Raw genomic sequence first — 324,584 nt, forward strand, 5'->3', positions numbered from 1 at the left:
TTGCTGGCATCCATACATTCTGTTTTCCTCCTTGGTTTATATTAGCATAGTATTCGCAATTCCAGGGTAAAGTATGCCTACAAAACAACCAATACAAAAAAAAATTGAAGGCGGTTGAAACCGCTACCGAGTTCCTCCTCATGTCTAAAGCCAGGGGCTTCCCTCTCGTTTTTTGGTGAAGGGAATTGGATTCCTACTCCCGAAGAGCGTGCCCAGCAGGCACAAGAGCGTGCAGAGCAGGAAAGACAGCGTGCAGAGCAGGCACAAGAACAAGCCCAGCAGGCACAAGAGCTTGCAGAGCAGGAAAGACAGCGTGCAGAGACTGCCGAAACTCGCTTAGAATCTTTGATGCAAAGACTGCGGGAATCTGGCATCGATCCCGATCGATTCTTGAACGGTTAATGGTGATTTTTTTTAAGACTTACGCACTACGAACCAAGGGAGTTGCTTAATCAGGGTATGAAAAAGAACTAGACAAAAATCCAGAAGCTTTGTGGACAATGGTTTTTATGATTTGCATATTTAGCCGTTCATACCGTAAATCAGCAACGCCAACTACAGTTATTCAACCCGCAGGCGAGTGGGCGAGAGTTTGTGTAGAGGCGGTTTCAACCGCCCAGTTTCGTCAATCGGTAAGCAAACTCGGAGAAGTAATCACAAAGACATCCCTAGTTCCCACTCCTTCTAATTCCGGTTTAATCGGCGTAGTAAAGTGGAAAAATTCGTGGTCATTTACTAGCAGCAATTCTCCCGGATGCAGAATTTTATTAAAAACAGGCTTCTCTTTTTTCGCCAAGTACAAATGCGTTTCCCCGCCGACAATATTAGTGCGATCGACCGAGAAAATCCCGATAAAATCAGTACCGTCTTGGTGAATGCCTTCCGGTGCGGGGTTGCCGAAATTGTGCGGCGAGCAACTTGTCCTGATTTGATGCACTCCGATTTCGGCTTCTGGGTGAATTTTGCAGGAGTCGAAGAAGGCAAAAATCAGTTGTTTGAAGTTATCGAGGGCAATTAGCCGATCGTCCAATTCGGCATATTCCCGCCGGATATCACCCACCACCGGATTGTATGCTTTGCTTTGGAACAAGTAGCCGTGAGGTAACTTAACTAACTCAGTCCCGTTCACTGCAAACCGCGACAATCTTCTGGAACGATACTTGCCTTTAATGTAAGGATCGATCGGCATATCGTTAAAAAATGGCTGGAAACCTTCGAGCTTAATCGAGTTTACTTTCTTGAAAGTAAACATGAAAGCATAGTCCAATTGAATGGATTCTAATACTGTTTTCATAGATTTTTCTTCCTAAAGCCTTGCTCCCCTCCTTAATTTTGCCTTAAGGAGGTGTATGCTTCTAGTCTAGCTCAGGTTTTTTGCACCTGTGGTAAAAAACACTACAAAATTTGCAAAGATATCGTAAAGAAGGAAGAAGGAAGAAGGAAGAGGGAAGAAGGAAGAGGGAAGAAGGAAGAGGGAAGAAGACATACACAGCAAGCTTTTCAGCGATCGGTATTTGACGTTTAATTAAGTGGATTTACTTAGCAGTTTAACTCCGCACCGCTTTCACTAGCGACTGACAGGCCCGCAGGAAGACGGCAACATCCGCCCCAAGTGCAACGTATTGAACGCCAACATCAATCCACTGCTTGGCGATTTCGGGGTTTTCGGCAAAAGTACCCGCTGCTTTGCCTGCTTTGCGGATGGTTTGCACTGCTTCCTGCATCATGTCGATGACTCGGGGATCGCAGACTTGGCCCGGAATGCCGATCGACTGTGACAGATCGTAAGGCCCCAAAAAAATCACATCAATATGTGGCACAGTCACAATTTCTGCTAAGTTATCGATGCCACCTTTACCTTCGATGTGAATCACAACCAAGGATTCTTCATTGAGTTTGTCCGTGATATCAACGCCCGCAGCAGTGTAACGTCCAGCCCGCGTAGCGAAAGAAAGACCCCGCGTGCCCAGAGGACTGTATTTAGCGCTTTTGACAGCGATTTCGGCATCAATTTTGCTTTCAATTTGCGGTACTTGAACGCCTGCGCTGCCGATGTCGAGAGCTCGTTGAATTTGCGGCCCATCGTTTTTGCGGACACGGACAATTGGTGCAATGCCGGTGCAGTCGGCCGCGCGACACAAATCTTCAGCAGCAAGGGGGTGCAGGGGGCCGTGTTCCATGTCTATGACGGCAAAATCAAATCCAGCGTGACCGCAGATTTCGATGAATGCGGGATAGGCGCAGTTCATAAATAAACCGAGGACTGTTTCGCCTTGTTTGATTTTTTGTTTGAGTTGGTTCTGACGCATGGTTTATTCAGTTGACAGTTGACAGTTGACAGTTGACAGTTGAGGGCGACCTCTCCCGGTCAGGAAGAGGATTGAAGTAATGAATAGTCTGCTTTTAATTTCTCCCTACAAGGGAGAGGCTTTAACCCAATTCTTTCTGGTAATGCCGGAAATTTGATGTTTTTTTACCGCGAATTAATGCCGATGAACCCAGATTGTTTTTAATTTTACACTCTTCAACCTGCGGAGGCAGGTGAGAGTTTGTATAGACGCGGTTTCAACCGTACGTCCGATCTTTATGTTAAGAGGATAGATAAAAATTTTATAGCTGATTTAGCTTCGATTTTAAAGGGAATCAAGCACACAACCCAGGCAAAAATAAACATTCCTAATATCAGTAAAAATATTGGCCCCACGGAGGGTTCTACGAACCAAGCAAATAAAGCAAACATTCCAATACTGCCAGTTGTCCACAGCCAAAGCATCATAAATGCTAGGACTATTTTATGTAAACTCATCCTAATTTTGATGGAACAACCAAACGGTTGAGAATGGATATATCCTTCGATAATTGGCAAAAATGAATTGCGGCCAGTGATGATGCGACTGATTTTGAAGGTATTGCCAGAGATTGTTCCTTCATAAGGTTTGGCAGGTGGCGCGCCGAAGGGTAGAGTTATTCTAAAAAGTTTGGGAGGAGTCACAACTTCGTCCAACCTGTTCAAAACTTCCAAAAAAGTTAAACTGGTGATAATTGTTAAATCCTCAAAGGGAATCAATGACTTAAAAAATTTGACGATTTTTAGCATAAAGTTGATTCGGCTATTCAATAGTTGTCACTGCTATTAATGCCTCTTATATAAAAAAGTTTGCCCTGACTCTACCGCGAAATACCAGTATAGTGCAAAATAAACATTTAAATGCGATGAGTGTTTTTTGCTGATGTCAAAATTAATTCCACAGTCTCCGATGAAACTGCGACGGTATCTATTTTCGCTCAAAGGTCGATCGCTCTTCACCTTCACCCTCAGTCTAATTGCCTCCCTCTCGGCTATTACCCCAGCCTTGGCCGCACCTGTGCGCAATCCCGACAAAGAGGAAACTTGCGACATTCTCGTAGCAGGCGGCGGGCTTGCAGGTGCTGCTACCGCTTACGAAGGTTTGCTGGCGGGGCGCACCGTTTGTATCACGGAAATTACTGACTGGTTAGGCGGTCAAATTTCCTCCCAGGGAACTTCCGCACTTGATGAAAGAGAAACTCAGCGATCGCTCTTATTTTACCCCCGCGGCTACCTAGAATTGCGGCGGCGAATCAAAGAACATTACGGGAGGCTAAATCCCGGCGGCTGTTGGGTTAGCTATTCCTGTTTCATGCCCTACGACGGCCACAAAATTCTATCTGACATTTTGCAAAATGCGGCTCAAACAGGCAAAGGGAAGCTGAAATGGTTTCCGAATACCGTGATTAAAGAATTAGCAATTACTCCGGCGGTGGCGGGGAATGCAGTTGGCGGACAACAAATTAAAAGTGCGATCGCCATTCAACACAAACCAGCCGCCAACACCCCGCCCATCAACACCGAAACCCTGTCTAAAACCATCGAAGATGCCTATCGCTACGAAAACTCGGCGCGATTTAACAAAACTATTATTCGGTTCACTTCCAAACCACCCAACCAGTCAAAATCAAAACCTAGAGGTGCAGATTGGTTCGTGGTAGATGCGACTGAAACAGGCGAATTAATCGGACTTGCCGATGTTCCCTACCGCCTCGGAATTGACCCGCGTTCACCTCTCGAACCTTCCTCCGCCAGCCCAACCGGCGACCCTTACTGCACCCAAGGTTTTACCTACACCTTTGCGATGCAAGCAACAAAGGAACCGCAGCAGCATCAACAGCCGTCTTTTTATCAACAATACGCTCCTTACTACAGTTACGAACTGGCGAGATTAGCCAGCTTTCCGCTAGTTTTCAGCTATCGCCAAATTAAAACCATGAGACCGGATGAGCCGCGCCCTTCCGATCCCAAGAAATTCCCGATTTATCCTGGGGATATTTCCATGCAAAACTGGACTTGGGGGAATGACTACCGCCCCGGTTCTGCTGAGGATAATTTAATTTATTCTCGCGCGCAATTGGAGGCTAACGGTCAACTGCAACCGGGCGCATGGATGGGTGGTTTGCGAACGGAAACTTTGCGCCGCGGCGAAGAAAATGCTCAAGGATATTTCTACTGGTTGGTAGCAGGAACTACTGACTCGCAATTAGGTAATGGAGTGAAAAAACCTTATCCAAACAATCGTTTGTTGAGCGGATTGGATTCGCCGATGGGGACGGTGCACGGACTTTCTAAATATCCTTATATGCGGGAAGGTCGGCGGATTATTGGACGGCCGACTTTGACTCAGCCTCAAGGTTTTACGGTGTGGGAAGTTGATATGTCTCGGACTGATTTTAAGACGGATTTTTACCGCGAGAATTTGTCGAAGGAAGAGTACCGAGATTTGTGGTTGGCTGTGGGTGGTTTGAACGCGCCGGCTTTGGCTGTGGGAAGTCAGACTGTTGAGGAGACTAAATCGCGATCGCGCGCCCGGATTTATCCTGATAGTGTGGGTATCGGTCATTACGCGATCGACTTTCACCCCTGCATGACCAACAGCCCGCCGGAAGCACCGGGAAACACCGAACGCGAAGGCACTCGCAAAGGTCAAGGACAAGCTTATCCGTTCCAAATTCCGCTGCGGGCAATGATTCCTCAGAGGATTGACAATATGTTAGTGGCGGGTAAAAGTATTGCTGTTAGCCACACGGCGGCGGCTGCTTATCGAGTGCATTCTTTTGAATGGTCTGCTGGGGCTGCTGCGGGTGTTACGGCTGCTTTTTCCCTAGAAAATGGGATTTTACCCTATGAATTGGTGGACGAATTACCATCCCGCGAGCCGAATTTGGAGGCGTTACAGTTGCGGTTGCAGCAAGACAAGAATCCGATCGCCTTTCCAGGTACTTCTATTTTCAATAGTTCGTGGCAAAATTGGAAATAATCGCAGTTGGTAATCTGTAGGGCGGACATCCTGCCCGCCGCACAATAAAATTCACTCTTTGTGGAACAGGGTGGAACAGGCTTTCGGGCCTGTTCCTGACACCCCACAATTAACTCGTTACCAAGAAGAGCCTGTTAACAGTATAAAATAACCAATAAGTGAATATTCAACCAACAGCAATTTGTCATCCATCTTTCGATAGAACCAATCAGACACTGCTTTAGTCGGATAATATCAATAATCCCCAAAAATATTCCCCCCTTCCCCTTCAAACTCGTCAAAGGTAACGGTCATGTCAACTGCACAGCTCACAGCCAATCCCAATAATGTTTATGCCAAACAGTTACTCAGAACCTTAGTAGCTGTCAAAAAAGGGGACTTTTCAGTGAGGATGCCCATAGACCAGACCGGTCTAGCCGGGAAAATTGCTGACGAACTTAACGATATTATCGAGCTCAATCAGAGAATGGCCGCCGAACTCGATCGCATCGGCACAGTTGTCGGGAAAGAAGGCAAAATCGCCCAGCGCGCCACCATCGGCAACGTTGAAGGTTCCTGGGCAGCTAGCATCAATTCTGTCAATACCCTAATTACAGATTTAGTACAACCAACCTCAGAAACCGCCAGAGTAATTCGGGCCGTAGCAAAAGGAGATTTATCGCAAACCATCCCCCTAGAAATAGAAGACAGGCCACTCAAAGGAGAATTCCTCCAAACAGCCAAAATTGTCAACACAATGGTAGACCAATTGAGTTCCTTCGCCTCAGAAGTAACCAGAGTTGCTAGAGAAGTAGGAACCGAAGGCAAATTAGGCGTACAAGCCGAAGTGGAAGGAGTAGCAGGAACCTGGAAAGATTTAACAGATTCAGTTAACTCGATGGCCGGGAATTTAACAGCCCAAGTCCGCAACATTGCCGAAGTGACAACCGCTGTAGCAAATGGCGATTTATCTAAGAAAATTACCGTCGATGTCAAAGGGGAAATTCTCGAACTGAAAAACACGATTAACGTCATGGTAGATCAGTTGAGTTCCTTCTCATCAGAAGTAACCAGAGTGGCGCGGGAAGTAGGAACCGAAGGGAAATTAGGCGTACAAGCAGAAGTCAGAGGAGTAGCAGGAACCTGGAAAGATTTAACAGATTCTGTTAACTCAATGGCCGGGAATTTAACAGCACAAGTTCGCAACATTGCCGACGTGACAACCGCTGTAGCCAATGGCGATTTATCTAAGAAAATTACCGTAGATGTTAAAGGGGAAATTCTCGAACTGAAAAACACGATTAACATCATGGTGGATCAGTTGAATTCCTTCGCCTCAGAAGTAACTAGAGTTGCGAGAGAAGTTGGTTCCGAAGGCAAACTCGGCGGTCAAGCAGAAGTTAAAGGAGTTGCGGGAACTTGGAAAGATTTAACTGATAGCGTTAACTTCATGGCCGGCAGTTTGACATCACAAGTCCGCAACATTGCTGATGTGACAACCGCTGTGGCCAAGGGCGATTTATCTAAGAAAATTACCGTCGATGTTAAAGGGGAAATTCTCGAACTGAAAAACACCGTCAACACGATGGTTGACCAGTTAAATTCCTTCGTATCAGAAGTAACTAGAGTGGCGCGGGAAGTTGGAACCGAAGGCAAATTAGGCGTACAAGCAGAAGTGGAAGGAGTTGCAGGAACCTGGAAAGATTTAACAGATTCAGTTAACTCGATGGCCGGGAATTTAACAGCCCAAGTCCGCAACATTGCTGATGTGACGACTGCTGTTGCTAACGGTGACTTATCTAAGAAAATTACGGTACAGGTTAAAGGTGAAATTTTAGAACTAAAAAACACCATTAACGTGATGGTGGATCAACTTAATTCCTTCGCCTCAGAAGTAACGCGGGTGGCGAGGGAAGTAGGGTCGGAAGGTAAACTAGGCGGTCAAGCGGATGTCAGAGGCGTAGCAGGAACCTGGAAGGATTTAACGGATAGTGTTAACTTTATGGCCGGCAGTTTGACGGCGCAAGTGCGGAATATTGCGGCGGTGACTACTGCTGTAGCAAATGGCGATTTATCTAAAAAAATTACTGTTGATGTTAAAGGTGAAATTCTAGAGTTAAAAAATACTGTCAACACGATGGTTGACCAGTTAAATTCCTTCGCGTCAGAAGTAACTAGGGTTGCGAGGGAAGTAGGAACAGAAGGCAAATTAGGCGTGCAAGCTGAGGTGAAAGGAGTTGCAGGAACCTGGAAAGATTTAACGGATTCTGTTAACTCGATGGCTGGGAATTTAACAGCACAAGTCCGCAATATTGCTGAAGTGACAACTGCTGTGGCTAATGGCGATTTATCTAAGAAAATTACCGTTGATGTCAAAGGGGAAATTCTCGAACTGAAAAACACCATGAACGTGATGGTGGATCAGTTGAGTTCCTTCTCATCAGAAGTAACTAGAGTTGCTAGGGAAGTAGGAACCGAAGGCAAATTAGGCGTACAAGCTTACGTGCGCGGGGTAGGAGGAACTTGGAAAGATTTAACTGATTCAGTTAACTTGATGGCGGGGAATTTGACGGCGCAGGTGCGGAATATTGCGGAAGTGACGAAGGCGGTAGCAAATGGAGATTTGTCTAAGAAAATTACCGTTGATGTTAAAGGCGAAATTCTGGAGTTGAAAGATACTATTAATGTGATGGTGGATCAGCTTAATTCCTTCGCTTCTGAGGTGACGCGGGTGGCGCGGGAGGTGGGAACTGAGGGTAAATTGGGCGGTCAAGCTGAGGTGAAAGGAGTTGCGGGGACTTGGAAAGATTTAACCGACAATGTAAACTCGATGGCGGAGAATTTGACGGCGCAAGTCCGGGGTATTGCTAAAGTTGTGACGGCGGTGGCGAATGGCGATTTGAAGCGTAAATTAATTCTGGAAGCTAAGGGGGAAATTGCGACTCTGGCTGATACGATTAACGAGATGATCGATACGCTGGCGACGTTTTCGGATCAAGTTACTACGGTGGCGCGGGAAGTTGGAATTGAAGGGAAATTGGGTGGTCAGGCGAAGGTTCCGGGGGCGGCGGGGACGTGGCGAGATTTGACGGACAATGTGAATGAATTGGCGGCGAATTTGACTACTCAGTTGCGTGCTATAGCCGAAGTTGCAATTGCTGTTACCAGAGGCGATTTAACGAGGTCTATTTCCGTTGCTACTGAGGGAGAAGTTGCCATTGTCAAAGATAATCTTAACCAGATGATTGTCAATCTCCGGGAGACAACGCATAAAAATACTGAGCAAGATTGGCTGAAAACAAACCTGGCTAAGTTCACTCGAATGCTACAAGGTCAGCGGGATTTAGAAACTGTTTCTAAACTAATTTTATCTGAACTTACACCGCTGGTTTCTGCTCAGCATGGTGTCTTTTTTATGATGGAATCTATAGAACACGATCCGTTTCTCAAACTGTTAAGCACCTACGCCTACCGGGAACGCAAGCATCTAGGAAATAGATTCAGTTTAGGTGAAGGTTTGGTCGGACAGTGCGCCCTGGAAAAAGAACGAATCCTGTTGACGGAAGTACCGGACAATTACGTTAAAATCAGTTCGGGGCTGGGAGAATCTGCGCCGCTGAATGTCGTGGTTTTACCCGTACTGTTTGAGGGACAAGTGACGGCTGTAATTGAGTTAGCTTCGTTTCGCCGCTTCAGCGAAATACATTTGACTTTTCTAGACCAACTTACAGAAAGTATCGCGATTGTTTTAAATACAATTGCGGCGAGTATGCGGACGGAAGAGTTATTAAAACAGTCGCAGTCTTTGACAGAAGAGTTGCAAACTCAGCAAAAGGAATTAACGGAAACTAACCAGCGTCTCGAACAACAGGCGCAGTCGCTCCGCGCCTCTGAGGAATTGTTGAAAAATCAGCAGGAAGAGTTGCAACAAACGAATGAAGAATTAGAAGAACAAGCTGAATTGCTGGCGCTGCAAAATAAGGAAGTTGAGCGGAAAAACCGAGATATTGAACAGGCGAGGGCGTTGCTGGAAGAAAGGGCTGAACAGTTGGCTCTAACTTCTAAGTATAAGTCTGAGTTTCTGGCAAATATGTCTCATGAGTTGCGAACTCCGCTGAATTCGCTGTTGATTCTGGCTCGATTGCTTTCTGATAATCCTGACGGCAATTTGAGTTCTAAGCAAGTTGAATACACGCGCACTATTTATTCGGCGGGAACTGATTTGTTAGAGCTGATTAATGACATTTTGGATCTTGCTAAGATTGAATCTGGCACGATGTCGGTGGATATTGAGCAAGTTTTGTTTGGGGATTTGCGAGATCATTTGGATCGAACTTTCCGCCAAATGGCTCTGGATAAGAAGTTGAGTTTTAAAATAGAGCTTGAGGCTGCGTTGCCAAAAGGTATCTATACTGATGCTAAACGGCTGCAACAAGTTTTGAAGAATCTTCTCTCTAATGCTTTTAAGTTTACTGAGCGGGGTGAGGTGAAGTTGGGTGTCGAAGTAGTGCGGGAAGGGTGGAGTTTAGAGATTGAAGCTTTAACGAGTTCTGCTACTGTTTTGGCTTTCTCGGTTAGCGATACGGGGATTGGGATTTCTGATGACAAACACAGGGTTATTTTTGAGGCTTTCCAACAAGCTGATGGTAGCACTAGCCGGAAATACGGGGGCACTGGTTTGGGTTTGTCTATTAGTAGAGAAATTGCTAATCTGTTAGGGGGAGAAATTAAGTTGACGAGTCGCGCTGGTGAGGGTAGTAAATTCACGCTTTATCTGCCGCAAACTTACCAAGAATCGGAAATAATAATGAACGATCGCGATTCGGGAACCGACAACCCAACGCCCCAGTTGCCGCCTGGTGTTTCTGCGACACTTCCTTCGCCGAATTTCCATTTGCCTGTGGCGCCTTATCCGTCGGTTTCCATATCTGATGACCGAGAAAATATTGAGAGTGGCGATCGCATCCTTTTGATTATCGAGGATGATGTCAATTTTGCTCGGATTCTGGTGGATATGGCGCAGGAACAGGGTTTTAAAGCTTTGGTTGCTTTGCGGAGCGATATCGGTTTGGCGATGGCGCGAGAGTTCAAGCCAACTGCGATTATGCTGGATCTAAATTTGCCTGTGATGGATGGCTGGACGGTGCTCGATCGCCTGAAGCACGACGCGACTACGCGCCACATTCCGGTTCACATTGTATCAGTTGAAGAAGGGCGGCAGCGCAGTTTGCAGTTAGGGGCGATCGCGTATTTACAAAAGCCTGTCAGTCATGAGGCTTTGAGCAAAGCTTTGACTGATATTAAGGGTTTTGTGGAGCGCCCCGTGAAAAATTTGCTAGTTGTCGAAGACAACGAAACGCAACGTCTTAGCATTGTGGATTTAATCGGCAATCACGATGTTTCAACGACGGCTGTGGGTAGCGGTGCAGAGGCGCTAGAAACTTTGAAGGCTGGGCAGTTTGACTGCATTGTGCTCGATTTGGGACTGCCAGATATGACTGGTTTTGAACTGATCGAGCAGATCAAGCAAGAGCCGAGTTTGAAAAGTTTGCCGATTATTATTTATACGGGCAAAGAGTTGACGAGAACCGAAGAAACTCAACTCAAGCGCATGGCGGAAACAATAATTATTAAAGATGTGCGATCGCCAGAGCGCCTGTTGGATGAAACTGCTTTGTTCTTGCACCGAGTTCAAGCAAATTTGCCGGAACCTAAGCGCCAAATGCTAGAACAGTTGTATCAAACAGATTCGACACTCGCGGGCAAAAAAGTCTTGATTGTTGACGACGACGTGCGGAATATCTTCGCCCTCACAAGTATGCTGGAGCGCCATCTAATGCAAATTGTGTTTGCTGAAAACGGCCGAGAGGGTATTGCTCAGTTGCAAAATACGCCTGACATAAATATTGTGTTGATGGACGTGATGATGCCGGAGATGGACGGTTACGAGACAATGGAAGCAATTCGCAAGATGCCTCAATTCGGTTCGCTGCCAATGATTGCTCTTACTGCCAAAGCTATGAAGGGCGATCGGGAAAAATGTATCGAAGCTGGGGCTTCTGACTACATCACGAAGCCTGTTGATACGGAACAATTGCTCTCGCTGCTGCGCGTTTGGCTTTATCGGTAATGGAAAGAAGTCAGTAGTCAGTAGTCAGTAGTCAGTAGTCAGTTGGCAGTAGTCAGTAGTCAGTAGTCAGTTGTTAGTTGTCATTAATGAGCAGTCATTAGTGAGCAGTCAACAGTCAACTGTCAACTGTCAACAGTTAACAATCAACAGTCAACAATCAACAGTCAACAATGCCCAATTCCCAATTACTAATTACTAATGCCCGAAACTCATGAACTGGAAACAATCGAAATTCAACTCCTACTAGAGGGAATATTTCGCTATTACGGATTTGATTTTCGTAATTATGCTCTTGCCTCTATCAAGCGCCGCATTTGGAACACTATTCGAGCGGAACGGCTCACCACGGTCTCTGGACTTCAGGACAAAATACTCCACAATCCTGCCTGTTTAGAGCGTTTTTTGGTGGATGTTTCTGTGAATGTAACTACAATGTTTCGCGATCCAGGATTTTACATTAGTTTCCGAAAAAAAGTGGTGCCGATGCTGCGTACTTATCCTTTTATTCGGATTTGGCACGCTGGATGTTCAACGGGAGAAGAAGTCTATTCTATGGCAATTTTGCTGCAAGAAGAAGGACTGTATAACCGCTGTCGGATTTACGCTACTGACATGAACGAATTAGTGTTAAAAACAGCCAAAGCTGGTATATTTCCTTTGAAACAAATGCAAGAATATACGCATCTCTACCATCAAGCAGGGGGCAAAAAAGCGTTTTCCGAGTATTATACTGCTGCCTATGAAAATGCTATTTTTGGGTCTTCACTTAAAGATAACATGGTCTTTGCTCACCACAACTTAGCAACAGATACTTCTTTTAATGAATTTAATGTAATTCTGTGCCGTAATGTGATGATTTATTTCAATTCACAACTCCAAGAACGGGTACATAAACTTTTTTATGAGAGCTTGGGAATGTTTGGAATTTTAGGATTAGGACATCAGGAGTCTCTAACTTTTACACCTTATGAAAAAAACTATGAAGCAGTTGAACGAAGTGACAAACTCTACCGCAAAATTAAATAAAAATATTTTTGAGATAGTGGTTGTTGGCACGTCTTTGGGAGGGCTAGATGCTCTGACTGTCCTGCTGGCAGATTTGCCACAAAGTTTTCCTTTGCCTGTGGTTATTGTCCAACACCGCCATAAGACTTCTCCTAACAGCCTTACGGATTTTTTACAACAGCAAAGCTCTCTCCAAATCACGGAGGCTCAAGACAAAGAGCCGATCGCCCCTGGCCGGATTTACTTGGCTCCCGCTGACTATCACTTGCTCGTAGAATTGCCCTGGATGGAGAAATTTAGCATTGATGAAAACGACGGTACAGCATGGGAGAGCGCGGCGGCGGAGCCAATCGACAATTCAAAATCCCCAATCCTCAGTCGCGTTTCTCCTACATTTGCACTATCAACTGATGCTCCTGTCTGCCACGCGCGGCCCTCTATCGACGTGCTGTTTGAGTCTGCTGCTGATGCCTTTGGGGAGAAAGTTATCGGCATAATTTTAACGGGAGCTAGTTCTGATGGGAGTGAAGGGCTGGCAAAAATTAAAGCTGAGGGAGGATTGACATTTGTGGAGGAACCTGCTTCGGCTCTATGCCGGACAATGCCGGCGTCCGCGATCGCAAATGTTGAAGTAGACTGGATTTTACCCCTCTCTAAAATCGCTCCGTGTTTAGTCAACTTGCTAACAATTAAAAATTAAAAAATTTATGGATGTGGAACGCGAAAATCAAGTAAATGTCCTTCTAGTTGACGATCGGCCAGAAAATTTGGTGGCTCTAGAAGCTATCCTCAACAGCCATTCTTATAATCTAGTACAAGCTAATTCGGGCGCGGAGGCTCTGAGATGTCTGCTGAATGACGATTTTGCGGTGATTTTGCTTGATGTGCAGATGCCGGGAATGGATGGATTTGAGACGGCAACATTGATTCGCTCCAGAGATCGATCGCGATCGACTCCGATTATTTTTGTCACAGCATTCAGCAGTAATGACACCCACGTGTTTAAAGGTTATTCTCTGGGTGCGGTGGATTACCTCTTCAAACCTTTGGAACCGGAAATATTGACATCGAAGGTGCAGGTATTTGTGGAATTGTTCCAAAAAACAGCCGAGGTGAAGCGACAAGCAACACAGTTAGCTGCTGTTAATAATGAACTCAGTAAAAGTGAAGAGCGATTTCGTACTTTGTGTGCTTGTTCGCCCCTGGGAATTTACTTAGCTGACGTTGAAGGTCGCTGTACTTACATGAATCCCCGCTGTCAAGAGATTTCCGGGTTAATTTTGGATGAAAATTTGGTGTCAGTTTGGCAGCGGTCGGTTCATCCTGAAAACCGCGATCGCGTAGTAGCAGATTGGTTAGGTTGGATTAAAGAAGGTCACGAATATTCGAGTGAGTTTCGATTAGTTGATAACGAAGATGTGCGTTGGATTCATGTGCAGTCGTCGCCAATGTTTTCGGATTTGGGAAAACTGATCGGTCACGTTGGTACGGTTAGAGATATCACAGACCGCAAGCAAGCAGAGGAAGAACGCGGCAGACTGATCCGCGAACAAGTGGCGCGGCAAGAAGCTGAGAGAGCTAACCAGATGAAGGATGAATTTCTGGCTATTCTATCCCACGAACTCCGTACTCCTTTAAATGCCATTCTCGGCTGGTCAAGGCTGCTGCGGGCCAAAAAGTTTGACCAAGAAACTATTGATAAAGCCCTAGAAACAATTGAGCGAAATGCTAAATCTCAAGCGCAACTCGTTGAAGATATTTTAGATGTTTCGCGAATTCTGCGCGGAAAATTAAATTTCAATTTGTATCCGATTCAGTTGAAAAATGTGATTGAAATGGCAATTGATTCTCTGAAACCGCTGGCAGAGACAAAATCAATTGTGATAGAATTTCAAGCTGACTCAAATGTTGGTAAAGTTATAGGCGATAGCGATCGCTTGCAGCAAGTAATCTGGAATTTGCTTTCAAATGCGATTAAGTTTACTCCTGAAGAGGGTAAAATAGAGGTGCGGTTGAAGTTAGTTGGCGACGAGGCCCAAATTCAGATAATTGATAGCGGAATTGGTATTGCTCCTGATTTTCTGCCTTATGTTTTCGATCGCTTCCGCCAAGCTGATAGCAGCACAACTAGGTCTTACGGGGGTTTGGGGCTGGGATTGGCGATCGTCCGTCACTTGGTGGAACAGCACGGTGGTAAGGTTGGCGCACAGAATAATACGGGCGAGGGTGCGAAATTTACGGTTTCTCTGCCAGTTGCTGAGGACAACGGGCAAGGTGATCTTGATGATTGCTCTGAACTCAATGACGCGACAGAGGCTCTCCCAACTCTTGCTAATTTGCAATTGCTGGTGGTGGATGATGACGATGACACGCGGGAGTTTTTGATTGCTGTACTCGAAGACGAAGGAGCTGTGGTGCGATCGGCAGCATCGGTGGCCGGGGCTCTAGCTGCACTGGAGAGTTCTTGGCCAGATGTGCTGCTGAGCGACATTGGAATGCCGGGAGCAGACGGCTATGAGTTGATCGCGCGGGTGAGAGAAATGGAAGTGCTGCGGGATCGAAAGATGCCTGCGATCGCCCTGACAGCTTACGTGAGAGAGTCCGATCGCCGACAAGCGCTGGAAGCTGGTTTCCAGATGCACTTATCTAAACCTGTTGAGGTAACTAAATTAATTGCAGGAATTGCCAACCTCGCAGGAATCCTCAGCAATCCGGTGGGCCTCAAAGCTGTTGAATCATTCAACTTAAAAGGCCAGAGATCGGAGGCTCAAAGGGACTCGGCGGTTGAAACCGCCTGAGAGTAAAACTATCGTCTGCGGAGACAGACGATCGACAGCGACGGGTATCTAAGCCGGATTTGGTAAGTTGTACTGCATTTAAATTCTATTGAGCGATCGCGCGGCACATCAAAAATCCTCTCCCCCTCTCCCCCTCTCCCCCTCTCCCCCTTTCTCCCGATCCCTCTCCGCATATCCGCCTTTCCCGTGCCGATTATCAAGAAAAATATTAAACTAGCTGAAAGGACGAGCGATCGACAGTTCGGAACAAGACACCGGTGTTTCCCCAAAAAACCGGACATTTGCCGTTTTTTGCTTTAACCTGCCTTCAAACTACAAAATTACCTGACATTCAATGAATATTTTTAGCAGTCTGCTTTCCGCACCAACTAAACAACCCCAAGTCACAAAACAGCGTCGAGGCATTGAAATTAAGTCGGAACGCGAAATCGAAATAATGCGGCAGGCGGCGAAAATTGTCGCAACCGTACTGAAAGAAATTTCGCAACTTGTAAAACCGGGAATGACTACTGCTGATTTGGATATTTATGCCGAAAAACGCATCCGAGAAATGGGTGCAACTCCCAGTTTTAAAGGCTATCACGGTTTCACTGGATCGATTTGCTCTAGCATTAATAACGAAGTTGTTCACGGCATCCCCAGCCGCAAAAAGGTAATTCGGGCCGGAGATGTTCTCAAAGTAGATACGGGAGCATATTACCAAGGTTTTCATGGCGATTCTTGCATTACTATCGCAGTTGTTGAGGTGACACCGGAATCTGCAAAATTAATTAGAGTTGCCGAAGAAGCTCTATATAAAGGTATCGAACAAGTGAAGGCGGGAGCGTATTTGCTGGATCTGGCTGGTGCGATCGAGGATCATGTCAAAAGCAACGGTTTTAGCATCGTTGAAGAGTTTACAGGCCACGGTGTCGGGCGCAATTTGCACGAGGAACCGTCGGTTTTTAATTTCCGTACTCGCGAAATGCCGAATGTGAAATTGCGATCGGGTATGACATTGGCGATCGAGCCGATTCTGAATGCGGGTTCTAAGTTCACTCGGACGCTTGCTGACAAGTGGACTGCTGTAACGGTTGATAATGCTATGTCTGCTCAGTTTGAGCATACTGTGTTGGTGACGGACACCGGTTATGAAATTTTGACCGATCGTTCAAAAGTTTAAGTCGCAATGGTTCAAGAATAATTGTGCGATTGCCGCGCTCGCGCGAACAACGCTGCGCGGTTTTGATTTTTGAATTAATCAGTTTTTAATCATTGGATCAAAACAAAACTTAAACCTCTTGAGTTTAACCACAATACGGTTTAGTTAATGATGTTTATTCCCCGGAGATGCCCCTAAATCCCCCTTAAAAAGGGGGACTTTGAGAAATTTCTTGTCCCACCCTTTTTAAGGGGGGCTAGGGGGGATCAGGTTTAACTGAACCGTATAGGAGTTTAACTACAATTTTTTAAGTTGATTCTATAGATGGAGGAAAAAAATAATTGAATTAGGCTAAATTCAAAGATAATATTGATAAAACGTAAGGGTAACGGATATGTTAGCACGATTATTATTGGTAGATGATGAACCGGGCTTGCGGGAAGCGGTACAAGCTTATTTGGAAGATAGCGATTTTTCGGTTGAGGTTGCCAGTAATGCTCGGGATGGCTGGGAACTATTGCAGCAGATCAATCCTGATTTGGTGATTTCAGACATTATGATGCCGCAGGTGGACGGCTATCAGTTTCTGAAGCAAGTGCGGGAAGATCCTCGCTATAAGTCTTTGCCGGTGGTGTTTTTGACGGCTAAGGGGATGACGGGCGATCGCATTCAAGGCTATCAAGCAGGCTGCGATGCTTATCTTTCTAAGCCCTTCGATCCCGACGAGTTGGTAGCAATTGTCACGAATTTGCTGGCCCGTCGCGCGGCGGCTAAGGAGACGAGTGGCAATGGTGAAAGTCCTGATATTGCTGCTTTGGCTAGCCAAATGGCGAGAATTGAGTCTTTGCTGAGTGGCCGGAGTTCGATCGTCCAAAGTGCTTCGTCGATTAAAATTGATTTGACTCCGCGAGAGCAAAGTGTTTTGGATTTGGTTGCTCAAGGTTTGATGAATAAGGAAATTGCCCGCCGCTTGGAAACTAGCGTGCGTAATGTGGAAAAGTATGTCAGCCGTTTGTTTAGCAAGACTGGTACTAACAGCCGTACTGAGTTGGTGCGCTACGCTCTAGAACACGGTTTGACTAAGTAGGAACCGATACTTTTTTGCTGGTGGCTATGTCTCGCCGCTCTGCGTTACCAGGCTCTTCCTGGTAACGAGAATTGTAGCAGTTGATAGTTAGCAGTTGACAGTTGACAGTTGACAGTTGACAGTTGATAGTTGACAGTTTCAAAGTACGGAAATCAAACCATTTATGCTCAACAGGTATCGGCTCTATTCATGAGGTTATTTATGTCCCTGCCCGATGTGGCGCTTGCTATATGCAAAAAATGATAACTATCAAGTTATAAGTATTGACAAAAATTCGGTGGATGTGTTAACAGGAAATCAGTTTGCTGGTAACAGGGGGTGCGATCGCACTTTTCGCCGTTTTCAGCCTGAAATAGATACTCGCTCTCATTTCCGAAATTACTTAAAAGAAAACCTGATTGTTTAAGAGTTTTCACGTAATCAATAGAAACGGAAAGAGTTAGCCGGATACCCTCCGTCAGGCAAACTTGCCCTAAAGTGTCACAGATAGGGGTATATTTTGTCGAAAAATAAGCGACTATTAATTAATAGCAGCGCAGCAAAGTAGCGGCGGATGTTTGAATTTATAGCAGCACCAAAATTTAGTTGATACTAGGAGGAGATTATGGGGAAAATCACGGCGCGACAAACGATAAGTGCAATGGTAGCATTGCCGATCGTACTAATGACCAATACCACTCAAGCTGTAGCTACTGATACCAGTCAGAAAATAGAACCAAATAAGCAAGTTTCTAATTTTGGTGATGAGCTTGATTTAGAGATGGTGGCACCAACCACAACAATCCTCATTGAAGAAAGCGAAGATTGGGATCTACCTGATTTTTCAGCTACTAATTTAGATATGGAGATTGATAAAATTCTGATCGAAAATGTGCAAGTTGTCATTGAGGAGCCACCGCCCGTAGTTTATCTCAGTGCGGCGAGGGGCCAGCAAAGCAGGGAATGTAAGATTTCAGCCGTCTGCGAATAACTGCATCGGATTTGTGGGATTTTTGGCTATCGACTTTTTTGCTCGGTACAATGTGAGCCACCGAGGGTTCAAAAAATCAGTAAAATCCGGTGGATTTTCCTGAGATTATGATAATAACAGAGTATGTATTTTTTCGGGTATGCTTTAAGGGCGATCGGCTCAAATAATCGGACAGTTTCAGAGCTGAGGTACGGGCAGCTAGAAACCGGGTTTCTACGAATTTTGGGTATGGTAACGAGAAATATATAGCGGTTCTCAGAAAGATTCGCGGACGACTGGGCATAGGGAATAGGGCATAGGGAATAGGGCATAGGGAATAGGGCATACCTCACTTTTTTGAGAACCGCTATAGCCTTTCTAAAAAAGATGAGGTATGTCTGGTAATTGGTAATTGCTAATTGCTAATTGGTAAGCGATATGTATTACCATAAAGCGTTGGTTTAAAGCCTCTCCTCGATCGGGAGAAATTAAAAGAAGACGATTGATTACTCCTATCCTCTTCTTTCTTTTGTCAAGTGCTGTCCCAGGTCAATTGTCAACTGTCAACTGTCAACTGAAAGCATCTATATCTATCAGGATTTTAAAATATTATGACTAATTCGCACTGCCACCAAGACACCGCAGCAGAGCAAAATAAAAGTTCGCTGCAAACTCTCTCCCGGACTCTCTCCATGTCTCAGGGGCAATTTTCGCTGATTTTGGTCAGGTGCAATTACAGTGCGATGCGAGAGGAAACTGTACGGCAATTGCGGCAGCAGTCTGGTGTCGAGATTCGAGAACTTGTCCTCCCGACATCTGTTAAAACTCTGTACACGACGATAGAAACCGAACTTGACGGTAGCCACCCCCAAGCTTTAATGGTGTTTGGATTGGAGTCCGTAAGTGCGATCGATCGCGTGCTGACATCTACCAACTACGTCAGGGAAGAATTTCGCAATAATTTTCCCTTCCCGGTGGTGCTGTGGGTGACAGACAAAATCTTAAAAAAACTGATTCGGTTAGTCACGGATATCGAGACTTGGACGACAAGCGTGGAATTTGTACTCGGCCCCGACGAGTTGGTAAATTTCTTGGGCAAAAGTTGCGATCGCATTTTTGGCAAGATTTTAGAAAGTGGCAATTGGCGTTTAAGCAACTCTACCATTCTCGGAGCCAATTCTTTAACTGAATTAGAGTCGGCCAGGCAAGACTTGCAAACTTGCAACATCAGGTTAGAACGAGCTATTGAAGCCAGTTTGCAATTTATTCGCGGTCGAGACGAATATGCTAGCCACCGCATTCAGGCGGCCCTTGAATTGTATCAAAAAAGTCTCACTTTTTGGAAGTATCAAGTAGCATTTATCGGCTCAAAAACAGAATTTAGCGATTTGTTATTTACTGTTCACCCTGCACCAGTATTAGAGGGGATTCTACTCTTTCACATCGGTCTTTGCTACCGTTTTCAAGCAGAAAAGCACCGCAGTGGCAACCGTCCTTACTGGACGGAAGCTAAAAATTATTTTCAGCAATGTATTGATGTTCTCGAACGCGCCGGACAGCCAGATCTCGTCGGTATATTCATCAATCAACTCGGCGAAGTATTGCAGCATTTAGAAGATTGGGATGCACTCTGGAATTTAGCTATCAAAGCTCGGAGGTTACATGAAAATATGGAAAACTCAACAGTTAATTTGGCTCAAGATTACGGCTTTTTGGCTAGAGTAGCCTTAGAGCAAAAGAATTGGCAAGGGGCGAAAGAATGGGCTTTAGTCGCCCTACACTCTCTCAACTCAAAATTTGAAGCGACGGGACACGGAACGGCTCTAAAATCGCAGCATCAAGGCTTGTATTTGTTAATTTTAGCAGAGGCACAGAGCGAGTTGGGCGAGGTTGAGGAGGCGATCGCACATTTAGAGCTAGCTCGCTCAGAAACCGAACCTTGCTACAACCCACAACTGTATTTGCGCGTTTTAGAAATGCTGCGAGGATTCTATTTTCAGCGGGGAGAATATCTCAAAGCATTTCAGCTTAAGCAAGATTATCGAGCGGTAGAACATACGTATCGCTTCCGAGCTTTTATTGGAGCCGGAAAATTACAGCCGCACAGAGAAGCGATTAATCCCGCCGCCGAAACAGTTGCCGCTGCTGCTACTATTGCTGACGAAATTACAGCTTCCGGTAGAGAAGCAGACCTCAACCGCTTGATATATAGGATGAACAATACCCCAGACAAACTGACAGTAATTTACGGTCAGTCTGGAGTTGGTAAAAGTTCAATTGTCACCGGGGGATTAGTGCCGGCACTCAAGCAAAAAAAGATCGAAATGCGGACTGTTTTGCCTGTAGTGCTGCAAGTTTACAACAACTGGCCGCGGGAATTGACCAGACAGTTATCTGCGGGGAAAGCTGAAATATTCGATCGCGAAAATTTCGATGCAGTACCGGGAGCAGCTTCGGGAGATTTGACCGTAGCAGGCGCAGTCAACGGCAATCTGCGGCAGGAATTTAACGGCGATTCGGCCCTAATCAATCAGGATCGGATTGAGCAGTCACAGCCTGTAGAATTAATTGTCGAAAAACAGGCGATCGAATATGAGAAAATCATCAAAGAGCTGCAAACAAATTCAGAACATCTAGTGACTGTTCTGATATTTGACCAATTTGAAGAATTCTTTTTCGTGTGGAAAGAGCCAGCAGAAAGAAAGATATTTTTTGAGTTTTTGCGGGAATGCTTGAAAATCAAGTATTTAAAAGTTATCCTGTCTTTACGGGAAGATTACCTGCACTATTTGCTGGAATTTTCCCGACCAAAAAAACCAACACAAGCCATCAAAAATGATATTTTGGCGGACATTCTCAGCAAAGATATTCTGTTTTATTTGGGTAATTTTTCCCAGGGCGATGCGCGAGCGGTAATTCGCACTTTAACTGAACGATCGCAGTTTTACTTAGAACCTGAGCTGATCGAAGAATTAGTCAAAGATTTAGCTGGAGAATTGGGAGAAGTCCGCCCGATCGAACTGCAACTTGTGGGCGCTCAACTCCAACAAGAGGACATTAGAACTTTAACTCAATATCAGGATCTGGGCAACAATCCGCAACAAAAATTAGTCGAAAGATTTCTCGAAGAAGTCATCAAAGATTGCGGGCCGGAAAATGAAGGGGCTGCACGTCGAATTTTGTATTTTCTCACAGATGAAGATGAGATTCGACCCCTAAAAACCCGCGCCGAATTAGCCTCTGATTTGGCTATATTTGCAGCTACTGACAAATTAGATTTAGTCTTAGAACTGTTAGTCAAATCCGGTTTAGTTTTTCGGTGGACAGAACTACCGACAGAGCTTTATCAGCTCGTTCACGATTATCTAGTTAGCTTCATCCGCCAGCAACAAGAATTAGATAAAAAGGCAGAATTCGAGGAACTCCGCAAGCAAAACCAAATTAACCGAGATGAAATTGAACAAATTCGCAAAGATAGAGAGCGAGATGCTTTGCTGTCGGAAGCTAGAGACAACCAGCGCTTAGCTAGAGACAAACAACACCAAGCGGAAGCTCAACTTTATCAAAGTCGGAGATGGCAATTGCGGGCGGCGATTCTAGGATTGCTGGTACTCGGAGGTGTTTCGTGGATGGGATTCGAGCAAGCAAAATTAGCAGAAAGCGCGCGCCAAGAAGCAGAAACAAGTCGGACTGATGCCCTAAATTCGGCGTCGGAAGCTTTGCTGCTTTCTAATGAAAAAAATCAATTAGGAGTGTTGGAAAATAGTATCAAAATCGGCCGCGATTCTCTGAAAAGTACCGCGCTACCTGTGGATACTAAAAATACAATTGCTGAGAGGCTCAGACAAGCTATTTCTGGAGTGCAAGAAAGCAACCGTTTCCAGCAACACAGCAAGTTTGTTTTGGATGTGAGTGTGAGTCCAGATGGTAATTCAGTTGCTTCAGCAAGTGCTGACAAAACTGTTAAATTGGTGAGCAAATCAGGTAAGTTATTAAAGACTTTCAAGCATGATGATATCGTGACGAGTGTTAGTTTTAGCCCGGATGGGAAAACGATCGCAACTGGTGGCGCCGATCGCAAAATTAAAATTTGGCAAGTGGATAACGACAAAAGTGCGATCGCCACTTTATCGGGCCACCGCGATATCGTCACCAGCGTCAGCTTCAGCCCCGACGGCAAAACCCTAGCCTCCGGGAGTCACGACAACACCATCAAAATATGGAACCTGGAAACAAAAACATTGGTGCAAACCTTAACCGGACACAAAGACTGGGTGCTCGGTGTCAGTTTCAGCCCCGACGGCAAAACAATTGCTTCAGCAAGTGTTGACAAAACTATCAAACTTTGGAATCGCAAAGGTAAAACCCAAAAATTTCAAATTAATCCCAAAACATTAACCAAACATTCTGACATTGTTTACAGCGTTAAGTTCAGTCCCGACAGCCAACAACTCGTCTCAGCCAGTGGCGACACCACAGCCAAAATTTGGAACCGAAAGGGTGAGGAAATCAAAACTCTCAAAGGACACAACGATGCAGTTGTTAGCGCGAGTTTCAGTCGCGACGGCGAAAAAATTGTCACCGGCAGCGCCGACGATACGGTGAAAGTTTGGAGTCGCAGCGGCACTTTGCTCAACACTTTTCGAGGACATCAAGACGACGTGAGGGCCGTAACTTTCAGCAGTGATGGCACGATTGCTTCCGCCAGTAAGGACAAAATGGTAAAAATTTGGCAACCAAACAGCACTCCGTTGAATAAGATTTTATCTGGACACGGAGACTGGGTTTATAAAGTAAGTTTTAGTGGGGACGGCAAAACAATTGCTTCGGCTAGCGGCGACAAGACGGTGAAACTTTGGCGCCCTGATGGCAGTTTAATTAAAACCTTAATAGGTCACAAGGATTCTGTTACCTGGACGAGCTTTTCGCCGGACAATAAAACTGTTGCTTCTGCCAGCGATGACAAAACGGTGAAAGTCTGGAGTTTAAATGGGAAACTGTTAGATACTCTGCGTCATAGTGGCATTGTGAGAAGCGTGAGTTTTAGTCCAGATGGCAAGATAATTGCCGCCGCCAGTGCCGATCGCAAATTGTACCTCTGGCGCTGGAACGGTGCTAAAGCAACTTTGTTGGCAAAACTCGATCACAGCAATCCAGTAATTAGCGTTAGTTTCAGCCCCGACGGCAAAACTATTGCTACTGCTACTGCTACTGACGACAAGGCAAGCGACAAGAAAAATGCTTTTGAAATTGCCGGAGAAAATAGAGTTTACCTCTGGCAATTTAACGGTACGTCGGCGAAGATTCTGACAACTCTCGATCACGCGGATAGTGTCAGAAATGTTAGTTTCAGTCCAGATGGCAAGACTGTTGCTGCTGCTTGCGCTGACAAAAAAGTTTACTTGTGGGGGTTTGATGGCAAGACCGCAAATTTAACTGAAAAACTCGACCACAGCGATACTGTGGAAAGCGTGAGCTTCAGTCCTGACGGCAAGTTGATTGCGGCGGCGAGTGCGGGAAATACGGTTAAGCTGTGGAATTTTGACGGCAAGAAGGCGCTGCTATCGAAGACTTTGGAATCGAGCGATCGGGTGTTGAGCGTTACTTTTAGTTCTGACAGCAAAACTCTCGGTTTTGCTAGCAGGGATCGGACTGTAATTCTGTTGCCTGTGGAGAATTTGGAGCTGAATAATATTATTGCTCGGAGTTGCGAGTGGTTGGGGGATTATTTGCAGAATGACCCAAATGTCACTGAGGGCGATCGAATGCTTTGTCTTGGGTTTGGGAAGCAGGCGTTAAATAAGAGGAAGTAAACCTTCATTCAGTTGACAGTTGACAGTTGATAGTTGATAGTTGATAGTTGACAGCTTACCCGCTCGCAAGGGAGAAGAGTTGACAGCACTTGACAAAAGAAGGAAGAGGATTGGAGTAATGAATAGTCTGATTTTAATTTCTCCCTACAAGGGAGAGGCTTTAAACCAATTCTTTCTGGTAAAATAAGATGGCGGTTGGAACCGCCGGGTCTTCTTAAAACATCTATCTATTGACTCATTTTTTGTGCTGTAAATTTGCGGTAAATTAGACTAATAAACTTAATTGCACATCAACTCCCAATTCAAATAAAAGGTAAACCGCATGGAAATCAACTCCCAAAATATCCAACCCGTTCCGCCCTTCAGCGAGAAAAATGAGGAAACACCAGACATCGGTGGCGGTTTACCCGTAATTCAGTTTTGGGCAGAGCATACTTTGTCCCCGGAAGGGCCGAAACTTTGGAAAACTTTGCTACACAATAGTGCTTGTTTGTCCTGTTCTTGGGGCACTGGCGGGCAGAAAGGAGGCTTTACGAATGAAGAGGGCGAAAAACTTCAGCGCTGCATGAAAAGCGTTGAAGCAATCTCGGCTGAAATTAAACCTGCTGTCAAGACTCACTATTTTGAACAGCACAGAATTGAAGAACTCCAGCAATTAACTTCAATGGAAGCAGATAGGCTAGGAAGGCTGAGTTTTCCGATGATTTTGCGGGCTGGTTCGTCTCATTACGATCGCATTTCTTGGCAAGAAGTCTATGAAATTGCCGAGGCTGGATTTCGCAAAAGCCCGGAACGAGTGGCATCTTACAGTTCCGGCCGCTCTTCCAACGAGGCGGCTTTTCTGCTGCAATTAATGATGCGCGCGATGGGTTCCAATAACTTAGCAGATTGTTCGGATTTGTGCCACGCTCCCTCGACAACCGGGTTAAGCGAAATGTTTGCTACCCGCACCTCGGTAGTGAGTCTAGAAAACTTGAAGCAAGCAGATTGCGTCGTGCTCGCGGGCGCGAATTCTGCCTACAATCATCCCCGCTTCATGAACGAGTTGATTAAAATTCGCGACAAAGGCGGTAAAGTAATTGTCATCAATCCAGTGATGGAAATCGGGTTAGTCAAGTTTGGTTCTCCAGCATTTCCCGTCAAATCTCTCGTCCCCGGTTCCGATATTTCCTCGCTCTACTTGCAACCAATTCCCGGCAGCGACACAGCCCTATTTGTGGGAATTCAAAAATCGGTAATCGAACAAGGATTGTTAGACGAAAAATACTTGCAAGCCCACACAGAAGGCTGGGAAGCGGTAGTGCAGCACGCCCGCGAAACCGACTGGGAAACTATTACTAAAACTTGCGGGGTTTCTCAAGCGGAAATTGAGGCAGCAGCTAAAATCATCGGCAATTCTAAGCGGGTTGTATTCGGTTGGGCGATGGGAATTACTCAACAACAAAACGGCGTAGATAATGTTTTCAGCCTGGCCAACACTGCTTTGATGACGGGAAATGTCGGCAAAACAGGGGCGGGATTAATGCCGGTGAGAGGACACTCAAACGTCCAAGGATTCGGCTCTATGGGCGTGACTGTGGAGCTGAAAAAAGAAATCCAACATACTCTCGAACAGTTGTTGGGGCGTCCCCTGAGCGCTGTTAAGGGTTACAATACTCGATCGCTCATTGAAGCAGCAGATGAAGGCAAAGTCGATACGCTGATCTGTTTGGGTGGCAACTTGTACGGGGCAAATCCAGATTCAACTGAGGCAAAACGTGCTTTAGGCAAGATTGAAACCATTATTTACCTCGCAACTAAACCAAACTTAGGACATTTTAGCGGATTGGCAAAGTACAATACAATTGTGCTGCCGGTGCTGAATCGCTTTGAAAATCCCCACAAAACAACGGTAGAATCTGGTAATAATTTTGTACGTTTCAATGATGAAGGAGAAACTCATCTCAAAGATGCTGATTTAATTCCAGAAGTGCATTTTTTGACAGAATTGGCGAGCCGAATTCATGGCACTTATCCGGTAGATTGGCGACAACTTCAAGATACTAAATATGTTCGACAATTGATTGCTAAAACGATTCCTGGCTATGAAAAAATGGCAACAATTGATGAAACCAAAGAGGAGTTTACTATCAGCGGGCGGATTTTTACGGAACCTAAATTCCCGACTGATTCCGGCAAAGCCAAGATGTTTGTAACGCCTTTGCCCTTGCTGAAACTACCGGAAATTAAAGAGTTTGGAGTATCGGAATCGGTGCGGGGTTTAGTGGTGGCATTGATGACGGGGCGCAGTTATTCTCAGCACAATACTGTGGTTTATAAAATTGATGACAAGTACCGGGGAATGCCACACCGCAACTGCATTCTGATGAATCGCGCGGATGCAGAAAGCACTGGTATGCAAGAACATCAGCGGGTTACGGTACAGGGAAATGTGGGGAAAATGGAAAATGTGGAAGTGATTTATGGGGCGGTTCGTGAGGGTGCTGCTTTGATGTTTTATCCTGAAGTTAATGTAATTTTTCACCCGGAGATTGAAAAGCGATCGGGCACGCCTGCTTACAAGCGAGTACCTGCTTTGGTATACGCAGAAGCTTAATCAGTTTTGGGCGCACTCTGACTAAAGAAACCGGGTTTTTACCGAATCTGCCGGTTATAACGAAGTATTGTCGTAAAAAACCCGGTTTCTGCGGCCCCATGCTTAAGTCTGAATTAACTCTTAATTTGCAAAGCTCTCCCGCGCCAAGTCCATCCCCAACCAGTTTCGGTTTTGATGGCGGAACCGATCGCAATTGCCGCAATTAAGACTCCTCCCAAACCTCCCAACCACCAGTATTTCGTCGGACAGTCGGAAATTTCGGCACCCAAACGGCGTAAAGTGTAATGCTGCCAAATTACGATCGCAGATAAACCAATAGTTAACAAAGTAATCGGCAAATGGTAATTAGTAATTGCTAATTGGTGATTGGTAATTATGTTGGCGATTTCGCCGTTAGCCAGTAAAATACCTAATGCCAACCACGGCATCGGATAAAGAAATAACATAATTGCGGCCATGTAAATCATCATTCCCCAACTGCGCTTAGCGCCGAGATACAGATTCTTTGTCCAGCCTTCCCACAATGCGCTCCAAGACCGATACATCCGCACGGATGCCAAATTTGAACCCGAATAAAGTGCGAGCTTTAAACCTGCACGTTTGATGCGTCTAGCTAATTCCACATCTTCGACAATTTCGCCGGCAACTGCTTCGTGTCCGCCGATTTTTTCGTAAGCCGATCGCCTAAACAGCATAAATGGGCCACCCGCAAAAGCACTATCTGTTTTTGAGGAATCATTAACCGCCGTAAAATCGAAGCAAACTGCTAGGTGATTGAACATTAACGGCTGCACTAACCATTCGGCAAAACACTCGCAAACCAGCGCTGGCATACAGGTAAACAAGTCTATTTTGCCATTTTCTGCTGTTGCAATCGCCGTTTCGATCGCCCCCGGTTTCAGCCGCACGTCGGCATCGATAAATAATAGAAATTCTCCGGTTACTTCCTGAACAGCTTGGGCGCAGGCCCAGTTTTTGCCCGCCCAATATTGGTTGGCCGGTCGCGCCTGACCTGCTAATATTTTGAGGCGGGGGTCGTTGAACTGTTGTTGTAGAGTTTGGGCGATCGCCTTGGTGTCGTCTGTCGATCGATCGTCTACAATCAAAACCTCTAGGTTGTCCACAGACAGGGCTGTACTCTCCAAAATGGCGATCGCGCAATCCCGAATATTCTCAGCTTCGTTGTAGGCTGGTACGATTACCGAAACTTTGGGGAAGTCCCCCGCCGACGGAAATAACTGCTGATCCCTACTGCTGTCGGTGCGAGGCGCATTTTTGACGCTGAGGCGCAAATTCTTAGTGTAAGCTCTACTTACTATGAGAGAAAAAATTACCAGGGTTAACAATATCAAAGCGAACTGACCTCAAAATTTCGGTGCACAATTTGTCTCCTTAAATTTTAAAAAATATTAAAACAAAAAGCTAGTCGATCGCCCAAAAAGTTATTTCGGCCGCCTCCTTTGCTATAATTTGTGAGCATCTTTCGGCTCTACCGCAGCAAGGGGCAAGACCCCTCACCCAGTCAGCGACCGAAAAGCCGAGGATAGATATCAGTTAAGAGAGGATATTGCAATGGGCGAATTTCTGACAGTCGATGTGTTTGCGAATACGATAGCGGTAGTCGGCGCTTTGGGTTTTTTCTTTTTGGGCTATCAAGCTTTGCAGATGTTGAAAAAATAAAGTATGCCAGAAGTTGAAGGAAGAAGGAAGAAGGAAGAAGGAAGAAGGAAGAGGGAAGAAGGAAGAAGGAAGAGGGAAGAAGGAAAGAAAAAACAATTCCCAATTCCCAATTCCCAATTCCCCATGCCCAATGCCCAATGCCCAATGCCCAGGAGCAACTAAGTTATTATCATGGTGAGCCAACTTTTAGATGGACGCTATCAAATCCTTGAAGTCATAGAAACAGGAGAATTTGGACAAACCTATCTGGCGAAAGATATTCGTCGCCCCGGTGAACCGCAGTGCTTTGTCAAGCACCTGCGTCCCGGTAGCAGCGAACCGAAATTAATTAATACTACGCGCCGTCTTTTCCAAAAAGAAGCAGAAGTTCTAGAAAAGCTCGGTCAACACGACCAAATTCCTCAGCTATTTGCTTATTTTGAAGAAAATGAAGAATTTTTCTTAGTTGAATCCTTTGTTGCCGGTCACTCGCTATCCACCGAGATTGTACCGGGCAAACCTGTTACCGAAGAAAAAATTATTCCTTTGCTGAAGGAACTATTAGAAATTTTAGTGTTTGTACACGGACAGGGCGTAATTCATCGAGATATTAAACCAGCAAATTTAATCCGCCGCTATGCGGACAACAAGTTAGTTTTGATCGACTTTGGCTCGGTGAAAGAGATTCACATCGCTCAAAGACAAGCGCCGGTAACTGTGCGGATTGGTACGCTGGAATATATGCCGATCGAGCAATTTCAATATAATCCACAACTCAACAGCGATATCTACGCCTTGGGAATGATTGGCATTCAAGCCATGACGGGTTTGCCGGCTTACGATTTGCCCAAACTGCGGGATTTGAAAAATTCTAATCGAGGCGAAATTGTTTGGCGCCATTTAACCACCTGCTCCCAAGCGCTGTCCGATGTTTTGGACAATATGGTGCGCTACGATTTTCGGGAGCGCTACCAGTCGGCGGCGGAGGCTTTGGCAGATTTGCGGAAAATTGGCGATCGATCGCGCGCGCGGATACCCAAACTCACAATCTATCGCGAAGAAGTCGATCGGCGCAGCAGCAATCGCGGTGACATTACAGTCGTCGGTCGGAGAATATTAGAAGAATTGCGCGTCAGTTTGGAATTGCAACCTGAAGAAGCAGAGGCGATGGAAGATGAAGTATTGAACCCCTATCGTAAATACAGGGAAAAAGGCGAACGCTACGAACAATCTCTGCAAGAAGCCATGCAGCAAGAATATCCCTTTTCTGTGGAAACTCGCGAGGAATTAAAACGCTTGCAGCAAGTTTTAGGACTTACCGACGAAGATGCCACGAGAATCGAAGAATTAGTCGTTCCTAAATCTTTATTCGGTAAATTGTATAAGGCGATCGCCATAGTTTTGGAGGGACACCGCAACCCCAATCCGCCACTAGCCAGCAGCGCTGTTCCACTCGGCGTGCAGGCAACTCCGGCGGTATCCCCGGAGGTAAATTTGAACGGAAAAGGGGATTTGTCGTTAGCGCAGCCCGCCCCTACGGGGGCTACGCCAACGGAGAGGATCGCCAGCCCCAGCACCAGCAGCGCAGCAATTGTCCCCAAAGAACCTCGCAAATTCAATCCTTATATCGCCGGAGCAACCATTGCAGCACTCTTAACTGCGATCGGTGGAATTTACGGATACCTCAAATGGCAAGAAAGACAGCAGCTAGTGCAGCAAGAAGCCCAACAATTCAATCGAATCGATGCTTTTTATCAAGAAAGCAATTATGAAGGCTGCATCAGCCAAATACCAACAATTGCCAACACTTCCAGCGCCTATACGTCCGCTCAAAACTTACAAGAAAAGTGCCAAGCAGGTCTCCACTGGAAAAACGCCAAAGTCAAAAACTTCGCTCAGCATTCAGATGCAGTTGGGGCTGTTGCTTTCAGTCCAGACGGCTTAATGTTAGCCAGCGGTTCCAAAGACAAAACCATCCAAATTTGGGATTTAGCCACAGGCAAATCGATCCGCACTTTCCCCGGAGATTCCTCCACCATTTGGTCGGTTGCTTTCGACGCAAAGGGTACGAAACTGGCGACAGGAACAGGTTTTTGGAGAGTCATGTTGTGGGATTTGAAAACAGGGCAAGTTACTCGCAGTCTCGATCACACTGCATCTGTTTGGTCTGTCGCTCTCAGCCCCGACGGACAGCTCGTTGCTAGCGGCAGCGGAGACAAAACCACCAAGATTTCGGATGCAGCAACTGGCAATTTGATTTACAATTTACCAGACCATACAGATTTTGTTTATTCTGTTGCTTTCACTCCCGATGGCAAAAGTTTGGTTAGCGGTTCTAAGGATAAAAAAATTACAATTGTTGATGTAGCAACGGGGAGGTTGATCAAAACTCTGGAGGGACACGGCGACGCGGTGAGATCGGTTGCTGTGAGTCCAGACGGCAAGACAATTGTTAGCGGTTCCTACGATGAAAGCATTAAAATTTGGAATCTCGAAAGTGGAGATTTAATTCGTTCGATTAAGGGACATTCTGATGATATTGTCTCAGTTGCTATCAGCCCGGATGGGAAATTTATTGCTAGCGGGAGCAAGGATAAAACTATTAAAGTTTGGGACTTTGAAACCGGAGAATTGCTGAATACTTTGACGGGACATACCGATGAGGTTTATGTAGTGACTTTTAGTCCCGATGGCAAAACTATTGCTAGCGGTTCTAAAGACAATACTATTAAGTTGTGGCTCAGATAATCGGAAGGAAGAGGGAAGAAGGAAGAAGGAAGAAGGAAGAGGGGATCATCTCCTTCTACTCGTTACCAGGCCGGAGCCTGGTAACGCAGATCCGGAGGCTCTGCCTGCATTTTTTCAAGGGAGGCAGAGCCTCTAGATCTCAGTTCCCAGGCTGGAGCCTGGGAACCAGTTAAACAGATAATTGCGCTAGCGCTGCTACGGCTCGCCTCTTATTTAATTGCAGTAATTAAGCTCATTTTCTAAGAATTTGGGAAAGTGCCAAGCATGGGTGCAATACCAGGCTCAAGAAACTGGGTTTTTTCACCGAGATTAAGGATTTTTGCTAATATTTTAGTTGAAAAACCCGGTTTCTGGGTATTCATGGGTACAGAACTAAATTACCAATTACGCAAAATACCAGCGTACCGCACTGTTTCTGAGAAAGGCTATGCAAGCCACACAATTAAGTCATGGACAAAAAAATTAGATTTTAGCTCAAACTCCTAGTAAAGGCTGTGGAGTTAATCTAAAATCTAAAATCTAAAATCTAAAATCGATTGACTTTAGCTTAAACTCCCAGTAAAGGCTGTGGAGTTAATCTAAAGTCTCAACTCTAAAATCTAAAATATAAAATCAAAAAGCTAACATCGATTGACCGCTGAGTTCGTAAACGATCGCACCCAAAGACGCCAAACTAGCTAAAATCAGCATCCCAGCGGGCATAAACTTGCGAGTTTTGACCAACCGTACAATAAAGACTACTACTAAAACAGCGGAGATGGCTGCTGCTAATGTTAAACCCCAAGTTTGTCCCATGAGTTGTGCGCTGCCGGCAAAAATTAGCAGCGAACCGCTAATCAGGCCGGAAATGAGCGAGGCTTGGCTTTTGGCTTTGATGTAACCCATGATGCCACCAATTAGTGTCAAAACGCCGTAGCCGATCGCCGCTGCTATACCTAAATTCATTTTTAATGCCCCAAATTTCACAAGTGCATCTAAATTTATACAGCGATAGCTGCGATTGCGGTCACAAATTGTTAGAAAATTTATTAAACCCAGTCAGAGTATCTAACTGTTATACAATTGCCCTTATGTCAGCCTTAACTTCTGGTGCGATCGCCCAAATCCGTTACCTCCAACGCCAAGCAGCATCCCTGCTGCTGTATCAATCAGTCCTCACAAGCCCCGCAGCTCAAGCCTTTCTCGACTTGCTGCAAGCTCTCCACCACAGCGAAGTCAGCGCTTTAGACTGTCAGGTGGCTTACGGCAAATGGTTCAAAGTTCAGGCCGCTCAAAATCTGAGTTGGAAAGATTCTCTGATTTGGGAAATTCTCAAAGACGAAAATCCATTTTCTCGCAAGGCTCAACAAACAGATTTTGCGAGTTTGCCACCAGCTTTGGTGGAGGCCGCCAGACACGATTTACAAGTGCTGCAAAATATTTACGAATGCAGCAGCGAACAGTTGAGTAAGTGGGTGCGAGTAGCGGGTCAACTTGACGTAGTGCCTCCGATTTGGCATTCCGAAACTGTAACAGAACCGGGCGATAAACCCCTGCACGGACAACTGGAAAAATGGTCTGGTGCTGCGGAATCTTTGGCAGAATATTACCGAAATTTTGGTACTGGTTTGTTTGCCGAATATCGCGCTTTTAGCTGGCGCTCCGGGCAGTTGGCGAGTATTTCGCATCCCGATCGCATAAATTTGAAAGAGTTGGTTTGCTGCGATTGGCAGCGCGATGCTCTGGTGAAAAATACGGAGTTTTTGCTGGCTGGTTATCCGGCTTTGCACGTTTTGCTGTACGGGAGTCGCGGTTCGGGTAAGTCTTCTTTGGTGAAGTCGCTGTTAAATGAATTTGGCGATCGCAATCTGCGCTTGATTGAAGTATCTAAATCTGACTTGCAAGATTTGCCACTAATTGTGGAGAAGTTGCGGGAAGTTCCTCAAAAGTTTATTATTTTTGTCGATGACCTTTCCTTTGAAGAAGATGATGATGCTTTTAAATCCTTGAAAGTGGTTTTGGAAGGCAATGTCACCGCCCGGCCTCAAAATGTTGTAGTTTACGCCACATCTAACCGCAGGCATTTAATTCGAGAGTTTTTTGATGATAGGCCTCGCCCCAGCGACGGAGACGAAGTTCACGCTTGGGATACTGTGCAGGAAAAACTCTCATTTAGCGATCGGTTTGGCTTGACTTTAACTTTTGAACCTGCGGATCAAAACACTTATTTAAGCATTGTCCGACATTTGGCAGAACTGGCTGGGATCAAGCTCGCTGTTGAGGATTTGGAGCACCGCGCTAAGGAATGGGCAACTCGTCGCAATGGGCGATCTGGAAGGACTGCGCGGCAGTTTGTTGATTTCCTAAAAGCAGATTTAGCTTTGTTTGACAAGTAGATTGTCTGCGCTGGGAGAGCTGGTTTTACCAGAAAGAATTGGTTTAAAGCCTCTCCCTTTTATGGAGAAATTAAAATCAGACGATTCATTACTGCAATCCTCTTTCTTCCAGGTCAACTGTCAACTGTCAACTGTCAACTGTCAACTGTCAACTGTCAACTGTCAACTGAACGGAGATATCGCAAGGTAATTCAGGCTCTGAATCAACCCACCCTTGCAGCGCCGAAGGGCAAAATAAAAATTCTTAATTTTTTCATAATTTTATTGATAATAAATAACTCAGCAGATTTGATATAATTGTCGAAATTCCCAGCCAAGGAAACATCTAAAGCCAGAGCCCATCGGGACTCCATGAATCGACTACTAAATAATGAGGAAAGTATCATGGGTTTATTTGATAAAGTATCGCAGACTCGCCAACAAACTGATGTCACGTTAGGGCCTGCCGAAGCATTTGCGGCGATCGCGCTAATTGCCGTAGCAGCCGATGGTTACATCAACGACAGCGAAAGTAAAGCGATTAGTATGACGCTATCTCGGATGCAATTGTTCCGCAGCTATCCAGATGATGTGATGCGAAAAATGCTCGATCGGCTGCTGATGATCCTGCAACGACAAGGAGTTCAGGTACTGTTTGATGCGGCTTTGGCAACGCTTCCAGACGAACTTAAAGAAACAGTTTTTGCTGTGACAACTGATATCGCTTTAGCAGATGGCGAAGTCTCAGAAGAAGAAGAACAACTTTTGAATGATCTTTACTGTGCATTGGATCTTTCCGAAGAAGTTGCCCTCAAGATTATAGACGTGATGTTGATAAAAAACAAAGGTTAAGAAAGCAGGGGAAGCGGAAGGAGTGAGGAGGGCGAGTTTGAGAATATAAAAAATTAGCCGCTGCTTAGTTAGCCGATCGCTGCTGCAAAAGTGCTGGTTTACCGATATGATGGTTGGTAAAATTCAGCTTTAATTTGCGATCGCCCGCTACTACCTCAAATGCCTTTCACTTACACCCGCACTGTGCGCTTTCAAGATACCGATGCTGCTGGAGTCGTTTACTTTGCTAACGTTTTGGCGATGTGCCACGAAGCTTACGAGGCATCTCTAGCAGCATCGGGCATCAATCTCAAAGAATTTTTTAGCAATCCCCAGGCAGCTTTGCCCGTAATTCATGCTACTGTAGATTTTTATCGCCCTATGTTTGCGGGCGATCGGCTGACGATTCAACTAACGCCCAAACAAATTGCTGGCGATGAATTTGAAATTGCCTATCAAGTATTTTCTGGGGAAGTTGCAGGAAGAAGCGCCGCTAAAGCTCTTACTAAGCACGTCTGCATCGATGCAGTAACGCGAACTAGAAAACAGCTATCTGAAGACTTAATGCAGTGGATGAGGCAATTTGAAATGTGAGATTTCAGATAACTTCTATCTTTAAATAATAGCAGGTAATGACACTCAAATTTCTGTTTAGTTGAAAATTCATTCCGACTTATTTATAGCCTTGATCAGAAAGATGAGGTACGCGAACGGCATAGGGCTATGGGCTATGGGCTATCCTCACCATGCTTGAGAAGCGCTATATATTAAGTAGTTAGACTTAATTAAATGTAAAATATAGAGGAATCAAAAACGAAAGGCTCTAAGCATTCTTCCATCTTCCATCTTCCATCTTCCATCTTCCATCTTCCATCCGTTACATCCGTTACATCCGTTACAAAATCCGTTGCCGAACTTCCTTCTTCCTTCTACTTATGACAAATCGCAATTATGCCATCATCGGCACGGGAGCTTTAGGCGGATTCTACGGTGCTAGACTGCAAAAAGCAGGTTTAGAAGTAAATTTTTTGCTACGCACCGATTACGATCGCGTCAAAAAACACGGTTTGACGATCGAGTCTCCCGAAGGCGACTTCACCCTCCCACAAGTCCGCGCCTACCGTGACGCGGACAAAATGCCTCAGTGCGACGTAGTAATTGTCGCACTGAAAACCACGCAAAATCACTTATTGCCCAAACTTTTACCTACTTTATTAAAGGATAACGGCACGGTTTTAGTATTGCAAAACGGATTGAATACCGAACCAGAAATAGCTAAAATTGTCGGTGCCGAGCGAGTAGTTGGCGGACTATGTTTTCTGTGTTCTTATAAAGTTAGCCCCGGTCATATCTGCCACATAGATTACGGTACTATTACCTTGGGTGAATATTCCCAAGACTACAAAACCATCGGTATTACTGACAGATTGCGCCAAATTGCTGAGGATTTTCAACGGGCTGAAATTCCCATAGAAATGAGCGAAGATTTACTGTTGTCAAGGTGGAAAAAGCTGGTGTGGAATATTCCTTATAACGGGCTGTCTGTGATTTTAAATGCGAGAACCGACGAATTGATGGCGAATCCCGATACTTTGATTTTGGTTGAGCAAATTATGGCGGAAGTGATAGCGGGCGCTCAAAGTTGCGATCGCATTATTCCCGATAATTTTATCCCAAATATGCTGGAATATACTCACAAAATGAAGCCTTACCGCACCAGCATGAAAATCGATTACGATGAATCGCGGCCGCTGGAAGTAGAAGCGATTTTTGGCAATCCGATACGGGTAGCCGAAAAAGCAGGTGTTAAGTTGCCACAAATAGAGGTACTTTACCGAATGTTGAAGTTTGTGGACGTTCAAAGGCAAGAAGCAGAAAGGACGAGAAGGCTGTTAGGTGTGGAATAATTGGGAATTGGGAATTGGGAATTGGGAATTGAGAATTGGTAATTCGGCAGGGCGGGTTTGTGAGATTTCTCGCTTGTGTTGTAGATATTGGTGAACCCGCCCCTACAGAAATTACTGTGAAATTCGGTTAATACTATTGATTCACCACACATGACACCGCAATTTCTTGCAATTGTTCTCGATTGACTTTACCTTGGGCATTTCGAGGCAATTGTGCGACAACAATCCAATTTTTAGGGCGCTTAAACTTGCTCAACTTATCTTCGATTGCCGTAAGGATAGTTTCGATAGTAACTTCGGAATTAGCGGGAACATAAATCGCCGTCACGACTTGACCCCAATCTTTGTCAGGCAAGCCAATTACAGCAACATCGGCAACTAAATTTGTATTCTTAATGGCAGCTTCGACTTGGGCGGGAAATACGTTTTCTCCGCCGGTGATAATTTTGTCGCTGCTGCGTCCGACAATATTTAAACAGTTATTGTTATCGATAAATCCCAAATCGTCTAATTCAAAGTATTCCCTATCGCCAAATTTTTCAGGATAATAACCCAATGCTAAAGATGTAGCATCAACTGCAATATTCCCAATTTGATTGTAGCACAAAATCTCACCCTTGGGACTGCGAATAGTTATTTTCGCGTGGGGTAAAGCTTGACCAGAAGTGTTGTTTCCGGCGAGAAAATCTTCGGGTTTGAGTGTAGCAATTTGTGAAGCGGTTTCTGTCATGCCGTAACAGGGTGCTAGTTTGATTTGATAGTTTCTAGCTGTTTCTAAAAGTTCCGGCCAAGGGGGAGCACCGCCCAAAAGTACGGCACGAAACCGGGACAACCAATTAGCTGTATCTGGGTTTTGCAGCAGCCGTTGCAGTTGAGTTGGGACTAAGGAAATGAAAAATTCTTCGGGTTCTATATCGGCTTTTTCGCCTGCTTCTAGTGTTTTAAATGGCTGGATTACCAGTTTACCAACCGTGGTAAACGATCGCATAAACTGCATGAAACCGCTGACATGGTATAAGGGTAAAACGCAGAATGAGTTAATTTTGTCAAGTTGAAAATATTGTTGAAAACCTTGGACTGATGCGGTTAGTGTTTCCCAAGTGTGGATGGCAAAACGGATTTTTCCCGATGAACCGCCGGTGGGAATCATGATCGTATCAAAACCGTTTTTACCGGGTGAATGGGATTCCGGCGAATGGAATTCGGGTGAGTTTAATTCGGGTGTATTGAATCCCGGCGAATGGAATCCCGGCGAATGGAATCCCGGCGAATGGAATTCGCGGCTACACAAACTAAGTCCGCCTCCGCGGACTGGGAGAGGGGAGAATATTTTTTTAAGGTCAGTATTTTGTTGTAAAATTAGGTCTGGTTGGACTAAATCAAAGACTTGTTCCCATTCTTGTTTTACCCAGTTGGGATTGCAGAGGAAAATCTGACATTTGGCGGCGCGGGCGCTGATGAAACTGGCAAGAAATTGCAGGGGTTCTGATTCTGCGAGGCAAATTTTGGGGGGTTTTTTTTGGGCGGGATTTTTGGTAATTTGTTCAAATTGCCGATCGACTATTCGGGCAAATTCGCGGCTGTCACAACCGATAAGCCAATTATCGGGCAATTCAAAGGGTAGATTCAGACTATTTACTGTGATTTGTTTTGCCATAGATGCTTTAACCAGGTGTCTTGATTGTCGTCGAACCAGCTATCGGTACCGAAGCCTAGGGCTCTATTATTTAGAGACAATTCTGTTGCTAAATTTAAGGCTGCTTGTCTGCCGATTTTGGTTTCAAATACTGATGAGAAAACTGCGTCTATATTGTGAGTTTGACAAAATTTTCGGAGTTGGGATGGAGAACCGCCGATCGCAGGTTTGATGACAAAAATTCCCCGCCAACCTTGGCTGTAGCATTCTTGGATGCGATCGAGGTTGGCTGCGGATTCGTCTAGGGCGAGATCCGTTGCATAAATAGCATTCAATTCTACCATTTCCTGAAACTGGGCGATCGGCAGTGGCTGTTCCAAAAATTCAATATCTGTCGCCAAGTCGGGAGTTGCTGTCACGCGATCGCAAGCTTCCAGCCATTTTTGGGCCTCGGAATAGGTGAGTCCCCCATTAGCATCTAGGCGTAAAAGTGCTGTTTGGCGATCGCACAAATCGTCCATTGATGCAATTAGCTGCTGAAAAATCGTTAATTCTTCCTCAATTGCAGCAACGCCAATCTTCCATTTAAACGTGCGATGTCCCTCCAACCAAAGCATTGGTAAAACCTGCAAAGCTGTTTCACCAGCAGGCAATAAACCGCTGTACTGACTTAAATTTTCGCTTTTCTCCCCTCCTTGGCAAGGGGGGCTTGGGGGGGGTGAATTTTGCTCGTTTGATAGTGCTGACTCAAAGCCAAATTGACAAGCTGGTAATTCAGCAGAAATCGCAAAAATCATCTCTAATGAAATATTAGCAGGTAGTTGGTGACAAAAATCTAAAGCTTGCTCAAAAGTTTCGGAACCAAACCAACTTAAAGGCGCAATTTCTCCCCAACCAATGCGACCATTTTCGTCAACAAGTCGCAGGATAATTCCTGATCGAATATCCCAAATTCCGTGACTTGTTAGCAGCGGGCGCTTAAATTTTCGCTGATAGGTGCGAAACTCGAATTGATATAACATTTACTTTTTTATTAATCGCTAAGGCCGAAGAAACCGGGTTTTTATCTGATTTGTCGGTGACAACACAGATTTTCGTAAAAAACCCGGTTTCTGACTACCCACTAATCATGAATAAGACCTAAGAAACCGGGTTTTTATCTGATTTGTCGGTGACAACACAGATTTTCGTAAAAAACCCGGTTTCTGACTGCCCGTTAATCATAAAATTGTCTCACAACTTCCACAAACTTATCAATGTTTTCAAAATGGATATTGTGACCAGCGTTTGGTATAATGTTGAGACTAGCGGCCGGACATAAGCTGGCAATTTCTGCATTAATACTTTGAAATTTACGATCATCTTCTCCCACTAGCAAGAGAATGGGGATTTGATTTTGTGCGAGTTGTTCCCAAAGAGATGGTTGGTTGCCGGTTCCCAGGTTGCGGAGTGATTTGGCTAATTCTAAGGGATTGTTTGCTAAGCGGCTTTCGATTAGTTGGTCGAATTTGGGAGATTTTTTTAAGGATTTGAATAAAGGGCGATCGTACCAGTTTAAGATAAAATCTTTAATGTTGCTATTTTCGAGGTTTTGTGCTGTTTGTGAATCGGCTTGTCGTCTGTGCGATCGCTCTTTTTCACTTTTCAATCCCGGAGAGGCTGACTCTAACACGACTTTCTCGAATCTTTCAGGAAAATGTAATGTCATGTACAGCGCCAATCGCCCACCCATTGAATAGCCCAACAACAAACATTTATCTATTTGTAAATCATCTAATAACTCGATCAAAGCTTGGGCTGTGTTTAACATATTGTAGCAACTTTCCTCGCCGCTAACTCTGGTTTGTCCGTGGCCGGGAAGGTCAACTGCTAGACAGCAATAATTTTTAGAGAGTAAGGAAATGACGCTGCTAAAGTCTTGATTGTTGCCAGTAAATCCGTGTAAAAATAGAATGATTGGCTGATTTTTGTTGCCAGTTAAGGAATAGTGAAATTGATAATTTTTAGATTTTTCCATATTTACTGAAATTTAATTTCCGCATCGCCAACAGATATGACTGCTTGAAAACGAGTGAGAAAATCCATACCAATAAGACCATTTATACGAATATTTGGTGGTAGATTATGGGCAACTATCTCAAAATCTTCTATTAGTTGACCGACACAATTAAACCAAGATACATTAATCACAGGAGCATGAATTATTCCTTGACCTGTAACTAATTCTTGTCTGCGTAAAGGATTGCCAGTATCATAACCCAAATTTTGTAACACTTGAACTGGCACTATTGTGAAGCTAGATCCCGTATCTACCAATAAACGCACCCGCAGAAAATCGCCCCCTTCTCTACTGCCAATAGTTGCTTGCACGGCTAGCAAATTTTGCCCATAACGCAACAAACGGTAGGCTTTCTGATAATTTGGCATTTTCGTCATAACATCACTGCTAGGTTGTCAGGTATCAGTCCAGTATATTCTATGGCTACAGATTTTCCATTCCTTAATGAAAGCTTACTATAAATTTCATCGCGTTCTGCTGCATGGGCTAAAACTTCACCTCTAATCACACTTAATTCTTCATCTAATTCAGGATTGACGATGAGTACCCACTCATCAGGATACAGACTAAAAATTTCTTCTAGAGTCAGGATTGGGCTAATTTCAACGGGCGTGCTCATGATTTGCTTCTCCTTGTTGGTGATTCAAGATCAAACTGTTTGTAGTAAGGATTTTAGTCCTGATCGACTAAAATATTAGAAACAGGACTAAAGTCCTCACTACGAACCGTACTTCTATTTTACCGAAATTTTCGATAATCGCCCGAATTACAAGACGAACCCCAGCGCCAGCAGCAATCCGCTGGAAAAATGCAGCGCGACTGCGATAAACTTACAGTTGCTGACCTTTGCCGGTTGGTCGTGATAGTCTGTGACATGGCGACAAAGGTCGATCGCAAAAAACAAACTCCCAAAAATCAACAGCGTCCAAATTGGAAACATTCGCAACGCCACAAACAGCACAGTCAAAGCATAAATACTGCCGCACAACCACTGCAACAACAGCACACCTTTTTTCGTACCCAACCGGACAAGCGGCGATTTTTTCCCCGCAGCCAAATCGTCATCAATTTGATGAAAATGCGAACAAAATAAGATAATACTCGTAGTAATTCCCACGATTGTCGAAGCAGCCAAATTAGTCGTAGACCAAGTTTGAGTTTGACTGTAATAAGCAGCAGCTAAAGCTAGCGGCCCGAAGGTGAAAAAGCAAATTATTTCGCCTAAACCCTGATAGCCCAAACGAAATGGAGGCCCTTGATAAGTGTAGCCCAAGGCGCAAGACAAAACTACTAGCAAAATTACGGTTGGGTCTTGTTGCCACCAGGAAATAGCGCAGATTCCCGACACTCCGACTGCTAAAAATAAATTAGCAATCCAGAAAACTAAAGCTTTATTTCCGGTTAAGTTAACTACGGAATGCGCTTTGTTTATATCGATGCCTGTTTCCGAGTCAAATACATCATTACTGAGATTCAGCCATGCTATAATTAAAATGGCTGACATTAAAAATGTCGAAAAGATTGACGAATTAATCGTTTTAGTTTCGGTAAAAGCTATGGCAGTTCCTACTGAAATAGGAATCACCGCAACACTGTACATGGGTGGCTTGATTGCCGCCAGCCACAATTTACTATTTGGACGTTCAATTATCTTTGTTGTCATTACACAAACTTGATGCAATTGATAGCAGCTTGGTAATTTTACAATTTTATTGGTGAAGAATGTCTAGTCTGTATCGGGTTGAGTGCGCCTCCGGCATCTGTTGATAGTTTTTGCGGGTTCTGGCGCGCCCGAAAATGCCCGCCAGTCAACCTCTGCGGGGTCTATCGCCTTTTGCCGCAACTCGCCCTCTCAATCTTAAAGTTTTGTGTCTAAATGTTTCGGTCGATCGCGCGTTGGCAGATCCCTAGAAGAGGATGGTCTGTTTTTTGCCCGCAGCCTGTCCCAACTGTCGGGAAACTCGAAAGGTCATGTTTTGCGATCGCCCGGAGCGTGGTTAGATCGAAATAGGGTTTCTAGCGGGACAAAACCGCACTCTTTCTGACAAATCTGCTATTCTCGATTTCATGACAGTAATACCGCACCGCGCTAATCTTTTGCAAGACCGCAATCAACTGCATCAGTTTCTGTTAGATTGCCAGCAGTCTTTAACCGAAAAAGATCAAACAAAAATAGTTAGTATTTCTCAGGAAATTTCCCCCGTCGATCCGCTAGTGGTACTGCAAGAAATTGCCGCACCCGATGACAGACACTTTTATTTTGAAAAAAGAGACCCCATTGCAGGCAACAGTTTTGCGATTGCCGCCCTAGATTCGGCCATCCATGTCACAGTAGCGGGAAGCGATCGATTTTCCCTCGCTCAAAATTTCATTCAATCATGCCTTACCCAAACAATTACCATCGGTACGGAACGCTTGCCATTTAGCGGGCCGCACTTTTTTTGTAGCTTTGCTTTTTTTGATGAGAATATCGTCAGCAATTCTTACTTTCCCCCCGCTATCATATTTCTACCAAAATGGCAGATTACTCGTCTAAAAAATAGTTGTACAATTGTCGCAAATACCATCATCAACCGAGATATAAATGTTAAATTTATTACTGAAAACATTTTTCAGAAAATTGATAAAATAGCCTCTCTTAATTACATAAAAATAAGGAATCCTGGCAAAAAATCGATATCTTTAAAACAAATACCTGTGAATGATGCGGCTCAATTCAAAACATCGGTAAAGTCGGCTTTAGAATTAATTGAATCTAAATATTTCAGTAAACTTGTTTTGTCCCAAGCAATAAATGTTATTTCAAAAACCCCTTTTAGCTTAATAGATTCTTTAAATAACTTGCGCCTCACTTATCCAGGTTGCTACGTATTTTCTACCAGTAACGGTAAAGGTAAAAATTTTATCGGTGCTAGTCCAGAACGCTTAATTAGCATTCACAACAATCAGTTAGTAACAGATGCCTTAGCTGGTTCAGCGCCGAGGGGCAAAACTCAGGCGGAAGATGGGAATTTAGGGAAAGGTTTGCTGAACAGTGAAAAGGATATTCGAGAACATCAAGTTGTGATTGATTTTATAGTCGATCGCCTGTCGAGTCTCGGCATCAATCCCGACTTTTCCCCGCTACCGAGACTGTTGCAACTGTCAAATATTCAGCATTTGTGGACACCGATCAGGGCGAGAATTCCGCCTGATATTCATTTATTAAAGATTTTATCCCAACTGCATCCAACGCCAGCGGTGGCCGGGGTACCGAGGGATATTGCCCTACAGCAAATTCGCGCCTGCGAAAGCTACGATCGCTCTTTGTATGCAGCAGCCCTGGGCTGGATCGATCGCAGCGGCAACGGTGAATTTGCCGTCGGCATTCGATCAGCATTAATCGACGGATCTCGCGCTATACTCTATGCTGGCGCTGGTATCGTCGCTGGTTCGGAACCTGAGAAAGAACTAGCAGAAATTCAGCTAAAATTGCAGGCACTTTTAAATGCTTTAGTTTAGGAATATATCATAAAAATACCATCGATCGCCAAAACCACAAAATGCTTGACTTTCGGAACACAAACACCCTCTGGGCTTCCATAATAGCCGAGACTTTGCAGCGACTGGGATTAACAACAGCCGTAATTTGTCCCGGTTCGCGATCGGCACCGCTAACAATAGCCTTCGCCCAAAATAATCAAATAGAAACTATTCCCATACTAGACGAGCGATCGGCAAGTTTTTTTGCATTAGGAATAGCCAAAAAATCCGGTGTGCCAACCGCACTAATTTGTACCTCTGGAACCGCCACCGCCAACTTTTTTCCGGCGATCATAGAAGCAAGAGAAAGTCGAATTCCGCTGCTAATTTTCACAGCAGACAGACCTCCAGAACTCCGCGACTGTCACGCCGGACAAGCCATAGATCAAGTTAAAATATACGGAAATTATCCCAACTGGCAAGCCGAATTAGCAATCCCTTCAGCAGAATTAGGGATGCTAGGCTATCTGCGACAGACGATCGTGTATGCTTGGGAGCGATCGACCTTTCCGACACCAGGCCCAGTCCACCTCAACATCCCCCTGCGCGATCCGCTGGTGCCCGTTCCAGATATTGCTGTAGAAGCTTTAGAAACCGAATTTAATTCAGAAGATTTCTTTGCCGGAATAGAACCGATTGTTGTAGCAGAAACTTCTACCCCCCCCAGCCCCCCCTTGCTAAGGGGGGGAGTAGGAAGTGCATTCAGACAATGGCAGGAATGCGAGAAAGGGATAATTATTGCAGGTGTAGCCCAGCCTCAAGATGCAGAAAAGTATTGTAGTGCGATCGCCCAAATTTCCCAACTATTAAACTGGCCAGTTTTAGCAGAAGGATTATCGCCCCTAAGAAACCGCGCCCAACTCAACCCCCATCTAATTTCCACCTACGATCTAATCCTGCGAAACCGCGAACTAGCAGAAAAATTAAGACCAGAAATCGCCATTCAAATCGGAGATTTACCCACAAGTAAAGAACTCCGAAACTGGCTAGACAAAACCCAACCCAAACGCTACATAATCGACCCCGCCCACCACAACTTCGATCCACTCCACGGCCAAACAATTCACCTGCGAACCTCCATAGAAAATCTCGGAACTAATCTCGCAACTATATTAACTCTTGTCCCCCCCCTTAACAAGGCTGGTTTAACTCTTGTCCCCCCCCTTAGCAAGGGGGGGCTAGGGGGGGTTCTTACCTCAGCCACAAACGAATATCTGCAACATTGGAACAACGCCGAAACCAAAGTCAGACAAGCAATTGACCAGAAAATGTCATCAATTAACAGCATAATAGAACCAAAAATTTCCTGGCTGCTTTCCCAAATTTTGCCCCCAGCAACACCAATATTTATTGCTAACAGTATGCCCGTGCGAGATGTCGAATTTTTCTGGAAGCCGAACAACTTAGAAATAAAACCTTTTGTCAATCGTGGCGCTAACGGCATCGACGGCACACTGTCAACAGCTTTAGGAGTTGCCCACCGCAATCAAAGCAGTATATTGCTAACAGGCGATTTAACACTTTTGCACGATACAAACGGCTTTTTAATTAAAAATAAATTTGTAGGTAATTTGACAATCATATTAATTAATAACAACGGCGGCGGAATTTTTGAAATGTTGCCCGTTGCCAAATTTGACCCGCCCTTTGAAGAGTTTTTTGCCACGCCGCAGGATATCAATTTTGCTCAGTTGTGTGCAACTTACGGCGTGGAACACGAGATAATTGACGATTGGGAGCAGTTAAAACAAAAATTAAGTTTTCTACCAAATAATGGCATTCGGGTCTTAGAATTGCAAACAGATAGGCGTGCCGATGCTAAATGGCGGCAAGACAATTTAGGTAAATTTGCCAAAGGTTTGTAGTAAGGACTTTAGTCCTTTATTTAAGCATTTAAGGACTAAAGTCCTCACTACGAACCTATTATGAACAGTATTTAAACTGCTGGTTGAGCTAGCAGTGCATCTAATTCTCCATCTCTATCAAGTTTGTGAATGTCATCGCAGCCGCCGACGTGTTGGTTGTTAATAAAGGTTTGGGGCACGCTGCGCTTGCCGTTAGCGCGTAGGGCCATTGCATTTCTGGCTGCTTCATCGCCGTCTATTTTGTATTCGGTGTAATTTACGCCTTTCCACCACAGCAAAGTTTTGGCCCGCATACAGTACGGACAGGTTTGCCAAGTGTAAATTTCAACATTGGCTTTGATGCGATCGGGCTTGCGGCCCAAAATAGGATTGAGAAAATCAAGCATTTTCGGTACTGGGGTAAAAATTAAGCTGATTGAGGGATTAAATCATTTTAGCGAAACGCCATCAGTCCCGCGTCCTACCAAAGGTTAGCCTGCTATGGAATTGCCCGCCGCATCTTTGGCGCTGTGATTCGCGTCACACATTCACTCAACTCGGATCACTTACGTACACCCTAAATAATCACCTTCGGAACCTCATTAATATCACTGATCTTTTCGGGAAACCGGGGGATTATGAATATATCGAATTCAACCGCACTGCCATGAACTGCTTACAACTCCTCCCCGGCGCTATCTCTGAAATCATCGCTTCTGTCAGCGACACAGGCGTTTTAACTTTAGCCGATCGCTACGGTTTGATGGCCGCCACCTTGGACGAGTCGCTAAATGACGAAGATAGAGGCTGTGTCAACCGCCTGCTGCGGGCAGTGCTCAGAGGCCGGGTGAAAATGGTGAACGAACTTTCAGCAGCAATGTAAGGTGAGTCAGCGGTAGCTAAAGATGGCGAAATTGATTGGCAGTCGATCGCCCGCCGGAGTCCCAGAGACTTGATATAACGGCAAGTTGAATTCGATTTAAAGTTTTCTCCTCTAACAAAACAACGGTTTTTTTCGATGTGCAGCCTGTAACGGGCTGCTTTTTTTTGGGAGTTATATCATGTCCGATCTACGATCGTCGTAACAAAAATAGTTCGTTCGTAGTGTGGACTTTAGTCCGCTGATGATTGCGGACTAAAGTCCACACTACGAACCGATCTGATCGTTGTCAATCGACGGGACACGATATTACGGTTTCTTGAGTCGCTGTGCGTTTTTCGGGGAAGGGCTAATCGCGGATGTCGATGTCGTAATGGCGGCAGAGGGCGATCAGTTTTTGTTGGAAGCGATCGCGCACGCTGTCTGGAGAGACAATCCTGCAATCTTCCCAATAAGGAGAGATTTCGCGAAAAAACCAGAAAGTATTTGAGATATTCCGAATCACTCGCCTGATAGGTGGATCGCCTTCTGCTTCGCCGACTTCCTCATCTTCCTGCTTGCGCCTGTAGTTAAAGGCAAGTCTGCCGGATAGATGAAATTCTACGGGAATCCGGGCTAAATCTGGCAGCCAAGGTCGATCGACCGAAATCACCGCAGCATCTTCAATGCGATCGAGGAGTAACGTCCAATTGTGTTCGAGTCCCGGTACATCTTGATTTCCCTCAGACTCTTCGCAGCGACACATTAAATATTGTCGCTTTTCAATGGGGACAATGCGGGCGTGCAAGATCGTGTAATGCCAAAGGCGATCGGTTGCATCCCGGTAAGACAGGCGAAAAGGTTTATCTCTGTGAATAAAATGGTCGATTTTTTGCCGCCAAACAGGTAAGGGGTTGCTCAAAAATTGATCGATTTCAGCCCGGAAAGGGAGAGTGAGTTCGCTGCGATCGCTCAATAATTGGGCAATTGCCAGGGCTTCATCAATTTTGCCCAAGTCAAGCAATTGCTGTCGGGCGATGTCTAGGGCTTGGATGCGCGTTTGCGGCCAGTCGTGGTTGGGGGCGATCGTTAGTTGGCGGCGGGCGATCGCTTCTATCAGTTTGGATATGTTCGGGCGATCGCCCCACGTCTTCCCGAATTCTTCGGCCAAAGCTTCTAACTGGGACTTATCTCGTTCAGAAACCGACAGAGTGATCGATTGACCTTTGCGACTCATAAGTATACGGACACTTTCTAAGTGTACAGGGTTGATTATCTCTATTATCGGTGTCAATATGGGAATATCAACTTTCTACGGACACAGTTTCAGCATATGTCCGACTACCAGATTACCCTCAAATCCGTTTACTCCTGTCCCGCTGCGGAGATTCCCCAGGGAGTCAAATTACCCGAAGGTTGGACACTTTCTTGGCATCAACTCGAAACTTTAAAAGCCATTCGCGATCCGAATATTGATGTCATAATCAATACGGCGATAACGGGTGATGGTAAAAGTTTAGCCGCAGCTTTAGAAACATTGCAGACATTTTGTTGTGCAATCTGGCTGTATCCTACGAATGAACTGGCGCGAGATCAAGAGACTCAATTTAAGCACTATATCGAACAATTCCAGCCCAAACATCAACCGCGCGTGGTGCGACTCAGCGGCTCGGAATTAGAAATATACGCTGAAAATGAAGGATTGAGAAAAGCAGCCGCGATCGCATCTCGCACAGGTCAATCAGAGATTGTATTAACAAACCCTGATATCTTGCACCACCTGCACCGAGGAGCCTATTTAAGCTCCAAAGATAGCCCCGATAAACTTTGGGGTCGCATCGACAAGGATTTTGACCTATTCATTTTTGATGAATTTCATGTTTTGGCGGCTCCTCAGATTGCCAGCGTCACCAATACCATGTTATTAATTCGTCATACCAACCGCCGGAAAAAGTTTGTATTTTTGTCAGCAACTCCAGACGAGCAATTAATTAATAGACTAGAAATAGCAGGTTTTTGCTGTAAAACTATCGATCCTTTGAAAGCAGGAAAATATCGGTTTCCTGATCGCCCTGCTGAAATCGAACAGTTAAAATCCGACGGATGGCGGCAGATATTGAGGGAAAGTACGCTGACTTTTATTTCCCTAGAACCCACTTCACAAGCTTCTGAAACTTGGCTGAAAGACAGTGCAAATCTCATCCTGAGTCACTTTAAAAAAAATCCGGGGAGTAAAGGAGCTATTATCTTGAATTCAATTGCTGCCGTCAAGCGACTGACCCCTTTTTTCCGGGAATTGTTCCAGCCTCACGGTTTAGTTGTTGGCGAAAATACCGGGTTGTCGGGAAAAACGGAAAAAGAGCGATCGCTCTCGTCAGACTTAGTTCTCGGTACCAGTACGATTGATGTCGGGGTAGACTTCAAAATCAATTTACTAATTTTTGAATCCGCCGATGGGGGCAACTTCATCCAAAGATTAGGAAGATTGGGGCGACACGATGGCTGCGATCGCAATGGAGAGTTTGTTCAGTTTCAAAATTTCACAGCCATAGCACTCATCCCTAATTTCTTAGTTGAACGCTTGTTTGCGGGTGACGAGCCTATTTTAGCATCAAACGGGATTTATGACCGTCCTTTTTTCTATCAACAAATTCGCGAACAATACCGCCAAATCAACAATTTTGAGGGATATTACTCGCGATGGGGTGCGGTGCAGTCAGTTCAACTTTGCTGGGAATTAGGCCACAAGACAATTAAACAGCAGTACGCAGAAAGTCAGAAGGCTTTTCAGGAATCTTGTCAAAAAGTATTTAAAACTAGCTTTAAAAAAGTAGCAGGTGATATTAAACGGTGGGGCAAAGAGTGGCAAGAGCGATCGGGAAATAAGACAGGAAATCCGATCGTTGAGGATGCTAGCAGTTTTCGAGGTTCTAGTCCCCTGCAATGCGGCATTTACGATTTAACCGATTCCCATGATGCCGACAAATTCAAAACTTACGATTTACCAGGAATTTTGAGCAATTTAGAAATCGAACCGATGACGGAATCTGCATTTATGCGAATGTTGAACGAGACATCGGAACGGATTGGGCAACCGATTGCTAAAGGTCGATTTAAGCATTGTCTTGCTTTTTTTAAGTTGCGTAGTTATCGGGAGGAAAGACTGAATTGGAAATTTACTTATTCGGGAATTTTAGAAGAAAATGCTTCTGCTTGGAAGGTTCAGGTTTTAACGGGAATTGAGGTTTTGCAACCTGAGAATTATTGGATCGGGGAAATCAACAAGCGTTTGAAGAAGCAAGCATTGGTTTGTTATGTATTGCGCTATCCGGTGGCTGAAGTGCGATCGCGCCTGCGACTCCCGATGCACTTTCAGATTTATCCAATTTGTGATCGGTACAGTTTCCACGATACGACTGCACCTTATTCTATAGCCTTTGGCCAGTCGGCGCTGTTGGTGGACACGCTGGCCCACTGGCTCAAGAGCAAGGGGGATGAAATATGGATTGCGTAGAAGGTCAAGCCCTAATAGGGAGGGTTAAGTCAGGTAGAAATATAGAGGAACGAACGCCATTAGGAGCGCAGTCAATGTTTTCAATCCCTAGTAGGGAGAGGATTTAAGCTCTCAATAAAAATTGAGAAGCTTTTTCTACCTGTCCGCACCATAGTACATCAATATACCAAGGATGACAACTATGTTTAAATCGTTTACACTCAAAAAATGGAAAGCTTCGCGGCTCTGTGAGCAACGATCGCGAGTAGGAACACAGATATGTAATCGCAGCCCTTCTTGTTCTCTAGACAGAACGGTTTTCAGCGTCACTTTATTTGGTTTGGGGTATAACTCCCAATCTCTGCTGCTGTCTGCACTCAGCAGCCGTGAGTCTTTCCACTCTGTAAAAACTCAAAAGGAGACATTAAAAATGCCAAAGCCACGCCGCTCTGGTGAGGGAGAGCCTTTGCTATTTATTCCCTATTGCCGGAAACCTTTTTTGGAAAACAAAAAGAAAGTTCGGGGCAAAAATCGCCAACCCTTTGAGTTACTGGAAAAAGCTCAGAGCCTATTTGAGATTGCACTCGACAGAGATGAGTTTGAGTCAGAGGATGTCAAAGCAGAAGTCTATGACTTTTTATTGATCCTCCGAGGAGCTAAAAAGGTATCTCAAAAGCGCTAGATAATAGCACTTTACAAATTTTCAATAGTTAGGCTCTACAGGAGTAGTGTAACTACATAAGAGCCTGTAGAGCTTTTTTGTCAAAAATCTCTATCAAAGACAAGTGAGTGCTTACATAAACTTCCTAGAGGCGAAAAATGGCTAAAAAACATCAAAAACCAGATGAAGAATATCAACAACTTTCATTCAATTTTGATATTCCAGTTAATTTGAACTCAGAGCGATCGCATAATGCAGATGATGCAGATAATGCAGATGATACCGATGATGACTGGCTGCAAGATGAGGAATTAGGGTCAAGCTTTGAAACGTCCGATCGCACGATCGAACCTCAAACTCGCGACTTACTAACCCTCAAACTCTTACGAGAAGCCATTCAGAGTCAAAATCCGGGCGATCGCGTCATGGCAGATTTTGCCGAGTACGTACTGCCAAATCTGCTGCGAGTGGCCATTGGTGTGACAGCCAAAGGTGGCAAATTTTTCGACGAACTCGATCGGCAAAAAGGCAAAGAGAATGTTAGGCGGGACAATGCAGGCGATCAATCCCTAAATACTCACCTGCTAAATGGATTATTTCCCGCTAATTTGATAGAACAGCGGTTAGAAAAACTCGATACCACCATGCGGCGATGCGTGGGAGAACAAGAACGGCGGCTAGTAATAGCTGGCTTCATTCTCCACGACTTTGAAAAATTCCCAGATGTCCCCAAAGATTGTCGCAAGTTACCGTTAGAAAAGCACCGTCAAATTATTGATGAAAAAGTTCGACAGCTAGGAATAGATAGCTTCATCAATCCCGACAATCCAGATACTTATCGAGAATACATTGACGATTTGCTCTGCCTTGCTTACAACGCTCAGCGACGTTGGGATACTAACTGGAATTTTTCGGAATTTGGGTTAAATCCAGTCTTGCGCGATCGCACGCTCCGCAGTCTCTCAGACTTAACCTGTTTAGCAGATTCCCTAGCATCAATTATCAAACATCCCCAAGATGCAGAAAATACCAGGATAAATGAGTTAATCCACAGCCTCAGCGACGGGAAATTAAAATTCACGTATCACACCATCGCCGAAAACAGAGGCGTACTTACCAATGTCGTCAATAACGCTTTAATGGAAGTACATACGGCGCTGAATACCGACGATTGCACATACTATGAACCATTGCTGTATCTGCCAACAGGTGTAATTTACCTAGCACGATCGGATGCTCCTGCTATTTCAATTGCAGACTTACCCGAACGAGTAGTGAGCAAGATTAAAAAACTCTGCGCCGGACAACTGCGACTGCGACAAACAGGCTTTGGCAGAGATGGTAAAGGCATGAAATATGCCGAGTATTATAACCTATTTTTTGATACGTCAGATTTGATGTTAGTTGCCATCAATGCTACTTTACGTATTCTCAAAATAGGCAAAGACTCTGTTGCCAAAAGTCGCAGCGATAATCTGATAAAGTTTCAGCGTCAGGATGTTTTGTCGGCCGATTACAACTTCAACTTTGACGACGACCTTCGGATTGACCAAATTGCCGAACTTGGCGACTTAGTGAGTCGCAAGATTTGGGGAGAACAAGTTAATACAATCGAAACCGCACGCAAGAAAGACAAAAAATTACCCGCACTACCTCATCTAGATATTGTCGAGGAAATTGCTAAATTTTGGAATCTGTCCGAATATTTACCAGCCCTGAGAGAAATTCAACCGCTACGGATTAATAAACGCCTGAAAGAACTTAAGCTCAAAGGCAACACAGGCGGCGTTCCTTACGAATGGTACTATTTAGCAGCAAAGTACCTAGAACATCACCCAGGAATTGAGGATGTGCGGGAGGTTTGCGAACAGGCGATCGCCCACATTTCCCAAATGATTAAACCCATTATTTCACAGTACAAATTGTCTGACGGTTGGGAGGATTTGCGGCTGTGGGTAACGCGGGTTGTCATGTTACCCGGAAATACACCATTAGACACAGCATCCGCTGACGTATTTTTAGATGAGTTGGAACGCTACCAACTCGCTAAAAAACAGGGTAGAGGAAGACAGTTAATCTGTTCAATTTCCCATTCAGCTTACACGGTGACAGAACAAATGGAATCAGCAGTTTTGTTCACCCCTCAAGTTTACACTAACAAACAAATGTTGGGAGGTTCTAATGCAAAACGCAATATTTCCAGTATTGCAGGTTTAGAAATGATGCTGAGGCAAATTTTAATGAATCAAACTCAAGCTGTGGGCAAAAAATTTGAAGATGGCAAATATCGCTACCTCTATTTTTATCCCACATATTACTTCACCCCAGAGACAAATAAGTTTCTGCAAAAAGCCTACACTAGCATTGCTCAAACCCGCTTTGATACCAGCATTCGCAATCATTTTATCAGCAAGGATTTGCAAGCCAATTTTGGGCGCGATCGCTACCAAAGCATCGATGCTTTTCTAATCGATGAAAACATCGAACCAGGAAAAGACCGCACCTTCAAACTTTCCTATCCCGAAGACGAACCCCTAACATTTTACTTCATGGCGCTGCCACCAGGTAAAGATGCTACTGATACAGAATCTTGGGTTATGCCAGCTTGGCTAGCTTTTGCTTTCCCGATGATTCTGGATGTCAAAACCGTAGTTTCAGAGTCTCCAATCCCGCCTTTTAACGACGGTGCAGAGTTTGAAGAAAGTGTATTTCTTGACAGTGCACCGCAAGCTTTTAGGGTGTTGACGAAGCGCGATCGTTTTCGCCTCGACTACATCCTAGAAGGTTGGGAAGAAAACGGCAAATCTTATTCTGCACCCTTGAATGTGTTAACCGCTGCTTATGCAATTCACCTTGATGTCAATGCCAAACAGGGGAAGTCCGGTTATGACTCCAACTGGGGTAAACTTACCGAACTCGCCAAGGATTTTGAAACCAGCCCGCTTTATGTCTTTACCTACTTAAATCAATGGGTTCGTAAACAGAAAAATGAAACGGCATCAATTCAAAAAATTAAGCTTTATGCTTATCATTTTTACCCTTGTTTTGACTCCTATGCCCACTATAATCATGAAGAGGAAAGATTGACTGTGACAACCGAATCAAGTTTAAACCACCCCCAAAAATTGACAGAATTGTATCGCAGATTTTACCGTGCAAGTAAGCGATACAATCCCAAAGCAAATGCTGTGCTGAAACCGATTGATATTGCTGCTAAAACTATCCTGGAAGCCGATCGCAGTTTTTCTTTAGTTGTTGTTGTTGCTGCGGAAGTTTCAAAGCTGATGGATCGCGTTCACGCTTCTAATGCTGAAGGGCGCTGGATTTTCAGCAAGCGGGAGGAAGAACGAGAGGCAATTTTAGAATTTGCTCGATACTTTGTTGAGGAGGTATTTGAGAAGTCTTTTGCGGGCGATCGGGCTCGTTTAGCCGGCCGCCAAATCAACCTAATCCGAGATACCTGCGAATTCCTTTATCGTTTAGAGAATGACGAGGAAAATCGCGCCAGAGGCGAGCAACCTCCTGATGAATCTCAGGATGAAGCTGACAATTAAAGCGGAAGCTCTTGTTTTACAAGCTACGCGCCAACTACACAACTAACATTTTTACATAGGAGACAAATCATGGCTTTCTTGAAAACCGTCAACTCTAAATTTTTTCACACAGAAATTCCCTACAAACCAATGGGAAAATATGCTCATTTTCTGACTGTACGGGTGACAGAATCTTATCCTCTGTTTCAAACCGATGGAGAACTGAATAAAGCGCGGGTGAGGTCAGGAATTCAAGACCAAAAACCTATCAGCCGCCTGACCATGTTTAAGCGCAAGCAATCTACACCTGAACGTTTAGTCGGTCGCGAGTTGCTGCGTAACTACGGTTTTATGACCGCTGAAGACTGCGAATACAATGTCAAGTTTGCCATGAACAATCCTGATTGCATAATCTACGGATTTGCGATCGGAGACTCTGGTTCAGAAAAATCAAAAGTAGTGGTTGACACAGCATTTTCAATTACCGCTTTTGACGAATCTCACGAGACTTTTACCCTCAATGCTCCCTTTGAGAATGGGACAATGGCATCTAAGGGCGAAGCAGGTACTAAGCCGGGGGAAGTTACAAGTCGCATCAATCAGCAAGACCACATTAAACCCCAGATTTTCTTTCCTAGCATTGTCACCCTAAAAGACCCTACGGAAGCTAGTTTTTTGTATGTTTTCAACAACATCCTCAGAACGCGGCACTATGGCGCTCAAACTACTCGCACAGGTAGAGTCAGAAATGAGTTAATTGGCGTGGTATTTGCCGACGGTGAAATTACTAGCAACCTCCGCTGGACGCAAGCAATTTACGACAAATTGCAGGTGGACGATAAACTTAATTCCAACAACCCTCTTAATGAAGATGATGTGATTGTGGCTGCTAGCGCTGCTATCCAAACATTAATGGCTGAGGAATTTATCGTGCATGAAGACTTGATTGGGGATAAGTTTACGCTATTACTGACAGAGGTTAAAGCTGTCATTGGTAATGAAGATGACCTCAAAAAGATGTTGAAAAAAGCTGATGATGAGGCAAAGATTTATGCCGACAAGCACATCAAGAAAAAGAAATCAGATGAGGAACAAACAGAAGCTAAAAAATCAGCAAAGGCAGGTAAGTAATAATGGTATTAATTTACCGCTGTCAAATCGAGTTGCACGATAGTTTATATTTTGCAACTCGCGAGATAGGGAGACTTTACGAAACAGAGCCTGTAATTCACAATTACGCGCTTTGTTACGCCCTCGGTTTGGTGGATAGCGAAATCTATTCCACCACCGTTGCTGAAGCAGATTCCTATCGCTATTTTTGTCCCGAACAAATTCCCAAATACGAGCAGCATTTAACCCCGCTCAACCAACAGGGGATTTATGTCACTCCGGCGCGCTCTATCTCTCACTCATCCACTCTCAACACCTGGAAATACGCCAACAACAACTATCACGTTGAAATGGAAAAAACCCAGAAAAACATCCCCAGTTTTGGCAGAACTAAAGAAATTGCTGCTGAAAGCAAATTCGAGTTTTTCATAATTTCAGAAAAGCCCCTGAAACTGGCGAAATGGATTCGTCTGGGAAAGTGGATGAGCAAAGCTGAGTTAACTACTGAAGAAATTGGCAATGGCGATAATCGCAAAAATGGCGATTTCATTTTTCCTTATTTGCTCAATCCCTTAGACGTGATGTTTTCCCATCAAGTGCTCAGCTACGATGTGGTTAATATGCCCCCCGTAAGTTTGATTCAAAATATCAAAATTCGCGGTCAACATTACCAGTTTGAAAACCTCCGAATTCCAGCCTGTATGGAATATCGCTTTCGGGCTAATTAACTTTCACAAAAAGGTTCGTAGTGAGGACTTCAGTCCTCAGCAGGACTAAAGTCCTCACTACAAACTTGGTGCATTTTATTTTTTTACTACCGACAAACGAGCTAGCAAACTATGCCGCACAGCCTCATCCTCAACCTTCTCCCACTCTCCCCAATATCCCCCGGATACCTAACGGGAAGACACCTCCACGCCCTCTTTCTCACCCTCGCGAGCTCCGTTGACAAAGAACTCGGCGATCGCCTCCACGATGCCACAGCCCAAAAATCCTTCACCCTCAGCCCTTTGCAAACTAAAAAATGCCCTTTCAAAAAACACCACTTCCTGCAATGGGAACACACAGAACCGATTCCAGAACACACGCTGTGTTGGTGGCGAATTAGTCTGCTGGATGACACTCTATTCGGCAAATTAACTAATCTTTGGCTGAATCTCAATCCCTCGAAGCCGTGGCATTTGGGCCCGGCGGATTTGATGATTACTAAGATTTTGGGAACGCCCCAAGTAGATCAGCCTTGGGCTAATGCTTGCGATTACTCTCAATTGTACGATCGCGCTTCTGAAACTAATCGCTTAATTGCCTTCAGTTTTGCGACTCCTACTACCTTTCGACAGGGAAAATTTGATTCAGTGATTCCTACTAGAGACTGCGTTTTTAACAGTCTCCTCAGTCGGTGGAACAAGTACAGCCCGATCGCAATTCCCGACCTGTCATTCGATGCACTTTATTCGACATTTGTCAATATCCGAAGTGAAAAATTGACTAACTATCAAAGCGATTTTGTCGGCATGGTTGGGGAGGTTAGTTATCGGATTTTGGGAGATGTGGAGCCTTTAGTGATTAAGCAAATTAACGCTTTGGCTGATTTTGCTGTTTACTGCGGGGTGGGGAGGAAAACTCCGATGGGGATGGGAATGACTCGACGAATAGTTGTTAATAAGAGTTAAACGGATTTTGAGGGCGGGCAAGATGCCAGAATTCCAGGGCGGGCAAGATGCCAGAATTCCAGGGCGGGCAAGATGCCCACCCCACAATAACACTAAACTCTTGTGGCACAGGCATCTTGCCTGTTGCTAATTCCAATTACTAATCTCCTACAAACCATCAAAATTATGAACGATTTTGATTACATTTCGATCGCACTTCTGAACCAATACTCCTACTGTCCCCACCGCTGCTGGCGAATGTCTTGCGCGGGAGAATTTGCGGACAACCAGTATACCATAGAAGGGACGACTTTGCACGATCGCGTTCACACTATGGGCGAGATCAACCGCGATGAAACTTGGCAGGTTCGCGCGATTTGGCTGAAGTCGGAGCGCTACAAACTGATTGGTAAGTCGGATTTGATTGAATCGGAGAATGGTGAATTGTATCCGGTTGAATACAAGCGCGGCAAGAAAGGGGAATGGGATAATGATGAGTTGCAAGTGTGCGCGCAAGCTTTGTGTTTGGAAGAGATGACGGGGAAAAGTATTGCGACTGGATATGTGTATTACGCGCAGTCGCACCAGCGGCAAAAGGTGGAGATTTGTGAGGGTTTGAGACAGGAGGCGATCGCAACTATTGAAAAAGTCGCTACTCTTTGGCGATCGGGAAATATCCCGTTACCAGTTTACACCGCTCGGTGTTCGGGATGCAGTCTTTCTTCCCAATGCCTGCCCCAAGCTGCTAGCAAAGTCAACCGCTATCAAGAAGCAAGTTAACCTGCAAATAGGAGGATTCACAATGGGAACTGTTTACATTACGCCAGAAGATGCTTTTATCGGCAAATTAGACGAACGCCTTACCGTTAAAGCTGACAAAAAAACTCTAATCGACGTGCCATTAATTAGAATTGACGGTGTTGTTGTATTGGGACGGGCTACGGTTTCTCCGGCTGTGGTTGTGGAATTGTTGGAACGTCACATTCCTTTAAGCTTTTTGACGGCAAACGGACGCTATTTAGGGAGGCTGGAACCGGAAATGACTAAGAATATCTTTGTGCGAAAAGCTCAGTGGAAAGCTGCTGGTGAATCGGAACAAGCGGTGCATTTGGTCAGGGGGTTTGTACGGGGAAAGCTCAAGAATTACCGGACTACGTTGTTAGAGTGCCAGCGCAAATATTCTCAACCAGATTTTGAAAAACCGATCGCACAATTGAAAGAAGTAATTGCATCCGTTGATAAAACTTCAAATATTAATTCGCTGCGAGGATTAGAGGGGGCGGGTAGTGCGACTTATTTTGGCTGTTTCAATCGGCTGATTCGGGTGCCGGAATTTAGCTTTGAAGTTCGCCGCCGCCGTCCCCCTACCGATCCGGTAAATTCTCTGTTGAGTTTGGGATATTCTCTGTTGCGACACGATGTTCAAAGTGCGGTGAATATTATCGGGTTCGATCCGTATTTGGGATATTTGCATTTTGAGCGCTACGGGCGTCCTTCTTTAGCGCTGGACTTGATGGAAGAATTTAGACCTTTGGTAGTTGATGCTGTGGTGTTAGCAGCGATCAATTTGCAGAAAGTTGCTCCTAGTGATTTTACGGCTGAACCTTTGAGTGGCGCGGTTTCTTTGACGAAAGAAGGGTTGCACAATTTTTTGCGGCTTTACGAGCAAAAGAAACAGTCAAAGTTCAAGCATCCAGTTATGGGAAAGCTGTGCACCTATCAAGAAGCTTTTGAAATTCAAGGGCGGCTGATGGCTAAGTATTTGATGGGTGAAATTGACAAGTATCCGCCTTTGTTTTTGAAATAGGGAGACAATCAAGTTATGTTTGTTCTGGTTTGCTACGATATATCTGAGGACAACCGCCGCACTAAGATTCACAAGATTCTCAAGTCTTATGGGGAATGGAAGCAGTATTCGGTGTTTCATTGCGATGTGACGGATACTCAGTATGCCCGGATGCGTCAACGTCTGGGCCGGGTGATTAAGTCTGATGAGGATAGTATTCTGTTTCATTTTTTGTGTGCTTGCTGTCAGGGCAAGATTGAGCGGATTGGCGGCCGGGCCCCGCTGGATACTACGATCTTTATGGTGTGATTTTGCGTCTGGCTATAGGTGTTGAACGGAGGGGGTGAATTTTAATGGCTGAGAGCTTTACTAGGACTGGGTTTGCGGTGGTTTGTACCTGTCCGTGGTCAGACGCAAATGCTGAAAGCTTTACTGGGAGAGAGTTTGAGGTCTATTTGAATTTTGCCCCCTTGACAGGGCGATCGGTGAAATAGTATATTAATTTCATTCAGACGCAACTGAACCTTGAAAACCTTATAGTGCAAGCCTCCCAGACACCGGCGGCCGCAATCAAACTAAAACCCTATTAGGGATTGAAACAAAACTCTCACAAAGACTGGTTAAATTAGTTCCACGCCGCAATCAAACTAAAACCCTATTAGGGATTGAAACTAAAATAATCACCCCTTAATTGATACTCAGGTATAAAAAAATCAAGCCGCAATCAAACTAAAACCCTATTAGGGATTGAAACTAGCGAACCTTGGCAAAGGATTGCCAGATTCGATATCGCCGCAATCAAACTAAAACCCTATTAGGGATTGAAACTTTAGAATTTTTAGATCGAAAGATTTGGATCAGACAAGCCGCAATCAAACTAAAACCCTATTAGGGATTGAAACGTAGAGGAAGCGCCAGACCCTGATGATTTTGAGCCGCAATCAAACTAAAACCCTATTAGGGATTGAAACCCGACAGAAACACTTGTGGGGTTTCAAACGTTCCGGCCGCAATCAAACTAAAACCCTATTAGGGATTGAAACGCAGCAAGGGAAGGCTAGCTGTTAACGAATTCAAAGCCGCAATCAAACTAAAACCCTATTAGGGATTGAAACTCAAGAACGATTGGATTTCTACAACAACGGCCGGGCCGCAATCAAACTAAAACCCTATTAGGGATTGAAACTTTGATTAACTGGGTAACTTCCTCGGCTTCGTGACGGGCCGCAATCAAACTAAAACCCTATTAGGGATTGAAACTGAGGCTTAGGTCTTTGAGGGGCCGAAACTGGGGCAAGCCGCAATCAAACTAAAACCCTATTAGGGATTGAAACTCGAGAGTCTTCGCTGCCCCGTCTGTGGGGGGATAGGGGGCCGCAATCAAACTAAAACCCTATTAGGGATTGAAACTTTTGGGCATCGCCTCGCCGAAGTGAATCGACTCGAGCCGCAATCAAACTAAAACCCTATTAGGGATTGAAACCTGCCGCTGGCGGCTTTTCGCCGCAAACGAGGCAAGCGCGCCGCAATCAAACTAAAACCCTATTAGGGATTGAAACCGGGGAATAATTCGAGTGTGATGCGCTGTTCTTCGAGCCGCAATCAAACTAAAACCCTATTAGGGATTGAAACGAGTGACAGCCGGGAGAGACCGGAATTTTTTAACGCCGCAATCAAACTAAAACCCTATTAGGGATTGAAACTATAGGACAGATGTATGAAATGTTGGCAGAAAGCGCCGCAATCAAACTAAAACCCTATTAGGGATTGAAACCCCTCAATATTTGCGAACACTTGTTTATTACCAGGCCGCAATCAAACTAAAACCCTATTAGGGATTGAAACCTGCTAGTGGGTTGTTTGCAGCTGCGGGTACAGGAATATCGCCGCAATCAAACTAAAACCCTATTAGGGATTGAAACTGTAGCCAATATGCCAAGCCTCTTCATGCACACTCATGCCGCAATCAAACTAAAACCCTATTAGGGATTGAAACCGAAAGTTGGGCTACCGCTTCAACTTGCTGTGTAAAGCCGCAATCAAACTAAAACCCTATTAGGGATTGAAACTTGAAAACAGCAGCTTTGCCAGTGGTCAATAACTGCCGCAATCAAACTAAAACCCTATTAGGGATTGAAACTCCTTCTTCAGTCGCCAGACGATCCAAAGCTTCCACGCCGCAATCAAACTAAAACCCTATTAGGGATTGAAACAAATTATTTTGAAATGCTGCGAAAAGTTCCGAGCGCGCCGCAATCAAACTAAAACCCTATTAGGGATTGAAACGTCCGCAGGCGCGGACTTTGCGATCGCCGAAACTACTCAATGCCGCAATCAAACTAAAACCCTATTAGGGATTGAAACCTACCGAGATTCGAGTTTGACCGCGCACAATACCGCCGCAATCAAACTAAAACCCTATTAGGGATTGAAACTTCTACGAATAGAGCCAACTCCGGTAATTGTTAAAGCCGCAATCAAACTAAAACCCTATTAGGGATTGAAACCCCTACTGGCTGCCGACGCATTTGCGACCCTTGCCGCAATCAAACTAAAACCCTATTAGGGATTGAAACCAAATGCTGCAAAATCTAAGCAATCCACAGCCCGTAAAGCCGCAATCAAACTAAAACCCTATTAGGGATTGAAACAGTCTGCGTGGCGTGTTGCGAAAGTTGTCGTCGGGCCGCAATCAAACTAAAACCCTATTAGGGATTGAAACTATTACGGCAATCGCTTGATCGATGATTGCAAAAGCCGCAATCAAACTAAAACCCTATTAGGGATTGAAACAAATGCCGACGGTTGAATTCGAGAGTCAGATCGGGCCGCAATCAAACTAAAACCCTATTAGGGATTGAAACCATCGCATGGGTTATGCTGATGTTCGCAAGAAAGCCGCAATCAAACTAAAACCCTATTAGGGATTGAAACCTGATTATTTTCAATCATCTCCGCGTTTGTTAGAGCCGCAATCAAACTAAAACCCTATTAGGGATTGAAACTCATAATTGGCAAGGTGTTACACCCTCGAAAATGGCGCCGCAATCAAACTAAAACCCTATTAGGGATTGAAACATGCTGATATTCGTAGCAGCCAATTTAAATATTTGCCGCAATCAAACTAAAACCCTATTAGGGATTGAAACAAGGTCGGTTCCGGGGTTCCGCGCTGGCAAATACGCACCAGCCGCAATCAAACTAAAACCCTATTAGGGATTGAAACGAGCATTGGCAGCTAAAAAAAGAAGCGCTGCGACCTCAAGCCGCAATCAAACTAAAACCCTATTAGGGATTGAAACGTCACCCCTAATGAAAGGAAGTACAATGTCCGCGCCGCAATCAAACTAAAACCCTATTAGGGATTGAAACCATATAAAGGCCGCTACTCCACCGACAGTTCTCGGCCGCAATCAAACTAAAACCCTATTAGGGATTGAAACAATTCTGGCAGCACCCCCTCTGAAATCTGTGAATTCTAGCCGCAATCAAACTAAAACCCTATTAGGGATTGAAACATACAGCGATGCCCTTTGCGCAGACGCTCGACTCACGCCGCAATCAAACTAAAACCCTATTAGGGATTGAAACTTGCGGGCCCGAAGCCGCCTGCAAGACATCAGCGCCGCAATCAAACTAAAACCCTATTAGGGATTGAAACCTGCTGCTGGCGGGGAGAACTTTGACCGATTGGGAGCCGCAATCAAACTAAAACCCTATTAGGGATTGAAACGCCGCCAATTGTAGATATGATGGGGGAGGTGCAGGCCGCAATCAAACTAAAACCCTATTAGGGATTGAAACAACAAAAAAGCCCCTTTTTACAGGGGCCGGGAAGGCCGCAATCAAACTAAAACCCTATTAGGGATTGAAACTTGTCCATAGCTAATACCAATTTCACAAAATTTTGCTACAATTATTTATACTACACAAATTATCTTTCCTAAACATAACCCCCCACCTGATACTCCACCTTGCCGTTTCCCTACAGATGAAATCCTCTAATTTCGGTAGTAGCAATACTTTTCATCCTTGGTATTAGTTAGGGATTTTTTGAGCGAGCGACGCATCCTGTGACTATTAATAATCAGCAATTGGTAATTAGCAATCAGTAACCATAAATTACTAATTACCAATTACCCATTACCAATTCCTTACTTCATCACTTGCCAATCCATAATCCGCCACTGTCCATCTTGGCGGATTAAGTCGTAGCGGATACGTAGGTTTTCGTTGCGGGAAGTAACTAGCTGATCGCGATCGAACACTTCGGCCTTTTCGCTTACCTGCGCTTCTACTTCTGCCCGATCGGGATTTGTCGGATTTGTCTTAACTCCTTTAACTTCTAGCTTGTGTACATAACGCTGGTGGGCGTTATTTTTCTGTTGAGCTTCGGCCATCAATTGCCAGCGAGACAAAGCCGGTTCCGTGAGAACTTGCTTTAATTCTTCCACAGCGTGGTTTGGGCCTAAAGCCGCTGCTTTCGCTGACAGCCAGCTTTGAACTATTTGTCCCGCTGCTTCGTCAGTGATTTCTCCCGATACTGGGGCGGGGGCGCTGGGTTCTGGGGCCGCAGTTAAGGCGGGGATTTCTATGGGCGGTGCTTCCAGGCTGACGGAGGGTTGTTCTCCTTGCAGGGATGGGCCTGAGAGGGCTTGCATCGCGTTAGCCAACAGACTGAGTATTAACCACAGCATTAAGAGACTCAGGACGATTGCGATTACAAGCAGGGCCAGCTTGTTTGGTGGCATGGACTTGACTTGGGCGGAAATTTGGGCTGCTATGGTGCGCGCCCGATCGGCAAAACTGCCTGTTAACCCCTGACCGATCCCTCCGCTGCGTCGGCTTGAACTGTGGCTCCGGCGCGGTTTGGAGGTCGAGGCTGCGGGGCGTCCCGCCGTAGTTGTCGGGAGAGAGACGGCCGCCACTGCCCCGATTCCTGCCGCCGTTGCCTGGTATTTCGGCGCTGAATCTGCGCTGGAGGTGTCTGCCGGTACGGGGGTCAAGCTGACACTACTGGCTACCTGTTTGGCTGCGGGCGGCTGTGTCGCCGCGGGCGGGCGATCGCCAGTTGGTTGCAGTCGTCCCTGGGGTTTGCCCGATCGGGGCTGCACCACAACCCATTCGTTGGCCGTTTCTGCATCCGAAGGCAAAGCTTCTAAATAAGCTTGGACTTTCGGGTCAGCAAAATAATCTTTCAAAGAGACTGACTGGTTTGCCAAGTCGCGGAAGTGAGGAAACACTTCTTCTTGCAGCCAGTGTTCGGCGTACAAGCACAGTCCCGGCAACAAATCGGGAGAATCTTGGGAATGCTCGCGAATGAAGGCGAGGGGTTCTTTTTCCGAACTGAGTTCGAGAGCTCTGCTGGCTTCTTCTGTTTGGCCCAGCAGCAAGGAACACACGGCTTTTTCGAGGTGAACGTCTTGGCGGCGGCCGAGCTGCATCAGCATCAGCTTGGCGCGGCGGATCATCGCGGGCTGTCTGGCCGCAAATCCTTGGGCTAACAGGGTGTAGACCGAGAGGTAAGTGGCGACTGCGGAGGGGCGGCCGGCTTCAGCTTCAAATAGGGTCTGCTGCTCGCTACTGGTTAGGTGTTTGCGTAGTTGCTGGACGAAGCGGAGGAAGTCTTCTATTCCTAAACCGGAGCGATCGTCCCCCGATCCATCGATACCGCCCCGTTCTTCGAGCATTTCTCGCAGGATTTGCAGTCCTTGGCGGCGCTCGGAGACTTTTTCTTCGGGGAGCGATAGTAATTCTAAAATGTTGTACGGACGGAGTTTGTATATATCGGTTTGCATTTCACCCCTCACGCTTGGAAATAAGCTTTCGCGCAGCAGCAGTTCTTGACCTGCGTCTAGTGATTTGGCGGCATTTTGGTATTGACCTTGTTGCCACTGTTCCCGGCCGAGTTCTAGGCAGGCCAGGGCTACGGTTAAAACTATGTCGGGCCGCACGAGCTGCGGGTCGCCGAAGCGGGCTTCGTCGATCGCGATGCTGCCATTGTTGAGATACGGGCGCCCCAGCTTCTGTACGAGTTCGTATTCCCCCAGTTCTTGCAGTACGAGCAGGGCTCCTACGAATTGGTTGTCATCGATTTCAATACTTGGAGTGTGGGGGTCGGGAGCAGCGTCTAAGGCTTTAGACTCTGCCGCAACGGTTTCTCCTGCATCTTGCAGGAATGTGGCTTGCCCAGATGAGGTTTTCAACCTCTGCTTGGCTGCAATTGCTGCTTCCGACTCTCGATCGTATGTTTTGGCTAAAAAATTGGCATCATAAGCTTTGCGCCCGTCTGAGTCTGACAGAACGGCGCAGGCTTCATCGATCAATTGTTTGCGGGCGACGATCGCAACTTCGGAATACTCCCGGCGCGGAAGTTGTAAAGTGCGATCGCGGTGAGCCTGCTGCAACTGTTCGGCAGTAGCTTGAATCGGTAGACCCAAAATCCGGTAGTAATCTAGTGGAATTAACACAGCGTCCACTTCCCCAAAGCGCTAGCAACTGAATTAGCCTATCTTAGGTGATGCTCTCACATCAAATTAAAAAAATATGATTTTGATCTGAGCTTCTGAGTCCTGTTAAGGATATCGAGAACTTCCTTCAAGGTACTCCGACTGTTTCCCTCTAGGGCGTTTTAGAGTGAGGTTGGCATCCCGCCCCACTTTGAACAAGACCGATCTTAAGTTTTAGACACAACCGCAGTGGGTCGATGTGGCAGTTGGCTCTCCCAATTTTGGCAAATTTCCCATACTAAGCTCATTTTAACAATCCTTGTAACTGCTGCGCTTGAAAATGGGCGACCATTTTCTGCTGCGGTTGTGTCCAATCTCGGTTTACAGTGATTTGAGTATGGTTCGATTTAAGCTGTCTAGTTCGCCGATCGGGTATTAATTTTTTATGGCTGAGGAACGGGTTTTACCAGTTTTTGACGCACAGAGCGTAACTATTTCTCGCGATGAGGGCTTGATGCTCTACGAGGATATGGTTTTGGGGCGTTTTTTTGAAGACAAGTGCGCTGAGATGTACTACCGGGGCAAAATGTTTGGTTTTGTCCACTTGTACAACGGCCAGGAAGCTGTCTCGACTGGCGTGATTCGATCGATGCGCCGGGATAGTACGGATTATGTCAGCAGCACCTACCGCGATCACGTTCACGCTTTAAGCGCGGGCGTACCGGCGCGGGAAGTGATGGCGGAGTTGTTCGGAAAGGAAACTGGTTGCTCGAAGGGCCGCGGCGGTTCGATGCATATGTTTTCGGCAGAACATCGGCTGTTGGGAGGGTATGCTTTTGTGGCTGAGGGAATTCCTGTAGCTACTGGGGCGGCTTTTCAATCGAAGTATCGGCGCGAAGCTTTGGGCGATGAGAGTTCCGATGGCGTAACAGCTTGTTTTTTTGGCGATGGTGCTGCAAATAACGGGCAGTTTTTCGAGTGTTTGAATATGGCTGCTTTGTGGAAGTTGCCGATTCTTTATGTTGTGGAAAACAACAAATGGGCGATCGGCATGGCCCACGAGCGAGCTACTTCTGACCCCTTGATTTACAAAAAAGCTCATGCTTTTGGCCTGGCTGGATTCGAGGTTGACGGGATGGATGTTTTGGCCGTGCGGGAAGTCGCCAAGGAAGCCATAGCACGGGCGCGGGCTGGCGAAGGCCCGACGCTCATCGAGGCTTTGACTTATCGCTTTCGGGGTCATTCTTTAGCCGATCCTGATGAGTTGCGCTCTAAGGAAGAGAAGGAATATTGGTTCCCCCGCGATCCGATTAAGAAGTTGGCTGCTGATTTGATCGATCGAACTTTGGCTACTGCTGAGGAATTAAAGGCGATCGACAAAAAGATCGAAGCTGTAATTGATGATGCGGTAGAGTTTGCGGAGAACAGCCCCGAACCCGATCCGAGCGAATTGTATCGCTATATCTATGCTGAAGATTAGTCATTCAGTTGACAGTTGACAGTTGACAGTTGACAGTTGACAGTTGACAGTTGACAGTTAACAGTTAACAGTTAACAGTTGACAGTTGACAAAAGAAGGAATAGGATTGGAGTAATGAATAGTCTTCGTTTAATTTCCCCCTAAAAGGGAGAGACTTTAAACCAATTCTTTCTGGTAATCTTTAGAGATATTTTGCGTGCGGTTGCAGCCTACAGGTTAAAACCTGTGGCTGCACTAATGTGCAAGATATAATTGAAGGTATACTTTCTATACGCAAAGAGAGGCGGTATGATAAATATCGATCGCAATCTAAGTCAAATTAGCAACAATATGGGTGCAGTTCGAGTCAAAGTCAAGCTAACCAATGCCATTGATGAAGGCTTGGTTAATCGAGGATTGCTCAACCCAAATCTTCTGCGCGTTTACGAAGCAGAAGCAGTGATAAATACTGGCGTAGTACGCACAGCAATTCCCGTAGAAGTTTGTGAACACCTAGGTTTAAGAATTCGGAGTCAGGAAATAGCAAAGTATGCTGATGGCCGACAAGAAATAGTAGAATTGACTGGGCCTGTGATTGTGGAAATCGAAGGGCGCGAGACGATTGAGGCGGCAATGGTTTTAGGCGATATCGTGCTAATCGGTCAAACTGTGTTAGAAACTTTAGATTTGCTAGTAGATTGCAAGAATCAGCGTTTAGTTCCCAATCCCGAAAATCCCGAAAGACCTGTTTTGAGAGTTTAAGCAATCTCAAAACTTTAAACTATTTTCGGCACAGGCCGCAACCTTCCCGCGACTTCTACACTCGGCAAACTGGGATCGAAAGTCAAATTTTCCAAAGTTCCATCGCTACCAATTACAAACGTATCCTCAATTTTTGCTCCCGACAAACTCGGATTCCAAGCCACAGCCATATTTACTGCTAAAATCTCTGAAGTAGCCGGATTCGCCACAATTTCCCGCGCTAAATATCCGGTAGTTCCGCCTTGATGGTGTTCGCGAATTGCTTGAGGATATCCGTGCTGTTCGTAAGCTGTTTTTAGGGTATCATAAACCGCATTCAGCGATACTCCCTGGCGACAAGAATCCAAGGCGGCTGCTTCAATTTCTCGGACTTGTCGGTGTAACTCTGAATGCTGTTTTTCCAAAGAACCAAAACAGACAAATCGGGTTAAATTTGCATACAAACCGTTTCCCCTAGCGCAGAATACTAACATGGCTTGCTTCCCGATTTCTTCGGCGGTAGCGGTGGCGTGGCGGTATAGCGGTAAACGTCTTTCTCCAGCCACTAATGTCAGGGCTGGATGCAAACCTCTCGCCCACAAAGCCTCTGCACCGGCACCCGCTAATTGATATTCTGTCCATTCCGGTTTGGCGGCTGAAAGTACCTCTGTCATCGCTTCGCTGGCTAAACGCCCGACTCGCCGATATCGCTCTAATTCGCTTGACATCATTGTCTGTTTGCGAGACTGTAAAGATGCGATTATTGGTGTTTCTTGGGAATTTGGTCGATCGCTCATCACGTTACCGCCCGCAGTAATTTCTTTGACAAAAGCTTCGCGCTGTGCAACATCCGCCCAAGGATAGATGTGCATTTGAAAGTTGGCTGGAACTTCTTCATCTTGCAAGCGCTGGGCTTCGATTTCATCTGTCAGCACAAAAGCATTTTCGGCGGTAATTAATATTTCTGCAACTCCGGTTTCTGCGGTAAGCAATACTGTATGGGAACCGCCGGCGGTAGCCCAAGCAAACCAATCAGTGCCACGCAACCGCAGGGCGATCGCTCCTGTTTCGGTTAAGGCTTTGCGGATGAATTCGAGTTTGCTGTCAACTTCTGGGTTTAATGAGTTTATCATAAAGCAATTGATATCGAGTTAATTCTTCAATTCTTCAATTTTTAAATCCAAAATCTAAAATAGATTGACAGAGACTGCTTGCAATTCTTTAGCTTTTTCTTCCGGTAAAGCATCGTTAGCAAACATTCCGGCTGCTAGTTCGGTTCCTGCTAAGTATTTTAGCCGATCGCTCGATCGATATGGCGGATAAAACTCAGCGTGCAGATGCGCCTCCGGGTGAGGCTTTCCGTCTGTGGGCGCTTGAAACCAAGCCATCAAATAAGGGAATTGGCGCTGCCACAAACCGTCATATTTAAGCGCGACTGTTTTTAAGGCCTTGGCAAGTGCTTGACGCTGTTTTTCGGTAAGATCGATAAATGTAGCAGTTGGTGCGATCGGCGCAATCCACACTTCGTAGGGGTAGCGGGCGCAAGCGGGGACAAAGGCGATCGCATCTTCGTCTAAATACAAAATTCGCTGTTTGTCAGCAATCTCTTTTTGAATCAAATCTTGCAGCAAACCGCTACTATTTTTTTGATAGTAAACCGACTGACATTCTAACATCCGCGCCGGCACCGGTGGCACGAACGGATAAGCGTAAATTTGACCGTGGGGATGGTGCAAAGTTACTCCAACTTCGACACCGCGATTCTCAAACGGTAAGACATATTGAATTTCGCGATTGCTGCCAATCACTGAAGTGCGATCGGCCCATACTTCTAACAATAATTCTAAGTGACTCAACTCCAAAGAACCCAAAGAAGCTTGCGGATCTTGAGTAAATACTACCACTTCGCAAATGCCCTTAGCAGGCAAAGTTTCCACAATACTTGCAGGTGGATTGTGTGCCTGCAAAGTCATCGATGGAAAGCGGTTGTCAAAAACTGCTACGTCGTATTTGCCTTGGGGTAATTCTGTGGGAAACTTGGGGTTAATTGTCGCAGCCAGCGGATTGTATTCCGGCGGCGGCATGAATGTTCTGCCCTGGCGGTGGCTGGCATATGCTACCCATTCCCCGCGCAAAGGATGCCAGCGAAAATGTGGGTTTGCTTGTACGGGCTCGTTGCTGGGACTTACCGCCACGATGCTTTCTGGGATTGGGTAGCGGCTGTAGAGTGTGAGTGGGCGGCCGTCTGGTTTTTGCAATATTTGGGAGTGCATTTTTTTCGGCGGGCGATCTGTTTTGAGAGATTTTATAATTCTAACTTCCTGTGTCGAAAACCCGCCCCTATCTAAAGTCGCAAAGTGCATGAGAAAGCGATCAACGCCTGGTTTTGGCACAGATGAAAGTCTAGGTAGAAAATAGTAGTGAAAGAGCAAAACTTCCAATAAATGTCAAACTAGACCAGTTGGTATCCTGAGTTTGATGCGCTTCAGGAATAATTTCTTCGACGATCGCAGTTATCAGAGTCCCCGTTGTAAATGCCAGCACAACTAGCTTAGGAAGCTCAGATTGTCCGCGCAATCCCCAATAACCGAGAGTTGCACCCAGCCAAACCGGGATCAGAAAGGCAGCCAGCAACAAAAATCGCTGTCCGCGCGGCATATTTTGACTCCTAAACTCTGCATTGGTCACAAATCCTTCTGGAATGTGAGCAACGACTCTCGCCGATGCCAGCGTTATTCCTAAATGTTCCGAAATTGTCAGACTGGTGCCAATCATTAATCCATCGCCAAATAAGTCGATCGCAATACTGAGAAATATCACCCAACCAACCGTATTGTGATCGATGCCCTGTAGGCGATTCTTGCTCAAGTTGAGAAGTTGATTAACCCATACAAAAAAAGCTCCTCCAACAAACAGTGCCAGAATAGTTGCCCAGACTGGTTTAGCTGAAATAACTCTGGGCAGCAGTTCGGTGGAGGCGATCGCCAGTAGCACGCCAGCAGCAGAGTGCAATGCCAGTCCTAATGTTTTTTTTGATAACGGTAATGCTTCGGCAAGCATAGCACCGATGAAGTTACTAAGAACAGGTAAGGCTGACAGTATGAGAGCAAAAATAAATGCTTGCATGACTTGTCAACCTATCTAGAACTGTGAGTATCAACCGTGAGTGGCTGTGCGGCCAACATGGCTTCAATCTGAGGATTTGCCCATACTGCTGCAATCTTTAAAAAATCAGGATCGTCATTGACGCAATCTAGCCGCACATAAGTTACAGTTGGATACTTACTGCGTAAAGATTGAATGGCATCCTCCACATCAAGAATGGTTTCATAATTCTCAGTTGCCCAACCGAGTGGTTTAAATACAATCGCTTGGGCACCTGCTTTAATCAAGCTTTGTGCAGCTTGTTTTATGTCGGGTTGTGACCAATTAATGAACGGCATATCATGATTAATCCAGCCAATCGAGATTAACGGATATCGCTGTTGCAATTGCGATCGCACAGCATCACAAAGTGCTTGTCCATCAATCACACCAGTCAACAGTCCTTTGGCTCGCTCTGGCCCACCATGAACGGTGAGTATAATGCCAATTCTAGACTCAAAAAAGCGATCGGCAAAAAGTTCAGTCAGCGTTTCCTCAAGTTGATGCACTATCAAATCAACATAAGCAGGTTCAGTTGCAAACGATGGAATGTAACGGACTGATTTAAATGGAGAGTGTTGAGGATGATTTTGAGGTGCGTTTGCTGCAATAACTTCATTGACTTGTTCGATCGCAATTGCTCCCGTAAAGGCAGAATCGACAACCAGCAAAGGATAGATCAATAAATTCCCAAAGCCCTGCTGAATCAGGTCTGCGACAACCTGCTGCACAAAAGGTTGACAAAAATAAAATCCCTTGAACACTTGCACGCGATCGCCCCATCGGTCTTGCAACTGTGTTTCAATGCCGAGGCGCTGTTTTTCAAATATCTCATTTTCCGGTGACATGAACTGATGATGCTTGACCCCAAAATTGTACAAATCTTGAAGCGCCAGAAACTTACCAGCCAAGGGGTACAGCCAATCTGGGATTGGCACAAACTGAGCCGCGATGTACTTAGTTGCAGCTTGATTGTAGCGACTCAGATCGCGGTAAGATTGCACTTCACCATAACCTGCCAGCAACACTGCAACGCGATTTTCACTTTGAGCGGCGGCGGAATCTGTCGATTGAAATTGATGATTAATCATTGGATTATTGGGTTGAATGTTAAATATTTCAAAAGCGGTTTTGTTGCAAAAAATATTGCAGAACAAAGACTAGATCGGCATCAAATTTGATTAATGGTTATGGACGAATCAAGAACAAAGAAACCAGTTTTTTTACTGAATCTGCGGGTTGCAAAGAAGTCTTTTTGTGAAAAAACCCGGTTTTTTACCACCCATGCGTAAGTCATGAAGATGACAGAACCAATATTTTCTCAAGTCAAGACTGCAATGCTTTTAGCCTGGCCCGAAGTTGGGCGATTTCCTGCGCCATATCTACAACCATTACCGCCCCTACGAGATTTAGTCCTAAATCTTGGCGCAACCGTTGGATTTGACCAATGCGCGAAATTTCCCGCGCGTGTAGCATTGAGCCGATCGGCTCAATCAACCCCACTTGCACAAATTGCTCAATTATCATCGTTGAAGTTTCCGTCACCAAAGCTGCATATTCAAACGTATACAGCCGATCGCCATTTTCGGAAACAACCATAGTGGACAAGCTAAATTCCGTCATAGTCTCACCTCTTCTATTGCAGAACGCGGGTTAAAATTGCTACTCGCCTTAATTTTTTCATAACACTCCTGCTCGATTTCACTCAACTCCTTCGGAGACACGATCTGAAGTTTCACAATTAGATCGGTGCGATCGCCTTTCGGTAATATCCAACCCTTGCCGCGCAGTCGCAGCGATTGCCCGGAATTTACCCCTTTCGGCACAGTCATCATCACACCCCCGTCTGGCGTTGGCACTTGCATTTGAGTACCTAAAACAGCTTCATCTGGGCGAATAGGAACCTCGCAAGTTAAGTTATCACCTGAAAACTTAAAAAAGGGATGGGGAAATAGTTCGATTGTCAGATACAAATCGCCTCGCTGTTGAGAAAAAGGGCTGACGCGACCTTTTCCTTTCAGCCGAATCCGACTGCCTAATTTAGCACCTGCGGGAATGCGAACGTTAAGGGTTTCATCGTCCAACTGCAAGCGTTTCTGCACGCCGTGAAATGCTTCTGAAAGCGAAAGCGCGATCGCCGCTTCAGTATCAGGTGCAGGTGCTTGAGTGCGAAATCCCGCAAAATCATCAGCCTGATTCGAGGTGCGCGAATGAGTTTGTCGCGATCGAGTTTGGCCACCGCGACCCAGCAAATCCTTGAGAAAATCATCAAAATTGCTGTATTGATCGAAATTGGTGGACGGATCGAAATCAAATCCCCCGGTATTCGTGCTACTTCCTCTAGGAGGAGCGCCGCCAGCCCCTGCTTGCTTCCAGTGCTGCCCAAATTGGTCATACTTGCTGCGCGTTTCAGGATTTGATAAAACCTCGTTGGCTTCATTCAAATCTTTGAACTTATCCTCAGCTTCTGGATTGCCGGGATTCACATCTGGATGATGTTTGCGGGCAAGTTTGCGATATGCTCGCTTGATTTCTTCAGGAGTTGCAGTTTTGCTAACTCCCAGAATGGTGTAGTAATCTTTGAAGTCGGTTGCAGTTGGCATGATTTAAATTACTGAAAATCCAATTATTCTGCACTAGGAACATCGTTTGTCAGTGATAAATCTCCTTCTTCACTGACTTGTTGAAAGTCTTCAGTTGTGGTAAACCGCTTTGCCTCTGTTGGATCTGTGGCTGGATTGCCAGCAAAATTGGTCGCTGCTGAGCGATCGATCGCAGAAGGATCGATTTGTGCTCCAGCCTCGGCTTCGGCGGCCAACAGTGCATTACCTCCAGCATAATGATTTTTTCCGGCGATCGTTTGTAGAGCTTCGGCGGCGGCTTGATTGGGAACTGCTGCTTGAGCTATCATTGATTCGTCATTCATGATGGGAACCTCTTGAGTTGTGGTTTAGTTTGCTTATTTTAAACTAGAAAATCAGCATGATTTGTGATTAATTGGCTTGCTTTATTATAACTGATTAAAAACGATCGGCAACAATGCTACTGGAATCAAAATTTGCGCGATGGCAATTGTCGTATCCATAGATTGGACGCTCCTCATGTATGTTAATTGCGATCGGTCAAAACATCCCGAATCGTTATAGCAACATTTCTAAGATTAGACTGACCAAGTTTTTTCCCTCAACTCAACAATCTAATCACGAGAAGCAGAAGTGCAACTGCAAGCAAGCCACCATAGAATATGAACATCCGATCGCCAAACCACTTTGGCAAAAAGAAAATGTCGGTTGTTTGACCGTGATAAGATTCCAAGCTTTCAGCGTAAGTCGTCAGGGGACAAGTCCAATTGTTGGCGATGAGAACGATGACTTCGATCGCGAATAAAGCAACGACAATCCATGTGAGAATTGAGATTTTGTCAGCAGTAACCTCATATAATATAACTGCCATGATTACATTGAAGAATATGAAGATTGCGGAATGAACGAATCTGATGAAGGCGATAGAGTTCAGCATAAAATATTTGACTCCATTAGATTTTACCTACTCAGCCGATCGCACATCATTTATCTCTTGTTTATTTTCCCGATCCCTTCAGTCTGCCTGTTGACGATTTTCGGGCTGCCATAGTAATTGATTTTCCCTACACCAGAGGCCTGTGCATCCAGTTGCCCCGTCACATATATATCAACATTACCTACTCCAGTCGAATTTACCTTGGCGTTGATAGTATGTAAATTCTTCGCGTCTAAACTTCCGACACCCGATAATGTAATATCTGCTTCCTTTGTTTCACCAGATGCACTGAAATCCCCTACACCATTCACCACTATCTCCAATCGGTCGTTCTTTACATTTGATAGATTAGCTTTACCTACTCCATCGAAGACAAACTTTTTAAGATCGGGAGTGGATATAATAATTTGTAGTTTTTGCTGAGGATTGTATCCTTTAGTGGGTCGGATGTACAAAGTACCATTTTTAACTTTAGTAGTAATTAATGGGATGATGTTATCATCGCCACTAATTTCGAGACTCTCCTGCCCTTGAGAACGCACTTGGATTGAACCAACATAGTTCGCGTCTAGAGAATCGAAGGAAGCAAGCGATCTTTTCTCGGTCTTAACATTACCACTTCCTTTGACGTTGGAGGTGTTACTAATGAGATTGCATCCCGCCAAGCCGATAACTAATCCAATGCTGAGCAGTGTCAATATTTTCATGGGGTCTTTCTTTCACTCAAAACATAGGTCATCAGGAACAAGATAAGCGCCATGAAATAGTTCAGAAGTCCCTAGGCATAATTATTTGGACGCTAGGTTTTGTCCTCATGTTTACTTTGCTCATTAGACAAGATTGCAAAAATACCTAGGACGGGCTCTCCGGCCCATCCCACAAAAATTATTTTTTGTTGTGGGATAGGTGTTCTGCCTGCCCAAAAACTTGATTAAAAGGATTTTTGCAATCTTGTCTATTTAGACAAAATCAGCATCAATCACATCATCCTCGCTGTTTCCCGACGGTGGATTGGCGGGATTAGGATTGCTCGCATCCGCACCAGCTTTGGCGTAAACGGCGCTACCGATTTGCATCAGGGCTTGTTTGAGATCCGTTGTGAGCGATCGCATTTGATCGTAGTTTTCTTGACTAATTGCCGATCGCAAATCTCCAATCAATGATACCGCCCGCTCCTTATCCGCATCAGAAACTTGACCGTCCAAATCTTCCAGTTGTTTTTCTGATTGATAAACTAGCGAATCTGCATTGTTTTTGGTATCAATCTGCTCGCGCCGTCTTCGATCTTCCTCAGCATGAGTTTCCCCATCGCGCACCATGCGTTCCACATCGGCTTGATTCAGAGTAGAAGCACCAGAAATCGTAATTGATTGTGCTTTGCCAGTGGCGCGATCTTTCGCAGTTACTGATAGTAAACCATTGGCATCTAGATCGAACGTCACATCAATTTGTGGCACGCCGCGCGGGGCCGGAGGAATACCATCAAACCGGAACGTTCCCAAACTTTTGTTATCGTTGACTAATTCTCGTTCTCCCTGCAAAACATGAATCTCGACATTTGTTTGGCCATCCGCAGCCGTCGAAAAAGTCTCCGATTTCTTGACAGGAATTGTGGTATTGCGGGGAATAATTTTTGTCATTACCCCGCCCATAGTTTCTACGCCCAAAGAAAGCGGTGTGACATCGAGCAGCAGAACATCTTTTACTTCTCCAGCCAGCACCCCGGCTTGAATCGCTGCCCCTACAGCCACCACTTCATCGGGGTTAACGCCCTGATTTGGATCTTTATTTGTGATCCGTCGGACAAGTTGCTGCACGGCTGGAATTCGCGTAGAACCGCCGACTAGCACAACTTCATCGAGATTTTCACTGCTGAGATTGGCATCCTTCAAGGCTTGCTCAACAGGGATGCGGCAGCGATCGAGCAAATCTGAACACAGTTTATCAAAATCTGCCCTAGTTAAGGTGATATCCAGGTGCTTGGGCCCATCATTGGTTGCCGTAATGAACGGCAGATTAATCGTCGTTTGAGTCGCATTAGAGAGTTCGATTTTGGCTTTTTCTGCCGCTTCGGTTAATCGTTGGAGGGCTTGCTTATCATTGCGTAAATCAATGCCTTCGTTACGCTGAAATTCGTCAGCAATGCGATCGACAATCTTTTTATCGAAGTCATCGCCCCCTAAGTGAGTATCCCCACTGGTAGATTTGACTTCAAACACACCTTCTCCCACTTCTAGAATCGAAACATCGAAGGTACCGCCTCCTAAATCGAACACTAGAATTGTTTCATTACCCTTTTTATTCAAACCATAGGCAAGCGCTGCTGCCGTCGGTTCATTAATAATGCGGAGTACCTCTAACCCAGCAATTTTGCCTGCATCTTTGGTTGCTTGACGTTGCGAATCATTGAAGTAAGCAGGCACTGTAATTACTGCTTGCGTCACCCGTTCTCCCAAGTATTTGCTAGCATCATCCGTAAGTTTTTGCAAGACTTGAGCAGCAATTTCTTCAGGCGCGAACTGTTTTTTTAGCGCCGGACAATCGAGCTTAACATTTCCATTATTATCGCGGATGACTTTGTAAGAAACTTCGCTCGCTTCGTGAGTGATTTCATCGTATTTGCGTCCGATAAATCGTTTCACGGAGTAGAACGTATTCTCTGTATTCATTACCGCCTGTCTGCGGGCAATTTGACCAACCAGGCGATCGCCCGTTTTGGTATACGCAACTACAGAAGGCGTGATGCGTTGTCCTTCGGCATTGGCAATCACGATCGGTTTTCCACCTTCGATAACTGCAATACAAGAGTTAGTCGTACCTAAATCAATTCCAACAACTTTTGCCATGATTTTAAATTCCTAAATTAGATTTTGATGTGAGCTATTCTGCATTTGGATATAATGCTATTACTCAAAACTTATGCAACATTAGTTGTAGGGTGTATCGTTCAGAGAAAATCCCTAGATTCGAGCGACAATCTCACAGCGACGCACCTCATACCATTTTTACAAAATTTTGCTACAAAAGAAGTATTCGGTTTGTTTACACGGGCCCCGTAAGCCTGAAAGAATTGAACTGAAAATCAAGTAGATTTTTCTGGATATTGGGTCATTTTCACTAGGTAAAATACGGAAATAAAACCTAGCAAGCCAGGGGCACTAAGCCATACCCAGAAACCAGCTAACAGTTTGTGCAATACCAATACAGAGAAAAGATTACTACCATTAGGTGAATTAAACCAAAATGCTGATAGTGTTCCGCCAAAGCCTATAGCGATCGCAGTTAAGGAAGTAATTGCTGAGAACTTATATTGCTGTCGAACAAAAAATATGCAAGATAACCAATAAACGGGATTAGCTAACCAACCCAAGGCTGGAATTTGCAGGAACAGCAATCCTAATATTCCCCAACCAGTAACTTCAAGCCCATTCATTTCATAAAAACTCCCATAATCTTTTAGGTGCTCTATTGATATTTCTCTAGGAACTATCTCAAAAAGTAGACAAGGCAAGGTAAGTGCTATTCCGTATAGAAAGAGTGACAATCCCAAAGCAATAATTCTATACTTCATGAGCTATGCTTGTCTCCAATTGATGTTTTATTTCTTTGTTGGATCGTCACTAACCTGAACGATTAACTTGCCAAAGTTTTCTCCTTGCAGTAAACCAATAAAGGCGTGGGGTGCATTTCCCAACCCTTTTACAACGTCTTCTTTGTACTTCAGTTTGCCTGCCTGCAACCACTGAGACATATCATTGATAAACTCTTCGTGACGCTGCTGGTAATCGCCAACCAGAAACCCTTTAATCAACGCACGTTTAACGAGTAGCGGCATCAGATTAGGGCCGGGAGGTGGAGTTTCGGCATTGTACTGCGAGATTAAACCTACTAAAGGAATTCTGGCTCCCAGATTAATTTGTTGCAAAACTGCTTCAAGAATTGGGCCCGCCGTATGATCGACGTAGATATCAATTCCATGTGGGCAAGCAGCTTTTAATGCTGAATTCAGGTCTTGAGTTTTGCGGTTAATGCAGGCATCAAATCCTAATTCATTGACAACATAATCGCATTTTTCATCACTGCCAACGATGCCTACTGCTCGACAACCCTTGATTTTGGCAATTTGACCGACAACTGCACCAACGGCACCAGAAGCAGCAGAAACCACGATTGTTTCGCCGGCTTTGGGTTTGCCAATATCTAGCAGTGCAAAATAGGCTGTCATTCCAGGCATTCCGGTAATGCCTAATGCGTAAGAGATTGGTACTTGACTGGGGTCGAGTTTTCTCAAGGTTTCGGCTTTGGCGATCGCATAATCTTGCCAACCGCCATATCCCAGCACGAAGTCTCCTGCTGAAAATTTGGGATGGTTTGATTTCACCACTTGGCTGACAGTGCTACCCACCATGACTTCGCCTAACCTTGCCGGACTTGCATAGGACTCGCGATCGCTCATTCGTCCTCGCATATACGGATCGAGAGACAAGTAAATGGTGCTGCTGAGTATTTCTCCCTCTCGCGGTTCTGGAATTGCTGTTTCAACTAAAGCAAAATTACTTTCTTTGGGTTCTCCCGTCGGGTAACTTTTGAGCAGAATTTGTTGGTTCATTGATTTAGACATAAATGACTCCTTTATTGATAGATTGCTTTATCGATCGCACATCGGAAGAATTCGCCTTCAGACTCAAAGCGATCGCTCCCCAAAAACCAGCCTACCCGAAGACGAGTCGGGATTGTGTAGCCGTCAAAGGTACTGCTTTGCTCGACAATTCCCCCAAAATCTACGTAGTGAAACGCTTCACCTTCGGGATTGCCCCAGCGATCGATTTTGGCTTGCTCCAACATTCCCCGATCGCTAACTGTCAGGGTGAGTTTTGCAGGTTCGCCGAGGGCTTTGAAGTTTGCCTGTACCTGTGAAGCGTTCAACTCTGTCCAAGAGATGTCGGGATTGCAGAGAATGGAAGGCAGCAACATCGACTCTACTTGAACTCGGCCGACACTAGAGCGGGTTATATCAGCACCAGATGCCTGCACCACTGGAAACAGCCCCAGGATTTTCCACTGCGACTCGCCAACACCATCCACGATGCGATCGCCTCCCCAAATCGGCAACCCCTTCGCCCAAGTCGTCGCCCGCCAGATCATCCCCCGATGACCGTAGATAACTTCTTCTCCCTTGAAGGGATGCCATTTTTGATCGAGTTTGATTTCGCCGTGCATCCACAATCGAACGGCGGATGCGAGGGGTGTGCCGGGGGCGATCGCATTCTCCAAATAGCGACGGGCTAGATTGGGAAGATTGATTAATGATTCAGGATTGAACGGGCGATCGCTCTTCGGTGCTGATTCCCACAAATCATCAATCGAAATCGGTTTAGTTTGAGTTTGAGTTTTAATCATAGTGTTCTCCAATTTGGGCGATCGGTATCGATCGCATTTCTAAGTGTTTTAGTGCCAGCCCTCTCTGGATCTGCCCAAGGCGAAAGCATCATTAGCACTAGACCGATGGACATCAATCTCCCCTGATATTAGGTTGTAGTCAGCGAGGATTCGTTCCCACGAATACCCGAAAATCAGTCGTCGATCGCACTATGAATGACTTTGATAAATGTGATTGAGAATAGATGTTCAATCTGGTTCATGTTCATGCAACGATTACTCGATCGAGCGATCGCCTCAGCGATCTGGGAGTTTCAGGGCCATAGCCGAAACGCAGAACCAGATCTGGCCTGCGATCGCCCATACCAAGATAAGTCGCGAACTGTGGACGCAATGCCGAAACCTCGATCGGCTGATTCAACAGTGCATTTTTGAGACCTAGCGCCGTAGCTTGTAGGGCAAAACGTTCAATACCTGATTAACGAATTGATTACATACCCCAAAAGCTAGCTGCGACCATTCTACTCTCTTGAATCAAAGAGTGTTAGCCACTCTTGCACAAAAGATGGTGGAACTGATAGATGAATAGTTTCACCGTCGATCGCTGACAAAATCAACATTAGGGGAATTTCCACCTGCAACTGCGATAACAAGGGCTGAATGTCATACTGCCCCACATTAGGTTCTGGAGCAGATAAATCGGTAAAGATATAGCTGGAGGTATCATCAGCAGTCAATATTTTACCTAGTGAATTTGTCAACGATAAAGGTTTACTGCGATCTATTGCTACCACACCTGGAAAACCAACTAACCGCAAGTCAAAGCTGGCTTTGCCATTAGGAGTAACACGTTTAAATGCGATTACCTGCCAGTTATTTCCATGCTGATCTTGGAGGGTTTGCCTAGATTGGTAAACCATTTGTCCTGGTGCTTCTTGGAGTTGTGTAATTGCTGCGGCTGCATGGAGATTAGTAAATGTTCCTAACCCCAAAAATACAATCGAAACCAAGGTTACCAGCAATAAAAACTGGGGAAATATCTTTCTAACAAAATATCCGAGCATAAAAATTCCTCATCAGTTTGCCGCATAGAACGATCGCGCCTGTGCGAGCAACTGATCTTCAGTCATGTGTTGTTCATTAACGACGATCGCACCGATCACTCGCCCAGCGATATCCGGGTGATGTTTTTTCAGTTCGGCCAGCAGATAGTCCATCGCGCTGCTTGCTCCAGTCGAGCTACCAAAAATCAGAATCTTTTCTGCACCGCTCAGTGTCTTTGCTACCGCTTCGTAGAAGGGTTTGAGTTCCGGCTTGCGCTGACCGCTGGAATTCTCTTCCACGTAGCGCAGGTTGCGATGTGAGCCGTCTGGATCGTAAGGCCTGATCACCTGCGGCACTGAGCCGTGCATTTCGGTCTTATATATGCGAGCTTCGCGGTGATCTATAACGACTAGCAGGTGCCCAACCTCGACGACTGGCACCTCTACGGGTACAGCCGATCGCTCCAGGAAGTGCCGAATCTGCATCAATTCCTCGATGTCGGATAAATCTTTGTGCTTCGGGGGGTGCACCGTCAGCGTCTCGCCATTCCGCGTAAATCTCAGATTGCCGTTGTGCTCCTCTTCCACGTCGGCGATCGCGCTGAGCATTGAGCGCACATCGTGCCATTGAAGGTTTCGGGCGATCGGGTGTGCAAAGACGGCGTTATAAGTGGTTTCATGAACCTTGGACATCTGCATAGTTTCCATCAATTCCTCCTTTTGCCAAGCTTGGCCAGTTGCGATCGAGTTGCCTCAATCGCCTTAATTAAACTCTTCGGCTTCGCATCTAATTTCGCTGTGACAGCAAGCCATTGGCGAATCCAAACCGAACCATTGATTTAAGAAATGAACCCTGTTTTAGAAGGTTTATCCCTTGACTGCACTCAAATTCTGTACAAACAATCATGCAATTGCGATCGATTTAAACAGCAATTAATTCATCATGATTTGCATTTTGCACAATTTGCTGTGCTCGATTGAATTCCAGATCCGTACCTGAAGCAATCACCATAAACTTCCCTGCTTTGACTTCTGTCTCGTACTTCAGGGCTTGCTCCTTGGGAATTCCCAATCCGACGAGAGCACCTGCAAGTCCCCCAACAACAGCAGCACCAGCACCCCCAATAATCATCCCTTCCAGCCAACCTGCCAGCACTCCCACAATTGGCCCAGCGACAATCACCTGACCCATTCCAGGAATAAATAGTAATCCGGCACCTGTGAGGATGCCAAACAGTCCGCCCATAAAACTGCCCCAGTAGGCTCCTTCGCCCGCTCCGGCCTTTGTGGTATCTTTCCAACTTAGAAATCCGCGTACATGATCTGTAGTTTGATAGTCTTTAGCAATGATTGAAATCTTCTGCATATCGAAGCCTGCTTTTTGCAGTACCAATACCGCTTTTTCTGCTTCAACATGGGTCGGGAAAACATGAACTATTTCGTGCTTATCTGACATCATGATTTTGTATCCTTGAATAGTATTAGACTATGACTAAATGCTTGCCAAATTAAATCCCCAAAATTTCTATTCACAGGCATAAACAATCCGCTCGAATCCTTGAGTTGCAAATATGGTCAGCCATTTAAGTAATGTCTTGCCAAAAATGTTAATTCAAGCCTAAAACATTTGTATCACTTACTTATAACTTAGTCTCAATTTCATCACATCAGCCTTAAGAAATAGACTTAAAAAACACTCCAATTTCTCCTTTTTTTAAGGAATTACAGGGAATAACCGAGACCAAGCGTCAAACAATATACTGGTATTATATTTGATGTTTAATTGACAGGGATTTCAACATTTCGGTCAACGATCAATACCTGATTGCGAATTCAGGATCTCGCAGTTCCTTGAAAGCATTCTCTGCCTCTGGATGGCTAGAGAAGATTTTCAGAGATTGTTTACTGCTTATGCAATTACGGTAACAGGCTGTTGGGTGATTTCATGTATTAATTGTATTAATTGATTGATTACGTGATAAAACTTACAGATAATAAGATTTACAGCAGATTCCAGGTAAGCAGAGATAGAGGACACGGCAGTGCCGTTTCCCTACAGACAAGGTTTCGGGTGGCTGGGTGTAGAAAGATGGCTCTGTAAATGGTTTGATGAGTCTTGGATATCTGGACATCCATTAATTTCTCCTGCTGATTATTGACAACCTCATCTACAATTTTGATTAACTACCGCTTGAGTCACTGCATGAATCGATCGCAATAATCGTCACTTCTCAGATTTCCCAGCGAGAGATCACGGCGGGAATTGCAGTTCCTAACTCAACGTTCACAATCTCCGCTTCAGATAGATTTGACCGGGGCTTAATGATGGCACGGAGTGAGTTGCCATGCGCTGCAATCAACACATTCTCTCCGGCGATTAAATGCGGTAAAATGCGATCGCGAAAAAATGGTACAGTACGCTTCACCGTATCCGCCAAACTTTCGCCGCCCGGTGGAGCCACAGCATAGGATCGCCGCCAGAGTTGCACCTGCAATGAGCCAAATTTGGCGGCGGTTTCAGCTTTGTTCAACCCTTGCAGTTCGCCATAGTAACGTTCATCTAGCATAGCTGTGGGATAAACTGGCAGCGACCGTTCGCGATCGCCCTTGTATTGATCCTAACCATGCCAGTCTCGATCGTCTGCCCCATGCTTGATAATCGGAATTCTGCCGTCGCAAATATCATCTACTTCTGTCAAGATCGCGATCGCAGTTTCGATCGCTCGAAACAACATACTGGTAAAACAAACTCTGACTCGATAATCCTTCAGTTTGCAGGAGGCGATCGTTGCTTCTGCTCGTCCCTGTTCGCCCAAAGGAACATCAACCCATCCCGTAAATTTATTCTCCGCATTCCAAAGGCTCTGTCCGTGACGGATCAAAATTAATTTAGCCATTGTGTTTTACCTCAATACGCTTGGTTAACGCTGTTTATTGCCCGGAGATCCCCCTAAATCCCCCTTAGGTCGGGGGACTTTGATCGGAATCTTGTCCCCCCCTTTTTTAAGGGGGGCTAGGGGGGATCTGGCTTAACTAAACCGTATTGTGTTTTACCTTGACAGATCGGAAGTCCATACAGAGATGATTTAACTAGAGTTCCAGCGTGTCAAAAATGTCACGTAAAATCTGAGCGGAATGAATAAGCTGTTGTTGCTCCGTGTCGTTGAGGGTAAGATTGAGCGTCTTAACGACACCTTTTTCATTCACAACAGAGGGCAGGCTGAGACAAACATCGCGAAGGCCGTAGAAGTCATTCACCAGTGAACTAACCGTCAGGATGCGTTCTTGTCCGTGCAGAATAGCTTTAACAATTTCAGTCGTCGCTAGTCCAATGGCGTAGGAAGTAGATCCTTTGCGTTTGAGGATTTCGTAGCCAGCGTTTTTAACGCGATCGAAAATCTCCTGTAGTGCAGCGTTGTCAAGTGCTGGGTGATCTTCTCGGTCATAAAGAGACATTCCGGCAACATTTACCTTGCTCCAGACGGGCACTTCACTGTCGCCATGTTCGCCAATGATGTAAGCATGAACGCTGCGCGGATCGATGCCCATTTTCTGTGCTAGCAGGGTACGAAAACGGGCAGAGTCGAGTACCGTTCCAGAGCCAATTACCCTGGCCGCCGGAAAACCGGAGAGCTTTAGCGTCACGTAAGTCATAATGTCCACCGGATTGCTGACAATCAGCAGGGTGGCATTGGGGCAGTGTTTGACGACATCTGGGATGAGGTTCTTAAAAATGGCAACATTGCGGACAACCAAATCCAGGCGGGTCTCTCCCGGCTTCTGACTGGCTCCTGCGGTAATAATTACCATGTCTGCATTCTGTCCGACATCGGCAACGTTGCCCGCTTTAATATCGACAGGTTCGACAAAAGGAACGCCGTGCATCAGATCCATGACTTCTCCCTGAAGCCGCTCTGCATTGATATCTTGCAGAATCAATTCATCAAAACAGTTTTGGATCATCATGGAATAGGCACAGGCCATCCCTACCTGTCCGGCACCAATAATCACACCTTTGCGCGGACGGATGCTGACTTTAGTTTCAGCACTGGGATTGGGTATAAAAAGGGTTTCAAACATATTTATTTGGTTGCTGCAAAGGTTTTTAATCGATCGTCCACTAGACAAGATTGCAAAAGTCCTTTTAATCGAATACGGTTCACTTAACACTATTTATGCCCCGGAGATCCCCCTAAATCCCCCTTAAGAAGGGGGACTTTGAGAGCTTTCTTGTCCCCCCCTTTTTAAGGGGGGTTAGGGGGGATCGGTCTTAAGTGAACCGTATTGCCTTTTAATCAACTTGTGGAACGGGCAAGATGCCCGTTCCACAAGTTGAGTTATCGATCGCGATATTAATCGTCACTTCTCAGATTTCCGAGCGAGATATCACCGCTGTACGATAGCAGCATTGGCTATCAAATGATTATCCACAGGCTGCACTCCTGCATTCGCAGTCAGGGCGATCGTTCCATCCACTATATAAATCGTTCGCTTCGTCTGCGCCGCTACACTCGCATCATGGGTGACAACTACGATCGTCGTACCCTGTTGATTTAATTCCGTCAGCAGATCCATAATCTCCTGAGAAGTTTTAGAATCTAATGCGCCCGTCGGCTCATCTGCTAACACCAATGGTGGATGATTTACTAATGCACGGGCGATCGCTCTTCGGTGCTGATTCCCACAAATCGTCTAGAGAAATTTCTTGGATTTTAGTCATGTTTTGAAAGGTGGAAAGGGCAAGATACAGCACTTTGCGCTGAAGGTTTGGTTAAAAATACGATGTATGTTACTGGTTAAAAGCTTTTGGTTATATCATCCAGAATAGCGATCGCATCATATATATATATGTATCCGCAGGCGGATATTCTGATTGCCCATCAACTCAACAATCTAATCGCAAGAAGCAGAAGCGCAACTATCAGCAAGCCACCATAGATCGTGATAATGCGATCGGCGAACCACTTGGGCAAGCAGGAAATGTCGATAACTTGACCGTTAAAGTTTGCTGTAGGCGATCGCTATCTCACCCAACAACAAATATTCTCAGATGATTTGATGTGTTTTAGAGGGCGATCGCCGATAACCTCTCCGAACTCAACAACGAAGTCAACTATTTTTGCTTGCTTAATCTAGAACTGAAACAGATAATCTTAATGGACTTATCGATTCGGGATAACGGTTCGTTTGAGCGGCTGCAAGTAACCTTGAACTCAGTACCAATATCTTTCAGCAGTCTGCTCCAAGCGAATTGTTATACTGCGGATTCGTTCAAGCTTTGCGACTCACTACCTTTTTAGATTCTCTAACCGAGTTTTTTCTGCGTGTGCTTTGCGCGACAATACTTGGAGATTTTCCAATGTAGTTAAGCCACCTTCTGACATTGGTATAATGTGGTCAATTTGAAAATCTCTTCGCATCTGGCTCTTAAACCCACTAGAGGCACAGACGATGAATCCTTTCCCGTCAGTATACTTGGCAAAGACAGCATCCTTAATATCCCGATACTCTGCTGGATCACGCTCTCGGATTTCCACAAGTGAAAGGCTTTCTAATGGAACTGTATCAGGAATTACAATGGGCGGGGTAACTGTTAAATCTGGGTAAACTCCAGATAGCTTGTTGATTTCAATGTCTACCTGTTTCTTAAAATCAAGGTAATTATATCCAAATAAAACCTGCCAAAAGGATTTACCGTCATTCCATAGCGATGTAAGATATTCAGCCTCCTGCTTCCGTGTTAAATCATTCTCGTAGATATGTCTTGCCACAATTGACAAATCACACTTTCTACGCTCACTAAAAGCGATGAACTCTGGCTCCATCTCCTTTTGAGCATAGAAGCGTAAAATATTTTTAACATCATCATCTCTGTATCCAAGCAGGAAAGGATAGTCTGGGAAGTAGAGGTTCTTCGTTAGTTGCAGTAAATATTCCAGCTCCTCGTCAGTCAAGACTTCTCTATTTTGGATATTTACACTCTTAAATACAGCATCTAGGTCATTAACCAAACTATCATAGGCTTCCTCAGTGCCGTTATATAAAAGTACATCATAGTTTCTAGACACTGGTTCAGCGTTTCTAGACACTGGTTCAGCAGACTCAGAAGATTCAAGAATAGAAAAGCGATAAATTCCAACAGGAACCCGCCTCAGAAAATCTAGTTTTTCTAAAGCAGTAGTGTCGATGGAATCATCCATTATACGGGCAAACTCTTCTATCTTTTCAATTGAGATGAGTCGAGCAATTCTCTTCATTGTCTCGATATCTCTATCAACAAACTCAGCGCCATCAATATCAGTCAATTTTTCAGGATTAACCCAGTTAATTTTATCTTCCCAATTATCGATGAAGCTTACAACATAGGCTTTTTCTGTACCTCCTGCTTTCTGTCCGCGCAAAGCCCTACCAATCATTTGGGTCATTAAAAGTGTAGAAGTAGTTGGGCGTGTCAGAAAAACTGTTTGAACATTAGGCAAATCAGTTCCTTCGGTCAACATTTCTACGTTTATGAGAACTTCGAGTTTTCCTGCCCTGAAGCGCTTGATTTTTTCTGAATTTTCTTTTACAGAAATTGTAGCTCCCGTGCCTTCGTCTATGATTTTTGATGCCACGAAGTCAGAGTTAATTCCTCGTTTTTTAAATAATCCGTTTAATGCGATCGCGTGTTGGATGTCAACTGCAAAAACCAGAAGGGGCTTATACTTTTCTCGGTTCTCAACATAGTGATCGACAATCCGTTTATTGCGGATACTCGACATCGCAATTTTTTCGGCAACCTTCTTAGGTAATTTGTCGAAGTCCTCAATTGATCTAATATCTTTGTCTGTTAATTCTCGATAGAAATCTAGCTCTGTCTTTAAGTTCTCGAAAATTGGTTCTGCAAGAATTCCTCTTGTAATGAGCGTCCTCAAGTGTTCTGAAAAGATAATGTCATCGGGAAAAACTTTCTTAAGCAAACCTTGCTCACTTTTATCTGTTCTGAATGGAGTTGCTGTCAACCCTAACATTCTGAAACCATCTGCTTTTCCTCTATCTTTAAAGTTTTGCTTAATGCTGTCAATTAATTTTCGATAAGTCTTTGCTGTTGCATGATGGGCTTCATCAACTACTAAAAGAATCTCATCAGAATGATTAACCCAATTATCTGTGAGGTAATTCAGCCCACTGTTTAAACTATCTTTGCTGGCAATGATAATATCATCAGTCGGTTGGATGTTAACAGGGCGATCGTGCTTGGTATAACCAGAAATCACGCGATATCTGAATCTTTCAGTATCACTCAGTAATGATGGATAAGCACTAAACTTTAAAGTTTCAAACGCTTGATCAAGTAGCTCATGTCGATGAGCAATCCACAGAACTTTTTTTCGCTTATCGATAAAATTGCGTAGTAACCAATGAACGGCTGTTAACGTTTTTCCACCACCCGTAGGCAAAACCAACAAACCCTCAAAAGGAGACTTGTTTTTCTGATCTAGTGCCTTAATTGCCTCATTTTGATGGGCGTAAAGTTCTCTAGGATTTTTGCCTTTATTAACTTGGATTTGACCTGAGTATTCAACTTGAATAGTTTGCATATTACTGGAAAACTGAAGATAACTTTAAATTTGTGGCTTGTCCGACTGCTACTCTATCGATAACTCCAAAGTAGGTGAACTCTGGATAATGACAGATAAGCTTTCGGCTGCACCTCCACCGACAGAACAAGCAGTATAGCTATGTATTATCACGCAACTGAGGTTTAATTCCTATTTTAATGTAACATTACCGCAGCTTTTATTACAAGGTCAATGCGATCGCCTCACCACTCTTTAGAATAAAGTTTGCTGTAGGCGATCGCCAAAAAAAAATTGTGCGTGAATGTAAATTCTGCACCATAAGGAAAATATTGCCATCTCTCAGGTTCATTTTTACTGAAGACAGCTAGCGATCGCTTTAACTGCCCCATCAACTCCATTCTCGTTCTGAATCTTTTCTCCCAATATTTTAGCTTTCTGTTTGACTTCTTTTGTCAAAGCCTAGGCGATCGCGATGACTGCCACATCGTTTGTTCAAATCAGATAAATCTTTGTGCTTCGGGGGGTGGATTTTCAGCGTCTCGCCATTCCGCATAAATCTCAGATTGCCGTTGTGTTCGTCTTCCACGTCGGCGATCGCGCTGAGCGTCGATCGCAACTTTAAGAGCATTGATGGGTAACTTCAAGCGTTCAGCGATCGTCAATTGCACCTTGCGATCGCCTCAACAATAGAAGGTGTGATAATGTCAAAGGCATCACAGACTTTCCAGCATTATTAACAATCGTTTCGGGCTGAACGCTTCACCTCATTTTATGAAAGGATTTCCACTTAATTCAGCAGATCGTATTCTCCGCCACGTTCTAATGCACGGCGGTATGCGGGACGCGCGTGAATGCGATCGAGAAAGTCCATCAGTTTCGGTCGGCTGCTGTCCAACCCTACCTGTGCAGCCGCCGCCTCCAATGGAAAGCTCATCTGAATATCGGCTGCGGTGAACTCACTACCAACAAACCATAAGCTTTTCTCCAGTTCTGCTTCTACATAACCCAGATGCAGTGCGATTTGAGGATCAATGAACGATTTATTGACGCGAGCCACAATTGACCGCGCGATGGGTCGAGCGAAAAACGGCATCGGACTTGTTTCGACTTGGTTAAAGACTAGCTTCAACACTAACGGGGGCATCGCAGAGCCTTCAGCATAATGCAGCCAGTAGATGTATCGCAACCGTTCCGGCGTGCCAAGCTCTGGAGCGAGTCGTCCGCCACCGTAACGGTCAACTAAGTATTCGACGATCGCACCGGATTCAGCCAGAGTCAGCGCACCATCGGTAATCACCGGAGACTTTCCCAGTGGATGCACTGCACGCAGCGACGCGGGAGCCAGCATTGTTTTCGGATCGCGCTCGTAGCGCTTGACTTCATACTCTAGATCGAGTTCCTCTAGCAGCCAGAGCACTCGCTGGGAGCGAGAGTTGTTCAAGTGGTGGACAGTAATCATGTTTTTCTTCTCAGCTTACCAAAAAATTGATGCGGTGAATTGTGAATGGTCAAGAGTGGATGTGTTGATAGAAAACTCGTTTAACAGTTTCTGCACAGAGGATGTAAAGTCCGACAATTGCTGCCAGCACTAACAGGAATTCGAGCGGCAAGGATTGGAATCCCAGTAAACTTGCAAGCGGAGTATAGGGAAGAAATAGTGCGATCATGACGATCGCGATCGTTGACATCAGCAGATACTTTCCCGGCTTGCTCGTGAAAATCGATTGCCGCGTCCGAATCACCAGCACAATCATGGATGCAGAAATCACCGATTCCATAGATTAAAAAACTGATCGTTGCAGTCCACTGAATCCACATCTGACTCACCTGTATTTTTAACAGTTGACAGTTGACAGTTGACAGTTGACAGCGAAGTTTTTAGGCAGGGGCTTAAATCCCCTGCCTAAAAACAATCCACCTAAAGGTGGGGGCTTAAATCCCCTGTGCTTTGATGCTTGTGAAAATAGCTGTATAGATCAACTGGGTATTGTTTGGTTTCTACCGCCTCTGCCAGTGAATTTAGCAGTCGATTTCGCAGGCTCAAGCGGTTCTGATAGAATTTGTTTGGCTCGATCTCCGTGGCATTAAAAGCCGATACGCGAGCAGTTTCACACAGTCATTCACGATAAACCATGCCAGCGCATAGCCCCAAACAAACATTGCCCAACCCCAGCCAAGGGGTGTCATAAATACACCATAAACCGCGATTACCGTCGCTATAGCTTGCGTCCCGAATACTGCCATCAATAAAATGCGTGCAGGACGAATCGACCAAAATGGGCCGCGTGTGCGCGTGAGGAAGATCGTCAGATGTCCCGCTACAGATAGCTTCAAATACATCAAGGTTTGAATGTGATCGCGATCGAGATGAAAGACACGCTCCCCAAGATAAAACAAGCCGAACGCGGAGACAACCCCGATCACACCCAGCACTGTAGAAATCCCTAACACCAAGCGCATATCCCAAGCTTCAGGCTGATTGCGGTACTGCACATTGTCATAGGCGATCGACAAAATAGCACCATCATTAAGTAATGCCAGAATCACGATCATCACTGCGGTTACTGGGTAAAAGTTAAACACCAAAATCGCCAACGTCATCAGCAACAATACACGCAGCGTCTCAGCGATGCGATAGATTGCGTAGCTGTTCATCCGTTGGAAAATGCGGCGACTCTCCTTGATCGCATCAATAATTACTGACAGTCCGGGCGTTGTCAGCACGATCGAAGCCGCCGCCCGCGCCGCGTCTGTTGCACCCGAAACAGCGATGCCGCAATCAGCCTTCTTCAATGCAGGGGCATCATTGACTCCATCGCCCGTCATGCCGACGATGTGATTCTGTTTTTGCAGCACATCGACAATGTGGAACTTATGTTCAGGAAACACTTGAGCGAAACCATCCGCTTGTTCGATCGACTGCATGACTGCCGCAGTTTCTTGCTGCTTTGAATCGCCTAGACTACTCGCATCGAGAATGTTTGTGCCTAGCCCCAACTTCTTAGCGGTTTCTTGGGCGATCGCAATGGCATCGCCTGTGACCATTTTGATTTTGATGCCCATCTTGACTGCGCTGGCGATCGTTGATTCAGCATCGTCCCAAGGCGGATCAAACAGCGGTAACACCCCCATAAATTGCCATTGATCATCATTCTCCGATCGCGCCACACCCAATGAGCGAAAGCCGCGCTTTGCAAAGTCGTTGACCGCCTTATCAACATCAGGCTTCACCTGGTCAGCATTCTTTGACAGTGCTAGAATCACCTGTGGCGCGCCTTTGGTCACTTTGAACGTTTTGCCGTCCGCGTCCTTCACGGTTGCCTCGGTGCGCTTGTGAACCGGGTCAAAGGGGGTGAAGTGAACAGTCTTGTAAGTCTTTAATGAATCCTGATCTTTGAGTCCGTCTAGAACAGCGAGATCGATCGTGTCGTTATTGTCTGCACTTGATGCCAGTGCGCCATTAAAAATCACTTGATCGGCGGGGATATTGTTGACGCTGAATGGATCGCCCAAGGTCAGCTTGTTCTGGGTCAGAGTGCCAGTTTTATCCGCGCATAAAACGTCCACACCAGCCAATTCCTCGATCGCCACCAACCGACTAACGATCGCTTTTTTCTGAGAAAGTTTCCGTGCACCAACTGCCATCGTCACGGATAACACCGTTGGCATCGCCACAGGAATCGAGGCAACAGTCAGCACCAAAGCAAACTGTAACGTTTCGAGGATAGGGTCGTGACGGAAGAGCGCAACAGTAATAATCAACGTCACCAATACAAGCGCGAGGACGATCAGGTAGTTGCCAATCTTGAGCACTGCCTTTTGAAAATGGCTGTCTGTATGAGCTTCCTGCACCAGTTGCGCCGTCTTGCCGAAATAGGTTTTGCTACCTGTGGCATAAACCAGCGCGTTACTCTCACCCCGACGCACGATCGAGCCAGAGAATACCGCGTCGCCAGAGTGGCGCGTGGCAGGCAGGGATTCGCCCGTCAGCGTGGACTGATCGATCGACATTGAATCGCCATCCAGCAAGCGGGCATCGGCTGGCACAATGTTGCCCAAGCGCAGCCGAATGACATCGCCCGGAACCAGTTCGCGCGCTGGTAATGTCACCCATTGCCCATCACGTTTCACCTGAGTCTGAGTCGCAAGTTTAGCCTTCAAAGCCGCGATCGCATTGCCCGCCTGACGTTCCTCCCAGAAACCGACCACCGCATTGGTCAACAGTAAAAAGAGAATGATGAAAAAATCTGGCCAGTGTCGCACCACGGCTGACAAAATCACTGCGACTTCGATCATCCACGGAATCGGGCCCCAAAAATAGCTCAGGAATTTCAAGAGTGGGTTAGTCTTCTTTTCCTCAATCTCATTCGGCCCATTTTCAGTCAAGCGCTTTTTTGCCTCTGCTTGGCTGAGACCATCTGGTGACGACTTTAATCTTTTCTGCACTTCTGGTAGCGGCAGAGTTTTCAAATCGTCTTTGGCATCGGGCTGGGATTTGGGATCTTTGGGCGCTTTGGGAGCTTTGGTACTTGGTTTCATGATGTATCTTCCTTTTGTTTTTGCGATCGTGAGTTGTCGTGAAAGGTTTGCCGTCTTCAGCTTTCGCTCTCAAGCATTGCCTTTGCTTGCAAAAGTTCTTGGTGTTTTTCTTTGCTGACCTTGGGATAGTGAAGATTGAGTTCCTTTAATTGGGAATAAATGATTCCTGCTACAGCAAGGCGCGTAAACCATTTATGATCGGCTGAGATGATGTGCCAGGGTGCCCACGCTGTGCTGGTGTGATTGAACATATCCTCGTAAACAGTCATGTAGTCATCCCAAAAAGCACGCTCTTTAGCATCATTGGTGGAGAATTTCCAATTTTTCTCAGGGCGATCGATTCGTTCTAAAAAGCGTTTCTTTTGTTCTTTTTTGGAGACATTCAGGAAAAATTTCAAGATTACTGTCCCGTTCTTGACGAGATAGTTCTCAAAGTTGTTGATTTCCTCAAAACGCTGCTTCCAAAGGTGTTTGTCGATTAGGCTAGGCGGGAGTTGCCGTTGCTCTATGATTTCTGGATGGACTCGTGTTACTAAAATTTCCTCGTAATAAGAGCGGTTAAAAATGCCAATTTTTCCTCGTTCCGGTAGCACTTTGGAACATCGCCATAGATAGTCGTGATCCAACTCTTCTGTAGACGGAGCTTTGAAGCTATGCACTTGACATCCCTGGGGATTGATGCCGGACATGACGTGCTTAATAGTGCTATCTTTTCCCGCCGCATCCATCGCTTGAAAAATAATCAGCAACGAGTAAGTATTTTGGGCATAAAGCATATCTTGGTAATGTTTTAAAGCCTCAATCACTTCCCGCAAGTCACTTTTAGAGTCCGACTTTTTCAGATAATGGGCTTTATAATCTGGGTCGTAGTCTTTGGCAAGGGAAATTTTCTGCCCTGGCGGCACAATCAAGGGACGCATAAATTCGGCATGACTTTTGCTGGAAAATAGTTTCAATCCTGAATCAGGTTTGCTGTGGCGATCGCTCATTATTTTCTTGCTCCCTGGAGATTGAATGATGTGCTTGGTCTTACCTTGAAATAGATGACTGCGCCGATGACTTTAGCAGAAGTGTTTGAGCAGTTCGTCATCGAAATTTCGCTAACGGTGATGAATAGTAATGAGTTTGGTGATGTGCGGCATCAGCCTAAATAAGAAATCCCAGCTTTCTACCGTTTTCGCGAGCAATATGAAGTAACTCAATCTGTTGTTGATGGTTCAGACCCATCCATCCACTCGCATGAATAATGATGTTGGAATGTATCTCAATGACTTTAGCTCTGATATGAGTAAAACGCTGTACGCCAAGAACTCGCCGGATTAAAGAAACAATGGGTGCAAACATGAACAATTATCCTTTTGATTTTTGAATGATTAAGCTGTTATGTATTTGAAATTTTAGGGGCATAACAGCTTATTGGAAGCGAATCCCAAAGACTGAATAACTTGAAAGGGCAGAGGCTCTACAGCCCCACGCCGACCTTAATTGATTGATGTTCCAGCGGGGCATATCTTGATTTAACTGTTTGCTGCCGATCGCCTGATGTAAAACGTTTGCTCAAGGGTTGGTAAGGGTTTGCCATTCCTGAATTGCAGCAGCGGGAACTGATAAGCGGACAGATTTTCCGTCGAGGGTTGGGACTGTCAATTGCAAGGGAATTTCTGCCTGCAACTGCGATAGGGCAAGCTTAATGTCATATTCCCCAACATTCGCTGGAGTGGCTGTGTCCTGAGAAATGTTGCTAGAAATATCCTTAGCAGTCAGTGTTTGTCCCAAGGATGTCGTTAGGGTGAGCGGTTGAGTGCGATCGAGCGCCACCCCACCGGGAAAGCTGATGAGTCGCAGAGAGACGATCGCACTTCCTTCGGGATGGACGCGCTTAAATGCGATCGCCTGCCACGTTTTTCCAGCCTGATCTTGCAGGCTTTGCCGAGATTGGTAGAGCATCTGGCCTGGATATTCTTCGATTTGCGTCACAATAGCAAAAGCGGGTAAGGAACTCCCGACAAGCAGTAAGCCGCAAATGCAAACGGTTAGCAGCCAGCGCCAAGGGGAGATTTTAAATCGATTAAAGCTGATTAAGTTGATCATAAAAGTCCTCATGAGTTTCAAGTTTTTGGTAGTTTCAGTGTAAACAATTGGAGGTTTAATCCAATTGTTTTTGTGAATTAATTGGAGGCAATACGCTCTCCAGAAGCCTTCCAGCCTGCAAAGCTAGGGGGAAATCCCTGTACATTCTCATAGCCCAACAGGTGTAGAGTCATGACTCCCATTGCCGAGCGATAGCCCGTTGAACAGTACAACACCACCGGGCGAGCGCGCGGGATTTCATTCAAGTTTTGAGCCAGTGTGCGAAGCGGAATATTGATCGCGTTAGGGATATGTCCCGACTGATACTCAGAGGGTTCTCGCACATCTACCAACACGGTTTGAGGATTTTTTAATCGGGTTTTCAATCCTGCAACATTGGCGATCGTGAAATAGCCTGATGGAATTGAAGTGAGAAAGCGATCGACCTCCGATTCCAGATTCACAGCGACTTCAGAGATTGCTGGACTCTCTTGAGCAATCACGCCAGTTTCGGCCAAAGACCCCGCCAGAACTGAGTTTTGACCAAGGGTAAATAAAACACAAATACCTAGTAAAAATCCCCAAAATATTGTCTGAATTGATTTCTTGCAGCTTATTAAAAACATTCTCTGACCCCATCTTTAAGAACTTGATGAGCGTTCATTGCGCTTCGTCAACCATTTCTTGCAGCGTTTTGTCATACTTTTAACGCTCTATGATCTAATTTGGTTTGCAGTTCGGTCAGGTGAACCCCGATCAGGTTGGGTAGAACGAGATTGGCAGCACCAACACGACTGGGAGAACCGATGCCGATCGACCCCATACCAGCAGCGATCGCAGCGGCAACACCAACCGGGGCATCTTCCACCACCACACAGTGAGCTGGAGCAAGTCCTAACTGAGTTGCGGCGTACAGAAAAATGTCAGGGGCTGGCTTAGGACGATCGACGCTGTAGCCATCTGCGATCGCATCGACGTGCTCGGCAATCCCCAACTTCTCAATCACAGCTTTGGCATTCTTGCTGGCAGATCCGATCGCAATTTTCATACCCGCTTGCCTCAGTTCGTCCAAAAGCGCGATCGCTCCTGGCAAAAGATTCTGCGGTGTGATGGTTTGGATCGATGCCACATAGTAGCGATTTTTGCGCTCCATCATTTCCTGGATCTGGGCTTCAGAGTACGGGCGATCGCCTATAATCAGCATCAAAGATTTGCGTCGAGCGACACCTCGCAGTGCCTCATTTGCCTTTCGGTTAAAGGGCAGATGCTCTTCGTCAGCCAGTTTCTGCCAAGCACGGTAATGAAATTCAGCCGTGTCTGTCAGAACCCCGTCAAGGTCGAAAATGAACCCCTGAATGTCAGTCGCGTGATCGTCAGATCCATGAGCCTGCGACGGCACTAGATCGAAGCAGTGCCAAGTGCCGCGCCAGTTCAGCTTGAATTTGAGACGAGTCCAGGTGGGAGGGAGGTGCGGTGTGGCAACGGGGCCACTGTCTTTCAGTTGAATGCCGCCAAAGCCAAACACCACAGCTTGCCAAACTCCGCCTGCGGAAGCCCCATGAATACCATCTATGGTATTGCCGCGATTATCATCAAGATCGACCATCGCAGCCTGCATCAAATGCTTGTAGGCTTCTTCTACGTCACCTAAATTGGCGGCGAGGCTCGCGTGAATGGCGGGTGTCAGGGACGATCCGTAGGTGCTGTCTGTGCGGGGCGCGTAGTAGTCCCAGTTTTTTTGCAGCACATTACAATAATCCGGGAGAGCTTGCGTGTCTCGCATCAAGTAGAGGAGCATCAACACATCGGGCTGCTTGAGTACCTGCCGCTGATTTGTGGCGTCAATACCGAGAATTGCTTGCATCGAGCGATCGCGGGGCTCGTACTTGCTCAAATCGATATCTTGAAGCTTGAAAAACCCCTCAAACTGCTCGATTAGACCTGTTTCGGCATCGTGAGGAATATACAGCTTGTCAATCATTGTCTGCCACAGCCGCCGCTGCTCTGCGGTGAGTTGCAGTTCTTGTGCCAGTGCAGTTGCCCGATCTGGAAACGTCTGTTGTAGCCAGTCGTAGACAGCTATAGCCTTTTCGAGATGCCACTGCACCATCCGATTGGTGAAGGCATTGTTATTGACTCGCTCATGGTATTCATCCGCTCCAATCACCCCGCACAGTTCAAACCGTTCCTGCTCGGCGTGCCACTCCAGCCGGCTCATCCAGAACAGCGCCGTGTCGAGGATGATTTCAGCGCCATAGTCGCGCAGCCAGTTATCGTCGCTCGTTGCCTGCCAGTAGTGCCAGACAGCTAATGCAATGTCAGCACTCAGATGAATTTCGCGATCGCGACACCAGATGCGGACTACTTCTGCATAGGGGTCGGTCGATATCGACGTTTGGGGCGTTACCTCATCGCCAGTGGTGGCACTTTCCCAGGCAAACATTGCGCCCTTGTAGCCACTATGGGCGGCTTTGCGACGTGCGCCCTCCAGGGTGTGATAGCGATAGGTGAGCAAGTTGCGGGCGATCGCAGGCTGCGTAAAAGTAAAAAAGGGCAGGATGAAAATTTCGGTATCCCAAAAAATATGCCCTCGGTAGCCAAACCCAGACAGCGTTTTAGCCGGAACGCTGACTCGATCGTTGTGAGAGGAGGCGCTGATCAGGAGTTGAAATATGTTGTAGCGCACTGCCAACTGAGCCGTGCGATCGCCCTCGATCTCAATATCGCTGTGTTCCCAAACGGCATCCCACGCCCGCCGATGAGCATCAAGGAGCACCCTGTATGCTGGCAGATTCGCCAGTTTGTCCTGGGCTGCTTGCAGTGGGATCTCAACATCCTGGGACGTAAACACTGTCGCGACCTTTTCAATGCTGATAGTCTGTCCCGCGATCGCACTGAAGACGCTCAATACGGTAGAGTCACCGCGAGCATTTGTCACCTGAAAAGAGGCATCAGCCCCGATCACCGCTAGTTTGAACGCCATACTGAGATCAATGTGAGACCTGCGGGTGCGTACCTGTAGCCAAACGCCCCGCCCTGTCCCTTGTTCGATCTGTCCCGAATCGATCTGCTCCCAGTGGTTAAAGCCTTGGGTGTCAGGATAACCATTGAGGCTGGACTGTACCTCGATCGTGCCGCTAAAGTCGATCGGTGTGATTTGACAGCACAGTCCTAATACGTGCCGATCGTCCAGACTAGCAAAGCGCTCAAACTTTAAATCCAACGTCTTGCCAGTGGGACTACGCCAGCGCACTGAGCGGCTCAACAGCCCATGATGTAAGTCAAGCTGCCGTTCGTAGTGGAGGATTTTGCCGCGATCGAGCCGAAACCGTTCTCCGTCAAGAGCGATCGTCAAAGATAGCCAGTCAGGACAGTTTGCCAACTCGGTATAGATCACGGGCACATCGTCATAAACCCCATGAATTAAGGTGGCTGGCGAAGCCTCTGGGTATCCTTCCTCAAAACTGCCCCGCGTCCCTAAATAACCGTTGCCGATCGTAAAGACGGTTTCTCTAGCACACAACTGCTCTGGATCAAATTGAGCTTCACGCAGCGTCCAATCTGTGTAAGTCAAATCACGAGAGGGGGCTGGAATGTTCATAAGGTTAGGGAGTGAGGTTGGCTGAACATGGGGGCAACGATCCCGAAATGGCGCAGGGGGTTTGGTTTCATGCTGCCGTCCTTTCCATCGCTGTCTTGTATTCGCCCTGACGCGCCGCCCCATTACACTTGGCTCGATGCAGCAGTGCCTGTTGTGCCGCCAACACGTTGGACTCCTTGCCGTGCCAAAGTTCCAACGCGGGCTGCTGGATGGCGCGGGCATAGGAAAACGTCAATGCCCAAGGCGATCGCGCTTTGAATCTCAGATTCATGGCATTCAAACGAGCCGATGCCAGTTCACAGGATTGACCACCCGACAAAAATGCAATCCCCGGAACAGCAGCGGGAACTGATCGCAACAAACACTGCACCGTGTCCTCCGCAACCTCCTCCACCGATGCTTGCTGGGGACAGGTCAATCCCGGCAGCACCATGTTGGGTTTGAGGATCATGCCCTCCAGCATCACCCGTTGGGTGTAAAGCTGTTGGAAGACAGTTTGCAGGACTTTCGCCGTCACTTCGCCACATTGCGACCGGGTATGATCACCCGCCATCAATACCTCTGGCTCCACAATGGGAACCAGTCCAGCTTCCTGGCACAACACCGCATAGCGAGCTAATGCCTGTGCGTTTGCTTCGATGCAGCCTTGGCTGGGAATGTCAGTGCCGATCGTCAGCACCGCCCGCCACTTAGCAAAACGAGCGCCCATTTGAGCATATTCTTGGAGGCGATCGCGCAAGCCATCCAGACCCTCGGTAATGGTTTCGCCCGGATGACCTGCCATATCCTTAGCTCCAATATCCACTTTGATACCAGGAATGATTCCCGCTTCGGTGATGACTTGCACAAAGGGCGTACCATCTTTTTTTTGCTGGCGGATCGTTTCGTCGTAGAGGATCGCGCCACTGATGAACTCGCCGAGACCGGGCGTGGTGATCAGTAACTCTCGATAGGCGCGTCGGAACTCCTCTGTTTGCGGAATACCCAATTTGGCAAAGCGTTTGTTGCAGGTGGGATTGCTCTCATCCATTGCTAGCAGTCCCTTGTCATTGGCGACTAGCATTTTGGCAGTGTCTATAAGCTTTTGGACATTCATTTGGGATTTACTCCATCTCCAGTTGCGGATTTCCCGTCGCTATGCTTCGTCCAACCACTGCCGCGCCAAGAGCGAGTTGGTGCGATCGAAGTAGTGGATCGTCGCTTTTGTAAACGGCTTGCAGAACGTTGCCATACCTTGCTGCCATTTGGTTACCCCAACCATCGCCAGCCGCTCGATGTCGGCGAAGTGTTGAATGCCGAATTTGAGGTCTTCCCACATGGCACTGGCTTCCCAGCCGTGGAAGTCGGTCATATCGAATAACAGGCGCAACTTTCCATGCTTCTGGATGAGGCGATCGAACTCGGGCACAAAGTGCTCGTAATCTGCCTTAATTAGCTTTCCGTTAACGTGAACAACGAGCAGTTTTCCGCCATTTTCTTCTTTGAATTGAATGGGCATTTGGGACTCCTTTGTGCGCCTAAGTAACCGAACAAAATTAATTACATAAAGACTCTTTATGCTTGTAAGGGTTTCAGGCGAAATCCTGTGTAATTAATTTTGCACAACTACTTAACTCGGCTTTCCTGCAAGCTATGCGTTAAAGTGCTGTCGAACCTTGGCTACGAGCTGAGGTTCGGTCAGATTATCAACCGTTTCAACCCCGACCACCTTGGCACCAAGCCGATTTTCTTCCATCCGCTTTTGCAGTTCATTCTTGGCGGCACCGGGCCCCATTATCAGAATCGAGTCGGCATCGCGAACATGAGAAATAACCTCGTCATAGTAAGTATTGAGTTCTCCTGTACGTGCCCGCTGACGGCTATTGTCGGCGGGTACCTTCTGTGCTTCATAAGATCCTTTCATGGGTGAATCGCCCGATCGTCGTAGTTGTTTTTCTACTTCCGAGAGGATCTCGCTAGTCTCTTCTCCTTTCTCGGTCAAAGATACGATCGCAGCCTTGCGATGGTCAATCCACAGTCCTACTTGTGTACTCATTAATCATTCTCCTTTGTTTATTCAAGTCATCTAAAAAGCTGAGTGTCACTGAAATAAGCCATTTTGAATCACTGAAAGCCTGGATAATTCGAGGCTGGTAATGCTAAGAGTAGGCTTAATTCAGGACTAGGACGCTCACGATAGAGGTGGGTCAGTCCGGTGACTTTGTTGATGCTCTAGCCGTCCCAGAGTGCGATCGATCAGGTGGGTCAGTTTGTCGGTAGCACCGTCAACGGCTTGGTCAAGTGTGGCGGCTTGATCGGTGACTGCAAGGGGTTGATGTCCTTCGAGGCGGGCTTCGATCATGCAGCGCATACTGTCATTGCCATCTTCGTGACGATCGCTGTTCTGATTACTTAGGTGAACATCGACGGAAGTGATGCGATCGCTGACTCGGTTCAGAGCATCCTTGATGACGCTACTGATCCGATCGGCTAGTGCCTCATGACCTTCGATGTTGTGGTCAGTTCTGATTTGGACTTGCATAGTGCTCTTAAGAGTGTGAGGGTGATTGGCCTTCTTCATCTTTCTGTGGTTCGTCCAACTACTGCCGCGCCAAGAGCGAGTGTTGGTGCGATCGAAGTATCGGATTGCCGCTTGCGTGAACAAGCAGAATCTTCCCGCCGTTTTCTTCTTTGAATTGAATGGGCATTTGGGACTCATGCAGCCTCGTTTCAATTAGGTACAGGCGTTTTTTCCATCAGCAATTTCCCTTTCTACGTTGCACCTGCACTCCATTTCCAGTCACGGATTTCCGGCAGATCCTGGCCATGCTGGTTAATGTACAGCTTGTGCTCAATCAGCTTGTCCTGCATCATCTGCTTCAGGTAAGCTCCCTTAGCACCCAAATGTGGCAGACGATCGATCGCGTCTTGCACGAGATGAAAGCGATCGAGGTCATTTTGCACCCGCATATCAAAGGGTGTCGTGATCGTGCCCTCTTCCTTGTAGCCCCGGACGTGGAGGTTGTGATTGGTACGGCGGTAGGTTAGTCGGTGTACCAGCCAGGGGTAGCCATGAAAGCCAAAGATGATGTGTTTGTCTGTTGTAAAAAGCGAGTCGTAGTCCGCTTCATTCAGTCCGTGGGGGTGTTCGCTGGCAGACTGCAACTTCATCAGATCGACCACATTAACAACCCGGATTTTCAGATCGGGGAGATGTTCGCGCAGAATCGAAACCGCCGCCAAAATCTCTAGCGTCGGCGTATCGCCACAGCAAGCCATCACTACGTCCGGTTCAGAGTCCTGGTCATTGCTTGCCCATTGCCAAATCCCGATGCCTTCGGTGCAATGGATAACCGCTTCGTCCATCGTCAGCCATTGCGGCAGGGCGTGTTTACCAGCTACCACCACATTCACGTAGTGGCGACTCCGCAAACAGTGATCGAAGACTGACAGCAAGCAGTTGCCATCGGCTGGCAGATACACCCGCACGATATCGGCTTTCTTGTTGATTACATGGTCGATAAAACCGGGGTCTTGGTGCGTGAAGCCGTTGTGATCCTGTTGCCAGACATGGGAGGCGAGTAGATAGTTGAGCGATGCGATCGGTCGTCTCCAGGGGAGTTCCGCCGTGACCTTCAGCCATTTGGCGTGCTGGCTAAACATTGAATCCACAATGCGAATGAACGCTTCATAGCTATTGAATAGCCCGTGCCGCCCGGTCAGCAGATAGCCTTCTAACCAACCCTCGCACTGATGCTCACTCAGCATTGAGTCCAGCACCCGTCCATCGGGCGCGAGAAACTCATCATTGCGTTGTTCTCGTGCGTCCCACTGTCGATTCGTAACTTCAAACACTGCACCCAAAAGATTCGAGAGCGTTTCATCAGGCCCGAAGATGCGAAAATTCCGCTGTTCCTGATTCAGCTTGGCTACATCTCGCAAGAACTTGCCGAGCACGAGCGTATCCTGACCGTCAACAGCACCGGGCGTAGGCACTGTCACCGCGTAGTTGCGGAAGTCTGGCAGATGCAGGTCACGCAGCAGCAAACCACCGTTAGCGTGAGGATTTGCGCCCATTCGTCGATCGCCCTGCGGAGCTAATTCTGCCAATTCCGGCAGCAGGCGTCCGGTTTCATCGAACAGTTCTTCTGCTTTGTAGCTTTTCATCCAGCGTTCCAACTGCTGGACATGATCGGGATGCTCGGCATCTACTAACAGTGGCACTTGATGCGATCGCGATGTGCCCTCGATTTGCAAGCCATCGACGACTTTCGGTCCCGTCCAACCCTTGGGAGACTTGAGGACGATCACCGGCCAGCGCGGTCGAGTTGCGTTGTTCTGGTTTCGCGCATTGCTTTGATTTTGCCGGATATCCTCGATCGCGCGATCCAACGTGCTAGCCATCAGTTCGTGCATCTTTTCCGGCTCGTCGCCTTCCACAAAGTAGGGTGTCCAGCCGCAGCCTCGGAGAAATTGCTCCAATTCTTCAGGCTCAATGCGAGCGAGGACGGTCGGGTTGTTAATCTTGTAGCCATTCAAGTGCAGAATCGGCAGCACGGCACCGTCAGTAATTGGGTTGAGCAACTTGTTGGATTGCCAAGCGGTCGCCAGAGGCCCCGTCTCCGCTTCACCATCGCCAATGACGCAGGCGACAATGAGATCGGGATTGTCGAAGGCTGCTCCGAAGGCATGACTGAGCGAGTATCCTAGTTCACCGCCTTCATGAATTGACCCCGGCGTTGTCGGCGCAACATGGCTGGAAATCCCACCGGGGAATGAGAATTGCTTGAACAGCTTTTTGAGCCCAGCTTCGTCCTGAGTGACGTTCGGATAAATCTCGCTCCAGGTGCCTTCGAGGTAAACATTGCCTACGATCGCAGGGCCACCGTGACCGGGCCCGGCAATGTAGAACATATCCAAGTCATACTTCTTAATCACCCGATTCAAATGCACATAGATGAAGTTCTGCCCCGGTGTTGTACCCCAATGTCCGACGACTAGCGGTTTGACGTGGGAAAGTTTCAGCGGCTCCTTTAGCAGCGGGTTGTCGTAGAGGTATATCTGTCCAACAGACAAATAGTTTGCGGCACGCCAGTAAGCATCAATGTTATGAAGTAATGTCGGGGAAAGTGTGCGGGAAAGCATTTTGAGTGTCATGGTTTAAAGGTTCTTATGTGAACCGAGATTGAGGATACGGACAATGGAGCGCGTTAGGGATATGTCCCGACTTATATTCAGAGGGTTCTCGCACATCTACCAATACGGTTTGAGGATTTTTTAATCGGATTTTCAATCTTGCAACATTGGCGATCGTGAAATAGCCTGGTGGAAGCGACGTGAGAAAGCGATCGACCTCCGATTCCAGATTCACAGCGACTTCAGAGATTGCTGGACTCTCTTGAGCAATCACGCCAGTTTTGGCGAAAGGCACTGCCAAAACTGAGTTTTGCCCCAGGGTAAATAAAACACAAAGACTTAGTAAAAATCCCCAAAATATTGTCTAAATTTATTTCTTGCAGCTTATTAAAGACATTAGGTAATAAATACCTTAGTGGTTGTTATATCTCTCTTTTATAACTGAGTCCCAATCCCCTCGTATCCTCCTAAAGAAGTGGACTTTAAAAATACTCGAATCCCTGCATTTTTAAGGGAGATTAGAGAGAATTATCGAGGGGAATCCTCCAACAGTATACTGTTACTATCTTTCAGGTTTAGTTGACATAAATTGTGTCTCAGCAGTCAGTTAACAGTTGACAGTTGACAGTTGACGGTTGACAGTTGAGTGCGAAGTTTTTAGGCAGGAGCTTAAATCCCCTGCCTAAAAACAATCCACCTAAAGGTGGGGGCTTAAATCCCCTGTGATGCAGGTTAATCTGTGTTGATATGCCTTTTATATGCGATCGATCTATCAATCAAAAAAATATGCAATCCAAGTCTATTGTACGTGTTGATAGAAAACTCGTTTAACAGTTTCTGCACTGAGGATGTAAAGTCCGACAATTGCCGCTAGCACCAACAGGAATTCGAGCGGCAAGGATTGGAATCCCAGTAAACTTGCAACCGGAGTATAGGGAAGGAAGAGTGCGATCATGACGATCGCGATCGTTGACATCAACAAATACTTTCCCGGCTTGCTTGTGAGAATCGATTGCCGCGTCCGAATCACCAACACAATTATGGATGCAGAAATCACCGATTCCATAAACCAACCAGTTCTAAATTGCGCGGGGTTGGCGTGCAGCAGAAATATCAATACTGCAAATGTGAGGTAATCAAAGACAGAACTGAGTAAACCAAACACCAACATAAATTTGCGGATGAACTTGATATCCATGCGGCGGGGTTTGTTTACCAATTCCCTGTCTACGCGATCGGTGGCGATCGTCATTTCAGGAAAATCAGTCAATAGATTTGTGAGTAAAATCTGACTGGGCAGTAGCGGCAAAAACGGTAAAAACAGAGAAATACCTGCCATGCTGAACATATTGCCGAAATTAGCGCTCGTTGCCATAAACACGTATTTAAGCGTATTAGCAAACGTTACCCGTCCTTCCTTCACACCCTCAACCAAAACATTTAGGTCTTTTTCCATCAGCACAATGTCGGCTGCTTCCTTCGCCACATCAACCGCACTCTCAACGGAAATGCCCACATCCGCAGCATGAAGCGCAGAAGCATCGTTAATGCCATCTCCTAAATAGCCAACCACATTCCCTGCTTTTTTCAGCGCGATGATAATCCGCTCTTTTTGATTCGGCTCAACTTCAGCAAAGACATTGGTTTCTCCAACACGATGAAGTAGTGCTTCATCACTGAGTTTTTGCAGTTGGGAACCAGTCAAAACCTTTGGTTCGGGTAGTCCTACCTGTTGAATGATACTGATCGCCACAGCCCGACTATCGCCCGTAATCATCTTCGGGGTGATTCCCAGGGCTACCAAATCTTTGAGGGTGTCAGCAATGCCTGGTTTCGGCGGATCGAACAGCGCCAGATAGCCCATAAATGTCATGTTCGTTTCATCGTCTTTGCTGAAGGAATCGGTTTCAAAATTGCGGTAAGCAACTCCCAATACTCGAAATCCCTTGCTGCCCAATTCTTCAGCGCGTTGTTGAATCTTGTCCTGTTGTGGCGCAATGTCGATCGCAATTCCGTCACCAGTCTCTACCTTTGAGCAGACATCCAGAATATTCTTGAGCGCTCCTTTGGTGACAATTAGATGCGTATTCTCTTGTTTAAACAGGATGCTTAAGCGTTTGCGGTTGAAATCGTAGGGCACTTCATCGAGCTTTTGATAGCCTGAGATGTCGAATGTCTTGTGCTGGCGGATGGCTAGATCGATCGGATTCGCGTAACCAGATTCAGACGCAGCATTCAAATAAGCATAGAGCAAAACCCGATCGCTCTCCTTGCCATCCACATCAACCGCCGAGTGAATTTTCACCTCCCCTTCCGTCAGCGTGCCCGTCTTATCCGTACAAAACACGTTCATACTGCCAAAATTCTCGATCGCAGCCAACCGCTTTACAATCACCTGCTTGTTAGCCATTTGCTTAGCGCCGCGAGACAAATTGAGGCTGACAATGGCGGGCAGAAGTTGAGGAGTCAGGCCAACCGCCAGCGCTAGGGAAAATAGAAATGATTCCAAAACCGGGCGTTTCAGGTAAACATTGGCGGCAAAGATTAGGACAACCAGAATCAGCGTCACCTCCATCAGAAAGTAACCAAACTTGCTGAGTCCCTGTTCAAATTCGGTTTCCGGCGGCCTAAGTTTCAATCGTTCCGATACCTTACCAAACTCAGTTTCCTTTCCGGTATGCACCACCACTGCTTTGCCAGTACCGCTAATAACATTAGTTCCCATATAAAGGATGTTAGTGCGCTTACCCAAATCGGTTTCAGCGGGCAAAACGCCGCTGAGTTTGTCAGCCGGGTAAGTTTCTCCAGTCAGCGCCGCTTCATTCACCGACAAATCTTTCGACTCTAAAATCAGGCAGTCACCGGGAATACTATCGCCAGCGTTAAGCAACACAATGTCACCCGGAACCACGTCCTCATTGGGAATTTCTTGAGATTTACCGTCACGCACAACCGTTGCTTTCACTTGCACCAAAGCCAGGAGTTTCTCAACAGCATTTGTCGCTCCCCTTTCTTGCCAAAATCCTAGTAAGCCGCTAATTAGGACGATCGCCAAAATGATGATCGCATCTGCCGCATCTTTCAGAAAGATCGACAGCACAGCGGCAAAAATCAGAATCAAAATAATCGGACTTTTGAACTGGTTGAGCAACAGCGTCAGTGAGTTCGATTGCTGTTTCTGTTTCAGGCTGTTCGCGCCGTATTCGCTCAGGTGTTGTTTAGCATCCTGGCTGCTTAAACCTGCGGTTGTAGACTTCACCTGAGCCAGCACCCGATCGGCAGGTAAGCTCCAAAACATCGAAAGTTGTGAATTCATTATTTGTTATTTAATATGATTTATACAAATTCTTGCTACAAAAAAAGTGTTGGGCGAAGTGAAACCGAGGGCTGTATCTGGACGCTCGCACTGTAAAAAAAAGTATTTTTTTACAGTGAGATGCTCCCTATCTGGGCCCTGTTGATCAGGTGCGGATCTGTGAGATTGTTTGTGAAACTTAGGGATTGTCAACGGCGACGCACCCTACGGCTACTTCAACTTTGCCAGCAACTTATCAACCGAACCTAATTTCCTGAAGAAAAAATGGTTTGCCACTCTTGCAGAAAAAGTGGTGGAACTGATAGATTAATCGCTTCACCGTCCATCGCTGATAGCGTCAACTTTAGGGGGTTTTCTGGCTGTAACTCCGGTAACAACGGCTGAATATCATACTGACCTACATTAGATTCGGGAGCAGACAAATCAGTAAAAATAAGGCTGGAGGTATCATTAGCACTCAGTGTTTTACCCATTGAATTAGTCAACAATAAGGGTTTACTACGGTCAATTTTTGCCACACCTGGGAAACCTACTAAACGCAGTTCAAAAGTCATTTGGCCATTAGGAGAAATCCTTTTAAAAGCGATCGCCTGCCAGCTATTGCCATGCTGATCTTTGAGGTTCTGCCGAGATTGGTAAACCATTTGGCTTGGTGCTTCCTCCAGTTCTGTAATTTCTGCAAGTGCCTGGGCATTAGTAAATATTCCCAACCCCAGAACTACAGTTAAAACCAAGGCTCCCAGTAATAGTAACTGGGAAATTATTTTTCCAACAAAACGTCCGAACATAAATATTGCCCTCTTTGAAAAACTGAGTGAATCGTCTTTTTCCTAGCTAGTTATGCTGGATTAGGTTGAGTATCATAAATACTTACATCCTACTTTTCTAAAGGTTCTCCTGCCGCTTTCCAACCTTGAATACTAGGAGGAAAACCCCTCACGTTAGCATATCCTAACATTTGCAAAGTCATAACTCCCATTGCGCTTCTATAACCAGTTGTGCAATAGAGAATTACAGGGTGATTTCTGGGAATTTTATCAAGATTTGCCATTAAAGTTTCCAAGGGTATATTAATAGCGCTTGAAATGTGACCGGAGGTATATTCAGAAGGTTGTCTGACATCAATTAATGAAGCATGATCATTTTTGACAATACTTTTGAGAGCTTCTGTATTTTTAATCGTGTAATAATCGCGAGGAAGAGAAGTCAAAAAATTATCGATGGTTTCTGACAATTGAGCTTGGGGCATTGAACTAGCCGCTATGACTGGCATTGGTGCGATCGCCAAAAAACAAATACATGATAGCGTTCCCACCAATAATGTTAAAAGAAATTTCCTCATATTCTTTTTTTTCTCCTTGATCTCACTAATATTTTTTAACTTAAACCTAAAAACCTTTGTTATGTCTTGTTTATAACCGAATCTATATCCTATCGCATCCCTCTTAAGAAGAGGATTTTAAGAATATCCTATCCCTTCCTTCTTAAGCAGGGCTGTTTCGTTTGGGTTATTTCCTAAATAAATTGAACGGATTGATTAATCAGGAGCGCTAATGACTGCTTGGTCCATCAGTCGTGCGTCCGGTCATCTCGCCGTGAGAAATGCGGTAGATTGCTATTACCTCTGCACGTCCCCAAGAGTCGATCCAAGTTCGATTGATCGCAGGCGAAAGTGTGGGATTTTGCCCTTTGACTAATTCCATCGCTAGATCGATGTCTTGCTGCTCGGTTAGGCGATCGGCTCTGCCACTCACAATCACGCTGCGCCAATGCAGCGGATCGTGAATTTCTTCTACCTGTAAGCAGACTTCTGGATTCACGTTTATGTCATGAGTCTTCATACCTTCGGTTGTAAACAGGTAGATATCAGAGTCTTTGAAATAATAGTGCATTGGCATCACGTAGGGTTTTCCTTCGTGTATGTAGCCAAGATGACCGTATCCTACTTGTTGTAGAAACTCCTGAATTTCTTTTTGTCCCATTTCATCAATATCTAACATCATTATTCTCCTTTTCACGATTTACTCAATTGATTTTATTATACCAGATTACCTAAATTTTTGATTGATAGATCAACCACAGATATAAGGCAGATTCACGGAGATGAAGGCAGACAATTTCAAGAAGAATGATTGGAGTCACCAACCTGTTCAGAGAGTGTTAATAAAAAGGCGAGGTTTGTCACTGCTTTAATAGCATGGCGTGCGGTAGCAGGTACAAAAACAAACACTCCCGATTGAAGGACAATTTCTGTGCCTTCCAGCGTCAGCACGCCTTGTCCTTCAATCACATTCACTGTGGCATTGCGACTCGAAGAATGTTCTGCGATGTGCATTCCCACCGCGATCGACATCAGGGAATATCGGCAGTTTCTATCTTCTAGCAGAATCTTGCTCTTGACTTGAGTCTGGGAATACTCAATGACATCCGCCCAATGAATTGTGGTATTTTTCGATGAGATTATGGTTGCAGTCATGGGATTGGCTCTTGATTGTAGAGAGGTGATTAAGGTGAAGCACAAGGACACTCGTGGATTGAGTATCTGTAATTCACGGAAAGACAATTTTGGCGATCGGCGGATGTCCCAGGAAAAGGTTGGCCGCCGATCGCAACACACTTTCGGAATAGATAATCTTTTGGATTTCTAGACTTGGTGCACGTTTGGCGGTGGCATTGTAAGTCGCGATTTCGCCTTCCAGATTAAAATCGCTATCAGTGCGGTAGTGGTCATCGTCGTGCACTGCCTGGAAGATGAAGTTATAGATGGGATTAATACCCAGGGTTGTGTCGTAATTTTCGGCAGATACCCACAGATGATTTTGCTGGATATCGGCAAACATCTCTGCGGGACTGTTGTAACGCTCATACCATGAGAATTCTATATTTAGCGGGGTATTCTGAAACTCACTCCACAGCCAATCGCACAATTGGGCGATCGTTGTATCAGAAATTTCAGCCGGGGCGCTTTCTAGGTAGAGTTTGGCGAGGACTTCGACTCTAGATGCCGTGGCGATCGCTTGAGTGTTGCCATCTTTAGTACGCGCGGCGTAGCTATCCCGTAGGGAATCGCCCACTCCTTCTTGAACTTTACCTTCAATATTTTTGGCGGTTGCCTTGGCTCGATTTTTTAAGCTCATCATCTGCGTTATTAAATGTTAAGACTGCTTGCCGGATCCGAATTAAAAACTCTGGTATTTACTCTGATTCTGACAAGCTGTTGGGTTGTTTTTTGAATGAATTGAATGAGTTGATTCACTACGTAACAAACGTAAGAAAAAACATTTTGGTAAAAGTCAGATTTTCTAAATGAGTAGCCGTACGGTGCGTCGAAGAAAGAAAATCCCAAAGAAAAATCGACAATCTCACAGCGACGCACCGGACAAAATAGTTGAGTAAACACACCCAAAAATTCTGTCATAGCAAAATTTTTAGAAATGGTATGACACTCCGAAATATCTGCTCCCAGTTTCACTATCAGCAGTAAACTCTAAGCGCTTTGTTGCTGAAAAATATGACTCAATCGATCGGCATTTTCTCTCAAAATGTGCAGAATGCCCCCTCGAATCACCGTTTCTCGGTACATTCGCTCAGCTAAAGCAGAACGATGTGGAGCGCTGATTTTTCTCGTCGGTGCTGGTTCTCCGGCGATCGCGTAATGGTTGGGAAGTTGGCTCAGAACGTGAGCAATCAGCTTTTGCCGAAATTCATGAATCGCAAAAGCTGAGTGATAGGGATGTTCTGGGTAGTCATCTAAGACTTCGCCAATTTCTCGCAGTACGGTTGGCAATGTTAAATTGATTAGCTCGAATGACATTTGTACCTCTAATTTAAAATTGCTGAGTCCGAAAACGATTGCTTGTCGGCGTTGACTAAGCGGGCATATCTGTATGACAACAGCCACAACGCCAGTAAATCCTTCCCGATCGCATATGTCGGACTAAAACAGTAGAACAGCACAGACAAGTATGACGGCTGCTCATGCAGCCGTCGATCGCTGGTGTGTCTAAAACCTGCTGGGTGCGATCGGGTTTTAAGTTCCTTGACAATGGGATTGCATTAGTCAATAAAGTGTTCATCTCATATCCTGAGTCGATCGAGTTAACGTGCCGTTTTTTTCCACAAAGCTTTTACAGATCAATACGCTTGGGTTAGCGCTGTTGATTGCCCGGAGATCCCCCTAAATCCCCCTTAAGAAGGGGGACTTTGAGAACTTTCTTGTCCTCCCCTTTTTAAGGGGGACTTTGAGAACTTTCTTGTCCCCCCTTTTTAAGGGGGGCTAGGGGGGAGCAGTCCTAAGTGAACCGTATTGAGCTAAGAGTGAGTTATCTTATAAAAATTATAGGCACTTGACGTTTCAAGTCGAGTATTAACAGATGTTTGATTTGTATTAATTGAGTGAATACTTGATAATTCTTTACATAAATATGTATCAATTCAGAATTTATTGCCATTCCCTAGCTTCCAGTTCCTGCTGAGGCAGCAATAAAGTCGCTTCGATTTCCTGTCGGATGGCGGCTGTCACTTCACAATTGCTGTGCAGACAATCGAGCAGAAGTTGATTGGCATTGTAGTAGGATTGCAGCACTTGCTGTTGAGCTGGACTAAACTCCCAAGTATGGTTAATATTGCGGTAATGGGCGATCGTCTCCCTCAACTCTTCCATCCAAGCAGAATAGTGTTTCTGCCACCAGTCATCAAGCCATTCTCGGTTTTGACTCGCAGATGGCAATTCGTCTCTCAATTGTTGCAAAGACTTATAAAATCCAGCATCCAGAACCGTCACCAGAATATTGTTGAGCGCCTCACTGCAAGCATTGGCACAAGCAAAATCCTGACTTTGATTAACCGCACATTCCAGCAGCAAATTATCTAAGGCCGCATCTAAAAACATCCCTTGATCCAGGGTGCACGCTAACGCAAAGTGAGCTGCTGTATGAGGGCTTTGGGCAAGCGCCAAGTAAAACGCTCGTGAAGTGGCAACTTTGGGCTCTTTGGGAATCATCTGCGATTTTTGACTGGCCCACAGCAAAAATTCTTGCAGATAAGGGTCTTGAGCCACTAATACATCAATCTGCTGTTTCATCAACTGCACCAGCGAATCTGCACTCCGCAACATCGCAGTTGTTAACAAGAAAACTTCGCGCCAGTGCGGGTCAGTTATGTGACTCACCAACCCGGACAGCGCTTGCTCTAATCCTCCCAGATTGTGACTGGCAACAATTTTTCGAGCCGTGAAGTATTCTTGAAATGCTAAATAGGAAAACGAAAAAATTCCTCGCGCTCGTTCTGTAAGTAACCCATGTTGAGCCTCGATTGATTTAAGTATGGCTTCGCTTTCGAGTTGGAGTTCCTCTGGTTCTAATAATGTCGCACCTGGCAAATTCCGCAAATAATCCCCAATGTATTGTTCGATGATCCGTTGCTCAAAAAAATACTGTCCGTCTTCAAAGGTGACTGCCGCCAACTGACTCAGCAACCTGAGTTTTTGAGGTAATAAAAACCCTCGGTACACGTCATCGCGTTCGACTCCTTTAGCTTCATCCCATTTCCCCAGCAGCAAATCCAGTCCTTGCTTGTAAAACTCCGTGCGTTTAGTCGGAAATTTGTCTTGACCGTGAAACACCCAGCAAGCAAGATGCAGAAACAGTGGCGTGACTACCAGTTGGCGAAACTGCCAGTTTTCCGACAAGTCCAATTTCCGCATAAACTGCATAGACTGTGCTTTCCCAGATTGAGAGTTGTTTTTGGCAAATTCTACAAACCACTTTTCCGCGAAGGTGGTGATTTGAGCCTCGGTTAAGGGGGCAATTTCCACATCGGTAAAGCCTTGCAGTTGCAGTTTTTGGGCGGCGGTGCGGCAGGTGCCGACGAACTGGTTTTTGTGATATTTTTCTGAGAATTTGCGCATCTCTTTCAGAACTACTGTAATGTCCTGGTTGAGCACTTCATCCATGCCATCTAGCAACAGCAAAACTCTACCGGCTTTGAGTAAAGTTTCAATTACAGACGGATTGGGAATACCTGATGTGAGAAATGCCTGATGAATGTAATTTAGGATGCTAAACTTGCCATCATCTCTGGATTCTTCGGCAAAATCTCTCAGGGCGATGAAAACTGGCACTTGATGGGCGGCAAATTTGCCCCGGTTGCACAGAATGGCAAGATGTTTCAAAAAGGTGGTTTTGCCGACTCCTGGTTTACCTAATACTCTGAGTTTGGAGTAGGTTTCGACGGCTTGCATTCCTGGTATTTGTTTTTGGTCAACTGCGCCTAAGCCGACGCGATCGAATTCGGCGGGCTCTAAGTTTTGCAGGTCGGCAATTTCAAAGCACTGTTGGCTAGCTATTTCTTCTAAAATGTTGACATCGACGTAGATGTCATCAATGCTGACTGGACGGCTGATGTCGAGTAATTGCAAGATGCCGCATTGGTTTTGAATTGTGTCGCGATATTGAGATCGCACAACTTGCACTAAATTGTCAATATTCCCAGAGGCAGTCTCGGCGGCGTCTCCGGGTTCTGGAAATTCCGCAGCCGGATGGTCGGCAATGTCTCGCCAATCTAAATCTAGTATTGTACAAATGGCTAAAAAATTCTGGCGATCGACCCGTTGGCCTGTAAAAAATCGCCCAATTGGCTGACGAGTCTTTAAGTTGACTTCTCCGGCTAGATTGTCCTGAGTCCAGCCCTTGATGGCAAACGCTGCTTTCGCCCGTTGAATTCCAGAAGTGGATGCTTGGAGCGATCGTTTTACCATAAAATAACAACCTCATGTTAAGACTCAAAATTCAAAATTTTTTTAAGATCGAGCATTTTTATAATAATTTGTTAGTCCCAGCATATAAGGTGCGCAGTGCGCACCCTACATTAGAGTTAGAACGCCAGTCTTAAAACTGTTAGTTTTTTGACTTGAGCAACGGTTCAATCTGCTGTCTTTGATACTGCAATTCATCCGCCAAAGGCTGATAAATTTCTCGATCGCCCAATTCATTGCAATAATCCCACAAACCATTGTAACAGTGCCTGTCGTCGTCCCAACCCGGATGGTTGACGATCGGATACAAACAGACTCCCTCTACCGGAACTCCTGCTTTCAGCGCCGCCGCTACCTGATTGCACACATAATTAAACCAGACAGGTCTAAAATCGTCTTCAGTGCCTGTTTCTGCTACAAATAAGGGGCGGCCGTAGCGATCGAACACTTCTTGCAGCATCTCGCTAAACGGGCGGTACAGCGGATCGGTGTATTTCATCGGATCTTGATTGTGAATCCACTGATTGCGATCGTAATAATTCACCCCAATAATATCGAGATATTTTTCCTGGCCGCCAAGTTCGGGGCGAAAGCGTCCCGCCAACATATCCCATGCTTGATATTGAGATAAACGATAACCTTCCGCCGCGTCTTTATCCTCCGGTTTGTCAGGATCGGCAATAATGTTAATTACCGGGTCAATCTGAACGATGCGGCTGTGGGGATTGATTTCCCAAACTGATTCTATCCCTGCGATCGCAGCTTTGACTAACTGAATTTTGAGCTCGTCTCCCCGCCCCTCCGCAAAGGGATTGATGTACGCGACATCGCCGCCAGCCCAGGCAATAAATGAAATTTCATTGACAGGTGTCACAAATGGTATTTGGTCGGTTTCGTCAGTCAGCACTTGCATAAAAGCGCGCACCATCTTGGCAAATCTGGACACGAATTCGGGACTAAAAATATCAATATCATCCGGCCAGCCGTAGTGAAACAAATCCCAAATTACCTGCATTTTTGTATCGCGGGCGGCGCGAATTATTGGCAGGGCGCTGGAAAAATCGTATGTTTTTGGCGACTGTTCAATTAAGTGCCAGCGGAGGCCTTCGCGGACTGTGTAAATGCCTTGCTGTTGCAAGCGTTGGTAGTCGGCGACTGCGAATTTATCGTGGCCGGTAGCGGCTGTGACATCGAGGCGTTTTCCCGATCGCAATTTGTGCGTGGAACATTCAAAACCGCCCATGAAAAAACTTTGAAACATCATTAAACAGTTGACAGTTGACAGTTGACAGTTGACAGTTGACAGCGAGGTTTTAAGGTTCGTAGTAGGGAGTTTAGTCCTTAAATATTCCTAAAAAAGGACTTGCATTCCTCACTACAAACGAGATTTTGGTTTGTAGTGTATTTAGCACTGAGTAATAGCTTGCGACAGCGAACTTTCTTCGGGAATATCCCAGCCGAGAGTTGCCGCCGCGATCGCCTCTAGGGGAAATTTGGGAGTGCGATCGGCATACAGCAAACCGTTAGCTTCTTGGAAAGTATCGGTTAACTGTGTATAACAAAATCCGCTGAACATTTCCACTCGGTTTACCACCTGCAACAGCGCCGTATAGCGCTTTTGCAGTTCCTGCGTGTCCGACGCGCGCACGTAGCCCCAAACTCTGTGAAAATCGGGGTTTTCGCGGCCGGCGCAGGCTATGCCGCCGAATTCGGTCAGCATCATCGGCTGTCCTTGGTGCGGGTGGCCGTCGAGGGTGAGGACTCGCCCTCCCGGACGCCCGCGATTGAACAAATCCGCTAACTGGACTTCGGGCCCGTAGCGCTTGGCCACAGTTTGCGGGTTGTTGTCGTAGTCGTGAATCGCCAGGATATCGGTATCTGTGCTTTCCCAGCCGTCGTTGCTAATTACCGGGCGAGTCGGATCGAGGGTTTTGGTCAGGAAATACAGCGCTTGGACGTAGTGGCGGTGGGCTGGCGCTTCGACTAAATTGGGAACTCCCCAAGATTCGTTGAAGGGCACCCAGACTACGATACAGGGATGGCTGGAGTCGCGATCGATCACTTCCGTCCATTCCCGCGTCAGCCTGTCAACGGCTTTGCGAGTAAAGCGGTAGGCGCTGGGCATTTCTTCCCAAACTAGCAGCCCCAGCACGTCGGCCCAGTACAAAAAGCGCGGATCTTCGATTTTTTGGTGTTTGCGAACGCCGTTGAAGCCCATTGCTTTGACTAATTCGACATCGTGGCGCAAAGCTTCGTCGGAGGGGGCAGTCATCAGGGTGTCAGGCCAGTAACCTTGATCGAGCACCAGTCTCAGGTAGTAGGGGCGGCCGTTCAGCATGAAGCGATCGCGCTGAATGCTGACAGTCCGCATCGCGGTGTAGGATTTAATTTCGTCGAGCAGTTTGCCGTCCGCCCACAACTCCACTTGTGCGTTAATTAATGTCGGTTTTTCGGGACTCCACAGCAGTTCGTTGCGGTAGTCGTCGATCCCCGGATCTGAAAGGGCGATGCGGCGGTGGATTTCGCCGTTGATCACTTCGTAGGTGTCGTTAACCAGCAGCAAACAGCCGATCGACAGTTTAACTTTAATTTGAATCCCGGATTGGCGATCGCCCGCCACAAACGCTTCAAAACCGATTTCCCAGCGTTCAAACTGCGGAGTCCAGCGGATGCGCTCGATATAAGTGTGAGGCACCAATTCTACCCAGACTGTCTGCCAAATGCCGGTCGTGCGCGGATACCAGATGCTGTGCGGTTGCACTTGCCAATCTTGCTTGCCGCGCGGTTTTGCCAAATCTTGCGGATCGTCCTGGGCCCAGACTGTCACCCGCTGCGGGCCGATGGGGTTAAGAACTGCTGTAATGTCTGCCGAGAAAGGAGTGTGTCCGCCTTCGTGTTCGATGACAAAGTGACCGTTTACCCAGACGCGGGCGCGGTAGTCTACGGCGCCGAAGTGGAGGAGAACTCTGCTTTCTGTGTGGGGTAAGTCAAATTCGCGATCGTACCAGCAGTTGGCGTGAAAATTCGTGTCACCGATCCCGCTTTTTGCCGATTCGGGAGCAAATGGCACTTCTATAGTGTGACTCCAGTCGGTAATGTCGATCGGCTGCACACAGCGTCCCGCATCGTCGTAAGCAAACCTCCACTGACCGTTAAGACAAATCCAGTTGCTGCGGCGCAATTGCGGGCGCGGATAACCTGTTTTGCGCCCTTGAACAGTCACCTTATTGTCTAGAGTGGAAGACTCTTCAAGATCGCAATTTTCTACTTCTCTACCTAACCAACTCATCGGCACATCTACCCAAAGTTATATTTATAGGTTAACGACAATTCTCGCGACTTTGACAAGTTTTTTGCTGATTAATTTGCAAAAGTTCTGCACCTTAAAACAGCCTCATCTGAAGGCTTAGTCATTAGTCATTAGTCATTAGTCATTAGTCATTAGTCAGAAGGAAGAAGGAAGGAAGGAAGGAAGGAAGGAAGGAAGGAAGGAAGGAAGATTTTTCCCACTCTCCCCCTCTCCCCCTCTCCAACTCTCCCACTCTCCCCCTCTCCCCCTCTCCAACTCTCCCTCTCTCCCCCTCTCCCCCTCTCCCACTCTCCCCCTCTCCCCTCTCCCCTCTCCCTTTAGCTGGCAACACTTTGCAAACCTCCTAAAGGTTCAGTTAGGTCACTTGTGAGAGGAACTTCTTCGGGATGTGGCAAATACTGAAATATCTGTTCTAATCCCGTGAGTTCAAATAGCATTCTAACTTGTTCGCTCATAGCAGATATCAAAAGTATACAGGCGCTGTCTCTAACTAATTTCACGATCGCCACTACAGCCATTAACTCCGAATTTTTCAAGAATTTTATATTTGAGAAATCCAGCATCAGAATTTTGCCGTCGCTTTCAATTAGGCGCTTTATTTCTTTTTGAAAATAAAAAAATTGAGATTTTTCCAAAACCTCATGAGACAAAATTATTTTCACGATCACGCTCATTTTTACCTCAATCCTTGTTTGAATTGTTAAAAAAAATTTCGAGGGAAACCAAGTAGGGTGCGCACTGCGCACCTTACATTTTCAACTATCGCCGTAGACTTTTCCCCCTTACAAAATCACAGCTTACAGCTATTTGCTAGCAGATTTGCCGTTGCCATTGACAGCAACGACTTCTAGAGAAACAGCGGCTGGGAGTTCGGCAACTGCGTTCGACGAGCTTAAATTAGAGGCAGAAGCGTTAAGATTGCCCACCATTTCAATCATCGGCTTGGCTGTAATCTGAGTATAAGTTGTCAAAGCTTGAGCGACAACTTGATCCATGTTATAATACCTGTAAGTCGCCAGCCTCCCCACAAAAGAAACTCCCGGAGTGGCATCAGCCAAAGCCTTATATTTCTTGTATATTTCGGCATTTTCCGGACGAGGCACCGGGTAATAAGGGTCTCCCTCAGCTTGGGGATATTCGTAGACAATGCTCGTTTTGAGATGCTCTTGTCCGGTGAGGTATTTAAACTCCGTGCAGCGAGTATATAAATGCTCGTTCGGGTAATTTACCACGGGTGCTGCTTGGTGTACGGGTACGTTCAGCGTCTCGTGCTTGAATTCTAAGGAACGGTAAGGCAGTTTGCCATAGCAATAATTGAAATAGGAATCCACAGGGCCGGTATAAATCATTTCCCCGTAAGGAATAAAACCTTCAATCTCCCGGTAGTCGGTATTCAGCATCACCTTGATGTTTGGGTGAGACAGCATCTTTTCAAACATCCGAGTGTAGCCGTGCAGGGGCATTGCTTGATAGGTATCGGTGAAATAGCGATCGTCCCTGTTAGTGCGGGTGGGTACGCGCGCAATCACTGATTTGTCAAGTTCTGACGGGTCTATTCCCCACTGTTTGCGGCTATAGTTGCGGAAGAATTTATCGTAAAGTTCGCGGCCGACTTTGCTGACAACGACATCTTCGGAAGTGCGAATATAATCTTTTGGTTCTGCTACTTTCGCGAAGAAATCTTCGACTTCAAATGATGTCAGATTCAGCCCATAAAGTTTATTTACAGTGTTGAGATTGATCGGAATTGGCAACAGTTGACCGTCCACGCTGGCGAGGACGCGATGTTCGTAGGGCCGCCAATCGGTGAACTGCGAAAGGTACTCGAAAACAGGGCGCGAATTAGTGTGAAAAATGTGGGGGCCGTATTTGTGAACGAGGATGCCGTGGTTGTCGTAGTGGTCGTAGGCGTTGCCACCGATGTGATTGCGGGTATCAATTATCAAGACTGTTTTGCCCGCCTGAGTTGCTAGTCTTTCGGCAATGACGCTACCTGCAAATCCGGCTCCGACAATTAAATAGTCAAACATTAAAGTACCTCTATTGTTTGGTAATTTGTAATCTGTAATCGGTAATTTGTAATCGGTAATTGGTAATTGGTAAGCTAGTATGGTTGAGTGTTAAACCTCGATATTTCTAACTTAAAACTTTTAGCCTGTCATCTGCTTTTGCCTTTCTGCCTTCGATCGCACTTTCGATCAATTCCAGCATTTCACCCCAGGTATTGTCCCAAGAATTGTCTGCTAAAAAGGCATCCACTTCGCCCAGCCACTTGGCGCGAACTTCCGAACTTTCGCCCAGGATTGCTTCAGCAGCAGCAACGAATTCTTCAACATTGCTCGCAATCCGAACCAAGCCGTTTTCTCCGTAGGGCCGCACCACGTCGCGGATCGGAGTAGAAATCACCGGTTTGCCGGCAGCGAGGTATTCGGGAGTTTTCGTCGGACTAATAAATTTAGTCGATTCGTTAATCGCAAAAGGCAGCATTGCTATATCCCACCCGCCAAGATACGCTGGCAGTTCTTGATAAGATTTGCCGCCGAGATAGTGGATATTTGGGTGAGTTGGTAGAGTTGCCTGGTCGATTTTCACCACCGGGCCAATGATGACTAAATGCCAGTCCGGTCTCGCTTCCGCAATGCCGCCCAGCAGTTCGATATCCATGCGTTCGTCTATGACGCCAAAAAATCCCAAACGCGGGTGAGGAATGTCTATTTGATCCGCAGGTGCTTCTGAAAAATTCCTAGCTGCGGCAAAGTGTTCTTTTTCGATGCTGCTAGGGAAAGCATGAATGTTTGGGTGCTGGTGCTGCTTTGCTTCGTAGAGGCTGTGTCCGCCTGTAAATACGACGTTGGCGCGCTTTAATAGTTGGGTTTCATTTGCTTTTAAATCCGGGTGTGCGCCTTGGAATGCTGACAGTTCATCCATGCAGTCGTAGACTACAGCTAGCGGTTTTAAGTGGTTGGTAAAACTGACAGCCATTGGTGTGTAATACCAGAGAATGTACTGGCTAATTTCTGCTGATTGAAACAAATCATCGAGCATGGCTTGCTGAGCAGTTTGCACTGTTTGTTCGCTGATTCCTTCGCTCAGGTGCGGTACTATTACCCAGACTCCGGTTTCGTGAATGCTGACATCAAGCCACCAATCAGTTGCCGCGTTGAAAACAGGTTCTTCTATAAAGAATACGCGGCGATTTTTGGCACAGCGGCCTAAGAGATGTTGCGGACGCTGATAGACGAAATTCCACCGCAAATGAGACAAACAAACTAAATCCGGTGCATCTAAAGCAGCAGCTTTTGATAAGTTGGCTGGCGAGGGAGCGAATTGAGAGGGAGATTTTGCTGGATCTATCCAGGTAAATCGGATCTCCCATGCTCGACCTTTATTGCTATAATTATTGTTTATTGAGCTTTCTGGCGGGGACATAATTAGCCTCGATAATTGGTTGATGAAATTTTTTCCAGGAAAATTTAGTAATGAAAAATTGTCAATAAGATATCTTGCTTGGCAGTGTCTTACTGAAAGTCGCAAGCATTAATCAGAGAATTTTTATTGGCGAACAAGCGGCGCATTTATTAGACCAAACAAGGCAACTGCTTAGCTGCGTAAAAACACGCTTATCTGCTTTTTTCAGGAGTGAAACTTGGAGATAAGTTAATTTTGTTAAACTTGCTATTGCTGCTAAATCTAACTCAATTTTACTGCTATTACTTCTATCTGAAGGATGACTTCGATCTCAGGGCGCGCCTAGCTTGCACTCTTGGTTCAAAAGCGGTTAAAATACCGATCGCTCTTGTGAAATGACTCTTAATTGGCAGGTACGGGTTAAAAACTAGCGAGTTTTATGGATTTATTTGGTAAAACAGATAAAATTTGGGATTCCGGGACAGCTTCGTTTCACGAGTTTTTGTTGCCCTGTGATTTCAGAAAAGTCGCCTTTTTTAAACTTATCCGATCGCAGGTTGGCCAATTTTGTATCTTAATATACAAGTTCTCTGCCTAGATTTATGACTTCCGATAGATTAAGAATTGATAGTTTATGTATTCGCCTTAAACCGACATCTTATACCATTGTCAATCATACCGGAGAAATCTGGTAAAAGCCACGAGAAACCTAGGATTTTACTCGATTCAGTGGCAAGAAACCAAGATGACGATATTGGTGCTCTGGGTGCGAGGTTAAAGTCATGCGCAGAGCACCAATTTCAATCATCCGTCTTAGGGAGGGTTCCTCAATATATGCAATTCCCCCACCAAATATCGCTGCCAACCCGCGACTCAAAGATACCACTTTGAAAAGTCTTGCTGAAAAGTCTTGCTAGAATTATTAATTCTATATAAATTATCTGTCATTTGTATGATTACCCGCCGGACATTCCACCGTGCCGTTTCCCTACAAATTATCGCCTATAATTTCTATGTGGCAATTTTTCATAATTGATATAAACTCCAAAAAAACGCCGCTTTTCAGGGCGGCGTTCTTTTTAATTAAGAATTATAAATGGGAATTATGCCATTTTTAATGCTTAATTTCCTAACAATCGTAGTAGAGAGCAAACTCGTAGGGATGAGGACGTAACCGCATCGGGTTGACTTCGTTGTCGAGTTTGTAGGAAATCCAGGTTTGGATGAAGTCTTCGGTAAAGACGCCTGTTTCTGTTAAGAAAGCGTGGTCTTGTTCTAAAGCTTCTAAAGCGGCTTCCAAGGAAGCGGGAGTTGAAGGAATTTTGCTCAATTCTTCAGGGGAAAGGTCGTAGATATCCACGTCCAAAGGTTCGCCCGGATCGATTTGATTCTTGATGCCATCTAGGCCGGCGCACAGCATAGCTGCAAAGGCTAAATAGGGGTTGGATGTGGCATCGGGACAGCGGAATTCTAACCGCTTGGCTTTGGGGTTGGTACCAGACAACGGAATCCGCACTGATGCCGATCGATTTCCTTGAGAATAAGCTAAGTTTACAGGAGCTTCAAAGCCCGGAACTAAACGCTTGTAGGAATTAGTCGTCGGGTTGGTGAGTGCCAAAAGTGCCGGCGCGTGCTTGAGAATGCCGCCGATGTAATGCAGTCCCATTTGACTGAAACCTGCATATTGATCGCCTGCAAATAACGGTTTGCCGTCTTGCCAAATCGACTGGTGAACGTGCATCCCCGAACCGTTGTCGTTAAACAGCGGTTTGGGCATGAAGGTGATGGTTTTGCCGTATTTTTTGCCGACGTTTTTGATGACGTATTTGTATGTCATTAAGTAGTCAGCGGCTTGGACTAATGTTGCAAAGCGGAAACCGAGTTCGCATTGACCGCCGGTGGCGACTTCGTGGTGGTGCTTTTCGATTGGTACGCCGCATTTTGCCATTGTCAGCAGCATTTCCGTTCTCATGTCTTGAGAGGTATCGGTTGGTGCTACTGGGAAATAACCTTCTTTGTAACGTGGTTTGTAACCGAGGTTGCCGCCTGCTTCTTCTTTGCCGGAATTCCAGCGACCTTCGATCGAGTCTACGTAATAGTACCCGGAATTTTGGGTTTGGTCGAAGCGAACGTCGTCAAAAATGAAAAATTCTGCTTCCGGGCCAAAGAATGCTGTATCGCCGATGCCGGTGGTATTTAAGTAGTCTATGGCTTTTTGGGCGATCGTGCGGGGACAGCGACCGTATGGTTCGCCGGTGCGGGGTTCTTTGATGCTGCAAATGAAGCTGATGGTGGGTTCTGCCATGAAGGGGTCGATCCACGCGGTGGTAGGATCGATGACCATTGTCATGTCTGATTCGTTGATGGCTTTCCAGCCGCGAATGCTGGAACCGTCGAAGGGTACGCCGTCTGTGAAGGCTGTTTCGTCGATTTGGTCGTGGTACAGGGAAAGGTGTTGCCAGATCCCCGGCATATCGATGAATTTTAGGTCAACGATCAGGATTTTATTTTCTTTTATGTAGTTTAGGGCTTCTTGGGGTGTCTGGAACATGACTTACTCCTGATGTTAGTTGTGTCTTGGCGATCCTCTTCGAGGGCTTCGCTAACGGCAGATTTTAGACTGTTTGGGCGATCGTAGGCTTTCAGTAACCACGTTTTTGTAGCAAAAGATACAAAATATTCAAAGTGCGCCCAGTGCGGGCGGGCAGTTCGTGATTCTTGCCTGGTCTATGTTTCGGCTGTTGATCTAAGGCAAAAGGCTGAACTTTGCGGTCAGTTGCTGGGGAGGGACTACCCTCTGTGCAAATCCTATCTCAAATCTTAATCAAAGGCCGATTTGTAGTAGTCTACAATAGGCGGTCTATCTCAGATAGAAAAGTATTGATAAAGATTTTTGGGAGAGAAACTTATGCGCGATGCAGTGACGAGCCTGATTGAAAATTATGATGTTGCTGGTAGGTATTTAGACCGAGATGGTATCGATCGGTTGAAATCTTATTTTGCAACGGGCACAGCACGGGTACAGGCGGCGGCTGCGATTAACAGCAATGCTGCGGAAATTGTCAAGCAAGCTGGTATTCAGCTATTTGCTGAACAGCCCGAACTGATCCGTCCCGGTGGAAATGCCTACACGACTCGTCGCTACGCGGCTTGTTTGCGGGATATGGACTACTACTTGCGCTACGCTACTTACGCCCTGGTGGCTGGAAGTACCGATGTGCTGGACGAGCGCGTGCTGCAAGGTTTGCGGGAAACTTACAATTCTCTGAGCGTTCCCATTGGCCCGACTGTGATGGGGATCGGCATTATGAAGGAGATGGTTAAGGCTCAGGTGGAAGCTGCCGGCTTGTCTGTGGGGCCTTTTCTGGAACAGCCTTTTGATTACATGATTCGCGAATTGAGCGAACAAGATATTTAAGTCAAGCAAGCTGGTTCTTTTAGCAGCAAATTGTATTTGTGGCTTGCAGTTAGGAGCCGTTGGATCGATCGCTTTTTTGGGCATCCGTGCCTCCAAGCGATCTTTTTTATGGGTTAAAAATCGCCGATACATCCCCAGACGAGGCATTTATCAAGGGGATTTTTAGTTTGGCCGCGATCGACTTGTTCGGCGGTTGTGGCTTCTACTTCGCCGTTTGCGTAAAGGATGTGGATGATGTTACCGCTGACGAAGGCCAGGGGATTTTCTTGACAAAAGCCCGGATTTCTGATTGGAAAGTTAAAGTTTTTTATGATCGATCGCATTTTATTTGTAACCGTTTGACCTGTAGCTACATAATCCGCTATTCGCCAAAGTTTTTGTGTGATTCTACGAATGTTTGTCTGTGATTGAACTCAACACGGAGAGCGTTCTCAGTCACATAATGTGAGGTGAGGGCGATCGCCCACCAGATCTGGAAAACCCGGAAAAAATGGCGGTGGGCGAAGAAGGCCAGCTTCTACTGGGAAAACCAGATGGTAGCCAAAAATCAGCAGTCGGGCTTGTGCGTAAGTGCTAATCTGATACTGTCCTAAACCCGATCCGTACAGATTAAAAACCTTGGCTAAACAACGAATAGACACTTTATTGGTAGACCTAGATTTGTGCACTTCCCGACAACAAGCTCAGGCCTTGATTCGGACTGGGAAAGTCTCCATCAACCAGCAGGTAATTGACAAACCAGGGACTGAGGTTGATATTGCAGCAAATATTCAGATTAAAGAGCGATCGCGCTACGTTTCCAGAGGTGGCGACAAATTAGCCAAAGCTTTAGAAGTTTTTGCGATTCCCGTCGCGGGCAGAATTTGTCTCGACGGCGGCATTTCCACAGGCGGTTTTACCGACTGTCTGCTACAAGCCGGCGCGACTCTAGTCTACGGCGTAGATGTGGGCTACGGTCAAGCAGATTGGCGCTTGCGTAACGATCCGAGGGTAATTTTGAAAGAACGCACCAATTTGCGGTACATGACGGCTACAGAACTTTATGGGGAGTCTGGGCGAGCAGATTTGGCGGTAGTGGATGTGTCGTTTATTTCCCTCGATAAGGTTTTACCGGCGCTGTGGGAATTGTTGGCACCGCCGCGAGAAGCGGTATTGTTGGTAAAGCCGCAATTTGAGGTTGGGCGCGATCGCGTCGGGAAAAAAGGCGTAGTCAGAGACTCAGCAACTCAAGCCGATGCGATTTTTCAAGTGTGGAAGGCAGCTACAGCTTTAGGATGGCAGGAAAAAGGCTTAACGTGGTCGCCTTTACTTGGCCCGGCTGGTAATATCGAGTATCTTTTATGGTTGGGGATCGATCGCGAACCGGAACCAGACGAAAGTGCGATCCTCTTCGAGGGCTGCGCTAACGAAGAAGGTGTTGTGAAGGAACGGATATCAGAAGTCGCCAAAGCGGCCGCGCGGGAACTTGTCAATCGATTGTAAATTTGAGATTTGAGATTTGAGATTGACTGCAACCGATCGAGCTAATCAATTTTACAATTCAAATTTAGAACTCCAGATTTATCTAAAATTTCAAATTGTTTTGTCAATCAGACTCCTAAACTTTCACTTAGTGAATAATTCCATGCAGCCATTAAAACAAGCCGGTTCGATTTTCCTGTACATCCTAGGTGGCATCGGGTATTTAGCGATTGCAGCTACTATTGTAGGCGTTTCAATTCTGATCAAATTCGCAGCTCTGCTGCTGGCAGACAAATTATTATATACAATTCTAATTATCGGTGATTTGTTGAGGGGCATCGAAATTATTGAACTGTTAAATATCTTAATATTTGCTTTTATCGGCATGGGATTTGGCGTGGCTACAAAACTTTTGATTCCTCAATATGGACGGCAAATTAGTGCGGCTTTGTTGATAGTTATAGTTCCCTTGGTTTTTATGAGTACGCCAGCTATTAGATATAATGCTTGGCTGGAAAAAGTAGGGGAATCAGATAACTTATTGCCTGCGGATACTGCAACATTAACTAACTCATTTTTGCAGAGAAAGGTAGGATTGCAGGGTTTTCTCGGTTATTACGTATACACTGGTCAGTTTCCGGTGATTCCGACCAAACAATCTGAAATGAAAGACCTCGACAGCTTTGAAAAAAAAGTTAATTCCAGATTTGTGCAGTTAACGGGTGTGGCTCCGACGATTGTTTCTTGGTCAATGCGGGTTTGTTTTTGGCTGATTAGACTATTTTATTTTTCTATCGCGGTAATTGCGACGATTGTTCATTTTAGGGAAGGTGTGAGAATCGCGGGAAGATAAGACTCGGCGGTTGAAACCGCGACTATACAAACGAAGTCTGCCTCCGCAGACTGAAGATAAGACTCGGCGGTTTGAACCGCCGAGTCTTCTGCAATTTTTAGGACTCAGTAATCAGTTGACCAATTTTTTTTAAGACTTGAAGAACAGTATAAAGTTCATTCATTAAAGGAAGCGGTGAAAATATTCTTGATAAGTCATATTGAGGTAGATTCTGAAAGTCTAGCTTGACGAATACAATTTCACTGCCATTTGTCATCGCAGCAAAACTCGGTCTATCCTTCCGAGGATTGGCTGTCATGTATGCTAGTGTTTGGGGAAGTGCAGACATTACTGAAATGGTGGTGCGTTTCGACTCTAAGAGTGTCACCCAGAACTGATTTTGCATCACTAAAACATCAATCCGTCCCTTGAGAGTTTCTACTTCCTCATCCTCCTCCTCTAAAACAATTCTTACAGATTTTTCAGCAGTCATTTTAAAAGGTGAATCGTAAAAACCTGCTCGTTCCAATAGAGGCGAACCCATGATTAGGGTGACAGTTCCTTCTGTCAGATTTCCATCATTGAGATGATAGAGATATCGCCGCCGAATTAAATTGAGAGCACTTTTATCAGCTTCTGTAATTTCGGGCAAATCTGCATACCATTCGGGAAAAAATCCCTCGGATTCAGTGCGCGTAATCCTGAATCGAGATTCAACATCTGCTAAAGTTGCAATAATTTCAGTAATGGCTGTTGTTTGTGTCATATTTTAAATTCTTGCTGCAAGCGATCGATAATTGTATTACGCTCGATGGTAGCTAGAATTTCTTGAATGACGGTATCTTGTCCCATCGGGCCCCAGGTGCAGCCTTTTTCTAAATAAACTTGGGCGGCGCGACCGACAGCATAGGTTCCGTAAGCTGCTAAACTAGCTTGAGTGACAGCAACTCCGGCGAAGGTAGAAAAGCCGATTTGCGGGGCGACAGCCGCTGCACTTTTACCAAATCCCAAGAGGAAACTGCTACCTAATTCTCCCAAAAGTACGCCGCCTGCGCTGGAGAAAATGGTTTGCCAAAGTTTCCCGGCTTCGTAACCAGTCATGGGTAAACCGTAAAGTCTGGATAAAGAGCGAATTAAGGCTAAATCTGCGACTGTTGCTCCCATTACATCGAGGAAAGCAACGGGATTTAAGCCTACCGCTAAGGCTTTATATTTTGCAAATTGCCAGATTAAATCGTCGGCTTCTGTTTGCCGCAATTTGAGAACTTGATGGGCAATATTTGCTTCGGCATCCCTAGCTTCTACTAAAGCATTGAGTGCGAGGAGCGATCGCCCTTCTCTGTTAAGAATTGTCAAAATCTTGTGTTTGAGTTGGTCTATCTGGGGGGGAGGCGACTCCCATTCGTTAGTAACACTTCCATCTGACCATTCGACGCGCACTTGCACCGGTGCGGGTTCGGCGGCTACCATGACTATTTCTAAGGATTTGGCAATTTTAGCGGGTGATTTTGCTGTAGATTTATCAGGAGGGATGTTGTTTGGTCGATCGTCCAAATCTCCTTTATCTGTTGCATCTGTTACCGCATCGGCTGCTAACTGTTCGGAATTTCCCAGCGCTTGCAAACTTTGGTAAATAGCTTTTCTGTCTAATTCTGGGTACAGGTCAATTTTATTAAAAACTAAAATCAGCGGTTTTTGAGCTGTTTGCAATTCGCACAAAGCTTGATATTCAGTGCGAGTGATATCGCCCGCTACAACAAACAGAATTAAGTCAGATTGGCGAGTTACTTGTTTGGCCATTTCGCCGCGCACTTCGCCGCCAACTTCATCAATTCCGGGAGTATCAATTAATTCTACTTGGATTTTTTCTGTACCTTCGGCGGTGGGAATAGAGGGAATTGTCCAGCGCACGGAACGCGGCCACTGAGTCACGCCGTTGAGAGGGCCTGTTTGCAGGATTTTTTGACCTAAAAGTGCGTTTAATACGGCTGATTTGCCGCGACTGACAAGACCAAAGGTAGCAATGCGAATGACATTATGGTCAAGTTTTTCCGAGGTAGAAGTTAAAATATCTAACTGAGTTTGCAGCGCGGCTTCTAATTCTGTATTATTTGAGTTTTTTTTGCCTTGGCGCAGGTGGGAGTAGCGCGCGAGGGCTTGGCGCAAACTGGCGCGGGCTAGGGATAGGCGATTTTCTTGAAGGGAATTGTCAGCCATTGGCGATCGGCTTTTTTAAGCAATGTAATTGAGCGTCGAAATATAACATTCTATTTCTTATTTTAATACAATTTTTGATAAATTTCTAGCTGTTTATTTGGGAGTTATGTAGGGACACGGAACTGTCAAGGCCTGTTAACAACCACGTCAAACCCTTTGTATATCTCGTTTACTGCCGAGGCCAGATCCCCCTAAATCCCCCTTAAGAAGGGGGACTTTGAGAATGCTCTTGTCCCCCCCTTTTGCAAGGGGGGTTAGGGGGGATCTGGCCCTAATCGTCAGACAGACAAGGTTCCTGGCCGCCCTTGCCTCCAGGACTATTTAATTGGCGGCCGAATTAACAACCTGGGGCCCAGATGTCTGAGGCGAGAGACGACTTGCAACTTGGTTGATGAAAGCTTGCAAGAAGGAAACTTGCTGATTTTGCATAAATACTGCTTGCAAAGTTTTCGTCAGTTCCGTAAGATTGAAGATGCCTTTAGCATTTTCCAATTCTTGAGTTGAGAAATATTCAATCAAACTCAGTCCAGCTATTCTGGTAAAATATGCTGCACTAATTCCCTGCACCGCGCCTCCTGCTGCATAGGTAACGGCATTGCTTTTCAGCAGTCCCGTAATAGTTTGGGTAGACAGTTCTACTAATCCCAGTTTGAACATTTGGGTTGCTAAAGTTCCCGCTACTGTTTTAGCTTGGTCTAAGGAAAACTTTTGCTGGTAGATAGCGCCGAGGTCGATTACGAGTTGGGTGCTGATGGCGGTTGTTGCTAACAAGTCTAAGGCGGGAACTGGGTTAGCAAAAACGGCGGCGGCGGCGATATACTGATATTGTTCGATGATGGGCATTGCCCGATCGCGCCGAACGACATTTAATAAAGTTTTCGCCTCTAATTTGATACTTGCAGCCTCGCGCACGGCACTCGCCCAGACCAACTGTTGCCCTTCTTGAGTTAAAATTTGAGTCAATCTTGCTGTCAGCGACTCAAGTTGAGAGACTTGATTTTCGATGCGTTCTTTAAATGTGCCGTCCGCTTGGTGCTGCCGCACTTTAATAGAATTCGGGGAAGCTGCGATCGCAATTATATCTTCTGTCCCCAATATTCCTTGCATTTTCTGCTGCAAAGAGTTCAAAACCTGCGACTGCTGCGCTGGCAAATATTGGTCTAGTTTGTTCCAGACTAGCAGCACGCGCTGACCTGCGGACGCTAGTTGAGATAATGTTTTAAACTCGGAATCGGTGATGTCGCCCGCTGTCACAAACAGCACTAAATCACCGCCGATTTTGGTATCGATATTTGTTGTATTGGCAAACAGCGCTGCTGTTTCTGAGAAAATCTGCTTTTGTGGCTGTTGAGATGCCCAATTAGAGTTTAGAACTTGAATTAAGGCAGTTTTACCGACTGCTTTGCCGCCTGTGACGGTAATCCGCAAGTCTTGTCGGTCTAATTCGGCTTTGAGTCGATCGAGCTTTGCTGTTAGATGAGCCGGATTTGCCGAGTTTTGAGCTTCCAAGGCGAGTAGTTTAATTGCTGCTTCGGCAGTCGCGATCGCTTTTTCGGCTGCTTCCCGGTTGGCCAGGGGTTGCGGGAGTGCGAGTTCGAGTTTGGGGGATTGTTGTTTCCACCACCAATACCCTGCACCGGCTGCCGCCAAGCCGATGAGTGCCGTTTCGCCCATTTCTGAACCCGAATGCTGGAGAGTTTCCAACAGCCACAGCGCTGCTGAAAGTCCTATTCCGCCTATCAAAATCGGTCGCCGCAAGTTAAGTGTCATTTTTCCCTTCCTGTGGGTATTATCGCCAAGCTTAACCTTACCGGGCTTGGCATCCCGGACTATCTTCTATGGTAACTCTGCGGCATCCAAACTGGCGATCGGGCTACCCGTGCGGATTACACCCTAAAGTTTTTGGACAAGTGCAAAATTTTTGTAGTAAGGACTTCAGTCCTTGCAGTTGAGTTAAGCAAGAAAAAAGTGAAGTCATTACTACAAACTGTTAATCTTTGAGAAATCGGACGGGTAATTGTCTAATCTCCCAAACAAATTCCCAAACCGCGCGCCGTTTTAACCAGAGTACCATCGAAGTCTACGGGTCTGTATTTGGCGATCGCATCTTCCAATGGAACGCTGACAACTTCTCGCTGCTGCCAAGATACCATGCGGTCAAATTTCTCTTCGGCAATTAAATCAACTGCTGCGACGCCAAAAGCAGAAGCAATTAATCTTTCTAGCGAAGAAGGTGTTCCCCCGCGTTGAGTGTGTCCCAAAACGGTGACGCGGGTTTCTGCACCGCTACATTCAGAAATTGTATCAGCTAAATACTGACCGATTCCGCCTAATCGACTTTGACCTAAGCGATTTGTGTGCATTACTAATTCGCCTGCTTCTGTGCGAACTGCCTCCGCTACTACAATTAAACAGTAGGTTTTTCCACGGTCTTGGCGTTCTTTGATTTTGGCACAAATTTGGGAAATTTTGTAAGGAATTTCGGGAATCAGAATTATATCAGCTCCCCCAGCTATTCCGGCACTAATTGCAATATGTCCGGCATCGCGTCCCATGACTTCAACAATGATCACGCGGCTGTGACTTGCTGCGGTAAAATGTAAGCGGTCTAGTGCTTCTGTGGCAATATTGACAGCAGTATCAAAACCGATCGATCGCTCGGTAATTCCGACATCATTATCAATAGTTTTAGGAATAGCAACTAAATTCAAATTGCCTTGTTTGGCAATCTTCCTGAGAATGGCTAGACTGCCATCGCCACCTATGACAATTAAGGCATCCAAACCTAGTTGATGATAGCCTTCGATAATGTCATCAGAGCGATCGCGCACAGTCCCATCAGGCATCGGGAAGGCGAAAGGGTTGCCCTCGTTTGTAGTCCCTAGCATCGTACCGCCAATGGTCAGCCAGGAGTCTACTTTTTCCACATTCAACGCAATTGCTTCGGGAGGACGACTCATCAACCCTTTGGTGGCTTGACGAATACCCATCACTTGCCAATTGTAAGTTTCCGTGGCGCGGTAAACAACGGCTCGAATCACTGCGTTTAAGCCGGCACAGTCACCCCCGCTGGTGAGAATGCCGATACGTTTTTGTTCTCCCATAATTAAGCCAGACTTTTGTTGCTCAGAACATGAGTTGATATTTTTAGATCCCGATTCGTTCAATCCTGATTTTCGACCTAATTTAGTGGCTCAAAAGTCCCAAATCACCGTCTCAAATACAACATAAATTTTACTTGGGATTGAGGCGTTTAGAAACTTGGTTAATGATGCCGCTGAGAATTGCACCGCCCATGAGAATGCCGAGAGCGGGATTAAATACGGGCTGCCACAGACTGTACCATAAATCGAAACCGAGATTCACCCCGGTCGATCGCCCTGCTACGGCGATCACAAACCACGCAAAAATAGCAAAGACGAAAAATACATCCGCTACTAGAATCAAGTTGAGGAAGTTAAGAATTTTATCTTTCATGGTCGAGGGTTCCTTTTGAGTGTATATTTGTCGAGTTTTGGCAAGCGGTTGTTCATTCAGTTGACAGTTGACAGTTGACAGTTGACAGCTTGGCTTGAGCGAAGCCGAGGGGAGCCAGTCGTTGGGTTGACAGCACTTGACAAAAGAAGTCCGAGGATTGGAGTAATCAATAGTCTGATTTTAATCTCTCCCTACAAGGGTTCAGGCTTTAAACCAATTCTTTCTGGTAATGGGGCGGATGGATAGCTGCAACAGGCGATCGAATCAAGATAAAATATCATTCAATTGTTTTCGCATACTTGTGGTCAAAATATGGTTCGTTATACACTTCCTCAAAGCCCCGAAATTATTTTAACTGTCAAAGGGAAAGATTCAGCGAAAGCCCGCGAAGAAGCGATGGATCGGCTGATGCTGCTGATGGATGAAGGTAAGCTACCTACAGAGCTCGCAGAAGGATTTGGACCCAAGCAGTTTGTTGAAGTGATCGAAGATGCTTCTGTGTCTGACGGTGAGGACGCAATTACTGAAGCAGTGCAGATTTTGAGCAATTTGGCAAGTCTCAAATTGAAGGTGATGGAATCCCGCGAAGAAGCCCTAAAAATCCGGGAGGCGATCGATATTTTGTTTACAGATGAGCCTGTAACTGCCGAGGAAATTGGTCGTCTCAAAGACGGTTTCAAGGTTCTCAAAAATTTCGCTCAAGCTAATGTCCGCTATCGAGAAGCTAGGGGAAAAGCTGAAGAAGCACGGGCAATTCTTGACGAAGCTTTGCAATCAGTAGAATCGGAAAAAAAGGCGCAGAAGTCGGCGAAATAATAGCAGGGTAGGTTGAGAAATAAACCCTACCGTTCGCCCAATCTCTAACACATTTCATTTATTGTATCGCTGCTTCATCCGTCATTGCGAGGAACGAAGTAATCGCAGATGATTGCGATTGCTTCGTTCCTCGCAATGACATATAATAATTTTGCGACTAGACGTAATATTAAGTTAGTCCATCTTATTAAAATCAGGATAAAAATTGTGAGCGAACAACAAACAGGAATTCTCAGAAACACCATGACAGGCAGCTTAATGCTGGCGAAAAAATTAGGTTTTGAGCCAAAAACCGTGATTGATGTCGGCGCGGCATTGGGAACATTTAACCTTTACGAAACTTTCCCCAATGCGCGACATTTGCTAATTGAACCCATCGCCGAAAATGAACCTTACCTCGCCAAAATTTGCCGCAAGCTCAAAAGTGCAGAATACATTATTGCTGCGGCGGCCAAAGAATCGGGAGTTTGCACTCTCAGTGTCAGTCCAGGTATGGTGCATTCTGCGATTTCGGAACATCCCATTACTGATAGCAGCAATCCTTATTTGAGAAACATTCCAGCTATTACACTGGATGGCATATGCAGGGAACGAAATTTACCGGGCCCGTATTTAATTAAAGTTGATGTAGACGGCAAGGAATTAGATGTTTTAGCGGGAGCAACTGAGATTTTGCAGCAGACTGAATATGTAATTGTAGAAGTTACTTTGTTTGCTCAGATGTATGAGGTAATGAGTTTTATGAAGTCCCAAGGATTTGCAGCTTACGATATTGTTGATTTAGCCTATCGCCCGATTGATGCAGCTTTGTGGCAAATTGATATGGCTTTTGTTAAGGAATCTGGTCAATTTAGAAGAGATAGCAGTTACGCGAAAAAAGAGCAGGATATCGAAGCACTTAACTCGCATTTGAAAACTTATCGGGAAAGTTTTATCAAACACATTGATGCTTATTACAGCGACCCCGTAGAGCCGGAACCGCAGGTGAGTAAAGCGGTTTTGAGCGATGATTATGTTATTATTTGATATGTTATAGCCTTTCTCAGAAAGATGAGGTACGCTTCTGGTATAGGGCATAGGGCATAGGGCATAGGGCATACTTCACCATGCTTGAAAACCGCTATATGTAAAATACTTTGGGTTTGTAGTGAGGACTTCAGTCCTATGATTTATGCGGACTGAATTCCTCACTACGAATCTATAATATCTCTTACACAAGTTCTTTTGATTGAATTTTGGAACGGGCAAGATGCCCGTTCCACAAAAATAGTTACAAATTTAAAAAAGGCAGGTTTACTACTTCTCCGGCAATTTCTCCTAGCTGCACTTTCAGTCCTTCGCCTCCGGCTTTGGTGCGGATGTAAGCAAGACCTAAAAAGCCGGATTCTGTTTTGGTAAAACTGGTGAGTTTTCCTATTTTTTCTTCTCCGATGGTGATGACTGTTCCGGGTGCAACGGCGCCGCTCAATTGCACGCCCCAAAGTTGCTGTTTGACTCCTTGGTAGGTGTTTAATCTGGCAATTGTTTCTTGGCCGATGTAGCAGCCTTTGTCGTAGGTAATTGTGTTTAACAGGCGCGCTTCTAGGGGGTTGTAATCGTCGGTGAGTTCAAAATCTGTGGCGGGGCGGCCTTGTTCGATGCGTAGTTGTTCCCAAATTCGATCGCCCATCGGTACGGCCCCAGCTTTGACTAACTCAGTCCACAGGCGGGCTGCATCGCTGGCTGCGGCAATTAAGGTGTATCCAGGAGTGGCTAAACCGCTACCAACCGCAACTCTGACTTCTATACCTGCAAAGTCGATCGATTTATGAGTAGCGTAGGGTTGATTTTCAAGTTCGGTAACTCCGAGTTTTTCTAGTAGTTGAGTGCTTTCCGGGCCGAGGAGACTGAAAGCAACTTTTGTATCGGTTAGATCTGTTAATTCTACGCGATCCATTGGGAAAATGTAGCGATCGAGCAATTCGAGTAATTGGTGGCGGCGGTTGGCTGAAACTAGCAATATTACAGCATCTTCTGTAGCATAGGCGGTGGCGAGGTCGATCGTCCGGGCGGTAGATGTGACGAAAACGGTGTCGCAACCTTGACCGGGTTTGAGTATATTAAAGTTATTGGTACTTTGATTGTGTAGGAACCGCAGGCGATCGCTATCGGAGATTTGAATGCGTCCCCAGTGAGTGCGATCGCACAAAGCTACACCTTGTTTAGTTGCTACGATGGCCGCTGCGTCGTTACCAAAACTAACGGGGACTGTTTCTGTGGTTGCTAACTCTGTAAAAGTAGCACCGGCGGCGGCTTGAATGTCGTGCAATTCTTGAATTAGCATAGGATTTGAGATTTAAGATCTTAGCGATCGTGTATTGAATGATTTATGCTGAGTTTGAGTTGGCGATCGCACTCAGATCTCAAGAAACCGAGTTTTTTACAGAATCTCCAGGCTGTAACCAAGTATTCTTCTGAAAAAACAAGCCAGTTTCTGATAACTGTCAACTGTCAACTGTCAACTGTCAACTGTCAACTGACAACTGACTAATGATTCAAATTAGTAAAGACTTCTTGGATTAATTGACTAGCTTTGAGATCAAGACGATTCCAATCTACATCGCCAGTGTCCTCGTCAATTAAAAGAGTGTCAATTATGACTTCTTGGCTTTGCATTTGAGTGTGGGCGGGCTGGTAGTTGACAAAGCAGACTCGATAGCAAAGTTCCCAAATATCGACGGATCTGTGCTCGCCTTGATGCTCTAAAATTAGTTGATAGCCGGGAATCGGAACCTGCACTTCTTGATAAGTTCCTGTCCAGACTGACTCCTCTAGTTGTTTGCGGATGTTGTCGAGCACTCGGATCATCGCGGGCTGCATCAGCAGTTCAGCTTGTTTCCAGGCGATCGGGCTAGTTATCTTAGGCTTCATATACAAGGTTCTAAAAAGGAAAATCAATTAATTAATTTTCCTGCATCGGGTGCCAACTTGTGAGACATCCGCCGCAAAATGTTAAATTTAGCCGATCGCACATCTTGCACCGTTGCCAATAAGTTTTTTAAGAACAGGCAAGATACCTGTTCCACAAGACATTAAATTTCTGCTTGTGGAACAGGCATCTTGCCTGTTCCGAAGAAATAGCAGATAGCCAAGGGGTTAAAACTTCAAGCTCTTGCACACAGCTTTTCAATTGGGTATGGGCGATGTAGGATTTGAACCTACTCACACTACAGTTAGGCATAATAATTGAGCTTAACCACAGCGTATCCGGTTAATCACCTCACAATCGGATCAAGAGTGGATACAACAAGCGAACAGAATAATATCGGACACGAGCGGATACGCGCTTATCTAAAGGAGTGCCAGAAAGCAACGCCCAAGGGTGTATCGATCAAGTGTGTTACTACGGGCGGTAGGGGGTACTTGCAACTTCGTTTTGCGATCGCGCGCAAAGAGTATGCACTATCCTGTAATTGTCATATCACGATGCAAGGTATCACAGAGGCGGCTAATAAAGCCGTGCGCGTAGCTGAAGCGCTTAAGCAGTGTGACACACATTCCGAATTTTTGGACTGGTACGATCGCGAAATACGCCCAAAAAACAAGGTACGCAACGATCTAATTACCTTCGGTGCTGCGATCGCGGAAGTAGAGACCGCTTTTTGGAAAGGGACAGACAAAAAACGCAATAAGCGCGATCGCGCCAGCGTAAGTCAGCAGGCAACTTATCACTCTGTTTACGGACGCTTCTACGCGCTGCTGCCAGTTGATAAGCTATTCAACAGCAAAGACTTACTGTGCGCGCTAGGAACCAAAGCAGAAGGCACTAAGGTATACGGTGATTGCCTGTACGCTTTCCGCAAGTTAGCTACCACCACAAAGCAAAAGCAGGTGATTGATGAGCTATTTGCGATCGAACACACACAAACCCAATTCAGGCAGTTACAGAATGCTGAACTAGAAACATTCTTGCTATGGATGAAAAACTGCCTCATTCAAGCGGGGGAGAGGTACTATCACCGCCGTAAGCAATGGCTGTGGGTATTTTCTATGCAGTTAGTTTATGGACTGCGAGTGCATGAAGTATTTGCGATCGCAAATATTGATAAATCATTCAGGACGCCCGATGGTGTAACCATTCCCGCATTAAGAGATATCAGCAATATCAGAATGATAGTTGTGGTGGGCGATGTTACGTCCTCAGGTACGACTACGAAAACAGGCTATCGCTTATCAGCGCCTATGCTTCCACCTAGTCACCCTAATTTAATAAGTGAGCTTGACATTAGAGGCGGCGAGCTACCCGAACTTAATGTTGTTTCTACAAACCCTAAAGTGATTTGCGAGAAATACAGCCACAGCGCAGGACTGGTACTTAAGCGCTGGAATGCACCAATCACACAGACTCACGCTTTGCGTCATCTAGCAAATCAAAACGGCAAACAGGCGGGTATCACCGCTGAGGATAGGGCTGCCAATTTAGGGCATAGCGTAGCGATGAATACAGCAACCTACTTGAAGCGTGAGGCGACCAATACCCGCATCGCGGCAATTGATGCAATGAGTAGCAGGATGTTGCCTCTAGAAGGTGCGATCGCGGTGCTTAGGCGTATAGGTGCAACATCAGAGGCGATAGCCTTAACGGCTGAAATTTACGGGGTAAGTATAGGGAAGGTAAGGGGGGAGGTTCCTCGTCATGATATCGCAACAGTCGCCAAAATACCTTGAAACCTATTAGGTTCCGTGGTGATTTTTACACGCTTTAAGCGCGGCGGATCTGTATAGTGTTGTATTTGTTTAAACCTAATAGGTTTCGGTGGAACAGTATAGCTCTGTACGGGTTACGGGGGTGAATCATTACCCGCTTTATCGCGAAAAAATTGTCTAAACCTATTAGGTTTCACAGTTGCTTACCACACTTTGCGCTTACTGTCATCCTACTACAGGTTGAAATTTGCAGTATTGGCAAGGTTTTGGTGTACAGTAAAACTAGGGTAAGTAAGTTACCGCCCTTGAGGTGCTTGAAACCTATCCTACCCTGAGTAATCAGAGTGAGTTTGTGGCTTTTTCTCCCAAAAAAAAGCCCGCTATCCTGTTTGAAGCAGGTTCGGCGAGGCGATGTCAAAATAAAAAGTAGTTCAACTATATCACGGTCACTTGAAAATTAGCCTTAATGTTTATCCATAATATTTTTGCTATAAGTGTCCAAACCCTTACCGCATAAGGGGGATATAGCCTAAGCCTCGACGATCGACTTTGAGATTGAATAGCGGTGAAACCACCTTTTATTTTGGTTTGCCACTATGACAAGTATACACGAAAATTCGCATCCATCAAGTTTTGTTGATACGTCTCGTAACAAAACTTCACAGTTAAGCGCCCTCCTCCGTGTAACCAAGGAAAACCCTTGCCCACATTGCGAAAAGCCTGATTGGTGCTACAGTCTAGGAGAATTGACGGTATGCAATCGTGACCAACCACCCGCTACGGGCTGGGAAGCGACAAGTAAAGCTGACAGCGACGGCAAAACTTACTACCGCCTCGCCGAAGAAAAGAAAGCCATCCGACCCGCTCAAACACGTTACTGGTACTATCCAGCGCGTGACGGTTCACCACTTGTCAGAGTACGTCGGATTGATAACGGAAAGGATAATAGCAAGAGGGATATCAAGCAGCAGCGCTGGGATAAAGACAAGCAAAATTGGATAATGAAGTTGGATGGCATTATCCGCGCTGACATCCCTATTTACCGCTACGCTGATATCCAAAAGGCGATCGTCGAAGGCAAAATTATCTACATAGTTGAGGGCGAACCGTGTGCTGATTTGTTGTGGTCAATGGGCTTAGCCGCCACTTGCAACATCGGTGGCGGTGGTAAATGGCAAGCAAGCGATACTGAAGATTTGAAGGGTGCAGCAATTATCGTAATTTGCCCTGACCGTGATAAAAAGGGTATTGAACACGCTGAACGGATAGCCAAAGACTTTCCCGGCGCTCTCTGGCTGTATCCGTATCCGAAGTCACCAGCTTGGGATAACTTGCCAAAAAGTCAGGGCCTGGATATTGCGGACTGGATTACCAGCAGAAACCTAACCGAAAAAGACTTGATGGAAAACCTATCTCAGCGGCGCGCCGCAATCCAATCCTTACAGAAAAGCTTTGAGCAGGAAGCGGTAGGCGATAATCACCCTGCCAAATCCCGCAATAAAAGACTGATGAACTTGCTTGAGGCTCAGTACGGCGAACGCCTGACCCTTAATGAGATGAGTCAGCAAGTTGAGCTTGACGGGGAAGATTGCAAGCTGGATGTAATGTATATCAAGGTTGCTGACGAACTGGATACCGATATCAGCAAGGATGCTGCCGCTGACTTTACCCTAGCGCTAGCCACTAAAAACGCTTACTCTCCAGTTCGCCGCTATCTCGAATCACTTGCGGATTGTGAGCCAATCAATCTAGATGAGCTTGCACAGAAGTATCTCGGCACATCTGACCCGCTCCACGCGATATTGTTCAAGAAAACCCTGATAGCAGCGGTTGCGAGGACATTTAAGCCCGGATGCAAGCACGATACGCTGTGCATCTTTCAGGGCGACCAAGGCTTTCTTAAATCTACTTTTTGGCAGGTATTGACTGGGGAACCTTGGTTCACAGACAACTTGAGTGATGCTAACGAGAAGGACGAAAAACTCAAGCTACGGCGTTACTGGGTGCTTGAGTATGCCGAATTTGAGACGGCTTACAAGCGTAAGGAAGTTGAACAGTTAAAAGCTTTCCTCTCTAGCCGAATCGACAGCCTCAGAAAGCCCTACGGGCGGGCGATTGAGGATTTCTCCCGTACTTCGATTTTTGTGGGTACGACTAACCGTGAGGAGTTTCTACAAGACCCAACTGGTGAGCGTCGCTACTGGGTAATCCCAGTAAAGCAAAAGATACCCGTCACCCTACTCGAAACTGAACGCGATCGGATTTGGGGGGAAGCAGTGCGCTGCTACCAGGCGGGCGAGTCTTGGTGGCTTTCAGCGGAGGAAGATGCACAGTTGGCGGAAGCGAACCAGGGATGGCAGTCCTCCGACCCTTGGGAAGCGGAAATTACTCACTACACCGAAAATCGCAATGAATGTACAGTTACAGACTTGCTCGACAAAGCGATTGGACTCGAATTGCATCAAATAGGCAAACGTGAACAAATGCGGGTAAGCGATATCCTTCGCCGCTCCGGCTGGAAAAAAGCAGAGAAACAAAAGCGAGTAAATGGAAAAAATCAGTGGTACTGGGAAAAAGTCAGAGGTGGGGACAGAGGTGGTGACAAGGTGGTGACAGAGGTGGTGACACCCCTAAACCCTTACCCTGAAAGGGCTGTTGATATACTGTCACCACCTGTCACCACCTTTTTACTAAATAATCAGAATGAATTTTCGACTACCCTTCGCAAAAATGAGAGTAAGGAAAATAAATGCGGGGAAAGTTTTGAAAACATAGGTGGTGACACCCAGTCTGAAGATAGCAAAATCCTTTCGCAGCAAAGCTTTGAAGGTGTCACCACCTCCCTGTCACCACCTATGATGAATCCAGCACAGCAAGCTAAATTTGCGATCGAAGCTCGGATGGGTATTGAAGTTCAAAACTTGAGGGAAGCTCTAGCTAGTGGCGACAAGGAGCAAGTGATTGAAATCTACACCTATGTTCAATCTGAAAGCCCTCAAGAGCGTGGTTTTTTCCTAAAACAACTGACTCAACAAGAAAAGCAGGCTATGCAGGCGGTCATTAACGGCGGTTCCATACCAACTCCGATACCACCAACTACTCCACAAACTCCCGCAAACACCGGAACAAACCACAAAGAGTTCGCTATCGGCGATCGGGTAGTGATTGTTGACCGTGGATTGCACCACGAACAAAAAGGCAAGGTAATCGATACTCAGTGGGGTAGCAGCGAGGCTGACTATGCGATCCAATTAGACAAGGAGTCCCATCTCAATAAAGTTGTTACCATCACCGTTCCGCATCGTTCCGGTTTTCCAGTTCTAATGAAGCTGTAGCACTCACCAGTGAGTTAGGTAAGGAAACATCTTTGACCTAACTCACCGATCGCTAAACTTTCACCTAACTTCGCTTGCCGGAACGAAATGAAACTACAATCGAGTTATGCACACAATTAGATTGTAGGAACTTTTCATCATGGCAGTTAACCCAAAGTCGATCGCAAACTTAAAACCCGGTGGCAACCGCAAAAACGCAGTCAGGGTGACTTTAACTTTGCGACCGGAGACCGTCGCACTTTTGAAAGCCCAAGGCAACATGAGTGAAGCGGTGGATAAGTTAATTCAGCTTTGCATCCTAGGTAAGGTAGAACACGACGGTTCGCTGAACCCAAAACCGGGTAGCACCCTAAACCTAAAATCTAATCCTTGAAAGCACCCAAAACTCTTAAACCCTTATCCCGTATAGATTTCTCGGTATTAGCCTTAACTATTATGGTTAATATCGTTTTGTCGTGTTGTGGTAAATATATTAAGGTTAATTTTCCCCTAAAACTGCGTATCGCAGCATCGAAGCCTACGATACCCTATGCTTGCACTGTAAGGGTTGTGGGTAGCAGTGCATGATGATTTTTAAGGGCGTATCCGGTTTGTATCCTAAATTTCCCTCAAAACGCTAATATTTCGTATAGGTATGTTACCATTGGAAAGTATGTTATCTTGGTATTGTACTCAATTACGTAACATACTATGGCTACCGACAAGAAACATATCGCAGTTTACCTTGACCCCGCTGTAGAAGCGGCGCTGGTTTCATTTTGCGAGCAGAAGGGACTGAAATCTAAAAAGGGCTTTATGTACTCAGCAGGTGTGAATGCTGTACTTGCAGAGTTTTTTGGGATATCAGGCATTGATGGCAGTAACATACCTCTAGAAGTGGATAACATACCTAAAGGTATGAGTAACACACTGACTGAACAGAGTAACATACCTACTGAAGCGCTGACAGTGGGGGAACTGCCGGGAAAACTCCGAGCCTGAGTGAGGGTGAGATTGAATCACTTAGGCATGAATTAGAAGCGGCACAAGCTGAAAACCAACGGTTGCAGGTGGAACTAACAGAAGCCCAATCGCAACTGGCAACAGTGCAGGCAGAGAATGAAAAACTGAGGGACACTCAGTCAGCGACTGAATTTGAGCTACCAGAGGCATCCGACCTGCTTAACCAACTGAAAGCCAAGCGCAAGAAGTCTAAGGCTGAACTTGCAGATGTTGAGGCGCTTTTGGAGATGATAGAAGGGTCAACCCCTATCAGGGGGAAATAGGAATTATGCCCCATCAACAAGGGGCTTTATTGCTTAAACCATTGCACTGTATAGATTATAGATAAATATTAGGGCTAATATCTAAAACGACAACTCAGGGATATTGCAACACAAAACTTAACAATTTTCGGGTTGCACTTTGTCTCAAATACTGCGATCGTAAGTAACAAGGAAGATTGATGCGCGACTGACTAACGTACCACCGTTAATCAAGTCACGACTTCCCCTAACCGTTAACTGACAACAGTTTGGAGCCTAATAATAGTGTCACATTCAGCCGATACCCTTGACGGGCGATCGCAATTATTTACGTTGACCGACGGTAAAATCGTTGTCTCGCGTAGCGACCTGCAACAGGTACTTTCACTACTTTCACTCACTACCCCACTGGTAAGCGCTCCACGCCCTCCTGAACGCCATTGGAGTGCTATCAAGTCATATCGGCTTTACAACGCCAAAAGGCTGCTTAGACGCGCGATAGCGAGTGTGGGGGGAAGTATGCCTTTAGTTTTGGATGCCATTGATTCATTCAACCTCGCAAGGGGCAATGAGATTTATCTTGATGCCTTAGAGCATTATTTGCTCGCCAGTCGTGACCTAAACAGGGATGAGATACTTTACTTGCTCAGGTTGTTTCGAGATTCAGCAGACAAAGAATTCCATCGAACCGCCAGCTTTTTGATGCGAGCTTTAAACAATGGCTAAGCCCCTAGTCTCGCATCGTCGTATCGACCAACTGAAAGCTCTTGCACGTGATTGCAACCTCTCAAAGGAGGAAGCTCGCACCTTTGGAAAGCTCAGCAGCACTGCCACATGGGAAAAATTGCTACTCGCTCACGGTCTAGAGTTCGATCGCAAAATTACCACAACCGATAACACAGTAGCGTTCGCTAAACAGGAATAGCCCCTAAAATAGTACAATTTAGGATACAAACCGGATATGCCTGCTTTACACGCGGGATGTGAGTAGGTCAAATCTATACAGCGTCTGCATCAATTGGGTATGGGCGATGTAGGATTTGAACCTACGGCATCCTGCGTGTAAAGCAGGCGCTCTACCACTGAGCTAATCGCCCAATTGCGCTTACAGGGATTTATCATATCACAGTATCCCAGAAAGATCAACTAAAAAAATCATAAACTTTTAATGCCCTCTGGCCGCACGCACGATCAAATAACCCTATGGAGTTTGCCCTTGGTGGCAGGCCTCACCTTTGGCCATACTCAAAGCAGCAACCTGACGTTGCTCGTTTCCGGCAGCTTCTTAGTTGGCGGACTGATGTTTGGCCCAGATTTAGACATCTACTCCTGTCAGTATCAGCGCTGGGGATGGTTCAAATTTATTTGGCTTCCCTACCAAAAAAGCCTGCGCCACCGCTCTTTTTTGTCCCACGGGCCTCTGATCGGCACTGCTTTGCGAATTTTGTACCTCGCGATCTGGATCGCGGTTGTGGGACTGTTGGGATTGACGATCGCCGAAAAAATTGGCAACTTAGCCGGAAATTGGCAAGAAGCGGTTTTCGGTTTGGGTCGATCGATCTCCGAACACTATATCGAATTTATAGCCATTTACATCGGTCTTGAATTGGGCGCGATGAGCCACTATCTGAGCGATTGGGGCGGCTCGGCTTACAAAAGATTCAAAAAGAAAGGATTTAGCGGGTTGCGCCCTCCTCAGACAATTAAGAGGCGCAAAATCAAAGCTCCCCGCCGCACGTCTAACAAATCTAATAGGTGAATTCCGATGTCAAATTCTCACAGTCGATCGCTCGTAGCACTGGAAAACCTGATGGAAGTTGTGGCCTCATTGCGATCGCCCGACGGCGGATGTCCTTGGGATTTAGCCCAAACTCCCCAAACTCTGATTCCGCACATCATCGAAGAAGCCTATGAAACCGCCGATGCGATTCGCAAAGGAGACAAAAGTGCGATCGTCGAAGAATTGGGCGACTTACTGTTACAGGTAATTTTGCAAGCTCAAATTGCCAGCGAATCCCATCAGTTTAGCTTCGCCGAAATCGCTGCGGGGATTACCGAAAAACTGATTCGCCGCCATCCTCACGTCTTCGGGGATGTGGAAGTCAACAGCGTGGATGAAGTTAACGAAAACTGGGAAAAAATCAAAGCAGCAGAAAAAGGCACTAATTCGGAAAAGCCGCCAACTTTAGCCTCGAAAATGAACCGTTATGCTAGCACGTTGCCCCCGATCACCGCAGCGGTAAAAATCTCTCAAAAAGCTGCGGAAGTGGGTTTTGATTGGGACAATGTAGACGGCGTTTGGGATAAGTTTCACGAAGAAATGGCGGAATTTGAACACGCTCTCAAACACGAGGACAAGGCAGCACAGGAGTCGGAATTGGGGGATATTATGTTTGTGTTGGTTCAATTGGCTCGCTGGTACGATTTAGATGCGTCGGCTGCTTTGCAGGGAACGAACGATCGGTTTGTACAGCGGTTTGCTAAAGTTGAGGCTGCGTGCGATCGGCCTTTGTCGGATTATCCGCCCGAAGAGTTAGAGGCTTTGTGGCAGCAAGCTAAGGCTTTATTGGCGAAGCAAAAGGGCGCGCCGTAATTTAGTCGTAAAGCTTCGCATCGTTGTACGGCGGATGTTCGCAGGCGATGTAAAGGGCGTTTGTGGGTTCGAGGGGTTGATGTGTTATGGGATCGATCGGCTTCAGGACAAAGCATAACAGGGAGAGCGATCGCCAATCCAAGCTTTCTAATTTGCCCCGTTCGTAGCGGCTGACAGTTGCATTACTGATACCGACATCTTTGGGTACGGGTTCTCCCGCTGTCCGAAACAAAGCCGCCTCATATTCTTTTGTCACCATTTCTGTTTCAATAATTGACCAACCTCGAAGCTCTCTACCTGCTTTCAGAAGCTTTCCCAATCTACCGCGTCCCGTATCAGTAAATCGCACAGGACGCAGCCTTTCCTGCTCGACTACAGCCTTAAAGTCAAGAAATCCCGGCATTTTACAGACCTAATTTAACCCTTAAGCGAGCTTTACTTTTGCTCTACGAAAGGCAGCATACAAGATTTGAGCATTACACATTCACAAACATAGTTGCAATTTGTCTGCATTCGTGTAGAATGTTATAAGGTGTAAATCAGACACAAACTAACTCAAGCCCCAATTTCAGGAGTGACTCAGCCATGACAGCACTTTTTCGCCGTATCCAGCCCTCGAAAAAGCTCCGTATCACCGCCCGGTTGATCGCCCAATTCCTCAAAATCAGCCAAAATTTAATTAAGCGAGTGGAGTGCTGGGCTGGCGTAGTGTTTGTGCACCATCACAGAGGCGGACAATTTATCTCGTACCGCAGGCTGGAAGAATGGCAAAATGCGTTAGCGAAGCCCTCGAAGAGGATCGCCCACCAAATTCAAACTTGCCCCACCCTGAGAGAACTCTCGCAGCTCAAAACATCAATTCAGCGCGACACCAGGAAATTCAAAAAACAATACTTACAAAAAACGCTTGACTTTTTGATTCAAATGTGCATTGAAAGACAGGACATTCTCGAAATCTGGGAAAGCTCAAACTGCATAGCTTCGTAGCAGAAATCAGGCAGATTCCCTAAATCTAACAACCGCACCCAACGGTGAGAACGCTGTTAATTGCTCAAACCATTGCCTTAGATTCTATCAACTGTCAACTGCCAACTGCCAACTGCCAACTGTCAACTGTCAACTGTCAACTGTCAACTGTCAACTGTCAACAGAAGCGAAACATTTGCGAGCAATGGCGAGATAAAATCACCCCAAAAATCACCCGCGAATGCTCCGCCACATCCACAAAAGCGATCGCCTCTTCAATTAAGACATTGCTTGAGCGATATAATCAAAATAAGGAGCAGCTTCCTGAGCATCATCCTGATTGAGCAAAGCCAAAGAAGCTTCCTTCAAACAGCGAATAGCTTCCACCATGCCAGGAACAGGAACGCCCAGAGAATTGTACATTTCCCGAACACCAATCAAACCGATGCTTTCGATCGGCTCTTTGTCACCGGCCAAGATACCGTAGGTAATCAGACGCAAATACCAGCCGTAGTCGCGCAGACACAAAGCCCGTTCGCGCTGGCCGTAAGCATTGCCTCCAGGGGAGATAAAATCAGGGCGTTTTTTCCAGAGTTTTTTGCTAGCTTCTTCAACAATTTTTTTCTCACTGTCAGACAGCGCAGTAGCAATACGCACCCGCTGTTCTCCCGTCTTAAAAAAATCATTGATGCTTTGGAGTTCGCCGGTACTGGGATAACGAAGTTCGTCATCGGCTTGGAGAATAAATTGGCTAACTACGCTCATTGTTATTCAAATTTGAGGATATTTGAGGAAAAGATTAATTGACATTCCCATCTCTTAAAGATGAGATTCCTGCTTGGGCGACTTACCTTGCTGCTAACATTAATCAATCTTAGAAGTAGATAGTAAATCTCCGCAAGCGTTATGCTTAGTGACTAAGCCAGTTTCCTTGTGTCCCAAGGTACTGGGGGGAAAATTCAAAAACTGCGATGCAAGAGTTTGGATGTCGGCAGACATTGAGACTGTTTGACGAGTTTGGACTGCTTGGCCCCAATAGCATATCGCACAGGCTCGATCGAGTACAATCTCCCCGGTTAAAGCTTGGCTGTAGCAGCAAGACGTTCAGCCGCAGGAAGACAGGCTGCGCTTGAGCTTAAGTGCGATCTACTTATCTCTCGAAAGAGAGAACGATATTGCATTACCATATTAAATCCTACCACGACTACTTGTGACCAAATCTAAATTCCCCACCCGAAACTCGACGAAAGTGGCAAACCCTTGCCAGCAAGGTCAACTGATTGAGCTTGAGATTACCGACTTGGCAGACACCGGCGACGGAGTTGGTCGTTTTGAGCAGGTTGTAGTGTTTGTGTCCGATACCGTTCCGGGCGATCGCATCCTGGCCCGCCTCGTGCAAGTCAAACCAGGCTATGCTACAGGCAAGCTGGACACACTTCTCGAAGCATCAGAACACCGCATCCGACCCAACTGTATTGTCGCCGATAAGTGCGGCGGCTGTCAGTGGCAGCACGTAGACTATGAATATCAGCTTGCAGCCAAGAAAAATCAAATTATTCAAGCCTTAGAAAGGATTGGCGGATTTAGCGATTTGCAAGTCGATGAAATGTTAACGGGAAAAATCGAGGGATTTCCCCAATTTTTGGGATACCGCAACAAAGCAACTTATCCGGTGGCAATTTCTGCTACAGGTCAAGTGCAAGCAGGTTACTATCAAAAAAGCACCCACAAATTAGTCAATCTCAATCAATGTCCGGTGCAAGACCCGCGCCTCAATCCGTTATTAAAAGAAATCAAAGAAGACATACACTGGAGAGATTGGCCAGTCTACGACGAAAAGAAACATACAGGAGAATTGCGTCATTTGTCCTTACGAATCGGACGGCGCACCGGGGAAATTCTGCTAACTTTAATAGTTCGCACGGGAGAGTTGCCGGGAATTGAAGCACAAGCGGCTGAGTGGCTAAAACAGTATCCTCAACTTGTAGGTGTTTGTTTGAATGTGAATTCAGCTCAAACTAATGTAATTTTTGGTGCGGAAACTCGCTGCATTGCTGGTCAGTCTGATCTGCGAGAAAAATTTGCGGGTTTGAATTTTGAGTTAAGGGCAGATACTTTTTTCCAGGTAAATACTGAGGCCGCCGAAGGGCTGTTAGAGGTGATTGTCGGGGAATTAAATTTGCAGGGAAATGAGGTTTTGGTTGACGCTTACTGCGGAATTGGGACTTTTACTTTACCGCTGGCCAAACAAGTCAAAATAGCGATCGGTTTAGAAGTGCAACCTGCGGCGATCGAGCAAGCTAAGCTAAATGCTGAATTAAATGATCTGAAAAATGTCGATTTTCAGGTGGGAAGTGTAGAAAGTTTGCTACCTGCTTTGGGATTGACGCCGGATATTGTGTTGTTAGATCCGCCGCGTAAAGGGTGCGATCGCGCGGTTTTGGAAACTATCAAGCAAATTAAGCCAAATCGGATTGTGTATGTTAGCTGTAAGCCTGCGACTTTGGCTCGTGACCTAAAGATTTTGTGCGAAAATGGGGATTATAAGTTAGCGCGGGTGCAGCCGGCGGACTTCTTTCCTCAGACTTCTCATGTGGAGTGTGTGGCGTTTTTGGTGCGGTAAGTCAAAAGTGCGATCGCCTTTTGGGAATGAAAGGGCGATCGGCTTGTTTAACTCTTTTCATTTTGGTTGAGTGTTATAATAATATTGATGCTAAGCTCCTGTAGAGATAGATCCAAAAAGCAATGACATCAGCTTTAATTTATCCTCATATCGAGAAAGTAGCGGGTCAACCCGCACGGTTGCAGCGGATACCGCGCGTGCGGGTTGCTCAGATTGTGATGGATTATCTAGCTTACGGTTGGTCTGTGGAGGAAATATGCCGCCAGCATCCTTATTTGATGCAGTCGGAGGCTCATGCAGCGATGGCTTATTACTTCGACTTTCAAGCAGAAATCGATCGAGAAATTCGGATGGAATGGGAGCAGGTACAACAGGAAAAATCTCTGCTTTCGCCTTCACCATTTTTCGTGAGAATGCGAGCTCAGGGGTTGTTGTAAGTGGCAATTTCTCTGTACGTGGACGTTGATTAATATTAATACAATACGGTTAAGTTAGTAGTTGTCATTGCGAGAGACGAAGCAATCGCAGTATCTATTTTTTACATCGTTTTGACGACCGGACAGTCTTAATTCAAGCGTATTTATTATTAATAAGGTAAAATAGAATTAATTATCTCGCAGTCCAGTTTCTTGTAAAAGTTGGCTTGCCCAAACCAGATTTTGTTCTGACAGGGACGGTATCGGGTCTCGATCGTAATCAATTCGATAATCATAGCCCGCGCGATCGTAAACACCTGCGAACAATTCTGGTAAATTAACAATAGGTTCTACATCTTCCTCGCGCAAGGGAAGTAGAAATACAGGTAGAGAATCGCTCAGATTAAAGGCATAAAGTTCTGCCATAGGACGGCGATCGCTGCGACTGACTAAAACGCGGTAATCGCTTTGAATAGAATTGTTAAGTACGGGCATAGGTTCCCCTTTTCGCAGCAAGTCGATTTCAACTAAATGGGTTAGACTACCTAAAATATTTTGGCGTTTTTTGAGGTAAGTAATTCTGCCATCTCCACTGCGTTTGTTTACTGGAGAAAGAATTTCAATTGCGGTGACAACTTGTCTAGTTGCCATTTCTCGTACTTCTAGGTAAGTCTGTTTAATTTTTTCGGGGGCTGGCACTTTGACGGTAGTGGGAATTGTGAGGGTTGCAGTGGCAACTGAACCGGTAGGAATATCGGGGGTATTGGGTTGACGTTTGATGGCTACATCGGGGATGCCGACTAAAAGCGAGTCCTCGTTATTGTCATTGGTGTCGTTAATTTGATAGATGCGTTTTTTGATAGCTATTTCATATTTGGGGCGAATTTGGGGGACTAAAGATTCTGCAATCAGGGAAATTAACCAATGGTGAGTTTCCTGCCAGAAATCGGGGTGTTCTAAGTAGGGGTCCATTCCGGGAAAGGGTGAGGGCATAGGACTTTATTGGGATTTGTTGATTTTATAATCATTTTAGCACTGGGTTAATTTTGCGACAAGGGCGATCGCCTAGGGGATAGCTTCGCTGTACGCGCTTATTTAATTAATGGCATTTTGGTTGAGTGCTATAATATTTTTGGTAAGCTCCTTTAGAGTACGATCATGCTATCAATTGAGCAACTAATGAAAGAAGCTTTATCTTTGCCAAATGCGTTGAGAGCGCAGTTAGCAGAGAGGCTAGTTGAGAGTCTTGAATTTGATATAGACGGAACAGTGCAAAAGTTGTGGACGGCGGAAGCTAAGCAGCGTCGAGACGAAATCCGCAGCGGTACGATCGAGCCCATTGCAGGAGAAGAAGCTTTAGCTCAAATTAGGCGAATTGTAGCACAATGAGGTACGTTTTTCACCCGGCAGCATTAACTGAATATGCTGAAGCTGTCCAATTTTATACAAAGCGTCGAGTTGAGTTAGCGCAAGCTTTTATTAACGCCGTTGAAGATGCTATCTTCCGTATAGTGGAATCTCCAACTCGTTGGCCGATTGTTGATGAAGATATTCGCCGTTGCTTAACGCGAAAGTTTCCTTATGGAATTCTCTACACAATAGAGGATGATTTTATTTTAATTCTGGCAGTAATGCACTGCAATCGAGAACCAGGATACTGGAAAGATCGAGTGATAGAGCAACCACCAGATTAAGTTGATAACGCATGGATAGAATTAGAATATCGCACTTTAGCTATATTTGTCGGTGGAAGGGCGATCGCACACTATTGCTCCCCTTCATTCAATTCGCTCAAAACTTTTGCCACTGCTGATGCTTGCTCTGGATACAGCCGCGCTAAATATCCACACATTTGATAGGCAGTATCTAAGTAGTATGCACAGGGAATTAACAAGCGTTTAAAATTTACTCTATCACCTGTTTCAGCGAACAATAAGGCAATGTCACGTAAGTGCGTGTTACGGTCGTTAAGCATCGCCTCTAATATTCTTAGAGCCTCCTCACCGTTTCCTGCTATTGCTTGTATTTGAGCAATGCTCTTGAGCGCTTCCAAGCGTTTTTGTGCATCCTCAATTTTTTCTTTAGCTGCAAGGGCAATGTCAAGAGTTGTAACTTGTTGTCTTTTTTTGAACTGCTCGCAGGCAATTGCCAAAAATATGCTTATTTTCTGCTCTCCATCTTCAAGATCTTTGCTAATTTTAATAGCAGTCGAAAATTCGCCTACTTCTACATATCCTATGGCTATTATAGAGAAATCTTCATCACGTTCCCGTTGTTCTTTTGTTTTTGCAGCTTCAAGAAGGTCGGCAAACGTGGCTAAGGCTGCTTCGGTTTCTCCTATAGTTGATCGTGCCACTGCTATAATAGTCAAAAGCTGAACCTTGTTTGCCAAAATCAGAGAGATAGAATCTGCATTTTTATAGTATTTATCAGCTTTATTCAGAACTATCTTGTATTTCTCTATTTGCTGTGGCTTTGCCTCTATCTGCAACTGTAGTATACTTCTGAGTGCATTAACGTGAAAGGATGGGATACTGATTGTTTCCAAAGTTGTAAGAGCAACGTCAAACTCTCCTAACCTTGCCTGTGCTTGTGCTACGAATCCAAAAGTTTTCGAGCGATAGTATTCTCCGCTATTACTAATTTTTTGTGCAATTTCAAGGGCGCGATCGCCGATAATTTTTGCTTCTTGTATTTTTTCTGCTTCAATGAGTATTGGTACTAATATTCCTGCTAGTACATTTGCTGTTTCCATCGGATTATCCATACTTTGTGCGATTTCGCAGGCAATACTAGCGGTAGTCACTCCTACTTCTTTTTGACCATTTTTTACCTGTACTTCTGCTACCCTTGCTAGGGCTAATAACCTGATAAAGGAGATCGAAGCTTCAAGGGGTTTTTCAATTTTAAGGACATTAGCAAAAGTAGATAGTGCTGCTTCAGTTTGTCCAGTTTGTACCTGTATCTCTGCTATTACTCCTAGAGTTTTTGCTCGCATGAATTGAATATCTATTTCTGTAGCTATCTCTAAAGCGGTAGTAAAATCCCCTGCTTTTGCGTATGCCTCTGCTATTCTCATTAAGGCATCTGGTCTGTCTAAATAGTCAATTTTTTTAGCCGTTTCACGGGCATCCGCCAACTCTCTTGCTTCAGCTTGTTCTATTACAACTTTTTGTAAAAAATCAGTTTGTTTCTCTTCACTCGCAATACCATTCGCTCTTGATAGATGCAATGGGTTGTCTATCTTATTATCTGCTGTTTCAAGAGCTTCAGTCAAAGTGGCTTGTGCTGATGCCCTGTCGCCAACTTCTATTTGGGCTTTGGCTATCTCCTCTATCAATCTTTCCCGGTATGAGGTTGAAACAAGTGTGTTTACAATCTCAAGAGCGTTGGTAAAGGTAGCAGAATATTCTATATCTCCTTTCTGCACCTGCGCTTTTGCTATATTTATTAGATGTAATACTTGCGTTGACTCCGGTCTAATACTCTCGACAGTTTTCAGGGCAGCAGCAAAGTTACCAGAATTCCTAAGATGCGCGCACAAAATACAGCGGTAGCGATTATCAAAAAGCTTTTGCTCTAAAGAAGTACAGATATCCTCACTCACTTCAAAAACATGGGCGAGTAGGTAAGTAGCATACTGGCTGTGCCACTTTATATCTGGATGAGTTGATAAACGAGGTAATTCCTGCTGCTGCAATCGCTTCAGTGTTTCCTCTGCGTCCTCACATTTGTCTGTATCTTTCAACTCCCACGCCAGCAATAAATACCACAATATACGCCGCTCAATTTCATATAAATCTGTCAGTCTCCAAGCTCGTTCTAAATAGCCTTTCCGCAGTGCATCCAGTGGTGAATCTTGCCCAGTTGTCTGCACCAGCCGCCGTGCGTGTACCAGGAGAAACTCTGCTATTCCAGCCGCATTATCTGTTTCAGCAGCAGCCAGCATTGCTGTCTGCACCGTCTTCAGGGATAAATTAGGCTCATCGGGCAAGTGTTTTTGTTGACGAGTGGCAAAGGTTTTATTACGTGCTAACTTATACAACTCATCCCACTTCTCTGTCTGGCTTAAATGTTCTGCATAATGCCGCAACGCATAACAACTTTTTTGATGTTCCTGCCAGTTGGCACAATATTCAATTAGTTTTTCCTGAGATTCTTCGGTGTTTTCGTTAATTTCAGGAATGGCTGCAAATTCGTGGGCTAATGTTGAATGAGCGAAGGAGAATAAGCGTGATTTGGCTATTTCGCGAATTTTGAACCATCGACTCACCCGCCACGGCAGTCCGACTGGACTTTCTCCCATCAGTTTTACGAAATCGTATGAAGATAGCTCTCCTTTGGCAATAGTCAGAAAATAGAATATTTTTCGCAGAGCTGGGCAAGAACGCCAATCTTCTAATCGATCTAAAGCTTGGTACTGCTGACGAATGTACTCAGCAAAACCCTTGGGTGTTGCTGCAAGTGTTTTGCGGATTGCACTTTCCTCACCCTGTTGTGCTACTTCTAACAACTCATCGATCAAGTATTTAAGAAAAAGTGGTATTCCTTCAGTGCGATCGCACACCTGCGCCACAAAAGTTTCGTCCTGTGCCAGACTTACTAATTTACTATTACCAGTTTTTCGTAACCAGTCTGCGATCGCTTCTTTTGTCAAGTGATTGAGCCAGATCGGTTCCTCATTATTTGTCCAACCGGACAAGTAATTTTGCTCTTCCTCTTCAAACTTTCTCGCTGAGGCAATTACAAATACATTCGGTGGCAAAGGAGTAGGAAAAGGTGGCGAGAAAAGACCTTCGGCTTCATCTAAGCCATCTATGATAATCACTAAAGGTTTGCTTGCCCAGGCTTTAACCATGTCATAAAGATCCTGCCGCAACTGATTTTCATCATAGGGCAACGCTTTACTCGATTCGCAGTAATTGTAAATTTGTTGGAGCAAATTACGATAGGCATTAGCGACAGAACAGGTAATTTCATCGCGCTGGCGGAAGAAGTGACAGGCAATAAAATAATCGTTTCCCTGCCGTGATTTTACCCAGTTTGCTAGCAGTGCTGTTTTACCAAATCCAGCAGGAGCGGTAATCGTCAGATATCTTTTATCAGTTTGGGTAAGCAACTTATCTAATTCTGATAGAACATCCTCGCGCCCAACAAATAGCTGGGTGTATTCCTCGACGAGTGCCAAGGTGCGATCGCTCACTTCCGAGCCTCTATAAGATTGCGTCTCAGTCTTAATAGGCTTTTTGCGATCGGACTGTGGTGGATCTTCTTTAATCTCTTCCCAATTCAGTCCTAAGACTTTGCAGTAAGCCTTAAATGCTTTTGTGTTTATAGGTTTTTTATATAAAAAGCTATTCCAAGTTCCATAGGAAATTCCCTTTGCTGTTAATTCTCCACATTGGATGTCCGATTCAATTTTTGTATAATTCGTAACTTGATAAGCATAAAATATTTTATCGAGAGAATTTTTTGTAAAAAGCTGTGAGCTTTTTAGTTTTTGGCGATCTAATGGTTTCTCGCCCGTCCAGTTTTTTTCACGAAGGTATGGCAGCACGAGCAAGAGACTCGCTGCTGGAATAGCTTCACTAAGCGGCCCTTTATTCCATCCCTTGTATCTTAAGGCGATGTCAATTTTCGTTTTTCCTTCTTCAGAAGCTTTGAGTGTCGGAGCCATACACATAATTTATAAGATGTCAAGATCAATTTTAGATCATTTGAACTCCGATCTAAATGCGATCGTGCGAAACCTTTGCTAACTCACGATTATGGATGTGTGAGAAGCACGTTGGCCAACGAACTTCTCCTTTGTTCAAAAAACCACAGAGGAGAAATCAAATGAGCGAAATTACTGGCTACATCAAGCGGATTGAACAGCTATCAGGTAGCTTGTCAGGTATTCCAGAAGATCATTGGTGCGTCCTTTCCGAATCAAGTCACCAGCTCATTCATGTACAATCAGTGCTAAAAATGCCTGTAGGTGAAACCGACTTGCTGGACGGGAGTGTGGGACGGTGTTGGTCTGAATACCGCAAAAACAAGCCTTGGGCCACCCATGATGCGGGAAAATGCACGTACAAATTCCCAGATGGGCGCCACTGCAACCCCAAAACTTATCACTTTGATGAGCTCGGAAAATATCGTAAATGGGAACAGACTATCTATATTCCGACAATTATGCCAGATTACTTAAAGCGGAAGTACGGCAAGATGGAAGATTAGAGTGCTACATGATGGGTGGGCAAGGTTGTTTTACTTAAATGCGATTGCCCTCCCATTTCTCATTCTAAGTCAAAAAGTGCGATCGCTCTTCCCTAATTTACCGCACGTTTAAGAATTTGACCGACAACTCCGTACCTATCGCCAACCAATCCATCGAGTTCGTGTTCAATATCTTCCAACCAGCCCAGCTTACTTGTCCACTTACCATTAGGTAATTGTCTTGCTGCATGAGTTGGGATACCGCTAGAGTCAATATATAGTGCTATTTTTTCAGATCCAGGTTCTAATGTGTTGCAATTACAAATTTCATATTTCAGCGTTTTATAAGCTAGAATATATGCTTCTAGCGTCTCCTCTTGTGGCACGCCTTCTGGCCAATAAAATTGCTCTCCAGGTATGGGTTGCCACCATCGATCATCTTCGCCAGCAGCCCAAGCAAAGCAGTTATATTCCTCTGATTTTAGGCTGGTAACTTGATAATCAGTCTGAGACAAATTCGGCCATTTAATTTCAAGCTCAGGTCTTCTATACATTTTATTCAATCGCGTAGCCTTGATTTTTACCCCACTCGATCCAAGCTGATGCCATTTGTTTGACTCTTCCTTTTTGTTCTGCTTTGATGGGATTTGTACCTGTAATTGCATTCAATGCTGCTAACCAGTAAAGGGGATTTTTTTTCAGTTCTGATAGCAGTAGCGGTATAATTGGATTTCCCATATTAATAATTTCCTGATATGCAGGATGCTGAGACATTTGGGCAGTTGAAGAAAGTCCCGCAACTTCACTTTGCCACAGATCGGCAAGGTGATAAAATTTGTCAACTACCACTGAGTCTAATTCAGCATTTTTATTGAGGATATCTGTGGCAGTATGTGGAGAGGAAAATTCTCGTTTTGCAAGCAAGTTTTCCAAACCCATTAAGACTAACTCTTCTATTGATACATTCAGATCGGCAGCGACTTTTTGTAGTTTCAGCAGGCGCTCATCTGAAATGGCGATCGTGATGGTGTTCATCTCGCTTACAAACTAGGATGATTTCTTAAGTGTAGCAAATAAATTATAGTTGCTATAAGAATCAAATTTTGAGCGATAACTTCGTAAAGTGTAGCCAATAAATTCTAGATCCAAACTAGAGCCAGTACGTGCTGAATCGGGACTCGTGGAGGCGTAAAGTATAGAAGTTGCGGAACCGGCACACCGATCGCCCGTTAGCGAAGCCCTCGAAGAGGATCGCCCCCCAGCAATTTGTTACCCTAAAAGTAGAATCAAACCTCCCTCCACTGCATCCCATGAACAACGCCTCTCCCCTAATTCAAACCGTCACCCCAGAACGCTGGGCCGGGTTTAGTATGGACTTTATCGGGGCGGGTTACACGGGGCTGTTGGTCAAAAACGGCCGCGCCGTGCGTACCCTAAAATCAGGGCGGCATTTCAGCTTCGCCCTTCCCCTGCTGGAACAGTGTCAAATTGTCCTTGTAGACACCAAACTCCGCAATTTGGACGTGCAATCCCACGGAGATTTCTTGTCTAAGGATAGATTTTTAATTGATGCGACTCTGACGGTTATTTATCAAGTTATAGATCCGAAACGGGTAGCTTTGGAATTGTCCGATCCGATCGCAGCTTTAGCAAGTGCAGTTAAGGATTGTATGGGAATGGCGATCGGGCAATTTTCCTTACAACAGCTTATCACCCAAGGCCGGCTGTTGCTGCGCCAAAATTTGCTCGATCGCGTCCAAGATTTTTATACCCTAGGTTTTACCTTAGAAGACGTGCGAATTGGCGATGTCAGCTTTCCCGAAACCAACGGAGTGATTCGCCAAGTTGAGGGAATGAGTGCACGACAGGAAGCAGAAAATTCCGCCGCCCTGCAAATGAGAATTGCTGAAGCGGGCCGCCCGATCGCACCTCAAGCCCCCATCCAGCAGTTAAACTTAATTTCAGGTCATTCTCCGGCGAGTCTTCCAGCTTCTGAAACAGCAGCATCATTCGATCGCGATTTGCAACAACTGACAGAAAAACTTGCTCAAAACAGTCTCCCACCAGCCCTGAATCGCCCGCAACTTGCACCGACGATATTGGCAAGTAGCGATCGCAAAAACACCGCATATTTAATCTACAAGTTTTCGGGACAGGCGATCGGTTTAACGGCGAATCCTTTTACAATTGGACGGGAACCCACCAACAGTTTAGTGTTACAAGATCCGCAAAGTTCGCGCTACCACGCCCAGATCCGCCGGGCCACTGACGAAGTTGGCAAACAGCGATATCAACTTGTCGATTGTGGCAGTTCCAACGGCACTTTTGTGGGCGGACAGAGACTGGCTGCTAACGAGCCTTTTTGGTTGGCGAATGGTTGCGAAATTGCGATCGGCGACCAAAAATGGGTGTTTCAAGACGGGTGAATGAGAGATATGAAGATTATTTGAAACACCCGATAAACACAGATAAATCCCATCAGCGTTCATCTGTGTTTATCTGCTGATATCTGCGGTTAAAAAATCCCAATCTAAGTAACTTGATTTAATCACTACATACACGTAATAGATCAAGATGGTTTAAAACCGCAGATCAACGCAGATCAACGCAGATTAATTCGATCGGCTTTCATCTGTCAGGTTTTTGTAGGGGCGTTGTCAAGAGTCCCCGCCCTTCCGACACAGCTTGACAACTTCTCCCTCCCCAATTCCAAATACCTCCGAGTAGAATTCTCTTCCCAACCCTAGGGGGGATATCTCGACAAGCGTTTCGATCCAGAATTTGTCAAGATGGAAAATATAACGAGAGGACAACCCATGAACTTTTCTATACAATCTGTTTACAACTGGTATCGCGACACGCTCCGCAACCCCAAGTACCGCTGGTGGATTATTCTGGGAACGTTGGCATATCTGGTAAGCCCGATCGACATTGCGCCCGATTTTCTCCCCGTAATCGGACAAATTGACGACTTGGCGATCGCAGTATTGCTGATTTCCGAAGTGTCCCAAATGGCGATCGACCATTTTAAATCCCGTCAAACAGAGAAAGATTCAGCATCTGAAGCAACCGGCACCTATTCAGAAGGTACAGCCCGCACCGTTGATGTAGAAGCATCCTCTGTACAATAACTGCCAAAAATCTATCAATATTGCAGCTTTTTGAGAGTGAGTGGGAGCAGAAGACGATCGGCTCCCTTTTCCATTGGCGCTGCTAAACTAGGCTTGAATTGCCTAAATCTTTGATAGATCAACCGCAGATACAAGGCAGATCAACGCAGATCAACGCAGATAATTTCAAGACGGCGGTTGAAACCCTACCAAAGTTTTTGGGCAAATGCTCCGGTAGCGCCCCAAAGCTGGTAACTTTAATTGTGAGAAATCTGTGTGAATAGGAAATCTTGATAAATAATGCAGTTTAGCGAAATAGTACAAAAACTTAATTTAACCAACAGCCACAGCCTCAAGGCCTCTAGCGCGGACGATCGAGAAATCACAGGCCCCGCCCCAGTCGATGAAGCTGCATCGGGTACAATCAGTTACATAGAAGGTGCTAAATTTGCCGCTCATACAGCCACTACAAATGCTTCGGCTTTAATTTTACCCTTAGACGAAAGCCTGCAAGCTCAATGTACCGATCGCAACATCGCTTGGATAGCCGCACCCGATCCCCGATTGTTATTTGCTCAAACCATCGCCATTTTCTATCAACCGTTTCGCCCTGCATCCGAAATTCATCCCTCAGCCGTCGTTCACCCCTCAGCAGAAATTGGTGAAAATGTCTATATTGGCCCCCACGTCGTTATTCAAGCAAAAGTCAAAATCGGCAATAACGTTTGCATTCATCCAAATGTCGTAATTTACCCAGATGCGGTAATTGGTGAAGGTACGGTTTTACACGCTAACTGTGTGATTCACGAACGTACTCGCATCGGGGCAAATTGCGTGATTCACAGCGGTGCGGCGATCGGTTCCGAAGGTTTTGGGTTCGTACCAACAGCCACAGGATGGGTGAAAATGGAGCAGTCTGGATGCACTGTATTAGAAGAGGGCGTTGAGGTTGGCTGCAATAGCGCGATCGACAGGCCCGCTGTCGGAGAAACCCGCATCGGCCACAATACCAAAATCGACAATTTAGTACACGTAGGTCACGGCTGTCAAATCGGGAAAAATTGCGTTTTTGCCGCCCATGTTGGCTTAGCGGGCGGAGTAATAATTGGTAACAATGTAATTTTGGCAGGTCAAGTGGGCATTGCTAATCAAGCTAAAATTGGAGATGGGGCGATCGCCACAGCCAAAGCCGGAATTCACAGCGATGTGCCCGCAGGTGCGATCGTGACGGGGGTTCCAGCAATTCCCCACAAACTATTTCTCAAAGCCGCTGCTGTTTACAATCGCTTACCGGAAATGTACCAATCTTTGAGGCAAATTCAGCGCCGGATCGATCGGTAGTCAATTGGCAGTTGGCAGTTGGCAGTAGTCAGTTAACAGTTAACAGTCAAAAGTCAACAGTTAACAGCCAACAGTTAACAGTCAACAGTATTATAGTTGCAACTCCTTAAATGTGGAATAGTATAACTAACCTGCGACTAATGTCGCCGTCAATACCAGCAATTGTCAAAATAATCTTGTTTTTCTCGACTTGGATTGTGGTGTGGCTACCTGTAGCGATTGTGCTGGCGATCGCCCTCAAATGGCATCCGCCCCAACCTTTAGGCAACAAAAAACTACCTTTACTCGCCTCCCTCTACTTAATTGTTCCCTTCATTTTGTGGGCGACAACTTGGATCGAAGGCACATCTTTTGCCGACTGGGGTTGGGATTGGCAACCCGCAACTTTGATATCCTCGCTGCTAGGATTAACATTAGCAGTAGTCAGCTTAGCAATTTTGTTCGGCGTGCAATTAACCGCTGGTTGGATCGAACTGCAAAGTAGCACAGTTCAAACCGAAATAGGCGAAACAATCATTAATCCTGCGGCTGCAATCCTGAAGCCTTCCACTCTGCTGACTCTGTTATTAGCAGTGTGGATTAGCGCTACAGAAGAGTTAATCTTTCGCGGCTGTTTGCAAAATCTACTCCAGCAAGATTACTCAATATTAACCGCAGGTGCGATCGCCAGTTTCATTTTCGCGATCGCCCACCTAATTTGGGCCGCCAAAGAAACTCTACCGCAACTCCCAGGATTGTGGCTGATGGGCATGGTTTTAACCTTAGCCCGCATCGCCGACAATGGCAGTTTAGGATTGGCGATCGGACTTCACGCCGGGTGGATTTGGGGTATAACTACCGTAGATACAGAAGGCGCAATTAAACCTACCCAAAATGTACCCGAATGGATTACAGGAATAGCAGCAAAACCCCTAGCAGGTGCAGCCGGAATCCTGTTACTGCTAGCAACAGCAGCCGTAGTTTTGTTAATTAAAAATTAAAACCTAACACCCCAAACCCCTTTAAAATTAGCTATTCTCTTCCTCTCTTCCTCCGCGCCCTCTGCGCCCTCTGCGGTAAAAAAAAAGATTAGATTCAATCACTCCGAAACTAAAACCACAAAAAAACACAGATAACAGAGCCATCAACCAGCCTTCATCTCCGGTTAAAAGTCTAAAATTAATTCAAATGTCGATCGATCGTCACAATCGAAATTGGATTCAACGCATCAAAACGAGTCAAACTCCCCGCAGAAACAGAACGTGATAACTGCACCTGCACAATTCGGTAACTCCAGTGCGGTTCCCGGCGCACCCGATCGCCAATCCAGCTCAAAACAGTAGCAATATCCTCAAAAGCATCCAAAGCCAGCACGATCGAGCCTCCAGCGAGCAGCCGCAGCGCGCAAACACCCAAAATTTTAGTCAACCCTCCACCGCTGCCACCGATAAAAATCCGGTGCGGGGGACGCAAGCGATGCAAGATTTCCGGGGCGGTTCCGTGAATTGAGAACACATTTTGCAGCCCAAAACGGCCACAATTGAGTTCGATCGCAGAAGTACCAGAAACCGTTTGCTCGATCGCATATACTTCAGACTGCGGGAATAAACGAGCAATCTCGATCGACACAGAACCGTTACCAGCACCCACATCCCAGACAACTTGTTCCGGTTGCAAAGCCAATTGTGCCAGTACCAACACCCGCACCTCCCGTTCAACTGTCAAACCAGGCCTATCGCCACAACCGATAAAAGCTGCATCGGGAATCCCCAACAAAGGCAACTTTCCCAAATCCAAAGCTTCTGTCGGTGGAGACTGCCGCAGCATCACCACCACGCTCAAAGCGGCAAAAGACTCTCCCAGCAAAGCTGACAGAGACCTGCAACCCACCGTCTCCTCGGCAGAACCCAAATTTTCGCAAACCCAAAACTGGTAGCGTGTGGGCAAATCTAGAGCTTTTACTAAACTTGCTATAGTCGCCGGAGTCCGAGTTTCGTCCGCGAGTACCGCAATCTTCTCGACACCCAGCTTGAGTTTTGCCGTCAGTTCCTCAAAAAAACGTCCCTGGGAACCCACAAAATGAGCATCCTGCCAGGGGATGTGCAAGCGGTTAAAAGCCAACTGCACTGAGCTCACATGGGGGTGAAATGTCAATTTATCTGCCGGAATTTGGGCAATTAGCAACTTTCCCCAGCCGTGGAACAGCGGGTCGCCGGCTACTAAAAGTACGATCGACCCTCGCCCCCTTTCCACCGTCTCCGCATTCGGCTCTAACTGCGGCTCAGTAGCCAACCAACGCCGAATTTCGAGAATTGCTTCGGTTAAATCTTCCAACGCCCAGCGCTCTCCGCTGTGCTGCGGAAAATAGCTCAAATGCCGATCGCTCCCGATCAGCAGAGCCGCCATTTCTACAACCTGCCGCGCCGAGGAACTCAGCCCAGCAGCTCCATCTAAACCAATACCAACAACGTGTACAGTCACTTTTTCATCAAAAATTAAAAAACCAGAATTACTGATTTTTCCTGGTTTATCATAAATTTTTTGCTTGATTTTGTTACCAAGCCAGAATAATTAAAGCATTTAATCGGCAATATCCTGACTCTTGAAACAGAGGAGATGGGAGAGGGGGGAGAGGGGAAGAGGGGGAGAATGGGAGAGGGGAGAGGGGGAGATGGGAGAGGGGGAGAGGGGGAGAGGGGGAGAATTGAGAGAATTGGGAAAATATTCCTTGATTGAGTCCTCTGAATTCTGACTTGTATCCGTTAAATTCCCTACCTGGCTCGTTGCCGAACTTCCCTCTTTCCTCTTCCTTCTTCCTTCTTCCCTCTTCCTTCTTCCCTCTTCCTTCTTCCTTCTTCCTTCCCCTTCCTTAAAATTCAAAAACAGGCCAATCCGGTTGCCGAACATAGCTAGTCATGTCGTCAAACTTCCGCAGTTCGGCTCGGTGCACGCACAGTTCCTGGGGCGTGTCGAGCCATTGGTCGTTTAACTCAGACATCAGGGTGCACAAACGAGCGCGGTCTAGGTTCGGCCCGATGTCCCCAAAATAAGCCAGAGTAATGTGTGCCGTAAAATGATATTGCTGTTCAATTCCCAAAGCCATTAAATCGGGATTTTGATAGATCGATCGACGAAACTCCAGAATTTGCTTGTAAGAGTTTTCGTCCGTTGGTGCCAAACAGACACCCACAGCTCTAGTCATCACCATCAACCCCAGCACCGTCCAGCGTATGGGAGGGCCGCCCGCTAGGGGTTTGCAGGCGGCAAAACGATCTTTCATGCGATCGCGGAGTTGCCCCTCAAATTCTGGATTTTTATCAGAGGCATCTCGAAAAGCGCTGCTCCAAATCACATCAGCCAGGGTTAAATGGAAGCTATCAGGAGGCAGTGCCACAAGCGCACCGTCCGCGATTTCCTGCAATAGCCGTTGTTGGACTGAGTTTAAATTACTATAAAGTGCAGTATTTTCTGCATCTTCCCCCGCAGGTGGCGTAATCACCGAATAACCTGGAAAAGGTACAGGAGTTCTCCGACCGGCTTCGTCGGGCTTAAATTTTGGAGATTCCTGAATGTGTTCCACCTGGGACTTGTAGGAGTCCAGCAGCGTCATTCGCGCCACCCGATTTACGTAAGCTTGATAAGTATCATCCAATCTTGATTTCCTCGCGGTGAAATACTCCCACACCAAATTTTATATTATGCTGCGGGCTTCCATCACTCCGATTCAGGATATGTTGGACTGGCTGCGCCTGCAACTCTAATTTTTTCGGCTACTGAGCGTTAATAATGCAAATTTACCTGTTTTGGGGGGAAGATGACTTTGCGATCGCGCAAGCAGTCACAAGTTTGCGCCAAACAGTCCTCGACCCCAATTGGGCTAGTTTTAACTATGACAAGATTATTGCCGATCGAGCCGACGCTGTGGTTGAAGGACTCGATCGAGCTTTAACGCCACCCTTCGGTACCGGCAGCCGTTTTGTCTGGCTAGCAAATACGACTGTCACGCAGCAGTGCTCTGCGGAACTGTTAGCCCAATTTGAACGGACGCTGCCAGTAATTCCCTCTACCACGGTGTTACTGCTGACATCCGTCAAAAAACCAGACAGCAGGCTCAAGTCTACTAAGTTACTCGCTAAGTCCGCCGAATTTCGAGAATTTTCACCGATTCCGCCTTGGAATGACAAAGAATTAGCCCAGCGAGTCCGCCAAGTCGCCGCCGAAATGAATGTCAAATTGACCGCCACGGCGATCGAACTTTTGGCCACATCCATCGGCAGCGATACCCGTCAGCTATACAGCGAACTCGAAAAATTGCTGTTGTTTGCCGGCAACCGCAGCCAACCTCTCAACCCGGAGGAAGTCGCCGCACTGGTGCACTGTCACGCCCAGAATACCTTCCAGCTAGCCGATGCGATCCGCGAGGGCAATACCTCCTCCGCTTTGGAGCTATTGGCGGGCTTAACGGCCCGGAGTGAGCCTGGTTTGAGGATTGTGGCTGGCTTGACTGGTAAGTTTCGGATTTGGCTGTGGGTGAAGGCGATGATCCAAGCGGGCGATCGGGATGATAAAATTGCTCAAGCTCTAGACCTCGGCAATCCGAAACGAGTATACTATTTTCGCCAAGAAGTCAAGAACGCCAGCTTAGAAAAACTGCAAAAAAGCTTGCCTTTGCTGCTAGAGTTAGAAGCTTCTTTAAAGCGGGGCCGGGAAGAAATCTCCACCTTGCAAACCAAGGTGATAGAACTTTCTAGCTTGTTTCGCTGACGAGAGACAGCGCAGCAGGAGTGGCTCGTCAGTGTAAATTTTTACAACAAATTGCGCGATCGGATAGATCCTTGATGCCCGATATCTGGCAAAAAGCTCAATAGATAGAAGAAATAGTCTCAGAATGCCACAGTAGAAGTTAATGTGGTAAATAAATATTGTCCGCCGCCGAACGCCGATCGATTAATATTATTTGCCGGCTCTCCACCCCCCCCAAAAAAAAGAGCGCTACCCATGACACAACAGAACCTGCGGGAACTTCTGAAGCAGGGCGATCCAAAAGCGATCGCATCTAGCATCAACCGTACACTCAAACCCAAAGGCATCAACGCCGATGTGACGCGGGACAACGGCTGCCTCCACATAATTCTGGAGTCAGACAAAGTACCGAATCAAACGGCATTGGTCGATTTCATCCGCAGCGGGATGACGAATTTGGGAGTAGAATCAATTCACACTGTCAAGGTTTACGGGCGTCGCACAGGTGACGGATCGCCTGCGTGGGAAGATGAAATAGATCTGATGCCCGCAGAGCCAATGCTTTATGCCTCGGATACTGGAATGCCTGACGACTCTATAGGTTTAGATGATGTCGAGCCCGATAGCGAAGACTACTATGAAGAGGGAGAATTCGATCGAGATGACGAAGACGACAATGAGGAAAACGAAGACGAAGATGTAGCTCCGCCTCCCAAAAAACAATTCCCCAAATGGCTAATACCTGTGGGTATTTTAGTGCCTCTGGGGGCGATCGCAGGGCTTTACTTGACCAACAATTTACCCTTCGGCGGTGGCTCAAACCCAGAACCGAGTGCTCCCGAAGCAGCTTCCCCCTCCCCGAAAGCCTCATCTGGCGCGTCTAAACCCGGCACATCCTCTCCCACTCCATCGGGGCCCCCACAAGCAGCCTCTCCTGCACCAAAAGCCGCTCCCACTCCTGCTGCGCCAGCCAGCCCACCTCCGACAACTCCAGCACCCAAAGCTGCATCGGCATCTCCGGTTCCCAAGGCAGCTTCTCCTGCATCTCCCGCGCCCAAGGCAACATCTCCTGCACCAAAAGCCGCCGCACCTAAGCCTGACTTTTGGAGAGAAGGCGTTAACAACGCTCAGAAGGCAGCAGTTTTGGCCCAGACGGCTCAATCTCAAACTGAGTGGATTGCAGTAGCAAGCGAGTGGCAGAAAGCGGTTCAGCTTATGAAAACAGTACCGTCAACTAGCCCGAACCATCAAAAAGCCCAGCAAAAAGCGGCAGAGTATCAGGCTAATCTGATTGTTGCCAACCGCAGGGCGGCGGCAGCGCCTTAAGAGTTTTGAGTTTTGAGTTGAATACTCGATCTTTAAAAAGTCAAAAGTCAAAAGTCAAAAGTCAAAAATCTTGTTTTTACTAAAGCTTTGTTACTTTTGACTTTTTTCAATTTGACTAAAAAATCCCAATGATTTAGCTGGTGTGCCCTCGCTTCGTTGTTATACTAAAAGATGGGATGCAGTAAAAAAAAAGAATGCAACTGTAGACTCGCGATCGAAACCCTGATAGTCATATAGCGCAAAAAAGTGTGAGTTTTGTCAAGCGCGATCGATTCTTTCTTGCCTTTTTTCTAATGACTTTTTCCCCCATTACCCATTACCTGATGTACCTCACCGCTCTTGAGAATGGCTATAAGTCTTTGCCAATTATTCAATTATTCAATTATTCAATTATTCAATTATTCAATTCTTTAATCTTTAATCTCTAATCTTTAATGCCGGATTATGGTTAGTATCTATTCCGAATTCAAAAATATTGGCAGCAGTCAAGCGCTTGTGGGTGAGGGGAAATTAGTATTGAGTCGGGAACAGTCGATCGGGCGATCGGGAGCGGCAGTGCCGTTGGTCTTGGCTGTGGCAGACTCTGCCTGGTAAACTTGGAGGCGATCGCGCCCTGCGTCTTTGGCTTGGTACAGCGCTGCATCGGCTGCGTCAATCAAAATCGAGGCTGGGGATTTAGATGCAGGAACCATACTCGCTGCTGAGTCGGCTGCGTCAACCAAAATAGAGGCTTGGGATTCAGATCCAGGAACTATAGTCGCTATCCCCAGACTGACAGTGACGTACAGGCTCACCTGAGAACCAGCGTGAGGAATCTGTAAAGCTGCGATTTTGAGCTGTATGTGTTGGGCTACCAGCGTGGCCCCTTCACTCGCCGTATTCGGCAAAATAACGGCAAATTCTTCGCCTCCGTAGCGAGCTACTAAATCGGCGGGGCGATCGACTGCATTGCCGATCGCCTGGGCGACTTGCCGCAAACAGTCGTCTCCCCTTGGATGTCCGTAGGTATCGTTGTAACTTTTAAAAGAATCAATATCGCACAAAATTAGGGACAGAGGCATTTGTTCCCGCTCTTGTCGGCGCCACTCCCTGTCTAAATACTGATCGAAGCGGCGGCGGTTTGCTAGCTGCGTCAGTTCGTCTAAAGTTGCTAAACGCTCTAACTTGAGGTTGGCTGCTTGCAACTGCTGATAGAGTTCTGCTTGTTTGATCGCGATCGCCAACTGGGCGGCCAGATTCGACAGCAACTCGACTTCCAACTGCATCCACTGTCTGGGACTGCACTGGTGAGCCATCAACAGCCCCCACAACTCCTCCCCTTGCACTAGCGGTACCACCAAATAAGCTTTCACGTCAAATTGTGCGAGCAAGTCAATTTGATTTTGGGGCAAATTGGCGGCCGAGACATCGGCGATTGGTCGGATCGCCCGATGTTGATATGCTTCGAGATAGAATTCGTCAATACAAAACTTTTCCAGGGTTTCTCCCAGCATCGGCCGACAGTTGGGTGCTACAGATTCCACTGTTACCGACCCCGTGGCGGGTCCAGGGCAGAGACTGCCGCCGCTACAGGGGTTGAAGCGGACGATCATCACTCGATCGGCATTTAGGAACTGGCGCACTTCTGTCACTGTCGTGCTGAGCACTTCGCCCAAATCCAGAGACTGACGGATGTGCTGAGTAATCGTCCCCATCAATTTTTCCCGTTCGTTTTGCTGCCGCAGTGCCTCTTCTGCCCGCTTGTACTCGGTAATATCTTGAGCAGTGCCGAAAATTTGTTTGGGCTCGCCCTCTGCTGTGCGGGCGAACACTTGATCGCGACAGCGGAACCAGCGCCATTCGCCCGATCGATGTTTCAGTCGGTACTCCAACTCCAAAATCCTGCCGTCTTGGGCCTTGGGAAATTTTTGCAGGTGCGCGGAAACCTTCTCCAAATCTTCTGGGTACACCAAACTGGAAAACAAAGCCGTTTCCATCTGTAAAATTTCTTCGGGATGGTAGCCGAGCAAATTAAAAGCCTGACCATTGACGTAGACGTTGCGCTGTTCTGTCACATCGTAGATGTAAAGCAAATAAGGCGCCGCGTCAGCAATCTGCTGGATGAAATGCTGGCTCTCGCGCAATTCTTCCTCGATCCGCTGGCGCACTTTCACTTCTTCCACAGCTTGATCCCGCATTGTGCGGTAAGCTTGGATGCGGTGGGTGAGGTCGGTCACGTCTTGAATCACCAACAGTGCGTAAAACGATGGGCAATTGACCCCCGGCCATATTGATGACGAAGCTGAGGGTGGAGATTTTCTAGACAAAAAAGCACTTCTTGGTGATCCGACTCCGAGAGTACCGTCTGATTGCAACTCAAGAGTATGGAGAACCCAGTCTCTAATCTCCTGTTCTTCTATGCCAGCCTCCAAGGCCGGCACAGCATTCACAGTAGTTTGCTGGATGCGCTGCTGGCCGTCTTGCCAAATTGCCGGAATCAGGTGCTTGTGAATTTGAGAAGAAAAAATTGTTGGCGGGCCTCCTGCAAAGATTTGCTTGAAGCGAGTGGCGTACTTTAGCTGACTCAGGTGAGGAAAATGGGTTGTGATCTTTGTTCCCAATATTTGGCTGCGGGGAATTTTTGTCCAGTCTTCGAGACAGGCATTCCAAAACAGCACCACAAAATCATCTTGCAGCAAGCATGCGCCGACTGGTACGCTGTCGAGAACACCAAACTTTTCCTTAATAGTTTTGCTCTCCTCGATCATAGACCCCCGGCAAGTTGATTGATCGCAACCAACAAGGTGTCAAAGGAACTGACATTGAAAATGAGGATGATATCTCCTTCAATGTGAAGCTTTTCAATAATGAAACGGGTCTGGGCTAATAAAACAACTGTATCAGTACCCACACCGCCAGATGTCAGCAAAGTAGCGATCGTCCCTTCCGTGTAATTGGGAATTGAGTAGTTCAGGCGCTGCTGAAGTACGTTGCTGATTGCACCCATGACCCCATTGATCACAATATTTCCGACTTCACTCAGCGTACCAATTTTGACTGAATCTAGGTCGTGAGTTCCAACTTCTTCCCCTGTCAGCATCGTCACGAGCATTGCCGCGCTGTTGGTGGGAAAGACTAACTGGGCAATACCTCCAAAGGAACCAGTGAATTTAAGCTGGACGGCAGCGATTTGTTCGCCGTTGAGATGCTGCTCTAATTGTGCTTGCACGTCTGCAGGAGACAAGACTTGGAGGTAAGGGATTTGCAAGCGAATGGGAGATTCGATCATGTCGTTCAAAATCCCTGCTGCTTGACCGATCCCGATGTTGACGAGTTCCTGCAAAGCATCGAGCTGTCGAGCGCTTAATTTCATGGGGTGATCTCCTCGCTGGCACTGAGAGCTTTATTGATCCACCCGATCAGTTCGTCTGAGTTCGGCATTTTGTGAATGACTGCCAGGGCTCCGAGTTCCATGCACTCGGATTTGGTGGTCGCTTGAATGTCTGCGGTAATGACGATGACTGGAATTTTATATCCTCTCTCGCGCATGGCTTGCAGGACTTCCCGACCTTCCATTTCCGGCATCAGCAGATCTAAGAGCATACAGTTTGGGGTTTTAGTCGCCAACAGCTCTAGAGCTTCGGGGCCGCTCGCTGCTTCCCAAGTCTCGTATCCTTCTGCTCGCAGGATTTTGCAGATTACCCTGCGAGTCAACCACGAATCTTCGACAACGAGAATTGATGTCACTACGTTCTCCTCCTTCAATTGTTTAGGACTGACCGGCGTTGCAGGTACTGCTTTGATCTTGACAGTAGTTTAAACTGTTGGGATGGTGTGCGATCGCAGTGGCTGAATTGCTGTTCTTAAAAACTAACGCATTAAGGTGTTCGATAGTTGAGTCTCTTTGATTATGGGAACAAAAAACCCGGTTTCGGAATGAAACCAGGTTGGCGGGATCTGTATTGCTTGTAACACCGGCGATCAATTATAGATTACTAAACGCTTCCTGAGGGAATCTACTCGCTTTTTAGCCGTGGCATTCTCTGGATCGTAGGCGAGGGCTTGTTCGTACATTTCCAAGGCTTGAGCTATTAATTTCTTGCGCTCGTAGGCGTGACCCAGATTGTTGAGAGATGTAACGTATTCTGGTTGCAACTTCAGGGCTTCTTTGTACTGGCGGATTGCGATGTCGTACTGTTCTTGGCCGAAGTGCGCAAAACCTAGGGCGTTGTAAAGAAACGCCAGATCTGCTTCGCCTTCTACGTCTTGGGTTTTCAGGGCTTTTTGAAACAGTACGATCGCCTGGGAGTAAAGTTTTTTATCTACATAAATACTTCCCAACTCATAGTATTCCTGTGCTGTTCCTTTTTCTAGGGTCAGCTTGTTTTCTAAGCGTTCCAAGGACATTTCCAGCCTCCGAGTTTTGAAAATCTGGCGCACAATAAACCAGGCACTGCTGCCGAGTATAATCAGCAAAACAGACACGTAAACAATTAGCAAATTACTGTCCATGTTTTTCTTAAAATTAGGTAGATTCAGTGGAAGGTTTTATTTATTTTAATTCAGCTAATCTCAGAGATTTGCCTCTGCAACTGTATAAAAAACACGAAAACGGCGATCGACTAGCCCGATCGCGATTTCACAAAAAGCAAGAATCCAGAAGTAAGAACAAAGAAGGAAAATTGGTCTCAATCTCCTAAATTTATCAGGAGTTTTCCTTCTCTGGCAGATAGCTAAATCTTTCTTACTTCTGCTTTCTTCCTTCTCAAAACCGATCGAGCTTTCACGCTCCGGCTCGGTTTGCCATTTCCACGACTTTACCGAATGTTGCAGGGTCAATGATTGCCATTTGTGCCAGCATTTTGCGGTTGATTTCGATATTGGCTTTCTTCATGTTGCCGATCAGTCTGCTGTAGCTCGTACCGTGTAGGCGAGATGCAGCATTGATCCGAGCAATCCACAGGCGGCGGAAATCGCGTTTGCGTTTTTTGCGATCGCGATAACCGTTACGCAGGGCTTGCATCACCCGTTGGTTAGCTGTGCGGAACTGTTTGGACTGTGCGCCTCGGAAACCCTTAGCTAATTTGAGAATTTTTTTGCGGCGCGCTCTGGCGACATTACCGCGTTTTACCCGTGTCATCTTTAATTTCCGTTAAACTTTACAAGTATGGAAGCATTAACCGCACGTTAGCATCATTGGTCTCATCGATGACGACCAGCTTAGAGAGACGGCTTTTGCGAGCTGAACTTTTGTGTGAAAGCAAGTGGCTTTTGTAAGCTTTGCGGCGCACAATTTTACCGGTGCCGGTCGCTCTAAAGCGCTTTGCGGCTGCTTTGCGAGTTTTGAGTTTTGGCATGGGATGGTGTTATTTGGACACAAGCTCTAACGGTATCACGTTTTTGGTACTTTCTGCAAGGGAGATTTGCGGGTTGCGATTTAGGGAGAGCGTCGGAGGGCGATCGCGCGATCACATTGGTTTCGCGCAACCCCAGATTGTAGAATTTTAGCTGAAGGTCGATCGAGCTAACCGTCGCGCACCATCCAAACCAACCGCCTCAAAAGTGCGCCACAGGAGGCACAGCATAGTCATTGAGGTCAATTGTCAGAGTTTTTGCCTCCAACTTCAAAAATCTCCAAACAGTACCGCTGGTGACGCTGCCATAAATTGTGGCGATCGGGATATTGTTAATTTCATTAAACTTTTGAGCCGCCACCATTTCGGCCGCACACTGTCTCAAACCTACTTTCAGGGAGCATCTCAGTTGCAATTTTGAGCGTGCGAGCTTAAGAACTCGCGCTCTATTCAACACTCGCGATCTCTTAAGCTCGCACTGTTAAGAAATTGCTTTTTCGCAAAATGAGTTTTTGGGTTGGGTGACGAGAAATATAGAAATAAACCCGGTTTCTGAGATTTACAGCGAGTGGTGAGAAACCGGGTTTCTACGAGTTTTTGGGTTGGGTGACGAGAAATATAGAAATAAACCCGGTTTCTGAGATTTACAGCGAGTGGCGAGAAACCGGCTTTCTACGAGTTTTTGGGTTGGGTGACGAGAAATATAGAAATAAACCCGGTTTCTGAGATTTACAGCGAGTGGTGAGAAACCGGCTTTCTACGAGTTTTTGGGTTGGGTGACGAGAAATATAGAAATAAACGCGGTTTCTGAGATTTACGCAGAATATATCTCAAATGGGTTTTATAAACAGAAAAAGCCAAATCCGCATCTGCGTTTATCCGCCTTAATCTGCGGTTTTCCTATCAATCAAAAAATTATGAAATCAACCTAAAGATTGCCAATTCTCAATTCCCATATATCAAAAAAAAATAGGCTAGCCATATTTCACAGCGCCTATCTCAATCAAAATTATGATGGTTCACCGCAACGCCGTCTTACCTCAGCTTTTGACCTGGTATTTTACCAGGTGGGCACCGTTGGCTCGGACTTAAAGTTTCTGGGTACAAGCCCAGTTTACTGCTGTCCAAACATCTTGATTCCCTAGAGTTAAGAGTTATAGATCAAAAAAACATTATTGGCAGTCACCAACGTCGCAGTAGAACCTTTATTTAATATACAGCAACTAACCAGATTTTGGCAAGCTTTGAGCAATTTAACTTGCATACCAGATGGATTCTACGGTTTGAGCGATCGCACTAGCTGACTTTCCCCCATTCCCCCCCAAGTCCCCGTCGAACAGAACAGTAACGTGACCGAGTTTGCGACCCGGACGCGATTCTTTTTTACCATACCAATGCACAAAAGCGCCACTGATTTGTGCCAGTTCTTTTCGTTTCTCTAAATAATCCGACTCGGCAGACTCGTAGCCTAGCAAATTTACCATCACAGCACCTGCACATTTCAGATCGCAATTGCCTAAAGGCAGTTGACAAACTGCGCGCAAATGCTGTTCAAATTGTGAAGTTTCGCAAGCATCGATGGTAAAATGTCCTGAGTTGTGGGTGCGGGGGGCAATTTCATTGACAAACAGCTTATTGTCGGCGGTTAAAAATAATTCAATACCGAATATGCCGACAGCTTCCAAGTCATTGAGGAGAGTGCGGGCGATCGCACAAGCTGCGGTTTTGACATCTAAACTAATATCGGCGGGTGCAATCACCAGGCGGCAAACCTGATTTTGCTGTTGAGTTTCGACGATCGGGTAAATCGCAATTTCCCCAGTTGGCGATCGAGCCGCAATCACTGCTAATTCGCGATCGAACGGCACAAACTCTTCTACCAGCAAAGACTGACCTTTAAGTTTAGCACTAATTAACTCAAAACTTGCCCGTTCTTTAACAATAAAAGTACCTTGGCCGTCATAACCGTGGCGGCGAACTTTGACGACAAACGGAAAGTTGATTGCCCCAGATTGCGAGTCTTGTTCCATCTGTGCGCTGTCGGAAACAGAAATTGCTAAATTATCGATCGCAACTTCATTAACGATGGGATCATCCTCCACACCCTGCGGTTCCAGCAACAAATCCAGGCGCAAATCTGCCAGATCATTCAGCGCCCAAAACCTCGGAGTTGGCAAACCTAAATCTTTTAAATAACAGCGTTGTACGTACTTATCCAACAACGGAGAAAGCGACGACAAACTCGGTCGAAATAACACACCTTGCTGTTCCAATACCCGCAAACCATCCAAATCTACAAACTCATTTTCAAAAGTAATAACATCGCAGCCATCCGCCAATTGATCCGTAGCCAAAACATCATCAACAGCAGCGAAAACAGCACCCGCAGCAACCGAAACTGCCGGGTCAGTAGCATTAGGAGTTTGCACTACCAATTCAATACCCAGCGCGCTAGCAGCATCTCCCATCATCGAAGCTAGCTGGCCGCCGCCGACAACGCCCACCCGCTTCAATTTGGCAGACGAACTCGCAGCGGTTTGATTTGATTTCATGTGAGTAAAATTCCTGGTGTCAACCTGTCTATTTTATCGCTATTTGTACCAGGATGAATGAGAGTAATTGAATATTTAAAAGCCAGGTTCTTTTTTCAAATTGCATGATTGAATCGAGGCAGTACCCAGAAAAATTTGGAGGCGAAAGTCTTTGATTCTTGAACGATCCCAGGTTTTGGTAAACAGCGCTCCAGTCCCACTCCTCCAGAAAAGTGCCACATCTAGCAATTCCTTCGCGCCAAGCATGGCATAATTGACAGCACTGCAAAAAGCAGATAGACAGGTGCAAACACTGAAAATCAAACATTCAGAGAACAAAATTTATAGGTGAGGATGCTGTGAAAGTTTTGGTTGTGGGGAATGGAGGTCGCGAACACGCGATCGCGAAAAAACTGCTAGAATCTACGCGGATTAAACAAGTCTTCTGCGTACCGGGCAACGGCGGCACAGCTACCACCAAAGGCTGTCAAAATCTGTCGCTCAACATCGACGACTTCCAAGGCATCGAACGCTTTGTGATGGTGAACAACATCGGACTCGTCATCGTGGGCCCAGAATTGCCCCTATCGCTAGGCATCGTTGACTACTTCCAACAGCGAAAACTGATGATTTTCGGCCCCACCAAAGCCGGCGCCCAAATTGAATCGAGCAAATCCTGGGCCAAAGAATTGATGCTCTCTTCAGGCATCCCAACACCCAAAGCTGCCGTATTTACAAACGCAGAAGCAGCCAAAGCCTACGTTGTGGAGCAAGGAATTCCCATAGTCATCAAAGCAGACGGACTCGCATCAGGCAAAGGAGTCACCGTTGCCACCACCGTCAAAATGGCTCACAGCGCCATCAACACCATTTTTCGAGGTGAATTCGGCACCGACAACATCCGAGTCGTCATCGAAGAATATGTAACTGGTCAAGAAGTTTCGATTCTCGCCCTTACCGACGGTATCACGGTGGAACCGCTGCTGCCGGCCCAAGACCACAAAGCGATCGGCGAAGGCGACAAGGGAGCCAACACCGGCGGTATGGGAGCCTACGCCCCAGCGCCCATTGTCACCCCAGAGCTCATGGAGAGGATTCAAACAGAAATTCTGGAACCCACCCTCGCCGCGCTGCAAAAACGCAACATCGACTACCGGGGCGTCCTCTACGCAGGTTTAATGATTACAGCGGAAGGAGAACCCAAAGTCTTAGAATTCAACTGTCGTTTCGGAGATCCCGAAACTCAAGCGGTTTTGTCCCTGCTGGAGACTCCTCTGGAAGATTTGGTGCTGGCTTGTTGTCAGCAGCGTCTCGGTGAATATTCCAACATTCGCTGGAAGTCGGGGGCTGCTGTGTGCGTAGTTTTGGCTTCGGGGGGCTATCCTGGAAATTACCAAAAAGGCAAAATTATTACAGGTATTGAGGAAGCTGAAGCCAAAGGTGCAGAAGTGTTTCACGCCGGCACTCAGTTGAAGCAGCAGTTAGTTACCGAGGGCGGCCGCGTTTTGGGTGTGACTGCGACGGGGGAAACTTTGGAACAAGCTATAAACAAAGCTTACACAGCAGTAGATTGTATTGAATTTGAAGGGGTCTACTGTCGCCGGGACATCGGCCGTCGAGCGTTGGGCGATCAAAATTAGGAATTGCGACATCGACCGCCATCGGCAAGCCAAGCATTCTCAAAGTAGAAGTGTAACAATGAAGTTTGGTATCTCTGCGGTGGCGGTAGCGGACTGGTCGCTGCTGAAAATTCGATCGACCAAAAACTCTATTAAGCAAATCTACCTAATTAAACGTAAAATATCGATCGCTAAAAAGATTGCTGTGTATATCTTCTTCCGTCTTCCTTCTTCCGTCTTCCTTCTTCCGTCTTCCGTCTTCCGTCTTCCTTCTTCCGTCTTCCGTCTTCCGTCTTCCTTCTTCCTTCTTCCTTCTTCCTTCTACTTAATCTTGCTTTTAATATTAAACTGGTGAACTGGTAAAATGCTGGCCATACTAAACAAAATCGGAGAAATTATTGCCCGCTGGTGGTCGGATTTTACCCTCCAGACTCGCCTGATGGCCGGTGCTACCCTCGTAGTTTCGTTAATTATGAGCGCCCTGACTTTCTGGGCCGTGAATACTATCCAGCAAGATGCCAGACTTAACGATACTCGCTACGGCCGCGACCTCGGTTTGCTGTTATCGGCCAATGTGGCGCCACTGATTGCGAAAAACGATCGCTCAGAAGTTGCCCGTTTTTCCCGCCAATTTTACAGCAGCACCTCCAGCGTCCGCTATATGCTGTACGCCGACGAAGCAGGGGATATTTTTCTGGGAATACCTTTCTCGGAATCGGAGGTGCGCACTTCCCTGACGCTGCGCCGCCAAATTAAACTCCCGGATAATTTTATCGCCGACATTGAGGCGAGAAATTTGACTTCTTTGCCTTTGGTGCGGCAGCACTTAACGCCAGACGGAGAAGTGACTGATGTATTTGTACCGCTAATTCACGAAGATAAATATTTAGGCGTTTTGGCGATCGGCATTAACCCAAATCCCGCAGCAGTGATCTCTTCAAATCTGACTAGGGATGTCACTTTAGCAGTATTTGTCACCATTTGGGTGATGGTTATTTTGGGCGCTGTATTTAATGCCCTGACAATTACTCACCCGATCAAACAATTAGTATTTGGGGTAAAAAATATCGCGGGCGGGAATTTTAAGCAGCGAGTTGACCTGCCTTTGGGGGGAGAATTGGGCGAGTTGATTGGCAGTTTTAACGAGATGGCCGAGAAATTAGAAAGTTATGAAGAACAAAATATTGAAGAGTTGACAGCGGAAAAAGCGAAGTTGGAAACTTTGGTTTCAACTATTGCTGACGGGGCGCTGTTGCTGGATGCGAATTTGCAGGTGATTTTAGTTAACCCAACGGGGAGGCGGATTTTTGGATGGGAAGGTAAAAATGCGATCGGCATTAACGTCGTAAATATTTTACCTTCAGAAGTGCAGCGCGAGCTAGCAAGACCCCTGCAGGAAATAGCTGCGGGCGATCGCGAAGGCGGCGAATTTCGCATCTCAATCAGCGAACCAGTCAACCGTACCATACGGATTGTTTTAACTACTGTCATTCTGCACAAAGCATCCGACTCCGAACCACTGTGCAAAAGCTGCGTCCGCGATGAGGAAAATACCTGTACCGAGTCGGAACGCCCGAAGGCAATAGAGTGTACTTTCTACGAAGAAACCTCCAAACATCAAGGTTCTGGACAGTACCGCGAAAGTCTCAAAGGCATTGCAATGACAGTACAAGACATCACCCGCGAAGTAGAACTAAATGAGGCTAAAAGCAATTTTATCAGCAATGTTTCTCACGAATTGAGAACGCCTTTATTTAATATCAAATCTTTTATCGAGACTCTCCAGGAGTACGGAGAAGACCTTCAAGAAAGCGAGCGCCGGGAATTCCTAGAAATTGCCAATCGAGAAACCGATCGCCTCACCCGTTTAGTCAACGACGTGTTAGACTTGTCACGCCTAGAATCCTGCCGAATCTATCAACTAGACGCAGTTGACCTCCCGCAAGCTGTCGAACAAACCCTGCGGACTTATCAGTTAAATGCAAAGGATAAAGGAATTCAATTAGAGCAAGACGTTGACCCATTGTTGCCACCAGCTTTAGGTCATTACGATTTGCTGCTGCAAGTATTTGGGAATTTAGTAGGAAATGCCTTAAAATTTACGGAGTCCGGCGGCAAGGTCGGAATTCGAGCGTATTTGGTAGATTCGGACGTGGTGGCCGACAAAGACAGCGCATCCGGGAACCACAATTTGTCACCGAATACCAGAGATTTTCCGATAGTGCGGATCGAAATTTCTGATACTGGGATTGGCATAGATCCCGAAGACCAACAAGCAATTTTTGATCGCTTTTTCCGAGTAGAAAACCGAGTTCACACTCTAGAAGGCACCGGATTAGGTCTTTCGATTGTCAGAAACATTATTGACAAGCACCACACTAAAATCAATTTAGTTAGCGAAGTTAATGTGGGTACAACTTTCTGGTTTGACTTACCAGTTTATCAGCATAAACAATCACTAGATATGGAAAATGCTTGGCCGGTGGAAGCAAAGGTAGAGACTGAAACAAGTTCGACCCCAGCTAAAACTGTTTAATGGAAAATGAAAATTGAAATTCATGTTAATTAAGCTGCGACAGAAATTGTCTTAGCCTTAAGCGATGGTTCTGGGATGAGTTGACCATCATCTCGGAGGGTGTCAATATAAAGCTCAATTGCTTCTTTAATATTGTTTTCTGTTTCTTCAAGTGTCTTACCTGTAGAAATACAACCAGGCAAATCTGGAACATAAGCTGAATAGTTAGCGCTGGCCCATTCAAAGATTACAACATATTCTCTCATTATTCCTCTGGAAAGATCGCAATAACAACACTTCGGACAGTTTCATTGTTAACGCACTGGGCTAGAAACCCGGTTTCTACGAATTTTGCGACGAGGAACTATAAATCACGCAATAAACCGGGTTTCTGAGTTCAAAATTCTGTCGTGCGGTGGGGGCGGGTTTATAGATATTGTGGATCTATATGCAAGAAGTCTATTGTTGTTAATTTACCGGACAGGATAGGAAGCCCGATCGCACATTTCCCCAATTTTCCCTAAATTTCTCCTCGTTTACTCGTTTCCAGGGTTAGCGTGAAAACGAGTAAACGGGTAATTATATCAAGACCTAAGAAAGAGTTTTTCGAGCACGTTCCGATCGCTCTTCTGCGGTATCCATGACATCCGCCATTTTATCCACCATTTCCCCTGGATAATTTTCCAGTACCCGAGTAGAAAGCGAAATTCGGCCGCGACTTTCATCTAGATCAACCACCACGGCTTTCAGGGGTTGGCCTGGGGCAAAAACTTGTGCCAGGTTCTCAATATATTTTTGACTGACTTGCTTGATGTGTAGCAAACCGCTAACTCCTTCCAAGTCCACAAACACGCCAAAAGGCTTGATACTGCTGACTGTTCCTTCCACCAATTGACCGATTTCCAACTGACGGAAAGCAGAAGATTGAGTCGCCATCCGTTGCGAAAGTACGAGTTTTTCTCGTTCGCGATCGACTTCCAAGAAATTCACGGTCAAAGATTGACCAATTAGCGATTCTATGTTATCGCGTTGGGCTAAGTGCGATCGGGGAATAAAGCCGCGCATTCCCTCAACATCCACCGTCACGCCGCCCTTATTCGCGCCAGAAACCCGCACCTGAAGCACTTTACCAGTTTCCTGCAATGCAACTAAATCTTCCCAAGCTTGCTGAACTTGTAACTGTTTCAGAGACAGAGTAACTTGGCCGTTGGCATCTTGTTCGCGGATAATTAAAAAGTCCTGTTCCTCATCCAGCGGAACCACTTCCGACAAATCCGTAATTGTTCTCAAAGCAGCCTCTTCGATCGGCAAAAAAGCCGAAGACTTGCCGCCGATATCAACATACGCGCCGTTTGAGTCGTGCTCGAACACTTTACCACGCACTACTTGTCCCTTTTGAAACTCGTAATTGTGCTGTTCGAGGGCTTTAGCAAAATCATCCATCGAAAAAGATGCTTTTGCGCTTTGAGAACCTGTAGATTTGGAATTCATGTCAGTTTATTTGTCAGTTGTCAGTTGTTAATTGTCAGTTGTCAGTTGTCAATTGTCAGTTGTCAGTTGTTAGTAGAAAATTCTCCCCATCTCCCCATCTCCTCATCTCTAAACAGGTTGAAGTTCCTGTCGAAATAGCTCCTTCACCTGCACCCACGACTCGGCTGCTGCGGTAGCGTCGTAACTGCCGCGGTGGTCACAGAAGAAGCCGTGATCGGCATTGTAGCGGAAAATTAGGTGAGGAATACTGTGTTTTTCCAATTCTGTGGCAATTTGGTCAACTTGTTCTGAGGGAATGCTGGGGTCTTGAGTGCCAAAAAAGGCGTAGAGAGTGCCTTTAATGTCGGCTGTGCGATCAATCGTGGGGGCTCCGCCGGGGGTATCCGTGGCAATACCAGCACCGTAAAAAGACGCTGTGGCCTTGATTCCGGGCAAAGTAGCGGCGAGGTAGGCGACGTGTCCGCCAAAGCAGAAACCGATGCAGCCAAAACCTTGTTGTTTGACGGATGGTAAGGTTTTGAGGTAATCGATGGCGGCTTGGATGTCGCTCAGCAGTTGGGATGCGGTAGTTTGTTCTTTGTATTCTTTGCCAATTTTGATAGCTTCGGGCGTGTAGCCGGTTTCAAAGCCGGGGGCTTGACGCTGGTAGATGGCTGGGGCGATCGCCACATATCCTTCCTTTGCTATTCTGTCAGTAACTTCGCGGATGTGCGAGTTAACGCCAAAGATTTCTTGGATGACGATAACTGCGGGAAATTGCCCTGCTGTGGCGGGTTGGGCTAGGTAAGCGGCGATTTGCAAATCTCCGTTGGGAAATGTAATATTAGCTGTGCGAATTTCTGGGTTGGTCATAGTTAGTTTTAGTGCAAATTTTGCTGTATGGCAAGTCTAAATCATTTGTGAATGATATTTTTTTAACGAACGAGCAAGATGCCCGTTCCACAATAAAATTAAGTTTTGTGGAACGGGCATCTTGCCCGTTCTTAACAATAGTGCTCTGGGGCCAATTCCACAATAAAATCAAATTTTGTGGAACGGGCATCTTGCCCGTTGCTAACAAGGATGTAAGATGTAAGTTCCCATTTTTTTTAGTAACTAATCCTCAAGTCTACAATATCACATTTCCCGGAAATCTCTGTTTCAAAATTGGCATCACCGGACAAGGTTTTTGTTCCTGCAAATTCTCCGGTTTGTTCCAAGTAAAAGGCCCTTTCTTCTCCGCCGCCATCCACAGCAAACTTTTGGCTCGCGTCATCGCTACATAAAGCAATCTAAACTCTTCGGCTTTTTTCAAATAATCTGCTTGTTCCCAGGCTTCACCCAGATTGGGTAAAGGATATTTTTCGTGCAAACTTGCTCGAATTTGTGCTCTCGCTACTTCGGCCAAGGTGAAATCTCCAAGAAATCTAGTTTGTGGCAAAACTCGCAAAGTTCCGGGGATGGTTTGTTCGTGCAAAAAAGGGATAAACACGCAATCCCAATCTAAGCCTTTGGCTTTGTGCATGGTAATAATTGTTAATTGACCTTTGCTGGTGTAGCGTTCTTCTATTTTGTCGTCTGCATCCACAGGTTCAAATTTTTCTGAACTGGCAATTTCGCTGATTACACTTAAAATATTGCTCATTGAATTGTTACCGACAGTTTGAATTGCTACTCGTTCTGCTAGTTTGTCGGCTGTGGCTAATTCTGTTTGATCGTATTGCAGTGCTAGGGCAAGAAATGAGATGATTTGATATGGTGGAAGTTCTAAGCGGGCTTGTAGCAAACCGCAGCAAAAATAGCGACATTTCTTAACTGGATCTGACTGCTTCGGGTCTAGGGGGCCTGGATATAGAAATTGTTCGGGGATTGTCGCAAAAGCATTATAATCTTGTTTGGGGATGAGTTGCCGATCGCTCAAAATCTTTAAGGCTGCTTTTAGGTAGTCTGGTGAGTGCGGGCGATCGAGAAATTGGAGCAATGTTAAGATTTCTAAAGGCACTTGAGAATGTCTATCTCGCTCTCCCACATCCTCAATTTTAATCCCGTATTTACTTAAATCAAAGCTTAATCCGTGTTTTTTCGGATTCTCTAGAACTTCTTTGATAAATTTACCCTGTTTATTTTCACGCACTAAAATCGCCATAGATTTTAAATTTTCTAAGGGCAATTTTGCAGGGTTTTCTGCATCGCTAACTTGACCGCCCAGTTCGAGATTATTCTCATTGTTCGCCCAGTCAAAATCCTCCGGCAAAAATGCCTCAACTAATTCAATGACTCGTTTGCCAATTAACTCAACACTCTGGTAAATATCGCGGGGATTATGCAATTCTAAGCCGCGACCAATGGGTGCGGGATTTGCATCATGCTGCGGATCATCGCTGGGTACGGTCTTAATAGTTTGATCGCGAAAAGGTTTTTCTATTTTGGCAAATTCCGAGCTATTCACCCATTGCAACATCTCGTTAGCTGCATCGATAATTACCTGGGTACTCCGACCCGCACCGTCCATTGTCGCTAATTTATTTTCAACTTCGCAGTCGTCACAAAATTGGTTAAAATAAATTGGATCTGCGGGAGTAAAGGTAGAATTAATTGCTTGATTTGGATCGCCAACTCTGATAAAATTGGGAGGTGAATTAGGACGCTCTGGATCGATAGCCAATTTTTTCAAAAGTTCAGTCTGCAAAGGTGTTGAATCCTGGGCTTCGTCCTCGAAAACGGCAAATACTTGCTTTTGCTCGATCGCCTTTGCTCTCGGATTGTCTAACACCCGCAAAGCTGCTAAAATCATTTCGTCATAATCGATAAATTCCCGACTCCTCAACAAAGCTTGATATTTTTGATATAAACCGCCGGCTACCGCTAAAATTTCATAACCGTCTCCAGTATCAAGAGCGCTCATTTCTAACAAGTCTTCTGGTGACAAACCCGAAGATTTTGCCTCGTGAATCACCGTTTTAGCTAACTGCGGCAAAATCTCCGTCCGTAAAACCGATTGTCGCCGCAGCCTCTCCGTTTCCTCTCCATCAAATTGCTGTCCTTCCAACAAAACTTGATATCTGCGGGGATTTTCGGCAATCCAAAGTTCTACACAAGTCCGAATTAATCGGTGATTTTGAGTCGGAGTGACTAAGGTCGAATTTTCTAAATTTAAACCTGACAAATCGGGATGGCGCATTGCAATATTTAATGCTAAACCGTGCAAAGTATGCACTGCAAAACCGCCTTGATATAAAGATAACTGTTGCAGTCTTTGGCGAATTTTAGTCTTAATATTAGCAGCAGCCGATCGCGTAAACGTCACGACAATTAACTGGCGGCGGTTGTGAAGCTGGTTACGGGCGATCGCAATTGCCGACGCAGCAGCCATTCCCGTAGACTTCCCGGCCCCTGGAACTGCCGAAACCGCAAGGGGGCCGCCTTGCCAATCCGCCATCTCGTGCTGGCCCGCACGCAAGCTGGCGCGAATTTTCAGACAAGCTTGTTCTCGCAAAACGGCGGCAATCTCTGAGTTTGAAAGCGCTGAGGCTGCATCCGGGCGATCGAGCTCGGTAGGCGATCGGCTAAAATCAGGATCAAATTCATCAGTCATTATTACATCCGCGTTTATCTGCGTTCATCTGCGGTTAAAAATCTAAAAATCTTCAACCTCTACCGTTTCCATTTTTGTATCAGGTAAACTAACGCTATCTATTCGAGCTTAAATTAAAACCAGCATAAAATCTAATACCCAAACCTTTTTACAGGAAAAACCCCCAATGAAAACTCACCTCAAAACCAATTCCCCGCCGCACAAGCCAAACCCAGATAACAACAGCACAACTCGCTTTGCAGTTGTAGCATTCTTAACTTTATCCTCCGCCATTGCTTTGCCAAGCTGCGGAGCCCCACCACCCAACGCTACAAGTGGCATAGCTTCATCCAGCAGCCGCGAAAGCCAAATGGCCGCATCTGCGCCCCAATCCTCACCCGCCCCAATCACAAGACAAGACGCACAGTCAAAAACTTCTGCTGTATCAAAAACAGCACCCCCAGCAACTCCAGCAACTCCTCCCCAACTGATTAAAAAAGCCGAACTCAGTGTCGTTGTCAAATCAATTGACACTAGCAGTAAATCTGTTACCGAGATTGTGAAAAAGCAGCAAGGCGATGTCTTAGGTTTCCAAAACCAAAAGCCACCGGATTCTAGTATCCGCCAAACCGCAACGGTGGAGATTCGGGTACCTCAAGCAAAGTTAGAAACTACTTTAGATGCTTTGGCCAAGCTCGGAAGTGTACAGAACCGAGGGCTTACGGCTGAGGATGTTACTACTCAATTAGTTGATAATGACGCTAGGCTGAGGAATCTTCGCAAATCGGAAGAAGTTGTGTTAAAAATTATGGAGCGATCGGGTTCTGTGGGCGATGTGCTGAAAGCTGCTCAAGAGTTGAGCAATATTCGGGAGTCTATTGAGCGCATTGACGCTGAGTTAAAAAGTTTGCGAAATCAAGTGGCCTATTCAACTATTAACTTAACTCTCGAAGCAGCAGTATCGGCTCAGCAAGATCCCGAACCTTCTCTCGGTTTGCGGATGCAGGAAACTTGGGGACAAGCGACTCATTCTGTGGGCGAATTGACGCTTGGTTTGTTTGCTTTGGGTATTTGGATGTTGGCTTACAGTCCTTATTTCCTGGTAATTGGGGCTGCGGCTTACGGTTTTAATCGATTTAGGAAACAGCATTCTGTTCCGAAAATTCAAGAACCGAAACCGCCTAATTAGTCATTGGTCATTGGTCATTAGTCATTGGTCATTAGTCATTAGTCATTGGTCATTAGATGCCGTAGGGGGTGACGAAGAGCAGACCATATTTGGAGCAACTCGAATATCTGGTAGCGACGCACCAAGCGCGGAAATATTGCGATCGATCGCACTTGATATCATTCCCCATCGCCAATCGCCAATCAAAAATGGTATAAGATGCGTCGCCATGAGATTATCGATCTTTGTTTAGGGATTTTCGCTCGCAACGCACCCTACTAATGACTACTGTCAACTGTCAACTGTCAACTGTCAACTGTCAACTGTCAACTGTCAACTGTCAACTGACTAATCGTCTATTTGCCATCCATCTTTGGTATAATCTTCATCCACAATCTTCTTCGGCCGCATCACCAGCACAACTCGCCCCAAAACTGCAATATCTGGGGATGTTTCAAACCAGTGCAATTCTAAATTTCCGCCGTTATCTGCGAGAAAATAACTGTCAGCATCCCACTGTCTTTGGGCGCGATCGGCAATAATCAAAACTTCTTCAACTTTACCTTCGAGCGGTACCGGCAATCGATCGCTCATTTCCAAAACCGCCACCGGATCTTCCGCGTTCAAAATTACCTGCCATCCAGGAATCGCCACCCAAGCTCCTGCTCCCGAAAATTTTACCATTCGGAACGGCCAGATTTCCTCCGGCAAAGGCACTGCCAGCAAATCTGACGTAGAAAGCGGCAATTTACCCACCACGGGGACAATCCGCGGCAATTGTTCCTCAGAATCGAGCCGATAGATTGGCAATCGGGGCGCAGCCCGCCTCGCAACTACTGTAAAATCGACCAACAACTGCTCGATTTGTGCCCTAGCACTTTGGCTACTAGCTAATTTTAGGCCGCGAGCAATTAAGCGCGATCGCTCTTGCAAATCGCTTTTCTGTCTCGCCAACTGCCAACACTGGTAAGCTACAGCATCCCCAGGAGTGTCTGTAAAGCCCTGCGGCAGACTCCCGAAGTGCGAAAACTCTTTGATCGCTTTGGCAACTTGGCGAGCATCGTCAACATCCAAATTTTGGGCTAGCATCAAAGCTGCCGCACCAGCCCGCTCTGCTTGAGAGAGAATCCGAAACTCGTATAAAATGTCACTACCTTTCCGCAGAAAGTGCGATCGAACTTCTTCCGAAGCGCCAGCATTGACCATGCTGGTGTAAACTTGGGCTGCAACGCCGACCTGATTTTGCTGAATTGGCTCAAAACCAGTTTGTTCAAAAATCTGCTGAGAATTGCAGCCCGCTTGCAGCAGAGCCGTGCAGGCCTGTCCCCACTCTACCCAAGTGCCTTCCTTGCGGCGGAGCGATCGAATTAACTTTTCGACATCCACAGCATTCGTGGAGGGTGCAGATGCAGGAGCGGAGGAATCTTGAGGTGTATCAGTCATAATTGAATCAAAAATCAGCGCTAATTTATGTGTGATTCGATATCAGCAAGGATCGTGTCGCTGCATAGCGATCGATGGATAGAGTGAGTTATGAGACTATTGTTACAGAATAGTTGCTCACCTAAATTTGCCAAGGGGAGTTTATCGTATTGTTATGGATAATGCCATTCCAGAGCTAGATCAAATTAAACGCCAGCTCATGACCCTACACCGACCGAAAAAACCCAAAATGCTGGTAGTAGACGATGAACCAGACAATCTGGATTTACTCTACCGCACTTTCCGACGAGATTTTAATGTGCTCAAAGCTGAGAGCGGGATTCGCGCCTTGGAAGTCCTCGGCATCGAGGGCGAGGTCGCCGTCATCATTTCCGACCAGCGAATGCCAGAAATGAAGGGAACGGAATTTCTCAGCAAGACCGTGCCACAGTTTCCGAATACTGTCAGAATTATCTTGACTGGTTTTACGGATATTGAAGACTTGGTGGATGCGATTAACTCCGGACAGGTTTACAAGTATATCACCAAGCCTTGGGACCCGAACGAATTGAAAATGGTGGTGCAAAAAGCGGCCGAGACCTATGAAGTTCTCAAGCAGCGGACTGAGGAATTGCACCGTGCCCAAAATCAAATACAACTGTTAGCAACAATCATGCAAACGGCTATGGATTATCCGAGTGTGGAAGCAAGTTTAGAGCCAATTGCTACTGCTGTGAGCGATAATTTCTTGGCGGACGCTTGTATTTTGCAACTGGTGGAAGGAACTGTTTTAATGCCAACCCAAGGCACTCACAGCAGCGGCCAAATTGTGGAAAATTGGCTAGCAGATGACCCTCTGGTTCTAGAGGCAATCTCCTCTCAAACTATGCAGGGTGCTGTGAATATTACGACCGACGCAGCCCTAGCGAGTCTGCCGCACTATCAAAAATCTGGCATTCAAGCTCACCTCAGCGTCCCAGTAGTTCACAAAGGTCGATCGATCGCCATGATGTCCCTCCAGTGGAAGCAACCTTGTTCCCTGCGCCCCGACGAACTCACAACAGTTCACCTCGCCGCTCAACAAGTTGCTTTGGTATTGACGAGTTTTCAGGATAAGTAGTCATTGGTCATTAGTCATCAGTCATTAGTCATTAGTTATGGATTATTTGACCGATAGACCGTAAACTTTCCCCCAGACAAAAAGCGAAATTACTGGCTTTCTTACTTGTGCGGTCGATCGCAAATCCCAATTTTTTACATTTAAATCTTTCTTCCCTCTTCCCTCTTCCTTCTTCCCTCTTCCTTCTTCCTTCTTCCTTCTTCCTAATGACTAATAACTCAGAACAAATTAAAACTATATTTAATCGAATTGCACCAGTTTACAACCAAATGAACGACTGGTTGAGCTTGGGGCAGCACCGGATTTGGAAGCAAATGGCGGTCAAATGGAGCGGTGCCGGCCCCGGAAATACTTGTTTAGACTTGTGCTGCGGTAGTGGGGACATAGCATTGCTGTTGGCAAAACAAGCAGGGTCTACCGGTTGCGTATTTGGAGTAGATTTTTCCGCCGCACAATTGGCAGTTGCGGGCCAGCGCGATCGACCTTTTCTCACCCCTGCAAGTCCCATTACCTGGGTAGAAGCTGATGCCCTAGACTTGCCTTTTGCCGACAATTACTTCGACTGCGCCACAATGGGTTACGGCCTCCGCAACGTGACGGACATCCCCCGCAGTCTTCAGGAACTGCACCGCGTCCTCAAACCAGGCGCCAAAGCAGCTATTCTCGACCTCCACCGCCCCAGCAATTCCCTCATGCGGAGCTTTCAGCAGTTTTATCTGGACACTCTCGTAGTGCCCATTGCTCAGCAATTTGGGATGACTCAAGAATATGCCTACATTAATCCTAGTTTAGAAAAATTCCCGATCGGCGAGCAGCAAGTCGCGATCGCCCACCAAGCCGGATTTGCCACCGCCACCCACTATCCCATTGCCGGAGCTATGATGGGAGTATTGGTCATTAGTCATTAGTCATTAGTCATTAGTCATTAGTCATTAGTCATTGGGAATTGGGAATTGGGAATTGGTTATTAGAAAAATCACTAACAAGTAACCATTAACTATTACCCATGCCCCATGCCCCATGCCCCATGCCCCATGCCCCATGCCCCATGCCTCCGCTTCGCTTCGCCCAATTCCCAATTCCCAATTCCCCAATTATTGATGAACCCGTCTGATATTTGGCTGTTGTTTGCCCCACCTGTAGTGGGAGGAATTATTGGCTATTTCACCAACGATATAGCTATCAAAATGCTGTTCCGCCCCTATCGACCTATTTATATCAAAGGGCGGAAGTTACCTTTCACTCCCGGCTTAATCCCCCGCAACCAAGAACGCTTAGCAAAGCGAATTTCCGACACAATTATGGGTTCGCTGCTGACGCCGCAGGAACTGCAAAAATTAGCACGTCGCCTCCTGCAAACTGAGCGGATGCAGTCGATAATCCTCTGGCTGTTGCAGTTGGCGCTGGATCAGGTAAAAGCAGACGCAGAGCAAAAAACCGCTAAAATTCTTGCTAACATTCTGCGAGATTTGTTGGGGGAATCTGTGCCGCGAATTCTCAAAGTTTTGGCGCGCCGGGAAGATTTTTTAGAAGCTCAGCTCAATCAAATTTTTGACCAAGTTTTGCTGGAAATTCAGTTAACTGAAGCTCAGGCGGGCCAGTTGGCTGATTGGCTGTTGCAGATAGTAATACCGCCGGAAGTGCTGCGGCAGGCTTTGATTGACTTTTTGACCGATCGCAATATTTCGATCATCGATGAAGGGTTTCGAGAAAAAAGCAGCGGCACCTATTGGGTAGTAGCAAATTTGTTTGGTTTGCGTAACACTTTAACTCGGCTGCGGACTTTTTGTCTAGATGACAGACAAGTCACAAATCAGCGGTTAGCAGAGTTAACTGTTTCTTTGGGAATTCGCGGGCGACTTCAGGAATGGCTGCAAAATTTGTCGATGCAAAACTTACCGGTTTCGACGGTGAGACAGTTGCGAAAAACTATGCGCGACAGCGTTCGTAGCTACGTTCAAGAGCGGGGTACGGAGGTACTTGATGGGTTGAGCAAATCTATTGACTGGGAAAATATTTCGCGGTTGATTCTCAATCGATTGCAAACTTCAGCGGTGATGAGCGCTTCGCTGGAAATTGTCAGCAAAGAACTGGCTTTGGTTTTAGAGCGATATCTGGAGCGGGATTTAGAAAATATTGTAGCTCAGGCTATCCCGATTTTGAATATCGACCAGGTGATTGTCGATCGAGTAAAAGGTACTTCTCCCGAAGATTTAGAGTTAGCAATTCAGGGAATCGTCAAAAGCGAATTGCAGGGAATTGTAAATTTAGGAGGGGTTTTGGGCATTTTCGTAGGCTGTTTGCAGACAGTTGTGCTTTTGCTTCAGCGGTGATTTATTTCGGCAGTTTTGAGATAATTGTTGTAGTATGATATTTATCACAGAACTTGCGCGCACATAAGACCGGGCGGTTGAAACCGCTTCTTTTCAAACAAAACCCGACGGGAGCGGGTTGAAGACTGAGCGATTACAATTAGGTTATTTTATTCATTCCGCTTGGAGTGGAATTTGTTTGTGTAGATGCGGTTTCAACGGTACGTCCGATCTAATTTACTTATTTATTAAATTTATGGCAGCCCCAAATTCGGACGATCGCCCGTACATCCCCAAAAACCCTCGCAACCTCAGCCGCCAACAATACGAGCGTTTAACCGCAGAAATCGCCGCTCCCTATCGGCCTTTGCGACAGTTTGTCTACGTAGCTTGTGGCGCTTCCGGCTTCATCGGCGGCGTGGTTTTCCTCGCTAAAATTGCCTCTGGCCGGGAAATTGGCTCTGCTTTGCCCAATTTTGCCCTGCAAGTGGGAGTCGTGGCTCTGATGGTGTTTCTGTTTCGCCTGGAGCAGCGCGCCGAAGCCCGATCGCCGAAGTCGAAGTAACAAAAATTTACAAATAGACACAAAAATATATCTGAGGCAAGCAAAAGTTATAAAGATAAAGAAATTATTACGAAATCCTGGGAAAGCGATCGATCCCTGTAATTATGAAGAGGTTGGTTGAATTGGGGTCAGCAAATTTAAAGACCCTAATCATAAACCGTTTCTAACTCGTTCAATTGGGGTCAGCTTGGATAAAGACCCTAAATATACAAAACAAATTTAAGCCCAGCGCCAGCCTTCAATTAGAGAAGAGTTGGCGCTTGGTGTTTTTGTGGGAATCTGGGATTGGGCTTCGGGGAAATTGGGGAAAATTCAAGTCTCGATCGAGTTTTGTGTAAATTTTATGTTTGATTTTATACTTAAGTGTTGGGACGATCGCATCCCGAAGGCGTTTCCCGAACCAATTTGCCAGTGCAGTAACTAATTAGATGTGCCAAAGTCGAAGTAGAAAAAGATGTTGGGAGATTTTACTATGGGGCGGTCATTTTTCAAAGGGCGGTGGACGTTATTTGTAGCAGCAGGTGCGGGAATTCTATTTTACAGCAGTGCTGCGGTGGCTGCCGAAAAGGTAGTGCTCAAATACAGTGTGATCCGAATGACTTTACCAGTCAGTGAATTAGAAGTTTTTGCAGAAACTGGGAAAATGTCGCCTGGGTTAGAAATGCTGCTGGGAAAGGCAAAAAAAGACCCCGAAACACTACGCCGTTATCTGACCAGGCCGGTTAAAGTCAATCCAAGGTTTTTGGATCGGACGCTGAATAGTAAAGTTGGAGAAGTGATTCTTGATGAGGTTGGTCAGGTAATTCGGACTCCTTCTGGGAATGCAAATCGAGAAGCTTTGCGATCGGCATTGGTGCTATCTGCAACTAATGATAACGAGATTACGTTGCTGGAAACAATGAAGAATTATCCGACTCCAGAAGTTTACGTTGATGGCGATCGCTTAGTTGAAGCTTACGGTAAACTTGTAGTTTTGTCAGAACAATTGGGCGGCGTTTCAGAACGGCTCCAAGACATTTTGAACAAGATTCGTCTGCCGAGATTGTAGCGGATTTTGTCAACCGGGGTTGATTTGGGTGATCGCACCATGTTTCGCAACCTGCATAAATTACACCAAACTCACATTTTATTTTTGCAAAATTTCCTGATTTTAACACGAGTCTAAAACAAGAATGCAGCGGTAGACAAGCTCCAAACCCGACGGGAATCAGTCAGTCCCAAATCTCAAATCGAAAAATGGCAAATCTCACATCGTCTAATTTTGCTCTAAAATCTATCTCAAGATAGATGTTCGACAGTTAATAAAAAGTTTATAGGGAGAAATCATATTTTTGTTTAGGAAAGTTTTTTGAGAAAAAAATGCGGGCAAGAGCTTCTGTATTCCCCACAAACAGAAATACGATCGGCTGGACATTACAGATTATGTATCTTAAGATATGGAAATGCTGTCAGAGTCAGGCGCTTGCAGAAAAACGACCAGTCATTAGTAAGCTCGTGCTATCACAGATAACATTACACAACGCATTCCCCCAAACTTTTGACTAAAAAAAGTTAAAAACGGAAAGGGTGAGAGACTGGATTAATTAACAGCACCTCACATCCAAATAAAATCGTACTTTTCAGGGTAGTACACTTTCATTCCATCGACTCTATATACTGGCTAACACTAGCAACATGAAAAACAATCCTATTCGTCCAAAAGACCGTTTCTTGGTTTTCGGCGCTCCGGCGATCGAAGATGCTGAAATTCAAGAAGTGGTGGCAACCATGAAAACAGGTTGGTTGGGTACGGGCCCGAAAGTCAGGCTTTTTCAAGACGAATTCAATGCTTACAAGGGATCCCAGTACGCGGTTGCGGTTAATTCCTGTACGGCGGGACTGCACTTGAGCGTCCTCGCTGCTGGCTTGCAACCTGGGGATGAAGTCATTACTACTCCGATGACTTTTTGCGCTACAGTTAATGCGATTATTCACGCTGGAGCAACACCGGTACTGGCGGATGTAGATCCGGTGACAATGAATATTGACCCGGCTCAAGTCGAAGCTAAAATAACTCCAAAAACTAAGGCAATTTTGCCGGTTCACTTCGCCGGTCGTCCCTGCGATATGGATGCGCTTTGTTCCATTGCTAGCCGTCACAATTTGAAGTTGATTGAAGACTGCGCTCACGCGATCGAAACACAGTACAAGGGACGGAAAGCAGGCACCTTTGGCGACTTCGGATGTTTCAGCTTTTATGTTACCAAAAACATCACGACGGGCGAAGGAGGAATGATTATCGTCAAGAGTCAAGAAGATACCGACAGGCTTAACATTTTAGCGCTGCACGGTATGAGCAAAGATGCTTGGAAGCGCTTCAGCGACTCGGGTTACAAGCACTACGAAGTGGTGGAAGTCGGCTTTAAATACAATATGATGGATCTGCAAGCTGCGATCGGCATTCATCAATTAAAACGAGTCACCCCTTATTGGCAGCGGCGGGAGCAGATTTGGCAGCGCTACAACGAAGCATTTGCGGATCTGCCGATTACTTTGCCCGCAAGCCCCGAACCGGACACAATTCATGGTTATCACCTGTACACAATTCTGGTAGACGAAGCCAGAGCAGGAATCAGTCGCGACGAGTTTCTCAACGCTATCAATGCTGAAAATATCGGTGTCGGCGTACATTACATGAGTATACCGGAACATCCTGTCTATCAAAAAATGTTTGGATGGCAGACCGAAGACTATCCTCATGCTCGCTACATCGGACGTCATACAGTTAGCTTGCCGATTTCAGCAAAATTAACAGATGCAGATGTTGAAGATGTAATTGCTGGTGTTACAAAGTGTTTGGCGATCGGCAAAACTCAGAATTATATTCTGGCAACAGCAGGCTAAATTCCTGAAATAGGATGATTGCTTCGATCCTTCAGAGTCAATCATCCTACTCCTGATTCCTGACTCGTGATCTCAAATCAGGTTGCATCAAAATGATTAGCTTTATTCGTAGGTAATTGGTATCTAAACCTACCTAAAACAACCGAATACCCAGATCCCTACAGCACTTAAAGAAGTCGGGGATAAGACAGCGAGATCGCTGTTTACGTTTAATTAGGTTGACCTACTTAATGATACTGACCACTTTGAGTAATATTGCAGATTAATGTTATGTTAAAATTGAGTGCTGTATTCCCAATACATTCGACTAACCGAGGCATCAGCGGCGTATTTTTTTCAGTGTGCAAAGAATGGCAAGGCCCTGAACTGAAGGCTCGCATGGTTGTTCCAAGTTGCGATCGCGAGTGTCGTGGCCCCAATGTAGTTGAAGCAATTCCATCATTTCTGAAAAACCTATATTACCGCAGTCCTAGTCTTCCGATCGTCAAGACAGAGAAGCGTTTTCTCAAAGATCTCAAAGATTTTGATGTTGCCTACTTGTGGCCTGGTCTCTCAGTAGATATTGCAAAGAACGTTTACAAGCACAACAAGCCTATTTTTGAGGAGCAAGTTAATTGTTATCAAAGCAAAGCTAAGAGAATCCTTGACGATGCTTACTCTCGCTTGGGATTGGAACCTCAACACACAATTACCGCAGAAAGCATTCAGAATGAAAAGGAAAAACTCAAGGTAATTGATTTTCTGTTTTGTCCTAGTCCGATCGTAGCAAAATCGTTTCAAGCAGCCGGAGTTCCTGAAGAGAAAATACTTGTAACGACAGAAGGTTGGTCGCCTCAGCGTTTCCCCAATTATCAATTCCAGAAACCGCCCAAGGAGGAAGTTAACGTCCTTTTCTTGGGTTTTGTCTGCGTCCGCAAAGGGGTTCATCTGCTGTTGCGGGCTTGGGAGCTAGCTGGGATTAAGGGAACGCTGACAATTTTTGGATCGATCGAGCCTGCGATCGCTCAAACTTGCAGTCATTGGCTGAAACGTCCTGATGTAGTTCACTTTGATCATGCTGTGGACTACAGTTCTGCCTATCGCGAAGCTGACTTTTTTGCCTTTCCCAGTCTTGAGGAAGGTAGCGCACTCGTCATCTATGAGGCAATGGGTCATGGTTTGCCAATTCTTGCTTCGCCGATGGGAGGAGGCGGTATTGTGCGTGATGGCATTGACGGCATAATTCTTGAACCCTACGATACTGACGCCTGGGTGGAGGGACTGCGAAAATTATCTAATTCTCCTGATTTGCGGGCTAAGATGGGAGCCGCCGCCCGCCAGCGAGCTTTGGAGTTGACTTGGCCGCAAGTTGCTGCTAGGCGTCGAGAGCAGATTCTCCAAAAAATGAAGATCAAATAAAAACTAAATAGCCCCGGCGCTGATGTCAAAGCATTCTCCCCTGCAATATTGAACTCCGAAGTTGAGAGTTCACTCACGTAGCATATTGGAGGGGATAGGGGCGGAATTTGACGTTGAATTTCACAAACCATTACAATCTCTGGTCTTGCTACGCTCAGTAAGCCAAAGTTTCTAAAGTTTCGCGCAGATAAGAGCGAACCCGCTGATCGATGGTGACATTTTGCTGCTGACTCTCAAAATTGAGTTCTAGCTGCCAGCGTTGAAATCCTGAGCTTGCGCCGATCGCAGATTTGAGACTGCCCCAGATTTCAGAATCTTTGCAAAGCTCGATCGGCTCTACGGCTTGAGGTTCTTGTGCGATCGGTAGATAATTCGCCATATTGTTATACCTCTGTTTTAATCCCCTGTAAGGATTGAAAGCTTACCTTGACTCTCTCTATTATAGATTCTTCTCTCCAAATAGCCAACCTAAAATATCCACAACTTGCGATTAAAAATTCAATATTAAGACTATTAATAATTTCAATCTGAGCCTGGGCATTAGCTATTTTTTTGACTGCATACATTTGTCGAAAGTGAAGTAGCTTAAACTACACTTTTTTGCCTCTTTATTTTTAATTTTACTTTTTGATCTACTTTTGGGGTAGAGATGTAGCGCCGTTGGTGTCAGCAGGTTCTGGGTTGACTATACTGCTGGGTGACGAATTTTTGATGATTTCTGCTGGTGGGATTGACTCTGTGGGTGCACGGGGAGTGACAGTTTTCTCGCCCGCAAAAGCAGGCAAAAGTCGATCGACTTGCCAACCTGCGATCGTAAAATCCTGCCTAATTTTTTCTAAAACATGAGGCTTTGTCGCTGCAAATTCTGATTCCGCTGTCAGCAAAACAGCCATCACACTAGCAGACACCTGCAAAAACAAATTGCTAGCTAAAAAAGCCGAAGCTGCCAACAACAATCCAGCCCACCGCCAGGAAGGAGGAAACGGAGCCACCCCAGCAGCCAGGGGAGCAAATCGGTATATCTGCCACAAAATTACTGCTAGCAAAACAGCGACAAAAAGAGCAAGTCCTTGATTTAACTTAGTTTTAAACCGAGTCAGAATCTGCTGCTGTGAAGGTGTTAAATTCTGTGGTTTCACCGCCACAACTAAAATACTAAAAATGTAAAAAGGGCGGAACAACTGCATCCAAAGCACAGGAGCAATACCTGCTACAGCCACTAAAAACACTTCTAACCAGACAGGGAGCATGGGAGAACCCACTGCGAGTCCCAGCAAGCACAGTCCGAGGAAAATCGGCAACGCAGCCGCCCCAGAAAGGTGAATCCACAAGAAAGGATCTGACCAAAAAGAACGCACTTTAATTAATTATTAGTTATGAATTTTTAATTTTTAACTTTGAGCTTTTTGGATGCACTCTTGACTCTGAAACCAGGTGCGAGGAGTAAATATTTAGCGGTCAAACCGAAGACTTCTGATCATAAATCCGGTTTCTTTCGGTAATTCTTACTGGAGTGACCGAATTTTGAATTTTAAGCAAGAGTAAAGACGATTAGGAAGTTCCTTCTGCCAACTATCAACTGTCAACTACCAACTACCAACTGCCAACTATCAACTGCCAATTGCCAACTGCCAACTGCCAGATGAGTTTTGGAATATTGAGTGAAGAGAATAGTTAAGAGCTAGAGGCCATTTAGTGCCCTTCACTCAAAACTTCTCTTCCAACTCAACACTCACAACTCAAAACTATTGAGATAGCGTGCGGCGCTTAGTAACCATCCGGTAGGCTTCAATCAGATCGCCATCCGCCCAGTCGCTAAACCCGCTCAAGGAAATACCGCATTCGTATCCAGTATTGACTTCCTTGGCATCTTCCTTCATCCGTTTGAGGGAGTCGAGGACACCTTCGTAAACGACATTGTTGCCGCGGCGCACCCGAACCTTACAGTTACGGACGACCTTGCCTGAGAGTACATAACATCCAGCCACAGCCCCGCGACCGATCGCAAAGACAGCACGGACTTCCACTTGACCCAGAGGTTCTTCCACCAGTTCGGGTTCCAGCAGACCTTCCATTGCCCCTTGAATGTCATCCAAGAGGTTGTAGATGATGCTGTATTCCCGCACGTCAACGCCCGCTTGGTCGGCTGCTTGGCGAGCGCCGGTAGCGAGATTAGTATTGAACCCGATAATCACACCATTACTGGCGGCGGCGAGGTCAATATCCGTTTCAGTGACTTCTCCTGGAGCAGATAGCAGCAGTCGGAGTTGAACTTCTTTTTGAGGAAGTTGAGTCAGAGCGCCGACAATTGCTTCGAGGGAGCCTTGGACATCTGCCTTCAAGATCAAGTTGAGTTCCTTAAGAACGCCTTCCTTAGCTTGTTGAGAGAAGCCGCTGAGGCTGATCCGGCCGCCTTGCAGCAGACGGGAATCTCGTTGGGATGTAGCTCTTCCGCTGGCGATCGCCGCTGCTTCTTTTTCGTTGGCGAAGACATCAAACTCGTCTCCAGCGCGAGGAACTTCCCGTAAGCCCAGCACTTCCACCGCGAAGGATGGAGTTGCTTGCTCTACATGAGCGCCCCGGTCATCGATCATTGCCCGCACCCTGCCCAGAGCAGAGCCTGCGACCACAATATCGCCCACTCGCAGAGTACCGTTCTGCACCAACAGAGTTGCCACAGGCCCTCTTGCCTTGTCGAGGTGAGCTTCAATCACCGTACCCTTAGCAGGTCGGTTGGGGTTAGCGTAGAGGTCTTCCATTTCCGCGACTGTCAGAATCATTTCCAACAGCGTATCGAGGTTTTCGCCTCGAATAGCGCTGACTGGAACCATCGTGATATCACCGCCCCAGTCATCTGCGACCAAGCCGTACTCAGTCAGCTCTTGCTTCACCCGTTCCGGCTGAGCGCCCTCCTTGTCAACTTTATTAATAGCCACGACAATTGGCACTTTTGCCGCTTTCGCGTGACTGATAGCTTCAATTGTCTGAGGTCGCACGCCGTCGTCCGCCGCCACCACCAAGATGGCGATGTCAGTAACCCGCGTTCCACGAGCCCGCATTGCTGTAAAGGCTTCGTGGCCCGGTGTATCCAAAAATACAACCTGCTGGCTCCTGCCTTCGTGTACCACATCCACGTGGTAAGCACCGATGTGCTGAGTAATCCCCCCAGCTTCTCCCTGAGCCACCTTTGTTTTGCGGATCGAGTCGAGCAACGTAGTTTTGCCGTGATCCACGTGACCCATAATCGTTACCACTGGCGGACGGCGCTGGAGGTATTCCATATCGGTGGCGTCCAGCATCTCGATCAGTTTTTCTGCTGGGGCTACCTTTTCTGGAGTTTCTACCTCTACACCCATTTCTTCGGCTACCATCCTCACCGCTGGAATGTCCAGGGTTTCGGTAATATTGACCGCAATACCTTTAGAGAACAACCGCTTAATAATTTCGGTTTCGGGAACAGCCAAAGTAACTGCTAGTTCTTGAACGGTCATCGGTCTGCTCAGTAGCAGTTTTTCTGGACGTTCTACCTTAGCTTCGGCTGTTTTACCCCGGTTGCCGCGTCCCCCGGAAGAACTAGAAGAGCTCTTATCGTGAGAAGGGCCTGGTCTCTTATTTTTGCCACTGCTGCCGGGTGCGCCCGGAGTTGGTGTTGACTTAGGTGGTGCTGGGGTTTTCGCTTTAGCTGGGCGGGCTAGGGACAGGCTGACCGTGACCGGTGCTGGCATATCCAAGCCGTTTTCTAAGTCATCGTCATCCTCGTCAATTGGTTTGAGGCGAGAACGTGCCTGCTTGACCTTTTTGGCAGCTTTGGCAGCATCTGAGTTTTCGTCATCATCTTCTTCCCAAACGACCTGGGTCTTTTTGCGAGGAACAGGCAGTGTCGGCCTGGTGAGGAGAGGAGTATCCAGCAACGGCGTATCGTCTTCGAGATCGTCTCCGTCTTCTCCTGTGGTTGCGCTGTCACCGCCCCGGCTCCGCAGCCCGGCGGCTGAAGTTGCGGGGGCAAGGCTCCGGCGTGGGCCTTGTTGGGGTCGATCGGCAAGTGCCGTTTTAACTGGCCCACCAGCACCTGGGCGAGGTCTTTGGGCGTCGCTACCTCCTGGTGCAGGTCTGCTGGGGCGGCTCGGTTTCGCCGGCGCTTCCAGAGTTTCTCCCTGTTCTGATTGTTCTTGCTCAGTTCTGGCAAGTTTCAGTACGGGCTTGTTTCCCAGATTTGGGGCGTTGCGCGTCGCCGAGTCCGACGCTCCTCTGACTGGCGGCGACGTGAGTTTTGCCCCGGGCGGCGCTGGAGGGGCGACCGGCGGGCGCTGGGTGCGTTCGGGAGCCTTGGACGACGGCGGTTGTTGAAGTGCCGCAGGTGCTTGAGCCTCGGCGGTTACTTCATCGGCGATCGCACCTACTGTTTCCGACACTGTTTCCGACACTATTTCCGACACTGTTTCTGAAGGAGCCGCCGAGACAGCGACATTTGGCTTCGACAGTACAGGTCGATTGATATTTGGTTTAGCTGGAGACTGGAGTTGTTGAGAGGCGGGCGATTTGGGAGGAGTTGCCACGGTGGCCCCAGGCTGGGTTTGTTGCTCCTCGTTGCCCGCAGGCTGGGATGAAGCACCAGCCGGCCGTACTTTTGGACTGCGTATTTCTAAAATTTGCTGCTTTTTTTGTTGGTCGTTAGGGTGAGGGCCAGATTCTCTAGATGGCGCTGCTGCTCTTTCGGTAGGAGCTGGCTTGCCGGGGGAAGAGTGGCTGGCTACGTATTTTTCCGCTGTTTTGCGAATGCGTTCTGCTTCTGATTCTGTAATTGTGCTGCTGTGGCTCTTGACTGAAATATTGAGCCGCTCGCAAACTGCCAAGATGTCTTTATTATCCAAATTTAGTTCCCGTGATAATTCGTAAATTCTTACTTTGCCGTTGTTCATCCACTCTGCCCTCTTTTGTGCCAACCAGTTTTTACATTTTGATTTTTTGTTCTAATGACGACATCATTCGCTGTGATTGATTCAGTGTCAGGAATCGGGGTTTTGGTACTCGCTCAGCAATTTGATCTAAAAGATGCAACTGGCTGAACTCTGCGGTTGTAGAATTCTCAAGTCTTTTTAGGAATTTGGAACTCTCAAGTCTGAATTTTAGCAACAGCCACAAATCCAGCTTCCAAGTTTACCTTTCCACCTTGAGGATACCTCTGCTAGTACCCTACCCTTATCTAATCTGACACAAATCTTTCCAGACTGGTGGGCCGATCGGATTGGGGTTTTAGAGCTGGCGCTACCGGTAATTACTGGTAGGGCTGCCCGCGAAGGTTTATACAGTCGAGGCCGAACTATTGTCGCTTTGGCGCCAGGTCGAGCGTAAGTCAGATGTACAGTCAGATGTGGCTAAACGCTGCCAAAGTGTTTGGTACAGTTCGTCAGACACAGGCGCTTTGAGCGATCGCCCAAGTCGATTTTTTTTCTGAGCTGCTTTGAGGCATTCGCTCGCCGGACAAAGATAAGCGGAACGACCGAGGCCGCGATCTAATTGTACCTGATGAGAAGGATAGAGCCTGACTACTCGCCAAAAAGCTTCCTTAGTACCTATTTTTCGACAACTTGCGCAACACCGGTAGTTCAGTTTCATCGGAGTAAGAAGCGGAGAGTGGGAAAGGGGGAGAGAGGGATAGTGGGGACTTTTCCTCCTTGTCTCTCCGTCAATCAAATAAGAGTGAGTGTCGCAGTTTTTAGACTGTGGCTGCGGTTTCGTCCGTGGCCGCCGCCTCTTGGGTCTCATATTCTGCGTTTTCCTCCTCGCCGTCGAAGCCTGATGATTCGTCTTCGTCTTCGTAATAGTCCCCTGCTAGTTCTTCGAGCCTGCTTGCTTCTGCTGCCAATTTGGTGTCTTCGGCGTCGCGATCGTACTTAGCAATATCTTTGATATCGATTTTCCAACCAGTCAGGCGGGCTGCGAGGCGGACGTTCTGACCTTCTTTACCAATGGCAAGACTCAGTTGGTCTTCAGCGACCAAAATGTGAGCGCGCCTGCCTTCTGGGGCAACCAAACGCACTTCATCTACTCTAGCAGGACTCAAAGCATTAGCGATATAAGTTGCGGGATCTGGAGACCAGCGGATCACATCTATTTTTTCGCCACGCAATTCGTTGACTACTACCTGAATTCGCGATCCCCGCGCTCCGATGCAGGCTCCTACGGGGTCTACGTCGCGATCGAGAGTATCTACTGCTATTTTAGTCCGGGGACCGACGTGCCGCGAGGGAGGATTTGCCTCTCTGGCTACCGCAACAATTCTGACTACTCCGTCTTCTATTTCTGGCACTTCGTTAGCAAACAGGTAAACCACCAAACCTGCGTCAGCTCTAGAAACAAGTAACTGCGGCCCTCTCGTGGAGCCTTCGCCTACTTTTTTGAGATAAACCTTGAATGTAGCATTTGCCCGGTAATTATCGTTGGGCAACTGTTCGCGCTTCGGGAGTTCGGCATCTACTTCGGGCTGACCGAAGCTGCTGGTAACTGCTAAAATTACCGACTGCCTCTCAAACCTGAGAACTCTGGCTTGAAGAACAGTTTCTTCTAAATCTTTAAACTCTTCTTGAATCATTTTGCGCTGTTGGTCGCGCAATTTTTGAGCGAGAACTTGTTTGGTCTGGATGGCAGCCATGCGACCAAATTCTTTTTGATTTGGTGTTACGTCTACGAGCACGATGCTCCCAGGCTGAGCTTCCGTGGCTACTTCTTGCACTTCCGAAAGTGATATTTCGTGATCGGGATTGGTGACTTCTTCGACAATAGTTTTGTTCGCTAAAACGCGGAAACCTTCTTGTTCTGCGTCCAGTTCTACATCAAAGTTGTCGAAGTATTCTTCGCTGAAGTGATCTAGTTTTTGGGTGCGACGGTAGCGCTCGTATCCTTTGAGCAGGGCTTCTCGCAAGGCTGCTTGGACGGCGTGTTTGGGTAAATTTCGCTCTTTGCTAATACCTTCGACCATTTCTTTGAGTCCTGGGAGGGGAACCATTGACATATAAAACACTCCTTTTTTTGTTTTGACAATACGTAACTGGTAATCGGTAATCAGTAATTGGTGATTTTCGAGAAAAAGTGATGACTGATGATTGATCAGTTGCAGGATAGGCTTAGGAAATCTGGGTGCTGTAACAATTTATTTATTGTGCCAATTCAACCCCGCTGCTAAAGATATGATTCTTAAAAATTAACTCGCAGCGAAGCATTTTCAGCTTGCTGCGAGGCAATCTCAACACTCAAATCGGGCGGGCACGCACCATCCACTGCCCCTACAACTCAAAACTCAAAACTCAAAATTGACCTTTACTACTCCTTTCCTTCGTCTAGTTCAACTTTGACAATCTGAGGGCGGGGAATTTTAACCGATCGCCCTTTTTGATTGAGATAAACAGTTGTTTCGTCCCGGCCCACAAGTAGTCCTTTCCACTCTTTGACTCGCGAGTCCGGTTCGGTGGTTTTGACTGTGATGGGGAAACCTTTAAAAGTAATGAATTCTCGATCGCTACTGAGCAATCGGGATATTCCGGGACTGGAAATCTCTAGCACGTAGGCGTCGGGTATGATGTCGGCTGCGTCTAACTCGGCTTCGAGAGCTGTGCTCATCCGCTGGCAGTCGGCTAAACCTGTGTCTTGCTCGATGTTGCGGATGTCTACCCGCAAGACGGGGGGATTTTGGTTGGTGTGAAACACTGCTCCCACTACTTCCAATCCCAGTGTTTCCGCAACGGGGGTAGCTAAGTCAATGATTTGTGGGATTAGGGGATGAGTCATATCGAATATTTAAGTTAACACTCCTGAACTCGGACACGGGCAAGGAAAAATCAGGTGTTGAGATTGCTTTGCTTTGAGGTGGTTTTATTGGGTTGCTGCGACTTTCGTCTTCAACTTTGGGACTTAGCCAGCATCCCTGCTGGGAATCTCAAGCGGGGGAATTATCCCTACTGGATCAGTCTTCAACTGGCAAGTCTGACGCCCAGCTCTCTTTTCCTGCGACTAATGCAACAAAAAAAGTGGGCTTGACCCACTCCTAGGTAAAACAATTTCTTCCAAGAAGTTTGAGACCTGCTTCTGATCGAAGTGTGCCTCATCTTTCATTTTAGCTCGATCGCCCGCCCGGTGACAAACCGATCGCCATCGGCGGACTGTCCGAGGGCAGAAGGGGAGAGCTGACAGGGGGGATAAGGACAACTTGATCACCGTTTTGGAGTGGGGTGGGGCGAGGGCAAATTCCTGATGGATACCGAAGCGGGTGCGATGCCCATAGAACCGTTGGCGGCACTCAGACGGTCTAGGACTTGCGATACGGAGGTTTCTTTGGGAAATTCTAATTTCAGTTCGGACAAGCCCTCTGCTTCTTGATAGGGGGTGAAGAGCTTGAGAGTGATGGTGATTGGTAGATTCGACATGGGCGATCGACAAATTAACGGTATATTGACAAAAAAGCCAAACTAAGATTCACCATAAAAAAATCCCCTTTACTAATGCCGAATAGGAAGCTCAATTACAAACTCTACCCCCCATTGGGGCGAGGAAATGCAGGTCAGCGTACCACCATGTTTTGCTTCTACAATCTCACGGCTAATCGACAAACCTAAACCTGTCCCTTTACCCACTGATTTAGTAGTAAACATCGGCGTGAATAAATGCTGCATTACTTCCTGAGTTATCCCAACCCCATTATCAGCAATCCGAATCACCACTCTGTCATCCTGAAGCATTTCAGTGCAGATCCGAATCTGTGGACTGTCATTGCTTTGTTTCTTTTCCCCGCACAGCGGACAACTAATCGTAGACTCTTCTAAAGCATCAATTCCATTCGCCAATATATTCATAAACACCTGATTCAGTTGCCCCGGATAACACTCAACTAGGGGCAATTCGCCATACTCTTTAATCACTGCAATTCCTGGAAAACTTCCTTTAGATTTCAGCCGATGCCCTAAAATTAATAACGTACTATCTAGTCCATCGTGAATATTCACTGGCGTTAGTGCCGATGTATCCAACCGAGAGAAATTACGCAGTGACATAGAAAGATTGTAAAGTCGCTCTGTTCCCACCGCCATTGAATCAATAATTTTTGGCAAATCTTCAACAATAAAATCTAACTCAATCTCCTGGGACTTATCCTCAAATTCTGATCTCGAACTAACGCTGTGCTGGCAAAGCCGAGTCATCGCGATCAAATCGGCAATATATTCCTTGGCAATAGGGATATTATTGGAGATAAAACTAACTGGATTGTTAATTTCGTGAGCCACCCCAGCTACAAGTTGACCAAGGCAAGCCATCTTTTCACTTTGAACGATTTGCACTTGAGCTTTTTTAAGATTATCCAAAGCTTGAGAAAGTTCAGCCGTTCGTTCTTCTACCCGTTTTTCTAACTCCTGCGCGAGCTGATGTAACGCTGCTTCTGCTGCGAGCCTGTCTTCTATTTCCCGTTTGAGAAGCAGATTTTGATCTGCCAGATTTTTAGTAAGAGAACGCAGTTTTAAATGGAGGTTGACGCGAGCTAACACCTCCTTTTGTTCAAAGGGCTTAGTAATGTAATCCACAGCCCCTAAATTAAAGCCTTTGACCTTATCTCCTATGTCAGAAAGAGCCGTCATAAAAATTACCGAAATTTCGGTTGTCAACAGACTTGCCTTTAGCCGACGACAGGTTTCAAACCCGTCAATTCCTGGCATCATCACATCTAACAGAATCAAATCAGGTTGACTATATTCAGCCTGTTCGATCGCAGTTTCGCCATCAGTTGCTACCAATATCTCCCATCCAGAACCAGTTAAAGCTTCAGAAAGCACGTCGAGATTGCTAGGATTATCATCGACGATTAAGATGCTACTTGTTTCCCTATTTGCTGCCTTCATTCTTTTTCTATCCTGTGGGATGTAATAAACTCTTTGATTTTTTTGATCTGATAGCCTTGCGCTAACTGGCGCAGCTCAACAGCAAAGGACACAAATTTCTGATCCAACTTCTCTAGATGCTCGCTGCGCTTCACAATTCCTTTCACGTTGCCTCTCATCGCCAGTTCAAATAGGAGTTCCATTTCTCCTGGTGGGGGAGCCACTACAGAGGTCGATTTAGAAAGTGATAGAGAATCAGAGGAAAGGGGAATTGTGCTGCTTTGTTCCTTCTCTATCTCGTCATATATCCATTCAATTTTAAAATATTTTTGCAACATTTCAAATAGCTCTTCTGCCTGCACTGGCTTACCAATAAAATCGTTGGCTCCACCCTCCAAACTTTTATGTTGATCGGTAGCAAATACACTAGCAGATGAAGCAATGATTGCCACGTCTTTATAGTGTGACAAATTTCGGATACGGCGCATCATCTCAAAGCCATCCAACACTGGCATCACCAAGTCAGTGATAATCAAATCGAACTGAAACTCTTCTACTTTTTCTAAACCTTCTTGACCGTTTTTAGCTTCGGTTACTTCAAAGCCGAGGGGTTCCAGGAGATTGACAATGACGGAGAGGTTTTCCCATTTGTCATCCACAACCAAAATTTTCTGCTTTCTACCTTGGTAGCCAACCAGCTTTCTTTGCTTGGCAATCGTGGCTGTATTTTCCCAATCTGCCGCTTCCCGTAAATCCAAATCTAGCCAAAAAACACTGCCTGCTCCTGACTGACTTTTTACTTGAATGGTACTACCCATCATTTCAACAATTTTCTGGCTAATTGTTAAACCGAGCCCGGTTCCTTCCGCCTGACGCTTGCTGTCTCCTACCTGTTCAAAAGGCAAAAATATTTTTTTTACTTGTTCTAGTGTCATGCCAACACCAGTATCTTCAATTTGAAACCGAATTTTGTGAATTGGTGAGGCTGGCTTTTGCTCATTGCTTTTTACCTTTTTACCTGTCCCCTTTTCCAGATATTCTATCTTAAAAGTCACCCCTCCAGAGTCGGTAAACTTAATTGCATTGCTCAGTAAGTTAATGAGTACCTGTCGCAACCGTTTTTCGTCAGCGTGGATGCCACGAGGCATTTCAGAACTGGGTAGATAAACAAAAGCAATTCCTTTTTGTTCGGCTCGGATGCGGCAGATTTCCGCGACTCCCTGCAAAAAGAAAGGAAAATGGAAATCTTTCGCGTACAGTTCCAATTTCTGGGCTTCAATTTTAGCGATGTCTAAGATGTCATTGATCAGGGTTAGCAGGTGGGAACCACACTTGTGAATAATACTGATGCCTTGGAGTTCCTTCGGAGCCATCGTTTTTGAGCGTTCTAGGATTTGAGCGTATCCTAAAATTCCATTGAGTGGCGTTCTCAATTCGTGACTCATATTCGCTAAAAATTCACTTTTAGCTTGGTTGGCACTATCAGCGATTTGTTTGGCTTCCGTCAGTTCAGCGGTGCGTTCTTCTACTCGGATTTCTAGCTCGGAATTGGTCTTGGCTAGTGCCTCAAAGGATTCGCGCAACTGTTGTGCCATAAGGTTGAAAGACTGAGCCAGAACTTCTAGTTCTTCTACGCCTTTTACCTGCACATTTTGGTCTAAATCTCCACTTGCGATTGCCCTAGAAGCTTCGCTCAAACGGAGAATTGGGTGAGTAATCCAGCGTGCGGTTAATATTCCCAAAACCGTAGCCAGCCCCAAGGCTCCCAAACACAAAAAAATGGTTATTTGGGTGTTAGCATTAATGTGCTCCATGAAATCCGCTTCGGGAACAGTAACTACAATCAACCAGTCCAAACCACGCTCGTCTTTATAAGGAAGCGCTTGTAGAAATTGTCGTTTGCCATCAAAGGAGAAGTCAAGCTGTTCTCGCTGACCAATTTGTTTGAGTTCGCCAAAGTGCTGTTGTAATTGCTTCGTTGCAGAACTGATTAAAGGATCGCTACTGTTAGCTGCATTAATGCGTTTTGCTTTCCCATTTTCTACTAAAAATGGCTGTTCTAGGGTAGAACTGGCAACCATCAATCCCGAACGCTCGATAATAAAAGTTTGCCCCGAACGACCAATTTTTACATTTTTAAGAAAATCACTAATTTGTGTTAAAAAAAAATGGTCGGCGAATACCCCAATCACTTCTCCATTACTGTCCTTGAGAGGAACGTTAGCAGGCAAAACCATTTCTGGGAAAGCGTGATAGGAAAATATTTCACCCCACACTGGTTTGCCTGCTTTCACCGCTGCCACATACCAAGGTCGTGCCTCTATTTTGAAATCGGGCTTTTCCTGAATTAGCCTGATACGCTCTCCATCTTTATTGATCTCATAAAATCGAATGCTTCCCCCTGTAGCTTTACCTGCTTCCATGATTTGCAAGGTATCCTTTTTGGGTTTAAATGCCCCAATAAACCCATTATATTTTTGACTGCCAAACATAATGGAACCTGCGGTCGGAAATAACTGTACCTGCTGCACAAAGTGGCGCTCTAGGCTTGGCAAGTCTTGCACATTAATGTAGCCGAGCCGGACAGCTTCTAGGTTAATTTGATTGACTAGATGAGGAGTTTCTAAATATTCATTAAGCTTCTGATTAATGCGTTCTGAGACTTCACTGCGGAGTTGAGTTGCAACATTATTAACAGCTTCTTGTCCGTTGCGTACCGACAGCCAGCCTGTCAGCCCGACAGCAGCAAAGATTTGCACGACGAATGGCAATACTAAAATCAGGCGAAGTGACAGTTTTTTTTGAGAACGGTTTGACATAAAAGTGGTTGGAGATGTGTGTGACATTGATTGGTGTTACTCCTGGGGTAACGAGTTGGCTGAAAAATATCAGTGAATTTAGTGAAATGAGGCTGAGGCAATATATATTGAAAAGCAATCTATAATAGTTATTGAAAATTTTGAGACTGTAACTTGCTTGAACAAGCATGGCTACTGACGTGTTTACTATGAGATCGTTATAATTATAGCTTACTAAAGATGCTGACGCGCCTGATTTTTTTTACGAGTATTTATAAAAATTTTCATCCTTGAGAAAAGCAGTTAGCAATCCTATCTAATAGATTACTTGGTTTAGAGCTATTTGTAGTAGTTTTTAACTTTACTTTACAGATTGGCCTTGAAAAGTATAATTTCATTAAACTTACATATAAATTGATATAATATACGTCTAAAAATTTGATCCCTCTCTCGCTAAAAAAATGACACGCCAGGCCGCTGAGAACCCTAACGGCGGTCTAACTAACTACCGCGCTGAAGATTTGATGCACAACCCTGCCGATGACTCTCGTAGACAAGGCCGATCGCACATGAAAGTTTACAAGTCCAGCAAGTTTCATTTGCAGGAGTTACAGCAGGGTAATTGCTAATTACTAATAGCGGAAGAAAAAAATAAGTAATGCGGTGCAGCAGATACAGCCGACTAGAAGGATTCGATCGTCATGACAAGTCGCCGTTATGCCCTACGGGATGAACAGTGGAAAAGGATCAAAGATTTGTTGCCGGGATGTGAAGGTTATTTGTGTTCGACAGCCTGCCTACAATCGGTTGTTCGTGGAAGCGGTGTTGTACCGCTACCGAGGGGGCATTCTGTGGGGAGACTTGCCCTAACGCGGGGCTATCCGTTGCAGTTCTTTGGCTTGTTCTAAAATTTTCTCGAAGTCTTCTTCGCTCAACCGCTGGATGTAGTTGATTTTGAACTCTTCGAGGAAATCACACAGCAAGATTTGTATTTCTTGCCAGGTTTGCTGCTGTTGCAGTTCGGCTCCCAAAGCTTGCCCGAAATGTTGGACTAGCTGGCTTGAGAGTTTAGTACCTACGGGGTCTTCGCTGGCGATTTTAAAGGCTTCGTAGGCATCTTGGGGGCCGATGGTGACTAATTTGGAGAGTTCTGCAACTAATTGCTCTGCTAGTTGTGCGGGCAGGTTTCCCAGTCCGGGTACTTGCTTCCATCCTTGATAGAGGGGGGATTGTTTGAGAAACATTTCTATATTGTAACGAAGCAGGGCTTCTAGGTCTGGCTGGAGTTGGGGTAGGACTTTGTAGACGGTGATTTGGACTAGATGGGTGACGATCGCTTCTATTTCATTGATATTGTTGATGTCTAGATAGCGCTGTTTTTGAGATTGAAAGAGTTGACGAGTGAGTTCGCCTGTGGTAATTGATTGTTGCATCTGGTTGATGAGTTGAATTACTACTACTTCGGTCAATTCTTGGGCGAAGTTGGCGACGAAACCCCGGCTGATTTGGGTGCGTATGGGTTGGAGGTCGGGCATTTTGGCTTGGTGGATGCGAATTGTGACGGGTAATACTCGCAACAGGCGCCAGAATGGGAGGAGCAGGAATATGTCGTACCATCGCCAGAGCATGGCTGCTCGCCAAGTGACGCTGCGGTGGCGGCGGCTGATCAAGTAGGTACGGGCTAGAAATTCGATCGCGAATATGGCAATAAATGGCAGGTCGATTTGCCAGAACTTGTCGGTAAATTCGCCGTTTTCTCCGATCTCACGGTAATAGTTGATGGCGATTAATGGCTTGATTTTGGCGTCAAACCAAGTGATTTCTTGTTGCCAGCCTTGTTTGCTTAAATACTCAGGGCTCCAGAATGTTTTGAATGATTGTTTTGCGGATTGTTGCGGATTGGGGGTGCGATCGCGCATCCGGTCTTTAATTTTTTCTAGGGTGCCGCTTTTTGATGCTACTCGAAACGGATCTTCGTCGATCATGTTCGCGCTTAGATTGTTTATTTCCTGCAATTTGGCTGCTACTTGGGGAGAGGGCAAGCCTGTTTGCACTACTTGATTTTTTAATTCTTCTAAGGTTTCTAGATATTTCTGGGTTTCTCTGTGGGGTGTAATTCCTTTAAATGGGTCGTATATTTGGGTGAGGACTGGTAGTTGCCGGAAGTAGAAATTTCGCCCAGGGACGTAACTTATGTCAAATAATACTAGGCTTAAATTCCCTAGGGCAAGCACTGCCATTAACCGCTCGAACCAGGGTACTTTGGGTGATTTTTTGTTGCGGGAGTTGGGAGTTTGAGATGGCTGTAGTTTTGGTGTCACTGGCAGTTCCTAATTAAGTAGACGGAGCGCAATAAATGTAACTGGTAATAGCTGAAAAAAGGAAACAGCTTAAACTAGCTGATTGTCGCGATCGCGATCGGATGGCGATCGAGCAAGCTAGTATTTATTTTAACCTGGGGAAAGTTGGGTAGTTTGGGATTGTTGATTTTGCAGGGTTTGGTAAACTTTTATACTTGTCAAATATTAAGGTCGATTCCCCACGGGATAGCTTCGCCGCGCGAACACAGGTGGCAGCCGCAGATCCCGTTCGTCTGATTCTCTCTGTCAATAAAATTATATCTCAGGCGGAATCCTCAGTTTTTTTTTCGGCGTTGCAGAGCTAACTGAGCTGGTAATAAATTACTATTTCTGTTTGATCTGCTGGCTATTTGACCCCTAAATTAAATCTATTGCGCCGATCGCAGTTTAAGCTTAGATTTGGACTTCGAGTTTGAGGTCAAACCCTCAACAGAGGTATACTTGCTCAGGGACAGTCTGGCGAGAGCGCCCGCGCGTGCGATCGCCCCTGATAGCTGCCACCTCCGTAAGGTAAGGTTCGGGATCTCGCCTCCACAAAAACCAGCTAGCGATCGGACTCTTGAATAAAATGACACCCTGAGTATAATTTTGTTCGCATTTTTTTAATATATGACATACTGCCTTAATCTCGATTGCCCAAGAGACAAGCGTCAGAACCCACCAGGCACAAAGTATTGTCTTAATTGTGGTTCCAAGCTGCTGCTAAAAGACCTTTATGCAGCAACTGAACCACTGCGCGATGGAGGATTTGGCAGGACTTTTAGAGCTGTCAATCATGGAAAATTTGAAGAATTGTGCGTTATCAAACAGTTGTCGCCACCGCAGGAGTTTCAGCGGAAGCCCGCTCATTTTAAAAAGTATGTTCGACTGTTTGAACAAGAGGCAAGGCGGCTTTACGAACTGAAACACCCACAAATTCCTCAGCTAATTTCTTATTTTGAGGAAGATGGGCGATTGTATTTGGTGCAAGAATTTATTGATGGCAATAATTTAAAGGATGAGTTGGAAAAGTACGGTGCTTATAGCGAAATTAAAACTAGGGAACTGCTGTTAGATTTGTTGCCTTTGCTGAATTTTGTTCACGAACGCAATGTCATTCACCGGGATATTAAGCCGGAAAATGTGATCCGCCGCAATCGCGATCGCAAGTTGGTGCTAATAGATTTTGGGGTGTCCAAACAGGTAGTAGCTGAGGCTCCGACCAAAACGGGTACTAAGTTGGGCACTCCGGGTTATGCAGCTCTAGAACAGCGACATGGTATGGCTGTTCCGGCTAGCGACCTTTACAGTTTGGGGGTGACTTGCATTCGCTTGCTGACTTCTGTTATGCCTTATTTGGATATCTACGGGGACATTCACGATGACCTTTACGATCCGCTCGAAGGTCGCTGGCTTTGGAGGGAGGCTTTGCCGAAAGGAACCAAGATTAGCGAGGATTTAGGTCAGATTTTAGATAAGTTGATTCAGGAATATGTGAAAGACCGCTACAAGTCTTCTATGGAAGTGTTTGAATTTTTAAAACCTGTTGTTGTTGTTCCACCTGATTTTCAATTGCAGCAGGCAACAGTTCTTAGTCCTTCTTTACCGACCCAACCTGTGACTCAAAATCCGCTAGTTTCTGTTAATTTAGAATCAGAAAAAGGGATTGATTATTCTCGGCTGGAAAGGCTGCTGGCTGCTAAAAATTGGCGGGGTGCTGATGAGGAAACTTCTGTAAAAATGCTGGAAGTGATGCAGCAAGTTTCGAGGGGTTATTTGAGTGAGGAAGATATTAGGAAGTTTCCGGCTAAGGATTTGCAGACGATTGACCAACTTTGGGTACGCCACAGTCACCGGAGGTTCGGTTTTTCTGTGCAAAAGGGTTTGTGGGTTAAGTCGGGGGGAAAGGCTGGTGTTTATGATGCTACAGTTTGGGAGAAGTTTGGCGTTCGAGTGGGCTGGTGGGTTAACAATCAGTGGGTATACTATTCTGAACTGAATTTTACTTCTAAGGCAAAGCCTGGACATTTGCCGGGAGGGACTGTTTTTGGATGGGAAGGTGGGGTTTTGTGCGGTGTTTTGGGTTTGGGTGGGATCTGGTTTTTGCTGTCGCGGCGAGATTTGTAGGAAGAAGGAAGAGGGAAGAAGGAAGAAGGAAGAGGGAAGAAGGAAGAAGGAAGAGGGAAGAAGGAAGAGGGAAGAAGGAAGAGGGAAGAAGGAAGAGGGAAGAAGGAAGAGGGAAGAATTGGGGAATAATGGCAAAGGTGGCAATTATTTAAAGAGTTAAGCTATTCTGCATTTAAATTGTAGGTGTTCAAAAAATAATCAAACTCTTGTGGGGTGGGGACGTAAGCCTGCCCCGAATATGCAATTTAAATGCGCCACAGCTTAGGGATATATTATGCAGAAATTAGGTAGAAAAAGAACAGAAAATCAGATATAATCCCAAAGGATTTTTTTTGTGATATGTTGTGAGAGAAGGGCAAGTTTACAAAGTTACAGACCAGTCCTTACCCGTAGAAAAGTATTAGGACGGGCTTTGGCTCCAATTTACCAAGGAGATTTCTCTACTATGTTGCAAGAAAAACGTCTCAAACCGTGGACTATAGTTCGATCGCTTCCGAATTTAGAAAAGGTGATTGTGGGTCAATTTCGCAGTTGGTCTGATGCAGACGGTCATTTAAAAATTCTCAAACGGATGGTTCCGGCTGACCGCTTGACTGTTGTGTTCGATCCGATAGTTTCAGCGTAATGTCGCTGCTAAAGCGGCGTGCGATCGCGTGAACTCAGCGGTCGCCTCTTTTTTTTACATAAAATTTACATAAAATACATAAAAATTGCGATCGCCCACACGGGCGATCGCAACTAAAATCATTAGATATATTGCAAAAATACCTAGGACGGGCGAGACGCCCATCCCACACACAATTTTTTTTGCTTGTGGGACGGCGGGATGCCCGTCCGAAAATTTGATTTGATTAAAAGGACTCAGGCAATCTTGTCTATTGTCCTTAACTGCGGCGAATTTCAGTAACTTGGTCGGCAATATCCAAAATTGCTGGCGGCATCGAAGGCCCAGTCAAAATAATATCCAAATCCTGCGGCTTGCTGTCAATCAATGCCAGCACTTCTGCTTCGGGAATCAAGCCTAAATTCACCGCTAAACTCAACTCGTCGAGAATAATTAAGGCGTAACTGCCGGAACGCACCGCTTTTTGAACGTACTCCCACAATTGTGCGATCGATCGCGTTTCCAGCTCATCTAAATCGGCCTTGTCAATACAGCGAGACAAATCGCACCGCACCCAATCTAAATTTTGCCCCAGTCGCACCGGATGTTGATGCCCTTGATTGATGCCCCCTTTGAGGAACTGCACCGCCAACACCGGAGCTCCCTGTCCTGCAATTCGGAGCGCTTGAGCCATGACACTGGTAAAAAAGCAGCGGTTCGGGCCTGTAAAAACTTGCACCAGCCCTTCAACGGTGTAGGGCAAGCTGTGGGTCAAATTGAGTTTAGGGGTTTGTAACTGAGCAACCATAGGGCAATATTTAATTAGTAACTAAGTCTTGACTGCTGCTCCGACCTTGGCGCGGCTGAAGCCTGCTTAACAATATATAGTGTACTGGGCCGAGTGTACATCCGATCGAACGCTAGATATACAAATTGTCAAAAGCTAGCGGCAGTAGCATTCGGAGTCGTTAGTTCGATTTTTCAACTCAAGCAAACACTTACGCAGAAACCGGGTTTTTTACAAAAACACAGCATCGAGTGCCAGAGTTATCAGGTGCAAACCCCCGTTTCTGAGAGTCTGGCTGCGTCCAGGAGTGTCAACAAAAGGTAAACATCGCATAGAATTTGAATGTCACGGCACTAGGAGCAAACACTGTGAGATTGGTGATTCTGGGAGGGCCAGGAGCGGGAAAGGGAACTCAAGCACAACAATTGTGCAACAATTTGAGCATTCCTTTGCTGGCATTAGGGGACATTCTGCGCGCGGAAATCGCAAGTGAAACAGACTTGGGCAAGTTGGCCGTGTCTTCTGTGGAATCCGGGGAGCTAGTTCCCGATGAAATTTTGATTAAATTTATCGGCCGCCGGTTGCTGCTGTGGGATGTCTTTAATGGCTGGGTGTTGGAGGGATATCCGCGAACGGCTTTTCAAGCTGAGGAATTGGATTTTTTATTAGAGAGTTTGGCGCAGGAGCTAGATTGGGCAATTTGGCTGAAAGTGCCTCATGAAGTGTTGCTGAGTCGATCGATCGAACGCGATCGATCGGACGACGAGCCAGAAATTTTACAGCGCCGGCTCGATTTGTTCGAGGAACGGACTATTCCTCTTTTAGATTATTACGAATACCGCCACAAATTGTTAACTATCAACGGCGATCAATCTCCAGAACAAGTCCAGCAAGATATTCTCAAATCTCTCGAAGTTAACAGTAAATAATCATACCATTTTAGATTTTGAATTTTAGATTGGGAATAAAAGCATACTTAACAAAGAGCAAAAATAAGGAATATTAATGCCCAATGCCCAATTCCCAATTCCCAATTCCCAATTCCCAATTCCCAATTCCCAATTACCTAAATATTATGTCTTTCCAGCGTCCTGACGGCAGAAAATCAAATCAACTTCGTCCGATTAGTTTCGATCGCGAATTCAACAAATTTGCTAGCGGTTCCGTGCTAGCAAAAAGTGGCGATACTCAGGTACTTTGCAGCGTTACAATCAAGCCGGGAGTGCCGAGATTTCTGGAGAATACCGGACAAGGTTGGCTGACGGCGGAATACCGAATGTTACCCGGATCTACGCCGCAGCGACAAGAGCGGGAATTTATGAAATTATCGGGACGCACTCAAGAGATTCAGCGGTTGATTGGGCGCAGTTTGCGATCGTGCTTGGATATGCAGCTATTGGGCGAACGCACCATACTTGTGGATGCGGATGTTTTGCAAGCAGACGCGGGGACTCGCACAACTTCTATTAATGGCGGATTTGTGGCTGTGGCTGATGCTTTGAACAAATTGGTACAAAAAGGTGATTTGGTGCGATCGCCCATGATTCGTCAAGTGGCGGCCGTGTCTGTGGGGCTTTTGGAAAATGAGGCGTTTTTAGATTTGAATTATCTTGAAGATGTGGCGGCTGAAATTGATTGTAATGTGGTAATGAATGGAGATTTGAGCATCATCGAAATTCAGGGAACAGCGGAAGAAGGAAGTTTCAGCCGGAGTCAGTTAAATCAAATTTTGGATTTGGCAGAAATAGGGATTCAGGAATTGCTGGAGGCTCAGGGGCAGGCTCTTTAAATTGGTTTATTTTAACCTCATGATTACCCACATTAATCATTAGACCTCTTGCAAAAATCCTTTTAATCAAATTTTGGAACGGGCTCTTCGGCCCGTTCCACAAGGAAAAATGTTTTTTGTGGGATGGGCATCTTGCCCGTCCTAGTTATTTTTGCAAGAGGTCTATTCATCCCGATCCCACTCAGCTAAGATGTTACGAATCTCATTAGGACTAATATCTTCTCGGTCAGATTTAGCATAAATGGTTAATAGAAGTACGCTAGTCGGTGACTCAACTTGATAGATAAGTCGATAACCAGCGCTTTTCCCTTTTTGGATATTGCTATTTCTGACTCTTACCTTCAAGATGACATAATTTTCACCCATTCCGGGGATGCGATCGCCAGTAAAATTCCCCCCTTGGAATTGTTCAATAATTGGCTGAGTATCTAACCTGACATTGCGATATTTTTTTGATAGTTCACGCAAATTCCGTTTGTACTCAGGCGTTAAATCAATCTGTACGAAAGGCATTTCATTCGACATCTATTCCCTCCCACATTTCCGAAAGGGGGATGCGCTGTCCGGCTTTTGCTTCCTGTAATGCTCTCCTGAGACTTGCTTTCACTTCGGCAATGGGAGTATCATCAGGATCGGTTTCGACTTCCTCTGCTACTTCGGCAAAAAGTACGATAACTCGCACGCGGCTGGGCGGGAAGTCTTCGATCGCGCGATCGAGAAATAATTGACCTTTATCATCTATAGTTCCCAATACTTCAACAGCTTTCATCTGTTTCTCCTCAAGGTATTTTTTACCAATTATGTCATATTTTATCAGGGTTTAGCAAACTTGATATTTGAGAGCGATCGCCCTTCATTCAACAGTATCCAGGGAAGCCAATCTTCCTGTTATCCTAGAAACATACTTCATTCCCCGATCGCATCATGGTTGCTTTACCCGATCGCCAATTGATGAGCGCAGAAGAATACCTGACTTGGGAACCCACCCAAGAAGAACGCTACGAGTATTGGGATGGCGAAGTCGTCGCTATGACAGGTGGAACCCGCAATCACAATCGAATTACCTTCAACTTCTTCAAGCTATTAGACGATCGCCTTAATCTGCCCTACGAAATTTACATCCTAGCTGTTAAACTACGGGTAGAACCAGGGAGAAAGTATTTTTATCCTGATGTTGTCGTAACTTGCGACGATCGCGATAACGATCCGCAATTGGTGCAATTTCCTGCCTTGATTATCGAAGTTTTGTCACCTTCAACTGAAGCCCTAGATCGCGGCGCAAAATTTGCTAAATACCGTCAATTTTCCACGCTGCAAGAGTATGTCTTGGTGCAAGTCGAACAGCCCGGACTAGAGGTATTTCGACGCAACGAACAAGGGCTGTGGGTGCTTTCGGAGTATGGTTTGGGCGATACTTTGCGACTGGAATCAGTGGATGTCGAAATTGCGATCGGGGATTTATACCGCCAAGTGCAGTTTTCTTAGTCCGCGGAGGCGGACTTTGTTTGTGTAGAAGCGAATTCTATTCGCCCTATAATTCGCCCTATATTTGCATTATATTCGCCATTTTTCTTTCTTTACAAAACTTGCCTGGGGGCGATCGGAATTTCAATAACAAACTCACTCCCCTCTCCCGGTACAGACACACAAGTCAAATTTCCGCCATGAGAACTAACAACAATCGAGTGAGAAATAGACAATCCCAAACCAGTGCCCGAACCCACCGGCTTAGTTGTAAAAAACGGATCGAATATCTTGTGCAGCACCTCAGTGCTCATCCCCGGCCCGCTGTCAGCCATTCTGATTATTACAGAATTGCGGTCTGTCACCTCCGTAGAAATTGTAATATTAGGAGTATTTTGAGACGTTTCCGGGCAATTTCTTGCCAACAGCATCGCATCGATCGCATTGGTAAGAATATTCATAAATACCTGATTCAACTGCGACGCATAACAAGTAATTAACGGCAAGTTGGCATAATTTTTAATCAGCTCAATCCCCAAACGGCCGCCCTCTTTTCTCAGGCGCGGTTGCAGCAACATCACCGTACTGTCGATGCCTTCATGGATATCAACCGACTTCATTTGCGCTTCGTCGAGGCGCGAGAAATTCCGCAAACTCAACACAATATCCCGGATTCTTTCGGCTCCCACTTTCATTGAATCCAGCAACTTTTGCAAATCTTCACTCAAAAATTCCAGTTCAATTGTTTCTATTTCCTCTAGGATTTCATCAGCAGGTTCTGGATAGTGTTGCTGGTAGAGCTCAATCAATTTTAGCAAATCTTTAACGTATTCGCTAGCTGGATTGAGATTACCGTAGATGAAACTTACAGGATTATTGATTTCGTGAGCTACACCAGCCACCATTTGCCCCAAACTCGACATTTTTTCCGTTTGAATTAATTGAGCTTGAGTCAGTTTCAGCTCCCGCAAAGTTTTTTCTAAACGCTCGTTTTTATCATTCAACTCATACGTCCGCTCTTGCACTTTCTGCTCCACAGAATTGTAAAGCAGAGCATTTTCCAAAGAAATAGCAACTTGGGAAGAAAGCAGCCTTAAAACTTCTAATCTGTGGGCAGTAAAAGCCCCAACAGTTAAGTTATTTTCTAAATAAAGAATGCCGATTAATTTGCGTTGATTGACTATCGGCGTACACAAAAGAGATTTGAGCTGGTGTTTGGCGATGTAAGCATCGGCAGTAAATCGCCCTTCAGCCGCGGCATTGCTCAACACCAAATCTTCGCGAGTCCTTTCCACATAATTAATCACCGTCACAGGTAAATCCTGACATTCTTCAACAGGCGTAAATTGCAGCACCGCGACATCTTCAGCAACTACTGACGCTTGAGCTGATATTAAAAGTTTTCCATCTCTAACTAAGATTAAAAAACCGGATTGTGCCCCCGCGTTTTCTAGCGATATCCTCATCAAAGAAGCCAGCAGCTTGTCGAGGACAATTTCGCTGGAAATTGCCAGAGATGCTTTCATTACAGTTGCTAAATCCAGCACTCTCGCATCACTGCCAGTAGAAGTATGAATAGTATTTGTAGTTTGATTGTTGTTAAAACTTCCGTGGAGCGGCGTCATTTCCCGCAACTGCGGATACTTCTGTTCTAAATCTTCAACTTTGCGGACTGCACCCCAGCGCAAGTAGCATGAGTGAGCTTCGCGCAAGTGGATTTTGGCATATTGATATTTGCCTTTACTCAACCAAAACTTAGCCGCTAGTTCATTGGCGAGGGCTTCATTTTGCACAAACTCATTATCTTGAGCTAAATTTATCGAGAAATCGTAAAGCTCTACAGCTTCTGAATCTTTCTTGGTAATTCGGGCTATTTCTGCTTGGACTAAAAGGTACTTGTGCAGAAAATTTTCTGCACAGTTGTCTGACCAAATTTTCATTTGTTTTTGATTAGCTTCTAACTTCTCCAAGTATTGCTTTTGTTTGTCTTCCGAAACATTGGGAAAAACGGCCGCCAAAGTTAGAGAAAAGAAAAAATTCCACTCGGTAGCGGGGATTGCTCCAGTAATAAAAGATAGCTGCTTTTCTACTTCCAAAGCTAGTTGTAACGCTTCGTTAAAGTTGCCATACCAGTACATTACCTGGCATTTGCGAATCTGATAAAGGCAGAGCGAGTACAAATTTTGATGAGCTTGACAGTTGTGTACGTATTCAGCTTCGCTCAAATCTTCGCTTTCAAATACAAACTTTTCAGGAGTCAGTTGGCTCAAGTTGCGTAGGATTAACTCTACCCCTAATAATATATCGGTAACAAGCTGATTTTTAGTTTTTTGGCTGAACTGCAAATACCTGCTCGTGTCTGCTAGAATTTGCGAGATTTCTTTACCTTGAAAAAAGTAATTGGCTATACGGTTGGACAGGATATAACCTGCGTATTCTAAATCTCCTGATTCTAAAGCTGCTTGATACCCTTCATTGCTGATCGCGTGTGCTTCTTTAATATGATTGAACCAGTAATGAAAAATACTGACTAAGGACGAACAAGCTCTGCACTTCAAGCCGATATTTCCCGATTTTTCGCTCAAATTTAGCGACAGCAGGGCAAATTGATAAGCTGTTTTGTAATCTCCAGAAACAGCGTTTAAGAACATACCGTAGCCCGCGTAGCAGAGAGATGCTTCGGGAACCAAACCGTATGTGAGAGAAAGATTGACTCCTTTTAATACGCTGACTTTCCACAAGTCGGGATTTTTGAGGTAAGCCGATGTTAACAGGTTTGTGATTAATTTGACTGCCACTTTTTTATCGGGTACAGTCATTTCGGGAGCGTCAATCAGCGAAGATATTTCTCTACCTGCTAAAAAATTTGTGGCTGCTGCAAATTCTTCGGAGATGACTTTTTGCAGCCCGTCTAGCGGCAAATCAATTCCCAGCAAGTCCAAAGCTTTGATTCCGGCTTTAACGGCTTCTTCATACTTCGCTCGCAGGGTGTACTGCACGATCAGCAGGTTGTAAATTTCTACTTTTTCTAAGGCCGATCGCGCTTTTTGCAAGGTTATGTTGATAAATTCTTCTGAATGCTCAAAATAACCGTTTAAATACTCAACATTTGCGCGCTCCATGTGCAGAGCAAAGGCTAAATCGTAGTGGGAATCCCAAATATCGGCGGTTAAACCGTCCATACCTGCGGTTAAATACTGCAACGCAGCAACATAAGCAGTGGCATCTTTAGCTCTCCGAGCCGCGTCTAAATTCAGCGTTGCCAGTTCAATTAATTCTCGCTCGTCTCGAATTAGCGATCGGGCTACATTCAAGTGATCGACTAATTCAAAGATTCTGTCAGCGCGATATTCAGCCGGAGTATTTTCGAGAATCTGCCTGCCAATTTTCAGGTGAACGTCTTTTTTTTGCGAGTCGTCAATTAAAGCATAAGCTGCTTGTTGGACTCGATCGTGCAAAAATTTATAATTGAGAATTAATAGCGGAAACAGCACGTAATCTAATGACTTACTTTCCAATTCCGAAGTTGGCAAGATCAGTCCAGACTTAATCGCTGGCAACAGGTGAGAAAAAGTTTCCGACGCTTCTTTTTCATGAATTAAAGAAAGAGTGTTTAAGTCAAATTCGTTACCCAAACAAGCCACTAAACGCAAAACCTGCTGCGTTGAACTTGGCAGTTTTCTCAATTTTTGTACCATCAAATCTACCACATTGTCAGTGATAGCGCACTGCTCAATTTGAGTCATATCCCAATGCCAGCCGCCCTTGCTCCCCGCTTGCGGTGGCTGAAAAACTAGCAGGTTTTCTTGATACAATGTTTGCAGGAATTGATTTACAAAAAAAGGATTGCCGTCTGTTTTGCTGACTACCAGTTCAGCTAAAGGTTTGACAGATTCGCGATCGCTGTGCAAAGTCTCGGCAATCAAATGAGTTATATTTTCCACCCCCAGCGGCGACAAAGCAATCTGATTAATGATAGCTTCCTGATTTCGCAGCGTCTCCACAGTCATCATTAAAGGATGAGTGGGACTGACTTCATTATCCCGATAAGCGCCAATTAAAAACAGATATTGTGTCGCTTCATCTGTCATCATCAATTCGATCAATTTGAGTGTGGCAGAATCAGCCCACTGCAAATCGTCGAGAAAAATCACCAGCGGATGTTCGGGCTGACAAAATACGCGAATGAAGTTTTGAAAGACTAAATTAAAGCGATTCAGAGATTCCGTTGGCCCCAATTCAGCTACAGGAGACTGAGCTCCGACAATTAGTTCAACTTCTGGAAGTACATCAATAATAATTTGCCCATTTTGCCCGAAAGAAGTGCGGAGTTTTTCGCGCCAAACTGCCAATTGAGCTTCGCTTTCAGTTAACAGTTGCCGCACCAATTCCGAAAAAGCGCTGACAACGGCAGAGTAAGGAATAGTCCGCTTGTACTGGTCAAATTTTCCCCAAATAAAATAGCCACGCCTGCGGGTAATTGGTTTGTCTAAAATCTTCACCATTGCAGATTTGCCAATGCCGGAATAACCAGCAATCAGCATCATCTCGCTGCGGGATTTATGCTGTCCTCTCGCCAGCACGGACACAGAATTTTCTTGTTTCGATTTGCTCTCTTTCTTGATGACAGAAATTTGGGAGTGTTCGATGCGGTAGGCTCGATTATTTGTTGCTGCTACCCGTTCAAATGCCGCTAAAAGAGTTTCAACTTCTCGCTGTCTGCCATAAAGTTTTTGAGGAATTTGAAATTTGTCGGAAATATCTTGGTTGCCAAGAGCAAACTCAGAAATAACCCCAGATGTTTGCAACTGAAACAGACAGGATTCCAAATCTGCTTTCAGTCCCCAAGCACTTTGATAGCGATCCTCCGCCGTTTTTGCTAGTAATTTCATCACAATGTCTGAAATAGCTTGAGGAATTTCTGGTGCAATTTCAGCGAGAGGTACTGGCTGTTTGGCGATGTGACAGTGAACTAACTCCATCGGATCGGTAGTGGGAAAAGGGAGCTGTCCTGACAGGATTTCATAGAAGGTGACACCAAGGGAATAAAAGTCTGTGCGGTAATCAATAACCCTGTTCATTCTGCCGGTTTGTTCCGGCGACATATAGGCTAAAGTGCCTTCTAAAAAATTAGGATTTTTATTGGCAAGATTTTCTTGATTTGAGTCAGTTGAGATGCTAAAATCTATAAGTTTAACTTGTCCCGTTGCGGGATTAAAAACTATATTAGAGGGGTTTATATCTTTATGTATTACATTTTTTGCGTGAATTTCTCCCAAAGTTTCAGCAACTTTGATGGCTGTAGTCAAAAATCCTAAAGTGGTAAATTTTTGGGTAGCCATAAATATTTTTAAAGATTCGCCGCCAAAATCTTCTAAAATCATTGCCAAAATATTGCTAACCTGCTGCAACTTGTACACTTTAACAACTCCGTCGAGCTGGTTTAAGTTGGCAGTAATATCATATTCGCGTTTGTATCTATTCAGTTCTTCGGGAGTCGGATAGTCTTCTTTGATAATTTTGATAATAACAGGTTGGTTGTCTTGCTCGTTACGGCCGCGGTAAACCAGGGAAGTGCTGCTTTCATAAATAAGAGCGAGAACTGCAACGCCGGGAATTGCCATCATAGTCAGGTTCTCTCAAATTAGGTGTGCTTGGTCAATATTACAGGAGTTGCGCGCGGCGGGCTAGAAACCCGATTTTTTCGTTGCTAGTCGTTGACAAACCCAAGATTTTTTAGTGTGAACCGGGTTTATTTTGGTAAATCCTATGTTATTCTTCATTATCACTCAAAAGCTATCTTTTGGGATGTATGGGAAGACAGGCCTTGACAGAGACCGGGCGGTTGAAACCGCGTCTACACAAACACTCATGCACTCCAAGCGGGTTGAAGAACGGGGGGTTAAAATTAGGTGATTTTTCTTCAGCCCGCGGAGGCGGACTACCCTTCGGGAAGGTTAACGCCTACGTTTTTGTAGTTTGAGATCGAACTCGTATGTGGCGAAGCGCCCGTCATCCGAGTTCGATTTCAAAAGCGGTTTCAACCGCTGTCTTATCTATTGGGTCATCTACGCGCTGGCTGGAATAATAACCTTTAATCTCGGAGTTAAAAAATCGGCCTGTAGAATCAGCTTCTTGCAGAGATTCCCAAATTTCCGGTTCTACGTGGCTGTATTGATAGACTGACCCGCTGCTAAATTCTATTTGCAAAACTTGCTCCTCTTCGTTGTATCCGATCGCGCTAGCCATTGCCGAATCAACCGGGATCATAGCAATCGGTTCGTCGCGGTGAGCAATTTCTGTTAATTCAATACCGGGATCGAGTTCGGTTGAATCTGTATTGGCGATGAAATCAACCATTTGCAGGCCCTGCATTGCAGCTTCGGGAGCAGCAATTTCGATAAATTCGACTTGTTCACCGCGATCGATCAATAGTCCTAACTGGCCGTTAGAGTGACCGACTGCTAAGACATTGCTCAAGTCAATTTTGGATAGTTTCATAGGATTTATCAATGATTTGTTTTAGGTCAATATTTCCCCTAATAAAGCAAGTTGCGCGACAGAGGAAATAGTGGATTAATTAATAGTGTATTTGATGTTGCTTAAAAAGTCAATAATGCAGTTGGGCGAAAATTATTGTAGCAATTTAGGTGTCAGGTGCGGCTGGCGTATCCTAGGTTGATAAGATGTGTCCGGTTCTTAACGAAACTTGACAATAGATTAAGAATTATTGCCATAAAACAAAGGTAAAATTGTGGGAATGGCGAGTAAAATCCCAGCCAGGAAAAGGGTTTGAGGATTTTTCCCATCTGTAAATCTTCAGAAAGTTATTATTTCTAAAGGATTCATCCGGTGAGAAAATCGGAAACAACCTTAAAATTTAGCAGTAATCGCCCGATCGGGCAAATCTCAACCAACACCAGGAAAAATACCTATGAAATTGGCTTATTGGATGTACGCAGGCCCAGCCCACATCGGCACTTTGCGCGTTGCGACTTCCTTCAAAAACGTCCACGCCATCATGCACGCACCGATTGGAGATGACTATTTTAACGTCATGCGCTCCATGCTAGAGAGGGAACGGGATTTCACGCCTGTAACTACCAGCGTCGTTGACAGACACGTACTGGCGCGGGGCTCGCAGGAACGGGTGGTGGACAATATCACCCGCAAAGACAGAGAAGAAAGCCCAGATTTAATCGTGTTGACTCCGACTTGCACCTCCAGCATTTTGCAAGAAGACTTGGAAAACTTCGTGGAGCGAGCTCAATTGGATGCCAAAGGCGACGTGTTGCTAGCCGATGTCAACCATTATCGGGTTAACGAACTCGAAGCTGCCGATCGCACTTTAGATCAAATCGTGCAATTTTACATTAACAAAGCTCGCAAAAAAGGCGATTTGGAAAGTAAAAGTGAAAAACCATCGGTGAATATTATCGGTATGTCTACGCTGGGTTTTCACAACCAGCACGACTGCACCGAGTTGAAGCGTTTGATGGCAGATTTGGGAATTGAAGTTAACGAAGTTATTCCCGAAGGTGCTTCGGTTCATAACTTAAAAAGACTGCCGCGCGCTTGGTTTAACTTGGTTCCTTATCGGGAATTGGGGATGATGACTGGGAAGTATTTGCAAAAAGAATTTGGCACTCCGATGGTGGATATTACGCCGATGGGTGTGGTAGAAACTGCGCGCTGTATTCGCAAGATTCAGGAAGTGTTGAATGCTCAAGGTGCGGATGTTAATTATGAAGAGTTTATTGACCAACAAACGCGGTTTGTGTCTCAGGCTGCTTGGTTCTCAAGGTCGATCGACTGCCAAAACTTAACGGGCAAAAAAGCGGTCGTATTTGGCGATAATACGCACGCTGCGGCGATGACGAAGATTTTGGCTCGCGAGATGGGAATCCACGTTGTATGGGCAGGAACCTACTGCAAACACGATGCTGATTGGTTCCGGGAAGAGGTAAAAGGGTATTGTGATGAAGTGCTGGTGACGGAGGATCACGGGGCGATCGGGGATGCGATCGCGAAAGCGGAACCTTCGGCGATTTTCGGCACGCAAATGGAACGCCACGTTGGTAAACGGTTGGACATTCCGTGCGGTGTAATTGCTGCGCCGATTCACGTTCAAAATTTCCCAATGGGCTACAAACCATTTTTGGGTTATGAAGGCACGAATCAGTGCGTAGATTTGGTCTACAATTCCTTTACTTTGGGCATGGAAGACCACTTGCTGGAAATCTTCGGAGGCCACGATACCAAGGAAGTGATTACCAAGGGAATCTCGGCTGATTCTGATATGGGTTGGACTAAGGATGGACAGGCTGAGTTGAATAAAATCCCTGGTTTTGTGCGGGGTAAGGTGAAGCGGAATACTGAGAAGTTTGCGCGCGAACGAGGTATTGAAAAGATTACCGTTGAGGTGCTGTACGCGGCCAAGGAATCTGTCGGGGCGTAGTTTGGATTGAGGTGAGGGCATCTCTTGTGGATGCCCGCATTTAGTCAGATTCATCTTCCGATATTGCTTGATATTCCAAAAGCTGTTCCCCTCGGATAATCCACAATTTACCCGCAACTTCTGCCGCTTCCAATCCGCGAATTAATATTTCTACTGCCGCTTGCAAATCTTGCGGTTTCGATTGAGAAGGCAGACGCAGTAACACAATCCCAGAATAATCAGAAGGATTGTAGCGGAGGCGATTGCCAAACCCCCTATCCAAAGTCACCAAACATCTATCTTCCCTCCGACATATATCAATTAATAATTCATCCGGTGTTGAACTCAAATTTTGTTCCCGTACAGTCGCAACATCATGGCCAGCCAAACGTAACATCGAAACAACGCGGATGCTGCCCAAATTTTCATCAAGTTTTAACTTCACTTTAAAACTACCTTTTTTTCAGCCAGAGGAATTTCGACATAATAATCTCTTGCCAACTCAGCCCCATAAGCAATACAAGCCAAAACGTCTTCTCGTTCAATTCCCGGATATTCCTCAAGCAATTCTTCTAAAGTCATGCCGCTAGCGAGAAAGTCAAGAATCAGAGAAACCCAGATGCGATGGCCGCGAATACAGGGTTTGCCAAAGCAGATATTCGAGTCGATTGAGATGCGAGAGAGTAAATTATTTTGAGTCATGTCTTTTCAATTATATATTTTCCATCTTCGCGCATATCGGAAATGATTGTATCCCAATTAATTACTTATTCAGTTTTTATTGATGATGCTTTGACGACTAAGACTCCACCAACATAATGAACCTCGCACTCTTCATCCATATTTGCTGGTTGGCTGTTGCCAGTTTCATCGAGCGGCGAAGCTATTTCCTGTTGTTTCCGCTGCCATAACAGGAAGTCAGCAAAGTTGAGGATTTCTTGCAGTTCAATTTCAGAGAAATTTTTCAGTTTTTCAACGAGTTTTTCTTTGAGAGGTATCACGGCTATTTTTTCCTTGCTTAAGACGACCGCTAGATTCAGTTTAACAGGAGGCAAGTGCATGAAGTGAAGCTATCCTGTAGGGAATCGCCCTCACACCTCATTCTGATTATTGTCTTTCTCAACTTCCTCAAAATTGACTTTCTTATAAATAGCCGATAGAGGAATTTCAACCTCGAAGGAATTAAACACTAATGCGGTATCTTCCTCATCATACTCGGAATACAACCATTTTTTATTCTCGGTTTTAGAATACTGCTCAACATTAATTTGTGTTTGGTCAATCAGAATGTATTCTCGAAAACTAGGAATAGTTTTGTATAATTTAAACTTGTCACCTCGATCGTAATTTTTAGTAGACTTTGATAAAACTTCCACAATCACTTGAGGATTAGTAATCATGTCTGTGCGATTGTTGTGGTACTCAGGTTTTCCCAAAATTACCATTACATCGGGATAAGTGTAAAGTCGCACTTTTGGAACCCACAGACGCACGTCACCGATGAAGACATCATACTCTTGTTCTGGAAGAGCCAAATTTAAAGCAATGTAAACGTTTCCTGCGAGCCGATTGTGATTGGTAGAGCCGCCTGTCATAGGAATAATTTCCCCGTCGAGATATTCACTTTTGTCCTCTGCTGTTTCTTCCAGTGCTAAATATTGCTCTTCTGTGAAGTAATGTTGGTCGGTTGTTGGCAAAGTGGTTGTCATTAAGCTATTCTCCCACCAGGATGTTGAACAAATACTTTTTTTGAGTGCGATCGGCGAAGCTATCCCGTAGGGAATCGCTCTTTTAAATAATAACCCACATTTCCAGCGATCGGTACACAGAGGCGATCGCCCGCGAGGACAATTGCTACAATAAAATTAGTCGATCGCTCTTTGGTAACAAAACGATGTCAACACCAACCGATACCCAAACAAAAATAGAGTTCACCCTCAGCCAAGCAGATAAAGAAATTCTCGAAAAAGCCGCCACTGCGAAGTGCTTGAGCCTCAACGAATATTTGCTAGACATAGCACTGAAAGCAGCCAAAGAAACTCCTCAAGTAGAGCAGATCGTGTTAAGCGAGCGCGACTGGGAAATCTTCGCATCTGCGATCGAAAACCCACCGGAGCCCAACGAAGCACTAAAAGCAGCCATTAAAGAGCATCAAGAAAAGTATGGAAAGTGGTAAACAATGGAATTAATTTTTTGCTCCATTGAGGATAACCGAATCAAGCGAGAAGCTTTCGACTGCGGTGTACCAGAGTTAAATGAGTACATTAAAAAATATGCCAAACAAAATGACAAAAGAGGCATCTCTAAAACCTTTGTGGCAATTCCTGAAGTTGGCACCCCAGATGTAGCAGGCTATTATTCTGTCAGTATGGCTGAAATTAAACGGGAGTCTCTACCCGAAAATTATCGGAGAGGATTGCCACGCTATCCAGTACCAGGGATGCGTCTTGGCAAACTTGCTGTAGATCGCTCCATGCAAGGGAGAGGAGTAGGAGGAGAACTACTGATGGAGTCTTTTCGCAAAGCAGTTCGATTCTCGTCAGAAGTGGGAATATTTGCGGTGACAGTCGATGCTAAAAATCAGCAAGCGAAACAGTTTTATTTAAAATATGGTTTCATACCGCTAGAGGATGATGAACTTTCACTTTTTATCCCGATCGCCACTATCATCAAAGTCCTTGAATAACCTACAATTACTTTATACAAATTATCTGTCATTTGCATAACCTCCGCCGGAAACGGCAATGCCGTTTCCCTACAAATTATATCCTCTAATTTATGTAGCAATACTTCTTAGAAATGGTATAATACCAATTTGAAAAAACCTAGACACAAAAAAATAGAGGTTTTTACCTGTAGGGACACGGCACTGCCGTATCCGGTAATTTATGCTCATGAGAGATAATTTATATACGATTAATAACCGTAGCAATAATTTGTCAAAATGGTATAACTTGGGAGCATTTCATTTTTGTAAAAAGCATTTTTTTATACGCTCGCGAGCTATACAAGACTCGCTAGCGGGGACAGCACTACGAAAGCAAAACTGAGATGCTCCGATCAACTTTCCCATACAACTTGGCAAATCCACCGCACAATTGCTCCAATCAAATCAGATTCACTGGGTGAAAAAGCTGTCAGCGAATCCGCGTTATTCTCGCTAACAATAGCAATATTGCCGTCAAACTTGCTTAAATCGTTGAGAAATGTCTCGCTAAATCCAGTCGCCTCTTCCCCCCGCGAGTTGTAGAATACTAAGATGAAAGATTTATCGCTATCCATCAGCAGCAAATCCCAATAAGTTTGTAAATCTGCCATTGTTTTCGTGGCATCGTCACATTTGGGACAGCCTTGTTTCAGCATTTGGGTGTAAATCTTGGCGGCGGGGTTGTCGGGGTTGATGAAGTTTTTGCTGTCGATGCACAGGAGTTGGATTTGATGGGATAATTCGGCTTGATTATCGATTTCTCTGGCAATGTCTTGGGGGAAAGTTTGCCAGTTGAGGGTTGATGTGGTTGAGGTGAAACCGACTGCGGTTGTATCGGGAACTTCGGGATGGGGTGTGGTGGGTGGATGGTGCCATGCGTCATAGAAGGTGGGGTAAGGGAGATTTTGGGCACAGTGCCAGATGACTTTGTAGGAATTTTCGTATCTGTCAAAGTCATTTTCGCAAGTCTCATCGGATAGAAAATTTTTTAAGGCAGTGACAACCCCTATCATTTGCTGAATTTCTGTCAAAATTTCCTTTAAACTATCTGCTGCTGTGCTCCGGATATATTTCTTCTCAGAGGTGAGAATTAATTGAGTTAAAGCGACGATCGCATCTGGGTTGCCTTTCCCTATTTTCCCTAAGCTATCTGCTGCGTGCCACCATATATATTCATACTCAGAGGTGCGGATTAACTCAGTTAAAGCGGCGATCGCATCTGGGTTGCCTTTCCCTATTTTCCCTAAGCTATCTGCTGCGTTCTGCCGCCTCTCTTCATCCTCAGAGGTGCGGATTAACTCAGTTAAAGCGGCGATCGCCTCTGGGTTACTTTTATCTGTTTTCCCTAAGCTCTCTGCTGCTTGCAACCGGATAGCTTCATTCTCAGAGGTGCGGATTAACTGAGTTAAAGTGGCAATTGCATCTGGATTGCCTTCGTCTATTTCCCCTAAACTATATGCTGCTTGCAACCGAATAGATTCATTCTCAGAGGTGCGGATTAACTCAGTTAAAGTGGCAATCGCATCTGGATTGCCTTCGTCTATTTTCCGTAAGCTATAGGCTGCCAGCAGCCGGATAGCTTCATTGTCAGAAGTGCGGATTAACTCAGTTAAAGTGGCGATCGCATCTGGGTTGCCTTTCCCTATTTTTCCTAAGCTATCTGCTGCCACCCACCGGATAGTTTCATTCTCAGAGGTGCAAATTAACTCAATTAAAGTGGCGATCGCATCTGGGTTGCCTTTCCCTATTTTTCCTAAGCTATCTGCTGCGTCCCACCAGATAGATTCATCATCAGAGGTGCGAATTAACTCAATTAAAGTGGCGATCGCATCTGGGTTGCCTTTGTCTATTTTACCTAATTTTTTTGCTGCCTGCTGCCGGATAGATTCATCATCAGAGGTACGGATTAACTCAGTTAAAATGGCGAGTACATCTGGGTTATTTTAGCCTATTTCTCCTACTATCTTTGTTGCCTCCCACTGGATATATTTTGCGCCAGATGTGCGGATTAACTCAGTTAAAACAGCGAGCGCATCTGGGTTACATTTGCCTATTTTCCCTAAGCTATTTGTTGCAGAGTAAGGAGGATTTTCCTTCTCAGATGTGCGAATTAACTCAATTAAAGTCGTAATTGCATCTGGGTTGCCTTCGTCTATTTCTCCTAATCTTTCTGCTGCCTGCCGCCGGATATATTTATTCTCAGATGTGCGGATTAAGTCAGTTAAAGCGCCGATCGCTCTTGTACGATCGCTCTCTGGTAATATTGCTTTTCCTCCTTCTTCAATTGGAGCTATAAATCCCCACCGCTCCTGTTTTTCAATGTTAAAATATCCGAATCCCCATTTGACAATTTGAGCAACGATCGCATCAGCCAAAGAACAATCCTTAAACTCATCAATTAAGACAGCAGCTAAAAAATAGGCTCGATAACTATAAAATTCATGTTCAATTCCATCCTTAAACTCCACCAACGCCTTAATAAAAGCTTCCTTCTGCTCCCTATCCACATCCTTTCGCCCCATCCACAGCAACATCACCTCTTTCCACTGCCGCTCAAAAATCCGATAAATCCCCTGCTGCGGATTCTCCGGCACATGATTCAAGAAAAAGTGCCAATCCTCAATCTCGCACGCTGCAAAATATTCCTGAAAAGAAGGATGATAGAAAGCATAAACAGATTTCAGCGGGTTTTGGGCATCAACTCCCACTCGATTCAGCCAACCTAAATCAATTGCTTTTTCAAATAACTCAGGATGCGGTTGCGCCAGATTTTGGCTCACAAACCAATCGGGCAATATCGATTTATATCCAGCTTCAATTGCTGTCAGTGCAAACCTTCCCAACGCAGCATTTAAGTCTATTCTCTGTGCTGCTGTTGTCGGGAAAGCTTGTTTCTTGAAATCATAAAGCGCTGTGACAAATACCTCATAAAGTTCGGCTTTAGTATCGGGTAATTCTTGCTGTCCGAATTCCCAAGTTAAACACAGCAGGAATAACCGCAGGGGATTGCGTGCTAAATCTTTGATTCGCTCTTTTCCCGGTTCGTCTAAGGCGGCGCGTAGAACCCCCCCCAGCCCCCCCTTAGTAAGGGGGGGAGTAGGAATTGAGGTAGTTTCCACCCTTGGTAAGGGATTAGGAATTGGGCCAGTTTCCCCCCTTTCCAAGGGGGGATTAAGGGGGGTAAACCATTGATCGATAAACAATTTCACTTGATCGCAATTATCGCCGTCTCCATAGCTGAAGTCGAGCATTTTATAAGTATCAAAATCAGACAGGGCATTCCCCGTAGCCTCCCAAATATTCAGGCGACAACTGATTACTATTCGTACTTTATCAAATACCCGTTCTCTCAACTGTGGCGATAGAGTTCCCAGGGAATCGGCTATTCCCATTTCATCCGCGCCGTCCAACAGCAACCAGATTTTTCCTTCACTCAGTAATTCATTAAATTCTTTCACCCATTCCGCAGGTGCAGCATCCAATTTTCCCGCCGCTATTCGCAGCCAATCTTCGATTAAATATTTGCACAAAGGTTTTTTCACCTCTGCTAAGGATATCCATACGGGCAAATATTCAGTTTCCGCCAATATGCGATCGCAAATTTTCAACAATTGAGTAGTTTTTCCCGCACCCGGTTCGCCGATGACTGCAAGGCGTTTCCCCTTGCTTTTAGGGCTATCGCTGTTTGTGAGGACTTTTTCGCAAAATTCGTCGTAACTGAGGGGAATCAATTTTTCGGCTTCCTGATAAGCTTGGGAACCTGTTTGAGGGGAGAAATCATCGCGGCGCTGGGGTTTTTGCTGGCGTTCGATTAATCCCAAGGGGACGTGAATCTCGTTGAGGTCGATTTTTCGCGCTAAGTCGTTAGCAAAAAAAGTGTTGGCCGCTTGTCGCTTGGCTTGGGCTGCGGCGCGGCAGGTTTCGCGCCAGTCGATTTGGGTTGCTGGCGGTGAGGGCGGGCTCCATTCGTGGCGATCGACAATTTCCCTAATCTCTAAATTTAAAGCTTCGGCGATCCAAGTAATAAAGTCTCTCTTAATTCGTGTTTTACCAAGAAACCGCTTAACCGTGTCAATACTCACCCCTGACTTTTTTGCCAAATCCTCTTGAGTCCAACCTTTCTTATCCGGTTTTTCAGGCTTGGGCAATTCTGCCATTCTTTCGCGAACTTTCTCCAATCCTTCTGGAGTAAGCCCTATGGTGCTGGAATTCGGAGTTTTGCTCATCGGTGGTAAGTGGAGAGATGGCGACTATTCATAGTTTAGTGAATAGCTAGGGAAAAATCCTAGTGCAGATTAGTGCAGTTCAATCTGCACTGTTTTGCTCTGGATTCTGCCCCTGGTATGCGGTTATTTGTAGATTATGACATTTAGGAATACCGCCATGAAGTTCAAAGATATTGTAAAAACTCACAAATTTACCTGCGTTGCTGGACAATTGACCGAGTTTGGCCTCGTCAATTTAATCTCGTGGTTAGATCCAGTTTCAGGATTTTGGATTGGTATTGTTTGCTTAATTTGGCACATTTTTCAGGATATTAGGGAAGAAGAGAAAGACAGCGATAGTCACTCCAAATAGGTTTGTAGTAAGTAGGGACACGGCATTGCCGTATCCTAATCCCCGCGCCGGACACGGCATTGCCGTGTCCCTACTCGTATAATCTAAAAGTTTTATGTTTAATTAAGTCGATATAAAAAGCCCGATCGCACAAAACAAAAAAACCTCCCCAACAAGGAGAAGGGAGGGCGAAAAAGAGAGTTAGAAATTAAAATTTTGGAGAATTAACAATAGGGAGTTACATCCACGCCGCAGTCGTCAGCCAAATAACACAAAGCCCGAAAGCGAATCCCAACCACTTGCTCGTAAAGCGGATTTAACTTACACAACGGCGGAATGGAAAATAAAGTGCGATCGCCAAACTTGACTTCCCGCTCAAACGGACACTGCGACGGAATATATTTACACAACAACCGAGCCAATTTTTGACTCTTAATTTCTGTGTTCTCGATCCACTCTTTCAGCGGATTTAATAAATCAAAGCGCGGCTTTTTACTGTAAGGCTGAGAAATTGTAGCGACAGTAACAGTCGTTTCTTGTTTGCCATGCCATACCCAAATTGGCAGAATTCTCTGGGGTAATTTTTGCTCAAATACGTTCATATTGCTCTTCTCCTCTTTTAGAACGAGGTGCCAAGAACTCTTTGTAGAGCTTGTACTGGATTTTGTCTACAATAAGTACCTACAGCAGCTCGTTTTGTTTTACCGGATGAAAGTTCTTGAATTAATGACTTGATGCGAGAAAAGTAGTTCCTGATTTTTTTTTAGAGACAGTGTGCGATCGCCAAAGTGTCCTCATTGCCAGATCGAGAATTTATCGATCGGGTAAAAATTCTGTCTTCTACGTTTTAGCTTCAACCTTAGGTTGACTCTCCTTTTGTAGTTCAATTACAATTGTGACGCATCGAGGTGAATTATCCTATACGTGAAAATGCGGAATTTCAAATGAAAGTTATAATAGTTTCAAATAAGCTCGGCTGCAAAAAAGCCTGAAACCCAGCGCTAAGTGTCGCTTCGCACGCGCGGCGTAGCTATCCCGTAGGGAATCGCCCAGAAACTCCTACAATTAGAAATAATCGGTATTACCGCCCTCACAACCCATGAGCAACCCAGAAACCAAATCTATCACCCGTGAATTGCAAAGCCACGCAGCCATTCTCGGCGGCTTCGTCTCCCTCCTGTGGGCGATCGAGATTCTCGACGTATTCGTGTTTAGAGGCGCGCTGAATTCCTACGGAGTCCGCCCCCGCAACATCCAAGGACTTGAAGGCATCCTCTTCATGCCTTTTTTGCACGGCAGTTTTGCTCACTTAGCAGCCAATACCCTTCCTTTTCTGACATTTGGTTGGTTAATCATGCTGCGAGAAACTAGCGACTTTTTTATCGTAAGTGCCGTTACTGTACTCATCAGCGGATTGGGAGTTTGGCTGACAGGCGCGCCCAATTCCGTGCACATTGGTGCCAGCGGATTAATCTTTGGTTACTTCGGATTTTTGCTACTGCGGGGCTATTTTGAACGCAGCTTTACGTCTATTATGATATCTTTAATTGTCGGTTTCTTCTACGGCAGTTTAATTTGGGGAGTTTTGCCCTCGCAGCCTGGAGTTTCCTGGCAAGCACATTTCTTTGGCTTTGCAGGCGGGATATTAGCAGCTCAAATGTTGGGGCGAAAAAAACGGGAAGTATAGCAGAAGGCAGAAGACAGTTCGGCAACGGATTCTGTAACGGATGTAACGGATGTAACGGATTTCAGTCCGATGGAAGTCGGAAGGAGCAAGAAGGAAGAAGGAGGAGCAAGAAGGAGGAGAAGAAGGCCGGGCGGTTGAAATTACGCTATTTTCTTCAGTCCGCGGAGGCGGACTTCGTTTTTGTAGACGCGGTTTCAACCGCCGTCTTATCTAATAATTCAACTTGCGCGGGCAAGTAAACTGTAAAAACCGAACCGCCACCTAATTGGCTTTGAACTTGCATATCGCCGCTCATCATCAAGCAAAAATGACGGCTAATAGTCAATCCCAAACCCGTGCCGCCGTACTTGCGCGTAGTTGAAGCGTCGCCCTGCATAAAAGCTTGAAATAAATGCTGCATTTGTTCTGCCGGAATCCCAATGCCCGTATCAGCTACCCGGAAAATTATCAAGTCGGAAGTTTCTGCTATTTCTTGAGTTATTAAGCTGTCATATTTAACCCTTTCAATGGACAGGGTAATAGTGCCACCTTCCGTAAATTTCGCTGCATTGCTGAGCAGGTTAAGCAATATTTGACGAGTTTTGGTAATGTCAGCATACATCATTCCCAAATCGCCAACATAATTAACTTCAAACTTATTAGAGTTTTTCTCGACGAGGGATTCGATAGTAGAAACTACATCCTCAATTAAATTAACTGGGTTGAAAGTTTCTAAATAAAGTTCCATCCGCCCTGCTTCAATCTTAGAAATATCTAAAATATCGCTAATTAAAGATAGCAAGTGTTTGCCGGCAGTTTGAATTTTGTGCAAGTCGGGGATAAAATCTTCGTGGCCTAAATCCTCGGCGTCTTCTTTGAGCATCTCGCTGTAACCGATAATTGCGTTGAGGGGAGTACGCAATTCGTGGCTCATATTGGCTAAAAAAGCGCTTTTGGCTTGGCTTGCAGCTTGAGCGGTTTGAGCGACTTTTTGGAATTCTTCTGCTAGTTTGCGTTGGGTAATGTCTTCAGCAATGCCGACGATGCGGTAAATTTCTCCGGTTTCGTTGCGGACTGGAAAAGCCCGATCGCGCACCCAGCAAACTGAACCGTCAGATCGCACTACCCGATACTCCTCATCATAATCGCCCTGCGCGTGTTTTTCAAAAGCAGCCTTGAGGCGATCGACATCCTCCGGGTGAATAGCATCCCAAAAAGCCTCCGGTTCTGACAGCAAACTCTGATAGCTCAAATGCCATATTTTCTGGCAAGCTGGACTCACATAAATTATTTGCTGTTGATTTGGTTCTCTAATCCAAAACACCTCATGAATATTTTCTGCCAACTGGCGAAACCGCTCCTCACTAGCCCGCAACTGCTCCATCGCAGTGTGAAACTCGGTTACGTCCTGAATCAGCGATGCCACCCCGATGATCGTGCCGTCAGCATCAACCAAAGTAGTATTGTACCACTCGCAAAGAATAATTTGCCCGTCCTTTCTGATATTCTCGTTAATGCTACTAACTCCTCCTTGATTAGTGAGCAAAGTTATAGATAGTTGCCTGACATACTCCTTCGCACTGTCAGGAACTATTAGATCGACTCCGTGGCATCCCATTGCTTCCAAGCGGTTGTATCCAAAAATTCTTTCGGCTGATAAATTCCAGTCGGCTACTTCAAAATTGAGATTCCATTCGATCGCCCCCAAAGGAGTTTGATAAAGATGGAGAGCGAGTTTTTGCTGAGATTGTTTCAGAGAGCCAATTAATTTAGTTTTATCAGCGATCGCAGCTTCCACCCGCTCTTCGAGAGTAGTAAACGACTCTTCCAATTGACCGGCCATCGTATTAAAAGAGCGGGCCAGGACACCCACCTCATCCTCCCGCTCTAGAGACACCATCAACCGAGAATCTACCACCATCGAGTCCCATTCTCCCCGCGACAAAGCCTCCGCAGCCTTGCTCAGACGCTGAATCGGCATCACAATCCATCTCGAAGTCAGAATCCCTAGAGCCGTCGCCACCACCAAAGCACCGAAACAAAGCAAAATTGTGTAACGAGTGTTAGCGTTAATCGCTTCCATAAAATCGGCTTCGGGAACCGCCACCACAATCAACCAGTCGAGGCCTCTGCTGTCTGAGAAGGGCGTCACTTGTAGAAATTGCCGTTCCCCGTCGATCGCAAAATCTAGCTGGCGAGAGCTGTCAATCTTGCTCAAATCCCCAAAGCTTTCTTTCAAATACCGGGCAGTCGATCGAATCAAAACATTGTTGCTTTGAGTTGCAGCAATTCGTTTCGGAACGCCGTTGCTAACAATAAACGGCGGTTCTGGAGTAGAATTTGCCACCAATTCTCCCGACCTTTCCACAATAAAAGTCTGCCCTGATTTACCAATCTTGAAACCTTCCAAAAATTGATTTATCTTGGAAAGTGTCAAGTCAGAACCCAGGATTCCAATCAATTTGTTATCCTTGTCGTAAACTGGTTGAGCGGCAGTAATTGCTAGTTTTGGGGTATCAAAATAAGTATATATTTTAGTCCATGTCGGCTTGCCTGCCCTCGCCGGAGCTATGTACCAAGGTCGAGTGCGGGGGTCGTAATTAGGAGTAGTTTTTAATAGCTTAGTTGATTTACCGAACTCTGACGGTGCGTAGCTGTGAAAGTTATAGCCAGTAGATTTATTAGAAATCCGAACTTGCAAATTGCCATCGTCGAGGTGTTCAACTCCAGTAAAAGTTTTTTGTTCGGAGCCGAATTGAATGTAGCTCACTTTATCAAACGTTTGGAGTTGTTTGGAGAAGTAGTTACGCAAGCTCACTTCATCCTGCACGTTCAAAATGCCGAGACGGATGGCATCGAGATTGATTTGATTGATTTGGTGTGGCGTTTCGATGAAACTATGAATGTGTTGCTGGATGCGCGATGTGACTTCGGCCCGCAGTTGCGTGGCAACATCGTTGACAGCTATGCGCCCGTTGCGCAGCGACAGCCACCCCGTCAGCCCCACCGCAGCAAAAGTCTGGATGGCAAAAGGCACGACAAGGACGATGCGAATTGGCACTTTACTCGATATTTTGAAAATCCGGTCTGTCAGAGATCTGATTGGCATGATCGAGCAGAAATATTACGAATCCACAACATTTAAGTAAAGTACAACCTGATGAGCGCAGATTTTGAACGTTGAGATTGCTTGAGCAGGCAAAGTGCTGTTAAGAAATCGGAATCTGTCGCTGGTAACTGAATTTTTAACGGCTGCCACCGCTATCTTAACGCGATCGGGAGCTTTGGGAGGGCGATCGAGCTTTTGGAGCTATTTTTCCATTAGCGTTGTCAATTCCACACAGCTTGTGGAGTTGAAACTACATATAATAAACATAGTAGGATGCAGCTAACGGAGGCATGGATGATGAACGCAGTTATGGCTAATTTTGGTACTGTTCTCGGACTGAGCTCAATTTTTATCAGTTTCACCCCGGCGGTTCTCGCCCAACAAAGAGTGCAATCAGGGCCGCAAAATTCGGAAACGACTTTATCTGGGGATTCCCTGAGAACTGTGGAGGACAGAACCGTGGACTCGGACTACCAAAACTTGATTGGTGAATCACAAACGGGGGCTAATTCTGCTAGGAGGGAGCGCAGCTTGGCGGATACATTTCGCATGAAAGTTGGCCCGGAATTGGAATTTATCACTACTCCTTCCGACTCCCAGCGTCTAGGAAATCCCTTACCTCTCAAACCCAACGACAGCGGCACAGGAGGGGGAGTTCAGCTTCAGCTAGGACTCTAACAATTTTAAATGAATTGATGTCAAGCGATCGATCGCCCGATCCTATTTTTGAGGCTGGGATCTCTTGTGACTGCGATCGCCTTTTTTTATCAGTTTTATCACAAATTGCGTGCGCTTTCCATCACACCACATCGCCCATTATCAACAGAAAATTAGGACTATTAAACTTCAGATTCAGTCAAATCGGATACATATATTTACAAGATCGCATAAAACAGGCGGTGAAGGTGATGGGAAAGGCTCAACTGATCGATTATTTGCGGGGGGAGTTGGCGATCTCGAATTCTGCGATCGCTGTTGCTCTGAGACACGGCGAAGAAGATGCCAGCCAACTGCCGATGGTTCTGTGGCAGTATGGGTTAGTCACGCTGGAACAGTTAGACTTGATCTTTGATTGGCTGCAAACTCAGCCGGCTTAGCAATTTAAAATGCAAAGTTCACAAACAGGGATATCGAATTGCCGATTTTTGAGAAATAAAGCTTGCACAAACGGGCGTAGAAAAGTATGGGGTTGAGTGTTGAGGTTGAGGGTCTGTTTTATGGCTCCAGACGCCATAAAACAAACCCCAGCAACTTTTCGGTTGCCGGGGCTTGTCTGATTAAATTTGGTGGCGGGAAGTGGATTTGAACCACTGACCTTCGGGTTATGAGCCCGACGAGCTACCAGACTGCTCTATCCCGCGTCGCTTAATCTATATTTCTAGTCGTTTCCGAAAATCAAACTCTGTAATCGTTGAGATTACAGAGTTTGTTTCAAGTTGGTGGCGGGAAGTGGATTTGAACCACTGACCTTCGGGTTATGAGCCCGACGAGCTACCAGGCTGCTCTATCCCGCGTCGCTTTGTCTACTCTCTAATATAAACACATCTTTCGGAAAATTGCAACCCCTAAATCAAAAAAACTTTTGAGATTGTGGGAGGGGTTGCTGAAATCGGCTCAGAGTATCGATCGAAGAGGAAGAGAGGGAGAGGGGGAGAGAGGGGGAGGGGGAGAGGATTGTTGGTCGGTTATCTAGATATACAATTTGAATGCAGAACAACTTAAAGCATCGAAACTTCCCCCACTACCTCCAAGCGCTTAAATTCGCTGAGAGTCAGGTAAGTGTCAGAAAGAGTTTCGGCGATCGTCGGAGTAATCCAGCCCAACTGCTTGAGCAAATGAATCGCCACAGCAAATTGAGCGCGCTTGCCACCATCCGTTATCTTAATCGCCAAACCCATGCCTTCGCCAACCCGGCCAATGCACTGCACCCCTTCGGCGCCGGACTTGCTCACCAATTCGCCTTGAGTCAAGCGCATCAGTTCCGTGTCAAATTTGCCCTCACCGGCAACCATCATCGGGTGGTGAGTCATAGCCCGCACAATCCGCTCCATATCCACATTGTCGCCGGAGGCCAACTTAGCGTACAAAGACGCCATTTGTCCCAACTGCAATAGATAGGTAGGAGCGCCGCAGTCGTCGCGAGCGCTGATAAACTCTTCGGCAGGCATTGACAGCAAGTCAGCCACCTTGCCCAAAATAAGCTGCTGGACGGGATGTTTACGGCGCAAATAAGTTTCCATCGGCCAGTGCATTTGCTGACAGACAGCCAGCATTCCGGCGTGTTTGCCGGAACAGTTGTATTGCAGGGGGCTTTTTTTGCCTTCAGGAATGGGGCATTGAAGTTTAGATGGGTCTATGTCGCAGCGCCACAGGACGTTAAACACCTGCCGCGATTGCTCGATCGTACCTTGATGAGAACTGCAAATAATCGCTAAATCTCGATCGGTCAATTCGTAGCGTTCCAAAGTGCCGCTCGCCGTCACAGCCAAAGCTTGAAAAGGCTTGAGAGAAGAACGGATAAATGTCGCCGTTTCCGAGTTACCGGCAACGGACAGAACGCGCCCGCGCTTGTCGCAGACAGCGGCTTGGGCGCGGTGCCTAGATTCCACAATACCTTCGCGCAGCAGTGTGACTTCCAGTTCGGGAGCTTGGGTTCGTTTTCCCCTTGTCATATCAATTTTAGATTTTAGATTTTAGATTTTAGACTGGGGATCGTGAAAGTTTTGAGTTGCCAGTTGTAATTTGTGAGTTGCGGGTTGCTTCGTTAATGTTTTGGCGATCGTTTTTCACTCAAAACTCAAAACTCAAAACTCCCCTGTTCCGTTCCCGATTACAAACAATTCCAAATTAGTCCCCCGGCAACCAGCAATACAGTCAAACCATAAAATGTCTGCCGCAAACGCCTAAGAATTGGTTCTAGTTCGTAGTTGACTATCAATTGGTCTTGAGCTAAAACTTCGGGAGTTTTCGGCCAAGCTTGACAATCGTACCAGCCAGACTCTTCGTAGACGACTGTGGGATTGTCCAGGCGCGATCGCACGTAGAACCAACCCAAGTAAAGTCGCAGCAAAGCTAATCCTAGAATAAAACCGGCACCAGCAGCACCGCACAGCAAAAACTGAACTGGATACTTGCCTGGAGCAAAGCTGGCTGCTGCGAGTGGCCCGGATATCAAGCAACTCCAACCGCATACCCAAGCCAGTTTTGCCAGATATGCGGGCCAATCGAGAGTTACCCAGCTAAAAAACCAGGATTCTGTAAGTTCTTGGTATTCATTAACTGGGCGCTGTTCTTGGGGAACAGGACAAATAGAAACAGAAGCGTTTTTCACATTAGCGTTCCTCTGCGACTGAAAAATCAAGGCGATCGGCGTGTCCCCAGAACGCTTCTAAATTGTAGAATTCGCGCTCTTGAGGTTTAAAGATGTGGATAATCGCGTCGCCGTAGTCCATGACGACCCAACTGGCGTCTGATAGCCCTTGTGTACGCAGCGGCAACCGTCCCCATTCTTCTTCTATTTGGTCGGCGATGGCTTGGGAGATGGCTCGTACTTGGACGTTGGAAAATCCGGTGACGATCGCAAAGTAGTCTGCCAGATAGCATACTTCTGACACTTGGAGCAATACAATATCAACTGCTTTGCGGTCATCGGCAGCTTGGGCAGCCGTGAGGATCAAACCGCGCGCTTCGTCGGTTGGGGACATGGCGTCGGTTACTGTAGACTGAGTTCTGGAATATTCGAGTTGGGTTAGATCTGACATTAAGTGTTTAAGTTCCTAATTGAGACAGTAAAGGGGAATCGGTTGTTGGCGGTTTGAGACTGGAAATAGGAGTTAGGTGGAAGCCAGAAGTAAGTACAGGATTGCTGGTAAATTTTACTTTTAACTGGTGATTTGTTCGATCGACTTCCCTGTCGAATTTCCTGTTTCCTTCGATTCGCGAGCCATTTGCAGCGCCCAATTGCGTGTAAGTACGGTGCGCGGGTGAATGTAGCAGCGACTTTCTAGCAAATATCTCAGAGAATAATCGCTAGTTTGCCACACGGCTGCATAAAGATTTTGCATACTTGCTTCGCGCAGTGCTGCTAGTTCGGCTGTGTTGCCGCGGCTCGGCTCTATAGTATCTGCTATAAATACGGTACAACTGAGCTGGCTCATGTTTGGTCGGCCGAGGGTGTGATTGGCGATTGCGTCCAAAATTTCTCGATCGACCACCCCGAATTCGTCTCTAGCGACGATCGCGCTGGCGTCTGCGTGCAGCAGGTGCGGGTGTGCTTCCAACACTGAGTCTAACTCTAAACCTTCCTTCTGAGCCATTTGCAGGAGTAGTTGGGGTTTAAAGTATTTTGCCAAATCGTGCAGCAAACCGGCCGATCGAGCTTTTGCTTCGTCGAGGCCGTAATGGCGAGCCAAGTCACCTGCTGTTTGTTCGACTCCGAGGATGTGTGTGATGCGGGCGGCAGGAACGCGGTGTGAGAGCCAAGCTAGGACGTTTTCGCGCGTAGGTGCAAGTGTCAAATATTAACTCCCAAATTGTAGGATCTACTATTTTAGCGTTTTGTTTTAATAGAGTGCGGTGTCGGGTAGTAGCGGTGTTGGGATATCTGGGATGATTGGGGTGAAGTGGGCGAAGGGGGCGAAGGGGGCGATCGGCTTTACCTGAACAATCCAAATATCTGTTAAAGTAAGTGGCTGTAACGACAAATTGTAGTTACAATATCTAGTGACAATCAAGGTATGGAATTTGAGTGGGATGAGACGAAACGTCTTACCAACCTTAGCAAACATGGAATTGACTTTATCGACGTTCCATTAGTTTTTGATGGAGAAATCGTAACAGTTGAGGATGAACGATTCAGTTATGGAGAGCAAAGGTTTGTGACTTTTGGTTTGTTGCAAGGGCGAGTAGTCGCTATCGTCCATACAGAACGAGAGGAATGTACCCGCATTATTTCTGCTAGAAAAGCAACTAAATATGAACAACGAATTTACTTCGAGCAAATCTCAAACTGACTGGCAACGCCTAGATGCCATGACTGATGAAGATATTGATTTCTCTGATTGCCCTGAAATTACGCCTGAAATGTTTGCTAAAGCCGTAGTTGGGCGAGGCTTGCCCAACCCTAAGACTAAAGCTCAAGTTACCTTACGCATTGACAGTGATGTTTTGGAGTGGTTTAAATCTCAAGGTCGTGGTTATCAAACCCAGATCAACACCTTACTGAGAGAATACATGAAAGCCCATCAATAATGGACTTGATATTATTTCTAATTATTTCATTTGTTTTACTTTTAGTTAGTGCCATAAAAGGTTATTTTGTACTTTATCCGTTGCTAGCTTCTATGGCAATTTTTATTGCCATTTTGTTGAGAAGGGGATTTCATATAAACAGCTTAATCAAAATGGCTGTGGCTGGAAGTCAAAAATCTTTTTCAGTAATCGGTATTTTACTGTTAATCGGGGCAGTCATGGCCGTCTGGATGGCTGCGGGGACGGTTCCGGTTCTCGTATATTGGGGAATTAAATTAATTAGCCCTCAGTATTTTATATTTTGGGCGTTTATCTTAACTAGCATGGTTTCTGTGCTGCTGGGAACTTCCTTTGGCACTGTGAGTACGATCGGCATTGCTTTAACGATCGCAGCCAAAGGCAGCGGTGTCAATCCCAATATAATTGCCGGGGCAATTGTTGCCGGAGCTTATTTTGGCGATCGGTGTTCTCCGATGTCTTCTAGCGCTAATTTGATTGCCGCCATTACCCGCACAGACATTTATACGAACCTCAAAAATATGGCGGTAACAGCTTTTTATCCGCTGATTGTTTCCAGCATCTTGTATTTAATTTTATCCTTAGCAAATCCCGTAGAAGTTGCTGGCAATAACCTGGCTTTTGAACTTGGCAAAGCTTTCAATCTCAACTCGATCGCTTTGCTGCCAGCCTTGACAATTTTAATTCTTTGTGTTTTGCGAGTGGAAGTCAAAATTGCTATGGCTGTTAGTCTAATGGCCGGAAGCGCGATCGCCATTTTCCTCCAAGGTTATTCGCCGCTGGACATTATGCAATTCGCGATCGCCGGATTTAAGTTAGAACCAACTTCTAGTTTAAAAGATATTGTGGCGGGAGGAGGGATTTTGTCGATGGCCAAAGTTTCAATAATTGTGATTGTATCAACAGCATTTGCCGGCCTTTTTGCGGGAACTAAAACGCTAGAATTTATTGAATTGTATCTAAACAAAGCTCGAACGAGAGGCGATTTATTTTGTGGAACGACAATCATAGGAATGTTAGCGGCTGCATTTGGCTGCACCCAAACAATCGCCATCCTTCTGACTCATCAGTTAGTTGAGGAAAAATACCGAAAAGAGGGATTAGATAATTATCAACTTGCTGTAGATTTGGAAAACACCGCTGTTGTGATTTCTCCATTAATTCCTTGGAATATCGCCGGATTAGTGCCTGCAACCATCTTGAGTGTCAATTCAGATTTTATTCCTTATGCCTTTTATTTATATCTAATTCCCATCTTTAACTTAATTCAAATGAAACTGACAAAATTACCTCAAAAAAATCAACCCAAATAAATGAACAATAAAATGTCAATGGGTTATTCTTTGGCAGTAGTGGCGACGGTTATTTGGGCTGGCAACTTCATCGTTGCTAGAGCTTTAAATCAGGATATTTTGCCAGTGGGTTTAGCTTTTTGGCGATGGACGATTGCTGTGGCAACTTTGGCTCCATTTACTGTGCGGGCGGCAGTTGCTGACTGGAAATTGATTAAAAAATATCTCCCTTACTTGACTGTATCGGCGCTTTCCGGCGTGACTACTTTTAATACTCTAATCTACGTTGCTGGCCACACAACTTTAGCCGTGAATATGGCGTTAATTGCGACTTCTTCCCCAGTTTTTATTGTACTTATGTCTCGTATTTTTTACGGAGAAACTATCTCGTTAAGGCGCGCAGTCGGTATTGCGATCGCAGTCAGCGGTGTTGTACTGTTAATCGCGGGAGGTTCGTTAGAGAGGCTGCTGAGTATTTCGTTTGCGATCGGCGATTTGTATATGTTGTTAGCATCTATCATCTTTGCTGGCTACACTATGCTGGTGAAGCGCAAGCCGCCCAACCTGCGGATGACAACTTTCACTTTATCCACTTTTAGCTTGGGGCTGTTGTTTTTATCGCCCTTCTATGCGCTGGAATGTTGGATTTATCACCCTGTGGTGTTCAATCCTTCGATCGCCCTGGCGTTACTTTATGTCGGGGTTCTGTCATCGGTGGTGGCGTTTATGGCGTGGAATCAGGCGATCGCCCTCATTGGCCCGAACCGCACAGCCTTAATCTATTACCTGATTCCAGTGTTTAGCGGTATTGCTGCGTGGCTGTTTCTCGGTGAAGCGATTTCGTTGGTGCATATTTTTAGTACATTGGCGATCGTCTGTGGCATTATTATTACTAACCGCACTGACTCATAAAATATTGGCGATCGGAAATGGGCGGAATTTAAAAATTTCCGTCAAGATTCCCCTCACAACTCCGGTTCAATTCCAGCCGATCGCAATTGAGCCCGCAACTGCTCTAATTCTTGTTCAGCGCGATCGGCCCTTTCAGCCCCCGCCAACAGCAAATTCCCTTCACTATCCCACCAGCGCAACCAAGGTAACTCCATATTTTGATACCTTCCCTGCCAAATTCCCAATTCAACACCCAACGGTTCAATCGGATAATGGCCGCGTTCATTTGCAGCAACCAATCGGTAGCTATTTTCCATCAGAGCATAAACTTCAACACTCGCCTTACTCACTTCATAAATAGCATAAAATCCCGCATGAATCACATTTTCATAAATCCATAATTTACCAGGCTTAGTTTCCTGTTTACCAGTTCGCAATAAAGGCGTTCTATCCCGTTCTTCGGCACCATTTCCCGATACAAACTCTAACACAATCAACGGTGATACAAATTCTTGCCACATCACATAAGAACGGCGCGATTCACCATCAAGCGTTGGCGGCACATTCGGCACATAAAACCAGTCCGGTGCTTCCGCGCCCCGTTCTAACGGCTCAGTTAATCGCCAATAAATGCCGCTATCTTGACCGATACAGTAGTTCGCATCGGGATGAATTCTTTCGAGAATGGGAGTAATGGAATCCGTTAACAGAATGCTTTGGGGATGTTCTTGAAAATTTTTCACAAAAGTACCGTCGGATTCTGGTAGCTGAGTGTGATCTGGCCAGCCTGTAGGATTGTTTTCTATATCAAGGGTAAATTTCATAGTATTATTTTAATCCCAAAGATTGTTTGAAACCAGCCTTATTTCTTTGAGTGCTGTTCCCGGCTGGGTTGTAGAAGTAAGGGTTCTCGCGACAGCACTACAAAAGCCAAACAGATGTTCACTAACTCAATTATCTGATTACTTTGGCAAAGGTGCCAAGACTTTCTCAGCATGACTCGCCGCCACCGTCGCAAATAAAGCCTCATAATGATTCAAAGCTTCCTCAAATCCGTAATTCTCAACAGCATACTTTCTACCTTGCTCGCCCAACGCATTCACCCGATCGCGATTTAAGAACAAATCCTCAACAGCATCAGCCAAAGCCTGCGGATCTTCCGGCGCTATTACAACCCCGCCACCGCTTTGCTGGACTGCTTTGTGGGCTGTACCAGTTTCAGGAACCGACGCCAAAATTGCCCGGCCGCTGGCGAGAAGTAATTGAATTTTTGAAGGCATATTGAAGTTAGTAACGCGGCGCTTTTGTACAACTAAACTAACATCCGCAGCAGCTAACAATTCGGGCAATTTTTCTCGCGGTTCAAAGGGCAGTAACATTACATTGGTAGCTTTGTAAGTTTCGCAATCTTTTTGCAAGCGCGCGAGTGCTGTTGATTCTCCCACAATTACAAAAGCGATTTCGGGTATGTGTTTCAAACGAGCCGCTGCTTGGACAACTGTTTGTAAGCCTTGAGTAAGGGCAATATTTCCAGCATAAAGAACGACAAATTTGCCCTTGAGTTTGTGAGTTTCTCGAAAGGAGTTATTTTCTTTGGGTAAGGGGCGAATGAAATTAACATCGACCCAATTCGGAACGCAAACTATTTTTTCCGGGGGTACTCCCTGAGAGTGCAATTTTTTGATAAAACCGCTGTCGATGACGCTGACTTGGCTGGCTGTGCTGTAGGCGAATTTTTCTAGGGCGTCAGCAATCTTAATTAGTAGTCCGTTTTTTTTCACCAAGCCGACGCGCACGGCTGCTTCTGAAACTATATCTTGAACGTTGAGGACGATCGGGATATCGCGACTCCAGCCGTAAAAGGCGACTGGGACGCAAATCGGTAAAGGTGGCATTGTCGAGAAAATCACGTCGGGGCGCCAGCCTCTGAAGGCTTGGACGGCGCTGGAGACGACAAAACTACCGTCTAGCAGGAGCCGGTCTAGCAGGCTGGGGTGAGGGCCGTTGACGCGCAGGTAGCTGCGCTGAATTGTGACGCCGTTCTGTTCTTCGGTGAGGTAGAATTTGCCCCGATATTGCGGATAAATCCGGCGCTGGGGATAGTTGGGCATTCCTGTGACGACTCGGACTTGGTGGCCGCGCTTGACTAGGCCTTGCGCTAGTTCTGTCATTAGGGGGGCAATGCCGATCGGCTCTGGATAGTAGTTATAGGAATAAATTAGAATACGCATAATATTTAGTTTGAAGCAAATTGTCCTGCCACCGCTAACTCCAGCCTACACCCGTTGAATTGCAGAGGATGTAATTGGGTTCCCGGTAGCATAACAGGGGGCGGCGCTCAGACCCCTTGCCGGAGCGACAGAAGCTGCCCTGGAGCGGGCAGATCTGGCGCTATCACGTAAGGTTTTTGCGCATTACCAGGCAGTTGCGATCGTCGGTACGGATATAGCAAAGCTTGTCTGTGAGCTTGTACATAAACACCAGTCCCCTTTCTCCTTCTCTGTCCAACGGATCGCGCTGCTCTTGGATGATCGAGTCCAGTTTTGCTTTCAGGTTGAAGGGTTGACCCCTGTCCCAAATCCTAATTTCTAAGTCATCGGCAAACACTTTTACCTCAAGGTCGATCGGCGTCTCGGACGGCAAGTTCTGGTGAGCATGGCGGACAGCATTTGTAAACCCTTCGTTAACAATCAGGCTGCACTGCCACCACAAGTCGTGTGGTATCAGCGGCAGAACAATATTCTCCAACCATTCCGAAACTTGTGTCAGAGCCTTTAGGTCTGTTTTAACCTGAAGGTGGAACTCGGCAATTGGTTGCTCGTCTTTCATTTTTCTTCTCCCTGGTCGCCCCCCACCACCGCTGTACTCAGCGCAGGTTGGAGAGGAAAAGGAGGGCAAGGTCTTGGCAACATATTAGTTAAGTCAAGCTTGAATTGAAGAAGCCCGTTTTGCCTCAAGGTGAGCATTCCTTTCGCACCATTTACTCGCACAGAAAATGAGAGACTTCCGATACTGTAACCTGCCTCGGTAGGGCGTTTGAATAGGAAAAATTCCCTACCGAGGCAGCTTGCGATGAGTGATTTGAGCTTCGACCGTGTTAGCAGTCGATACTTTTGTCAACACACCTGAGTTCTTGTCATCCTCGAAAACCCTGCTGGCGTGATTCGAGTACGATCTCGAACTCGCAAATTGCTAATTAATACTCCGATCGCAGAGCTGGCAACTAGCTGCACATTTTCTGTGTGAATTTTAACACTTAATGCTAACGTAAGTATCGCGAACGATCGCCTGCTTAATTTACGTATCAAGTTCGAGTTCCGGCTGTCCAGAAAGCAACAGCACCTAAAATTTCAGCGGTGGGTTGTTGACCGCTCTTACATAGCGCCACTATTTTTGTTAAACAGCACAGTTATGGTTTTAACAATTAGTTTCAGGTCATACATCAGACTCCACTCTTGTTGGTATTTTAAATCTAAACGGATGACATCTTCAAAATCGCGCACTTTAGAGCGACCGTTGACTTGCCATTCACCCGTCATCCCAGGTTTGACATCCAAACGCTGCCACTGAGGTACTTCATAGCGGTCAACTTCGTCTGGAGTCGGGGGTCTGGTGCCGACTAGACTCATTTCGCCTTTGAGTACGTTCCAAAATTGTGGTAGTTCATCAAGACTGGTTTTTCTCAAGATGCGCCCGACTTTGGTAATCCGGGGGTCATTGTCATTTTTGAAAAATGCGCCGGAGGCTTGGTTTTTGATTTGGGATTTCATAGCTTCGGCGTTGGTACACATCGAGCGAAACTTCCAAATCTGAAATCTTCTGCCCATCCAACCACAGCGGGTTTGCGCAAAAAATATCGGGCCCGGATCGTTAATTGTGATAGCTGCGACTATCGGTATGAACAATATTCCTGTAATTATCAAACCAACGATTGCCCCAACGATGTCGATGAGTCGTTTTACCCACGATTGCACCGAGGGGTGCGTCATCGGTAGGTGATTGTCAGAGGAGTTGGTCTCTGTGGGAGTTGAGGTTGCAGAAGGTTGCTCGATCGTCAGCACTTGATCTAGGCTGGTGAGAGCAAATACTGCCATCACTTGTGGCTTGAGGCTCCGAAGCACCAAGTCACTACCGCGCTGTTTGGCAAATTTCAGATTGCTGACTAAAGCACCGATCCCGCTACTGTCAATAAATGTCGTCTGACTGAAGTCTATGACTATTTTGCTGGGAACGGTGCTTCCAAAGAAAAGTTGCTGGCAGGTTGTCTTGAAGTTTACGGCTTCAAGTACGCTCAAGCGCACGGGTATGTGAACGGAGGGAATCTCGTCCAAGTACGTAACCCGAAAATCTGCCTCTGGGGTTTGGCTGACCATGAAGTCCTAGTTTCAAATTTCAAGCTGATGTCTTTAGCCTATTCTGTCCTAGCAAATCCACTATTATTGTTATTAGAAGGCTAGCTTTATGTAAACTTTACAATAATACCCGAAAATTCTGTTGCCAAGGCTAACTACCGTAGTCAACAGTCAACTGTTAACAGAAAAGTCAACAGTTAACGGTTAACTGGAAAATCTTTGTAGCCAGCGTCGGGGAAGAAGATCAAGAATTGTAGACGTTTTCTGACTGCGAGGTTTCGCGGGTGATGGGTTTGACTTTGGCTTTGGCTTTCGCTGCGTTGCGTTTCAGGGCCTGGAGACGAGCTTCGTATTTAGCCCGTTGAGTTTTTTTGGAAGTTTGCTCGATTAAGGTTTTTAAGGCGCTGCCGAGGCTTTTGTAGGCGTTTGGGAGAGTGTAGCCGAAGCGGGTGGCTAGGGCGAGGGCTTTTTCGTCGGCGTCTACTGCTTCTTTTAAACTTTTGTCTCCGTTGTTTTTTTGGTAAAGCCTCCAGCCGGAGACGCCGCACAAAGATACGGCCAACAGCAGCAGCAAGCCGTCTTGCACCCAAAGTTCGCCGACGGCGCCGCCTAAACCTATGGCGAGGGCTGCCATTTCCCAACCGTCTCTGGGGATGGTGTCGTTTTGGATGCGGGCGACTTCGTGCCAAAATAGGAGGTTGCGCTGATCCATTGCTAGCTGTTCCCAGCGGATCAGGTCTATTTGGATTTCTACCTGGTCTTTGCCTATTTCTTCGCTGCGGATCAGGGTGGGATTAACTTCTATTGTTTTTTCTACTGTTACCCAACTTTGGAGTTCTGGGGGCAGTATATTTTTCAAGCGCCGGATCTCACTCATCTCGGCTCTTGCTGTAGAGGTTGCATAGGATGTCATAGCTCCGGCCTATTGATTTTCTAAAGGTTAATATTGTGTGTATTTCTGGAGTATAGCAAACCTTGAATCCAAATATAGCGGAGCTACGGGGGTCGATCGACCTTTTGGCAATTTTACTGGATTTTACTCGCGTTGTGGGCGATCGCGTTGTGGGCGATCGATCGATTCCTTCCGACTATTTCATCATTTGTTCTAAAGTATGCTTGGATTTTTGTAAATCTTCTAGGCAAAATTGAGAGTTGCAAAAGCCGTGGGAGGCTATTTCGTGGTGTTTTGAGACTTCTCTGATTGTATCTCGGTTGTGGAGTGCAAAGTTAGCTGTGACAAAAAATGTGGCTGTAAATATCTAATCTGTCGAGAAGTGCCATAATCTTTGACAATCCTCCGCTAGAAATTTCAAATTTTATTTCGTCTGGCAGGGGTTGACCGTATTCTTCAGGGATGTCAAATTCTTCTAGGTCAAAGCTCAACAAGATTGATTGATTTATAGTAGCCTGCGCGGTCGTTGTATCTAATTTTAAACAAGCAGGTCAACATTTTTAGGGAATTTTTAAGTATATTGATTTGATAAATTTTGTAGAGGTATTGCTGGGAAACTCTGGCGGTCATTTCACCAATTGTATATCCTTTATTTTTAGCTAAAAAAGTAGTTTAACATCAAATGAAAATCCGGTAATTGTTTGTCTTTTAAATATTTCTTGGGCCGGTATTTTTTTTAAACCCTTTGAGTCCGACTTGCATATTTCTATAGGATAGATTCAGGATTAATCTGGAAATTAAGTTAAATATTTTGCAGGCTATTTTTATGAGTAAGGTAAGATTTTGGAAGTTTTCTAGATCGAGATTTGTGCAACCAATTACGACATCAAATTTTTCTAATCTTTCTAGTAAGCGTTCGAGGTGTTCGAGGGAGTAAGCTAAGTCGCCATCCATGAAGCAAATGCAGTCGGCCTCTGCATATTCGCTGCCTTTTTTTACGGCATATCCTTTGCCTTTACCAGAAAGAATTGGGTTAAAGCCGGAACCCTTGTAGGGAGAAATTAAAAGCAGACTATTCATTACTCCAATCCTCTTCCTGACCGGGAGAGGTCGCCCTCAACTGTCAACTGTCAACTGTCAACTGTCAACTGAATGAAGGTTGCTATAGGAAATTAGTTTGATGTGATGTGCGGGGAAAGCTTTGAGTTTGTTTTCGATAATTTCCAGTGTATTGTCGGTCGAGCCGTTATGAACAATGATAAAATTGTAAGCGTGATTTTGTTGAGAAAATTCTAAAATTCTGTCAAAGGTTTGCTCTAGGCAATTTGCTTCGTTGTAAACAGGCAGAATTACTGCGATTTTGATCCTTGTTGTTCGATCGCGCTTTCGCAGAAATATGCTACCACCTCGGAGGGGAAATCACAAGTCAAGAAAATCACCTAGAAAAAATTCGGGAAAAAAATAAGCAGTGTCAACTTTCGACTGGGTTGCAGGAAAAGTGCGATCGCCATAAATTGTATCATGCTAGAGTTGACCTAGCTCATCTTTATGGAAGGTACGGGCGATCGACAATCTAGACACTCCCAACACCTGAGTCCGAAAAACCCTCATACTACCGCCTGAACTATATACCTCATGAGGTTGTAATTGTCAATGATAAATTATTTAGTTAACAAATGGCCGGAGTATTTTAAACCCGGTATGACGCCCCGAAAAAAACGGATTATTAGATTTTTATTAGCATTCTTCCTAGCTTTCATCACGTATCAAGTAATCCTAGAAATCATCACAGTAGAAATTCCGATTTTCGGCTTTCACGATATAGTTGACCTTCGGAATCTTCAGGAAGTACCGCCGCAGCGCAGAGACTTTCCCGGCGACTACAGCCAGCAGAATTTGGAACCTTTTTTAGAAGACTTAGTTAGCCATAACTATTGGTTTTTGTCAACCCAAGAGCTTTACGAATATTTCATCGCCAATCCCAAAAAGCCGGTGCCGAGTGAATATCGCGGACGCAAAAAAGTTATGATTGCCTTTGACGATGGCAACAAAAGCATTTATACCCACTTACTCCCGATTTTAGAACGACTCGAAAATAAATACCGCAAAAAAACTAAAGTAGTAGTATTCATCAACTCCGGCTTCTTAGGTCGTCAAGATTCACTCATAAAAAAAGTAACTTGTCAAGACTTAAGAGACGGAATGCAAAAAGGATTTTATGATATTCAATCCCACGGACTGAATCACGAAAATCTCACAAAAATTTCTCTGACAGCATTAGACAGAGAACTATCTCAAGACCAAATTAGACTGAGGAAATGCACCCAAGATTTAGACCCAAATCAAATAGTTGCTTCACACATAGCCTACCCCTTTGGCGCTATCAATAAAGAAGCTGAAAAATATGTTGCTAAATACTACAAATCAGGATACTTGTACGACAGTTTGAAATTAAAACTGCGGTTTTTTCCACCCAATAAATACCGAATTTCGAGGTTAACTGTCAACAAAAAACACTCCGCAGAAAGACTCAGCAGCCTAGCTTCAGGAAGCTGGTTACACAAACTAATTAGTAAAAAATAAGCTATACAGCTTTTACAGTTATTCAACGAAGAATTGGTGAGTGCATTGGAACACACAACATCGGAATCAAAAAATAGCATCAAAAAGCAAAAACCGTTAGCAATTGCTGCCGTTTCCCAACGCGCCGACGCGCTGGATGCCCTGCGCGGAATCGCAGTTTTAGCAATGGTTTTATCAGGTACAATAGCCCGCAAAACCTTACCAGCGTGGATGTATCACGCCCAACTCCCACCACCAAACCACGTTTTCAATAATAAATTGGCAGGATTAACCTGGGTTGATTTAGTTTTCCCCTTCTTTTTGTTTGCAATGGGGGCTGCGATACCGCTAGCTTTGTCGCGCCGCATCGCCAAGGGATGGGATACAAAAAAAATAATTTTATCTATTTTGCAAAGAGGCTTTTTATTAGCGTCATTTGCGATATTTCTCCAGCACATTCGCCCGACTACAATTAACCCTGACGAACCCAGCCCACAAAAGTGGTGGCTGGCTTTGTGCGGATTTGTCATATTATTTTTGATGTACGTTCGCTGGCCCCAAAAGTGGTCGGCGTGGCTACGCAGAGGGTTAACCCTTGCTGCTTGGAGTGCCGGGATTGTCTTCATATCTCACATCAAATATCCCGACGGTAGGGGAATTTCTTTTGAACGCAGCGATATTATCTTAATGGTACTGGCAAATGTGGCCGTTTTCGGATCGATAATTTGGCTGTTTACTCGTTCAAATATGTGGTTGCGAGTTGGATTTTTGGGCTTGCTGTTTGCTATGCGGCTCTCTTCTCATAATGACGATTGGATTAAATCAATTTGGCTGTACTCTCCTGCACCTTGGCTGTTTCAATTTGATTATTTAAAGTATTTGTTTGTGGTGATTCCCGGTACGATTGCGGGAGATTTGTTTAGTAGGTGGATAGAGTATCGTTCGCCGGAAGATACGAGTTACGTTAGCTGGAAAAGTTGGCGCTATTTCAGCATTATGGTTTTGATGTTTGCGGTCAATTTAGTCTTGTTAATTGGACTGCAAGCTAGATGGGTTTGGCAGACTTCATTAGTGACGGTGGTGCTGTGTTTGTGCGGTTTTGTTTTGTTGATAAAGCCTGGAAATGTCACGGAAAATGTATTGAATCACCTTTACAAATGGGGTTTTTATTGGTTGGTTTTGGGCTTGCTGTTTGAGCCTTATGAAGGAGGAATTAAGAAAGATTCAGCGACGATGAGTTACTTTTTTGTAACGGCGGGAATGGCTATTTTTCTGTTGATTGGGTTGACTATAATTATCGATGTATTTCAAAAAAGATGGTTTTTGCAGTTGTTTATTGATAACGGGGTGAATCCGATGATTGGCTATGCGGGATTTGCGAATATTATCTGGCCGATTCTGGTTTTAAATAAATGGGAACCGGTGATTATTGAGATGACTGCAACTGATCCGTTTATGGGGTTTTTGAGGGGTTTTGGATATACGGCGATTTTGGCGTTAATTGTGATGGTATTTACAAGGTTAAAACTGTTTTTGAGAACGTAAATTGTGAGATTGAGTTCGACACTTGGAGCGGGGCTGGTTTACCTATATCTCTGATTTGTATTGCAGACTAGGCTTGAACCAAGGCGTGTCAACTTAACGTCAAATTTAGTATCAGTTTAGTATTTGAGTTCATAGTTTTCCCGATGACAACCACGGGAGGATTGCCCCACGAAGGGGAACCGGAGACGCTAAAAGCGTTCCCCTTCTTCAGGGGATGCGAGACGGAAGCATCCCCATTTTGCAAAAATATTAAACTGCAAGTTCGCCATTCAATTCGGCACAACGCAGTTGTAACAGACGGTGGCAGATGTCAAAAATGGCGATCGCATCCCATCGCATCCTCTACCCCACCACTAACAAAAACTTAACTTATTTAAGCGGCTAGGGCGATCGACCAACACTATACAACCTATTTGGAATTTTGTCAATAGAATTCCGAATGATCCGACTTTTCCGACTTCAGAACCGACTTTTCCGACTTTAGATCCCGACTTTTCCGACTTTCCAACTCGACTTTTCCCGATTATACTGTTAGGAGTCGGTGCAAATCCTCCATTAGGTAGATATGCGGGTGCTGGGGGAATCGGTGCAAATTCTCCATTAGATAGATAGATATGCGGGTGCCGGGATGGAGCGCTTGCCGTGACCAGTTTCAAAGTGGCTGGCCCAGTGACTCGGAACGCACGTCTGTAAAAAAAGTTCGATCGCATCAGGGCGTTCATCCCCTTTGCTTGATGTTGCTGACTAGGGGTGATTTATGAATCACCCCTACAAAAATAAACCCTGAATATTGCTTTTCAATCAATTGATTCGGTGAAATCATGTCGCTCACTACCAACCCAATCCCATCCCTAACCAACTCAGAAGAACAGCAACTCTTACAACGCCTTGCCGCCGGTGAAATTCATGCCTTCTGGCAACTCTTCCAACAGCACCGAGACTACCTGTTTCGTTGCTGTCTCAAGTGGATGAACGGCAACTCAACCGAAGCGGAAGACCTGCTGAGTCAGGCGATGTTCAAAGCCTTGAAAAAGGCGCAAAAGTATGCAGGAAAAATCGCTAACTTCAAATCTTGGCTAACCACGCTGACTCGTAATTTCTGGATCGATCTAACACGTCGCCGAGGTGCGAACCAAGTTGAGGATATAGAAGTTTACGCGGCTCAAGAGGATTTAGGACTGGTTTCTGTTAACGATACACCCGCAAGCGTCTTGGATCGTGACGAGAAAAAGATGGTCATTGGCGGCGCGATTGATGAGTTAACGACCAAGATGCGCGAGACGTTTATCCTGCATTTTTATGCAGAACTGTCTCATCAAGAGATAGCTGAAAAGCTAGGGATTTCCTACCAGAATGTCTGCAAGCGCATCTCGCAGGCGCGGGCAATTCTGGTAAAGCAGTTGCGGGAATATTTTGTGGGGGGGGGTAAAACAGAAGTGTCACAGGATTTACGCACGAATAACGTAAGTCCGTCATTCGGGTCATTAGGGAAGCAATATTTCGACTACGATCAATACAAGTCTCAAACCCTTGCTACACCGTTACAATGCGTAAGTCCTGTGTCAGTGACACCAGGAGTAACGGAGTCGGCGATTGAGGAAATGTCCCAGGGGAATGGGGGAGTTGAAGCCAGTGCAGATGAGATGGTGACGTTATCTGTTGTGGTGGCCCAAGTGGAGAGTTTTGGGGGTGAGCAACCGCAGAAGGTTGTGCTATCCGAGCAGCATTCTGAGTCGGATTCTGTGGCGGCGACTGCTGAGGAGAATTTAGAAGTCAGGAGTGATGGTTGTCGGTGGGTTGAGGCGGCGCTGTGTGAATGGCAGCCTGCACCGATTTTGGCGTTGGCTCAATTTGAGGAAGAAACTGGATGTTGGGGGAATTCCTGTGTGCCTTTGCTGTGGAGGCGACAATGGGAGCCGGTGGGGCAAGTTGGGGGAGAAAAAGTGCGATCGTCCCGCGCTCCTCCTTTGTATCGTCTTCCCTATTTTCAATCCCTCGTCAAGAGTCTGTGGGGGATGATGATGAGGATTCGTTTCTTTTGAGTCAAATTTCCACAAATTTGCCTTATTCCAAGATGCGAACGCGGCTTGGCTAGCCTTTGATGCGGTTTTGTCACTGAAGCCAGACGATAGCCAAATTCAGAAGTTGCGATCTGCAATCGTCTTTTAAAGTGTGAATACCATCGACCGATAACGGAAGAACACACTATTAAACTACTCGTAGGAGATTGAAAAAATGGCACGGTGTAAAGTATATGGTAATAACCCTAACGAGGGCCCTAAGATGCTAAAAGCCCAAACTGTTGAGGAGGATATTAATGCTCAATATCCTAGTTGGAAGGTAACACACAATTGGACGGAGGAAAGTACAGTTTATTCCTCAGATATCCCTACATATCAACAATTAGAGGAGGCTCTTCAATCGCACTTCTCTGGCTTTAACTTTATGGAAGACTAATAAGACGACAAGACCCAAGCTTTGAGGATGAAGAGGCTATATCTTCTCTTATTTGTGGAAGGCGATCGCTTTTTGGTTGAGATGGATACGAAGGGAGGCGATCGCCCTTTCTTCCGGTTCTTGCGATCGTTTCGTGGAGTACATCGAGTCATAAAAAATCCTCTAACTCGAAAAATTCAGAAATTGATTACTGGAATCGTCTTACAAATATAGAAAGAAAAGAAGTTATCATCATGACAAATTACTACGTTGACTTTGAAAACCAAACCGACCGTACCTGGACAATGGTGGTTTACCAAACAATACCGGATTCCATAGGCTTGGAGAGTGTAGCATGGAAAAAAACAACCACCCCTAAAGGCGGATCTAGTGGAGTCGAATGGGAGATTGATTACCTGGTTTCGATTGCTGATTACAAGCAAGACGGGGGAATAGGGGTTTACAAGTCCAGCCAAAAGTTACCAGCTAAGTTGGGAAGCAACTGGGAGATTGTATACGAGGAGGGTGTGCAGCAGCTTAAAGAAACTGGATCGGGGGTAGATGGATCTATAATGATCGTAAACAAATCGAAGTTGCAAGCCAATCCTGGTGTCGGGATGTCCGGGAGTCCAGCAGTTTACAAACAGAAGGTTCTAGATGGTTCCAGTGCTCAGTTCAAAATCACTCCTACTTACTATGTCGGTCTCTTTAATAATTTGGAATTGGGAACAGTCATCTCCAGCAATGTCATAGCAGGTCCCCTAGAAGTCAAGTTTCCCAGCGGAATGAACAAGGGCGTTCTCACAGCTAAATTGGACGGCGAGAGTCTTATACTAGACCTAAAATACAATCAGTCACTTGCCGCTAACTACAAAGAAGTGCTAGCAATGCTATAAAGCTACGGGTATCGCCAGAAAGCCATCCATGACGGAAGTCAAGTGAAAGGCATTGCTCAGAACGAGTAATCCCCTATTCCTTCGGTTCGTCGCTTGCGACATTTTTGCTGAAGGAGTGTGGCATTTGATAAATAAATTTTTGCCACCAGCAGATGAAGGAGCAACAGGTTCCTTGCAAAAGAGCGATCACGTAGGGGTTTGAACCTCCCAGCAGGTGAGGCAACGAGTGTAAGCAGTAAGGAACGCCATTATCCCTACCCATTCCCCCAACTGAAAGTTTAGCAGGCTTTCATCGAGTCGGTTTCTTTGAAAATGTGATCGCTCACCCATCTTGAATCAAAGCCATTTTAACCAGAGCACGATCGCCCTACTTGTCCATCCTGATTAAATTTCCACATCAGAAGCGTGAGCGCTCTAACTAAAAACAAACTCTGAATTTACAAACATAAAACTACCATGCTGGAAATCAGACTAGCTCAAACTCCTGAAGAAAAAGAACAGGTTTTCAAATTGCGTTATCAAATCTATGTAGAAGAACTGGGATATGCCCAACACTATGCCAACCATAAAGGACAGAAAATAGAAGAACCGTTAGATAATTCAGGCAACATATTTGTGGCTTTTCAAAAAAATAAAGTAGTGGGAACTGTTCGGAGTAACTATGCTAGACAATCAGATTTAGGGTACTATCTTAGCCTTTTTAAAATAAGTGATGCTACTCAAAATACCAATCTTGGGTATGTGTCAGTTTGTACGAAATTTATGGTATACAAAAATCTCAGAAAAAAGGGCATAGGGTTTACTCTAATGCAAGCGCATTACAATCAAATGCTGATAGATAGAATAAAATTTGATTTTATAGACTGTGAACCCCACATGATTCCTTTCTTTCAAAAACTAGGGTATAAACTAATTGATATGATAAATCACCCCGAATATGGTAGTGGTATGGCTATGATGTTAGATGTGTTTAATTCGGAACATCTAGAGCGAGTTAACTCACCTTTCATGCGCCTGCATAGAAACTTTGTAGAAGCACAAAAAGTAGCGTAAGTATAGAGAAATCAAACAAAAATATGCTTTTCACTCAGCGATTATTCCTCTAGTTAATACTGTTTAGTCAACCTAAAAAAATGAAACTGATTCAACCCATAAAAAATCTACAAATTCTAGACAAAGAGATACTGGTTTGGGCATTCATTCCTTGTTTATCTGTAGAAGAGAAAAATTTTTCTAACCAAGAATTCGATCCTGTATATTTTCAGCAAGAACTAGCAGAGGTTTTGGCCGAACTGGATGTGGCATGGAAGTTTAAGCTAATCACCTTAGAAAATATGAAGGCAGTGGTTGAAGAAGTTGCTGCTTCTCAAGCCCAATATTTCCCACTTGTATTGAACTACTGTGCGGGACTCGATGAAATTGATGGATATCCAGGGGCTTCTGTTGTGAAACTATTGGAAGCTAAAGGGATTACCTTCACAGGGGCAGATTCTCAATTTTTTAAAATGGGGGACTCCAAAATATTGATGAAACAGGCTTTTGTTGAGTCGGGAGTTTCAACTGCACCCTATGAAGTAATTAAAGATGTCAATAGTATTCGGGGATTGTGCGATCGGCTTGTACCTCCACTGATTGTCAAACCTTCAGTTTCGTTTGGCACTAGAGGCATTTCTTTGCAATCCGTTGTCCACACTGACGAAGATGCGATCGCTCGATTTGAGGCTCTACAGCAAGGACAACATGGGATGCAGATTCCAGCAGATAGTATCTTTGTAGAACGATTTATCAAAGGTCGAGAATTTACGGTCTTAGTCATAGGGACTGCTCAACATCCAGAGGGAATAAAGATTTATCCAGCCTTGGAAACAGTTTTTCACTCTGGTGTACCCGAAACTGAACGATTTTATACCCGTGAGCTATGGCTAGGAGAAGCAGAAGAACGAACTATCCTATCTCATCAGGAACCGTTATTCGGTTATCAATTAGCACCGATTGAATTGCAGGCTCGACTAAGCGAACTAGCTAAACGTGCTTACTGTGCAATAGGTGCTACTGGATATGGACGAGTAGATATCCGTATGGAGGAGATAACTCAAGAGATGTTTGTTTTAGAGGTAAATCCCTGTCCTTTTGTCACTTCCACGTCTCTCACGATGGGTGTAGAAAACCCAAATACATCCAAAGTCGGTACTATTTTACACCTTGCTAAAATTCCATTTTCTCATCTGATGTCTGAAATAATTACAGAGGCTTTTTCCAGGAATCCCACAAAAGCCCCTTCAGTAAATTAGGTAGCGTAAAGTTTACATCTTAGCAGCTAGCTATGTGCTCGCTATCACTAAAAAACGTTTAGATAGTGCTTAAAAAGTTATGAATGCAAAAAATTACAAGTGGCTCATTCCGTCTGGTTTAGCCTCACAATCTACCGAGAAAGCCGTTTGGGATAAAGACCACGATGACTATTCAAAAAATGTTTTCAGCTTGACACAAGACCCTGAAGTATGCAAAGCGCTGATACATCCCTCCAGTCAGTTTTCGGAGTTTAATATTCCCGATTCTCCAGAAATTAAAGTTCTGATTCCCGGATGTGGGTCTGAAATTTATCTTCAAAAGGCATTGTTCGAGTTTTGTCCTCGTATTGGACAGGTTTGCTGTACCGACTTTTCAGAGACGGCGATTGATGTAGCAAGAAACAAATGGAAACAAGTAGACGGAGAGACTAAACTCAACCGTCAAATATTTTTTGAAACCGTTGACTCCACTCAATTAACCCAAGAAAAACCTGATTGGGTTAAAAATTTTGATTACATATTAGTGGTAAATTCCGTAATTTCTGGTGAAGATGCTATCAATCGTCAGATGCTCAAAGAATTTTATAATGTTCTTAAGCCAAGAGGTAAAGTTTACGGTTTTTTCCCAACCATATTTGATTGTCAGGAAGTTGCTTATTTATATAGCCCTAAAGCTTGTTGGTTGACTGACGGCAGCATGAATTTACCTGAAAGTGCCTATTATGACAGAGAACGAAACGATCGCCAAATACATTATACTCCCTTGCGTTTGAATCGAATTTTTAAAGAAGCAGGATTCAAAAGATTGAGTTTCGAGGTTTATTTTACTGACTCGGATATTTTGATGGAGAGCTTCAAAGAGCTTGAAGGTATCGACGATCCGGATATCTGTCCGTGGGAGTTTTTGGTCAGGCTTGAGAAAAAATATCTAGTTCATCCTTAGTTGAATATTAACTATCCGAGTTAGTGGAAGATTTACTTGCTGAAATGACTACGGTTTTATTCTGTACATTCTGTACTGGCAATGAATGCCACCTTAGCTGGCTTGAGAACTCCTGGTGTATTGGAGCGAGTCACCTTTTAATTTAAAAATAAATGAATCTCATTTGGTTTTTCAAAGAACTGAATAAATACATCGCTCCCTACCGATGGTTAGCAATTCTTCTCATCGCTCGTAGTCTTTTTGAGGCAGCTTTTGACTCATTAATTAGGATGAGCTTAAAGTTCATTATTGATGCTGCAATCATTCCCCAAAATTATAGTCTCCTGGTTTTAATTCTGCTATTGCTGGGTGGGGGAGCGATTTTATTTGTCTTCATCGGCTTATTAGGAGATTTTTGGGCAACACGGTTTAACATTTCAGTCATCAATAACATCCGCTATGCTATGTTTTCTCGCCTCCAAACCCTATCTATGGAGTTTTTTGGGCGACGTTCAGCCGGAGATATTGTCAACTGTTTTTCAGCCGACACCGAACAAGTAGAAAATAGCTTGAGCTACGGATTCATTCTAGTTTTAGAACTCGGTAGCATCCTATTTTCTGCTATTTTTATGTTTTCCCTCAACTGGCAGTTAGGTCTAATTAGTTGTATCGGGTTAACCTTATGTGTCCTTGCACCCGCCAAAATTGGTCAAACAGCTACAGAACAAAACTATCAACTAAGAGACAAACAGGGCGAAATAGCTAATGCTATTCAAGAAAATATTATCTCTCAATCTGTGATTAAATTGTTTGGTTTACAAAGTCGAACCATTAATCATTTTGACAGCAATTTGCGCCAGTTAAAGAAAGTTTATGTAAAAGCAAAATTTTCCTCTTATCTAGTCCAAAGGATTCCTACTTTAGTCTTTGTCTTTGTCCAACTTGCCGTGATATGTATCGGTGCAGTCATGACCTACAAAAATATGATTACAGTCGGTACATTGGCATCTTTTCAGGTTTTCTTAGTCGGTTTAAATCTAAATATTCTTAGCTTTACCTTTTCCCTCCCCTACCTCATAGAAGGAATAGCTGGGATGCAGCGTATTAATATTCTATTAGCTGAAATTACTCAAATACAAGACGCACCCAATGCCATTGAATTACCCCATTTTACCCATGAAATTCGCTTTGATAATGTTACCTTTAACTATTCTCCCGAAAGAAAAGGCATTGATAACCTATCCCTAACCATCAAACAAGGAGATTTTGCCGTCATTGTCGGTCAGAGTGGGTCAGGTAAAAGCACCATTGTCAATCTATTAACCAGACTTTACGACCCCGATCAAGGTAGTATTCTTTTTGATGGTATTGACTTGCGTTCCTGCACTCAAAAATCCCTGCGCGACCAAATGGGACTGGTTTCTCAAGATGTGATTTTATTTAACACTTCCCTCCGTGAAAATATCAGAATGGGATATTTAGAAGCCACTGATGAGGAAGTCGAAACCGCCGCCAAAAATGCAGAAATTCACGATTTTATCTTAACTTTACCCCAAGGTTACGATACCTCTGTGGGTGACAGAGGCGGACAATTATCGGGCGGACAACGCCAAAGAATCGCCCTTGCTAGAGCCTTAGTCAGAAATCCTGCTATTTTGATTTTAGATGAAGCGACATCATCATTAGACCCCGCCACGGAAGGGGAAATCCTCGCCACCATCGAGCGTATCACCAAGGAACGCACCGTAATTTTCATCACGCACCGCATGGCTCATGCATTACGTGCAGATGTCATGTTCGTGATGGACAAGGGAACCTTGGTGGTTAGTGGTTGAGATTTTTCAGGGGAAGTGCGTAGGTTGGGTTGAGGAACAAAACCCAACATAGCTAAAGGTTTAATGGCTTTCGCTATCGCTCTACCCATTCTACAAACTCTGCAAAACCTTAGTCCGTCCCGCTCTCCCGGCTATGAATATCCGCACCTGCACCTGTTGTTCTTTAACCTTTAGTCGTGCTTCATACAGTCAGAAAAATATCCCACAGGGGCGAGCGCATTTTCCAAAGATTTTTAGCGCCCTGGGTATGTTGATTTCAACAATGAAACCTAAGTTCAATGTGCGGACTCGTGGGATCAGAAACCCGGTTTCTTCCTAAATTGATCGTGACTCGTCCCAAAACTCGTAGAAACCGGGTTTCTAGCTACATATCCGTAGCCTCAGAAACCCGGTTTCTGCGTAAATTTATCGTGACTCGTCCCAAAACTCGTTGAAACCGGGTTTCTAGCTACCTATCGCGTGGGCTATGAAACTGTCGCCACCTATTGCAGTTCCAGAGACTCAAGAATCCCACACTACTCTAGCGTATCCCATAACCCACCAAAGCCCTTGCTATAATTGAATACTGCTGATTTTTTTTAGGCAGCAGTAATTCTCAACATGATTTCACTGCCAGATATCACAATTATCAACCAAATCTACGAAAGTGCTAATTCCCTGATATACAGAGGCATCCTCAAAAAAAATCAGCAACCTTTAATTTTGAAACTACTCAAAGAAGATTATCCCACGCCTGCCGAACTCTCCCGCTATCAACAGGAATACGAAATCACTCGCCGTCTCAATTTAGAGGAAACCATTAAAGCCTACGAAATGCGGCAATACCAGAACACACAAGTCATGTTGTTAGAGGATTTTGGAGGAGAGTCCTTAAAAATCCTGCGCGACATTCGTTCCTTTACTTTAGCAGAGTTTCTCCACATTGCCATCCAAATTGCAGATGCGTTAGACAAAGTGCATCAAAACAAGGTCATTCACAAAGATATCAATCCATCTAATATTGTCTTAAATCCTCAAACCGGACAATTAAAAATCATTGACTTTGGCTTATCTACCCTTCTACCCCAAGAGAATACCAGCCTCAAAAGTCCCAATGTTCTAGAAGGGACATTGGCTTATATGTCTCCCGAACAAACAGGCAGGATGAATCGCTCGCTGGACTATCGCACAGATTTTTATGCTCTCGGTGTCACCTTCTACGAATTGCTAACCAAGCAACTCCCTTTTGAATCACTTGATGCACTTGAGTTAGTCCATTGCCATATTGCCAAACAACCGATACCTCCTCATGAAGTCAATCCAAAAATTCCTTTAAGCGTCTCACAAATTGTCATGAAATTAATGGCAAAAACGGCGGAACAACGATATAATAGTGCTTGGGGAATCAAGGCAGATTTAGAAACTTGTCTTACTCAATATACAAACGGTGCAATCCAAAGGTTTACTTTGGGATGCCAAGATATTTGTCATCAATTACAAATTCCTCAAAAACTGTACGGGAGAGAACCGCAGATTGAGTCCTTATTAACCGCCTTTGAGCGAGTAGGGGCGGGCTTAGCACATAACCTTAGTAACCCAACGACAACTCAGGAACAAAACCCACCCCTACAAAGACAAACTGAACTCATGCTAATTTCTGGATACTCTGGCATCGGGAAATCAGCTTTAGCCCAGGAACTCTATAAGCTCATTACTCAAAAACGCGGATACTTTATTGCAGGCAAATTTGACCAGCTTCACCGCGATATTCCCTATCAGGCATTGGTTGCTGCCTTCCAAGAATTAATTCGGCAATTGCTCACCGAAACCGCACCTCAGTTACAACATTGGCGACAGAATATTCAACGTGCATTAGGAGACAACGGTCAAATTATTATTGATGTCATTCCAGAACTAGAACTGATTATTGGCAAACAGCATCCCGTCCCCGAATTACCTCCAACAGAAGCACAAATTCGGTTTAATTTAGTTTTCCAAAAGTTGCTCCAAGTCTTTTGTCAAAAAGAGCATCCCCTCGTCCTATTTCTAGACGACCTTCAATGGACAGACAGCGCCACGCTGCAATTGCTCCAGCTTATAATGACCAATACTAATACTCAATATCTGTTTTTGATTGGAGCTTATCGAGATAACGAAGTCAGTGCAACTCATCCTGTCATGTTGACTTTATCGGAGATCAAAAAGCAGGGAGTAGTAGTTAATAATATCTCCCTTTCACCCTTAAATTTAAACCAGGTTAATGAATTCATTGCGGATACGCTGAAGAGTCAGTGCGTCCATACCCAAAGATTAGCTGAGTTGGTTTGGGGGAAAACACAGGGTAATCCCTTTTTTGTCAAAGAATTTCTGAAGTCACTTTATACAGAGCAATTCCTGAAATTTGATAGAGAGGCTAGAGCTTGGTCTTGGGATTTAGAACAGATTCAAACTAGAAACATCACTGATAATGTTGTTGAATTGATGACCGGAAAAATTCAAACCTTATCACAATCAGCACAAAAGAAAATACGGTTAGCGGCTTGTATTGGCAACCAATTTGATTTGGCAACACTTTCAATCATTAATGAAACTTCTCAAAAACAAACGGCTAATAAATTATGGGATGCCATTGAAGCGGGATTGATCTTACCCGTCGGTGATGACTACAAGTTTATTCAAACAGACCGAGAAGAGCATGAATTAAAAATTACTTATAAATTTGCTCATAACCGCATTCAGCAAGCGGCCTATTCCCTAATTCCTCCAGACGAGAAGCAAGCCGTTCACTGGAAAGTCGGACAACTTTTGTTGAAAAATACGCCACCACAGGTACTCCAACAAAAGATTTTTGATATTGTCAATCAACTCAACTTCGGTATTGCAGCAATAGACGTTCAGTTAGAAAGAGATAAACTCGCTCAATTAAATCTTATTGCTGCCAAAAAAGCGAAGGCATCAGCCGCCTGGGAACCCGCATGGAATTACTTAAGAATTGCTAGGGATTGCCTCAGTGCAGATAGCTGGCTTCGTCAGTATGAGTTAACCTTGGCACTCTATGTAGAAGCAGCCGAGGTAGCTAGTTCGCGAGGCAACTTTGAGGAAATGGAGAAATTGGCTTCCCTTGTGCTGCAACAAGCTACTTCGTTGCTTGACAAAGTGAAAGTCTATGAAGTCAAAATCCAAGCCTATACAGCACAAAATAAACCTCTGGAAGCCATCCAAACGGCATTTTCCATATTGAAGCTGTTGGGAATTAATTTTCCCAAAAACCCGAATAAATTAGATATTTTACTTGAACTGGTGAGGACAAAGTTAAGCTTGCTGGGGAAACGCATTGAGGACTTAATCGACCTACCAGCAATGATTGACCATGATAAGCTAGCAACTATGAGTATCCTATCGCGTGTAGCCTCTTCTGCCTATTTGGCAGCGCCTGAATTGCTTGGGCTGATTGTGTTAAAACAAGTTAATTTATCAATCAAATATGGAAATACTTCTGTGTCTTCCTATGCCTATGCTGCTTACGGACTCATTCTTTCTGGGGAAGCTGTAGGAGACATTGAGGCTGGCTATCAATTTGGTCAACTGGCTCTTAAGCTGGTCGATAAGTTTAATGACAAAAAATTCCAAGCTCGGATAATTTTTATGGTTAATTACTTTATCAAGCACTGGAAAGAACATCTTAGAGAAACCTTGAATCCTTTGCGGGATGCTTACTCGCTCGCTTTAGAAACTGGAGACTTAGAATATGCAGCTTATTCAGCTTGCGTATACTGTTACCATTCCTATGTATTGGGTAAGGAATTGGCAACAGTCGAGGGAGAGATGGCAATGTATAGTAATGCTCTGGGCCAACTAAAGCTCGAAACATCATATTACTATAACCAACTTAATCGACAGGTTGTATTGAACTTAATGGGGCAATCTGAAGATAGCTGCCTTTTAATCGGTGAAAGCTATGATGAAACAAAAATGTTACCTCTGCATCTAGAGGCTAATGCTGAAAATATTTGTCGCTCCCTCTATTTTCACAAGTTAGTTCTCTGCTATCTTTTTCAAGATTATGAACAAGCTCTGTCCAATGCTAAGTCAGCAGAGAAATATAGCGATAGTGCTGTAGGAACGATTCCTCTCTACCATTTCTACCATTCTTTAGTCCATCTTGCTATTTATTCTGATGCACCAAAATCCGAACAAAAACTCATCCTCGAAAAGGTGAAAGCTAACCGAAAAAAACTCAAAAAATGGGCGCAGTCTGCTCCGATGACTCACCTCCATAAATTATATCTAGTGGAAGCAGAGCAACATCGAGTTTTGGGTGAAAATGCTCAGGCGATTGAGTGCTACGATCGCGCTATTAATTTAGCCAAAGAACATGAGTATCTCAACGAAGAAGCTTTGGCTACTGAACTGGCTGCCAAATTCTATATCGGTTGGGGCAAAGAGCAAGTTGCCGAAGCCTATCTCACAAATGCTTACTACTGTTATTTACGTTGGGGTGCAACCGCTAAAGTGAAAGATTTAGAACGACAGTATCCGAAACTATTAAAGCGTTTTACGAAAGCCAATACGTCCATAGATTCGCGCAACAGCTTGTCTAATACGTCTGGTAGTATTTCTGGTGAAGTCCTGGATTTGGCAGCACTGATGAAAGCATCTGGGGCAATTGCCAGTGAAATTGAGCTTGATAAACTCCTGACGACTTTGATGAGAATCTTACTGGAAAGCTCTGGCGCACAAACGGGCTATCTAATGTTAGAGTGTCTTGGACAAATGAGGGTCGAGGCGTCGGGTGATGCTAATTCAAATCGGGTGATGCTGTTGCAATCGATTTCTATAGAAAGTTGCTTGCCTTTGTCGATGATTAACTATGTGGAAAGGACTCAGGAAGGACTGATTGAAACTGATGTCGCTGGTAATGGCAGATTTTCTCAAGATGCTTATATCCAAAAATATCAGCCCAAGTCTATCCTTTGTGCTCCTTTGCTCAATCAGGGTAAACTGATTGGGATTGTGTACCTGGAAAATAATCTAGCTGATGGTGTTTTTACGCCCGATCGCCTGGAGGTGATTCAAATGCTCTCGACACAAGCAGCGATCGCCATTACGAATGCTAGACTCTATGCCCAAGTACAATCGACGCAAAATCGTCTGAATAAATTCCTCAATGCCATTCCAGTTGGCATATCCATTCACGACGCAAAAGGACAAATCATCTACACCAATCAAATTGCACAGCAGTTACTCAACATTCAAGAGTTACTCCCAGCCGAAACCGAGCAACTTTCAGATACCTATGGCATTTATCGGGCTGGTACTGGGGAGATCTACCCTGTGGAACAGCTACCTGTGGTGCGATCGCTCGACGGTGAAACAGCTTGGGCGGATGACTTGGAACTGCACCAAACTGAGCGGATTGTTCCCATAGAATCAACCAGTACGCCGATTTTCGATGAGACCGGTGCTGTCGAGTATGCGATCGTAGCCTTTCAAGATATTAGCGATCGCCAGCAGGCCCAAAAAGCTCTGATCGAAAATGTTCGCTTAGAACAGGAAATTAGCGATGCCGTGGCGGCAGCTACGCAACGTCAACTTGTAGAAAAAGAACTGGAACGGGCCGCATTAGTGGCTGAATCTGCCAACATCGCCAAAAGCACCTTTCTTGCCAACATGAGCCACGAATTGCGAACTCCCCTGAACGCCATTCTCGGCTTTTCCCAACTCATGAACCATGACCCAAATCTCTTAACCGAACAAAAAGATCACCTCAACATCATTCATCGCAGTGGAGATCATTTGTTAACTCTAATTAATCAAGTGCTCGACCTCTCCAAAATCGAAGCTGGACGCATGGCTAAAAACGAAACTAACTTCAATCTCCATCACTTATTGGCTGATGTCGAAAATATGTTTTCCTTGACAGCCAAAGCTCAAGGCTTGAAGCTAGAATTTGACTGTGCTGCTGATGTCCCTAAATATATTTGCACCGATGCAGTTAAGCTGCGGCAAGTCCTAATTAATTTAATCAATAATGCGATTAAATTTACATCTTCTGGAAGCGTGTCAGTGCAGATATCCGTCATCAGTCATCCGTCATTAGCAATTGTTGGTCAAGAAACAACACAAATCAGAAATGACAAAGGACAAATGACCATCAATTTTGAAGTACAAGACACCGGAGTTGGTATGGCGGCGGACGAACTGGAGAAGCTATTTCAACCCTTCGTACAAACAGCATCGGGTGAGCGAATGCAGCAAGGAACAGGATTGGGGTTAACCATTAGCCGTCAATTTGTCCGCTTGATGGGGGGTGAAATCACCGTGATCAGTCGCGGCAAAGCTTTTACCTCTGGAATGCCTCTCCAGGATTTCTACGACGAAATAACAGATATATCAAATTCTGGCACAACATTTAAATTTGACATTTCTGTGGGTATTGCTGATGCTCTAGTAATTCAAAACCAAGCCCAAAGTCGTCGCGTCATATCCCTAGCTCCCCACCAACCCAACTATCGAATCCTAGTTGTTGACGATCGCGATTACAATCGAAAACTGTTAGTTAAAATCATTACTGCCATTGGTTTTGAAGTGCAAGAAGCGAATAACGGTCAAGATGCGATTGAAATTTGGAATTCATACTCACCGCATCTGATCTGGATGGATATGCGAATGCCGATTATGGACGGTTATGAAGCAACTCAACGGATTAAAGCTACCACTAAAGGTCAAGCTACTGCTGTGATTGCCATTACTGCTAGCGCTTTGGAAGAAGAAAAGACGAGGATTTTATCGATCGGTTGCGATGACTTTGTGCGAAAACCATTCCAAGAAAAGACTATTTTTGAGATCATGGCTAAACATCTGGGAGTCAGTTATGTTTATGAGTCGTCTGAGTTAAATTATCGCCCATACAATCGGGCTGGAGAACCTGTGAATTTCACAATTTTGCTAGCAGCAATGTCAAGGGAATGGATGATAAAATTGCATGAAGCCGCTCTTGAAGCGGACTCGGAATTAGTATCTAGATTGTTGGATAAAATTCCCTCATCCTACGTGCTGGAACTTCAGACTCTTAGGGATTGGGTTAAAACGTTTCAGTTTGAAAAAGTTCTGGATTTGACCGAACCATTGATGGAGCAATGATTACAGAAACCCAGTTAATCCGCAAAACCTGGTTGATGAGATTATTCTAAATGTGCTTCCATCTTTACTTTAAATTCAAGTAGTTTAAACATTGTGATATCGCGGACAGTAATCGAACAACCATCTCCAAATTTTACGGCACTCAAATAATACAATATTTGATCGTCATATTTTTCCCAATAAAATTCTTGTTCGATCGGTTCTCCTGTCTCAACTATCTGTACAAGTGAATCAAACAGTGTGGGAGTAAGTTGATTGAACATTTTTTTCAGGATGGTTGTACCCATGAGGTTTTCTCGCTTTTGACCAAATAAATTGGCAAAGACGGGATTAACCACCAAACAGCGAAAATCGTGAATTTCTTGGGTTATCGGCTCTCTCACCGCTTGCACGGCGGCAATTCCATCTTTGGAAGTATTTAATAAACTGGCAAGTAAAGTGCGAGATTGGTAGAGAATTTCTGCGGTTTGTTGATGTGCTTCGATTTGTTTCCTTAACTGGTGTTTTTGTTGTTGGATAGTTAGTTGAGTTTGAATCCGAGCGATGAGTTCTTCTGGTTGAAATGGTTTGGTGATATAATCAACTCCGCCTACTTGAAAGGCTTTTACTTTATCTAAAAGTTCATCTAACGCACTTAAGAAAATCACCGGAAGTTCTGAGGTAGCTTCATTGGCTTTTAGAACTTCGCAGACTTCATAGCCATTCATTTCTGGCATTTTAATATCGAGTAAAATGACATCGGGAGGGTTATTGTGGATGGTTCTTAATGCCATCTTACCGTTAGTGACGCTGCGAACTTTATAACCCTGTTTGTTCAATACTTTTGTTAAGAATTGCAGGTTTTCAATCAGGTCGTCAACAATTAAGATATTGCCTTTGGGAGTTTCGCTTGGATTAACGTCACTTTCTCCTGTGTCAGCGGGGGCGATCGGCGCTTCTTTACCTTTTGCGCCGACCATCGCAGTTGCGCCGCTTTGCTTTTCTAGCAGAGGGCGGAAGTTATTCTTATTAACTTTTTCTCCCATTGCGTCTGAAAGACGCTGCCACAGGAGAGAAGCTAAATCTTTGATATGTCCTACGCTCAGGTACAAGCTGTCAGCAACTGCACCGTAGGTTGCGTTTTCCCAACAAGCTTTTAAAATTTCCTTCTCTAGCAAACTTAACGGTTTACTCCCCTTGGACTCCAAGGCAGTTTCTACGAATTCCAGGGCTTCTTCAAAAGTCATATGCCACTCACTGTATCAAGTAATGTTTTTGATTGTTGCACCCTGGTAAGTATAATAGAAGGTAGAAGGCTCCTAGCAGAGGGCCGAAGGGAAAAGAACCCACTTGTCTGCTTTTGGGCGATCGGCAGGATTGGTGTAATTTTGTTTACCTAGTCAACTGATTTATTGTAAGTTACTTAGTGCCGTACTTTGAACCTGGGGCGAACCCCCCTATCCCCAGTTACGGTTTAGGAAAAAACAGGTTCCCTGCGCTGCATTCTTTAAACCGCACGCTAGCTGGCTAGTGACGGTTCAAGGAACCTCTGCCATATAACGTAGTTCAGGACTTACGCACGAAATGCCTCAAATCCCGATCGCCCCTAACCCTGCTTAAAAAGGGTGTTGGGGGGATCGATGCGTAAGTCCCGGTAGTTTTTATATAAACAATAGTCCGCACAGTTTTTATGTCGTAGCTTAAAACCCTTGATTTTCCCGAAAGCAGCGAACTTGCCGAATCGCGCTGAAATGCTTATTTTACGCTTGGCAATCAAAAACTGTCCGAAGTGTTGAGAAAGTAGCACAATAGACCTCTTGCAAAAATAGCTAGGACGGGCTCTCCGGCCCATCCCACAAAAAAAAATTTCTTGTGGAATGGGCCGGAGAGCCCGTTCCAAAATTTGATTAAAAGGACTTTTGCAAGAGGTCTAATTAGTAGGGTGTCCCGTCGGAGAAAACCCTAGTTTTTCGTACTAAATCCAACAGTGAGGCACTCTACAATCCGATTAAAGTGTGACAATTTAGTCCAGGACTGACCTTAATTCAGCAACGCCTAGAGTTGAGAATATAGAAGTCTACGCCGATCGAGAGCAGCAAGGACTGGTTTCCTTTGACGCTAGGCCAGAAGGCGCAACATAGAGAGGTTCTGCGTATTGGACTGATACTTTTCAAGTGCTATAAATGATTAAAGTGACTTCAAAATCCCGCTTTCTAACTGATAAATTGCTGCCATGATTCCGGTTTCAGGATTTGTGAGTAGTGACTTTTTGACATCTTTCAAGTATTCTACAATGTGTTCCCGCAAAATTGGTCTTTCCACTTTGACTGTGTGATTGTAATCCCACAAATCCCAGATGATAATCCCGATACCAACAATCGGATCGATTAAACCTACTCCTAACTGACTAGCAACTGTACCGCCTGTTTTTGTGGCTAATTTGGCGGCGGCTTTGCTGGCTACTTTTGCTGTAACTTTGCTGCCGACTTTGGCTGCTACTCCTAATATTAAAGGTTTAGCAATTAAGTAACCGCTGCCGCCAACTAATGCTTTTAATGATAAGTTTGAGACGTTTCCTTTGTCGCTAATTGTGGTGGCAATATCGTTTAGATATTTGTCCCATTGTACTTGAGGTATGTTATAATTGTTTTGAACTACTTTTACATTTTTGCTCACTTCGGATATGTACAAATTAGCAGTATCTTGAGTTATTAATTGGAATCTGAGTTGAGCATTTTTGGGTAGCAGGACGCGGTTAGCAAATTCTCTTTGGAAGTCTTCGGTTAATTTTTCGGAAACAGCATGAGATGCTGCTGTCATGTCAAATCGGTTGAGTACGGCTGATTTGACGAAGTTGAAAGGTACTGTAAACTCCATCTTTTTTTGATTGAAGTAATCGAAGTACCAATCGAGAAAGCTGTTGTCTAATCGTGCTACTACTTCGGTTTCCCATTTGTCTAATTCTTTTGATGCGAAAGCCTCGGAGGTTATATTGGCTGTTTGGATGGCGTTTTTAATGTCTTGGTTGACTTTGCTGAAGTCGTGGGGCGGCGAGACTACAACTGCTGTGGTTGCAGTATTGGTTAGCGACTGGGATATGAGAAAGTTGCCTAGTAGGGGAATAATGACTACTAGAATGACGATCGTCCAAATCATCGGTGTCACGGTTTTGATAAACTGGGTGATGACTTTGAGGCGTTCTGTTTTTTCTGAATAGCTGATTTTTTGCTTGTCTTGACTCATGGCGGTTCTGCAAGTAATGAGAATGGGGGGCTAGTTTTGATTATAGGCGACGTTTTGGGCGATCGACCTTACAGGTGTCTGGCCTGGGATTCTGGAATAGTGGAGGGGAAAGCGCGCGCGATCGCAGTTATCCGACATAAAATCGCCAGTTTTTAATTCTTGACTGCATAGAAATTAAAGTGGTACTATTTTTGAATATATTTCAAGCTGTGAATATGACTTCAGATCCTTTTCTCCGCAAGCTAGCAGCCATAAATCAAGCTTTATCTTCCCTATCAGCAGAAACCTGCACCGCGCCCGGATGCAATCAAGCAGTTTCAAAACCCGGTCACAAATTATGCTACGAACATTGGAAAGCTAACAACGCTCAACCGGTGTCAGCGCCCAAACCTAAACCCCAACAACCCTCTTCTCCCTCACTTCTGTCCGCTACCAGCATCAGCGATAAACTAGAAATATCAAAGCACAAAGTCAACCCAATTTTAGCAGAGTTAGGATTAGTAAACAAAGAGCGCAACGGCTGGGTAGCAACTAAGCGGGGGATTGGTTTTGGGGCGGTGCAAAAAATTCACCCTCAAGACAACACTCCTTATGTGCTTTGGCCAGAATCTATACTGACAAATCAAGTTTTTCTGGTGACTATTGAGAGTCTTAAAGGTGAAAATTCAGAACAGAGCAAAACAGAAGTCAACACAAAGCTAGGGTTCCGCGAGAAGTTTCGGGCGAGTGCACAGCATCGAACAACCGACGGTCATTTTGTGCGGTCTAAAGCTGAAGTTTTGATTGATAATTGGCTCTATATGGCGGAGCTAGTTCATGCCTATGAACGCCGACTACCCATAGAGGAAGAAGCTTACTGTGACTTTTATATTCCTGGGGGAAAGGTGTATATTGAATACTGGGGATATGAGAACAACCCGGAGTATGCGGCGCGCAAGCAAGTAAAGCAAGAACTATATCAGAAGTACGAACTCAACCTGATTGAGTTAACAGATGAACATATCAAGAATTTGGATGATTATTTACCTAGAATGTTATTAAAATTTGGCGTAATTGTAAATTGATTGTAAAAGTACGATCGCACTTTTCATCCGCGTTCATCTGCGTTAATCTGCCTTTATCAGCGGTTGACAAAAAAATCAAAGAGCGATCGCCCTTTAAGCATCCCTCAAACGCGATCGTCCTGATAGGATTATATTTTATATTTTATATTTTAGCCAGCCTTACTCAACAAAGCCAAAATATATTGTTCCATACTAACTCCAGCAGTTTCAGCATTGTCTGCTAAACTCCGGCGCAGAGATTTAGGGATTTCCAATGATAAACTTCCGCTATCTTCAATCTCTGTTGCAGGTAAAGGAATCTCATCGCCACACTCATAAGCCGTCTCTATCCACAATTCCCTAGCTTCCTCAATGTTCTCCATCGCTTCTGACAAAGTTTCCCCCACAGACATACAACCCGGAAGGTCTTTTATGAGCGCCGTATAACCTCCTTCTGAATCTGGGTAAAAACTTATGGCATATCTCAGGTTCAAGTAATAGTCTAAAGATTTATTCCTCAATTGTATCTTCTGATTCATTGCTCCATTCCTCCAGTTGTAATAGCGCAACAATTTGCTTTACGTATATTCCTTTTACCTTTTGACCGCCCTTTTTAGGGACTGTAATCTTTAATCCATCGGCATTTCGGAAAGAATGGTGACTTCCTTTCGATCGCTTTTCTTCAAATCCAAAAGCAGTTAGGATATAGCACACATCGTCAAACCGCACTTCAGGTGGATTTGCTAAAAATTGTTCTACCAGTTTGCCTAACTTGCCCATTACTTTATACGGATGCTTGTACTATTCTAATAAAAAAGGGCGGGCATTGCCCACCCTCGCTATGAATCAGGTGTAATTCAAAAACTAAACCTTCGCCTCATTCTTCACCAAATTACCCCAACCCAAATCCTTCAGCGAATTATTCCGGCGCAACGGACGAGTCACCAACTCCAAAATATCCCGCGCATTACCAAAGCCGTGAATCTGAGCAAAAGTAAACTCAACAGACCACTTAGTATTAATTCCCCGCGCTTCCAAAGGATTAGCGTGAGCCATACCAGTAATCACCAAGTCAATATTCTGCGCGTAAATCCGCTGCAACTGATTGTAATTGTCTGGTTTTTCGACAATCCGAGGTGTGGGAACTCCCATCTCGTGACAAGTTTTTTCTAACAGCGCTAACTCGGCTGCTTGATAGCGCTTGTCCATGTAAGGAATGCCGATTTCCGGGCAAGTCATGCCACAGCGAATCAAGAAACGTGCTAGGGAAATTTCTAGCAAATTGTCGCCCATAAAGAAGACTGATTTGCCACGAATTATTTGTAGGTAATCTTCCAAACCTGCCCAGATTTGCGCTTCTCTTTCGTCTAAACCTTTGGGTTCGATTCCCAAAACCGAGCAAATCTTCTCAATCCAAGCGCGAGTTCCGTCTGGGCCGATCGGGAATGGAGCACCAATTAGCTTACACTTACGACGGCGCATCAACGTAGAAGCCGTACGGGACAAGAACGGATTCATGCCAGATACATAATAGCCTTCTTCCAAAACTGGCAATTCAGTGTAGCGCTTGGAAGGAAGCCAACCGGAAACTTTGATTCCTTGCTTCTTCAATTCTAAGGTTAGCTGAGTCACAACTGGGTCGGGCAAAGAACCGAAAAGTACCAGCGGCGTGTGCTTGACATATTCGGATTCATCTGCATCAACTTCCTCTTTTTTCTTGCCGAAGTTCAGCAGTTGAGAGATGGCGTTTCTTTCTTGTTTCTGAGATTCCATGACGGGGGCTTTCTCAGGACATTTGGCGGCCATTGCTGCTAAAACGGTGTCTTCTCCTTGGGTGAAAGCGTAATCTAAGCCGTTAGCGCGGGCTGTGACGATGGGGATGCCGATTTCTGCTTCCAGCTTCGGTGCTAAGCCTTCCAAGTCCATTTTGATGATTTCGGTGGTGCAGGTGCCGATCCAGACGATTACACTGGGGTTACGATCGCGCTTTATCTGCAAACACAGCCGCTTCAACTCATCATAATCGTTTAATTGAGCGGAAATATCGCCTTCTTCCAACTCAGCCATCGCATAGCGGGGCTCAGCAAAAATCATCACGCCCATTGCGTTTTGCAAGAAATAGCCGCAAGTCTTGGTACCGATGACCAAGAAAAAGCTGTCTTCAATTTTTTGATAAAGCCAAGCTACGCAGCTAATCGGACAAAATGTGTGATAATTGCCTGTTTCGCATTCAAAGTTTAAAGCTTCGGGTTCGGTAGTAGTAATAGCAGTCATATTTCAAGTGTTCTCCCTTTAAATTGTTTTTTGGATCGAACTGGACTTGCGCCCGATCGAGCAAATATTTGTTTTTTGCGAATCAGTAAATCCACCTAATTAAAGGTAAAATACGGCTCGCTAAAAAGCTGGCTGTGTATGTCTTCTTCCTTCTTCCTTTTTCCTTCTTCCTTCTACTTAGCGCTTTTGCAGCGAACAATAATAGAAATACTGGTTTTGGCGTAATTATTCTGAAAAATAGATGCAGCAAACTGAATATTTTTGCAGCAGCCACAGCATCCAAAATTCAAGGTAAAAAATTCTGTGCGAGGGGCTGTAATCCCTCACAGCAGCAATTTAGTATTGTTCAAATCTAGAGATAAAAAGCCATTTGATAGTTGTGAGTTCGAGTTAATTAAAAATTAACAACTCGCAACTCACAACTCACAAATAGAGCGGAAAACGTCAAGGCTAAGATATACTTTGGCGATCGCAACTTTACTTAAAATCAGACAAAAAACCCGAAATTTCTTCATCGTCATCATCGGAATCCAAATCGCCGAGACCTAGAGCATCTAAATCATCTTCATCAGGATCTCCGGTAGTTGCTTCCCCTAAATCGTCAAGTCCGAGATCGTCAAGATCATCGTCATCAGATACAGAGAAATCGTCAAGACCGTCTTCGTCCAAGTCGCCCAGATCCAGATCCAGATCCAGATCATCTGAGGTAGCTGCCCCAAACGGATCAGGTATTGCTTCGGCGACAAAATCTGCATCTTCTTCACCAAACGGATCTGATATCTCCGCTTCGAGATCCCCAGAGGTCAAAGTCCCAAATTCTGAGGCTTCATCTTCCTCGTCATCGAGGTCGAGACCGCCCAAAACCGAGGCTTCATCTTCCTCGTCATCGAGGTCGAGACCGCCCAAAGCCGAGGCTTCATCTTCCTCGTCATCGAGGTCGAGACCGCCCAAAGCCAAGGCTTCATCTTCCTCGTCATCGAGGTCGAGACCGCCCAAAGCCAAGGCTTCATCTTCCTCGTCATCGCCCATATCGAAGTCAGATATGGCATCTTCCTCATCGTCGCCGAGGTCGAGACCGTCCAAAGCCGAGGCTTCTTCCTCATCGTCGTCCATGTCGAAGTCGGAGACAGATTCTTCCTCATCGTCGTCCATGTCGAAGTCGGAGATAACTTCTTCCTCGTCATCTTCCATGTCGAAGTCGGAGATAGATTCTGCCTCGTCATCTTCCATGTCGAAGTCGGAGACAGCTTCTTCCTCGTCATCCTCGAAGGATTCCTCCTCCGAACTCAGTGCTGAGGCTGCTGCGAGACCTGCGACTCCAGCGACTCCGGCGACTACTCCGGCTGCTGCCAAGGCCGCACCACCTAATTTATTAGACTTGGGGGCATCAGCGGGTGCAGCTTGCTCGATCGCGACTGCGGGTGCAGAAGTTGCTGTTTGAGTGGCTGCGGGTGCAGCGGTTGTCGCAGAAGTTGCTGTTTGAGTGGCTGCGGGTGCAGCGGTTGTCGCAGAAGTTGCTGTGACAATTGGAGATTGACCGGCCGTCTGTGGCGCGGTAGTTGAGGGCATACCCAACGCTATGTCTGGGTCAAAATTTAGCCCCAACACTTCGATCAGGCTGTCTGCATCCGGCTTTAGTCTTGAGAAGGGCAGCATTAATTGCTGGAGTTCCGGCTCCAGGGCAGCCGCAATTCCCAGGATGAGGTAAGAAACAGGCCTTTTCCCGCCGTCGGGTGTGGCGACCGTGTTGTCAGCCGTCATGTGCAGGAGCAGCCAAGCTCGATTCACCTGGTAATAGTCCAACCACTTCTGTTTGAGACCAACTGAAAAAGTATCAAAAAAAGCCATAACCTCTTTATCCTCATCCTGATCGCTAGACCTATTAAACCATCATCAGGTCTAGCTCATCTTCCTCCTTCTTGACCACTGGTTGAACAGGATTTAGATAAAAATCTGACAGCAACGAGAATAATTCGCGATCGGGCGTATCATTCGGCACTACTCCTTCGGGCATTGCCAAGATTTGGTCGGCGATGTTGAGGTAGTAATCGCAGACGTAGTTGAGGGAGGGATCGCTCTCGGCCATCTCAAATAAAGTTTTGCCTTTGACGCGAGAAACACGAATGTCTTCAATCAGCGGCAGCACTTCCAGCACAGGCATTGGTACGGTGTCGATGTACTTGTCGATCAAATCGCGCTTGGAGGTGCGGTTGCCAATTAAACCGGCGAGGCGCAACGGGTGAGTGCGGGCTTTTTCGCGGACTGAGGCGGCGATGCGGTTGGCGGCAAATAATGCGTCGAACCCGTTGTCGGTAACAATCATGCAGTAGTCGGCGTAGTTCAAGGGGGCTGCAAAACCGCCGCACACTACGTCGCCGAGCACGTCGAACAGGATGATGTCGTATTCCTCGAAGGCATTGAGTTCTTTGAGCAGTTTAACGGTCTCTCCGACTACGTAGCCGCCGCAACCAGCTCCTGCGGGTGGGCCGCCTGCTTCTACGCAGTCAACGCCGCCGTAGCCTTTGTAGATGACATCTTCGGGCCAAACGTCTTCGTAGTGATAGTCCTTTTCCTGAAGGGTGTCAATAATTGTGGGGATTAAAAAGCCTGTGAGGGTAAATGTGCTGTCGTGCTTTGGATCGCAACCGATTTGCAAAACTTTCTTGCCGCGTTTGGCTAGGGCAACGGAGATGTTGCAGCTTGTTGTCGATTTGCCAATTCCACCTTTTCCGTAAACTGCGAGTTTCACTGTTTGTTCTCCTATAGGTTTCTATCAAAACTATCAGGGCTGGGGTTTCACGCTTTGATTTTGCGATCGACCAACGGAGCTCAACGGAGCTCAACTGCAATGCTCTTACTGTCAAGTTGGGAGCAGGCCCTACGTCACCTCTTTGAAAGCATTATTAGCTAACTTGCGAGGAAATGAAAGGGGGCCTCCAAATGAAAATGCTAGTAATTTTGTTTATTTTGCATCTTTGGGAATCTTAGCTTCTTTTTTGATTTACCAATCTATTTTTATAATCTTTTTATCTTTTAAATCATTTTTAGAATACTTTCTTAATATAAAGAGGTACAAAAATAAAACAAAAATTAACTTCTCAAACAATCTGGGCTTTGGGCTTTGGGGCTAGGATGCAGGCAGTTGATGACTTGTGTGGCTAACTGGAAGGGGCATAAAGGTCCTGTTGGATGAGCAAAACCGGAGAGTGAGTTCGATTAATTGGGCCTGGAGATGGCAAAGTGCTCTTAGCTTTCGGCTGTTACAGGTGATTTTGCTGCGGTTTTGAGTTTTGTGTAAAAAATTGTTAATTTTTAGGAATTGACGGACAGTTGTCAGTGGGCAGTGGGCAGTGGACAGTGGGCAGTGGGCAGTGGGCAGTGGGCAGTGGGCAGTGGACAGTGGGTAGTTGTCTGTTTATGGATTACACATCGGTGGCTAGAAATACGGTTTCTGCGAGTTTTGCGTTGGGTAACGAGAAATTACTAACAAACCGGGTTTCTGAGGGCGCAAGTGCGATCGCGAAATACAGTTTTCAGTTGTTAGTGGTCAGTTTTCAGTTGTTTTTGATTAATTAATGACAACCGCCAACTGCCAACCGCCAACCGCCAACTGTCAACTGCCAACTGCCAACCGCCAACTGTCAACTGCTAACTGTCAACTGCTAACTGTCAACTGCCAACTGACTTCTGGCGATCGGAATTTCGATCGCAAATTCAGTCCCCAGTCCAACTTCCGAAACGCAGTCGAGCCGCCCCCCGTGCTTTTCCACAACTAAGTGGTAGGAAATAGACAGTCCCAGCCCAGTGCCCTTACCGACTGGTTTGGTGGTAAAAAACGGATCGAATAATTGGCGGCGAATCTCATCCGGTATGCCCCCGCCGTTGTCGGAAATGCGGATCGCCACAAAATCATCAACAACTTCAGTGCGAATTGTAATAGCCGGAAGAGTCAATAGTAGATTTTCCCCATTTCCCTTTGCCAATTGGCTATTCTGGATTGTTTCATCCAAAGCATCAATACCATTGCCGAGAATATTCATAAACACTTGATTGATCTGACCGGCACAGCACTCGACGGGGGGCAAATCGCCGTATTCCTTAATAATTTGAATACCTGGATGTGCGCCTTGAGCTTTGAGTCGGTGCTGCAAAATCAACAAAGTGCTATCGATTCCCTCGTGAATGTCCACGAATTTGATGTTAGATTGATCCGATCGCGAAAAGTTACGCATCGACAAAACTATTTGGCGAATGCGATCGGTTCCTACTTGCATAGAAGACAGGATTTTAGATAAGTCTTCCACCAAAAAATCGATTTCCATATCTGCTGCTGCTTCCCGAATTTCCGAGACTGGTTCGGGATAATGCTGCTGGTAAAGTTCCAAGAGTTGAATCAATTCTTTGATGTAATGACTGGTGTGGGACAGATTGCCGTAGATAAAATTAACCGGATTGTTGATCTCGTGAGCGATACCGGCAATCATTTGTCCCAAAGAAGACATTTTTTCGGTGTGGACTAATTGACTTTGAGTTTGCTGCAACTTCCGCACAGTTTCCTCTAATTGCTGCGCTTGATTTTTTAAGCAGCTTTGCTTTGTCCGCAGCACTTCTTCGACTCGCTGGCGCTTGATAATATCCCGTCTTAATAATTCATTTGATTCTAAAAGTTGAGCAGTGCGCTCTTCTACTTGTTGTTTTAAGTCGTCGTGAGCTTGGCGCAGGGCTTCTTGGGCGCGCTGGCGCTCTAAAATTTCTTGTTGCAAAATTTCGTTGGTTTTCTGTAATTGGGTGGCTCTATCGTCTACTGCTTGTTGCAAAAGCTCGATCGTCCCGTACATTTCAGATTGGTTAAAAACTTGGGGCAAACTTGTTTGAGAGACAACACCCAAAAGTTCTCCCTGAATGCCAACTACTACCAAACGGCGGACTCCGTACCGCTGCATGGACTGGTGCGCCCGAAACAGCGAATCGGCGGGAGATATGCAAAATAAAGGCGCACTCATCGTCTCGGCAATGGATATTTGCGAGAAATTTAATTCGAGGGCGTGAAATTGCACGATGTCCCGCTCGGTGACAATGCCGATCGGTATTTGGTAATTTTCTGTAGCTGCCGCCCGCTGTGGATGCTGAATTTGCTCTTCGATAATCACGATGTAACTGACTTGATGCTTGACCATGAGCTTGGCCAAATCGATGGCTGAGGCAGTTTTTGGGGCACAAATCACTTCCTGCGTCATTACATCTGCTGCACAGCGCAAATTGGTTACTAAGTTAACCGGTTGCAGGGCTTCGTGAATGGCTTCGCGGGTGATGATGCCGATCAGTCGCGAGTTCTCATCGACTACGGGCAAGTGCCGGATCTGGTGCTGGCGCAACGTGAACATCGCTGTGAAAATATCTTGAGACTCGGATTGTTTGAGGGTAATTAGCGATCGAGTCATTACATCACCAATCGTCAGTCCGATCGCACAAGCTGCCACGGTAGTTAGCTTAACAATATCCCGTTCTGTAAAAATGCCGATCGGGCGATCGTCCTCCACGACTATGACGCAACTGCGCTTTGTCGGGCCCGGAAGAACTTTTTGTTTTTCGCTACAAAGCTGACACGAAACGCGCATCGGGTTCATGATAGCTAACACTTGGGCGATCGGCGTTTCTGGAGCCACTGTGAGCGGGTGGCGATCGATCGATCGATCTAAAGGTGACAAGTAGATCGGTGGGCTGTTGCGCTCTACAGGGGATTCTGATGGTTTAATTACTTGTTGCGGGACTGAATCTAGGAAATGCTGTAAATGTTCTTCTTGTAGCATGGTGATTATTAATCTTTCTTAATGAATTGTTACAATTTTGCGGGCACGGGTTGGCAGAATTAGCATTAATTAAGCGGTTTACCCGGCCGATAAACAGATACAAGCTTCCCCCTGGCTGTGGTGGAAAGCCTCAAATTTTTAGACTGATGTTCGGACTCTGGCGATCGATCTGTGGAGTAAATAGAAAATAGAAAATGGAAAATTGACTGACAGGAGATCGATCGCCTCAAATCTGATTGCTAGAAAACCTCTGATTAAATTTTTATTTGTTTAAATCCTATGTCGTGGACACCATTAAGTCATCGAATTCATCACTTGCCGCTCATCCTGGCAGGCCCGATTTTGCGCCGGACTGAAACAGGGGCGGTGACAGTTTGGCTGGCTCTGAAAGCACCCCGCGAAGTCGAACTCAAAGTTTATTCGACTGAAGGCGGCACCGGCGAAATTGTCGGTGCGCCCTTGCTCCAAGGTACGAGATCTACCGTGGCGATCGGCAAATACCTGCACGTAGTGGCCGTGACGGCTAAACCGATCGAAAGTAAAGCCTTGACATACGGACAAATTTATGCTTATGACATAGAGTTTGCTGCGAGTCCTGATTCGCCCTCGGAGGTTGCAGTTCCAGAAAATGAGAAAGAAAATCTCCTTTCTTGCTTGTGGCCAGCCTCCCCTAATTTGTCAGTTTCCTCGCCGGAGACGATCGGTTATTTCCCTCACGGGTTGCCGACTTTTGCCCTGCCACCGCAGGATTTAAACTATTTGCGTATCGTTCACGGTTCTTGTCGCAAGCCCCAAGGAGACGGCAGAGATGCGCTGCCAATCTTGGATAATTCGATCGCACAATTTGCAGGAATGGCCAATTTCCGTCCCCACCAACTGTTTTTAACAGGCGACCAAATTTACGGCGATGACGTTGCAGATCCGATGCTGTGGGCTTTGACTGATGCTGGCGATACACTTTTGGGCTGGGAAGAAAATTTGCCCCTGATGAATGATGCCCAAATTAAAAAGAATTTGTGTATCAGTATACCTAAAAATTCGGAAAACGAAAACGTAGCTGGCCAAAAAAGAGAAATTTTTAGAGAGTCGCCTATTCCGAAACAATCTAAGGCTGAGTCTGACTACAAAAAGCCAATTGAGTTAAAGCCGGGGACTCGCAGCGATATTGCTAGAGATTTTGGCGGCTTTACGGCGATGTTGGTGAATAAACCGGATAACGCGAAAAGTCATTTGTTCGGTTTGGGGGAATATTGCGCAATGTATTTGTTAGTTTGGTCGCCTGTACTTTGGTGCGATAATTTTCCGAAGGGTAAGGATATTTGTAAAGATTCTAAGGGGGCAAAAGTCTGGGATAGAGAAGTTTCTGAACTTGGGGGTTTTGCGGGCAATTTGTGGAGGGTGAGGCGGGCGCTGGCTAATATTCCGACTTACATGATTTGTGACGATCATGATGTTAGCGATGATTTCTATTTGAATCGGGAGTGGTGTTACCGGGTGCTGGGTAAGCCGCTTGGCCGCCGGGTGGTGCAGAATGCTTTGTTGGCTTATGCTGTGTTTCAGGGTTGGGGAAATACGCCCGCACAGTTCGATCGCGAAAGTGTCGGATCTAAGTTATTAAAGGCCGCCCAAAAGTGGTCGGATTCGGCGGGGAATGATGTTGCTGTTTGGGAGGAGGCGGGTTCGTATTTGGGGATTCCGGGGGTTGATATTGAGACTGGTTTGCCGAAGCTAAAGTTAGATGATGATGTTTTGATTTTGGATCGGGATGGCGATGGTGTCAGTGAGGTTTTGGATTGGCATTTTACTGTGAGAAGTTTTAAGCATGAGGTGATTGTGCTAGATACGCGGACTTGGCGGGGGTATCCGGTGGAAAGTGCGATCGATCCGCCGATGCTTTTGACTCACAAGGCTTTTGAGGAGCAAATTCAGCGGCCTTTGCGGGAGACTGATTTGTTGAATAAAACTGGGGAGTTTGAGATTGAGGCGACGCTGGTGATTTTGCCGACTAATTTGGTGGGTTTGTGGATTATTGATGCGGTGCAAAAGTTGGATTTGAAACAGGGAAAGGTTTTTAATAGTGATGCGGGAGATGCTTGGAATTTTAATAAATTGGCTTTTGTGAAGCTGTTGTCGGAGTTTTTTAAGCAGCGCGATCGGGTGATTGTTTTGACTGGGGATATTCACTATGCTGCTGCTGTGCGGCTGAGTTATTGGTCTGATAAACATTTTGGCATTTTTCGCCCGGATTTTGAGCGTTTTTCCCCTGCATCTGAGTTGGATCTAAAATCTCAAATCACAGATAGAAAACATTCTGTGTTGGCGCAGTTAACGGCTAGTGCTTTGATTAATGAGGAATGGAAAACTCATGTAATTCATACTAAGATTAAGTCGGTGTTTCCAGAGCGCTCGCACGAATATTTGGGATGGAATGAGCCGTTGGAGTTGGTGAAGATTTCGAGAAGTGGCAGAAAGAAAGCTGTGGCTGCTGCTGTGAGGAATAAGCAATCTTTTCCTGATTGGGGCTATCGAATTGACTGGATGAAACGACAAAAAGCTAGAGTGTTTTTGCATCATGAAAATGGTGAATTGTCAACTAGAACGCACACAAATAAACAATTGTCGCGGCTGCATAGGTTGTGGAATTTTATAGCGCTGTTGTGGCGCAATCGCTGGCTGCAAGAGGGTGATGAGATTGTGGGATATAGTAATATTGCGATCGTCAGTTTTCAGTGGCCGGCTGAGGGTGATGGGGAGAAAGCGGTGATCCAGAATGTTTATTGGCGGCCTCTTTGGGAGCCTGGTAGTGTGGTTTATAGTCAGTATTTTGTGCCGCTAGGATTGGATGAGACGGCGGTTGATTGATGTGGTGTTTGTCGGCGGTTGAAACGGCGGTTGAGGTTAAAACGGCGGTTGAAACCGCGTCTACACAAGCAAAACCTGCCTCCGCAGGTTGAAGAGTAGATCGCTCTTTTTTAAGGTAAGTAACCCAAGGTAAATAATACGATATTTTCTAAATGTAGCAGTATCTCTGGATTAAGTTCACCAATTTTATTTCGCAGTCTTGTTTTATCCAACACTCGCATTTGATGGCACAATGCAACAGAATCTTGAGCTAATCCTCCCTCACCGCCGGGAATCAAAACGCAGGAAGGAAGAGAGGCACGGCGCAGATTAGTTGTGAGGGGAATACTGATAATAGTAGTCGTGTACCTGGAAATAGTATCGTTCTGAAAAACAATTGTGGGACGTACACCAGCCTGTTCGGAACCTTGTGTCGGATCGAAGTTGGCAATCCAGATTTCACCTCGTCTGGTTGTCATGCCAAATCCTCATGTTTGAGAAGTTCTGCATATTCGCTGATTCCGAGTTCTGCAAGTTGTCTGTCTTCTTGGGCAAATTCGCTGTATAGTGCCGCTAAGTTGGTTTCATCGATCGCTGGAATGGTAACTAATCTGGCACGGAATTTCAGAAAGGCAATAAATTCAAATACTTGTTTGAGTTGTTCTCGATCGAGCTTTTCTAAGTCTTGTTGGATTAACTCTTTCATGACAGTCATTTTTGTTGTCAAGTTTTCTGTATTATAGCCGGATCGCACATTAACCAAAAAAGTCGATCGCGTGGCCCCAGAAACCGGGTTTTTTCCGAAATACTTCGTTACAACCCATAGATTTGGGCAAAAACCCGGTTTCTTTGTTGGGTGGCGGGACTCCAGAAACCGGGTTTTTTACGAACAAAGAAGAGACGGCGGTTGAAACCGCGTCTACACAGGCAAAACCCACCTCCGTGGGTTGAAGATAATTTTTCTTAGTCCACGGAGGTGGACTTCGTTTGTCTAGCCGCGGTTTCAACCGCCGGGTGCTAATGATATCAACTTTTCTAAGCCCGATCGCCCGATCGCCCGATCGCCCGATCGCCCGATCGCACATTCCCCAAAAAAAACCGTAGATTTGGGCAAAAACGTTTTGATTGCTGCAACTGTCAACTGTCAACTGTCAACTGTCAACTGTTGAACCTACCCCAAAAAATCATCGCCCATTTCTCTCAAACATCGCCCAAATCCCCCATTCCCTCCAAACGCAGGAAATGCACCCGGCCCGATCGATCGCCCGCTACAACTGTCACTCCATTAGGGGTGATCGCACAGCAAGCAAACCCACCATCTCCGCTGAAACTAGCAACTTCCTTGCCACTAAGCAGATCCCAGATTTTCACGGTTTTATCGTCTGAAGCCGAAACCGCTATTTTGCCGTCTGGTGTGATCGCTACTCCCCATACGGAGTCAGTATGACCGGTGAGAATTCTGATTTCAGTGCCACTGTCGATGTCCCAAATTTTGAGGGTTCGATCGTTTGAAGCTGAAATCGCTCGTTTACCATCTGGTGTGATCGCTACTCCCCATACCTCGCTAGTATGACTGGTGAGGGTTCTCAGTTCCCTGCCGCTGTTTATGTCCCAGATTTTGAGGGTGTAATCCCTTGAAGCAGAAATCACTGTCTTGCTGTCTGGTGTGATCGCGACTGCATTTACCGACTCAGTATGACTGGTGATAGTTCTCAATTTCCTGCCACTGTCGATGTCCCAGATTTTGAGAGTGTTATCGTCTGAAGCCGAAATCGCTGTCTTGCCGTCTGGTGCGATCGTGACTCCTTTTACCCCGTCAGTATGACCGATCAGAGTTCTGAGTTCCCTGCCGCTGTTTGTGTCCCAGATTTTGAGGGTTTTATCCCAGGAACCAGAAATTGCTCGCTTGCCGTCTAGTGCGATCGCAACTGCTGCTACCTCTCTAGTATGACCAATCAGAATTCTCAGTTCTCTGCCGCTGTCTGTGTCCCAGATTTTGAGAGTGCGATCCCTTGAAGCCGAAATCGCTGTCTTGCCGTCTGGTGCGATCGCTACTGCAAATACCTCCCGAATATTACCAGCGATAGTTCTCAATTCCCTGTCGCTGTCGATGTCCCAGATTTTTAGGGTTCGATCGTTTGAAGCGGAAATCGCTGTCTTGCCGTCTGGTGCGATCGCGACTGCTGTTACCGCATAAGTATGACCGGTGAGAGTTCTGAGTTCATTACCACTGTCGATGTCCCAGATTTTGAGAGTACGATCCCTTGAAGCCGAAATCGCTCGTTTGCCGTCTGGTGCGATCGCAACTGATAATACCACACCAGTATGACCGGTGAGAGTTCTCAATTCCCTGCCACTGTCGATGTCCCAGATTTTCAAGGTTTTATCGCCACCTGAACACGAAATTGCTCGCTTGCCGTCTGGTGCGATCGCAACTGATAATACCGACCTAAAATGACGACGCATGAGAGTTCTGAGTTCCGTGCCGCTGTCGATGTCCCAGATTTTTAGGGTTTTATCCCCGTACCAGATTTTTTTATCGCCTGAAGCCGAAATCGCTCGTTTCCCGTCTGGCGCGATCGCGACTGCTAATACATAACCAGTATGACCGGTGAGAGTTCTGAGTTCCGTGCCGCTGTCGATGTCCCAGATTTTCAGGGTTTTATCCTCTGAAGCCGAAATCGCTCGTTTGCCGTCGGGTGCGATCGCGACCGCATATACCTCCCCAGTATGACCGGTGAGAGTTCTGAGTTCATTGCCACTGTCGATGTCCCAGATTTTCAGGGTTTTATCGCCTGAAGCCGAAATCGCTCGTTTGCCGTCGGGTGCGATCGCTACTCCCCATACCTCGCCAGTATGACCGGTGAGAGTTCTGAGTTCCGTGCCGCTGTCGATGTCCCAGATTTTCAGAGTTTTATCGCCTGAAGCCGAAATCGCTCGTTTGCCGTCTGGTGCGATCGCCACTGCTTTTACCCCGTCAGTATGACCGGCCAGCGTCCGCAGCGCACCCTCATTTGCCCTTTCCAGATTAGCCCTCAAAGGCCGCAGCCAAGGAGTATTTTTCGACTGCTTTGCTTGTTCTAGCATGGCTTGAATGTCATCAGGAGACGAAATTTTTTCCGTCACTTTTTTGACAGGTTTACGGGGGTAAAACCTAGAAATCAATGGTAAATACTCCCAAATATACTTATCTTCATTTATACTCATAGTTATTTCATCAGGTAGCAACCTCCCCAACAAATGCCCTGCAAGCTGCATTTTATCCTTCTCCAAAACGTGCGCCGACTTGCGAATTGCTCCTTGAATCAATCCCAGAGTTTCACTTTGCCCATCCGACAGCAACACATCAGAAATTATCGCCAAATCATAATCCTCAATTAACGCTTGTACCCCCAACGCCTCCAACTTCGCCTCAACAAAATCGAAATCCGTCAACAACTGATGCAGCCTTTCCCCTTGCACACTCTGTGCCAAATGCCCCGGCAGAGTTTCCAAAGCATAAAGCCGCTTTTGTGGCGACATTTTCCCCAAGTTTTGTTTAAACTTACTCATCGCCGTACAAATCCTCCCACAAATTATCAGAAATCGCCGTTTCGATATCCCGCAGCGACACCCCAGCTTTCTGCACCACATCGATACGATGGAGAAATCTTTGGAAACTCGCGTGATAGATACTGTAATCAGGAGAAGTATCGCCGCTGCGCCGCAAAAACTGCTTCCAATCATCCAGAACTTCCTGCACGTCTAAGGCATCTTCCTCAGCAAAATCCGCCAAAATATCGCAGGAAACCGGCTTCCGAGTTTTAGTCAACAAATAAATAACCTTCAACTTCCGGCGGCGCAATTCTTTATCCCTAACCGCCATTTCCATCCGCGCCCAGTGCTTCTCATAATATCCTTCCAACTCCCTCGGCAAATCTTTCAAACTGACATCGCTATACTTGCCGCTGTCGATATCATTCAGCACGTAGCGGAGGTACATAAAATTATTTTGGCTTTTCTCTGCCACAACTGCCACAAACTGTTCCCGGCTCAAATTTTGACGATTAATCCACTCCTGAATTGACAAACTATTGCTGGTGCGTTTTTCAATATAAGCCTTGACATCTTCCAGACTTTCGGCATTATATTGCATCAAATCAAAAACCTGATGATTTGGTAAAGACAGAGTTTCCGGCCGCTTCGAGACAATAAAATAAACGTTTTCGGGCAAAGAATCCGGCAAATACAGCACATTGCTACCGCGTCCTTGCAAACTCAAATCCACTTCATCCAGCGCATCCACCACACAAATCAACTTTTTGCCGTTCAATTTAGCGCTAACTTCCCCCAACAACCGCCCTAAAAAATTGCCATCTCTCGTGGCATTCTCCGGCAATTTTGGATAATCGAGTTTAAAACCTTTAATTAACTGAGTGCAGACATTTTCCAGAAATTGTTCTGGCCGGACAATGCCTTGAGATTGCGAATTAAAATGGGCAACGCAGCGGCGCTTCAGCAGCAGCACACACATCGCCATAATTGAACTTTTGCCAACTCCCGGATCTGCTTCTAAAACAAAATAGCCTTTCTGATTTTCTAGCAAGAAGCGACTCATTGCTTCAAACACAAATTTCCGGCCGGTAAAGTCTTGAACTTTATCATTAATAATCGTCTCGCACTCGTAGGGAAGCGGCAATCGAGGCGCGGAAGTATCAACTAATCTTTGCAGCAAATCCTGTATTTGCCCTAAATCGGATCGGATGCCAATTTCTATTGATGCCAATTTCGCCATCACTTGACAAATCTGCTGCTGAGTTGCCACAGCCTCCAATTTATCGAGAATTTCGCGATTTTGCAGCCCCAAATCTTTGAGCTCAGCCAAAGCAATTTGATGCAGATTCAACACCATCGCCGCAAACTTCTGCCCGCCAGTCTCGGCATCCTGTTTTAGCACTTCCCGAAACGCTTGCGGAAAAATTGTGTGCAGTTTCTGCGCCACAAGCTGCACGATTTCACCATCGAAGGATTTACACTCACTCGCCGCGAATCTGTTGACAAAAATCCCCCAATCTTCCACAGTCAATCCCGTAACTTCATCAAAACTATCAGCAGAAAAAATCTTAGTAAGTTGGTCTTCGGAAATCTTTAAAACACTTGACGAATCGGTAACTTCTGTGTTAATATTGAGCCAATAGGTAATACTTTCTTCGGCTAATTCGTTGAGTGCTTTTTTAGGGTCGGGCAAATGCTTAGATTTGGCAAGTTCTGTTAATTCAGCCGATCGCGCCACTGACTTGAGAATATAGCCGATCGCCTCACCCGCCGCCCTAGTCAAATCGTGATTGTCGAGGATCTGCTTATTCTTCGCCAAGCGATCGACTATGTGGTTTCCCACATCATCCGCCATCAGACTCCCAGCTAGATTAGTTGCGATCGTTCCTAAGACAGAAACACCCACAACTGCGATCGGGCCGCCGATCATCGCCGCTGCCGCTTCCGCCCCCGGCCCACTGAGCACAGTAGAAATAACTTGCCCGACAGTCATCACCGCGCTGCATCCAAGTACCCTAGTTTTAATATTTGCTAAATCTATCTGTGGCATAAATTAAATATTTTTCTCACTTTGCCGTAGTTTAGCGCGGCGAGAGAATTGCTACAAGGTAGGAGCAATCACGAAATAAATCCCCCCGTAGGGAAACGGCACTGCTAATATGTGTCAGCTTAAACCTGAAACCGTTGATAAATCTCGCTTTTATCCGAGGCCAGATCCCCCTAAATCCCCCTTAAGAAGGGGGACTTTGAGACGATTCTTGTCCTCCCATTCTTAAGGCCAGAATCCCCCTTAAATCCCTCCGATAGTCGGGGGACTTCGAGAAGATTCTTGTCCCCCCCTTCTTAAGGGGGGTTAGGGGGGATCTGGCCTCGGCTACAAGCGTAAATTTTACGAACTACAAAACAGCCGCCACAGTAGCCATCAGCAACCCTTGAAACAATTTCACCCCATCAGTTTCGCCCAACATTGGATCAGAAGCCCTCTCAGGATGCGGCATCATTCCTAACACATTGCCCTGGCGATTACAAATGCCCGCAATATTATTTAACGAACCGTTGGGATTGCCAGCATCGCTAATTTTGCCCGCCTCTGTGCAGTAGCGAAACAGCACTTGATCGTGTTCTTCTAGCTCTGCTAAAGTATCGGCATCGGCATAATAGTTGCCTTCCCCGTGGGCGATCGGCAAATCGATGATTTCACCCGAAGTATAAGCGGCAGTCCAAGGAGTATTACCCCGCTCAACTTTCAAAGAAGCGCGATCGCAAATAAAATTCAATCCCGCATTCCGCACAAGCGCACCGGGCAATAAACCAGCTTCTGTCAACACCTGAAAACCGTTGCAGATGCCGAGTACAAGCTTTCCTTGTTTGGCGTGTTCTGCCGTAGCCCGCATCGCCGGAGAAAAACGGGCGATCGCGCCGCACCGCAAATAATCTCCGTAACTGAAACCGCCGGGAATTACAATGATGTCAATATCCGAAATATCCGTATCTTCGTGCCAAATCATCCGCGTCGGTTGGTGCAGCAACCCTTGAGTCACCCACACCACATCGCGATCACAATTTGAACCAGGAAAAACAATAACTCCAAATTTCATAAGCTGAAGGAAGAAGGAAGAAGGAAGAAGGAAGAAGGAAGAAGGAAGAAGGAAGAAGGAAGAAGGAAGAAGGAAGAGGGAAGAGGGAAGAAGGAAAAGGTGTCAACTTAAGACTGAAATCTTAGGTTTCTCTCGCTTGTATCAAAGTCTAGATCCCCCTAAATCCCCCTTAAGAAGGGGGACTTTGAGTCGTTCTAGTTCTTGTGTTTTTAACGAAGACTTTGAATGCTCTTGTCCCCGCTTTTTAACAAAGACTTTCAGAACGCTCTTGTCCCCCCCTTCTTAAGGGGGGTTAGGGGGGATCTCCGGGTTGAAAAACACCCTAGGGGCGATCGCATTTATACCCCTGCTGTCTCGACAGGTACAGCAATTGCCGTCAAATCAAAGCGATAATTCTCAATAACTGGATTCGCCAAAAGTTGGTCGCAAACGCGATCGAGTTGTTCGCGGGCCTCCGATTCGCCCGCAGCAGTCAGCGTCAATTCAATGTACTTCCCGATGCGGACGCCCTCAACATTGTCGTATCCCATGTGTTGCAAACCAGACTGTACGGCAGTGCCGGCAGGATCTAAAACCGAAGGGCGAAGGGTAACATAGATTTGGGCAAGATATTTCTGAGTCACGGGAATGTTGCGGTAGGTGATGTGCAAGTTAGCGCCATTGTATTCTACAACCAGGTTGCGCGCGATCGACCTTCCACACCAAATCCGGGCTTAAATACGCTCTTATTCCCCAGTCTGCGGAGGCAGACTTCGTATGTGTAGACGCGGTTTCAACCGCCGAGTCTTCTGTAGACGAGGATTTGGTATGACTCCCCCAAGTGAGATAGCCTAGAAGCAGGGACAAATGTGATTCCAGCAGATTACACAAAAAAATTATGAGAACCAACCGCACCCGCAGTCAGGAGCGTATTTTAGACTTGCTCAAGACCTTAAATCGATCGCTCTCAGCGCAAGATATCTACCTAGAACTGCGTAACAGCGACCAAAGCATGGGCTTAGCAACCGTTTACCGCTCCCTCGACGGTTTAAAGCGAGAGGGCTTCGTTCACGTCAGAACCCTTGCTAGCGGCGAATCTCTCTACGGTGCCGCCCATCAAGACCAACATCACCTCACTTGTCTCGAATGCGGCGCGTCCATTACGATCGACGAGTGCCCCGTCCATCACTTAGAAAGCCAACTACAACAATCACATTCTTTCAAAATTTATTATCACACATTGGAATTTTTCGGATTGTGCGATCGGTGTACTTTGGCTCAAGAATCTTAGGGAAGGAAGAAGGAAGAAGGAAGAAGGAAGAAGGAAGAAGGAAGAAGGAAGAAGGAAAAACTTATATCGTTCTTACTCGGCGATTGAAATCGCTGCTATACAGACGAAACCCGCCTGCGCGGGTTGAATTAATTCTTAGTCCGCGGAGGCGGACATCGTTTGTGTAGAAGCGATTTCAATCGCCCTTTCTTGCTTGTATAGGAGCGATTTCGATCGCCCTTTTTCTATTTCTTCACCTCATTACTATTACCTTCCCCAACCATCGATCGCAATCCTTCCATCGTAGCGGGGATGCTGCGCGGATCCATAAACATCACCTTGCTACTGTCGCTGCTGCCAATTTTTAAGCCCATGTCCAAATAGTTTTGAGCTAACAAAAACTGTAAAGCTTCCCGCGCATTGGGGTCATTTTGCAGGGTTTTGCCGATAATCTGCAAAGCCTCCGAAGTAGCTTGAGCTTTCAAAACTTGACTTTGGCGTTCTGCTTGCGCTTTCAGGACGATCGCCTTTTGTTGAGCTTCCGCCTCCAAAATAGTCGCTTTTTGACGCGCTTCTGCATCCAAAACCTGTGCTTCCGCCTTACCTTTGGCGCTGTTAACTGCCGACTCCCGTTCGCCCTCCGATGTCAAAATTGCCGCCCGTTTTCGGCGATCGGCTGCCATCTGCAATTCCATCGATTCCTGTACAGTTTTAGAAGGGATAATATCGCGCAATTCTACCCGCGTTACTTTCACTCCCCAAGGATCGGTAACAACATCTAAATCTCTGAGCAAGATTTCATTAATTTGAGAACGAGCCGTAAAAGTTTGTTCGAGATCCAATTGACCCATTTCCGCGCGAATTTGAGTCAGCACCATATTTACCATTGCTGACTGAAGATTTTCAACTTTGTAACAGGCTTTGTCCAAGTCTACAATCCGCCAGTAAACCACAGCATCAACCGTAAACGAAACGTTATCGCGGGTGATACAAGCTTGCGGGGGAACATCTAAGACTTTTTCCCGAATAGTTTGCTCGTAAACTACGCGATCGAGAAACGGCGTCACAAAATTCAAACCTGGTTCGAGTTTCTTGCCATTATATTTACCTAAAGTCTCCACCAATGCTTGATTTCCCTCATTGATAATCTTGACGGAACCTGCGAGGGCTGAACCGCCTAGTGCTAAAAACACGAGTAAAAATAATTGTTCCACAGTTGACTCCTATCAATTTTGACTGTTAAATATTGATTGACTGTTGACTGTTGACTACTGACTAATGACTACTGACTAATGACTAACTACTAATTGTCGGCGATCGATTACGCATTTTGTTTAAGAATGCAATAAGTTTTCTGGCAAAACTATCAGAGTAGTGCCTTTCCGTCCCACAACAATTACGTTTTGGTTGGGGGGGATGGCGGTAGAAGTGTCTTCGCAACGAGCTTGCCAAGAATTCCCCTCATAAATCACTCGACCCGATTCTCCTGATGGAATTTCTGTTAAAGTTTTTGCTTCCTGAGAATCTGCGATCGCCCTTACCTTACCTTTTGGTATCAACCGCCGGGACAGCAGCACAAAAACTGTCGAAAATACCATCCACAGGAATATTTGTAAATTAACGTAAGGTAGAACTAAAGAGCATCCAGCTACGGCGAAGGCGCTCAGTCCCATCATAAAAGCGACAAAAGCAGTCGGGAGAAATAACTCTGCCAAACAGAGCAAAGTCCCAGCTAGCAGCCAAAGGAGCGTGGGAGTCCAGATCATAAAAAGGAATAGTGATACTATTTAGATTCTTAGATTTGAAATTTGAGATTTCAGAATTGCCAACAACAGACTCTGCAAGGATTTGCGACTTGCCAGCCCTCAGGAGCGATTGTTCACATCGCGGTACCAGGTTGAGGCTTCCATTGTACTCAAAGTCAGAGTTTAGTAACTTAGATTACAAATCTAAGCCGATCGAGACTGGCAGCAACTACAATTTCTAGGGCCCCAAAGGCAGTTAAGAAATTGATAGGGGCTAAAATCAGTTTATTCTCAAGTTCGTGAATTCGAGCCTGGGAATCATATATCTTCAGAATGTTTTTACACAAACTATTTCGATATGATCAGTAGTTTCTCACAACCCATTTATTGCGCGAATCTGAGCTGTCCCGATCCCGGCAATACCTTTGGCCGCCAGCAGTGTGCAGCTTGCGAAACCAATTTAATTTATCGATATTTGTGGGCGGTTGGCCCAGCAGTCGAGGAAGTGCCCGCTGGTAGGGTAATCGCCGATCGATATTTGGTCATTGCACCCCAAATCTGGCTCGACAGCCGTCCATCTCTCACTCCAAGCGTTCCAGAACAACTGCCGGATACCATTATGCCTTACCTGCATTTGTATCCCCAACGGCTGCATACGCCCGAAGTATACGGTTTTTGTGACCTGGGGGAAGCAGCGGAAGCGACAGAAGTGCTGTTGTTGGAAAATGTGCCAGTCAATAATTTCGGTAGCCTGTATCCTTCTATTCTACAAGCTTGGTCTCAGACAAGTGCCACGCGCCAAGTTTACTGGCTGTGGCAAATGCTCCAACTGTGGGAGCCCCTGTCGGAACAAGGAGTCGCTGCGAGTTTGCTGGTACCGGAAAATTTGCGGGTGGAAGGTTGGCGGGTTCGTCTGCTGGAACTACATCGGGGTAATTTTGTACCGACGCTGAAGGATTTGGGAGATGTGTGGTCGGGTTTGGTGGAATCAGCCCAGCCCGATATACAGTCGAAACTCGGCGAGATTTGTCTGTTTATGCGCCGCCGCAGCATGAATTTAGATGCGATCGCCCTGGAACTCAACGATTTACTATTAGAACAAGCTGCTAAATTGCCTCTGCATTTAGAAGTAGTCGGCATCACCGATACCGGGCCACAGCGCTCCCAAAATGAAGATAGTTGCTATCCAACTGCTGCTGATTTTCAATCCCTCAAAAGTGCCGGAAACGACAAACTAATTCCTTACTTGACAATGGTTTGCGACGGGGTTGGAGGCCACGAAGGAGGAGAAGTTGCCAGTCAATTAGCCGTGCAGTCACTGAAAGCTTTAATCCAAAATTTGCTCTCCGAAATCGCCGAACAAGAAGAGTTGATGGCACCAGTAATGGTCATCAAGCAACTCGAAGAAATAGTGAAAGTTGTCAATAACGTGATTTCCGCTCAAAATAACGAGCAGGGAAAAGAGTTGCGTCAGCGCATGGGCACCACTTTGGTGATGGCCCTCCAATTGCCTCAAAAAGTGAAAGTTTCCGAGGATGTACCGTCGAATAACAGTCACGAACTTTATTTGGTAAATGTTGGAGACAGCCGCGCCTATTGGATTGGCAAAAATTACTGTCAGCGGCTGACTGTCGATGACGATGTAGCGTCCAGGGAAGTGCACCTAGGACACAGTTTATCCTGGGAGACTCAATTGCGATCGGACGCAGGAGCCCTGACTCAAGCTTTGGGCACGCGCGACGGCGATTTTCTGCGCCCGACGATTCAGCGATTTATTGTCGAAGAAGAAGGCTTGCTGCTGCTGTGTTCCGACGGTTTGAGCGATAACGACTGGGTAGAGCAATCTTGGCAGAATTACGGCCCAGAGGTACTTGAGGGCAAAATGTCCTTGGAAGCCGCTGCTGAGTCTTGGATTCGCCTCGCCAACGAGAAAAACGGTTACGACAACACCTCTGTAGTGATGACTTACTGTCGGATGTCGCCGGAGAGACTGGTACTGTTCGATACGGCGTCGTCGCTACCAGCATCACAGTCGATACCCGACAGTAAGTCACCGTCGGTGTCGCTACCGATGTCACCCTCAGTATCAGGCTCGGTATCCCTCCAAAAGACAGGGAGAATGCCAGAATCTCAGCTTTCTGAATCGTCCAAACAGTTGCTTTACCCCGAAACAGCCCCCGCCCCGGAACCAGTTCAAAAACAGAAACCCAACCGTTTGGGGCCACTGCTGGGACTGTTGGCGCTGATGCTAGCCTTCGCGGGTTTAGGTTTGTGGGTGCGCAGCCTCCAAAACCCTCAGCCTGATCCCGAACAACTGCCGCCACCCCCGGAAACTACCGCCCCAACTCCTGCGGATATTCCCTCCCCCGGTGCGGATATTCCCTCCCCCGGTGCCGAGAGTCCCTCGCCTTCGGCAGAATCGAGTCCTGCGGAGATTCCCGCGCCGCCCCCAGAATCGAGTCCTGCGGAGATTCCCTCGCCAGGGGCGGAGATTCCGTCACCCTCACCGCAGTAAGGGAGAGCGAATTCAGCAGGACGTTTCAAAAAATGCAGATACTTTCCGGCGGCACGGCGACTCGAACGCTATCACCGACTTTGTGCCGCTGTAAGTCATCTCTGTGCAAGTTTTGTCTGCGAAGGGCGATCGAGCTTTTAGCAGTCAAGCGCACCGTATAGCGCGTATCAGTGCCAAGATAAATCGCCTCTTCTACTGTTCCTGGCCAGCCATTTTCAGCATCATAATTAGCCGGATAAATAGCAGCTTTTTCCGGCCGCAACACCAGGGTAACAACTTTCCCAGCCGGCAAATCTTCTGCTGTCGTAACTAACACAGGCAACTCCTGGTCAACCAACACTACTACTTGACCCTGTTGCCTTTCTACTACTCGCCCGGTCAAAAAATTGCTATCCCCAATAAAATCAGCAACAAACCGCGTTTTCGGATATTCATAAATATCAACAGGCGTCCCAACTTGTTGCAGTTTTCCTCCCTCCATCACTGCAATTCTGTCCGACATGGTGAGCGCTTCTTCCTGATCGTGAGTTACATAAATAAACGTAATTCCCAATAATCGCTGCATTTTTTTTAATTCTAATTGCATCTCTTTACGCAATTTTAAATCCAGTGCTCCCAGAGGTTCATCCAACAGCAAAACAGAAGGCTCTTTAACCAACGCCCTCGCCAACGCTACTCGCTGCTGCTGTCCCCCTGACAGTTGGCGGGGATAGCGTTTTTCTACATCTGTTAACTGTACTAATGCTAAAGCTCCCGCCACGCGATCGCGAATTTTTGGCTGAGGTAAATTTTCCATTTCCAACCCAAATGCAGCATTTTGTGCTACAGTCATGTGCGGAAATAAAGCATAATTTTGAAACACCGTATTCACAGGGCGGTGAAATGGCGGGCGATTTTGCATTGGTTGGCCGTGGATATAAATTTCGCCCGCTGTGGGCATTTCAAAACCCGCGATCATTCGCAAAGTTGTAGTTTTGCCGCAGCCGGAAGGGCCCAGCAAAGAAAAGAATTCGCGATCTTTAATTTGCAGGTTGAGATTGTCTACAGCCAAGAAATCTTGACTGCGGGCACTTTTAAATATTTTGGAAATGTCTAAAATTTCGACGGCGTGCATTATTATCTATCCTGGTAGGGTGCGGATTGCGCACCAACTAATCTTGTAGGGTGCGCATTGCGCACCGGTTGACTAAGTTTCAGTTTCAACTTATTGTAGGGTGCGGAGCGGGCTGAATGTGACGACCAGCTACTCAATAATTTCCTCTCTGACGCACCCCTAAAGCAAGCCTTGGTTACAAATTCAATCGGTGCGCAGTGCACACCCTACAAACTACTAATCAGCATTTAAATTGCTGACCAATAAATAATCAAACTGTTGTGGGGCGGGCTTCGACGCCGGCCCAAATCGGCAATTTAAATGTGAAATCGCTTACTTTCCTGCCCCTGCTTTAACTTCCGTCGAAGCTCGATCGTACAATGCAGTTGCTTTCCCGACATCCTGCAAGAATTTCAGTTTGCCCAACACCTCAGCCGGCGGGTAAATTTGAGGATTATTCAAATCTTTTGGGTCAATTAAACCTTTGTCTATTGCTGCTTTATTCGGCGAACCATAGTGGGTGAAATTGGAAATTGTAGCACCTACTTCTGGCTGCAAAATGAAGTTAATAAATTTCTCAGCTAACTCTTTGTGCGGTGCACCTTTGGGAATTGCCATGTTATCAGAAAAAACAATTGTTCCTTCTTTGGGAATAGCATAGCGGAGATTTGGATTGTCTTTCATCACCTGAAAAATATCGCCGCTCCATTCCATTGTCAAGTTTACTTCTCCTTGATCGAGCAGAGTTTGACCAGTGTCGGGGACAAAAGCGGTAATCATATTTTTATTTTTAATCAGCAAGTCGCGGGCTTTGTTGATTTCTTCGGGATTAGTTGTATTTGGATCAAATCCTAAATACATTAAAACCGCTGCAAAAGTATATCTGGCATCATCTTGCCATGCTATTTTCCCCGTATATTTAGCATCGAACATCGCCCCCCAACTGTTAATCTCGCCCTTGGTTACTTTTACGTTGTAGCCAATTCCCATTGTTCCCCACTGATAAGGCAATGAATATTTATTGCCAGGGTCAAATGTTTGGTTCATCCATCTCGAATCCAGATTTGTTGTGTTAGGAATTTTCTGGGAATCTAACGGCTCAAGTATATTGTCGGCTGCCATGATTTTCACCATGTAATCGGCGGGAAATATTACATCGTAACCGGGATTTCCCTGTTTGAGTTTGGCGTAGAGTGCGTCGCTGTTCTCGAAAGTGTCGTATTGAATTTTAACGTTGTTATCTTTCTCGAATTGGGCGATCGTTTCTGGAGCGATATAACTTGCATAATTGTAAATGCTGAGGACTTGCTGCTGGTTGCCGCCTGTGCGGCTACAGCCGAAAACCACCGTTGCACTGATCACAAACAAAAGTAAGAAAGTCAGGAGGCGTTTCATGGGTTTTGTTAGTTGTAGGCGAAATTAATTATGACACACAAAGCAAGTTTTTTAGCTTTTTTGAACTCTTAGCGACGATACAACCAGCAATAAAGAAGCTAGCAGCATCAAAGTTGAGATGGCATTAATTGCTGGTGTTACTGCAAATTTTATCATGCCGTAAACCAATAGTGGCAGCGTCATGGAACCAACGCCTGTGGTAAAAAATGTCACGACAAAATCATCGAGAGACAGGGTAAAAGCCAGCAGTGCAGCGCTGAAAATTGCGGGCCAAATTAGAGGAAAAGTGATGCGCCAAAAAGTCCGCCATTCGTTAGCGCCCAAGTCAAAGGCTGCTTGTTCTAATTGAGGATCGAGTTCCGCCAAACGTGCCCTGACAGTAATCGTCACAAATGAAATATTAAAGACAATGTGACCGATAATTACTGTAGGTAAGCCGAGATTGAGGTGAATTCCTGTGAGATTTTCTACGATCCGAAATACTAGGGTGAAGAAAACTAGCAGCGAAATGCCGATCGTAATTTCGGGCATAATAATCGGCAAAAACAGTAAAGCTTCTACGGCTTTTCGTCCCAGAAAATGAAAGCGTTCCAGCGCTAGCGCGAGCATGGTACCGAAAATTGTCGCTAAAGCCGTCGAAATCGCTGCAATTAGCAAGCTATTGCTAAGTGCTGGCAAAATTCCGGCGCTGCTGCTGGTAGCAAGAGTCGCACCTGCATTGCTAAACAAGCTGCCGTACCAATCGAGGGTAAAACCGCGCCAAACTGCGTTAAATTTGGAAGCGTTGAAGGAGTAAATGATTAAGATGAGAATTGGCAAGTAGAGAAAGGCAAATGCTAGTGCAGCTTGTACCCAAAGCCACTTTTTGCCGATCGCCCGCACGAGCAAATCTAGTTTTGTTTTAGTCATTAGTCATTGAGCATTGGGCATTGGGCATTGGGCATTGGGCATTGGGCATTGGGCATTTTATCTTAAATGTACGGTGCGCGATGCACACCATTTATGAACTTTCATCAGAGACGCGGAAGTAAACCAAAACAGGAATCAATATGATTACTGTTAACAACATAGAAAGGGCGGAACCAAAAGGCCAGTCGCGGGCTTTCATAAACTGATTTTGAATCAAGTTTCCCACCATAATTGTTTTAGAGCCGCCCAATATATCAGGTGTGATGAAAGCTCCAACTGCGGGAACAAAAACCAAAATTGAGCCTGCAACAATGCCGCGAGTTGTCAATGGTAAAAATACGCGCCAGAATGTTCTAATATCATTTGCGCCTAAATCTTGAGCGGCTTCTACTAATGAAAAGTTGAAGCGTTCTATGCTAGAATATAAAGGTAGAACCATAAAAGGTAAATAGCCGTAAATTAGACCGATCGCCACAGCGAAAGGCGTAAACAGCAAATTTAACGGTTCGTTAATCAGATGCAGGCTTTGCAAGGCTGTGTTAACTACTCCTTCGCTACGCAGCAGAATTATCCAGGCGTAGGTTCTCACTAAAAAGTTAGTCCAAAATGGAATAATTACCAGCAAAAGCAAGGCGTTTCGCCAGCGGGGAGGACGGGTGGCGATGAAGAATGCTAGGGGATAGCCAACTAACAAACAAGCCGCAGTTGTCAAAAAAGCTAAAAAGAGCGATCGCCCAATTACCCCCAAAAAAAGTCCGCTGAACAAACGCTGGTAGTTGCTGAGAGTAAATACCCAAGTAACACCGCCATAAGTACCGCGTTCTAAGAAACTGTACAAAAGTACAATTAGCACTGGCAAAATGAAGAAAATTATCAGCCATGCGGTGGCGGGGAATAATAGCAGCAACAGGTTAGTCTGCTGGCGGTTTTTAATACTCATTATTCACTCAATGGAAATTTAGCACATAATCCAACACATTTTATATCAAATCCGCATTTTCTCAATTATCTCATGATTAATCAAGAATCAAGAGGTACGCAATGTCAGCAGATACCTTGACTTTCTATAGCAGTGCGTACCCTACAATGACTAAAAACTATCGCCAATAAGGCCGGCCCTTCCAAAAAATTCCCACCGTAACTCCGATTAGTGCAGCTTCCGATAAACTGGCTAAAAAAGGAGGTATGGGCAGGAATGACTTTAATACCAAACCTAAAAACACGCACAAAACTAAAACCCACAAATTAGTCCGGTTGAGCAAAAAATGCTGCTGCCAATACTCCAAAAAGTACACTGCTAAAGCTCCCATTCCCACTGCTGTAACAAAAGGTATCAATATTCCGAGGGAGGAACCGTATAGAAGTGTCAGGATGTTGCGGATTACCCGTGATTGCGTGAAACCCCATGCTAAAAATAGCTCCAGTCCAATCACAATTGAGTTGACGAGGGCGGCAATTTGCAGCATTTCTCGCCAAGGTAAAATTTTTAAACGGCGCAGAAAGTTACTCACGATCGGCAAATTTGGTAGGTTCCTTTGATTTTATAACAGTTTTGCGCTGGCGATCGACATCTTGCTCGTCTTTAGGTAAAGTAAAATGAACATACAGGGCAGTCTCTTGACAAATTTAACCAGAGCATCTGCCTGCTAATGGAACCCTGAAAGGAAAAAAGTTATGGTGGAGAACACTGTCGATTGTGCTGTAGCTTGCGTCAACGGCTGCGTTTTGGGCGACAAGTGCCCGAAGCGGGAATACGCAGCGGCAACGTCAAACTTTATTGAAAATACTTCTCTCGACCAAATGCTAGAAATGGCAGAGGAAGCGCTGAGAAAGAAACGGAGGGAACCACCCAAATGGATAACCCCTGATTTCCCCGAATAGAATTAGTGCTCCTTTGAAAAAGCATCGCCCTTGTGAAAGGGTGATGTTTTTTGTATTCCCAATGAAAGAGCCGAGCCAAATCAAGCTATTTCTTGGGATAGAAGCTAACAGCTTAAATAGCAGTTATTATTATAATTAATGAGGAAAATTTAATAACTCAAACATCTGCCACACTGTTCTCTATCGAGAAGCGGCGAGGTAAAGAGAGGATATTCCTCCTGATTTGCATTACTTTCGCTCTGACTGGTAACGAGCAAAACGAGCAAAAATCAATAGTTATTTAATTGTCATTCCTTGATTACAGCTATTGGCAGTTAATTACAATTCAGCTAAAGCCAATAGCAAAATCCCGAAGTATTGAATAGATTTAAAAAAACTCAGGAGAAAACATCATGGCACAGCAAAATAAACGAGCTGAAAATTTAGCAGAAGAGCGCGATAATTCCAGCAATTTGCCTCAAGAAATTACCGAATCTTACGGCACTGGCATTATCGTTGAACCGGGATTGAACCAATACGAAATCACAACCTTGAACGACAGCAGTTCGGAATACGGTTCAACCAGTTCCCAAATCAGCGGCGACGATGGCGAGGTTGCTGCGGCGGAACAAGAAAGGGCCACGGGCGAGAAATTAGTGGGGGGAAGCGCTCCAAATCCCGACCAAGATATGGTTGATGAACTCGGAGCTGCGGCGGGTATAGAAATGGCCGATGGAGCTATTTTGCACACAGCAGATATGCTCAATCACCGAGATGAAGATAGGTGGGAATTAGACCCTAGTTCTGCGGAAGATTATCAGGAACAGCCGGATTTATAGGTTTATTTGTTACAGTTTTGGAATATTTTTTTAGTCTTAATTTGACACCAATAATTAACGGCCTCCAATTTGGGAACCGGAGGTCGCCATTTCTCTAACTTTTTGTCGAATTGGCAGCTCGATCGCAAATTCGGTTCCTTGGCCTGGTGTCGAACAACATTGCAAACTGCCGCCGTGCTTTTCTGTGACTATGTGCCAGCTAATTGACAAGCCGATTCCCGTACCTTTGCCGATCGGCTTTGTGGTAAAAAACGGGTCAAAAATACGATCGCACAAATCCTCGCTGATTCCCGCCCCGCTGTCATAAATTCTAATAATTGCCGTGTTGGAGTTGCTGACTTTCGTACAAATCCGAATCAGGTAGGGATTTGCTTTAATTTCCTCGACAGTTTTTTCACTGCATGATTCTTCGATCGCATCGATCGCATTAGCTAAAATATTCATAAATACCTGATTGATCTCCCCGCCGCAACACTCTACATTTTTCAAATCAGGATCGTATTCCTTAATCACCTCAATCGCGGGACGATTCGCCTTAAATTTCAGCCGATTGTGCAAAATCATCAGCGTGCTATCAATACCTTCATGAATATCAATCGGCTGCATTTCCCCCCCCTCTTGCCGCGAAAAAGACCGCAGAGACAGAATTATCTCGCGAATGCGATCGCCCCCTACCTGCATCGAGTTTAGCATTTTCCTTAAATCTTCCTGGATGAATTCTAGCTCCACCGCTTCTGCTGTTGATGTTATTTCCGGTGCCGGATCGGGATAGTGCTGTTGGTAAAGATCTAGCACCTTGAGAATATCTTCAGCATAATCGCGAACGTAATTGAGATTACCGCAGATAAAATTCACCGGATTGTTAATTTCGTGAGCAATCCCCGCCACCATTTGCCCCAAAGCCGACATTTTTTCGCTTTGAATTAACAGGGATTGAGCTTGCTTGAGCTTGTCCAGGGACTTCTGCAAATTCTCCTGTGTTTGCTGCCTCTGGTTCACCTCTTCCTTGAGTAGGTCGTTAGTTTGAGAAAGTTCCACAGTGCGCGATTCTACCCGTTTTTCCAACTCAGCAGCCAATTGTTCTAGGTTAATTTGAGCTTGTTTGCGATCGACAATTTCCTGTTCCATTCGGACATTTTGCTGCTGAAGTTTTTGAGTCAGCTTGCAGACGCTCAAATGCGCTTTAACGCGAGCTAAAACTTCTTCATTTTGAATCGGCTTAGTAACGTAATCAACAGCCCCCAAACTAAATCCCTTCACCTTATCTTTCGTCTCATTCAGCGCCGTCATAAAAATCACTGGAATATCTTTTGTCAAATCGCCAGCCTTCAAACGCCGGCAAGTTTCAAACCCATCAATTCCCGGTGGCATTAACACGTCCAACAAAATCAAATCTGGCAGTGAGTATTCAGCTTTTTTGATAGCGCTCTCTCCCGTCCGCGCCACCAACACTTTAAACCCCGATTCCGTCAAAAACTCAAACAGCACTGCCAAATTATTCGGGTTATCATCAACGATCAAAATTGCGCTTTCTTCCCAAGGTAATATGCTCATATTTTTACTGATTCCTGTATTGTTCTACAAATTCTAATATTTTCACTTCTTCAAAACCTTTAACTAATTGATTGAGATGGTTGGCGAAAAAGACATATTTAACATCAAGTTTTACCAATTTTTCTGCTTGTTTTTGAATACCTCCTAAGTCACCCATCATGGCTAAGTCAAAGAGTAAAGCGATTTCATCGGCGGGAGGAGCGATGATTTCTTGATGCTGAATTTGAGATTGATTGTGAAAAACTTCAGATTCCGCATTCGGGTATTGCAACTCCTCACAAATCCATTCTAAGCCCAAATGAACTTGCAAGCAATTTAAAAGTTCCTCAGCCCGGATCGGCTTGGGAATAAAAGCATTGCATCCCGCTGCTACACTTTCCTGCTTTTCTGCTTCCATAATACTAGCAGAAGTGCCGATGGCTACCACATTTTGCAGTTGGGGCAACTTGCGAATTTGTCGCATCGCTTCAAATCCGTCCATCACCGGCATCACCAAATCAATCAAAATACAATCCGGTTGAAATTCTAGAGCTTTATTCACACAATCTTGACCGTTTGTTGCCTCAATTATTTCAAAACCCAACGGTTCCAGCAGGTGAATTAAAACTGAGCGATTTTCCCACAGATCGTCCGCCACCAAAATTTTCTTATTAGTACCCTTGAAACCCTTAATATTTTGGGGGTAATACTTTTTATTTTGATCGGGGCTGTCAACTGCTAGCAACTCTAACTCAAAGGAGAAAATGCTACCTCTACCTAAAGTGCTTTCTACTTTCAATTCACCGCCCATAATCTCAACTAATTGGTGACTAATCGCCAATCCCAAGCCTGTTCCCTCAGTATGGCGGGGACTATTACCTACCTGTTCAAAAGGTGCAAATATCTTTGGCAATTCATCAGCAGCAATCCCAATTCCCGTATCTTCTACTTGAAACCGAATCTTCACGTTTGTACTAAGGACTTCAGTTCCGGTTCCATCCCTTACACAATCCACTGCGGAAACCTTAAAAGTAACCCCACCGCTTTCAGTAAACTTAACAGCATTACCAATTAAATTAATCAAAATTTGGCGCAACTTCTTTTCATCAGCAGAGATAGCAGCGGGAAGAGGCGAAAGATATTCGCAATTTAAAGCTATGTTTTTTTGACCTGCTCGAATGCTACAAATTGCAGTTATGCCTTGAAGAAAATCGGGGAAATTAAACTCTGTTGGCACGAGTTCCATTTTTCTAGCTTCGATTTTAGAAAGGTCTAAAATATCCTCTATCAAAGCTAGCAAGTGTTCGCCACAGCGGTGAATAACGCCAATTCCCTCCTGTTGTTGCGCTGATAAATGTTTGTCGCGCTTAAAGATTTGAGCGTAACCTAAAATGCCGTTGAGGGGCGTTCGCAATTCGTGGCTCATGTTAGCTAAAAATTCGCTTTTGGCGCGGCTGGCATCTTGGGCGGTGGCTTCGGCTTTTTGACGTTCTTTAATTTCTTCGGAAAGCAGCGAGTTTTTTTCGTGTAATTCTTGGGTGCGTTCTTTAACTTTTGCTTCTAGGGTAAGGTTGTATTCTGCTAGTTGTTGGTTGGCCGTTGCTAAGTTTGTGTAAAGGCGGGCATTTTCCAGGGCGATCGCAGCTTGGGAAGAAAGCAGCTTCAAAACTTCCAAGCGATCGGGAGTAAAAGCGCCGGCGATTAAATTGTTTTCTAAATAAAGGATGGCTGTTAATTTGCCTTGATAGACGATCGCCACGCATAACACCGATTTCGGCTGGTGTTCGATAATGTAGGGGTCGCTGTTGAAAATTGCCTCGCTGCAGGCATCGTGGAGGACAATATCTTCGAGAGTGCGATCGACAAAATTGATTAGCGATCGCGGATACGCACCATCCAAGCCCGCGCCCGATAACACTCGCACCTCGCCATCCACTTCTCCCGCAGCTTCAATGACAAATTCACCATTTTTGGGCGCGATCAGATACCCTGTTTGAGCCCCGGCATTTTCCAGCAAAATCCGCATCATTTTTGCCAGCAAAGCATCGAGGATAATTTCACCGGAGATGGCAAGAGATGCTTTCATAACTGTTGCGAAATCTAAAGCTTTGTTACTGCCGATAACGGTTGCAAAAGTTGCAGTTACAGTCTGGTTACTAATTGTTAAACTTTCACTTTCCGGCATCTGTACAATTAACTGCGGATATCGTTCCTCCAAATCAGCAACCTTAGCATTCGCACCCCAGCGGATATAACCGTAGTAAGCATCCGTCATGTAAACCTTAGCAACTTTCTCCCGGCCCGCCAACAGGTAGAACTCCGCAGCTAATTCATTCGCCAAAGCTTCTTCCTGAATGTATCCCTGTTCGCTGGAATGTTGAATTGCGCGATCGTAATAATCGATCGCCCGGTCTTTTTCTCCCAACACCCGCGCTTTCTCAGCCTCGACTAACTCATATTTATGCTGGTAATTCATCGGTGCGTGGTGCGCCCAGTTCTGCATTTTTTCCTGGTTTTCTTCTACTTGGCGCAAGTGTTTTTCTTGTTCTGCACTGTCAGCCGTTGGATACACAGCAAGCAGTGCTAGCGAATAGTAAAAATTGTGCGTACCGATCATCATGAAGCCAATTACTGCTGGTGCATATTCTGCCGCCAAAGATGCGTCAGCAACGGCTTTTTCTGGACTTTTAAATAAGTAATTAAGCAGCAGTTTAGCCAAATAAAACTTAAAAAGTGCCATTTTGTTATTAGTTCTTTGCAGCCTAGGCAACATTTCTTTTCTACTGAAATTTTCACCTATCAAGCGACAATTATTTTCTGGTTTATTTCGCAAATTTAAAATTAGTTGACCCGAAATCTCCAGAAACTCTTTTGCAACTTCTTGTTTTAAATTTTGGACTAAATTAAAGTGATTGGCTTGTTTTTCTGCTACATTGTCTAATGGTTCTCCAATCAAAAATAAACACCAAGAAATGCTGTTCGTACAATAAGAAGTATATTCTAAATCTCCTGTTGCTAGACCGCTTTGTACCGCCTCGGTCAAAGGTGCGATTGTCTCCCTGGCGTGGTCTTTCCAGTGTCGCACAAAAGTGTTAAACATATTATAAACTTTGCATTTCAGTTCTTTAGCATTGAATTGCTCTAATAACTTCAAACCTAGTTGTCCAGAATGATATCCACTGTCTATCTCTCCCAATGCGCCAGCCAGCAACAAGCCATACCAACTATATGCGATCGCCCCAAGTGCTGAATGACCCCGTTTAATCGAAAAATCCACCATTGTGAAGATTATCTGTGACAAGAGTTCTGGTTTGGCGACAAAAACAGGAGAAATAACAGCCGAAAGTATCCGCATTGTGGCCAACTGATAGCTATCAGTCATTACCGGAACATTTTCTAGTTCCTCAAGCTGAGGTAATTTAATCCCAGTCAGACCCGTTGGGGGGATTTTTGACAGGGAAACCCCCAATATTTCCAAAGCTTTTAAACCAGTATCAAGGGCTTCAATCATCTGGTTTTGAGACATATAAGACTGGATTTGGAGTTCGTAAACCTTAACTTGGTCGAGCCGGTTTGTCGCGTGTTGCAACACGATATCTGCTAATTCTTGCGATCGCCCAAAGTTAGTATTGAGATATTCAGCCTCCGCTGCTTCTACGTGCAGGTTCAGCGTCAAGTCATAATCCGTCTGCCAATTTGAGTCTCCTGCGCTAACGGAGGATTGAGGGGAGTCGATCAGTTCCAAACCGAGATTCAAATATTTAACAGCAGCTTCGTAAGCATTGGATGCTTTAGCTTTTTTGCCAGCAATCAGATTCAGTTTTGCCAGTTCATATTTTTCTGCTTTTTCGGCGATAAATTCAACACCGAAATTCAGTTGATTGACAATATCAAAGACATTTTCTTCAATCTCCGAAGCGGGAGTATTATTGAGCAGCAGTTGACCGATTTTGACGTGCGTTGCTTGTTTCTCGCCATCGGGAATCAAAGAATAAGCTGCTTGCTGCACTCTGTCGTGCAAAAACTTGTAGCCAACCTTAACATCTTGCAGCCCCGACAGCCCCGTTTCCGAACCCTCAAAAACCAGCGGAATTTTGTAATCGTTGCTCAGCGGCAAAATTAGCCCTGCCTGAAGAGCATCCCAGAGACTTAATGCTGTTTCTTTTTGAGATTTTTCGCTGACAATTGCCAGGACTTCTAAATTAAACCGGTTGCCAATACAGGCCGCTAATTTTAAGGCTGACTGTGCTGCGGCGGACAACTTCCGAATATTTCGAGCGATTAACTCTACGACGTTGCAGTCAGTAATCCCAATGGCTTGGATGTGTCCGAGATCCCACTGCCACGTACCCGATGGAAAATCGTAAACTAACAGATTTTCTTGATAAAGAGTTCTGATTAACTGATTTAAAAAGAATGGATTTCCTTGGGTTTTGTTAAAAAGTAGCTCTGCTAAAAGTTGGATTTTTTCGGAAATTTCGCTTTCTAAAGTTTCGGAAATTAATTGCTGTACGTGACTCAAATCTAAGGGATTAAGAACAATATTGCTGACTATTTCGGGAAGTTCTGCCCCAGATTTTTGAATATTTTCGATGGTTTGAATCAGCGGATGGGTGGCGCTAACTTCGTTATCTCGATAGGCTCCAATTAGCAGCAAATATTTGCTTTCTGAATCCGTCACTAGCAGTTCAATGAATTTCAGCGAGGCGGAATCTGCCCACTGTAAATCGTCGAGAAAAACAACTAGCGGGTGTTCCTGCGCGGTAAACACGCTAATGAATTGTTTAAACACCCGATTAAATCGGTTTTGCGATTCTGTCGGCCCCAATTGCGGGACTTCCGGCTGTTTCCCGATAATTAGTTCGACTTCGGGAATCACGTCTGTGACAACTTTGCCGTTGCTTCCCAAAGCAGCTAGCAATTTTTGTTTCCAAGTCTGGATAGATGGTGCACTTTCTGTTAGCAATTGCCGAATCAATGATTGGAATGCTTGAATCAAAGAAGCGTAGGGAATGTTGCGCTTGAATTGGTCAAATTTACCGGAAATGAAATAGCCGCGCTGCTGAACTATGGGTTTTTGAACTTCATTTACTAAGCAGGATTTGCCGATACCGGAATAACCGGAAACCAGGATCATTTCGACTCCTGGATGGGAATCTATATTGTTTTCGACACCGCTAATTCGGTTAAATGCTGCCAACAAAGCGGCGACTTCAGCTTCTCTACCGTAGAGTTTTTGGGGGATGAGGAGTTGACCGGCGCGATCGGCATTTCCGGCAGTAAAATCAGATATATTGCCAGTAGCTTGTAGTTGCGCCAGACAAGTTTCGAGGTCAAACCTCAGCCCGTCAGCGCTTTGGTACCTATCTTCCGCCATCTTCGCCAACAGCTTCATCACGATGGCAGAGATTGCTTCGGGGATTTCCGGCTTCAAACTGCGAGGATTGGGGGGGATTTTAGCGATGTGACAGTGAACTAATTCTAAAGGGTCGATCGCGCTAAACGGCAATTCACCAGTCAGCATCTCGTAAAAAGTGACACCCAACGAATAAAAATCGCTGCGGTAATCAATTGCCCGATTCATTCTACCAGTTTGTTCCGGCGAAATATAAGCTAACGTACCTTCGAGCAAATTGGGATAGCTGGGCGTTGCGTTTTCTCGAACCAAGCCGGAGGAGATGCTGAAGTCAGTAATTTTGACCTGATAGGTTTCGGGATGGATAATAATATTGTGCGGTTTAATATCTTTGTGAATTATTTGGTTTTGATGGATTTTACCCAAACTTTTTGCTAGTCCAACGGCAATTTCGAGAAAGTGTTTCAAGTCAAGTTTGGTGGAAATTAAAAAATTAGATAAAGCCAAGCCTCCAAAGTCTTCTAATGTCAGCGCCACACCATTGTGATTAGTTTCTAAACTGTAGCAGTTGACAATTCCTTCGATGTTTTTTAGATTAGTTCGGATTTTATATTCATGTCTCAAGCGGGTAATTTCTTCCAGAGTTGGATACTCGCTGTTCAGGGTTTTGACAATGACTGGCAAATTGTGTTTTTGCCAGATTCCCCGATAAATCACAGTATTGACACCAGAGTAAATTTTTTCGGTGATTTGATAGCCTGTTAGTAAAATCATAGTTTAATAAATGTGAAGTTAAATGGCTTGCAGCCAATTTGCAGGAGTTGTGCTATTGACGAAAGTTAATTAGTTGTGTTAGAGGGGTGATGAGTAGGGTTGGCTGACAAAACTTGCGAGACATACTTAAGCTTACTCCAAATCTCACAGCTTTGTCATTGGTTATTTGGCTTAATATTTAAGAGACTCGGCGGTTTCAACCGCGTCTACACAAACAAAACCCGGATGGTGCGCGGGTTGAATAACGGGCGGTTTCAACCGCCGTCTTATCTTCTTCCTTCTTCCTTCTTCCCTCTTCCTTCTTCCTTCTTCCTTCTCAATCATTGCGAGTCAAACCCTGAAGGCTAACTTGCAGAATCGACAAACCCAAAATCATCAAAAATAACACTAGGGCGATCGTACAAGCATAACCAATTTCCAAATCCTTAAAAGCACGTTCGTAAAGATAATAAACAACAGTCTTAGAACTATTGCGAGGGCCGCCCTGAGTCATGATATAAACTTCTTCAAAAACCTTAGTAGCAGAAATCGCCGAAATCACCGCTACCAAAACTAAATAAGGCTTCATCAGTGGCACAGTAATATCCCAGTGTTTCCGCAAACCTTCCGAACCATCAATCGCAGCCGCTTCGTAAAGTTCTGCCGGAATAGATTGCAGCCCAGCCAAATAAATTACCATGTAATAACCCAAGCCTTTCCAGATAGTAACTGCCATCACGCTAAAGAGTACCACCTTCGGGTTGGCAAGCCAAGAAACCGGAGGTAAACCCAACAATTCCCCGAACTGATTCAGCAATCCAGTCTCAGCAAACAGCCACTTCCAAGCAATCCCGGCGACCACCATCGAAATCACCGCAGGCGTGTAGTATGCTGCGCGGAACCAGTTCATCCCCCGCAGCTTTTGATTGCACAAAATGGCCATTCCCAGCGGTAGAACAACCAATATAGGCACTACACAGATCAGATACAGCAGCGTATTGGTCAAAGTTTGCCAAAAAGTGCGATCGCGCCACAGGCGATCGAAATTCTTCAAACCTACCCACTGCGGCATTTGAGTTAAATCGTATTCGTAATTAGTAAAACTCAAATAAAAAGCTTGCACCGCCGGCCACAAAACCGTTAAAGTCAAAATAAACAAAGCCGGAAACAAAAACAAATAAGGCGTCGAATATCGTCGGAAGAAATTTAGATACATAATAATCTGTAATTAGTAGATAAGACGGCGGTTGAAACCGCGCCTACACAAACGATGTCCGCCTCCGCGGACGGTCGAAAACAATGTAATTGCATTCGCCGTATTATCTGATTCTTCAACCCGCGGAGGCGGGTTTTGTCTGTGTAGACGCGAATTCAATTCGCCGTCTTCAATTCGCCGTCTTCAATTCGCCGTCTCTTCAACCGCCGTCTTATCTTATTTCAACCCAGAAAACAAACCCTCCCAATCTCCCGAAGAACGAGAATTTTCCCCCTCTTTTACCTCAAATGTCACCTTACAAGCCTGCGGTTCTTCCAAAGCTTGTACGCACAACTCTGCAATATCTTCCCGGCTAACTTTACCCCGAATATTGTCTCCTTGCTCGAATATCAAAGCTTTGCCGCCCGCTTCTTCAGTCAAAGCACAAGGTCTGACAACAGTATAAGGTATGCCGCTCGATCGCACGCAATCCTCCCCTTTCAACTTCCAAGTCAAAATTCCCCCCAACATATCATTCATTCTGACAGCCGGCGGTTCCTCCTCCAAATTAAGTCCAGGGCGGCCAGGGCGCGTAACTCCAGCCGAACTCACCATCACAAATCGCGGCAAAGTCTGCCCGCCATCAGCTTTAATAGATTCTAATTGCAGTTGAAAAACGCCCGGTGTAAATCTCGGATTCAGCCCGCCATCATATTCAAACTTGCTCAGCATTAATTGAAAGGAATAAATACTGCTGGGATCGAATTTCGAGCCATCTTTCACAGTTTTCGCCCGGAATACTGGAATCAACTTATCGAAGGGAACGATGACAGTAATCCAGGTATTGTAAACAGTATCAAACGAATAGCAATAACCAATTCCATCCCATTTTGCCTCGCTACGCACAATTAATTTGTAGCGCTTACCGTCCCCTTTGACCCGCAGCAAGAGGCCGCTAAATCCTGCGAGATTGAGGGGAGAATCGAAGTTTCTGGTGCGGACGGAAGCAAAGCCGCCGGAGTTGGCGGTGGAAACATTGCCCGTGAATATAGCTGTATTGTCTGTAAGGACGATCGAACTTTCGCTAGTGCCGCCCATCACAACATCGTCCAGAGCTCCCCAAGTTTCCTTTAAATCTTGGGTAGGTTTTGTGAAGTCGAAAATGATTTTTTCGCCTGCTTTAATTAGCTGGCTGCGAACAGCTTGCACTAAATTATTCAGACCTTTATATTCCACAATTTCGGGAACATCCACAACTTCCGGCATATAAAACTTGATGCCTTGATAGTATTTTTCCCTGGTTGGAGTGTCTCCTTCTACTGGTTGAACTTTGGTGCCGGTGCAGCAGATAACTGCATCTATGCCCTCGGTTACTAAGGGCGTTAGCGTCTCGGCGACAGTGATATCTCCTTCGACTAATTCAACATTTTTGCCCAGAATTTCTGTTGCTCTTTTGGTATCTCTGACGAGACAGCGTACTTGATATCCCCGCTGTTGCAATCGCTTGACAACTCGCTTTCCCACGCCACCGGTGGCACCGGCTACGAGTACGAGTTTGGGTTGGTCTTTTTTCTGGTTGCTGCTGCTTCCGAACAGTTGTTGCAGCCAGCTAATGCTGCCAATGAAGGGAATAACGCCGAAATAAGCCAAGGTTTTGACAAATCTGCCGGCATCCCATTGGGCGGTATTTTTTTCTGTCACAGTCGCTTCCTCAGAATGGGATCAAATCTACTTAGCTGCTTTTGTATTTTAATCGAATTTTCGATTTGTGGATTTGGGCTATGAGCGCACTTTTTTTCATTTGACAATGGGTTTCCGATGAATTTGGCTTAAGGGAATCTCAATAATCAACTCGGTTCCCTCTCCGGGGGCAGAAATGCAGATCAATTTTCCGCCGTGTTGTTCCACCACAATTTCGTGGGATATGGCCAAACCTATCCCCGCACCTTTTCCCACCAGTTTTGTGCTAAAAAACGGCTCAAATATTTTCTGGCGAACTGTTTCTTCCATGCCCCAAGCGTTGTCCTTGATCCGAACTGCTACGGCTTTTTCTCCCGGACAAACTTCAGTCACAATCTGAATTTGTCCGCTCTTGGCTGGCTCTTCTTTGCCCCTGCGGTGCGACGATAAGTGCTTGTTGACAAAGGCATCTTCTAGGCTATCAATTGCATTTGCCAGTACATTCATAAACACTTGGTTTATCTCAACTGCGTAACACTCAACCAAAGGCAGAGAGCCATATTCTTTGATGAGATGAATTGCAGGGCGATCGGGCTTCGGTTTGAGTCGGTTGCTCAGAATCAACAAAGCGCTGTCCAATCCGTCGTGAATGTCAACTGGTTTAATCTCTGCTTCGTCAATTCTAGAGAAATTTCGCAGCGACTGAACTATCTCGCGGATGCGGTTAGCTCCTACTTTCATTGAACCCAACAACTTCGGTAAGTCTTCAACTATAAACTCTACTTCTGCTGCTTCTATTTCTACTTGAATTTCTGACGAAGGCGACGGATAGTGCTGAGCGTAAAGCTGCAATAAATTGATGAGTTTTTCGCTGTATTCGTTGGCATAGGTTAGATTTCCGTAGATGAAGTTAATCGGGTTAGTGACTTCATAGGCTACCGCCGCCACCAACTGTCCCAAACTTGACATTCTTTCACTTTGCACCAACTGAGTTTGCGCGCGCTGAAGCTCTGACATCGCTATTTTTAAATGAGCCGTTTTTTCGCGCTCTCTGGCGATTGATGCTTCTAATGCTGTATTTAATTTATTGAGTTTTTCGGCTTGGCGCAGCACTATATTAATCATTGCTTTTTTAAATTCCAATGCTGCCTCTATTTCGCATTGTTTCCAAGGCAATGATTGGCAACTCACATTTTCTTTCCACAGCTCGAAGGATTTGCGAGGAGACAGTCTGGGGCTGCCATCTTCATCTATTTCAACTTGTTTTTTGGGGTTTCCAGCCCAATTCACGGTCTGAATTACTTCCGGGCGAAACCACAAAACGTATATTTTTTGAATTGGCGATATTGCTACGGCTAAACACCCGCTGACTGTCTCTTTAAATCCCTCAGCTTCTGGATAAAATTTGATCAGCGAGTCTGTATAAAATATTTCTTTTGTGAGGTTTGTTTGCACCCACTTAGTTAAGTATTTGAGAGATTTTCCTTGAGGTGTTTTTCCGACTAGATAGCAATTTTCTCCAAATATTATTGCTGCTCCCTGGGCGTTGACTGCTTCCAGCAAATTGTGCTGGCATTTACCGAACACTTCAGACAAGTTTTCGGCGGTGGATATGTCTTCAAAAATCTTGGTTTGAATGGATTTTAAATAAAGTTTATAGTCGTAGTCTTCGTTTCCTTCTTTTGATTGCAGTTCTAAGGACATTACTTGTCCGATAAATTCGCAGGCGGCGCGCACTTCATAGTTGAGGTATTTTGGTGTATAGTTGTGGCAAGCAATCAATCCCCACAGTTTTTGATCTTTGATTAATGAAATTGACATCGAAGCTGCCACGCCCATATTTTGCAGGTATTCTATGTGAATGGGAGAAACGCTTCTCAATACGCAAAAACTGAGGTCTACAGGTTCGTTGGTAATAGAATTGTTGCCGGATACGAGGGGAACTGGTTGATAGTTAATATCGGGAATCAACCTCAACCAATTTAATGAATACAGTTTTCTTGCTTGTTTGGGAATATCTGTGCTGGGGTAGTTTAATCCTAAGAAAGGAGTCAGGTTTTCTGTTTTGTCTTCGGCGATGACAGCGCCGTTGCCATCGGGATCGAATTGATAGACCATTACTCTATCAAATTTGGAAATTCTTCTGATTTCTTTTACAGTTTGTTGACATAAATCTTTGAGAGTTGTGGCGCTTTGAATTTGGCTGACAGTGGATCTCACTGAATGATAAAAACTAAAAATCGAAAGATTTTCTGTGGTAGTGGATAATTCTAATTCTACCATCAAAAATCCTTCTAATCGGTGGATAATGCAGTCAAATTCTAAAGATTGGCCGGCTTTTTCGACGGACACTTTAATGGGATTGACGGTTTTTAAGTTTTCCTTTTCCAAACAGGCAGTGAATTTTTCGAGCTGAGCGCGATCGAATAATAAGCTCAAATTTTGACCGATCGCACTTTTGGCATCAAAGCCTAACAAATCTTGCGTATTTTCACTGACTTGCAGTATTTCTAGTTCAGGTTCTCGCACCACAAGTAGCACGCCGTGCGGCTGAATATGCCCTGATATGTGAATGGGTTCTCTGTCGCAGTTGGTCAAGTCAACTTCTACGAGTGCTGGGATTGTGATTTGTCGATCCATTGTGTCTATTTCCCGCTGTAAAATTTTGAGAAGGTTCTATCGATTTGAGATTTGAGTTCAAATTTGCTTTTAAATAATCTCATCTGAGAATCAGCGAGTCGAAAATGATTGAGTCGCAAATCAGCCTACCCTTGTGTTGCAGCTCGACTGGCCCCAGCATTCTAGATCTTTTTACGAACTTAGCTCTTCTATTCGATCGCTCCCCAATCTTAATTATTGCAGCAATTGTTGCCATTTTTCAAGTAGTTTTAATAATATTTCACAAAGTTAATATTTGTGGTAAACTTTTGACAGGGAGAAAAAGGAGGAGAGAAATGTGTCTTCAGACCGGCAGACTGACGAAAAGATTAAGTTAAGGTAAGGGTGACAAGATATAAAAGTCAAGTCACGTTAAACTATTTAAGTATATCCAACAGGCCCGACAATTAGACTAATGCTCGACTTCAATACAGTTACTGAGTTTTCCCATACCTACTGCATAGGTATCTGTGCTTTTTTAGTTCCGGCAAACTTGCTGACTACTTTGCTGACAGGGATTTTGACAGGACTAAACCGACCTCGAATGCAGGTTTTGGCATCTGCGGCTGTGGCTGGATTTTGGGCTACAGCAATGTTATTTCACGTTTTTACCTGGTTTGCGATCGGCGTAGTAATGCCTCCGACATATATCTTGTTAGCGATGGCAATCACTTGTCTGGCTATCAATATCTGGGCGGTGGCGCATCCTGACAGCATGATGCAATTAATTAGAGTTGCGGTATCAGCTTTTAGGGAATTTGTGAGAAGAAGGAAGGAAGTTCGGCAACGGATTGTGTAACGGATTTAACGAATTTTAGGAAGTAAAATTTTAGCGATCTAGGATAGAAATTGGTAGCGAGAAACGTGAAAAATATCAGGGATAATATTAGTTTTTACTAAAGTATTCCCTGGTTCCAAATATTAGTTCGGAGTCCTAATTTTATACTGGTTATTCTGGTTCGTGATCGCGACATTCTTCATCTTCGGGGCCGCCCGGATGGATCGTGCAGTTGAGCAGGTGGCCGCCATCGCTTCTGCCATAATAGTAGCGGCATCCGGTGCAAATTGCGGGACGGGCGATCGCACTTCGGTAAACCGGATAATCGGCAGCCAGCAGCGAAAAGTCGCGCTGCGTCTGAACAGTCCCGATCATCGCGCCTGAAAGTTCGACAGCTTGGCGGATGTTTTCGATCCTGGTGTAAGGTGGTAGGTAAATGTCAATATAAAGGCGTATGCCCTCGCCTTCGTACTCGTGGCGGGTAATATTGCCTCCGAGCAAACCGACGTGCGACGTAATGGCGGAGAAAAATTCCGCTGCAAAGGTGCAGTAACCGGAGAAAAGGTGAATGTGTTCGTCGGTTACTGCTCTCAAAGTCAGGCGAGTAGGAATCAGCACTCTCAGGTAAGCATCGAGTTCGTCAAAAACCGGTTCGGCGAGGAAAAGCATCTGGTTTGCGTCTTCGTGGTTGAGTCCAAAACCCTTAGAAACCTTGGACACGAGGGCTGCTAAAATATCAAAAACTTGGGTTAATAGCGATTGTAGTGTGCTATCAATGGCGATCGGACATTCTCTGAGCAGTTTTAAATAATCTTCCAAGCGATGGGCTATGCGCTGAATGCTGCTAAATCCCAGCATAGCTGCTCCCCCTTTAATCGAGTGCGAGGCTCGGATGAGCTGGTTTATGCTTTGGGGAGCTTGCATGGTGTTTTGCAGGCCCTGCAAGCCTTGTTCGATGATTTGAATGTGTTCTGTGGCTTCTTCGAGAAAGTAGCCGATGATGCGCTGTAGTTGTTCTGGCAGCATAATTTTATTCTCCGAAATGCACCCAAATATTATTGGTCATTGGTCATTGGTCATTAGTCATTGGTCATTGGTCATCTTGCCCGCTCGCGAAGTCGAAGGGTGGTCATTAGTCATTGGTCATCAGTCATTAGTCATTGTCATTAGTTATTAGTTATTAGTCAGACATTTGATAGTTTTGATTGGATATTTAAATGACGAGTTATTGGCAGCGTATCAATGGGTGCTTTTGTATGAGTGCGAACGTCCCCGCTCGCTAGATATGTAAACAAGCCAGCGGAGACGCTCGCACTGAAAAACGCTTTTTACATTCATTTATATGCTACCCACTTATTTGTATTTTTTAGATCTAATCTTTTTTATTCTGACTCACGCCAACTGTAGTGGCAAGGCTGAGAATTGTTAACTGTTGACTGTGCTTTTTTTAGCTCCGAGGGTAGCGGTTGCTACGCCAAACAGCAGTATCGCAGCACCTGCGAGTACCGCCGGGGCGGGCACTTCCCGAAACAGCAAATAACCAAAAAAACTCGCCGCTACCGGTTCAAACAAGATGGCAAGAGTTACTATAGTTGGGGAAATTTGCATTACTGCCCAGTTTAAAATGGTGTGGCCGACTAATTGAGGCAAGGCGGCGGTTAACAAAATATAAAAATATACAATGTGCGGATAACCGGTATAACTGATGCCGAAGGCGAGGGGGAGAGGGAGCAGGACGATCGCACTAACAGTATAGGCGATCGCGATATAACCGCCAATTCCCAGTCCTCGCCGCTGAGCTTCCCGCCCCAACAGCAGGTACAAGCTGACAGCCCAGGAACCAGCCAGAGCCAGGAAATCGCCTAGGAGTTTACTGCTACCGGCACTTTCTGCGCCCCCACTCCCCAGGGCGATCGCCATTCCGCCTGCAAGCGCTATAGTAATGCCAGCGATCGACATTTTGCTGAGTTTTTCGCCAAACCAGAAGCGCGACAATAGCGCTATCCAAACGGGAGTTGTGGTGACGAGGGCTGTGGAAGCCGCAATCGAAGTATAAGAAAGTGAGGTAATCCAGAGAGCAAAGTGCAGGGCGAGACACAAACCAGCCGCCGCAGCATAGCGCCGAGCTCCCGGTTGTAAGGCTTTCCACTGAATTTTCTGCCAAGCTGGAAGCAGAATTAAGGAAGACAAACTCAAGCGAGATGCGGCGAGTATCAGACTGAAACCGAGGCCGCCCGCGCCTGCTTCCATGTTCGCCAGCCGAATTAAAATCGAAGAGGTTGAGACTGCCAAAACGCCGATAATTAACAATAGGGCGATCGACCAATTCTGCGGTTGTTTAGGAAAATTCATTTGTTCGAGAATTGGTAAGGGGAAATTGGAAATTGCCGAAAATAAAATTTATATAGCAATTTTCGCACAATTCTGAACTAGACTTATTGCATAAATTTTGGATGAATAGGTCAATCGCAGAGGCAAGGCAGATCAACGCAGATCAACGCAGATGCGTTTCAAGAAGAGCGAGGGAATGAATTCAATTCAACTCTACTGTTGATCTTGCCTTCTCTTCTCCTCTTTTCCTTCGTGTCCTTTGCGTCTTCGCGGTTCGTTTTTAAAAGCCCGCTCGCCAATATTTAAAATTTGTTATATTCAAGACAAACTATTAATATAGAACGCGCCCAAAAATACTTGGCATCTGTTATAGTTTCCATACAGCAGCAAACGAAGCCCCCACTTACAAAGTATAACTATCTATGGCTCCTACAGTTTTGATGACAGGCGCTTCTCAAGGAAGCGGCAAAGCAACGGCACTGTTATTTGCCAGCAAAGGTTACGATGTGGTGATGGTGGCTCGCGAGCCAGAGAGATTGGCAGCAGCAGCGGCTCAGGTGCAGCGTGAAGGCACTTCCGCTGTCCCTATTGCGGGGGATGTAGGCGACATTCAACAAGTGCGGGCGATCGTCCAAAAAGCCCTAGATGTGTGCGGAAACATTGATGTTTTGGTGAATAATGCCGGGATTTGTCTCGCGGGGGCGATCGAGCAAACCACCTCCGAAGATTGGCAGCAATTAATGAATACCAATTTTTGGGGTTGCGTTAACACAATTCAAGAAATTTTGCCACATTTTCTCGATCGCAAAACGGGTACAATCGTCAATGTTGGCTCCATAGGCGGCAAAATGCCCTTGCCTCAAATGACCGCTTATTGCGCCAGCAAATATGCAGTAACCGGTTTAACAGAAAGTTTGCGATTGGAATTAGCGCCCCAAGGTATTCACGTTTGCGCCGTACATCCGGGCTTGATCAACAGCGATTTTTTGGAAGGAGCTCAATTTCGCGATCGAGACGAACCAGCAGTCGAATTGCGCCGCCAACAAATGAGCGAAATGTTGAAATCTGACTGGGCTTCTCAGCCGGAAGATATTGCTAAAGCTATCTGGGATGCTGTCAAGAATCAGCGTGCAGAAGTTACCGTCGGCCCAGCTTTTTTTGCATCGGAAGCCTATCGATTATTCCCCGGTTTGATGCAGTGGGCAATGGCAAAGAGTAATTAGTCATTAGTTATGAGTCATTAGTTTGTAGGGTGTACACTGCGCACCGGTTGACTTTGTAGCTAACTAATCTTAGAGAGCGCTTCGGGGGAAAACTATTGAGTAGGCGATCTTCACATTCAGCCCTCGATCGCACCCTATAATAACTAAAGCCGGTGCACATTGCGCACCCTACACCTACCAATTAAAGCAAAGAACTAGCATTAACCAAACGATCGGTTAAATCCGCAGGTGTCACATTCAACACAGTACCCAATAAAGCATTAGTAACACCGAACCTAATATTAGTAGCTTCCACACGACCGTTGCCATCTGGATCGAGACTTTGCTGCGAGATGCCACCCTTGGCTAACAAACTCGTTCCCCCCGATATAGTTCCTGGATCGAGCAACAGCAGTCTCGGATCGTTTAAGCTATAACTTACCTGTTCAAAAGTGATATTGCTGCTGGTAAAAGCTGCACTAATTCCGATCGAATCACTAGATTTATCAAAATCCACAATTACCGCGTCAGGAACTTCATTCCCAACCAATCTAATTCCCGCTTGATCGACTCGAAAAACAAAGACATCGCTCCCAGCACCACCTTTGTAAATATCCACATCTCTGTCGCCAATTAAAGTATCGTTACCGTCACCGCCAACTAACAAATCAACACCTTGTCCCCCGCGCAGCAAATCATTTCCCGCACCGCCATCAAGGAAATCGCTATTTCTATCCCCTGTCAATAAATCGTCACCAGTTTCTCCCAAAAGATCGTCATCATCTTTGCCGCCATAAAGAGAATCACTGCCGGCGCCGCCTAACAGACTGTCTTTACCATCGTTGCCGAAAATCCGTTCTGCATCTGACGAACCCCTGACAGTATCATTGCCGCCCAGCATCAAAACTCCCCCAGAAAAACTGGCAAGTTGTCCCGGTGCAAGTGTAATATTTTCAGGAGTATTGTCTCCTACCAAACGAGAGATGCCTGAATTATCGGGGGTGAGTACCATAGTTGTAAATTTTGTGTAATGCGATCGTGGATATCTTACAATTATCTCCATCTTGGCACAAGCCGATCGCAAAATCGCAGATTAAAATAAAAGTTAAAAGTTAAGCCAATGCCAATTATCTTAGTTAAAGACTTAAGTAAGGTTTATCCCGTAGCGATTAAGGAACCGGGACTGAAAGGAACTATGCAGCACTTTTTTAAGCGCACTTACCGCAATATCAAAGCAGTTGAGGGCGTTTCTTTCAGTATTGAACCTGGGGAAGTGGTGGGGTTTCTGGGCGCTAACGGTGCGGGAAAAACAACGACGCTGAAAATGCTGACTGGTTTGATTTATCCGTCTGGTGGTACTGTCAGTGTGTGCGATCGTACTCCTTTCCGCCGCGAAGCAGATTTTCTGCAAAGAATCACCCTAGTCATGGGGCAGAAACAGCAGTTAATTTGGGATTTACCCGTGCTCGACTCTCTGCGAATCAATGCCGCAGTCTACGGCATTCCCGATGCAGATTATCGGCAGCGAATCGGAGAATTGACAGAAATGCTGTCACTAGAAGGCAAGTTAAATCAGGCGGTACGAAAGCTGTCTTTGGGGGAACGCATGAAAGCTGAATTAATGGCGGCGCTACTGCACCACCCGGAGGTATTATTTTTAGATGAACCGACTTTAGGTTTGGATATCAACGCACAGTTTAGTGTCAGGCAATTTCTGCGAGAATATAACGAACGCTATCAAGCAACGGTGCTTTTGACAAGTCACTACATGGCTGACATTACTGCTTTGTGCAAGCGCGTTTTGTTAATCCATGAAGGGCAATTAATTTATGATGGCAGTTTGGACGGATTGCTCGACAGGTTTGTACCTTATCGGGAAGTTCAAGTAAAATTAGCTAATCCGCTGGCAAAAGATAGCGCTTTTGGTTACGGCGAGGTAGAATCAATTGAAGGTGATTCAGTGCGGTTTTTGGTAAAAAGAGAGGAGCTAACAGGGAGCGTCTCGAAGATGTTGGCGGAGTTAGAAGTAATAGATTTGACTGTTACTGATCCGCCAATTGAAGAGGTTATCGGTCGAGTTTTTCGCACCGGAAAAGTGTAATTAATGCGAGCGCTTTGGTGAATAAAATTAACCACAATTCTTGTAGGGGCGGGTTCACAAACAATCTGTAATTCACATCCAGAATATAAATAAACCCGCCCCCACCCATCGACAGAATTCGATCGCCGGGAATTCAATGTGCACGATACAAGTATAAATTTACATGATTTGATACGCTCTATGAAAAAAATCATCAGAATTGCTAAAAATTTGCTGATTACCTACTACGCTTATATGGTCGAATACCGGGCGGAATTGCTTTTATGGGTTCTGTCGGGAGCTTTGCCGTTTATCTTGATGGGCGTGTGGATGCAAGCGGCTCAAAATGGGCAATTTGGGCTGAATTCGATCGACTTTGCCCGTTACTTTTTAGCAGCTTTTATCGTCAGACAAACAAATGTTGTATGGGTGATTTGGGAGTTTGAAAAACAGGTAGTGCAAGGGACTTTATCTAATAAGTTGTTGCAGCCTTTAGATCCAGTATGGCATCACTTCGCGTCTCATGTTTCCGAAAGGTTTGCAAGGGTGCCTTTTGTATTCGGATTGGTGCTGCTATTTTTTGCACTTTACCCGCAGGCTTTTTGGCTGCCGAGTTTGGGCAGGTTTTTGTTGTTTGTGTTGGTTCTCGTCTTGGCTTTTTGCTTGCGGTTCCTGATCCAGTATACCTTTGCGCTGTTTGCTTTTTGGATCGAGCGCGCAAGTGCGATCGAACAATTCTGGTTTTTGATTTACCTGTTTTTATCGGGACTTATTGCGCCACTAGAAGTGTTTCCCGCACCCGTGCGCGAAGTAGTTTTGTGGACTCCGTTTCCTTATTTAATTCATTTCCCAGCTTCAATTTTGATAGGATTACCCGTAGATATTGGCCGCGGTTTGTTGGTGATGCTGGGTTGGGGTGCGCTGTTTTTTGTGTGGAATCGCTGGCTGTGGCGGCAGGGTTTAAAGCAGTATTCGGGTATGGGAGCTTAAACAGTTGACAGTTGACAGTTGACAGTTGACAGTTGACAGTTGACAGTTGACAGTTGACAGTTATCAGTCATTGACAGTTGACAGTTGACAGTGGATAATGGATATTTAGGGAACAATATCTGGTGCTATCAACTATCAATTATCAACTGTCAATGACTGATAACTCACCACTAAAAAATAAATCTTTTGCCTTTGCCCTCCGAACGGTTAACCTATATAAATACTTGTCTATCAATAAAAAAGAATATGTATTGTCGAAACAACTACTACGATCTGGAACAGCTATCGGTGCATTAGTTAGAGAAGCCGAACAAGCCGAAAGCAAAGCCGATTTTATTCATAAACTAGCTATTGCCCTCAAAGAAGCCAACGAAACAGAATACTGGATATTGCTACTTCGAGAAACCGATTATCTCACTCCAAAAGAAAGCGAATCAATCTTAAACGACCTAAAATAACTCCTAAAACTACTAACCAGCATCATCAAAACAACCAAACAAAAACTCAATAACAGTTGACAGTGGACAATTGACGATTGACACTGGACAGTGGACAGTGGATATTTAGCGAACAATCTCCGGCACTATCAACTATCAACTGTCAACTGTCAGCAGACATCATGCAAAAATGCGATCGCAATCATTCAAGAATTGCATAAAAATTAATTTTTTGTATCCATACATACAAAAATTTACAAAAAAGTCTTCTATTAATAAAGCCAAGGACTGATAAATGAGATAAAAGAGATTCTAATGACAGCCAAAAAAAACCTGATTGTAATCGGCAATGGCATGGTAGGTCACAAGTTCCTAGAGTTAATGGTAAGCTCGGATGCTGCCAAAGACTGGAATTTAATTACTTTTTGTGAAGAAGCGCGCGTTGCTTACGATCGCGTAAACCTCAGCGGATTTTTCTCTGGCAAAACAGCGGGAGATTTATCTCTAGTTGCACCAGGATTTTATCAAGAAAATGGCATTGAAATTCATATCGGCGACAAAGCAGTCGCTATCAATCGGGAACAAAAAACAGTCACTTCTGCCAATGGTTTAGAGGTTCCCTACGACAAAATTGTAATCGCCACAGGTTCCTATCCATTTGTGCCACCCATCAAAGGCAAAGATGCTACGGGAACTTTTGTTTACCGGACAATTGATGACTTGGAGGCGATGTCAGATCATGCTAAAAATTGCCAAATTGGTGTAGTAATCGGTGGCGGTTTGTTGGGTTTAGAATGCGCGAATGCTCTGCAAAATATGGGATTGAAAACTCATGTAGTTGAGTTTTCGTCGCGGCTGATGCCTGTACAAGTTGATGAGGTTGGTGGCGCGATTCTTCGCAGCAAAATCGAAGAGTTGGGGGTTTCGGTTCACACCAGCAAATCTACAACGGAAGTTGTCAGCGAAAATGGCAAAGTTACTAAGATGCTGTTTGCTGATGGTTCGGAATTGGCAACGGATATGATTGTGTTTTCTGCTGGTATTCGCCCGCGCGATGAAATTGCTAGAACTTCTGGGATAGAAGTAGGAGAACGTGGTGGTATTGTGATTAATGATAGCTGCCAAACTTCTGATTCTGATATTTATGCGATCGGCGAATGTGCACTTTATCAAAATCGCATCTACGGTTTAGTCGCGCCTGGGTACACAATGGCCAGCGTCGCCGCCGATATTTTGGGCAGTGCAGCGGATGACGGCACTAGCACTTTTACTGGTGCGGATATGTCCTCGAAACTTAAACTTTTGGGCGTGGATGTTGCGAGTTTTGGTGATGCTTTTGCCAAGTCTCCTGATGCTAAAGAAATTGTGGTTGCTGACACTTTCCAAGGCATTTACAAAAAATTAGTTTTAAATCAAGACGGTAGCCGGATTTTAGGCGGAATTCTCGTCGGAGATGCTTCTGCTTACGGCACTTTGCTGCAATTCATGCAAAATGAAATTGCTCTCCCGCCGCATCCTGAAGATTTGTTGATGCCGCCGCGCGAAGGGGGATCACCTGCGGGTTTTGGTGTGGAGAGTTTGCCTGATTCGGCTCAAATTTGTTCTTGTAATAATGTCAGCAAGGGGCAGATTTGTGAGGCGATTCGCGATCGCAATTTAACTGATGTTGCCAGCGTCAAGAAATGCACTCAAGCTGGTACTGGTTGCGGCGGCTGCGTGCCTTTGGTGACGGATATCTTTAAGTCCCAGATGAAGAAAGCTGGGTTTGCAGTCAAGAATCACTTCTGCGAACATTTTGAGTATTCCCGTCAAGAATTGTACCATTTGGTGCGCTCTCAAGAGCTGAAAAGCTTTGACGAGACGATCGCACAACACGGCAAAGGGCACGGCTGCGAAATTTGCAAGCCTGCTGTTGCTTCGATGCTGGCTTCTACCTGGAATGACCATATTCTAGAGAAGTCTCACGTCGGTTTGCAAGATACGAATGATTACTATTTGGCAAACATTCAACGCGACGGTACTTATTCGGTGGTGCCGCGTGTACCGGGTGGAGAAATTACGCCGGATAAGTTGATTGTTTTGGGAGAAGTTGCTAAGGATTTTGGGCTTTATACTAAAATTACTGGGGCGCAACGGATCGATTTGTTTGGGGCGCGTGTGGATCAGTTGCCCCTAATTTGGCGCAGGTTGATCGATGCGGGATTTGAGTCGGGACACGCTTATGGCAAGGCTTTGCGGACTGTAAAATCTTGTGTTGGCAGCACTTGGTGCCGCTTTGGGGTGCAGGATTCGACGAGTTTGGCGATCGAGGTTGAATTGCGATATCGCGGTTTGCGAGCTCCTCACAAATTCAAGTCTGCTGTCTCTGGCTGCACTCGCGAATGCGCGGAAGCTCAAAGCAAGGATTTTGGAATTATTGCGACTGAGAATGGTTGGAATTTGTATGTGTGCGGCAATGGTGGGATGAAGCCGCAGCACGCGGTTTTGTTGGCGGCTGATATTGATCAGGAAACTTTGATTAAGTATGTCGATCGCTTTTTGGTCTTCTATCTTCGCACGGCCGATCGCCTGGAACGTACTGCTACATGGTTTAATAAGCTTGAGGGCGGGATTGAATACCTGAAGCAGGTGATAATTGAGGATTCTCTGGGCATTTGTGCTGAGCTAGAAGCGCAGATGGAACATTTGGTTAATACTTATCAATGTGAGTGGAAAACGACGATTGAAGACCCGCAAAAGGTGCAACGATTCCAGCATTTTGTGAATTCCGATTTGCCAGATCCGAGTATTGTTCGTGTTGAGGAACGGGGACAAACTCGCCCTGCTTATGAGCATGAAAAGGCTCTGGCTGGAGTTGCAGAATAACCCAATGTGTGTCAACTTGAGTTCAAACGTATTGTCAGCTTGATTGTTTTAGGCAAAGCCTCCGATCCCCCCTAACCCCCCTTAAAAAGCAGGGTGGATTAATTGTCGAGAAGCCAAATCAAGGCTATGAAGGCTATTGGCGGACATTATGCGAAGGATTTAA

General features: G+C 45.5%; 277 protein-coding genes, 3 tRNA genes, 1 other RNA gene, 2 pseudogenes and 1 CRISPR repeat array. Of the genes and pseudogenes, 113 read left to right on the forward strand and 170 right to left on the reverse strand.

Annotated features, from left to right (window positions below; translation table 11 throughout):
• Positions 1-114 precede the first annotated feature (114 nt).
• On the forward strand, positions 115-402 hold the full coding sequence (locus QUB52_RS00005; RefSeq protein WP_332972206.1) for a hypothetical protein: 288 nt from the start codon (positions 115-117) through the stop codon (positions 400-402).
• Between the two features lie 223 nt (positions 403-625).
• On the opposite strand, the gene QUB52_RS00010 is transcribed toward QUB52_RS00005, so the two are convergent.
• The 3 genes from QUB52_RS00010 to QUB52_RS00020 all read right to left on the reverse strand — a co-directional run bounded on the left by QUB52_RS00010 (position 626) and on the right by QUB52_RS00020 (position 3,097).
• Entirely contained in the window at positions 626-1,294 is a 669-nt protein-coding gene (locus tag QUB52_RS00010; RefSeq protein ID WP_332972205.1) for a 2OG-Fe dioxygenase family protein, read from the reverse strand.
• Positions 1,295-1,547: 253 nt separating this feature from the next.
• Positions 1,548-2,309 carry an HpcH/HpaI aldolase family protein gene (locus QUB52_RS00015; RefSeq protein ID WP_332972204.1) on the reverse strand — a complete coding sequence of 254 codons (762 nt, stop codon included), beginning with the start codon at positions 2,307-2,309 and terminating at the stop codon, positions 1,548-1,550.
• A gap of 275 nt (positions 2,310-2,584) precedes the next feature.
• On the reverse strand, positions 2,585-3,097 hold the full coding sequence (locus QUB52_RS00020) for a hypothetical protein (protein ID WP_332969073.1): 513 nt from the start codon (positions 3,095-3,097) through the stop codon (positions 2,585-2,587).
• Between the two features lie 160 nt (positions 3,098-3,257).
• Here QUB52_RS00020 and QUB52_RS00025 point away from each other — a divergent pair, with 160 nt between their 5' ends.
• The 11 genes from QUB52_RS00025 to QUB52_RS00075 all read left to right on the forward strand — a co-directional run bounded on the left by QUB52_RS00025 (position 3,258) and on the right by QUB52_RS00075 (position 26,828).
• Positions 3,258-5,330, forward strand: coding sequence for an FAD-dependent oxidoreductase (locus tag QUB52_RS00025; RefSeq protein WP_321161622.1), 2,073 nt, complete (start codon positions 3,258-3,260; stop codon positions 5,328-5,330).
• A 292-nt stretch (positions 5,331-5,622) separates the two neighbouring features.
• Positions 5,623-11,439: a HAMP domain-containing protein gene (locus tag QUB52_RS00030; protein ID WP_332972203.1), complete on the forward strand. Its 5,817-nt coding sequence runs from the start codon at positions 5,623-5,625 to the stop codon at positions 11,437-11,439.
• Between the two features lie 198 nt (positions 11,440-11,637).
• Positions 11,638-12,465 (forward strand): CheR family methyltransferase, encoded by an 828-nt coding sequence (locus tag QUB52_RS00035; protein ID WP_332969075.1) that lies wholly within the window; start codon positions 11,638-11,640, stop codon positions 12,463-12,465.
• Positions 12,419-13,144 (forward strand): chemotaxis protein CheB, encoded by a 726-nt coding sequence (locus QUB52_RS00040; RefSeq protein WP_332976084.1) that lies wholly within the window; start codon positions 12,419-12,421, stop codon positions 13,142-13,144. Before QUB52_RS00035 ends, QUB52_RS00040 begins: the two co-directional genes overlap by 47 nt.
• 7 nt (positions 13,145-13,151) lie before the next feature.
• Positions 13,152-15,242 carry a hybrid sensor histidine kinase/response regulator gene (locus QUB52_RS00045; protein WP_332972202.1) on the forward strand — a complete coding sequence of 697 codons (2,091 nt, stop codon included), beginning with the start codon at positions 13,152-13,154 and terminating at the stop codon, positions 15,240-15,242.
• Positions 15,243-15,576: 334 nt separating this feature from the next.
• Complete coding sequence (gene map, locus QUB52_RS00050; protein ID WP_265236731.1) at positions 15,577-16,404, forward strand: type I methionyl aminopeptidase; 828 nt, start codon at positions 15,577-15,579, stop codon at positions 16,402-16,404.
• Positions 16,405-16,777: 373 nt separating this feature from the next.
• Entirely contained in the window at positions 16,778-17,470 is a 693-nt protein-coding gene (locus QUB52_RS00055; RefSeq protein ID WP_265236729.1) for a response regulator transcription factor, read from the forward strand.
• Positions 17,471-18,074: 604 nt separating this feature from the next.
• Positions 18,075-18,440 (forward strand): hypothetical protein, encoded by a 366-nt coding sequence (locus tag QUB52_RS00060; RefSeq protein WP_265236727.1) that lies wholly within the window; start codon positions 18,075-18,077, stop codon positions 18,438-18,440.
• Between the two features lie 590 nt (positions 18,441-19,030).
• Positions 19,031-24,232: an nSTAND1 domain-containing NTPase gene (locus tag QUB52_RS00065; protein WP_332972201.1), complete on the forward strand. Its 5,202-nt coding sequence runs from the start codon at positions 19,031-19,033 to the stop codon at positions 24,230-24,232.
• A 40-nt stretch (positions 24,233-24,272) separates the two neighbouring features.
• Positions 24,273-24,419, forward strand: a complete 147-nt coding sequence (locus QUB52_RS00070) for a hypothetical protein (RefSeq protein WP_265236723.1) — start codon at positions 24,273-24,275, stop codon at positions 24,417-24,419.
• Between the two features lie 135 nt (positions 24,420-24,554).
• Positions 24,555-26,828, forward strand: coding sequence for an FdhF/YdeP family oxidoreductase (locus QUB52_RS00075; RefSeq protein ID WP_265236721.1), 2,274 nt, complete (start codon positions 24,555-24,557; stop codon positions 26,826-26,828).
• A 113-nt stretch (positions 26,829-26,941) separates the two neighbouring features.
• Here QUB52_RS00075 and QUB52_RS00080 read toward each other — a convergent pair whose 3' ends face one another.
• Positions 26,942-28,180, reverse strand: coding sequence for a glycosyltransferase (locus tag QUB52_RS00080; RefSeq protein WP_332972200.1), 1,239 nt, complete (start codon positions 28,178-28,180; stop codon positions 26,942-26,944).
• A 331-nt stretch (positions 28,181-28,511) separates the two neighbouring features.
• On the opposite strand from QUB52_RS00080, the gene QUB52_RS00085 reads away from it, so the two are divergent.
• Both QUB52_RS00085 and QUB52_RS00090 read left to right on the forward strand, forming a co-directional pair.
• The gene (locus QUB52_RS00085; RefSeq protein WP_265236716.1) at positions 28,512-28,670 is read left to right on the forward strand and encodes a hypothetical protein; all 159 of its coding nucleotides are present in this window, start codon (positions 28,512-28,514) and stop codon (positions 28,668-28,670) included.
• A 9-nt stretch (positions 28,671-28,679) separates the two neighbouring features.
• Positions 28,680-31,235 (forward strand): protein kinase domain-containing protein, encoded by a 2,556-nt coding sequence (locus QUB52_RS00090; protein WP_265236714.1) that lies wholly within the window; start codon positions 28,680-28,682, stop codon positions 31,233-31,235.
• 612 nt (positions 31,236-31,847) lie between these two features.
• On the opposite strand, the gene QUB52_RS00095 is transcribed toward QUB52_RS00090, so the two are convergent.
• Positions 31,848-32,180: a TMEM14 family protein gene (locus QUB52_RS00095; protein WP_332969081.1), complete on the reverse strand. Its 333-nt coding sequence runs from the start codon at positions 32,178-32,180 to the stop codon at positions 31,848-31,850.
• 125 nt (positions 32,181-32,305) lie between these two features.
• Between QUB52_RS00095 and QUB52_RS00100 the strand changes: the two genes are divergently transcribed.
• From QUB52_RS00100 to QUB52_RS00115, 4 genes are all read left to right on the forward strand, one after another.
• Positions 32,306-33,610, forward strand: a complete 1,305-nt coding sequence (locus tag QUB52_RS00100) for an ATP-binding protein (protein ID WP_332972199.1) — start codon at positions 32,306-32,308, stop codon at positions 33,608-33,610.
• A gap of 384 nt (positions 33,611-33,994) precedes the next feature.
• Positions 33,995-34,441, forward strand: a complete 447-nt coding sequence (locus QUB52_RS00105; protein ID WP_265236748.1) for a tellurite resistance TerB family protein — start codon at positions 33,995-33,997, stop codon at positions 34,439-34,441.
• Positions 34,442-34,600: 159 nt separating this feature from the next.
• Positions 34,601-35,014, forward strand: coding sequence for an acyl-CoA thioesterase (locus QUB52_RS00110; protein ID WP_265236709.1), 414 nt, complete (start codon positions 34,601-34,603; stop codon positions 35,012-35,014).
• A gap of 341 nt (positions 35,015-35,355) precedes the next feature.
• Positions 35,356-36,327 (forward strand): putative 2-dehydropantoate 2-reductase, encoded by a 972-nt coding sequence (locus QUB52_RS00115; RefSeq protein ID WP_265236708.1) that lies wholly within the window; start codon positions 35,356-35,358, stop codon positions 36,325-36,327.
• A 133-nt stretch (positions 36,328-36,460) separates the two neighbouring features.
• Here QUB52_RS00115 and QUB52_RS00120 read toward each other — a convergent pair whose 3' ends face one another.
• From QUB52_RS00120 to menA, 6 genes are all read right to left on the reverse strand, one after another.
• Positions 36,461-37,984 carry a 2-succinylbenzoate--CoA ligase gene (locus QUB52_RS00120; protein ID WP_332972197.1) on the reverse strand — a complete coding sequence of 508 codons (1,524 nt, stop codon included), beginning with the start codon at positions 37,982-37,984 and terminating at the stop codon, positions 36,461-36,463.
• Complete coding sequence (locus QUB52_RS00125; protein ID WP_332972196.1) at positions 37,963-38,985, reverse strand: o-succinylbenzoate synthase; 1,023 nt, start codon at positions 38,983-38,985, stop codon at positions 37,963-37,965. The genes QUB52_RS00120 and QUB52_RS00125 overlap by 22 nt, the downstream gene beginning before the upstream one ends.
• 194 nt (positions 38,986-39,179) lie before the next feature.
• Positions 39,180-39,980 carry a 2-succinyl-6-hydroxy-2,4-cyclohexadiene-1-carboxylate synthase gene (gene menH / locus QUB52_RS00130; protein WP_332972195.1) on the reverse strand — a complete coding sequence of 267 codons (801 nt, stop codon included), beginning with the start codon at positions 39,978-39,980 and terminating at the stop codon, positions 39,180-39,182.
• 2 nt (positions 39,981-39,982) lie between these two features.
• Positions 39,983-40,399, reverse strand: coding sequence for a retropepsin-like aspartic protease family protein (locus QUB52_RS00135; RefSeq protein WP_332972194.1), 417 nt, complete (start codon positions 40,397-40,399; stop codon positions 39,983-39,985).
• Complete coding sequence (locus QUB52_RS00140; RefSeq protein ID WP_332972193.1) at positions 40,396-40,641, reverse strand: hypothetical protein; 246 nt, start codon at positions 40,639-40,641, stop codon at positions 40,396-40,398. Before QUB52_RS00140 ends, QUB52_RS00135 begins: the two co-directional genes overlap by 4 nt.
• A 147-nt stretch (positions 40,642-40,788) precedes the next feature.
• Entirely contained in the window at positions 40,789-41,685 is an 897-nt protein-coding gene (gene menA, locus QUB52_RS00145) for a 2-carboxy-1,4-naphthoquinone phytyltransferase (RefSeq protein ID WP_332972192.1), read from the reverse strand.
• Positions 41,686-42,089: 404 nt separating this feature from the next.
• On the opposite strand from menA, the gene QUB52_RS00150 reads away from it, so the two are divergent.
• Both QUB52_RS00150 and menD read left to right on the forward strand, forming a co-directional pair.
• The gene (locus tag QUB52_RS00150) at positions 42,090-43,523 is read left to right on the forward strand and encodes an isochorismate synthase (protein WP_332972191.1); all 1,434 of its coding nucleotides are present in this window, start codon (positions 42,090-42,092) and stop codon (positions 43,521-43,523) included.
• Between the two features lie 41 nt (positions 43,524-43,564).
• Entirely contained in the window at positions 43,565-45,409 is a 1,845-nt protein-coding gene (menD, locus tag QUB52_RS00155) for a 2-succinyl-5-enolpyruvyl-6-hydroxy-3-cyclohexene-1-carboxylic-acid synthase (RefSeq protein WP_332972190.1), read from the forward strand.
• Between the two features lie 71 nt (positions 45,410-45,480).
• Here the strand turns inward: menD and grxC are convergent, their stop codons facing one another.
• Positions 45,481-45,795: a glutaredoxin 3 gene (gene grxC / locus QUB52_RS00160; RefSeq protein ID WP_332972189.1), complete on the reverse strand. Its 315-nt coding sequence runs from the start codon at positions 45,793-45,795 to the stop codon at positions 45,481-45,483.
• 260 nt (positions 45,796-46,055) lie between these two features.
• Between grxC and QUB52_RS00165 the strand changes: the two genes are divergently transcribed.
• On the forward strand, positions 46,056-46,271 hold the full coding sequence (locus QUB52_RS00165; protein WP_332972188.1) for a hypothetical protein: 216 nt from the start codon (positions 46,056-46,058) through the stop codon (positions 46,269-46,271).
• 346 nt (positions 46,272-46,617) lie between these two features.
• On the opposite strand, the gene QUB52_RS00170 is transcribed toward QUB52_RS00165, so the two are convergent.
• Complete coding sequence (locus QUB52_RS00170; protein ID WP_332972187.1) at positions 46,618-47,484, reverse strand: WYL domain-containing protein; 867 nt, start codon at positions 47,482-47,484, stop codon at positions 46,618-46,620.
• 96 nt (positions 47,485-47,580) lie between these two features.
• Here QUB52_RS00170 and cas3 point away from each other — a divergent pair, with 96 nt between their 5' ends.
• The 9 genes from cas3 to cas2 all read left to right on the forward strand — a co-directional run bounded on the left by cas3 (position 47,581) and on the right by cas2 (position 58,791).
• Positions 47,581-49,761, forward strand: a complete 2,181-nt coding sequence (gene cas3, locus QUB52_RS00175; protein ID WP_332972186.1) for a type I-D CRISPR-associated helicase Cas3' — start codon at positions 47,581-47,583, stop codon at positions 49,759-49,761.
• A gap of 409 nt (positions 49,762-50,170) precedes the next feature.
• Complete coding sequence (locus QUB52_RS00180; RefSeq protein WP_332972185.1) at positions 50,171-50,422, forward strand: hypothetical protein; 252 nt, start codon at positions 50,171-50,173, stop codon at positions 50,420-50,422.
• A 137-nt stretch (positions 50,423-50,559) separates the two neighbouring features.
• Positions 50,560-53,955 carry a type I-D CRISPR-associated protein Cas10d/Csc3 gene (cas10d, locus tag QUB52_RS00185; RefSeq protein WP_332972184.1) on the forward strand — a complete coding sequence of 1,132 codons (3,396 nt, stop codon included), beginning with the start codon at positions 50,560-50,562 and terminating at the stop codon, positions 53,953-53,955.
• A gap of 69 nt (positions 53,956-54,024) precedes the next feature.
• Positions 54,025-55,065, forward strand: a complete 1,041-nt coding sequence (gene cas7d / locus QUB52_RS00190; RefSeq protein WP_332972183.1) for a type I-D CRISPR-associated protein Cas7/Csc2 — start codon at positions 54,025-54,027, stop codon at positions 55,063-55,065.
• 2 nt (positions 55,066-55,067) lie between these two features.
• Positions 55,068-55,772, forward strand: coding sequence for a type I-D CRISPR-associated protein Cas5/Csc1 (gene cas5d, locus QUB52_RS00195; protein ID WP_332972181.1), 705 nt, complete (start codon positions 55,068-55,070; stop codon positions 55,770-55,772).
• Positions 55,773-55,883: 111 nt separating this feature from the next.
• A complete protein-coding gene (gene cas6, locus QUB52_RS00200) occupies positions 55,884-56,717 on the forward strand; it encodes a CRISPR-associated endoribonuclease Cas6 (RefSeq protein ID WP_265236690.1) in 834 nt (277 codons plus the stop codon).
• Positions 56,718-56,882: 165 nt separating this feature from the next.
• Positions 56,883-57,476, forward strand: a complete 594-nt coding sequence (gene cas4 / locus QUB52_RS00205) for a CRISPR-associated protein Cas4 (protein WP_332972179.1) — start codon at positions 56,883-56,885, stop codon at positions 57,474-57,476.
• Positions 57,477-57,498: 22 nt separating this feature from the next.
• On the forward strand, positions 57,499-58,503 hold the full coding sequence (gene cas1d, locus QUB52_RS00210; protein ID WP_332972178.1) for a type I-D CRISPR-associated endonuclease Cas1d: 1,005 nt from the start codon (positions 57,499-57,501) through the stop codon (positions 58,501-58,503).
• A 15-nt stretch (positions 58,504-58,518) separates the two neighbouring features.
• Complete coding sequence (gene cas2, locus QUB52_RS00215; RefSeq protein WP_265239885.1) at positions 58,519-58,791, forward strand: CRISPR-associated endonuclease Cas2; 273 nt, start codon at positions 58,519-58,521, stop codon at positions 58,789-58,791.
• 254 nt (positions 58,792-59,045) lie between these two features.
• Positions 59,046-62,357: direct repeats of the CRISPR family, unit length 37 nt; unit sequence GCCGCAATCAAACTAAAACCCTATTAGGGATTGAAAC.
• Positions 62,358-62,636: 279 nt separating this feature from the next.
• On the opposite strand, the gene QUB52_RS00220 is transcribed toward cas2, so the two are convergent.
• Entirely contained in the window at positions 62,637-64,952 is a 2,316-nt protein-coding gene (locus QUB52_RS00220) for an IMS domain-containing protein (RefSeq protein ID WP_332972177.1), read from the reverse strand.
• Between the two features lie 424 nt (positions 64,953-65,376).
• Here QUB52_RS00220 and pdhA point away from each other — a divergent pair, with 424 nt between their 5' ends.
• Positions 65,377-66,411, forward strand: coding sequence for a pyruvate dehydrogenase (acetyl-transferring) E1 component subunit alpha (gene pdhA, locus QUB52_RS00225; protein ID WP_332972176.1), 1,035 nt, complete (start codon positions 65,377-65,379; stop codon positions 66,409-66,411).
• 288 nt (positions 66,412-66,699) lie between these two features.
• Positions 66,700-67,152, forward strand: coding sequence for a clan AA aspartic protease (locus QUB52_RS00230; protein ID WP_332972175.1), 453 nt, complete (start codon positions 66,700-66,702; stop codon positions 67,150-67,152).
• A 14-nt stretch (positions 67,153-67,166) separates the two neighbouring features.
• On the opposite strand, the gene QUB52_RS00235 is transcribed toward QUB52_RS00230, so the two are convergent.
• From QUB52_RS00235 to glnA, 52 genes and pseudogenes are all read right to left on the reverse strand, one after another.
• On the reverse strand, positions 67,167-68,264 hold the full coding sequence (locus QUB52_RS00235) for a M24 family metallopeptidase (protein WP_332972174.1): 1,098 nt from the start codon (positions 68,262-68,264) through the stop codon (positions 67,167-67,169).
• A 54-nt stretch (positions 68,265-68,318) separates the two neighbouring features.
• The gene (gene galT, locus QUB52_RS00240; protein WP_332972173.1) at positions 68,319-69,404 is read right to left on the reverse strand and encodes a galactose-1-phosphate uridylyltransferase; all 1,086 of its coding nucleotides are present in this window, start codon (positions 69,402-69,404) and stop codon (positions 68,319-68,321) included.
• A 130-nt stretch (positions 69,405-69,534) separates the two neighbouring features.
• Positions 69,535-70,257, reverse strand: a complete 723-nt coding sequence (locus QUB52_RS00245) for a ZIP family metal transporter (RefSeq protein WP_265239891.1) — start codon at positions 70,255-70,257, stop codon at positions 69,535-69,537.
• Positions 70,258-70,268: 11 nt separating this feature from the next.
• Positions 70,269-71,366 carry a ferrochelatase gene (locus QUB52_RS00250; protein WP_332972172.1) on the reverse strand — a complete coding sequence of 366 codons (1,098 nt, stop codon included), beginning with the start codon at positions 71,364-71,366 and terminating at the stop codon, positions 70,269-70,271.
• Between the two features lie 235 nt (positions 71,367-71,601).
• Positions 71,602-71,898, reverse strand: a complete 297-nt coding sequence (locus QUB52_RS00255) for a chaperone modulator CbpM (protein WP_332972171.1) — start codon at positions 71,896-71,898, stop codon at positions 71,602-71,604.
• Entirely contained in the window at positions 71,895-72,878 is a 984-nt protein-coding gene (locus tag QUB52_RS00260) for a J domain-containing protein (RefSeq protein WP_332972170.1), read from the reverse strand. Before QUB52_RS00260 ends, QUB52_RS00255 begins: the two co-directional genes overlap by 4 nt.
• Positions 72,879-72,901: 23 nt before the next feature.
• On the reverse strand, positions 72,902-73,201 hold the full coding sequence (locus tag QUB52_RS00265; protein WP_332967804.1) for a hypothetical protein: 300 nt from the start codon (positions 73,199-73,201) through the stop codon (positions 72,902-72,904).
• A 257-nt stretch (positions 73,202-73,458) separates the two neighbouring features.
• Complete coding sequence (locus tag QUB52_RS00270) at positions 73,459-73,728, reverse strand: hypothetical protein (protein WP_332972169.1); 270 nt, start codon at positions 73,726-73,728, stop codon at positions 73,459-73,461.
• 116 nt (positions 73,729-73,844) lie between these two features.
• A complete protein-coding gene (locus QUB52_RS00275; protein ID WP_332972168.1) occupies positions 73,845-74,501 on the reverse strand; it encodes a head GIN domain-containing protein in 657 nt (218 codons plus the stop codon).
• A gap of 252 nt (positions 74,502-74,753) precedes the next feature.
• The gene (dnaK, locus tag QUB52_RS00280) at positions 74,754-76,640 is read right to left on the reverse strand and encodes a molecular chaperone DnaK (protein WP_332972167.1); all 1,887 of its coding nucleotides are present in this window, start codon (positions 76,638-76,640) and stop codon (positions 74,754-74,756) included.
• Between the two features lie 236 nt (positions 76,641-76,876).
• Entirely contained in the window at positions 76,877-77,365 is a 489-nt protein-coding gene (locus tag QUB52_RS00285; RefSeq protein WP_332972166.1) for a hypothetical protein, read from the reverse strand.
• 27 nt (positions 77,366-77,392) lie between these two features.
• Entirely contained in the window at positions 77,393-78,415 is a 1,023-nt protein-coding gene (locus QUB52_RS00290; protein WP_332972165.1) for an NADP-dependent oxidoreductase, read from the reverse strand.
• A gap of 11 nt (positions 78,416-78,426) precedes the next feature.
• Positions 78,427-79,194, reverse strand: a complete 768-nt coding sequence (locus tag QUB52_RS00295; RefSeq protein WP_265239904.1) for a DUF6920 family protein — start codon at positions 79,192-79,194, stop codon at positions 78,427-78,429.
• A 244-nt stretch (positions 79,195-79,438) separates the two neighbouring features.
• Positions 79,439-79,567, reverse strand: a complete 129-nt coding sequence (locus QUB52_RS00300) for a hypothetical protein (protein WP_332976086.1) — start codon at positions 79,565-79,567, stop codon at positions 79,439-79,441.
• Positions 79,568-79,694: 127 nt separating this feature from the next.
• A complete protein-coding gene (locus tag QUB52_RS00305; RefSeq protein ID WP_265239907.1) occupies positions 79,695-80,237 on the reverse strand; it encodes a DUF3122 domain-containing protein in 543 nt (180 codons plus the stop codon).
• A gap of 12 nt (positions 80,238-80,249) precedes the next feature.
• Complete coding sequence (locus QUB52_RS00310) at positions 80,250-80,924, reverse strand: hypothetical protein (protein ID WP_265239908.1); 675 nt, start codon at positions 80,922-80,924, stop codon at positions 80,250-80,252.
• A gap of 214 nt (positions 80,925-81,138) precedes the next feature.
• On the reverse strand, positions 81,139-81,675 hold the full coding sequence (locus QUB52_RS00315) for a general stress protein (protein ID WP_265239909.1): 537 nt from the start codon (positions 81,673-81,675) through the stop codon (positions 81,139-81,141).
• Between the two features lie 772 nt (positions 81,676-82,447).
• Positions 82,448-83,113 (reverse strand): annotated as a pseudogene (locus QUB52_RS29185) (histidine phosphatase family protein).
• 193 nt (positions 83,114-83,306) lie between these two features.
• A complete protein-coding gene (locus QUB52_RS00330) occupies positions 83,307-84,296 on the reverse strand; it encodes an L-lactate dehydrogenase (RefSeq protein ID WP_332972164.1) in 990 nt (329 codons plus the stop codon).
• 306 nt (positions 84,297-84,602) lie between these two features.
• On the reverse strand, positions 84,603-84,848 hold the full coding sequence (locus tag QUB52_RS00335; RefSeq protein ID WP_265239912.1) for a hypothetical protein: 246 nt from the start codon (positions 84,846-84,848) through the stop codon (positions 84,603-84,605).
• 656 nt (positions 84,849-85,504) lie between these two features.
• The gene (locus QUB52_RS00340; protein WP_332972163.1) at positions 85,505-87,796 is read right to left on the reverse strand and encodes a DEAD/DEAH box helicase family protein; all 2,292 of its coding nucleotides are present in this window, start codon (positions 87,794-87,796) and stop codon (positions 85,505-85,507) included.
• Between the two features lie 224 nt (positions 87,797-88,020).
• The gene (locus QUB52_RS00345; protein WP_332972162.1) at positions 88,021-88,167 is read right to left on the reverse strand and encodes a hypothetical protein; all 147 of its coding nucleotides are present in this window, start codon (positions 88,165-88,167) and stop codon (positions 88,021-88,023) included.
• 38 nt (positions 88,168-88,205) lie between these two features.
• Positions 88,206-88,406: a hypothetical protein gene (locus tag QUB52_RS00350; RefSeq protein WP_332972161.1), complete on the reverse strand. Its 201-nt coding sequence runs from the start codon at positions 88,404-88,406 to the stop codon at positions 88,206-88,208.
• 159 nt (positions 88,407-88,565) lie between these two features.
• Positions 88,566-89,237 carry a glutathione S-transferase gene (locus QUB52_RS00355; protein ID WP_332972160.1) on the reverse strand — a complete coding sequence of 224 codons (672 nt, stop codon included), beginning with the start codon at positions 89,235-89,237 and terminating at the stop codon, positions 88,566-88,568.
• Between the two features lie 49 nt (positions 89,238-89,286).
• Positions 89,287-89,556: a cation transporting ATPase C-terminal domain-containing protein gene (locus QUB52_RS00360; protein ID WP_332972159.1), complete on the reverse strand. Its 270-nt coding sequence runs from the start codon at positions 89,554-89,556 to the stop codon at positions 89,287-89,289.
• A 262-nt stretch (positions 89,557-89,818) separates the two neighbouring features.
• Positions 89,819-92,317: a plasma-membrane proton-efflux P-type ATPase gene (locus QUB52_RS00365; protein ID WP_332972158.1), complete on the reverse strand. Its 2,499-nt coding sequence runs from the start codon at positions 92,315-92,317 to the stop codon at positions 89,819-89,821.
• 56 nt (positions 92,318-92,373) lie between these two features.
• Positions 92,374-93,306: a polyphosphate kinase 2 family protein gene (locus QUB52_RS00370; RefSeq protein ID WP_332972156.1), complete on the reverse strand. Its 933-nt coding sequence runs from the start codon at positions 93,304-93,306 to the stop codon at positions 92,374-92,376.
• A gap of 157 nt (positions 93,307-93,463) precedes the next feature.
• Positions 93,464-93,661, reverse strand: coding sequence for a cyclic electron transport protein PGR5 (gene pgr5 / locus QUB52_RS29190; protein WP_442923153.1), 198 nt, complete (start codon positions 93,659-93,661; stop codon positions 93,464-93,466).
• Positions 93,662-93,874: 213 nt separating this feature from the next.
• Positions 93,875-94,408, reverse strand: coding sequence for a DUF3122 domain-containing protein (locus tag QUB52_RS00375; protein ID WP_332972155.1), 534 nt, complete (start codon positions 94,406-94,408; stop codon positions 93,875-93,877).
• A 77-nt stretch (positions 94,409-94,485) separates the two neighbouring features.
• Positions 94,486-95,013 (reverse strand): rhodanese-like domain-containing protein, encoded by a 528-nt coding sequence (locus QUB52_RS00380; protein ID WP_332972154.1) that lies wholly within the window; start codon positions 95,011-95,013, stop codon positions 94,486-94,488.
• A gap of 71 nt (positions 95,014-95,084) precedes the next feature.
• Entirely contained in the window at positions 95,085-97,988 is a 2,904-nt protein-coding gene (gene pgmB / locus QUB52_RS00385) for a beta-phosphoglucomutase (RefSeq protein ID WP_332972153.1), read from the reverse strand.
• 67 nt (positions 97,989-98,055) lie between these two features.
• The gene (locus tag QUB52_RS00390) at positions 98,056-99,084 is read right to left on the reverse strand and encodes a class I fructose-bisphosphate aldolase (protein ID WP_332972151.1); all 1,029 of its coding nucleotides are present in this window, start codon (positions 99,082-99,084) and stop codon (positions 98,056-98,058) included.
• Positions 99,085-99,123: 39 nt separating this feature from the next.
• Positions 99,124-99,486, reverse strand: coding sequence for an STAS/SEC14 domain-containing protein (locus tag QUB52_RS00395; protein WP_332967830.1), 363 nt, complete (start codon positions 99,484-99,486; stop codon positions 99,124-99,126).
• A 132-nt stretch (positions 99,487-99,618) separates the two neighbouring features.
• Positions 99,619-100,023, reverse strand: a complete 405-nt coding sequence (locus QUB52_RS00400; RefSeq protein WP_332967832.1) for a hypothetical protein — start codon at positions 100,021-100,023, stop codon at positions 99,619-99,621.
• 135 nt (positions 100,024-100,158) lie between these two features.
• Positions 100,159-100,632: an HPF/RaiA family ribosome-associated protein gene (locus tag QUB52_RS00405; RefSeq protein WP_332967834.1), complete on the reverse strand. Its 474-nt coding sequence runs from the start codon at positions 100,630-100,632 to the stop codon at positions 100,159-100,161.
• A gap of 107 nt (positions 100,633-100,739) precedes the next feature.
• Positions 100,740-103,124 (reverse strand): phosphoketolase family protein, encoded by a 2,385-nt coding sequence (locus tag QUB52_RS00410; protein ID WP_332972150.1) that lies wholly within the window; start codon positions 103,122-103,124, stop codon positions 100,740-100,742.
• A 13-nt stretch (positions 103,125-103,137) separates the two neighbouring features.
• Positions 103,138-103,398: a rhodanese-like domain-containing protein gene (locus QUB52_RS00415; protein WP_265239977.1), complete on the reverse strand. Its 261-nt coding sequence runs from the start codon at positions 103,396-103,398 to the stop codon at positions 103,138-103,140.
• Positions 103,399-103,902: 504 nt separating this feature from the next.
• The gene (gene mgtA / locus QUB52_RS00420) at positions 103,903-106,419 is read right to left on the reverse strand and encodes a magnesium-translocating P-type ATPase (RefSeq protein WP_332972149.1); all 2,517 of its coding nucleotides are present in this window, start codon (positions 106,417-106,419) and stop codon (positions 103,903-103,905) included.
• Between the two features lie 245 nt (positions 106,420-106,664).
• Complete coding sequence (locus QUB52_RS00425) at positions 106,665-107,207, reverse strand: DUF3122 domain-containing protein (RefSeq protein WP_265239928.1); 543 nt, start codon at positions 107,205-107,207, stop codon at positions 106,665-106,667.
• Between the two features lie 89 nt (positions 107,208-107,296).
• Entirely contained in the window at positions 107,297-107,761 is a 465-nt protein-coding gene (locus tag QUB52_RS00430; RefSeq protein WP_265239929.1) for a rhodanese-like domain-containing protein, read from the reverse strand.
• Between the two features lie 208 nt (positions 107,762-107,969).
• Positions 107,970-108,422, reverse strand: a complete 453-nt coding sequence (locus QUB52_RS00435) for a pyridoxamine 5'-phosphate oxidase family protein (protein WP_265239930.1) — start codon at positions 108,420-108,422, stop codon at positions 107,970-107,972.
• A gap of 116 nt (positions 108,423-108,538) precedes the next feature.
• Entirely contained in the window at positions 108,539-108,895 is a 357-nt protein-coding gene (locus QUB52_RS00440) for a cupin domain-containing protein (RefSeq protein ID WP_265239931.1), read from the reverse strand.
• Between the two features lie 73 nt (positions 108,896-108,968).
• Complete coding sequence (locus QUB52_RS00445; RefSeq protein ID WP_332972148.1) at positions 108,969-109,559, reverse strand: transposase; 591 nt, start codon at positions 109,557-109,559, stop codon at positions 108,969-108,971.
• A gap of 347 nt (positions 109,560-109,906) precedes the next feature.
• A complete protein-coding gene (locus QUB52_RS00450; protein ID WP_332967842.1) occupies positions 109,907-110,233 on the reverse strand; it encodes a hypothetical protein in 327 nt (108 codons plus the stop codon).
• 55 nt (positions 110,234-110,288) lie between these two features.
• Positions 110,289-110,495, reverse strand: a complete 207-nt coding sequence (locus tag QUB52_RS00455) for a hypothetical protein (RefSeq protein WP_265239934.1) — start codon at positions 110,493-110,495, stop codon at positions 110,289-110,291.
• A 365-nt stretch (positions 110,496-110,860) separates the two neighbouring features.
• A complete protein-coding gene (locus QUB52_RS00460; RefSeq protein WP_332972147.1) occupies positions 110,861-113,176 on the reverse strand; it encodes an NACHT domain-containing protein in 2,316 nt (771 codons plus the stop codon).
• A gap of 139 nt (positions 113,177-113,315) precedes the next feature.
• Positions 113,316-114,437, reverse strand: coding sequence for a beta-glucosidase (locus QUB52_RS00465; protein ID WP_332972146.1), 1,122 nt, complete (start codon positions 114,435-114,437; stop codon positions 113,316-113,318).
• A gap of 141 nt (positions 114,438-114,578) precedes the next feature.
• Entirely contained in the window at positions 114,579-116,462 is a 1,884-nt protein-coding gene (locus QUB52_RS00470; RefSeq protein WP_332972145.1) for a glycoside hydrolase family 2 protein, read from the reverse strand.
• A 338-nt stretch (positions 116,463-116,800) separates the two neighbouring features.
• The gene (locus QUB52_RS00475; RefSeq protein ID WP_332967846.1) at positions 116,801-117,157 is read right to left on the reverse strand and encodes an STAS domain-containing protein; all 357 of its coding nucleotides are present in this window, start codon (positions 117,155-117,157) and stop codon (positions 116,801-116,803) included.
• Positions 117,158-117,286: 129 nt separating this feature from the next.
• The gene (gene glf / locus QUB52_RS00480; RefSeq protein ID WP_265239939.1) at positions 117,287-118,513 is read right to left on the reverse strand and encodes a UDP-galactopyranose mutase; all 1,227 of its coding nucleotides are present in this window, start codon (positions 118,511-118,513) and stop codon (positions 117,287-117,289) included.
• Positions 118,514-118,619: 106 nt separating this feature from the next.
• Complete coding sequence (locus tag QUB52_RS00485) at positions 118,620-119,912, reverse strand: glycosyltransferase family 1 protein (RefSeq protein ID WP_332972144.1); 1,293 nt, start codon at positions 119,910-119,912, stop codon at positions 118,620-118,622.
• Between the two features lie 1,108 nt (positions 119,913-121,020).
• Positions 121,021-122,442 carry a type I glutamate--ammonia ligase gene (glnA, locus tag QUB52_RS00490; RefSeq protein ID WP_265239941.1) on the reverse strand — a complete coding sequence of 474 codons (1,422 nt, stop codon included), beginning with the start codon at positions 122,440-122,442 and terminating at the stop codon, positions 121,021-121,023.
• 357 nt (positions 122,443-122,799) lie between these two features.
• Here glnA and apcB point away from each other — a divergent pair, with 357 nt between their 5' ends.
• Positions 122,800-123,309: an allophycocyanin subunit beta gene (gene apcB, locus QUB52_RS00495; RefSeq protein ID WP_265239942.1), complete on the forward strand. Its 510-nt coding sequence runs from the start codon at positions 122,800-122,802 to the stop codon at positions 123,307-123,309.
• A 113-nt stretch (positions 123,310-123,422) separates the two neighbouring features.
• Here the strand turns inward: apcB and QUB52_RS00500 are convergent, their stop codons facing one another.
• Positions 123,423-123,632, reverse strand: a complete 210-nt coding sequence (locus tag QUB52_RS00500) for a hypothetical protein (protein WP_265239943.1) — start codon at positions 123,630-123,632, stop codon at positions 123,423-123,425.
• Between the two features lie 295 nt (positions 123,633-123,927).
• On the opposite strand from QUB52_RS00500, the gene QUB52_RS00505 reads away from it, so the two are divergent.
• Positions 123,928-124,791 carry a TlyA family RNA methyltransferase gene (locus QUB52_RS00505; RefSeq protein WP_265239944.1) on the forward strand — a complete coding sequence of 288 codons (864 nt, stop codon included), beginning with the start codon at positions 123,928-123,930 and terminating at the stop codon, positions 124,789-124,791.
• A gap of 142 nt (positions 124,792-124,933) precedes the next feature.
• Positions 124,934-125,623, forward strand: coding sequence for a hypothetical protein (locus QUB52_RS00510; protein ID WP_265239945.1), 690 nt, complete (start codon positions 124,934-124,936; stop codon positions 125,621-125,623).
• A 97-nt stretch (positions 125,624-125,720) separates the two neighbouring features.
• Here the strand turns inward: QUB52_RS00510 and QUB52_RS00515 are convergent, their stop codons facing one another.
• From QUB52_RS00515 to QUB52_RS00535, 5 genes are all read right to left on the reverse strand, one after another.
• Positions 125,721-126,368 (reverse strand): type I restriction endonuclease subunit R, encoded by a 648-nt coding sequence (locus tag QUB52_RS00515; RefSeq protein ID WP_332972143.1) that lies wholly within the window; start codon positions 126,366-126,368, stop codon positions 125,721-125,723.
• Positions 126,365-127,819, reverse strand: a complete 1,455-nt coding sequence (locus QUB52_RS00520) for a GTP-binding protein (RefSeq protein ID WP_332967851.1) — start codon at positions 127,817-127,819, stop codon at positions 126,365-126,367. Before QUB52_RS00520 ends, QUB52_RS00515 begins: the two co-directional genes overlap by 4 nt.
• Before the next feature lie 321 nt (positions 127,820-128,140).
• Positions 128,141-129,589 (reverse strand): YcjF family protein, encoded by a 1,449-nt coding sequence (locus QUB52_RS00525; protein WP_332972142.1) that lies wholly within the window; start codon positions 129,587-129,589, stop codon positions 128,141-128,143.
• Positions 129,590-129,840: 251 nt separating this feature from the next.
• Positions 129,841-130,923, reverse strand: coding sequence for an ATP-dependent 6-phosphofructokinase (locus QUB52_RS00530; protein WP_265239978.1), 1,083 nt, complete (start codon positions 130,921-130,923; stop codon positions 129,841-129,843).
• Positions 130,924-131,053: 130 nt separating this feature from the next.
• On the reverse strand, positions 131,054-131,296 hold the full coding sequence (locus QUB52_RS00535; protein WP_265239949.1) for a hypothetical protein: 243 nt from the start codon (positions 131,294-131,296) through the stop codon (positions 131,054-131,056).
• A gap of 312 nt (positions 131,297-131,608) precedes the next feature.
• Here QUB52_RS00535 and QUB52_RS00540 point away from each other — a divergent pair, with 312 nt between their 5' ends.
• A complete protein-coding gene (locus QUB52_RS00540) occupies positions 131,609-132,112 on the forward strand; it encodes a hypothetical protein (protein WP_265239950.1) in 504 nt (167 codons plus the stop codon).
• 207 nt (positions 132,113-132,319) lie between these two features.
• Complete coding sequence (locus QUB52_RS00545; protein WP_332972141.1) at positions 132,320-133,138, forward strand: FkbM family methyltransferase; 819 nt, start codon at positions 132,320-132,322, stop codon at positions 133,136-133,138.
• Positions 133,139-133,382: 244 nt separating this feature from the next.
• Here QUB52_RS00545 and ygfZ read toward each other — a convergent pair whose 3' ends face one another.
• The 3 genes from ygfZ to QUB52_RS00560 all read right to left on the reverse strand — a co-directional run bounded on the left by ygfZ (position 133,383) and on the right by QUB52_RS00560 (position 135,177).
• A complete protein-coding gene (gene ygfZ / locus QUB52_RS00550) occupies positions 133,383-134,435 on the reverse strand; it encodes a CAF17-like 4Fe-4S cluster assembly/insertion protein YgfZ (protein WP_332972140.1) in 1,053 nt (350 codons plus the stop codon).
• A 203-nt stretch (positions 134,436-134,638) separates the two neighbouring features.
• Complete coding sequence (locus tag QUB52_RS00555; protein ID WP_332967855.1) at positions 134,639-135,022, reverse strand: hypothetical protein; 384 nt, start codon at positions 135,020-135,022, stop codon at positions 134,639-134,641.
• Positions 135,023-135,045: 23 nt separating this feature from the next.
• The gene (locus tag QUB52_RS00560) at positions 135,046-135,177 is read right to left on the reverse strand and encodes a hypothetical protein (RefSeq protein WP_265239954.1); all 132 of its coding nucleotides are present in this window, start codon (positions 135,175-135,177) and stop codon (positions 135,046-135,048) included.
• A gap of 211 nt (positions 135,178-135,388) precedes the next feature.
• On the opposite strand from QUB52_RS00560, the gene QUB52_RS00565 reads away from it, so the two are divergent.
• The 7 genes from QUB52_RS00565 (at position 135,389) to QUB52_RS00595 (ending at position 142,302) form a co-directional block, all read left to right on the forward strand.
• The gene (locus QUB52_RS00565; protein WP_332972139.1) at positions 135,389-136,819 is read left to right on the forward strand and encodes a hypothetical protein; all 1,431 of its coding nucleotides are present in this window, start codon (positions 135,389-135,391) and stop codon (positions 136,817-136,819) included.
• 725 nt (positions 136,820-137,544) lie between these two features.
• Positions 137,545-140,133, forward strand: a complete 2,589-nt coding sequence (locus tag QUB52_RS00570) for a VapE domain-containing protein (RefSeq protein WP_332972138.1) — start codon at positions 137,545-137,547, stop codon at positions 140,131-140,133.
• A gap of 139 nt (positions 140,134-140,272) precedes the next feature.
• On the forward strand, positions 140,273-140,506 hold the full coding sequence (locus tag QUB52_RS00575) for a hypothetical protein (RefSeq protein WP_332972137.1): 234 nt from the start codon (positions 140,273-140,275) through the stop codon (positions 140,504-140,506).
• Positions 140,507-140,823: 317 nt separating this feature from the next.
• Complete coding sequence (locus tag QUB52_RS00580; RefSeq protein WP_332972136.1) at positions 140,824-141,114, forward strand: hypothetical protein; 291 nt, start codon at positions 140,824-140,826, stop codon at positions 141,112-141,114.
• A 68-nt stretch (positions 141,115-141,182) separates the two neighbouring features.
• Positions 141,183-141,398, forward strand: a complete 216-nt coding sequence (locus tag QUB52_RS00585) for a flagellar alpha dynein (protein ID WP_332972135.1) — start codon at positions 141,183-141,185, stop codon at positions 141,396-141,398.
• Positions 141,399-141,662: 264 nt separating this feature from the next.
• Entirely contained in the window at positions 141,663-142,103 is a 441-nt protein-coding gene (locus QUB52_RS00590) for a hypothetical protein (protein WP_332972134.1), read from the forward strand.
• Positions 142,096-142,302: a hypothetical protein gene (locus QUB52_RS00595; RefSeq protein ID WP_332972133.1), complete on the forward strand. Its 207-nt coding sequence runs from the start codon at positions 142,096-142,098 to the stop codon at positions 142,300-142,302. Before QUB52_RS00590 ends, QUB52_RS00595 begins: the two co-directional genes overlap by 8 nt.
• A gap of 100 nt (positions 142,303-142,402) precedes the next feature.
• Here the strand turns inward: QUB52_RS00595 and QUB52_RS00600 are convergent.
• A tRNA-Val gene (locus QUB52_RS00600) sits at positions 142,403-142,474 on the reverse strand.
• A gap of 71 nt (positions 142,475-142,545) precedes the next feature.
• Between QUB52_RS00600 and QUB52_RS00605 the strand changes: the two genes are divergently transcribed.
• Positions 142,546-143,136 (forward strand): metal-binding protein, encoded by a 591-nt coding sequence (locus tag QUB52_RS00605; RefSeq protein ID WP_265239955.1) that lies wholly within the window; start codon positions 142,546-142,548, stop codon positions 143,134-143,136.
• A gap of 6 nt (positions 143,137-143,142) precedes the next feature.
• Entirely contained in the window at positions 143,143-143,970 is an 828-nt protein-coding gene (gene mazG, locus QUB52_RS00610; protein WP_332972132.1) for a nucleoside triphosphate pyrophosphohydrolase, read from the forward strand.
• A gap of 1 nt (position 143,971) precedes the next feature.
• Here mazG and QUB52_RS00615 read toward each other — a convergent pair whose 3' ends face one another.
• On the reverse strand, positions 143,972-144,373 hold the full coding sequence (locus QUB52_RS00615) for a helix-turn-helix transcriptional regulator (protein WP_332972131.1): 402 nt from the start codon (positions 144,371-144,373) through the stop codon (positions 143,972-143,974).
• Positions 144,374-144,555: 182 nt separating this feature from the next.
• Between QUB52_RS00615 and QUB52_RS00620 the strand changes: the two genes are divergently transcribed.
• Positions 144,556-144,957 (forward strand): hypothetical protein, encoded by a 402-nt coding sequence (locus QUB52_RS00620; RefSeq protein ID WP_265239959.1) that lies wholly within the window; start codon positions 144,556-144,558, stop codon positions 144,955-144,957.
• Positions 144,958-145,215: 258 nt separating this feature from the next.
• Here QUB52_RS00620 and QUB52_RS00625 read toward each other — a convergent pair whose 3' ends face one another.
• Positions 145,216-145,701: an allophycocyanin subunit alpha-B gene (locus QUB52_RS00625; protein ID WP_265239960.1), complete on the reverse strand. Its 486-nt coding sequence runs from the start codon at positions 145,699-145,701 to the stop codon at positions 145,216-145,218.
• Between the two features lie 445 nt (positions 145,702-146,146).
• Here QUB52_RS00625 and rlmD point away from each other — a divergent pair, with 445 nt between their 5' ends.
• Together rlmD and QUB52_RS00635 are read left to right on the forward strand one after the other, a co-directional pair.
• Positions 146,147-147,559 carry a 23S rRNA (uracil(1939)-C(5))-methyltransferase RlmD gene (rlmD, locus tag QUB52_RS00630; RefSeq protein ID WP_332972130.1) on the forward strand — a complete coding sequence of 471 codons (1,413 nt, stop codon included), beginning with the start codon at positions 146,147-146,149 and terminating at the stop codon, positions 147,557-147,559.
• A gap of 122 nt (positions 147,560-147,681) precedes the next feature.
• A complete protein-coding gene (locus QUB52_RS00635; RefSeq protein ID WP_332972129.1) occupies positions 147,682-147,996 on the forward strand; it encodes a DUF433 domain-containing protein in 315 nt (104 codons plus the stop codon).
• 168 nt (positions 147,997-148,164) lie between these two features.
• Here QUB52_RS00635 and QUB52_RS00640 read toward each other — a convergent pair whose 3' ends face one another.
• Entirely contained in the window at positions 148,165-148,968 is an 804-nt protein-coding gene (locus tag QUB52_RS00640; protein ID WP_332972128.1) for a DUF4058 family protein, read from the reverse strand.
• A 186-nt stretch (positions 148,969-149,154) separates the two neighbouring features.
• Between QUB52_RS00640 and QUB52_RS00645 the strand changes: the two genes are divergently transcribed.
• Together QUB52_RS00645 and QUB52_RS00650 are read left to right on the forward strand one after the other, a co-directional pair.
• Positions 149,155-149,364 (forward strand): addiction module protein, encoded by a 210-nt coding sequence (locus tag QUB52_RS00645; protein WP_332967865.1) that lies wholly within the window; start codon positions 149,155-149,157, stop codon positions 149,362-149,364.
• On the forward strand, positions 149,361-149,669 hold the full coding sequence (locus QUB52_RS00650; protein ID WP_332967867.1) for a type II toxin-antitoxin system RelE/ParE family toxin: 309 nt from the start codon (positions 149,361-149,363) through the stop codon (positions 149,667-149,669). The genes QUB52_RS00645 and QUB52_RS00650 overlap by 4 nt, the downstream gene beginning before the upstream one ends.
• A gap of 71 nt (positions 149,670-149,740) precedes the next feature.
• Here the strand turns inward: QUB52_RS00650 and QUB52_RS00655 are convergent, their stop codons facing one another.
• Positions 149,741-153,652: a tetratricopeptide repeat protein gene (locus tag QUB52_RS00655; protein WP_332972126.1), complete on the reverse strand. Its 3,912-nt coding sequence runs from the start codon at positions 153,650-153,652 to the stop codon at positions 149,741-149,743.
• A gap of 161 nt (positions 153,653-153,813) precedes the next feature.
• On the opposite strand from QUB52_RS00655, the gene QUB52_RS00660 reads away from it, so the two are divergent.
• On the forward strand, positions 153,814-154,197 hold the full coding sequence (locus QUB52_RS00660; protein WP_332967870.1) for a hypothetical protein: 384 nt from the start codon (positions 153,814-153,816) through the stop codon (positions 154,195-154,197).
• Between the two features lie 92 nt (positions 154,198-154,289).
• Here QUB52_RS00660 and QUB52_RS00665 read toward each other — a convergent pair whose 3' ends face one another.
• Together QUB52_RS00665 and QUB52_RS00670 are read right to left on the reverse strand one after the other, a co-directional pair.
• Positions 154,290-154,730 carry a DUF7689 domain-containing protein gene (locus QUB52_RS00665; RefSeq protein WP_332967871.1) on the reverse strand — a complete coding sequence of 147 codons (441 nt, stop codon included), beginning with the start codon at positions 154,728-154,730 and terminating at the stop codon, positions 154,290-154,292.
• A 1-nt stretch (position 154,731) separates the two neighbouring features.
• On the reverse strand, positions 154,732-155,211 hold the full coding sequence (locus QUB52_RS00670; protein ID WP_332967872.1) for a hypothetical protein: 480 nt from the start codon (positions 155,209-155,211) through the stop codon (positions 154,732-154,734).
• A 275-nt stretch (positions 155,212-155,486) separates the two neighbouring features.
• Between QUB52_RS00670 and QUB52_RS00675 the strand changes: the two genes are divergently transcribed.
• From QUB52_RS00675 to QUB52_RS00690, 4 genes are all read left to right on the forward strand, one after another.
• Positions 155,487-156,602 carry an SPFH domain-containing protein gene (locus QUB52_RS00675; RefSeq protein ID WP_332967874.1) on the forward strand — a complete coding sequence of 372 codons (1,116 nt, stop codon included), beginning with the start codon at positions 155,487-155,489 and terminating at the stop codon, positions 156,600-156,602.
• Positions 156,603-156,992: 390 nt separating this feature from the next.
• Positions 156,993-157,307 (forward strand): YkvA family protein, encoded by a 315-nt coding sequence (locus QUB52_RS00680; protein WP_332972125.1) that lies wholly within the window; start codon positions 156,993-156,995, stop codon positions 157,305-157,307.
• 279 nt (positions 157,308-157,586) lie between these two features.
• Positions 157,587-158,627: a UDP-3-O-(3-hydroxymyristoyl)glucosamine N-acyltransferase gene (lpxD, locus tag QUB52_RS00685; protein ID WP_332972124.1), complete on the forward strand. Its 1,041-nt coding sequence runs from the start codon at positions 157,587-157,589 to the stop codon at positions 158,625-158,627.
• Positions 158,628-158,737: 110 nt separating this feature from the next.
• Positions 158,738-159,607, forward strand: coding sequence for a CPBP family intramembrane glutamic endopeptidase (locus tag QUB52_RS00690; RefSeq protein WP_332972123.1), 870 nt, complete (start codon positions 158,738-158,740; stop codon positions 159,605-159,607).
• Positions 159,608-159,785: 178 nt separating this feature from the next.
• Here QUB52_RS00690 and cbiE read toward each other — a convergent pair whose 3' ends face one another.
• From cbiE to QUB52_RS00705, 3 genes are all read right to left on the reverse strand, one after another.
• Entirely contained in the window at positions 159,786-161,087 is a 1,302-nt protein-coding gene (gene cbiE / locus QUB52_RS00695) for a precorrin-6y C5,15-methyltransferase (decarboxylating) subunit CbiE (RefSeq protein WP_265239974.1), read from the reverse strand.
• A gap of 99 nt (positions 161,088-161,186) precedes the next feature.
• A complete protein-coding gene (locus QUB52_RS00700; protein WP_332972122.1) occupies positions 161,187-161,486 on the reverse strand; it encodes a hypothetical protein in 300 nt (99 codons plus the stop codon).
• Positions 161,476-162,216, reverse strand: coding sequence for a DUF1868 domain-containing protein (locus QUB52_RS00705; RefSeq protein ID WP_265235264.1), 741 nt, complete (start codon positions 162,214-162,216; stop codon positions 161,476-161,478). The genes QUB52_RS00700 and QUB52_RS00705 overlap by 11 nt, the downstream gene beginning before the upstream one ends.
• Before the next feature lie 176 nt (positions 162,217-162,392).
• Between QUB52_RS00705 and holA the strand changes: the two genes are divergently transcribed.
• Together holA and QUB52_RS00715 are read left to right on the forward strand one after the other, a co-directional pair.
• Positions 162,393-163,370, forward strand: a complete 978-nt coding sequence (holA, locus tag QUB52_RS00710; protein WP_332967882.1) for a DNA polymerase III subunit delta — start codon at positions 162,393-162,395, stop codon at positions 163,368-163,370.
• Positions 163,371-163,604: 234 nt separating this feature from the next.
• Complete coding sequence (locus QUB52_RS00715; RefSeq protein WP_332972121.1) at positions 163,605-164,675, forward strand: hypothetical protein; 1,071 nt, start codon at positions 163,605-163,607, stop codon at positions 164,673-164,675.
• 485 nt (positions 164,676-165,160) lie between these two features.
• Here the strand turns inward: QUB52_RS00715 and QUB52_RS00720 are convergent, their stop codons facing one another.
• The 9 genes from QUB52_RS00720 to QUB52_RS00760 form a co-directional block, all read right to left on the reverse strand.
• On the reverse strand, positions 165,161-167,422 hold the full coding sequence (locus tag QUB52_RS00720) for a sensor domain-containing diguanylate cyclase (protein WP_332972120.1): 2,262 nt from the start codon (positions 167,420-167,422) through the stop codon (positions 165,161-165,163).
• The gene (locus QUB52_RS00725; RefSeq protein WP_265235257.1) at positions 167,419-168,027 is read right to left on the reverse strand and encodes a chemotaxis protein CheC; all 609 of its coding nucleotides are present in this window, start codon (positions 168,025-168,027) and stop codon (positions 167,419-167,421) included. The genes QUB52_RS00720 and QUB52_RS00725 overlap by 4 nt, the downstream gene beginning before the upstream one ends.
• A complete protein-coding gene (locus tag QUB52_RS00730; RefSeq protein WP_265235256.1) occupies positions 168,024-168,401 on the reverse strand; it encodes a response regulator in 378 nt (125 codons plus the stop codon). The genes QUB52_RS00725 and QUB52_RS00730 overlap by 4 nt, the downstream gene beginning before the upstream one ends.
• A 234-nt stretch (positions 168,402-168,635) precedes the next feature.
• On the reverse strand, positions 168,636-169,166 hold the full coding sequence (locus QUB52_RS00735; RefSeq protein WP_265235255.1) for a tetratricopeptide repeat protein: 531 nt from the start codon (positions 169,164-169,166) through the stop codon (positions 168,636-168,638).
• Positions 169,167-169,437: 271 nt separating this feature from the next.
• On the reverse strand, positions 169,438-169,794 hold the full coding sequence (rplT, locus tag QUB52_RS00740) for a 50S ribosomal protein L20 (RefSeq protein ID WP_265235254.1): 357 nt from the start codon (positions 169,792-169,794) through the stop codon (positions 169,438-169,440).
• A 19-nt stretch (positions 169,795-169,813) separates the two neighbouring features.
• Positions 169,814-170,011, reverse strand: a complete 198-nt coding sequence (gene rpmI / locus QUB52_RS00745; protein ID WP_096830688.1) for a 50S ribosomal protein L35 — start codon at positions 170,009-170,011, stop codon at positions 169,814-169,816.
• Positions 170,012-170,210: 199 nt separating this feature from the next.
• On the reverse strand, positions 170,211-170,393 hold the full coding sequence (locus tag QUB52_RS00750; protein WP_265235253.1) for a hypothetical protein: 183 nt from the start codon (positions 170,391-170,393) through the stop codon (positions 170,211-170,213).
• 630 nt (positions 170,394-171,023) lie between these two features.
• Positions 171,024-171,211, reverse strand: a non-coding RNA gene (gene ssrS, locus QUB52_RS00755) — 6S RNA.
• Positions 171,212-171,261: 50 nt separating this feature from the next.
• Positions 171,262-172,560 (reverse strand): 5-(carboxyamino)imidazole ribonucleotide synthase, encoded by a 1,299-nt coding sequence (locus QUB52_RS00760; RefSeq protein WP_332972119.1) that lies wholly within the window; start codon positions 172,558-172,560, stop codon positions 171,262-171,264.
• 338 nt (positions 172,561-172,898) lie between these two features.
• On the opposite strand from QUB52_RS00760, the gene purD reads away from it, so the two are divergent.
• Both purD and QUB52_RS00770 read left to right on the forward strand, forming a co-directional pair.
• Entirely contained in the window at positions 172,899-174,179 is a 1,281-nt protein-coding gene (gene purD, locus QUB52_RS00765) for a phosphoribosylamine--glycine ligase (protein ID WP_332967891.1), read from the forward strand.
• Between the two features lie 343 nt (positions 174,180-174,522).
• A complete protein-coding gene (locus tag QUB52_RS00770) occupies positions 174,523-176,694 on the forward strand; it encodes a HAMP domain-containing sensor histidine kinase (RefSeq protein WP_265235250.1) in 2,172 nt (723 codons plus the stop codon).
• A gap of 29 nt (positions 176,695-176,723) precedes the next feature.
• Here QUB52_RS00770 and QUB52_RS00775 read toward each other — a convergent pair whose 3' ends face one another.
• The 4 genes from QUB52_RS00775 to QUB52_RS00790 form a co-directional block, all read right to left on the reverse strand.
• The gene (locus QUB52_RS00775) at positions 176,724-176,939 is read right to left on the reverse strand and encodes a type II toxin-antitoxin system HicB family antitoxin (protein ID WP_332970690.1); all 216 of its coding nucleotides are present in this window, start codon (positions 176,937-176,939) and stop codon (positions 176,724-176,726) included.
• A 325-nt stretch (positions 176,940-177,264) separates the two neighbouring features.
• Positions 177,265-178,164 (reverse strand): S1 RNA-binding domain-containing protein, encoded by a 900-nt coding sequence (locus QUB52_RS00780; protein ID WP_265235248.1) that lies wholly within the window; start codon positions 178,162-178,164, stop codon positions 177,265-177,267.
• A 108-nt stretch (positions 178,165-178,272) separates the two neighbouring features.
• Entirely contained in the window at positions 178,273-179,016 is a 744-nt protein-coding gene (locus tag QUB52_RS00785) for a dienelactone hydrolase family protein (protein WP_332972118.1), read from the reverse strand.
• A 256-nt stretch (positions 179,017-179,272) separates the two neighbouring features.
• On the reverse strand, positions 179,273-181,738 hold the full coding sequence (locus QUB52_RS00790; protein WP_332972117.1) for an ATP-dependent helicase: 2,466 nt from the start codon (positions 181,736-181,738) through the stop codon (positions 179,273-179,275).
• A 166-nt stretch (positions 181,739-181,904) separates the two neighbouring features.
• Between QUB52_RS00790 and QUB52_RS00795 the strand changes: the two genes are divergently transcribed.
• Positions 181,905-182,906, forward strand: coding sequence for a DUF4349 domain-containing protein (locus QUB52_RS00795; protein WP_332972116.1), 1,002 nt, complete (start codon positions 181,905-181,907; stop codon positions 182,904-182,906).
• Positions 182,907-182,948: 42 nt separating this feature from the next.
• Here the strand turns inward: QUB52_RS00795 and QUB52_RS00800 are convergent, their stop codons facing one another.
• Complete coding sequence (locus QUB52_RS00800) at positions 182,949-183,116, reverse strand: hypothetical protein (RefSeq protein WP_332970693.1); 168 nt, start codon at positions 183,114-183,116, stop codon at positions 182,949-182,951.
• 117 nt (positions 183,117-183,233) lie between these two features.
• Positions 183,234-184,328 (reverse strand): RuBisCO accumulation factor 1, encoded by a 1,095-nt coding sequence (locus QUB52_RS00805; RefSeq protein WP_265235242.1) that lies wholly within the window; start codon positions 184,326-184,328, stop codon positions 183,234-183,236.
• 154 nt (positions 184,329-184,482) lie between these two features.
• On the opposite strand from QUB52_RS00805, the gene QUB52_RS00810 reads away from it, so the two are divergent.
• From QUB52_RS00810 to QUB52_RS00840, 7 genes are all read left to right on the forward strand, one after another.
• Complete coding sequence (locus QUB52_RS00810) at positions 184,483-185,427, forward strand: response regulator (protein WP_265235241.1); 945 nt, start codon at positions 184,483-184,485, stop codon at positions 185,425-185,427.
• A gap of 206 nt (positions 185,428-185,633) precedes the next feature.
• Entirely contained in the window at positions 185,634-186,335 is a 702-nt protein-coding gene (gene ubiE, locus QUB52_RS00815; RefSeq protein ID WP_332970694.1) for a bifunctional demethylmenaquinone methyltransferase/2-methoxy-6-polyprenyl-1,4-benzoquinol methylase UbiE, read from the forward strand.
• A gap of 192 nt (positions 186,336-186,527) precedes the next feature.
• Complete coding sequence (locus QUB52_RS00820; protein ID WP_265235263.1) at positions 186,528-187,760, forward strand: DUF445 domain-containing protein; 1,233 nt, start codon at positions 186,528-186,530, stop codon at positions 187,758-187,760.
• 235 nt (positions 187,761-187,995) lie between these two features.
• Positions 187,996-188,304 (forward strand): DUF3493 domain-containing protein, encoded by a 309-nt coding sequence (locus QUB52_RS00825; protein WP_265235239.1) that lies wholly within the window; start codon positions 187,996-187,998, stop codon positions 188,302-188,304.
• A 472-nt stretch (positions 188,305-188,776) separates the two neighbouring features.
• Positions 188,777-189,352: an alpha/beta hydrolase gene (locus QUB52_RS00830; protein ID WP_332972115.1), complete on the forward strand. Its 576-nt coding sequence runs from the start codon at positions 188,777-188,779 to the stop codon at positions 189,350-189,352.
• Positions 189,353-189,978: 626 nt separating this feature from the next.
• Entirely contained in the window at positions 189,979-191,187 is a 1,209-nt protein-coding gene (locus QUB52_RS00835; protein ID WP_332969364.1) for a DegT/DnrJ/EryC1/StrS family aminotransferase, read from the forward strand.
• 270 nt (positions 191,188-191,457) lie between these two features.
• On the forward strand, positions 191,458-192,585 hold the full coding sequence (locus QUB52_RS00840) for a glycosyltransferase family 4 protein (RefSeq protein WP_265235236.1): 1,128 nt from the start codon (positions 191,458-191,460) through the stop codon (positions 192,583-192,585).
• Positions 192,586-192,739: 154 nt separating this feature from the next.
• On the opposite strand, the gene QUB52_RS00845 is transcribed toward QUB52_RS00840, so the two are convergent.
• From QUB52_RS00845 to QUB52_RS00885, 9 genes are all read right to left on the reverse strand, one after another.
• Entirely contained in the window at positions 192,740-192,964 is a 225-nt protein-coding gene (locus tag QUB52_RS00845) for a hypothetical protein (RefSeq protein ID WP_265235235.1), read from the reverse strand.
• 253 nt (positions 192,965-193,217) lie between these two features.
• Entirely contained in the window at positions 193,218-193,943 is a 726-nt protein-coding gene (locus tag QUB52_RS00850; protein ID WP_265235234.1) for a low-complexity tail membrane protein, read from the reverse strand.
• Between the two features lie 387 nt (positions 193,944-194,330).
• Positions 194,331-197,504, reverse strand: a complete 3,174-nt coding sequence (gene infB, locus QUB52_RS00855; RefSeq protein WP_332969360.1) for a translation initiation factor IF-2 — start codon at positions 197,502-197,504, stop codon at positions 194,331-194,333.
• Positions 197,505-197,886: 382 nt separating this feature from the next.
• Positions 197,887-198,351, reverse strand: coding sequence for a YlxR family protein (locus QUB52_RS00860; RefSeq protein WP_442923397.1), 465 nt, complete (start codon positions 198,349-198,351; stop codon positions 197,887-197,889).
• Positions 198,302-199,597, reverse strand: coding sequence for a transcription termination factor NusA (gene nusA, locus QUB52_RS00865; protein ID WP_265235230.1), 1,296 nt, complete (start codon positions 199,595-199,597; stop codon positions 198,302-198,304). Before nusA ends, QUB52_RS00860 begins: the two co-directional genes overlap by 50 nt.
• A 308-nt stretch (positions 199,598-199,905) precedes the next feature.
• Positions 199,906-200,370 (reverse strand): ribosome maturation factor RimP, encoded by a 465-nt coding sequence (rimP, locus tag QUB52_RS00870; protein ID WP_332969358.1) that lies wholly within the window; start codon positions 200,368-200,370, stop codon positions 199,906-199,908.
• Between the two features lie 422 nt (positions 200,371-200,792).
• Positions 200,793-201,005 (reverse strand): hypothetical protein, encoded by a 213-nt coding sequence (locus tag QUB52_RS00875; RefSeq protein WP_332972114.1) that lies wholly within the window; start codon positions 201,003-201,005, stop codon positions 200,793-200,795.
• Between the two features lie 72 nt (positions 201,006-201,077).
• Entirely contained in the window at positions 201,078-202,469 is a 1,392-nt protein-coding gene (locus tag QUB52_RS00880) for a hybrid sensor histidine kinase/response regulator (RefSeq protein WP_332972113.1), read from the reverse strand.
• Positions 202,466-205,294 (reverse strand): hybrid sensor histidine kinase/response regulator, encoded by a 2,829-nt coding sequence (locus QUB52_RS00885; protein WP_332972112.1) that lies wholly within the window; start codon positions 205,292-205,294, stop codon positions 202,466-202,468. Before QUB52_RS00885 ends, QUB52_RS00880 begins: the two co-directional genes overlap by 4 nt.
• A gap of 413 nt (positions 205,295-205,707) precedes the next feature.
• Between QUB52_RS00885 and QUB52_RS00890 the strand changes: the two genes are divergently transcribed.
• Together QUB52_RS00890 and QUB52_RS00895 are read left to right on the forward strand one after the other, a co-directional pair.
• Complete coding sequence (locus tag QUB52_RS00890; RefSeq protein ID WP_332972111.1) at positions 205,708-205,875, forward strand: hypothetical protein; 168 nt, start codon at positions 205,708-205,710, stop codon at positions 205,873-205,875.
• A gap of 72 nt (positions 205,876-205,947) precedes the next feature.
• Positions 205,948-206,113 (forward strand): annotated as a pseudogene (locus QUB52_RS00895) (transposase); the annotation flags it as partial.
• Here the strand turns inward: QUB52_RS00895 and QUB52_RS00900 are convergent.
• Positions 206,113-207,567 carry a hypothetical protein gene (locus tag QUB52_RS00900; protein WP_332969352.1) on the reverse strand — a complete coding sequence of 485 codons (1,455 nt, stop codon included), beginning with the start codon at positions 207,565-207,567 and terminating at the stop codon, positions 206,113-206,115. The pseudogene QUB52_RS00895 and the gene QUB52_RS00900 overlap by 1 nt on opposite strands.
• A gap of 648 nt (positions 207,568-208,215) precedes the next feature.
• Here QUB52_RS00900 and QUB52_RS00905 point away from each other — a divergent pair.
• The 3 genes from QUB52_RS00905 to QUB52_RS00915 all read left to right on the forward strand — a co-directional run bounded on the left by QUB52_RS00905 (position 208,216) and on the right by QUB52_RS00915 (position 210,337).
• The gene (locus QUB52_RS00905) at positions 208,216-209,712 is read left to right on the forward strand and encodes a GUN4 domain-containing protein (RefSeq protein ID WP_265235224.1); all 1,497 of its coding nucleotides are present in this window, start codon (positions 208,216-208,218) and stop codon (positions 209,710-209,712) included.
• Positions 209,675-209,872, forward strand: coding sequence for a hypothetical protein (locus QUB52_RS00910; protein WP_332969349.1), 198 nt, complete (start codon positions 209,675-209,677; stop codon positions 209,870-209,872). Before QUB52_RS00905 ends, QUB52_RS00910 begins: the two co-directional genes overlap by 38 nt.
• Before the next feature lie 285 nt (positions 209,873-210,157).
• The gene (locus QUB52_RS00915) at positions 210,158-210,337 is read left to right on the forward strand and encodes a hypothetical protein (protein ID WP_265235222.1); all 180 of its coding nucleotides are present in this window, start codon (positions 210,158-210,160) and stop codon (positions 210,335-210,337) included.
• A 259-nt stretch (positions 210,338-210,596) separates the two neighbouring features.
• Here QUB52_RS00915 and QUB52_RS00920 read toward each other — a convergent pair whose 3' ends face one another.
• Positions 210,597-211,124 (reverse strand): P-loop NTPase family protein, encoded by a 528-nt coding sequence (locus QUB52_RS00920; RefSeq protein WP_265235221.1) that lies wholly within the window; start codon positions 211,122-211,124, stop codon positions 210,597-210,599.
• 347 nt (positions 211,125-211,471) lie between these two features.
• Here QUB52_RS00920 and QUB52_RS00925 point away from each other — a divergent pair, with 347 nt between their 5' ends.
• Together QUB52_RS00925 and rph are read left to right on the forward strand one after the other, a co-directional pair.
• Positions 211,472-212,032, forward strand: a complete 561-nt coding sequence (locus QUB52_RS00925) for an adenylate kinase family protein (protein ID WP_332972110.1) — start codon at positions 211,472-211,474, stop codon at positions 212,030-212,032.
• Positions 212,033-212,178: 146 nt separating this feature from the next.
• Positions 212,179-212,892: a ribonuclease PH gene (gene rph, locus QUB52_RS00930; RefSeq protein WP_332972208.1), complete on the forward strand. Its 714-nt coding sequence runs from the start codon at positions 212,179-212,181 to the stop codon at positions 212,890-212,892.
• Between the two features lie 162 nt (positions 212,893-213,054).
• Here the strand turns inward: rph and QUB52_RS00935 are convergent, their stop codons facing one another.
• Positions 213,055-213,417, reverse strand: a complete 363-nt coding sequence (locus QUB52_RS00935; protein ID WP_332972109.1) for a type II toxin-antitoxin system RelE/ParE family toxin — start codon at positions 213,415-213,417, stop codon at positions 213,055-213,057.
• The gene (locus QUB52_RS00940; RefSeq protein ID WP_332972108.1) at positions 213,407-213,661 is read right to left on the reverse strand and encodes a type II toxin-antitoxin system RelN family antitoxin; all 255 of its coding nucleotides are present in this window, start codon (positions 213,659-213,661) and stop codon (positions 213,407-213,409) included. Before QUB52_RS00940 ends, QUB52_RS00935 begins: the two co-directional genes overlap by 11 nt.
• 155 nt (positions 213,662-213,816) lie before the next feature.
• Here QUB52_RS00940 and QUB52_RS00945 point away from each other — a divergent pair, with 155 nt between their 5' ends.
• The gene (locus tag QUB52_RS00945) at positions 213,817-214,377 is read left to right on the forward strand and encodes a Uma2 family endonuclease (RefSeq protein WP_332969341.1); all 561 of its coding nucleotides are present in this window, start codon (positions 213,817-213,819) and stop codon (positions 214,375-214,377) included.
• Positions 214,378-214,469: 92 nt separating this feature from the next.
• Here the strand turns inward: QUB52_RS00945 and QUB52_RS00950 are convergent, their stop codons facing one another.
• Together QUB52_RS00950 and QUB52_RS00955 are read right to left on the reverse strand one after the other, a co-directional pair.
• Positions 214,470-219,983: a trifunctional serine/threonine-protein kinase/ATP-binding protein/sensor histidine kinase gene (locus QUB52_RS00950; RefSeq protein ID WP_265235215.1), complete on the reverse strand. Its 5,514-nt coding sequence runs from the start codon at positions 219,981-219,983 to the stop codon at positions 214,470-214,472.
• A gap of 385 nt (positions 219,984-220,368) precedes the next feature.
• Positions 220,369-220,857, reverse strand: a complete 489-nt coding sequence (locus QUB52_RS00955; protein ID WP_265235214.1) for a KTSC domain-containing protein — start codon at positions 220,855-220,857, stop codon at positions 220,369-220,371.
• A 433-nt stretch (positions 220,858-221,290) separates the two neighbouring features.
• Here QUB52_RS00955 and bchB point away from each other — a divergent pair, with 433 nt between their 5' ends.
• Positions 221,291-222,814, forward strand: a complete 1,524-nt coding sequence (bchB, locus tag QUB52_RS00960) for a ferredoxin:protochlorophyllide reductase (ATP-dependent) subunit B (RefSeq protein WP_332972107.1) — start codon at positions 221,291-221,293, stop codon at positions 222,812-222,814.
• 40 nt (positions 222,815-222,854) lie between these two features.
• Here bchB and QUB52_RS00965 read toward each other — a convergent pair whose 3' ends face one another.
• From QUB52_RS00965 to QUB52_RS00980, 4 genes are all read right to left on the reverse strand, one after another.
• Positions 222,855-223,238, reverse strand: coding sequence for a DUF5615 family PIN-like protein (locus QUB52_RS00965; protein ID WP_190733172.1), 384 nt, complete (start codon positions 223,236-223,238; stop codon positions 222,855-222,857).
• Positions 223,235-223,495: a DUF433 domain-containing protein gene (locus tag QUB52_RS00970; RefSeq protein WP_332972106.1), complete on the reverse strand. Its 261-nt coding sequence runs from the start codon at positions 223,493-223,495 to the stop codon at positions 223,235-223,237. The genes QUB52_RS00965 and QUB52_RS00970 overlap by 4 nt, the downstream gene beginning before the upstream one ends.
• A 65-nt stretch (positions 223,496-223,560) precedes the next feature.
• Positions 223,561-223,794 (reverse strand): hypothetical protein, encoded by a 234-nt coding sequence (locus tag QUB52_RS00975; protein ID WP_265235211.1) that lies wholly within the window; start codon positions 223,792-223,794, stop codon positions 223,561-223,563.
• A gap of 90 nt (positions 223,795-223,884) precedes the next feature.
• Positions 223,885-224,502 (reverse strand): Uma2 family endonuclease, encoded by a 618-nt coding sequence (locus QUB52_RS00980; protein ID WP_265235210.1) that lies wholly within the window; start codon positions 224,500-224,502, stop codon positions 223,885-223,887.
• 185 nt (positions 224,503-224,687) lie between these two features.
• Between QUB52_RS00980 and QUB52_RS00985 the strand changes: the two genes are divergently transcribed.
• Together QUB52_RS00985 and QUB52_RS00990 are read left to right on the forward strand one after the other, a co-directional pair.
• The gene (locus QUB52_RS00985) at positions 224,688-224,969 is read left to right on the forward strand and encodes a type II toxin-antitoxin system TacA family antitoxin (protein WP_332969332.1); all 282 of its coding nucleotides are present in this window, start codon (positions 224,688-224,690) and stop codon (positions 224,967-224,969) included.
• A gap of 3 nt (positions 224,970-224,972) precedes the next feature.
• Positions 224,973-225,479: a GNAT family N-acetyltransferase gene (locus QUB52_RS00990; RefSeq protein WP_332972105.1), complete on the forward strand. Its 507-nt coding sequence runs from the start codon at positions 224,973-224,975 to the stop codon at positions 225,477-225,479.
• A 374-nt stretch (positions 225,480-225,853) separates the two neighbouring features.
• Here QUB52_RS00990 and QUB52_RS00995 read toward each other — a convergent pair whose 3' ends face one another.
• From QUB52_RS00995 to QUB52_RS01005, 3 genes are all read right to left on the reverse strand, one after another.
• Complete coding sequence (locus tag QUB52_RS00995; protein ID WP_332976095.1) at positions 225,854-227,422, reverse strand: HEAT repeat domain-containing protein; 1,569 nt, start codon at positions 227,420-227,422, stop codon at positions 225,854-225,856.
• A gap of 21 nt (positions 227,423-227,443) precedes the next feature.
• Positions 227,444-229,726, reverse strand: coding sequence for a HEAT repeat domain-containing protein (locus tag QUB52_RS01000; RefSeq protein WP_332972104.1), 2,283 nt, complete (start codon positions 229,724-229,726; stop codon positions 227,444-227,446).
• Positions 229,727-230,281: 555 nt separating this feature from the next.
• Entirely contained in the window at positions 230,282-230,659 is a 378-nt protein-coding gene (locus tag QUB52_RS01005; RefSeq protein ID WP_332972103.1) for a Mo-dependent nitrogenase C-terminal domain-containing protein, read from the reverse strand.
• A gap of 497 nt (positions 230,660-231,156) precedes the next feature.
• Between QUB52_RS01005 and QUB52_RS01010 the strand changes: the two genes are divergently transcribed.
• Positions 231,157-231,744, forward strand: coding sequence for a rhomboid family intramembrane serine protease (locus QUB52_RS01010; RefSeq protein ID WP_332972102.1), 588 nt, complete (start codon positions 231,157-231,159; stop codon positions 231,742-231,744).
• 154 nt (positions 231,745-231,898) lie between these two features.
• On the opposite strand, the gene QUB52_RS01015 is transcribed toward QUB52_RS01010, so the two are convergent.
• Complete coding sequence (locus tag QUB52_RS01015; RefSeq protein ID WP_332972101.1) at positions 231,899-234,832, reverse strand: PAS domain S-box protein; 2,934 nt, start codon at positions 234,830-234,832, stop codon at positions 231,899-231,901.
• A gap of 294 nt (positions 234,833-235,126) precedes the next feature.
• On the opposite strand from QUB52_RS01015, the gene QUB52_RS01020 reads away from it, so the two are divergent.
• Together QUB52_RS01020 and QUB52_RS01025 are read left to right on the forward strand one after the other, a co-directional pair.
• Entirely contained in the window at positions 235,127-235,510 is a 384-nt protein-coding gene (locus QUB52_RS01020) for a hypothetical protein (protein ID WP_265235202.1), read from the forward strand.
• A 230-nt stretch (positions 235,511-235,740) separates the two neighbouring features.
• The gene (locus QUB52_RS01025; RefSeq protein WP_265235201.1) at positions 235,741-235,929 is read left to right on the forward strand and encodes a DUF2949 domain-containing protein; all 189 of its coding nucleotides are present in this window, start codon (positions 235,741-235,743) and stop codon (positions 235,927-235,929) included.
• 187 nt (positions 235,930-236,116) lie between these two features.
• Here QUB52_RS01025 and QUB52_RS01030 read toward each other — a convergent pair.
• The 7 genes from QUB52_RS01030 to QUB52_RS01060 all read right to left on the reverse strand — a co-directional run bounded on the left by QUB52_RS01030 (position 236,117) and on the right by QUB52_RS01060 (position 239,565).
• A tRNA-Met gene (locus QUB52_RS01030) sits at positions 236,117-236,193 on the reverse strand.
• A gap of 76 nt (positions 236,194-236,269) precedes the next feature.
• Positions 236,270-236,346: transfer RNA gene (locus QUB52_RS01035), tRNA-Met, on the reverse strand.
• A gap of 204 nt (positions 236,347-236,550) precedes the next feature.
• Positions 236,551-237,504: an asparaginase gene (locus QUB52_RS01040; protein ID WP_265239643.1), complete on the reverse strand. Its 954-nt coding sequence runs from the start codon at positions 237,502-237,504 to the stop codon at positions 236,551-236,553.
• Positions 237,505-237,662: 158 nt separating this feature from the next.
• Positions 237,663-238,163 (reverse strand): CGLD27 family protein, encoded by a 501-nt coding sequence (locus QUB52_RS01045; protein ID WP_265239644.1) that lies wholly within the window; start codon positions 238,161-238,163, stop codon positions 237,663-237,665.
• Between the two features lies 1 nt (position 238,164).
• Positions 238,165-238,593 (reverse strand): ribosome silencing factor, encoded by a 429-nt coding sequence (rsfS, locus tag QUB52_RS01050; protein WP_265239645.1) that lies wholly within the window; start codon positions 238,591-238,593, stop codon positions 238,165-238,167.
• Positions 238,594-238,713: 120 nt separating this feature from the next.
• Positions 238,714-239,349, reverse strand: coding sequence for a bis(5'-nucleosyl)-tetraphosphatase (symmetrical) YqeK (yqeK, locus tag QUB52_RS01055; RefSeq protein ID WP_332972100.1), 636 nt, complete (start codon positions 239,347-239,349; stop codon positions 238,714-238,716).
• Positions 239,350-239,394: 45 nt separating this feature from the next.
• Positions 239,395-239,565 carry a hypothetical protein gene (locus QUB52_RS01060; protein WP_265239647.1) on the reverse strand — a complete coding sequence of 57 codons (171 nt, stop codon included), beginning with the start codon at positions 239,563-239,565 and terminating at the stop codon, positions 239,395-239,397.
• 3 nt (positions 239,566-239,568) lie between these two features.
• Between QUB52_RS01060 and QUB52_RS01065 the strand changes: the two genes are divergently transcribed.
• The 4 genes from QUB52_RS01065 (at position 239,569) to QUB52_RS01080 (ending at position 242,304) form a co-directional block, all read left to right on the forward strand.
• A complete protein-coding gene (locus tag QUB52_RS01065) occupies positions 239,569-239,844 on the forward strand; it encodes a BrnT family toxin (protein ID WP_265239648.1) in 276 nt (91 codons plus the stop codon).
• The gene (locus QUB52_RS01070) at positions 239,807-240,082 is read left to right on the forward strand and encodes a BrnA antitoxin family protein (protein WP_194009377.1); all 276 of its coding nucleotides are present in this window, start codon (positions 239,807-239,809) and stop codon (positions 240,080-240,082) included. The genes QUB52_RS01065 and QUB52_RS01070 overlap by 38 nt, the downstream gene beginning before the upstream one ends.
• Positions 240,083-240,174: 92 nt before the next feature.
• Positions 240,175-241,413, forward strand: coding sequence for a Na+/H+ antiporter NhaC family protein (locus tag QUB52_RS01075; protein ID WP_332969318.1), 1,239 nt, complete (start codon positions 240,175-240,177; stop codon positions 241,411-241,413).
• On the forward strand, positions 241,414-242,304 hold the full coding sequence (locus QUB52_RS01080; RefSeq protein ID WP_332972099.1) for a DMT family transporter: 891 nt from the start codon (positions 241,414-241,416) through the stop codon (positions 242,302-242,304).
• 53 nt (positions 242,305-242,357) lie between these two features.
• Here the strand turns inward: QUB52_RS01080 and QUB52_RS01085 are convergent, their stop codons facing one another.
• The 5 genes from QUB52_RS01085 to QUB52_RS01105 form a co-directional block, all read right to left on the reverse strand.
• On the reverse strand, positions 242,358-243,107 hold the full coding sequence (locus tag QUB52_RS01085; RefSeq protein WP_332972098.1) for a Uma2 family endonuclease: 750 nt from the start codon (positions 243,105-243,107) through the stop codon (positions 242,358-242,360).
• A gap of 138 nt (positions 243,108-243,245) precedes the next feature.
• The gene (locus QUB52_RS01090; RefSeq protein ID WP_332972097.1) at positions 243,246-244,514 is read right to left on the reverse strand and encodes a WcaI family glycosyltransferase; all 1,269 of its coding nucleotides are present in this window, start codon (positions 244,512-244,514) and stop codon (positions 243,246-243,248) included.
• 163 nt (positions 244,515-244,677) lie between these two features.
• Positions 244,678-245,112 carry an ATP-binding protein gene (locus QUB52_RS01095; protein WP_265239653.1) on the reverse strand — a complete coding sequence of 145 codons (435 nt, stop codon included), beginning with the start codon at positions 245,110-245,112 and terminating at the stop codon, positions 244,678-244,680.
• A 545-nt stretch (positions 245,113-245,657) separates the two neighbouring features.
• The gene (locus QUB52_RS01100; RefSeq protein ID WP_265239654.1) at positions 245,658-246,656 is read right to left on the reverse strand and encodes a sugar transferase; all 999 of its coding nucleotides are present in this window, start codon (positions 246,654-246,656) and stop codon (positions 245,658-245,660) included.
• A gap of 223 nt (positions 246,657-246,879) precedes the next feature.
• Positions 246,880-247,548 carry a DUF3318 domain-containing protein gene (locus tag QUB52_RS01105; protein ID WP_265239655.1) on the reverse strand — a complete coding sequence of 223 codons (669 nt, stop codon included), beginning with the start codon at positions 247,546-247,548 and terminating at the stop codon, positions 246,880-246,882.
• A gap of 62 nt (positions 247,549-247,610) precedes the next feature.
• Here QUB52_RS01105 and QUB52_RS01110 point away from each other — a divergent pair, with 62 nt between their 5' ends.
• The gene (locus QUB52_RS01110) at positions 247,611-247,784 is read left to right on the forward strand and encodes a hypothetical protein (RefSeq protein ID WP_265239656.1); all 174 of its coding nucleotides are present in this window, start codon (positions 247,611-247,613) and stop codon (positions 247,782-247,784) included.
• Between the two features lie 78 nt (positions 247,785-247,862).
• Here QUB52_RS01110 and QUB52_RS01115 read toward each other — a convergent pair whose 3' ends face one another.
• From QUB52_RS01115 to QUB52_RS29195, 3 genes are all read right to left on the reverse strand, one after another.
• Positions 247,863-248,021 (reverse strand): hypothetical protein, encoded by a 159-nt coding sequence (locus QUB52_RS01115; protein ID WP_332976089.1) that lies wholly within the window; start codon positions 248,019-248,021, stop codon positions 247,863-247,865.
• Between the two features lie 214 nt (positions 248,022-248,235).
• Positions 248,236-248,607, reverse strand: coding sequence for a glycosyltransferase (locus tag QUB52_RS01120; RefSeq protein ID WP_265239658.1), 372 nt, complete (start codon positions 248,605-248,607; stop codon positions 248,236-248,238).
• A gap of 57 nt (positions 248,608-248,664) precedes the next feature.
• Positions 248,665-248,925 (reverse strand): glycosyltransferase, encoded by a 261-nt coding sequence (locus QUB52_RS29195; protein WP_442923398.1) that lies wholly within the window; start codon positions 248,923-248,925, stop codon positions 248,665-248,667.
• On the opposite strand from QUB52_RS29195, the gene QUB52_RS01125 reads away from it, so the two are divergent.
• From QUB52_RS01125 to QUB52_RS01180, 12 genes are all read left to right on the forward strand, one after another.
• Complete coding sequence (locus QUB52_RS01125) at positions 248,895-249,104, forward strand: hypothetical protein (protein WP_332972096.1); 210 nt, start codon at positions 248,895-248,897, stop codon at positions 249,102-249,104. The two genes, QUB52_RS29195 and QUB52_RS01125, sit on opposite strands and share 31 nt — an antisense overlap.
• A gap of 124 nt (positions 249,105-249,228) precedes the next feature.
• Entirely contained in the window at positions 249,229-250,110 is an 882-nt protein-coding gene (locus QUB52_RS01130; RefSeq protein ID WP_332972095.1) for a polysaccharide deacetylase family protein, read from the forward strand.
• A 36-nt stretch (positions 250,111-250,146) separates the two neighbouring features.
• Entirely contained in the window at positions 250,147-251,634 is a 1,488-nt protein-coding gene (locus QUB52_RS01135) for a DUF5009 domain-containing protein (RefSeq protein ID WP_332972094.1), read from the forward strand.
• 143 nt (positions 251,635-251,777) lie between these two features.
• The gene (locus tag QUB52_RS01140; protein WP_332972093.1) at positions 251,778-252,002 is read left to right on the forward strand and encodes a hypothetical protein; all 225 of its coding nucleotides are present in this window, start codon (positions 251,778-251,780) and stop codon (positions 252,000-252,002) included.
• Between the two features lie 453 nt (positions 252,003-252,455).
• Positions 252,456-253,676 carry an RNA polymerase sigma factor gene (locus QUB52_RS01145; protein ID WP_332972092.1) on the forward strand — a complete coding sequence of 407 codons (1,221 nt, stop codon included), beginning with the start codon at positions 252,456-252,458 and terminating at the stop codon, positions 253,674-253,676.
• A gap of 193 nt (positions 253,677-253,869) precedes the next feature.
• Positions 253,870-254,091 (forward strand): hypothetical protein, encoded by a 222-nt coding sequence (locus QUB52_RS01150; RefSeq protein ID WP_332972091.1) that lies wholly within the window; start codon positions 253,870-253,872, stop codon positions 254,089-254,091.
• 233 nt (positions 254,092-254,324) lie between these two features.
• Positions 254,325-254,966, forward strand: coding sequence for a hypothetical protein (locus QUB52_RS01155; RefSeq protein ID WP_332972090.1), 642 nt, complete (start codon positions 254,325-254,327; stop codon positions 254,964-254,966).
• A 456-nt stretch (positions 254,967-255,422) separates the two neighbouring features.
• Entirely contained in the window at positions 255,423-256,019 is a 597-nt protein-coding gene (locus QUB52_RS01160; RefSeq protein ID WP_332972089.1) for a GNAT family N-acetyltransferase, read from the forward strand.
• Positions 256,020-256,099: 80 nt separating this feature from the next.
• A complete protein-coding gene (locus QUB52_RS01165) occupies positions 256,100-257,257 on the forward strand; it encodes a hypothetical protein (RefSeq protein WP_332972088.1) in 1,158 nt (385 codons plus the stop codon).
• 79 nt (positions 257,258-257,336) lie between these two features.
• A complete protein-coding gene (locus tag QUB52_RS01170; protein WP_332972087.1) occupies positions 257,337-258,200 on the forward strand; it encodes a class I SAM-dependent methyltransferase in 864 nt (287 codons plus the stop codon).
• Positions 258,201-258,352: 152 nt separating this feature from the next.
• Positions 258,353-260,014: an ABC transporter ATP-binding protein gene (locus QUB52_RS01175; RefSeq protein WP_332972086.1), complete on the forward strand. Its 1,662-nt coding sequence runs from the start codon at positions 258,353-258,355 to the stop codon at positions 260,012-260,014.
• A gap of 600 nt (positions 260,015-260,614) precedes the next feature.
• Positions 260,615-267,136 (forward strand): AAA family ATPase, encoded by a 6,522-nt coding sequence (locus QUB52_RS01180; protein ID WP_332972085.1) that lies wholly within the window; start codon positions 260,615-260,617, stop codon positions 267,134-267,136.
• A gap of 41 nt (positions 267,137-267,177) precedes the next feature.
• Here the strand turns inward: QUB52_RS01180 and QUB52_RS01185 are convergent, their stop codons facing one another.
• Together QUB52_RS01185 and QUB52_RS01190 are read right to left on the reverse strand one after the other, a co-directional pair.
• Positions 267,178-268,362: a response regulator gene (locus QUB52_RS01185; protein WP_332972084.1), complete on the reverse strand. Its 1,185-nt coding sequence runs from the start codon at positions 268,360-268,362 to the stop codon at positions 267,178-267,180.
• A 940-nt stretch (positions 268,363-269,302) separates the two neighbouring features.
• A complete protein-coding gene (locus QUB52_RS01190; protein ID WP_332972083.1) occupies positions 269,303-270,358 on the reverse strand; it encodes a hypothetical protein in 1,056 nt (351 codons plus the stop codon).
• Between the two features lie 215 nt (positions 270,359-270,573).
• Between QUB52_RS01190 and QUB52_RS01195 the strand changes: the two genes are divergently transcribed.
• Positions 270,574-271,422 (forward strand): hypothetical protein, encoded by an 849-nt coding sequence (locus QUB52_RS01195; protein WP_332970572.1) that lies wholly within the window; start codon positions 270,574-270,576, stop codon positions 271,420-271,422.
• Between the two features lie 149 nt (positions 271,423-271,571).
• Here the strand turns inward: QUB52_RS01195 and QUB52_RS01200 are convergent, their stop codons facing one another.
• The 6 genes from QUB52_RS01200 to bchL form a co-directional block, all read right to left on the reverse strand.
• The gene (locus tag QUB52_RS01200) at positions 271,572-271,940 is read right to left on the reverse strand and encodes a type II toxin-antitoxin system HicB family antitoxin (protein WP_265237942.1); all 369 of its coding nucleotides are present in this window, start codon (positions 271,938-271,940) and stop codon (positions 271,572-271,574) included.
• Complete coding sequence (locus tag QUB52_RS01205; protein ID WP_265237944.1) at positions 271,912-272,181, reverse strand: type II toxin-antitoxin system HicA family toxin; 270 nt, start codon at positions 272,179-272,181, stop codon at positions 271,912-271,914. The genes QUB52_RS01200 and QUB52_RS01205 overlap by 29 nt, the downstream gene beginning before the upstream one ends.
• An 84-nt stretch (positions 272,182-272,265) precedes the next feature.
• Positions 272,266-273,675, reverse strand: a complete 1,410-nt coding sequence (locus QUB52_RS01210; RefSeq protein ID WP_332972082.1) for a ferredoxin:protochlorophyllide reductase (ATP-dependent) subunit N — start codon at positions 273,673-273,675, stop codon at positions 272,266-272,268.
• Between the two features lie 82 nt (positions 273,676-273,757).
• Entirely contained in the window at positions 273,758-273,949 is a 192-nt protein-coding gene (locus tag QUB52_RS01215) for a hypothetical protein (protein WP_332972081.1), read from the reverse strand.
• 203 nt (positions 273,950-274,152) lie between these two features.
• Positions 274,153-275,523 (reverse strand): DUF5331 domain-containing protein, encoded by a 1,371-nt coding sequence (locus tag QUB52_RS01220; RefSeq protein WP_265237950.1) that lies wholly within the window; start codon positions 275,521-275,523, stop codon positions 274,153-274,155.
• 34 nt (positions 275,524-275,557) lie between these two features.
• The gene (gene bchL / locus QUB52_RS01225) at positions 275,558-276,424 is read right to left on the reverse strand and encodes a ferredoxin:protochlorophyllide reductase (ATP-dependent) iron-sulfur ATP-binding protein (protein WP_265237962.1); all 867 of its coding nucleotides are present in this window, start codon (positions 276,422-276,424) and stop codon (positions 275,558-275,560) included.
• A 668-nt stretch (positions 276,425-277,092) separates the two neighbouring features.
• Between bchL and QUB52_RS01230 the strand changes: the two genes are divergently transcribed.
• The gene (locus QUB52_RS01230; RefSeq protein ID WP_265237964.1) at positions 277,093-277,251 is read left to right on the forward strand and encodes a hypothetical protein; all 159 of its coding nucleotides are present in this window, start codon (positions 277,093-277,095) and stop codon (positions 277,249-277,251) included.
• An 86-nt stretch (positions 277,252-277,337) separates the two neighbouring features.
• Here the strand turns inward: QUB52_RS01230 and QUB52_RS01235 are convergent, their stop codons facing one another.
• The gene (locus QUB52_RS01235) at positions 277,338-279,485 is read right to left on the reverse strand and encodes a CBS domain-containing protein (protein WP_332972080.1); all 2,148 of its coding nucleotides are present in this window, start codon (positions 279,483-279,485) and stop codon (positions 277,338-277,340) included.
• A 279-nt stretch (positions 279,486-279,764) separates the two neighbouring features.
• Between QUB52_RS01235 and QUB52_RS01240 the strand changes: the two genes are divergently transcribed.
• Positions 279,765-282,347 carry a PhoD-like phosphatase gene (locus tag QUB52_RS01240; RefSeq protein WP_332972079.1) on the forward strand — a complete coding sequence of 861 codons (2,583 nt, stop codon included), beginning with the start codon at positions 279,765-279,767 and terminating at the stop codon, positions 282,345-282,347.
• A 110-nt stretch (positions 282,348-282,457) separates the two neighbouring features.
• Here the strand turns inward: QUB52_RS01240 and QUB52_RS01245 are convergent, their stop codons facing one another.
• The 7 genes from QUB52_RS01245 to purS all read right to left on the reverse strand — a co-directional run bounded on the left by QUB52_RS01245 (position 282,458) and on the right by purS (position 289,581).
• Positions 282,458-282,805, reverse strand: coding sequence for a type II toxin-antitoxin system PemK/MazF family toxin (locus tag QUB52_RS01245; RefSeq protein WP_332972078.1), 348 nt, complete (start codon positions 282,803-282,805; stop codon positions 282,458-282,460).
• Positions 282,802-283,032: a hypothetical protein gene (locus QUB52_RS01250; RefSeq protein ID WP_332976091.1), complete on the reverse strand. Its 231-nt coding sequence runs from the start codon at positions 283,030-283,032 to the stop codon at positions 282,802-282,804. The genes QUB52_RS01245 and QUB52_RS01250 overlap by 4 nt, the downstream gene beginning before the upstream one ends.
• Positions 283,033-283,081: 49 nt before the next feature.
• Positions 283,082-283,474: a hypothetical protein gene (locus QUB52_RS01255; protein ID WP_332972076.1), complete on the reverse strand. Its 393-nt coding sequence runs from the start codon at positions 283,472-283,474 to the stop codon at positions 283,082-283,084.
• Between the two features lie 52 nt (positions 283,475-283,526).
• On the reverse strand, positions 283,527-285,878 hold the full coding sequence (locus QUB52_RS01260; RefSeq protein ID WP_332972075.1) for a hypothetical protein: 2,352 nt from the start codon (positions 285,876-285,878) through the stop codon (positions 283,527-283,529).
• On the reverse strand, positions 285,871-287,910 hold the full coding sequence (locus QUB52_RS01265) for an ATP-binding protein (RefSeq protein WP_332972074.1): 2,040 nt from the start codon (positions 287,908-287,910) through the stop codon (positions 285,871-285,873). The genes QUB52_RS01260 and QUB52_RS01265 overlap by 8 nt, the downstream gene beginning before the upstream one ends.
• 346 nt (positions 287,911-288,256) lie before the next feature.
• Positions 288,257-288,958, reverse strand: a complete 702-nt coding sequence (gene purQ / locus QUB52_RS01270) for a phosphoribosylformylglycinamidine synthase subunit PurQ (RefSeq protein WP_332972072.1) — start codon at positions 288,956-288,958, stop codon at positions 288,257-288,259.
• A gap of 338 nt (positions 288,959-289,296) precedes the next feature.
• Positions 289,297-289,581, reverse strand: a complete 285-nt coding sequence (purS, locus tag QUB52_RS01275) for a phosphoribosylformylglycinamidine synthase subunit PurS (RefSeq protein ID WP_265238000.1) — start codon at positions 289,579-289,581, stop codon at positions 289,297-289,299.
• Positions 289,582-289,835: 254 nt separating this feature from the next.
• Here purS and QUB52_RS01280 point away from each other — a divergent pair, with 254 nt between their 5' ends.
• Both QUB52_RS01280 and QUB52_RS01285 read left to right on the forward strand, forming a co-directional pair.
• Positions 289,836-290,228, forward strand: a complete 393-nt coding sequence (locus QUB52_RS01280; RefSeq protein WP_265237977.1) for a Fur family transcriptional regulator — start codon at positions 289,836-289,838, stop codon at positions 290,226-290,228.
• The gene (locus QUB52_RS01285; protein WP_265237979.1) at positions 290,204-290,395 is read left to right on the forward strand and encodes a hypothetical protein; all 192 of its coding nucleotides are present in this window, start codon (positions 290,204-290,206) and stop codon (positions 290,393-290,395) included. The genes QUB52_RS01280 and QUB52_RS01285 overlap by 25 nt, the downstream gene beginning before the upstream one ends.
• A 57-nt stretch (positions 290,396-290,452) precedes the next feature.
• Here the strand turns inward: QUB52_RS01285 and QUB52_RS01290 are convergent, their stop codons facing one another.
• Together QUB52_RS01290 and QUB52_RS01295 are read right to left on the reverse strand one after the other, a co-directional pair.
• On the reverse strand, positions 290,453-291,421 hold the full coding sequence (locus QUB52_RS01290) for an SPFH domain-containing protein (protein ID WP_265237981.1): 969 nt from the start codon (positions 291,419-291,421) through the stop codon (positions 290,453-290,455).
• A gap of 120 nt (positions 291,422-291,541) precedes the next feature.
• Positions 291,542-291,973 carry an NfeD family protein gene (locus QUB52_RS01295; protein WP_265237983.1) on the reverse strand — a complete coding sequence of 144 codons (432 nt, stop codon included), beginning with the start codon at positions 291,971-291,973 and terminating at the stop codon, positions 291,542-291,544.
• A 337-nt stretch (positions 291,974-292,310) separates the two neighbouring features.
• Here QUB52_RS01295 and QUB52_RS01300 point away from each other — a divergent pair, with 337 nt between their 5' ends.
• Entirely contained in the window at positions 292,311-294,467 is a 2,157-nt protein-coding gene (locus tag QUB52_RS01300) for a protein phosphatase 2C domain-containing protein (RefSeq protein ID WP_332972071.1), read from the forward strand.
• A 25-nt stretch (positions 294,468-294,492) separates the two neighbouring features.
• Here the strand turns inward: QUB52_RS01300 and QUB52_RS01305 are convergent, their stop codons facing one another.
• The 5 genes from QUB52_RS01305 to QUB52_RS01325 form a co-directional block, all read right to left on the reverse strand.
• Positions 294,493-295,581, reverse strand: a complete 1,089-nt coding sequence (locus QUB52_RS01305; RefSeq protein ID WP_332972070.1) for an ABC transporter ATP-binding protein — start codon at positions 295,579-295,581, stop codon at positions 294,493-294,495.
• 312 nt (positions 295,582-295,893) lie between these two features.
• On the reverse strand, positions 295,894-296,955 hold the full coding sequence (locus QUB52_RS01310; RefSeq protein ID WP_265237988.1) for an ABC transporter substrate-binding protein: 1,062 nt from the start codon (positions 296,953-296,955) through the stop codon (positions 295,894-295,896).
• A 51-nt stretch (positions 296,956-297,006) separates the two neighbouring features.
• The gene (locus tag QUB52_RS01315) at positions 297,007-297,864 is read right to left on the reverse strand and encodes an ABC transporter permease (protein ID WP_265237989.1); all 858 of its coding nucleotides are present in this window, start codon (positions 297,862-297,864) and stop codon (positions 297,007-297,009) included.
• Between the two features lie 91 nt (positions 297,865-297,955).
• On the reverse strand, positions 297,956-298,804 hold the full coding sequence (locus QUB52_RS01320; RefSeq protein WP_265237990.1) for an ABC transporter permease: 849 nt from the start codon (positions 298,802-298,804) through the stop codon (positions 297,956-297,958).
• Between the two features lie 157 nt (positions 298,805-298,961).
• A complete protein-coding gene (locus QUB52_RS01325) occupies positions 298,962-299,375 on the reverse strand; it encodes a peptide chain release factor 1 (RefSeq protein ID WP_332972069.1) in 414 nt (137 codons plus the stop codon).
• 163 nt (positions 299,376-299,538) lie between these two features.
• Between QUB52_RS01325 and QUB52_RS01330 the strand changes: the two genes are divergently transcribed.
• Entirely contained in the window at positions 299,539-299,745 is a 207-nt protein-coding gene (locus tag QUB52_RS01330) for a hypothetical protein (protein ID WP_332972068.1), read from the forward strand.
• A gap of 392 nt (positions 299,746-300,137) precedes the next feature.
• Positions 300,138-300,563: a DUF6335 family protein gene (locus QUB52_RS01335; RefSeq protein ID WP_332972067.1), complete on the forward strand. Its 426-nt coding sequence runs from the start codon at positions 300,138-300,140 to the stop codon at positions 300,561-300,563.
• Between the two features lie 54 nt (positions 300,564-300,617).
• Here the strand turns inward: QUB52_RS01335 and QUB52_RS01340 are convergent, their stop codons facing one another.
• From QUB52_RS01340 to QUB52_RS01365, 6 genes are all read right to left on the reverse strand, one after another.
• Positions 300,618-302,117: a hybrid sensor histidine kinase/response regulator gene (locus QUB52_RS01340; protein WP_332972064.1), complete on the reverse strand. Its 1,500-nt coding sequence runs from the start codon at positions 302,115-302,117 to the stop codon at positions 300,618-300,620.
• A gap of 4 nt (positions 302,118-302,121) precedes the next feature.
• Positions 302,122-308,226, reverse strand: a complete 6,105-nt coding sequence (locus QUB52_RS01345; protein ID WP_332972063.1) for a hybrid sensor histidine kinase/response regulator — start codon at positions 308,224-308,226, stop codon at positions 302,122-302,124.
• A 171-nt stretch (positions 308,227-308,397) separates the two neighbouring features.
• Positions 308,398-308,550, reverse strand: coding sequence for a hypothetical protein (locus QUB52_RS01350; protein ID WP_332972062.1), 153 nt, complete (start codon positions 308,548-308,550; stop codon positions 308,398-308,400).
• Entirely contained in the window at positions 308,543-309,421 is an 879-nt protein-coding gene (locus QUB52_RS01355) for a carbohydrate ABC transporter permease (protein ID WP_265238995.1), read from the reverse strand. Before QUB52_RS01355 ends, QUB52_RS01350 begins: the two co-directional genes overlap by 8 nt.
• Before the next feature lie 216 nt (positions 309,422-309,637).
• Positions 309,638-311,101, reverse strand: coding sequence for a CIA30 family protein (locus QUB52_RS01360; protein ID WP_332972061.1), 1,464 nt, complete (start codon positions 311,099-311,101; stop codon positions 309,638-309,640).
• Between the two features lie 96 nt (positions 311,102-311,197).
• Positions 311,198-313,720, reverse strand: coding sequence for an ATP-binding protein (locus QUB52_RS01365; protein WP_332972060.1), 2,523 nt, complete (start codon positions 313,718-313,720; stop codon positions 311,198-311,200).
• A 433-nt stretch (positions 313,721-314,153) separates the two neighbouring features.
• On the opposite strand from QUB52_RS01365, the gene QUB52_RS01370 reads away from it, so the two are divergent.
• Complete coding sequence (locus tag QUB52_RS01370) at positions 314,154-314,537, forward strand: hypothetical protein (protein ID WP_332972059.1); 384 nt, start codon at positions 314,154-314,156, stop codon at positions 314,535-314,537.
• A gap of 150 nt (positions 314,538-314,687) precedes the next feature.
• Here the strand turns inward: QUB52_RS01370 and QUB52_RS01375 are convergent, their stop codons facing one another.
• Together QUB52_RS01375 and QUB52_RS01380 are read right to left on the reverse strand one after the other, a co-directional pair.
• Positions 314,688-315,542, reverse strand: coding sequence for an Hpt domain-containing protein (locus QUB52_RS01375; RefSeq protein ID WP_265238999.1), 855 nt, complete (start codon positions 315,540-315,542; stop codon positions 314,688-314,690).
• Between the two features lie 399 nt (positions 315,543-315,941).
• Positions 315,942-316,868: a DMT family transporter gene (locus tag QUB52_RS01380; RefSeq protein WP_265239000.1), complete on the reverse strand. Its 927-nt coding sequence runs from the start codon at positions 316,866-316,868 to the stop codon at positions 315,942-315,944.
• A 401-nt stretch (positions 316,869-317,269) separates the two neighbouring features.
• Between QUB52_RS01380 and QUB52_RS01385 the strand changes: the two genes are divergently transcribed.
• On the forward strand, positions 317,270-318,070 hold the full coding sequence (locus QUB52_RS01385) for an SDR family NAD(P)-dependent oxidoreductase (RefSeq protein ID WP_332972058.1): 801 nt from the start codon (positions 317,270-317,272) through the stop codon (positions 318,068-318,070).
• Positions 318,071-318,251: 181 nt separating this feature from the next.
• Here QUB52_RS01385 and QUB52_RS01390 read toward each other — a convergent pair whose 3' ends face one another.
• Positions 318,252-319,061: a calcium-binding protein gene (locus QUB52_RS01390; protein WP_332972057.1), complete on the reverse strand. Its 810-nt coding sequence runs from the start codon at positions 319,059-319,061 to the stop codon at positions 318,252-318,254.
• Between the two features lie 108 nt (positions 319,062-319,169).
• On the opposite strand from QUB52_RS01390, the gene QUB52_RS01395 reads away from it, so the two are divergent.
• From QUB52_RS01395 to nirB, 4 genes are all read left to right on the forward strand, one after another.
• The gene (locus QUB52_RS01395) at positions 319,170-320,150 is read left to right on the forward strand and encodes an ABC transporter ATP-binding protein (RefSeq protein WP_332968395.1); all 981 of its coding nucleotides are present in this window, start codon (positions 319,170-319,172) and stop codon (positions 320,148-320,150) included.
• A 180-nt stretch (positions 320,151-320,330) separates the two neighbouring features.
• The gene (locus tag QUB52_RS01400; protein WP_332972056.1) at positions 320,331-321,119 is read left to right on the forward strand and encodes an ABC transporter permease; all 789 of its coding nucleotides are present in this window, start codon (positions 320,331-320,333) and stop codon (positions 321,117-321,119) included.
• A gap of 152 nt (positions 321,120-321,271) precedes the next feature.
• A complete protein-coding gene (locus QUB52_RS01405; protein ID WP_265239005.1) occupies positions 321,272-321,577 on the forward strand; it encodes a four helix bundle protein in 306 nt (101 codons plus the stop codon).
• Positions 321,578-321,871: 294 nt separating this feature from the next.
• Positions 321,872-324,421: a nitrite reductase large subunit NirB gene (gene nirB, locus QUB52_RS01410; RefSeq protein WP_332972055.1), complete on the forward strand. Its 2,550-nt coding sequence runs from the start codon at positions 321,872-321,874 to the stop codon at positions 324,419-324,421.
• Positions 324,422-324,584 lie beyond the last annotated feature (163 nt).

This window comes from Microcoleus sp. A6-C6 (assembly GCF_036705955.1).
In the GTDB taxonomy this organism is placed as follows: domain Bacteria; phylum Cyanobacteriota; class Cyanobacteriia; order Cyanobacteriales; family Microcoleaceae; genus Microcoleus.

What these genes read in the sequence shown, in the direction of transcription:
- QUB52_RS00010 (WP_332972205.1), bottom strand. Translation starts at nt 1,294, where the DNA reads ATGAAAACAGTATTAGAATCCATTCAATTGGACTATGCTTTCATGTTT.
- QUB52_RS00015 (WP_332972204.1), bottom strand. Translation starts at nt 2,309, where the DNA reads ATGCGTCAGAACCAACTCAAACAAAAAATCAAACAAGGCGAAACAGTC.
- QUB52_RS00020 (WP_332969073.1), bottom strand. Translation starts at nt 3,097, where the DNA reads ATGCTAAAAATCGTCAAATTTTTTAAGTCATTGATTCCCTTTGAGGAT.
- QUB52_RS00025 (WP_321161622.1), top strand. Translation starts at nt 3,258, where the DNA reads ATGAAACTGCGACGGTATCTATTTTCGCTCAAAGGTCGATCGCTCTTC.
- QUB52_RS00030 (WP_332972203.1), top strand. Translation starts at nt 5,623, where the DNA reads ATGTCAACTGCACAGCTCACAGCCAATCCCAATAATGTTTATGCCAAA.
- QUB52_RS00035 (WP_332969075.1), top strand. Translation starts at nt 11,638, where the DNA reads ATGCCCGAAACTCATGAACTGGAAACAATCGAAATTCAACTCCTACTA.
- QUB52_RS00040 (WP_332976084.1), top strand. Translation starts at nt 12,419, where the DNA reads ATGAAGCAGTTGAACGAAGTGACAAACTCTACCGCAAAATTAAATAAA.
- QUB52_RS00045 (WP_332972202.1), top strand. Translation starts at nt 13,152, where the DNA reads ATGGATGTGGAACGCGAAAATCAAGTAAATGTCCTTCTAGTTGACGAT.
- map (WP_265236731.1), top strand. Translation starts at nt 15,577, where the DNA reads ATGAATATTTTTAGCAGTCTGCTTTCCGCACCAACTAAACAACCCCAA.
- QUB52_RS00055 (WP_265236729.1), top strand. Translation starts at nt 16,778, where the DNA reads ATGTTAGCACGATTATTATTGGTAGATGATGAACCGGGCTTGCGGGAA.
- QUB52_RS00060 (WP_265236727.1), top strand. Translation starts at nt 18,075, where the DNA reads ATGGGGAAAATCACGGCGCGACAAACGATAAGTGCAATGGTAGCATTG.
- QUB52_RS00065 (WP_332972201.1), top strand. Translation starts at nt 19,031, where the DNA reads ATGACTAATTCGCACTGCCACCAAGACACCGCAGCAGAGCAAAATAAA.
- QUB52_RS00075 (WP_265236721.1), top strand. Translation starts at nt 24,555, where the DNA reads ATGGAAATCAACTCCCAAAATATCCAACCCGTTCCGCCCTTCAGCGAG.
- QUB52_RS00085 (WP_265236716.1), top strand. Translation starts at nt 28,512, where the DNA reads ATGCCAGAAGTTGAAGGAAGAAGGAAGAAGGAAGAAGGAAGAAGGAAG.
- QUB52_RS00090 (WP_265236714.1), top strand. Translation starts at nt 28,680, where the DNA reads ATGGTGAGCCAACTTTTAGATGGACGCTATCAAATCCTTGAAGTCATA.
- QUB52_RS00095 (WP_332969081.1), bottom strand. Translation starts at nt 32,180, where the DNA reads ATGAATTTAGGTATAGCAGCGGCGATCGGCTACGGCGTTTTGACACTA.
- QUB52_RS00100 (WP_332972199.1), top strand. Translation starts at nt 32,306, where the DNA reads ATGTCAGCCTTAACTTCTGGTGCGATCGCCCAAATCCGTTACCTCCAA.
- QUB52_RS00105 (WP_265236748.1), top strand. Translation starts at nt 33,995, where the DNA reads ATGGGTTTATTTGATAAAGTATCGCAGACTCGCCAACAAACTGATGTC.
- QUB52_RS00110 (WP_265236709.1), top strand. Translation starts at nt 34,601, where the DNA reads ATGCCTTTCACTTACACCCGCACTGTGCGCTTTCAAGATACCGATGCT.
- QUB52_RS00115 (WP_265236708.1), top strand. Translation starts at nt 35,356, where the DNA reads ATGACAAATCGCAATTATGCCATCATCGGCACGGGAGCTTTAGGCGGA.
- QUB52_RS00120 (WP_332972197.1), bottom strand. Translation starts at nt 37,984, where the DNA reads ATGGCAAAACAAATCACAGTAAATAGTCTGAATCTACCCTTTGAATTG.
- QUB52_RS00125 (WP_332972196.1), bottom strand. Translation starts at nt 38,985, where the DNA reads ATGTTATATCAATTCGAGTTTCGCACCTATCAGCGAAAATTTAAGCGC.
- menH (WP_332972195.1), bottom strand. Translation starts at nt 39,980, where the DNA reads ATGGAAAAATCTAAAAATTATCAATTTCACTATTCCTTAACTGGCAAC.
- QUB52_RS00135 (WP_332972194.1), bottom strand. Translation starts at nt 40,399, where the DNA reads ATGACGAAAATGCCAAATTATCAGAAAGCCTACCGTTTGTTGCGTTAT.
- QUB52_RS00140 (WP_332972193.1), bottom strand. Translation starts at nt 40,641, where the DNA reads ATGAGCACGCCCGTTGAAATTAGCCCAATCCTGACTCTAGAAGAAATT.
- menA (WP_332972192.1), bottom strand. Translation starts at nt 41,685, where the DNA reads ATGACAACAAAGATAATTGAACGTCCAAATAGTAAATTGTGGCTGGCG.
- QUB52_RS00150 (WP_332972191.1), top strand. Translation starts at nt 42,090, where the DNA reads ATGACAGTAATACCGCACCGCGCTAATCTTTTGCAAGACCGCAATCAA.
- menD (WP_332972190.1), top strand. Translation starts at nt 43,565, where the DNA reads ATGCTTGACTTTCGGAACACAAACACCCTCTGGGCTTCCATAATAGCC.
- grxC (WP_332972189.1), bottom strand. Translation starts at nt 45,795, where the DNA reads ATGCTTGATTTTCTCAATCCTATTTTGGGCCGCAAGCCCGATCGCATC.
- QUB52_RS00165 (WP_332972188.1), top strand. Translation starts at nt 46,056, where the DNA reads ATGAACTGCTTACAACTCCTCCCCGGCGCTATCTCTGAAATCATCGCT.
- QUB52_RS00170 (WP_332972187.1), bottom strand. Translation starts at nt 47,484, where the DNA reads ATGAGTCGCAAAGGTCAATCGATCACTCTGTCGGTTTCTGAACGAGAT.
- cas3 (WP_332972186.1), top strand. Translation starts at nt 47,581, where the DNA reads ATGTCCGACTACCAGATTACCCTCAAATCCGTTTACTCCTGTCCCGCT.
- QUB52_RS00180 (WP_332972185.1), top strand. Translation starts at nt 50,171, where the DNA reads ATGCCAAAGCCACGCCGCTCTGGTGAGGGAGAGCCTTTGCTATTTATT.
- cas10d (WP_332972184.1), top strand. Translation starts at nt 50,560, where the DNA reads ATGGCTAAAAAACATCAAAAACCAGATGAAGAATATCAACAACTTTCA.
- cas7d (WP_332972183.1), top strand. Translation starts at nt 54,025, where the DNA reads ATGGCTTTCTTGAAAACCGTCAACTCTAAATTTTTTCACACAGAAATT.
- cas5d (WP_332972181.1), top strand. Translation starts at nt 55,068, where the DNA reads ATGGTATTAATTTACCGCTGTCAAATCGAGTTGCACGATAGTTTATAT.
- cas6 (WP_265236690.1), top strand. Translation starts at nt 55,884, where the DNA reads ATGCCGCACAGCCTCATCCTCAACCTTCTCCCACTCTCCCCAATATCC.
- cas4 (WP_332972179.1), top strand. Translation starts at nt 56,883, where the DNA reads ATGAACGATTTTGATTACATTTCGATCGCACTTCTGAACCAATACTCC.
- cas1d (WP_332972178.1), top strand. Translation starts at nt 57,499, where the DNA reads ATGGGAACTGTTTACATTACGCCAGAAGATGCTTTTATCGGCAAATTA.
- cas2 (WP_265239885.1), top strand. Translation starts at nt 58,519, where the DNA reads ATGTTTGTTCTGGTTTGCTACGATATATCTGAGGACAACCGCCGCACT.
- pdhA (WP_332972176.1), top strand. Translation starts at nt 65,377, where the DNA reads ATGGCTGAGGAACGGGTTTTACCAGTTTTTGACGCACAGAGCGTAACT.
- QUB52_RS00230 (WP_332972175.1), top strand. Translation starts at nt 66,700, where the DNA reads ATGATAAATATCGATCGCAATCTAAGTCAAATTAGCAACAATATGGGT.
- QUB52_RS00235 (WP_332972174.1), bottom strand. Translation starts at nt 68,264, where the DNA reads ATGATAAACTCATTAAACCCAGAAGTTGACAGCAAACTCGAATTCATC.
- galT (WP_332972173.1), bottom strand. Translation starts at nt 69,404, where the DNA reads ATGCACTCCCAAATATTGCAAAAACCAGACGGCCGCCCACTCACACTC.
- QUB52_RS00245 (WP_265239891.1), bottom strand. Translation starts at nt 70,257, where the DNA reads ATGCAAGCATTTATTTTTGCTCTCATACTGTCAGCCTTACCTGTTCTT.
- QUB52_RS00250 (WP_332972172.1), bottom strand. Translation starts at nt 71,366, where the DNA reads ATGATTAATCATCAATTTCAATCGACAGATTCCGCCGCCGCTCAAAGT.
- QUB52_RS00255 (WP_332972171.1), bottom strand. Translation starts at nt 71,898, where the DNA reads ATGACGGAATTTAGCTTGTCCACTATGGTTGTTTCCGAAAATGGCGAT.
- QUB52_RS00260 (WP_332972170.1), bottom strand. Translation starts at nt 72,878, where the DNA reads ATGCCAACTGCAACCGACTTCAAAGATTACTACACCATTCTGGGAGTT.
- QUB52_RS00265 (WP_332967804.1), bottom strand. Translation starts at nt 73,201, where the DNA reads ATGAATGACGAATCAATGATAGCTCAAGCAGCAGTTCCCAATCAAGCC.
- QUB52_RS00270 (WP_332972169.1), bottom strand. Translation starts at nt 73,728, where the DNA reads ATGGCAGTTATATTATATGAGGTTACTGCTGACAAAATCTCAATTCTC.
- QUB52_RS00275 (WP_332972168.1), bottom strand. Translation starts at nt 74,501, where the DNA reads ATGAAAATATTGACACTGCTCAGCATTGGATTAGTTATCGGCTTGGCG.
- dnaK (WP_332972167.1), bottom strand. Translation starts at nt 76,640, where the DNA reads ATGGCAAAAGTTGTTGGAATTGATTTAGGTACGACTAACTCTTGTATT.
- QUB52_RS00285 (WP_332972166.1), bottom strand. Translation starts at nt 77,365, where the DNA reads ATGAAGTATAGAATTATTGCTTTGGGATTGTCACTCTTTCTATACGGA.
- QUB52_RS00290 (WP_332972165.1), bottom strand. Translation starts at nt 78,415, where the DNA reads ATGTCTAAATCAATGAACCAACAAATTCTGCTCAAAAGTTACCCGACG.
- QUB52_RS00295 (WP_265239904.1), bottom strand. Translation starts at nt 79,194, where the DNA reads ATGATTAAAACTCAAACTCAAACTAAACCGATTTCGATTGATGATTTG.
- QUB52_RS00305 (WP_265239907.1), bottom strand. Translation starts at nt 80,237, where the DNA reads ATGCTCGGATATTTTGTTAGAAAGATATTTCCCCAGTTTTTATTGCTG.
- QUB52_RS00310 (WP_265239908.1), bottom strand. Translation starts at nt 80,924, where the DNA reads ATGGAAACTATGCAGATGTCCAAGGTTCATGAAACCACTTATAACGCC.
- QUB52_RS00315 (WP_265239909.1), bottom strand. Translation starts at nt 81,675, where the DNA reads ATGATGTCAGATAAGCACGAAATAGTTCATGTTTTCCCGACCCATGTT.
- QUB52_RS00330 (WP_332972164.1), bottom strand. Translation starts at nt 84,296, where the DNA reads ATGTTTGAAACCCTTTTTATACCCAATCCCAGTGCTGAAACTAAAGTC.
- QUB52_RS00340 (WP_332972163.1), bottom strand. Translation starts at nt 87,796, where the DNA reads ATGCAAACTATTCAAGTTGAATACTCAGGTCAAATCCAAGTTAATAAA.
- QUB52_RS00345 (WP_332972162.1), bottom strand. Translation starts at nt 88,167, where the DNA reads ATGGGGCAGTTAAAGCGATCGCTAGCTGTCTTCAGTAAAAATGAACCT.
- QUB52_RS00350 (WP_332972161.1), bottom strand. Translation starts at nt 88,406, where the DNA reads ATGCTCTTAAAGTTGCGATCGACGCTCAGCGCGATCGCCGACGTGGAA.
- QUB52_RS00355 (WP_332972160.1), bottom strand. Translation starts at nt 89,237, where the DNA reads ATGATTACTGTCCACCACTTGAACAACTCTCGCTCCCAGCGAGTGCTC.
- QUB52_RS00360 (WP_332972159.1), bottom strand. Translation starts at nt 89,556, where the DNA reads ATGGAATCGGTGATTTCTGCATCCATGATTGTGCTGGTGATTCGGACG.
- QUB52_RS00365 (WP_332972158.1), bottom strand. Translation starts at nt 92,317, where the DNA reads ATGAAACCAAGTACCAAAGCTCCCAAAGCGCCCAAAGATCCCAAATCC.
- QUB52_RS00370 (WP_332972156.1), bottom strand. Translation starts at nt 93,306, where the DNA reads ATGAGCGATCGCCACAGCAAACCTGATTCAGGATTGAAACTATTTTCC.
- pgr5 (WP_442923153.1), bottom strand. Translation starts at nt 93,661, where the DNA reads ATGTTTGCACCCATTGTTTCTTTAATCCGGCGAGTTCTTGGCGTACAG.
- QUB52_RS00375 (WP_332972155.1), bottom strand. Translation starts at nt 94,408, where the DNA reads ATGATCAACTTAATCAGCTTTAATCGATTTAAAATCTCCCCTTGGCGC.
- QUB52_RS00380 (WP_332972154.1), bottom strand. Translation starts at nt 95,013, where the DNA reads ATGTTTTTAATAAGCTGCAAGAAATCAATTCAGACAATATTTTGGGGA.
- pgmB (WP_332972153.1), bottom strand. Translation starts at nt 97,988, where the DNA reads ATGAACATTCCAGCCCCCTCTCGTGATTTGACTTACACAGATTGGACG.
- QUB52_RS00390 (WP_332972151.1), bottom strand. Translation starts at nt 99,084, where the DNA reads ATGAATGTCCAAAAGCTTATAGACACTGCCAAAATGCTAGTCGCCAAT.
- QUB52_RS00395 (WP_332967830.1), bottom strand. Translation starts at nt 99,486, where the DNA reads ATGCCCATTCAATTCAAAGAAGAAAATGGCGGAAAACTGCTCGTTGTT.
- QUB52_RS00400 (WP_332967832.1), bottom strand. Translation starts at nt 100,023, where the DNA reads ATGAGTACACAAGTAGGACTGTGGATTGACCATCGCAAGGCTGCGATC.
- QUB52_RS00410 (WP_332972150.1), bottom strand. Translation starts at nt 103,124, where the DNA reads ATGACACTCAAAATGCTTTCCCGCACACTTTCCCCGACATTACTTCAT.
- mgtA (WP_332972149.1), bottom strand. Translation starts at nt 106,419, where the DNA reads ATGAATTCACAACTTTCGATGTTTTGGAGCTTACCTGCCGATCGGGTG.
- QUB52_RS00425 (WP_265239928.1), bottom strand. Translation starts at nt 107,207, where the DNA reads ATGTTCGGACGTTTTGTTGGAAAAATAATTTCCCAGTTACTATTACTG.
- QUB52_RS00430 (WP_265239929.1), bottom strand. Translation starts at nt 107,761, where the DNA reads ATGAGGAAATTTCTTTTAACATTATTGGTGGGAACGCTATCATGTATT.
- QUB52_RS00435 (WP_265239930.1), bottom strand. Translation starts at nt 108,422, where the DNA reads ATGATGTTAGATATTGATGAAATGGGACAAAAAGAAATTCAGGAGTTT.
- QUB52_RS00440 (WP_265239931.1), bottom strand. Translation starts at nt 108,895, where the DNA reads ATGACTGCAACCATAATCTCATCGAAAAATACCACAATTCATTGGGCG.
- QUB52_RS00445 (WP_332972148.1), bottom strand. Translation starts at nt 109,559, where the DNA reads ATGATGAGCTTAAAAAATCGAGCCAAGGCAACCGCCAAAAATATTGAA.
- QUB52_RS00450 (WP_332967842.1), bottom strand. Translation starts at nt 110,233, where the DNA reads ATGTCATTCGAGCTAATCAATTTAACATTGCCAACCGTACTGCGAGAA.
- QUB52_RS00455 (WP_265239934.1), bottom strand. Translation starts at nt 110,495, where the DNA reads ATGAACACTTTATTGACTAATGCAATCCCATTGTCAAGGAACTTAAAA.
- QUB52_RS00460 (WP_332972147.1), bottom strand. Translation starts at nt 113,176, where the DNA reads ATGGTAAAACGATCGCTCCAAGCATCCACTTCTGGAATTCAACGGGCG.
- QUB52_RS00465 (WP_332972146.1), bottom strand. Translation starts at nt 114,437, where the DNA reads ATGATGTTTCAAAGTTTTTTCATGGGCGGTTTTGAATGTTCCACGCAC.
- QUB52_RS00470 (WP_332972145.1), bottom strand. Translation starts at nt 116,462, where the DNA reads ATGAGTTGGTTAGGTAGAGAAGTAGAAAATTGCGATCTTGAAGAGTCT.
- QUB52_RS00475 (WP_332967846.1), bottom strand. Translation starts at nt 117,157, where the DNA reads ATGAGCGTGATCGTGAAAATAATTTTGTCTCATGAGGTTTTGGAAAAA.
- glf (WP_265239939.1), bottom strand. Translation starts at nt 118,513, where the DNA reads ATGTTTGACTATTTAATTGTCGGAGCCGGATTTGCAGGTAGCGTCATT.
- QUB52_RS00485 (WP_332972144.1), bottom strand. Translation starts at nt 119,912, where the DNA reads ATGTCCCCGCCAGAAAGCTCAATAAACAATAATTATAGCAATAAAGGT.
- glnA (WP_265239941.1), bottom strand. Translation starts at nt 122,442, where the DNA reads ATGTTCCAGACACCCCAAGAAGCCCTAAACTACATAAAAGAAAATAAA.
- apcB (WP_265239942.1), top strand. Translation starts at nt 122,800, where the DNA reads ATGCGCGATGCAGTGACGAGCCTGATTGAAAATTATGATGTTGCTGGT.
- QUB52_RS00500 (WP_265239943.1), bottom strand. Translation starts at nt 123,632, where the DNA reads ATGCGATCGATCATAAAAAACTTTAACTTTCCAATCAGAAATCCGGGC.
- QUB52_RS00510 (WP_265239945.1), top strand. Translation starts at nt 124,934, where the DNA reads ATGCAGCCATTAAAACAAGCCGGTTCGATTTTCCTGTACATCCTAGGT.
- QUB52_RS00515 (WP_332972143.1), bottom strand. Translation starts at nt 126,368, where the DNA reads ATGACACAAACAACAGCCATTACTGAAATTATTGCAACTTTAGCAGAT.
- QUB52_RS00520 (WP_332967851.1), bottom strand. Translation starts at nt 127,819, where the DNA reads ATGGCTGACAATTCCCTTCAAGAAAATCGCCTATCCCTAGCCCGCGCC.
- QUB52_RS00525 (WP_332972142.1), bottom strand. Translation starts at nt 129,589, where the DNA reads ATGACACTTAACTTGCGGCGACCGATTTTGATAGGCGGAATAGGACTT.
- QUB52_RS00530 (WP_265239978.1), bottom strand. Translation starts at nt 130,923, where the DNA reads ATGGGAGAACAAAAACGTATCGGCATTCTCACCAGCGGGGGTGACTGT.
- QUB52_RS00535 (WP_265239949.1), bottom strand. Translation starts at nt 131,296, where the DNA reads ATGAAAGATAAAATTCTTAACTTCCTCAACTTGATTCTAGTAGCGGAT.
- QUB52_RS00540 (WP_265239950.1), top strand. Translation starts at nt 131,609, where the DNA reads ATGGTTCGTTATACACTTCCTCAAAGCCCCGAAATTATTTTAACTGTC.
- ygfZ (WP_332972140.1), bottom strand. Translation starts at nt 134,435, where the DNA reads ATGCTAATTCAAGAATTGCACGACATTCAAGCCGCCGCCGGTGCTACT.
- QUB52_RS00555 (WP_332967855.1), bottom strand. Translation starts at nt 135,022, where the DNA reads ATGAAGCCTAAGATAACTAGCCCGATCGCCTGGAAACAAGCTGAACTG.
- QUB52_RS00575 (WP_332972137.1), top strand. Translation starts at nt 140,273, where the DNA reads ATGGCAGTTAACCCAAAGTCGATCGCAAACTTAAAACCCGGTGGCAAC.
- QUB52_RS00580 (WP_332972136.1), top strand. Translation starts at nt 140,824, where the DNA reads ATGGCTACCGACAAGAAACATATCGCAGTTTACCTTGACCCCGCTGTA.
- QUB52_RS00595 (WP_332972133.1), top strand. Translation starts at nt 142,096, where the DNA reads ATGGCTAAGCCCCTAGTCTCGCATCGTCGTATCGACCAACTGAAAGCT.
- QUB52_RS00605 (WP_265239955.1), top strand. Translation starts at nt 142,546, where the DNA reads ATGCCCTCTGGCCGCACGCACGATCAAATAACCCTATGGAGTTTGCCC.
- mazG (WP_332972132.1), top strand. Translation starts at nt 143,143, where the DNA reads ATGTCAAATTCTCACAGTCGATCGCTCGTAGCACTGGAAAACCTGATG.
- QUB52_RS00615 (WP_332972131.1), bottom strand. Translation starts at nt 144,373, where the DNA reads ATGCCGGGATTTCTTGACTTTAAGGCTGTAGTCGAGCAGGAAAGGCTG.
- QUB52_RS00620 (WP_265239959.1), top strand. Translation starts at nt 144,556, where the DNA reads ATGACAGCACTTTTTCGCCGTATCCAGCCCTCGAAAAAGCTCCGTATC.
- QUB52_RS00625 (WP_265239960.1), bottom strand. Translation starts at nt 145,701, where the DNA reads ATGAGCGTAGTTAGCCAATTTATTCTCCAAGCCGATGACGAACTTCGT.
- QUB52_RS00635 (WP_332972129.1), top strand. Translation starts at nt 147,682, where the DNA reads ATGACATCAGCTTTAATTTATCCTCATATCGAGAAAGTAGCGGGTCAA.
- QUB52_RS00640 (WP_332972128.1), bottom strand. Translation starts at nt 148,968, where the DNA reads ATGCCCTCACCCTTTCCCGGAATGGACCCCTACTTAGAACACCCCGAT.
- QUB52_RS00645 (WP_332967865.1), top strand. Translation starts at nt 149,155, where the DNA reads ATGAAAGAAGCTTTATCTTTGCCAAATGCGTTGAGAGCGCAGTTAGCA.
- QUB52_RS00650 (WP_332967867.1), top strand. Translation starts at nt 149,361, where the DNA reads ATGAGGTACGTTTTTCACCCGGCAGCATTAACTGAATATGCTGAAGCT.
- QUB52_RS00655 (WP_332972126.1), bottom strand. Translation starts at nt 153,652, where the DNA reads ATGGCTCCGACACTCAAAGCTTCTGAAGAAGGAAAAACGAAAATTGAC.
- QUB52_RS00660 (WP_332967870.1), top strand. Translation starts at nt 153,814, where the DNA reads ATGAGCGAAATTACTGGCTACATCAAGCGGATTGAACAGCTATCAGGT.
- QUB52_RS00665 (WP_332967871.1), bottom strand. Translation starts at nt 154,730, where the DNA reads ATGTATAGAAGACCTGAGCTTGAAATTAAATGGCCGAATTTGTCTCAG.
- QUB52_RS00670 (WP_332967872.1), bottom strand. Translation starts at nt 155,211, where the DNA reads ATGAACACCATCACGATCGCCATTTCAGATGAGCGCCTGCTGAAACTA.
- QUB52_RS00675 (WP_332967874.1), top strand. Translation starts at nt 155,487, where the DNA reads ATGAACAACGCCTCTCCCCTAATTCAAACCGTCACCCCAGAACGCTGG.
- QUB52_RS00680 (WP_332972125.1), top strand. Translation starts at nt 156,993, where the DNA reads ATGAACTTTTCTATACAATCTGTTTACAACTGGTATCGCGACACGCTC.
- lpxD (WP_332972124.1), top strand. Translation starts at nt 157,587, where the DNA reads ATGCAGTTTAGCGAAATAGTACAAAAACTTAATTTAACCAACAGCCAC.
- QUB52_RS00690 (WP_332972123.1), top strand. Translation starts at nt 158,738, where the DNA reads ATGTGGAATAGTATAACTAACCTGCGACTAATGTCGCCGTCAATACCA.
- QUB52_RS00705 (WP_265235264.1), bottom strand. Translation starts at nt 162,216, where the DNA reads ATGACGCTGCTGGACTCCTACAAGTCCCAGGTGGAACACATTCAGGAA.
- holA (WP_332967882.1), top strand. Translation starts at nt 162,393, where the DNA reads ATGCAAATTTACCTGTTTTGGGGGGAAGATGACTTTGCGATCGCGCAA.
- QUB52_RS00715 (WP_332972121.1), top strand. Translation starts at nt 163,605, where the DNA reads ATGACACAACAGAACCTGCGGGAACTTCTGAAGCAGGGCGATCCAAAA.
- QUB52_RS00720 (WP_332972120.1), bottom strand. Translation starts at nt 167,422, where the DNA reads ATGATCGAGGAGAGCAAAACTATTAAGGAAAAGTTTGGTGTTCTCGAC.
- QUB52_RS00725 (WP_265235257.1), bottom strand. Translation starts at nt 168,027, where the DNA reads ATGAAATTAAGCGCTCGACAGCTCGATGCTTTGCAGGAACTCGTCAAC.
- QUB52_RS00735 (WP_265235255.1), bottom strand. Translation starts at nt 169,166, where the DNA reads ATGGACAGTAATTTGCTAATTGTTTACGTGTCTGTTTTGCTGATTATA.
- rplT (WP_265235254.1), bottom strand. Translation starts at nt 169,794, where the DNA reads ATGACACGGGTAAAACGCGGTAATGTCGCCAGAGCGCGCCGCAAAAAA.
- rpmI (WP_096830688.1), bottom strand. Translation starts at nt 170,011, where the DNA reads ATGCCAAAACTCAAAACTCGCAAAGCAGCCGCAAAGCGCTTTAGAGCG.
- QUB52_RS00760 (WP_332972119.1), bottom strand. Translation starts at nt 172,560, where the DNA reads ATGAAATCAAATCAAACCGCTGCGAGTTCGTCTGCCAAATTGAAGCGG.
- QUB52_RS00770 (WP_265235250.1), top strand. Translation starts at nt 174,523, where the DNA reads ATGCTGGCCATACTAAACAAAATCGGAGAAATTATTGCCCGCTGGTGG.
- QUB52_RS00775 (WP_332970690.1), bottom strand. Translation starts at nt 176,939, where the DNA reads ATGAGAGAATATGTTGTAATCTTTGAATGGGCCAGCGCTAACTATTCA.
- QUB52_RS00780 (WP_265235248.1), bottom strand. Translation starts at nt 178,164, where the DNA reads ATGAATTCCAAATCTACAGGTTCTCAAAGCGCAAAAGCATCTTTTTCG.
- QUB52_RS00785 (WP_332972118.1), bottom strand. Translation starts at nt 179,016, where the DNA reads ATGACCAACCCAGAAATTCGCACAGCTAATATTACATTTCCCAACGGA.
- QUB52_RS00790 (WP_332972117.1), bottom strand. Translation starts at nt 181,738, where the DNA reads ATGACTGATGAATTTGATCCTGATTTTAGCCGATCGCCTACCGAGCTC.
- QUB52_RS00795 (WP_332972116.1), top strand. Translation starts at nt 181,905, where the DNA reads ATGAAAACTCACCTCAAAACCAATTCCCCGCCGCACAAGCCAAACCCA.
- QUB52_RS00800 (WP_332970693.1), bottom strand. Translation starts at nt 183,116, where the DNA reads ATGGCGACGCATCTTATACCATTTTTGATTGGCGATTGGCGATGGGGA.
- QUB52_RS00805 (WP_265235242.1), bottom strand. Translation starts at nt 184,328, where the DNA reads ATGACTGATACACCTCAAGATTCCTCCGCTCCTGCATCTGCACCCTCC.
- QUB52_RS00810 (WP_265235241.1), top strand. Translation starts at nt 184,483, where the DNA reads ATGGATAATGCCATTCCAGAGCTAGATCAAATTAAACGCCAGCTCATG.
- ubiE (WP_332970694.1), top strand. Translation starts at nt 185,634, where the DNA reads ATGACTAATAACTCAGAACAAATTAAAACTATATTTAATCGAATTGCA.
- QUB52_RS00820 (WP_265235263.1), top strand. Translation starts at nt 186,528, where the DNA reads ATGAACCCGTCTGATATTTGGCTGTTGTTTGCCCCACCTGTAGTGGGA.
- QUB52_RS00825 (WP_265235239.1), top strand. Translation starts at nt 187,996, where the DNA reads ATGGCAGCCCCAAATTCGGACGATCGCCCGTACATCCCCAAAAACCCT.
- QUB52_RS00830 (WP_332972115.1), top strand. Translation starts at nt 188,777, where the DNA reads ATGGGGCGGTCATTTTTCAAAGGGCGGTGGACGTTATTTGTAGCAGCA.
- QUB52_RS00835 (WP_332969364.1), top strand. Translation starts at nt 189,979, where the DNA reads ATGAAAAACAATCCTATTCGTCCAAAAGACCGTTTCTTGGTTTTCGGC.
- QUB52_RS00840 (WP_265235236.1), top strand. Translation starts at nt 191,458, where the DNA reads ATGTTAAAATTGAGTGCTGTATTCCCAATACATTCGACTAACCGAGGC.
- QUB52_RS00845 (WP_265235235.1), bottom strand. Translation starts at nt 192,964, where the DNA reads ATGGCGAATTATCTACCGATCGCACAAGAACCTCAAGCCGTAGAGCCG.
- infB (WP_332969360.1), bottom strand. Translation starts at nt 197,504, where the DNA reads ATGAACAACGGCAAAGTAAGAATTTACGAATTATCACGGGAACTAAAT.
- QUB52_RS00860 (WP_442923397.1), bottom strand. Translation starts at nt 198,351, where the DNA reads ATGAGACCCAAGAGGCGGCGGCCACGGACGAAACCGCAGCCACAGTCT.
- nusA (WP_265235230.1), bottom strand. Translation starts at nt 199,597, where the DNA reads ATGTCAATGGTTCCCCTCCCAGGACTCAAAGAAATGGTCGAAGGTATT.
- rimP (WP_332969358.1), bottom strand. Translation starts at nt 200,370, where the DNA reads ATGACTCATCCCCTAATCCCACAAATCATTGACTTAGCTACCCCCGTT.
- QUB52_RS00875 (WP_332972114.1), bottom strand. Translation starts at nt 201,005, where the DNA reads ATGTCGAATCTACCAATCACCATCACTCTCAAGCTCTTCACCCCCTAT.
- QUB52_RS00880 (WP_332972113.1), bottom strand. Translation starts at nt 202,469, where the DNA reads ATGAAGGCAGCAAATAGGGAAACAAGTAGCATCTTAATCGTCGATGAT.
- QUB52_RS00885 (WP_332972112.1), bottom strand. Translation starts at nt 205,294, where the DNA reads ATGTCACACACATCTCCAACCACTTTTATGTCAAACCGTTCTCAAAAA.
- QUB52_RS00890 (WP_332972111.1), top strand. Translation starts at nt 205,708, where the DNA reads ATGACACGCCAGGCCGCTGAGAACCCTAACGGCGGTCTAACTAACTAC.
- QUB52_RS00905 (WP_265235224.1), top strand. Translation starts at nt 208,216, where the DNA reads ATGACATACTGCCTTAATCTCGATTGCCCAAGAGACAAGCGTCAGAAC.
- QUB52_RS00915 (WP_265235222.1), top strand. Translation starts at nt 210,158, where the DNA reads ATGTTGCAAGAAAAACGTCTCAAACCGTGGACTATAGTTCGATCGCTT.
- QUB52_RS00920 (WP_265235221.1), bottom strand. Translation starts at nt 211,124, where the DNA reads ATGGTTGCTCAGTTACAAACCCCTAAACTCAATTTGACCCACAGCTTG.
- rph (WP_332972208.1), top strand. Translation starts at nt 212,179, where the DNA reads ATGTCTTTCCAGCGTCCTGACGGCAGAAAATCAAATCAACTTCGTCCG.
- QUB52_RS00935 (WP_332972109.1), bottom strand. Translation starts at nt 213,417, where the DNA reads ATGTCGAATGAAATGCCTTTCGTACAGATTGATTTAACGCCTGAGTAC.
- QUB52_RS00940 (WP_332972108.1), bottom strand. Translation starts at nt 213,661, where the DNA reads ATGAAAGCTGTTGAAGTATTGGGAACTATAGATGATAAAGGTCAATTA.
- QUB52_RS00945 (WP_332969341.1), top strand. Translation starts at nt 213,817, where the DNA reads ATGGTTGCTTTACCCGATCGCCAATTGATGAGCGCAGAAGAATACCTG.
- QUB52_RS00950 (WP_265235215.1), bottom strand. Translation starts at nt 219,983, where the DNA reads ATGATGGCAATTCCCGGCGTTGCAGTTCTCGCTCTTATTTATGAAAGC.
- QUB52_RS00955 (WP_265235214.1), bottom strand. Translation starts at nt 220,857, where the DNA reads ATGAAACTATCCAAAATTGACTTGAGCAATGTCTTAGCAGTCGGTCAC.
- bchB (WP_332972107.1), top strand. Translation starts at nt 221,291, where the DNA reads ATGAAATTGGCTTATTGGATGTACGCAGGCCCAGCCCACATCGGCACT.
- QUB52_RS00970 (WP_332972106.1), bottom strand. Translation starts at nt 223,495, where the DNA reads ATGACTCAAAATAATTTACTCTCTCGCATCTCAATCGACTCGAATATC.
- QUB52_RS00980 (WP_265235210.1), bottom strand. Translation starts at nt 224,502, where the DNA reads ATGACAACCACTTTGCCAACAACCGACCAACATTACTTCACAGAAGAG.
- QUB52_RS00985 (WP_332969332.1), top strand. Translation starts at nt 224,688, where the DNA reads ATGTCAACACCAACCGATACCCAAACAAAAATAGAGTTCACCCTCAGC.
- QUB52_RS00990 (WP_332972105.1), top strand. Translation starts at nt 224,973, where the DNA reads ATGGAATTAATTTTTTGCTCCATTGAGGATAACCGAATCAAGCGAGAA.
- QUB52_RS01000 (WP_332972104.1), bottom strand. Translation starts at nt 229,726, where the DNA reads ATGAGCAAAACTCCGAATTCCAGCACCATAGGGCTTACTCCAGAAGGA.
- QUB52_RS01005 (WP_332972103.1), bottom strand. Translation starts at nt 230,659, where the DNA reads ATGAACGTATTTGAGCAAAAATTACCCCAGAGAATTCTGCCAATTTGG.
- QUB52_RS01010 (WP_332972102.1), top strand. Translation starts at nt 231,157, where the DNA reads ATGAGCAACCCAGAAACCAAATCTATCACCCGTGAATTGCAAAGCCAC.
- QUB52_RS01015 (WP_332972101.1), bottom strand. Translation starts at nt 234,832, where the DNA reads ATGCCAATCAGATCTCTGACAGACCGGATTTTCAAAATATCGAGTAAA.
- QUB52_RS01020 (WP_265235202.1), top strand. Translation starts at nt 235,127, where the DNA reads ATGATGAACGCAGTTATGGCTAATTTTGGTACTGTTCTCGGACTGAGC.
- QUB52_RS01025 (WP_265235201.1), top strand. Translation starts at nt 235,741, where the DNA reads ATGGGAAAGGCTCAACTGATCGATTATTTGCGGGGGGAGTTGGCGATC.
- QUB52_RS01040 (WP_265239643.1), bottom strand. Translation starts at nt 237,504, where the DNA reads ATGACAAGGGGAAAACGAACCCAAGCTCCCGAACTGGAAGTCACACTG.
- rsfS (WP_265239645.1), bottom strand. Translation starts at nt 238,593, where the DNA reads ATGTCAGATCTAACCCAACTCGAATATTCCAGAACTCAGTCTACAGTA.
- QUB52_RS01065 (WP_265239648.1), top strand. Translation starts at nt 239,569, where the DNA reads ATGGAATTTGAGTGGGATGAGACGAAACGTCTTACCAACCTTAGCAAA.
- QUB52_RS01070 (WP_194009377.1), top strand. Translation starts at nt 239,807, where the DNA reads ATGAACAACGAATTTACTTCGAGCAAATCTCAAACTGACTGGCAACGC.
- QUB52_RS01075 (WP_332969318.1), top strand. Translation starts at nt 240,175, where the DNA reads ATGGCAATTTTTATTGCCATTTTGTTGAGAAGGGGATTTCATATAAAC.
- QUB52_RS01080 (WP_332972099.1), top strand. Translation starts at nt 241,414, where the DNA reads ATGAACAATAAAATGTCAATGGGTTATTCTTTGGCAGTAGTGGCGACG.
- QUB52_RS01085 (WP_332972098.1), bottom strand. Translation starts at nt 243,107, where the DNA reads ATGAAATTTACCCTTGATATAGAAAACAATCCTACAGGCTGGCCAGAT.
- QUB52_RS01090 (WP_332972097.1), bottom strand. Translation starts at nt 244,514, where the DNA reads ATGCGTATTCTAATTTATTCCTATAACTACTATCCAGAGCCGATCGGC.
- QUB52_RS01095 (WP_265239653.1), bottom strand. Translation starts at nt 245,112, where the DNA reads ATGAAAGACGAGCAACCAATTGCCGAGTTCCACCTTCAGGTTAAAACA.
- QUB52_RS01100 (WP_265239654.1), bottom strand. Translation starts at nt 246,656, where the DNA reads ATGGTCAGCCAAACCCCAGAGGCAGATTTTCGGGTTACGTACTTGGAC.
- QUB52_RS01105 (WP_265239655.1), bottom strand. Translation starts at nt 247,548, where the DNA reads ATGACATCCTATGCAACCTCTACAGCAAGAGCCGAGATGAGTGAGATC.
- QUB52_RS01120 (WP_265239658.1), bottom strand. Translation starts at nt 248,607, where the DNA reads ATGAATAGTCTGCTTTTAATTTCTCCCTACAAGGGTTCCGGCTTTAAC.
- QUB52_RS01130 (WP_332972095.1), top strand. Translation starts at nt 249,229, where the DNA reads ATGACGCCCCGAAAAAAACGGATTATTAGATTTTTATTAGCATTCTTC.
- QUB52_RS01140 (WP_332972093.1), top strand. Translation starts at nt 251,778, where the DNA reads ATGACAACCACGGGAGGATTGCCCCACGAAGGGGAACCGGAGACGCTA.
- QUB52_RS01145 (WP_332972092.1), top strand. Translation starts at nt 252,456, where the DNA reads ATGTCGCTCACTACCAACCCAATCCCATCCCTAACCAACTCAGAAGAA.
- QUB52_RS01150 (WP_332972091.1), top strand. Translation starts at nt 253,870, where the DNA reads ATGGCACGGTGTAAAGTATATGGTAATAACCCTAACGAGGGCCCTAAG.
- QUB52_RS01155 (WP_332972090.1), top strand. Translation starts at nt 254,325, where the DNA reads ATGACAAATTACTACGTTGACTTTGAAAACCAAACCGACCGTACCTGG.
- QUB52_RS01160 (WP_332972089.1), top strand. Translation starts at nt 255,423, where the DNA reads ATGCTGGAAATCAGACTAGCTCAAACTCCTGAAGAAAAAGAACAGGTT.
- QUB52_RS01165 (WP_332972088.1), top strand. Translation starts at nt 256,100, where the DNA reads ATGAAACTGATTCAACCCATAAAAAATCTACAAATTCTAGACAAAGAG.
- QUB52_RS01170 (WP_332972087.1), top strand. Translation starts at nt 257,337, where the DNA reads ATGAATGCAAAAAATTACAAGTGGCTCATTCCGTCTGGTTTAGCCTCA.
- QUB52_RS01175 (WP_332972086.1), top strand. Translation starts at nt 258,353, where the DNA reads ATGAATCTCATTTGGTTTTTCAAAGAACTGAATAAATACATCGCTCCC.
- QUB52_RS01180 (WP_332972085.1), top strand. Translation starts at nt 260,615, where the DNA reads ATGATTTCACTGCCAGATATCACAATTATCAACCAAATCTACGAAAGT.
- QUB52_RS01185 (WP_332972084.1), bottom strand. Translation starts at nt 268,362, where the DNA reads ATGACTTTTGAAGAAGCCCTGGAATTCGTAGAAACTGCCTTGGAGTCC.
- QUB52_RS01190 (WP_332972083.1), bottom strand. Translation starts at nt 270,358, where the DNA reads ATGAGTCAAGACAAGCAAAAAATCAGCTATTCAGAAAAAACAGAACGC.
- QUB52_RS01195 (WP_332970572.1), top strand. Translation starts at nt 270,574, where the DNA reads ATGACTTCAGATCCTTTTCTCCGCAAGCTAGCAGCCATAAATCAAGCT.
- QUB52_RS01200 (WP_265237942.1), bottom strand. Translation starts at nt 271,940, where the DNA reads ATGAATCAGAAGATACAATTGAGGAATAAATCTTTAGACTATTACTTG.
- QUB52_RS01205 (WP_265237944.1), bottom strand. Translation starts at nt 272,181, where the DNA reads ATGGGCAAGTTAGGCAAACTGGTAGAACAATTTTTAGCAAATCCACCT.
- QUB52_RS01210 (WP_332972082.1), bottom strand. Translation starts at nt 273,675, where the DNA reads ATGACTGCTATTACTACTACCGAACCCGAAGCTTTAAACTTTGAATGC.
- QUB52_RS01220 (WP_265237950.1), bottom strand. Translation starts at nt 275,523, where the DNA reads ATGGCTTTTTTTGATACTTTTTCAGTTGGTCTCAAACAGAAGTGGTTG.
- QUB52_RS01230 (WP_265237964.1), top strand. Translation starts at nt 277,093, where the DNA reads ATGGATTACACATCGGTGGCTAGAAATACGGTTTCTGCGAGTTTTGCG.
- QUB52_RS01235 (WP_332972080.1), bottom strand. Translation starts at nt 279,485, where the DNA reads ATGCTACAAGAAGAACATTTACAGCATTTCCTAGATTCAGTCCCGCAA.
- QUB52_RS01240 (WP_332972079.1), top strand. Translation starts at nt 279,765, where the DNA reads ATGTCGTGGACACCATTAAGTCATCGAATTCATCACTTGCCGCTCATC.
- QUB52_RS01245 (WP_332972078.1), bottom strand. Translation starts at nt 282,805, where the DNA reads ATGACAACCAGACGAGGTGAAATCTGGATTGCCAACTTCGATCCGACA.
- QUB52_RS01250 (WP_332976091.1), bottom strand. Translation starts at nt 283,032, where the DNA reads ATGAAAGAGTTAATCCAACAAGACTTAGAAAAGCTCGATCGAGAACAA.
- QUB52_RS01260 (WP_332972075.1), bottom strand. Translation starts at nt 285,878, where the DNA reads ATGAGTAAGTTTAAACAAAACTTGGGGAAAATGTCGCCACAAAAGCGG.
- QUB52_RS01265 (WP_332972074.1), bottom strand. Translation starts at nt 287,910, where the DNA reads ATGCCACAGATAGATTTAGCAAATATTAAAACTAGGGTACTTGGATGC.
- purQ (WP_332972072.1), bottom strand. Translation starts at nt 288,958, where the DNA reads ATGAAATTTGGAGTTATTGTTTTTCCTGGTTCAAATTGTGATCGCGAT.
- QUB52_RS01280 (WP_265237977.1), top strand. Translation starts at nt 289,836, where the DNA reads ATGAGAACCAACCGCACCCGCAGTCAGGAGCGTATTTTAGACTTGCTC.
- QUB52_RS01295 (WP_265237983.1), bottom strand. Translation starts at nt 291,973, where the DNA reads ATGATCTGGACTCCCACGCTCCTTTGGCTGCTAGCTGGGACTTTGCTC.
- QUB52_RS01300 (WP_332972071.1), top strand. Translation starts at nt 292,311, where the DNA reads ATGATCAGTAGTTTCTCACAACCCATTTATTGCGCGAATCTGAGCTGT.
- QUB52_RS01305 (WP_332972070.1), bottom strand. Translation starts at nt 295,581, where the DNA reads ATGCACGCCGTCGAAATTTTAGACATTTCCAAAATATTTAAAAGTGCC.
- QUB52_RS01310 (WP_265237988.1), bottom strand. Translation starts at nt 296,955, where the DNA reads ATGAAACGCCTCCTGACTTTCTTACTTTTGTTTGTGATCAGTGCAACG.
- QUB52_RS01315 (WP_265237989.1), bottom strand. Translation starts at nt 297,864, where the DNA reads ATGACTAAAACAAAACTAGATTTGCTCGTGCGGGCGATCGGCAAAAAG.
- QUB52_RS01320 (WP_265237990.1), bottom strand. Translation starts at nt 298,804, where the DNA reads ATGAGTATTAAAAACCGCCAGCAGACTAACCTGTTGCTGCTATTATTC.
- QUB52_RS01330 (WP_332972068.1), top strand. Translation starts at nt 299,539, where the DNA reads ATGGTGGAGAACACTGTCGATTGTGCTGTAGCTTGCGTCAACGGCTGC.
- QUB52_RS01335 (WP_332972067.1), top strand. Translation starts at nt 300,138, where the DNA reads ATGGCACAGCAAAATAAACGAGCTGAAAATTTAGCAGAAGAGCGCGAT.
- QUB52_RS01340 (WP_332972064.1), bottom strand. Translation starts at nt 302,117, where the DNA reads ATGAGCATATTACCTTGGGAAGAAAGCGCAATTTTGATCGTTGATGAT.
- QUB52_RS01345 (WP_332972063.1), bottom strand. Translation starts at nt 308,226, where the DNA reads ATGATTTTACTAACAGGCTATCAAATCACCGAAAAAATTTACTCTGGT.
- QUB52_RS01350 (WP_332972062.1), bottom strand. Translation starts at nt 308,550, where the DNA reads ATGATTGAGAAGGAAGAAGGAAGAAGGAAGAGGGAAGAAGGAAGAAGG.
- QUB52_RS01355 (WP_265238995.1), bottom strand. Translation starts at nt 309,421, where the DNA reads ATGTATCTAAATTTCTTCCGACGATATTCGACGCCTTATTTGTTTTTG.
- QUB52_RS01365 (WP_332972060.1), bottom strand. Translation starts at nt 313,720, where the DNA reads ATGGATCGACAAATCACAATCCCAGCACTCGTAGAAGTTGACTTGACC.
- QUB52_RS01370 (WP_332972059.1), top strand. Translation starts at nt 314,154, where the DNA reads ATGCTCGACTTCAATACAGTTACTGAGTTTTCCCATACCTACTGCATA.
- QUB52_RS01375 (WP_265238999.1), bottom strand. Translation starts at nt 315,542, where the DNA reads ATGCTGCCAGAACAACTACAGCGCATCATCGGCTACTTTCTCGAAGAA.
- QUB52_RS01380 (WP_265239000.1), bottom strand. Translation starts at nt 316,868, where the DNA reads ATGAATTTTCCTAAACAACCGCAGAATTGGTCGATCGCCCTATTGTTA.
- QUB52_RS01385 (WP_332972058.1), top strand. Translation starts at nt 317,270, where the DNA reads ATGGCTCCTACAGTTTTGATGACAGGCGCTTCTCAAGGAAGCGGCAAA.
- QUB52_RS01390 (WP_332972057.1), bottom strand. Translation starts at nt 319,061, where the DNA reads ATGGTACTCACCCCCGATAATTCAGGCATCTCTCGTTTGGTAGGAGAC.
- QUB52_RS01395 (WP_332968395.1), top strand. Translation starts at nt 319,170, where the DNA reads ATGCCAATTATCTTAGTTAAAGACTTAAGTAAGGTTTATCCCGTAGCG.
- QUB52_RS01400 (WP_332972056.1), top strand. Translation starts at nt 320,331, where the DNA reads ATGAAAAAAATCATCAGAATTGCTAAAAATTTGCTGATTACCTACTAC.
- QUB52_RS01405 (WP_265239005.1), top strand. Translation starts at nt 321,272, where the DNA reads ATGACTGATAACTCACCACTAAAAAATAAATCTTTTGCCTTTGCCCTC.
- nirB (WP_332972055.1), top strand. Translation starts at nt 321,872, where the DNA reads ATGACAGCCAAAAAAAACCTGATTGTAATCGGCAATGGCATGGTAGGT.